We start from the raw sequence: 461,373 nt of genomic DNA, 5'->3' as shown, positions 1-461,373 counted from the left end.
CCTGGACAGGCAAGTTCCAATCCAGATGGGATTTTTGCCCAAAGAGAACGCCGATTTGCTTGTTGACAGCTTTGCGGTTTTCTTGCGGATTGAGTCCATTGATGCGGACGGAACCCTGGTCTGGATAGAGAACACCTGTCAGCATTTTGATGGTGGTCGACTTACCGGAACCATTGGAGCCGATATAGCCGATAATTTCTCCTTTTCTCACCTGTAAGGAAATGTCTTGAACAGCAGGAATGGCCTTTTTCTTGGGCTTGAAAAAGGCCTTGATAGAGCCTTTGAGTCCCACTTCCTTATCGATAATAGAATAGGTTTTTGATAGATGTTCTGCCTGAATCATTTCATTCATCTCCTTTTAAGAAAACGTTTGCACGATATAGCTATTATACCATATTTCTTAAGTTGTGAAGGCAGAAAATAATGTTTACGGTAACATTTTGATTAGAAAATCCGTCATGAATTGAGGTGATTCTTGCTTCCCATTTTTTATCCATACCTGCATGATACCGAAGAAGGCATGTGAAAAATAAATACTCCGGTATTCTTTTTCCTTTTCTGATAATGGTTCTTTGAAATATTCTTTCAAATCCCTTGCAATCAATATGCGGACCTTATGGATTAGAAATTGTTGAATTTCCTGTGTACCATGATGACTGAGCAAGGCAGAAAGGAGTTGTTCTCGATAGAGTAATTGAAAAATTTCTAAAAAAACTTGTGTTCTATTCTGCCCATGACGATCAAAAATGTATTCGAATTGATGAAATAAATCTTTTTGATAGGCCTCAATCAATTCATATTTATCCTTATAATGTGTATAAAAACTAGAACGGCTGATGCCGGCTTGACTTGCCAGGTGTGTGGTTGTAATTTCGTTAAAAGGTTGCGATTCAAGACAAGTAATCATGGCTTCTAAAATTGCCTGACGTGTCCGTTCTTTTCGATTATCTGTTCCCATAATTTCTCCTTTTGAACGTTTTTAGACATAGTGTCTAAAAACGGTTCTTCTAACTTGATTTTGAAAATGATACTTGTATAATGTATTTTATCAGTTTTTGGACAACATGTCTAAAGGAGTTGCTTATGTTACAAAAAGTAAAGAATATTTTCAAAAAACCAATGACTTTGGTTACCATTATTGGTGTTGCCTGTGTCCCAGCCTTATATAACATTAGTTTCCTAACTTCTATGTGGGACCCTTACGGTCGACTAGACCAGCTGCCTGTAGCAGTTGTCAATCAAGACCAGTCGGCGAGCTTTCAAGCTAAAACCCTCACCATTGGTGATGATATGGTGGATAATATGAAAGAGAGCCAAAGTCTGGATTTCCACTTTGTATCAGAAAAGGATGCGGAAAGAGGTTTGGAAGAAGGGGACTACTATATGGTCATCACCCTACCAGAAGATTTATCAGAAAAAGCATCCAGTCTCTTGACGAATCAGCCTGAACCACTAACGATTTCCTATCAAACATCTAAAGGTCACAGCTTTGTTGCTTCTAAGATGGGCGAATCAGCTATGGAGAAATTAAAGACATCTGTTTCAGAGACAATTACTGAAACCTACACGACAGCCGTTTTTGATAGTATGAGAGAAATTCAAAACGGCATGGTTGAGGCAGCAGATGGAAGCCAACAATTAACAAATGGTGCCAGTCAATTGGAATCAGGCAGTCAAACACTCTCAAATGGACTGACTACTTTAACGACTTCGGGTCAAGCACTCGTGACAGGAGCAAATCAATTGGCCACCGGTCTCGTATCTTATACAGATGGAGTCAATCAGGCTGCGATAGGCAGTCAAACACTGTCCAGTGGCTTAACGACCTACACAAATGGGGTGGCAAGTCTTGCTTCAGGTGCGGAGCAATTAAATGCCAATTCCTCTCAGCTCATCGCTGGAGTGGGACAATTGCAATCAGGAGCCAGTCAGGTTGAACAACTGGTAACAGGGGCCAATCAATTGCAGGCAGGCTTGGAGCAACTCGCTAGTTCAACCAGTTTGTCTGCTGAACAGTCTAGTCAGATACAAGCACTCTTGACTGGACTTCCTCAGTTGCAGGCGGCCATTAGCCAATTAAACGATAGCTTATCCAGTATCGGAGGATTTGCAGTCGATACCTCTACTCTATCTAGCCTCTTGACGGAGATGGGGGCTCAGGCTCAAGGATTGTTGACAGCAGTCCAAGCTGATAAAACAGCCAGCATCGAAGCCTTACAAGCAACGGCTACCTATCAAAACTTGACAGCTGATCAGCAAGCTGAATTGGTTGGCGCCCTCCAAAATTCACCTTCGGCAACAGCGACAGTAGCCCAAACGATTTTGGATCAATTGTCTCAACTCAGTCAAGCCCTATCAAGCTTACAAAGTCTTTCTGGCATGGCAACACAAATGAGCCAGTTACAATCAGCTGTCGGTCAGATCAACGCGGCTGCCAATCAAGCATTGCCAGGTGCAACAATAGCCATTGAAAATCTATCAAGTGGCTTGAATCAGGTCAACACCGCCTTGAACCAGCAAGTTCTACCAGGAACTCAAACCTTGACGAGTGGTGTGAGTCAACTTCAAATGCAACTGTCAGGCGGAGCGAGTCAACTCATGTCTGGAGTAACAGCCTATACCGCTGGTGTTGCCCAATTAGCAGCAGGTGGAGCCCAGTTGGTTGCGAATAATAGTAGTATTCAATCAGGAGGTGGCCAGTTAACATCAGGATTGGCAACCTTAGCATCCAACTCCAGTCAACTTGTCAGCGGTTCAGGACAACTGGCTTCTGGTAGTCAGCAATTAATTGCTGGTGCGGATCAATTAGCTAGTGGCGGGAAAACCTTGACAAGTGCTATTACTAGCCTCCGCACAGGTAGTGAAACCCTAACGAATTCACTCAGCTCAGCCAGTCAACAACTATCAGTCGTCTCTGTAGAAGACAAAAATGCACAAGCAGTTTCTCAACCAGTCACCTTGGAACACAGTGACCAAGATGATGTGAAGACCAACGGTGTTGGAATGGCTCCTTACATGGTATCTGTTGCCCTAATGGTTGCAGCCTTATCTGCGAATGTTATTTTTGTCAAACACATTGATAATCGTTCCTACAAAAATCGTTGGGATTGGGCTAAAGGAAAACTCTTGCTCAATGGTATTATTGCCAGTCTAGCAGCAGTGATTCTGTACGGTGTTCTTCGCTTGATTGGAATCGAACCGGCTCATCCAATGGCAACCTTGGGATTAATCCTTTTAGCTTCTTGGACCTTCATGGCCCTCGTTACAGCCCTGGTGGGTTGGAACAATCGTTTCGGATCCTTCGCAAGTTTAATTATCTTGTTACTACAGCTTGGATCAAGCGCAGGTACCTATCCAATTGAACTCAGTCCACGCTTCTTCCAAGTCATTCAGCCTTATCTTCCAATGACGTATTCTGTTTCAGGCCTTCGTCAAACCATTTCTATGGTTGGAAATAGTAGTCATCAAGTTTGGATACTGAGCCTCTTCTTAGTAGGCTTTATGGGACTAGGTCTCTTGATTTATAATCAAAAAGATGAATAAGAATAAAACCAACTGCTCTAGGTGAACAGTTGGTTTTCTTAATTTATTTTGATTCTTCGAAAGCTATGGTTGCATTGACGGCATCAATGGTTAGGCTATTCTTACTGTTTTTGTTTTCCAGGGTCAAACTTTGTTTCCGGTCTTCTTTTTTGACAGAAAGTTTTTCATAGACTCCGCTAGTGTGAATACCCATGGTTTCAAATTGCTTTTCGAGATGGGTCAGGTCCCCCATCATTTCTTCTAGCTCTTTTTCATTTTCTGCGTAGTAGCCTTGATTTTGAGCTAGTGCCATTAGATCAAACTGCGTGCTAATATTGAGATTGATGTCTTGTAGGCTTTGCTCTGTCAAGTCAAGTATGGTATGAGTGGATGAACCGACCTTAGCAGGGGTGAAGCTATTATTTCCTTTTAGACTGATTTGGATAGTCTTCAATTCGTAGTAATTCGTAATCTTGACATTTTCAAGATTGGTTTCAGAAAGGCGACCGCCATTATCTGCAGAAATGTCAAGATTTTTCAGACTAGAGTTGGTGACATGAAAGGATCGGCTATATAGCTTGCCGCTGTCGATCTGGCTATTGGTGAGATCGACATTACCTTCTAGATTGATTTCTTTGATATGAACATTCTCTATGCTGAAGATACTACCGTAATAGAAATCTATGCTATGACCTTCCAATTTATTCAAGGTCTTTCCTTTTGGAATTTCAATGGTAACGGTGTTGACATCAATACCTCGTTGGGCTAAGAGTTCCCCAAAAAATTGCATAATTCCTTCGATTTTAAGCTCTCGTCTTTGAGAGGTAAGTGTTAATGTCCCATCTTTTTCGGATAGACTTAGTGGGCTCTGCATATTGTTGTCAGAATTAGCATAGGTCACATGGTAGTTGCTATCACTAGATTCTTTGATGTAGACGCTATGAGGGATAAAGTCAACTTTAATGCTATTCAGGTCGGTGTAAGTTTGGTGAATTTTCTTGGGAGCAGCTACATCTACCAAACCAGTAATGCCTCCTGTAAAAAATCCAATTCCAGCTAGAACTAAGCCAACAATCAGACTGACAAAGCCGATAATAAGGGCCAGGGTTAGTTTCTTTTTCATGCTCGTTTACCTCGTTTCAAGATCCATTTGAAGCAAGCCTTGACCAAGCGCCAAGACCAGTAGGCAAAAAATCCAGTCAAGATGTAGATGAGAATAGCTCCACCAATCAATGAAAGTCCTGAGCCAAAGCCCATGAGGAAGATGTTAAATCCTTCTGACAGGAGGGTGAAACCTTCCCAGATCAGATAGGCACCGCTAATCAGGAGTAGCACGCCTAAAGCAAAGGCACCGATAATGAGGGCTACGATAAGCGCCGTTAAACCCAATAGGCTAGCTAGTAGAATAAGCAGGAGAGGAATGGCGATTGGTAGGGAAATAATAGCAAGGATGGCTAACCAGAGTGTTCGCTTGGTCTGGCTAAAATTGCGGAAGTAGCGACCGAGGAAAAAGGCTCCAAGGATAAGGGTCACAAACAATGGAATAAATCCGATAAATTCTCCCATGATAAAGAGCAGGAAGAAGGAAAATAATCCCATCATACTCAAGGCTCCCAGTCCAGCCCAGTGCTTCCAAGTTAGCTGGAGCGGTTCTTTTCTTTCTTTATCCTCTTGAATTTGCTTATTGAGAATATTGTTAATCAGTTCGCTGGCAGCTTCTTTTGGTGAGCCTAGTTCTTCGATAATGTCTGCTTCCCGTTCTGGACCAGCCTCGTCAAAGTATTCATTAAAGAAGTTAATGGCTTCAAAGTATTCCTTGTGGGGTAGTTTTTTCAGGTGTTTTTCCAACTGCTCCATGTACTCAGTTCTTGTCATGGCGGACGCTCCCTTCTATAATACCGTTGATGGTTGCTGTGTAGGTGTCCCAATCATCTTTGAGCCGAACCAGTTCTTCATGGCCCAGCTGGGTCAGGCTGTAATACTTGCGCATGCGGCCTTGGTATTCTTGGGAGTAGGTGGTCAAAAAGTCATTCTGCTCTAGCTTTTTCAGGATGGGATAGAGGGCTGACTCCTTGATATTGGCAATCAGTTTGATGGTCTGACAGATTTCGTATCCGTAGGAATCATCGGATTCCAAAATAGCCATAATAAGAAATTCTGTCAGCACTGCGGGGACTGGAAAATGCATAGGACACTCCTTTCCTTGATAGTTGGGGGATTAGGTTTAGATTTGGTATATATTTGTTATTTGTTATATATCAAATCTTTCTATATATAAAATATACACCTAAACAAATATTTTGTCAAGAATATTTGTGCAAAAATTGTCAAAAAAATGAGGCTGGGACAAAAGTCCTGACCTCATTTGTTTTTTCAATAGTTAAACTTGACGCAGTGGTTGAGTGGGCTCTAATTAGCTGATTTTATCAGCTTTTACAGCCCTACTCAACTGTGCGGGGGTGGGACGACAAAATCGAACCCTGCGGGTTACCGATTTTTGTCCCACTCCCAAGTATTCATATTAGTCAACGTAAAGTTTTGATTTATCGCTCAACCAGCTATAGAGAAGACCGATCAAGAGACCACCACCAACGTAGTTTCCAAGACCTGAGAAGAGGAAGTTGCTCAATACGCTCAAGAGGTTCATCCCTTCAACTGGTCCGCCATTTGCAAAGAAGGCAAGTGAGAAGGTAGAGAAGTTTGCGATCACGTGCTCAAAGCCAAGGAAGGCGAAGATAAAGATGATGAAAATCAATGAGATAACACGACCTGCATCGTCTTTCATACGCATAGTGACAAACACTGCAATATTCACAACGATGTTAGCAAAGATACCTTCTACAAACTGTGTCAATGGGGTCTTAGCCAATTTAGCAACGGTTGCTTCTAACAAGTAGCTATGTGGATCGATATGTTGGTATGGTAAGGTCAAAGACAAGAGGTAGCAGACGATAACCGCACCGACAAAGTTGAAGAAAATACATGTTGCCAATATTTTCAAAGCAGTCTTAGTTGGGATAACCTTGCGGTGAATGGCAGAAGTCATATACATCATGTTTGAAGTACCAAGCTCAGCATTCATATACAAAATCATGACCAAGCACCAGCCAAACATTAGTGCGTAGCTGAATTTTCCTAAGCCATCAACAATATGATTGAGCTTGTCAGCCGTATAAACAGAGATAGCCAGTCCGATTGCTAGATAGACACTAGCCATGATTGCACGAATAGCATAGGCAAAGTAGTTGCTTTCGATCAAGTCGGCTTTTTTCTTGATACTCTTGTCGATATTATAAATCAGCGAATCTTGTTGTGCTGCCATAATAATCCCCTTTTTATTTTAACGTATTTGATAATGTTCTCACAATAAGAGAGTATAACAGAAAATGATTGAAAATGTAAGTGTTTTTTGGTAAAAAACTCAAGTAACCGTTATCAATTAGTGCTGGTCATGGTCGACCTATTTCATTCTCCTGAAAAGAGTGTGTCAGTTGCTCTCTCTAAAAAAGATTTTCCATCTGTCGAAAGGTGTCTGCTCTGCTATTTTCCAAAAAACTATGCTACAATAAGGTTAGAAAAATCAGAAATGGGGCTAGTATATGTCAGATGTTATTGCTTTTGGTTATGGTCGTGAGCGTGCAGAGATGCAACTCAAACGACTCAACCGTCATGGAATTATAGCAGGTGCTACGGGTACGGGTAAGACAGTGACCTTGAAGGTCTTGGCGGAGCAGTTGAGTGACGCGGGTATTCCTGTCTTTCTATCAGACATCAAGGGTGATTTGAATAGCTTGGTTGCGGCTAATACCAAGGAAATTGATCCAAGTCGTTTGGAGAAAACCCACTATCCTGACTATAGTCCAGTTGGCTATCCTGTGGAATTGTGGGATGTTTTGGGTGAAAATGGAACCCCTGTACGCATGACCATTTCAGAGCTGGGACCGGTCTTGTTGACACGCCTTTTGGGCTTGAATGACACTCAAGAATCTATACTGAATATCGTATTTAGTGTAGCAGATGAGCGTGGTCTGCTCTTGATTGACCTCATGGACCTGCGGGCTATGCTCAATTTTGTGGCTGAAAATGCGGCAGAGCTGAGCCAGTATTATGGAAATATTCCAGCTCGTTCGGTCGGTGCCATCTTGCGTAGTCTGGTTGTTTTGGAGCAACAAGGTGGTAAGATATTCTTCGGTGAGCCAAGCCTTGATATTGCTGACTTGATGCGTACGGAGGATGGCCGTGGGGTTATCAACGTTCTCCAAGCTACTCAGCTATTTAATCAGCCGACATTGTATTCAACGGTTCTTCTCAGCCTTTTGTCTGAGCTTTATGAAGTCCTACCTGAGGTGGGCGATTTGGACAAGCCTAAGATGGTCTTCTTTTTTGATGAGGCTCATGTTCTCTTCAAAGACGCACCAAAAGTTCTCCTTGAAAAGATTGAGCTAATTGTCCGTTTGATTCGTTCAAAAGGTGTAGGGGTTTTCTTTGTCACCCAGAATCCGACGGATATTCCTGATAGCATCGCAGCCCAGTTGGGTAATCGTATCCAGCATGGTCTTCGTGCCTTCACACCAAAAGAGCTCAAGACAGTTGCGACTGTTGCCGAAACCTTCCGCCAAGAAGGCAGTGAGGACTTGGCCAAGGTCATTCAGGAGTTGCAAGTAGGTGAAGCAGTAGTGTCCACCTTGCAAGCCGACGGAACACCTAGCTTTGCGGACCGGGTGACTGTTTATCCTCCAAAAAGTATGCTAGGAACCGTGGAGCCAAGTGCCCTCTTGTCAGTTATCAATAATTCTCCTTTGATGGAAAAATATGCTGACGCGGTTAACCGTGAATCAGCCCACGAGCAGATTTTGGCCATGACGGAGGCCAAAGAAGCCGAACTCATCCAAAAAGCAGAGCAGGCCGAGGCGGAAAAACAGGCAGAAAAAGAAGCTAAGGCAGCCGCAAAAATGGAAGAGAAAGCCCAGAAAGAAGCAGCTAAAGCTGCACAAAAAACTAGTCAGCCAGCCGGTCGCAAAACAGATTCCATGATGGATCGCTTTACCAAGAACCTGATGAGTCAGGTCGGACGGGAAGTTGGGCGCGTGGTGACTCGTGGTATTATGGGCATGCTAAAAGGAAAGTAAGATGATGAACTGGGAAGGCAACTTCTCAGTTTTTTTGGTCAAGATACTTGTAGGATTGGTAGAAATTGGTTAAGATAGTGGATATGCATCACTAATTAGTAAGGAATAGAGAGATGATTGATAAGAGTAGAATGATCTTGAAGGATTATCAGCCCCAACCTTTGGGACAAAAAAGCGAGTACGCTGTCTTGTTGCCATTAGTATGGTCAGACAATCAGTGGCAGGTCCTTTATCAAGTCCGTAGTGAAGGAATTTCCCAGCCAGGAGAGGTATCTTTTCCAGGGGGTAGGGTTGAGGTTGGTGAAAGTGCTAAGGAAGCAGCAGTGCGTGAAGCAGTAGAAGAGCTGAATATAAAGCCTGAGCAGGTGGAATTACTGGGAGAGATTGATTACTTGGTCTTTGCCCAGTCAACCATTCGTTGTTATGTTGGTCGTTTACATCTGGATTGGCAGGCCCTCCAACCCAATGAAGAAGTAGCCCGCTTGTTCATCGTTCCGTTAGACTATCTACTGCAAACAAGTCCGGTATATTATGATTTGACCTCTAAAGTCCTGCCAGATTGCGATTTTCCCTTTGACCGCTTACGAGGGGGTGTTGATTATCCCTTTAGTCACCATCAACGGTCTGTACCCTTTTACGAAGGTCTTCCAGAAAATATCTGGGGCATGACAGCCCAATTTACCCATCGTTTTGTGGAGATTATGAACGATCGTCTATGAGGATGATTTTTATCTAAAAATGTAGACATGAAGGCTTGATAAAAGCAAAAAAAGCACTTGAAACCAATGATTTCGAGTGCTTTTTCAATTCAATTATTTTACTTCAGTAAAGATTAAGTATTGTCTATTTTAGCTGTTAGAAACGTTTATATATCAACGTTTTTGTAATGTTCCTTAGCAAAAGGTAGAGTGAATGGTAGAGTAGTTATTGCGTTAGTTCAGCAATCTTATCAAGATAAATACCCACAGCTTCTAACATTCGTTGAGGTGCTAATTCAGCGTAAGTATCCATTGTTATCCTAGTTGATTAAAAAAATCTCTGATTTCCTCATCTTTTATAAAATAATATATAATTTTCCCCTCTCTTCTAGTATCCAAGATGTTTTGATTGGCTAGTTTACGAAGATGGTGGGAGGCAGATGCCATACTGAGATTTAGTAAACAGGCTATATCGCAGACACAGAGTTCTTCGACGGCAAGGAGATAAAAGATGATATTTATCTGTTTATTATCGGTAAATTTTGATAAAATACGAAGTGATTTTTGGACTTTTTCCTTTTCAAGGTAGTTCGTTGCGGTTGTAACATTTTGTTGATTAATAACATCCACTTGACAGATACTATCTTTTTTCATAATTTTTTCTCCTAGCCTAACACAGTCCATAGCATGTCAAAGCTGTTGTTTTCAATCAGGATATACATCCCCAATCCTAAATAGACAACGGCAATAAACCATCTGCTATATTTTTCCAAAGTTTCTCCAACAGAAGGGACTTGTGCCAATTTTTGGGCAGAAAAAACCAAGAGATAAATCATGACTAGAAAAGTAAGTAAAGTCACTATCAAATTCGCTAAATTTAAGGTGGTAAAATATGGGACAAAGACACCAATATTGTCAGCGCCACAACTTGCAAAAGTAATCATAGCGACTAGAAAAATCAGGTTTTTATTGTCTTTTCGCAAACCATCTTTTGCAATAGCTTCTCCATCAGAATCTCCTAAAAGCAAAACTTTGAGGCCTAGGAAAATTGGAATCAAACCGAGTAAACCTAAAATCTCTTTACTAGGAATATAATTTAAGACAAATGCAAAAAGCAAACTTAGCAATATTAGACTAACAGAGCCTAGAAATTGTCCTAAATAGATGTTAATGATGTCTTTTCTGCTTTTTCTTTTGGCAAAAAATAACATTAGGATAATAAGTAAGTCTACGGCTGTCCCAGAATACAGGATTATTGAAGTAACAACATTTTGAATCATTAAACACCTCATTCAAATATATTTTTGAATGAATTTTAACATTAAACTTTGTAGATGTCAACTTCAGCTCCACCAAAATATAGATAAGAAGTTAGCATACCAAATATAAAAAAGCCCTGCCATCGAAATGATAGTAGGGCTTAACTTCAATATCAAATGATATATTCATCTAAAAAGGTAGAGTTCTTATTGATTTATACTGCAATGTAGTGAAATTCAAAAAATCAAAAATCGCTTTAAATCAATATTTTGACGTCTATTGACGTGTACTGAAACCCTTACTTAACCTCAGTAAAAATCACGTGCTTACGCAATTTTGGTGAGTATTTTTTCAATTGAAGACGGTCTGGAGTGTTACGTTTGTTTTTTGAAGTAAGGTACAAACGCTCACCAGATTCTTTGTGTTCAAGTGTAATATTTACGCGCATGGTATCTCCCTTCTATTATTCAGCTGAAGCAGCCTTAGCGATTTTACGTCCTTTGTAGTATCCTTTCAAAGATACACGGTGAGAACGTGAGTAATCTCCAGTAGTTTCATCAAATTTCACAGTTGGAGCTGCTACTTTATAGTGAGTACGACGTTTGTTTTTCTTCGCTTTTGAAGTGCGACGTGCAGGTACTGCCATTTCTTTCTTCCTCCGTTAAATATAAGGGACAAGCCCTTTTTCAATCTAAAATAGTGCGTATGACTTTCGTCAACTTTAATAGTATAACAAAAGTTTTTTGTAAAGTAAAGTTACTTGACAGATTTTTTTAAAAATTTTTGCCTCAAATGCTTCTAGCGAGCAGAATTTACCTAACTTTGCTAAAATAGTCAAAAAAATGCAAAAAATACTTGACGGCATATATATATATATATATATATATAATGGTTGTAGGACAAGTTCCGATAATTCAAATACGAAGGAGAACTGTATGAAAACAGTTGGGAAGTTTTTCGCGAAAAAATTGGCTAGCCTTTTGGTCTTATTGCTGGTTTTAGGTCTAGGTATCTTTTGGCTTAGAAATAGTATTTTTGCCTGGTTCCAAGGGACCCACAAGGTTCAGTATGAATTTGTTATCAAGAAGTTTGAAGCGGAAAGCAAGCTGGTTGTGGCAGGAGCTGAGGTAGCAACCACTGCCCCTCAGACCTTTGAAAATAATAAATTAAAGGAATGGCCAGACTGGACAGAGCCCCTTACCAAGCTCTTTGTTGGGCGGGAAATGTCTGTAGACATTCCTGTGCAGACGGAGTTCAAGCTGGTCTTGGAAGGAATTGAGCAGTCAGATGTTCACATTCAAAACAACACCTTGACATTCAAGCAGCCTGTCCTTGTCGAAGTTGATTCTCAGCAGCATGGTCAAATCAAAATCAGCAATAATAGCAATGGTCTTGTCGATAAGGCGGTGGATGTATTTACTGCAGGGCAAAAGGCTCAGGAATTTTTAAATGATAAATCCCAAGAAGCCATATACAAGACAAGTGAGGATGTCTTGAATGATGCAGAACGTAAGGAAAAAGTCGCGGCTTTTGCAGAAACGGCTTTAGAAAACCTCCTCAATCTGAACTCCGAAGAAAAACTTGAGGTTGAGATAGAAGTGAGCGACTTGAATTTCCAGATTGTGGATAAGAAATAACTTTTTAAAACAAGGAGGCTGGGCTCAAGCCCAGCACCGCTTCTCAAAGTTAGTGTCAACATCTCAGCGCAGTGGTTGATTGGCAGATTTGTTCGTGTTTTACACTCCAAATCTGACCATTACGACTGATGCGAACAGAGTTCGCTTCATTTCCAACCTCCAACAGTCACTACTCTGACTGTTGGAGCTATGCGGGGGTGGGAGTGAAACAGTCTGGGGATAGACTGTTTCAGCTCAACAACTTAAAATTAGGGCTTGTTGACGAACTCTTCTATGAATGGTCGAGTTCTTTCCCACTCCCTTTTTGTCTGCTCTGCCATTTCCAAAAATGCCTAAAATATGATAAAATAAGGAAAAGTTCTAGAGAAATGAGAAAGCCCATGAAACTTCAAAAACCAAAAGGAACCCAGGATTTACTACCACAGGATTCTGCCAAGTGGCAGTATGTGGAAAACTTCACCCGCAGCATTTTCAAGCAGTACAATTATGCAGAAATTCGCACACCGATCTTCGAGCATTACGAGGTTATCAGTCGTTCAGTTGGCGACACCACGGATATTGTGACCAAGGAGATGTACGATTTCTATGACAAGGGGGACCGCCATATCACTCTTCGTCCAGAAGGCACGGCACCCGTTGTTCGCTCCTATGTAGAGAACAAGCTCTTTGCCCCAGAAGTGCAAAAACCTGCTAAGTTCTACTACATGGGTCCAATGTTCCGTTACGAGCGCCCACAAGCTGGTCGTCTGCGCCAGTTCCACCAGATTGGTGTTGAGTGCTTTGGCTCTAGCAACCCAGCAACAGATGTGGAAACCATTGCCATGGCTTATCACTTCTTTGAGGAGTTAGGGATTAATAACATTCGCCTCCACCTCAACAGTCTGGGCAATCCTGAGAGCCGTGCTGCCTACCGTCAGGCCTTGATTGACTACCTGACACCGCTCAAGGACCAGCTATCTAAGGACAGCCAACGCCGTTTGGAAGAAAATCCCCTGCGTGTGTTGGATTCCAAGGAAAAGGAAGACAAGGTCGCTGTGGAAAATGCACCGTCTATCCTGGACTATCTGGACGAAGAAAGTACAGCCCACTTTGAAGCGGTCAAGTCTATGTTGGACAGCCTAGGTATTGCTTACACCATTGACACCAACATGGTACGCGGTCTGGACTACTACAACCACACTATTTTTGAGTTTATGACAGAGGTTGGTGGCAATGACCTGACCATCTGTGCCGGTGGACGTTATGATGGATTGGTGACCTACTTTGGCGGACCAGAAACGCCAGCTTTTGGCTTTGGTATGGGGATTGAGCGCCTTATCCTCGTCCTTGAAAAGCAAGGCATTGACCTTCCTCTCGACACCCAGTTGGATGTCTACATCGCAGTTTTGGGTCAGGAGGCCAATGGCGGAGCGCTAGACTTGGTTCAAGCTATCCGCAAGCAAGGTTTCCGAGCAGAGCGCGACTATCTGGACCGCAAGCTCAAGGCCCAGTTTAAGTCCGCAGATGTCTTTGGAGCCAAGACCATTATCACACTTGGTGGAAGCGAGCTAGAAAGCGGACAGGTTGTGGTAAAAAATAACCAGACTAGAAGTCAAGTTGAAACAAGCCTGGAAATCTTAAAAACAGATTTCGCAAGTATTTTAGAAAAATTAGAGAAGTAGTAGCGAGGGCTGCTACTTTTTTCTGGTTCTAAAAGCAAAAAAGAAGCGACAATTGAGTCGCTTCTAATTTTAGTAGAGTAGAAATTAGTGACTGTGGCAGAAGTCAAGTACCATACGGCCTTGGATAGTACCGGCAGCCATTTCATCAAAGACGGCTTCTGCATCTTCTACAGGGCGTTTTTGAACAACTGGAACAACTAGGCCCATAGCACCAAAGTGGAAGGCTTCTTCTAGGTCTTTACGAGTACCAACTAGAGAGCCGACAACCTTGATACCGTCTAGTACTGTTTTGACAATGCTGAGATCCATGTATTCAGATGGAAGTCCGACAGCCACGACATAGCCACCTGCACGAACGCTGTCAATAGCCTGGTTGAAGGCAACCTTAGAAACAGCCGTTACGACAGTTGAGTGGGCACCGCCACCAGTTACTTCCTTGATATAGCCAGGCACGTCTTCCACTTCAAGACCATTGATGATGACATCTGCACCGACTTCCTTGGCTAATTCCAATTTGTCATTATTGATATCTACAGCAATAACGTGGGCATTGAACACTTTCTTAGCGTATTGGACTGCAAGGTTGCCTAGTCCACCAGCACCGTAAATGACAATCCATTGACCTGGTTCTAGGTGTGCTTCCTTAATAGCTTTATAACAAGTAACGCCGGCACAAGTGATAGAACTTGCTTGAGCTGGATCAAGACCTTCTGGAACTTTTACCGCATAGTCAGCTGTTACGATACATTGCTCAGCCATACCACCGTCAACAGAGTAGCCCGCATTTTTTACAGTACGGCAGAGGGTTTCACGGCCAGTAGTACAGTATTCGCAAGTACCACAACCTTGGAAGAACCAAGCAACGCTGACACGGTCGCCGACCTTCAAGCTGGTCACATCAGGGGCGATTTCAGTAACGACACCAATCCCTTCATGCCCAAGAACACGGCCAGGGACCTTGCCAAAATCACCTTGAGCAACGTGTAGGTCAGTATGGCAGACACCACAATATTCAATCTGAACCAGAGCTTCGCCAGTTTCAAGTGGACGAAGTTCTTTTTCAACAACGACAACACCAGTAGATTCTGGATTAACGACAACTGCTTTCATGGCAGACCTCCTATTTATTATAGCACATTCTTTGAATGTGTTAATATAGATATTTTCTTGTTAATAATATCACATAAAACAAGAAAATGCAAGTAAATCAGGAAAGAGGGCTATGTATCTGCTTTTGAAAACAATCAGATAATTACTGAAATTTTTTCATAAAAAGTCATTTACTTGTAAGCGTTTTCCTGTTAAAATAGAAACCAAGGGGGTTAGTTGTTAGATTTTTATATCTTAGGTTTATTTTTGAAGCTGTTAACAGATACATTTCAGAAAGTTTTCTGAAATGTACTCCAGATAAACAAAAAGAAAGCGCTTTCAAAAACAAAACAGAAAAAATGTGAAAAAATTAACAATTTCTCTTTACAAATAAAATAAAAAATAGTAGAATAACATTGTGAAAAAGTTAACAAATAGTTAACGAGTATATTTGGAGGAACACAATGGCTGATAAAAAAGTTGTATCACCAGAAGAAAAATTAGCAGAAGCTCGCAAGCACGTTGATGAGCTTGTTCAAAAAGGTTTGGTTGCTCTTGATGAGTTCCGCAAACTTGGTCAGGAAGAGGTAGACTACATTGTAGCTAAGGCTTCGGTAGCTGCTCTCGACAAGCACGGTGAATTGGCAATGCACGCTTTTGAAGAAACCAAACGTGGTGTATTCGAAGATAAGGCGACTAAAAACTTGTTTGCCTGCGAGCACGTTGTCAACAATATGCGCCATACAAAAACAGTTGGTGTTATTGAAGAAGATGAAGTAACGGGCTTGACCTTGATTGCTGAGCCAGTTGGTGTTATCTGTGGTATCACCCCAACTACCAACCCAACGTCAACAGCTATTTTCAAGTCATTGATTGCCTTGAAAACGCGTAACCCAATCGTCTTTGCCTTCCACCCATCTGCCCAAGAATCTTCAGCCCATGCAGCGCGTGTTGTCTATGAAGCAGCTGTGGCAGCTGGTGCTCCAGAAAACTGTATCCAGTGGGTAACAAAACCATCTATGGAAGCAACGTCTGAATTGATGAAGCATGATGGTATTGCAACGATCCTTGCAACTGGTGGTAACGCAATGGTGCGTGCGGCCTACTCTTGTGGTAAACCAGCTCTTGGTGTAGGTGCCGGTAACGTTCCAGCCTACATTGAAAAATCTGCAAACATCCGTCAAGCTGCTCATGATATCGTCATGTCTAAGTCATTTGATAATGGTATGGTCTGCGCGTCAGAGCAAGCAGTGATCATTGATAAGGAAGTGTATGACGAGTTTGTAGCTGAATTCAAATCCTACAAAACTTACTTTGTTAATAAGAAAGAAAAAGCCCTACTTGAAGAGTACTGCTTCGGTGTAAAAGCCAACAGCAAGAACTGTGCAGAAGGCAAATTGAATGCGGACATCGTAGGTCGTCCAGCTGCATGGATTGCTGAACAAGCTGGTTTCTCAGTTCCAGAAGGTACCAATATCTTGGCAGCTGAAGTTGCTGAAATCGGTGAAAAAGAGCCATTGACTCGTGAGAAATTGTCACCAGTTATTGCAGTATTGAAAGTTGAAGGCCGTGAAGAAGGTCTGGAAGCAGCTCGCCAAATGGTTGAATTCCACGGTCTAGGTCACTCAGCAGCTATCCATACAGAAGATGCTGAGTTGGCCAAAGAATTTGGTACAATCGTACGTGCGATTCGTGTTATTTGGAACTCTCCATCTACTTTCGGTGGTATCGGTGATGTTTACAATGCCTTCTTGCCATCATTGACACTTGGTTGTGGTTCTTATGGACGTAACTCAATCAGTGATAACGTAAGTGCGATGAACTTGCTCAACATCAAGAAAGTAGGAAGACGTAGAAATAATATGCAATGGTTTAAAGTTCCTTCTAAAACATACTTCGAACGTGATTCTATCCAATACCTCCAAAAATGTCGTGACGTTGAACGTGTGATGATCGTTACGGACCATGCCATGGTAGAACTTGGTTTCTTGGATCGTATTATTGAACAATTGGATCTTCGTCGTAATAAAGTGGTTTACCAAATCTTCTCAGACGTTGAACCAGATCCAGATATCACAACAGTTTACAAGGGTACAGAATTGATGCGTACCTTCAAACCAGATACAATCATCGCACTCGGTGGTGGTTCACCAATGGATGCTGCCAAAGTTATGTGGCTCTTCTACGAGCAACCAACAGTTGACTTCCATGACCTTGTTCAAAAATTCATGGACATCCGTAAACGTGCCTTCAAGTTCCCAGAACTTGGTAAGAAATCTAAGTTTATCGCGATTCCAACAACATCTGGTACAGGTTCAGAAGTAACACCATTTGCTGTAATCTCTGATAAGGCAAACAACCGCAAGTACCCAATTGCTGACTACTCATTGACTCCAACTGTGGCAATTGTTGACCCAGCGCTTGTATTGACAGTACCTGCCCATGTTACTGCTGATACTGGTATGGACGTATTGACCCACGCTACAGAAGCATATGTATCAACAGTAGCCAACGACTTCACAGACGGTCTTGCGCTTCAAGCTATTAAACTTGTCTTTGAAAACCTTGAAAGCTCAGTGAAGAATGCTGACTTCCACTCACGTGAGAAAATGCATAATGCTTCGACTATTGCAGGTATGGCCTTCGCCAACGCCTTCTTGGGTATTTCACACTCAATGGCCCACAAGATTGGTGGACGTTTCCACACAGTTCACGGTCGTACAAACGCTATCTTGCTTCCATACGTTATCCGCTACAACGGTACTCGTCCAGCTAAGACAGCTACATGGCCGAAATACAACTACTACAAAGCAGATGAGAAATACCAAGACATCGCGAAAATGCTAGGACTTCCAGCTTCAACACCAGAGGAAGGTGTTGCTTCATACGCACAAGCTGTTTATGACCTCGGTGAGCGTATCGGTATCCAAATGAACTTGAAAGCGCAAGGTGTGGACGAGAAAGAACTAAAAGAATATTCTCGTGAATTGGCTCTCCTTGCCTACGAAGACCAATGTACACCAGCTAACCCTCGTCTAGCAATGGTTGATCATATGCAAGAAATTATTGAGGATGCGTACTACGGTTACAAAGAACGTCCAGGCCGTTTGAAATAATTTTTCCGTCGAGCCTCTGCGTTGGCTTGGCTAGGTGAACTTGAGTTCAACCGTCGCCTTCGCCGCCTAGACTCTCTTAGGAAAAACTGATTTCAAATATGATAGTGTTGGTTTTTACCAATACAAATCATTCTTTGATGGTTTGGGTGGTTTAGTCAATCTGCCTAGAAAGACTTAGGACTAGAAATAGTTCGGTAACAAGTTTAGGCTTGTATAGTAAATCGTGACTTGGTCTGTTGGCCAGGGACCATGCACAGGTAAAATGCCTCCAAACCTTCCTATATGCCAGTCTATTTTCGGATAGACTGGTTTTTCTGTTTTTACTTAATAGGATAGGCCATAATCTTTACCTATTCCCATGTAATCCTCAATTGATAGCAAAAAAGGGGGTATTTCTAGTCTGTTGACCCTTTACAAATAAGGAAGGATAATGGGCGACTTTCTGTAAGTTTTCAAGCTCTTATCTTCAAAAAACGTTGGTTTTATTGGCTTTTTCATGATATTAAATGAAAGCAGGTGTTGCAAAAAGGTATTAGAAAAACTTATAGTTTTAGCTTGTATAATTTCTTGATATATAAATGTTGATATGTTAAAATTTGGTGTTGATTATTCTTAGTTATCTAATTAGAGAATAGATAACTGCGACATTTAGAAAAGGGGGGATTTTCTTTAATGAAACAGAGGAAATCATATAATTGGTACGCTGCTAAGCAGCGATTCTCTATCCGCAAGTATCATTTTGGTGCCGCTAGTGTCCTATTAGGGGTTTCTCTAGCCTTGGCAGGTGGAGCGAAAGCTTTGGCCAACACAGTGGAGCCAGATACTTTACCACAGCTAATTTTGGAAGCGCAACCAAAAGATGAGGGTGAAGGACTTTTCGAAACTGGTGCAGAGTTTCTGGAGGGTTCGGTTCCTGTTGAGGTTTCAACCGAGGGAGATACATTAACTCCTGTGGAAACAGTAACAGAGGAAACCCAAGAGGTGGTGGAACGTACAGCAACCATCAACTACATCGTGAACTATGTGCTAGAAGACGGTACACTTGTAAACGCAGTAGTGAAATCAGCTACAGTTACTACAACAGACGCAACTGCTAAAACAACAGTTGAAGTAGTAGCAGAACTACCAGAAGGCTATGAGTTGGCTACAGGTCAAGCAGCGACAGTTTCTCAAGAAGTGACTGAAGCTGGTGAAAACCTCGTAACAGTTAAGCTTGTTAAGAAAGCAGTTGCAACACCTGCTTCAACACCAGCAACGACATCTACTACAGCTACTCCAGCAACGACTACAGCAACACCAGTTGCAACAACTCCTGTAACAGTTGAAGAAGGGAAAGTTGTCCTTGAGCAAAATATCTCAGAAGCTGTTGTTTTGTCAGACGAAGCTAACCGACTTTATACTGCAGCACCAGAAGGCAATGAGTCTTTGAAAACAGCTGCAGACGCAACGAAATTGGCTACGACAGAAGCTACTACGGTCTTGAAAGATTCAGTAGCAACACTTGAACAAGTAAATGCTCAGATCGATGCAGTTCGTACAAACGTTGAAGCTCTTGCTTTGGAATTGCGGAAACGCGATGAAGATGGGGTCTTGACAGCAATGTTAACTACCACTACTACAAGCACTCTGGGTATTGGAGAAGGAAGCGGTACGCTCATCAACACAAGTACAACTGCAACGCCAGATATGGCAGATCCTAATGGTGCAGCTGTGACGGCTCCAGTTGAGGGGACATATGTTGGAACTACTGAAGTAGGCTATACGACCGTTGATTTTACTCCGCTGTCTTACTATGATGCTATCATGGGTTGGCAGAAATACAGAGACTTAAATGGACAATCAACCGGAGGAGCATATTTTAGAACTTCTGTGCTAACTGGTGCTCCATCGAGTCCTTTGCTTATTGAACTTGTGGATAAAACTGGCTCTGTTCTTGAATCAAAATTTATTACTCAAGGTGAAACTGCTTCATTTACAACTTTCCAAGCCACTTCAGGTGTAAATCTCCCTCTTGAAGTAAGTTATCGTCCTGATGCGGGCAGTACCTCAATTTATGGAACGACCTTCTTTACTTTTGATGAAAACACGATGGAAGTTTCTAGATTTATTCCGCAGCCGGTTACTGCTACTACGTATTATAAAACTCTTCCAAATCCTGATAGTATAAACCTTGCAACCTATGAAATTGGCACTGTTCCAGGTGCTACAACCACACCTTCAGGACAAAGAGAGTTTTTAGGTTATGCTTATGATTCAACAACAACTGAGACAACTACATTGGGACTTTCAGCTACTGTCCCATATGTTGACTATGCGCGTGCCAATATGCTTGGTGTAGGCCATAAAACGGTTGTTTCACCGGTAGATACTAATGGTACCATTGTAAGAGACTTTTATGTTGCTGGAACTTCTGTTGAAGGGACGTTGGATTATTTCTCAGCTGACACAACAGGTTTTATTCATATTTTGACAAGTTCACAATTGGCACCTGGTGAGTCTAACACGGCTATGGTTATGAACTCGGATCTCTTGGATAAAGGTTATAAGGTTTACATTGTTGACGCAAGTCAACCAGGGCAGACTAATAATGATATCATTCCACCTAATGGAACACTGGTTACAGATCCAGCTCAATTAGATTTTTCAAGTCTATCAACTACTAGTCACTGGTTCCATATTGTCATTAATGAAAATCCTGCGCTTGGAGAATTAGGTTTTACACGTGTTAGACTGGGAAGTCCTAAGAATCCTTCTCGAATTCAATTACAATATAGTACTAGATTAGATGGTACGAAGGATATTAATAATGATGGGCAACCTGATACCTTCTTAGGAACCAACATTGGTTTTGCAATGAACAATACGCCAGTTTATTCGTTGACAGAAACGACTCACTGGTATACTCCAATCCCACAAATCGCTCAAATCATCTATCAAACTGAAGATGGAACTCAATTGGATAATATTGATTCAGTAACTGGCAATCCTGGCGATACAATCAATTACTCAACTACTAATCGTATCAATGCCTACAAGCTAGCTGGTTATGAGCTTGTATCGGACGGTGGTCCGCAGTCAGGTCAGGATGCGACATTTGACTTTACGAACGATGATGCGACTGATCCATCTCAAAAATTCTATGTCGTCTTAAAAGAACGTATCGTTGATATTCCAAAAGATGTTGTTCCAGGTCAGCCAGTAGATCCAACAGATCCAAACTCACCAGTATGGCCAGACTCAGTTGGCAACTTGAGCTTGACAGAAGAAGTAACTAGGACCATCACTTATGTGGATGAAGCAGGTAATGAAGTGGCAACTACCTTCACGGATAAGGTGACCTTCACCCGTACGGCTCAAGTCAACTTGGTAACAGGTGACATTACGTATGGTGCTTGGACAGCAGATAAAGCGGACAATGTTCTTGATGGAAATGTCTTGCCAGAAGTGCCAGGTTATACAGCTACAACTGCCACTAAAGACGGTGCAGATGTAACACCTGCGTCAACAACTGTCTATGCTCAGGTTGCTGCTGACAGCGCGGATATTGTTGAAAAAGTTGTTTACGTACAAGATACTCAAACTGCTAAGATAACTATCTCTACAGTAGATGCCAACGGCGGGAACAAAACTGAATTTGCTGCAGTCACAGAAACTGGTAAAGCAACTGAGCCAATCGCTACAAAAACCACAGAGGATGTTCTTCTTGAGTTGAAAGCCTTGGGATATGATGTAGAAGTCAAAGTAACGGATACCTTCCTAGATTCAGCGAAGACGTTCGATAATGTGAAAGATGCGGCAGATCAACCATCTCAATCTTATGAAATCGTTGTAAAACCACGTATCGTTGATATTCCAAAAGATGTTGTTCCAGGTCAGCCAGTTGATCCAACAGATCCAAACTCACCAGTATGGCCTGCGGGTGTAGATAATCTGACCCTTACTGAAGAAGTAACTAGAACTATCACTTATGTGAATGAAGCGGGCGAAGAGGTAGCAACCACCTTCACGGATAAGGTAACCTTCACCCGTACGGCTCAAGTCAACTTGGTAACAGGTGACATTACGTATGGTGCTTGGACAGCAGACAATGCGGACAGTGTTCTTGATGGAAATGTCTTGCCAGAAGTGCCAGGTTATACAGCTACAACCGCCACTAAGGACGGTGCAGATGTAACACCTGCGTCAACAACTGTCTATGCTCAGGTTGCTGCAGACAGCGCGGATATTGTTGAAAAAGTTGTTTACGTACAAGATACTCAAACTGCTAAGATAACTATCTCTACAGTAGATGCCAACGGCGGGAACAAAACAGAGTATGCAACTGTGAATGAGACAGGTAAGCATACAGAACCAGTAGCGACGACCACTGTTGAAGAAAAACTTCTGGAGTTGAAACGCAAAGGCTACGACGTTGAGACTAAGATAACAGATACCTTCCTAGATTCAGCGAAGACTTTCGATAATGTGAAAGATACAGCTGACCAACCATCTCAATCATATGAAATCGTTGTAAAAGAACGTGTCGTTGATATTCCAAAAGATGTTGTTCCAGGTCAGCCAGTTGATCCAAACGATCCAAATTCACCAGTATGGCCTGCGGGTGTAGATAATCTGACCCTTACTGAAGAAGTAACTAGAACTATCACTTATGTGGATGAAGCAGGTAATGAAGTGGCAGCTACCTTCACTGAAAAGGTAACATTTAGCCGCACAGCCCAAGTTAACTTGGTAACCGGTGAGATTACTTATAGCGATTGGACTGCGGATAACGGCGATAATGTCCTTGCTGGAAATCCATTGCCAACAGTAGCAGATCACCAAGTATCAACTGCTACCAAAGACGGTGTTGCGGTTCTACCTGCTTCAACTAATAGCGAAGTACCAGTAGTAGCAGATAGTGCTGATATCGTTGAGAAAGTTGTTTATGTTAAAGATAAAGGTTCAGTTACCATTCAGTACAAGGACACAGATGGTAATGTCATTAAGGCACCTGTCATCGACGAAGATAACGTTGCTGTTGGTACTGCATATGACACGACTAACGAAGGTGACAAACCAACTGTTATCCCGAATGCGGATGGTACCAAATATGTACTTGTTCCAAGCTTGACGGAAGGTGCTGAAACAGGTACAGTTGTTAAAGATGGAACAACTGTTACTTATGTCTACCAAAAAGTAGCCAACTGGATTCCAGTTATTCCAGGTCTTCCTGAAAACGAGCGTCCAGTGTTCCCTTATCCATTTGATCCAGAGAACCCAGATCAACCACTCACACCAACACCAGACACAGTAATTCCTTATGTACCAGGATATGTACCAGTAGGTCCAGATGGTAAGACGCCATTGACACCGGTTGATCCAAATGACCCAACTAAGGGATATGAACCACCAACACCAAGCACTCCAGGTGACAATACCTATATTCCATATGTGAAAGTGGAGAAAGGTTCTGTACTTGTCGCGTTTGTGGATGAAGCTGGAAGCCCAATTAAGTCCGTCGTGACGGATACCGACAATGCTGAAGTTGGTACTAGCTACGATACAACGGATCAAAAAGAAGATGTCATTAAGGCAAACGGCTTCACGTACTACTTCAAGGAAGTGAAAGCTGGTTCTGCAGAAACTGGCAAGGTTGTTGAAGGTGTGACAACAGTTACGTATGTCTATACTAAAGTAGCGAACTGGATCCCAGTTATTCCAGGTATACCTGAAAATGAACGTCCAGTATTCCCTTATCCGTTTGATCCAACCAATCCGGATAAGCCAATTGATCCAACAACACCGGGCACTGTGATTCCATACGTTCCAGGATATGTTCCAGTAGGTCCTGATGGTACGACGCCATTGACACCGGTTGATCCAGAAGATCCGTCTAAGGGTTATGTACCACCAACACCAAGCACACCAGGCGATAATACATATATTCCTTATGTGAAGGCTGGTTCAGTAGTTGTTAAGTATCAAGATACTGACGGTAAGGAATTGATTGCACCTGTTGTAGATGAAAACAATGTAAAAGTTGGTACTGCCTACGATACGACTGATCAGAAGAAATCTGAAATTATCGATGCTGAAGGCAACCGCTATGTCCTAGTTCCATCTAAGACAGTTGGTTCAGAGACTGGTGAAGTAACAGATGGTACAACAGAAGTTATCTATGTGTACCAAAAAGTAGCCAACTGGATTCCACAAATTCCAGGTGTTCCAGCAAATGAATACCCAGTAGTACCATATCCATTTGATCCAAACAATCCAGATGTACCGGTGACGCCTACTCCTGATACAGTGATTCCATATGTTCCAGGTTATGTGCCAGTTGGTCCAGACGGGGTAACTCCATTGACACCAGTAGATCCAGAGGATCCATCTAAGGGTTATGTGCCACCAACAGTGGATAATCCAGGTGAAAATACTCCAATCCCTTATGTGAAGGCTGGTTCAGTAGTTGTTAAGTATCAAGATACTGATGGTAAGGAATTGATTGCACCTGTTGTAGATGAAAACAATGTAAAAGTTGGTACTGCCTACGATACGACAGATCAGAAGAAGACTGAGATTATCGATGCTGAAGGCAACCGTTACGTCCTAGTTCCATATAAGACTGTTGGTTCTGAAACGGGTGAAGTAACAGATGGTACAACAGAAGTTATCTATGTGTACCAAAAAGTAGCCAACTGGATTCCACAAATCCCAGGTGTTCCAACTGACCAGCTACCGAAGACAAGCTATCCATTTGATCCAGAAAAACCAACGGCCCCAATTACTGGTATTCCAACCAATCCAATAACCGACAAGCCAGTTGTTCCGTTCGTTGACGGTTATACGCCAGTAGATCCAGCAACCAATACCCCATTAACTCCAGTGGATGAAACAGACCTGACCAAGGGCTATATTCCACCGACTGTCACAAACCCTGGTAAGGACACCCTTATTCCTTATGTCCAAGACAAGGGTAGCGTGACCATCCAGTACAAGGATACAGATGGCAATGTCATCAAGGATCCTGTGACAGATGAGGACAATGTGGTTGTAGGTATGCCATATGATACAACGGATGAGGGTGATAAGCCTACTGAAATCGTGACCAAGGATGGTAGCCGGTATGTCTTGGTTCCATCTAAGACAGAAGGGGCTGAAAAAGGTAAGGTAGCTAAGAATGGTACGACTGTTACTTATGTTTACCAAAAAGTGGCCAACTGGATTCCAGAACTTCCAGGTGTTCCAGATAATGAGCGTCCACGTATTCCATATCCGTTTGACCCAAATAATCCAGACACACCATTACCACCAAGTCCAGATACAGTGGTTCCGTATGTTCCAGGTTATATCCCAGTAGGTCCAGATGGTGTTACTCCATTGACCCCGGTAGATCCAGCGGATCCGTCTAAGGGCTATGTTCCACCAACACCTAAGATACCGAATGAGGATATGCGCATTCCGTATATTCCAGTTAAGAAGGGCAGTGTGACCATCCAGTACAGGGATACAGATGGCAATGTCATCAAGGATTCTGTGACAGACGAGGACAATGTGGTTGTAGGTACGCCATATGATACGACGGATGAGGGTGATAAGCCTACTGAAATCGTGACCAAGGACGGCAGCCGTTATGTCTTGGTTCCATCTAAGACAATCGGCACAGAAAAAGGTCAAGTCTCTGAGGGGTCTTCAACGGTTACTTATGTTTACCAAAAAGTAGCCAACTGGATTCCAGAACTTCCAGGTGTTCCAGATAATGAGCGTCCACGTATTCCATATCCGTTTGACCCAAATAATCCAGACACACCATTACCACCAAGTCCAGATACAGTGGTTCCGTATGTTCCAGGTTATATCCCAGTAGGTCCAGATGGTGTTACTCCATTGACCCCAGTAGATCCAGCGGATCCGTCTAAGGGCTATGTTCCACCAACACCTAAGACACCGAATGAGGATATGCGTATTCCGTATGTTCCGACTGTCCCAGCAGAACCAGCCCAGCCAGTTCCACCGGTTGTTCCAGTAGAACCAGAGCAACCAGTTCCACCAGTTGTTCCAGCAGAACCAGAGCAACCAGTTCCACCGGTTGTTCCAGCAGAACCAGAGCAACCAGTTCCACCGGTTGTTCCAGTGGAACCAGCCCAGCCAGTAGTACCAGAATCTCCTAAAGGTTCGGAGTTGGCAACGCCACATACACCAACAACTACTAAAGCTGGTGCGGCTCAATTGCCAAACACTGGTGAAGCGAATACAGTAGCCTTGCCGGCTCTTGGTCTGAGTATGCTAGTTGCTACTCTTGCTTTAGCAGGAAAACGTCGTTCTATGGAAGAATAGGCTAAGATTCGTTTTTCAGAATAGATAGTTCTGTTAGATAGCACCTCTCTAAAGGAGGTGCTTTTGAGTGCAGAAAAGAGGCTCTTTGTCAACTGTAGTGGGTAGATGAAAAGCTAACACCTAGAGAGGACGAAGTTCGTTCTCTCTTTCTTTATGTTCAAAGCAATCAAAATACGTTTTTTAAAATTTTCAAAGTTCCTGAAACCAAAGGCATTTCTTTTAATGACTTTGATGAGATTGTTGGTAGCTTCCAGTTTGGCGTTCGAATAAGGCAATTCCATGGCGTTTAAAACCTTTTCTTTATCCTTTAGAAATGTCTTAAATACCGTCTGGAAAATAGGATTAACATTGGCTATTTCCTGTTCGATAAGGTCAAAGAAATGATCTGAGTTTTTCTCTTGGAAATGGAACAAGAGAAGCTGATAGAGTTCATAGTGCTGTCGTAGTTCCTCTGAAAAAGACAGTAGTTTTTCTAGGATTTCCTTGTTAGTCAAGTGCATGCGAAACATAGGGCGATAAAATCGTTTATCGCTGAGTTTACGGCTATCTTGTTGTATCAATTTCCAGTAGCGTTTCAAGGACCGGTATTCCTGCGATTTTCTGTCGAATTGATTCATAATTAGAATACGAACGCGGTTCATAGCACGGCTAAGGTGCTGCACAATGTGAAAGCGGTCCAGAACAATCTTGGTGTTTGGAAATAGCTGTCTAGCCAATTTGTAGTAAGGACTAAACATATCCATGGTAATGACTTTGACTTGATTTCTAACCTTTCTAGGATAGCGTAGAAAGTGGTTTCGGATGGTTGCTTGTGTTCTTCCGTCTAGAATAGTTATGACATTTAGGGAGTTGAAATCTTGAGCGATAAAGCTCATTTTCCCCTTTTTGAAGGCATACTCATCCCAGCTCATCACCTCAGGTAAGGTATTCCAATCTGTTTCAAACTTGAACTCATTAAGCTTTCTCATAACTGATGAGGTTGAGATAGATAGCCTGTGTGCAATATGTGTCATTGCTTGATTTTCGATGAGTAATTGAGCAATCTTCTGGTTAACAGCGACGGAGATTTGGTGGTTCTTCTTGACAAGAGGAGTTTCAGCGACCGCTATTTTTCTGCAATCTTTACACTTGAAGCGACGCTTTCTAAGTCGGATAAGCAAGGGATAACCAGCAGTTTCTAGGTAGGGAATTTTGGAGGGTTTTTGGAAGTCGTATTTTGCCATTTGTCCCTTGCAGGAGGGACATTTAGGGGCTGTATAATCCAAATGACCATGAAGTTCTAAGTGAGTTCCCATATCATATTCATTAGAGATAGTGATATTTTTGTCTTTAATTCTGAGAAGATTTGTGATAAGATTTAGTTGTTCCATATGAGTCTTTCTAATGTGAGTTTGGTTGCTTTTCATTATAGGCCATATGGGACTTTTTTTCTACAATCAAAAAGACTCCATAATATCCATAGAGGATTTACCCACTACAGATATTATAGAGCCCGTTTTTCAGAATAGATAGTTCTGTTAGATAGCACCTCTCTAAAGGAGGTGCTTTTGAGTGCAGAAAAGAAAGGGAAGACGCATATCTTCCCAATTTTCTGTCAATTTATGGTAGAATAGAAAAAATAGATTTTTTACGAGGGATACCATGACACTAGTTTATCAATCAACACGCGATGCTAAAAATACTGTATCAGCTAGTCAAGCCATTTTGCAGGGCTTGGCGACTGATGGTGGTTTGTTTACACCGATTTCCATTCCAACGGTTGACTTGGACTTTTCTGTTCTCAAAGACGCTTCTTATCAGGAAGTTGCTAAACTGATTTTGTCAGCTTTCTTGGATGATTTTACGGCAGACGAACTGGACTACTGTATCAACAATGCCTATGACAGCAAGTTTGACACGCCAGTTATTGCCCCAGTGGTTAAGCTAAAAGGTCAGTACAACTTGGAACTCTTCCGAGGCTCAACCATTGCCTTTAAGGATATGGCACTGTCTATCCTGCCTTACTTGATGACAACTGCGGCGAAAAAGCATGGTTTGGAAAATGAGATTGTCATCTTGACAGCGACTTCAGGCGATACAGGCAAGGCGGCTATGGCTGGCTTTGCGGATGTCCCTGGCACGCAAATCATCGTCTTTTATCCACGCGACGGTGTGTCTAAGGTTCAGGAATTGCAGATGACCACGCAGACAGGGGATAATACGCACGTGGTGGCTATTGATGGTAACTTTGACGACGCCCAGACAAATGTCAAACACATGTTCAACGATGAGGCCCTTCGTGCCAAGTTGGCGGCTAAGAAACTCCAGTTTTCATCAGCCAACTCCATGAACATCGGCCGCTTGGTGCCACAGATTGTTTATTATGTCTATGCCTACGCTCAGCTGGTTAAGACTGGCGAGATTGCGGCGGGCGACAAGGTCAACTTCACTGTTCCGACAGGCAACTTCGGTAACATCTTGGCAGCTTACTACGCTAAGCAGATCGGTCTGCCAGTTGGCAAGCTCATCTGTGCTTCCAACGACAACAATGTCTTGACCGACTTCTTCTCAACTGGCGTTTACGACAAGAACCGCACCTTCCGCGTGACAACCAGTCCATCCATGGACATCTTGGTGTCCTCAAACTTGGAGCGGTTGATTTTCCATCTCTTTGGCAATGACGCTGCAAAAACAGCGGAGCTGATGGAAGCCTTAAACACAGCTGGTCAGTATGATATTCAAGGGGCTGACGCGGATATCTTATCACTCTTTGCTGCCGCCTTTGCGACGGAAGAAGAAACCGCTGCGGAAATCAAGCGTGTCTATGACGAGTCAGCCTACATTGAAGATCCACATACGGCTGTTGCCTCAGCTGTCTATAAACAGTATGTGGAGCAAACAGGGGACCAAACTCCGACAGTGATTGCTTCTACAGCAAGTCCTTACAAGTTCCCAGTAGTTGCGGTTGAAGCGGTGACAGGTCAATCAGGCTTGACCGACTTTGAAGCCCTTGCTAAACTGCATGAGATTTCAGGTGTAGCCCTGCCACCAGCTGTGGACGGCTTGGAAACAGCACCAGTCCGCCACAATACCGTTGTTGCAGCTGCAGATATGCAGGCTGAAGTAGAACGTTATTTGGGTGTGTGATAAAAAATGACTTATGACAAATTGCTTGAAACAGGCAGTTTGTTTTCTTTTTTCAATACAAATTAAAATTTACAGACAATTCAAAAAATGATATACTATATATAATTACTTAAGAGTGAGGTGGGCGATGGAACAGGAACAAGAGATGGTTTCCCGTGAGAAGAAAAAAGCCCTCTTGAAGCGGCTCAAAGAACGCATCAAGCCCAAGATGAAGCTGGTCTATTTGGCAGCACCGCAGGGCTTGGATACGATTGTGGAAGCCAGTGACTTTTCAGCAGGAGAAGGACAACGCCTGGAACTCATGCGGGCCCTGCTCAAAAATGCGGATTGCTATATCTTTGATGAGCCGACCAGTAACCTGGATTCGCTCAACGAAGCTCGCTTTATCCAGCTGGTCAAGGCACACTGTCAGGGCATGGTCTTCTTGATTTCCCATAGAAGCTCGACCATGGCCTGTGCGGCTACCATCTTCCGCTTGGAAGCTGAACAATTAGTAAAGGAAAGATAAATGAAAAAATTACAAGTAAAGGATTTGATGGTAACAGGGGCATTTGCGGCTCTCTACTTTGTTTGTGTTGGTCTGGGAACTCTGCTGAGCCTGGTATTTGACCGGTCAGGTAATATGATGTATGCTCCTGCTGGAGTAGCTCTTTTAGCGGGCCCGGTTTATATGCTCTTGATCGCCAAGGTTGGTAAGCAAGGTTCTATTAGCCTGGTCGGTGCGGTCATGGCCTGTTTCTTTTTCCTATCAGGCTATATGACGGCAGCCTTTCTCCCAAGTTTGACCTTTGGCTTGTTGGCAGAAATGGTAGCGAAGTCAGGTCACTATAAACAAAAATGGACCAACCTTCTTAGTTACATTGTATTTTCCTTTGGAAATTTAGGTCCTATTATTCTCATGTGGCTCATGCGGGATGCCTATGAAGCTAGTTTATTGGCACGTGGGAAGTCGGCTGAGTATGTGTCCCGCGTTATGCTGGACTTTACACCAGGAAATGTGTTCTGGTTGTCAACCACTATTATTCTAACGGCTCTTGTGAGTGGTCTATTTGGTCAATATATGGTCAAGCGTTATTTTAACCAATCGGGATTTCTTTCATGAAACTAGATGCGCGTACAAAAATCATGTTAGTTGTTTTTGCCAGCTTTACCTATGGTTTGCGCCTGACTATCCTAGAAAATGCAGTGCTGGTCTGTGGATTTAGCCTGCTTTTCTGGTTTTCTGGCAAGCCAAAGATGGCGCTCATCGGCCTGCTAGCCTATGCCATGTTTGGCGGCTTGTCCTATCTTTCATTTTTGCCAGCCTGGCTGACGCATTTCTTAGTCGTTCTAACTTATACATGGCCCCCGCTGTTAGCAGGGCATTTCTTGTTAATGACGACGAGTGGATACGAACTGATTCATGGTCTGCGCAAATGGCGCTTACCAGAGATCTTTCTCTTGACCTTGGGGGTGATGTTTCGCTTTCTACCAGCCATCAAAGAGGATGCACGGACCATTGGTGCCTCTTTACAGGTGAGGGGGATGTTTCTGCGAAAAAGAGATCTTGTTTGTAGACCGGTTCAGTACCTGGAATGTTTCTTGGTGCCCCTGATGATGTCCCTCTTGCGAACAGCTCAGGAGTTGACAGTGGCCAGCTTAACAAAGGGATTGGCTGTATCTGTAAAACCAGCTGAGTATATTCAGTCGTCCTGGACCATGCTAGATTGGAGTATTTGCTTATGTTGTTTCAGTTTTCTCATCCTGGTCCAGCTGTGACGGTAAAGGATTTGGAATTGACCTATCCAGGTGCAGACAAGCCTGCCCTGTCTATTTCAGAATTGACCATACCAGCTGGTCAGTGTGTCGTACTCTGTGGTCAGAGTGGCTCTGGAAAATCTAGTTTTCTCAAGGTCTTGAATGGTCTAGTTCCCGAGTATTATCCAGCCCAACTATCTGGTCAGGTTTATCTAGGTGATCAGGAGTTTAGAGGGACAAGTTTAGAGGAACTATCCCGTCAGGTTGCTTCAGTCTTTCAACATCCCTCTACTCAATTCTTTCATAGTCAGGTCCTGCAGGAATTGGTGTTTCCCTGTGAAAACCAAGGTCTGTCCAGAGAAGAAATCACGCAGCGTTTGGCTTGGGTCAATGACTTGTTTGCTTTAGAGCCCTTGTATGAACGACGGATTTCCAGCCTATCAGGTGGTCAGCAACAGGTCTTGGCTTTGGCTGTTGCAACCATGCAGGGCTCAGATGTGCTGGTCTTGGATGAACCGACGGCTCATTTGGACCAGCAGGGGATTTCAAGGGTTCAACACATTTTGCAAACCTTGAAAAGACAGGGGAAAACCATTATCATCGCGGAACACCGCCTGTCCTATCTCAGTCACTTAGCTGACCGGTATTTGTATTTTCAGGATGGGCACTTGGTGACGGACTATCTGGCAGAAGAATTTTTAAATCGAACAGATTCCTGTCGTCAGGACATGGGGCTGCGTTGCTACGATTCGGAACCTTTTGGGCGGGCAATAGCAGAGCGAGCCAGTCAGTTTGTCAGTGATGAGCAAGGCTTGCTTGTTGAAAATTTGTCTGTCAGCCAGTCTGGGACCCTTCTTTATCAGATTGAAAAACTCTGTTTGGCACCAGGTCAGGTGGTTGGTCTGGTTGGACCCAATGGCTCTGGTAAGACGAGTTTGGCTCATTTTTTGGTTGGTCTGGCAGATGATAAGAAGGCTAGGATTTCTTGGCATGGTCAGTCCCTGTCCAGTCGCCAACGTCTTGAAAAAACAGCCTTTGTCATGCAGGAGGTCCGACTGCAACTCTTTTCTGAAACAGTTGCTAGGGAACTGACCCTGGGGCAAAAAGGGAAAAACTTAGATGAAGCCTTACTCCATCGCTTTCGCTTGGACCACCTGCTAGACAGACATCCAGTCAGCTTGTCAGGTGGTGAGCAGCAACGCTTGATGATGGTGGCAAGCTTATTGGCGGACAAGGAGATTCTTGTCTTTGATGAGCCAACCAGCGGTTTGGATTTGCGACAGATGCAAGAAGTAGGCAGGGCACTTCTTGATTTAAAAAAGAAAAATAAATTAGTGCTATTGATTTCCCATGACGAAGAACTCTTGGAGCTGGTTTGTGATAAAATAGTAGATATCAAGCGATTGAGATGGGGAGCATGAACAAACAGAGGAAAGAAATACTAAGGATTGCCCTGCCTGCCATGGCAGAAAACATTCTTCAACTGCTGATGGGGATGGTGGATTCCTATCTGGTAGCTAGTCTTGGGCTTGTTGCCCTGTCTGGAGTGTCTTTGGCCAACAATATCTTGGCGGTCTATCAGGCTATATTTATTGCTCTAGCGGCAGCTATTTCTGCACGCTTGGCTCAAATGCTGGGGCAGGGGAAGACTGAGAAGGTGAGCTATCTTGCTAGTGAAGGTCTTAAAGTGACCCTATTTGTCAGCTTGGTTTTAGGGACTGTTGCAGTTTTGGCAGGTCCGTCCTTGCTGATAGGTTTGGGAGCTGAAGCTGCTGTTGCCAAGGCAGGTGGTCTTTATCTCATCTTGGTTGGTGGAGGCATTCTCTTTCTCGGTCTGATGATGAGTTTAGGAGCTATGTTAAGGGCTTTAGGACAACCTCGTTTTCCTATGTATATCAGTCTGCTTTCCAATCTCCTCAACGCTCTCTTTTCGGCTTTTGCTGTTTTCGTGCTTCATGCTGGCGTGGCTGGAGTTGCTCTTGGAACGGTCTTGTCACGACTAATAGGTTGCTTCCTGCTTTGGGCAAAGCTGTCTATCCCTTTTGAAAAATGGACCTGGTCTTGGGACATAGAACTCATCCGACTTGCCTTGCCAACGACTGGGGAGCGTCTGATGATGCGGGCTGGAGATGTGGTTGTTGTCGCTTTGATTACTGGTTTAGGTACAACAGTTGTAGCTGGTAATGCCATTGGAGAAACACTCACTCAGTTTAACTATATGCCGGCTATGGGAATTGCCACGGCAACTATTATCTTGGTAGCCAAGCATAGACAGGAGCAGGCGGAGGTTGAGGATATATTTAAAAGGAGTTTTTTCCTCTCTCTCCTATTTATGTTACTGGTAGCTATTACAACCTATTTATCTGGTCCACTTTTAATTGGTTTGTATTCAAAAGAACCACAGGTTGTTCAGGCCAGCCAGACAGTTTTGCTCTATTCCATGTTAGGAGTTCCCTTTACGGTTTCTACTCTTGTTTTAACTGCCTTGTGGCAAGGTCTGGGTAATGCTAAGCTACCATTTTATGCGACAAGTCTAGGTATGTGGATAGTCCGAATTGGTCTTGCCTATCTACTTATTGGAGTATTTCATCTAGGTTTACAGGCTATTTGGATAGCAACCATAGCAGACAATGCTTTTCGTGCAGGATTTTTGTATGTCCAATATAGGCGAGAAAGAAAAGTTAAAATTGATTAAGGAATGTCTAAGAAAACTTTCAGTTTTGCTTAAGTTTGTTCTTGTATACTATGTTCAAGCTAGAAATAGCAAACAATTTTCTTTTCACCTAAAGGTGTCCCTATCTCTAAGTCGCAAGCGACAAAGAGCTAGGTATCATATAATCTCCTAGAGAACAGTCGACTGAGGTCGGCTGTTTTCGTTTGTTGATTAGAACTTGTTTCAGCTATGAATTTTTCAGAAAACATCTAGAAACTTTCAGTTTTTCTTAAGCTAGCTCTTGTATACTATATTCAAGCTAGAAATAGCAAATTTCTTTTCACCTAAAGGTGTCCCTATCTCTAAGTCGCAAGCGACAAAGAGCTAGGTATCATATAATCTCCAGAGAACAGTCGACTGCGGTCGGCTGTTTTCGTCTATTATTCTTATGAAAAATGGTATAATAGTTGTGATTGTGTAAGGAGAAGAATATGTCAGTAGTAGGAAAAGCAAATGGAAAAATCATTTTGATGGGCGAGCATGCGGTTGTCTATGGTCAGCCAGCAATTGCTATGCCTTTTTCTGCTGTTGAAATTACCGCTCAGGTAAGGGCGCAGGGTCAGGCTCTGAGTGTTGCCTGTGACTTCTACGAAGGCTTGGTTCACAAGATGCCAAAAATCTGGGAAAGCCTCAAGCATGCCATTCGTTTCTCACTCTATCGTATCGGCGCGCCGACAGATCCTGCTATCCACATCGAAATCAGCTCCAGCATTCCCGCCGAACGAGGCATGGGGTCTAGTGCTGCGGTGGCAGTAGCCGTTGCCCGCGCCCTCTTTGCCTATTATGAAAAAGAACTGACCGACAGCGAGCTCTGGGACATCGTCCAGTCTTCGGAAAAAATTGCCCACGGCAATCCCTCGGGCATCGATGCGGCGACCACCAGCGGCAAGTCCCCCGTCTTTTTTATCAAGCACCAGCCCATCGAACCTTTTGAGCTGAAACTCCATGCCCACTTGGTAGTGGCTGATACAGGCGTGACGGGAAACACCTTGGAGGCCATTTCAGACGTGGCGGATTTGTTGGAGAAAAAGCCAGAGGCTATCAAGCTAGTAGAAGAACTGGGCAACTTGACCCGACAGGCCAAGGAAGATTTAGCCACAGACCAGGCAGAGCTTCTAGGCAGCAGAATGAACCAAGCTCATGCCCTCCTGCAAGAATTAGGCGTGTCTGATCCTAGCCTAGATAAGCTCGTCAGCCTTGCCCAAGAAAATGGAGCCCTCGGAGCCAAATTAACCGGTGGTGGTCGTGGCGGTTGCATGATTGCCCTGGCAAGAACAGCCCAGGATGCCCAAAAACTTGCACACATCCTTGACCAAGCAGGCGCCCGCCAAACCTGGATACAGTACTTAGGAGAAACCAATGACTAAACAGACAGGCATTGCCCGTGCCCATACCAATATTGCCTTGATTAAATACTGGGGAAAACGAGATAAGGAATTATTCCTACCCATGAATTCCAGTTTATCCCTGACCCTTGATGCATTTTATACGGATACCAAGGTTGTTTTTGACCCAGAATTGACTGCCGATGAGTTCTATCTCAACGGAATATTACAAAAAGAAAAAGAAATGTTAAAAATTTCTCGATTTTTGGATTTGTTTTGCGAATATATAGGTGAAAGGGCATTTGCCCGAGTGGAAAGTCTAAATTTTGTTCCGACTGCGGCTGGTTTAGCCAGCTCAGCCTCAGCCTTTGCAGCGCTGGCTCTTGCAACCGCAACTGCCTTGGATTTAGATTTGTCACCAGCTACCCTATCAACCCTTGCTCGCAGGGGTTCTGGCTCTAGTACCCGTAGCCTATTCGGTGGATTTGTTGAGTGGGATATGGGAACTGGTTCGGAAGATTCGATGGCCCATCCCATTGACGATGCGGATTGGGATATCGGCATGGTCATCTTGGCGGTCAATACCGGACCGAAAAAGATTGCTAGTCGAGAGGGAATGGACCACACAGTTGCCACTTCACCATTTTACTCAGCCTGGGTAGATACAGCCAAACAAGACTTGGCGGACATCAAGGTAGCTATTGCTAGCCGTAATTTTGAAAAACTTGGTCACATCACAGAACACAATGGCATGAAGATGCATGCGACAACTCTCTCTGCCAATCCGCCTTTTACCTACTGGTCAGCTGATAGCCTAGTGGCCCAAGAGGCAGTCCGTCAGGTTCGTGAGGAAAGAGGTTTATCAGCCTACATGACCATGGACGCTGGACCAAATGTCAAGGTCCTCTGCCGAGCAAGTCAGATGGATGAGCTAGTAGCTGAATTGTCCAAGGTCTTCCCAAGAGAGAAAATCATCACCAGCAAGCCTGGACCTGCTGCCTATGTTCTCAGTGAGAAGGATTGGCAGGCATCACAAACAGCGTTTGAAAAGGGCTTGTAGCATGAAAGTACAAGTAAAGATACCTGGAAAACTCTTTCTGGCAGGGGAATACGCAGTTGTTGAGGCTGGCTATCCTGCGGTGATTGCGGCGGTTGATCAGTACCTAACCGTCACCATTGAAACAAGTGACCAAGGCAGTCTTCATTCCAGTCAAAATGCAGATCTTTATCTGATCTGGGAGCGTAAGGAAGGTGCCGTTCGTATTCAAGGTAACCATCCCTATGCCCTGATTGAGACCGCCATGCAGGTGACCGAGGAATATCTGACGGCCAAGGGCTATGCTTGTCATGGAACCTATAGCCTATCTGTTCAGTCCGACCTAGATGACCAGGCTTCTGGTGCCAAGTATGGCCTGGGTTCCTCTGGTGCTGTAACGGTTGCGACAGTCAAGGCCCTGTTGACCTACTACGGTCATCAAGCGGATGCCTTTTTGACCTACAAGTTGGCAGCTCTGACCCAGACCAAGCTAGGCATGACAGGTTCCTTTGGCGATTTGGCAGCCTCCAGTTTCGGTGGCTTGATCGCCTATCATTCCCTAGACCGTTCTTGGCTTTTAGGGAAAATGGCAGAGCTGTCCCTGCTTGATTTGGTGGAAAGTGATTGGCAGGGTTTATCTATCAGCCCTATCCAGTTACCCCAAGGTCTAGACCTCTTGGTGGGCTGGACAGGGTCGGCGGCTTCAACGGATAGTCTAGTTTCCCAGATGGAAAGCCAAAAAAGTCAGACAGAAAAAGAGCAAATTCACAGCCAGTTTCTAGCCGACTCCAAGACCTGTGTAGAACAGTTGATAGCAGCTTGTCAGACAAATGACATAGTATTAGCTAGACAGGCTATTACTCAAAACCGTAAGCTCTTACAAGATTTTGCGAGAGGAATGGGCTTGGTCATTGAAACCCCTCAACTGAGCCAACTCTGTGACCTGGCTCAGACTTATGGAGCGGTGGCCAAGTCATCTGGTGCAGGTGGTGGTGACTGCGGCATTTGCCTGGTTGACAGTAAGGAACAAAAAGCAGCGATAGAGACGGCTTGGCAAGAAGCCGGCATTCTTCCACTCCAACTAAAGATCACAAGTAGAGAATAAGGAGAACCCTATGTTTTATCTAGGAGAATTTGGTTTAGACCGCAAGGATCAACACGTTGGCTTGGCCAACCAGCAATATAGTACCACGCCGGCCAAGGACTTCACAGAAACCCTGTTTGTCCATCATTCCCTGCCACAGACCAAGGTGGATGAAGTGGATATTTCGACCAGTGTAGCTGGTTTGGACTTTGCCTTTCCTTTCTTCATCAATGCTATGACCGGTGGAAGCAAGAAGACGCGGGAAATCAATCGCCTATTGGGGATTATGGGGCATTTTGGCAAGATTGCCCTGGCTTCTGGTTCGGTCAGTGCGGCAATCAAGGATCCGTCTGTTGCGGAAACTTTCTCCGTGATGCGTCGGGAAAATCCTTACGGGATAATCTTTGCCAACCTAGGTGCCCATCATAGTGTGGAGAATGCCAAGCGAGCGGTGGATTTGTTGGAGGCCAATGCCATTCAGATCCATGTCAATGCACCTCAGGAGATTGTCATGCCTGAGGGAGATCGTGATTTCACTATGTGGTTGAAGAATATTGAAACTTTGGTACGGGAGATGGAAGTGCCTGTCATTGTCAAGGAAGTTGGTTTTGGCATGAGCCGTGAAACAGTAGCCCAGCTGGCTTCTGTCGGTGTGCAAACTATAGATGTGTCTGGTACTGGGGGAACAGACTTCGCCAAAATTGAAAATGCCCGTCGAACCTTCAATGATTATACTTATCTAGAAGGTTGGGGCCAGTCTACCGTGACTTCCTTGGTGGAAGCTATGTCTGTTTCTGAGGATGTCCGTCCAAGTTTGATTGCTTCAGGTGGCATTAAAACACCGCTAGATATTGTCAAATCCTTAGCTCTTGGTGCAGACCTTGTCGGTATGTCCAACCATTTCCTCCAGTATGTCAAGGATGGTAAGGGGCATCGTTTTGACGACGGCTTGCAGGCTATCAAGACCTATCAATGGCAGATGGCTGAAATCATGACCATGCTAGGTGCTAAGAATATTGCGGAACTCCGCAAGAAAGATGTGGTCTTGGCTCCAAATGTCCAAAACTGGTGTGAGGCGCGTGGGATTGATTGGAAAGCCTATGCCCGTCGATCGCAATCTGTAAAGTAAACACGTACAATTCGGGTAGAATCTTGACGATTTCTACCTTTTTCTGTTTTTTTATGATAAAATAAATGAAAATTTTGAAGAGGTATTCAGATGAAAGCTATTGTTACAGTTGTCGGTAAGGACAAGTCAGGAATTGTTGCGGGTGTTGCGACCAAGATTGCGGAATTGGGTTTGAATATTGATGATATTTCACAAACTGTTTTGGATGAGTATTTTACCATGATGGCAGTGGTGTCATCAGATGAAAAGAAAGATTTCACGCAACTTCGTGCGGAATTGGATGACTTTGGTCAGTCCTTGAACGTGAAAATCAACATTCAAAGTGCAGCCATTTTTGATGCCATGCACAACTTGTAAGGAGAGGTTTCATGGATATTAGACAGGTTAGAGAAACCATTGAGATGATTGAGGAGCAGCACTTCGATATTCGGACTATCACCATGGGGATTTCCCTCTTGGACTGTATTGATGCGGATATTGAGAAAGCTGCTGAGAAAGTTTATACCAAGATTGTCACCAAGGCCAAGAACTTGGTAGCAGTCGGCGATGAAATTGCGGCAGAGCTAGGCATTCCCATTGTCAACAAACGGGTATCGGTGACGCCTATTGCTTTGATTGGTGCGGCGACAGATGCCACGGATTATCTTCCCCTGGCTCATGCCTTGGACAAGGCGGCTCATGAGATAGGTATCGATTTTATCGGGGGTTTTTCAGCTCTTGTTCAAAAGGGCTACCAAAAAGGGGATGAAATCCTCATCAACTCTATACCGCAGGCATTGGCCCAAACGACAAAGGTCTGCTCGTCAGTCAATATCGGCTCGACCAAGACGGGTATCAATATGACGGCTGTGCGGGACATGGGGCGGATCATCAAGGAGACGGCGGAAGCTTCTGATATGGGTGTGGCCAAGCTGGTGGTCTTTGCCAATGCGGTCGAGGACAATCCCTTCATGGCGGGTGCCTTCCATGGTGTCGGCGAGGCGGATGTGGTCATCAATGTCGGTGTGTCTGGACCTGGTGTGGTCAAGCGTGCCCTTGAAAAAGTGCGTGGTGAGAGCTTTGATGTGGTGGCGGAGACCGTCAAGAAGACCGCCTTCAAGATTACCCGTATCGGTCAGTTGGTCGGCAATATGGCTAGTGAACGCCTGGGTGTCAAGTTCGGTATCGTAGACCTGTCGCTTGCTCCAACGCCAGCGGTTGGCGACTCAGTGGCACGGGTTTTGGAGGAAATGGGCTTAGAAACCGTTGGTACGCACGGAACGACTGCTGCCCTTGCTCTGCTCAATGACGCAGTGAAAAAGGGTGGAGTCATGGCCTGCAACCAAGTCGGTGGCTTGTCAGGTGCCTTTATCCCTGTTTCTGAGGACGAGGGCATGATTGCGGCGGTGCAAAATGGCTCTCTTAACCTTGAAAAATTGGAAGCCATGACGGCCATCTGTTCTGTAGGTTTGGATATGATTGCTATTCCCGAAACAACGCCTGCTGAAACCATTGCAGCTATGATTGCGGATGAAGCGGCGATTGGGGTTATCAATCAGAAAACGACTGCGGTCCGCATCATTCCACTTGGAAAAGAAGGGGATATGATCGAATTCGGTGGACTGCTGGGAACAGCTCCTGTTATGAAGGTCAATCAAGCTTCGTCTGTGGACTTTATCAACCGTGGTGGACAAATTCCAGCACCGATTCATAGCTTTAAGAACTAAAAAACGTAGACCGATTGCCACAAGCAGTCGGTTTTTTGTTATACTAATAGTAAGAAATGACAAGGAGAAAAACGAATGGCAGATGTAAGATTATATATTTCTCGTCACGGGAAAACCATGTTTAATACCATTGGGCGCGTGCAGGGCTGGTGTGACACACCGCTGACCAAGGCTGGTGAGGAAGGAATTCGTGAACTGGGCTTGGGGCTAAAGGATGCGGGTATTGATTTTAAACTAGCTGTGTCCAGTGACCTGGGGCGGACCGTTCAGACCATGACCATCGCCCAGCGTGAGTTGGGGATTTTGGGAAAAATTCCTTATTACCAAGACAAGCGTATCCGTGAATGGTGTTTCGGTAGTTTTGAGGGCATGTATGATGCCGAGCTTTTCCAAGGTGTCCTGCCTCGTTTGAAAGGGACAGTAGATGCAACAGGCATGTCCTTTGCGGAAATTGCAGCAGGTATCCAAGAAGCAGACACCGCTGGCTGGGCGGAATCTTGGGAGGTCTTGAGCAATCGTATCTTAACAGGTTTTGAATCCATCGCCCAGGACTTGGAAAAACAAGGCGGAGGCAATGCCCTGGTGGTCAGCCACGGTATGACCATTGCAACCCTGGCTCATCTGTTGGAGCCAGAGCGTGGTGCCAATGTCTTTCTCGATAACGGCTCAATCACCGTTCTCAAATATGAACATGGCAAGCTATTAATTGAAGCAGTTGGCGACCTATCCTACCGCAAACGCGGAGCAGAATTGATTGCCCAAGGGAAATAAAGAAATGAAATCAGGGATATTCTCTGATTTTTTATTGATAGGTTATTGCTCTAGGTCTTCAGACTGATTTTTAGCACTCTAGGCAAAAGAGTGCTAATTTTGTGTCTTTTTCTCTTGACAATCCATTTTTTCGGCGTATAATGGGAGTATATAGGTTAGCACTCGACATCATAGAGTGCTAACGCTCTTCAAAAATCAACACTATCCGTTGTCAGCTTGCCTTTGTGAACCATAGTTCTACATTCGGCCTCGCTTCCTAGGCTACTGTCGATTTTCATTGAGCGTAACTAAAACAGTGTTCATGAAAGGAGCGGAGATGATTACCCAACGTCAAAATGATATTTTGAATCTGATTGTTGAATTGTTTACGCGCCATCATGAGCCAGTTGGTTCTAAGGCCTTGCAGGAGATGATTGCTTCTAGCTCTGCTACCATTCGCAATGATATGGCCAAGCTGGAGCAGTTGGGCTTGCTAGAAAAGGCTCACACGTCAAGTGGTCGGATGCCCAGTCGGGCTGGTTTTCAATACTTTGTCAACCACTCGCTCAATCTGGAACACATCAATGAAGAAGATGTTTATCAGGTGGTCAAGGCCTTCGACTTTGAAGCCTTCAAGCTGGAGGACATCTTGGAGCGGGCCAGTACAGTCCTAGCGGATTTGACAGGCTACACCTCGGTCATTTTAGATGTGGAGCCAACCAGTCAGCAGCTGACTTCCTTTGACATCGTGCAGCTCAGTAGCCACGATGCTCTGGCGGTCTTGACCCTGGACCAGTCCAAACCAGTCACCGTCCAGTTTGCCATTCCCAAGAACTTTTTGACTAGGGACTTGGAAGTGCTCAAACGCCTGGTGGATGAACGCTTCGTTGGACAGACAGTCTTGTCCATTCACTACAAGCTACGGACGGAGATTCCCCAAGTGGTGCAGCGTTACTTTACCACGACGGACAATGTCTTGGATTTGATGGACTATATCTTTGCTAATCTCTTCCGAGAATCAGTCTTTATCAGTGGAAAGGTCGCATCGCTGACCTACGGCAACCTCGCCACCTACCAACTCTTGGATAGTCCTCAGCTATTGGCACCAGAGTTGCGGCAGGGCTTGGCGCCAAACCAGCAGACCAGCATTTCTGTGGCGGAACACAGTGATCCTGCCCTTGCAGATGTGACTATCATTCATCATCGCTTTCCAATCCCCTATCGGGGCATGGCCCAGATGAGTTTGCTTGGTCCTGTTGACATGGACTACCGCAGGCAGATGAGTTTGATCAACATCATCAGCCGCGTCCTATTTATGAAATTAACCGATTACTATCGTTATCTGAGCAGTAATCATTACGAAGTCAATTAGAAGGAGAATGCTTTGTCAGAAGAAATCAAAAACGAAGAAATCGTAGAAGAGGTTGAAGCAACAGAAGAAGTTGTGGAGACACCTGAAAAATCAGAATTGGATTTGGCAAATGAGCGTGCAGAGGAATTTGAAAACAAGTACCTCCGTGCCCACGCTGAAATGCAAAATATCCAACGCCGTGCCAATGAGGAACGCCAAACCATTCAGCGTTACCGTTCGCAAGACTTGGCCAAGAAAATCTTGCCGAGCTTGGATAACTTGGAGCGTGCCCTTCAAGTTGAAGGTTTGACAGAGGATGTCAAAAAAGGCTTGGAAATGGTACAGGAAAGCTTGATTCAAGCCCTCAAAGAAGAAGGGGTGGAGGAAGTCGCAACAGATGTCTTTGACCCAAATCTTCACATGGCTATTCAAACTGTTCCAGCCACAGACGATTGCCCAGCAGAACACATTGCACAAGTCTTCCAAAAAGGCTACAAGCTGCATGAACGCTTGCTGAGACCGGCTATGGTGGTGGTGTCGGAATAAATGATAGAGCTACACGAAATTGGCGATGAAAATTTTCACGATTGCTTACATATTGATTCTGGTATATCTAAAGAAGATTATGTTGATTCAGTTGAGTTTTCATTGGCAGAGGCTTGGAGCCTTCGACCATTCTCACATCCGAAAGCTATTTACAATGAAGGTGAATTGATAGGCTACGTTTCGCTTTACTGCAAAGACAGCAATGGTGAAATCATCAATTTCTTAATTGATAAGAGGTATCAAGGAAAAGGACTTGGGAGAAAAGCAGTAGAAGTCTGTATAGACTATCTGCAAACAGAGCACAGCGTGACTCGAATTTCGCTACCAGTTCATGAAAAACATTTGGAAGCTAGAAAATTCTGGAAGAAGTTAGGCTTTCAAGAATCAAATAACATTGAAGATGATTATATCTTCATGCGTCGAACAACCTGACCGAAATGTCACAAAACTATGAAATTGAAAAAAAGACAAGCCTTGTGCTTGCGGGCTGGCGAACATCGTGAGCCCATTCGATACTCTCCGCCGTGGCGGTAAATACGCACAGTTTGAGACTAGAGGCTCAAACTTTAGTCAAAGAGACCGCAAAAGCGGGCTCTGACGGCGTCGCCACTTAAGGAGAGTATCACTAAAAGAAATTAATAAGAGGTAACACACATGTCTAAAATTATCGGTATTGACTTAGGTACAACAAACTCAGCAGTTGCAGTTCTTGAAGGAACTGAATCAAAAATCATCGCAAACCCAGAAGGGAACCGCACAACTCCATCTGTTGTATCTTTCAAAAATGGTGAAATCATCGTTGGTGACGCGGCAAAACGCCAAGCAGTGACTAACCCAGATACCATCATCTCTATCAAATCAAAAATGGGAACTTCTGAAAAAGTTTCAGCAAACGGCAAAGAATACACGCCGCAAGAAATCTCAGCCATGATCCTTCAATACTTGAAAGGCTACGCTGAAGAATACCTTGGTGAAAAAGTAACCAAAGCGGTTATCACTGTTCCTGCTTACTTTAACGATGCTCAACGTCAAGCAACCAAAGACGCTGGTAAAATTGCTGGTCTTGAAGTTGAACGTATCGTCAACGAACCAACTGCAGCAGCCCTTGCCTACGGTTTGGACAAGACTGACAAAGATGAAAAAATCTTGGTATTCGACCTTGGTGGAGGTACTTTCGACGTATCTATCCTTGAACTTGGTGACGGTGTCTTCGACGTACTTGCAACAGCAGGTGATAACAAGCTCGGTGGTGACGACTTTGACCAAAAGATTATCGACCACATGGTAGCAGAATTCAAGAAAGAAAATGGTATCGACTTGTCAGCTGACAAGATGGCCCTTCAACGTTTGAAAGATGCGGCTGAAAAAGCGAAGAAAGACCTTTCTGGTGTAACATCAACTCAAATCAGCTTGCCGTTCATCACTGCAGGTGCAGCTGGTCCGCTTCACTTGGAAATGACATTGACTCGTGCGAAATTTGACGAATTGACTTACGACCTTGTAGAACGTACAAAAATTCCTGTTCGTCAAGCCCTTTCAGATGCAGGACTTAGCTTGTCAGAAATCGACGAAGTTATCCTTGTCGGTGGTTCAACTCGTATTCCAGCTGTTGTGGAGGCTGTAAAAGCTGAAACTGGTAAAGAGCCAAACAAATCTGTAAACCCTGATGAAGTGGTTGCCATGGGTGCGGCAATCCAAGGTGGTGTGATTACTGGTGATGTCAAAGACGTTGTACTTCTTGATGTAACACCATTGTCACTTGGTATCGAAACAATGGGTGGTGTCTTTACAAAACTCATCGACCGTAACACAACGATTCCAACTTCTAAATCACAAGTCTTCTCAACTGCTGCAGACAACCAGCCAGCTGTTGACATCCACGTGCTTCAAGGTGAGCGCCCAATGGCAGCGGACAATAAAACTCTTGGTCGCTTCCAATTGACTGACATCCCTGCAGCACCTCGTGGTATTCCACAAATCGAAGTAACATTCGACATCGATAAGAACGGTATCGTTTCTGTAAAAGCCAAAGACCTTGGTACGCAAAAAGAGCAAACTATCGTTATCCAGTCTAACTCAGGTTTGACTGACGAAGAAATCGACCGCATGATGAAAGATGCAGAAGCAAACGCTGAAGCAGATAAGAAACGTAAGGAAGAAGTGGACCTTCGTAACGATGTTGATCAAGCAATCTTTGCGACTGAGAAAACTCTGAAAGAAACTGAAGGCAAAGGCTTTGACGCAGAACGTGACCAAGCCCAAGCAGCCCTTGATGAGTTGAAAGCAGCTCAAGAAGCGAACAACTTGGACGACATGAAGGCTAAACTTGAAAACCTCAACGAAAAAGCTCAAGCTCTTGCAGTGAAACTCTACGAGCAAGCCGCAGCAGCACAACAAGCAGCCGCAGGCCAAGAAGGTGCCCAAACAACTAACAACGCAGGCGATGATGTGGTAGACGGCGAGTTTACTGAAAAGTAGTACTCTTCGAAATTCTTCACTAGGCTTCGTTAACTCTCCTCGATGAACTCCAGTTCAATCTTCGTCCAGTTGCCTAGCCTAGTCTTGAATTTCTTTGAGTATCTAGAACATGGAAAGTTATCTTTTTTCCGAAGTTCTTAGTTCGAACTCAGTTCTCATCTCCCCGAGAATAGAAATCATTATTAAGTCAAAATTCCAATCACAGAGGTTGCAACCCAGCCTCTGTTTTTGGGTAAATAACTGATGAGGAGGCTTTTCATGAAAAAAGTTGCTTGTTTGCTCTATCCTAATTTTTCTCTCTATGAGATAGCTCCTTTGACTAGCACATTGGTGTTGAATTTTGGGAGAAAGATTGATTTTATTGCTTCCACTACGGAAACGATTTATTCGGAGGACGGTCTACCTTGTCATGCTAACAAGATCTTAGAAGAGGTAAATATAGAGGAATATGATTGTATTCTTTGTCCAGGGACGATTGACTTCACTCCGGCTTTGAGAGATGAGCACCTCATTCGATTTCTGGCTGGCTTAGGTGGTAAACCAATCAAAATTGCAGCGATTTCCTCTGCTCCGATCCTGCTTGCTAAGGCTGGATTATTGGAGAATACCTTATATACAGGTGGTATTTGGCAAAATTTCATGGACTATTTTGACTTTCTACCTGGAGAAAATTTTCGTCCCTTACCAGTCTGTGAAGATGGCAATATCATTACAGGAACTGGCTTTACAGTCAATGCCTTTTCGCGTCAGGTTCTTACCAGTCTAAGATTGGTTGAAGATGCGACTATGTACTTCAAAGAAAATGATGATTACTCTACGGAAGACTTTATTTTTGAGTTGTCTGACGAAGAATTTGAAGAGTTCAAAGCAACATTTGAGAAAGATCCTAACTAATTTTACAGAAAGGAAAGTGTTCGTAATCGAACACGGGCTACTTTCTAATTTTCAAAGAAAGGAATACAAGTTCGTTTATTCGAACACAGGCTAAAAACCTAGTGAAAAAGATAAACTTCCTAGTGTGTTAGGCACACTGCGTCAGTTTCCTATTTTCATACGGTTTTCTTAACGCCTTTTGTATCATAAACTATGAACAACACTGAATTTTACGATCGTCTGGGGGTTTCCAAGAATGCTTCGCCAGACGAGATTAAGAAGGCTTATCGGAAGCTTTCAAAGAAATACCATCCAGATATTAACAAGGATCCGGGTGCGGAGGATAAATACAAAGAAGTTCAAGAGGCTTATGAAACCTTGAGTGATCCGCAGAAGCGTTCTGCCTATGACCAGTTTGGTCCTGCTGGTGCCAATGGTGGCTTCGGCGGTGGAGCTGGTGGCTTTGGTGGTTTCGATGGAGCTGGTTTCGGTGGCTTTGAAGACATCTTTTCAAGCTTCTTTGGTGGCGGCGGTGCGACCCGCAATCCGAATGCTCCTCGTCAAGGGGATGACCTTCAATACCGTGTCAACCTCAAGTTTGAAGAGGCAATTTTCGGTGCAGAGAAAGAAGTTTCCTATCACCGTGAAGCGACTTGTCGGACCTGTACGGGTTCAGGTGCTAAACCTGGTACTAGCCCAGTAACTTGTGGACGCTGTCACGGTTCAGGGATTATCAATGTGGACACGCAAACACCACTTGGCACCATGCGCCGTCAAATGACCTGTGATGTCTGTCATGGTCGTGGTAAACAAATTAAGGATCCATGTACAACTTGTCGCGGAACCGGTCATGAAAAACAAGCCCATACAGTAACAGTGAAGGTGCCAGCTGGTGTGGAAACTGGTCAGAAAATCCGTCTGGCAGGTCAGGGGGAAGCAGGTTTTAATGGAGGTCCTTACGGAGATCTCTATGTGGTCATTCAAGTCCAGGCTTCAGATAAGTTTGAGCGTGAGGGGACAACAATTTATTATAAATTAGACCTCAACTTTGTTCAGGCAGCCTTGGGTGATACAGTCCATGTGCCAACCGTTCACGGTGATGTGGATATGGTGATCCCTGAAGGAACACAGACAGGTAAGACCTTCCGTCTGAAAGGCAAGGGAGCTCCAAGTGTTCGTGGCGGGGCTATCGGTGATCAGTATGTGACGGTGAATATTGTTACCCCTACAGGTCTGAACGACCGTCAACGTGCAGCTCTTAAAGAATTTGCAGCAGCAGGAAACATTGATATCAAACCCCATAAAAAAGGCTTCTTTGACAAGGTAAAAGATGCTTTTGAAGAATTGTAAATCGAGAAAAAGACTGGATTTTATCTAGTCTTTTTCTATTTTTCATAAAAGAAATAACATTTTTTCGGTTGTATCAAATCGCTTTGTGTTAAAATAGGGATAGCAAATTGAAAGAGAACGCTTACGGATGAAATCTTGGGTTGAGAATGTGACCATAAAAAAATACGAAGATCGGTCTGGTTTGACTGGTTTGAAACAGGGGCCGTTGGTGTGGACAGAGGTCTTTTTGCGCGAGGTCAATCGTCAGACCGATACAGGCATTTTGCATTTTTGGCCCATGGATAAAACGGTCATTCTGGGGATGATGGACAGTCAGGTGGCCCAGCTGGACAAGGGCTTAGCCAGTATTGGTCAGGCAGGCTACAGTCCTATTATTCGGAGTTTGGGTGGTCTGGCTGTGGTAGCAGACGAGGGGATTTTAAATGTCACTCTGATTTTGCCCAATCCTGCTGGTCACAAGGTTGATTTGAGGGAATCCTATCAGGTCATGGTGGATTTGATTGCTCAGGCGCTTTCGGATTTTCCCTTAGATGTGGTCAGTGGTGAGGTGGCAACTTCCTACTGTCCAGGGACCTACGACCTTAGTATCAAGGGGCGGAAGTTTGCAGGTTTGGCCCAGCGGATTTACCAAGAAGCTATTGCCATTTCTGCCTATATCAGTGTATCAGGCAATCAAGTCAAACGTGGGCAAGTAGTGGCTGATTTTTATGCGGAAAGTTTTGCTCCGCAAGAAGTATCTGACAGATTTCCGCAAGTAAATCCGAATTCGATGGCCAATCTGTCAGACTTGGTCGGTCAGGATGTGACGGTGGAGGAGATGAAAACACGAATCGAGCGTGTCTTGATTGAAAATGGGGCTTTTCTGACCACCTTTTATCCTTCGTCGGACAACATGGCTGATTTTATGGCGCTCGGAAAGACCATCAAGCAGTCTATGGAAAAATATGGTATCTAGGAGGAAATATGGAAACCTATCAAGCATTATTTGAAGCTCTGCCATTGCACCAAACCGTCCTAGCCAATCGTTTTGTCCTGTCGCCCATGGTGACCAATTCCTCCACAGCAGATGGCTTGGTGACCCAGGATGATTTGGACTATGCGGAGCGGCGGGCGGATGCGGCTCCCTTGCAAATCACAGGGGCGGCTTATGTGGACCCCAAGGGACAATTGTTCGAGTTTGGCTTTAGCGTGGCCAAGGATGAGGATGTTGATGGTTTGCGAAAACTGGCCCAGGTCATGCAGTCCAAGGGGGCAAAGGCAATCTTGCAACTGACCCATGCTGGTCGTTTTTCCAGCCACACCCTTCAGCGGGACAAGCTGGTCTATGGTCCCAGTCCCATGAAACTCCATGCTCCCTTTCCCCATGAGGTCAAGGAGTTGACCATAGCAGAGCTGGAAGAGCTGGTAGAGGCCTATGGTCAGGCGACGCGACGGGCTATTGAGGCGGGTTTTGCAGGAGTGGAGATCTCTTCTGCCCAGCGCTTGCTGATTCAGACCTTCTTTTCGACCTTTTCCAATCAACGTCAGGACCGCTATGGCTGTCAAAACTTGGAAAATCGTTCCCGTTTTGGTTTAGAAGTCTTGCGGAAGGTTCAGGAAATGATTGACCAGTTGGCGCCAGCTGACTTTATCCTTGGTTTTCGGGCAACGCCTGAGGAAACAAGAGGAGCCAGTATAGGCTATTCTATCGAGGAATTTTTACAGTTCATGGACATGGCTTTGGATGTCGCAAGGATTGACTACCTAGCCATCGCTTCATGGGGGCATGATGTCTTTCGTAATCAGGTTCGAGGAGCTGGGCGTCATCAGGGGCGCTTGGTTAATCAGGTGGTCCACGACGCCTTAAAGGATAGGCTGGTGGTTATGGCGACAGGGGGTATCAATTCGGCGGAGAAGGCTATTGAGGCCTTGGAGCATGCGGATATGGTTGGTCTGTCAACACCTTTTATCACCGATCCTGAGTTTGTCCACAAGATCGCGGCCGGCAAGCCAGAAGACATCCAACTGCGGATCAAGCCAGAAGACCTATCTAAGCTGGCTATTCCCCAGGCTTCTTTCAAGGATATTGTCCCCTTGATGGACTATGGGGAGTCGTTGCCGAGGGAGTCGCGGGAGGTTTTCCGCAGTCTTTACTCTTCGAAAATTAAACCCAGACGTTGTTGACATGATTTGATGAACTTGAGTTCTATCTTCATCATCGTCGCCTAGTATGACTTTAATTTTCATTGAGTAAAAATATCGTCATTTAGTTTTTCTTTTATTACTTCGTTAACTCGCCTTGCCTAACTCTAGTTATGCCTGCGGCTCGTTGCCTAGTACTAAAAGTAAACTAAAAGACTATAAAACACTATAAAACACTACGAGGAGGAAAGGTATGAAAATTAGTCTTTTGGACTATGGGCTTTTGGATGAGGGGCGGACCTACCAGGAGGCCTGGCAGGATAGTTTGGCGCTGGTGCAGGCGGCAGAACGCTTGGGCTACCATCGGTTTTGGTTGGCGGAGCACCACAATGTCCATGCCCTGACCATCGGCAGTCCCGAGGTCGTGATTCCTTACTTGGCCAGTCAGACCCAGCGGATTCATCTGGGTTCGGGCGGCATCATGGGCTTGCATTATTCGCCTTATAAAATAGCAGAGCTGGCAGCCAGTTTGGGAACTCTTTTTCCAGGTCGGGTGGACATCGGCTTGGGAAATTCTACCGGAACGGCTCTGGTTAAAGAGCACATGTGTAGCCAGTTTCAACCTAGTCAATTTGACCAATGGGTCCAGCAGTTTACAAGCTATCTGACAGGAAAAGATGAAGCCATTGGTCTGTCGCCCAAGCTGGCAAGCTACCCAGAAATCTTCACCTTGGGGATGGGTGGGCAGTCCATGGCCTTGTCTGCTAAGGAGGGCTTGGGCTATGTCTTTGGTAGTTTCCCTTACATTCCCCATGATCCTGTGGAAACAGCTGGAAAATTGGCTCAGGATTACCGCAGGGACTTCCAGCCGTCAGACATCATGGTGCAACCGCATTTTGCCCTGGCCCTCTTTGTCGTGATTGCAGAAACCAGTCAGGAGGCAGAGAATCTGGCAAAATCGCTAGATATTTGGATGTTGGGCAAGCAAGATTTCAATGAATTTACCCATTTTCCAAGCCTAGCCACCTATCAGGCCTATGAGCTGACGGAGCAGGATAGGGAAAGAATTGCTCAGCACCGCAGTCGGATGATTATCGGTAATCCAGCAGAAGTCAAGGAGCAACTTGAAAGACTGATTGCAGCTTGTCAGCCAGACGAACTCCTCTTTATCCCCTTGGTTTCAGGAATTGATAATCGCTTGAAATCCATCGAATTACTAGCACAAATTGTAGAAAGTGAGACACTATGAAAAAAATTGCCAACTACCTCTGGGTAGAAAAAGAAGATGCTATTTACACTATTCGTATGACAGCAGAGTTGCAGGATGATGTTGGGACACTTGGTTTTGTTATTTTTTCCGACAAGGAAGTCTTGGAAGTCAATGATGAGATTCTCAATCTCGAAGCCTCAAAAACAGTTATGGCTATCCTGACCCCTATTGCAGGTCGGGTGGTAGAGCGCAATACGGCTGCTCTGGAACAACCAACCCTGCTCAATTCTGAAAAACCAGAAGAAAACTGGTTGATTCGCTTGACCGATGTGTCTGAAGAAGCCTTTTTAGCACTTGAAGATGCTTAAGGAAGAGATGCTAGACTTGCTGAGGTCTATGATTGCTATCTTGCAGGCTGAGAAGGGTGAGCCCCAGTCAGAGGAGCTTGAATTGGCTAGTCTTGAAGAGGCTCTTCCGATTTGGAGAGGTTTGGTCAATCAACGATCAGCGGGACCGATTGGGGCGGACTATCTGGTAGCGGAGGAGGCCTTTCTAGCCGCCTATCATGAGGAACATATGCAGGATGTGTCAGTCTGCCAGCCGACGAGCGACCCTCAGATTTTTCTCTATCCAGGAGATCTGTGTCATTTGCAGGTTGATGCAGTGGTCAACGCTGCCAATAGTCAGATGCTGGGCTGTTTTATCCCCAACCACGCCTGTCTGGACAATGCCCTCCATACCTTTTCCGGTTTGGAGTTACGCCAGTTTTGTGCCAAGAAAATGGAAGACCAAGGTCTTCCAGCAGCAGTTGGCAAGGTCATGGTGACACCTGGTTTTCATCTGTCAGCTGGTTTGGTCTTCCATACGGTGGGACCTTTTATTCCAGAAGGCAAGCCTGTTTCACCTATTCGAAAAGGACTTTTGGAGCAGTGCTACCTGTCCTGTTTAGAGGAGGCTATGGCGCGTGGACTGGGAACACTTGCCTTTCCGGCCCTATCAACAGGGGAATTTGGCTATCCTAAGGACCAGGCGGCAGAAGTGGCAATTCGTACTGTCCGCAAGTGGTTGGTGGAAACAGCCTATCCCCTAAAGGTCATTTTTTCGACCTATACGGTGGAAGACCAGGGCTACTATACAGCCTTATTAGGAGAAAAGGAGGATGTCCATGTGGCAGACGCTTAAACAAGAAGAAAAAACTCAGGCAGAACTGCTTGCTGACTTGCTGGCTGAAGCTGATGCGGTGGTGGTGGGCATTGGAGCAGGCATGTCTGCGGCGGATGGCTTTACCTACATCGGTCCTCGTTTCGAAGCTGCCTTTCCAGATTTCATCGCCAAGTACGGCTTCTTGGATATGTTGCAGGCCAGCCTCTTTGACTTTGAAAGCACAGAGGAATACTGGGCCTTTCAGAGTCGCTTTGTCGCTCTCAATTACCTAGACCAGCCTGTCGGTGCTTCCTATATTCATTTGCGGGAGATTTTAGAAACCAAGCCCTATCATATCATCACCACCAATGCAGACAATGCCTTTTGGGTGGCCAACTATGATAAAGATAAGGTTTTCCACATTCAAGGGGAATACGGTCTCTGGCAATGCAGTCGCCATTGCCATGACCAGACCTATCGAGATGATGTTCTTATTCGTCGGATGATAGCAGAGCAGAAGGACATGAAGATTCCTTATGACCTAATTCCGCGTTGTCCAGTCTGTGATGCTCCTTTCGAGATTAACAAACGCAATGCTGAAAAAGGTATGGTCGAATCGCCAGATTTCTTTGCTCAAAAAGCTCGCTACGATGCCTTTTTGGAAAGCTATCAAACAGGTAAGGTCCTCTATCTGGAAATCGGGATTGGCTTTACCACGCCACAGTTTATCAAGACCCCCTTCCAGACACGGGTTCAGCAAAATCCACAGGCCCTCTATGTCTGTCTCAATCAAAAACACTATCGCCTGCCTTTGCCTATTAGGGAACGAAGTTTGACCCTGGCAGAGGACAGTGCCCAATTATTAAAAGAAACCCATAGGATTTATTTTAAAGGAGATACCCCATGTACCTAATCGAACCAATCCGCAACGGTCAATATGTCAGCGATGGAGCAGTTGCTCTAGCTATGCAGGTCTATGTTCAACAAAATGTCTTCTTGGATGATGATATTCTCTTTCCCTATTACTGTGACCCCAAGGTAGAAATCGGCAAGTTCCAAAATGCCTTGGTCGAAATCAATGAAGACTACCTCAAAGAGAACAATATTCTTTTGGTTCGTCGGGATACAGGTGGCGGTGCTATCTATGTAGACAAGGGTTCTGTCAATGTCTGCTATTTAATTCAAGATAACGGGATTTTTGGAGATTTCAAACGTGCCTACCTGCCTGCCATCAAGGCCCTGCATGAGCTAGGAGCCGTTGAGGTAGAGCAAACAGGACGAAATGACCTGGTGATTGAAGGGAAAAAGGTGTCAGGTGCAGCCATGACCATCAGCAACAACCGTGTCTATGGTGGCTACTCTCTTCTTTTGGATATTGACGAAGAAGCCATGTCCAAGGTCCTCAATCCCAATAAGAAAAAGATTGAATCAAAAGGTATCAAGTCTGTCAAAAGCCGTGTGGGAACCATCCGTCCATATCTGGCAGAAGAATATCAGTCTGTCACAACAGAGGAATTTAAGAACCTCATTACTTGCAAGTTATTGGGTATTGAGTCCATTGACCAAGCAAAACGCTATGTCTTAACTGAGGAAGACTGGGCAGCCATTGACAAGTTGGTGGCAGACAAGTATAAGAACTGGGAATGGAACTACGGTAATTCGCCACAGTATAGCTACCACCGTGATGGTCGTTTTGCTGGGGGAACTGTGGATATTCACCTCGAAGTTGAAAAAGGTCGCATTGCCAAATGCCGTATTTACGGAGATTTCTTTGCCAAGGGCAATATTGATGAAGTCGAAAACAAGCTAATCGGCACACGTTTGCTCGAAGAAGACCTTCAAGCAGCCTTGGCGGATTTGGATATGGCCCATTATTTTGGTAAGATTAGTGCGGAAGAGTTGGTTGGCTTGATGCTGAGCGAAGGATAAAAACAGAAATAGAGGTCTCTATGGAATGGAAAGATGCGACAGCCATGGCTCAGGCTGTCAATCAGAAACAGGTTTCTGCCAAGGAGTTGGTACAAGAAACCATTGACAGAATAGAAAATCTTAATCCCACCCTCAATGCGGTTGTCAGCAAGCAGTATGAAGAGGCCTTGAAAGAGGCGGAAAAAGAAGACTATCTGGGCAAGCCATTTGCAGGAGTTCCCTTCTTGCTCAAGGATCTGGGGCAAAATGAAAAGGGGCAGCCATCTTCTGCTGGTTCTCGCCTGCTTGCTGGTCGACCAGCAGGCCATACCGACACCTATGTCCAACGCTTGAAGGACTTGGGTTTCATCATTGTCGGTCGAACCAACACGCCAGAATTCGGCTTCAAAAATATCTCAGACGCCAGCATACATGGAGTAGTCAATCTTCCCTTTGATCCTAGCCGTAATGCTGGTGGTTCAAGTGGTGGTGCAGCCGCAGCACTAGCTTCAGGCATGGTTTCTATTGCCGCTGCATCGGACGGCGGAGGCTCCATCCGAATCCCTGCCTCCTTCAATGGCTTAATTGGGCTCAAAACCAGTCGTGGTCGGATTCCAGTTGGGCCTAAGTCTTATCGTGGCTGGCAGGGAGCATCTGTCAATTTTGCCCTGACCAAGTCTGTTCGTGACACCCAGCGTCTGCTCTATCATTTTCAGGACTACCAGCTGGAAGCTCCCTTTCCCCTTGCCAAGCTGAGCGAGGAGGAGGTGTTTGGAAAATTGTCTCGCCCCCTAAAAATCGCCTATTATACCAAGTCGCCAGTAGGGAGCAAGGTCAGTCCTGAAGCGGTAGAAGCAGTTCAAACAGCCTGTCATCACTTGGTTGATTTGGGGCATGAAGTGGTGGAATTGTCGGAATATCCTCTGGATGGAGTTGCTCTGATGAAATCCTTCTACCTGATGAACAGCGTGGACACGGCCCAGATGTTTGACGAAATCGAAGCAGTTTTTGGGCGTCAGATGACCTTGGATGACATGGAAGTTATGTCCTGGGCTATTTACCAAAGCGGGCAAACCATTCCAGCCAAATTGCACTCCAAGGCCCTATTGGACTGGGACCAGTTTGGAGCCAGCATGGCGCGTTTCCATGAGGAATACGACTTGCTCCTGACGCCGACAGTGGCTGATGTAGCGCCCAAGCATGGACAATTTGACCTATCAGCAGATTTGCTGGACCGCCTCAAGCACACCCAGAACTATTCCATGCAAGAGCAGCAGGATCTGATCTGGCAAATGTTCGAGGACAGCCTAGCCCTAACTCCCTTTACGCAACAGGCCAATATTTGTGGTCAGCCAGCCATTTCTCTCCCGACTTATGTGCGGGCTGACGGCTTACCAATCGGCATCCAATTGACAGCAGCCAAGGGACGAGAGGATTTACTCTTGCAGTTGGCAGACCAAATGGAGGCAGCAGGTTTACTCAACTTGTAAGGGAATTCATTTTTTTCAGTTCAATTATTTGCCAAAACGTTTTCGAAATGTTAACCTGTAAAAGTTGGTGGGTTAACACCAAAAAAGTAAAAAGGAAGCTATGGCTTCCAAAGGAGATTGTTTTATGTTGAAAAAAGTTTTGGCCTCAGCTCTCTTGGTTTCTACTTTGACCTTGGCAGCATGTTCTAGCTCAAGTTCTAATACTAGCAGTTCTTCTGCTGAACAGACTCAATGGGAAAAAGTACAAGAAGCGGGTGTCTTGAAGGTTGCAACACCAGGTACCCTTTTCCCAACTTCTTACTACAACGATGCTAAAGAATTGGTCGGTTATGAAATTGATATGATCAATGAAATTGGTAAACGTTTGAAATTGGAAATCGAATACCAAGAAATCGGTGTGGCAGAAGCCTTTACAGCTGTGGATAGTGGAAAAGTTGATATTTCTGTTAACAACTTTGACATGACAGAAGCACGTAAGGAAAAGTACAACTTCTCTATCCCTTACAAGTATTCAGTTGGCGGCTACATCGTTCGTGAAGATGGTTCATCAGGACTTGAAGCGGCTGACTTGAGCGACTGGACTGGTAAAAAAGCAGGTGGTGGCGCAGGTACTCAGTACATGAAAATCGCTGAAAAGCAAGGCGCAGAGCCAGTTATCTATGACAACGTAACCAACGACGTCTATTTGCGTGACGTATCAACAGGTCGTACAGACTTCATTCCAAACGACTACTACACACAAGTCATGGCCATCAAATGGGCAAATGCTAACTTCCCAGATATCAAAGTGAAGATGGGTGATGCTAAATACAACCCAACTGAACAAGGTATTGTTATGAGCAAGGCTGACACAAGCTTGAAAGAAAAAATTGACGAAGCTCTTGAAGCGATGAAAGCTGACGGAACTTTGAAGGCAATTTCTGAGAAATACTATGCAGGACAAGACTTGACAGTCCCTGTTGAAAATGCTGATAAATTGCCAGTTATCGAAGTTGAATAAGACTTAGTAAGAAATTATAGTCTTTTAGTTTACTTTTAGTACTCGCTTCAAAGGTTCGGGGAACCTTTGAAGACTGGAGATTGGGCGAAGCAACTTCGCCTCAATTGCCGCAGGCATAAGTCAATGCTTTCTTGTTTCTTGGCATTGACTTGAAACAGTCCCCCAGACTGTTTCAATCAGGCAAGGCGAGTTAACGACGTAATAAAAGAAAAAATAAATGACGATAAATGCATCTTGTATAGACTTTGTCAGTCACAGACTGGCAAGGTCTATCTGGTTTTTAGGAAAGAGGAGAAGATATGGAAATCAACTGGCAGGCAGTTTTTAATGCAGAGATTGCGAAGGAAGCCGTTCCGCAGATTTTGGAAGGCTTGCCTTACACTCTTTCTCTGTCTTTAATTGGTTTTGCCTTGGGTACCTTTTGTGGTTTCTTTGTTGCCTTACTTAGAATGTCCAAGTTAGCGCCCTTGCGTTGGCTGGCTATGACACATATTTCTCTCATGAGGGGCGTTCCTCTCATGGTTCTCCTCTTTTTCATCTATTTTGGTCTGCCCTTTATGGGTCTACAGTTAGATGCGATTTCGGCCTCCATAATTGCTTTTACTTCCATGTCCAGTGCCTACATTTCTGAAATTATTCGTGCATCTCTTTCAGCGATTGATAAGGGACAGTGGGAGGCGGCGCGTTCCTTGGGCTTGCGGACCAATGTGATTTACAGAAAAATCATCATTCCCCAAGCCTTCCGAATTGCCCTACCGCCTCTTAGCAATGTGCTTTTGGACATGGTTAAAAGTACATCTCTGACAGCTATGATTACAGTGCCAGAGATTTTCAATAAGGCCAAAATAGTCGGTGGAGCCAAGTCTGACTACATGACAGTTTATATCTGTGTAGCCCTCATTTATTGGGTTATCTGTACACTATATGCTGTCGGTCAAGTACACTTGGAAAAACGCTTGGCTACCTATTAAGATGTAGATTGGAGGAAATCTTCTTCAATCTTTTTTTAATACCTGCAGCTTTTTAGTTTGATAAAATAGAAAAGCTTTTTCTTAACTTTCACTGTGGAATTTGCTATAATCAAGAGAGAAATATGCCTAGGAGGCGCATTATGGAATTTAAACAGATTATGGAAATTCTAGAGGGAATGAAGGTTGGAATCTTTGCGACAGTTGATCAGACGGGAGCTCCTCATGCCAGACCGATTCATATTACAGCTGCGACGGAAGAGGGTGTATTCTTTATGACAGGATCAGAAACTCATTTTTACCATCAATTGATGGGAGATGAGCGCCTAGCCGTCACGGCCTTATCTGAGGAGGATTATCTTATTCAAGTCATTCGGATTGAAGGTAAGGCCAGACCAGCTAGCCAAGAACTCTTGGAAAAGGTCTTTGCGGACAATCCCTATGTCCAACATGTCTATAAGGACGAGGAAAGTCGGAAGACCATGCAAATTTTTCAACTTTATGAGGGGAAAGGTTTCTACCATAGCTTGACCCAAGGTCACAAATATGTCTTCCAGATTGGAGAAGGTCAGTCGAAGGAGATGAGAGCAATCTAATTCTCTAGACAGAAAACTTTGAGAAGCTCTTTGGAGCTTCTTTTTGAATATTCAGACAATTAAGCTGCATTTTCTTGAAAAATTATGAAAAATATGAGAAAATAATAAAAACAAGAAAGTTGAGAATTCCAATGAGAGACGATATAAAAATCAATGACCGAGCAGCTGCGCTTTCAAGTCAATTGATCGAAGTCCTAGAGAATATTTATGACCCGGAAATTGAATTGGATATCTATAATTTAGGCCTGGTCTATGAAATTGATTTGGATGAGAATGGATTTTGTAAGGTCATCATGACCTTTACTGATGCTGGTTGTTCTTGTGCTGATACCATGCCAGGAGAATTGGTTGCAGCCTTGAAAACCATTGAGGGAATTGAGGATGCCCAGGTCGAAATCGTCTGGTCACCAGCTTGGAAAATGACCCGTATCAGCCGACTTGGACGGATTACGCTAGGTATCAGTCCAAAATAAAAAGAAAATGAGTTGCATAGAGCAGCTCATTTTTTAGGCTCTTTGTCAACTGTAGTGGGTAGATGAAAAGCTAACACCTAGAGAGGACGAACTTCGTTCTCTCTTTCTTTATGTTCAAAGCAATCAAAATTCGCTTTTTAAAGTTTTCAAAGTTCCTGAAACCAAAGGCATTTCTCTTAATGACTTTGATGAGATTATTAGTAGCTTCCAGTTTGGCGTTGGAATAAGGCAATTCTAGGGCATTCAAAACCTTGTCTTTATCCTTTAGAAATGTCTTAAATACCGTCTGGAAAATAGGATTAACAGTGGCTATTTCCTGTTCGATGAGGTCAAAGAAATGGTCTGAGTTCTTCTCTTGGAAATGGAATAAGAGCAATTGATAGAGTTCATAGTGCTGTCGTAGTTCCTCGGAGAAAGACAGGAGTTTTTCCAGTATTTCCTTGTTAGTCAAATGCATTCGAAACATAGGGCGATAAAATCGTTTATCGCTGAGTTTACGACTATCCTGTTGAATCAATTTCCAGTAGCGTTTCAAGGCCCGGTATTCCTGCGATGTTCTGTCGAATTGATTCATAATTTGAATACGAACACGGTTCATAGCACGACTAAGGTGTTGAACAATATGAAAGCGGTCGAGTACAATTTTTGCATTCGGAAAAAGCTGTTTAGCAAGTTGATAATAGGGACTAAACATATCCATGGTAATCACTTTGACCCGATTTCTAACCTTTCTAGGATAGCGTAGAAAGTGGTTTCGGATGGTTGCTTGAGTTCTTCCGTTTAGGATGGCAATGACGTTTAGGGAGTTGAAATCTTGAGCAATAAAGCTCATTTTCCCCTTCTTGAAGGCATACTCGTCCCAGCTCATTACCTCAGGTAAGGTATTCCAATCTGTTTTAAACTTGAACTCATTAAGCTTTCTCAGAACTGACGATGTTGAAATTGATAGCCTGTGTGCAATATGTGTCATTGCTTGCTTTTCGATGAGTAATTGGGCGATTTTCTGGTTAACCGCGACAGAGATTTGGTGGTTCTTCTTGACAAGAGGAGTTTCAGCAACCGCTATTTTTCCGCAATCTTTACACTTGAAGCGACGCTTTCGAAGACGAATAAGCAGTGGGAAACCAGCAGTTTCTAGATAGGGGATTTTGGAGGCTTTTTGGAAATCGTATTTAGCCATTTGTCCCTTGCAGGAAGGGCATTTAGGGGCTGTGTAATCCAAGTGACCGTGGAGTTCTAAGTGAGTTCCCATATCATATTCATCAGTGATAACGATATTTTTATCTTTAATTCTGAGAAAATTTGTGATAAGATTTAGTTGTTCCATATGAGTCTTTCTAATGAGTTGTTTAGTCGCTTTTCATTATAGGTCATATGGGACTTTTTTTCTATACTCAAAAAGGCTCCATAATCTCTACAGTGGATTTACCCACTACAGAAATTATAGAGCCATTTTTTAAATGTTTCATCGTATTGTCTATTTAGTTCTTCCATGGTTTCATAAATCGGCTTGGTAATCATGACAACCTGAGGTTCAAGATCCACCATATCGTAGCTGGAATCAATGCATTCATTCCAGTATTCTAGGTGTTTTTTGTCAATATAGGATTGGGAATGTTCTACCTCAATCCCGCCTTCTGCTTGGACGGAATACCAGTAGAGGTATTCACGACCGTCCAGCACTTCACGGAAGATGGTTTCGACATACATTTTCTCTCCTTCAAGAGTGAGAAGGGTGTCTTCCATGTGGTCATTGAGAAAGGTCATCCACTGGTCAACGACAGCTGACTTCCCCTCTTTGACACGGAAACGGGATAGTTCGACGTTTAGTTTCATTTTTTTCTCCTTGTGAAAACCCTGTCGCAGTGACAGGGTTTTGTGATGTTATGATTGTTTCCCACTGCGTTCAGGTCTCCAGAAGTCGGTAACTGCTCCTTTAGAGGCAGAGGATACGGTGTGGGCGTATTTGCCGAGAACGCCACGAGAGTAAAGCGGTGGAATGACCGTCGTTTTCTTGCGTTCTTCAATTTCTTGGTCAGAAACGTGCATGGTGATTTCTTTGGTATCCTGGTCAACCGTCACCAAATCTCCTGTGCGGAGGTAGGCGATTGGACCGCCGTCCTGGGCTTCAGGAGCGATGTGACCAACAACTAGACCATAAGTTCCGCCAGAGAAGCGACCGTCTGTCAGAAGGGCTACCTTGTCGCCTTGGCCTTTACCGACAATCATAGATGAAAGGGACAGCATTTCAGGCATACCAGGACCACCTTTTGGTCCAACATAGCGGACAACAACCACATCGCCATCTACGATTTCATCGGTCAAGACTGCTTCAATCGCTTCTTCTTCCGAATCAAAGACTTTGGCTGGACCAGTATGGTTGCGGACTTTCACACCGGAAACCTTGGCAACGGCACCTTCAGGAGCAAGGTTACCTTTGAGGATGATGAGTGGGCCATCTGCACGTTTTGGATTTTCAAGTGGCATGATGACATCTTGACCTGGAGTCAAGTCTGCAAAATTCTCTAGGTTTTCAGCAACGGTTTTACCTGTACAGGTGATGCGGTCACCATGAAGAAAGCCATTTTTGAGCAAGTATTTCATAACCGCAGGAACACCGCCGACATTGTAGAGATCTTGGAAAACATATTTTCCAGATGGTTTTAAGTCTGCCAAGTGGGGCACGCGTTCTTGGAAATCATTGAAATCTTCCAAGGTCAAGTCAACGTTGGCAGCGTGAGCAATGGCCAAGAGGTGGAGGGTAGCATTGGTTGAGCCACCGAGTGCCATGGTGACTGTAATGGCATCTTCAAAGGCTTCACGCGTCATAATGTCAGATGGTTTGATGCCAAGTTCTAGCATGCGTACAACAGCCCGACCAGCTTCTTCAATATCAGCCTTCTTCTCAGGAGATTCAGCAGGGTGAGAGGAAGAGCCAGGAATAGACATGCCCATGACCTCAATGGCCGTTGCCATGGTATTGGCAGTGTACATACCACCGCAACCACCAGGTCCAGGACAGGCATTACACTCAATCTGGCGAACTTCTTCAGCCGTCAAGTCGCCATTGTTCCATTTTCCGATTCCCTCAAAGACTGAAACAAGGTCGATATCTTTACCGTTGAGATTTCCTGGTGCAATGGTTCCGCCATAGGCAAATACAGCAGGGATGTCCATGTTGGCGATGGCAATCATGGAACCAGGCATGTTCTTATCACAGCCACCGATTGCGACAAAGGCATCTACGTTATGACCGCCCATAGCTGCTTCAATAGAGTCAGCGATAATATCACGGGAAGTCAAGGAGAAACGCATGCCAGGAGTTCCCATGGCAATCCCGTCTGCAACGGTGATGGTGCCGTATTGAACAGGCCAGCCCCCTGCCTCTTTGACACCTTCTTTGGCTAGCTTTCCGAAGTCGTGAAGGTGGATGTTACAGGGTGTATTTTCAGCCCAAGTCGAAATAACTCCTATAATCGGTTTTTCAAAGCTATCATCCGTCATGCCGGTTGCACGCAACATAGCACGGTTGGGCGATTTGACCATCGAATCGTAAACAGAGCTACGGTGACGGAGGTTTTTGAGTGTATCTTTATCTGTCATTTCTCTTCTCCCTATCTTTCTGGTGTTTAGTTTCCTTATTATACCATAGTTATGAGGGAAATGAAAAAGGATTTGTTAAATGATGTGAAATTTCTGAATTTTACAAAAACAATTTAAAACAGCCCTGGATTGTCCAAAGGCTGCTCTAATTTGATTCTTGTTACTGAGCGCTTGCTCGGCTCTGTGCTCTCTTGTTTCCAGTAAAGAGGAGGCTTATCAAGGCAAGAATTAGGAAACCTGCACCGACAAACCAATAGGGTTGGTCCAAGGTGGTCGAACGACCGGACAGGTTAATAATACCTCGGAGCAGGAAGCCTGCTGTGATGGTTGCCACACCTGAATTCCAGAGATTGAAGGTCAGACGTGATAGGTTTGGCTTGATAGTGAGCAAGCCAAGGAGTAGCCCACCGCCAACCAGGGTCACGCAGAACATGTAGTGCATGAAGATGGATACTTCACCATAACTAAGGCTTTCATAGATACGGCTGAAGATGAAGAGGAAGGCTGTTGTAGCTAAGTAGGTGATAAAGGTGCGTGCAGTACGCCCTGATGTTTGATTAGTAACCGATGTAGACAATGTCACTCACCGCCCTTTCTGAGATAGTATTTCCGTTTGTTGTTGGGTTGTTAATTACTTGACCGTTGAAGTAAAGCGTAGATGAACCCCCACCGTCAAGGTTATAGGCTGTTTTGGCACCATACTGCTTCATAACCTCGGCCATTTGATAGAGAGAAAGTCCTTGACTTTCAGAGGTACGTCCGTCTGCGACTACGATGATGTAGTGGTTTTCATCAATAATACCGATTGCAGAGCGTGGATTGGATGACTTGGCACGACCAACTTCTGTTGATGTATCAACGACAATTTCACCATTTTCTACCAATGATGGACCGAATGCTAAGAGGTTGACGACACCCTTGTCAATCAATTCTTGAGCAGTGATTTCATTTTCATAGATGACTTCAAATGAGCCGTCGGCGTAGATTGCCAAGTCGCCGTAAGCTGCATTGTCGCGGACAGTGTCACGGTAGAGGACGCCGTTTTTAATGACATAACCAGTTGAGTTGGCGCCGTAATAGTCACCGTTGACTGCTAGGATAGCGTTGTTTGCAGCGGCGGTTTCAGAAGTTTTGGCCGTTACGTTCGTACCATAGGTATTTTGGGCTAGAGCTGTCTTTAGATATTCTGGAGAGCTGACCTGGACATCTGCCACATAGACAGTTGTGTTGTTGGTAGTGATGGTTTCTAAGTTAACTTGGATATTATCATCAGAGTAAGATGTATCTGTTGTCGTCACGTTGGTAGCTGTTGAGGCAGTTGTGGCTGATGAAGCGGTCGTTTCTGCTGTCGGTTGACTACTTGTAGTAGTGCTGTTTGCCGCGACGGTGGAAATAGCTTCAGACAGGACAAAGGTTTTCAACATAGAGTAGGAAAATCCACTCGTTAGCAGCATTCCAAATATGGTGGCGTAGGCAAAGGGTTTTTTAAGCAATTTCATGGGAAAATGATTTCCTTTCTTTAAAGATGATATTTTTTTGAATGAGCCAAGAGGCTAGGAAGAGGAAGACTCCGACCACAAGTTTGACAAGGTAGAGGTTAAGTCCAAGAATTTGATGGAAAAGATAAAGAAGAGCTGTATCAGCTAGGAAGAGAATGAGAGCTAGAGTAAAGTAGCCAGCACCTGTTCGTGCGACGCTTTCTTTGTTTTTAAAGACTAATTTCTTATTGAGGACAAAATTACAGCTAGCACTGCAGATGCGAGCAATGGTGTTAGCAGCTAACAAGCGTGCAGCAGTTGGTAGTCCGGTCAGCACCAGCAATGCTAAGGCGTAGATACCGTAGTCGACTAGGAAACCACCGAAGGAAGCCAAGGCAAATTTGAAGAGATTTTTGTAAATCAGTAGTCCATCTTTTATGGGACGAAAGTGTGAACTGGCATTATCATCGATATAAATAGTTTGAATGGGCACTTCCGTAATTTTATAACGTTGACTTGCTTGGGTCAGCATATTCATTTCATATTCGTAGCGGTCACCCTCAATGTCCAACATAAATGGAATCATGTCAGTATGAAAACCACGCAAGCCTGTTTGTGTATCGGATACATTGACACCGGTTTGTAGTCGGAACAAGACTCTTGTCAGTTTGTTTCCGAAACGGCTACGGAGCGGAATATCTTTGGTAAATTGACGAACACCAAGGATGAGGCGACTGGGTAGGTTCATGGCTGCGCGTGCGACACGATCTATGTCATTCACAGCATGTTGACCATCTGCGTCAGCGGTAACAACGACACCAGGCTTTCTCAAATCTTGGATAAAGCTAAAGGCAGTCCGTAAGGCTTGGTCTTTTCCTTTATTGACATCGTGGTGGAGAACAATGGCATAGGTTTTGGCGATTTCAAGAATATTTCTTGCTTGGTCTGTACTACCATCATCTACAACAATGACCTGGCAGTTTAGTCTATTCTTCATAACTTCTAAGAGTTGTATCAATTTTTCATCTGGCTGATAAGCCGGTATCACTACATAATACATATCATAAACCTCGTCTGTTTTTCTTGATGAGTCTACTATACGGGACTTTCCTAAAAGCAAGCTAAAACTAGAGGGGGTTTGCGATTAGCTTAAGTTTGCTTTAAGAATTTCTTTGGGAATTTTTAAGAATCCGAACAAATGTAGGAATTTTCAGAAAATTTCTTGACATTCCAATTCCTTGTGATATTATAGTAGATAACACATTTGCAGAGAGGAGGAATATTCGTGCAAGAATTCCAATTAGACCAACCACGTTCAGGGTCTTATCTAATTTTAGACACCTTGCATCAACTGGGGGTTGACCTAATTTTTGGTTATCCAGGTGGCGCAGTTTTGCCGTTATACGATGCTATTTATCAGTATGAGGGTATCCAGCATATTTTGGCGCGACATGAACAAGGGGCAGTTCACGAGGCAGAAGGTTATGCCAAATCATCAGGAAAGGTGGGTGTAGCCATTGTGACCTCTGGTCCTGGAGCAACAAATGCCATTACAGGTATTGCGGATGCTATGGGTGATAGCGTACCCTTGTTGGTCTTTACAGGTCAAGTAGCTACACGGGGGATTGGTAAAGATGCCTTTCAAGAGGCCGATGTCTTGGGCATGACCATGCCCATTACCAAATACAATTATCAAATTCGTGATACGGCAGATATTCCTCGTGTCATTACAGAGGCGCTTCATATCGCAACAACTGGTCGTCCAGGTCCGGTTGTCATTGACGTTCCAAAAGATATTCAAGAGAGAATAGTTGATTTTTATCACGATCCAACTGTTCAACTCCCAAGTTATCAACCGACAGTTGAGCCAAATGGTTTGCAGGTCAAGAAAGTATTGAAACAGCTTAGTCAGGCTAAGCAACCGGTTATCCTTGCTGGTGGCGGGGTCAACTATGCGGATGCTAATCAAGAGCTGATTGCCTTTGCAGAGCGTTATCGGGTCCCTGTTGTGTCTACCTTGCTAGGTCTAGGTGCCATGCCTATTGAGCATGAGTTGGCACTCGGTATGGGTGGCATGCACGGTTCCTACGCAGCCAATATGGCCATGAATGATGCAGATTACATTATCAACATCGGTGCCCGTTTTGATGACCGATTGACAGGTAATCCTCTCACCTATGCACCGAACGCAACCGTTGCCCATATTGATATCGACCCAGCTGAAATCGGTAAGGTTAAGAAAACAGCTATTCCAGTAGTGGGAGATGCTAAGGAAACGCTTCAAGCCCTGCTCAAGCTGGATCCAGTCGAAACGGACTATACTGACTGGACTGCTCAGGTCTTAGAAAACAAACGTCGCGCACCGTTCTGGTATGAGGAAGATGAAACTGTCATCAAACCGCAGCAGGCTATTGAACTGATTGGTCAGTTGACCAATGGGGATGCTATTGTGGTTACTGACGTAGGGCAACATCAGATGTGGACAGCCCAGTTCTATCCATATAAGCATGCTCGCCAGTTGGTGACATCAGGCGGCATGGGAACCATGGGCTTTGGTATTCCAGCAGCCATTGGTGCCAAGTTAGCCAATCCAGACAGGGAAGTTGTCTGCTTTGTTGGGGACGGTGGTTTCCAGATGACCAACCAGGAACTAGCTATTCTCAATGGCTATGGTGTACCGATTAAGGTGGTTCTAATTAACAACCACTCGCTCGGCATGGTCCGTCAGTGGCAGGAGTCCTTCTATGACAAACGCCGTAGCCAGTCTGTCTTTGATGCGGAGCCAAATTTCCAGCTTCTTGCTGAAGCCTACGGAATTGCTCACTACAGTTTTAACAATCCAGCGACCCTGGCTGAAGATATGAAAGTTATTTTGGAAGACAAGCCTATGTTGATTGAAGTGCATATTTCCAAAGCAGAACACGTTCAACCAATGGTGCCAGCTGGTAAGAGCAATGCAGAGATGTTGGGGGTGAAGTTCAATGCGTAGAATGTTAACAGCAAAATTACGAAATTCATCAGGTGTCCTCAACCGCTTTACAGGTGTTCTATCTCGCCGGCAAATCAATATTGAGTCCATATCCGTCGGTCCGACAGAAGTGGACGGTATCTCACGTGTTACTGTTATTGTTGATGTGGCAACCATGGATGAAGTGGAGCAAATCATCAAGCAACTCAATCGCTTGATTGATGTGGTTCGTGTCCGCGATTTGACGGATATTCCACACTTGGAACGGGAAGTAATTCTAGTTAAGATTGTTGCTCCACCAGCTAAACGAGCAGAAATTTTAGCCATTATCCAACCTTTCCGGGCTAGCGTAGTCGATGTGGCCCCCCATTCCATTACTATTCAGATGACAGGCGATGGAGATAAGATTGATGCTCTCTTGCGCGTCATTCAGCCCTATGGCATTAAGAATATCGCTAGGACGGGAGCAACTGGCTTTAGCCGCGACTAACCTAGTCGCACATTTGTCTTTTACTTCGTCGTTAGTTTGTCTTGGCATACCATTTGTATAGCCTTTGCCTCACTGCCTAGAATTAAAAGAAAGATGAGCAACTAGGAATGAACATGATAGCCTATGTTGAAGGGCGTTCGTTTTCTTTGAGCAGCCAAAATTACAAATAAAAATAGAAAAGAGAATCTTATGACAGTAGCAATGCAATATGAAAAAGATGTAACAGTAGCAGCACTTGACGGTAAGCGTATCGCCGTTATCGGTTATGGTTCACAAGGCCATGCCCATGCGCAAAACTTGCGTGATACAGGGCACGATGTTATCATCGGTGTGCGAGCTGGTAAGTCTTTTGACAAGGCTAAAGAAGACGGTTTTGAAACTTTTGAAGTAGCAGAAGCAGCCAAACAAGCCGATATTATCATGATTTTGGCTCCAGACGAAATCCAAGCAGACCTTTACAATGAAGAAATTGCTCCAAACTTGGAAGCGGGTAATGCCCTTGGTTTCGCCCACGGTTTCAACGTTCATTTTGAATTTATCAAGGTTCCAGCTGATGTGGATGTCTTCATGTGTGCGCCGAAAGGACCTGGTCACTTGGTTCGTCGTACCTTTGAAGAAGGTTTTGGTGTACCAGCTCTTTACGCTGTCTATCAAGACGCTACTGGCAATGCTAAACACATCGCTATGGACTGGGCAAAAGGTGTTGGTTCAGCCCGTGTAGGTCTTTTGGAAACAACCTTCAAGGAAGAAACGGAAGAAGACTTGTTTGGTGAGCAAGCAGTTCTCTGCGGTGGCTTGACAGCCCTTATGCAAGCAGGTTTTGAAGTCCTGACAGAAGCTGGCTATGCACCAGAATTGGCATACTTTGAAGTTCTCCATGAAATGAAACTTATCGTTGACCTTGTTTACGAGGGTGGTTTCAAGAAAATGCGTCAATCAATCTCAAACACTGCTGAATTCGGTGATTATGTATCAGGTCCGCGCGTGATTACAGACCAAGTTAAAGAAAACATGAAAGCAGTTCTTGCGGATATCCAGTCTGGTAAATTCGCCAACGACTTTGTCAACGACTACAAGGCTGGTCGTCCACGTATGGAAGCTTACCGTAAAGAAGCAGAAGGACTTGAAATCGAAAAAGTCGGAGCAGAACTCCGCAAAGCAATGCCATTCGTCAGCCGCAACGACGACGATTCATTCAAGATTTATAACTAGAATAGCCTACGGATAGGCTATTCTAGCCCTTGCCCAGAAATACGAAAGCAAGGCAGTTGAAGTGGACTGTTTTAGCCCTCGCCTAAAAACGAGAAAGCGAGGAAGTCCGGGGGAGTGAAAGAGTCTGGGGCTAGACTCTTTCAGCTGGTCGCCTAGCAATGTGAAAGCGACCATACGCCCTCGCTTGACAACAAGAGAGCGAGGCAGCCTACGGATAGGCTAGGAGACACTTGCTATCGCAAGTTTCATCTCCAACCTCTGACAGTTCCCCAAACTGTCAGAGCCCTTGCCTAGAAATACGAAAGCAAGGCAGTCCATTTGACTGTTTTAGCCCTTGCCTAGAAACAAGAGAGCGAGGAAAGTCCGGGGTTGGACTAGTTGACACTTGCTGTCGCAAGCTTTATTTCCCGCTTCCAACAGTTCCCCAAACTGTTGGAACCCTCGCCTGACAACAAGAGAGTGAGACAGGCCTGTGATAGGCAAGGAATTCAGGTCTTTTGAATACTTTTAGGCATTTTCTAACATGATTGTTAGCAGTGTAGGGGACTAAGCATACAGGAATAAAAGAGCTGGGATGTAACCAGCTCTTTTACCCATTTTGCTTCTTAATTTAAAGAAAATGGGTTCTCAAACAATCATATGTCAAATGATTGCGCAATAATATTTTAAATATGCGCATAAATGTTAGTGTTTTTAAAAAAATATTGATACAATATAGGTATAGAAAGAAATTAGTGCAAATATGATTACAGCAAAAAATGTAGAGCAGGCCTACGAAGTCTTAAAAAGAGTTGTCGTTCGAACGCCATTAGATTACAGTCGCTACTTATCAGAAAAGTACGGAGCCACCATCTATATCAAGCGTGAGAATGAGCAACGCGTTCGTTCATTTAAAATACGAGGAGCCTACTATGCCATTTCTCAATTATCAGATGAAAAAAAGGCGCTAGGTGTGGTCTGTGCTTCTGCCGGCAACCATGCCCAAGGTGTTGCCTATACTTGTCAAGAAATGCAGATACCAGCAACCATCTTTATGCCTATTACAACACCACAGCAAAAGATTGGACAGGTTCGTTTCTTTGGCGGTGACTATGTAGATATTCGTTTAGTGGGCGATACTTTTGATGAATCTGCTCAGGCAGCACAGGATTATACTACGGAGAGTGGCAAGACCTTTATCGATCCCTTTGACGATGACCATGTTCAGGCGGGTCAAGGAACGGTTGCCTATGAAATAATAGAAGAAGCCCAGGAACAAACCATTAGTTTTGATCAGATCCTCGTGCCAGTGGGGGGAGGCGGTTTGATTGCAGGTGTGTCTGCCTACCTCAAAGAACACGCGCCAGAAATCAAGATTATCGGCGTTGAAGCTAACGGTGCCCGTTCCATGAAGGCAGCCTTTGATAAGGGACGTCCTATCAAATTGGCGAGCATTGATAAGTTTGCGGATGGGATTGCCGTTCAAAAGGTTGGTGCTAGAACTTATGAAGTGGCTCGCAAGCATGTAGATAAGTTGGTTGGTGTTGATGAGGGTTGGATTTCAGGTACCATTTTGGACCTCTATTCAAAACTCGGGATTGTGGCTGAGCCAGCAGGTGCAGCGACTGTGGCAGCTTTAGAAGTCATCAAAGATAAGATTAAGGGGCAGACTATCTGCTGTATTATTTCAGGTGGCAATAATGACATTAACCGGATGCCGGAGATGGAAGAGCGTGCTCTTATTTATGAAGGGATTAAGCATTACTTTGTAGTGAATTTCCCGCAACGACCGGGTGCCTTGCGTGAATTTGTAAATGATATTTTAGGTCCAAATGATGATATTACTCGCTTTGAGTACATCAAACGTGCCAATAAAGGTACAGGTCCAGTCTTGATCGGGATCGCCCTGGGCAATAAGGAAGACTACGTCCAATTCCTTTCTCGCCTAGAAGATTTCGATCCTCAGTATATCAATCTTCATGAGAATGATTCTCTCTATAAGATGCTTGTTTAGGAGGAAATGATGGCTCTTGGTTCAATTATTTTTATCATTAGTTTCTTATTTGTTGTATTGCTTACCTTGGTTTTGGTTGTGTCGGGGCTATATGTGGTCAAACAGCAGACAGTTGCCATTGTAGAGCGGTTTGGGAAGTACCAAAAGACTTCTACCTCTGGTATTAACTTTAAAATCCCCTTTGGTGTAGATGTGATTGCGGCCCGTATCCAATTACGGATGCTACAGAGTGAGATTGTGGTAGAAACTAAGACCCAGGACAATGTCTTCGTGACTATGAATGTGGCTACGCAGTATCGTGTCAATGAAAATAATGTCACAGATGCCTACTACAAACTCATGCATCCAGAGGCACAGATTAAATCCTATATTGAAGATGCCTTGCGGTCATCCGTTCCGAAATTGACCTTGGATGAACTCTTCGAGAAGAAAGATGAAATCGCCCTTGAAGTACAAAAGCAGGTGGCGGAAGAGATGTCGACCTACGGTTATGTCATTGTTAAAACCTTGATTACTAAGGTTGAGCCAGATGCCGAGGTCAAGCAATCAATGAATGAAATCAACGCAGCTCAGCGGAAACGGGTTGCGGCCCAAGAATTGGCAGAAGCCGATAAGATTAAAATAGTCACTGCTGCTGAAGCAGAAGCTGAAAAAGACCGCCTACATGGTGTGGGGATTGCCCAACAAAGGAAGGCAATTGTAGACGGACTAGCAGACTCTATTCGTGAATTGAAAGAGTCTAACATCAGCATGACGGAAGAGCAGATTATGTCTATCTTATTGACCAACCAATACTTGGATACATTAAACAATTTTGCACAAGGAGGTAATCAAACAATCTTTTTACCAGCTAATGCTGGCGGAGTGGAGGATGTACGTACACAAATATTGTCTGCTCTCCAGGTTAAAAATTGAGTAAAATCCGAACATTTTACTTGACAATTCAAAGCAATTTGTATTATACTTAATTGCACGAATAAATTGGAAAGGGGTTCCTAATGACTAGTTACGAAAAAGTTGCCGCTGTTGTCGGCTGGGTACGCGAAAAGAAAATCACTGGCTACCGTATCAGCAAGGAAACAAATGCTCGTGAGATGTCAGTTATCGCTCTTGCACAAGGACGCGCTAAAATTGACAACATTTCATTTGCGACTGCCTTGGGGTTGATTGACTTTTACGACAAAAACCACAAGAAATTTGAAAACTAATCTAAATCATAGTATTTAGACGATTACATAAGAGGGTCATCGAGCCCTCTTTTTTGACGTCAAAAAACCTTACCAGCTTTGAAACTGGTAAGGTTACTATCTATAAGAGAGAAAGCTTATCCTAAAAAACGCTGGAGGAATTCGCGGGTCCGCTCTTCTTGTGGATTTTCAAAGATTTGTTGAGGAGTACCTTCTTCAGCGATGACACCCTTATCCATGAAGATAACACGATCAGAAACATCGCGGGCAAATTCCATTTCGTGAGTAACAATCACCATGGTTAGACCAGACTTGGCCAAATCCTGCATGGTTTTGAGTACTTCACCGACCATTTCTGGGTCTAGAGCAGAAGTTGGTTCATCAAAGAGAATAACTTCGGGATCTACAGACAGAGCACGGGCAATGGCAACACGCTGTTTTTGACCACCAGAGAGTTGGCTTGGTTTGGCCTGCCAGTATTGCTCAGTCATACCGACCTTATTGAGATTTTCTTTGGCGATTTTCTCAGCCTCTGCGCGATCGCGTTTCAATACAGTGGTTTGGGCTACGATGGCATTTTCCAAGACATTGAGGTTGTTAAAGAGGTTGAAAGACTGGAATACCATGCCTAGTTTTTCACGATAGGTGGTCAAATCATAGCCCTTGGCCAAGACATCCTGACCGTGGTAGAGGATTTGTCCTTCGGTTGGTATTTCCAAGAGGTTGATGGAACGGAGGAAGGTTGATTTTCCAGACCCCGAAGAACCGATGATGGAAATCACTTCTCCTTTTTCAACTGTCACAGAAATGTCCTTGAGGACCTGGTTTTGTCCGTAGGATTTCTTTAGGTTTTTAATTTCAAGAATTACATTATTAGTCATGAGGCACCTCGATTTGCATTTGGTTGGCACCAGTTGTATAGGTGTCTGTGTCAAAGCGTTTTTCAACTGCGCGCAAGATGCGGGTCACAGTGAAGGTCAAGATAAAGTAAATGATGGCAATGACGGTAAAGGTTTGGAAGTACTGGTAGGTTTGTGTTGCTACAGTATTTCCTGAGAAGTACAATTCCACAACGGAGATAACGTTCAATACAGATGTATCCTTGATGTTGATGACAAACTCGTTACCAGTTGCTGGCAAGATATTGCGGATAACCTGCGGCAAAACAATCTTGCGCATGGTCTGGTTGTGGGTAAATCCAAGAGCCGTTGCGGCTTCGAATTGCCCCTTGTCTACTGCGAAAATACCACCGCGGACAATCTCACTCATGTAGGCACCGGTATTGATGGATACGATGAAGATAGCAGCTAGGGTGCGGTCAAGGTTAAGACCGAAGGCTTGGGCAGTACCGTAGTAGATAACCATAGATTGTACAATCATTGGCGTGCCACGGAAAACTTCGATGTAGATATTGATAAACCAACCGAGAATTTTTTGACCAATAGCAAGAGCCTTGTTGGCTGCTTTTGGAGCAGTACGGAAAACACCAATCAAAAGACCGATAAGGGTACCGATAATGGTTCCAAGGATGGAAATGAGCAAGGTCATTCCAGTGCCACGAAGCAACTGCTGCCAGTTGTTGACAATGATATTCCACACTTGAGCAAAGAAGCTAGGAGTTTCGCCTTCACTGGCTTCTTCAACAGGCTGGTTTTCAATCATAGTGTCCATAAGGGCAATTTGGTCGTTCTCCGAAAGAGTAGCTAGTACTTCATTGACCTGGCTGATGCGAGTATCGTCTTTACGCATACCGACAGCAATAGTCACGTCCTCAGCATTGGTTTCAAAATTATCCGTTAGTTCGACCATCTTGAATGCCTTGTTGGCTGCTTCGGCTGTACGACCTTCTGGACGCTCCGAAACGTAGGCATCAATAACACCAGCTTCCAGTGCTTGACGGATTTGAGAGAAATCACCCATAGCTGTTTGTTTGTCTGCTCCTTGGATTTGGTCAATCAAATCGTAGAGGTAGACACCCTGCTGGGCAGTGATCTTGGCACCAGCAAATTCAGCCAAACTAGTCGCCTTAGCATACTGGCTATCTGAACGCACGACCAAGGTTGGAATAGATGTATAGTAGCTGTCTGAGAAAGCAATTTCTTTCTTACGTTCTTCGGTCGGACTCATACCAGCGATAATCATGTCAATCTTGCCAGAAGTAAGAGCAGGCACCAGACCTTCCCACTTGGTTTTAACCACCAAGAGTTCCTTGTCCAGGGATTCGGCAATTTTTTTAGCGATTTGGACATCGTAGCCATTGGCATACTGGTTGGTTCCTTCGATCGGAACAGCTCCGTTACTGTTGTCCTCTTGAGTCCAGTTAAAAGGGGCATAAGCAGCCTCCATACCGACTCGGAGGTATTCATCTGCTTTTACACCTGTTGCCATAGAAAAAATAGCAACCAGTGTCAGCAGAAAGATACTAAATTTATGTTTCATGATTTCTCCTTATTAAATGGTATTACACCATTTTATTAAAAATTCTGACAAATTTCAATATCCTTGTACTATGAAAGGAACTTTTTTTTCTACCATTTGTCAAGCCTATCAAGGTATTTGATGAAAAATATTTTGAGTTCAATAGTCAAAATAAGGAAATTGTTTTCTTTTGGACTAAAGTTTCGTGTAAAAAAGAGTACACGAAATTAACACCTTATGTTGAAAATTTTTGATAAGGTGTTACAATAATATTGCATAAACAATCTTACTGATTTTGAGTTAAAGTGTAATCGTAAAGTTTGTTATGCGTTATGAGGTAATACATTGTCCGAATGAGACGATGTATGGAGGCAATCGTGTGCGGCTTTGTAGAAGTCGTTTGCGATTGTCTTTTTCGTTTCTCATAAAAGTCGGCGATATGGCAAGGATTGGTGTGACTAGCTGAAGCGATATTGTGAATACATTTGAACAGAATCTTTCTAGCGTAGGGATTGCCACGCTTGGTAATGTGTTCCTTAGCTAAAAAGTTACCCGATTCATAGTGTCTCAGGTCAATACCGATAAAGGCATTGATTTGATTGGCAGACTGAAAACGGCGAATATCTCCCAGTTCACCAATAATACTTGTTGCAGTAGTCTCAGCTATTCCAGGAATAGAGAGCAGAATGTCATATTCAGGTAATGGCTGAGCTAGTTCCACCATTTGGTCTAGGACAGCTTGTCTCTGTTCAGAAAGCCGAAGCAATTCTTTTGCATAGTAACGCACCTCTTCTAGTATTGGAGAGGTTTTCTTGACGGCACAGTAAGATTGATTAGCTAGTGCTATCAACTTCTCAGCTAAATACGCCACACGCTTGTCCGAAATCCGTTTTGAGGTGGACTGACGAATGATTTCTGAGAGTTTATCCTTGCTTAACTCAAGAACGAAGTCCTTGCAAGGAAAAGCTATGACCAGGTTCCAGTATTGCTCGCCAGATGGTGTTGATAAGATAGTTTCCAATTCAGGAAAAGTGACTTGTAAGACCTTGTGCAGACGGTTTTTAGCTCGAACAATATCCTCGGTCAGATTCTGATAGAAACGGCTGAGATCCCGCAAGTTTTGGTAGACTTCTTCTTGGACATAAGTGGGTTTACGATTCAGTACAAATTGAGATTGAGCCAGTTTTTCGGCGTCAATTTGATCTGTTTTCCGCACACGCAAGCTATCCAGTTGCTTCTTAGCTTCTAAGGGATTAAGCCGTGTATAAGCGTAGCTATGTTCATCCAGAAAAGCTTGAAGACGACGAGAGTAGACACCTGTTGCTTCAAAGATGATTTCTGGCTTATGAACGGTTTTCAAATCGCCAAGTAGCCGAGCAAAGCCGATGGCATCATTGGACATGGTATAGCCATGAACTTTCTCACCATTGACTAGAATGGCCACTTCTGAACTTGCCTTACTCACATCAATCCCAAAAACTGCACGCATGATATTACCTCTTTGTCTTGAATGATTCCTTGTTTTAGTGATGTCATTTTCAATACTCGACGTCTGGCGTCCCACATACTTTGATAACATTCTTTCTAAAACAGGTGTCTTGCCAGTTTTTGATGCGACGTCTAGCGTCAAAAAGCCCCACGACTTAACAAGACACCTCTACTTTATCATAAAGAAAAAGTAGTGAGTACTCTCTCCCGTCGGAGATTTCTTCACTACTAATCTTAGTATGTTTATGATATAATAAAAAGACTTACAATAAAGGAGTGTAATATGTTACTCGAATTACTAAAAGCCATCTTATTAGGGATTATCGAAGGTGTGACCGAGTGGTTGCCAGTGTCATCTACAGGGCATTTGATCTTGGTTCAAGAATTTATGAAACTCAACCAAAGTGCTAGCTTTGTAGAGATGTTCAATATTGTCATCCAGTTGGGAGCCATCCTTGCGGTTATGACCATCTACTTCAAAAAGTTAAATCCTTTCCAGCCTGGCAAGACCAAGCGTGAGATTCAGTTGACCTGGCAGTTGTGGGCCAAGGTTGTTCTTGCCTGCATTCCGTCTATTCTGATTGCGGTGCCATTGGACAGTTGGTTCGAAGCCCATTTTAACTTTATGGTGCCCATTGCCATTGCCTTGATTGTTTATGGTATTGCATTTATCTGGATTGAAAATCGTAATCGGGATGTAGAGCCACAGGTGACAGATTTGGCGAAAATGTCCTATAAGACAGCTCTCTTAATCGGTTGCTTTCAGGTTTTGAGTATTGTTCCAGGAACTAGTCGTTCTGGTGCGACTATTCTAGGTGCGATTATCCTGGGGACCAGTCGGACAGTTGCTGCTGACTTTACCTTTTTCCTTGGAATCCCGACAATGTTTGGTTACAGTGGTCTAAAAGCGGTCAAGTATTTCTTGGATGGAAACAGTTTAAACCTGGAGCAAGGTCTCATTCTCTTGGTTGCTAGTTTGACTGCTTATCTTGTTTCCTTAGTTGTTATACGCTTCTTGACCGACTTTGTGAAGAAAAATGATTTTACAGTTTTTGGATATTACCGTATTATCTTGGGAGTAATTTTGTTAGTCTATTCTTTTATCACATTCTTATTTTAAGAGCAGGGCAACCTGCTTTTCTTTTGTCTTTCAAGCAGTCATTTAGTATAATGGAAAGAGATATGTATGAGAATTGAAAATGAATGCTATATTTTTCGGCATCTATTCATTAGTATGAGGTAAGTATGAAAGTAAAACAAATTAGTGATTCGACCTTGAAAATCACTATAAAAATGGATGATTTAGAAGAAAGAGGGATGGAGCTGGCTGACTTCCTCATTCCTCAAGAAAAGACAGAAGAATTTTTCTATACCGTCTTGGACGAATTAGAATTGCCTTTAACCTTCCGTGAAAGCGGAATGTTAAGTTTTCGTGTCACTCCTAAACCAGATCGGGTGGATATTTTTGTAACCAAGTCTGACTTAGATCAGAATTTGAATTTTGATGAGTTTTCTGACTTGTCGGATTTTGGTGATATTTCCAGCATGAGCCCGGATGAATTTTTCAAGAATTTGGAGCAGACTGCTCGAGAGCGAAGCAGTAAGGATATGGATGCTGTTCGTCATTTGGAAGAAGTTGAGAAAGCAGAAGAAGCTGAAGAGAGTGAGCCAGAAGACTACATCTACTACATCCTTGATTTTCCTAACATGGATGAACTGATGGCTTTTGTAGGAACAGTAGATTACCCTATCGAAGAGTCAGAGCTCTATAAGATGGACGGCCATTACTATATGACTGTCTTGATCAATATCGAGGAACGTTCTAAGCGTTACCCTGACTATCTTCTAGCGCGTATGTTGGAATTTGCCAATGATACTAAGTTGACTAGACCTGTCTTGCAGGAACATGGGGTGACCCTCTTGCCAGTTGCAGCCCTAGAGGAACTTAGGAAGGTTTCCTTGCTATGATTCCTTTTGCTTTAAAATATATAATGGTTATCATTTCGACCATGGTTGTAGCAGCGATAGCAACTCCTTTGGTGCGTTTTCTATCCTTCAAGGTTGGAGCAGTCGATAATCCAAATGCGCGTAGAATCAACAAGGTGCCTATGCCATCAGCTGGAGGTTTGGCTATCTTCATAGCTTTTTCCTTGGCTACCCTGGTCTTTTTGCCGAGAATTGTCACCCACATCAATTATCACGGAACCTACCTGCATTATATTTGGCCCTTGATTGTATCCTCGCTTATTATCATCATTACAGGCTATATTGATGATGTGAAGGAGTTGGGTCCAGCTCCAAAGATGTTTGGAATTGTTCTTGCAGCAACCCTGATCTGGTTTTTTACGGAATTCCATTTTGATAGTTTTAAAATTCCGTTTGGTGGTCCCTTTATCATCTTTCCGGAATGGCTCTCCTTTTTTCTAACTGTTCTGTGGATTGTTGCTATAACTAATGCGGTCAACTTGATCGATGGTCTGGATGGTTTGGTGTCAGGGGTGTCTATCATTTCATTGACGACCATGGGAATTGTTTCCTACTTTTTCTTACATGATAGCAATATCTTTTTGACCCTGACTATTTTTATTCTGGTAGCGGCTATTATAGGCTTTCTACCTTATAATTATAATCCAGCTATTATTTATCTAGGTGATACTGGAGCTCTCTTTATTGGTTTCATGATTGGGGTGCTATCTCTGCAAGGTTTGAAAAACTCAACAGCTGTTGCGGTAGTTACTCCCATGATTATTTTGGGGGTTCCAATTACAGATACTGTTGTAGCCATCATCCGTCGAAAATTGTCTGGAAAAAAAATTTCAGAGGCGGATAAGATGCATTTACACCATCGTTTGCTATCTCTAGGCTTGACCCATCGTGGTACAGTTTTAGTTATCTATGCCATTTCCTTCCTATTTTCTTTGACTTCGCTCTTGCTCAATGTTTCCAGTCGTCTAGGTGGTGTTCTCTTGGTTCTAACCATGGGACTGGGTGTAGAGGTCTTATGTGAGTTGATAGGTATTTTTGGTGAAAATCGCATGCCCCTACTCAATCTCCTTCGTTTCATTGGAAATAGCAGTTATCGTCAGGAACGCATAGCGGATTGTAAGGAAAAGCGCTGTCTTCGTAAACAGCAGACCAAGAAAAGAAAATAAGAATCTTTCTAAACAAGAAGAGAGCTCTTAGGCTCTTTTTTTGATATAATGAGAAAGATAATAAATAAAGGAGTATACGATGTCAGTATTAGAAATCAAAGACCTTCATGTTGAAATCGAAGGTAAAGAAATCCTCAAAGGTGTCAATTTGACCCTCAAAACAGGTGAAATTGCAGCCATCATGGGACCGAACGGAACAGGCAAGTCCACCCTTTCCGCAGCTATCATGGGTAATCCAAGCTACGAAGTAACACAAGGGGAAGTGCTCTTTGACGGTGTTAATATTTTGGAGTTGGAAGTGGACGAGCGTGCTCGTATGGGACTTTTCTTGGCCATGCAATATCCATCAGAAATCCCGGGTATTACTAATGCAGAGTTCCTCCGTGCCGCAATGAACGCTGGCAAGGAAGATGAAGACAAGATTTCTGTCCGCGATTTCATCACCAAGTTGGATGAAAAGATGGAACTCCTCAACATGAAAGAGGAAATGGCAGAGCGTTACCTCAACGAAGGCTTCTCAGGTGGTGAGAAAAAACGCAATGAAATTCTGCAGTTGCTCATGTTAGAGCCAACTTTCGCTCTTCTTGACGAGATTGACTCAGGTTTGGATATTGATGCCCTTAAAGTTGTATCAAAAGGTATCAATGCCATGCGTGGTGAAGGCTTCGGTGCCATGATTATCACCCACTACCAACGCTTGCTCAACTACATCACTCCTGATGTTGTCCATGTCATGATGGAAGGCCGTGTCGTGCTTTCAGGTGGACCAGAATTGGCGCAACGCTTGGAAAAAGAAGGCTATGTCCAAGTTGCAGCAGAGCTTGGCATCGACTACAAAGAAGATGACATTTAAGTCTTTGGAGGAAGTTATGACCAAAGAAAAGATTCAAGAATTTTCAGCCTTGCAGGCAGAGCCAACTTGGTTGACAGACCTGCGTCTTAAGGCTTTTGACAAAATAGCAGAGCTGGACTTGCCGGTTATTGAGCGTGTCAAATTTCACCGTTGGAACCTTGGTGACGGAAGCCTAGCCACAAATGATGAAATCGGAGCCGTTCCAGATTTTACAGCTATCGGTGACAATCCTATGTTGGTCCAGATTGGCAGCCAAACTGTTTTAGAACAACTGCCCGCTGACCTAGTAGAAAAAGGTGTAGTCTTTACAGACTTCGCCTCAGCTATGGATGTCATTCCTGATGTTATCGAGAAATATCTTGGATTAGCTGTAGCCTATGATGAGCACAAATTGGCAGCCTACAACACAGCCTTTTTCAACGCAACCGCGGTTCTCTATGTTCCTGACAACGTTGAAATTGACCAGCCAGTTGAGGCCCTTTTCTACCAAGATAGCACTAGCCCGATTGCCTTTAACAAACGTGTTCTCATCATCGCTGGCAAAAATGCTAAGTTTAATTACCTAGAACGTTTTGAAAGTCTAGGTGATGGAGCAGTAGCGACTTCAGCCAATATTGTTGTAGAAGTAATTGCCCTCGCTGGTAGCCAAATCAAGTTTGCGGCCATTGACCGCCTTGGCAAGCATCTGGATACCTACCTCAACCGTCGCGGCTATCTCGGAAACGATGCAACGATTGACTGGGCGATTGGTCTGCTTAACGAAGGAAATGTGGTTGCCGATTTGGACAGCGAATTAAAAGGAAATGGTAGCCATGCCAACCTCAAAGTTGTCGGTCTGTCATCAGGTCGTCAGGTCCAAGGTGTGGATACGCGCGTGACCAACTACGGTCATAATTCGGTCGGTCACATCCTGCAACATGGGGTTATCTTAGAAAGTGGAACCTTGACCTTCAATGGCATCGGACACATTGTCCGCGGTGCCAAGGGTGCAGATGCCCAGCAGGAAAGCCGTGTTCTCATGCTATCCGATAAGGCACGTTCGGATGCCAACCCAATCCTTCTCATCGATGAGAACGAAGTCACAGCTGGACACGCAGCCTCTATCGGTCAGGTGGATCCAGAAGACATGTACTACCTTATGAGTCGTGGCCTGGACCGAGCAACAGCTGAACGATTGGTCATTCGTGGCTTCCTTGGTGCCGTCATCACAGAAATCCCTGTCAAGGAAGTCCGTGATGAGTTGATTGCCGTCATTGAAGAAAAACTAACAAAGAGATAAGATATGGATTTGGAACGCATTCGCAAGGATTTTTCAATCCTAGACCAAGTTGTTAACGATGAGCCGCTGGTCTATTTGGACAATGCGGCGACCACTCAAAAACCGCAGCAGGTACTAGATGTGTTGGCAGATTATTACCAGAAGGACAATGCCAATGTCCACCGTGGCGTTCACACCCTTTCGGAACGGGCAACAGCTCGCTACGAGGCGGCTCGGCAGAAGGTGGCTGATTTTATCCAGGCCAAGTCTAGCAAGGAAATCCTCTTCACCAGAGGAACGACCACTGGTCTTAACTGGGTAGCTCAGTTTGCCAGAGAAATTCTCCAGCCAGACCAGGAAGTGATTATCTCGGTCCAAGAGCACCACTCCAATATCATCCCTTGGCAGCAAGCCTGTCAGCAAACAGGTGCCAAGCTCCGCTATGTGCCTCTAAAAGACGGCGAGTTGGATGTGGACCACCTGCGATCGCTACTATCTTCCAAGACCAAGTTCGTCTCTCTGGCTCATGTGTCCAATGTCCTAGGTAGTGTGGCTCCTATTTGGGAAATAGCAGAGCTGGTCCATCAAGTCGGTGCCTACTTGGTGGTGGACGGAGCCCAGTCAGTACCCCACATGGCTGTCAACGTACAAGAATTAGACGTGGACTTCTATGCCTTTTCAGGCCATAAAATGTTAGGACCGACAGGAATTGGTGTACTCTACGGCAAGGAAGAATTACTCAATCGCATGTCGCCGGTCGAATTCGGCGGTGAGATGATTGACTTTGTTTATGAGCAATCAGCCACTTGGAAAGAATTGCCTTGGAAGTTTGAAGCAGGAACGCCCAATATTGCAGGTGCCATTGGGCTGGGAGCAGCCATAGATTACCTGACCGAAATTGGTATGGACACTATCCAGGCCCACGAGGCAGAACTGGTTGACTATGTCTTTCCAAAATTGCAGGCTATTCCAGGCTTGACCATTTATGGCAGTCAGGACCTGTCCAAGCGGACGGGAGTTATTGCCTTTAACTTGGACGACTTGCATCCGCACGATGTGGCAACTGCTCTGGACTATGAAGGGGTTGCTGTGCGGGCTGGCCACCATTGTGCCCAACCGCTTCTCAGGTACTTGCAGGTGCCAGCCACTGTGCGAGCAAGTTTTTACATCTATAATACCAAGGCTGACTGTGATAAGTTGGTTGAAGCAATCATCAAGACAAAGGAGTTTTTCAATGGCCCTATCTAGATTAGATTCTCTTTATATGGCAGTTGTGTCTGAACACTCCAAGTCGCCTCGTCACCGCGGGAGCTTGGACGGAGTGGAAAAGTTAGAACTCCACAACCCAACCTGCGGCGATGTGATTGAACTGTCAGTCAAGATTGAAAAAGATGTGATTACCGATATTGCTTTTGACGGAGTTGGGTGCACTATTTCAACCGCATCGGCATCCATGATGACTGAAGCAGTGCTTGGCAAAGAAATCAGTCAGATTCAAGAACTAGCAGAAATCTTCTCACAAATGGTCCAAGGCCAAGAAGACACACGCCAGAAGGAACTAGGGGACGCCTCTCTTCTCGCAGGTGTTGCCAAATTCCCCCAACGCATCAAATGTGCCACATTACCGTGGAATGCCATTAAGAAAGCAATCGAACGAAGTGAAAGTGCTGAATGAAGGGCAACTGCGACATGAGCGATTTTGGTCGATAATACCAAAATCAGCGAATTAGCTCCAAAGGTTTGGGAAACCTTTGGAGGTTGGAAATGAAGCGAACGAAGTTCGTGTCATTGGTAGAAATTGATTTCGTTTTGCGAAATACGAATATCAAGTCCCAACCAAGTTTAGTGTCTTGAAGAAAGCACTGGAACGCAGTGAGAGTGCTGACTGAAAACCAAAAAAATAACAAAAACGAAAATCATACAGAAAGGATTGTTCAGTTTCTGATTGGAATTGAAATTGAACTCGCCCTAAAAGCTTTTGAAAAAAGATAAATCTCCTCGTGTGTTTGCACACGAAATCGATTCTCTATTTTTCATTTGCTTTCATAACGGGCTTAGTATCTTATATTATGTCAGAAGAAAGAATTGAACCAACCCCGATTGATCTTGGGGAATACAAATTTGGATTCCATGATGAAAACGTGGAACTGGTGGCTTCGACTGGTAAGGGGTTGAACGAAGAAGTTATTCGTGAAATGTCCCGTATCAAAGGCGAGCCTGAATGGATGTTGGAATTCCGTTTGAAATCCTATGAAACCTTCAAGAAAATGCCGATGCAGACTTGGGGAGCCGACCTATCCGAACTAGATTTTGATGATATCGTTTACTATCAAAAACCGTCGGATAAGCCAGCACGTAGCTGGGATGATGTCCCAGACAAAATCAAGGAAACCTTTGAACGCATCGGTATTCCAGAAGCTGAGCGTGCTTACCTGGCAGGTGCTTCTGCCCAGTATGAATCAGAAGTGGTTTACCACAACATGAAGGAAGAGTACGACAAGCACGGCATTATCTTTACAGATACAGATACAGCGCTTAAGGAACACCCTGAACTTTTCAAAAAATACTTTGGAAAACTCGTTCCACCGTCAGACAATAAACTAGCCGCCCTCAACTCAGCGGTTTGGTCAGGCGGGACCTTCATCTATGTACCAAAAGGGGTTAAGTTAGATATTCCACTCCAAACCTACTTCCGTATTAACAATGAAGGAACAGGTCAGTTTGAACGTACCCTCATCATCGTAGATGAAGGTGCAAGCGTTCACTACGTGGAAGGCTGTACCGCTCCGACTTACTCAACGGCCAGCCTCCACGCTGCCATTGTGGAAATCATTGCCCATGAAGGTGCCTATATGCGGTACACGACCATTCAAAACTGGTCTGACAACGTTTATAACTTGGTAACCAAGCGGGCTCGTGCCGAGAAAAATGCCACAGTCGAGTGGATTGACGGAAACCTGGGTGCTAAGACGACCATGAAATACCCTGCGGTTTACTTGGAAGGCGAAGGAGCCCGCGGAACTATGTTGTCAATAGCTTTTGCCAATAAAGGACAAGTCCAAGATACCGGTGCTAAGATGATTCACAATGCACCACGCACTTCATCCTCTATCGTATCCAAATCCATTGCTCGTGGCGGTGGAGAAGTCAACTACCGTGGACAAGTAACTTTTGCTAAAAACTCAGCCAAGTCAATCAGCCACATCGAGTGTGACACCATTATTATGGATGATATTTCCAAGTCAGACACCATTCCATTTAATGAAATCCACAACTCACAAGTGGCCCTCGAACACGAAGCCAAAGTATCAAAAATCTCAGAAGAACAGCTCTACTATCTTATGAGCCGTGGCCTATCTGAATCCGAAGCCACAGAAATGATTGTCATGGGCTTTGTCGAACCATTCACAAAAGAACTCCCAATGGAATACGCAGTCGAACTCAACAGACTGATTGCCTATGAGATGGAGGGGAGCGTGGGTTAAGGTAACAATTAGGGGAATTGTTACCTTCCACGCTCGTCGTTTTCTGTAAGAAAACGATATGTAGCTAGGAGTTTCGTAGAAACTCTCTCCAACCGAGGTGGGAGATGAGGAGTAGCGAATGCTACTCTACATTGCAATGCCAACGCTCGTTGGAAATTGAGAGCGACGGCAGTCGCTCTTCTTTGTAATCTTATAAACATCCTATTCCTTCCACGCTCGTCGTTTTCTGTAAGAAAACGATATGTAGTGAGGAGTTCCGCAGGAGCTCTCACCAACCGAGGTGGGAGATGAGGAGCGATGGCAGTCGCTCTACTATGTAAATTTAGCAAACTAGTCTGGGAGATTAGATTACCTCACTGATGTTGCTCCCTGCAGGAACTTTACAAGCCTATAACATAAAAATACTATGCCGAGTGCTTATCCGGCATAGTATTTTTGTATTATAATTTCTCGTTCACATATCGGACAAAGTTATTCCACCATGAAACTGGCCAAGGGGCTTTCTTTATATCATTTGGGAGGACCATTTCTACACTGGCTTGCTCTCCAATATAACCTTTCCCAATCAAGTCTTGGTCTTTTAATTGTAGTTTTCCAACAACGCTACCAGCAGTCAATGGTGCATCGATTTCATTTGTAGTAGGGATAAAGTTTGCAGACGCAGTCAATTCTGTCTGATTGCGCTGAACGATGTATAGGTCTGCAGCAGCAACGACGGGACTGGTTTCCTTTTCTCCGTTAAAGACCTTAATTTTACTATTGTTGTAGGCTTTTCCTTTTTCGGCAATTGCAACCCGTGAAAAATTGGCATAGACATAGTTCATCAAATCATTGGTTGCGACAAATCGATTTTCAGGCATGGCTAGACCTTCAGTAGCATTGAGAACTACTGTAATAATACGCATACCTGCTTGTTGGGTTGTTGCCAGGAAACCTGAACCAGCCGAGTTGGATGTACCTGTCTTTAGCCCATCTACTCCACCGCGAGCATGGGTTCCCTCGCTCAGCATTTGGTTGGTACTGTAGTAGGTGTAGCCTCCAAAATCATAGGCATTGAGCGAGGTGATTTCGAGGACTTGGGGATAGTCAAGAATGAGTCGCCGTGCAATGATAGCCATGTCAAGGGCTGAAAACATATTGGCATCTTCGGAGCTAGAACCGGGATAGATATTCCCTCCTAAATCAGCATTATCCAATCCAGAAACGTTAACGATTTTAGCATCTGTAATGCCCCATTCCTGAACTTTTGCCTTCATTCGATCTACAAAAGCGGCTTCGCTACCCGCTATTTTTTCAGCCAGAGCAATGATGGCGCTGTTGGATGAAGTGATGAGAGAGGCATTCAATAGATCACGGACAGAATAAGTGCGCTCATCCAAATTGACATTGCTGAGTTCAGTATTGGCTGTTAAACCATAGGCATAGTCAGAAATATCCACCATGGTATGCAAATTGATTTCTCCCTTGTCCATGGCTTCATAAACCATATAAACACTTAAGAGCTTACTGATGGAAGCAACGCTAGCCTTGGTTTCGGCATCTTGTTGAAAAAGAATTTTTCCTGATTCAACCTCAACGGCGATAGCGTGTTTGGCTGCTACCGAAAAATCTTCCGCTAGGACAGAGGGACTTCCGATAAGCAAACCAAAGATGGCGAATAGTAGTAGTATAAACTTACGCATAAACATTCCTTTATCTGATATTTCTTCCATTATATCACATGGATTGTAAGAAAAATAAGGAAAAAACATGAAAAATGATAGAAAATAATGAAAATTTATGTTTTTACAAAATTTTCTGACAAAAAGACTTTATTTAAGAAAAATTTATGATATAATGAATTTTATAAGGCATACAATTATGTGTCAAACAAAAGAAAACAGAGGTGTTTTATGAAAAAGACAACAAAACTCTTTGCACTTGCAGGTGTAACGCTTCTCTCTGCATCTGTACTTGCTGCTTGTGGCTCTAAATCATCAAGCTCAACAGAACAAAACTTGTCATTCCCTTCAGAAGTGAAACAAGATGGAACTGCTGTAGCTGATGCACAGTTGAAATACGCTTGGGTATCACCAACAACTTCTTCAGGTCTTTTGATCGATGAATTGACTGAGAATACAACAGACTCAACTTTTGGTGGTATGGTCGATATCTCAATGTTCGGTTATGATGGAAATCGTAAATTGGACGATTCAGGTCTTGCTAAGGCTGAATTTGATATCGAAAACAAAAAAATCACTGTTAGCTTGACAGGTAAAGACTACAAGTGGTCTGATGGTCAGCCATTCACAATCAATGATTACATCTTCACAATCAAGTCATTGGCAAGCAAAGACTACACAGGTGTGCGTTTTGATGATAAATTCTTGAACATCGTTGGTATGGAAGAATTTGTGGCTGGAACAGCATCTGATATTTCTGGTATCAAGAAAGTTGACGACTACACAGTAGAATTGACTGTGAAAGAAATGTCACCTTCTATGATGTATGCTGGTGGTGATGTACCTGCCTATATCCAGCCAGAACACATCTATAAAGATATTCCTGTGGCTGATTGGGAAAAGAGCGAGTACTCACGTACTGCTAAACTTGTAGGTATGGGTCCATGGAAGATTAAAGAAATCGTTAACGGTGAGTCTATCACTTACGTTCCAAACGAACACTTCTTCAAGGGAACAACTCCAAAAACAAGCTCATTGAAGATCGATATCGTATCACCTGATACTATCGTTTCTGAGATGAAAGCTGGTAACTACGATATCGCAGATATGCCGGTTGACCAATTGGACTCATACAAAGACTTGTCTAACTTGAACATCGTTGGTTCACTTAACTCAGCTTACGAATATATTTCATTCAACCTTGGTAAATTTGATGAAGCAGCGGGCAAAAACATTATGAACGAAAACGCTAAGATGAACGATGTGAAACTTCGTCAAGCGATTGCCTATGCAATTGATACCAAGACAGCTGGTGAGAAATTGTACAACGGTTTGTACCACCCAGCAAAATCATTGATTATCTCATTCTTTGGCGATCTTCATGATTCTGAATTAGCAGGTTATACATACGATCCAGAAAAAGCTAAAAAACTCTTGGATGAAGCTGGCTACAAAGATACAAACGGCGACGGTATCCGTGAAGGCAAAGACGGTAAAGAATTCAAGATCACTTTCGCAGCTCGTAAACGTACAGAAGCTAACGAAGCCCTTGTACAACAATACATCGCTTGGTGGAAAGAAGTTGGCTTGAATGTTGAATTGTACACAGGTCGTACTGTTGAAGTAAATACATTCTACGATGCAGTTCAAGCAAATGACCCTGCAATTGATATGTATGCTGGTGGATGGTCAACAGGTTTCGATCCAAACCCTAACGGACTTTGGGGAGAAGTTGCTCCATTCAACATGTCACGTTTCGTATCTGAAGAAAACACTAAATTGTTGGATGCAATCGGCTCAGTTGAATCATTTGATGAGAAGAAAAACCTTGAAAGCTACAAGGCATGGCAAAAATATGCTGCTGAACAAGCATTTGCTATCCCAACATTTGAATCTGAAGAAATTACAGCACTTAACAAACGTGTGAAGAACTACGATTCTAACTACGGTTCAGCTTCAGGCAAAGGTATTGCGCTTGAAAATATCGAATTGACAGCTGACAAAGGTGTAGCAGCAGAATAATTCTATTTAATTTGAATAGTGTCTGAAAAAGCCAACTTGCTTGGCTTTTTTCAGATGGCTATTGGAATTTTCAGATAATTATGGTATAGTAGAACCAGTACACAAAAAAATGCTGCATGCATGTTTATTTAGAATTAGCTGATTGAAAATGTGATGATGTTGATATTAGAGAGTTTCACTTGATTGACTCCAATTAGCTAATAGACAAAGGAGGACGAAGCGTGGCTACTGAAAAACCGCTTTTAGATATTAAAGATTTACACGTCGGATTCCGTATTGCTGATGATTATTTTGATGCTGTTGATGGCGTTGATATTTCATTGCAGAAGAATGAGATTCTTGCAATCGTTGGAGAATCAGGATGTGGTAAATCAACTTTGGCAACGACCATTATGGGCTTGCACAATCCATTAAATACAAAAATCACAGGAAGCATCCAGTACAACGATATGGAGTTGATTGGGATGGATGAAGCCAAGTACAATACTGTACGTGGAAATGATATTGGGATGATTTTCCAAGACCCATTGGCTTCTTTGAATCCCTTGATGACGATAGGTGCGCAGATTGATGAAGCTCTCTTCTATCATACTGATTTAGATGCAGCGGCTCGTACGGAGCGTGTATTGGAACTCCTTGCCCAAGTTGGTATTCCAAATCCTAAGCGGACTTTTAAACAGTATCCACATGAATTGTCAGGTGGTATGCGTCAGCGTATTATTATTGCCATGGCCCTTTCTTGTAAGCCACCAATTATTATTGCCGATGAGCCTACAACAGCCTTGGATGTGACCATTCAGGCGCAGATTTTGGATCTCTTGAATGATATTCAGGCGGAAACGGGTTCTGGTATTATCTTGATTACCCACGACTTGGGTGTGGTGGCAGAAACGGCTGACCGTGTAGCCGTTATGTATGGTGGTCAGTTTGTTGAGGTGGCTCCTGTTGAGGAACTCTTTACCAATCCAAAACATCCCTATACACGTTCGCTCTTGAAGTCAAATCCGCAATCAGGTGGCGAAGGTGGGGATCTTCACGTTATCGAAGGTATCGTACCACCGATTACCAAAATGTTGCGTCAAGGTTGCCGTTTTGCACCACGTATTCCTTGGATTGAAGCAAGTGCTCACGAGGAAAATCCAGGTATGCACGAAGTAGGACCAAATCACTTTGTGCGTTGTACTTGTCACGAAACATTCTATTTTGAAGAGGAGGCCTAAATAGTGGGATTTATTGAAGTAAAAGATTTAAAAGTCCATTATCCAATTCGAAGTGGCTTCTTTAACCGTGTCACAGACCATGTTTATGCCGTGGATGGTGTCAATCTCGAGTTTGAAGAGGGAAAAACCTATGGTTTGGTAGGCGAGTCAGGTTCTGGTAAGTCAACAATTGGTAAGGCAATTATTGGTTTGGAGCGGGCTACATCTGGTCAAATCATCTATGAGGGTCAGGATGTGACCAACAAATCACGCAGTAAAAAAGGTAACTTTAATCGTGATGTCCAAATGATTTTCCAAGATTCGCTTTCTAGTTTCAACCCTAAAAAACGTATTTTAGACATTATTGCTGAGCCTATTCGTAACTTTGACCGTCTTTCTCCAGATGAGGAGAAGAAAAAAGTCCTTCAACTTTTGGATACCATCGGTCTCAACGAAGAAGCCTTGATCAAGTATCCACATGAATTTTCAGGTGGTCAGCGTCAACGTATCGGCGTTGCCCGTGCCCTAGCAAGTAATCCGCGTCTGATTATTGCTGATGAGCCTGTTTCTGCCTTGGACTTGTCTGTTCAAGCTCAGGTTTTGAACTATATGAAACGTATCCAAGATGAGTTTAAACTCAGCTACCTCTTTATTTCTCATGATCTTGGTGTTGTGCAACATATGTGTGACGAATTGTTTATCATGTACCGTGGTCGCTTCGTAGAAACGGGTAACAAGCAGGACATCTATAACAATCCACAGCATATCTATACCAAACGTCTTTTGTCAGCTATTCCATCGATTGATCCAGTTAATCGTTTGAAGAACAAGGAAAAACGCTTGGTTGCTGAAAAAGAGTATCAAGAAAAACAAGGTCAATACTATGATGAAAAGGGTCGAGTTTACGATTTACAAACCTTCTCAGCAACTCATCAGGTAGCCCTTCCAAAAGGAGGTCAGAACTAAGATGTGGAAAACAGTTTTACGTCGTTTGCTCATGATGATTCCTCAAATTATCATTTTGAGTGTCATCGCTTTCTTCGTGGCTAAGATGATGCCGGGGGATCCCTTTACAGGTATGATTGATCCCAATATCGATCCAGCCATTATCGAACAAAAACGGATTGCAGCAGGGTACTATGACCCAATTCATATTCAATACTTCCGCTGGGTTGGTAATCTCTTGCAGGGTGATTTTGGTCAGAGTTTTCTCTTTAAGCAACCTGTTTTGGATGTTATCATGCAACGCTTGAACAACACTATTTGGTTGTCGCTCTTGACCATGATTTTGACCTATGCCATCGCTCTTCCTTTGGGGATGATTGCTGGTCGCTACCAAAACTCCCTAGCTGATAAGGTGATTGGGGTTTATAACTTCCTGACCTTCTCAACACCAACCTTCGTTTTTGCCATTCTTATGTTGTGGTTGTTTGGTTTTAGCTTGGGCTGGTTCCCAACTCGTGGTTCAATCGGGGGTGGCGTTGAAGGTTTTGCGGCAGTACTCAGCCGTCTTCATCATATGATTTTACCGGCGATTACCATGGCTATCTTATCTACAACAGTAACCATCCAGTACCTCCGTACAGGGATTATCGATGCTAAGAGCCAAGATTATGTCCGTACGGCGCGTGCTAAGGGTGTTCCTGAGCGTGTGGTTTACAACCGTCATATCTTCCGTAACTCAATTTTGCCAATTGCATCCTTCTTGGGATATGAATTGACAGGTTTGATTGGTGGTTCTATTTTCATCGAAAATATTTTCACCTATCCAGGTATTGGTCAGTTGTTCTATAACTCGATTTCTAGTCGTGATTATAGTGTTATCTTGGCCCTCTTGTTGATATTTGGTATGGGAACTCTCTTGGGAACCTTGATTTCAGATATTATCATGAGTATTGTAGATCCACGTATCCGTGTGAAATAGAAGGAGGAGTAAGGTGAGTAAAGAAAATAAAAAACAAGTACAATCAGCTTCAACTCCTCCAGGTGGTTTTCGCGTCATCGCGCGGGAGTTTTTGAAGGATAGATTAGCTTTAGCTTCCTTGGTCATTTTGGTGACAGTTCTTTTGACTGTGTTCATCGGTGCCCTGGTCTTGGATCAAGAGCAAGTGATGAAAGTCAATCTTTTGGGACGTTACTTGGAACCTGGAGTTGATGGTTATATCTTAGGAACGGATGAAGGTGGTAAAGATATCTTTGGTCAGTTGATTATTGGTGCTCGAAACTCCATTGTTATCGGTTTTACTATTACCATTATTACAAGTATTGTTGGTATCTCGGTCGGATTGATTTCAGGCTATTATGGAGGTCGTTTGGATGGTTTCTTGATGCGGATTGTAGACTTCATTATGATTCTACCTGTTACGATGCTCATTATCGTTTTCGTAACGGTTATCAAAAACTATACCATTTATCACTTTATCCTAATCATGAGTGCCTTCTATTGGACAGCTAAGGCCCGCCTTTTCCGTACAAGAACCTTATCAGAGGCGAGCTTGGATTATGTCAATGCATCGAAAACACTTGGAACAAGTGACTTTATGATCATGTTCCGTGAGATTTTGCCTAACTTGAGTTCTTTGATTATTGTCAACTTGACCCTCAACTTTGCAGGAAATATTGGTATCGAAACATCATTGACTTATCTAGGCTTCGGTCTTCCATCGACAGTTCCAAGTTTGGGTACCTTGATTTCAAATGCCCGTAATGCAGACATCTTGGAAAACAAGACTTGGATTTGGTTGCCAGCAGCTATCTTTATCCTTGTTATGATGCTTTGTATCAACTATGTCGGTCAAGCCTTCCAACGTGCTGCCGATGCAAAACAACGTTTGGGTTAACAAACATATAAGGGTTCCTTCGGGAACTCTTTTTCTCATCCTTTCAGCTGTTACAAGCTTGTCTTTTACAGAATACAGAAAATGTGGTAAAATGGAGTGATAAAACTATTTGAGGTAAGGAATTATGACTGTAAAAATCAATACAAAAGACGGCCAGATTGAATTAACTGATGACGTGATTGCCACAGTTGTCGGTGGTGCTACGACTGAGATTTTCGGTGTTGTTGGTATGGCTAGTAAGTCTGCGATTAAGGATAATTTTCAGGCCCTTTTACGCAAGGAAAATTACTCCAAAGGTGTTGTTATTAAGACCTTGGAAGATGGTCGCATTGCAGTCGATGTTTACACTGTTATGAGTTACGGTGTGAAAATCAGTGAAGTATCTCGCAATATCCAAGAACGTGTGAAATTCAACTTGGAAAATCAATTGGGTATCTCTGTTGATGCCGTTAATGTTTTTATCCAAAATATTAAAGTCGTAGGAGAATAATTGTGTCTAAAATTACAACAAGTTTATTTCAAGAAATGGTGCAGGCAGCATCTACTCGTCTGAATAAACAAGCCGAATATGTAAACTCATTAAACGTCTTTCCTGTTCCAGATGGCGACACGGGAACCAACATGGGCATGACCATCACCAATGGTGCCAAAGAAGTGGCAGACAAGCCTGCAAATACGGTTGGTGAAGTCGCTCAAATCTTGTCAAAAGGTTTACTTATGGGTGCTCGCGGAAACTCTGGTGTTATTACGTCACAATTGTTCCGTGGTTTCGGTCAGTCTGTTAAAGGCAAGGTTGAATTGGACGGTAAAGACTTGGCGCAGGCCTTCCAACATGGTGTAGAAGTGGCCTATAAGGCTGTAATGAAACCAGTTGAAGGTACCATTTTGACGGTTTCTCGTGGGGCAGCTACAGCAGCTCTTAAAAAAGCAGAAGAAACTGATGATGCGGTAGAAGTTATGCGCGCAACCCTTGAAGGTGCCAACCGTGCCCTCAAGAAAACACCTGAAATGTTGCCAGTCTTGAAAGAGGTTGGAGTTGTCGATTCAGGTGGTCAAGGTCTGGTTTATATCTACGAAGGTTTCTTGTCAGCTTTGACTGGTGAATACATTGCTTCTGAGGATTTTGAAGCAACTCCAGCTGTTATGACAGAAATGATCAATGCAGAGCACCACAAGTCTGTAGCCGGGCATGTAGCGACAGAAGACATTACCTTTGGATACTGTACAGAAATCATGGTGGCCCTTCGTCAAGGACCTACTTACGTTAAAGACTTTGATTATGAAGAATTCCGTAACTACCTCAACGACCTTGGGGATTCCCTCCTAGTTGTCAACGATGATGAAATTGTTAAGGTCCACGTCCATACAGAAGATCCAGGTTTGGTCATGCAGGCAGGCCTTCAATATGGTAGCTTGGTCAAGGTCAAAGTGGACAATATGCGTGAACAACATGAAGCCCAAGTTGAAAAAGAAGAAGCCTTCCAAAAACCAGCTGAACAAAAAGAATACGGCATTATCGCTGTTGCAGCAGGTGAGGGATTGACAGAAATCTTCAAATCACAAGGGGTTGACTATGTGATTTCAGGTGGTCAGACCATGAACCCATCAACAGAAGACTTTGTCAATGCTATTGAATTGGTCAACGCCCGCAATGTCATCTTGTTGCCAAACAACAAGAACATCTTGATGGCTGCTCAGACGGCTGCTGAGGTTGCTGAAGTGGCGGTTAAGGTTGTAGAAACCAAGACTCTACCACAAGGCTTCACTAGTTTGCTTGCCTTTGATCCAAGTCGTGATTTGGACAGCAACTTTGAGGCTATGACGGCATCTCTTACAGAGGTGAAAAGTGGTAGTGTAACAACTGCAGTCCGCGATACAACCATTGACGGTCTTGAAATCCATGAGAATGATAACCTTGGTATGGTTGATGGCAAGATTGTAGTGTCCAATCCAGATATGATGGAGACACTTGTTGCTACCTTTGAGAAAATGCTGGACGAAGATAGCGAAATCGTAACGATCTATATCGGTGAAGATGGAGATGAGGAATTGGCTCAGGCACTTGCAGACCAATTAGAAGAAAACTTTGAAGATGTCGAGGTTGAAATCCATCAAGGAAATCAACCGGTTTATCCATATCTTTTCAGCGTAGAATAAACAAAATCGCAGGCCTAGGCTTGCGATTTTTTCTGTAGATTTGTCTACAATTTCCAGTAGACCTATGACAAAGCCGAATGGCTATGGTATAATAACAAGTATGTATAGTCAAAATGAAAATGAATTGATTGCCATTGGCGAGCGAATTGGTAGGGCTTGTAAGGCCAATCAAGTGCTAGTCCTGTCGGGCGATTTAGGTGCAGGCAAGACCACTTTGACCAAGGGTTTGGCTAAGGGGTTGGATATTGACCAGATGATTAAAAGTCCGACTTATACCATTGTCCGTGAGTATGAAGGTCGAATGCCTCTCTATCACTTGGATGTCTATCGGATTGGTGACGATCCGGATTCTATTGATTTAGATGATTTTCTCTATGGTGGTGGTGTGACAGTTATCGAATGGGGAGAATTGTTGGATGCTAGTCTATTGGATGACTATTTGCTCGTTCGTATCGAGAAGGAAGAAGACGGTCGTCGCCTGACTTTTGAGGCTCATGGGGCTAAAAGTCAAGTATTGGCTGAGGAAATACAGAATGGCTGAAAAAGAAGTATATTTTAGCGAGGCTGAGCCAGCTGATGCGGTGGCCTTTATTGATTTTATGAACCAAGTGGCTAGAGAATCGGATTATCTGGTCATGGATGAATCAGGCTTTCGGTTTAGTCCTGAAGAGATGGAAAGGATTTTTGAAGCTGGCATTGAAAATCCTGGCGAACTTTGTTTGCTGGCAAAAGTTGGTTCGGAGGTTATCGGTGCCATCTCAGTCAAGTCTTCTAAGCAGTTTCGGATCAGCCATATCGGGAATATTTTCATTGCGATAAAAAAAGATTACTGGGGACATGGTTTGGGGGCCATTTTACTGGAAGAGGTCATCGAGTGGGCTCAGGAAATGGAGGTCCTCAAGCGTCTGGAATTAACTGTTCAGGTGCGCAATCAAGCGGCAGTCCACCTCTATCAGAAGATGGGCTTTGTGATTGAAGGGACCCAGGTGAGAGGGGCTAGAACAGATGAAGGGGAATGGCTTGACCTCTATTACATGGGCAGGCTAATTGGTGAATGATGACAATTGGAAAAAAAATAGTCTTAATGTCTTTGGCGATTATAGTTCTGACACTTGGAGCTGGATTTGCCTATGGGATTAGTTTATTAAACTTTTCGACAGATGCGATTTCAAAAACCTTTAGGCAGTTAGATGGCCAAGATGAAATCACTCCTATTGATGCGACGGAGCCCCTAACCATTCTCTTGATGGGGGTGGATATGGACCAGGCTACTCGTGGTGGCGTTTGGGAGGAAGGTCGAAGTGACTCCATGATTTTGGTGACGGTCAATCCCAAAACTAAGGAAACCACGATGATGAGTTTGACGCGTGATATCATGGTGGAGATTGCTGAAGCCAATGGGGAATCGACAGGAACGGTAGAAAAACTTAACCACTCCTATAGCTACGGGCAGGCTCCCATGGCTATTGCTACTATTGAAAAAATGATGGACATCAACATTGATCGTTACATTGAAATCAATATGGATGGTCTAGTCGAGCTAGTTGATGCAGTAGGTGGGATTGAAGTCAATAATACACTAGGTTTCCCGATTTCCATTTCAGAGTATGAACCCGCTTATACATCCATTGTACCAACTGGTAAACGTCTGGTAAATGGGGACCAGGCTCTGGTCTATGCTCGCATGCGCTATGATGATCCAGAAGGAGATATCGGTCGCCAACGCCGTCAGCGTGAGGTTATTACTGCTATTGTCAAGAAACTCTTGCAACTAGATGGCTTTACCCAGTATAAGAAGATTTTAACAGCTATTTCCAACAATATGCGGACCAATATTGAAATCAGCACAGCAACCATTCCAGAGTTGTTGGGCTATAAGGATTCGATCAAGAATTTGCATTCCTATCAATTGAGGGGTCTGGATGAGTTAGTTGAGGAGGTTTACTACCAGTTGCCTCCGACCCAGCATTTATTGGAAATGCAAAATGTCTTGAGAACTTCTATTGGTTTGGACGCTAAGACAGATCTTACAACCAATGTCAAGGTATATGAGGGACAGGTCGGTCTGCCTAGCACCATCGATGTGTATAATGCTTATACCGAACTTTTGGAGATTGAAGCAGATCCGTTGGCGGAAGCGGTTGATATTGAGGCTTTTACAGGGACATCTGCCAGCGATTTGCCAGAAGGGACTGCAAGTTCGTCAAACCTACCATCAAATTCTTCTGAACTAGAAGGAACTGAAACGACTGAAGTTGGAATAGAAACACAAACAGAAGAAGGACAATAAAAAATGAGGTTGGATTTCCAATCTCATTTTCTTTGTCCTAACTTTAGTCTTCTTTTTTATATTTTGCCATTACTTTTTGGATTTCTTCCAGATTTCCTGTAATACTTTGCTGATAGACGCGGCTTTTGTACTGTAAATCATTTGCTAGGCTTTCTAGTGGCTCTTTGAAACTTTGGATGATGGCAAGTTGTTCCTGGATATTGGCTTTGCTTGTTTCCATATCAGTCATAATTTGCTTGGTATCCTTGACTTCTTTTGCAATTTTTTCTCGGTTGGAGATGGCCAAATAGGTGGCACTAGCAGCAGATAGGGCTAAGAGGAGGTTGCGAAGTTTCATCTTATTCTCCTAGATAGACTTCTTGAGCCAAATTGGCTAGGGCAGGAAAATCAGGTTCATTGACCTTAAATTGAATATCCAGACCATCGTTCTGGTCAAAGCGTGGTAGGAGGTGGATATGGGTGTGAAAAACTGTTTGTCCAGCTGCTTCTTCATTGTTGTTGACAATATTTAAACCACTAGCGCCCAATTTTTCCTTCAGTTGACGGGCAATAGCTGGAACGGCAGTAAAGAGTTGTCCAGCGGCCTCCGCGTCCATATCTAAGACATTACGATAGTGTTTTTTTGGAATGACTAGGGTATGTCCCTTGGTGACCTGAGTAATGTCTAAAAAGGCAAGAACTTGGTCATCTTCATAGACCTTGGAAGCTGGGATTTCTCCAGCTACAATTTTACAAAAAATACAATCTGACATAATACGCCCTCTTTCTAGGATTTCTGTTATAATAATTATATCAAATTATAGGAATAAGTGTATGTTAGAAGTTAAAAATGTCACAGGGGGCTATGTCAATATCCCTGTTTTGAAAGATGTATCTTTTACGGTTAAAGATGGAGAACTGGTCGGTCTAATTGGTTTGAATGGTGCCGGGAAATCAACCACTATCAAGGAAATTATCGGTCTCTTAACTCCTTACCAAGGTCAAATTTTGATTGATGGCCAAGGTCTTTCTCAGGGAGCAGAAAGCTATCGGAAAAAGATTGGCTTTATCCCGGAAACACCTAGTTTATACGAGGAGTTGACGCTAAAAGAGCACTTGGAAGTGGTGGCAATGGCTTACGATTTGCCACGGGAAGCTGCTTGGGAGAGAATCGAGAGATTGCTGAAAATCTTCCGGTTGGACGAGAAGTTAGACTGGTATCCAGTCAATTTTTCAAAAGGAATGAAGCAGAAGGTCATGATTATCTGTGCTTTTATGGTGGAGCCAAGTTTATTGATTGTTGATGAGCCTTTTTTGGGCTTGGATCCAGTAGCTATTGCGGATTTGATTGCTCTCTTGGAGGAGGAAAAGGCAAGGGGAACTTCTATTCTCATGTCTACTCATGTCTTGGATTCGGCGGAAAAAATGTGTGATTCTTTTGTGATTTTGCACCAAGGACAGGTGCGAGCGACAGGGAATTTGGCGGACTTACAGACCCAATTTGGCATGGCAGGGGCTAGTTTGAATGATATTTACCTAGCCTTGACCCAAGAAGGAGCAGTTGGATGAAAGCATTGTTCCAAAAACGCAGACGTGATTTTCTAGAACGGTGTTCCAAGTACCTGCGCTATGTTCTGAATGACCATTTTGTCTTGGTTCTCATGGTCTTCTTGGGCTTCTTGAGTTTGCAGTATCGACAACTCTTGATAGCTTTTCCTGAAAATACCTGGCCCATTATTCTGATTGCTCTTGCTATCAGTTTCTTGCTCTTGTTTTCTGGCAGCATTGCCACCTATTTGGAGGAAGCAGATCAGGTATTTCTACTGACAAAAGAAAAGGAAGTCTTAGAAGAACTGGCTGTTGCAAGTCGACGTTCTTACCTGCTCTGGTCTGGACTACAGGTCTTAGTCCAGCTCCTGCTCTTGCCCATTTATCTGAAGTTGGGTTTGGCCGTTTGGATGGTGGTTGTTTATATAGTGGCCTTGCTTGTTGCCAAATATTTTCTAGTAAAATACCAGCTAGCAGGCTACCAGCAACAAGGTGTTTTGAACTGGTCTACAGCCATTCAGGATGAGCAGAAGAGAAAACAGACTATCCTGCGCTTCTTTGCTCTCTTTACAACCGTTAAAGGAATTAGTACGACCGTCAAGCCAAGAAAGTATCTCAATGGGATTTTACGTTTGCTTCATTCTCGCCAAACCTGGTTCTATCTCTACTTGAGAGCATTTTTACGGGCTGGGGATTATTTTGGTCTCAGTTTGCGCCTCTTCTTGCTCATCCTTTTGTCCTTGATAGCCATTGAAGAAGCTTGGCTCTCTCTTGGTCTGGTATTGGTCTTTCATTATCTGCTCCTCTTTCAACTTTTGGGGCTCTACAAGCACTATGATTACCAGTATTTGACCCAACTCTATCCCTTGGACAAAAAAGGTAAAATAAGAGATTTTCAGCGCTTGCTTCGGGTCATTTTATACGGGCTCTTGTTGGTGGAAATGCTGGTCGCTCTGCTATTTATCCAAGAAAAAATGCTGATTGTGATTCTCCCTATCGTCTGTCTTTTCTTACATGAAGTCTATTTACCTGCAAAATTGAAAAAAATTGATTGACTAAATAGATGAAAATTAGTAAAATAGTAAGGAATTTTTAATGGAGGTAAGGCATGCAGTTTGATACCAGTGGGCTACAGTTACAGTCTATTGCAGGAAATAGTGGCAAAGCGTTTAAGGGCCTACGGTCAGACGGAACGCAAGTCTTTGTAAAGTATGAAATGCCTCCTATCGTGTCTGCACTGGCTCGCGAACAAATTACACCGCCTGTTTTGTCGGCAAATCGGGAGGTAGGAATGGGTCACCGTGTGGAGCAGGAATGGCTCAATGGTCGTACCTTGGAGCGTCAGGATATGACCAGTAAGCAGGTTCGCCAAATTTTAGTGCGGATGCATTTTTCGCGCATCTTGCTCAATCAGGCCTTGCAAATGAATTATACCTATCTAGAGCCTAAGGATTTGGTTCGTCGTTGGCAGGATGAAGTACCACCTATTTTACTTCAAAATTCTTACTTACAATCGGTTTGTCAGGATTTGTTGAACAATCTGCCGAGGTTCCGTCAGGAGCTAGCAACCTTTGTGCATGGTGATTTGCACCACAGCAACTGGGTTGAAACAACTTCAGGTTTCATTTATTTGACGGACTGGGAAACAGCCTGTGTGACCGATCGTATGGTTGATGTGGCCTATATTTTGACCCACTACATTCCACGTCAGGCTTGGGAAGAGTGGCTTCGTGCTTATGGCTACAAGTATAATCAAACCGTCTTGAATAAGATTTATTGGTATGGTCAATTGGCCTACCTCAATCAAATTGCCAAGCATGTTGAAAGTTACAACACCTTGGCAGCTAATAGAGAAATTTACGCTCTGCGTCAATTCCGTCAGAGTTTTTATAGGGAAGTATGAGAGTTAGAAATCGTAAGGGAGCCAGTGAGCTCTTAGCAAATAATCCTCAGTATGTTATCTCCAATCCAGAGGAGTGTAAGGGGAAATGGGCAGAAATTTTCGGGAATGATAATCCCATTCATATTGAGGTTGGATCTGGTAAAGGTCGATTTGTCACTGGTATGGCTGCGCAAAATCCAGATATCAACTATATTGGTATTGATATTCAGATGACGGTCTTGAGCTATGCCTTGGACCGAGTGCTTGAAGCAGGTCTACCAAATATCAAACTCTTACAGGTTGATGGATCTAGCTTGACCAACTATTTTGCCCCAGCAGAAATTGATCAGCTCTATCTAAATTTTTCTGATCCATGGCCCAAGAAACGTCATGAGAAACGTCGCTTGACCTACAAGTCTTTCTTGGATACCTATAAGGAAATTCTGCCTGAAAATGGTGAAATTCATTTCAAGACGGACAACCGTGGTCTATTTGAATATAGTTTGGCTAGTTTTTCCCAATACGGTATGGTCTTGAAGCAGGTCTGGTTAGACCTTCATGCAGATGGCTTGGAAGGTAATGTCATGACGGAGTACGAGGAGAAATTCTCAAACAAGGGCCAGGTCATCTATCGTGTGGAAGCAAGATTTTAGTGAGAATAGTAAATAAGGAATCCATTTGGGCTCCTTATTTTTATGTGATGAGATAGGTAACGTTTACAATTTCGATCCTTATCGTTTTCCTTTACAGGAGTTCGAAATTGTGGTAGAATACAGAGTAGAAATAAAGAGAAAAGGGGGTTGACGTCAGTCAACCCTTTCCCTGTATGCAAATTGTTGCAGATTAGAATTGTAAAAGGAGGTGCCTATGTCATCAATTGTTGATTTAGTCACGGCTACCATTGCACCAGCTATCCAGGCTCCCTATGAGTTGGTAGATGTGGAATATGGCAAAATGGGTGGTGACTATGTCCTGTCTATTTTCATTGATAAGGAAGGGGGGATTTCCCTTCAAGATACGGCAGATTTATCAGAAGTCATTAGTCCACTCTTGGACACCATTCATCCGGATCCTTTCCCAGAGCAGTATATGCTTGAGGTAACCAGTCCAGGTCTGGAACGTCCCTTGAAGACAGCAGATGCAGTTGCCCAGGCTGTTGGGAAGTACATCCATGTCAAGCTCTATCAGGCTATTGACAAGGTTAAGGTTTTTGAAGGAACTCTTCTGTCTTTCGATGGTACAGATTTGGTCATGGAGTACATGGACAAGACCCGTAAAAAAGAAGTGACCATTCCATATTCGACAGTAGCTAAGGCACGTTTGGCCGTTAAAATTTAAGTGTAAGAAAGGACCTTTTGACATCAAAAGGAAATCAAGATGAGTAGAGAAATGCTAGAAGCCTTCCGTATTTTAGAGGAAGACATGGGTATTAACAAGGCGGATATTATTGATGCAGTGACAGAATCACTTCGTTCTGCTTATAAGCGCCGCTATGGACAAGCTGAGTCAGCAGTTATCGAGTTTGACGAGAAGAAGGCTGATTTCCACGTATATACTGTCCGTGAAGTAGTGGATGAGGTCTTTGATAGCCGTTTGGAAATCAGCCTCAAGGATGCCTTGGCCATCTCAACTGCCTATGAAATGGGTGATAAAATCAAATTCCCAGAAGATCCGGCAGAATTTGGTCGCGTAGCTGCCCAATCAGCTAAGCAAACCATCATGGAAAAAATGCGCAAGCAAAAGCGTGCCATTACCTTTAATACCTACAAGCAACATGAGAATGAAATCATGTCTGGTACGGTTGAGCGTTTTGACAATCGCTTTATCTATGTTAACCTTGGTAGCATTGAAGCCCAGTTGTCAAAACAGGACCAAATTCCAGGAGAAGTTTTCCAATCACATGACCGCATTGAAGTCTATGTCTACAAGGTAGAAGACAACGGTCGTGGGGTTAACGTATTTGTCAGCCGTAGCCATCCAGAAATGATCAAACGTCTCATGGAGCAGGAAATTTCTGAAGTGTATGATGGGACTGTTGAGATCATGAGTGTTGCTCGTGAAGCAGGTGACCGTACAAAAGTTGCTGTTCGTAGCCACAATCCAAACGTGGATGCTATCGGTACGATCGTTGGTCGTGGTGGTTCAAATATCAAGAAAATCACGAGCAAATTCCACCCAGCTCGTTACGACGCTAAGAATGACCGAATGATTCCTACTGAGGAAAATATTGATGTTATCGAGTGGGTAGCTGATGAAGCGGAATTTATCTACAATGCTCTCGCACCTGCAGAAGTTGACCAAGTATTGTTTGACACGGAAGATGGCAAGCACGCTACAGTCGTTGTGCCAGATGATAAATTGTCATTAGCAATCGGTCGTCGTGGACAAAACGTTCGTTTGGCAGCCCATTTGACAGGATTCCGCATCGACATCAAGTCAGCATCAGAATACGAAGCCTTTGAAGCTGAACAGTATGCGACAGAAGAGCTAGTAGAAGAAGTCGCAGAAGAACAAGAATAAGGCAAAAGGAGCAACCATGGCAAAAGCTAGAAAAATACCCTTGCGCAAGTCTGTGGTGTCCGGTGAAATCATCGACAAACGGGATTTGCTCCGTATTGTAAAAAATAAAGAAGGTCAAGTATTTATCGATCCAACAGGCAAGGCAAACGGTCGTGGTGCCTATATCAAATTGGACAATGAGGAAGCTGCTCAAGCTAAAAAACGTCGGGTCTTCGATCGTTCCTTTAGCATGGAAGTGGCTGAAGAGTTCTATGATGAATTGATTGCCTATGTTGATCACAAGGTCAAGAGGAGAGAGCTTGGACTGGAATAAGAAACAGAAAATCTTAAATTTATTGGGCTTGGCCCAACGAGCAGGCCGCTTGGTTTCAGGCGAAGACTTGGTTGTTGAAGCCATCCAAAAAAAGCAGGCAAAATTGGTTTATTTAGCTAATGATGCTGCTGGAAATTTAAGTAAAAAAGTAACAGATAAAAGTCATACCTATCAAGTAGAAGTTGTAACAGTGTTTTCAACACTGGAATTGAGTGCAGCTGTCGGCAAGGCTAGAAAAGTTCTTGCAGTGACAGACGCTGGATTTACAAAGAAGATGAGGTCTATTATGGAATAGAACAGGAGGACAAGGCATTGTCTAAGAAGAGATTGAATGAAATTGCCCGAGAATTAGGCGTAAGCAGTAAGGAAGTTGTTGCTAAGGCTCAAGAATTGGGTTTTGAAGTCAAAAGCCATGCTTCAAGTGTAGATGAAGCAAGTGCCAAACGTTTGGCTGACAGCTTTACTAAGAAAGCAGAAGCTCAAAAACCGGTTGAGAAAGTCCAGTCTGTTGAGAAACCGACTGGAAGCAAGGCTCCAGTGGTGAAGGAAGAAGTACCGGCTAACAAGGAAGAACCTAAGGTAGTTGCTCCAGCAGCACCTCACCGCCCTCAGAGCCGTAACTTTAAGGCAGAACGTGAAGCGCGTGCCAAGGAGCAGGCAGCCAAACGTGCTCAAGGTAAAGGTGGACAAAATAAACATGGTCAAGACCGTCGTGAAAACCGTCAGCAAGGCCAAGGCCGTCCAAGTAATGAACGCAATGAGCGTCGTGATAACAGACGTGAGCAGGGTTCAGACAAGCGTAAGGACAATCGTTTTGGTGACCGTTACGATAATCGTGACAATCGTCGTCAAGACAACCGTTCTACTCAATCAGCACGTTTTGAGCAAAAAGAGGTTGCAAAACCAGCAGCTCCTAAGATTGACTTCAAAGCGCGTGCAGCAGCCTTAAAAGCAGAGCAAAATGCAGAATACGCTCGTACCAGCGAAGAACGTTTCCGTCAGGCTCAGGAGGCTAAAAAGCAACCGAAAAAGCCTAAGGAAATCAAGTTCGAAGAACCGGTGATTGAAAGCAAGCCATTTGTTAAACCAACACCAGTCGCAGCGGTACCTGAGAAAGTTGCAGAAAGTGCTCTAGATACCCGTCGTAAGAAACAAGCTCGACCAGACAAGAAGCGTGACTTTAATAGTGACGAAGAAGATGGTCCACGGAAACAACAAAGAAATCGAAATAGTCAAAATCAAGTGAGAAATCAAAGAAATAGTAACTGGAATAACAACAAGAAAAATAAAAAAGGCAAGAATAACCAGCCTGCTAAACCAGCAACCGAACGCAAGTTCCATGAATTGCCAACTGAATTTGAATATACGGCTGGTATGACCGTTGCAGAAATTGCAAAACGGATCAAGCGTGAGCCTGCTGAAATCGTCAAGAAACTCTTCCTCATGGGTGTCATGGCAACGCAGAACCAATCTCTTGATGGCGATACCATTGAACTCCTAATGGTTGATTATGGAATTGAAGCCAAAGAAAAAGTAGAGGTCGACAATGCCGATATCGAACGTTTCTTTGTCGAAGAAGGCTACCTCAATGAAGAGGAAATGGTGGAGCGTCCACCTGTTGTGACCATCATGGGTCACGTTGACCATGGTAAGACAACGCTTTTGGATACTCTTCGTAATTCTCGTGTCGCAACAGGCGAAGCGGGAGGGATCACCCAGCATATCGGTGCCTACCAAATTGAAGAAAACGGCAAGAAGATTACCTTCTTGGATACGCCTGGACACGCTGCCTTTACATCTATGCGTGCTCGTGGTGCCTCTGTTACCGACTTGACCATCTTGGTCGTTGCAGCAGATGACGGTGTTATGCCACAGACCATCGAGGCGATCAACCACTCAAAAGCGGCCAACGTTCCAATCATTGTTGCTATCAACAAGATTGACAAACCAGGTGCAAACCCAGAGCGTGTCATCGGTGAATTGGCTGAACATGGTGTTATCTCAACTGCTTGGGGCGGTGAGTCTGAGTTCGTAGAAATTTCTGCCAAATTCAACCAAAATATCGATGAATTGTTGGAAACGGTTCTTCTTGTAGCTGAAATCCAAGAACTCAAGGCTGACCCTACAGTTCGTGCCATCGGTACGGTTATCGAAGCGCATTTGGATAAAGGTAAAGGTGCTGTCGCAACCCTTCTTGTTCAACAAGGAACACTGAATGTTCAAGACCCAATCGTTGTCGGAAATACCTTCGGTCGCGTTCGTGCTATGACAAATGACCTTGGTCGTCGTGTTAAGGTTGCTGGTCCATCAACACCAATTTCGATCACTGGTTTGAATGAAACACCAATGGCTGGTGATCATTTCGCGGTTTACGAAGATGAAAAATCTGCGCGTGCAGCTGGTGAAGAGCGTGCCAAACGTGCACTTCTCAAACAGCGTCAAGCTACCCAACGTGTTAGCCTTGAAAACCTCTTTGACACTCTTAAAGCAGGTGAAGTTAAGTCAGTTAATGTGATCATCAAAGCTGACGTACAAGGTTCTGTTGAAGCACTTGCTTCATCCCTTCAAAAAATTGAAGTGGAAGGTGTGCGTGTTAATATCGTTCACTCAGCAGTTGGTGCCATCAACGAGTCAGATATTACTCTTGCAGAAGCATCAAACGCCCTTGTTATTGGTTTCAACGTTCGTCCAACAGCAGAAGCCCGCAATCAAGCGGAAGCGGATGATGTAGAAGTTCGTCTTCACAGCATCATCTACAAGGTGATTGAAGAGATGGAAGATGCTATGAAAGGGATGTTGGATCCTGAGTACGAAGAAAAAATCATCGGTGAAGCAGTCATCCGTGAAACCTTCAAGGTATCTAAAATTGGTACTATCGGTGGATTTATGGTCGTACGTGGTAAGGTTACCCGTGACTCAAGTGTCCGTGTCATCCGTGACGGCGTTGTGATCTTCGACGGTAAATTGGCAAGCTTGAAGCGTTACAAAGATGACGTGAAAGAAGTCGGAAATGCCCAAGAAGGTGGTTTGATGATTGAAAACTACAACGACATCCGTGTAGATGATACCATCGAAGCCTACATCATGGAAGAAATTAAGAAATAAGAGCTTTTTAAAAAGCAAGGGTGTCAAGGGAACTGAGATATTTGTTTTACCGATGCCCTCTTATGAAACAATGTTAAGCTGAGGAAACTCAGCTTTTCTATCATCTAAGAAAGGAATGACTATGGCAAACCATTTTCGAACAGACCGTGTTGGGATGGAAATCAAGCGCGAAGTCAATGAGATTTTGCAAAAGAAAGTTCGCGATCCCCGTGTACAAGGAGTGACCATCACTGATGTGCAGATGGTCGGCGATTTGTCCATGGCCAAGGTTTACTACACCATTATGAGTAACCTGGCTTCTGACAATCAAAAAGCCCAAACAGGTCTTGAAAAAGCAACAGGAACCATTAAGAGAGAACTAGGTCGCAAGCTGACCCTCTATAAAATTCCTGATTTGGTCTTTGAAAAAGACCAATCCATTGAGTACGGCAACAAAATTGACCAAATGTTGCGTGCCCTTGAGCAAAAAGATTAAGCTAGGAAAGTCGGATGGCAACATTCGGCTTTTTATGTTGGAAAGTCTTTGTGTAGCCTGCTCAAACTATTTTGGAGATAGGGAAATGGAGTTATTCATACGTCTAAGTATCTTCCCTTAGTTTTTCATTTACTGTTTCCTTGTCTAACCAGTTATGTCTGCTATCGTTGCCTGGTAGTAAAAGACCTTAATAAAAATGAACGGCAGGACTGCAAATATGGTATAATGATATCGTATCGATGTCTGTTATGCTAAAAATTTTTTATTTGCTGTAACCGAATTTCAAAAGGAGAATATCATGAAAACATATTTGACTAGGTTGTTACTTCTTTCTACTGTATGTTTGCTGGTAGCATGTCAAGGCGGTCAGGTGCCAAAAGTGAGTAATCCTAGCTCTACTTCCTCTAATCAGATTGCGACCAGTTCTAGCCCATCATCTTCTGTAGCCACTTCCTCTAGCTCAAGTAAGCAAGAGATTTCGACGACTGAGATAAGCGTGCCAATTGCCTACCAATCTATTCTCGAGCGCTACAAGGATGGTCTAGGCCAGGCCGCTGAAGCTCTTTCTCAAGATGAAGTTAGCAGCCATCTAACCTTGTTGACAAATCAAACTTATGGATATAGCGGACTATTTTATAGTTTGTATGATATCAATCATGATGGAGCAGAGGAGCTGCTCTTGGCTTTGGACAAGTCAGGAGAGTATATCTTAATTGATCTTTATACTCAGCTTGCTGGTGAAGGCTTGCGCTTGGTGGACAATTTCCGAAACCTTGGGTTTGAGATTGGTCCAGATGCTCGCCTCTATCCCTTGCAGGATGGGACTTATCTTTTTGAAGCAGAGGGTGTTTTCCGAATCTATCAGTATCAGGCTATGATTCCAGGATTGAAGAGAATTTCAGAGGATACTAGCAGGCCGGAAACTGCTGCTTTGCTTGATTTGACAAGCTTAACTTGGACCAAATTGGAAAAATAATAGCATTCAGGGCTGGATTACCAGTCCTTTTTGCTGATTTTCTGAAAAAATACTTTAAGTTTTCTTTTGGCTATCTTTAATCTTTCTTTTAGGAATGTGGAGTAAACTAAGAGCATATCAGGAAGGCAAGCGAACTTCCTAAAGAAAGAAAAGGAATTTACATTATGAAAACAAATCTTAAAAAACTTCTTTACTCTGGCGTAACTCTTATGAGTTTAGGTGTCTTGGCTGCTTGTTCGACAGCTTCCAGTTCGACAACAACATCAAGTTCAGCAACGACTAGTCAAACAAATGTCGCTTCAACCACAAGCAACGGAAACTCATCGACTTCGAGTACTTCTTCAATTGACTGGTCAGCCCTTCCAACAAAAGAAGTAACACTCTCAAATGATGGTTTGAACATTACAGAAGGTGGTACATATATCCTGACCGGGTCAACTACCGCAGGTGTGACAGTTGAAACAGATGCCAATGTCCGTATCGTTTTAGCAGGTGCAGAAATCTCAAGTTCAGATACTGCTGCTATCAATGTCATTCAGGCTGATAATGTTGAATTGGAAATCAAAGACGGAACTAGTAATACTGTAAAAGATACTAGCAACCACTCAGATACAAATATTGAAGGTGCTATCCATGTTGAAGCAGATTTGACTATTACTGGTAATGGAAATCTAACAGTTGAAGCAAACTTCCAAGACGGTATTGTTTCAACGGATGACATGGTTGTCAATGCTGGCAATATCAAAGTAACAGCAGTTGATGACGGTATTCGAGGGAAAGAGTCGATGACTGTCAATGGTGGTGTCATTGATGTAACTGCAGGTGGTGATGGTATCAAGTCAACAAATGACACGGATACAACAAAAGGTTATACAACGATTACTGGAGGTGCTATCACTGTGAAGGCAGGTGATGATGCCATCAAGGCAGAAACCGCACTGACAATTGATGGAGGCACGATTACTGTTCCAGAATCAGCAGAAGCTATGGAAGGAACGAATATTACCATCAATGGTGGTACATTAGATGTCTACGGTTCAGATGATGCTATCAACGCGGCAAGTACAATTTCATCAGACATCTTTATCAAAGTGACAGGTGGTGATTTGAAAGTTGCAGTAGGTAGTGGAGATACTGATGCTTTTGATGCCAATGGTGATATCTATGTATCAGGTGGTACTATTGATGTGACAGCTCCAACATCAGCCTTTGACTTTGACGGAACTGCTGAATTGACAGGTGGTACAGTAACTGTTAATGGCCAACAAATTAGCCAGATTGTAGCAACTGGTCCTGGCGGTGGCTGGTAAAAAACTGAATGTAGGATAAGAAAAAGGTCTGAGTTGAGCAACTCAGACCTTTCGTTTTCTATCCATATTTGGGAGGTTGATTTTATACTTGATGACCAAGAGCCGAATAATCAGACTAATGGTAAAAATACTGATAAAGGTCGGAATTTGTGGTAATTGCCAATCGACAATGCAGAGGTGGTAGAGAACACCAGAAAAGAAGGCTAGAACAGCATAAACATCTTCCTTAAGGACGATGGGAGTTTCATTGACCAATAAATCACGGGCAATACCGCCGCCAACACCTGTCAGGGCCGCTAGTATTCCAGTTGTCATGGCGTTTAGTTGAAGGTCAACGCCAGTATTGGCACCGATAAGGGCGAAGATAGCTAGTCCGATAGCATCAAAGACTAGATTAATCTGGGAAAGAAAATGAACCATCTTTTTATCAAGTGGCTGATCCTGCTTTAGATTGATGACAATGATATACATGATAATGGCCACACCTATAGAAAGGTAGATGGCTTTTGGATCTGTTAAAGCTGCTGGAATACGATTGGCCATGGTGTCGCGGATAATGCCGCCGCCCACAGCTGTGATGATACTGAGTAGACAGATACCAAAAATATCTAGTTTCTTATTGAATCCCTTAACAGCACCTGAAACAGCGAAAGCGATTGTACCGATATAGTTGCAAATGATAAGAAATAAATCAAATTCCATAGGCACCTCCATCTATATAATAACAAAAAGAAAAAGGGCTGACAAGCCCGTCCAAAAGTTTGTGAAATAAAAAACAATTAAAAACAGAAAAAGTGGACCAGTAGTAAAAAAGAGCTAGCAAATCAGCGTTTTCACGAAAGTTTCAGTAAATAAGAAAACGGTTCAAATACTTGCCATTTGTGAAATATTGGTCTATCATAGTACAGAAAGAGAAAAAACCTTTGGAGGAAATTATGGTATCTATCTCAAAAGAACAACACTTGGATATGTTCCTAAAAATGCAACAAATCCGTGATGTTGACATGAAATTGAACAAATTGGTGCGTCGTGGCTTCGTACAAGGTATGACTCACTTCTCAGTTGGTGAAGAAGCGGCGGCTGTTGGACCAATCGCTGGTTTGACAGAGCAAGACATCATCTTCTCACACCACCGTGGTCACGGTCACGTTATTGCAAAAGGGATTGACATCAACGGTATGATGGCTGAGCTTGCTGGTAAAGCAACGGGTACATCTAAAGGTCGTGGTGGTTCCATGCACTTGGCTAACGTTGAAAAAGGAAACTTTGGTTCAAATGGTATCGTAGGTGGTGGTTATGCCCTTGCAGTTGGTGCTGCCCTTACTCAACAATACCTTGGTACAGATAATATCGTTATTGCCTTCTCAGGTGACTCAGCGACAAACGAAGGCTCATTCCACGAGTCAATGAACTTGGCAGCTGTTTGGAACTTGCCAGTTATCTTCTTCATCACCAACAACCGTTACGGTATCTCAACAGATATTTCTTATTCAACTAAGATTCCTCACCTCTACCAACGTGCTGCTGCATACGGTATGCCAGGTCACTATGTTGAGGATGGTAACGATGTCATTGCCGTTTATGAGAAAATGCAAGAAGTTATCGAATACGTTCGTGCAGGTAACGGTCCAGCCATGGTCGAAGTTGAATCATACCGCTGGTTTGGTCACTCAACTGCTGACGCAGGTGTTTACCGTACAAAAGAAGAAGTAAACGAGTGGAAAGCAAAAGACCCACTTAAGAAATACCGCAAATACTTGACAGAGAACAAGATTGCGACTGACGAAGAATTGGATGCCATCGAAGCACAAGTTGCAGAACAAGTAGAAGCATCTGTGAAATTCGCACAAGAAAGCCCAGATCCAGACATCTCAGTAGCTTACGAAGACGTGTTTGTAGACTAACGTAAGAAGTTTGACTAAGCTCTAAAGAGCAAGTCAAACTAGGGTAGCTCACCAAGGTGGACTACCTACTTAAGTTCGAGTACAATTCTAAGGTGTCTTAAGCTGGGACAATAAACAATTACATCGTATTAATTGTTTGGTTTTCCTTAGTTCAGTAAAGATAAATTGATATAAATTAGGAGTAAAAAATGGCTGAAACAAAAGTAATGGCCTTGCGTGAAGCGATTAACTTGGCTCAAAGCGAAGAAATGCGTAAGGATGAAAAAGTATTCTTGATGGGTGAAGACGTCGGTATCTACGGCGGTGACTTCGGTACATCTGTTGGTATGTTGGACGAATTTGGTCCAAAACGCGTTCGCGACACGCCTATCTCTGAGGCTGCAATCGCTGGTTCTGCGGTTGGTGCGGCTCAAACTGGCCTTCGTCCAATCGTTGACTTGACTTTCATGGACTTCGTGACAATTGCACTTGACGCGATCGTTAACCAAGCTGCCAAAACTAACTACATGTTTGGTGGTGGTTTGAAGACACCGGTAACCTTCCGTGTGGCATCAGGTTCTGGTATCGGTTCTGCTGCCCAGCACTCACAATCTCTTGAAGCTTGGTTGACGCACATCCCAGGTATCAAGGTTGTCGCACCTGGTACAGCTAACGATGCAAAAGGTCTTTTGAAATCATCTATCCTTGATAACAACCCAGTTATCTTCTTGGAGCCAAAAGCTCTTTACGGTAAAAAAGAAGAAGTTAACTTGGACCCAGATTTCTACATTCCACTTGGTAAGGGTGAAATCAAACGTGAAGGTACTGATGTAACCATTATTTCATACGGTCGTATGTTGGAACGTGCCTTGAAAGCTGCTGAAGAAGTAGCTGCTGAAGGTATCAGCGTAGAAGTAGTTGACCCACGTACCCTTATCCCATTGGATAAAGAATTGATCATCGAATCTGTTAAGAAAACTGGTAAGGTTATCTTGGTTAACGATGCTTACAAAACAGGTGGTTTCATCGGTGAAATCGCATCGATCATCACAGAAAGCGAAGCCTTTGACTACTTGGATGCACCAATCATCCGTATCGCTTCAGACGATGTACCAGTTCCTTACGCAAACATTCTTGAAAACGCAGTATTGCCAAACGTAGAGAAAATCAAAGCGGCAATCTATAAGCAAGTAAACAAGGGTTAAGAAAGAATGGAAGGACGGGCAACCGTCCTAGCCCTGTTTGAAAGAATGTAACCTAGAATTGAGCCGACTTAGTGAATAAGTCTGGTTTAGTGGTTATGTAAGAAACTGAAAGAAAGGAATTGAACCCGTCCAGAAGACTTGGAAAAAAGATAAATCGCTAAGAAATCAGGATTTTCTATTTTTCAATCGTTTTCTGTTCGGACTTGGTATCTAAAAAATGGCTATTGAAATCATTATGCCTAAGCTCGGTGTGGACATGCAAGAAGGTGAAATCATCGAGTGGAAAAAACAAGAGGGCGATTTCGTCAACGAAGGCGACGTCATCTTGGAAATGATGTCTGACAAGACTAGCATGGAGCTGGAAGCAGAAGAGTCAGGCGTCCTATTAAAAATTGTTCATGGAAACGGTGCTACCGTCCCTGTTACCGAAGTTATTGCCTACTTGGGTGCTGAAGGCGAAACGGTTGAAGCAGGTGCTTCATCTGCTCCTGCTGTTGAAGCAGCAGCGGCTATTGAAGAAGTACCTGCAGGTCGCACGCCTGTTATTGTTGCTCCGGCAGCTGCTGCCAAACCACAAGGTGGTGGCAAGGTTCGTGCGACTCCTGCAGCACGTAAATTGGCGCGTGAGCTTGGAATTGACTTGGGTCTTGTTCCAGGAACAGGTGCTAACGGTCGTGTCCACAAGGCTGACGTTGAAGACTTCAAAGGAGCAGCTCCAAAAGCAACTCCGCTTGCAGCCCGTATTGCAGCAGACCAAGGTGTTGATTTGTCAACCCTTACAGGTTCAGGCGTCAATGGTAAGATTGTCAAGGACGACGTTCTGGCAGTACTTGCTCCTGCAGCTGTAGAAACTGCTGCTCCAGCACCGAAGGCTGAAGAGAAACCAGCTAAAGAATTGCCAGAAGGCGTTGAAATCATCAAGATGAGCCCAATGCGTAAGGCGATTTCAAAAGGTATGGTCAACTCTTACTTGACAGCTCCAACCTTTACGCTTAACTACGATATCGACATGACCAACCTCATGGCACTTCGTAAGCAAGTTCTTGAGCCAATCATGAACAAGACTGGTTTGAAAGTAACCTTTACAGACCTGATCGGTCTTGCAGTGGTTCGTACCTTGATGAAGGAAGAACACCGATATATGAATGCATCTTTGATTAACGATGCACAAGAAATCGAGTTGCACAAGTTTGTCAACCTCGGTATCGCGGTAGGTTTGGATGAAGGCTTGGTGGTACCAGTTGTTCATGGTGCCGATAAGATGAGCTTGTCTGACTTCGTGGTGGCTTCAAAAGATGTCATCAAGAAGGCTCAATCTGGTAAGTTGAAGGGGGCTGAAATGTCAGGTTCTACCTTCTCTATCACCAACTTGGGTATGTTTGGTACTAAAACCTTTAACCCAATCATCAACCAACCAAACTCAGCCATCCTTGGTGTTGCAGCAACTGTTCAAACACCGGTTGTTATTGACGGTGAGATCAAGATCCGTCCAATCATGGCACTCTGTTTGACCATTGACCACCGTATCGTTGATGGTATGAATGGTGCTAAGTTCATGGTTGACTTGAAGAACTTGTTGGAAAACCCATTGGAATTGTTGATTTAAGATAAGATGCAATAGGCGTTAAGAAAACCGTATGAAAATAGGAAATCAACGATGTGCCTTGAGGCACGAGGCGATTTATCTTTTTCAATAGGTTTTTAGCCTGTGCTCAATTTGGTAAAGAGAAAAAACAAAGAAAGGATGTAGAACGAGTTCGTGACATTTGAACACGAACTAAATGCTTCGGAATTTAGATAGTCCGCCTCGGATGCAAGCATCCTACGTTGGACTCCTAAAATTCTGTCGCATTTGACGTTCTTTGTATCATAACTATGGCAATTGAAATTATTATGCCTAAACTTGGTGTAGATATGCAAGAAGGCGAAATCATCGAGTGGAAAAAACAAGAAGGTGATTTTGTCAACGAAGGCGATGTTATCTTGGAGATGATGTCAGACAAGACAAGCATGGAATTGGAAGCGGAAGAGTCAGGTGTTCTCTTGAAAATCGTTCACGGTAACGGTGCAACAGTTCCTGTAACAGAAGTCATTGCTTACCTTGGTGCAGAAGGCGAATCGGTTGAAGTGGGTGCTGCACCTGCTCCAGCTGAAGTTGCTCAAGCAACTGCTGATTTGAAAGCAGCTGGTTTGGAAGTACCTGCAGCTCCTGCAGCAGCTCCACAAGCTCCTAAGGCTGAATTGGCAGCTGACGAGTATGACATGGTTGTTGTCGGTGGTGGTCCTGCTGGTTACTACGCAGCTATTCGCGGTGCTCAATTGGGCGGTAAAATCGCTATCGTTGAGAAATCAGAATTTGGTGGTACCTGCTTGAACAAGGGCTGTATCCCAACTAAGACCTACCTTAAGAACGCTGAAATCCTTGACGGCTTGAAGATTGCGGCAGAGCGTGGTATCAACCTTGCTTCAACAAACTACACCGTTGATATGGACAAGACAGTTGACTTCAAGAACAAGGTTGTGAAGACATTGACTGGTGGCGTTCAAGGTCTCTTGAAAGCTAATAAAGTGACTATCTTCAACGGTCTTGGTCAAGTAAATCCTGATAAGACTGTTGTTATTGGCGACAAGGTTATCAAAGGTCGTAGCATCATTCTTGCAACAGGTTCTAAAGTATCACGTATCAACATCCCAGGTATTGATTCTAAGTTGGTATTGACTTCTGATGATATTCTTGACTTGCGTGAAATTCCTAAGTCACTCACTGTTATGGGTGGTGGCGTAGTCGGTGTGGAACTTGGTTTGGTTTACGCATCATACGGTACAGAAGTAACCGTTGTTGAAATGGCTGACCGTATCATTCCAGGTATGGACCGCGAAGTGTCTGTTGAATTGCAAAAAGTCCTTTCTAAGAAAGGTATGAAATTCTTGACATCAGTTGGTGTATCTGAAATCGTTGAAGCTAATAACCAATTGACCATCAAGTTGAACGACGGCTCAGAAATCGTTTCTGAAAAAGCCCTTCTTTCAATCGGTCGTGTACCACAATTGGCTGGTCTTGAAAATCTTAACCTTGAACTAGACCGCGGTCGTATCAAGGTTAATGAATACCAAGAAACATCTATCCCAGGTATTTATGCACCAGGTGATGTCAACGGTACTAAGATGTTGGCGCACGCTGCTTACCGCATGGGTGAAGTGGCAGCTGAAAATGCCATCCACGGTAACCACCACAAGGCTAAATTGGACTTCACACCAGCAGCGGTTTACACACACCCAGAAATCGCTATGGTTGGTTTGACAGAAGACCAAGCTATCGAGAAATATGGTAAAGAAAACATCCTTATCGGTCGCAACAGCTTTACTGGTAATGGTCGTGCCATCGCTTCTAACGAAGCACATGGTTTCGTAAAAGTTATCGCTGATAAGAAATACCATGAAATCCTTGGTGTTCACATCATCGGTCCAGTTGCGGCTGAAATGATCAACGAAGCAGCAACCATCATGGAATCTGAGTTGACAGTTGACGACGTGGCAGCATCAATCCACGGTCACCCAACCTTCTCAGAAGTGATGTACGAAGCCTTCCTTGATGTGCTTGGTGTTGCGATCCACAACCCACCAAAGCGGAAATAATCGGATGAATAAAACAGTCATCGCCAGCAATGGTAAAGACGTAGAATAAGAAAAACGGCAGTGTGCCGTTTTTCTTTAAGGGAGGATAAAATCGAATGAAAATTGAACATCTTGCTATCTATGCTCAAGACCTAGAAGGAATGCGGAATTTCTTTGAAACTTATTTCGGTGCAAAGTCCAATCAACTCTATCACAATACAAAAACAAGTTTTAAATCCTATTTCCTGACTTTTGAAGATGGAGCTCGTCTTGAAATTATGACTAGAGATGATGTGGTGGACAAGCCTAGCCAGCTCAATCACTTGGGGCTGATTCATCTAGCCTTTAGTTTGGGAAGTGAAGAAGCGGTGAATGAATTGACTGAGCAATTGGTCGCAGCGGGTTATCAGCTTCTCAGTGGCCCACGAGTTACTGGAGATGGTTACTATGAATCTTGTATTCTAGGTTTTGAGGATATCCAAATTGAATTAACAGTGTGAAACAGGGAGATAGGATAGCGAAACAATTTACTTATTGTTTCACGGTGAAGCCTTCTTTGATACTCAAAAACGAGTACAAGGGAGGGTCGATTCTCCTTTGAGTGAAAAAAGAACAGAGCAGGCGTATGTATATAAACTACGCCAAGAACCTCATTCCTTTGTTATAAAACAGCTATCGCTACAAACGGAGCGGATGTCGAATAATGTAGAAAGACAAGCCTTGGGGCTTGTCTTTTGTTATCGTTTCCACTATAATAAAAATTAGTTAACAATAAAGGAGTTTTGCATGAAATACATCGTAAACAACAGCAATGACCCAGCTTATAACATTGCCCTCGAAGCCTATGCCTTCAAGGAATTAACAGATATTGACGAAATTTTTATTCTCTGGATCAATGAGCCTGCCATCATTATCGGTAAGCACCAGAATGCCATTGAAGAAATCAACAAGGAATTCACAGACGAAAAGGGCATCCATGTGGTTCGCCGTCTGTCAGGTGGTGGCGCTGTCTATCATGACCTCAACAACCTCAACTATACCATTATTTCAAACAAGGCAGACGAGGGAGCTTTTGACTTCAAGACCTTCTCTAAACCTGTGATTGATACCCTTGCAACACTGGGTGTAGAAGCTAACTTCACTGGTCGTAATGACCTGGAAATCGACGGCAAGAAAATCTGTGGAAATGCGCAAGCCTATGCCAAAGGCCGTATGATGCACCACGGATGCTTGCTCTTTGATGTGGATATGTCTGTCCTCGCAAGTGCCCTCAAGGTCAGCAAGGACAAGATTGAGTCCAAAGGTGTCAAGTCCGTTCGTGCCCGCGTGACCAATATCAACAACGAATTGCCAGAGAAGATGACCGTTCTGGAGTTTAAGGATGCCATCCTCAACCAAATGAAGCAAGAATACCCAGACATGGACGAGTATGTCTTGTCTGAAGATGATTTGGCTCGTATCCAAGAAATCCGTGACAGCCAGTTTGCGACTTGGGACTGGACCTATGGTCAAACACCAGAATACACTGTGGAGCGCAGCGTTCGTTACCCAGCAGGTAAAATCACGACCTACATCAAGGCTGAAAAATCAGTCATCGAATCTATCAAGATTTACGGAGATTTCTTCGGAATTGGTGATGTATCGGACATCGAAGACTTGCTGGTCGGTACTCGTTACGAGTATGCAGATGTGCTGGCCAAATTGCATGAAATCGACACAGCTCACTATTTCTCTCGCATGACAACAGAAGAAGTAGCAAAAGCCATTGTGGCATAATCTATCAGACTATCCATGCACTTGGATAGTCTTTTCTTTCGTGAAATTGTTTTCAGCAAGCCCTTTTCACTTGCACATTTTCTATATTATGGTATAATTATTTTCTGTGAGTATCCCTCACTTACTCGTGGCTAGACCATGAGTCATTAGACCAAAAGGAGGAACATATCAATGGCTAAATACGAAATTCTTTATATTATTCGTCCAAACATTGAAGAAGAAGCTAAAAACGCTTTGGTAGCACGCTTTGACTCTATCTTGACTGACAACGGTGCAACAATCGTTGAATCAAAAGCATGGGAAAAACGTCGCCTTGCATACGAAATCAAAGATTTCCGCGAAGGTTTGTACCACATCGTTAACGTTGAAGCAAGCAACGATGAAGCTCTTAAAGAGTTTGACCGTTTGTCAAAAATCAACGGCGACATTCTTCGTCACATGATTGTCAAACTTGACGCGTAAGAAGGTAGATTATGATAAATAATGTAGTATTGGTTGGTCGTATGACCCGTGATGCAGAACTTCGTTATACTCCGTCTAACCAGGCTGTTGCGACTTTTACTCTAGCAGTTAACCGCAATTTTAAAAATCAAAACGGTGAGCGTGAAGCGGACTTTATCAACGTAGTCATTTGGCGTCAACAAGCTGAGAATTTGGCGAATTGGGCTAAGAAAGGTGCTCTGATTGGTGTTACTGGTCGTATCCAGACTCGTAGCTATGATAACCAGCAGGGACAACGTGTCTACGTGACTGAGGTGCTTGCGGATAGTTTCCAACTCTTGGAAAGCCGTACTGCTCGTGAAGGTCAAGGTGGTGCTTATTCAGCTGGTAATTCATTTGCCGCTGGGAATGACTATAACTCACCTTATCAAGCACCTGCACAATCTACACCTAACTTCGCTAGAGAAGAAAGTCCATTTGGAGCTAGTAATCCAATGGATATATCAGACGATGACCTACCATTCTAGGTCTGAAATAATAATATAAAGGAGAACACACATGGCTCAACAACGTCGTGGCGGTTTCAAACGCCGTAAAAAAGTTGACTATATCGCAGCTAACAAAATTGAATATGTTGATTACAAAGATACTGAGCTTCTTAGCCGTTTCATTTCTGAACGTGGAAAAATCCTTCCACGCCGTGTAACTGGAACTTCAGCTAAAAACCAACGTAAAGTAACAACAGCTATCAAACGTGCTCGCGTAATGGCATTGCTACCATTCGTAAACGAAGATTAAAAAAACAGTCCTTGAATGGACTGTTTTTTCATGAGCTCGGAAATTAGAAGGCGAATTGAGACCCCAACGGGTCATTTTTTCATGAGCTCGAAATTAAGAAAGCGAATTGAGCCCCTAACGGGTCTTTTTAGCTTGCGCCCTAGAAATGGAAAGGCGCAATCGCCCGTTGTGGCGATTTTTTCTTGCACTCTAGAAATATGAAAAGTGCAATGGTCCAGTGGACCATTTTTTCATGAGCTCGGAAATTAGAAGGCGAATTGAGCCCCTAACGGGTCTTTTTAGCTTGCGCCCTAGAAAATGGAAAGGCGCAATCGCCCTGTGTGGCGATTTTTTCTTGCGCTCTAGACATGTGAATAGCGCAATGACAGAAAAGGCTATTTTTCAAAAGCTAGAAAATTGGGAAAGTGCAAAACCGTTGTGTATCATTCTCTTTTTAGTAAAAATTGGTTTGTTTTTGCTAAATGTAGATGATGATATTTTTGATGTAAGTATGCATTGATATTAGAAAAAGGCGACTGGATGGACCAATCGCCTTTAGTTCACTATTGTACAGGTGACATTGCATTGCGGATATTGTATTTCTTTTTCAAGAGGTAGCGAGCACCGAAAGCTGCAGCTCCAATAAGAATGGTAACTAGTGGAGGCAAGACAGGGTTTAGGCTGGTAGGGATAAGGGCTGCCAAGAGGAAAACAAGTGACCAAGCCAAGGTCGCAAGTCCGAGGAAGAGGATTGCTTTTAATAATTTAGGACGTTGACCAGTTTTGATTTGTTCTCTGTAAACGAAGTGGTACATGAAGTACATACCAGCGCCGACTCCAAAACCAATGACTAATAGCGTGAGCAAGCCATATTGGGCGCCTTGACCTAATAAGTTCATCACTCCGTTGATTCCTGCAATAATAGCAAGCATGAAAAGACTGGAATCGAGCCACATAAGCCAAGGGTTCTCATTGTATTCGGTTTTAACTTTCTCTTCTTGTTCGATAATAGACTTACTTGCTGCCCACTCGCTTGGAGCTCCGTAGAGGTTGCGGGCTGTTATACCAGTTTTTTGTTTCTCAATAATTGTCGGCAGGATTTCTTCCAATAATTCTTTAATTTCACTATCAGATTTACCATCTTTAATCAATTGGTTAGTAGCAATATGGATAAATTCCTGGTTTTTTTTCGTTAATTCTTTAATTTCTGTAAATGACATAGTAAACTCCTAGTGTTAGAACCATCTCTTGCGAATGAAGTAGAAGGTGAGTGATAAACTGATGGCAAAGGCAAATAAGATAATCCACCAGAAGGCATGTGGAACGTCATTAAACGGAATGACATTGTCTTTAAAGTTCATACCATAGGCAGAAAAGACCATGGTTGGAATAGATAAAACGATAGTCACTAAAGCCAAGGTTTTCATGATGGTATTCTGGTTGTTGGAAATGATAGATGCGAAGGCGTGTGTCATAGAATTCAAAATAGAACCATAGATATCTGCCATCTCAATAGCCTGCTGGGTTTCGACCAAGGTATCCTCCAGTAGATCCTCATCCTCCTCATATTTCCGAAGGAGTCGAGAGGAACTAGCTAACTTTTTGACCAATCTTTCATTGGTTTTGAGTGAGGCTTTGAAATATACGATGGTTTTTTCTAATTCCATGAGTACAATCAATTCTTCGTTTCGAGTTGCTTCATGAAGCTGTTTCTCAATCTCCTCGCTCTTTCTGTCAATGGTCCGTAGGGCAGACAGGTAGAGTTGGGCATTGCGGTAGAGGATTTGGAAAACAAAGCGTGATTTCATAAAAGTAAAGAAATTCCGCAAACGACGATGGATAAATTGGTCAAATAGAGGTAATGGCTCTAAGCAAGTTGTAATAATGGCATCCTCGGTCAAGACAATGCCAAGCGGAATGGTGATATAGTAGGTCTTGTTATTACGCTCCTCAAGAATAGGAACGTCCACCAAGATCAGTGTATAATCATCTTCAACCGTAATACGAGAAGACTCTTCCGCATCGAGAGGTGCCCGTAGGTCAGCGATGTCAATCTTATAGTGTTCAGCAACTTCCATTGACTCGCTCTGGGAGGGGTTGACCAGGTTAATCCAAGCCCCAGGTTCAAAGGTTTGGATTTCTTCTAAATCTGTCATGGTTGATAGAAAAATCTGTTTCATATGACGCCCTCCTTTTGGTAATTGTTTCGTTAACGCAACTTCTATTATACCAAAAAATGTGTCATTACGGAAAGCTTTTATACAGAATTGTGATATAATATGAAGACATTTAAGGGAGTGCAATTCTTGGAAAGACAACGAAAGAGCTAGTTGATTTGATAAGTGCAAAGTTCCAGTTGAAGTTCGCACTAAGTAGTAATCCTGCAACCTATGGGAATTTTCGTTGTTGTGTTTTTACGCTTGAAGCAGTTTCTTTATCGTACTTAGAAAGGATTTGAATGCGTGTTAAAAGCGTCGAGAAAAAGATACATAGATGTTTCAACTTTAGTTGATTACAGCTGTGGATACTGTAAAGTATAAAATGCTTGGTCACTGATGTGACGTCACATTTTCCTATTTTTCTTCTCGCTTTCTTAACGCACTTATATCATGTTATGCAAGAAAATATTGTAATCCATGGGGCGCGTGCCCATAATTTAAAAAATATTGATGTGACCATTCCGCGTGAGAAGTTGGTGGTGGTGACTGGTCTGTCGGGATCTGGTAAGTCGAGTTTGGCTTTTGATACCTTGTATGCCGAAGGCCAACGTCGTTATGTGGAAAGTCTATCAGCCTATGCTCGTCAGTTCTTGGGCAACATGGACAAGCCTGATGTGGATTCCATAGAGGGGCTCAGCCCTGCTATTTCCATAGACCAAAAAACAACTTCGCGTAACCCACGTTCAACGGTTGGAACGGCGACGGAAATCAATGATTATCTCCGCCTGCTCTATGCTCGGGTCGGAGTGCCTTACTGTATCAATGGCCATGGGGCGATTTCGGCTTCTTCGGTGGAGCAAATCGTTGATGAGGTTTTGGAATTACCAGAACGCCAACGTTTGCAGATTCTAGCACCGATTGTACGGAAGAAAAAGGGGCAACACAAGACCGTTTTTGAGAAGGTGCAGAAGGACGGCTATGTTCGGGTCCGTGTCAATGGGGATGTCTATGATGTGTCGGAAGTGCCTGAATTGTCCAAGAGTAAGGCTCATAACATTGAGGTTGTGGTCGATCGGATTGTGATCAAAGAGGGTATTCGTTCGCGGCTTTTCGACTCTATCGAAGCAGCTTTACGGATTGCGGACGGCTATGTCATCATCGATACAATGGATGAGAAGGAACTGCTCTTCTCTGAGTACTATGCCTGCCCAGTTTGTGGTTTTACAGTGCCAGAGTTGGAGCCTCGTCTTTTCTCTTTCAATGCGCCTTTTGGGTCTTGTAGCGATTGTGACGGTTTGGGGATGAAGCTGGAAGTGGATACGGATTTGATTGTCCCAGATGCCAGCAAGACCTTGCGTGACGGTGCCTTGGCTCCGTGGAATCCCATCTCTTCTAACTACTATCCTCAGATGTTGGAGCAGGCTATGAATCACTTTGGTGTGGACATGGACAAGCCTTTTGAGGAATTGACGGAAGAGGAGAAGAACCTGATTTTCAACGGTTCTGACGGCAAAGAATTCCATTTCCACTATGAAAATGAATTCGGTGGGGTACGTGATATTGACATTCCATTCGAGGGCTTGATTACCAACATTAACCGCCGCTATCGTGAAACCAATAGTGATTACACGCGGACGGTCATGAAGGCCTATATGAATGAGTTGACCTGTGGAACCTGCCACGGCTATCGCCTCAATGACCAAGCCCTGTCTGTTAAAGTTGGTGGCGAGCAGGGACTTCATATTGGGCAGTTATCTGACTTGTCTGTAGCGGATCATTTGCAAGTCATTGAAAATCTGACCTTGTCTGAAAATGAAGCGACGATTGCGACGCCCATTGTCAAGGAAATCAAGGATCGCCTGTCCTTCCTTAACAACGTTGGTCTAAATTACCTAACGCTTTCACGAGCAGCGGGGACATTGTCTGGTGGTGAAAGCCAGCGGATTCGTCTGGCGACCCAGATCGGCTCCAACCTGTCAGGTGTTCTCTATATTTTGGATGAGCCGTCGATTGGTCTGCACCAGCGGGACAATGATCGTCTTATTGCCAGTCTTAAGAAGATGCGGGATTTGGGCAATACCTTGATTGTGGTGGAACATGACGAGGACACCATGCGGGAGGCGGACTGGTTGATTGATATTGGTCCGGGTGCGGGTGTCTTTGGCGGAGAAATCGTGGCCTCTGGAACGCCTGCCCAAGTAGCTAAAAACAAAAAATCCATTACAGGCCAGTACCTGTCTGGCAAACGTGAAATTCCAGTTCCTTTGGAACGTCGTGTTGGCAATGGTCGATTCCTGGAGGTGACTGGTGCCAAGGAAAACAACCTGCAAGATGTGACTGTTCGGTTCCCGCTTGGGAAATTTGTGGCGGTGACAGGGGTGTCTGGCTCAGGTAAATCAACCCTAGTCAATTCCATTTTGAAAAAAGCTATCGCCCAGAAGCTCAATCGCAATTCGGACAAGCCAGGTAAATTCAAGTCCATTTCAGGAATTGAACACTTGGATCGCTTGATTGATATTGACCAAAGTCCGATTGGACGGACACCACGTTCTAACCCAGCCACCTATACAGGTGTTTTTGACGATATTCGTGACCTCTTTGCCCAGACCAATGAAGCCAAAATCCGTGGCTACAAGAAGGGACGTTTCTCCTTTAACGTCAAAGGTGGTCGTTGTGAAGCTTGTTCTGGTGACGGAATCATCAAGATCGAAATGCACTTCCTTCCAGACGTATTTGTCCCATGTGAAGTCTGCCATGGTCAACGCTATAATTCTGAAACCTTGGAAGTACATTACAAGGAGAAAAATATCGCCCAAGTCCTTGATATGACGGTCAATGACGCGGTCGAGTTCTTCAAACACATTCCGAAGATTGAGCGGAAACTTCGCACCATTCAAGATGTAGGTTTGGGCTACGTTACTCTAGGTCAGCCAGCAACGACCCTATCAGGTGGGGAAGCCCAGCGGATGAAGTTGGCTTCTGAACTCCACAAGCGGTCAACTGGTAAATCCTTGTATATCTTGGATGAGCCGACGACAGGTCTGCATACAGAGGACATTGCCCAGTTGCTCAAGGTCTTGGCTCGCTTTGTTGATGATGGCAATACCGTGCTGGTCATCGAGCACAATCTGGATGTCATCAAGACAGCCGACCACATTATCGACATGGGACCAGAAGGTGGTGTCGGCGGTGGTACCGTTGTTGCGACAGGAACGCCAGAAGAAGTGGCAGAGAACCCAGCCAGCTTTACAGGTCAATATTTGAAAACCAAGTTGAAGTTATAAGTTACAAAAGTCGCTCTAGCGGCTTTTTTGTCTGCTTCAACTAATTGGTAAATCCTAGTATTTCTGCTATAATAGTTACAAAATCTTTGGAGGTAGCTTATGCAAGCGCGTGTGGAAAAATTTGAGGCAAAATTAGCCCAATCAGATGTGGATGGGATTTTGGTAACGGGACAGAACAATATTTATTACCTGACAGGTTTTTGGGGAACTGAGGCGACTGTCTTCATCAGTGGCAAACGTCGCTTGTTTGTAACGGATGCTCGTTACACCCTCATTGCTAAGGCTACGGTTCAAGGTTTTGATATTATTGACAGCCGTTTTGCCCTTGAAGAGATTGCAAAGGTGATAAAGGAAGATGGACTTGGGAAAATTGGTTTTGATAGCCAGGTGACCTATGGTTTCTATCAACATCTGACTAGTATTTTTGAGGGGTATCAGTTGGTTGCTATGTCAAACTTTATCGAAGACTTGCGCATGATTAAGGATGAGAAAGAAATTGCGACCATTCGCCGTGCTTGTCAGATTTCGGATCAGGCTTTTATTGATGTTCTTGACTTTATCAAACCAGGTCAGACGACTGAGATGGAAGTCAATCATTTCCTTGACCACCGCATGCGTCAACTCGGTGCAGAAGGGGCATCATTTGAGTTCATCGTGGCATCTGGCTACCGCTCTGCTATGCCACATGGAAGAGCGTCTGAAAAGGTTATCCAAGCTGGTGAGACCTTGACGCTGGATTTTGGTTGCTATTACCAACATTATGTCAGCGATATGACGCGTACCATTCATATCGGACATGTGACAGACCAAGAGCGTGAGATTTACGATGTGGTTTTGCGTGCCAACAAGGCCTTGATTGAGCAGGCAAAGGAAGGCGTCACCTACCGCAAGTTTGACGCTATTCCTCGTGAAATTATCAATGCGGCGGGTTACGGAGCCAACTTTACACACGGCATCGGTCACGGTATCGGCTTGGATATTCATGAATATCCGTATTTTGGAAAATCTGACGAGACCATCAAAGCAGGTATGGTCTTGACGGATGAGCCTGGTATTTATTTAGATGATAAGTATGGTGTCCGTATCGAAGATGACCTCTTGATTACGGAAACAGGTTGCGAAGTGCTGACATTGGCTCCAAAAGAATTGATTGTCATTTGAGAAATTTGTCAGTTTATGGTAAAATAAAACGAATAAATAAAATTTTGAAGAGGTATTCAATACAATGATTGAAGCAAGTAAACTTAGAGCAGGTATGACCTTCGAAGCGGAAGGTAAATTGATTAAAGTTTTGGAAGCTAGCCACCACAAGCCAGGTAAGGGTAACACCATCATGCGTATGAAATTGCGTGACGTGCGTACGGGTTCAACTTTCGATACAACTTACCGTCCAGATGAAAAATTTGAACAAGCCATTATCGAAACAGTTCCAGCACAATACCTTTACCAAATGGATGATACAGCTTTCTTCATGAACACTGAAACTTACGACCAGTATGAAATTCCAGTAGCTACAATCAAAGAAGAATTGCTCTACATTTTGGAAAACTCAGACGTTAAAATCCAGTTCTACGGAACAGAGGTAATCGGCGTGACTGTACCAACAACAGTTGAATTGGTTGTAGCAGAAACACAGCCATCTATCAAAGGTGCGACTGTTACAGGTTCAGGTAAACCTGCTACTATGGAAACAGGTTTGGTGGTTAACGTTCCAGACTTCATCGAAGCAGGTCAAAAACTGGTTATCAACACAGCAGAGGGAACTTACGTATCACGCGCTTAAGGGTTTCCTCCTAGAAAGGAGAGTTTATGACAACAGAATACCAAGGTGAAATCGTCATTGCACCACGCGTTCTTGAAGTGATTACAGGTATTGCGGCAGCCAAAGTGGAAGGGGTACATTCTCTTCACAACAAACGTGTGGCAGATACTTGGTCAAAATCTTCCTTAAATAAAGGTGTTTACCTTCAAACTGACGACGAAGGAAAAGTAACAGCAGACATCTATGTTTACCTAGAGTACGGTGTTAATGTTCCAGCTGTATCTATGGATATTCAACGTGCAGTTAAAACAGCTATTTATAACTATGCAGAAGTTGAAGTGACTGCTGTCAATATTCATGTCAACGGCATTGTTCCAGATAAAACACCAAAACCAGCCTTGAAAGATTTGTTCGGAGAGGATTTCCTTGATGAAGAATAACAGACACGCCCTGCGTAAGTGTGCTTTGCAGGCAATCGTATCACTGGAATTTGGTCAAGAACCTGTACAGGCAGCCCAATTCTCCTATCTTTACGACCAAGAAGAAGAGCAAGAAGGTGTTGAAATTCCGCTTTTCCTTCTAAATCTTGTCAATGGTGTGGCAGATTATCGTGAGGATTTGGACAAGGAATTATCTAGCCGACTAAAAGCAGGTTGGACCTTGGACCGATTGACCTTGATTGATAAGAATATCATGCGTTTAGGTCTATTTGAAATCTTGCATTTCGAAGAAACACCAGACCGTGTAGCTGTCAATGAGGCTATCGAACTAGCCAAAGAATTCTCAGATGAATCCTCAGCCAAATTTATCAATGGTGTTTTGAGCAAATTTGTAAAAGAAGAAGCCTAAGTGGTTTCTCCTTTTATTTTTGACCAAACAAAAAGAACAGTACCCGACCGATGTCAAGTACTGTTCTTTTTATATACTGCCCCCTGCTAGTAGTGATACTGGCAAGATATAATTATGTTTGCTTAATTCCTTACCCTCAATTTTCTCAATCAATAAGTCAACCATTAGTTTTGCAATATCCTCTAGGGGTTGCTTAATCGTTGTCAGTTGGGGATAGAAGTTTTCAATAAAGTGGGTTCCATCATAACCGATGAGTTTTAGCTCCTGTGGAATGGACAGGTTGAGCGAACGTGCCACATTCCAGACCAACATAGCAGTAGCATCACCAGACACGAAAATACCATCTGGTTGATGTTTTTCAATAATCGTACGGATTTCCATTTCTTTTCTAACGGGAGAGAAATCACTGGAAACGTGGTAGACTATGGCATCTGGTAAGATGGAGAGGAAGCCTAATTGGCGAAGTCCAGTCGGTGAGTTGGAATCGTCATTACCAGAAATCATAATAGGTCGCTGGCAACCAGCCTTTTTCAATGTTTTGGCAGCAAGTACACCGCCAGCATGGTTGTCAGATGAAACGACAGGGATTGACGGTGACAGGTTGCGGTCGAAGGCTATGATGGGAGCAGACACTCGATCATAATCCTTGATACCCAAGTTATGACTACCTGAAATGATCCCATCCACCTGGTTGGCAGCTAACATTTCCAAGTATTCTCTTTCCTTTTCGGATTCATGTTGGCTATTGCAAATAATTGTCTTGTAACCACGGTTGAAGAGTTGGCTTTCCAAATGGCTAATTAACTCGGCATAGAATATATTGTTGATATTAGGGAAAATCAAACCAACTAGCTTGGCAGACTTACCTTGCAAACTACGAGCTAAGTTATTAGGCTTGTAGCCTAGTTCTCGCATGGCTTCTTCAACTTTACGGACCGTTTTTTCCGATAAGTAGCCCTTTTTATTGATAACACGAGAAACCGTTGTCGGGCTAACTCCAGCAAGCTGGGCGACATCAGTTAGTTTTGCGACCATAATCTAAATGGTAGTAGGTTCCAGTCGGATTACCAGCAGTGATGGCGATACCATTTTGATCTGCATGAGGGAAGATACGACCAGAAAATACTTTTTCTCCTTTATTGATGAAAATTTCAAAGACTGATTTGTCAATGAAGATATTGGCAGTTAATGCAGCTGCCTCAATAGCACATGAGCGACTTGTACCGAAATCTAAAGCAAATGGCTGGCCACAATGTTCACGGTCCACTGTAATCTGTCCCTTCTCTGTATCGACAGTCAAGACAAGACCCTGATTGTCTTTATTTGTGAATAGAACGATTTCATGCTTGGTGCCTGCTGAAAAATCAAGTTCCAATTCATAAACATTATTGGTTTCTTTTTGGGCTGAAAATGGCTGAGCTTCTTTACGCAGGCTTGTAATGGCTTCAACAGGGTATTGGTAAAGCTTACCGTCCTTGATAGTCAATTCTTTAACCAATGACAAGCAGCCTTGGTAATCATAAGCATCAGTTGGGTATTCCACATCTGGAAGAGCCAACCAGCTGACTGACAAGGTGCGACCATCTGGAGCGTTGAAGGCTTGTGTTGCGTAGCACTCAAATCCGTAGTCTAAGTTGATCAATTCACTTGGTTCAACAATGGTTGCTGTTTCAGGGTCAAAACTTTGTCCAATTTTATACATGTTTGGATAGATATTGCCGTAGTCCAAGACTTCTTTGTCCAACCCTTGTGGGCAGTAGAGAAGGATTGGTTGTTCACCGACGAAAGCAATATTTGGACATTCCATCATGTAGGCCGTCATATCATTGGCAAAATCCAAGTCACCGACCAAGGTCCAGTTGAGGTAGTCATTGTTTTCAGCTTTATAAAGTTTGACAATCCCTTTTTTGTCCAAGTTTTGTCCGCCGACAATGGCATAATATTGGCCTTTGTAGTTGAAGATTTGCGGATCGCGGAAGTGATCAGTTGTGTCTTCGGGTTGGTCAATCAAGATTTTGTCAATCTTTTCAATTTTGCCATCTTTGTCCATCAAGGCACCAATTTGGTAAGGGTGGCGGATCCAGTTTTCATCGCGGACATTTCCTGTATAGAAGAGGAAGAGTTTGTCACCAAATTCCATAGCAGAACCAGAGTAGGCCCCGTGGCTATCAAGTGGTGTATCGGGATACATAACCGTACCAGTTTCTTCAAAGTGCACCAAGTCCGTTGATTCAGTATGTACCCATGATTTTAAGCCGTGTGCAGCACCAAATGGGAAATACTGGTAGAAGAGAGTCCATTTTCCGTTGAAATATGAAAAGCCATTTGGATCGTTTAACAGACCATGAGGCGTTTCAATGTGGAAGTTGGTTCTCCAAGGAGAACTCTCCGTATTCTTTTTGATTTTTTCAATGTATTCTGGCGTCCAGTCAGCATAAGCTCTGTAACGTTCTTCGGTAGTAAAGGTCATACTATCTCCAATTTTATCTAATATTTCAATTATTATAGTAAACGTTTTCTTGTGAAAAATCAAGCTTTTTACAATGATTATTGGAATTTTTTAAAAAATTCTGCAAAACGTTTGACATATTTTGTAAAAGTGATATAATTAAACCATCGAAAGCGTGAAAACACTTTCAAAAAACAAAAAATAATTTAAGGAGATTTTTGCAAGATGAACAATACTGAAATTGCAAAAAAAGTCATTGACGCCCTTGGCGGACGTGAGAATGTACGCAGTGTTGCCCACTGTGCGACTCGCCTTCGTGTAATGGTTGTTGATGAAGGAAAAATCGACAAGGATACAGTCGAAAATATCGAAAAAGTACAAGGTGCTTTCTTCAACTCTGGTCAATACCAAATCATCTTTGGTACTGGTACAGTTAACAAAATCTACGATGAAGTTGTTGCCCTTGGTTTGCCAACTGCTACAACTGGTGAGCAAAAAGCAGAAGCAGCAGCTCAAGGAAATGCTTTCCAACGTGCGATCCGTACTTTCGGTGACGTATTCGTTCCAATCATCCCTGCTATCGTAGCAACTGGTCTTTTCATGGGTCTTCGTGGTCTTCTTGGGGCGCTTGGTTACACACTTCCTGAAGATTTGAACGTTTACTCACAAATCTTGACAGATACAGCCTTCATCGTATTACCAGCCTTGGTAGTATGGTCAACATTCCGCGTATTCGGTGGGAACCAAACAATCGGTATTGTACTCGGTATGATGCTGATTGCTGGTCAATTACCAAACGCTTGGGTTGTAGCATCAGGTGGCGATGTGAAACCAACTATCTTCTTTGGTTTCATCCCAGTTGTTGGTTTGCAAGGTTCAGTATTGCCAGCCTTCATCATCGGTTTAATCGGTGCTAAATTTGAAAAAGCTGTCCGCAAGGTTGTTCCAGAAGTTCTTGACCTCTTGGTAACACCATTCGTGACCTTGTTTGTAATGTCTATTCTTGGCTTGTTTGTCATCGGTCCAGTCTTCCACGTGGTTGAAAACTACATCTTAGCTGGTACACAAGCTATTTTGAACTTGCCGATGGGTCTTGGTGGTCTCCTTATCGGTGGTGTTCACCAAGTTATCGTTGTATCAGGTGTTCACCATATCTTCAACTTCTTGGAAGCTCAATTGGTAGCAAACACTGGTGCTAACCCATTCAACGCTATCATCACTGCAGCTATGACAGCACAAGGTGCTGCTACAGTAGCGGTTGGTGTGAAAACGAAGAATCCTAAATTGAAAGCTCTTGCTTTTCCAGCAGCTCTTTCTGCCTTCCTCGGTATTACTGAGCCAGCTATCTTCGGTGTGAACTTGCGTTTCCGTAAGCCATTCCTTCTTTCATTGATTGCTGGTGCTATCGGTGGTGCTTTCGCATCGATTCTTGGTCTTGCTGGTACAGGTATGGGTGTTACAATCATCCCAGGTATGACTTTGTACGCAGGTAACGGACAATTCTTCCAATATATCCTTATGGTAGCAGTATCATTTGCACTTGGTTTCGCTTTGACTTACTTCTTCGGTTATGAAGATGAGGAGAAAGACGTAAAAAAGCCTAATGCCTCTGTAGCAGCAGCTCCAACAGCACCTGTTGCAGAAGTGGCTGAAGAAACTCTTGTATCTCCACTTTCAGGTGACGTAGTTGCCCTTGAAAATGTGAATGACCCAGTCTTCTCTTCAGGAGCTATGGGTAAAGGTTTGGCAGTTAAGCCAACTGAAGGTGTTGTTTACGCACCAGCAGATGCAGAAGTAACAATCGCTTTTGAAACAGGTCACGCCTATGGCTTGAAAACAGCTTCAGGTGCAGAAATCTTGATCCACATCGGTATTGATACAGTATCAATGAATGGTAACGGATTTGAAAAATTGGTTGCAGCTGGCGACAAGGTGAAAGCTGGTACGCCACTTGCTAAATTCGATGCAGCGAAAATTGCTGAAGCTGGTCTTGATGATACAACTATGATCATCGTGACAAACACAGCAGACTTCACAGAAGTTTCACCACTTGCTGAGGGAACAATCGCTCACGGGGAAGACTTCTTGAAAGTTGCAAAATAATTCTAGACCTCCTCTTTGCTTTCATTACTTCGTTAACTCGCCTTGCCTAACTTCAGTTATGCCTGCGGCTCGTTGCCTAGTACTGAAAGTAAGATGAGAGCCTAGAAATAATATATCTAGGAAAAAGGCGGTAAGCCTTTTTCTTCTATTTCTATCTATGGTATAATGAAAAAAACAAAAAGGGAGAAAATTCATGACAAAATTATACGGAAGCCTTGAAGCTGGTGGAACGAAGTTTGTTTGTGCGGTTGGTGATGAGAATTTCCAAGTAATTGAAAAAACACAATTTCCAACCACAACGCCTTATGAAACTATTGAACGTACAGTTGAATTTTTCAAGCGTTATGAGGATCGTTTGGCAGGTATTGCCATTGGTTCTTTTGGTCCGATTGATATCGATCAAAATTCACAGACCTATGGCTACATTACTTCCACGCCAAAACCACACTGGTCAAACATTGACTTACTCGGTTTGATTGCTAAGGAATTCAATATTCCGTTCTATTTCACGACAGATGTTAACTCATCTGCCTATGGTGAAACCTTGGTTCGTAAGGGTGTTAAGAGCTTGGTTTATTACACCATCGGTACAGGTATCGGTGCTGGCGCTATCCAAAACGGTGAATTTATTGGAGGTTTGGGCCATACAGAAGCAGGTCATACTTATGTTGCTTTGCATCCATATGATGTCAAGCACGAGTTCAACGGCGTATGTCCCTTCCACAATGGCTGTTTGGAAGGCTTGGCGGCAGGTCCTTCACTTGAAGGCCGTACTGGCATCCGTGGTGAGTTGATTGAACTCAACTCAGATGTCTGGGATGTTCAAGCCTACTACATTGCTCAAGCAGCTGTTCAAGCAACTCTGCTATATCGTCCACAAGTCATTGTATTTGGTGGTGGGGTTATGGCCCAAGAACACATGCTCAACCGTGTGCGTGAGAAATTTGTTGGTTTGATGAATGATTACCTTCCAATACCAGATGTCAAAGAGTACATTGTAACCCCTGCAGTTGCTGAAAATGGTTCAGCTACACTTGGAAACTTTGCCTTGGCCAAACAAGTATCTGAAAAATAATGAAAAATCCGACTTGTTCGGATTTTTTTGTGTGCCTTTCTTGGATACAAGAGGGGAAATCTTGAAAATTAACTATTTTTTTGCTACAATAGATTATTGATTAAAACTTGAAATAGGATGAAATATATGTTAGCAAACAAACTTCGTTCTCTGATCGAAAATGACAAGGGAGAACAAAGAAAACTTGAAAGAATGGCAGATAAGGTTTTCTCTTATGCAGAAGAGATGGAAGCCCTGACTGACGAGCAATTACAAGCTAAGACCAATGAATTTAAAGAGCGATACAAAAACGGAGAGTCCTTGGATGACTTGTTATATGAAGCCTATGCGGTTGTGCGAGAGGCTGCAAAACGTGTCTTGGGACTTTATCCTTATAAGGTGCAGGTTATGGGGGGGATTGTTCTCCATAATGGTGATGTGCCAGAGATGCGTACAGGTGAAGGAAAAACCCTTACTGCGACCATGCCAGTTTATCTCAATGCTCTTTCAGGCGAAGGAGTACACGTTGTAACGGTAAACGAATACTTATCAACTCGTGATGCAACAGAGATGGGTGAGCTTTATTCTTGGCTAGGCTTGTCTGTGGGGATTAACCTCGCGGCTAAGTCACCTTTTGAAAAACGTGAAGCCTATAACTGTGACATTACCTATTCGACCAACTCTGAAATCGGTTTTGACTATCTTCGTGATAACATGGTTGTGCGTGCGGAAGATATGGTACAGCGTCCGCTCAACTATGCCTTGGTCGATGAGGTCGATTCTATCCTGATTGATGAAGCACGTACACCTTTGATTGTATCTGGTCCTCAGGGTTCAGAAACCAATCAGCTCTATTTCTTGGCGGATAAGTTGGTCAAATCCTTAAATAGCGAAGACTACATCATTGATGTACCATCTAAAACGATTGGTTTGTCAGACTCAGGGATTGACAAGGCTGAGAAATTCTTCAAGTTAGATAACTTGTATGATATTGAAAATGTAGCTATTACTCACTTCTTGGACAATGCACTTCGTGCCAACTATATCATGACCTACGATGTAGATTATCTTGTGAATGAAGAGCAAGAGGTTATGATTATCGATCCGTTTACGGGTCGTACCATGGAAGGTCGTCGTTATTCTGATGGACTTCACCAAGCCATTGAAGCCAAGGAAGGTGTACCGGTTCAAAATGAATCCAAGACTAGTGCCTCTATTACCTACCAGAACTTATTCCGTATGTATAAAAAACTAGCAGGAATGACTGGTACAGGTAAGACGGAAGAAGAGGAATTCCGCGAAATTTATAATATTCGTATTATTCCAATTCCAACCAACCGTCCTATCCAACGTATTGATCATGAAGACTTATTGTATCCAAGCTTGGAATATAAGTTCAATGCAGTAGTTGCGGATGTCAAACGCCGTTATGAAAAGGGCCAACCGGTTCTTGTGGGTACGGTGGCTGTGGAAACTTCTGACTATCTATCCCAACGTTTGGTCGCTGCGGGTATTCCTCATGAGGTATTGAATGCAAAAAACCATTACCGTGAGGCCCAAATTATTATGAATGCTGGTCAGCGCGGAGCTGTTACCATTGCGACTAACATGGCAGGTCGGGGTACAGACATTAAATTAGGACCTGGAGTGCTGGAACTAGGGGGGCTATGTGTTATCGGAACAGAGCGACATGAAAGTCGACGTATTGATAACCAGCTCCGTGGACGTGCAGGACGTCAAGGGGACAAGGGGGAATCTCAATTCTATCTCTCATTGGAAGACGATTTGATGAAGCGTTTTGGCTCGGAACGAATTAAGGCCTTTATGGAACGTATGAACTTGACTGAGGAAGAATCTGTTATTAAGTCTAAGATGTTGACTAGACAAGTTGAAGCAGCCCAAAAACGTGTTGAAGGAAATAACTATGATTCCCGTAAACAAGTTCTTCAATACGATGATGTCATGCGTGAGCAACGTGAGATTATATACAGTCAACGTCACGATGTCATTACAGCTGATCGAGATTTAGCTCCAGAAATTAAAGCCATGATCAAGCGTACCATTGAGCGCCAGGTGGAAGGTCATTTCTTGAGTTCTAAAGAAGAAGCAGTGGCAGCGATTGCTCAATTTGCACATGCTAATTTGGTTGAGGAAGGTAGTTTAAGTCTGGCTTATCTGGAGGATTTGAGTAAGCAGGAAATTATTGATGAACTCTATGAACGTGCCTTGTCAGTCTATGCTTCACAGGTTGAAAAATTACGTGATGAAGAGCGGGTTCGTGAGTTCCAAAAGGTCCTTATTCTCCGTGTAGTAGATAGCAAATGGACAGATCATATTGATTCCTTAGATCAGTTGCGTAATGCTGTTAGTTTGCGTGGTTACGCTCAAAACAATCCAATTGTTGAATACCAATCAGAAGCTTTTACTATGTTTAATGATATGATTGGTGCTATTGAGTTTGAGGTCACTCGTTTAATGATGAAGGCTCAAATCCACGATAATATTGAGCGTGAGCGTGCAAGACAAGAATCTCATACAACAGCAGTGAAAAATATTATTCCGGCGCAGTCTGCCATGGTGAAAGAACAAGTATCTTTCGAAGGCGTAGATCGAAATGCACCATGCCCATGTCAGTCTGGTAAGAAATTTAAAAATTGTCACGGCCGTAAATAGCAAAGAACAAAGGACTGGACGGCTGTCCAGTCCCTTTTCAATTGTTCCAAAGGATGAAATGTGAAAATGAGGCGAGGTTTCAATGATAGTTGGGCATGGTATTGACCTTCAAGAAATAGAGGCGATTGAGCGTGCTAGAAAGAAACATAATGATTTTCCCAAACGGATTTTAACAGAAAGAGAATTTGAACGCTATCAAGGGTTACAAGGTCGTCGCCAGTTGGAATATCTGGCGGGCCGTTGGGCCGCTAAAGAAGCTTTCGTTAAGGCTTTAGGTACTGGGATTGGCAAGGTTACTTTTCAAGATATTGACATTTCAAATGCTAGTAACGGTGCCCCTTGCTTAGTTTCTAGACATTTTTCAGGGAAAGTATGGTTGAGCATTAGTCATTCAGGGAATTTTGCCCAGGCTAGTGTTATTTTGGAGGAGAAAGATGATTGAGAGTGAACATCGCCCCACGCAAGTAGGTATTCATTTAGATGCTATCGTCGCTAATCTGGAAAAAGTGATGGGTGGTTTGCCAAATAAGACCGCGGCCTTCGCGGTTGTTAAGGCTAATGCTTATGGTCATGGGGCAGTTGCAGTAGCAAGGAAATTATCCAGTAAGGTAACTGGTTTTTGCGTATCTAACTTGGACGAGGCTTTAGAATTGCGTAGGGCAGGTATTGAAGATCCTATTTTGATTTTAGGTATTGTGCCTCCGAACTTCTTAGCCCTAGCTCATCAGTTAAATATTAGCGTGACAGTTGCCAGTTTAGAATGGCTGACCCAAGTAGCTAAGCTAGATTTGGATTTGGCTGGACTAGCAGTTCATTTAAAAATCGATACGGGTATGGGGCGAATTGGTTTTCGAAGTGAGGAGGAATTGCAACAGGCTCTGGATTTGTTAGATGATTTAGAGTTTGAGCTAGAAGGTATTTTTACCCATTTTGCAACAGCAGACGAGGTAGATGACAGGCAATTCCAAGAACAGTTGTCTAGCTTTAAAGCTTATTTGGCTCTCTTGCCACGTTTGCCACGCTGGGTTCATGCCAGCAATTCTGCGACCAGCATTTGGCATACAGACACTGTCTTTAATCTGGTTCGTCTGGGCAATATTCTCTACGGAATGAACCCAAGTGGGAGGACCCTAGAATTACCATTTTCGGTGGAGCCAGCCTTGTCCCTGGTTTCGGAAATTGTCCATGTCAAGCAGGTTCAGGCTGGAACTGTCATTGGTTATGGAGCTACTTATACTAGCCCAGAAACAGAGTGGATTGCCACCGTTCCGATTGGCTATGCGGATGGAATGGTGAGAAGTTTGCAAGGATTTCATGTTTTAGTCGATGGCAAACCTTGTGAAATAGTAGGTCGTATTTCGATGGATCAAATTACCATTCGCCTACCAGACTACTATCCAATTGGTGAAAGGGTTACCTTGATCGGGCAGGATAAAGAAAATAACATTAGCGTCCAAGATTGGGCAGACTATATTGGTACTATCAATTATGAGGTTGTCTGCCTATTAACTGACCGTTTGCCACGCTTTTTCGAATAAAAAAAACCATGCTAGGAAGTAATCTAGCATGGTTTTTACTTATTTCTCCTCAAAAAATGCATCGTAGAGGGCCTTGAGAGCCTTCTCTTTTTCTTCTGTTTTGACAACGAACATAACGGAAACTTCGCTGGCACCTTGCGAAATCATGGCCAGGTTGACATTTTGTTGAGAAAGTGCAGCCGTTGCAGTAGCAGTTACACCGACATGGCTCTTCATATTTTCACCAACAATCATGATGGTAGAGAGCCCATGTTCAATTTCTGCCTTATCAACTTCTAGTTTGGTCTTGAGTTGACGAAGGATTTCTTCCTCCTTGATAGGCGTTAACTCACGCTCGCGGAGAACGATAGATAGGTCATCAATACCAGTCGGCATATGTTCAAACCGTATATTGAGATCTTCAAGAATTTGCAGAACCTTGCGACCAAAACCAACTTCACGGTTCATCAGGTACTTAGACATATTGATACTTACGAAGTCATCATCTGCCGCAATACCAACAACAGGAACAGTTTCTTCAGTGTGTTTGTGAACAATGCGAGTGCCAGGATGACCAGGATTATTGGTATTTTTAATAACCAATGGAATGCGACCGCGATAGGCTGGAAGAAGAGCCTCATCATGGAGCACGGAGAAACCAGCATAGGCCAATTCGCGCATCTCACGATAAGTCAATTCCTTGATAGAATGTGGATTTTTTATAATACCAGGATGGGCAGCAAAGATGCCATCTACATCGGTAAAGTTTTCGTATAAATCGGCTTTAACACCAGCTGCTACGATAGACCCAGTGATGTCTGACCCTCCACGTGAGAAGGTACAAATTTGATTGTCAATCGTAACACCAAAGAAACCAGGGATAATCAAAATTTCATCTGAATTACGAAGTTCCTCGATTTTATCATAGCTGGATGGAAGAATTCGAGCGTTACCTGGTTCAGAGCTGACGATGATGCCAGCTTTTTTCGGATGAACATAGCGAGCTGGTAAGCCTTTAAAGGTGAAGTATTCGGCAATCAATTTTGCATTGTTATCTTCACCAGCAGCTAGGAAAGCATCATAGAGAAAATCGTTGTTTTCGATTGGCAAACTTGCTAAATCCTTGATGCTTTCAGCGATTTTTTTCATGCTTTTAGCTGTAAATCCAAGCTCATCAACCATTGCCTGATAGCGATTGATAATCCATTCTTGACTTGCAGTAACATCTTTTCCATGGATATAGTCCTTGTAGTACTTAATCAAGGCATCGGTAACCTTGGTATCTTCAGCGTTTCGTTTGCCAGGTGCTGAAACAACGACAAAGCGACGCTCAGGGTCTGATTGGACAATATTGAATACTTTTTCTAATTGACTAGCAGAAGCGAGAGAACTTCCGCCAAACTTAATCACTTTCATCTGTAACTCCTAGGATATTTTTTTCTATTATAGCAGAATAGTAAGGGATTGTCAGTACTTATAAGCAAATCTTATGGCTACTGATCTTTAAAACGAACAATTGCTCTCTCGAAAATTTTCTGAAAACAAAAAAACTTCCGCCTATGTTACAATAGATAGGAATAGGAGAAAGACATGGTAAAAGCAATTATTTTTGATATGGATGGTGTCCTGTTTGATACGGAAACGTTTTATTTTCAACGCCGAATTGATTTTCTAGCTACGAAGGGCTTATCAGTAGAGCACTTGGAACCATCTATTTTTGTTGGTGGAAGAGCCAGCCAAATGTGGAAGCGAATTTTAGCAGATGATTATGAAAATTGGGATGTGCCAGCCTTAGAAGCAGAATACCGGCTCTATAAGGAAGAACGTCCAACACCTTATGCTGAGCGCCTGTTTCCAGATGTAAGAGATAGTCTGGAGCGGTTAAAAAACAAGGGCCTCCCTTTGGTATTGGCGTCCAATACAGATGGAGCAGAGATTGAGCGTGCCTTGTCTGAGGCGGGAATTGCAACATACTTTGATCAAACTTTTTCGGGTATGGATTGTCAAGCACCAAAGCCACATCCAGCAGTGTATGAACAAGCAGTCCAAGCTTTAGGAGTGGATAAAAAGGATATTTTGGTCTTTGAAGACAGTTCCAAAGGGATAGCTGCAGCAAAAGCGGCAAATCTGACTGTCTGGGCTATTCGGGATCGGCATTACGGTATCGACCAGTCCCAAGCTGATAGGTTAGTAGATAGCTTAGGACAGGCAATGAATGACTTAGATGTTTAATAGAAAAAGTTGGTTTTGCCAGCTTTTTTTCGGATGTCACACTATATTTTTGGAAAAATAGTGACAAATTGCAAATCTGTGCTAGAATGAGATACAAGAGTTTGAAATTTGATATTCAAATGTTTTAACGATCAAATCATTTTCAAAGGAGAAGAGATGACCTACCAAACAATTTCCTATCAGGTAACAGGAAATCTTGCCGTTCTAACCTTTAATCGTCCCCATGTGGCTAATGGTTTTAACATCCCTATGTGTGAAGAAATTCTTGCTGCCATCGAAGAAACGGCTCAGAATGACCAAGTCCACTTTCTCCAGATAGCTGCTGCTGGACCTATATTCTCTGTTGGTGGTGATCTGGTAGAGATGAAGCGAGCAGTGGATGAGGATGATATTCCTTCCTTGGTCCGCATTGCGGAGCTGGTTAATGACATTTCCTTCGCCCTTAAACAACTTCCTAAAGTTGTCATTATGGTCACCGATGGTGCGGTGGCGGGTGCGGCAGCCAATATGGCAGTGGCGGCTGATTTTGTAATCTCCTCTACTAAGACTAAATTTATCCAAGCTTTTGTTGGTATTGGTCTTGCACCAGACGCGGGTGGAATTTTTCTGCTTAGTCGTGCTATTGGTGCCAATCGTGCCAGCCAGTTGGCTATGACTGGTGAAGGCTTATCTGCTGAGAAAGCCTTGGAATACGGTATCGTTTATAAGCTGGTTGAGCCAGAAAAGTTGGAAAAAACGGTTCAGCAGGTCCTTAAGAAACTCACGCGTGGATCTATCAACTCTTATGTTGCCATAAAGCAACTGGTCTGGGAAAGTCAATTCAAGGACTGGCAATCCTATCGCCGCTTAGAGTTGAACTTGCAAGAAAGCTTGGCTTTTAAAGAAGATTTTAAAGAAGGTGTTCGGGCCCACGCTGAGCGGAGAAGACCAGTATTCACAGGAAAATAATTTAATTTTTTAGAAAAAATATTTGACATTCAAATTATTTTGGCTTATACTTTGAATATCAAAGTAAAGGAGGCCTGTTTTGGAAGATTCAAAAATCAATGAATACCTGACCGCTATATTTAATAATGTGTTGGTGATTGAAGAAACAAGTCTTCGAGGTAGTCGTTTCAATGATATTTCTATTAAGGAAATGCATACCATTGACGTCATCGGTGAAATCGCTGGAGCGACGCCGAGCGATGTAGCTCGTACTTTGATGGTCACACTTGGTACGGTAACGACCAGTCTAAATAATTTAGAACGAAAAGGCTATGTTGAGCGAATTCGTTCCACTAAAGATAGACGGGTGGTTCATCTCTATTTGACCAAGAAAGGTCGTCTGGTCTATCGTTTGCACCGAAAATTTCATAATGAAATGGTCAAGCAGATTACAGACGGGATGGATGAGGCAGAATACCAAGTGATGAAAAAAGGGCTCTACAAACTCTATAATTTCTTGGAGGATTTGAAATGAGAACCTTCGCTAAAATCAGTCAGGTTGCCCACTATGTTCCTGAACGAATTGTGAGCAATGATGATTTAGCCCAAATCATGGATACCAGTGATGAGTGGATTGTTTCTAGGACAGGTATTCGACAACGACGAATTACAGTCGATGAGAATACCAGCGATTTAGCCAGTCGTGTTGCCCAAGACCTGCTAGACAAGTCAGGTATAGCTGCTGAAGCCATTGACTTCATCATCGTTGCTACCATTACACCAGATTCAGCTATGCCGTCAACGGCAGCTCGGGTTCAGGCTACAATCGGTGCCAAGAAGGCTTTTGCCTATGATCTCGTTGCAGCTTGTTCGGGCTTCGTATTCGCCCTGTCCACCGCCGACAAACTGATCTCCTCTGGTATCTACCAAAAGGGAATCGTGATTGGAGCAGAGGTCTTGTCCAAGACGGTTGACTGGACAGATCGTGGAACAGCGGTCTTGTTTGGGGATGGTGCTGGTGGCGTATTGCTGGAAGCTAGTCCTGAGCAGCATTTTCTAGCGGAAATCAATCGAACAGATGGCAGTCGTGGCCTTAGTTTAACTTCTGGTCAGACGGGCCTGCATTCTCCCTTTTCAAAAGAAGGAAGTAATCAGACCTATTTGCAGATGGATGGCAGAGCGATTTTCGAGTTTGCTGTTCGCGATGTGACCAAGACCATCGCAGAGCTACTAGACAGTCAGGGTTTGACTGGTGATGAGGTGGATTACTTCCTGCTTCATCAGGCAAATAGTCGGATTTTGGACAAGATGGCACGAAAGCTGGGTCTTGGCATTGAGAAATTTCCAGCCAATATGATGCACTATGGCAATACCAGTGCAGCTAGTATCCCTATTCTTTTATCAGAATGTGTGGAGGCAGGTAGTCTGCGCTTGGACGGTAGCCAAACGGTTGTATTGGCAGGATTTGGTGGCGGTCTGACTTGGGGAACGCTACTACTTAAACTTTAGTTAATTCCTTGCCTCTGGCAAGATTAAAAATATTTTTATATAAAAAGGAGCACTATCATGGCAGTATTTGAAAAAGTACAAGAAATTATCGTTGAAGAATTGGGTAAGGAAGCAGAAGAAGTAACCCTTACAACAACTTTTGAAGATTTAGATGCAGATTCATTGGATCTTTTCCAAGTTATCTCTGAAATCGAAGATGCGTTTGACATCCAAATCGACACAGAAGAAGGATTGACAACTGTAGGCGAATTGGTTGCTTACGTTGAAGAAAAAACTAAATAAGATTTCAAGAGAAAAGTGCTAGTGAGCATTTTTCTTTGGATAAGTAGTTTGATATTCAAAACATTGAAGCGTCAAACTAATTTTCAAGTGAGGGCTTTGCCCTCGCTTGTTTAGCTAATTGTTTGATGTTCAAATGATTAGCTAAGCAAATATAGATTGAGGGAAGTATGAAAACAAAGATTACAGAATTATTGAACATTGATTATCCGATTTTCCAAGGTGGTATGGCTTGGGTGGCTGATGGTGACTTGGCTGGTGCGGTTTCAAATGCTGGTGGTTTGGGTATCATCGGTGGAGGTAATGCTCCCAAGGAAGTTGTCAAGGCAAACATTGATAAAGTCAAGTCCATCACAGACAAACCTTTCGGTGTTAATATCATGCTTTTGTCGCCTTTTGCGGATGACATTGTTGACTTGGTCATCGAAGAAGGTGTCAAGGTGGTGACAACGGGAGCTGGGAACCCTGGAAAATACATGGAACGCTTGCACGCAGCTGGTATCATTGTGATTCCAGTAGTACCGAGTGTGGCTCTTGCTAAACGCATGGAAAAATTGGGAGTTGATGCCGTCATCGCAGAAGGGATGGAAGCAGGTGGCCATATCGGTAAATTGACAACTATGACCCTGGTTCGTCAGGTTGTGGATGCCGTATCTATTCCTGTGATTGCTGCAGGTGGTATTGCAGATGGTGCTGGTGCTGCTGCGGCCTTTATGTTGGGAGCAGAAGCTATTCAGGTGGGAACACGTTTTGTTGTAGCAAAAGAATCCAACGCCCACCCTGCCTATAAGGAAAAAGTCCTCAAGGCTAAGGATATTGACACAACAGTATCGGCATCCGTTGTAGGTCACTCGGTGCGTGCGATTAAGAACAAGCTTTCGACAGCCTATGCAGCTGCGGAAAAAGACTTCCTTGCTGGGAAAATTTCTGCAGAATCCATTGAAGAATTAGGTGCAGGTGCCCTTCGCAATGCCGTTGTTGATGGTGACGTGGTCAATGGTTCGGTTATGGCAGGTCAGATTGCTGGCTTGGTGACTAAAGAAGAAACCTGTGAAGAAATTTTGAAAGATTTATATTTTGGAGCTGCTAAGGTGATTCAGGAACAAGCGAGTCGCTGGGCTTCTGTTGGAGAATAAGATGACAAAAACAGCCTTTCTATTTGCAGGTCAAGGGGCTCAGACACTTGGTATGGCCCGTGACCTCTATGACACCTATCCCATTGTCAAGGAAACTTACGACCAGGCTAGTCAAATTCTGGGCTATGATGTGCGGGACTTAATTGACCATCAGGAAGACAAGCTCAACCAGACCCGCTATACCCAGCCTGCGATTTTGACAACCTCACTTGCCATTTATCGTTTGTTGGCTGAAAAAGGAATTGAGCCAGACATGGTGGCTGGTTTGTCCTTGGGAGAATACGCAGCCTTGGTTGCCTCAGGAGCTTTGGCCTTTGAAGACGCTATTGCCTTGATTGCTAAGCGTGGTGAGTTTATGGAGACGGCTGCGCCAGTAGGGACTGGTAAGATGGTCGCTGTCCTCAATGCAGATGTCAGCTTGATCGAAGAGGTCTGTTCATCAGTTACCTCTGGGATTGTTTCCCCTGCCAACTACAACACACCGGCCCAAATCGTTATCGGTGGTGAGGTCGTTGCTGTGGATGAGGCGGTGGAAGCCTTGAAGACGGCGGGCGTCAAACGCATGATTCCCCTCAACGTGTCGGGGCCTTTCCACACAGCTCTCTTGCGTCCAGCTTCGGAGCAATTGGTTCAAGCTCTGGAAGAGGTGGAGTTTGCAGACTTCCAAGTAGAATTAGTTGGCAATACGGAAGCCAAGGTCATGAGAAAAGAGGACATCAAGTCCCTCTTGACCCGTCAGGTTATGGAGCCTGTCCGTTTTTACGAGTCCATTGCAACCATGCAGGCGGCTGGTGTGACCAAGTTTATCGAAATCGGTCCAGGCAAGGTCTTAGCAGGCTTTATCAAGAAAATTGATAAGACAGCCGAGGTGGTGACAGTAGAAGATGTGGCAAGTCTAGAAGGCTTGTTGACTAGCCAATAAGGAGAAATCATGGAACTTACCAATAAAAATGTGTTTGTTACAGGTTCAAGTCGTGGAATTGGCTTGGCCATTGCCCATAAGTTTGCTAGCCTTGGTGCCAATGTGGTGCTAAATGGTCGTGGTCAGCTGGGGCAGGACTTGCTGGATAGCTTTTCAAGCTACGGTGTCAAAGTGGTGGCGATTTCAGGAGATATTTCCAGCTCGGCAGATGCCAAACGGATGGTGGCTGAGGCAGTTGAGGATCTTGGAAGTGTTGATATCTTGGTCAACAATGCAGGAATTACAAAAGATGGTATGGCCTTGCGAATGACGGAAGAAGATTTCGAGAGCGTTTTGAGTATCAATCTAACAGGGACCTTTAATATGACCCAGGCTGTTTTGAAACCGATGACCAAGGCACGTGAAGGGGCTATTATCAACCTTTCTAGTGTGGTCGGTTTGACAGGGAATGCTGGCCAGGCCAACTATGCTGCTTCTAAGGCAGGTGTGATCGGCTTTACAAAATCCATTGCTCGTGAAGTCGCTAGTCGCAATGTTCGTGTCAATGCTATCGCACCAGGCTTTATCCAGTCCGATATGACAGATGTTCTGTCTGATAAAATCAAGGATGCCATGTTGGGGCAAATTCCTATGAAACGCTTTGGCTTGACGGAAGAAGTAGCGGATGTAGCTGTGTTCTTGGCTAAGCAAGAATACCTAACTGGACAAGTGATTGCCATTGATGGTGGCTTGACCATGCAGTAATCCAGTCTTCCAGGTTTATCTTTTATTACTTCGACGAGCGAGGAAACTACGTTTCCAGATTTCCAGCTTCAAACAATCTATTGGATTGTTTGAACTCGCTTTGCCGTACTAACGGAGCGGTACTTACTATCGTAAGTACGATTTTCAATCTTCAATAGTCCACTGGACTATTGAAGCTGTCTGCGGCTTGTTGAAATGAACTTTGTTCGTAGTACTAAAAGCAAACTGAAAGACTGCAATGCCGCACTTTGAATTCAATATTGTTTTGTGTGTTGTTTTAAGAGAGGTTTGAAAATGACAAAACTAAATCGTGTAGTGGTGACAGGCTACGGTCTGACATCTCCAATTGGAAATACACCAGAAGAATTCTGGGATAGCCTGGTCAATGGCAAGATTGGTATCGGAAAGATTACCAAGTTTGACACTAGCCAATACACTGTCCATAATGCAGCGGAAATCAAGGATTTTCCATTTGACAAATACTTCGTTAAGAAAGATACCAACCGCTACGACAACTACTCCCTCTATGCTCTTTATGCGGCTCAAGAGGCAGTAACCAATGCTGGTCTGGATACAGAAGCCGTTGACAGCGACCGTTTCGGTGTTATCTTGTCAACAGGTATCGGTGGGATTTTGGAAATCGAGGAGCAGGTTGCTCGCATGAACGAAAAGGGACCAAAACGGATTCGTCCTATGGCACTTCCAAAAGCTCTTCCAAACATGGCGGCTGGAAATATTGCCATGCAGGTCGGTGCCAATGGTGTCTGCAAGTGTGTCATCACAGCCTGTGCTTCGTCAAATGATGCCTTGGGTGAAGCCTTCCGTGAAATCAAGTTTGGTTTCCAAGATGTTATGTTGGCAGGTGGTTCAGAAGCGGCGATTACTCCCTTTGCCATCGGTGGTTTCCAGGCTTTGACAGCTATGTCGACAACTGAGGATCCAAGTCGCGCTTCCATTCCTTTTGACAAGGACCGCAATGGTTTTGTCATGGGAGAAGGGGCTGCGGTCTTGGTCTTGGAAAGTTTGGAGCATGCAGAGGCGCGTGGGGCAACCATCTTGGCTGAAATCGTCGGCTATGGAAATACCTGCGATGCCCACCACATGACCTCTCCACACCCAGAAGGTTTGGGTGCTATCAAGGCTATGAAGTTGGCCATTTCAGAAGCAGGTTTGGAGCCAGCTGATATTGACTACATCAATGCCCATGGAACTTCGACACCGGCTAATGAAAAAGGGGAAAGTCAAGCTATCGTATCCGTCTTCGGCAAGAACACGCCAGTTTCTTCCACTAAGTCCTTCACTGGTCACTTGTTGGGTGCAGCGGGTGCCGTTGAAGCGGCGGCTGTTATTGAGGCCATGCGTCATTCTTACGCACCAAAGACAGCAGGTACGACAGAATTGTCTGACTACATTGAGGCGGATGTCATCTACGGTCAAGGCCGTGACATGGAAATCCGTCATGCCATTTCAAATACATTTGGCTTTGGAGGTCACAACTCGGTGATTGCCTTCAAGCGTTGGGAGGCCTAAGTGAATATTACAGAAATTAAGGACCTGATGAGTCAATTTGACCAGTCAAGTTTGCGAGAATTTTCATATAGCAATGCTGGGGAAACCTTGCATTTCAGTAAAAACCAGCAGGCGATAGCGGCTCCGAGTCCAATCGTAGAAGCTCCGCTTGCACCAGTAGCTCCTGCAAGCCCAGCCCCTGTGCCAGCAGTTGAAACCAGTGAGCCAGCTCCAGTAGAAGCCAGCTCAGCCCCTGCGGCAGAGGGTGCGGTAGTGGAAAGTCCACTTGTTGGTGTGGCCTATTTGTCACCAGCTCCTGACAAGTCAGCCTTTGTAGCAGTTGGTGATACGGTCAAAAAAGGGCAGACCCTCATGATTATCGAAGCCATGAAGGTCATGAACGAAGTGCCTGCTGACCGTGATGGTGTGGTCACAGAGATTTTAGTGGCCAACCAGGATGTTGTAGAATTTGGACAAGGATTGGTACGCATCAAATGATTGATATTTTGAAAATTAAAGAGGCTCTTCCTCATCGCTATCCTATGCTCTTGGTCGATCGTGTCCTTGAAGTATCAGAAGATGAGATTGTCGCCCTTAAAAATGTGACCATTAACGAGCCCTTCTTCAACGGGCATTTCCCAGACTACCCTGTTATGCCAGGCGTTCTCATCATGGAGGCCTTGGCACAAACCGCAGGTGTCTTGGAGTTGTCCAAGGAAGAAAACAAGGGCAAGCTGGTCTTTTATGCCGGCATGGACAAGGTCAAATTTAAGAAGCAAGTTGTACCTGGTGACCAGTTGATCATGACAGCTAAATTTGTCAAACGCCGGGGAACCATCGCAGTCGTTGAAGCAAAGGCAGAGGTGGACGGAAAATTGGCTGCGTATGGGGTGTTGACTTTTGCTATTGGGAAATAATACTCTTCGAAAATCAAACTCAGCCGTTGTTGACTTGATTTGATGAGTGTCAAGCTCCAGTGGAGCTTGACAGCCTGCTACCATAAGATAAGAAAGTAGCAGGAGTATATCTGCTCTTGGAGAAACGAACTTCGTTCGCTCTATCTCCAACCTCCAAAGGTTTCCCAAACCTTTGGAGCTAGCCTGATTTTGATTTTCATTGAGTATGAATCGGTCCGTTATTTTGCAAACTAGTTAAGGGCTGAGCTTGTGATAAATAATTATTCTATATTAAAAAGGAGATAGGATTCATCATGTTTGAGAAGATTTTGATTGCCAATCGTGGTGAGATTGCGGTGCGGATCATTCGTGCGGCCAGAGAGTTGGGGATTGCGACGGTGGCTGTCTATTCAGAGGCTGACAAGGAAGCCCTCCACACCATGTTGGCAGATGAGGCTGTCTGTATCGGACCAGCTCGTTCGACAGACTCCTATCTCAATATGCAGGCAGTCATCTCGGCGGCTGTTGTGACAGGTGCCCAGGCCATTCATCCTGGCTTTGGATTTTTGAGTGAAAACTCTAAATTCGCCACCCTCTGTGAAGAGGTCGGTATCAAATTTATCGGGCCTTCGGGGACAGTCATGGATACCATGGGCGATAAAATCAATGCACGGGCAGAGATGATTAAGGCCCAAGTCCCTGTCATTCCAGGATCAGACGGCGAAGTTTTGACCAGCCAAGAAGCTCTTGCAATCGCTGAGAAAATTGGCTACCCTGTCATGCTCAAGGCATCGGCAGGTGGTGGCGGTAAGGGAATTCGTAAGGTGGAAAAAGCCGAAGACCTAGTGCCAGCCTTCGAATCAGCTTCCAGCGAAGCCAAGGCAGCCTTTGGCAACGGAGCCATGTATATGGAGCGTGTTGTCTATCCAGCCCGGCATATCGAGGTGCAGATTTTAGCGGATCAACACGGCCATGTCATCCATCTGGGAGAACGGGACTGTTCCCTTCAACGCAACAACCAGAAGGTTTTGGAAGAAGCTCCGTCTATCGCCATTGGTCAGACCATGCGGAATCGGATCGGTCAAGCAGCGGTGCGGGCAGCCCAGTCTGTCGGCTATGAAAATGCGGGGACTATTGAGTTCCTCTTGGACGAAGCCAAGGGCGAATTTTACTTCATGGAAATGAACACACGGGTGCAGGTGGAACATCCTGTTACCGAATTTGTAACCGGTGTGGATATTGTCAAGGAGCAAATCAAGATTGCGGCTGGGCAGGAACTCAGTGTCCGCCAAGAAGATGTGAAGATTACTGGTCATGCCATTGAATGCCGCATCAATGCTGAAAATCCAGCCTTCAATTTTGCCCCAAGTCCAGGTAAGATTTCCAATCTCTACCTGCCAAGCGGTGGTGTTGGTTTGCGTGTGGATTCGGCAGTTTACCCTGGCTACACCATTCCGCCCTACTATGATTCGATGATAGCCAAGGTCATCGTGCATGGGGAAAATCGTTTTGAAGCCCTGATGAAGATGCAGCGAGCCCTCTATGAATTGGAAATTGACGGAGTGGTGACCAATACAGACTTCCAGCTGGACTTGATTTCCGACAAGCGTGTGGTAGCAGGTGACTATGATACTGCCTACCTCATGGAAGAATTTTTACCTCGCTATCAGGAAGAATTAAAAAAGTAAACTAGGAGAATGCTATGGCTTTGTTTCGCAAAAAGGACAAATATATCCGCATCAATCCCAATCGTTCGCGGATAGAGTCAGCACCTCAAGCAAAGCCAGAGGTGCCAGATGAACTCTTTTCCAAATGTCCTGCTTGTAAGGTCATCCTTTACAAGAATGATTTAGGATTAGAGAAAACCTGTCAACACTGTTCCTATAATTTTCGGATTACAGCCCAGGAACGCCTGGCTTTGACAGTCGATGACGCTTCGTTTGAGGAATTGTTTACAGGGATTGAAACAACTAATCCGTTGGACTTTCCCAATTATCTAGAGAAATTGGCAGCCACCCGTCAAAAGACAGGTTTGGACGAGGCTGTTTTGACAGGCAAGGCGACAATCGGCGGTCAACCAGTTGCCCTTGGCATCATGGATTCGCACTTTATCATGGCTTCTATGGGCACGGTGGTCGGTGAGAAAATTACCCGCCTCTTTGAGTTGGCGATTGAAGAACGTTTGCCAGTTGTCCTCTTTACCGCATCTGGTGGTGCTCGTATGCAGGAAGGCATTATGAGCCTAATGCAAATGGCCAAGATTTCTGCAGCCGTAAAACGCCATTCCAACGCTGGCCTCTTTTACCTGACGGTCTTGACAGACCCCACAACAGGAGGTGTGACAGCTAGTTTTGCCATGGAAGGCGATATTATCCTAGCTGAGCCGCAGACCTTGGTTGGTTTTGCAGGACGACGGGTTATTGAGTCAACCGTTCGAGAAAATCTGCCTGACGATTTTCAGAAGGCGGAATTTTTACAGGAACACGGCTTTGTTGACGCTATTGTCAAACGCCAGGACTTGCCAGCGACCATCAGTCGCTTGTTGAGAATGCATGGAGGTGTTAGATGACCAGTGATGTAGCACGTATGATCCGTTTGGCACGTGACCAGACTCGCCTGACCACCTTGGACTATGCCACACAACTCTTTGATGACTTTATCGAATTGCACGGCGATCGGAATTTCCGTGATGACGAAGCTGTAGTGGGTGGCATCGGCTTTCTAGCAGGTCAGCCTGTGACAGTTATCGGTATCCAAAAAGGGAAAAATCTTCAGGACAACCTCAAACGCAACTTTGGTCAGCCCCATCCAGAAGGCTACCGCAAGGCTCTTCGCCTCCTGAAACAGGCGGAAAAGTTCGGCCGTCCCGTTGTCACCTTTATCAATACTGCTGGAGCCTATCCCGGTGTCGGTGCAGAGGAGCGTGGACAGGGTGAGGCCATTGCCCGCAACCTCATGGAGATGAGTGACCTCAAGGTGCCTATTATCGCTATTATCATCGGCGAGGGCGGCTCTGGTGGAGCTCTGGCTCTAGCGGTGGCAGATCAGGTCTGGATGCTGGAAAACTCCATGTACGCCGTCCTCAGCCCCGAAGGTTTCGCCTCTATCCTCTGGAAAGACGGCAGTCGGGCCATGGAGGCGGCAGAACTCATGAAGATTACCTCCTATGAGTTGGAGAAGCTCCAAGTGGTCGATAAAGTTATTTTGGAAAATGGCAGAGCGACCAAGGAAGTCTTGGCTGACATCAAGGAAAACTTGGTCAGTCAGTTGGCTCAACTACAAGCCTTGCCACTTGATGAGCTACTCGAAAAACGCTATCAACGATTCAGAAAATACTAGGAATACCTAGTATTTTTTTAGGTTCTTATTGACAAAAAAGTTGTATTATTGTAAAATTGTTTTATACAAATAATACAAAACTCGTAAATAACCTATAATAGATAGTATGTATTCTATTGTCTGGTGTAGAAAAGGAGATTAGTTTGGGAAAATTTAGTAATGGTGTGAATTGGCTTGGTCAAAAACTTTGGATTTTACTAAGAGTTTTTGGTTTCATGGTGCTAGCTGTTCTTCCAGATGTGATATTAAATCTATCTACTTCGCAATTAGCTCAGTGGGGAGCAGCCTTGTTGTCCGTTGGCATTCTTGTCTTTATGTATTGGAGGGCTGAAAAGAATGGCATTACCATCTGGGATGGAAGTTTTTTAACTTGGAAAGGTCTTTGTTTAGTTGTCTTAACTTTCACAGTGGCTCAGCTATTTATCTACCTTGGCTATTACATTATGGAACTTCAGGGGATTGAAGAAACCAGCAATGAGCTTGAATTGACAAAGTTATTAGAAAACATTCCATTTTGGTTAGCTCTTATCAATATGGCTTGTTTGCCTGCTATTTCAGAGGAGATCATTGTCAGAGGTTATCTTTTCAAAAAGTTATTCGAAAAGTACAAGATTTTGGGGATTGTAGTATCCGGTTTGATTTTTGCTTTCCTGCATGGACCAACAGATTTGGGTTCATGGATTATTTATGCTAGCCCAGGTTTTTTACTGGCTTATCTCTACTATAAAACGGATTATCTGATTTACCCAATAGCAGTTCATTTTATCAATAATGCCTGGTCGGTAGTGGCATTTTACTATTTTCAATAAGCATAAAGAAAAGACGATTCCGAGTGGAGTCGTCTTTTGCGTGCTTTAGTTGAGTTCAGACTTGTTTGGTAAAAGTATAGCCAGAATGATATAGGCGGTTAGAAAGGGGAGGTTGGTGACAATAGCTAATATAATGACCACCAATCGAACGTTCTCTAATTTCCAACCGTAGTTTTCGTATAGATTGAAGTAATCATACAGGCCAGCGATGACGCCAGCCAGTTCACCACGACTTTTGTCTTTATACCATTTCTTATTCATCTTCCTTATTCCTAAGGCTTAATCACATCAACCCCACCCATGTATGGACGGAGAACTTCTGGAATGGTGACAGAACCGTCTTCATTTTGATAGTTTTCAAGGATTGCCGCAACCGTACGACCAACTGCTAGGCCAGAGCCGTTGAGGGTGTGGAGCAATTTGACCTTGCCGTCAGCAGCATCGCGGTAGCGGATTTGGGCGCGACGGGCTTGGAAATCTTCTGTGTTGGAACAGCTTGAGATTTCACGGTAGGCATTTTGGGCAGGAATCCAGACTTCCAAGTCGTAGGTCTTAGCAGCTGAGAAGCCCATATCGCCTGTGCAGAGAGCCAACACACGGTATGGCAAGCCTAATTTTTGAAGGATATTCTCTGCATTTGCCGTCATTTTTTCCAATTCATCATAAGACTGTTCTGGTGTGGCAAATTTGACCATTTCAACCTTGTGGAATTGGTGAAGGCGGATAAGACCACGGGTGTCACGACCAGCAGAACCAGCTTCAGAACGGAAAGATGGGCTCATGGCTGTGAAGTAGATTGGCAGGTCTTTTTCTTCCAAAATCTCGTTGCGGTAGTAGTTGGTCAACGGCACTTCCGCAGTTGGGATGAGGACGAAGTTGGTATCTGCCAACTCAAAAGTATCTTCCTTGAATTTAGGATATTGACCAGTACCGAACATAGAGTCATGGTTGACCATGTAAGGTGTAATGATTTCTTGGTAGCCTTCTGCGATATGCTCGTCCAACATGAAGTTGTAGAGGGCACGCTCCAAGCGGGCACCCAAGTTTTTGTAGAAGAGGAAGCGGGCTCCGGTTACTTTTGCCCCACGTTCCCAGTCCAAAATATCCAGGTCTTCGCCCAAGTCCCAGTGAGCTTTTGGCTCGAAGCTAAATTCCCGAGGAGTGCCCCAGCGGCGAACTTCCACATTTTCTTCTTCATCCGCACCAACAGGAACTGAGTCATGTGGCGTATTCGGAAGAACTGCAAGGATGGCATTTAATTTTTCGTCAATTTCCAAGAGTTCAGCATCCAAGTTTTTTACGTCCGCAGACAATTTCTGCATAGCCGCAATCTTGTCATCAGCATTTTCCTTGTTGCGTTTTGCTTGAGCAATCTCGGCAGAAACGGTGTTGCGCTCTGCTTTTAATTCTTCTACAGTAACCAAGATTTCACGGCGTTTTGCATCCAAGTCCTTGATGTCTGCCAAGGTTTCGGCAGCCACACCACGAGTAGCTAATTTGGCAGCTACTCCGTCAAAATCTGTACGAATACGTTTGATATCTAGCATAGATGTCTCCTTTTGAATAAAAAACACAGAATGAGAGATGCTGGAGCGATATTTACCGCGGTTCCATCCAGCTTCACATTCTGTGCACTTTAAGTATGTCATTTTTAGCCAACGGTAGAATTTCATATCCCTTGTTTATCTGCTCACAGCGACCGCAGACTTTCTGAAAAACGCCTGATACTACTTATCCGTTTGTCTTATTATACTTGATTTTTTATTTTTTTGCAAATAGATTTGAGATTTTCTGTCCTAGAATTTGCATAAGAGTTGGTAATTTCACAACTTTTTCATTGCCGATATGCTCACGGGCAATTTTTAGGATTTTACCAGAATCTTTAGAAGCAAACAGGAATTTGCCACTATCAGTATAGATTTCGAAGTGGCGACTGATTTTTTTGTTGGAAACATTGGCACCGATTTGAACGATAGATGTCCAAGGAATTTGAACGTAATTTTCAACGTTGTTATCAGCATAAAATTCCAGAGCTTGATCACCTAGCAGGAACTTGCCCACCGTTCCACCTGCAAGACTGAGATAGGAAACGCCTGTTGTGGATAGTTCGACGTGTTTGTTTAATGATTGTGCCATAGTTACCTCATTTCTTGTTTTATTATACCATAAAACCCCGCATGAGCGGGGTTTCTTAATGGATTACATAATTCCAAATAGGCGAGCTACGATACCGAATGCGAACAAACCAACGATGATAGTGATTGGAGAAACTTTTTTCTTCAACAACCACATACATAGGAAGGTAAGAAGCAAGTGCATGAAGCCTGGGATAAGACCGTCCAAGTTTTGTTGGAAAGTAGTAACTTTAGTTGGAGTTTGTGACAAACCTTGACCAACCAATTCAAAGGCTTTTTGGATACCTTCGTAGCCTTCTGGCAATTTATCCCACTCGATGTAAGCACCTTCTGAGAGTGGAACTTCAGAAACCGTGAAGTTGAAGCCGATAGATACCCAACGTTGAGCAAGTACGGCAAGGATGAACATACCGAGGATAGAAGCCCCTTTAGTGATGTCTTGGAGGATACCACCTGACATATCTTTAGTGATTTCTTTACCTGATTTGTAACCAAACTCTTGAGTGTACCATAGGAAGCTCATACGGATAGCGTTCCAAAGACCGAAGAAGAGGATTGGGCCAAGGATGTTACCTGACACAGCAAGTGAAGCACCTAGGGCACCAAGGATAGGACGTACTGTAAACCAGAATACTGGGTCACCGATACCAGCGAGAGGTCCCATCATACCGATTTTCACACCTTGGATAGCAGCGTCATCGATGTCAGCACCGTTTGCACGCTCTTCTTCAAGGGCAAGTGTTACACCGACGATAGGTGCAGCAACGTATGGGTGTGTGTTAAAGAATTCCATGTGGCGTTTAAGAGCCGCAATTTGATCTTCTTTCTTAGTGTAAAGTTTTTTGATGGCTGGAACCATTGTGTAAGCCCAACCCAAGTTTTGCATACGCTCAAAGTTCCATGATGCTTGAAGGAAGGTTGAACGCCAGCAAATCGCTTTACGATCTTTTACTGAAAGTTGAATTTTTTCTGTCATGATTGTGTTCTTCCTTTCTTCTTAGTAGTCTTCTAGGATGTCGCCGATTGGATCGTTAGAACCAGCTCCGCCACCGTTTCCACCTTTTTTAGAAAGGTTAAGGTAGATAAAGGCAAGAGATACACCGATAGCACCAAGTGCGATAAGTGTCAACTGGCTAACAGCAGCAAGAGCGAAACCGATAGCGAAGAATGGCCATACTTCACGAGTAGCCATCATGTTGATAACCATAGCGAAACCTACGGCAACAACCATACCACCACCGACGTTCATACCACCTGACAACCAAGCTGGCATAGATTCAAGAGCAGCTTGAACAGCCTCAGTTGGGATAGCAAGAAGAAGGGCAGCAGGAACAGCAATACGAAGACCTTGAAGTGAAAGAGCGATCAAGTGGTAGCGCTCAAGTGCACCAAAATCACCGCGTTCTGCAGCAGCGTCAGCACCGTGTACAAGGGCAACAGATGCAGTACGCACAAGCATTGTAAGGAAAAGACCTGCAACAGCAAGAGGGATAGCAAGACCTTGAGCAACTGAGATAGCAGTTGCTGAGAAGTCACCACCCTTAATCAAGATGATAGCGGCAGCAACAGAAGCAAGGGCAGCGTCTGGTGCAATCGCAGCACCGATGTTTGACCAGCCAAGAGCAACAAGTTGGAGAGTTCCTCCAAGCATAACACCAGCTGTTAGGTTACCGGTAACAAGACCGATGAGGGTACATGCAACGATTGGTTGATGGAATTGGAATTGGTCAAGGACACCTTCCATACCTGCAAGAAAGGCCACAAAAACGACCAAAATTGCAGAAATAATTGAAATATCTGACATATTTATAATCCTTTCATATTTCTGATAATCACACAGTGTTAATCAGTTATTATTTAACATCTGCCTTGTTAATCAAGTCAAACAAATCTTTTGGTGAATCGTTTGGAACTTTACGGACATCGAATTTGACACCAAGTTCACGCAAGCGTTCAAAGGTTGCAACATCGTCCTTATCCATAGAAAGAACAGTGTTCACCATTGTTTTACCTGTTGAGTGAGCCATAGAACCAACGTTCAATTCCTTGATTTCTACGCCACCTTCGATTGCTTCAAGAGCTTCTTGAGGTGTTTCAAAGAGAATCAAAGCGTGTGTGTTACCGAAGCGAGGATCTTTAGAAACCTCAATCAGTTTCTTGATAGGAACAACGTTTGCTTTAACGTTTCCTGGAGCCGCTTGCTTGATCAATTGCTTACGAAGGTCGTCTTGTGCAACTGTATCTGAAGCGACGATGATACGGTCAGCCTTAGAAGCTGGAGTCCAAGCAGTAGCGACCTGACCATGCAAGAGACGAGTATCGATACGAGCTAAGTTGATTTTCAACTTACCATCACCGATAACAGTTCCTGGTGGGATTGCTCCTTTAGGTGCTTGAGCAGCACTTGCAGCTGGAGCAGCCTCAGCTGGTTGAAGTTCTTCTGGAAGAACCTTGATACCATCTTTGGCTTCCTTGATAATGTTTGCGGCAACCTTTTCAACTCCTGCAGATGCATCCATTAGACGCTCTGTGTAGGCTTGAATTAGCATTGGCAAGTTAAGTCCAGTGATGATGGCAAATTTACGGTCTGGACGTTCGCCAGCAACGCGACTTGCTTGGTTAAATGGAGAACCACTCCAAAGGTCCGCCAATACCAACACTTCATCATCAGCATCGAATGAGTCAACAGCTGCATTGAGCTTAGCATATAAATCATCTGGTCCTTCACTTGGCATAAAAGTTACAACTTGAACTTTTTCTTGTTCGCCAAAAATCATTTGACCAGACTGATGAATGCCAGCTGCAAATTCACCATGACTTGCAATAATGATTCCAATACTCATTATTGTTCCCCCTAAATTTTTTCTAGTTCCTTTGAAATGTAAAACTAATGAATGGGCTTACATTTCCTTGAACTTGTATATTATAAAACGTTTTCATGTAATTTGTCAAGCAAATTTGTGTTAAAAACAGAAAAAATTTCCGAATTTTTTACATACTCTTTTCAGAAATCTGTTGCTGGCTATGCAAAACAAAAGAAAAAAACTGCAGACGCAGTTCCAGAATGAAGACAAACATCTCGCTTGATGTTTGTCTTTTTCTGTTTATTGGTCTGATAGTCCGTCTTTTTGCCAGAATAGTGGCTATTTGGACAAAATAAAAAGGCTTCCCTGCCCTCATTTTTACCAATTTCTTGAGATTTAAACACGCCAAAGTCAGTCCAACCTTATCCTCCATTTTGGACTTGCCTTTCTCTCTTGTGTAACGAAGATTGTGGTACTCTTTGGCTGTCCCAAAGAGGCGTTCAATGGTTTCTTTCCGCTTCTGGTAGAGCTCCTTCATACCTTTCCTGTGCCGAATCTCTTCACAGCTTTCTAAAGCCTCTTTCCAAATGTGTCGAGTTACCACTTTCTGCTTGTTCTTGCTTTCTGTACAAATTGATAGAAGTGGACAAGTAGCACAGATAGCTGAGTCACTCTTATATTCCCGATAACCTTCTCTGGTTGTAGTGCGATAGGTTAAGACCTGATTCTCAGGACAGATATAACAGTCATAGTATTCATCATAGACAAAATCCTTCGAGCGTAGTTTCCCTTTCTTTCCTTTCGGTCGTGTATACGGAAAGACTGGAGTAATCTCTTGTTCTAGGAGGAAGCGAGCGATACTTGGGGTCTTATAGCCAGAATCGGCAACGAGAAAGCTAGGCTGAAAGGGTTGGAGTTTAGCGAAGAGTACAGGAAAGGCCTGGCTGTCATGGACATTGCCAGCCTCCACGCTATAAGCCAGAGCCCAACCATGCTTGTCACAAGCAACCTGAGCTGTATAAGCAAATACTTCCTTATGGTCCCCTTTATGAAACCAGCCACTTTCAGGGTCAGTTGTAGAAATTTTCTTAGCGATGGGTCCCTCCTCTTTTGCGGGCCCTAGCGGCTTTTTTGCATGCTTTTCTCTATCCCTGTTAATTTCAATCTCTAGCTGGTCACTCATAAACTTGGCTTGCTTTTCAATTTCACGATTGATGAATTTACGATTATTCGCCGCAGCCTTGATATGGGTACCGTCAATGAAAATTTCTGTTGGATCTATGAAGCCTGCATTGACGCAGAGACCTAAGATATGGGTGAAAATGCCTTCAATAACTTGTCTATCTTGAAAACGACGGACATAGTTCTTTCCGTAGGTAGTGAAATGAGGCACCTTATCATCCAGTCGAAGACCAAGAAACCAACGGTAGGCAGTATTGACTTCGATTTCCTTAATGGTTTGACGCATGGAACGAATGCCGAAGAGACACTGAAGGATTGGAATTTTAATGAGCAGAATAGGGTCAAGACTAGGACGCCCTGTATCATCGCTATAGCTATCTGCGACTAAGTCATAGATAAAGGAGAAGTCAATAGCTTCCTCTATTTGACGAAGGAGATGATCTTGAGGAACAAGGTCATCTAAACTGTAGAAACCAAATTGACCGCGATTGTAGTCTGGATTTTCTTTGTGTAACATAGCGATTCTCCCTCTGCTTATTAGCTAGTATTCCTATCTCTATTATACTACTTTACATATGAAAAAGCCGTTAGAAATATAATTCTAACGACTTTGTCTTCATTCTGAAACTGCAGACGCAGTTCGTTCTTATAGAAATAATTTTTCTAGTTCTTTGGCAACCCCATCTTCAACATTTGTAAATTCAGTCAAGCGGTCTGCGTGAGGACGAAGGGTATCACTACAGTTTTTCATAGCATAGCTAATGCCAGCCAGTTCCAGCATTTCGACATCATTGTGCTCATCTCCGAAAGCGACTAGATCGCTCGGACTGGCTTGGAAGAGGTTTAAGACATAGCTAAGGGCGGTAGCTTTATTAACTCCTTTAGCACAAGTTTCTAGAATATTTAAGGGACCTCCCCAAGTATTGATTTCCAGTTCATCATTGAAGTAGGCCTTCATTTCCTTGGCAAGCTGATACTTATCTGTAGCCCGTGTTTGCATGAGGATAGAGTGGGGGTCGCTGGTAATCAGCTCAGGTTTAATGAGTGTGTCTGGTGTAATTTGCTCAACTCCCATGAGGGAAGGGTCGATTTTATCTAAATGTTTTTGCGTAATGAAGAATTTATTTTTGTATTCTCCTGCGATAAAGTCTGCTTCAAACCGCTCCTCTTCTTTCAAGAAATCGAGTAGGTATTTTTTATCAATAAGAATATTCTTTTCCCATGCCCATTTTTTTCCTGGGAGATGGATGAGGGAACCATTGAAGTTAATCATGGGCGTATCTAGCTCTAATTGGTTGTAAAATTGCTCTGCCATACGATAGGGACGACCTGTGGCAATCAAAACGGTATGTCCAGCCTCTTTCACCTTTTTAATAGTAGAAACTGTGTAGTCACTTAGTTGACTATCTTGATTTAGTAAGGTACCATCTAGGTCAATGGAAATAATTTTTTTCTTCATACTTGTCTTATCCTTTTTGAAACTAATAAGTTCCAGTATAGCAAAATGCCTGTAGAAAAGCAAAAAGCTAATCGTTTTTAGGATGCGAAGTAAAACCAAGAGGAAACATTCGTGAAAAACGAACATTATTTTAGAAAATAACGTTTTCATACACGAATTACTTGAAGTATAAAAGTGATTTGTATATAATAGCTATATCGTTCGTAAATAAAAGGAGAATAATTGAAAAATGGAACAGTTTTTTAAACTAAAAGAACATGGAACGACCGTTTCTACTGAAATTATGGCTGGTCTTACGACTTTCTTCGCCATGAGCTATATTTTGTTTGTTAACCCAAGCATCCTCAGTGTTGCTGGTATGCCAACTCAGGCAGTATTCTTGGCAACCATCATTGCCAGCGCGGTTTCAACGCTTGTTATGGGGCTCTTCGCCAATGTTCCTTATGCCTTGGCACCAGGGATGGGCTTGAACGCTTTCTTTACCTATACAGTTGTTATCGGTCTTGGTTTTACTTGGCAAGAAGCTTTGGCTATGGTTTTCCTCTGTGGTTTATTCAATATCTTTATTACAGTTACTAAGGTCCGTAAGAGCATCATTAAGGCTATTCCGATTAGCTTGCAACACGCAATCGGTGGCGGTATCGGTGTATTCGTTGCCTACCTTGGTTTCAAGAACTCTAACTTGATTACCTTCTTAACTTCTGGTTCAGATATTATTACTGTTAACGGAGTTGCTCCTGCAGATGCTACAGCGGAAACTTTCGCAAATGGGGTCTTCTCAGTTTTTGCTGGTGGTGGTGTCGTGCCTAGTATTTCAACCTTTACTGATCCAAGTGTTCTCTTGACTGTTTTCGGTCTTCTCTTGACAGCTGTCTTGGTTATTAAAAATGTTCGTGGTGCGATTTTGATTGGTATCCTTGCGACAACCTTGGCAGGTATTCCAGCAGGTGTTGTAGACCTTTCTACAATTGACTTGGCTAATAACAATATTGGAACTGCCTTTGCAGAATTGGGTACAACTTTCCTAGCAGCCTTCGGTGGTTTGTCTTCTCTCTTTGCTGATTCAAGCCGTCTTCCACTTGTTTTGATGACTATCTTTGCCTTCAGCTTGTCAGATACCTTTGATACACTCGGTACCTTTATCGGTACTGGTCGTAAGACAGGTATCTTCTCAGAAGAAGATGAGAAAGCTCTTGAAAATGGTACTGGATTTAACTCTAAGATGGATAGAGCGCTCTTTGCAGATGCTATCGGTACATCAATCGGTGCTCTCTTTGGTACGTCAAATACGACAACATATGTTGAATCTGCTGCAGGTATCTCAGCGGGTGGTCGTACTGGTTTGACAGCTGTTACGACAGCAGTTCTATTCTTGCTTTCAATCCTTATCTTGCCATTTATCGGCATTGTCCCAGCAGCTGCAACAGCTCCAGCCTTGATTATCGTCGGAGTTATGATGGTTTCATCATTCCTTGATGTTGATTGGAGCCACTTTGAAGATGCGCTTCCAGCCTTCTTTGCAGCCTTCTTCATGGCACTTTGCTTCTCTATCTCATACGGTATTGCAGCAGCCTTCATCTTCTATTGCTTGGTAAAAATTTCAACTGGTAAAACAAAAGAAATTCACCCAATCCTTTGGGGAGCAACTGCCCTCTTCATTCTTAACTTTATCATTCTTGCCTTCTTGTAAGAAGATAAACTGCTAACATTTATATATCTGAGCTGACTGCGTTAAGTGGTCAGCTTTTGTATTTGTGAGGTGTTGTTAGAGAAGAAGTAGTCATTTCGGTTAGTGAAGGCTTCCAGTTACTGTTCTCGATTAGGTAGACTTTAGTACAAGTTATCGCTATTTAGTTTTCTATTTATTGCTATGATACTTCTTGTATTCTATCACCTGTCAATATCAGATTGGAGTTTGCAACTTTGTTTCTATAACTCTAATCTCTTAACCTTGTTTGCGAGTTTTGGGCTCGGGTAAATCAATCCTTGGACACTTTATTCTACCGAATTTTGAACTTGCCTTGTTGTACTCTGTCAAATAGAGGCTGTTCAAGACATCTAGTGGGCTGTTTCAAGTTCACCTATAAATGTGAAAGAATTGGTTTATGTCAGCGGATTTTGATAAAGAGGGCCTCAAAAACATTATCTATATTTTGGGGAGTGAGAAGGGTTTAGGAAGTGTTGACAAATTTTTCTTCCTGATACTGCTAGGAATGCCATTTGTCCTGTCTATTTTATTCGAATGCCTATCACTTATCTCAATCATATTTGGGTTTCTTGCCATCGAAAAAAGACTTGGAAGGTGTCTTCTAAAACACTTTTCAAGTCTTTTTGGTGTTCTATCTACCAGTTACGCTTGATAAATTTCCTTGGTAGTGGTTAAAGAGAGAGTGTGTAGCCTTGTGGACATAACGGGCAGTTTCCGCGTTGTTCATGGTGTAGAGGTGGATACCAGCTACATCGTTGGTCACTAGGTCGACAATCTGATCAACTGCGTAAGCCAAGCCTGCTGCACGAAGTGACTCAGGATTGTGCTCATATTTTTCTAAGATAGCTTTGAACTTGCGTGGCAAGCGAATGTTTTCGCAGGTTTTCAAGAGACGAAGTGCCTGATTCCTGTTGATGATAGGCATAATACCTGCGATAATCGGCACTTCGATGTCCGCTAGCGAACATTTCTCTTGAAACTCATAGAAGGCTTCGTTATCAAAGAAGAGCTGGGTTACCAAGCTTGAGCAACCTGCATCAACCTTCTTTTTCAAATTTTTGATGTCAGTTACAGAGTTTCGGGACTCAGGGTGTACTTCTGGATAACAAGCTCCAATGATATCAAAGTGGGGAGCCTCATGTTTGATGAAGGAAACGAGATCCGTTGCATATTGGAAGCCCTCTTTGGGTGGAAGTCCATCGATAATATCTCCACGCAGAGCTAAAATCTGATGCACTCCGACCTCATCAAGTGATTGAAGGACAGATTTGACCTTTTCTTTAGTCAAATAGGCTGCTGGTAGGTGGGCAATGGTTGGAATGCCTAACTCGTTGCGGACATGGTTGACCAGGCGAACAGTGGTTTCTTCAATATTGAGGTTGTTATTACTACAGGTAACACTGATAAAATGAGGGGCCAAACCCTGCATCTGATCAAGGGTTTGGATAATCTTTTCATTGCCTACTTCTGGTTTTGGAGGGAAAATTTCAAATGATAGACTTGGGGTTTGACCGATCATAAATTAGAGTTCCTTTCTGGCTGCCTTAGCTGCTTGGGTCAAGTGGATAAGGCTAGCTTTTGTTTCTGATTCGCCACGCGTTTTAAGACCGCAGTCTGGGTTAATCCAAACTTTTTCTTTCGGTACTTTTGCAAGGATGGCTTGGATAGTGTGTGCAATTTCATCAACTGCAGGGACACGTGGAGAGTGGATGTCATAGACACCAGGACCTACCTGAGTTTGGAAGTTCTTAGCCTTGAGTTCATCGAGGATGACTAGATTTGAACGGCTAGCTTCAAAGGAGATAACATCCGCATCCATGTTGTCGATAGCAGGAATGATGTCTGTAAATTCGCTATAGCACATGTGGGTGTGGATTTGTGTGTCTGGAGCAACAGTTGAGTGAACCAAACGGAAGGCTGGAATTGCCCAGTCAAGATACTCGCTGTACCAGTCGCTACGGCGGAGTGGCAATTTTTCACGAAGTGCTGCTTCGTCGATTTGGATAATCTTGATCCCAGCTGCTTCAAGGTCGAGAACTTCTTCCTTGATAGCAAGGGCAATTTGAAGAGTTGATTCTTTGATAGAGATATCTTCACGTGGGAATGACCAGTTGAGGATGGTTACAGGACCTGTCAACATACCTTTGACTGGTTTGTTGGTACGGCTTTGTGCGTAGCTTGACCATTTGACAGTAATTGGGTTCAAGCGTGTGACATCGCCCCAGATGATTGGTGGTTTAACCCCACGCATACCGTAGGATTGTACCCAACCGTTTTTACTGAAGAGGTAGCCAGACAAGTTTTCACCGAAGTATTCTACCATGTCGTTGCGTTCGAATTCACCGTGTACAAGCACGTCGAAATCAACTTCTTCCTGCCAAGCAATCCATTCATCTGTTTGCGCTTTGACAAATGTATCGTACTCTTCTTCTGAGATGTTTCCTTTGCGGAAAGCTAAACGTGTGCTACGAACGTCCTTGGTTTGAGGGAAGGATCCGATAGTAGTTGTTGGAAGAAGTGGTAGGTTCAATTTTTCGCGTTGAATAGCTTCGCGTTCTGCAAAGACAGGCAGGCGAGTGTAGTCTGCGTCTGTCAATCCTGCCAGGCGATCAGCAAGTGCTGCATCACGACCGACACGTTCAAGGGCAAAGAGTTCCTTATTGGCAGTGAGAGCTGCATCTCCTTGACCATTTCGGATAGCATCTAAGTCGCGCAATTCGCTCAATTTTTCAACTGCAAAAGCGAAGTGGTTGAGGATAGCTGGTTCAAAGACTTCATTGGCTGTTGTAAATGGTACATGAAGTAGAGAGCAAGAAGTTGTCAAGACAAGATTTTCAGCAGGGATGGCATCGAGTACAGCCAGGCTCTTTTCATAATTGTTGCGCCAGATGTTCTTACCGTTGACGATACCTGCATAGAGAGTTTTATCAGCTGGGAAACCTGTCGCAACCAGTGCAGCCGTTTCCTTACCTTCTACAAAATCAAGACCGATGGCATCGACTGGTAGGTTGGTCAATTCTGTGTAAATATCACGAACATCACCGAAGTAGGTTTGGATGAGGACTTGCAAGCCTTTTTTATCTGCCAAGAGTGTTTGGTAGATGTTGAGGAAAAGGGCTTTTTCTTCTGCAGTTAAGTCCTTGACCAAGCTAGGCTCGTCTAACTGGATTTTTTCCGCACCGAGTTCTGCCAATTTTTCAAAGACTTGTCCGTAGGCTGCAACTAAGCTGTCAGCGAAATCAGTAGCTGTCGCCCCTTCTTCGAAATCTGTCAATTGCAAGAGAGTGAAGGGACCGATCAAAACTGGGCGAGTAGTGATACCTAAGTCTTTTGCTTCTTGGAACTCATCGAAAATCTTATGACCAGCTAGTTTAATCTCAGTGTCTTTTTCAATAGCTGGAACGATATAGTGGTAGTTGGTGTTGAACCATTTTTTCATGGGTCTAGCACGAACGTCACCTTTTTCACCTTGATAGCCACGCGCAAGGGCAAAGTATTTTTCAAGGTCTGTCAATTCAAGCTCCTGAACTGCTTTTGGTACGATGTTGAAGAGTACTGCTGCATCCAAGACATTGTCATAGTGAGAGAAGTCGTTGCTTGGGATTTCAGTAATACCTGCTTCTTTGACAATAGTCCAGTGCTTGGCACGCAAGTCTTTAGCTGCGGTCAAAAGTTCTTCCTGTGGAATTTCGTTTCTAAAGTATTTTTCAGTGATAAATTTTAATTCGCGGTTTTCGCCGATACGTGGGAAGCCGATAATAGTTGTTGTCATGGGATTTCCTCCAAAAATATTTCTATGCTTTTATCCTAACAGAAAAAATCCCACTTGTATAATTGGAAAAAATTAGGGTATGTTATAAGTTTTGGCTATAACAAGTTGGAACGAGATGGGTTTAGACACTCTTTCTTCTATATAAAAGCCTGAAATACGGCTATTTATTCCTATCGTATTTTTGGGTCTTGGAACTGGTATAGTTTTTTCTTATGTGGGAGATAGGTTTTATCTATGAGATGGTAGAGAGGAATTGAAATCATGATTTATATGTATCCTTGATAAATATTTTTTAATCGGTCTATAAAACTTCTATATTAGACAGACTTGGCTGGTCGTGTTACAATGTAGAAAATCACAGAAAGGAGTTTTTTATGGGAAAGGTGATTATTGGTATTTCAGGCAATGAGCAAGAATTTCCAACAAAATCTGGTCGCGTTTATGTAACGGTAGCGCGTGAATTGGCAGATAGTGTCCGTCAGGCTGGTGGTGTGCCACTGGTTATTCCCATGGGAACTCCGGACTTAGCCAAGGATTATATCAATATGATTGACAAGTTGATTTTATCCGGTGGTCAGCATGTGGATCCAAGTCTGTATGGTCAAAAACGTTTGATAGATAGTGAGGATTACCTCTTGGAGCGGGATGAGTTTGAATTGGCCTTGATTAAAGAAGCGATTCGGCAAGGAAAACCAATTTTTGCAGTCTGCCGTGGGATGCAGTTGCTCAATGTCGCTTTAGGTGGAAGTTTGGAACAGGAAGTGGCTGACCATTGGCAAGAGGATATAGAAGGAACTTCGCATCGTTTGCAGGTTAAACCTAAAAGTCGTGTCAGTCAATTGTTCGCACAGGGCAGTCAAATCAATTCCTTTCATCATCAACGGATCAAGGATTTGGCGCCAGGCTTAGTGGCAACTGGACTAGATCCACGAGATGGGACCATTGAGGTCTATGAAAGCAAGGGCAAACAGGCCTTGTTTGGTATTCAATGGCACCCAGAGTTTTTATACAAGGATTGCAAGCAGCACAGAGATTTGTTTCAGTATTTGGTGGATGTGTTTTAAGAGGGAAATGACTTCCCTCTTTTTATTATCAATCCTTATAATTGCAAGGGTATTTGTTATAAGTAAAAGTTATAACATTCTATAAAAAAAGCCAATTAGCCAGATAGTCTTTTCTGTGTTAAGATAGTTTCAGTTCAAAAATTAAGGAGATATTCTTATGAAATTAAAAAAATTGTTTAGTTTAGCAGCAGCTGCCTTGTCAGTAGGTGTTCTTGCTGCGTGTGGTAGCTCAACTTCAAATGAGGCTGCAGGTTCAGCGACAACTGTTCGTGTTGGTGTGATGAGCTTGAGCGAATCAGAAGAAGCACGTTGGAACAAAATCCAAGAAATTCTTGGTGATGAAGTGAAATTGGAGTTCACTCAATTTACGGACTATTCACAGCCAAACAAGGCAGTAGCTGAAAATGAAGTAGACATCAACGCCTTCCAGCACTATAACTTCTTAAATAACTGGAATCAAGAAAACGGTGAAGACTTGGTTGCTATTGCGGATACTTATATCTCACCAATCCGTCTTTACTCAGGTACAGCTGATGGCAAAAACAAGTACACGAAAGTGGAAGAAATTCCTGATGGTGCAGAAATTGCGGTTCCAAATGACCCAACAAACGAAAGCCGTGCCCTTTACCTTCTTCAAGCAGCTGGTTTGATTAAGGTTGGTGTATCTGGTACAGAATTGGCAACGATTGCTGACATTACTGAAAACAAGAAAAACTTGAAAATCACTGAGTTGGATGCGAGCCAAACAGCAAGCTCACTTAGCTCAGTTGATGCAGCGGTTGTAAATAACACCTTCGTATTGGAAGCTGGTTTGGATTACAAGAACGCTCTTTACAAAGAACAAAAAGATGAAAATTCAAAACAATGGTATAACTTGATTGCAGCTCGTAGCGATTGGGAAAAATCAGAGCAAGCAGCAGCGATTAAGAAAATTATCGAAGCCTACCACACAGATGAAGTGAAAGAAGTCATTGAAACAACATCTGACGGTATGGATGAGCCAGTTTGGTAAAATGCAAATAGGTCGAGGACTGGACAGAATTGTTCAGCCCTCTATCTGTTTTTATAGAGATAAGACAATCTCTTAACTAAAGTTAGAAATAGTATAGTATTTTTGATTTTGGTTAGTAGATTTGATTGATTTCATTGAGTATGAGGAGAAAGTATGGCAGATAGTAAAGTTCAATTATTTGAAAATGATGCGATTATTCAAAACTATTTTGAAAAGTTGAAGGTCTTGATTTCAAAGAAATCTATTTTTGCTCAGCAGATTGGTTTACTGGATGTAGCCATTTATCTGAAAGAAATGTTTGAAGAGGCTGGGGCAACTGTTGTTTTAGATGATAGCTATGCAGCGCCATTTGTTATGGCTAGGTTTGAGGCTAGTGTTCCAAATGCCAAAACCTTGATTTTTTACAATCACTATGACACAGTTCCTGCTGATGCCGATCAGGTCTGGGAGAAGGGCAATCCTTTTGAATTGACCATTTCCGACGGCTATATCTATGGTCGCGGAGTAGACGATGATAAGGGGCATATCACAGCTCGTCTGTCAGCCTTGAAAAAATATCAGGCTAGACAAGATGGTCAGCTCCCTGTTAATATCATCTTTATTATGGAGGGGGCAGAGGAGTCAGCCTCTGTCGACTTGGATAAGTATCTTTCAAAATACAAAGAACACTTGATTGGTGCTGATTTGCTGGTCTGGGAGCAGGGGCATCGCAATAGCTTACATCAGCTAGAAATTGCTGGGGGGAATAAGGGAATTGTGACCTTCGATCTTCAGGTTAAATCAGCTGACTTAGACATTCATTCTTCTTATGGAGGGGTTATTGATTCTGCAAGCTGGTATTTATTGTCAGCTCTTCAATCCATGAGAGCAGCTGATGGACGTATTTTGGTTGATGGTATTTACGAACAAGTTCAAGAACCAAACGAACGTGAACTGGCCTTGGTTGAGGAATTTGCACTGGCAACCAGTCAGTCTATGAAAGACATTTATGGCTTGACCCTACCGACCTTGGTAGAAGACCGTCGTGAATTTCTGAAGCGTTTGTATTTCGAGCCATCGATTACCATTGAAGGCTTGTCAACTGGCTATCTTGGTCAAGGTGTTAAGACCATTATTCCAGCTCAGGCTTCTGCAAAAATGGAAGTTCGTCTGGTGCCAGGTTTGGAGCCACACGATGTTTTGGACAAGATTCGCCAGCATTTGAACAAGCACGGATTTGACAAAGTTGAGGTTATCTTTACTTTGGGGGAAATGAGCTACCGAAGTGATATGTCCCATCCTGCCATTGTCAATGTGATTGAATTGGCTAAAAAATTGACACCAGAAGGAGTTGCTGTCTTGCCGACTTCACCGGGAACAGGCCCTATGCACACCGTCTTTCATGCTTTAGGGGTGCCGATTGCGGGCTTTGGTCTGGGTAATGCCAACAGTCGCGACCATGCCGGTGATGAAAATGTCAGCATCGCTGACTACTATAGCCATGTTGAATTAGTAGAGGAGTTAATTGCAAGTTATGAGTAAGGAAATGATTAAGCTAGATAATATTGATGTAACTTTCCAGCAGAAAAAACGGACCATTGAAGCGGTCAAGGATGTGACCATTCATATCAATCAAGGGGATATTTACGGTATCGTAGGTTATTCTGGAGCTGGTAAATCTACCCTTGTCCGCGTCATCAATTTGTTGCAGGTTCCGTCTGCGGGTAAGATTACCATTGATGAGGATGTGATTTACGAGGGGGACAAGGTTACTTTGACCCCAGCTCAATTGCGAAGCAAACGCCGTGAGATTGGCATGATTTTCCAGCATTTCAATCTGATGGCTCAGATGACGGCAGAAGAAAACGTAGCCTTTGCCCTTAAGCATTCGGGTTTGAGCAAGGAAGAGAAGAAGGAAAAAGTAGCTAAACTCTTGGACTTGGTTGGACTTTCTGACCGTGCTGAAAACTATCCAGCTCAGTTGTCTGGTGGTCAAAAACAACGTGTTGCCATTGCCCGTGCCTTGGCCAATGACCCTAAAATCTTGATTTCAGATGAGTCAACTTCTGCCTTGGATCCGAAGACGACCAAACAGATTTTGGCGCTCTTGCAGGAATTGAATGAAAAATTGGGCTTGACTATTGTCATGATTACCCACGAGATGCAGATTGTAAAAGACATTTGTAACCGTGTGGCTGTCATGCAGGATGGTCGCTTGATTGAAGAGGGTTCAGTGTTAGAAATCTTCTCTCATCCAAAAGAAGAATTGACTCAGGATTTCATCAAAACAGCAACAGGAATTGATGAGGCCTTGGTGAAAATTTATCAGCAGGACATTGTTCAGAATTTGCCTGAGAATAGCATTTTAGTGCAACTCAAGTATGCTGGTTCCAATACGGATACGGCGATTGTCAATGACTTATATAAATTCTATCAAGTGTCGGCCAATATTCTTTATGGTAATATTGAGATATTGGACCATACGCCAGTCGGTGAAATGGTAGTCATTCTCTCAGGAGAACCTGGACAGTTACACCGTGCTTTAGAAGCTGTGACAGAGGCCCGTGTAGAAGTGACGATTTTGAAAGGAGCGAACTAGATGTTAGAATGGATTCAAACGAATTTTCCAGATATTTATAAATTGGGCTGGGATGGTCAGACAGGCTGGTTAACACATTTTAATTTGACTCTTTATATGACCTTTGTTTCCTTTGCTTTTGGTGGTTTTATGGGCTTGGTGTCCGGTTTGTTCTTGGTCTTGACTGGTCCACGTGGGGTTATTGCTAATAAGACTGCCTACTGGATTTTGGACAAGGTGGCTTCGATTTTCCGTGCCATTCCCTTCATTATCTTGTTGGCGGCGATTTCTCCCTTAACCAAAATTATTGTTGGCAAAACCATTGGTACAGAGGCAGCCTTGGTGCCTCTAGCCCTATCAGTCTTTCCCTTCTTTGCCCGTCAGGTTGAAGTGGTCTTATCAGAATTGGATCGAGGTGTCATTGAGGCTGCTCAGGCTTCAGGAGCGACCTTCTGGGATATTGTCCTTGTCTATCTACGTGAGGGGCTACCCGACTTAATTCGTGTGACAACCTTGACTCTGGTTTCCTTGGTAGGCTATACGGCCATGGCAGGGGCTATCGGTGCTGGTGGTTTGGGGCAGGTTGCACTATCCTACGGTTACCTGCGCTACAATGATGATGTGACCTTCCTTGCGACCTTTTTGATTTTGGTTATCATCTTTGCCATTCAATTCATTGGTGATTTCTTGACTAGAAAGATTAGTCATAGATAAGTTATGTTTTTGAGGTTTTTGAGAGGACAGTTGGTCCTCTTTTTTTGGCTCTTTGTCAACTGTAGTGGGTAGATGTTAGCTCTACCTTGAGAGGTTCCTAGCGGTCTTCTATCTTTAGACTGTTCCAATTTCTGGGTGGTTAGTGAAAAAGTACTTCCCCAATTCTTTTATTATTCAAAACAAGCAATAACCGGCTTGGTAATTTTTATCTTCATAAAGTAAAGATTGTTAGTTCCCGGAACTAGTTCTGGAAGTTTTTATTTACGAAAATACTTACAAAAACATTTAAGAATATATATATACAAACATATTATTTGATAAAAGTGGGGGGGGGGGGGGGGTGATATACTAACAGTGATATTCATATATCAAAGACGGCTATGTGAATTTTCATATAGTAAGAGCAACAAAGGTTGAGTAGATAATTTCTCATCTCATTATTCTAAGCGGATTGGTAATTTTTATCTTCATAAAGTAAAGATTGTTAGTTCCCGGAACTAGTTCTGGAAGTTTTTATTTACGAAAATACTTACAAAAACATTTAAGTAAATATATATATAAACATATTATTTGATAAAAGTGGGGGGGGGGTGATATACTGACAGTGATATTCATATATCAAAGACGGCTATGTGAATTTTCATATAGTAAGAGCAACAAAGGTTGAGTAGATAATTTCTCATCTCATTATTCTAAGCGGATTTGTACCAATCACCCCCACTATATTGATTATCGCAATTTCTATGGTGAGTTGTTAGCTTTTCTACTATACATTTAAAATAAAAGGGATATTTTTCTTATTTTAATGTAGGACCGATGTTGCTTTTTCTTTTGATTTCTCGCGTAGTTATTTCAATTTTAAGGAGGCGTTTCATGCGCAAAATTAAGAAAAAATCATTTGATTGGTATGGAATGAAACAACATTTCTCAATCCGTAAATATCATTTTGGTGCGGCCAGCGTATTGCTTGGTATGTCACTAGCTATGGGTGCTGGAGCTCAAGTAGCACAAGCCGAGGAGACTGTAGCTTCATCAGAAACAACAATAGCGACAGTTGCTTCATCTACAGCTTCGTCTGCGAGTTCGGAAGCAGTTGCTACTGAAGCAACAGTTGCATCAACGACTGAAACATCAGTTTCAGCTGCTGAAGCTGCAACAAGCTCATCTACTGAAACTGTAGCTTCAACTACAGAAACAGATGAAGCTGTTGTAACTATCGAAGGACAAACAGTTACAAGTGCAGAGCGTATTGCAACAATCAACTACATCGTTACATATGTGTTAGAAGACGGCACACTTGTTAACGCAAGTGTAAACACTGCGACAATTAATACAGCTGATGAAGTTGCTAAAGCAATTATTCCAGTTTATATTGAAGTACCAGCAGGTTACGAATTGGCAACAGGTCAATCAGCTACAGTTACTCTTGAAGTAACAGAAAATGGTCAAAACGTAGCTACTGTTAAAGTTGTGAAGAAAGCTGAGGCAAAAGCAGCTACTTCTGAGACAACAACTACACCAACTTCAAGCGCAACCAATTCAGCTACAGAAGAAACAACTTCAGCAACAGTAGCTGAAACTGCGAAAACACCTGTTACTGTAGAAGAAGCAAAGGTAGTCCTTGAGCAAGTAACTTCAGAAGCAGAGTTATTGACTAAGGAAGCAGAACGTTTAGTTGCTGCAGACAGCACCAATACAGCCTTGAAGGCAGTGGCTTCAGCAACTAGATTGGCAGTAAGCGAAGCAACTGCAGAATTGAATAACTCAGCAGCTACTCTAGAAACTGTCAACGAACAAATTGATGCGGTTCGTACAAATGTCGAGGCACTTGTGCTTGAATTGCGTAAGTTCTCTGAAACTGGTGATATTGTAGTTATGTTGGCAACAACTTCAACGACAGGAAATTTGACAGAAGGATTGATCAACCAAGGACCGGGTTCTGACTTCCAAGAACTCCAATCATCAGGTCAAGGAGCTATTGCAGATGGGTTCACTGTTACTCCTGATATGGATGACCCAGCAGGTGCATCAATTACTCGTCCGTATTTCATAGAGACGGATGTTTATAAGAATGATCCAACACCAAATCGCTATACCTTCCTTGTATCAAATCTAGGGCCATATTCTTTAGTAAACGAAACTGATAAGCGTCAAAATGTTTATATGACGGTCTCTAAAGATTTGACTAATCCAACTAGTACAGATGTATTTGTTCGTATTGTAAATAAGGACACACAAGAGTTACTAGGAGAAACAACTGTTTCACTCGGTGATAATGAAAAGGTCCTCAACGGTCAAATCGAGAATGTTACGATTAATCATGATGTTACTAAAAATCCAATTACTCTGAACTTCACCGCAACTTACATAGAGACAGAAGTAGGTGGAAAAGCTGTTGATCGCCTAGAGTTCTATTTTGGTAGTGGTGATGCAGCGAATCTTCGTATGCTAGGAGTTTGGCAATCAAACGGATTGGTTCAGGAGGGACAACTTGTTCATAAATTATGGAGCTATGTACCAAAGAACCCTGAACAAATTACATATTACCGTGTTCAAGGTACGGAAGAATTAATCGCGACATATACTATTAAAGGTCTTGAGGGAGATATCTTCACTTCTTCAACTCAGAGAGATATCACAAATTATGAATTTGTTTCTGGTACACAAGAATCAGGAAAAATCTCCGAAGCTTATGTAATCGGTAAGACAGCAATTACGGTAGCACCTCCATTGAATGGTTTTGTTGAACGTCGGGTAAAAACGTTTGTTTCTGAAGATGGTGATATTGATATCTCAATCCAACGTAAAAAAGAAGGTGAAGATGATTCAGCCTACGTTACAGTCTTCTCTACAGGTAAGCTGGATAATTTAAAAAACTTTACTGTTGATCCAAACGGAACTTATGACCGTCCATATTCAGCGCAGCGTCCATATTCATATCCAGGGGAAGTAGGATATTGGTTACTTTATAATGAGTTCCAAGAAGCCAATGTTGATACAACTTTCTATTACGTTCAAAAAGGTTCAGTTGAAGTCTTCTACGTTGATGAAAAAGGTAATGTTCTTCAGGATAGTAAGGTATCTGTAGCACATGGTGACACAGGTTCAGATTACAATACAGAACCATTGCGTGATGAAAAGATTGTTAAAGATGGAGTAACATACTACTACAAACAAGTAGATGGTGTTGGCGATGCAGGAGTATTTGCCGCTACTACACATGCAGATGATGAGCGTGCAGTAGAAGAAATTACTGCTGAAACTGGAACAGTAGCAAGCAATACTATCAAAGAACTGACCTATGTTTATGTTCCTGCTGGCCATGTAAATATCAATTATGTCAACGAAGCTGGCGATGTTATCAAAGCTAAAGTTGTTGATACAGTCGATGGGGAACCAGGGACCACTTATGATGCGACACAAGATGGTGAAAAACCAACTACAATTGTTGCAGAAGATGGCAAGACATATACATTTAAAGAAGTTTCAGCAACTTCAGCGGCAACAACTGGCGAGATCGAGGCAGGTGTTACTAAAGAAGTCACTTACGTTTACCAAGAAGTAAAAGGATCAGTAGTAGTAAAATACGTAACAACAGATGGAACACCGATCAAAGATCCAGTAACAGACACACCAGAGTCATCAACAGGAACAGACTACGATACAAAAGATAACAAACCAGAAACAATTACAACAGAAGACGGTAAAACATACAAACTAGTACCAATCCTAACAAAAGGAACAGAAACAGGAGATGTGGTACCAGGAGTAACAGAAGTAACATATGTATACGAAGAAGTGAAAGGTGATGTTGTTGTTAACTACGTAAATACTGATGGTAAAGTAATTGCTACCCAAGTAGTAGATACAAAGACAACATCAACGGGAACAGACTACGATACAAAAGACAACAAACCAGAGAAAATCGTTGAAGATGCGACTGGTGATGTATACTACTACAAAGAAATCAAAGCTGAAGATGCAACTAAAGAAACTGGCAAAGTCGTAGAAGGTACTACAGAAGTAACCTACGTTTACGAAAAAGCTGGTAATGTTGTTGTTAACTACACATTGGCAGATGGTACAGTCATCAAAGATCCTGTGAACGATGAAACGAACCAAAAGCCAGGTTACGACTACAACACTACTGACAACAAACCAGAAACCATCACAACAACTGATGGCAAAGTCTACAAACTTGTTCCAACTGCAACAATCGGTAACGAAACTGGTGACGTTGAAGCTGGTAAGACTATCGAAGTTACTTACATCTACGAAGAAGTTAAATCTGACGTTGTAGTTGAGTACTACGATACAGAAGGCAATCCAATTTCAGGTACTGAAACTGGTAACGCAACATCTGTAGTGGATACAGAAGACGCTTCAGTTGGTACAGCCTACAATACAGACGATAAGAAACCAGAAACAATCACAGCAGCGGACGGCACAGTTTACTACTACAAAGAAGTGAAAGACACTTCTGCACCAACAACTGGTAATGTAGCAGAAACAACAACAACTGTTCAGTATGTTTACGAAAAAGCTGGTAACGTAGTTGTTAACTACATCACTGAAGATGGCGCACCACTCTCAGGTACAACAAATACTGGTGCTACAACAGCAAGCACAGTTGATGATACTAAAGATGGTAAACCAGGTTCAACATACGATACAACTGACTTGAAACCAACTACAATTACTACTGATGAAGGTAAAACTTATGAGTTGGTTCCAGCATCTACAGTTGGTGATGAAACTGGAACTGTAGAAGCAGGTGTAACAAAAGAAGTTACTTATGTCTACAAAGAAGTGAAAGGTTCAGTTGTTGTTAACTATGTAACAACTGATGGCAAAGTTCTTCAAGCACCTGTAACAGACACACCAGAAACATCTACAGGTACAGACTACGATACAAAAGACAACAAACCAACTACTATCACAACTGCTGATGGTAAGACATACAAACTTGTTCCAACCCTTACTAAAGGTTCTGAAACAGGTGACGTAGTTCCAGGTGTAACTCAAGTAACTTATGTGTACGAAGAAGTTAAGGGTGACGTTGTTGTTAACTATGTAAACACTGATGGCAAAGTCATTGCTTCACAAGTAGTTGATACCCCATCAACATCAACAGGTACAGACTACAACACAAGAGACAACAAACCAGAGAAAATCGTTGAAGATGCTACTGGTGATGTATACTATATCTTGCCAACCGATGAAGTAAAAGCAGGTGATAAGGAAACTGGTAAAGTTGTAGAAGGTACGACTGAAGTTACTTATATTTACCAAAAAGCTGGTAACGTTGTTGTAAACTACACATTGGCTGATGGTACAGTTATCAAAGATCCTGTTAACGATGAAACAAATCAAAAACCAGGTACTGAGTACAACACAACAGATAACAAGCCAGAAACTATCACTACAACTGATGGTAAAGTCTACAAACTTGTTCCAAGCTTGACTGCTGGTGAGGAAAACGGATCAGTAACTTCAGGCGAAGACAAGCAAGTGACTTACGTTTACGAAGAAGTGAAAGGTAACGTTGTTGTTGAGTACTACAACACTACAGGTGAGAAGATTGCTTCTGATGTTGTAGATACACCAGAAACAACAACTGGAACTGTCTATGAAACATTTGATTTCAAACCAGCAACAATCACAAAAGATGGTGTGACTTACTTCTACAAAGAAGTGAAAGATACATCAGCTGCTGAGAAAGGTACTGTTGTTGAAGGTACTACGACTGTTCAATACGTCTACGAGCCAGCAGGTTCTGTAACAGTTAACTATGTAACTACAGACGGTACAGTAATCAAATCTCCAGTTAAGGACGAAGAAAACGCTGAACCAGGTAAGACATATACAACTGAAGATAACAAGCCAACTACAATCACAACTGAAGATGGTAAGACATACAAACTTGTTCCAAGCTTGACTACTGGTGAGGAAAACGGGTCAGTAACTCCAGGCGAAGACAAGCAAGTGACTTACGTATACGAAGAAGTGAAAGGTGACGTTGTTGTTAATTACATCGACACTGATGGCAATGTCATCAAGGCACCTGTAACAGATACACCATCTACTTCAACAGGTACATCTTACGATACAACAGATAACAAGCCAGAAACAATCACAACTGAAGATGGTACTGAGTACAAACTTGTTCCAGTATTGACCAAGGGTGAAGAAAATGGTTCTGTTGTTGAAGGTACAACGCAAGTAACTTATGTCTACCAAAAAGTAACAACTCCAGCTCCAAATCCAAACGGTAGCGTTGTCGTTAACTATGTGAACACGAATGGTGAAACAATTGCAACATCAGTGAACGATACAACAGACGCGGCACTTGATACATCTTACGATACAACAGATTACAAACCTGCAGTTATCAAACACAACGGTGTAACTTACTTCTACAAAGAAGTGAAAGATACATCAGCTGCTGAGAAAGGTACTGTTGTTGAAGGTACTACGACTGTTCAATACGTCTACGAGCCAGCAGGTTCTGTAACAGTTAACTATGTAACAACTGACGGTACAGTAATCAAATCTCCAGTTAAGGACGAAGAGAACGCTGAACCAGGTAAGACATACACAACTGAAGACAACAAGCCAACTACAATCACTACAGAAGATGGTAAGACTTACAAACTTGTTCCAAGCTTGACTACTGGTGAAGAAAATGGATCAGTAACTTCAGGCGAAGACAAGCAAGTAACTTACGTATATGAAGAAGTGAAAGGTAACGTAGTTGTTAACTACATCGACACGGAAGGTAATGTGATTGCTTCTCCAGTAGAAGATACAAGCTCAACTTCAACAGGTACATCTTACGATACAACAGATAACAAACCAACAACAATTACTACAGCTGATGGTTCTGTTTATGAATTGGTTCCAGTATTGACTCAAGGTAATGAAAATGGTTCTGTTGTAGAGGGTACAACGCAAGTAACATACGTTTACCGCAAAGTATCTAGCGCAGTTAAATCTCCTGTAACCAACCACGTTGATGAGAATGGTAAGTCTATTTCACCACAAGAAGATGGCACTAAGCCAAATACCTCAATCCCAGGATATGAGTTCACAGGTAAGACAACTGTTGATGAAGATGGCAATGTAACTCACGTTTACCGTAAAGTAACACCTAAAGGTACAGTTGTTGTGAACTATATCACTGAAGATGGTACAGTTATCTCTAAACCTGTTACAGATACACCATCGTCAGATGTAGAGACACCATACGACACAACAGATAACAAGCCAGGTACAATCACATTTAATGGTGAAGAATACGAACTTGTTCGAGTTGACGGTACTGAAAACGGTACAGTTGTCGAAGGTGAAACTGTAGTAACTTACGTATACCGTAAAGTAACACCTGCTAAGAAAGTAGTAACTAACCACGTTGACGAAGATGGTAATGTTATCTCACCACAAGAAGATGGCACAACTCCAGACAAGTCAATCCCAGGTTACGAGTTCACAGGTAAGACAACTACAGATGAAAACGGCAATACAACCCACGTTTACCGTAAAGTAACACCTAAGGGTACAGTAGTCGTGAACTATGTTACTGAAGATGGTACAGTTATCTCTACTCCAGTTACAGATACACCATCATCAGATGTAGACACACCATACGACACAACAGATAACAAGCCAAGTACAATCACATTTAACGGTGAAGAATACGAACTTGTTCGAGTTGACGGTACTGAAAACGGTACAGTAGTCGAAGGTGAAACTGTAGTAACTTACGTATACCGTAAAGTAACACCTGTTAAGAAAGTAGTAACTAACCACGTTGACGAAGAAGGTAATGTTATCTCACCACAAGAAGATGGCACAACTCCAGACAAGTCAATCCCAGGTTACGAGTTCACAGGTAAGACAACTACAGATGAAAACGGCAATACAACCCACGTTTACCGTAAAGTAACACCTAAGGGTACAGTAGTCGTGAACTATGTTACTGAAGATGGTACAGTTATCTCTACTCCAGTTACAGATACACCATCATCAGATGTAGACACACCATACGACACAACAGATAACAAGCCAGGTACAATCACATTTAACGGTGAAGAATACGAACTTGTTCGAGTTGACGGTACTGAAAACGGTACAGTAGTCGAAGGTGAAACTGTAGTAACTTACGTATACCGTAAAGTAACACCTGTTAAGAAAGTAGTAACTAACCACGTTGACGAAGAAGGTAATGTTATCTCACCACAAGAAGATGGCACAACTCCAGATAAGTCAATCCCAGGTTATGAGTTCACAGGTAAGACTGTAACAGATCCAGACGGTAGCACAACACACATCTACCGTAAGGTAACTAAGGTTGTGACAAACCACGTTGACGAAGATGGTAACCCAATTGCACCGCAAGAAGAGGGTACAACACCTAACAAGTCAATCCCAGGATACGAGTTCACAGGTAAGACTATCACACTTCCAAACGGTGATACACTCCACATTTACCGTAAGGTAAGCAACCCTGTTGCACCAAAACCAGAAACTCCTGCAAGTCCAGCGCCTCAAGCGCCTGCGACACCAAAACCACAGGCTCCTGCAGCTCCAGCAACAACTGCTAAAGCTGGTGCGGCTCAATTGCCAAACACTGGTGAAGCTTCATCATCAGCAGCAGTACTTGGTGCAGGTATGCTTATCGCAACTCTTGCTCTTGCAGGTAAACGTCGTCGCAATGAAGACTAATAGTTTTAGTAGTAGAAGGCTTCCCACTTTACTATGTAAAATGAAGAAATAAGAAAAGTTTGACTTTTCGGAAAAATGGTCCTTTGGACCATTTTTTTTTTGGCTCTTTTTCAACTGTAGTGAGTAGATGTCAGGTTTATCTAAAGAGGATAACTTAGTCATATTTGCTTTTGTTGGTTACAAATTTCTGACACTATTTATTCGACCAATTTCTAAGTTTATGGAGAGAGTTAAATGGCTTCGTCTATTTTTACCATTCCTTTGGTTTGTTGAGGATCCTGACAAAGATTTAGTAGATGTTGCTGCAGGGTCAACCATGTTACTTCCCTATATTGTTTTGAGTATTCCTGTACTAGCTCTGGCAAATTATGATGTCCCAGAATTGAAACCAGTTGGAATCGTTTTGATTTTGTGTACGCTCCTATCGGCATTTTATATGTTCTTAAACGTTCGCATCAATAGAGATAATTTTGTAGATAAATTTTAATTTTCTTGTGGCTAACCTCAGAGTATGTTTTTCCATATTCTGAGATAATATTTGACATTCTCTCTGGGATTTTATACAATAATGTTAATTAAATAAACACTGCCACCGGGTAGTCATGCAACAGCATTTTATGAACATCGTTAGGTCCTAGAAGATGTTCATAGGGTGCTGATTTTTGTATAAAAGGAGTGAGAATATGTCACAATTTATTGTTGATTCATCGTTTTGGAATTTATTTCCAGATGCAAAAATCGGAGTGCTATTATTGAAGGGGTATAAAACGCCGGCGCAATCACCTGATGAATTAGTGAAATTACTGGAAGAAAGCAACGGAATTGCCCAGAAATTTCTTACGGAAGATACCTTTAGTGAGAACGAGGTCATTCGTACATATCGTCAAGCCTATCAAAAGTTTAAAACTAAAAAAGGGGCTCGTTCAAGTATTGAAGCACTTTTGAAGCGTTCAACTAGTGACCGTCCAGTCACAACAATTTCTCCATTAGTGGATATTTATAATGCGGCGAGTTTGCGTTTTGGTCTTCCATGTGGTGCTGAAGATTTAGATACATTTGTAGGCAATCTTCAACTAACTGTCACTGAGGGTGGGGATGAATTCTATCTCATTGGTGATGAAACCAATAATCCAACTCTACCAGGGGAAGTTTGCTATAAGGATGATAAAGGAGCAGTTTGTCGCTGTTTCAACTGGCGTGATGGTGAGCGGACCATGATTACGGATGAGACAAAGAATGCTTTCTTGGTTATGGAGTTGGTCAATTCTGATAGAGTAGAGGATTTGGAAAATGCCCTAGATTTTATCAGTCAACACGCAGAAAAATTCTTGGGAGTAGTTCCAGAAAAATATCTATTGGATTACAACAGTCCTACTATGGGTTTATAATCGGATAAATAGTGCTCTTTCTGGACAAACGCTGTTTTTTCTGCTACAATACTAAGCATGAAAGAAGGTTGTTTCAAAAGCCTGTCTAGCGAGCTTGGGAGAGTGGAAGCCAAGCCAGTCTTGAAATAATTGGCGCTTTCCCAGTCGTGACCAAGTTCGGACTGTTATAACAATCAAATCAATGAAGTAATAAATTAGGGTGGAACCGCGTTCTCAACGCCCCTATGTCTGTGGACAGGGGAAGAGAATGTGGTTCTTTTTGTCTGTCTAACAAAAAACGGAGGAAATATATGTCAAAAAAACTTACCTTTCACAGCGTCAGTGGCATAATCTCCTTTCAGTCGAATTGCCACACGCTCATCGCTAGGGCGACTGAGCTAGACGCTGTACTAGTTCGCCTTTCCTAGCGGTTTAGGCTAGGAAGGTTCACGTCACAAAATCATCGTCATTTAGTTTATCTTTTATTACGTCGTTAACTCGCTTTGCCGTACTCCAGTACAGCCTGCAGCTCGTTGCCTAGTACTAAAAGTAAACTAAAAGACTTATAATTAAAGAAAGAAGGAAGAATATGTCAAAGAAACTTACATTTCAAGAGATTATCTTGACCTTACAACAATTTTGGAATGAGCAGGGGTGCTTGCTCATGCAGGCCTATGATACGGAAAAAGGTGCGGGTACCATGAGTCCCTACACTTTCTTGCGTGCTATCGGTCCTGAGCCATGGAATGCGGCTTATGTGGAGCCAAGTCGTCGTCCTGCGGACGGTCGTTACGGGGAAAATCCAAACCGTTTGTATCAGCACCACCAATTCCAAGTGGTGATGAAACCATCTCCATCTAATATCCAAGAACTCTACTTGGAGTCTTTGGAGCGTTTGGGGATCAATCCTTTGGAACATGACATTCGTTTCGTTGAGGACAACTGGGAAAACCCATCAACAGGTTCAGCTGGTCTGGGCTGGGAAGTCTGGCTAGACGGTATGGAAATCACACAGTTTACCTACTTCCAACAGGTCGGTGGTTTGGCGACAGGTCCTGTCACAGCCGAAGTAACCTATGGTTTGGAGCGTCTGGCTTCTTACATCCAAGAAGTTGACTCCGTTTACGACATCGAGTGGGCTGACGGCGTTAAATACGGTGAAATCTTTATCCAGCCAGAGTATGAGCATTCAAAATATTCCTTTGAAGTATCCGACCAGGACATGCTCCTTGAAAACTTTACCAAGTTTGAAAAAGAAGCAGAGCGGGCTTTGGAAGAGGGCTTGGTTCATCCAGCATTTGACTATGTACTCAAGTGTTCTCATACCTTTAACCTGCTGGATGCCCGTGGAGCTGTGTCTGTAACCGAGCGTGCAGGCTACATTGCCCGTATCCGTAACCTTGCCCGTGTCGTTGCCAAGACCTTTGTGGCAGAGCGGAAGAAACTCGGTTTCCCACTTTTGGATGAGGCAACACGAGCAGAATTGTTGAAGGAGGACGCAGAATAATGACAAAGAATTTACTTGTTGAACTTGGTTTGGAAGAAATTCCTGCCTACATCGTAACCCCAGCCATGCACCAGTTGCGTGACCGCATGGCGACCTTTTTGACAGACAATCGCTTGGCTTTTGACAGCATTGATGTCTTTTCAACGCCACGCCGTTTGGCTGTTCGTGTGCGTGGTTTGGCAGACCAGCAGACTGACTTGACGGAAGATTTCAAGGGTCCTGCTAAGAAAATTGCCTTGGACGCAGACGGAAACTTCACTAAAGCTGCAGAAGGCTTTGTCCGTGGCAAAGGCTTGACGACTGCGAACATTGAATTCCGCGAGATCAAGGGCGAAGAGTATGTCTACGTGACCAAACACGAAGCTGGTCAGCCAGCTAAGGCAGTTTTGGCGGGCATTCCAGAGGTTTTGAAGGCTATGACCTTCCCAGTCAGCATGAACTGGGCGTCCAATAAATTCGCTTACATCCGTCCTGTCCATACCTTGACCGTTCTCTTGGACGATGAAGCATTGGCTATGGACTTCTTGGACATTTCGTCAGCTCGCATCAGCCGTGGTCATCGTTTCCTTGGAAATGAAACAGAGATTGCAAGTGCAGATTCTTACGAGGCAGACTTGCGTGCACAGTTTGTCATTACAGACCCCGCAGAGCGTCAAAATTTGATCGTCGAGCAAATCAAGGCTATCGAGGACAAACACAATGTGACTGTTGAGATCGACGAAGACCTACTTAATGAAGTTCTCAACTTGGTCGAGTATCCAACTGCCTTCATGGGTTCTTTTGACACTAAATATTTGGAAGTACCAGAAGAAGTTTTGGTTACTTCTATGAAAAATCACCAACGTTACTTCGTGGTGCGTGATAAGTCTGGCAAGCTCTTGCCAAACTTCATCTCCGTCCGTAACGGAAACGACCAACACCTTGACAATGTCATCAAAGGAAACGAAAAAGTCTTGGTGGCTCGTTTGGAAGACGGCGAGTTCTTTTGGCGTGAAGACCAAAAACTCAAGATTGCTGACTTGGTGGAACGTCTCAAAGTCGTGACCTTCCATGAGAAAATCGGCTCACTTTACGAGCACATGGAACGCACCAAGGTTATCGCAGAAAAACTGGCTGACTTGGCTGGCTTGTCTGCGGATGAGAAAGCAGATGTGGCACGTGCGGCGGACATCTACAAGTTTGACCTCTTGACAGGCATGGTCGGCGAGTTTGATGAATTGCAAGGGATTATGGGTGAGAAGTATGCCCTTCTTGCAGGGGAAAAACCTGCGGTGGCAGCAGCAATCCGTGAGCACTACTTGCCAAACTCAGCAGAAGGCGAATTGCCTGAAAGCAAGGTCGGTGCGGTCTTGGCACTGGCTGATAAATTTGATACCCTCCTATCCTTCTTCTCAGTTGGCTTGATTCCTTCTGGCTCGAACGACCCTTACGCTCTCCGTCGTGCAACACAGGGTATCGTGCGGATTTTGGAAGCCTTTGGTTGGGAAATTCCATTGGATCAGTTGATTGCGGAGTTGTACAGCTTGAACTTTGCCAGCTTGACTTACGACAACCAGCCAGCTGTGATGGACTTTATCCGTGCCCGTGTAGAGAAGATGATGGATAAGGCGATTCCGAAAGACATCCGTGAGGCTGTACTTGCCAGCTCAACCTTTGTGGTCAGACTACAACTGGCAGCCAGCTCTGCTATTTTCCAAAAATCAAAAGAGGCTGACTACAAGGAAGCCGTGGAAAACTTGTCACGGGTCTTCAACTTGGCTGAAAAGGCAGAGGCGACTGTCATTGACGAGGCACTCTTCGAAAACGACCAGGAGAAAGCCCTTGCTGCTGCAGTGGCAGGCTTGGAGTTGACGGAAGACATGGCGGGCAACCTGGACAAGCTCTTTGCTCTCAGCCCAATCATCGCGGCCTTCTTCGACAACACCATGGTCATGGCAGATGACGCAGCAGTCAAAGCCAACCGTTTGGCTCTACTGAAATCCTTGGCGGATAAGGCAAGTGCCGTGGCGGTCTTCAATCTCTTGAATAGCAAGTAGGAGGCAAATATGGAACAAGCAAAAATTGATCGTATCAATGAATTGGCCCGCAAGAAAAAGGCGGAAGGCTTGACAGAGGAGGAGTTGCAGGAACAGGCAGCTCTTCGTGAGGAGTACATCGAGGGCTACCGCCGTAGCGTGCGTGCCCATATCGAAGGCATCAAGGTCGTCGATGAGGACGGCAATGATGTGACACCTGAAAAACTTCGTCAAGTCCAACGTGAAAAAGGCTTGCACGGACGTAGCTTGGACGACCCTAATTCCTAAGAATAAGATTGCTAAAAAAAACAAGTAAAGACTAGGTTTCCTAGTCTTTTTTTGTTATACTATATCAAGAGGAGGTTTGCTATGAAAAAAGTATGGAATTGGTTGGTGATTGGGCTTTCTATCCTATTAAGTTTTGTTGGAGCATGTTATTGTTTCATTGGTATGGAGGAAGTGCTTCCTATTCAGTCGGATGAGGGCATCTTTTTAATTGTTGGTCTAGGCTATATCTGGTTTATGGGAACACTCTATCTGACCCTCATTCTTCATGAATTGGGGCATGCCTTCTTTGGTTGGTTGACAGGTTTTGATTTGGTGGCACTTGGCTTGGGTAATCGCTTGTTGGTCAAGACTGACCAGGGCTGGAAATGGAAGAAAACCGTGATTGTGCAAGGGGCAGCTGCTCAGTATATCGGGGTCAAAAAAGATGAGAATGACCCTCGGGCAATTTTGATGTTTGCAGGTGGCCTGATTGTTCATCTGGTTCTAGTCTTGCTTTCTGCTTTGATGGGAGTTTTGACTGGGAAGTGGGGGCTACCATTATCGCAAATTCTTCTCAATCTATCTTTATTCATTCTCAATGCCAACCCTTCTGGTTTCTTGGATGGTGCTAAGATACAAGAGTTGCGTGCTCATCCCGAATATAGTCGGCTGACCTATCATGCCCTTCGTCATACAGCTCAAGCATTGGTGGATCCGACTGCGGCTAACTTGAGTGATTTTGTTTTGGAGCTCCCAATCTTGCCAGGACATTTACCACAAACGCATTACCTCAACTGGACAGAAGTCATGATTTTTAAGGGGCAATACCCAGAAGCCAAGGAACGCTTGGAACAATTGATTGCCACATCCGATAATGATTACATCATCAAAGCAAGCAAACTTATTTTGTTGGAAGTCTATATCTTGCAGGGGTTGGAAGATGAAGCTAGGGAGTTGGGTCAGGACAAACAGGTCAAGGCTCTGCTCAAGTACCCTATGGGAAATTACCAAGTCATCGCGGCTCTCTACCATCAGCGAATTACGAAAGATAACAAGGCCTTGAAAAAATCTCTGGCTCAGGCTAAAAAAATGTTGCCAAACAGTCCGCTTTTGGCTGATGAACAGACTTTTTATGGTAAACTTTTGGAAGAAATTGAGGCGGAAAGTCAGCTGTAAAATTTTTTTATAAGTCTTGGATATACAAAAAATTATGTTAAAATAATGATAAGAAGATTTGGACTAGGAGGTTGGACATGAAAAAATTTGTATATGCCTTCTTGGTGCTTGCCTATGTTATGGTCGCTTATTTGTCGGTCTATGTCCTTCCGCACGATTATTTTGGTGCAATTTTAGGAGCGGCAGGAGCAAGTCTTGGTGCTAGTTTCAAACAGTTCAAGGAAGTGCAAGTCTGTCCTAACAAACCCTTTTCAGCCTATTTTAAGTGGGATAAGACAACGACAGTTATTTTATTAGTGGTTATTTTGGGCATCATTCTTTTTGTTCATCTGCTACCAGTATCCAATGTGCAAGTCGGCTTAGCTTTCTTGGTCGGGATTAGCTATGGTGCGTTTTGGAATATCTTACATATCCAATTTTTACGGAAATATTATTTTAAAAACGCATGAGAGTTTCATGCGTTTTTCTTTGTCTATATTGTTTGTCCGGCTTTCAACTTTTTCATTAAGACGATGGAGCTTGGAATGAGAACGATGATGCTACCGATCCAGGCAGCGGGATTGGCAGCTGCTGTTCCATAAAAGCCCCAATACTGCATACCTATGATGGCGACAGCCGCTCGGAAAATCAATTCCCCAAAGCCTGCAAGAGTTGGAATAAAACCCTTGCCCAGTCCCTGGATAAAGCTACGAAGAATAAAGAGGCTGGCTACAATCCAGTAACAAATCCCGTTGATGATGTAGTAGATAAGGGCCAAATCCAATACGGTTTGACTGGCATTTGGCAGAAAGAGGCCGGAGAAGAAGCGGTTGCCCAGGATGAGCAGGAGGGCAAATACTAGTGCCCAAGCGATGTTTAGAACCAAGGCCTGACGAACACCTTCTCGGATCCGTTCGTAGAGCTTGGCCCCATAGTTCTGGGCTGTGAAGGTTGCGATGGCTAGACCAAGATTGACCATGGGCAGCATAGCTAGCTGGTCAGTACGGAGGGCGATAGCTTGGGCAGCAATAGCATCCGTGCCCAGTTGGTTGACCATGAATTGTAGGGTCATGGCTCCGATAGCAATAATACTGGCTTGAAAGCCCATGGGAAAAGCTAGTTGTGCGTGTTTCTTGAGATTGTCTTTGTCTAATTTTATATCAGATAAGCCAATATGGTATTGGGGAACCTTACGGGCAATGTAAAAAATCAAAAAGAGAACAGAACAGGCTTGGGCTGTAATGGTAGCAAAACCAGCTCCGAAAACACCCCATTTCATGACTAGGATGAAGAAAAAGTCTAGACCGATATTGATAAAACAAGCGATGATCAGGGCTATGAGTGGCGTTCTAGAATTTCCAAGACTTCGGAGAGCAGAAGAGAGAAAATTATAGAAAATAGTAAAGGTTAGTCCGCCGAACATGGCAGTCAAAAAGGCTTGAGAATGCTGGATGATACTAGCAGGTGTCTTCATTAAGACCAAGATAGGTTGTAAAAAAGTCAATGCAAGGATTGTCAATATCAGGCTGATAAGGAAAGAGTAGAAAAGACCATGAACAAAGGATTTTTTCAATCCTTCAAAGTCCTCAGCTCCGAAGCGTTGGGCAGAAATGATGGTCAGACCATTGGTCACTCCTTGGGCAAAGCCGATGATGAGAAAAATCAGGCTGGCAGTTGAGCCGACACTGGCAAAGGCTTCTTTTCCCAGGGTATGACCCACAATCATAGAATCGGCAAAGTTATAGGCCAATTGGAAAAAAGAACCAATCAGTAAGGGGATGGCAAATTGTAAGATGACAATAATTGGTTTCCCTTTTGTTAAATCGTTCATGCATTCTCCTTTGTTAACAGACGAGAAGCCTACTAGGAGTTTTATCCTCTAGTAGGCTTTTTCAATATTTTAGTTAGCTAAGTCTTCAAAGTGGTCAACGGTATTATGATCTGTAATGGCCATGATGAGTTCTTCAGTTTTGAAAACATAGTCTGGAGTTAGTTGGATATTCAATTCCTGATTTTCTCCGCTACGGTAACCGATGATATTCATCTTATAGCGTTGACGGAGCTTGAGCTCGCCCAAGGTTTTGCCAATCCATTTTGCAGGCGGATGAAATTCAACGATGGAAACATTGCCTTCTAGTTCCAGGAGGCTAGTTGTGTCTTTGTGAAGAAGTTGCTTGGCCAGTGAAATACCTGTTTCTCGTTCTGGAGAGATGACCTTATCTGCACCGACACGAAGGAGAACTTCTTTAGCGGTTGTTCCCTTTACTTTAGCAACAACCATGGGAACGCCGAGAACCTTGCTATGCATGACAGCGAGAACGCTAGATTCTAAATTCTCACCAGTAGCAACCACGACAGCATCACAGTTCCCGATGCCAGCAGCGCGTAGGATAGAACGGTCGGTTATATCTCCAACAATCCCTCGCGTGAGAATGGGTTCAAGATGGTTAATTTGTTGTTCGTGGTTATCAATGGCAATGATATTGCAATCGTAATTATGTAGGGTCTTGGCAATGGTTGTACCGAATACTCCTAAGCCTAGTATTCCGATAGTATAGTTTGGCATGATTTCTCCTTTTATACAAGCATAGATGATTTGGCGTATTGTAGGCTTTCCTTTTTGGAAGCTTTACGGAGGGAAAGGCTAGCTAGGATAGATAGAGGCCCTATGCGGCCGAAAAACATGAGAGCCATGATAACGGCCTGTCCTGCCATGGTGAGTGATGGGGTCAGGTTGGCAGTCACGCCAACGGTTGCTAGGGCTGACATGACTTCAAAGACCAAGAAGAGCAGGGGTTGCTGCCTATCTGTGAGAACTAAAGCAAACAAGCCTGTCAAAAAGACCAAAAGAAAGACAGAAAAGGTCGCAAAAGCCTTGCGGATGGTCAGGCTATCAATGGTACGACCAAGGAAGTTGGTATGGGGCAGTCCCAAGATTTCGCTACGGGCATAGAGGACCAGAGTGAGAAAGGCAGTAATTTTAATTCCTCCCGCCGTTCCTCCTGGTGCTCCCCCCAGCATCATCTGAAAGATATAGATCAGCAGGGTGATAGGAGCCGCTGTGGTATAGTCAATACTAGCAAATCCCGCCGTTCGCATGGTCACAGTCTGGAAAAAGCTTGCTAGTAGTTTGTGACCAAAGGATAGATGACCGATGGTAGCAGGGTTGTTCCACTCTGTAAGTAAGGTTAATAGGGTACCGCAGCTCAAAATCGTGACAGTCAAACCTAGAACCACCTTGGTATGAAAACCTAGTTTACGAAGATGGAATTTTTGTCCAAGCTGGGTTTGCAAATCAAACCAGACAGAGAAGCCCAGTCCTCCCATGATGATTAGGCTGGCTAAGGTCAGGTTAATCAAGGGATTGTCAACATAGCGGACAATACTGGTGGCGCCGAAATTATCAAAACCAGCATTACAGAAGGCTGAAACGGCTAGGAACATGGAAGTAAATATCCCCCTAGCCCAACCGAATTCTGGTACGAAGTGCAGAGATAAGAGAATAGCTCCCAGTGTTTCAATGGCTAGGGTGAAGCCGAAAACAGACTTGAGAAAATTTCTAAAATGTTTTGTGTCAGAGCGATTGAGGGCTTCTTGGAGAGTTGCCATACTCATAAAATTGATTTTCCGACCACCTCGTAGGGCAAAGAGGCCAATAAAACCAACCAGGCTCAGTCCACCAATCTGAATGAGTAGCATACAGATGATTTGACCAAATGTAGAATAGGTATCGGCCACAGCCTTTGTAAACAATCCAGTCACGCAAACCATGGACACAGAGGTAAAGAGGTGGTCCCAGTAACGGGCATTAGATGTAGGAACTTGCGAAATGGGCAGACTGAGTAAGAGAGAGCCGACCAGTATAACGAGTAGAAAGCTCAGAATAATTCGTTGACTGGGAGTAAGGTGTATCTTAAATGCTTTCATAAAGCTACCTTTTCAAAAAAATAAAGATGAGCATATTGTAGCACAAATAGGGAAAAAAGTAAGCGACAAAGTGGACGATTTTGTAATAAAAAAGGCTGGCCTTGCGCCAGCACGATAATTAGGAAGAGTTCTCCTGTTCTATTGGTCTAACTCCTTATTTTTTCAACTGTCCAACAAAGAGCAGGATAGCAAGGATTCCCCAAAATCCAGCTAAGAGTGGTTTGATTTGTCCAGCGAAAAATCCAATGGAGAAAGTTAGGGCAAAACCTGCAATGAGAAACTAGAGCAGTGGTTTACGATAAAGATGGATAGCTTCTTGGACAGCATTTGATTCTGGACGGGTAGTTTGCCAGTCACTATTCAAGATTGGAAGTATAGTGAACAGTAAGATAAAGAGTGGTGGATTGTCTCCAGTCAGGTAGCTATGTATATACAGGCTACAAATTGCTGTATAGGAGAGAACAATCAAAGTGAGTATGAGTTTCGGGTTGTTAACGTTCATCTGTTTTCTCCTTTTTGACATACAGCCGATAGAGGATAGCGACAGCAAATCCAGCAGGAAGGATGAGGATAAGTGGTTTGACATGTCCTAGCCAAATGCCCACGGAATAGGTCAAGGTCATGGCAATAATTGTAAAGACACTTGAGAGAATAAAGTAATGCCTTTCTTTTGCAGATTTAAGAGGTTTGAGCATCTGGACGATGGGAAAAACGAATAGGAAGCTATCGTGAATGGGCTCCTTGACTATGTAGGAATAGATAAGAAAGGCAGAGAACAGACTATAAAATAGCACAAAGAATTGAAAGGATTGTTTATGGGAAAAGGGGGTGTTCATGGGTTACTCCTTATTTTTTCTTAGCAGAATCTGCTTCCAATTTTTGCAGATAAGCAAGGGCAGACAGGGCTAGACTGGCAAAGAGGCCCATCATGCCACCGAAGAGGAGGGATTTTACGTGGAAGATGGAATCCAGTAGGGGAAGCTGGAGGCTAAAGAGGTCTGCCAGCCCAGCAAAGAGGCTAGATAGCAGGGCAACTCCCAGTCCCCAAACGAGTGGCTTGAGGGTCTGTCCTTGTCTTTCCTCAGGGCTTAGTTCGTCCACGTCATATTGAGGCAGGTCAGCATGGAGGGTGCGCATATTAACGATACCAATTAGGATAATACTGAAGAAGGCAATGATCATTGGATAGTAGGTAGCCACCTCCAGAGGATAGCGGTAGGCTAGGAAGTAGGCGATGGCATTTCCGAGAGCTAGGAAGTAGAAGTGGTAGATAAAGGCTATTCCCCCAATCTCATCTGCCTTAGTCCGTCGGTACTCGTCTAAAGGCCCGCGAATACCATAAACGTGCCGTATCATGTTTTGGATCCACTTAGGTTCTTTTTTGGAAATAGCAGAGCTGGCAGTCAGTTGTTCTGCTTTTTTCATGCGCTTGCGTAACATGATTTCGATAGCAATGCCTGTGAAAATACCACCTAGACAGGCTGCAAGGAATTTTCGGAGGTCAAATAGGTGGTCGAGAGGATTGAGTCCCTCCATCCAGGCACCAAAAACAACAGTCCAAATGTACATAAGGGCAGTGAAATAGAGGGTGAATTTGAAACTTGCTCCCTTGAGCTGCTTCTGTTCCTTGCTAGTCAATTCTTCTACATCTAAACTGTCCACTTGGCTGTGGCGCATCTTGGATGCCATATACATACTGGCGGAAAGAGTGGATAGGAGTAGAGCAGTTGGGTAGCCATAGGCAACGACTTCTGGGTAGCGTTTGGATAGGGCAAGTGCCAGCAGGGTAAGAACCATGGTGCCCCAAAAGAGCAGGATAAAGCAGGTATTGCCTAGTCGGAAGGCTTCTTGTTTGCGATATTCATCCAGGGGACCTGCGATACCGTAAAATCGTTTGATCAATTTATCTTGAAAGGTTTCTTTTTTCATACGATACTCCTATTTACTTACGACGAAAAATGAGTGGTAGGTAGGCTAGTCCTAAGAAGTAGATGGTCCCAGCAATCAGCAATTGTAGCCAAAATTTTGCTTGGCTGATAGTATGCAAGATGTCTGCTCCGCTATTGCCCCAAAGCTGAAAGAGGACAAAGAGCGGGATAAAAATGAGGGTAGAGATAAGGGCTTTGCGTGTATTCTTTTTCATGGTAATTTTTCCTTTCTATTCATTCCAAAAGAGGCTGTTGAGGTCGGTCTGTAAAGCTTTGGCTAGGTTGATACAAAGGTCTAGCGAGGGGTTGTACTTGTTGTTTTCAATCATGTTGATGGTCTGCCTGGATACGCCGATGGCCTTGGCTAGATCCAGCTGGGAAATACCTAGAAGTAGGCGATAATCTTTGACACGGTTCATGTGCCCTCCTTTCTATGTCAATTATATCTGACACAATTGTTTAAAAATGAGAGGATAGGTTGGCTATCCTTTTAAAATGTTGTCAATTATATCTGACATACTAGTGTAAAAAAATGTGGGAACCCTCCCTGTATCTGTCAATTATATCCGACACCTTTCTGTAATGTTATTATATACCCATCAAGAAAACTTGTCAACTATATTTGACACATTTTTTGTAAAAAGTTTGCAACATCTTTTTGATTTATTTTGTGGTACAATAGATAAGATATGAGCAAGGAATTTAATCACACTACTGTTCTTTTACATGAAACAGTAGACATGTTAGACATCAAACCAAATGGAATTTATGTAGATGCAACGCTGGGTGGGGCAGGTCATAGTGAGTACCTGCTTAGTCAGCTGACGGATGGGGGGCATCTCTATGCCTTTGACCAGGATCAGACGGCTATTGATCATGCCCAGATCCGTTTGGCAGCCTACATTGAAAAGGGGCAGGTGACCTTTATCAAGGATAATTTCCGTAATCTCAAGGCCCGCTTGGCAGAGCTGGGTGTGACAGAGATTGATGGGATTTGTTACGATTTGGGTGTGTCCAGTCCGCAGTTGGATGAGCGGGAGCGTGGCTTTTCTTACAAACAGGATGCTCCGCTTGACATGCGCATGAACCGTGATGGTCGGTTGACAGCCTATGATGTGGTCAATACCTATGACTATCACGACTTGGTACGGATTTTCTTCAAGTACGGTGAGGACAAATTTTCCAAACAGATTGCTCGTAAAATCGAACAGGCACGTGCCATCAAACCTATTGAAACCACGACGGAGTTGGCGGAGCTGATCAAGTCTGCCAAGCCAGCCAAGGAACTCAAGAAGAAAGGCCACCCTGCCAAGCAGATTTTTCAGGCCATTCGGATTGAAGTCAATGATGAATTGGGTGCAGCAGATGAGTCTATCCAGCAGGCTATTGACTTGCTGGCGATGGATGGACGGATTTCTGTCATTACCTTCCATTCCTTGGAAGATCGTCTGACCAAACAACTCTTTAAGGAAGCGAGTACGATTGATGTGCCAAAAGGTCTGCCGTTTATTCCAGATGATTTGAAAGCACCGCTTGAATTGGTCAATCGTAAGCCTATCTTACCTAGTCAGGAAGAATTGGAAGCCAACAATCGTGCCCATTCAGCCAAGTTGCGCGTAGCCAAGAGAGTACATAAGTAGGAGAAACATCTATGTTACAAGAAAAACGTAGAGAAGCTACCATGCGAGTGATTGGTGATAAGTTTAAAACCTTCACCCGTGTAGAAAAAGCCTTTTATACAAGTATTATTCTATCCGGTCTGGCCTTGGCGATAGGGATTATTTTCTTGCAGACCCGTTTGATTCAAGTCCAGTCTGAAATGGCCAAGGTCAATCAAAACATCAACCAAAAACAGATTGAAATCAATGATGCCAAACAGGCCGTTAATGAGCTCACACGTTCGGCACGTCTGATGGAGATAGCGGAGAAGGCTGGATTAACATTTAATAACGACAATATTGGAGTAGCTGAATAATGCCCAGAAGAAACAATAAACTCTTGCAGTATGTCCTGAAAACAAGGTATCTTCCGTCCCAAAATCGTCGAAGAGTAGGCCAAGGTCTGCTGTTTTTGACGATTTTAATCTTTTCTATCTTTCTCTTTAATTTTGCCTACATTATTGGTACAGATAGCAAGGCAGGTGTGAAATTATCGGAGAGAGCAGAGGCTGTCCACCAGCAAGAAGTAACTGTTCAGGCCAAACGGGGAACCATCTATGATCGAACAGGTATACCTATTGCAGAAGATTCTACCACCTATACCGTTTATGCTATTATTGATAAGGAATATGTTTCCGAATTGAAGAAAATTCTTTATGTTCAGGACAGTCAATTTAGTAAGGTTGCAGATGTATTCAAAAACCACCTTGGAATGGAAACGGATTACGTACTTCAACAGTTACGACAGCCAGAACTGAAGCAGGTTTATTTTGGAACCTTAGGGAAAAATATTTCTTATAATACCATGACCACTATCCAGGAGGAGATGAAGGCGGCGGGGATTGAAGGGATAGCCTTTAATGCCAGCCCAGGTCGGATGTATCCAAATGGAAACTTTGCTTCAATCTTTGTTGGGTTAGCCAATTTGATTGAAAACAAGGATGGTAGTCATAGCCTGCAAGGTATGAGTGGCATGGAGTACTATCTCAACGATATTCTGGCCGGCCAGGATGGCAAGGTTGTCTATGAAAAGGACAGCCAGGGACGTGTGCTGCCGGGAACAGAAACAGTTAAGAAAGAAACCATTAACGGTCAGGATGTCTATACGACGATTTCTGCAGACCTGCAACGGTCCTTAGAAACCAATATGAATACTTTCTTTGATACCGCCAGAGGTCGCTATGCCAATGCTACTTTAGTTTCGGCTAAGACAGGAGAAATTTTAGCAACGACGCAACGTCCTAGCTATGATTCTGATACCAAGGAAGGTTTGGGACAAGAGGGGGTTCTAGAGCGTTCCCTCCTCTACCAAGAGGCCTTTGAACCAGGTTCTACCATGAAGGTTTTGACTGTCGCATCAGCTATTGACAATGGAACCTTTGACCCAAATGCCTACTATACCAATAACGAGTATGTGATTGCCGATGCAAAAATCAATGACTGGACCCTCAACGCTGGCCAATCTGCGGTAACCCTGAATTATGCCCAAGGTTTTTCTTTGTCAAGTAACGTCGGTATGATCCTACTCCAACAGCAGATGGGGGATGAGAAGTGGCTGAATTACTTGACCAAGTTTCGTTTTGGCTATCCGACACGTTTTGGAATGGGAGATGAGGCTCCAGGTTTGGTACCTGAGGATAACATCGTAACCATTGCCATGTCGTCTTTTGGTCAAGGTATTTCTGCCAACCAGACCCAGATGATTAGAAGTTTCACTTCTATTGCCAATAATGGGGTTATGTTGGAGCCGAAATTTCTTTCTGCTCTCTATGATCCCAACACAGACTCTGCTCGTATTTCCGCTAAGGAAGAGGTTGGGAATCCCGTTTCAGAAAAAGCGGCGGACGATACTCTCGGCTATATGATCAATGTCGGAACAGATCCTGTGTTCGGAACACTCTACTCTCATGATTTGCAGGGTCCAGCCATTCAGGTGGAAGGCTATGATATTGCCATGAAATCAGGATCAGCCGAAATTGCCAGCGAAGACGGTCAGGGTTATATCAAGGGCGCTTATATCAACTCGGTTGTCGCCATGATTCCTGCTGAGGATCCAGAGTTCATTATGTATGTGACCATTCGTCAGCCAGAAGTCTTGAGTGTTCTCTCTTGGGATACTATTATCAGTCCTACTCTGAAAGAAGCAATGTTATTGAAGGATAATCTCAATCTAGATGCACCTGCTCCATCCTTGACTTATGTAGAAAAAGAAACTGACTACAAGTTACCAGATTTGATAGGGAAAGCGCCGGGTGAGTCGGCGGAAGAACTTCGCCGTTATCTGGTCCAACCGGTTATTCTGGGCAATGGTGCTGAGATTAAGGAAGTTTCCTTAGAAAAAGATAGTTTGGTAGCCCCTAATCAACAAGTCCTCTTGTTGACCAACAAATTGGAGGATATGCCTGATTTATATGCCATAACAAAAGAAAACATGGATATCTTTGCCGGATGGACAGGTATTGAAGTAACCTATGAAGGTTCTGGTTCTAAGGTTGTCAAACAAAATGTTGAAGTAGGGACCAAATTGAATAAAACCAAGAAATTAACAGTTACATTAGGAGAATAATATGCAGTTTGCACTCATGTCGGGACTGGTAGCCTTTTTGGCAACGGTTATCCTGATACCACGATTTATTACCTTTTATCAAGCTAAGCGCATCGAAGGGCAACAAATGCACGAGGATGTCAAGCAACACCAGTTTAAGGCCGGAACCCCAACCATGGGTGGAACTGTCTTTCTGGTAGTAGCGATTATTGTTAGCTTCCTCTTTGCGGCTAGTTTGAAAATGCTAACGGGTGGCGTCTTAGCCATTCTCTTTATCCTTGCGCTCTATGGCTTGGTCGGTTTTTTGGATGATTTCTTAAAAATATTCAAAAAAATCAATGAAGGGCTAAATCCGAAACAAAAATTAGCCTTGCAGATTTTGGGTGGACTGGTTTTCTACTTCGTCCATGTGAATGGTGCTGGCGGAGGTGAGCTCAATGTGTTTGGGCACATCATCAATCTCGGGATGCTCTATTTACCCTTTGTTCTTTTCTGGTTGGTTGGTTTCTCAAATGCGGTCAACCTGACCGATGGTATTGATGGTTTGGCCTCCATTTCGGTTGTTATTAGTTTGCTTGCCTATTCTATCATTGCCTACAAGGAACAGAAGTTTGACATTCTTTTGGTCTGTGTGACCATGATTGGTGGCTTGCTTGGTTTCTTTGTCTATAATCGCAAACCAGCCAAAATCTTCATGGGGGACGTGGGTAGTTTGGCTCTTGGTGGAATGCTGGCAACCATTTCCATTGCCCTCCGTCAAGAATGGACCCTCCTCCTAATCGGTTTGGTCTATGTTATCGAAACGTCATCTGTTATGTTACAGGTTTCATATTTCAAATATACTAAAAAACGCTTTGGAGAAGGTCGTCGTATCTTCCGTATGACACCTTTCCATCATCATTTGGAGTTGGGTGGTTTGACAGGCAAGTCTGAAAAATGGAGCGAGTGGCAGGTTGACTTCTTCCTTTGGTCAGTTGGTCTAGTCATGAGCCTGATTACACTGGCTATTCTTTATCTATAGAATTTCAGAAACAGCAGAAATGCTGTTTTATTTTTACCTTGACAAAAATGGTCGATGAGATGTAGAATAAAGAGAAGTAGAATAGGTGGAGGATAATTATGGAACAGTTGAACCAAGAACAGCTTTATGGGGTCGTGCTCCAGACCATGACGGCAGCTAGTCAGCTTCCGATGGTTAAAGTCAACAGGGAAGAATTTTTGAAAACTCGGTTTAAGGATAGTCCTTATATAGATAAGATTTTAGCGGATGGGCCAACAGCGGTTTATAGCCTCGAAGCCCTGCGCAAAGAGGCCGATAAAATCATCAATGATATGACAACCAAGACCTCGCTTCTATCCTTTGCAGCAGGCTTGCCGGGCAATCCTTTTACTGCCATAGCAGCTGGGACAGCAGATATTGCTCAGTATTTTGGCTTTGCCTTGAATTTATCGCAGCAAATTGCCTATCTTTTTGGAGAAGATGAGTTGTTTGTTGGTCAAGGAAAGGAAATTTCAGAAGAGGTTCAAATCCGTATTATTGCCTACATCGGTGTCATGTTTGGAGCAGGTGGTTCAGCAGTGCTTCTAAATAAAGTATCCAAAACAGTTGGGGCAAATGTTGGTAAGAAAGTAGCCATGCAGGCTCTGACCAAAACGACTTGGTATCCCTTGGTGAGAAAGGTTGCTGCAGTGATTGGTGTTAAGATTACCAAAAAGACTGTGGAGAAAACCATTGCCAATGCGGTCCCTATTTTGGGTGGACTGATTTCAGGTGGTTTGACCTATTTTACTTTCCAACCAATGGGTGGTTTGTTGGCTGATACCTTTGTAAAAAAATTAAAGGGTGATTTCGATAGCGAACTAGAACTCAGCGAAGCCTTCAAGGCTAGTTTGGCAGAGGAAAAAGAACTAGGGATTATCGAGGCAGAATTTACTGAAGTAAGTGAGAGTTAATGAGGGCGGGCATCCGTCCTTTTTGCTTGTCAACCTAAATCATGCTATAATAGAAGGCAGTATAATGAAGAACCAGTATCCATTGTTGGTATCGTCATTTAGTTTTTCTTTTTAACTCGCCTTGCCTAACTCCAGTTATGCCTGCGGTTCGTTGACTAGTACTAAAAGACTATACTTGCCTTGTGAATACGGGTTCTAAAGAGGAAACTATGAAATTTACAGATATGAAACTCAAGCCTTATATTCAGGAGGCTTTGAAAGAAATTAACTTTGTTCAGCCGACAGAGGTTCAGGAAAAACTAATCCCAATCGTCTTGTCTGGTCGTGACTTAATTGGAGAGTCAAAAACAGGCTCAGGAAAGACCCATACCTTCTTAATTCCCATCTTCCAAAAGCTAAATGAGGAATTAGATCAGGTTCAAGCAGTTATTACAGCTCCATCTCGAGAATTGGCAACTCAGATTTATCAAGCGGCACGTCAGTTGGCTAGTCATTCGGACATGGAAGTTCGTGTGACCAATTATGTTGGCGGTACAGATAAAAACCGTCAGATTGACAAACTTCAAGCTGGTCAGCCCCACATTGTTGTTGGGACACCAGGCCGTATTTATGACTTGGTTAAATCAGGTGACCTGGCCATTCACAAGGCTAAAACCTTTGTGGTGGATGAGGCAGATATGACCTTGGACATGGGCTTTTTGGAAACGGTAGATAAGATTGCCGGAAGTCTGCCAAAAGATCTACAATTTATGGTCTTTTCAGCCACTATTCCGCAGAAACTGCAACCGTTTTTGAAAAAGTATTTGTCTAATCCAGTCATGGAACAAATCAAGACCCAGACGGTCATTTCAGATACCATTGAAAACTGGCTGATTTCAACCAAGGGCCGTGATCGCAATGCGCAGATTTTGGAAGCGACCAAGCTCATGCAGCCATATTTGGCTATGATTTTTGTTAATACAAAGACCCGTGCAGATGAATTGCACAGTTACTTAACTGCTAATGGTTTGCGGGTTGCAAAAATTCATGGGGACATTCCACCGCGTGAACGCAAGCGGATCATGAACCAGGTGAAAAATTTGGATTTTCAGTATATCGTAGCGACAGACTTGGCAGCGCGTGGGATTGATATCGAAGGTGTCAGTCATGTTATCAACGATGCCATTCCACAGGACCTTTCTTTCTTTGTCCACCGTGTGGGTCGGACAGGTCGAAATGGCTTGTCGGGTATTGCTATTACCCTCTATCAGCCGAGTGATGATGCGGACATTCGCGAGTTAGAAAAACTCAACATCAAATTCTTGCCAAAAGAAATGAAGAATGGGGAGTTTGTTGATACCTACGACCGTGATCGCCGTGTCAACCGAGAAAAATCTCGTGAAAAACTGGACTTGGAAATGATTGGCTTGGTGAAGAAGAAAAAGAAAAAAGTCAAACCAGGCTATAAGAAGAAAATCCAATGGGCAGTGGATGAGAAACGTCGCAAGACCAAGCGTGTAGAAGCCCGTGCCAAGGGGCGTGCAGAGCGCAAGGCCAAACGCCAAACCTTCTAGGAGGGTTGGAAAAGACCATGTTACAAAATATTCTTAGTTTTTATTTGCAGGGGCTTTTGGTCGCAGCCCTGCTGGCTATTCTATCTAGCTTGATTTATTTTGCTGTAAGAGCAGGTAAAAAAGTTGATCGAACGCCGCAAGAGCGCCAGGATTTTATATTTGATTTGTTGATGATCAACGTCATGACCATCCCAATTCTTGCTTTTGGGGTCATGGGGATTTTGTTAATGTTTAAAGCATAGAAGGAAAAGATATGTACGATACAATTGTTGTTGGAGCAGGTCCTGCAGGGATGACTGCTGCCCTCTACGCAGGACGTAGCAATCTAAAAGTAGCTCTTCTGGAACGTGGTATTTACGGCGGCCAGATGAACAATACGGCTGAAATCGAAAACTATCCAGGCTATGACCATATTTCTGGTCCAGCCTTGGCAGAGAAAATGTTTGAACCTCTGGAAAAATTCGGAGTAGATCACATTTTTGGTACCTTGGTGCGTATCGAAGAAGATGGACCAATCAAGAAAGTTATTACAGAAGATGGTGTTTTGGAAACCAAAACTGTCATTCTAGCCATGGGGGCTAAACACCGCTTACTAGGTGTTTCGGGTGAGGATACCTACAATAGCCGAGGAGTTTCCTACTGTGCCGTCTGTGACGGTGCCTTCTTCCGTGGTCAGAAGCTCTTGGTAGTTGGCGGAGGTGATTCTGCGGTCGAAGAAGCCCTTTTCTTGACACAGTTTGCTGAAACCGTGACAATTGTTCATCGCCGTGACCAGCTCCGTGCTCAAAAAGTTATCCAAGACCGTGCATTTGCCAATGAAAAAATTAACTTCATCTGGGATAGCGTAGTGGAAGAAATCAAGGGCGACGACTTACGTGTACAAAGCGTTGTTATCAAAAATGTGAAAACAGAGGAAGTCAGCGAACTGGACTTCGGTGGTGTCTTTATCTATGTCGGTTTGGATCCGATGACGGATTCGGTTGCCGATTTGGGTATTACGGACGAAGCAGGTTGGATTATCACGGATGAAAAGATGGCAACCAGCAAATCTGGTATTTACGCCATCGGTGACATTCGCCAAAATCAACTACGCCAGATTGCGACTGCCGTTGGAAATGGTGCAGTTGCCGGTCAGGAAGTCTATAATTACATCATAGAACTAGCTGAATAGGGGAAAATTATGTTTCATATTTACGATATTCAGAAAAATCCAGATGGAATCTCCTTTGATAAAACCTTGGATTTACAGGAAGAATTGCAAGCTCGAAATAGTGAAGTTTTAGGTTTGTCGCCTGTACAAGTAAGTGGAAATGTTCGCTTTGAATCAGGTTTCTTTTTCTTGGACTATCAGATGACTTACGACATTACCTTGGCTTCCAGCCGTTCCCTGCAACCTGTCCTTTTACATGAAGTGCAAGAAGTCAATGAACTCTTTGTTGCCAATGAGGCTGTTCTTAAGGAGCAGGACTTGATTGATGAGGATATGGTATTGGTGGTAGAAGATGACCACATCGTCTTAGAAGAAAGTGTAGCGGATAATATTCTCCTAGCTATTCCTATCAAGGTTTTGACACCTGAAGAAGAAGCTGGGCAGGAACTGCCAACTGGTCAAGCTTGGGCTTTGATGACCGAGGAAGATTTCCACCTAAAAGCGCAAGAGAAAAAAGAAGCCAATAGTCCTTTTGCACAATTACAGGGCTTGTTTGATAGCGAAGAATAGTTTGGATGGTTAAATTATCTGAAAATTCTTGTCAATTTTAAGCTTTCAGTGTATAATAAAAGAGATACAAATTAGAGGAGTAAACAAATGACAAAAGCAAATTTTGGTGTTGTAGGAATGGCCGTTATGGGTCGCAACCTGGCACTTAACGTAGAATCACGTGGTTATTCAGTAGCCATTTACAACCGTTCTGCTGATAAGACAGAAGACGTTGTTGCAAGCAACCCAGGTAAAAACTTGGTACCAAGCTACGATGTAGAAAGCTTTGTAGCATCTATCGAAAAACCACGTCGTATTATGCTTATGGTTCAAGCTGGTCCTGGTACAGATGCAACCATTCAAGCCCTCTTACCACACTTGGATGAAGGGGACATCTTGATTGACGGTGGAAATACCTTCTATGAAGACACTATCCGTCGTTCCAAAGAATTGGCTAACTCAGGTATCAACTTCATCGGTACAGGTGTATCTGGTGGTGAAAAAGGAGCCCTTGAAGGTCCATCTATCATGCCTGGTGGTCAAAAAGAAGCTTACGAATTGGTGGCAGATGTCTTGGAAGAAATTTCAGCAAAAGCTCCAGAAGACGGCGCTCCATGTGTGACTTACATCGGTCCAGATGGTGCTGGTCACTATGTAAAAATGGTCCACAACGGTATCGAGTATGGTGACATGCAATTGATTGCAGAATCTTATGACCTCATGCAACACTTGCTTGGTTTGTCAGTAGATGAAATGGCTGATATCTTTACTGAGTGGAACAAGGGTGAACTAGACAGCTACTTGATTGAAATCACGGCTGACATTTTGAAACGCAAGGATGACCAAGGTCAAGATGGTCCAATCGTTGACTATATCATGGACGCTGCTGGTAACAAGGGTACTGGTAAATGGACTAGCCAATCATCACTTGACTTGGGTGTGCCATTGTCATTGATTACAGAATCCGTCTTTGCTCGTTACATTTCAACTTACAAGGATGAGCGTGTGGCAGCAAGCAAGGTCCTTCCAAAACCAGCTCCGTTTGCATACGAAGGCGACAAGGCTGAATTGGTAGAAAAAATCCGTCAAGCCCTCTACTTCTCAAAAATTATGTCTTATGCACAAGGTTTTGCACAGTTGCGTGTTGCTTCTAAAGAAAACAACTGGAACTTGCCATTTGGTGAAATCGCAAAAATCTGGCGTGCAGGTTGTATCATCCGTGCTCGTTTCTTGCAAAAGATTACAGATGCCTACGGACGTGACGAAGATTTGGCAAACTTGCTCTTGGATGAGTACTTCCTTGATGTAACAGCTAAATACCAACAGGCTGTTCGTGATGTGGTAACCTTGGCTGTTCAAGCAGGAGTGCCTGTGCCAACCTTCTCAGCTGCTATTACCTACTTTGACAGCTACCGTGCAGAAAACTTGCCGGCTAACTTGATCCAAGCCCAACGTGACTACTTTGGTGCTCACACTTACAACCGTAAAGACAAAGAAGGTGTCTTCCACTACGATTGGTATAGCGAATCAAAATAAAAAGAATGGGAGTGGGAAAGAACTCGACTAGTCAAAAAAGAGTTCGTCTTCCCACCCCCGCACAGTTGATTAGGTCAGATTTGGAGGGTAAAACACGAACAAATCTGCCAATCAACCACTGCGCTGAGATGTTGACACGAACTCTGAGAAGTGTCTTTGGACTTTATGCCCAGCCTCTTCTTTCTAATTTATCGCTAGCTGATTTGATTGATAGAGAGAACAATGAAAGAGATAATGGCTAAGAAAATTTTAATTGCAGGAAGAGAGCGCAATCTTTCGCACTTTGTTTCCATGGAATTACAGAAGAAGGAGTATTTGGTAGACTACGCTTCAACAGGGAAAGAAGTCCTATCTTTAGCTCATGAAACAGATTTTGACTTGATTTTGATGAGTTTTCAGCTGTCGGATATGTCCAGTAAAGACTTGTCCAGAGAGTTGCTCGCAATCAAGCCTGCTAGTGTGTTGATTGTGGCCATTGATTCAGCTGATGTTGCCAAATATGGAGAAGAAGTGCTTTCATACGCAGTTTCTTATGTTGTAAAACCCTTCGTTATTAGTGAATTGGTTGAGCAAATTGCAGCCATCTTCCGTGGGCGAGATTTTATTGATAGAAACTGTAAACATGTTCCTATGCAGGCGGCCTATCGTGACCTAAAGGTCGATTTTCAAAATCGAACAGTTACTCGTGGGGATGAGTTGATTAACCTGACCAGACGCGAATATGATTTGCTTGCAACTCTGATGAACAGCCCCGAACCTGTCAGCCGAGAACAATTGCTAGAGCGGGTTTGGAAGTACGAAACGACTTCAGAAACTAATGTAGTAGATGTATATATTCGTTATTTACGTGGAAAATTAGATGTTACTGGTAAACCATCTTACATCAAGACTGTTCGTGGCGTTGGCTATGCCATGCGAGATTAAGAAAGGGGAAACTCTTTCTTTTTTTTGCTTCCTATGATAAACTGAATGCTAATCATACAAAATTGGAGATATTATGAATTCGTCGTTTAAAGAAAAAGCTTTATTGATTTTGTTGGCTGGAGCTACCCTCTTAGCTGTATTGAATTGGGATACGATATACAAGGCAGTTCAGATTTTGTTGGGAAGCATGAATTCTCTCTTTATAGGGAGTATCATTGCCTTTATTTTAAATGTGCCTATGAAAAAGATAGAGGATCAGATAGAGAAGATTTCTTTTTTGAATAAATCCAAACGTTCCTTGGCTATTGTTGGGGTGTTGATTGGCTTTGCTTTAATTGTTACTGGGTTGGTGTTGATTGTTCTTCCTACCTTGATGTCAACGGTGTCGCAATTAGTGACGGTGAGTAGCACAGCCATTCCTAAATCGGTCAATGCCCTCACAAGCTTCCTGGAAAAAAATGGACTTTTGGCTGGTCAGTTGGGTGAGCAAATTGCAGGTATGCTGGACCAATTGAAAAATCTAACCTTTATTTCCAATTTGGTAACACCAGTCTTATCAGGTTTAGTATCAAATGTCACTGGTATTTTTTCCAATACCATGACGCTTGTGATGGCCTTCTTCTTTACCTTGGCAATACTTGGGAGCAAGGAACATCTGCAAGCTATGACAGGTAAATTCCTACAAGCGATACTGCCGACAAAAACTGTTCGAGTGATTAGTTATATTGGAGAGGTCATTGTTGATACTTACGATAAATTCCTAATGAGCCAAATCGTAGAAGCCTGTATTATCGGTACTCTCGTATTTGTGAGTTATTCTCTCTCAGGAATTCCTTATGCCAGCATGGCAGGAATTTTGGCAGGTGTTTTATCCTTTGTGCCTTACATTGGTCCCTTTACCGCCTGTCTGATTAGTGCCTTATTTGTGGCGGTTCAAAATCCCCTCTTGGCACTTTGGTCTATTGCTCTCTTCCAGATTATTCAGTTGATTGAGGGGAATGTTATCTATCCACGCGTGGTTGGACAATCGGTTGGACTTCCGACCTTGTTTACCCTTGCTGCAGCCTTAATTGGTGGAAATTTATTTGGCTTGCTTGGTATGGTCTTCTTTACACCTATCTTTGCGGTTATTTACCGTCTGGTTCGTGAATGGGTTGCCAGTCGCTTGAAGAAGCAAGAGGATGCAACAGTCGGTTAACAATGGTTAAAAATAGAAAGTGAGTTTTCTCGCTTTCTTTTATTTTTGCTGTTTTTATGCTATACTGAAGTGATAAAGAAGTTGTAGGAGTGAGAGTATGCGTTGTCCAAAATGTCAAAGTTTGAAATCAAGTGTTATTGATAGTCGTCAGGCTGAAGATGGCAACACCATCCGTCGCCGTCGTTCTTGCGATCAATGTGGTCAACGTTTTACCACCTATGAACGTGTTGAAGAAAAAACCCTTGTCGTTGTGAAGAAGGACGGGACTAGGGAGCAATTTTCCCGTGAAAAGATTTTCAATGGCATTATTCGTTCAGCACAAAAACGTCCAGTTTCAACTAGTGATATAGACGAAGTTGTCAACCGGATTGAGCAGAAGGTTCGTTCTCAGAGTGATGGCGAGGTCGAAAGTGATGTCATTGGTAACTTTGTCATGGATGAATTGGTGGAGTTGGATGAAATCACCTATGTGCGTTTTGCCTCTGTCTATCGTTCCTTTAAGGATGTGGAAGAGTTGGAAAATCTGCTCAAGCAGATGATTTCTAAGGGTAGTAAAGTAAAGTCAGGTGCTGCCAATGAAACCAAGTGATTTATTTACCTACATCAAGACCAATCCTTTTACACCAGACATTATCAGTTTAAGCCAGTGTTATCAACCTATCATTAGTTTTGATGCCCTAGCCCTTTACTATTACCTCTATAGTTTCTCGGATCAGGGGCAGGGGCGTTACAAGTGGGCGACAATCCTCAATCATATGGATTTCGGTATGAAGCGCTTGGAGCAGGCCTTGGATCTCTTATCTGCCATGGAATTGCTACAAGTTTATCGGGCAGATGAGTTGACAGGCTTGGTCTTGTTGCCACCACTGACGGTCAAACAATTTTTGGGCAAACCGCTTTATAAGAATTTATTGGCTCAAAGGATTGGCGAAGCCAGTGTAGAAAGTTTACAAGTATCTGGACCAAATAAGGAGAAAAAGGTATCCAAAACCTTCTCCCAAGTCTTTACCATTGATGGTCAAGTTCCAATAGCTTTTGAACCCAAGCATGATTTTGATTGGTCGGCCTTTAAAGCCTTGATGGCTAAGGACAAGCTTCTTTTTCAAGATGAAGCTGAGGATATTATTGCCCTTAGTCACATAGCAGAGCAGGCAGGTTGGACCTGGTTGGAAACCTATCGTCAGGCCAAAGCAACAGCCATTGGACAGACCATCTCGACTAAACGCTTGCAGCAGTCACGCCAGGCAAGACCATTAGCTTCAGGAAATTTAACTCCCCAGGAAGAGGCAATTGTTCGTGAAGCCAAGGCTATATCCAGTAAGGATTATTTGCAGTTTATCAAGGATCGCCTCAAGGCGGTTGTCACTGCGGCAGAGAAGAAGTGCTTGAAAGATTTGGCAAACTTGGGCCTACTTGACGAAGTTATCAATGTCTTGGTCCTCTACACTTTTAACAAGGTGGATTCAGCCAATTTGAATGAGAAATATGCCATGAAATTGGGGAATGATTTTTCCTACAAGGGGATTGGCAGTGCAGAAGCAGCTGTTCTTTACCTAAGAGATTTGAAGACAGGTCAAGCAGTCACCAAGCCGAGCCAGCCACAAAAAACCAATGTACCTGAGTGGAGTAAGGAAGAGGTTCAGCAAGAACAAACTCAGGAAGGCCAAGCCAAGCTGGCTGCCCTTTATCGTGAATTAGAAGAAATGGAAAACAAAGGAGGTAGCTGATGAAATCAGTTCAAGACAGGTTGTCGCAGGCAACCAATCCAAGTCCAAAATCTTATCAGCAACTCTATCAGGAGATTGTGAGCGATTCTGAAGTCGCTGCTTTTATCAAAAAGGAAGGCTTGACCCAGCAGGAAATCACCCTATCCATTTCTAAGTTTTTGGAATATATCAGTCAGCGTGACCTCTTTGTCAAACAGGATGAATCCTATATTGCCAAGGGGTATCAACCTGTTTTGGTTATGAATGAGGGCTATGCGGATGTTTCCTATCTTGAGACAGAGGAATTGGTTGAATACCGTCGTCTGGAAGCTATCAAGAACCGTATCCAACTTATTAATATGCCTGCGAGTTTGAAGAATGTAACAGTGGCGGATATTGATAAGAGTGATGAAAATCGTGTGGAAGTCATGTTGGCAATTGCAGATTTTGTCAAACGATTTGAGGAAAAGCCAAAAGGTCTCTATATATATGGTAACTTCGGTATTGGAAAAAGTTATTTGATGGCTTATTTAGCCAACCTTTTATCCAAAACCCATCTTCAATCAACCACCATGCTCCATTATCCAACCTTTGTTGTCGATATAAAAAATGCTATCAAAGATGGTTCGGTTAAGGAGCGGATTGATGAAATCAAGATGGCTCAGGTCTTGGTGCTAGATGACATCGGAGCGGAGCAACATAGTCCGTGGGTGCGCGACGATGTTCTACAGGTCATTCTTCAATACCGTATGCAGGAAAATCTGCCGACCTTCTTTACCTCCAATTTCTCCTTTGATGATTTGGAGCGGCATTTCGCCTCTGGTAAGTCTGGTGATGAGACCTGGCAGGCCAAACGGGTTATGGAGCGGATTCGCTATCTGGCTCGTGATTTGCATTTGAAAGGAAAGAACCGCCGATGAATGAAACCATTGATTTGATGTTGAGCCACACTTCCGTCCGCCGTTTTACGGAAGAGCCCATTGAGGCGGAACATTTGCAAGCTATTATATCAGCTGGGCGAGCTGCGTCTAGCTGGAAGAATTTCCAATCCTATTCCATCATTGTGGTTCAATCAGAGGGCAAAAAACAGGCTCTCTATGATTTGGTGCCCCAGCCAGCTATCTTGCAGGCCAAGGCAATTTTGCTCTTTGTGGGCGATCATAACCGCGCCAGCAAGGCGGCTCAACTCCATGGTTCAGACTTTGATGCCAAGGGAACAGAGAATCTCCTGATTTCTTCTGTTGATGCGAGCCTAGCAGGGCAAAACGCCCTTTTGGCAGCTGAAAGCTTGGGTTATGGTGGTGTCTTCATCGGTATGATTCGCCATAAGGCTATGGCAATAGCAGAGCTGTTCAACTTGCCTGACTATACCTATCCGATTTTCTGCATTGCACTTGGTCGACCAGCCCAAAACCATCCTGTCAAACCACGCTTGGCAAGTGAAGCCATAGTCTTCCAGGAAGAATATGTGGAGCAAGGTGTAGATGTGATTGAAGCCTACGACCAAGTTCAGACGGAATATGCAGGAGCCCGTCAGACAGAAACTTGGTCGGAGCGTATGGTTGCCCAGTTTGGTCAGCCAGAGCAGCCTGAAACGAGGGCTGTATTAGAAAAAAATAAACTATTGTAAGTTATAGTCTTTTTGTTTGCTTTTAGTACTAGGCAACGAGCTGCAGACAGTACTGGAGTACGGCAAAGCGAGTTCAAATAATGATGACATTATTTGAAGTTGGAAATGGGGAAACGAAGTTTCCTCATGCGTCGACGTAATAAAAGATAAACGAAAACGACTATATTAGAAGAGGAGGAGCCATGGCTCAACCAACTATCGCCATCGTTGGACGTCCCAATGTTGGAAAATCAACCCTATTTAACCGTATTGCAGGGGAGCGGATTTCCATTGTCGAAGACGTGGAAGGTGTGACCCGTGACCGTATCTATGCTACTGGTGAGTGGCTCAACCGCAAGTTTTCCTTGATTGATACAGGTGGTATCGATGATGTGGATGCACCTTTCATGGAACAAATCAAGCATCAAGCTGAGATTGCCATGGATGAAGCAGATGTTATCGTCTTTGTCGTTTCAGGCAAGGAAGGTGTGACGGATGCCGATGAGTATGTATCGCGTATCCTTTATAAGACCAACAAACCAGTTATTTTGGTTGTCAACAAGGTCGATAACCCTGAAATGCGGAATGACATCTACGATTTCTATTCGCTTGGTCTTGGGGATCCCTACCCAGTATCATCTGTGCATGGTATCGGTACAGGGGATGTCTTGGACGCTATCATTGAAAATCTGCCAGTCCAAGAAGCAGAAGAAAATCCAGATATTATCAAGTTCAGCTTGATTGGTCGTCCAAACGTTGGAAAATCCAGTTTGATTAACGCTATTTTGGGTGAAGAGCGCGTGATTGCGTCGCCTGTTGCTGGAACGACTCGAGATGCCATTGATACGCACTTTACAGACTCAGAAGGTCAGGAATTTACCATGATTGACACCGCAGGCATGCGCAAGTCTGGTAAGGTCTATGAAAATACGGAGAAATACTCTGTTATGCGTGCCATGCGTGCCATTGAACGCTCGGATGTCATATTGATGGTTATCAATGCAGAAGAAGGCATCCGCGAGTACGACAAACGCATCGCAGGTTTTGCCCATGAAGCTGGTAAGGGAATGATTATCGTGGTCAACAAGTGGGACACGCTTGAAAAAGACAACCACACCATGAAGAAATGGGAAGATGATATCCGCGACCAGTTCCAATACTTGTCTTACGCACCGATTATCTTTGTATCGGCCTTGACCAAGCAACGTTTGCACAAGTTGCCTGAGATGATTAAGGCTATCAGTGAGAGCCAGAATACCCGTATTCCGTCGGCTGTGCTCAACGATGTTATTATGGACGCCATTGCCATCAACCCGACGCCGACCGACAAGGGTAAACGTCTCAAGATTTTCTACGCGACACAAGTTGCGACCAAACCACCGACATTTGTGGTCTTTGTCAACGAAGAAGAGCTCATGCACTTCTCCTATATGCGTTTCTTGGAAAATCAAATCCGCAAGGCCTTTGTCTTTGAAGGAACACCGATTCATCTGATTGCACGAAAACGGAAATAAGAAAGAGAGGTCAAACCTCTTTTTTCTTTGCGGACGTTTACAAATATGCTAGAATAGGATTAGGAGGTAGTTCTTATGGTAGCGATTCCGATTTGGCGTTCATTTTTGATATTGCTTTCTTTTTCATCATTTTTTCTTGTATTTTATGAAGACAGTCAGTATAAGCCTTTCGGCTTTCGTTATTGGCTGGGACTGGTGGCTTGTATCTGGCTCAATTTGGTGACTTTGGCATCCTATTTTATCGCTTTTACAGGTGGTTCAACCATGGTCTATCATCGATTTGAACAGCCTACGGTTTTGCTTTTCATCTTCTTTTTGTTATGTGCAATTGGCCTAAGCTTCCTATCCCTACATGCGATGAAAACCCTTGTCCGACGAACCAAGTATTACCGACAGGTCAGAAAGGAAGTCTAGTATGGAATTTTTAGGCGAACTAGTATTTGAATTTTTGGCGGGTTTGGCAGATTTCGATGAAAGAAAGTATACTCCTTTTGGACTTCGCTACTGGCTGGGCTGGTTTGGGCTTCTAATCAACCTCTTGATGCTCGGTCTGCTTACTTTTGTACCAACAATATTTCTCCTAATGTTTCTGGATGGAAAGGGCTGGGTTAATCTCATTTTAGCAATCCTTTTCATACCAATTCTCCTATTTTGGCTCTTAAAAACACTTGGTTTTGTGAAGAAAATGTGGCAAGTGACAACATATTATAAAATGATTTCTAGGAACATCAGTGACTGACTGGTGTTTTTTTGATGCCTAGGCAAGGAATTATCTCTTGAAATATGCTATAATGAAAAGATAATATTTTAGAGATTGTGCTAGGTCAAAAGAGGTATTGCTATGGGTCGCATGATGCCGGGGCGGGTTCGCCAAGAAGGAATTGATTTGTATGAGGCTGGGAAACTGACTGTTCTTCAGAGCGAGAATGGGAAGTTGGAGCTGGATATTGCTGGAGAACGTTTTGTTTACAGCGATGAGGATAGTGATTTGCAGTGTAGTTGTCACTTGTTTCAAAGCAAGGGTTATTGTCAGCATTTGGCAGCCACGGAGTATTATTTAAAAAATGATGGGGCTGGTAAAAACCTGGAGCAGGAGCGGAAAGAAGAGGGAAATCAACACAAGGAAACGGTCCGTCGGACCTATTTTGGTGGCCTCTTTTTAGATGAGATTTTGCGTCCCAAACCAGAAATGGGCATCAAGTATCGCCTCTCTGTTGAGGGAAGCTTGTTGCCTTATGATCGGCAGATTGACTGGACCTTGAAAATAAGCCGTTTGCCAGATACCCGTGCTTATATTGTAAGGGATATTGGTGCTTTTTTGCGCTTGCTCAAGACCAATGGGCATTACCAAATTGGGAAAAATTACTATGAGCAGCTAGCCTATGAAAACTTTGATGAAGCCAGTCAGGCTCTATTGGATTTTCTTTGGACCTTGATTCCGGAGAAGGTAGGTTTAGACTCGGATATTCTCATCCATTTTGGGAGGCATTTCCGTTTGCCCCAAGCCTATTTTGAAGAAGGTCTTGACTTGTTGAACCAGCTGGATGAGTTTGTCTTTACCTATGAACAGCGCTCCTATTCGTCCTTGATGGTGCTGCCTTTGACAGAGGAAACTGGACTTTACCACTTTGATGTGACAGTCCATACGCATATGATTGAGATGGTTATTCATGAAAAAGCTGTTCGTCCTTTACTTCAAGGTCGTTATCTCTTGCTTGATGGGGTCATTTATAGTGTCAATCGGATGCAGGAGCAACTGATTGGTCAGATTTCTAATCTAGTGCCTACTGAGTCTGGTCTGAGAAAAGTCCAGGTCGATTTTCAAGACCAGGATCGTTTGGCCCTGAGTTTACTAGATTTGCAGACGATTGGAAGGGTCAAGGCACCCAAACGCTTTAAAATTCACGATTTCATCCCTCATTTCCATATGGAGAAAGAGGAAAATGGCAGTCTGTCCTTGCAGTTGGTTTTAGATTTTGATGGTCGCTCGGTCAGAAGTGAGGAAGAATTGAGTCTCCTTCCATTTGCCAGTCATTTTCAGCACCTAGAAGCTGTCTTTCAGGCAATCAGTTTGGCTGGTTTTCGGGGCAAATACCTGGCTCAAAGACCTGCTCTCGTCCAGCAGGAAGTTTATTCCTTCTTCCGTCTACAACTGCCCTTGCTAGAAAAAATGGGACCAGTTCATCTAACAGAAAATCTTCGGTCCCTCTTGGTTGAAGTCAAACCACAGCTGGAAATTGTGCGAAATGGCTCTCTTTTGGATATTTCATTCGATTTATCTGGAATTGATCAGTCTGAAATTGATCTGGCACTTGAAGCCTTGCTCAATCAAGAGGACCATTACACCAGCCCGACCGGGAAAGTCCTTGTATTTGATGAGGAAACCCGGAAAATCAGTCAGACCCTTATTCAGCTCCGAGCTAAACATGGCAAAGGTGGGCAGATGCAGGTTCATGCCTTGGCAGGTTACCAATTAGCCCAGTCGCTTTCTAGCTATGATCAAGTTCGTTTTTCTAAGGATTTTCAAGAAATGGCTGGTTATCTTGCCAAGCCTGATAGCTTTCCCTTGCCTGATGTGGATGTAAAAACTGAATTGAGAGATTACCAGCAGACTGGTATTAAATGGCTGTCGATGTTGGACCATTATGGTTTTGGTGGGATTTTGGCGGATGATATGGGACTTGGCAAGACCCTGCAAACCATCGCCTTTCTATCCAGTCGGATGACCGAGGATAGCCGGATTTTGATTTTGGCTCCCTCAAGTTTGATTTATAACTGGTTAGATGAATGTCAGCGCTTTGCTCCAGACTTGGATGTAGCTGTTGTCCACGGAAGTAAGGAGCAGCGAGTAGATTTGATTGGACAGGGGCATCAGATTTTAGTGACTTCCTACCCATCTTTTAGGCAGGATATTGATCTCTACAAACAAGAAAAGTTTGACTACCTGATTTTAGATGAGGCTCAGGTCATGAAAAATGCCCAGTCCAAAATCGCTCAGCTACTGAGAGAATTTGAGGTTGGGAATTGTTTCGCTCTTTCAGGTACACCGATCGAAAATCATTTGACGGAATTGTGGTCTATTTTCCAAATTGTACTTCCAGGTTTATTGCCCAGTAAACAGGCCTTTAGCAAGTTAAGTGCCAAAGAGATTGCTCGGACCATCCAGCCCTTTGTCCTCAGACGGCATAAGGAAGATGTTCTGCAGGAGTTGCCTGATTTGACAGAAGTCAATGTACTCAATGAATTGACTGATGAGCAGAAAACCATCTATCTGGCCCAGCTCCAACAAATGCAGTCTAAAATTGCTGGCGCTGATGATGCCCAAATCAACCGAAGCAAGATTGAAATTCTGTCTGGGATTACGCGATTGCGCCAAATTTGTGACACACCTAGTCTCTTCATGGATGATTTCAGGGGAGAGAGTGGTAAGCTCAATAGCCTGAAAGAACTGCTTCTGCAACTGAAAGAAGGGGAGCACAGGGTCTTGATTTTCTCCCAATTTAGACAGATGCTGGAGCAGATTGAAGATCAATTAAAAGAAATTGGTTTAACTTCTTATACCTTGACAGGCTCCACCCCTGCTAATCAACGCCAGGAAATGACCCAGGCCTTCAATGCGGGTAGCCGGGATGCCTTTCTCATTTCCTTGAAAGCAGGAGGGGTTGGTCTGAACTTGACCGGTGCGGATACAGTTATCCTTGTTGACCTCTGGTGGAACCCGGCTGTGGAAGCCCAGGCTATTAGTCGTGCCCACCGAATGGGACAGACTGAAAAAGTAGAATGCTACCGCCTGATTACTAGAGGGACCATTGAAGAAAAAATCCAAGCCCTTCAGGAAAATAAGAAAAATCTGGTTAAAACGGTTCTTGACGGTAGTGAAAGCCGTGCAAACTTGACGGTTGAAGATATTCGTGCTATTTTGGGGATAGAATAGTTAGTCTAGACAAGGTCTTAGCGTGGTATTAGGCAAATCTAAGCCAAGTATGGTATAATAAGGGTTCGAAAGGATGACTTATGATTAGACAAGAAAAAAGATTTCCGCTAGTAGCTGATAATGAGGTACTAGTAGGAGAAAATCCAATTATGAGTTTATATGACGAAAGTGACTTGATTAGCAATATCAAGGGGCCGTATAAAGAAAAAGAATTTGCTGGGGCATCCGCTAGTCAGCAAGCGATAAGCGGGACCGGCCGTGTAGTGATGGACGATGACCTCTTGCCCCCTCTCTTTGAGGCTAAATCAAGCTCTTATTCTCGTAGAGAACGTCATCAACACCTGGCTCAAACCAAACCTTCTTCTCATAAAACTCAGGGTCAAGTAGCCCGTGAACAGGCCCGTGAGGATTTGAAGAAGAAACGGACAGCGCCTTACCTGAGAGATGATAAGCCTGCACCAGCCAAAGTTTTTGTCAAGCCACCAGTCACGCCAAGTCCTGAGGAAAAAGTGGGAAATCTCACGCGGTTGGCGGACAGACTGCGCCAGACAGACTATATTTTGGCCGACGTTCCAGCTGTCTATTCTTTGAAGAAAGAAGATAGGGAGCAAGAGCAACCGATTAAGAAAAATTCGTATGACTTCTTGAAGAGAAGTCAGGTCTATAATTATCCTGAGCGCCAGCAACACCGAGAGCGTCAGGTTGCCCAGGAATTAAATTTAACAAATATAGAAGAGGACTAACATGACAAAAACGTATCATTTTATTGGAATTAAAGGGTCAGGCATGAGTGCCTTGGCACTGATGTTGCACCAAATGGGCTACAAGGTTCAGGGAAGTGATGTAGAGAAATACTACTTCACTCAACGTGGCTTGGAACAAGCAGGTATTGACATTTTACCTTTCGATGAGAAAAATATCACGGCGGATGTTGAACTAATCGCAGGAAATGCCTTCCGTCCAGATAACAATGTGGAGATTGCATTTGCCGATGCACAGGGCTTTAGCTACAAACGCTATCATGAATTCTTGGGTGAATTTATGAAGGGCTTTACCAGCCTTGGTGTAGCAGGTGCCCACGGTAAGACTTCGACGACAGGACTCTTGGCCCATGTGATGCGCAATATCACAGACACCTCTTTCCTGATTGGAGATGGAACAGGTCGTGGTTCAGCCAATGCCCAGTATTTTGTCTTTGAGTCAGATGAGTATGAGCGCCATTTTGCTCCTTACTATCCTGAGTACAGTATCATTACCAATATTGATTTTGACCATCCTGATTATTTCACCAGCCTAGAGGATGTCTTTAACGCCTTTAACGATTATGCCAAACAAGTCAAAAAAGGTCTGTTTGTCTATGGTGAAGATGAGCATTTGCGTCGTATTACGGCCAATGCCCCAATCTACTACTACGGAACAGGTCCAGACAATGACTTTGTTGCCTATGATTTGAAGCCGTCGACGACTGGTTCACAGTTCAAGGTCCGTCACAAAGAACAAGAATTGGGAGAGTTCCAAATTCCAACCTTTGGTAAACACAATGTCATGAATGCTACGGCAGTGATTGCAAATCTTTACATTGCTGGCTTTGATTTGAGCTTGGTTGCTGAACACTTGAAGACTTTTGCAGGTGTCAAACGCCGCTTTACAGAAAAGGTTGTCAATGATACAGTTATTATTGACGATTTTGCCCACCATCCAACAGAAATCATTGCAACGATTGATGCTGCTCGTCAGAAGTATCCAAGCAAGGAGTTGGTGGCTATTTTCCAACCACATACCTTTACACGTACCATCGCCCTTTTGGATGAGTTTGCGGAAGCCTTGAATGGAGCAGATGCCGTTTACTTGGCGCAAATTTATGGTTCTGCGCGTGAAACCGATAATGGTCAGGTTAAGGTGGAAGACTTGGCTGCTAAAATCAACAAAAAAGGTGGTCTAGTCACAGTTGAAAATACTTCACCGCTCTTGAATCACGACAATGCAGTCTATGTATTTATGGGTGCCGGAGATATTCAGTCTTATGAGTATTCCTTTGAGAGATTGCTATCTAGTTTGACTAATAACGTTCAATAAACGCAGAAAGACGGAGGCCCCTGGCCCCTGTTTTTCCGCTATATGGGGGGATCTTATGGAAATTCGCAATATCAGGCAGGAAGATTTGGAGGCTGTAGCTGCTCTTGAGAGGGCAAATTTTTCTGAAGATGAACAGATTTCAAAAACTGTTTTGGAAAGGTATGTGCAGCTTTTCTCACAAACTTGCTTAGTGATGGAAAATGAAGGTGAACTGGCAGGTTTTATACTAGCTTGTCCGTCGCTAGCCAATAGGGTTACAGATGATATCTTTTATCTGGAAGAACCAGTAGTTCCTGTAGGCTACCATCTAACCATTGCTAGTTTGTCGGTAGCTCCCAGTTATCAAGGACAGGGAGTAGGCACCCTCTTGCTTGCGGGTCTAAAAGAAGTAGCTGTTCAAGGAAACTATCAAGGAATTGCCTTGACATGTAAGGAGAGTTTGATTAGGTATTACCAACTCAATCAATTTGAGGATGCAGGCCCTTCCCAATCTCAGTTTGGAGGAAAAGAGTGGTATGACATGTATTGGAAAGCTTGATATAAAGGGAATTTCTTGCATTTCCTAGTTCTTTGAGATATAATGTATAGTAACTGTGTGAAAGGAGCAATAGCGTGACAAAGGATACGAACGAAAATAACACGCAGTCTTCAAGTTTTCGCGATCAGATTTTGCGGGAACTCGAAGAGCTAAAGACCAAGCGATTGGCAGCCCAAACAGAAGAAGTTGAGCTTGATAAGCACGAAGAAGTCGTTGAGGAACTTCAGACTTTTGTACAAGATAGTCAGACCGTGGATGATAAGCATGAAACGGTGAAGATTGGTGGGGTTCTCTTTCCAAATTCCTATCTTGTAGAAGAAACTGAACAGCAAGAGGACACAAAGGTTGAGGAAGTAACTTCAAACCTGGTTGAAGAAGTTGAAGAAACTGTGACAACCGTTTCACAAGATACTGTAGAACGTAATCTTGAAGAACTGAGAAACTTAGTTGCCGCTAATACGGTGGATTTCAAAGAAGAAACAACTAGGACCGTCCAGGGGGAACAATTCTCAACGGAAGAAGCAACTTCTTTGGAAGATACTTTCCTAGATTTTCCGACAGAAGATGTATCAGCAGTAACTGGGGATACAGAAATTCTGACATTAGATGAATCAGTTCTTGCGTCTGCGGCTCTGCCAACTACAGCTGAGGCTGGGGAAGAAGAGAGTGTCCAACCTGTCCAATCTAGAAAGACTTCACTCCAGAAAACAAGCAAGCAACGCCGTCAGGAACAAGATAAGGCTGCGAAACGAATTGTTTCAGTCATCATGTCTATTGTTGTCTTGGCTGTATTGATTACAGGGATTACCGGCTTTATTTGGATTAAATCTAGCTTGGCCCCAGTTGATACAAAGGCGACCGAAGCTGTTCAGGTCGAAATCCCTGAGGGTTCAACAACCCTTGATATTGGTAAGATTTTGGTTGAGAATAAGTTGATTAAAAACGCAACTGTCTTCAACTATTATTCTAAGATTAAGAGTTATAACAACTTCCAAAGCGGTTTTTATAATTTGAAGCAGACCATGTCAGTAGATGATATTGCTAAGGCGCTTCAAGAGAGTGGCACTCCAACTGCTCAAAAGGAACCGGCAGGTAAGATTCTCATTGTAGAAGGTTATACACTGACTCAGATTTCTCAGGCAATCACTAACAATACTCAGACAGAAGATAAGAATGACAAGACTCCGTTTACATCGGAAGCCTTTATGGCTACAGTGACCAATACAGATTTCATCAATCGTATGGTTGCTGCTTATCCACAATTATTTGCTAGCCTACCAGCGACAGATAGTGGCGTTATGTACCAATTGGAAGGCTATCTCTTCCCAGCTGTCTATGAATATACAGAAGAAACCACCATGGAAGAGTTGGTTGAACAAATGATTGCAGCCATGGATGCTCGCTTGCAGCCATACTATGAAACGATTGCTAGCAAAAACTTGACGGTTAACGAAGTGCTGACCTTGGCTTCACTTGTTGAAAAAGAAGGTTCTACGGATGAGGACCGTCGTAATATTGCAAGTGTATTCTTCAACCGTATCAATAGTGGGATGCCTTTACAGTCTAATATCGCAATTCTTTATGCCCAAGGCAAGCTAGGTCAAGAAACAACCTTGGCAGAGGATGCTGGAATTGATACAAATATTGATTCACCTTACAACATCTATTGGAAGGCTGGCTTAATGCCTGGGCCAGTGGATAGCCCAAGTGTTTCAGCGATTGAAGCCGTCATCAACGCCAATACAACGGATTATCTCTACTTTGTAGCAGATGTTACAACAGGTACGGTTTACTATGCTAAAACTATTGAGGAACACGATCAAAACGTTGCCAAGTATGTCAATGCTCACTTAGAGTAAATTAGTAAATTAGTAATTTATAACAAAATTATGTGGTTTTCCACATAATTTTGTTTTCATGAAAATATAGAAAGAAAAGGAAATATCATGGCAGAAAAAACCTATCCAATGACCTTGGAAGAGAAGGAAAAATTAGAAAGAGAATTGGAAGAGTTAAAACTAGTCCGTCGTCCAGAAATTGTAGAGCGTATTAAGATTGCACGCTCTTACGGGGACCTTTCAGAAAACTCTGAGTATGAGGCGGCAAAGGATGAACAAGCCTTTGTAGAAGGTCAAATCTCAACAATTGAAACAAAAATTCGTTATGCTGAGATTGTTAACAGCGATGCAGTAGCTGCAGATGAAGTAGCAATTGGTAAGACTGTTACAGTTCAAGAAGTGGGCGAAACGGAAGAGGAAATTTACCATATCGTTGGTGCAGCAGGCGCAGATGCTTTTGCGAGTAAGATTTCTAATGAAAGTCCAATCGGTCACGCCTTGATTGGTAAGAAAACAGGAGATGTTGCAACCATTGAAACCCCTGCTGGAAGCTACGAAGTAAAAATCTTGAAAGTAGAAAAAACAAAATAAGGTGTGGAGATGCTGGGCTTAGCCTAGCATTTTTTTGCATAAGAAGAGGCTGGGCAAAAACTAGCTTCTCACAGTAAAAAAACGAGCAATTCCAATTAGGAGTTGCTCGTTTTCCATTTCATGCTTTATAATTATAATAACGACAAAACAACTAGAAAGGCATGAAAATGTATAAACAGTATAACACAAATCAGTTAAGTTTGGAATTAAATATTGCTTGGGATTTACCTGCAACGCATGAGGCTCGTCTGATTAGTCAGTTTGTGGATACTATTCCTTTATCCGTTCTGTTAGAAGAAACTTCCCACACAGGTCGTCCTGCCTTTCATCCAGCTATGTTGCTTAAAATGACCCTGTTTGCCTACGCTCGCCAGGTATTCTCTGGTCGGAAAATCGTTCAAATGAATGAAGAAGTCATTCCTATGAAATGGCTGAGTCAGGATACCTATGTCTGTTATCGGACCATAAACAGTTTTCGGGCTAGCACACACGCCAATCAGCTCATCAAAACTACCTTCATTTACTTCACCCTCCTCCTCAGAGAGAATGGCTTGATTGAAGATGAGGCTCTCTTCATTGATGGAACAAAGGTAGAAGCTGATGCCAACAAGTATTCCTTCACGTGGAAAAAGGCCGTTGAACGCTACGAAGATGCCTTGAATGGAAACATTTCTGCCCTTTATGACAAACTAGTCCAAGAAGGGGTGAATACTGCCTTGTCCAAGGAAGAATGCCTCACTAGCGAGGGACTAAACCAACTCCTACAAGAAACCGAACAAGTATTGGATGAGGTGGAAGAAGCTATCTCACAAGAGCCTAAAGTCATCAAAGGTGGCTCAGCCAACAGACAGAAACGAAGAAGAATTAAGAAACTCAAGAGAAAGTTGAAAGAAGATTGTCTTGTTCGGAAACAGAAGTACGAACGAGATAAACAGATTTTACAAGAACGAAACTCCTACTCAAAAACAGATCCCGACGCTACATTCATGAGAATGAAAGAGGATCATATGAAGAATGGTCAGCTCAAACCGGGCTACAACCTCCAACTTGGCACAAACAGCCAGTTTGCCTTAGCTTACGGACTGTTTCCGAATCCAACTGACACTCGTACACTCAAGCCTTTTCTTCAATCCATCCAAACCCTAGAACTCTTTAAACACATTGTCGCAGATGCAGGTTATGGTAGTGAAGAAAATTATAGCTTTATCCTTGATGACCTGGAGAAAACACCTCTGATTCCCTACGGAACATATCAGAAAGAGCAGAAGAAAAGCTACAAGAAGAGTGATGCCAATCCTGAAAACTGGACTTACTTGGAAGATTCTGACCAATGGATAAAGCCAGATGGGGTTGTCTACTCGTTTAAGAATTATTCACGAAGAATGGACAAGTATGGATTTGAGAAAGATATTAAGATTTACGAAGCTGATCCTGTACAAGCTAGTAAAGAGTTAGACCAGTTAGCACGGACGGAAAAAGGAAACCTCAAACAAATTCAGTATAATCCTACGTGGAACTATTTCAAGAACTTAGTCAAAGAGGAATTGACAAGTAAAGAGGGAGCCCGCATTTATGCCAAACGCAAGGTGGATGTCGAACCTGTATTTGGTAGGATGAAGGGTGTTTTTGGCGTGCGCAGAGTCCATGTCAGAGGTCAAAAGGTGGTTGAAACAGAGATAGGATTCCTCCTAATGAGCATGAATCTAACGAAATTGGCTAAGAAATTAGTCCAAGAGAGTAGAAACAGAAAGAAAAACACAGACAGTTCGGCTGGATTTCATCTGAAGCAGCTCAATCTGTCTGTGTATTTTTTTAGTTATTGGCTAGTTTTTGCCCAGCCTCTATATTTTATCTAGACCGTTGTTTACCAGCGTTGCGATTTGATTTTTTAGAAGTCTTTTCTTCGATGATAGCAGATGCTTTGGGAGTGACATCTTTTACGGTAGATTTGTAGGGTTTTGGTGGATTATTTTTAAATTCTTCCTCTACCTTGGCGCGAACTTTTGGTTTGAGGATGAAGTTGGTTAAGGCTTGTTGAATGAGCCCGACAATACCGCCGACCACCCAGTAGAGAGTGACACCAGCTGGTGAAGTCCAAGAGAAAATGACAATCATGATAGGGTTCATATAGGTCACGGTTTGCATTTGCTTTTTCTGTTCTTCATCCATGCCGACCTGCATCAATAGTGATTGGGCATAGTAGAGAATACCTGCTACAGCAGTCAGAATCATACTTGGCTGACCAAGAGGAATGCCTAAGAATGAGGCTTCAGAGATACCTGGTGTGTGACGGGCTGCATAGAAGAGAGCCGTGAAGAAAGGCATTTGGATAAGGAGTGGAAGACAGCCCATACCGCCAAATACACTTACTCCATACTGCTTTTGAGCCGCAAAGAATTCTTGTTGCGCAGCCAATTGTTCCTCTTGAGAGCTTGCATTTTTCATGCGCTCTTGGATAGGACCCAAGATTGGCTTGAGGTAGTTCATCTTTTCCGATTGGTAGGTTGCTTTCCAAGACTGATAGATACCGAGTGGCATAATCACGAAGCGAACGATGAGGGTTACCACGATAATGGCAAGACCAAAACCAAGTCCTTGGTTTTCAGCAAAGAAGGTAATCAGGTTTCCCATTGGTTCTACCAGATAGTTATAAACCCAGCCTTCACCGGTTGGAACACCTTTTTTATCAGTTTTGACACATCCAGCCAAAAATACAAGACTGGCAAGAGCCATGCTGGCTAAGAGTAGACGTTTATTCTTTTTCAAATTGCTACATTCCTTTTTACATGATACATTCTATTTTACTGTTTTTATGGTCAATTTTCAAGTTTTATCTATGACTGACCTGAAAATCATGGTAGTCGTCAAAGTTAGCAAGTGTCACATCAAGATAGCTAATCTTTGCCATGCGAGAGGGGCCTTTTCGGATTTCATGGATAAAATGGCTGAGCTTCTCAGCGTTTTCGGACTGAGCCAAGATGGTCACTGTTCCATCATCATTGTTCCAGACCCTGCCGTAAATATCACCAATTTCCACTGCTAAAAATTGGACAGCCCAACGAAAACCAACTCCTTGCACCCGACCAGATGCAATCATTTTAACCTTTCTCATAAGTTTCTCCTTTTGACAAGAACTTTACTTTATTATATCATTGTTGGGTAAGAAAGAAAATGAGGAAACTATGGAAATTATCCGTTCGAAATCCAATAATCTGGTCAAACAAATTAAGAAATTACAACAGAAAAAATACCGTAGGTCTTCCTACTTAATTGAGGGATGGCATTTATTAGAAGAAGCAGTCAAGGCTGGAGCGACTATTCAACATATTTTGGTGGTGGAAGAGTATGTGGACAGGGTTGCTCATATGGAGCAAGTGACAGTAGTCAGCCCAGAAATCATGCAAGATTTGACTGATTCTAAGTCACCGCAAGGGGTTCTTGCCCAACTTGCTCTACCTAGTCAGGATTTGCCTGAGCGACTGGATGGTAGGTTTCTAGTCTTGGAAGATGTTCAGGACCCAGGGAATGTTGGCACCATCATACGTACGGCTGATGCGGCTGGTTTTGATGGCGTATTTTTGACAGATAAGTCAGCCGATATTTACAATATGAAGGTCCTTCGTTCTATGCAGGGAAGTCATTTTCATCTGCCCATCTATCGCCTGCCCATCGGTGATATTCTCTCCACTCTAAAAAATAATCAGGTGGAGATTTTGGCAACGACCCTATCTAGTCAGTCTGTAGATTATAGGCAGGTAGCACCAGGGGCTAGCTTTGCACTTGTGATGGGAAATGAAGGTCAGGGGATTTCGGATTTTGTGGCTGAGGAAGCCGATCAGCTGGTTCACATCACCATGCCTGGCCAGGCGGAGAGTTTGAATGTTGCCATTGCAGCAGGAATTTTAGTCTTTAGCTTTATTTAAGCCAAGAAGCATAAACTGTGTTATAATAACAAAACGAGGTTTACATCTATGGGTGCTTATAAAAAAGATAAAGAATATATGGCTTATGTCGGTCACTTGATTGACACTAAAAAGGTGCAGAAGTTGGCGGACATTCCCCACCACTATCATTCGACTCGCTTGGAACATTCGATCAATGTTTCCTACACCAGCTATAAAATTGCTAAAAAATTTGGATGGGATGCCAAGTCGACTGCCAGAGGTGGCCTCCTACATGATCTCTTCTTCTATGACTGGCGTGAAACAAAATTTAACAAAAGTCATGCCTGGGTCCATCCGCGGATTGCCAAGCGCAATGCAGAAAAATTAACCAAGCTTAATAAGGTAGAAGAAGATATTATTGTCAAGCATATGTTTGGTGCAACCTTGGCTCCGCCCCGTTACAAGGAATCATGGATTGTGACCTGTGTAGATAAATATTGGGCAGTTCGTGAGTTTACCCTGCCCCTGCAATACAAATGGAAAAATCGAAAGGTCCTGCGCTTTGAGTAGGATATAAAAGGAGAACTATATGAACAACGATTCATTTATCATCAATCAGGTGGATAACACCGCTCTTAACCGTTTCTTTGGGAAGATTTATGCTGTAGTTGCTATGGGAATTGGCTTGTCAGCCCTTGTCTCCTTCCTAGCAGTTACTGTTTTCCAGCAGTTTCTTTATGCCTTGCTTAGTGCTGGTTCTATTGTTATGATGTTGGTCATGTTGGGACAAATTGCCTTGGTGGTTGCTGCTTCTACCATGGCTGCTAAAAATAGTCCAATGGCCCTACCAATGTTCTTGGCCTACTCGGTAACAAACGGCTTGACCATCAGTATGGTCTTGATGTTCTATACGACTGAAACAGTTGCCTTGGCCTTCCTATCTGCTGCTCTGATGTTTGCCATTATGGCAGTGATTGGTATGACGACTAAGAAAAACCTTTCAGGTATGGCCCAAGCCTTGCGTGCTGCCCTCTGGGGAATTATGATTGCCAGTGTCATCAACATCTTCCTTCGTAGTTCAGGTATCAGCTTTGCCATGTCTATCGTGTCAGTCCTTGTTTTCTCAGGTTTGATTGCTTATGACAACCAACGTATCCGAAATGTCTTTGAGCAAACAGGTGGCAATGTCCAGAATGGTTGGGTAGTGTCTATGGCTCTTCAACTCTACCTTGACTTTGTTAACCTCTTCCTCAACTTGCTTCGCATTTTTGGAATGATGAATAGAGATTAGTCATTGCCCACTCTTAGGAGTGGGTTTTTCATTTTCTGAAAAGGATGTTCTGTGGTATAATAGGAAAAATATTTGATGAGGTAGAGAGATGACCAAGACACCATTTGTTAGTAAAGAAGTTCTAGAAACCATTACGGAGCAATTTCCCACTCCCTTTCATTTGTATGATGAAAAAGGCATTCGTGATAAGGCTCGTGCTTTAAATGCAGCTTTTGCGTGGAATAAGGGTTTTAAGGAATATTTTGCAGTCAAAGCGACACCGACACCAGCCATTTTGAAAATCTTGCAAGAAGAAGGCTGTGGAGTGGACTGTGCGACAGATGTAGAGGTGCTCATGAGTGAAAAAATGGGCTTCAAGGACATCATGTTCACATCAAATGATACGCAAGCCCAAGAATTTGTCTATGCTCGTAAAGTTGGTGCAACAATCAATTTGGATGCCTACGAACACATTGAGTTTTTGAAAAATGTAGCCGGAATTCCAGAAACCGTCTGCCTCCGTTACAATCCAGGTGGAGTATTCTCACTGGGAACGGATATTATGGACCATCCTGAAGAGTCTAAGTTTGGCATGACCAAGGACCAGCTGATGAAGGGCTACAAGGAGTTAAAAGAACTTGGTGTCAAGGAATTTGGTATCCATGCCTTTCTGGCTTCAAATACTGTTACCAATGATTACTACCCTGTCCTAGCTCGTCAACTCTTTGAATTGGCCTTGGAAATTCGTGAGGAAACAGGTGTGACCTTGGACTTCATCAACCTATCAGGTGGTATTGGTGTCAACTATCGCCTAGACCAAGAGCCAAACGACATCGCTGTCATTGGTGAGGGAGTTCGTAAGGCCTATGAGGAAATTCTCACGCCAGCTGGTATGGGACAGGTCAAAATTTTTACGGAATTGGGTCGCTTTATGTTGGCGCCGCATGGTCACTTGATTACCAAGGTGCTTCATCGTAAGGAAACCTATCGGACCTATGTAGGTGTAGATGCCTCAGCTGCCAACCTCATGCGCCCAGCTTTCTACGGCGCTTATCACCATATCACTAACATCACTCGACCAGACGCTCCGATTGAAGTCGTGGATGTAGCAGGCTCTTTATGTGAAAACAACGACAAGTTTGCGGTTAATCGGGAATTGCCACGGGCAGAAGTAGGAGATACCTTGGTCATCCATGATAGTGGGGCTCACGGCTTCTCCATGGGTTACAATTACAACGGTCGTTTGCGTTCTTCTGAAATTCTTTTGCAGGAAGATGGCACAGCTCGTATGATTCGCCGTGCTGAAACTCCTGAGGATTATTTCGCAACCATTTACGGTTTTGAATTTGACAGGTAAGTCTTGGAAAAGCTTGGGGAATTTGGTATAATAGTGTCAGTATGAGATTGCGCGATGCAATACCAGATGAATTATTTTTTAGAAAATCAGGAGATTGATATGCAATTAGGTATCGGTTTAGTAATTGTTTTGGTGCTTGTGGCACTTGCAGGTGGTGTAGCCTTGGGGATTTACTTGTCACGCAAACAAGTGGAAAACTACATTGCTGACAAGCCAGTTTTGGATGAAAATGCCTTGCGCTTGATGATGAGCCAAATGGGTCAAAAGCCAAGCGAAGCAAAAGTACAACAAGTACTTCGCCAAATCAAGAGCCAGCAAAAAGCAGCAAGCAAGAAAAAATAAGCGACATGGGACTGGGATATTCTTTCCCATTCCCTTTTTTTGAGTAAGAAAGAAAGGTTAGTCAGACTTCTGGCTATTCTGAGCAGTATGGATAATAGACCTATAGGATTTTTAGATTCAGGTGTGGGTGGTTTGACGGTTGTGCGTGAACTCATGCGTCAATTACCCCATGAAGAAATCGTTTATATCGGAGATTCTGCACGAGCTCCTTACGGTCCTAGACCAGCTGAACAAATCAGAGAATATACTTGGGAATTGGTGCGTTTCTTATTGACAAAAAATGTCAAAATGATTGTCCTTGCCTGTAATACAGCTACAGCAATTGTCTTGGACGAAATCAAGGAATCTCTAGATATTCCCGTTTTGGGTGTTATCTTGCCAGGTGCCTCCGCAGCCATCAAGGCGACAAGGAATGGGAAGATTGGGGTTTTAGGAACCGCTATGACCATCCAATCGGATATTTACAGACAAAAGATACAGGCTCTCTCTCCTGGGATACAGGTAGAAAGCTTGGCTTGTCCCAAGTTTGTCCCTTTGGTAGAGTCCAATGGACATCAATCTAGTTTGGCAAAGAAAGTTGTCTACGATAGTCTGCGTCCCTTGGTCGGTCAGGTAGATACGCTGGTTTTGGGCTGTACCCACTATCCACTTCTCCGTCCCATCATTCAAAATGCCATGGGCAAGGATGTCAAGTTGATTGACAGTGGGGCAGAGTGCGCACGGGATATTTCGGTTTTGTTGAATTATTTCGAAATCAACCGAAGTCGTACCGAAAAGGATGTTCAGCACCGTTTTTACACAACAGCTAGCCCAGCAGCTTTTAAAGAAATTGCTGAAAGCTGGATGGGCATTGATATTCATGTGGAGCATGTAGAACTATGACAGACAAGATATACGAATACAGAGATGAGCATAACTGGTTTATTGGAAAGGCTAGCTTTGCCAACCTATTTGGTTCATTTGGTGAAACTGGCAGAGAACAAGAAATTTACCAGATTGGTCAATTGTTTGACAAACTCATTGCTGGCAACTATGAAGATGAGACTTTTAACCAGTGTGTCAATATTGAGGTGATTAAACTTCAGTCTGACTTTGCCCTCTTCCAGTTTGCCTGTGATGTTTTGAATGAGTTAAACAATAGACAGTTCAAGGCCCTCCAACACCAAGGGGCTATTCTGGTAACAGAGAATGACAAGCTTCTCTTGGTTCATCTGACAAAAGATGGTGTGGCTATGTCTGATTTCTTCGGTCAAGACAAGGGGTTGGCAAGCGTGGGAGATACCATCTTGATTGCCACTAAAAATGAAGGTAAGACCAAGGAATTCCGTAAGTTTTTTGAGCGGTTTGGTTACCAAGTTGAGAACCTCAACAACTATCCTGACCTGCCAGATGTAGCAGAAACAGGTATGACTTTTGAAGAAAATGCACGGCTCAAGGCTGAAACCATAGCAGAGCTGACAGGGAAGATGGTTTTGGCTGATGATTCAGGCTTGAAGGTTGATGCACTTGGCGGTCTGCCAGGTGTCTGGTCTGCTCGTTTTTCAGGACCAGACGCCACAGATGAGCTCAATAATGCCAAACTCTTGCATGAGTTAGCTATGGTTTTCGACTTGAAAAATCGTTCTGCTCAGTTCCATTGCACCCTAGTCATGGCGGCTCCAAATCGTGATAGTTTGGTGGTCGAAGCGGACTGGGAAGGTTTTATCGGTATGGAACTCCGTGGGGAAAACGGATTTGGATATGACCCGCTCTTCCTCGTCGGTGAAACAGGCAAGACCTCAGCAGAGTTGACCTTAGAAGAAAAAAATCAGATTTCCCATCGTGCACAAGCACTAGAAAAATTAGTGGAGGCATTTCCAGTATGGCAGGAGCAAGCAAAACAATCCTAGTCATGAGTGATTCTCATGGGGACAGACAGATTGTAGAAGAGATTAAAAACCACTATCTTGGCAAGGTCGATGCTATCTTTCACAATGGGGATTCGGAGCTGGATAGTCAAGATAGTCTTTGGGACGGCATTCAAGTGGTTAATGGCAACTGCGACTATTTTGGCGGTTATCCAGACCAGCTCATTACTCAATTGGGTGATGTGACCATTGCCCAAACCCATGGACACCTCTATGGCATTAACTATGGCTGGCAACGCTTGGATTATTGGGCACAGGAAGTGGATGCGGATATTTGTTTGTATGGGCATTTGCATGTACCTGATGCGGAAGTGCGTGGCAAGACCCTCTTCCTCAATCCTGGTTCCGTCAGCCAACCTCGTGGTTTGGTCAGAGAATGCCTCTATGCCCTTGTGACCATCTATGATGATCACTTCCATGTGGACTACTATAACCGCCACCATCAACTATTTCCAGCATTGACAAAGGATATTTCACGATGATTGCACGAGAATTTGAAGCGTTTTTACTGGACCAAGAAGAAACTTTCTTGACACCAGCAGATAAATTGGCTGTTATCATTGATACCCACAATATTGACCATGCCAAGCTGTTGCTCAGTCACATGACCTATTCCCGTGTGCCCGTGGTGACAGAAGACGGTCGTTTCTTCGGCACCATTGGCTTGACGGAGATTATCAAGTACCAGGCTGAGCATGAGTTATCAGATGATGAATTGAATAGAGATATTTCCTTGATTGCTAAGACAGACGAGGAGACTGTTGGTTTGGATTATGACTTGACAGAAGTCATGCGCAAGCTAGTCGACCAATCCTTCCTACCGGTTCTGGGGGAAAACAGGGAATTTCTAGGCATTATTACCCGCAAATCCATTCTCAAAGCCATCAATGCTCTCCTGCATAATTTCCCCTTGGCATCAAAAGAAGGTAAGAAATGAAGCAGGCCATAGAAGCGTTTATCCAGAGCAAAAAGGTCAGTGTCAATAGCCAAAAATCCTATACCTATGACCTGCAGCAATTTGTGGAGCTGACCAAGGGGGACATCAACCAGCAGTCACTTTTGGTCTATCAGCAGTCCCTTCTAGACTTGAAACCTGCTGCTCAGAAGAGAAAACTCTCAACGGTCAATCAATTTCTCTACTTTCTCTATGAAAGAGGTCGCTTGGACAGGTTTTACAAGCTACAGGCTCTGACAGGTCCAGCCAGTGTCAAAAAAAAGCTGGAGCGTGAGGATCTTTCTCTCCTCTTTCAAGATAGTCCTTGGCTTGAAGGGCAGCTCATTGCACTTTTGATAGCATATTTGGGCTTGATACCTAGCGAAATAGCAGAGCTGACTAGCCAGCAGGTCAATCTGGATTTTCAAGTCCTAACAGTTGAGAAAGGGGCGACTAAGCGCGTCCTCACCTTGCCCAAGGAATTACTTGTTTATTTGGAAGGGCATTTGACTGGGATGTATGTCTTTGACAAAAAAGGGCAGACCTATTCTCGTCAGTGGTTTTTCAATCGTCTGACGGAATTTGTCCAGTCCATCGGCAAGCCTGATTGGACAGCCCAAAAATTACGAGAACAGTACATTCTGAGCCAGATAGATGAGGGCAAATCCTTGGACCAAATCGCCAAGCAGTTGGGACTAAAAACAAGCATGAGTTTGGAAAAATTTAGATAATGGATATAAAATTAAAAGATTTTGAAGGACCTCTGGATCTCTTGCTTCACCTGGTGTCCAAGTATCAAGTAGATATTTACGAGGTTCCAATTACAGAGGTCATTGAGCAATACCTAGCCTACATTGCCACCTTACAGGCCATGCGTTTGGAGGTGGCAGGAGAGTATATGGTCATGGCCAGTCAGTTGATGGTCATCAAAAGCCGAAGGCTCTTACCAAAAGTTGTTGAACAGACAGACCCTGAAGATGACCCAGAAATGGACCTCTTGGACCAGTTGGAAGAATACCGCAAGTTCAAACTTCTCAGTGAGAAATTAGGGGAGCAACATTATGAACGGGCCAACTATTTTTCAAAACCCAAGCTGGACTTGATTTATGAAGATGTTCAACTAGCCAAAGACAAGACAGTCATTGATATTTTCCTAGCCTTTTCTAAGGTCATGGCTGAAAAACAGGCCAGTCTCCGTCAGTCCCATGCGACCATTGCCCGTGATGAGTATAAAATCGAAGACATGATGAACTTTGTCCGCAGTCGTTTTCAAACGAGTTCACGGATTGAACTGGGCCAGCTCTTTAAGGAGAGCCAGGACATCAATGAGGTCATTACCATTTTTCTGGCAACCTTGGAATTGGTCAAGGTTCATGAAATTGTTCTGGAACAGGCAGAAACCTTTGGAGACATTTATCTAGTAAGGAGTGAACATGAATCGCTTAGCTGAAATCGAAGTCCTGCTCTTTGTAGCAGGTGAGGATGGCTTGAGCTTACGCAATTTGGCAGAGATGCTGGAATTGCAGCCCACAGCTGTCAGCCAGCAATTAGAAAAACTCAGTGAAAAATACATGGCCGACAAGGCATCAGGCCTCGCTCTCTTAGAATCTTCCAACCGCTACAAGTTGGTCACGAAGAAAGAGTATGCCGACCTTCTGCGTATCTATGCCAAAACACCAATCAATCAGACCATGTCACGAGCCCTTTTAGAAACCTTGTCAATCGTAGCCTACAAGCAACCAATTACACGGATTGAAGTCGATGATATTCGCGGAGTTAATTCTAGCGGCGCCATCAGTAAATTGCAGGCTTTTGACCTCATTCGTGAGAATGGGAAGAAAGAGGTACTTGGCAGGCCTAATCTTTATGTCACAACGGATTATTTCCTGGATTACATGGGGATTAACAGTCTAGAAGAATTGCCTGATGTATCAGAACTTGACTTGGTGGAGCAAGAAACCGAGCTATTCCTAGAAAGAAATGAGTTAGAAAATGAGAATTAACAAATACATTGCCCACGCTGGTGTAGCCAGTCGTCGTAAGGCAGAAGAATTGATTAAGCAAGGTCGTGTTACCGTCAATGGTCAAGTTGTTCGCGAATTGGCAACGACTATTAAGTCTGGAGATATTGTAGAAGTTGAAGGGCAGCCAATTTACAATGAAGAGAAGGTTTACTACCTCCTCAATAAACCAAGTGGTGTCATTTCTAGTGTGTCAGATGACAAGGGAAGAAAGACCGTTGTAGACTTGTTGCCGACCGTCAAAGAACGGATTTATCCTGTTGGTCGATTGGACTGGGATACTTCAGGTGTCCTGATTTTGACCAATGACGGTGATTTTACGGATGAGATGATTCACCCTCGAAATGAGATTGATAAGGTGTACTTGGCGCGTGTCAAGGGTATTGCCAATAAGGAAGTACTCCGTCCCTTGACCCGTGGTGTTGTCATTGATGGTAAGAAAACCAAGCCTGCCGTTTACGAAATTATCAAGGTAGATCCTGTTAAAAATCGTTCTGTGGTCGAGTTGACCATTCACGAAGGGCGTAATCATCAGGTTAAGAAGATGTTTGAAGCCGTTGGTCTGCAGGTGGACAAACTTTCTCGTACCCGCTTTGGGAATTTGGACCTGACTGGTTTGCGTCCAGGTGAATACCGCAAGCTTAATAAGAAAGACATCAGTAAACTGCATACTTTAGCAGTCACTAAGTCGGTGAAGAAAAAATGACCAAGCTCCTTATAGGCTTAGTCAGGTTTTACCAGAAATATATTTCTCCCCTCTTTCCACCTTCCTGTCGCTATCAGCCGACTTGTTCTACTTATATGATTGAAGCCTTGCAGAAACATGGACTCAAAGGCTTTTTGATGGGCCTGGCTCGTATTGGTCGCTGTCATCCCTTTGTAGATGGGGGCTTGGACCCTGTGTCAGAGAAATTTAGTTTAAAGAGAAATTGTGAAAAGTAGGGCAACCTGCCCATAAAGAACCAACATGGAATGCCTCTTTAGAAGAGAGTATGGGGTTGGTAACGGATCAGTACATTCAGACTTCAATGGAGGACATTGAGAAAAACAGTTATGAAAAGAAAATCTTGGGATTTTTGACTGTTAATCTCTTCATGTATTTAATAACATTTATAGGTAGATATATTGATTCATAAATCATATTAACTCTATTTAAAAGTACGGAGGTATTAGTAAGTATTCCCTTCTTTCTAGGGCTACTTGTTACATTTTTGTATTTCATTTCCTTGAAAAAATCCATCAAAAACAAGTCTTGTCTTACTATTATTTTAATAAGTATATGTTTTTGCTTACATTTCTATTCTATTGCCAAATAGAAATATTACTAGTTATTTTTTCTACAATGATACTTGGTGAGTTCTTGTCAATATTCATCTATTCGGTGGTTTTCATGATTGCTCTTCTTGAGAGATATCAATGGTTTAGTAAGACTTCGTACAATAGTTTGTATGGTAATGTAGATTTCAGTAACCCACTAGAAAGATATGTGGAGCTTTTTGTTGCTCATTCTAGAAAATTTGGTTGGCTCGTTCTTACTCCAGTTTTTCTGTATAGGATATTTTTTTCCGGCGGAGAAAATTTGTATAGAAATGATTTAATAAGAACGGTTAGCATTCTTTCGTTTCCTATTATTGGATTGGTTGGTTTATATTTTGTTATTGCACTTGGTGCAAGTCAGATAAAAGGCTATTATATCAGTAAATATATGGAAGACTATCGTATTCTCTCAGGATATAGCATTGAAGACTGGTATGGTAAAAAGTCTAAGCGATATAAGGAAAGTTTGGGAAAGTAGGTTTTGTTTAGATCGTCTTAATTTACTTTGGGTTTATGGCTAAGCAATGTATTTCAAAATCCCAAGTTGCATAATTTTTTTGATGCTTAAGTTATTAACTTGTAAACCCAGACAAGATCACCTTGTCTGGATTTTTGGTATAATAGACAAGTATGATGAACTGATAAGATGGGTAAACATTAAAAAACAGTATGGAACGCCTCTTTTGAAGAGGGGGAGGGAATGGTAATGGCAATCGTTGCTCAAAGACTATATGATCAAAGTATTGTACAACATAAAATGACAAGTCGTGAGGAGACTTTGAAAGTAGATGAAGTGTATCTATATCATGACCAAGACTATCAAAAAGTAAAAATTAGTAAGCAGGTGGCGGAGTAATGAATCGAATAAAAAAACTAATGATGTGCATTTTAGGAGTTGTTACGATAATGGGATTGACAGGTTGTAGTAAAGAAGTAAAGATTAGAACAGAGTTGGCACCGATGTATGAGGTGTTGGACCAGCAATCTATAGAGAATTTTGATATTCTTTCGATTGAAGACAGTTTGACTATATATGGTATGGAGGATGCCAAGGGCTTTCAGACTGATTTGACTGTCAACTCAGATAGACAGTTTGAAGGAATGAGTTATGATTTATCTGTTTCTGAAACGGAGGGCTATCCAACGTCTTATATAGGGGGAGAATTGAAAATAAATACGACTAGTGAAGTGTTATCCGATAGAAAACTGATGTTTGAAGAATTTCATTTTTCAGAAGACTATTTTAATAATCTAGAGCTAGTGAAGGTACTGGACCATCCCAATACTTATATGAAGGATATGAGTTACCAAGAGAAGACTCCTTCGGAATACACAAAGAAACTAATAGAAACTTATGGATTAACTGATCCAACAGTTGCTAAAATCGAAGTAAGCAAAAGAAGGCATGATGAAAAAACATTTTCCTATATATTATTCTATTCATTGTATGATAGGTCTGATGTCAAGATAAATTGTTTCTTCTCCTTTGTTATGGAGGATAAAGCAGATGAGTAAGGTTGATATTAATCGTCGGGTTGAGGTATCTGCCGATCTTGCAGACAGTGTTTATAAATTGGTGCACGAAAATCATCGTTACTCAAGACAGATTTATCTATTAAGTATATTAAAGAGAATCTGGTGACGGCAATCGTTGCTCAAAGACTATATGATCAAAGTATTGTACAAGATAAAATGACAAGTCGTGAGGAGACTTTGAAAGTAGATGAAGTGTATTTATATCATGACCAAGACTATCAAAAAGTAAAAATTAGTAAGCAGGTGGCGGAGTAATGAATCGAATAAAAAAACTAATGATGTGCATTTTAGGAGTTGTTACGATAATGGGATTGACAGGTTGTAGTAAAGAAGTAAAGATTAGAACAGAGTTGGCACCGATGTACGAGGTGTTGGACCAGCAATCTATAGAGAATTTTGATATTCTTTCGATTGAAGACAGTTTGACTATATATGGTATGGAGGATGCCAAGGGCTTTCAGACTGATTTGACTGCCAACTCAGATAGACAGTTTGAAGGAATGAGTTATGATTTATCTGTTTCTGAAACGGAGGGCTATCCAACGTCTTATATAGGGGGAGAATTGAAAATAAATACGACTAGTGAAGTGTTATCCGATAGAAAACTGATGTTTGAAGAATTCCATTTTTCAGAAGACTATTTTAATAATCTAGAGCTAGTGAAGGTACTGGACCATCCCAATACTTATATGAAGGATATGAGTTACCAAGAGAAGACTCCTTCGGACTACACAAAGAAACTAATAGAAACTTATGGATTAACTGATCCAACAGTTGCTAAAATCGAAGTAAGCAAAACAAGGCATGATGAAAAAACATTTTCCTATATACTAACGTATTCCTTATATGACGAAGCTGATATTGAAATTATTCGTGTCTTCAAATTTGTAATGGAGGATATGGAGGATGAGTAGAGAAGAGAAAAGTCGTTGGGTTGAGGTATCTGCAGGTATTGCAGATAGTGTTTATAAATTTGAAGAGGCTGGGTAAAAAGGCTAGCACCGCTTCTCAAAGTTAGTGTCAACATCTCAGCGCAGTGGTTGATTGGCAGATTTGTTCGTGCTTTACACTCCAAATCTGACCACTACGACTGATGCGAACTTTGTTCGCTATATCTCCAACCTCCAACAGTCACTACTCTGACTGTTGGAGCTGTGCGGGGGTGGGAGTGAAACAGTCTAGGGATAGACTGTTTCAGCTCAACAACTGGAAATGAGGACTTGTTGACGAACTCTTCTAGGAATGGTCGAGTTCTTTCCCACTCCCTCATTGGCTAATTAGGAAAATCTGCAAGTACGAACATAGAATCAATTAATTCAGTAGGAGATAGTATTTCTAACTTCTTTGAGGGAGGAACCAAGACAGTTTCGTCTTGGTTTGGGTGAGAATGATGGAAGACAAATATAAAAATATTATTGAAGATGCTCAAGAGTTAAGTAGGAAATGGAATGTTTTAGTTTTAATTTTTGGTTTTCCAGCTCTTATCGGTTTTCTTCTATTTGGTGGCTTCTTTGTATCAACTTTTGGTAAATCTGTTAGTCTGAGTGGAGAGCTCAACTCAGTATCAGTCACTGGTCTAGAGTATCTTATAGGTCTTCCTAACGTGTTCTGGGGTTGGCTTTTCGTGTTTTCTTGGTTTTTGTATAGTATTGCTTATAGAATGATGCATAGAAATATCATTAAAGCTTACTTACTAAATCAAATCATTCTACTGATGATGGTTATTCCCATTTATTATTCTATATTTTATGGAATCCAATTTTTTGTCCCGTTCTTATTGGTTAGAGTGCTAAATTGGTTGATGTTTGTAGCTTCGTTAGTCTATATTTTCTGGCATTATGTTTCAAAAACCGTTCAAAGCCTACCTATTTCTTCTCACATTACATCAAAGCAATTATCAACTGTTCTTTTAGTATTATGGGGAATTAGTGCGTTATCCAGTCTTATACATGATGGCTTTCAAAATATACTGGCTAGCGTTTTGCTTGCAGCAATGCCGATTTTTCCACCTCTCATTGTTATTGTATTTACGCTTACCTTTAGAGGGATATTGTCCACTTTGCTTGCCTTGAATGTACTTAATGCAGATCAAGAAAAGTATCGAAAAGAATTTGGTTATTCAGTAGAAGACTGGTATGGTAAAAAGTCCAAGCGTTATAAGGAAAGTTTGGGGAAGTAATGAATACAGGTATGGAAACAATGAAATTGGAAAAATTGAACGTAAGTTCTGATTGGACAGATTGTTTAATTGCATAGTAAAATATACCTACTAATTATTATTGACGATATTGACTGATTCAGCTGGTACCGATGATAACCAAAAAGGAAATATAGAATAGTATATCGTTTTGCTCAGCTTTGCAACTCAAAAATGAGCATTACTGCTCTTTATCTCATTTAAATATCATTTTATGAAAAAAATAAGGCAAAAATACTTGATTTTCAGCCTTTTTTAAGCTACAATAGAAACACGATTTCATTGATTTAACTCAAACCTGTTGTGAGTTAAGTGAATGAATCATCATTCACCATGCTGTTTGCTGAGCTTGACTCCGGGCAGTGTGGCTATTTTTTTGTCCGAATAATCACTGCCCTAGTTTGAGGAAATATAAAGTATGAACATTGAAGAATTACAGTACACTGAAGAAACCGCAAAAAACCACATTGTTCTGTTTGAGCCACAAATTCCCCAGAATACAGGGAATATCGCTCGAACTTGTGCTGCGACCAACAGCCCCCTCCACATCATCAAGCCAATGGGCTTTCCGATTGATGATCGCAAGATGAAGCGTGCGGGATTGGACTACTGGGATAAGCTAGATGTTCGTTTCTATGAAAATCTGACAGAATTTATGGACTATGCAAGTGAGCATGGTCGAGTTCATTTGGTGTCAAAATTTGCGGACAAAATTTATTCGGAAGAAAGTTATCAGGACGGTATCCACTTTTTCCTCTTTGGTCGTGAAGATAAGGGATTACCGGAAGAATTTATGCGAATTCATCCTGAAAAAGCTATTCGTATTCCCATGAATGATGAGCATGTCCGTAGTCTTAATGTATCCAATACAGTTTGCATGATTGTCTATGAAGCTCTTCGCCAGCAGGATTTTGCAGGCTTGGATTTGGTACATACCTATGAAGAGGATAAGCTAAAATAAAGAATATCACTAACTGGAACTAAGCTCTTGCACTTGCAGGGCTTTTTTGGTATCATGAAATAGTCTTCAGGGCAGGGTGTAATTCCCGACCGGCAGTGATTTTTTTGATTCTTGCTTTTCTTTTTCTCTCATTCGTCGTTGACCAGGCTTGCCTAACTTCAGTTATGCCTTCGCCTTGTCGCCTAGACTGATAGAAAAATCTTAAGCAACACTCAAAAAAAGTGTTTTTGTTTCATTTTAGGGCTAGGCAAGGAGATGCAGACTATACTAAGGTATGTCAAGCAGACTTAACGAAGCCATAAAATAGAAAGAAAGATACGTACAGTCTGCGAGCGAAAGCTGATGTGGTGCAATTCCACAACCGACAGTATAGTCTGGATGGGAGAAGACGAAGTGCAGTTCTTTTGACCTGCCTTCCAAGCTTCTTCAATTTTCAAAATTGGAGGAACCTTTATGACAAACACACGAAAAATGACGATTATCGCCATTCTTTCAGCACTTTCATTTCTACTCATGTATTTGAAATTTCCCTTGATTCCAACGGCAAATTTCTTAGAAGTGGATTTTTCATTGGTACCAATCTTATTTGGTCTGCTATTACTAGATATCAAGTCTAGTTTTGCCATTTTGTTTATCAGGACCTTGCTAAAGTTGCTTTTAAACAACCAAGGAGTATCAACAGTTATTGGTCTGCCGATGAATATTGCAGCCATGTCGGTTTTTATCTTGGCAGTGGCTTATTTCTGGAAGAATGACCAGACTGTCAAACATTATTTAAAAACAGCAGTCGTAGCAACACTTGGTTCAACCCTTGCCATGCTTGTCTTGAACTATGTCTATGCAGTGCCACTGTACGCGGCCTTTGCAAATTTTGATATCAAGGAAATCTTGGGTTTGACTAATTACCTGCTTTTCATGGTCTTGCCATTTAATCTCTTGCAAGGAATTGTTCTTTCCATTATTTTCTATATTTGCTACAAGGCAGCTCAACCTATTTTAAAGAAAGTTTAACTTTTTTAAAGTAAACTATATCTATGAAAAATAAACAAATCCATTTACGAAACGCGTCTTTCTTTGCTCTGGCCTTTGTATTTTTAGGCTATGTAGCCAAGTTTTACCCAAGTAGCTTAACTGGTTTTGACTCAGCTATCCAATCCGCCATTCGCGGAAATCTTCCTAGTGGAGCGACCCAGTTTTGGACTTCTATTACTGTCATAGGGAATACCGTTATTATTTTAGCGATTACCCTTATCTTGTCTGCTATCTTCTATTATTATAAAAGGTGGAAGATAGAAGCCTATTTCTTACTTGCTAGTTTTGCGGCAATGGGGGTGGCATCAACAGCCCTGAAATATGTCTACCAACGCCCGCGACCTAGCATCGAATGGCTCATCGATACCATCGGTTATTCATTCCCAAGCTGGCATACTGCCTCAACCATGATGATTGCAGGAGCAGTAGTGATTGTTATCCAACAACGGATGAAGCAGGGCTTGGCTAAGCGTGTCCTACAAGCTGGCTTAATCGTTCTAGCCATGTTAGTTGCCATCTCTCGTATCTATATCGGTGTCCATTATCCGACGGATATTATTGGAGGTTGGCTTTTAGCTCTTACTCTCTTGCAGGTCATGTATCCTTTTTATGACCAGAAACGCTTTGAATGGCGTTTTCAGAGTAAACAGAAATAGTTGTATTTTGTGGGGAGCGGGAAAGAACTCGACTGGTCAAAAAAAGAGTTCGTCTTCCCGCCCCCGCACAGTTGATTAGGTCAGATTTGGAGTGTAAAACACGAACAAATCTGCCAATCAACCACTGCGCTGAGATGTTAACACGAACCCTGAGAAGCGAGGTTGGGCTTTTTGCTCAGCCTCTTTTTACTCTATAGTCGCTTATTCTGTGAAGTGGTGTAGGAAAAGTCTAGCATGCTTTGTATAGTGCCTTAAAGTCAAAGATATTGATTAGAGTATTAGATTATCTCGACCAATAAAAAATTCTCCTGTAATCCAAAGTTACAGAAGAATTTTTTATTTTAGTTTTTAATGGGTCCATTTTCTACAGCTTTGATAGCTTGACTGATAGTTTGGGCAAAGATTTCTGCACCGTTATTATCGATGTTGAAATGAACCAAGTCGGAGTTATACCAAATGGGTGGATTGTCCAGAGAGGCTTGGTACCAATCTGCAATTGAAATATAATCGTATTTCTCAGCCAGCTCTTTTTCATATTGACCTGTTTGGTAAGAAATAGAATTACTTGGACTAAAGTTACCATCGTATGGAGTTACGAAAATGAGGCGGCGCCCTTTAGGGAAATCCTTGACTAATTTGTCCAAAATCTCTTGGTAATTATCGCTTGTATTGGTACCCAGGGCGACGATGACCGTTTCTTTCAAACTATTGTTCTGCTGGTAGAGCTTAATCAATTTTTCAATCTCTGTTAGATTTCGACTGACTGTTCCATCTATTTGGATTCCTGGGATAGCTTCCTGAAGTGCCGTACTTGCTCGAACAGTAACAGAATCTCCAAACATGGTTACACCCTTTTGAATATCGAAGCTAGATACCTTTGAGTTTTCAGCGGCTGAACGAGTGGTTGCCAGCTGGGTCTGGGCTTGGTAGAGGCTACTAATCATATTCTCTTGCTCAAAGCTTCCAAGTCGTGGTGCAAAGAGGCAGATTGCTAGACTAAGTACAGTGAGGAAGCCGAAACTACCAGCCAACCATTTTTTATAGGGTTTGAGGTCAATTGCAAGCCCAAACAATTTCCCAACTCTTCCTGCGACAAAGGGTTCGAGGAGATAGGTTGAAATAGTTGCTAGAATGACGGAGAAGATAAAAGACAAGATAGCAGCAGTAGTGGCGTTGCTTAGTTGAGTAAAGATAATCAATAGTGGCCAATGGAAGAGATAGATACCGTAGGAAATTGCTGCTAAGAATTGAATGAAGCCAGGTTCCTTAATGCTTTCTGTTTTTTCATGAAGAATACGCGCCGCGAAAATCATGGCAACAGTTGCCAGGCTAGATAAGAGGAAACCAATCAGGTAGGTCCAAATGGAACTAAATTGTAAGGTAAACAGTAGAATCAGTTCGATTGCCAATCCACCTACAAACAGTCCGAGGACCTTATGTAAGCTAAGTGTCTGAATAGTTTGCTGGAAGGCAGCGGTTGTATGACCAATACCTGCTATAGTTGCTAGGATAGCACCCAGAAAGAAGGGGAAGGTATGGGTAAAGGTCGAATAATAGATAGATGAGAAGTTGTCCACGAAGAAACTGGATATAAACATTCCAAGGAAAGTGAGGACAAATAGGCTGAGGGAGGTTAAGAAAATCGTTCCACGCAGTTGCCCAACACTTTTGGATATCCGAGCTAGAAGCCAAACCAAACCTGCCCAGATAATATAATATTGGACTTCAATAGCCAGTGTCCAGGTGTGAACAAATAGATGTGGCGTAAATTGATTTTCGTAGCTACCACCAGACAGGATTTCAAAGAAATTGGTCATAAAGCCTAGAGCAGCAGTGACCTGACCACCGATGTTGGCAAGGAAATCGTTCCGAATAAGGAGGGCCAAAGGTAGCACCAACAGAATGGTCAAAACCAAAGGTGGTAGGATCCGATACAATCTTCTTCGGAAAAAGGAGATAAGATCAATTTTTTTATGCTTTGAAAACTCATCAATCAAGAGTGCTGTCGTTAGATAGCCAGATAGGGTGAAGAAAAGATCCACTCCAACAAATCCACCAGGAAAAATCTTGATGAAGAAATGGTAGAGGAGAACAAAGACCAGGCCTATGACACGAATTGTAGATAACCATTTAATTTTCATTTTGATAAATCCCCTGTTTAAATCTTCCTTCGTAGATAGCCTGTCCTTCGGTTGTTAATTTACCTTTGCCATCGGCATACCCATTTTTAAATTCTCCGGTGTAAACCCAGCCACTAGCAGACTTATAGGTTCCTTGACCGTGAAAAATGCCATTTTTGAATTGTCCCTGGTAGCTGTCACCATTTTCAAAAGTCAGTTGACCCTGACCATTCATTTTGGAAGCGACCACATAGCCATTGTATTGTAATTTACCATTGTCTAAGGTCAAGGCCTGCTTGCTTCCAATCCGACCTGTAAAAACAGATAAGGCACAAATCAAAATCAGTAGAAGAGAAAGTACTTCTACTTTTCTACGTGTGAAGAAACGGGAAACATCTTCCAATGTTAAGCGTTTGTTTGTTAACTCTTTCATAGATAAACCCTTTCGAAATAATCTACTGGATTTTTTTAACCCTTCTTTCTAGCATAAAACAAAAGCGTATCAATCCAGTCAGAAATAGTTTACCATTTTCTTACAAATATTACAAAAATATTACACGGGAGATATTATAATTTTTCTAACCAATCCTGACAACCCTGTTTGACTAGACGATAGGTTTCGTCAAAATCACCTGTGTACCAAGGGTCTGGGACTGATTTTTCGGCGAACTGGAAAATCTTATCTTGGGCATGGGCAGGGGCCATTTTTCGTAAATCACGGACATTGTTGCTATCCATTCCAATGATGACATCAAATTCTTCAAAATCTGTTTGCGAGATTTGTTGAGAAGTTTTGGTTTGGTCGTAGGGAATATTGTGTTGCTTGAAAATCTTTTGTGTACCTGGGTAGATGGGATTGCCGTGTTCCCAAGAAGATGTAGCACGACTTTCGATGTGCAGGCTATCAGTTAACTCTTTCATGACAAATTCAGCCATAGGGCTACGGCAGATATTGCCTAAGCAAACAAAGACAACTTTTTTCATATAGAACTCCTTTTTTCTTTTATTATATCATTTATGTGGTGTAACTCTCTTAGATATGTTACAAAATTAGAACTTTTCTAATATAAGGTTTATTTCTTGATTTTTATGATGCACTTATTTATAATTATTATAAATAAAAAATAAAAAGGTGAACACTATGAAACAAAAGTATTTCCAAACACCAGCAGAAATTGCTTCCTTCAGCCCACGTCAATCAGTAGCATTGGCTGATACCAAGGCAGTTTTGAATCAGGCAGTAGCAGATTTATCAGTGGCCCATTCTATCCTCCATCAAGTTCATTGGTATATGCGTGGTCGTGGCTTTATGATTTGGCATCCAAAGATGGATGAATATATGGAAGAAATTGATGGCTATTTGGATGAGATGAGTGAACGTTTAATCACCTTAGGTGGGGCACCATTTTCTACTCTTAATGAGTTTAGTGAAAATAGTCAGCTTAAGGAAGTTCCTGGTGACTACAATAAAACGATGGAAGAGCAATTGGCGCGTGTGGTAGAGGTGTTCCGCTATCTGGCTGCTCTTTTCCAAAAGGGATTTGATGTCAGTGATGAAGAAGGCGACAGCGTAACCAACGACATTTTCAATGTGGCTAAGGCTAGTATTGAAAAACATATTTGGATGTTGCAGGCAGAACTAGGACAAGCTCCGAAATTGTAAATAGATGAAGGGTCCAGTAGGACTCTTTTTTGCTGCATAGACGATAGTCGAATGAATTTGCAATTTAGATAGGGTGGAAAACCCATGTAAATGAAGAGTGCAGCAAGTTGAAAGTGATCATGCCTCGAAGCGAATATATCATGATTAAATAGTGAGCGAAATAGATTTCGACTGAACAAAAATAACACCCCAGAAGTTAGATTTCTCTATCTACCTTTTGGGGTGTGGTTCAGTGACGCAAGGCTTTTTCCATAGCCTTGTGCTTATTCCTTATCGAAGGCCTTTTTGATGCCGTCAACAGCACCTTCAATGCCATCTTTTGCATCTTCAACTAATTCTTTAGCCTTACCCAGACCTTTTTCCACAAGTCCTTCGACTTCAAGGCCTTTATCGCCTGTTAATTTGCCCAAACCTTCTTTGACAGAACCTGTCAACTGGTCGAGTTTTGCATTCAATTTATCTTCTGACATAAGAAACCTCTTTTCTTTGCGTCAAGGGTGGTCACCCACCGAGTCATTCTACTATGTAGAACATGTTGATATATCTATACTAAGTCATTATGTCCTAAAAAGCAAGCGATTTGTTTGGAATTGAAGAATATCAAACATGACATTTGTCACATAAGTCAATGACAAAGGCTTCTAGTGGGGGCCTCATTTTCGAGATATACATATGTATGTATCGTCATTTAGTTTTTCTTTTATTACTTCGACGAGCGAGGAAACGTTGTTTCCTTATTTCCAATTTCAAACACTCCACTGGAGTGTTTGAACTCGCCTTGCCTGATTGAAACAGTCTGGGGGACTGTTTCAAGTCAATGCCTAGAAACAAGAAAGCATTGAGTTATGCCTGCGGCTCGTTGCCTAGTACTAAAAGTAAACTAAAAGACTATAAGATGTTCAAGAAGTAGGAGGTAGAAAGATGATAGAAGTACGAGCGCTAGAAAAAATCATCAAAGGACGGACGATTTTGTCCAATATTTCCTTTGAAATCAAGTCTGGGGAATGTGTGGCTTTAATCGGTCCAAACGGGGCCGGGAAAACGACACTCATGTCCTGTTTGTTGGGTGATAGGAAGGCGACGAAAGGGCAGGTTTTGTTGGACGGTCTGGCTCCACAGGCTCAGTCCAATAAGGAAAAGGTAGCAGTCTTACCTCAAGAAAATGCTATTCCAACGGACTTGAAGGTCAAGGAATTACTCCGCTTTTTCCAAGCCATCTACAAGGATAGTCTGACAGATGTGGAAATCGACAGCCTGCTCTGCTTTTCCCCAGAGCAAAAAAATCAACTGGCCGGCAAGCTATCGGGTGGTCAGAAGCGGCTCTTGGCTTTCGTCATCTGCCTGATTGGCAAGCCCAAGTTGCTTTTCTTGGACGAGCCGACGGCGGGCATGGATACTTCGACCCGTCAGCGTTTTTGGGAGATTGTCCATGAACTTAAGGCTCAGGGTGTGACTATTTTTTATACCAGCCACTACATCGAGGAAGTGGAGCATACGGCGGAGCGGATTTTGGTCTTGCACCAGGGGAGGTTACTAAGAGATACCACGCCATTTGCCATGCGGAGTGAGGAGCAAGAAAAAGAAGTGACTTTGCCGATTGCCTTTGCGGCGGTGGTGGAGAGCTTGGCTGAAATCAATGAGATTAGCTACAAACAAGATACTGTCAGCTTTAAGACCCGAGCCATTGAGCAGGTTTGGGCTAGTTTGCAGGAGGCAGGTTGTCGGATTTCAGACCTGGAAGTGCAGAATAAGACTCTGCTCAATAGCCTATTTGACAAGACAAGGGAGGAAGAATCATGAAAGCATTAGTTCAAGTAGAGGCGGTAAAATTATCCAGAAGTTTGGGAGTTTTTCTCCTATCTATCGGCATGCCCGTCATCTTTTTCCTAATCTTTTCATCAACTGTTCAGTTTGATGATGCAGCCATACAAAAGGCTTTTATCCAGTCCTATATGCTGACCATGACAGGTTTTTCCATGTCGGGCTTTGCCCTTTTCACCTTTCCCACGATGCTGGCAGAGGACAGAAAAAATAGCTGGTTGACCTTTATCCAGCATTCGCCCCTGCCAATCTGGCACTATTACCTGTCCAAACTGGTGCGGGTCTTGCTCTGCTTTGTGTCTTCCATCGCCATTGTTTTTGCGGTGGGTGGCTTAGTTAAGGGTGTAGAGATGACAGCTCAAGAATGGGTAATTTCGGCTCTCTTACTTTTAGTAACCTCTATCGTATTTCTAGCCATTGGCTTGCTTTTGGTGCAAATCCAGTCGGAACAAACCATGTCGGTGATGGCCAACTTGCTCTACTTTGTTCTGGCTATCATGGGTGGCTCTTGGATGCCTGTTTCCCTCTTTCCAGACTGGGTGCAGCGGATTTGTAAACTCATGCCCAGCTACCATGTCAACCAGCTGGTGACCACCTATGCTCAAGAGGGAGATTTTCTCTGGAAATCCTTGCTAATTGTCCTAGGCTATGCGATAATTTTCTTAGGAAATGCTCTAGTTCTGAATAGAAAATCGGAGCAGCAGTGAGGTGACAGATGATATTTGAAAAAAGAAAGGTACCACTCATGTTCTTCGTGGGCATGGTCTTTCTCTATTTTCCCTTTTATTACGCCCAGTATAGTCCTAATCCGACGGCAGTTGTCCTAGCGACTATTCTCTTTGCCCTGGTCTATTGCTCCCTCTTTTACACGGACCACAAGCTCTATTCCCTGCTGGCTTGGTTTTTCCTGATTGGCTATATCGCCGTCATGAGTTTTTGGGGCAATTTGCAATTCTCCCTCTTTATCTTTAATCTGTCCACTATGCTGGGCTGGTATTATAAAGAGAGCCGACCGACCTATCGGACGGTGTCTTACGGGATTTTGTTGCTGGCTATTATCCTCTGGGCTTTATTTGGTCCAGTTCCTTTTGAGATGAGAGCCTTTGCCCTCGTCATTCACTTTTTCGGCTTGGCCTTGCTGATTTTCAGCTGGATTGAAACCAAGCGGGAAGCCCTTCAGCAACGCCTACAGGAGCAGAATGCGTCTATCAATCTCCTGCTGGCTGAGAATGAACGCAACCGTATCGGTCAGGACTTGCACGACACACTGGGTCATGTCTTTGCCATGCTGTCTGTCAAGGCCGAGCTGGTCCAGACTTTGTTAGACCACGATCAGATTGACCAGGCCAAGAAGGAGGTGGCAGACCTTCAGACCTTGGCTAAGGACTCCATGCAGGAGGTCCGCCAGATTGTCCAGTCCCTCAAGCAGCACACCGTGGCAGAGGAACTCCAGATTTTGCAGCAGATGTTGGACTTGGCAGGAGTGGATTTGGTCGTTTTGGGTGGAGAAATAGCAGAGCAGCTCAGCTTGCCCGTCCAGAACAAGCTGGCTATGGTGCTGAGAGAGTTGGGCAATAACCTGCTCAAGCACAGCCAGGCTAGCAAGTGCCGTTTGGTTTTTGAAAAAGACCAGCAAGAATTGGTTGTATACTACGAAGACAACGGTGTGGGCTTTGCCCAGTTGACTGGTCAGGAATTGCATACCATAAAGGACAGGTTGGTGACGGTGAAAGGTAGCTTGGAATTTCTTTCTCTGGCCAAGCCCACCCGCCTGTCCATCCGAATTCCGTTTGAGGAGGTGGTAGAATGAGAATCTTAGTCGCAGAAGATCAAGCAATGCTGCGGGATGCCCTCTGTCAGCTCTTGGGTTTTCAAGATGCGGTTGAGGCTGTTTTACAGGCAGAAAACGGCAGTCAGGCCATTGCTCTTTTGGAAAAAGAGCCAGTAGATGTGGTGCTCTTAGATATAGAAATGCCTGAAAAGACGGGCCTAGATGTCTTGGAATGGGTGCGGGGGCAAGCCTTGCCTGTCAAGGTTGTCATCATGACCACCTTCAAGCGACCGGGCTATTTCGAGCGGGCAGTCAAGGCAGATGTGGATGCCTATGTGCTCAAGGAACGTTCCATCGCAGACCTCATGCGGACTATTGAAACGGTCTTGGCGGGGCGAAAGGAATATTCACCAGAATTGATGGACATTCTCCTGACCCAACGCAGTCCTTTGACAGCCCAAGAAAGTCAGCTACTTAAGCTGGTGGCAGATGGCTTGTCCAATAAGGAGATCGCCAGCCAGCTTTATCTGTCTGATGGGACGGTCCGAAACTACATGACCTCTATCCTGTCCAAGCTAGGTGCCGAAAACCGCACCGCTGCTGTTAAGGTGGCACAGGAAAAGGGCTGGATAGCATAACGAATGAGATTGGGCTAGAACCCAATCTTTTTTGGCTTAAAAAATGACAAGACCGATTGAGTTTATGTATTGAAAATCTTCGGATATTCTGCTAAAATTTTATATATGAAACGACTATACGATGTACAACAGTTGCTAAAACGTTTTGGTATAATCATCTATATGGGCAATCGTTTGTATGACATTGAGATGATGCAGATAGAGCTCAATCGGGTCTATCAGGCAGGTCTTCTGGATAGATTGGACTACATGGAGGCCGAATTGGTTTTGCGACGGGAACATCGTTTGGAATTAGAGTATCAGAAGTTGAAGGAGAGTAAGTAGTGGAAACCTTGTGGGTATTTATTGTTTTTGTCGTCATTTTAGGTTCGTGGATGGGCTTTAATTATTGGAGATTGCGTCAAGCAGCGACAGTCATTGACAATGCTGCCTTTGCAGAGAAAATTCATGGAGGTCAGCTGATTGACCTACGAGATCCAAGTGAGTTCGGTCGCAAGCATATTCTGGGTGCCAGAAATATTCCCTACCAGCAATTACGCCAATCAACAGCAGCTTTACGTAAGGACAAGCCTGTTTTGATGTATGAAAATGATCGTGGGCAATTAGTGACACCAGCAGCCCTTCATTTGAAGAAACAAGGTTTTAATGAAATCTACATTCTAAGTTACGGTTTGAATGGCTGGAATGGAAAAGTAAAGACTGCTAAATAGAATAGCAGGTCTAGAGTGAGTGGTAGGGGAGGCAAACCTTTTTGACCTACCAGATAGCATAAGGAACGAATGATGAATAGAAAATTTGAAAAATTGTCACCAGCAGAAATGGGTATTATTGCCTTTATGGTACTTGTCTTGCTGATTAGTTTAGTTGCAAGCTGGTATAAAGGAACTCAGACAAAAACGGAAACTTCGGTAGCTAGACAAGAACTTGTTAGCGAAGATCCTGCCTATAAGGCGGCAGAGAATGCTGTGATTGCGCTTGAAGGAAATCCTAGCAAGGAGAAATTAGAAGCAGCTCAAGCTGCAGTTGATAAATTGAAATCGGCTATTAAAAAGCAAGAGCTACAGACCAGAATTGATAAGGTAAAGGTTGCAGCAGATAATTTGACGGATGCCCAGACTAAAGCTAGATTACAGGCTGAATTGATTAGGGCTGAGGCAGCTAAGAAATTAGAAGCTGAAAGGAACGGTTCCTCAGCAAGTTCGACTAGCAGTGAAGTGACAGAAGAGGTTGTAACAGCAACAAGCACGGTATCTGAAGAGGAAGTTTATCAAGAAGAAACTGCCTACCAGGAAGAAACGACTTATCAGGCAGAAACCAATACCTACATAGCTCCGGCACAAAATACCTATAGTAGCCCAAATGCTACGACGACTTACACTCCACCTGCTAGCCAAACAGAAACTAGTACAACTCCTGTGTCCGAGGTCAGTGAAACACCAGTTGTGGAAACACCAGTGACGGAAGCGTCAACTGCTACTGAAACTAGCGCAGAAAGTCCAGTTGCAAGTGAAACGCCAGCAACATCATCTACAGATAATCCATAGATAAAAGGAGAGCAATCTCCTTTTTTTAGTTTGATTGAGCTGTCCAGTCGTTTTTTTGTTATAATATTCTTTATGAGAATTGTATCAGGAATTTATGGCGGACGACCGCTAAAAACTTTAGAGGGTAAGACAACTAGGCCCACATCGGACAAGGTCCGTGGAGCCATGTTCAATATGATTGGTCCTTATTTTGAGGGTGGTCGAGTCTTGGACCTCTATGCAGGAAGTGGCGGTTTGTCTATCGAGGCTGTTTCTCGCGGCATGGAGGCTGCAGTTCTGGTCGAGCGTGATCGGAGAGCGCAAGCTATTATCCGCGATAATATCCGTATGACCAAGGAAGACAGCAAGTTTCAGCTTTTATCCATGGAAGCCAAGCAGGCTTTGGCTCACTTGAGCGGATCCTTCGACCTGGTCTTTCTGGACCCTCCCTATGCTGCTGAGGATATCGTCGCAGATATTACTGAGCTGTGTCAGCGCCAGCTTTTGTCCCAAGAGGTCATGGTGGTTTGCGAGACAGATAAGGCAGTTTCTCTTCCGGAGGAAATAGCAGAGCTGGGCATTTGGAAAGAAAAAATCTATGGAATTAGTAAGGTAACAGTCTATGTCAGATAAGATAGGAATGTTCACAGGATCCTTTGACCCCATTACCAATGGGCATCTGGATATCATCAAGCGAGCAAGTGGCCTGTTTGATAAGCTTTATGTGGGTATTTTTTTCAATCCCAATAAAATAGGTTTGTTTACAGGGCAGGAGCGTCTAGCCCTTCTACAAAAAGTTTTTGAGGAAAACGAGAAGATTGAGGTCTTTTTAGCTGGTCAGGAATTGGTGGTTGATGTGGCCCGTGAGCGACGGGTTAGTCATATCGTTCGAGGTCTCCGTAATGGAATTGACCTTGAATATGAGGCTAATTTTGACTATTTTAATCGCCAACTAGCTCCGGAACTTGAAACGGTTTATCTCATGTCTAAACCGGAGTATCGGAATATATCTTCTAGTCAAATCAGAGAATTGATTCATTATCAGCAAGATATTAGTCCCTATGTTCCCCAAGTTGTCAGTGAGGAGATAAAAAAGAATGAAGAAAAATAAGAAATTACTACTGATTAGCTCCATTGTCTTAGGTACTTTATTGATTTGGTTTACGGTCTTTGTACCCCTGCCATACTATCTGGAAAAGCCGGGAGGGGCTTCGGATATTCGTCAGGTTTTGACGGTCAATGACCAAGAAGACAAGGAAACTGGTTCTTACAATTTTACCTACGTTTCAGTCCATCAGGCAACAGCTCTGCAACTCTTGGCGGCCCAGTTTGACCCTTACACAAGTGTTAGTTCAGCAGAGGAGATGACAGGTGGGGCAGATAGCGAGGAATACTTCCGCATTGCCCAGTTCTACATGGAGACTTCGCAAAATATGGCCAAGTACCAAGGTTTGACCTTGGCTGGTAAAGAGGTCAGCATGGATTTCTTCGGGGTTTACGTTCTAGCTTTGGCCGAAGATTCAACTTTTAAGGAAATTCTCAATATTGCGGACACTGTTGTCAGCATCAATGGAAAAACCTTTGAATCCTCACCAGACCTGATTAAATATGTCAGCAGTTTGGAATTGGGCAGTGATGTGACCGTTGGTTATGTCAGCGGTGGACAAGAAAAATCAGCGGATGGGCAAATTATCAAGCTTTCAAATGGTAAAAACGGGATCGGGATTACTCTAGTTGACCATACGGAAGTGAAGAGTTCAGTGCCGATTGAATTCCAAACTGGCAATATCGGTGGCCCAAGTGCTGGTCTTATGTTTACCCTTGCTATCTATACGCAACTGGCTGATCCAACCTTGCGTGATGGGCGCGTGATTGCAGGAACTGGAACCATTGAGCAGGATGGTAGTGTTGGTGATATTGGTGGAGCAGATAAGAAGGTATTATCTGCAGCCAAGGCTGGAGCAAGTATCTTCTTTGTTCCCAACAATCCAGTTGATGAGGAGATCTTGAAAGAGGATCCAAGAGCTAAAACCAACTATGAAGAGGCTAAAGAAGCTGCTGAAAAGGCAGGTTTGGACATTGAAGTTGTGCCTGTCAAGACGGCTCAGGACGCCATTGACTATTTGAAGACAACAAAGGGCGAGTAATTCGTCCTTTTTGCTATTTCATTAAAATTGTCTGAAATTTCTTTGATAACCTAAACTAGAAGAATTTCAGTTCAAATCGTGATATAATAGTAGGGTTAGATAGAATTGATTTGTATGAATATTTTACAAGATTGGAGGATTCATGAAAAAAGATATTTCACCAGAAATGTATAACTACAACAAGTATCCTGGACCTAGTTTTGCTCGAGTAGGGGACAAGGTTGTATCTGAAAATATTGAACTAGACCTTGTGGAAGACTATAAAGAGGCTTTTGACCAGACTATTTTCGGTCAGCGTTTTTCACAGTTGATGCTCAAGTTTGACTATATTGTCGGCGATTGGGGCAATGAGCAACTGCGTTTGAAGGGCTTTTATAAGGATGATAAGACTGTTAAGTCTGACTCTAAAATCAGTCGTTTGGATGATTATTTGACGGAATTCTGTAATTTTGGTTGTGCTTATTTCGTCTTAGCCAATCCAAATCCGCAGGACTTACCTGTTGAGGAGGAGGACAGACCTCGTCGTAAGCGGAGTCGTTCTCGTAATCGCAACAGAAATCAGCAGCGGACGGAGCCGATTGCGCCAAAGGAAAGTAAGAATAGTCGCAATGACCGTCAGAAAAAAGGGAAGCAGCAGAACAAGCAGCCGGAACAGCGTCATTTTACTATGAAAAATGCGGGTGCCAAGGCTAGTCAGACGGAGCGTAGTCAGAAGCGTGACCGTAAAGAAAATAATCGAGAGATGAATGAGGCTAAGCGTAGCTTTGTTATCCGTCAGAAGTAGGGAGAAACATGAAACCATCAATTTATGCCTTTAGTCAAGCCAATCTTGTGGATTGGATTTTAGAAAATGGGGAAAAGAAATTCCGTGCAACACAGATTTGGGAATGGCTCTATCGTTCCCGTGTCCAGTCCTTTGCGGAAATGACCAACTTGCCCAAGTCTTTGATTGAAAAATTGGAAGAAAACTTTGTGGTCAACCCACTCAAACAACGGATTGTACAGGAGTCTAAGGACGGTACTATCAAATACCTATTTGAATTGCCAGATGGCATGCTGATTGAAACAGTTCTCATGCACCAGCATTATGGTCTGTCAGTCTGTGTAACCACTCAGGTAGGTTGCAATATTGGTTGTACCTTCTGTGCTTCTGGTTTGATTCCTAAGCAACGGGATTTGACCAGTGGTGAAATTGTGGCTCAGATTATGTTGGTGCAGAAATACCTAGATGAGCGTAATCAGAATGAGCGCGTCAGCCATATCGTTGTCATGGGTATCGGTGAGCCGCTTGACAACTATGACAATGTCATGACCTTCTTGCGTGTGGTTAATGACGACAAGGGCTTGGCAATTGGGGCCCGTCACATTACGGTTTCGACTTCTGGTTTGGCACCAAAAATTCGTGACTTTGCACGTGAAGGTGTTCAGGTCAACTTGGCAGTTTCTCTCCACGCGCCCAATAACGACCTTCGTTCCAGCATCATGCGGATCAACCGCCGTTATCCAATCGAGGTCTTGTTCGAGGCAATCGAGGACTATATCAAGGTTACCAACCGCCGTGTGACCTTTGAGTATATCATGCTTAATGAGGTCAACGATGGGGTTGAACAGGCGCAAGAATTGGCTGATTTGACCAAGAATATCCGTAAATTGTCTTATATCAACCTTATTCCATACAACCCGGTTAGTGAGCATGACCAGTATAGCCGTTCAACTAGAGAGCGGACCCTGGCTTTCTTTGATGTTTTGAAGAAAAATGGGGTCAACTGTGTCGTTCGTCAGGAACATGGTACAGATATTGATGCGGCATGTGGTCAGTTGCGTTCCAATACGCTCAAGAAAGATCGCGAAAAGGCGCGTGCTCGCATTGCAGCAGCCAAAGCCAAGGCAGGTATTGGAGCATGAGAACATTCTTCCAAGCAGATGGAGACTTGACCAAGCTAGGAAGACAAATTTGTAAAAGCTTAGCTGGGGCCTATGCTCTGGCTATTGTTTTACTCTGTTTTCTTCCTCAGACCTGGTACCCTCAATACAAAGACTTTTCCACACCAGGCATTATTCAGATTGGCCGACTCTATCTACTCCCCACTCCCTTTAATAGTATTGTCAACGGTGATAAGGTAGATAGCCTAGCAGATCTGGGCTGGATATTCTTGCAGAACTTCACCAATATTTTTCTACTCTTCCCTCTGGTTTTTCTTCTCCTTTTCCTTTTTGAAAAATGGCGGAGCCTTAAAGCAGTTATACGGTATAGTTTTTTTATGAGCCTGTTTATCGAGTGTACCCAACTCTTGCTAGACTTACTCATTGATGCGGGGCGAGTGTTTGAAGTGGATGACCTCTGGACAAATACCTTAGGCGGTGTTTTGGCTTATGGCCTCTATCGTTGTTTTATTCATACTATTATGGATTGTAAACTAGATAAGTAATCTCTGGTGATTATCCAGAGTATTCTGAAAATTTAGAAAAAACAATTGACTTATTGTAAATAATAACGTATAATTGTAGGTAATTTAAGATAAATCTTATCGCTTTCAAGGAGTGAAGGATTTTATCTTAAATAAATCCTTTTAGAATACGGACCAATTTATCGTGCATCTCCGTATATCTGGAGATAGAGGTATGGCCTCCCCTAGTCAGTGTCCATTACCACCCAGTCCGTTTCGTACTTTCCTCTCCTTATCTTACAGAGAGGAATTTTCTGTTTAGACTATACAAAACCCCTGACGATTGAATACGGTCAGGGGTCAATTTTATTTCCAAAAGTCATCAAAAATCGTGATTGGTAAGTGGCGTTTGTGGGCTGTTTTATTCCACCATCCTTCGATAATGGTTTGGGCTTGAGGGGCGATGGTCTTGCCTTCGAGATAGTCGTCGATTTGGTTATAGGTAACACCGAGAGCGACTTCATCAGCAAGGCCTGGTTTGTCTTCTTCCAAGTCTGCAGTAGGGACTTTGAGGTAGAGTTTTTCATCTGCTCCCAAGGCTGCTAGAAGTTGTTTACCTTGACGCTTGTTAAGGCGGAAGAGGGGCAGGATATCTGCACCGCCATCACCGTGCTTGGTAAAGAAGCCAGTGATATTTTCAGCGGCATGGTCGGTTCCAATCACAGCCCCTTTGCGTTCGCCGGCAACTGCATACTGGGCAATCATGCGCATGCGGGCTTTAGCATTTCCCTTATTAAAATCAGACATAGAAAGTCCATTTGCATTGACAGCCGCTGCCATAGCATCTGTAGATTCCTTGATGTTGATGGTTAGGCTGACATCTGGTTGGATAAAGGCGAGGGCTGCTTGGGCGTCAGACTCGTCAGCCTGCACACCGTAAGGTAGACGGATAGCGATAAATTGGTAGGAGTCGTCACCTGTTTCCGCCCGCATTTCTTCCATGGTCAGCTGGGCCAATCGTCCTGCTAAGGTTGAGTCCTGACCGCCCGAAATACCTAAAACGTAGGTTTTCAAAAAGGGATGTTTTTTCAGATAGTCTTTGAGAAAGTCGATGGAGCGACGGATTTCTTCATTTGGGTCAATGCTTGGCTTGACACCTAGTTCCTTGATAATGGTTTCTTGTAGGGTCATTGGCTACCTTTCTTAGATGGATTTGGCTTGGCTTTGTTTGCGAATGCGATTGATGATGTTCATCTTGTTATCCCAGACATCTTGGGCCAGGTCAACTGGATAGAGTTGAGGGTTGAGGACACGTTTGTATTCGTCCCAGAGCTTGTCAAATTCTTGGTTGGCATAGGCTTGAATTTCCGCTAGACTTGGTAATTCATAGACTTGCTTGCCCTCTTCAAAAATTGGAATAAGGAGGGGACGGGCGTCGAAGTTTTCAACGGTCTTGTTGATGTAGGTATAGGTTGGATGGAACATATAAATGCTGTCCATTTGGCTGACATCCGTATCCGCAAAGGTGATATAGTCGCCTTCTGACTTGCCCTTTTCTTTTGAGGTGATGCGCCAGACTTGTTTTTTGCCAGGTGTCGATACTTTTTCCACGTTTGAAGACAGTTTGATGGTATCTCGCATGCTTCCGTCTTCATCTTCGATGGATACAATCTTATAGACAGCCCCCAAGGCTGGTTGGTCATAGGCGGTGATCAACTTAGTGCCCACTCCCCAGACATCAATTTTTGCCTTTTGCATTTTGAGGTTGAGGATGGTATTTTCATCCAGGTCATTGGACGCGTAGATTTTTGCCTCAGTGAAACCAGCCTCATCCAACTGTTGACGGACCTTCTTGGAAATATAGGCCATATCACCAGAATCAATCCGCACTCCTTTGAAGTTAATCTTATCGCCCATTTCCTTGGCAACTTTTATGGCGGCAGGAACACCGATTCGAAGGGTATCATAGGTATCTACCAAGAAAACACAGTCGTGATGGGTTTCAGCGTAGGCCTTGAAAGCCTTGTAATCATCGCCGTAGGTTTGGACTAGGGCATGGGCATGGGTACCAGCAACAGGAATGCCGAAGATTTTACCTGCTCGGACATTGGAAGTGGCAGAAGCACCACCGATAAAGGCTGCGCGGGTGCCCCAAATGGCAGCATCCATTTCTTGGGCACGACGGGTACCAAATTCCATCAGCATTTCATCTTCTATCACTGCCTTGATACGACGGGCCTTGGTAGCAATCAGGGTTTGGTAGTTGACGATATTGAGAATAGCTGTTTCAATCAACTGGCACTGGGCAAGTGGTCCTTCAATCTGCATGATAGGCTCGTTGGCATAGACCAGGTCACCTTCCTTGGCAGAACGAACGGTCAAGTTCATTTCTAGATTTGCCAAATAATCCAGGAAATCCTTGGGATAGCCTAATTCAGTCAAATAGTCAATATCTGTCTGGCTGAAGGAAAGAGTGTTGAGGTATTCTACTACACGCTCCAAACCAGCAAAGACGGCATAGCCATTTTTAAAGGGCTGAGAACGGAAATAGACTTCAAACACGGCATGTTTATTGTGGATCTTTTGATTAAAATAGACCTGCATCATATTGATCTGGTAAAGATCGGTATGCAGGGTTAAACTGTCATCTGTAAAAACTGTCATAGCTTTCTCCTTTATTCCTTCTATTATACCAAAAAAATCGAGCTAGGCTCGATTTAGAGAGTGATATTGATAATCAGGCTGGCAAGGAATAAAAAAGGTACATAGGGGAGGGATTTGGGTTTAAAGATGAAAAAGATAGCCAGTCCTAAAATGGAACTAAGTTGAATAATCCAGATAATTTCTGTAAAGCCAAACAAAAGTGACAGACTTGCCAGATAGAGAAAATCGCCAGAACCGATATTGAGTTGCCATTTTTCAGTCAGATAGGCCAGGAGCAAAAAGCCACAGAAAAGCCAGTTGAGCTGGGAGAGAATGAGGGCAACAAAAGTAAAAAGTAGCCAGACAGCGAAGGGATATTCCTGATGCTTGATGTCGTAAATGGTCAAGACCAACCCGGCTAAGATAAGAATAGTTTCAGCTATGGATAGGATATGAAAATGGCAGAGCAGGACTAATAGACCAGCTAAGAATTCCAGTCCCAGATACCAATAAGGAATTTTCGCCTTGCAGTAACGGCATTTAGATTTTGTGGAAAGCTGAGAAATAATAGGAACTAAATCCCAAGCCTTGAGCCGTCGTTTGCAGGCATTGCAGTGACTAGATGGGGCGATAATGGACTGTTCAGGGAAACGGTCGATGACCAATCCCAGGAAGGAGCCGATAGAAGCTCCCAGGAAAAATAGGATAATTGTCTTCATACCTATTTATTCGCAAATGGGAGAGGAAAATGAGATATTTTTAAAAAATTTTTTTACAAAATTTCGATGGTGCTTTGGACAATGCCAAAGGTGATGAGAGAATTCCGTATTTTTGCTTTGGTCTTGTCTGCTACAGCAGGATTTGTTAGTTTGACCGTCACTGTCGCACAATGGTCATATCCATCCATGGTCCAGACATTCAGTTGAGTGATTTCGTGAACATTTTCAAGAGCAAGGAGAATTTCTTTCACTTCTTCAAGATTTACTTCTTGCGGACTTGTTTCAAGTAGAATCTTGACACTATTCCAGGCTTTTGGCAGGGCTTTGGAGAGGATGAAGATAGCAATACCGAGTGAGAGGAGTGGGTCTAGAAAGTACCAATCAGTGAATTGAAGAATGATGGAAACAAGGATGACCGCCAGCCATCCCAAAATATCCTCTAAAAAGTGCAAGCTGAGAATGGATTCATTATGGCTATGGCCATTTTTTACAATACGGGAAGCGAGTAAATTGATGATGATAGCGATAATGCCGAGGACTAACATCCCATCTTGATTGACAGGGTTGGGATGGAAAAGATTGGGAATGTTTTCTACAAGGATCAAGCTGGAGCCGATAATCAGAATACTAGAAGTCAATAGAGCGGCCAAAATATTCCATCTCTTGTAGCCAAAAGGATAGTTCTTGTCAGCAGGTTTGTTGGCATAGGTTTGCATGATGGCAGAGCTTCCGATGGCGAGGGCGTCACCCAAATCATGAACAGCATCTGCTAAGATGGCACTGGAACCAAAGATCCAACCAAAGATAAACTCGATGATAGAAAAGCTGAGATTGAGGAGAAAAGCGATAAATGTATTTTTAGAAGATGACATGAGATTCCCTTTCTGTGTTATACTGTTTATAGGTTTATTATGTACTGTAATGAGCCGAAAAACTAGAAACAAGAGAAACGGTTTGTCTTTTTCTGAACAAATTGTTTGAAATGTACGAAAAATGGATAGACGAATTGCAAAAACAAAAAGAGCTATTTTTCAGGCTTTTTTGACCTTATTAAATGATAAAGGTTATGATGACATGCGCGTGCAGGATGTTATTGACCTGGCAGATGTGGGGCGTTCCACTTTCTATGCTCACTATGCCAGTAAAGAGGCTCTTTTGGAAGAACTTTGTCATGACCTCTTTCACCACTTATTTACAGGTCGTGAAGATGCGGATGTGAAGACCTTGTTGGCCCATATTTTCAAACACTTTCGGACCAATCAAGACCGAGTTGCCAGCCTTTTATTGTCCCGCAATGCCTATTTTCTAAGAGAACTGGAAGCGGAGCTGAAACACGACATTTTTCCAAAAGTGGTTGAAGACTACATGCAGGACAAGGGGAATCTTCCAGAGGATTTGCTGGTACATTTTGTTGTGACCACTTTTGTGGAGACGGTCAGCTGGTGGTTGCAGCAACGCAAAAAGGTGGACGAAGCCACCTTGACCGAATATTATGTAAGATTATTAGCTTAAGGAGTGAAAATGCTTAGACCTTTACACATGGCCCATGCCTTTTTAGACGAGATTTTAACTGACCAGGACCTAGCGGTCGATGCGACCATGGGAAATGGCCATGACACGCTATTTTTAGCCCAGCGAGCAGGAAAAGTTGTGGCCTTTGATATTCAGGAACAAGCCCTGACCACAACGGCTGAAAAACTAGAACAAGCTGGCTTGACCAATGCCCAATTAGTTTTGACTGGGCACGAAAATTTAGACCAGTATGTAGATGAATGCAAGGCAGCCATTTTCAATCTGGGCTATCTACCTTCGGCGGATAAATCAGTCATTACCCTGCCTGCAACTACTCTTCAGGCCATCGAAAAAGTCCTTGACCGTCTTGTTGTTGGCGGTCGCTTAGCCATCATGGTTTACTATGGTCACGAGGGCGGAGCTCTTGAGAAGGATGCGGTTTTAGATTTTATCAGCCAGCTAGACCAGACCGTTTTTACAGCCATGCTCTATAAACCACTCAATCAAATCAATACCCCACCATTTTTGGTCATGGTGGAACGATTAAAATCCAGCTCAAACTAGGCTGGATTTTTTTATAATATGGGCTTAATGAACAATCTTCCCTCACCCAAGTCAATCAATTCCACCTGATTGCCATAAAAATCGCTGAGGAGTTCAGGGGTTAAAATGTCTTGTTTTGGTCCCTGTGCCAAGACCTTGCCATCTTTGAGCAGGAGGACATGGGTAAAGTTGTCAGTGATTTCCTCTGCGTGATGGGTCACATAGATAATGGCAGGAGCCGTTGGGAGTTGGCAGATCTGGTCAATATGATGGAGCAGGCGTTCGCGAGCAAGTAAATCCAAGCCCACAGTTGCTTCGTCTAAAATCAAAATAGCAGGTTCTTCCATCAAACTGCGGGCGATGAGTAGCAGTTGGCGCTCGCCTTGTGATAAACTGGCATAGGTCCTGCCAATCAAGTGGTCAGCCTTGATTGTTTTCAGCATTTCAATAGCCTGGTCTAGCTCAGCTTGCCCGTACTCACGGTAGAGGATGGAGGATTTGTATTTTCCAGTCAGGACGATTTGCTCTGCCGTCAAGTCAATTGGAAATCGTTCTGCCAAAAAGGAGCCGACCACACCAATCTTAGTGCGCAGGCCGGGAATATCACCCTTACCAAATTCCACTCCCAGAACAGTCAACTCGCCAGATGTCTTCCAAAACTCTGCCATCAATATGCGCAGCAGTGTTGATTTTCCAGCACCGTTAAGGCCTAAAATAGCCCAACGCTCCCCTTTTTTAAATTCCCAGTTGATGTCTTTTAATAGGTACTTCCCCTGTCTTTTGTAGGACAGTTCTTTCATGGATAAAATCATACGGACCTCGCTTTTCTTTTTGACTATTTTATCACAGAAGTGTAGATTTACAGATATTTTTGGCGAATGTCACCTCGATTATACCAAAATGAAAAGAATATGGTATAATGGGAATGTTATAGATTTTATTATAGGAGAATATCATGGAAGACCCTGGTAGTCAGACCATTCATTTACAATTATTATTACTTTTATTGTTGACCTTGCTCAATGCCTTCTTTTCAGCTTCAGAAATGGCCCTTGTTTCCCTTAATCGTTCACGGGTGGAGCAAAAGGCAGCTGAGGGTGAGAAGAAGTATATTCGCTTACTGCAAGTTTTAGAAAATCCCAATAATTTCCTTTCTACTATTCAGGTCGGAATTACCTTTATTTCTATCCTTTCGGGTGCCAGCTTGGCCAATGATTTAGGTGCTGTTTTTGCCAAGTGGATGGGTAATTCAACAACAGCTCAAACTGCTGGTTACTGGTTGGCTTTAGCGATGTTGACCTTTGTATCTATCGTACTGGGTGAACTATATCCCAAGCGGATTGCCATGAATATGAAGGAAAATCTGGCAGTTGTTACGGCGCCAGTGATTATTTTCCTAGGGAAGATTGTTAGTCCTTTCGTTTGGCTCTTATCAGCCGCGACCAATCTCATCAGCCGCATTACACCCATGAATTTTGACGATGCGGACGAGCAGATGACCCGGGATGAGATTGAATATATCTTGACCAAGAGCGAGCAGACTTTGGATGCGGAAGAAATCGAGATGTTGCAAGGTGTATTCTCCTTGGATGAGCTGATGGCGCGTGAAGTCATGGTTCCCCGTACGGATGCCTTCATGGTCGATATTGAAGACGATACGGAAACCATTATGGCGGCCATTCTCAAACAGAATTTTTCTCGAATTCCAGTTTATGATGGCGATAAGGATAATATCATTGGTTTGATTCATACCAAAAAAATCTTGTCTGAAGCCTTTAGCAATGGTTTCGACAATCTCAATATCCGTCGTATTATGCAGGAGCCTCTCTTTGTTCCAGAAACCATTTTCGTGGATGATTTGTTAAAATCCTTGCGCAATACCCAAAACCAAATGGCTATCTTGCTGGACGAATATGGTGGGGTTGCTGGTCTGGTCACTTTAGAAGATTTGTTGGAAGAAATTGTTGGGGAAATTGATGATGAAACGGATAAAACGGAAATTTTTGTTCGTGAAATTGCTGAAAATACCTATATTGTCCAAGGGAATATGACTCTGAATGACTTCAACGAGCATTTTGATACAGAGCTAGAAAGTGATGATGTTGATACCATTGCAGGTTATTATTTGACCGGAGTCGGCACTATTCCAAGCCAGGAAGAAAAGGTGACCTTTGAAGTGGACAGTAAGGACCATCACTTAGTCTTTATCAATGATAAGGTGAAAAATGGTCGGGTGACCAAGCTTAAAATGATGAAGACTACTCTTGAAGAGGAAAACGAAAAAGAATAGGCTAAGACCAGTTGCCCGAAGGGGAGCTGGTTTTTCATAGCAATTCAAATAGTTAGTTAAAAACAATAAACTACAAGTATAGTAGCGTTTTCATTTTTGTGTTATACTAGATGTAATAATTTGTAAAGGTGAGATTATGACAGAAATAGATTATCGTAAAGTCACAGGCTTGGTTCATTCAACAGAAAGTTTTGGTTCGGTAGATGGACCGGGTGTACGTTTTGTAGTCTTTATGCAAGGCTGCCACATGCGCTGTCAGTATTGCCATAACCCAGATACTTGGGATTTGGTCAATCCATCTGCCACTGAGCGGACTGCAGAAGATGTGCTCAATGAAGCCCTGCGCTTTCGTATGTTCTGGGGAAAAGAGGGGGGAATCACTGTGTCAGGTGGTGAGGCCACTATCCAAATTGACTTTTTGATTGCCCTCTTTACCCTGGCCAAAGAAAAAGGCATCCACACAACCTTGGACACCTGTGCTCTGACCTTCCGTTCGACCGAGCGTTATCTGGAAAAATACAATCGCTTGATGGAAGTGACAGATTTGGTACTCTTGGATATTAAGGAAATCAATCCAGACCAGCACCGTATTGTAACGGGGCATAGCAATAAGACTATTTTAGAGTGCGCTCGTTATTTGTCGGATATTGGTAAGCCAGTTTGGATTCGTCATGTTTTGGTCCCTGGATTGACAGACCGAGATGAAGACTTGGTTGAATTGGGAAAATTTGTCAAAACCTTGAACAATGTGGAGCGTTTTGAAGTCTTGCCTTACCATAATCTTGGAGAATTTAAGTGGCGTGAGCTGGGTAGACCTTATCCACTTGAAGGGACCAAGCCACCAAGTAAGGAACGCGTTTTAAACGCTAAGAACTTGATGGAAACCGAATCCTATCAAGACTATATGAATCGAATAAAGGGATAGTAGTGCGTAGAGCTAGAGTAAATAAAAGTCTAGGTGTAGTCGGACCGCTTTTGGCATGTTTGTTGATTGCGGTCTGTGCATCCTTAGCATATTATGTATTTAATAAAAGAGAAGGACAGTCCAGCAACAGTCCTTCTTTTGTGCCTGTTCAAGAGGTTTCTATCAAAGACAAGCGGATCTCTGATTACCTACAACAAATGACCCTAGAAGAAAAAGTTGGTCAGATGATTTTTGCACGTATACCTGCTGAAAATCAATTAGAGGATCTTGCTTCCTATCACTTTGGTGGCTATATCTTATTTTCACGGGACTTTGAAGGAAAGACCTTAGAACAAGTTAAGGAAGACGTTGCAAGTTATCAAGCCAATTCTAAGCTACCACTTTTAATGGCTTCTGATGAAGAAGGTGGGACGGTAACGCGGGTTAGTCAGTTATTAGAAACTCCCTTTGCCTCCCCCTTGGAATTGTATCAGTCAGGGGGGCTGGAGGCTGTTTTAGAAGATAGCAAGTACAAAACCAGGCTTTTGAAAGGGATAGGTATTCATGCCGGTTTCTTTCCAGTTGCGGACTTATCCACAGATCCATGGTCATTTATTTATGATCGGACTATTGGTCAAGATGCTGCTACAACATCCACTTATATCAGCCAAGAGGTCCAGCTACTGAAACAAGAGCAATTTGCTTCGACTTTGAAACATTTCCCAGGCTATGGGAACAATGCTGATTCACATACAGATTTGGTCTATGACAATCGTAGTTTAGAAGAATTACGAGCCAATGATTTTCTTCCCTTTAAGGCTGGAATTGAAGCGGGGGCAGACTCCATCATGGTCAGTCACAATATCGTCCCTGCCATTGATGATGTCCCGTCTTCCGTTTCACCTGAAATCAATAATATTCTTCGGAATGAACTTGGTTTTGAAGGGGTTATTATGACCGATGACTTTGATATGCTAGGTCTATCGCAATTCGTTGATCAAAATTCGGGTGCCTTGCAGACTATTCAGGCTGGGACAGATATGATTTTATCTTCGAGCTATGCTAGTCAAATTCCTTATATTGTGGAACAAGTGAAGGCTGGAACCATTACAGAGGAGCGGCTTGACCAATCCGTCAAACGTATTTTAGGAATGAAATACGATCTTGGTTTAATCAAATAAACAAAGAAAAGGAAGTGCTAGATACTTCCTTTTCGTATTATTCTAAAACAAGCTTAGTTTTGATACCATCCACATCGACAAAGGCTGCAGAACTATCCATTCTTTCTATCTTTAAGTTTGCGGCGGAGGCACGTTCTAGGGTTGCTTCGAAGTCTGCTGGGCTAGAGTAGATGACTGTGTAGTAGGCAAGTCCAGGCATGCCTTCAGTTCGCGTCTGTAGTTCTTTTCCTCCCCATTCGTTGACTGCTAGGTGGTGATGGTAGTCGCCTGAGGCTAGCCAGGCTGCAGATGGGACCGAGAATTTATCCTCGATAGCTAGGACTTCTTGGTAGAATCGGCTTGAAGCGGAGCTTTCTCGGACAGATAGATGGACATGACCCATGCGACTGCCAGCTGGCATCTGATAGGCTGCGTCAGCTTTTTTCCCTAAAGCATAGATCGTTTCAGCATCCATAGGCTCAGTAATGCCGACGATGCGGCCGTCTGGGCGGACATCCCAATTGTCTTGAGGCAGGTCGCGGTAAATTTCGATGCCGTTACCTTCGGTGTCGGCTAGGTAAATGGCTTCGCTGTAACCGTGGTCGCTGGCGCCTTGGAGGGGAATCTTATTGTCGATAAAGTGGCGGAAAATGCTCCCTAGGTCCTCTCGGCTAGGTAGGACAATGGCCAAGTGGTAGAGTCCGTAGCTGTGGCTAACTTCACCTTTCTGCTCTGTTTGAATAAGTCGAATAAGGATGTTTTTTCCAACTCCTAGGTCAATCTGTTTAGAGTTTTCAGTCAGAACTTGGAGGCCTAATACCTGCTGGTAAAATAGGCTTTGTAGTTCTAAATCGCGGACATTGAGGGCAACATGGCCCAGCTCAAATTTGGAATTGTACATGGGAATACCTAGCTTTCTGATACAATTTATAGGAATTTTCGAGTTACTTAGTATCTTTTGGTGAAGAATATGTGACGAATAGACTTTTGAAAATTGATTTTTATCTCATAGCTTTCTCAACAAGTGCGCTATCTACGATTTGGATAAAGTGTGTAATTCTATTTTCAGCATTAAAATCGTAAATATGGACAAAGTCTGCTTGAAAGGATTTCTGAGTAAGGTTGTAGGTTCCCTTGTAGTAGCCATAAACCATGACACGGTTTCCTGAAAAGGCGTAATCAACAGGTGTGGCACTATAATTGGTCCATTCAGAACCTAGTCTTGCATGGACGTTTTCAATCACTGCATCTGGACCGATATAGGTACCAGCATAGGGAAAGCCTGCAGCTTCTGTCCAAGAGACATCAGCAGCCAAATGGCTCTTGAAATCTTCTATTCGACCTTGAGCAGTAGCTAGATAAGTTTCTTCTAAAATATTTTTATATAATTGATTTTTTGACATACATTACCCCCATGGTATTTCACCTGTTAAGACTTTAGCACTTAATTCCAAGACTCCCTCGTTACGAAGATTAGGGAATTCTTCTTTCATTTTAGCGACAAAAGTAGCTGAGTCCTTGACTTCTTTTTTTAATTTGATTGCTACTTCAATATAGGCAATTGAAAAATCAAGTGCTTGAGAATCAAATGAACCTTCACTATCTGCATGACCTGGAATAATGAGAGAGGCATCCAGTGCCTTCATATCTTTTAATCGATCTTGCCAGGCTTTCAATTTCTCGGTAGTTTGTGAATCTGCTAAGAAGAGGTGAATTTGATTAAAGGTATTGATACCGCCAATAATGGTTTTGGTTTCTGCATTCCAAAGATTGATTTGACTTGGTTCACTACCGAAAAATTCCCATTTATCACCTTCAAATTCTAATGTAGACTCTTGAAAGGGCGCTGGTAAAATAATATTTTTAGGAGCTTGGTCACCTAAAGAGTCTCCCCATACCTGTAATTTTTTCGATACTGTTTTTAAAATATGGTCGATAACATAAGACGTTGCATAGACAATGGCTTCTGGGAATGATTTTTTGATAGGCTCAAGAGCAAAATAATAATCTGGATCCCCTTGAATGATAAAGATTTTTTCTAATGTCAGTTGCGCGTCTTGCAGATAGCGAACAATTCGCTCTCCTTCTGATTGTTTAAACCCTGAACCTACAAGGAGAGCCTTGCCATTTTTAATGATTAAGGTCGCCGTAACCATAAAACTTGATTCGTCATTTGTAAAGATGTGCAATTCTGTTCCATTTTGTAGCTTATAATGTTTTTCCATAAATAGTTGCCCTTTCTATTGCGTAATAGCTGTTTGGAAATTTTTTTCCAAATCGTCTACTGTGCGAACTTTATTGATAAGATTAAAGAAGTTTCCGTCTTTTTCGAGTAACAAGGTTGGGAAAGAGGTTACCCCCATTTCATAAGCCTTGATAAAGTCTGGGTGTAGATTTTCTGGTTGATTCAAGATGCTTGATAGTTCTTCCATAGCCTTTGTAGGTAACTGATAGGTACCAATTAGGCTGGTGTAACTATCTGCTTGATTGAGGTCTAACCCATCTTCAAAAAATAAGGCTTGAATGTCTAATGTTAGTTGAGCATGGTTAGATGTCTCAACATAGTTTTTCAAGACTGAGTAGGCTCTAGCAGGACCAAGGGAGTCCATGGTAAAGTCCTTATCCTTAAACAATTGATTGTAGTTATCGCCAAAAGACATTTGGTAATAGCTTTCGATTTGTTTGTTGATGGTCTGTGCCTGCTGGAAATCAACCATTTTCTTTTTGTTATCTCCGACAAACAAGCCTCCGTTAATGACCTCTATTTCTATGTCAGGATGGTCTTGCATGAATTTTGTGAAAATGTGGTTAAAGCCGTAGGTCCAACCACAATAAGCATCGATGATGTAATATAGTTTCATATTAAATTTCTTTCTTTTCGATTTCTTGGTTTTGATTAGAATTTACCATTGCTATTGGAAGTTTTGGAATCTTCCTCGATTGGTACAACAACATCCCAGAGTTCTGCAATTTTATCATCTTCAACTCGATAAAGGTCATAGAAGGATGTATATTGACCTGTAGAGTCTAAGCTTCTAACAAAGCTTGAGCTTGAGCTTGCAGCCCAGCGATGGCTTCCTCTGACAATACCAACTGTCCATTTCCCCATGCTTCTGGGTTGACGGTAGTCCCTGTAAACTCACCTACAACTTGCATACGAACAAATGGTAGGAGTGCATGGTAGCTAGCGAACATTGGCTCATGTCCAGCATTGGCAACAGATGATACAGTAACAATTTTATCTTGTAGTGCAGATGGGCCACGTGTTTCTGACAAGTCTAGGGCACGGCTGAGCCAGTCAATCAAGTTTTTCACTGTGCCTGGAATAGCAAAGTTGTAAACTGGTGAGAAAATCCAGATAGCATCTGCAGCCATAATCGCATCGCGTGCAGCTTGGACAGCTGGCAAGACTGGTGTTTCAAGATCTTGGTTCATAAGCGGAATATCCTTATAATCAAGGTAAGTTACAGTTGCTTGCCCTGATAAGATGCTTTCAGCCTGTTTAGCCATTTGGTGGTTGAATGAACCTTCACGTAGTGAACCAACGATAAATAGAATGTTTTTCATGATGTTATACCTCTAACAATTTTTTCTTTCCTGCTCTCGCAGTTTATGGTATTATTGTATCAGGTACTAAAAATATTACAAGTACGATTTTTTTGAATAGTCACTATCTTTTTGTGAAGTAATGTGTAGTATCAAGGGAAAATAAAGGAGAATTTATGGCAACTTTCACACAACATACGGTTCCGGAGTGTCCTTTTGTGACCACTCAGAGTGTCTTATCTGGGAAATGGAGTATCTTATTACTACATCATATCGAAGAAGGTCCCATTCGGTTTAATGAAATGCACCGTCGATTGACAGGGATTTCCCAAGCAACCCTTACCAAGCAGTTACGTCAATTGGAGGATGATGGTTTAATCACTCGGAAGGTTTATGCACAGGTTCCGCCAAAAGTGGAATATGAACTGAGCGAGATTGGTCAGGAATTTAAGTTGGTTTTGGAGCAAATTGAAGTTTTTGGGGATAAGTACATCGAATTTGTCAAAGCAAAAAAATCTGAATGAGTTTGAATCTCATTCAGATTTTTGTCTTTTATAGGGCTCTATAATATCTGTAGTGGGTAAATCCTCTATGGATATTATGGAGTCTTTTTGATTGTAGAAAAAAAGTCCCATATGGCCTATAATGAAAAGCAACCAAACTCACATTAGAAAGACTCATATGGAACAACTAAATCTTATCACAAATCTTCTCAGAATTAAAGACAAAAATATCACTATCTCTAATGAATATGATATGGGAACTCACTTAGAACTTCATGGTCATTTGGATTATACAGCCCCTAAATGTCCCTCCTGCAAGGGACAAATGGCAAAATACGACTTCCAAAAACCCTCCAAAATTCCCTACCTAGAAACTGCTGGTTATCCCTTGCTTATCCGACTTAGAAAGCGTCGCTTCAAGTGTAAAGATTGCAGAAAAATAGCGGTCGCTGAAACTCCTCTTGTCAAGAAGAACCACCAAATCTCCGTCGCTGTTAACCAGAAGATTGCTCAATTACTCATCGAAAATCAAGCAATGACACATATTGCACACAGGCTATCTATCTCAACCTCATCAGTTATGAGAAAGCTTAATGAGTTCAAGTTTGAAACAGATTGGAATACCTTACCTGAGGTGATGAGCTGGGATGAGTATGCCTTCAAAAAGGGGAAAATGAGCTTTATCGCTCAAGATTTCAACTCCCTAAATGTCATAACTATTCTAGACGGAAGAACACAAGCAACCATCCGAAACCACTTTCTACGCTATCCTAGAAAGGTTAGAAATCAAGTCAAAGTCATTACCATGGATATGTTTAGTCCTTACTACAAATTGGCTAGACAGCTATTTCCAAACACCAAGATTGTTCTGGACCGCTTTCACATTGTGCAGCACCTTAGCCGTGCTATGAACCGCGTTCGTATTCTAATTATGAATCAATTCGACAGAAAATCGCAGGAATACCGGTCCTTGAAACGCTACTGGAAATTGATACAACAAGATAGCCGTAAACTCAGCGATAAACGATTTTATCGCCCTATGTTTCGCATGCACTTGACTAACAAGGAAATCCTAGAAAAACTACTGTCTTTTTCAGAGGAACTACGACAGCACTATGAACTCTATCAGCTTCTCTTGTTCCATTTCCAAGAGAAAAACTCAGATCATTTCTTTGACCTTATCGAACAGGAAATAGCCAATGTTAATCCTATTTTCCAGACGGTATTTAAGACATTTCTAAAGGATAAAGAAAAGGTTTTAAACGCCATGGAATTGCCTTATTCGAACGCCAAACTGGAAGCTACCAACAATCTCATCAAAGTCATTAAAAGAAATGCCTTTGGTTTCAGGAACTTTGAAAATTTTAAAAAACGTATTTTGATTGCTTTGAACATAAAGAAAGAGAGAACGAACTTCGTCCTCTCTAGGTGTTAGCTTTTCATCTACCCACTACAGTTGACAAAGAGCCTTTTATAGTTCGTCATCCTTAACTGCATTTAACCAATCGGCAGCAGCCTTGGCTGTGCTTTCAAGGGCACCTTCTTTGAACGGTGATTGGAGGTTTGCGGCTTCAACCACTTGCAAGAAGGACTTGGTGCCACCCAAATCACAGATGCGGATGTAGTCTGCCCAAGCTGTTTCATCGTGGTCCACCTGCGTGCGTTTCCAGAATTGAAGGGCACAGACTTGAGCCAAGGTATAGTCGATGTAGTAGAATGGGCTGGCAAAAATATGCCCCTGACGGTACCAGAAGATACCACGGTTGAGGGCTTCTGACTCAGAATAATCACGGTCTGGCAAGTAGAGGTCTTGGAGTTTCTTCCAAGTCGCCTTGCGTTCTGCTGGTGTCATCTCGGGGTGTTCATAGACTTCGTGCTGGAAGTGGTCTACCAAGACACCGTAAGGCAAGAAGAGTAGAGTGCCAGCCAAGTGGCTGAATTTATATTTATCAACTTGTTCCTTGAAGAAACGGTCCATCCACGGCCAGGTCATAAATTCCATAGACATGGAATGGATTTCACAGGTTTCGTAGGTTGGCCAGACAACTTCTGGACTTTGAATCCAACGCGAACGATAGACTTGGAAAGCATGACCTGCTTCGTGGGTCAAGACATCAATATCACCGCTGGTTCCGTTGAAGTTGGAGAAGATAAATGGGCTCTTGAAATCAGGGATATAGGTGCAGTAGCCACCGCTATCCTTGCCAGTTTTGGCAACTAGATCAAGCAATTCGTGTTCCACCATGAAGTCGAAGAACTCGCCTGTTTCTGCGGACAATTCGCGGTACATGTCTTGGGCTTGGCTGACGATAAAGTCAGGGTCACCTTGAGGAACAGCATTTCCGTCTAAGAACTCAAGATTGAGGTCGTAGTGTTTCAGGCTTGGTACCTGCAAGCGTTTGGCTTGGCGTTGACGAAGATTTTGTACAATCGGTACGATATGTTTGAGGATTTCCTCACGGTAAACTTTGACCATATCACGATTGTAATCAAAACGGTTCATCTTGAGATAGCCGTATTCTACGTAGTCCTTGAAGCCAAGTTTGTGGGCGATTTCCGTGCGGACCTTGACCAACTCATCGTAAACGCGGTCGAAATCAGCTTCCTTGCTTTCGAAGAAGGCAGTTGTAGCAGCAGAAGCAGCCTTGCGGACCTCGCGGTCAGTTGATTGACCGAATGGCCCCATTTGTGCCAAGTTGTAAGTCTGTCCTTGGAAATCAATCTCCGCACCCGCAATCAGTTTGCTGTATTCATCAGATAATTCATTTTCTTTTTGCAGTAATGGAATGACGTCTGATGAGAAGGTTTTGAGCTTGTTCTCAGCCAGCATGAAGAAGGTTTTAGGCAAGATATCTGACAACTCTTCCTTGTAAGGCGTCTGGACGATGACACGGTAGTAGTTGGTGGTCAATTCTTCAAAAAGTGGCGAATATTCATTCCAAAACTTGGTTTCTTCATTATAAAACTCATCGTTCATATCGATGGTGTGGCGGATCATCCAGAGATTGTACTGGGTATCGACCAAGCTGAGCAATTTGGTAATATCTGCAACAAGTGTGCGAGTTGTTTCCAAGTCACGTGCTTGAGCTAACTGGTCGGTTAGGTCAGTAAATTGAGCCTTGATGGCTTCATAATCGGGACGGACATAGGTATAGTCTGAAAATTTCATATCTTTCTCCTTTTGTATTGCTACCTTCTATCTTACTATTTTTGAAAAGGTTTGGCAAATCTGGACCCGTCCATGTTCACAAGTCTTTCTATTTATGGTAAAATGTAGGAGATTATTAGAAAAATGAGGTTGTAGACATGTCTAAATTTTTAGTTTTTGGTCACCAAAATCCTGATACAGATGCCATTGCGTCTTCATACGGCTGGGCTCACTTGGAGCGTGAAGTGTTTGGTCGTGATGCGGAAGCAGTTGCACTTGGAACGCCAAATGAAGAAACAGCGTTTGCGCTTGACTATTTTGGTGTTACTGCACCGCGCGTGGTTGAGTCTGCAAAAGCAGAAGGTGTTAGTCAAGTCATCTTGACAGACCATAATGAATTCCAACAATCAATCGCAGACATCAAGGAAGTGGAAGTGGCAGCTGTTATTGACCACCACCGTGTTGCAAACTTTGAAACTGCAAACCCATTGTACATGCGTTTGGAGCCAGTAGGTTCAGCATCATCAATCGTTTATCGTGCCTTCAAAGAAAACGGAGTAACACCTCCAAAAGAAGTAGCTGGACTTCTCCTATCAGGTTTGATTTCAGACACCCTCTTGCTCAAATCACCAACCACTCACGCAACAGATCCACAAGTAGCAGCTGAATTGGCAGAAATTGCTGGTGTGAACTTGGAAGAATACGGCTTGGCTCTTTTGAAAGCAGGAACCAACCTTGCCAGCAAGTCAGCAGAAGAATTGATTGACATCGATGCCAAAACCTTTGGTTTGAACGGCAATGACGTCCGTGTAGCTCAAGTCAACACAGTGGATATTGCAGAAGTCTTGGAACGCCAAGCAGAAATCGAAGCAGCTATGACAGCAGCATCAGCAGCAAATGGCTACTCTGACTTTGTTTTGATGATTACAGACATCGTTAACTCAAACTCTGAAATCCTTGCGCTTGGTAGCAACATGGATAAGGTGGAAGCGGCCTTCAACTTCAAGTTGGAAAACAACCATGCCTTCCTAGCAGGTACAGTTTCACGTAAGAAACAGGTTGTACCGCAATTAACAGAAGCATTTAACGCATAATGAATTTTTCTACCTACCTCGAACCTGAAGTTGGTAGGGAAACCTAACCTAGCACCTTCGGGTGCTTTTTTTTTAAAAAAGGATAAGAATGCCTTATTCTGTTAATTTTAAAGAAGTTGAAAGGACAGGTGTGCCTACAAAGGCTCCAAACTAGCTGGCGAAATCCGTGGACCCTTCTTTGTGGTCAAGGGTGACTATCTATCAGGTGGTCATGGAAAGTTTAGGAAAATAAAAAAAGGCTGAGAATGACTCTCTGCCTATTTTTTTACTTTGTTCGATATTCTTTTTTTAAGTCCAACTTGAACCAAACGAAAACCGATGAGGCCTGTAGCACTTGCTAATGCGAGGGCAAGAAAAACAGGGATATCTAAAGCTAGATAGATATAGCTAGCAATAACTGTAATTAGGCTAAATAGAACAATATTCACAAAGAACAAGAGTTCATTGATGCGTTCTTTTTTTGCATTTTTTACCTGATAGGCTTGAACAGTTGTGTTTTTCTCTTTCGGGATATACTCTTCGTACTGGTATTCTTGGGACTGATAGTGTCTTAATGCCATATCGTCTCCTTTTCTGCTTCTTAAGCATATCATAACATTTATAAAATTTTATGTCAGCAATATTACAATATGGTTACAAGAAAAAATGAGAAAAGTCTGAACATTAAAATGCTGGTGGTGACTTACCAGACATATCTCTTTTTGATATAATTATCTTTATGGGAAAAATTATCATTACAGCAACAGCTGAAAGTATTGAACAGGTCAAGGAACTGCTTGCGGCAGGGGTTGATCGCATTTATGTTGGTGAAGCTGACCATGCCCTTCGTATTCCGACAAACTTTACTTATGATGAGTTACGGGAAATAGCAGAGCTGGTCCATGGTGCAGGCAAGGAACTGACCGTTGCCGCAAACGCCCTTATGCACCAAGACATGATGGATAACATCAAGCCATTTATGGACTTGATGAAGGAAATCAAGGTGGATTATTTAGTTGTAGGCGATACAGGTATTTTTTATGTCAACAAGCGAGATGGTTACAATTTTAAGTTGATTTACGATACCTCTGTCTTTGTGACTTCTAGTCGCCAAATTAACTTCTGGAAGGACCATGGGGCTGTTGAGGCCGTTTTAGCACGGGAAATTCCGTCGGAGGAACTCTTTGACATTGCCAAAAATCTGGAAATTCCAGCGGAAATCTTGGTTTACGGTGCTTCGGTTATTCACCATTCCAAGCGAACCCTGTTACGGAATTACTATAATTTTACCAAGGCTGATGAAACTGACTTGTCACGTGGACGTGGTCTTTTCTTGGCTGAGCCGAGCGATCCAGATAGCCACTATTCAATTTTTGAGGACAAGCATGGCACACATATCTTTATTAACAATGACATTGATATGATGACCAAATTGGCAGAATTAGATGAGCATGGCTATCGTAACTGGAAGTTGGATGGTATCTATTGCCCAGGTCAAAATTTTGTTGAAATTGCTAAGCTTTTTGTTCAAGCAAGAGATTTGATTGAAAAAGGCGAATTTACTTATGATCAGGCCTTCCTTTTGGATGAACAGGTACGCAAACTCCACCCAGCTGAACGTGGTTTGGATACAGGTTTCTACGAATTTGACCGTAATAAGGTTAAATAGAGTTTACTGTACTTTATTGATTTGTGTCTTTTAACACTAAATTCCCCATCTGACTGGTGTGAGCGAATATGCTTGATTTCCAACTCACTTGGAAAATTTGCCTATCATTTTTATAAATCATCTATATTGCAAATAGAGGAGATTGTACATTATGTCAAAAACATTAAAGCGTCCCGAGGTCTTGTCACCTGCTGGGACTTTGGAGAAATTAAAGGTTGCCATTGACTATGGTGCTGATGCGGTCTTTGTCGGTGGTCAGGCCTATGGTTTGCGTAGCCGAGCTGGTAACTTTACCATGGACGAGATGCGGGAAGGGATTGAATATGCCCACGCCCGTGGCGCCAAGGTCTATGTGGCTGCCAACATGGTCACTCACGAAGGCAATGAAGAAGGAGCAGGAGCCTGGTTCCGCGAACTGCGGGATATGGGTTTGGATGCCGTTATCGTGTCCGATCCAGCCCTTATCGTTATCTGTGCCACTGAAGCACCTGGTCTTGAGATCCACCTGTCCACCCAGGCTTCATCGACCAACTATGAAACCTTCGAGTTCTGGAAGGAATTGGGTTTGACTCGTGTCGTTTTAGCCCGCGAAGTGACCATGGAAGAGGTGGCTGAAATCCGCAAACGGACAGATGTTGAAATCGAAGCCTTTGTTCACGGTGCCATGTGTATCTCCTACTCAGGTCGTTGCGTTCTCTCCAACCACATGAGCAAACGCGATGCCAACCGTGGCGGCTGCTCCCAGTCTTGCCGTTGGAAGTACAACCTCTACGACCTACCTTTCGGCGAAGAACGTCGCTCCATTAAGGGGGAAATACCAGAGGAGTTCTCTATGTCTGCGGTGGATATGTGCATGATTGACCATATCCCAGATATGATTGAAAATGGGGTCGATAGCCTGAAAATCGAAGGCCGTATGAAATCTGTCCACTACGTGTCAACCGTGACTAACTGCTACAAGGCGGCGGTCGATGCCTATCTAGAAAGTCCAGAAAAGTTTGAAGCGATCAAACAAGACTTGATTGACGAAATGTGGAAGGTTGCTCAACGGGAATTGGCGACAGGTTTCTACTACAGCCCACCGAGCGAAAACGAACAGCTTTTCGGTGCCCGCCGTAAGATTCCAGAATACAAATTTATCGCCGAAGTAGTGGCCTTTGACAAGGATGCTATGACTGCAACCATTCGCCAACGCAATGTCATCAACGAAGGTGACCAAGTAGAGTTTTACGGACCAGGTTTCCGCCACTTTGAAACCACTATTCAGGACTTGCATGATTCAAATGGAGAAAAGATTGACCGCGCCAACAAGCCGATGGAACTCTTAACTATTAAGCTGGACCGTGAAATCTATCCTGGTGACATGATTCGTGCCTGCAAGTCAGGTCTTATCAACCTCTACCAAGAAGATGGACAGTCATTGACTATTAGAGCATAAAATAAAAGGCTGAATGTCAGCCTTTTATTTGTTTTTGGGAGTTTTTCACACTTTCTGGAACCAGGGTGATTTTCTTAATATCTTGGATATTGATAATGCTGGTTACCCGACGTTTGAAATTTTTCATGATAATCCGTTGGCGTTCCTTATCGTATTTGACAATATCGCCTGTAAAACTGCGGTCGTTGTAGATAACATGAATGGCCGCTTTCTTGTAGAGGGCTAGTTCTAAATTGTTCTTAATCTCTTCCTTGCTGTCAGGCTCAATAGTCTTAGGAGCTTTGCTATTGCCCAAAAAGATATTGACCTGCTCTAAAATAACTTCCAAAAATCTCTTCATGGCATTATCCTTTCAAACTTGCTATAATTATAGTATCCAATTTTCGCAAAAATGACAAGTTTTTTCGAACAAATAAGTGAAGGAGGTAACAAATGGCAGAATTTACATTTGAAATCGAAGAAAAACTCTTGGTCCTATCTGAAAATGATAAGGGCTGGACTAAGGAACTCAATCGTGTATCATTCAATGGTGCACCAGCCAAGTATGATATCCGTACCTGGAGCCCTGACCACACTAAGATGGGCAAGGGAATCACGCTCAGCAATGAAGAATTCCAAGTGCTTTTGGATGCATTTGCTAATAAATAAATGAAAGAAGCCTAAGAGAAAAAGGCTTCTTTTTTTGTAATGGGCTGGAGAAGGCTGTGGCAGACAGTAACTAAGGTAATTTTTGCCAAATCTGGAAGGATAAAGGGTAGAACCGTCCATGCCAATGTATCTGACCAGCTCGCTCCTGAAACAAACTTAAAGACCAAACAGCCTAAAAGGAAGCAACTTGCTGTTCCGAGAAGGCAAGCTGAGAAAACAGTCACGGGTGAGGAAGTTGACTTGGTGAGGACAGAAGTAATAGCAGCATAGACTAGGAAGCCCCATAAAAAGCCGGCTGTTGGTCCGAAAAGAGCAGCGAATCCGCCTGAAAAACCAGCAAAGACAGGAAGGCCGATAGCGCCTAGAGTTAGATAAAGGGCTAAACTTGCAATGGCTTCTTTCGGCTTGTATAAACAAGCTACTAAGCCGATAGCCAAGGTCTGTAGAGTAAAGGGAACAGGCCCGATAGACAGGCTGACTTGTGACAGGGCAGCAATGATAGCTGTTCCGATAGCGATGTAAACAAGAGATTTCGTAGAATGGTTTGTCATTTTGTTATCCTTTATATTTTTTTAGGTTAACAAAATTATAGACATTCTAGTCGTGAAAGTCAATGCTTCTTCTATCTGCTGTCACAGTCTTATAGTTTTTATTTATAGCTGGGGATAAAAAATATATATTAGTAGGCTTAGTCATTTCGTGCTAGAATGATAAGAAAAAGAAAGCGAGAATTGCCATGTCAGAACTACTTGAAATTTACCGTACTCTTAAATCAAAAACATGGGTGGACTTGACCCATCAAATCAATGAGTATAGCCCGCATTTTCCAGCTCTTCCAGCCTTGGAGAAAAAGGCCTTGTTTACTCACAAAGACGGATTTTTTGTCGAACAATTTACAGTTGTAGGTCAGTACGGTACCCATATCGATCCGCCTATTCACTTTGTAGAAGGGGCTCGCTATTTAGATGAGATTGACTTGAAAGACCTGCTCTTGCCCCTTTATGTGATTGATAAGTCAGACGCGGTTGCTGCCAATAATGACTATGAGATTACTAAACAGGATATTTTGGATTTTGAGGCTGAGCATGGTCCAATTGCACCTGAATCTTTTGTTGCTTTTCGTTCGGATTGGTCAAAACGTTGGCCAAGTCAGGATGCTGTGCGAAACTTGGATGACCAAGGGGTACAGCATACACCAGGTTGGAGCCATGAGGCCTTGCAATACTTGATTGAAGTGCGTAAGGTAAAGGCCGTTGGACACGAAACGCTGGATACGGATTCAGGTTTATCTGCCGCTAAGCATGGTGGAAGCTTGCTAGAAGAATACTATCTCTTGTCCAAAGACATTTATCAGTTGGAAGTCTTGAATAATTTGGACCAGGTGCCAGCAACAGGAGCCTTGATTTCTATTGCCTTTCCACATTGGGAAAAGGCCTCGGGGTCGCCAGTGCGTGCCATAGCTATTTTACCATAAGAAAAAGCCGGACAGTGTACTTACCTACACTTGTCTGGCCTTTTTTTCTTATACTCAATGAAAATCAAAAGCAGACTAGGCGACGCAGATGCAGATAGAACTGAAGTTCATCAAATCAAGTCAACAACGTTTGCTTTTGATTTTCGAAGAGTATTAACGCATGGTAACGAATTCTTCTGAGCCAGTCGGATGGATGGCCACAACGGCATCAAATTCTTCCTTGCTTGCTCCCATCTTAATGGCAACGGAGAAACCTTGGATCATTTCATCGACACCATAGCCAATTCCGTGTAAACCGACGACCTGTTCATTCTCGCCAACTGTGACCAACTTAAACTTAGCCATTTGGCGATTGTTTGCTAGAGCTGTGTACATGGAAGTAAAGGCTGAAGTATAGACTTTTACCTGTTCTTGACCGTATTGGGCGATGGCTTCTTCTTCGGTTAAGCCAACTGTTCCGATAGCAGGATGAGAAAAAACAACAGTAGGAATGTTTGTATAATCCATTTTTGCATTCGGTTTATTGTTGAAGAGGCGTTCTGCCAATAAGCGACCAGCCTTGATGGCTACGGGTGTCAACTCTTTTTCACCTGTCACATCACCAAGAGCATAGATGCCAGGGACACCAGTTTCTTGGTATTCATCCACAGCGATATGGCCAGACGGTGTTAGTTGCACACCAGCTGCTTCAAGATTGAGCTGCTTCACATTTGGTTTACGACCAATTGCCCAGAGAACCTCTTGGGCAGTATGGCTACTTCCATCTTCAAAGTTAATTTGAATAAGACCGTCCTCTGTTTTTTCAAGGCTGACCGGTGTTTTTCCTGTATGGAGAGGAAGATTGGTCCGCTCCATTTCTTCCATAAGAGCTTGGATGATATAGCTATCGAAGTTGCGAAGAGGTCGATTGCCACGAACAAAGAGGTCAGTTTGGACACCTAATCCGTGGAGAAGTCCAGCCATTTCCACAGCGATATAGCCGGCTCCAATAACTGCCACAGAAGTAGGTAATTCTTCCCAGACAAAGACATCATCAGATACAATGCCTAGTTCACTTCCTGGAATGTTTGGCACAGCAGGCTTAGCACCAGTTGCAATGACGATGTGTTTGGCACGAATGAGCTCACCATTGACTTCCACCGTTTGAGCATCGACAAACTTGGCAAAACCTTTGATTACTTGTACACCATTATTGTTAAAAGTATTGCCATAAGAAGTACGAGAACGTTCGATATAGGCTTCACGGTTTTTTCGCAAGGTAGCAAAATCAAATGTTACATCCTGGCTGGTAAAACCATACTCTGGTCCATAGTGATGAATGGCTTCTGCCACTTGAGAGCCGTACCACATGATTTTTTTAGGAACACAGCCAAGGTTAACACAGGTTCCGCCAAGATGGCTCCCTTCGATCACAGCAGCCTTAGCCCCATAGATAGCAGCACGGTTCATAGTAGCAATACCGCCGCTACCTCCACCAATGGCAATAATATCAAATTCTTTCATGAGTTTTTCTCCTCTAAATGATCATTATCTTCATTCTATCGTTTTTTTAATTATCAATCAAAAATCCGCTACGTTCTCTTACAAAAATGTAAGTAGGAAAAATACCGAACTTTTTGTAAAATGATTAAGAAAACACTTGCAAAAAAACGTGTATTCGTGTATTATAAAGACAATACAAAATAAATATGTTTTGAATTAGAAAAGGAGTATCATATGTTAAAGACAAAGAAGGCTAAAATTGCTTTGTTTAGTGGTCTCGGTGTTGCGGCTATTGCCTTAATTGGTGGTGCCTTAGTATTTGGAGGTGTATTAGGTGGTTCCTCACCAACTTCCACAGAGCAAGTTGCGACCAGTTTGACCTATACAGTAGCTAAAGAGGGATCAATTGCTTCATCTACCCTCTTGACAGGAACCATCTCAGCTGCGGAAGAACAGTATGTTTACTATGATGCGTCCAAGGGTGATTTGAGTGAGGTCTTGGTTGAGCCAGGCACTCAAGTAGAAGTCGGAACTCCTTTGGTTAGTTATGATGCGACAGAATTACAGGCAGCCCTAGATACAGCTGTGCGAGGTCGGGATAAGATTGGGCGTCAGATTTACGATTTGAAAAATAATGGTCAAACTGTTCAAGAAACAGGTGACGCGGTGGCTGATGAAGCAGCCACTGCAGCAGCGCAACGCTCCGTAGATTCTCAATTAGCAGATTTGAATGATTCCTATGCTGATGCCCAAGCAGCTGTGGACAAGGCCTATACAGCATTGACAGAAGCAACTATTTACAGCACTGTCGCAGGTACAGTGGTTGAGGTCAATAAATCGGTTGCCAAAAGCTCGACAACTAGCCAGACCGTTGTTCATATCGTTAACCAAGGTAGCCTACAAGTTACAGGTAATTTAACGGAGTATGATTTGGCTAACATTGCAGTTGACCAAGAAGTAAAATTGACCAGTAAGGTTTATCCAGATAAGACATGGACTGGTAAGATTACCTACATTTCTAACTATCCATCGACAGAACAAGCTACAAGTGCAGTAGCAGGTGCAGGTGGTGGTTCAGGTGCCAAGTATCCTTTTAAAGCTGCCTTGACTAGTGAATTGGGTGAATTGAAACAAGGTTTCACTGTCAATATTGAAGTGGTCAATACTACCAACCATATTTTAATTCCAGTAACAGCAGTTGTGCCAGAAGGCGAAAAAAACTTTGTATGGACCATTGTTGAAGGGAAAGCTAAAAAAGTGGAAGTAACGTTGGGAAATGCTGATGCTCTCAACCAAGAGGTGACCGCCGGTATTGCAGTAGGAGATCAGGTCATCACCATTCCAACTCCAGACCTTGAAGAAGGAAAAGAGGTTGAAGCCTATGAAGAACCAGCTAATTAGATTAACCAATATAAATAAATCCTATAAAAATGGTGACCAAGAACTTCGTGTCCTCAAAGATATCGATTTAGAGGTGGAAGAAGGTGAGTTTCTTGCTATAATGGGACCATCTGGTTCAGGGAAATCCACCCTGATGAATATTATCGGGCTTTTGGATCGGTCTACAACAGGAAACTATTGGTTGGAGGGAGAAGAAGTCAGTCAACTGTCTGAGAAGAAATTAGCTTCCGTTCGTAATGACCAGATCGGTTTTGTCTTCCAACAATTCTTCTTACTCTCTAAACTCAATGCCCTTCAAAATGTTGAGTTACCTTTGATTTATGCAGGGGTTCCAGCCAATCAACGGAAAAAATTAGCCAAGCGATACTTAGAAAAAGTCGAATTGGCGGAACGGATGACCCACCTACCGTCAGAATTATCAGGTGGACAGAAACAGCGGGTGGCCATTGCACGTGCCTTGGTCAATACACCAGCTATTATTCTGGCGGATGAGCCTACTGGAGCCTTGGATACTAAAACAGGTGAGCAAATCATGGAACTCTTGACAGAGTTGAATAATGAAGGTAAGACCATTATTATGGTTACACACGAGCCTGAGATTGCTGCCTATGCCAAACGTAAAATTGTCCTACGCGATGGCATTATTACCGAAGATAGTCGAAGGGAGGATGTGTAGATGGAAAACTGGAAATTTGCCCTAAAATCTATCCTAGCCCACAAAATGCGTTCTCTCTTGACCATGTTAGGTATTATCATCGGTGTGGCTTCAGTTGTTATCATTGTAGCTTTAGGGACTGGGGTGTCTAAGAGATTCGAAAAGGCCTTGGCAGGCGATCAGAATAATGTTCAGGTCTATTTTACGCCTTATGTAGCTTCAGAAGGTGCTGCTTCAATGGGGATGCTTGGAAGCGTTGGTGGTGGTGAGCTATCCATGGAAGAAGAACCTGATTTGACAGATGCTATGTTAAAGGGACTTTTGGAAATCGATGGGCTTAGCGGCTACTATATTAGTTCTTCAAGCACCTCGACTGTAGCAGCAGGAAATACGCAAGCTGATAATGTCTTTATTACTGGCGTTAGTCAACCCTATTTTGACATAAAGGAATTAGAAATCTTGACTGGTCGTCGTTTCACAGCTAACGATTACAGCCAATTTTCCCGTATTATCATGTTGGATGTAGCTCTGGCAGAGAAACTCTTCGGTTCACAAGAATCGGCACTCAACCAAGTAGTGAGTGTCAATGCCAATTCTTACCTTGTAGTTGGTGTTTACAAAGATCCCAAAGCAGGTACTTCCCTCTATGGATTCAACTCTGGAGGAAATGCCATTATGACCAATACACAGCTGGCTGCTGAAATGGGGACTAAAGAAAATAGTGGTCTGTATGTTCATGTGGAAGATCTGAGCAGAGCTGCTGAGGTTGGACAGGCTGCAGCTGCCTATTTGACCAATATTACAGGTCTGAAGGAAGCTCGCTATGACATCTATGACATGTCCGCTATGTTGGATACCTATAGGACTGAAATGGCAGGGGTTACCATGTTTATCGGTTCCGTTGCAGGAATTTCACTTCTTGTAGGTGGTATCGGTGTTATGAACATTATGCTGGTATCTGTTACTGAGCGGACCCGTGAAATCGGTCTTCGTAAAGCTCTAGGAGCAACTCGTGGGAATATCCTTATGCAGTTCTTGATTGAAGCCATGGTATTGACTACCTTGGGTGGCGCTATTGGATTGATGATTGCTCAAACAATTGTATTTATTCTCAATACCACCAAAGCCATGGGACCAAATATGACGGCTGAAATTTCCCTTCCGGCTGTTCTAGGAAGTTTAGTCTTCTCAGCAGTAATTGGTATTGTCTTTGGTGTTCTACCAGCCAGCAAGGCTTCTAAGTTGGATCCGATTGAGGCCTTACGTTACGAATAAGATGTAAAACGATTAGGTTTTCCTAGTCGTTTTATTATTTTGAGCAAATCGATTGACTTTATCACTAATTAGAGATAAAATAAACGCATCAATTAAGAAATAGTGATTTTAAAGGAGAACACATCATGGTAGAATTAGGTATTTCAACATTTGGAGAAACAACCCCTCTTGAAAAGACAGGTATGCCATACAGTCACGCTGAGCGGATTCAGCAGCTGGTCAAAGAAATTGAGCTAGCAGATGCAGTGGGTCTGGATGTCTATGGGATTGGGGAACATCATCGCGAAGATTTTGCGGTTTCTGCACCTGAGATTGTGTTGGCAGCTGGTGCCGTCAATACCAAGCATATCAAACTAACATCAGCAGTTTCAATCCTTTCCTCCATGGACCCTGTAAGGCTTTATCAGCAATATACCACCATTGATGCTTTGTCAAATGGCAGAGCGGAAATCATGGCGGGTCGTGGTTCCTTTACGGAGTCCTTCCCCTTGTTTGGCTATGACTTGGCCGACTATGAGGAGTTGTTCGATGAGAAGCTGGATATGCTTTTGGAAATCGACAAGGAAACCAATCTCAAGTGGGATGGACATTTTACTCAGTCTGTCGATAACAAGCCTGTTTATCCGCGTCCTGTACAAGAAGATTTTCCCATTTGGGTGGCAACTGGGGGCAATGTAGAGTCCACCATCAAAATTGCTAAGAAAGGCCTGCCAATCGTGTATGCAGTCATTGGTGCAGGTGCCCATCGCTTTAAACCTTTAGTCGATGCCTATCGTAAGGTTGCTCGTAACTCAGGTCACGATCCGAAGAAAACAAAGGTTGCAGCTCATTCTTGGGGTTGGATTGCAGACGACCATGACAAGGCTGTGGAAGAATACTATCATCCAACCAAAGTAATTACGGACAATATTGCCAAAGACCGCCCACATTGGAGTGAGATGACCAAGGCGCAATATCTCTACTCTCTGACAGACGAAGGAGCAACCATCGTCGGAGATCCAAAACGAGTCGCTGAAAAAATTATCAAGACTATTGAAACACTTGACTTGGACCGTTTCTTCCTCCATCTCCCAATCGGCTCCATGCCATACGAGGATGTCCTCCGTGCCATTGAACTCTACGGAAAAGAAGTTGCGCCAATTGTCCGAGATTATTTTGCAAAAAAAGAAGAGAATCAGTCCTAAGACTGATGAGAGAAGGATGAGATTAGGTTATACTATAGTCAATCCTAAATATTTTTCATAATCTCCTGAAAATCCTGACCATGTGGTCGGGATTTTTTGCATGCAAAAACACTCTTGGAATTTCCAAGAGTGTTTCAGAATGAAGACAAACATCTCGCTTGATGTTTGTCTTTTTCTGTTTATTGGTCTGATAGTCCGTCTTTTTGCCAGAATAGTGGCTATTTGGACAAAATAAAAAGGCTTCCCTGCCCTCATTTTTACCAATTTCTTGAGATTTAAACACGCCAAAGTCAGTCCAACCTTATCCTCCATTTTGGACTTGCCTTTCTCTCTTGTGTAACGAAGATTGTGGTACTCTTTGGCTGTCCCAAAGAGGCGTTCAATGGTTTCTTTCCGCTTCTGGTAGAGCTCCTTCATACCTTTCCTGTGCCGAATCTCTTCACAGCTTTCTAAAGCCTCTTTCCAAATGTGTCGAGTTACCACTTTCTGCTTGTTCTTGCTTTCTGTACAAATTGATAGAAGTGGACAAGTAGCACAGATAGCTGAGTCACTCTTATATTCCCGATAACCTTCTCTGGTTGTAGTGCGATAGGTTAAGACCTGATTCTCAGGACAGATATAACAGTCATAGTATTCATCATAGACAAAATCCTTCGAGCGTAGTTTCCCTTTCTTTCCTTTCGGTCGTGTATACGGAAAGACTGGAGTAATCTCTTGTTCTAGGAGGAAGCGAGCGATACTTGGGGTCTTATAGCCAGAATCGGCAACGAGAAAGCTAGGCTGAAAGGGTTGGAGTTTAGCGAAGAGTACAGGAAAGGCCTGGCTGTCATGGACATTGCCAGCCTCCACGCTATAAGCCAGAGCCCAACCATGCTTGTCACAAGCAACCTGAGCTGTATAAGCAAATACTTCCTTATGGTCCCCTTTATGAAACCAGCCACTTTCAGGGTCAGTTGTAGAAATTTTCTTAGCGATGGGTCCCTCCTCTTTTGCGGGCCCTAGCGGCTTTTTTGCATGCTTTTCTCTATCCCTGTTAATTTCAATCTCTAGCTGGTCACTCATAAACTTGGCTTGCTTTTCAATTTCACGATTGATGAATTTACGATTATTCGCCGCAGCCTTGATATGGGTACCGTCAATGAAAATTTCTGTTGGATCTATGAAGCCTGCATTGACGCAGAGACCTAAGATATGGGTGAAAATGCCTTCAATAACTTGTCTATCTTGAAAACGACGGACATAGTTCTTTCCGTAGGTAGTGAAATGAGGCACCTTATCATCCAGTCGAAGACCAAGAAACCAACGGTAGGCAGTATTGACTTCGATTTCCTTAATGGTTTGACGCATGGAACGAATGCCGAAGAGACACTGAAGGATTGGAATTTTAATGAGCAGAATAGGGTCAAGACTAGGACGCCCTGTATCATCGCTATAGCTATCTGCGACTAAGTCATAGATAAAGGAGAAGTCAATAGCTTCCTCTATTTGACGAAGGAGATGATCTTGAGGAACAAGGTCATCTAAACTGTAGAAACCAAATTGACCGCGATTGTAGTCTGGATTTTCTTTGTGTAACATAGCGATTCTCCCTCTGCTTATTAGCTAGTATTCCTATCTCTATTATACTACTTTACATATGAAAAAGCCGTTAGAAATATAATTCTAACGACTTTGTCTTCATTCTGAAACACTCTTGGAATTTCCAAGAGTGTTTTAAGGAACGGTGTTAAACAGTTTGTAATTTTTATTTCATCGTCGGGAGTGACAAGGTCTGGGAGACCTTGTCAGCCAATCGCCAAGAAATTTGAAAGCGATTGGTACATTCTAGTGAAAACAAACCTAGCAAGCTACTCTTGCTTACTTCATTGTAGGAAATAGGAGTACATCCCGAATAGTAGTGGTGTCTGTCAAGAGCATGCAGAGGCGGTCGATACCGATTCCCAGGCCGCCTGTTGGTGGCATACCGTATTCGAGGGCTTCGATGTAGTCGTAGTCAACGCCTGTCGCTTCGTCGTCACCGAGTTCTTTAGCTTTGGCTTGGGCTTCAAAGCGTTCCAATTGGTCGATTGGGTCGTTCAATTCTGTAAAGGCGTTTCCATATTCCTTGGTCATGATGAAGAGCTCGAAGCGGTCTGTGAAGCGTGGGTCTTCATCGTTTTTCTTAGCCAGTGGAGATACGGCTACTGGGTGACCATAGACAAAGGTTGGTTGGATAAGAGTTGCTTCAACGTATTCTTCAAAGAAGCTGTTGATGATTTGACCAACTTCTGTATGGTGTTTTTCCACAGGGACCTTGTGTTCAGCTGCAAGGGCTTTAGCTTCCTCGAAGCTCATCTCTTGCCAGAAGTCCACGCCAGTTTGTTCCTTAATAGCATCAACCATGTGAATTCGCTTGAAAGGCTCGTGGATGTTAATGACAGTATCTTGATAGGTCACAGGACCATCGCCGACAACAGCCTTGGCAGTGTGCTGGATAATGCCCTCAGTCAAGTCCATGATGTCCAAGTAATCCGCGTAGGCTTGGTAAACCTCAATGGAAGTGAACTCAGGGTTGTGGGTCGCATCCATGCCTTCGTTACGGAAGATACGACCAATTTCATAAACGCGTTCCATACCGCCGACGATCAAGCGTTTGAGGTGGAGTTCTGTCGCGATACGAAGGACCATATCAATGTTTTGGGCATTGTGGTGGGTGATGAATGGACGAGCTGCAGCACCACCAGCTTCGTTGTGAAGGACAGGTGTTTCCACTTCCAAGAAACCAAGTCCGTCAAGGTAACGGCGGATTTCTGAGATGATTTTTGAGCGGGTCACAAAGCGGTCAAAGCTCTCACGGTTGGTAATCAAGTCCAAATAACGCTTGCGGTAGCGGGTCTCGATGTCTGTCAATCCGTGGAATTTTTCTGGCAATGGGCGGAGCGCTTTAGACAGGTGAGTTAACTTGCGAGCATGGATAGACAACTCACCAACGTTGGTCTTGAAGACATCTCCCTCGACACCGATAAAGTCACCAAGGTCTGCTTTTTTGAAGATTTCATAATTTTCTTCGCCAACATCATCCTTACGAACGTAGATTTGAATCTGGCCTTCGCGGTCTTGAATGTGAGCAAAACCCGCTTTACCCTTACCACGCTTGGTCATGATACGACCTGCGATGATAGCTGTTTGGCCCAATTCTTCTAAGTCTTCTTTTGATTTGTCTTCGTACTGGGCCTTCAATTCAGCTGAGTTGGTAGAACGCTCAAAACGTTTTCCAAATGGGTCAATGCCCTGTTCAGCAAGAGCCGTCATTTTTTCACGACGGACAATCTGTTGGTCATTTAATTCTTCAAAATGTTCAGTTGACATAAAAATTTCATTCCTCCAAAGTCTGTTCTTTCTATTCTATCATAGAATAGGCAAAAAATCAGCAAAAAAGAAAGCAAGAAACTGCTTTCTTAGTGAGATTTGTAGCTGGTATCATTCCAAGCCAGTTCGGTAAAGAGTTCAAAGTCTTTCGTTTCCAAAATGGAAATGGAAGCATTATCCAAACCACCTCGGTGACGTAGTTGGGCTGGTGGAAAACCAAGCAGGCGATGGATAGAAGCGGTTAGAAAGGCACCATGACTGACTATGAGGACTGTTTCCATGTCTTGTCCTTTCAGCGATTGGACAAAGTCCACCATTCGTTGAGTTACCTGGCGAACGCTTTCGGCTTCAAATAGGTCATTGTTAAAAAGGGCTAGATTATGTTTGAGAGCCCGTGCTTGCTTGGGATAGATAGCACGAAAAATCGACATCTTACTTCCTTCCAATTTTCCAAAACTCCATTCCCGTAATTGAGGGCTAGTCTGGACGGTTTGACAATATCGATTGGCTTTGGCAATCTGTTCAGCAGTGATTGTTGCACGTTGTAAATCACTAGAATAAATAGCATCAAAAGGCAGGTCTGCCAAGTGTTTTCCTAGCAATTCCAGCTCTTCAAAAGCTTGTGGCAAGAGAGCAGAATCTCCAGAAGCGCCTTGGAAACGGCCTTCCAAATTCCATTCGGTCTTTCCATGACGGACAAAATAGATTTTCAAGTCTAATCTCTCCCTTCAATCAAATCAGCAAAGTCAGCTTTTACAAAATCAGCTAAAACCTGGCTATCGATTTTGATCGACCGACCAATTTCTCCAGCAGAGACAATCAAGTGACCAAGTTCAAGGGCAGATTGGTCAATGTAGATTGGGAAGTTGTGCTTTTGACGAATACCGACAGGATTGTTGGCACCGTGAACATAGCCAGTTGTCTTTTCCAAGTCTTTTTGTGGGATCATGCTGACTTTTTTATTACCAGAAATTTTGGCTAATTTTTTCTCAGACAGGTGCTCAGTAATAGGCACAATACCAATGACAGGTCCTGTCTTATCACCTGTTAACGCCAGCGTTTTGTATATATCTTTTTCTTCAATTCCTGGTGGCAATTGGCCTTCAAGGGCATTTAAAACAAGGCTATCATGATCGATCTTAGCCTTGTCTAACATTTGGTCCACCAAGGTTTTTTTGATTTTAACCTTTTTAGCCATTATTTATACTTTTCCTCTAATTTGCTCATCCAAAGTCCTAGCCATGTTCCCAAAATGAAGAGAACTACAGCAGAAATCCATGTACCAAATCCTGCACCAGCATAGGAAATAGCTTCTTCATTGCCAGCTTGCGGAATTAAAATCAAGAGGGTAGATGATAAAACAATTCCGATGATGAAGTGGTAAACGCGTGAATGGTAAGCCTTTAAAGCATGATCCATAGCTTTTGAGAATGCGACCATTGCTAAGGCTCCACCAATAGCGATTGGCAAGAAGGTCCCCAACAAATCAAGTGACTTGAAACCATTGAGCATTGGCGTGTAGATACCTAAAATCAAGAGTAAGTTTGAAGGGCTAAGACCAGGTACTAGAATACCCAAAGCAATCAAGGCACCTGCCAATACAAAGCTTATGAAGTTTGCTGGAAGGGTTCCAACTAGACTATTGAGATTATAAAGGAAAAGTCCTGAAATGATAAAGGTTCCAATCAACCAAGCCCAGTCAATCGCATCACGTTGGCTTTTTAGTGTCGATTCCTTGACCAAGCTAGGAATGGTTCCGATGATTGCTCCTGCAAATGCCCACAAAACAGGAACTTGAAAATGCTGCAAGAGAAATTCAACAGGGAAAGAAAAGAGAGCAATCCCTAAAATTCCACCAATACCAACAGGTACAAAGAAAAGAAAGTTTTCCTTAAAATCCTTGCGAATATTTGCCAAAAATCCAATCAGTCGTTCATATATTCCCAAGATAGCAGCCAGTACTCCCCCAGAAACACCAGGTAAAATAAAACCAAGGGCGATAATCATACCTTTGATTATTCTTGAAATCCAAGCAGTCATAATATCCTCCATATCTATTTATAACGTTCCCATTATAGCATAAAGACCAGTAAAAAGTTTAAAAAGAAAGCCTGTCAGGAAAAATTGACAGGCTGTTTTGATTAAAGAGTGTAAAAATTTGGTCTTGCTTTATAGAGTAGAATGAGTAGGATACAAGCGATGATAGTTGAAGGGAGAATATAGCTGATATTATAGGTAAAGGAATAGAGCCAGACAGGCATACCAGGTGTAGCGTAGTCAGCATAGAAGATGATACCAGATAGGAAGGTAGCAAGTAGTCGAATGCTACCACCAAGTAAACCAGAAAGGCTGATGATGAGGGCAGCTTGTCTGAGGTCCTTATGTTTAGTGAGAAGCGGTGCCAATAATCCTGCTAAACCAATTCCAGCATAGGAGAGCGCATAGTCCAGAAAAACTTGGAAGATATTTAAAAAGTAACCACCATAGAAGAGTTGAATGGTTCCTACAATTCCACCGGTTACCAAGCCAATTTGCCAACCGTGGCGAAGAGAAAGGAGTAGGATGGGTAACATGACCAGAGAAACTGAACCACCTTGGGGCATGGTAAAGAGAGGGAACTTGTCAAAGACCAGGGCAATGGCAGAGAAAATAGCTACTTCAGCTAACACACGCATTTTGGATGGAAACATAAAAATACTCCTTTGTTTAGTGGACAAAGGAGTGTTTATAGTGGACAGAGTAACCGTCTATAAAGCACACAATCCCTACGCTAGTTCTAACTAGATCAGGTTCGAGGATTTCGCAAAAGCGATCTCAGCCGAAGCACTCCTTTGTGTATATGAAATTAGTAATAGTATATCATTTTATTATGGGGTTGTAAATAGTTTTTGATATACTTCATTAGGATCTTTTAGGGTTGTGATAAGGTTGAGGTCTAAATGATGGGCAAAGCCATTGACATAACCTCGAGATGTATATTGGTGTAAGTCGTAGTCGAGATCAGTATTTGGAGCAGCATTGTAGTAGCCAGAGTCGTCCCCGTAAGTTGGTATCCAGATGGCATCAAATTTATCAACATTGATACTATGGTCCTCCATGAAATAGGTCCCGATATAGATACCGATATTCTTAGCACCTAGGGTTTCCAACTCCTTGCGGAAGGCTTCTACACCAGCATTCATATCATTCATGGTGTATTCTTCTACGTCTAACCAATAAAAAGTAGGGTTGTATTGGTTGGCAGCCTTATAGAAACTACGGGCCTCTTCCTTCATATTTTCAATGCTGTTACCTGTTACATAGGCATAGACTGCAACTGGGATATTGCGAGCTTGAAACTCTTTGATATGGGTTGCAAAAGACTTATCTAGTCCATTCTTGTCAGTGGCTGTATTTTCACTCTTGGTATGTGAACCACTCTGAATACGGACGATAGCACCAGAAATATTCTGGCTTAGTGTGTCGTAATCAATCTCGGATGGTCTTTGCCAGGCTGAAACGTCAATGATTGGTTTCATTTCAAGGGCATTGGTGATATGATAGCTAGGCTTTGTTCCTGATTTTTTCGAGCTGGAGCTAGCAGTTGTACTTGATTGGGTTGTTACGGTTTCTTTCTTATTGGCAGTATTTCCCAGAACACCAGTTATGGAAATTAGAATAAAAAAAGATAGGAAAAAACCAATAACAACCATTGGATTTATTTTCTTTCTCATCCCTATTATTTTATCTTAAATAGTAAAAAAAATCAAAAAAATAATATTGAAAAGAGGATGTGAGGTAGATACTATTGACAGATGAGCTATAATAGGGTAGTCTAAAGCTATATGGGTAAATATCATGATACAGTGAAACGCTTGAGTAGAGTAGTGCTATTATCTTCCTTAACCATCGTGCTACGGATTGTTTTTGGTGCTTTTCCAAATATTAAACCCTTGACAGCAATATTCCTTGTTAGTCTTTCTTTTATGGGCTTGATGGATGCTTGGCTGGTTATGACCTTAACTATGGTTGGAAGTGGGCTTCTCTTTGGTTTTGGACCGGTAGTCCTGTGGCAAGTGCTTAGCTTCGGTCTAGTTCAGCTGCTTTGGTGGTGCTTGGTGAGGCCTTTGGTGCACAAGGAGCGATTGTCTATCTGGCCACAGTCAATGCTAGCTGCTCTATTGGTCTATGTTTATGGCCTGATTATTAGTATCTTGTCTGCTTGGCAATTTGGTTTGTCACCTCTTATCTTCTGGTTCAATGGTTTATTCTTTGATAGCCTTCATGCGATTTCGACGTTCTTGTTCTATCCCATTATTGACTACATTTTTAGGAGATTTTATAAATGAAACGAATATTTCTTATTGTTACATTTCTTATGACAATGGTTCTAGCTGCGTGTCAGGCAAATCCTGTAGAACAAGCTGAAACCAAGATAACAGTCACTTTGCAAATTACCAAAGACGGTAAAACAGCTAGCCAGGAAGTGCAGGCTGAGCAGGGCGATAGTGTCATGGATGTTTTAGAGGACTACCATCAAGTAGAAGAAGATAATGGCATGGTAACAGCTATTGATGGTGTTAGTCAAAATCCAAGTACTAATACCTACTGGATGTATAAAATCAATAATCAAATGGCAGACAAGGGGGCAGAAGAGCTGAAACTAGCTGCTGGCGATAAGATTGAATTTTATCTTGAAACATTTGAATAATGGAAGGAGGGGAGGTCCCCTCTTTTTTGTGCTAAGGTAGATTTCCGAAAGATGTCTTTACTTTATAGACCCTACTGGGTAATTTATAGTAAAGTATGCTATAATAGAACCCAGTACTCGAAAGAAGGTTGGATTATAAATGAAGATTGACAAACGGCAGTTATTGAACTATTCCATTCTCATTCCCTATCTAATTTTATCTGTGATAGGGTTGATAATCGTCTATTCAACAACCAGTGCCACGCAAATTATCAATGGGAGGGATCCTTTTAGAACAGTCATTAACCAATCGCTGTTCTGGGGTGTCAGCCTCTTTGCTATCTATACGATTTACCGTATGAAATTAAGCTTTTTGAGAAGGAAGGCTGTCATTTACTCAGTTATTTTATTCGAGGTGTTTCTCTTAGCCATTTCTCGATTGTTTCCGCCCATCAATGGGGCCCACGGTTGGATTCCCTTACCTGGAGCTGGTAATTTACAGCCTGCCGAATACCTCAAGTTGATTATCATCTGGTATTTGGCTCACGAATTTGCCAAACAGCAGGCTGATATTCGGACCTATGACTACCAGGCTCTAATACAGGGGAGCTGGATCCCTAGGGAATTTACCGATTGGCGTGTGGTCAGCCTCCTCTTGTTAGCTATGGTGGCAACCTTGCCTGACTTGGGAAATGCAACCATTGTCGTCTTGATTATGGTGATTATGATTAGTGTCAGTGGTATTGCTTATCGTTGGTTTTTGACAGCGGTTTTGAGTATCGTTGCAGTGTCAGGCTTTGTTCTGGGAACAATCTTTGTTCTTGGTGTGGAAACAGTTGAGAAAATTCCTCTGTTTGGCTATATCGCCCGTCGTTTCGCAGCCTTTTTTGACCCTTTTGGCAATGCCACGGGGGCAGGGTTGCAGTTGACCCATTCCTTCTATGCCATGAGTAATGGTGGCTGGTTGGGTCGCGGTTTGGGGAACTCCATTGAGAAAAAGGGATATCTACCAGAAGCGCAGACAGACTTTGTGTTTTCCATTGTGATTGAAGAGTTGGGATTTGTGGGTGCTAGCTTGATTTTGGCCCTGCTTTTCTTCCTCATCATTCGCATTATCATTGTAGGTGTTCGTGCCCGCAGTCCATTTAATTCCATGATGGCCTTGGGTGTGGCAGGAATGCTCCTCATTCAGACCTTTGTCAACATTGGTGGAATTGCAGGTATTATTCCTGCGACGGGAGTGACCTTCCCCTTCCTATCGCAAGGAGGGTCTAGCCTACTCATTATTTCGATTGGCATTGCCTTTGTCCTCAATATCGATGCCAACGAGAAGCGTAAATTGATTGAAGAAGAGATTGAACGGACAATCGGCTAAATAAGGAAAGAGAGTAGAAATGTCTATCCAAAAACTAGAAAACTATAACAACAAAGAAACCATTCAAGAAGAAATTGCGATTTTAACGACTATCCTTGAAGAAGTGGCGGCTCAGATGATGCCCCAGGAAACCTTCAATAAGATTATTGAATTGTCCCAGCTTTCTCGTGAGGATGATTACCAGTCCTTGATTGCGATTATTGGTCAATTAAATAACGAAGAATTAGCAGTCATTTCTCGTTACTTCGCTGTCCTTCCTTTGCTGATTAACATTTCAGAAGATGTGGATTTGGCCTATGAAATCAACCACCAGAATAATATCGACCAAGATTATCTTGGGAAAATCTCAACGACTATTGACATGGTGGCCAAGCAGGAAAATGCGGCAGAAATTTTGGAAAAACTCAATGTTGTACCCGTTTTGACAGCCCATCCAACCCAGGTGCAACGTCAATCTATGTTGGACTTGACCAAACATATCCATGAGTTGCTTCGTCGCTACCGTGATGTGAAAATGGGCTTGCTGAACAAAACTAAGTGGGAAGACCAACTTCGTTGCTACATTGAAATCATCATGCAAACGGATATGATTCGCGAGAAGAAGTTGAAGGTAACCAACGAAATCACCAACGTTATGGAATACTATAATTCTTCCTTTATCAAGGCCGTAACCAAGTTACAAGGTGAGTACAAGCGCTTGGCTGCAGAAAAAGGCATTGAGCTCAACAATCCTCGCCCCATTACCATGGGCATGTGGATCGGTGGTGACCGAGATGGCAATCCATTTGTAACGGCAGAAACACTGAAATTGTCAGCCTTGACCCAGTGTCAAGTCATCATGAATTACTACGATGAGCAACTCCATAAACTCTACCGTAATTTCTCTCTGTCTACTTCTATTGTCAAGGTATCAACAGCAGTCAAAATGCTGGCTGAGAAATCTGAAGACAGTTCTGTCTACCGTGAACATGAACCTTACCGTCGTGCCTTTCATTATATTCAGATGAAATTGGCCAATACGCGCGATTATTTGGTGGATAATAAGCCTTCGGATGTTCGCTACGCCAATGTCACTGAATTCAAAGAAGACTTGCTTGCTATTAAACAGTCCTTGATTGACAATAAGGCAAACGCCTTGATCAAGGGTGATTTTACAGAATTGCTGGAAGCAGTGGAGGCCTTTGGTTTCTACCTGGCAAGTATTGATATGCGTCAGGACTCTTCTATTCACGAGGCAAGTGTAGCAGAACTCTTGGCTTCAGCCCGCATTGTCGAAAATTACTCTAGTTTGTCTGAGGAAGCCAAATGCCATGTTCTCTTGAAACAGTTGGAAACAGATCCGCGTATTCTTTCTGCTACCCATGTTCCTAAGTCGGAGCAATTGCAAAAAGAATTGGCTATTTTTGCAGCAGCCCGTGAATTGAAAGACAAACTTGGTGAGGAGATCATCAAACAACACATTATCTCTCATTCTGAGAGTGTGTCTGACTTGTTAGAACTCGCCGTGCTCTTGAAAGAAGTTGGCTTGGTCGATATGGACAAGGCGCGTGTGCAGATTGTTCCACTCTTTGAAACCATCGAGGACTTAGACAATGCTTCAGCAACCATGCGCCAATACCTGCAACTTGATTTGGCTAAACGTTGGATTGCGGGCAATAAATATTATCAAGAAATCATGCTAGGCTACTCGGATTCCAATAAGGATGGAGGCTATCTCTCATCTGGTTGGACACTCTACAAGGCTCAGAATGAATTGACACAAATCGGTCAAGAATTTGGTGTTCATATTACCTTCTTCCATGGTCGTGGTGGTACCGTTGGTCGTGGTGGCGGTCCATCCTATGATGCCATTACTTCACAACCATTTGGTTCCATCAAAGACCGCCTTCGTCTGACAGAACAGGGGGAAGTGATTGGTAACAAGTACGGTAACAAGGATGCTGCTTACTACAATTTGGAAATGCTGGTATCAGCAACTCTTGACCGCATGATTACCCAAATGATTACCAATCCAAATGAGATTGATGGTTACCGTGAAACCATGGACGCCATTGTGGCGGATAGCTACTCGATCTATCGTGACTTAGTCTTTAACAATCCTCATTTCTACGATTACTTCTTTGCAGCAAGTCCAATTCGTGAGGTATCTAGTCTAAATATCGGTTCTCGTCCAGCAGCTCGTAAAACCATTACAGAAATCGGTGGACTTCGTGCCATTCCTTGGGTATTCTCATGGTCGCAAAACCGCGTCATGCTTCCTGGTTGGTACGGAGTAGGCTCCAGCTTTAAACGCTTTATTGACAAGGACCCAGCCAACTTAGCAAAATTACAGAAAATGTATGAAAGCTGGCCATTCTTCCGTTCACTCCTATCGAATGTGGACATGGTTCTGTCCAAATCCAACATGAACATCGCCTTTGAGTATGCGAAAATGTGCGAGAGCGAGGAAGTAAGAAATATCTTCCATATTATTTTAGATGAATGGCAGTTGACCAAGGATGTTATCCTGTCTATTGAGCAAAATGATGCGCTACTGGCAGAACTTCCTTTCCTCAAGGCCAGTCTAGACTACCGTATGCCATATTTCAACGTCCTCAACTATATTCAGATTGAACTGATTAACCGCCTTCGTCGTGGAGAACTCAGTAAGGAACAAGAAAACCTCATCCACATCACCATCAACGGTGTGGCGACAGGTTTACGAAATTCTGGTTAATTTTATTAAGCAACTTCTTCGGAGGTTGCTTTTTTAATACGGTAAGGGATATAATATTTTAAAAAAATGTGTAACCAAATAGAATTCCATTCGTTATATTAGTGAAAGGAGGAGATGAGCATCAAATTAGATGAATATGAAAAAGAAGTCATCGGTATTGCCGAGGAGATTTCCTACTACCTGCAAAAATCAGGCGCCACATTTGCAGATAGTCAGGATATAGCCCAGGATGTACTGGTGAAAATCTTAGAAGCAGAACTTGTCCTTCCTTTTGACAAATTACGAGCCTGGCTTTATCGTTCGGCAGTTAGAGCCTACATCGACAAATACAGGAGGGACAAGCACTATCATGAAATTCTACAAAGGGAATTTTTTGCCAGCGAAAAGGTTTTGGTTTATGACCAAGAAGGCTATGACGAACTCTATCAGGCGGTCGCAGACTTACCATCCAAGTATCAGCATGTCATTGACCTTTATTATTTTCAGGATATGAGTGTCAAAGAGATTGCCCATATCTTAGGATATAGTCAGAGTTTGGTGAAAATCAATCTTTACCGCGGTCGAAAACTTCTAGCAAAAAACTTAAAAGAGAAAGGGTATGAATATGAAAACTTTTGAAATTGCAACAAAGAAAAGTAAGAAAAAACACTTATGGAAAACGGTTGGTCTATCTATATTAGGGCTCTTGCTGATAACGGGGGCGACCTTGAAGACCTTGCAGATTTTGACTGCCAATAATGGTGAAAAAATCTATCAAGAACACGAATTATTGTCACAAGTTGCCTATCCAAACATTGAATACTCAACCTACTATTATAAAGCGACCTCTCTATTTGCTGGAGCTGTCCATGCAGATCGCCACAAAGACTTGGCAGGAGTTCCAGTTGCCTTTGGGGACTATGAATACCACTATGATTGGTTGGGAACGTATTTGAATTTTTCTCAGGATGGACCTTCTTATAAGGGAGAAATTGCCTATGATCGTCAAACCTGGTCAAAACTCCCTCTCTTCTATAATACGGAGAAAGTTGACACAGATGACTTTGCAAGGGTTCCAAGTCAAGAACTTTCTTTAGTGAAAGACATGCCCAATCAGCTAGTAGAAGTAGCCATCACTTTTGATAAAAAATATAGTTTTGGAGACTTGCAGACCATGCTTCCTCAAAATTTGAAAAAGAATTGGTACTGGATTGGAACAGCTTCTAAGGAGAACACAGCTGATTTTCGCATTGATCAGTTGTTTGGTTTTCAAGGAGAGGCTATAAAGGTTTATGAACCAGATGCTGAATTACCAACAGAAGTAGCTGCATGGAATCCTTTAACACCTATGAAAAAAATGGCTGAACAGTATAATCATTATTTAGGGGAATACGCACTCGTCACAGATGTCAAAACTTTCTTGGACAAATTTGGTAAAACGGACTTCTCTAAACAAGAAGAGATTGATAAGTTAGAATTTGCAGGCATTATCCTAACAGGGAAGGCAGAAGACTTTGCACAGTTGGAGGGTAAGGACTGGATTTATGCGTCAAGTATTGGTGCTTCAACTCCAAATCAACCCTACTATCGATTAGATTTCGAATAGCAGATGGCTAGTACCTTGTTTGAAGTGTATTCAGACAAGGTTTTTATATTTTGAAGAAAATTAAAAAAATATCTTATTTTTCATCATTTTTTTGTATTTTTTGCGAATAGTATAGATAGGGGAGATAAATATTTCTTTCTCGGTACAAATGTTACAAAAATATTACGAATGTTACAATTTTTACTTGTTTTATGACATGGATAAGTATATAATATAAGTGAAAAGGATAACAGAAAGGTAGGATATGATTTATGCGTCGCACAAGATTTGGTCAAGAAAAACAAAATTTTTCTATTCGTAAGTATTCTCTAGGTGCTGCTTCAGTACTGATTGGAACCAGTTTGGTCTTTGGGCTACAGGATGTAAAGGCTGATGAGCAAGTAGGGACAGTTGCATCAAGTAACCTACCGCTGGTACAAGTCCAAGAGAGTAGTCAGGTTGATAAGACAAACTCTCTTTCAAATCAAGTTGCCGTAGAAACAAAGGAAGTGACCGCTCAGACAAGTAAGGTGGAGGGCGAGCAGGTTCCGATGGTTCTCACAAGTCAGACGGGTGAAGAACCAGCTTCAAACAGTCAATCATCTTCAGAAGAAGCACGTACAGAACAAGCAGTAACTCCTACTAACCAGGAAGTAGCTGTTCAGTCAAGTCCTGCAGTGGAGCTTCCGCAAACTACAGCAGTGGCTGTAGAAGAACCAGTTGCCGAATTAGCACCTCAAGGACAATACATCTACGAGAAGGAAACAGCTGTCAAAAACCAACCAAGTAAAACTGCTCCAGTAGCCTTTTATGCACAGGTGGGTGACAAAGTTAATTATGATAAAAAACTAGAGGTAGATGGACATCAGTGGATTTCTTATCTATCCTATAGTGGTACCCGTCGCTATGTAGATTTGGGTCAGGTCGCAAGTTCACCTGCAACGGCCCCTAGTCAACCAGTAACAAGCCCCCCTCCAGTGACTAGTCAGTCAAATCCAACTCCGCAGTTAGAAAAACTAGCCAGCCGTGGTAGCTATCACTTTAGCAAACAGGTCGCGGTGAAAAATGAAGCCAAGCTAACCGCGCCAACTCAATTTACATTTGAAAAGGGCGACAAGGTCAATTACGACAAGACGCTAGTAGCAGATGGACATCAATGGATTTCTTATCTATCCTATAGTGGTACCCGTCGCTATGTAGATTTAGGTCAGGTTGCAAGTTCACCTGCGACCGCCCCTAGTCAACCGGTAACAAGCCCCCCTCCAGTGACTAGTCAGTCAAATCCATCTCCGCAGGTAGAAAAACTAGCCAGCCGTGGTAGCTATCACTTTAGTAAACAGGTCGCGGTGAAAAATGAAGCCAAGGCAGGTGCCCCAACTCAATTTACATTCGAAAAGGGCGACAAGGTCAATTACGACAAGACGCTAGAAGCAGACGGTCATCAATGGATTTCTTATCTATCCTATAGCGGTACCCGTCGCTATGTAGATTTAGGTCAGGTAGCAAGTTCAGTTGCAACGGCCCCTAGTCAACCAGCCCCAAGCCCCCCTCCGGTGACTAGTCAGTCCACTCCCGCTCCGCAGTCAGAAAACCTAGCCAGCCGTGGTAGCTATCACTTTAGCAAACAGGTTGCGGTGAAAAATGAAGCCAAGCTAACCGCGCCAACCCAATTCACATTCGAAAAGGGCGACAAGGTCAATTACGACAAGACGCTAGAAGCAGACGGTCATCAATGGATTTCTTATCTATCCTATAGTGGCACCCGTCGCTATGTCGATTTAGGTCAGGTTGCAAGTTCAGCTGCAACAGCCCCTAGTCAACCAGTACCAAGCACCCCTCCGGTGGCTAGTCAGCCCACTCCCGCTCCACAGGCAGAAAAACTAGCCAGCCGTGGTAGCTATCACTTTAACAAACAGGTTGCGGTGAAAAATGAAGCCAAGGCAATTGCCCCAACTCAATTTACATTCGAAAAGGGCGACAAGGTCAATTACGACAAGACGCTAGAAGCAGACGGTCATCAATGGATTTCTTATCTATCATATAGCGGCACCCGTCGCTATGTAGATTTAGGTCAGGTCGCAAGCTCAGCTGTGACCGCCTCAACAACCAATCTACCAGCTTCCGATCCAATCGAGAATAAGAATGAGCAGAAAACAGTTCTTTCCCAGAGTGGTAGCTACACCGTTACGAAAACTGTCCCAGTAAAAAACAAGGCAGAAAATCAAGCTCCAACTCAATTTGAGTTTACAAAAGGTGAAAAAATCAACTACGACCAAGTTGTTGAGGCAGATGGCTACCGTTGGTTGTCCTATCCTTCTTACAGTGGTACTCGTCGCTATGTCCGAACAGAAGCATTGCGTTCGACACACACTCAGCAACATCTAGGTTCCTCAGCGACAGAACAGCAAAGATTGGCAGCTCAAGGAGTTTATCAAGTGACCAAGAGAGTATCAGTTACAGCACAACCAAGTATCCAGGCAGCTGAAATTACCTACTATACAAGTGGTAGTTCAATTACCTATGATAAACTTATTCAAGCGGAAGGGCTTCAGTGGATTTCCTACCTTTCTTATTCTGGACATCGTCGTTATGTCAAAATTGATAATTAGAACCAAATAGGCCAAATTATTCCGTACTCGTCAGCAGGACTTGTTGGCGAGTTTTTTATGCTCAATGAAGGCGATAAAACATGACTTTCTGGCAATAAATAACAAAAACGATAGAAAATGCTTGCATTTCTGCTACAATTTGATAGAATAGTAAGGTAAAGTTAGACCGTATTGCCTACTGTCTATCTATAAAATATATTTTATTGGAGGCTTTTACCAAAATGGCAAAAGAAAAATACGATCGTAGTAAACCACACGTTAACATTGGTACAATTGGACACGTTGACCACGGTAAAACTACTTTGACTGCAGCTATCACAACTGTATTGGCACGTCGCTTGCCTTCATCAGTTAACCAACCTAAAGACTATGCGTCTATCGATGCTGCTCCAGAAGAGCGCGAGCGCGGTATCACAATCAACACTGCACACGTTGAGTACGAAACTGAAAAACGTCACTACGCTCACATCGACGCTCCAGGACACGCGGACTACGTTAAAAACATGATCACTGGTGCCGCTCAGATGGACGGTGCGATCCTTGTAGTAGCTTCTACTGACGGTCCAATGCCACAAACTCGTGAGCACATCCTTCTTTCACGTCAGGTTGGTGTTAAACACCTTATCGTCTTCATGAACAAAGTTGACTTGGTAGACGACGAAGAATTGCTTGAGTTGGTTGAAATGGAAATCCGTGACCTTCTTTCAGAATACGATTTCCCAGGTGACGATCTTCCAGTTATCCAAGGTTCAGCTCTTAAAGCCCTTGAAGGTGACGCTAAGTACGAAGACATCGTTATGGAATTGATGAACACTGTTGATGAGTACATTCCAGAACCAGAACGCGATACTGACAAGCCATTGCTTCTTCCAGTCGAGGACGTATTCTCAATCACTGGTCGTGGTACTGTAGCTTCAGGACGTATCGACCGTGGTACTGTTCGTGTCAACGACGAAATCGAAATCGTTGGTCTTCAAGAAGAAAAATCTAAAGCAGTTGTAACTGGTGTTGAAATGTTCCGTAAACAACTTGACGAAGGTCTTGCCGGCGATAACGTTGGTGTGCTTCTTCGTGGTGTTCAACGTGATGAAATCGAACGTGGTCAGGTTATCTCTAAACCAGGTTCTATCAACCCACACACTAAATTCAAAGGTGAAGTTTACATCCTTACTAAAGAAGAAGGTGGACGTCACACTCCATTCTTCGACAACTACCGTCCACAGTTCTACTTCCGTACAACTGACGTAACTGGTTCAATCAAATTGCCAGAAGGTACTGAAATGGTAATGCCTGGTGATAACGTTACTATCGACGTTGAATTGATCCACCCAATCGCCGTTGAACAAGGTACTACTTTCTCTATCCGTGAAGGTGGACGTACTGTTGGTTCAGGTATGGTTACAGAAATCGAAGCTTAATTCGATTGAGTTCCCAGAAATAACAATTATAGTCAGACAACTAAATTGTAACTCTCTACTTTCGGGTAGAGAGTTTTTCTGTAAGTATTCATAAAATGCACGGAAATGCTTTATCCTTGCCTGATTTTATGCTATAATGGGCTTTGTAAAATAAAAAAGAAGAGGTATGTGAAATGTCACGTAAACCAATCATTGCAGGAAACTGGAAAATGAACAAAAATCCTCAAGAAGCACAAGCTTTTGTTGAGGCTATTGCAGGTAAATTGCCTGCAGGCGACAAGATTGAAGCAGCAATCGCAGCACCGGCTGTTGATTTGAACGCTCTTTTGTGGTTCGCTAAAGATTCTGAATTGAAAGTTGCTGCTCAAAACTGCTACTTTGAAGATGCTGGTGCCTTCACTGGTGAAACTTCTCCAAAAGTATTGGCTGAAATGGGCGTTAACTATGTGGTTATTGGTCACTCAGAACGTCGTGATTACTTCCACGAAACTGATGAAGATATTAACAAGAAAGCACACGCTATCTTCCGTAATGGTTTGACACCAATCATCTGTTGTGGTGAGTCACTTGAAACTTACGAAGCTGGTAAAGCGGTTGAATTCGTAGGTGCTCAAGTTTCTGCAGCTTTGAAAGACTTGACTGCCGAGCAAGTTGCATCACTTGTTATTGCTTATGAGCCAATCTGGGCAATCGGTACTGGTAAATCAGCTACTAAAGATGATGCACAAAACATGTGTAAAGCTGTTCGTGACGTTGTTGCGGCTGACTTTGGTCAGGAAGTGGCTGACAAGGTTCGCGTTCAATACGGCGGTTCTGTAAACCCATCAAACGTTGCTGAATACATGGCTTGTCCAGACGTTGACGGTGCCCTTGTTGGTGGTGCTTCACTTGAAGCAGAAAGCTTCTTAGCTTTGTTGAACTTCTAATAAAAGCATAGAAAAAGACATCGGATTTTTTAAATCTGATGTCTTTTTTGACTATAATGTGTTATTGCAGTACCCATTCCCTAAGAGCATGAGCTACACCGCTCTCGTCATTTGATTTGGTGATGTACTTGGCAATTTTCTTGAGTTCTGGATTGCCATTTTCCATGACAACTGGATTACCGACGACTTCAAGCATGGGACGGTCATTTTCTTGGTCGCCGATAGCCATGGTTTGATCCATTGTCAGACCTAGTTTTTCAGCCAATTGGATGATGGCTTGCCCCTTATTAACTGTTTTTGGTGTGATTTCTAAGTAGAATGGTGCAGATTTGGCAACATTGTATTTGTCAGTCAAGCTGGTTGGAAGTTGAGGGATGGCAGCATCAAGAATTTCTGCCTCATCGACCATCATGATTTTGATAATTTCCTTATCAGCCATCTCTTCTGGAGTACGGTAGAAGACAGGGGAGCTGACTAACATGGACTCATAAATGGTATATTTTCCAATATCGCGGTTGGCAGTGTACATACCTTCTTTGGTACTGGCATGCATAGGAAGTTTGAGTTTGCGGGCAGCGAGTTCGATGTCCAGATAATCGTCATAGGTCAAGGTATCTTTGACAATATCTTCACCAGTTGCTGCATCCTGCACCAAACCACCGTTAAAGGTGATGACATAGTCGCCAACCTCGGTTAGATTGAGTTCTTCTAAAATGGCACGAACACCTGAGATGGGGCGACCTGTGGCAATAACAATTTTTACACCTGCTTTTTTGGCATCCTGAATGGCTGAAAATACTTGGGGTGTGATTTGGTGTTGGCTATTTAATAGTGTGCCATCGATGTCGATGGCAACAAGTTTAATGGACATGTTCTTCTCCAGTCGTAAAATGATCGTTATGAATATGGCTGATAAAATCAGTAGTGTGCTGGCTAAAAATACCAGTATCTTCCAGCATTTCTTTTGGGAAATAGAAACGGCTATCACCATGGATGGTTCCAGAAAGAGAGTGGACAATTGGTGATAGGGTGGAAAGCTCGACCTTGGTATCATCCTTGCGATAGATTTCAATCTGTGTCCGTTTCTTCTCGGCATTGGGACGGTAAATATCGTAAGGCAGATCAAAATTATGATGAATAGCTGTATAGTATTCTGGATCAAAGCCGACATCGGCTACTAAACTCCGCAGTTGGTTGAGGTCTTCTTCATTCTCTGCCTTGAAGGTGATGGATTTGAAGACCTTGCGGTTTATGTAGCGTTGGGCCAGGTCAGATAAGATATGGTCAGGTCCGTCAATCCAAGACTGGAAATAGGTATTCATGACACCATCATCCAGTGCTAGGTAGTCAGAAAGGCTAACACGGTGTTCAAAAAAGGGAACCAGGCGTGGAGAGGTTCGAGCAAAAAAATCTTGTTCACTCTTGTAGAGTAATTTTGCTCGATTGAGCAAATTTTGTAAGAGAACTTCCATGGAGCGACTGGCTGGATGGAAGTAAACCTGCATGTACATTTGGTAGCGACTGAGGACATAGTCTTCAACTGCGTGCATACCTGATTCTTTGAAGGCAATGCCATTTTCTGTAGGACGGATAACTCGTAATATTCTGGTTAGGTCAAATTCACCATAGTTGGTACCTGTAAAGTAGGAATCACGGAGTAGATAGTCCATGCGGTCGACATCAATTTGGCTGGAAATCAGCTGGACAACCTGTTTATTGGGATAGGTATGGTTGATGACGGAGGCAATTTTATCAGGAAAATCGGGAGCTACCTGTTTTAATATTTGATTGACCTCCGTTTCAGGGCTGGTGATAATAGCGCAGGTCATTTCTTCATGGTCGGTATCGAAGAGGCGCTCAAAGGTATGGGAATAGGCTCCGTGTCCAATATCATGTAAAAGAGCAGCAACCATGGTAATCAGACTTTCCGAGGGGTTCCAGACTTGTGGATATTTCTCTTCAAATTTTTCTGTAATCCTTCGAGCTATTTCATAGACACCAAGGCAGTGCGAAAAGCGGCTATGCTCGCCACCGTGGAAGGTATAGGAAGTGGTCCCTAGTTGCTTGATGCGGCGTAGTCGCTGGAATTCCTTTGTATTGATGAGTTTGTAAATCAATTCATGATCAACATGAACATAGTTATGGACAGGGTCACGAAAAACTTTTTCTATCATAGATTTATTATACCAAAAATCGTTAGAATTTCGGCTTTTTTTCTCATAAAACAAGGATATTGCTATGTACCAAATACTATCTTTTGAGTATAATGGAGGAATGACAAATAAACTTATTTTACATACTATCCAGTTTATCCTTGTGGGAATGATTGCCTGGATGCTTTACTTGATTGTTAGCTATGCTCGGAAGAATAAGATTTCTTTGAAAGACAGATTTTGGACGGGCTTTGCCATTGGTTATGTAACAGACTTGTTGGATACCTTGGGGATTGGTACCTTCGCAACAACGACAAGTTTGCTGAAGGCGACAAAATTGATAGAGGATGACCGACGGATTCCAGCAACTATGACGACGGCTCACATCATTCCTATCTTGTTGGAGGCCCTGCTCTTTATCACCATTGTAGAAGTAGAAATGACGACCTTGATTTCTCTGGCTATTGCTGCATTTACAGGTGCCTCAGTTGGTGCCCGTGTGACGCAACATTGGGATACCAAGAAAGTACAGCGCGTCTTGGGGATTTTGCTTATTGTCGCAGCGGGTATTATGGTCTATCGGATGGTGACCAACCCTGGTGCTGACTTAGCTAATGATGTTCGTGGTCTGACAGGTTGGAAGCTGCTTGTTGGGATTGTATTTGACTTTTTTATCGGGATGCTGTTGAGTATGGGCTTGGGCAACTACGCACCAGAATTGATTTTTTTCTCCTTGATGGGTATTAGTCCAGCGGTGGCTCTTCCTGTCATGATGCTGAATGCAGCTATGATGTTGTCTGCTGGGGCCAAGCAATTTATCCAATCGGGCCGGGTCAATTGGCCAGGAGTTCCTGGAATTATTGTAGGAGGAGTTTTGGGTGTCTTGACAGCGGCCTTCTTCCTATCTAATTTGGACATCAATAATTTGAAAATCTTAGTTGTCTTTATCGCAGCCTTTACAGGTCTAACCCTGCTTCGTTCATCATTCATTACCAATATTAAAGCATCATAGGAGGTAACATGAACATTCGTCTACGGAATGAAATTGATTTAGATGGCCAATTGGAAGTGATCGATCAGACTTTCTCAGTAGAGGTGAAGGAAAAAGATAAGAAGCTTTACCTCATCTATCAGAATGATGAGGAAGAAAAAGTTGTCATTAAGTGTGATGAAAACGAATTGGTTATGACACGTTTTTCCAATCCCAAATCTATCATGCGATTTGTGAAGAAACAAGAAGCAATAGTGACTATTCCAACGCCGATGGGGATCCAGCATTTTACAACACAAACCAGCCTGTATCAGTTGAGTGTTGAACAGCAAGAACTAATCCTTCATTATGATTTAAATGGGCTAGAAAATCAACAGAAATTTGCTAGCTATAAGATGCATATTGAATGGAAATGAAAAACGTTTTCATAGAAAATATTCTTTGAAATTCCTTAGAAATTTGTTATAATAGTTAGCAAATCGAGGGAGTAGCTAACGGAATTTTCCGTGGTAGTGTCGTCATTCCGAAAATCGTTTCCGGCACTATCTTAAATAGCGAGACTTGTTTTAATAAAACAGGTCTCTTTTTTATTGTACAAGGTAGAGAAGAGGCCGAAAAGGAGAAGGAAATTGTCAAAAGAACAAAAACGCGATTTGTTTTACACACAAAGCGAAGAGCAAGTATTGTCAAGCATGGAGTCTTCTTTAGACGGTTTGTCTAGCAGCGAAGCTAGCAAACGTCTGGCAGACTATGGTCGTAATGAATTGGATGAGGGTGAGAAACGCACACTCTTGGCTAAATTCTTGGATCAGTTCAAGGACTTGATGATTATCATCTTGATTGCAGCAGCACTCTTGACGGTGATTACTGAGGGTTCTCATGGTTTGACAGATGCTATTATCATCTTGGCTGTAGTTATCTTGAACGCTGCATTTGGTGTTTATCAGGAAGGTCAAGCAGAAGCGGCTATCGAAGCTCTAAAGAACATGTCAAGCCCTGTTGCGCGTGCCCTTCGTGACAGTCATGTAGTCGAGGTTGATTCTAAGGACTTGGTGCCAGGTGACATCGTCTTACTTGAGGCAGGTGACGTTGTTCCAGCTGATATGCGTTTATTAGAAGCTAACTCCCTCAAAATTGAAGAAGCTGCTCTTACAGGTGAATCTGTTCCAGTTGATAAGGATTTGTCAGCAGTCTTGGCTGAAGATGCTCCAATCGGTGACCGTGTCAACATGGCCTACCAAAACTCTAACGTTACCTACGGACGTGGTCTTGGTGTGGTTACCAACACTGGTATGTACACTGAGGTGGGGCATATCGCAGGCATGCTTGCCAATGCAGATGAAACAGACACTCCATTGAAACAGAACCTGCACCAATTGTCTAAGGTCTTGACCTATGCAGTATTGGTTATCGCAGTCATTACCATGTTGGTATCTGTATTCGTACGTGGTGAAGGTATCTTACCAGCCCTTATGACCTCTGTAGCTCTTGCGGTTGCAGCTATCCCAGAAGGATTGCCTGCTATCGTAACGGTTGTCCTTTCACTTGGTACTCAGGTCTTGGCTAAGCGTAACTCTATCATTCGTAAGTTGCCAGCGGTTGAAACACTTGGTTCAACTGAAATCATCGCATCAGATAAGACTGGTACCTTGACCATGAACCAGATGACTGTTGAAAAAGTCTATACAAATGGTCAATTGGTGGATGCTAAAGAAGCTTTGGATGCAAGCAATACAACGCTTCGTGTTATGAACTTTGCCAACGATACAAAAGTTGACCCAACTGGTAAATTGATCGGTGACCCAACTGAAACGGCACTTGTTCAATTTGGTTTGGATCAAAACTTTGACGTTCGTGAAGTCTTGGTTTCTGAGCCTCGTGTAGCAGAGTTGCCATTTGATTCAACGCGTAAATTGATGTCAACCATTCACCAACAAGCTGCTGGCAACTTCTTCGTAGCTGTTAAAGGTGCTCCAGACCAGTTGCTCAAACGTGTGACACAAATTGAAGAAAATGGTACTGTTCGTCCGATTACCGATGCGGATAAACAAGCCATTCTTGCAACTAACAAAGAGTTGGCAAAACAAGCACTTCGTGTCTTGATGATGGCTTACAAGTATGTGGATGCTATTCCTGAATTGGAGTCTGAGATTGTTGAAAATAATCTTGTCATCTCAGGTTTGGTTGGTATGATTGACCCTGAGCGTCCTGAAGCGGCAGAAGCTGTTCGTGTTGCTAAGGAAGCTGGTATCCGTCCAATCATGATTACGGGTGACCACCAAGATACAGCAGAAGCAATTGCCAAACGTCTTGGTATCATTGATCCGAATGATACAGAAGACCATGTATTTACTGGTGCGGAGCTCAATGAGTTGACAGATGAAGAGTTCCAGAAAGTCTTCAAACAATACTCAGTTTATGCGCGTGTATCTCCAGAACACAAGGTTCGTATCGTTAAGGCTTGGCAAAATGATGGTAAGGTTGTTGCCATGACTGGTGACGGTGTTAACGACGCACCATCACTTAAGACAGCCGACATCGGAATCGGTATGGGTATCACAGGTACGGAAGTTTCTAAAGGTGCCTCAGACATGGTCCTTGCTGATGATAACTTCGCAACCATTATTGTAGCGGTTGAAGAAGGACGTAAGGTCTTCTCAAACATCCAAAAAACAATCCAGTATCTCTTGTCAGCTAACACGGCTGAGGTATTGTGTATCTTCCTTGCAACCCTCTTTGGATGGGATGTATTGGAACCAGTTCATCTCCTTTGGATCAACTTGGTAACAGATACTCTTCCAGCTATCGCTCTTGGTGTTGAGCCTGCAGAACCAGGTGTCATGCACCACAAACCTCGTGGACGTAACTCAAGCTTCTTCTCAGGTGGTGTCTTGAGCTCTATCGTCTACCAAGGTATCCTTCAAACAATCCTTGTGTTGGGTGTTTATGGTTTTGCTCTTCTTTATCCAGAGCATGCTGGTGACGACCATGCCATCCACGCAGATGCTCTTACAATGGCTTACTTGACGCTTGGTTTGATCCAGCTGGTACATGCCTTTAACGTCAAGTCTGTTTACCAATCAATCTTCACAGTTGGTCCGTTCAAGAATAAACTCTTTAACTGGTCTATCGTGGCTGCCTTCTTACTCTTGATGGCAACCTTGGTTATTCCAGGCTTCAATACCTTCTTCAAGGTATCTATCTTGACCCCAACTCAATGGTTGGTAGCTGTTATCGGTTCTGGCCTCATGGTTGTCGTTGTTGAAATTGTTAAATTTGTTCAACGTAAGTTGGGATTGGATGAAAAAGCTATCTAATATAGTTATTCAGCTTATCTTTTATTACTTCGTTAACTCGCCTTGCCGTACTTCAGTACAGCCTGCGCCTCGTTGCCTTGTACTAAAAGCAAACTGAAGACGATATCATTTGAAAAAGCTCAGATTTATTGGTCTGAGCTTTTTTCTGTACTGATAAGGTATTTTGGGAAGATTGCTTGTCCCAACAAAGTGATGGCTAGTGCTAGTATGAAGAGGATGGTTTTGACAAGAGTTGGTAAGTTAAACAGTAAGGCGATTGGTAGGATAGCAAAGCTGAAGTAGTAGAGAATGAAGTACCTACTGTTTTCCATTATTTGGACCCTATCGCCCTCCTTAACTTGAATGGCTGATTTTTTATCCCCTCGAACGCTTAGTGTAACAGATGGTTGTGTAATTGGTAGGCTTAAAATTTTTCCTTGAGTAACTGTCCCAGCAATTTTTCCATCTACCAGAAGTGGAAGTCTTTGGGAGGATAGTTGTTTGATAGGTTTTGGATAATGAATAATAACTCTCATAAGAACCTCCTTGTAATCTAGTTTCATTATAGCAAAAAAGAAAAAAATGTAAACGATTTCTGCCGCTGTTTTCCCCTTCAGGCTTGCTTGAAGAATAAGAAACTGCTATAATTTCTGTGAGTGAGGGATCTATATGAATTATTTACAAAATTATGTGTTTAGTAAGAGTAGTTATTTACCATCTGATAAGTTAATTCTGCTTCAGAAAGAACTAGAGGATTTGGACGAGGGAGCTTTGAATGCACTGATGATGGTTGAATTGCGCCAGCCAGTGATTGCCCTTATCTTAGCCATCTTTTTTGGTGAGTTTGGCGTGGACCGTTTTTATATTGGGGACAAGCGGATGGGCTCGGCCAAGTTGATTACCTTTGGTGTGTCTTTTGTGACTCTTTTTATTCTCATTGGTATGCTCTTGTTTATGGGCTTATATGTGTGGAAATTTATAGACTGTTTTTTGATTATGAAGGCCTGTAAGGAGGCTAACTACCAACGGCTCATGGCTCAAATTCAACAGTTCAAAGCCTTTCAGTATGGCAATAGAACATTTTCCTAATAGAATGAGGAAGGAGGTTTTCAAGACCTTCTTTTCTTCATCACTTGTAAACTACTTGTAACAAGACCTGTGTATTGTCACAAAAGTGACATTTTTCATGTTCTTATTTGTGATATAATGATAAAATATGCTGGAAAGGGGGAGTTTTTATGCAGACTAGAAAAATGAGTATCCTTTTATTTCTAACCTACCTCCTTTTATTGACCTGGATGATTGTCTTTAAGATGGACTTGTCCATCCTGTACGGTCGGTATGATTTAGCCCAGTTCAATCTAATCCCTCTGGCAGGGACAGCCGTTTATAATGGGATTTTGAATTTTCCAGAAATTTTCTTTAATATTATTAGTTTCATTCCTTTTGGGATTTATATGGAAATCTTATTTCGCAAGGCATCTTGGGTTTCCAATCTTATGCTGATTTTGTTGGTCAGTCTTCTATTTGAAGTGACCCAATATTTGCTTTTGTTAGGGATTGCAGATATAACAGACTTGTTGGCCAATGGTTTGGGCGGTGCAATTGGCATCAATATCATGTATGTATTGACGAGTGTTTGGCGTGAGAAAGCCTACGAGCGCATGAATGTCTTTTGCTTGGTTTTAACAACCTTTGTTATATTAACAACTTATTTCCTTGTGTAATTCTTGCCAAAGATGAGAACTTTTTGTTAAAATGAATAGAATGAATATCAAAGAAGAGATTATCAAGCTCTCTCAGGAAATAGGGATTTCTAAGATTGGATTTACTACGGCAGATGATTTTGATTATCTGGAAAAATCCCTCCGGGCTAGCCAGGAAGAGGGGCGTTCGTCAGGATTTGAACACAAGAATATTGAAGAACGTATTCGTCCCAAGTTGTCTTTGCAGTCGGCTAAAACCATTATTTCTATAGCAGTAGCCTATCCGCGACACTTGCCAGTTAAACCAGAAAAAACGCAGTTTAAACGTGGGAAAATCACACCTAGTTCTTGGGGACTGGATTACCACTACATCTTGCAAGATAAGATGGAACGTTTGGCCCGTGGGATTGAGCAATTGACGGATGGTTTGGAGTATAAGGCTATGGTAGACACGGGAGCCTTGGTGGATACTGCAGTTGCTAGAAGAGCAGGAATCGGTTTTATTGGTAAGAATGGTCTGGTGATTTCTAAGGAATTTGGCTCCTATATGTTTTTAGGGGAATTAGTAACCAATCTAGAAATCGAACCAGATCAGCCAGTCGACTACGACTGTGGGGATTGTAACCGTTGTGTTGCAGCCTGTCCGACGTCTTGTTTATTAGGGGATACGACCATGAATGCCCGTCGTTGTCTGTCTTTTCAGACCCAGGATAAGGGCATGATGGACTTGGAGTTTCGTAAGAAAATCAAGACGGTTATCTATGGTTGTGATATTTGCCAGATTTGTTGTCCTTACAATAAAGGAATTTCCAGTCCGCCTGTGGTAGAGATTGATCCAGATTTGGCAGAACCAGAGTTAATTCCCTTTTTGGATTTGTCGAATGGACAATTCAAGGAAAAATTTGGCATGATTGCTGGTTCTTGGAGGGGAAAAAATATTCTTCAACGCAATGCCATCATTGCCTTGGCCAATAGCAATGACCGCTCTGCCATTCCCAAACTTTTAGAAATCATCGATAAGAAACAAAATCCTGTCCACATGGCGACGGCTATCTGGGCTTTGGGACAGTTAGTGAAAGAGCCTAATGATGAGATGATAGATTTTATCGCAGGCATTCAATCCGATAATGCAGATGTCATAGCGGAGCAGACAGCATTTCTCAACTTGGTAAATAGACTACAAATGTGATATAATACAAAGATAAATAAAAAATGAGGTGTATATGGATACAGCAGAAATTCGCCAAAAGATTGAAGAACTTGGCAAAAAATTAACGTCTTTTAGGGGGTCTCTTTGACTTAGAAGGTCTGGAAGAAGAGATTGCCATTCTTGAAAATAAGATGACCGAGCCAGATTTTTGGAATGATAATTTGGCAGCCCAGAAGACGTCTCAGGAGTTGAATGAATTAAAAAATACCTATGGAAATTTCCATCAGATGTTGGATTTATATGATGAATCTGAAATATTGCTAGATTTCCTAGCAGAAGATGAGTCGGTACGGGATGAGTTGGTCGAGAAGTTAGCAGAATTGGATAAGTCCATGACTGCCTATGAAATGACCTTGCTCTTGTCAGAACCCTATGACCACAATAATGCCATCTTGGAAATTCATCCAGGTTCGGGTGGTACTGAGGCTCAGGACTGGGGAGAAATGTTGCTTCGGATGTATCAGCGTTTTGGTAATGCCAAAGGTTTTACAGTAGAAACTTTGGATTATCAAGCTGGAGATGAGGCAGGTATTAAGTCAGTAACCCTTAGCTTTACAGGTCCAAATGCTTATGGTTTGCTCAAGTCAGAAATGGGTGTTCATCGCTTGGTGCGTATCTCACCATTTGACTCAGCAAAACGTCGCCATACTTCCTTTACTTCGGTAGAAGTCATGCCAGAATTGGATGATACCATTGAAATTGAAATCAGGGATGATGAGGTCAAAATGGACACCTTCCGTTCAGGTGGTGCCGGTGGACAGAACGTCAACAAGGTATCGACAGGTGTGCGTTTGACCCACATTCCGACAGGTATTGTGACCCAGTCAACAGTTGACCGTACTCAGTATGGCAACCGTGATCGTGCTATGAAACTCTTACAAGCTAAATTGTATCAATTGGAGCAGGAGAAGAAGGCTGCAGAGGTCGACTCACTCAAGGGAGATAAAAAAGAAATTACTTGGGGCAGTCAGATACGTTCCTACGTCTTTACGCCGTACACAATGGTTAAAGACCACCGGACAGGCTTTGAGGTAGCTCAGGTTGATAAGGTGATGGACGGTGATTTGGATGGCTTTATCGATGCTTACTTAAAATGGCGAATTAGCTAAAATCTAAAGAAAGGACTGTCTTAGACAGAATATCCTATGAGAATTATTGAAATGAAGAACGTTTCCAAGAAATATGGAAACGGAACGACGGCCCTTCGAGGAGTGTCCGTCAATGTTGAGGCTGGAGAGTTTGCCTATATTGTAGGTCCTTCAGGTGCAGGTAAGTCAACCTTTATCAAACTGTTATACCGTGAAGAAAAGCTTGATAAGGGTAGCTTGACAGTTGGGAAGTTTGACCTGGCTAAAATCAAGAAGAGAGATGTCCCTTTGCTCCGTCGTAGTGTCGGAGTCGTTTTCCAGGACTATAAACTCTTACCGAAAAAGACTGTGTTTGAAAATATTGCCTATGCTATGGAAGTTATTGGCGAAAAACCACGCAATATTAAAAAACGTGTTATGGAAGTCTTGGACTTGGTTGGTTTGAAACATAAAATTCGTTCCTTCCCCAATGAATTATCTGGTGGTGAGCAACAGCGTATTGCTATTGCCCGAGCTATTGTCAACAATCCTAAGGTATTGATTGCTGATGAACCAACTGGTAACTTGGACCCAGAAAATTCCTGGGAAATCATGAACCTCTTGGAGCGGATCAATTTGCAGGGGACGACCGTTCTGATGGCGACCCACAATAGTCAGATTGTAAATACCCTCCGCCACCGCGTTATCGCGATCGAAGACGGTCGAGTGGTACGGGATGAAGAACAAGGAGAGTATGGATACGATGATTAGACGATTTTTTAGACACTTTATTGAGTCGCTCAAGAGTTTGAAGCGAAATGGCTGGATGACCGTTGCGGCTATTTCTTCAGTAACCATCACATTGGCTATGGTTGGTTTATTTGCTTCAGTTATTTTAAATACGGCAAAATTGGCTTCTGATTTGGAGCACAATGTTCGTATCAATGTTTACTTACGGGCCAATTCAACAGATCAGGCTGAAACGATTGTCAATGAGGCTGGTGAAACAGTAGCCAACCCTGATTTCAATAAGGTTTACAACCAAATCACAGCCCTGCCAAATGTTCAATCTGTTACATATTCAAGTAAGGATGAACAGTTGAAAAAGCTGACTGATACACTTGGTGAAACTTGGAATTTGTTCCAGGGAGATGCTAACCCGCTTTACGATGCCTATATCATTGATACGACTGAGCCTCAGTACGTAAAATCGGTTGCGGCAGAAGTTGCAAAAATTGACGGCGTTACAGAAGTCCGTGATGGCGAGGTGGAAACGGAGCGTATCTTCAAATTGGCATCAATGGTGCGCACTTGGGGACTAGCAGCAACTGGCTTGCTCTTGTTTACAGCTATATTCTTGATTTCTAATACCATTCGTATTACCATCATTTCTCGTAGCCGTGAAATTCAGATTATGCGCTTGGTTGGTGCAAAGAATAGCTATATCCGTGGCCCCTTTCTTTGGGAGGGTGCTTGGGTAGGCTTGCTTGGTGCGATTTTACCATCTGCCTTGGTTTATTTCTTGTATCAGATGTTTTATAATTCAGTTAATGCTAGTCTTGCTAGTCAGGACTTGTCCTTGATTAGTTTGGATATTTTCATTCCAAGCATGGTTGGAGCCCTGTTTGTTATCGGTATCCTCATCGGTTCACTCGGTTCAGTTATTTCCATGAATCGCTACTTGAAAATTTAAAAAATGAAAAGGTCCGCACTTATTCTAGTGACGGACCATATTTTTTTGTCATTACGAGTGCGAGTGGTGAGAAGGAACATCCATTTCTTCTTTGCTTGTGCAGTTATAGGAATATTTTCTTGTATTAGTGGGCGCGGGTCATCTGTAGTGTTGTTAACTAAAAGCTAGGAAGAACTTTCAGGATTGAGGGGGTGCTTTTTTAAATAAGTGTTGACAAATAGATAAAATATGGTAAACTAATAAAGTACTGCTGGTTTAGCTCAGTCGGTAGAGCGCATCCATGGTAAGGATGAGGTCGCCGGTTCAATCCCGGCAACTAGCATAAAATAAGCTGAAAAACCCTTGAAACACAAGGGTTTTTGTTATGTCTGCCCCAAATTCTCCCCTGATATCAAAAAAATCTTGACTTGTCAGTTTATTATGTTAGAATAGGGCTTAGAAAAAAGAAAGGAGTAAAACAAATGAACACACAACTTGTCCTTCAGCAAGCTATTTTTTATCATACACTCCTTTCTAAGCAGGAAAACAGGGCTCATTGAAAGACTTTTGAAGTTTTCGTGGGCCTACTCTGGAATAGTGGGAAAGTCAAGCATGTCTTATCATGGTCAGGTGGGCTTCTCAGAACTGTTCGAGAGTTGGTCTATTTTTGTGGACTGAGCCATGCCTAGGTGGAGTGATAGACACCTAGGCTTTTTTGTGCTTAGAAAGGAATAGTTTTAACTTAAAGGAGAAATATGTTTAAATTGATATTTGATTACGTCAAACAACACAAGTGGCTCTACTTGCTGGTTGTTGTGACCTTGATTATTTACGATATAACCCTCTTGATACCAACGCAGATTATTCAGAGGATGGTGGATACGCTGACCAAGAATGGCTTGACTGAGCAGATTTTGGTTCAAGAAATGGGCCTCTTGCTTTTGGTGACCTTTCTCAATTATGGGATGGGTTTTATCTGGCATCTTAAGCTTTTTCAGGCCTCGGTCAATTTCAAATTTGATATGCAGCAACGAGCCTTTAAAAAGATGGTGACTATGCGAACACCTTTTTATGAAAAATTTCGGTCTGGGGATGTCATGACCAGATTTTCTACGGATGTTGATGGCCTGATGGAGATGGTCGGCTATGGGCTCATGATTGTGGTCTATTCCGGTGGTATGTTGGCATTTATCATTCCTACCATGCTTTTGATTGACTGGAAGATTTCCTTCCTGGCTATCTTACCGATGATTTTTATGGCAGTTGCTTTCTTTTTCATTGGTCGCAAGCAGGATTTGGCTATCGATGCTAACCGTGAGGCAGTTGCACAGCTCAATAATGAGGTCTTGGAAGTTGTCGAGGGTATTCGTGTAACACGCGCCTATAGCAAAAAGGTAACTCAAAAGGGGCAGTTTCAAGCTCGAACCAAGGAATTGGCGGATGGTGGGGACCGGATTACTACCCTGCAATCCCTTTATAACCCCTTGGCTACGGTCGGTCTGGGTTTGTCGACTATCCTGGTCTTGGTGCTTGGAGCAGGGGCAGTCAAGTCTGGTCAGCTCAGTCTAGGGCAGGTCATCGCCCTTCAACTCTATGTCAGTTCCCTCCTAGAGCCTTTCTGGACCCTGGCGGATTTCATACTAGTTTATCAGACAGGTAAGACTTCATTTGAAAAACTGCAGGAGCTGATTGAAACAGGAGATGACTTGGAAGTGGATGGCTCGGTAGAAATAGCCGAGCTAGATAGTATTTCTTTCAAGAACTACAGCTTTAGCTATCCTCAGTCGGACCGTCCGAGTTTGCGGGAGATTAACTGGACCTTGAAAGCCGGTCAGACAGTCGGGATTGTTGGGAAAACGGGTTCCGGCAAGACCAGTCTGGTTAGACAATTGTTACGTCAGTATCCAGTTGGGCAGGGTGAGTTTCTTGTTAATCATCAGTCTGTCCTTGACTTCAAACGCTCAAGCCTGGAGCAAAAAATTGGCTATGTTCCCCAAGAACACATTCTCTTTTCAAAATCTGTTGGGGAAAATATTGCCTTTGGTAAGCGTGACAGTAGTTTGGAAGAAATTGAAGCGGCTATCGCAACCGCAGCCTTTAGCCAGGACTTGGAGCGGATGAGTCATGGACTGGACACCATGATTGGCGAGCGGGGTGTGTCTATTTCTGGCGGTCAGAAACAACGGATTTCTATTGCGCGTGCCTTTTTACGAGAGCCAGACTTGCTTATTTTAGACGATTCCCTATCAGCAGTCGATGCTCGAACAGAAGGTCAGATTATCCAAAATATCCAGCAAGAACGTGCAGGCAGGACCAATGTCATCGTGACCCACCGCCTGTCTGCTGTCAACCATGCGGACTGGGTACTGGTCTTGGATGAAGGTCGCATTGTAGAAGAAGGACGACCGGCAGACCTGCTAGCTCAAGAAGGCTGGTACTATGAACAATACCAGCGCCAACAAAGTCAGGAAGGGGGAGAATAATGAAGGTTTTAGGATTTTTAGTGAAGCAAATTGGTCGCGTTAAGTGGCTCTTTACGTTTGCTGTTATCTGTTACTTAGCAGCTTCTAGCCTCTTGCGTTTTGCACCTCTCATTATTCAAAAAGCCATTGATGGACCTTTAAGGGCCTTGAGTGAAGGCCAACCCTTCCAAGAATCCCTTTTCTTGCAGATGGCAAGTCAATATGTGGCCATGATTTTCTTGGGTGCACTTGGCTATTACCTTTCCATGCGGATCTTAATGCACTCTGCCAATAGGATAGCAGAGTATTTGCGCAATCAGGCCTATGATGTTATGCAGCACTTGCCCATTTCTTATTTTGATGACAAACCTGCCGGGAAGATTGCCACTCGTATTGTTAACGATACTGAAACCTTGCGCAATCAGTTTTACGGTACTCTTGTTAATGTCTTTAATAGTTTTATTCGCTTGCTTCTTACCTACGGGATTGTTTTCTACATCAATCCTAGTCTAGGTTTTGCTCTCTTGCTACTAATTCCAGTCTTTATCGGTATTCAATTTATCTATAAAAAGTTGACCGATAAGCCTATGAAGGATTTTTACGATGCTCGAAGTGAGGTCAATACTCAGGTCAATGAAACCATGAATGGTGCTAGTTTGATCCAGCTCTATGGTCAGGAAGAGAGAGTGCTAGCTGAGTTTGAAGCGACAGCAGATAAGATGCGCCTTGCAGATAACCAGATTATCTGGGCCCAATCCTGCTCGACATGGACCTTGACGGAGTTTCTGAAATTTCTGGTTGTGACAGGGATTTTAACCATTATTGGCTATCAATTCTTACAAGGTCAATCGAGCTTGTCACCGGGTAAATTATTTGTGTATATTGATTATATTGAAGGGATTTTTGTGTCCCTTGGTGCCTTGGTCAAGCAGTTTCCCAATCTCCTTCGGTCGATTGAAACAGGTAAGAGGTTGATGGGCTTGCTGGAAGAAGAAACGGAGCCCGATAGTAGTGCTGAATTGACGGTGACAGACGGTCAGGTGGTCTTTGACCAAGTGACCTTTGCCTACGAAGTTGGCAAGCCTATTCTCAAGGACATCTCCATTCAGGCTGACAAGGGAGAAACCATTGCTCTGGTGGGCCACACAGGATCAGGCAAGTCCTCCATTATGAACCTCCTCTACCGTTTCTATGATCCTCAGGAGGGTCAGGTTTTGATTGATAGGAAAAACATCCGTGAATATTCTCGTGAGAGCCTGCGCAGTCACATGGGGATTGTCCTTCAGGATCCCTATCTCTTCACTGGGACCATCGCTAGCAACGTGGCTATGGATAAGGAGAAGATGGATAGACCGGCAGTTATAGAAGCCCTGGAAAAAGTTGGGGCAGGTCCAATGCTTGCTCGCTTGGAACAAGGTATCGATGAACCAGTATTTGAAAAGGGGTCAACCTTCTCTAGTGGGGAACGCCAGCTAATTGCTTTTGCCCGCACCCTTTACTCCAATCCCAAAATCTTGATTTTGGATGAGGCGACTTCCCATATCGATACGGAAACGGAAGAAATTATCCAGCACGCAATGGAAGTGGTCAAGGAAGGTCGGACAACCTTTATCATCGCCCATCGCCTGTCCACCATTCAAAATGCAGACCAGATTTTAGTCCTGGACCAAGGTCGCATTATTGAGCGTGGCAGACATGAGGACTTGATTGAACAAGGCGGTGTTTATGCACAGATGCATGAGATACAGGCTAGGGTGTAGGAGAAGGGGAGTATAGTCATTTTTTATAGGATGGATAAGTAATATATATTAGTAAGAGCTTTATTTTTCTGATAGGATAGGGGTAACTCGTTTAAACTTGTTACAATCAGTCACCATATCTATCATGGAGGTCCAATATGAAAAGAAGTTTAGTCCAAGTCCCCCTAGCCCTTTCAGGTCTGCTACTGGCTATGGTAGCTTTGGCCAATCTATTAGCTCCAGTTCATCCCCTTATCAAACCCAGTCTGCAAGCCTTAGCCTTGCTGGGCTATAGTATTTTGTTTTCCAGAATTTTTGCTGTCTGGTCAAAAACAAGGGCTGAATTAGGTCAGCCCATTGTTGCTTCTTGTTTTGCTACACTTTTTATGGGCTTGTTATTGCTGACAGCCAGCCTTTCTCCTCTACCTTTTGGAATTGGTAAAGGAATTTGGTTGACTCTGGTTTTGCTTTACGGTACCTATATCGTCTTTTTCTCCTATCGGTTTATCGGTCCAAGAAGGTTGGAGTTGGTTTTTCCAAGCTGGTTTATCGTCTATGTAGGCTTTGCCATGGTTGGGGTGACTGCGCCAGTCTATCAAGCTTTTAGACTGGGATGGTTTTCTCTGATTTTTGCGGGAATTTCCTTTGCTATCTTGTTGCCGGTTGTTGTGTATCGTTTGCTGCGTGTTAAATTGGTTCAGGCTCAGTTTCCCCTGCTGGCTATTTTTGCTGCTCCGACTGCCCTGCTTTTAACTGCCTATCTTCAATTGGCAGAGCAGGTAGATTTGCGCTTGCTTGTGTTTTTGTTAATCCTGTCCCAATCCTTCTATCTAGCAGTGGTTTTCTCGCTCAGACGATTGACCAAAAATGGTTTTAGTCCTCTCTTTGCAGCCTTTACTTTTCCGTTTATCAGCTCTGCTATTTCCCTAAAACTGACCCTAGGGAAGTTGGTGGGACTTCAATCCCTCCTGTCATTTGTCTTGCAAGTGGAGATCATTCTGGCGACGCTTGTGATTGCGGGAGTAGCTTTTCTATATGTCAATCACCTGTCAAGAGAGTTAGTCAGTGTTTGGTCCTCGGCTGAGGAGAGTGTGTAGGTCTGTGAAGGGATCTGGAAATGATTCAAAACAGAAAATCTAGTCAAGGGGCTAGGTTTTTTGTTATAATCAAAGCATGAAAGCAGTGATTTTTGACTTAGATGATACCTTGTACGACCAAATCCAGCCCTTCAAAAAGGCTTTGAATGGGCATTTGCAGGTGGATGATGAGCTAGTCGGTCCCCTTTATCTAGCCTTTCGTCATCATGCAGATCAGGTATTTGAAGCAGCAGCGACTGGCAAGATGAGTTTAAAGGACAGCCATATCTATCGGATGAAAGCAGCTCTAGCTGATTTTGGATTTCAGGTATCGGATGCTCTAGCTTTGACCATTCAGATTGATTATGATTATTTCCAAGGACAGCTGGAGCTTAGTCCTATGTTTCCAGCGATTTTTTCCCATTGTAAAGAAAGGGGACTTGCGCTTGGGATCATAACCAATGGTCCTCATCGCCACCAATTGCGGAAGATACGCACTTTGGGTCTTTTGGATTGGTTTGACCAAGATCTAATTCTAATTTCAGGTCAGCTTGGGGTAGCTAAACCAAATCCGCAGATTTTTAAGGTCATGGAGCAACGTTTGGGACTTACCTCTGATGAGATTTGCTATGTAGGCGATTCCTTTGAGAATGACGTTATAGGTGCCAAGGCTTGTGGTTGGCAGGCTATTTGGTTTAATCATCGGTTGCGTTTAGCCCCTGAAACCAGTGTCAGCCCAGACAAGATAGTAGATAAGTGGGAGGACTTGACAGTGGCGCTTCTCCCTATGGATTAGCCTTTATTTATGGGTGTGATAGGTAAAATATATTAGCAGACAGGCTATTTTTATGATAGGATAGTGCTATATCATGGAAGTCAGGATTGATGACTTGATGTAAAAAAAGCATGAAATGGAGTACCCCTATGACACAAACATTTTTCCCAATTCATACCTTGGACACTGTTAGACCTGATTTGAAAGAAAATCTGGAAACGGTCAAGAAAAATAATGGTGGCTACATTCCCAACTTGATTGGACTTTTGGCCAACTCCCCGACAGCCTTGGAAACCTATCAGACAGTAGGAGGTATCAATCGCCGCAATAGTCTGTCACCGACTGAGCGTGAAGTCGTGCAAATCACAGCGGCCGTAGCAAATGGATGTGGCTTCTGTGTAGCAGGTCATACTGCTATATCGATCAAACAAATCAAGATTCCAGATGAGATTTTGCAGGCTCTTCGTCAGGGGACACCTATTGAGGCAGATGCGAAATTGGATACATTGGCTCGCTTTACCTTGGCAGTCATTCATGAAAAAGGCAAGGTTGGTGATCAGTTACTAGAAGAACTTTTCCAAGCTGGCTATACAGCTGAGAATGCCTTGGATGTTGTGCTAGGTGTCAGCCTTGCGACCCTCTGTAACTATGCAAATAACCTGATTAACACCCCAATCAATCCTGAACTGCAGCCCTATGCTTTGAAAGATGAAGAATAGAATTTGAAAAACCAGTCGAACTAGTCGGCTGGTTTTTCAATTTTAGCAAGTGAAACTATTTTTATAAAAAAGTTAGAAAATAGAAAGTAGTTTCAAAAAATCCCCTTTTCTTTCTTCAGACAGAAATTAAAATTTAAATGTAAAAGTCTGTTGAAAAGATGTCAATATATTGTATAATAATAATGTAAGCGCTAACTCGGATCCGGTAATAGAAAGGAGAAATGAATGGCTACCATCAGCAAAGAAGCCTTAAAAGAACAAATTAAAGATGGCATTATTATTTCCTGTCAAGCTTTACCAGGTGAGCCTTTATATAGTGAAGAAGGCGGAGTTATTCCTCTATTGGTCAAGGCAGCCCAGGAAGCGGGTGCTGTAGGTATTCGAGCAAACAGTGTTCGAGATATTAAAGAAATCAAGGAAGTAACCGATTTACCTATTATCGGAATTATCAAGAGAGATTACCCTCCTCAGGAGCCTTTCATTACGGCAACGATGAGAGAAGTGGACGAGCTAGCTGAGCTAGACATTGCAGTTATTGCCCTGGATTGCACCAAACGTGAGCGTTATGATGGTCTGGACATCGTTGATTTCATCAAACAAATCAAGGAAAAATATCCACATCAACTCTTCATGGCAGATATTTCCACCTATGAAGAAGGTGTGACAGCCTACGAGGCAGGTATTGATTTTGTTGGAACGACCCTATCAGGCTATACATCCTATAGCCGACAAGAAGATGGACCGGATATTGAGCTGGTTGACCGACTTTGTCGTGCTGGGATTGATGTCATCGCAGAAGGAAAAATCCACTATCCAGATCAAGCTAGAACCATTCACGATTTAGGTGTGGCAGGTATCGTCGTTGGCGGAGCCATTACCCGTCCTAAGGAAATAGCAGAGCGGTTTATCCAGGCTCTGAAAAAATAGTTATATAGTCTAATAACCCCATATGGGGAAGCAAAAAAATAAAGGAGAAGAATGATGAAAAAAATCATACATTCATTGTTAGCTGGTGTGGCAGTTTTGTCACTTGCAGCATGTAGTGGTGGTAGCAGTAATACAACTGCTGAAAAAACAGCTGAATCAAGTGCTTCTGGTAAGACAGAAATCACTTGGTGGGCCTTCCCAGTATTCACACAAGAGAATACAGAAGACGGTGTTGGTACCTATGAGCAAAAAATTATTGCTGCTTTTGAGGAAGCTAACCCAGACATTACTGTCAAACTGGAAACCATTGACTTTACATCTGGTCCAGAAAAAATCACGACTGCTATTGAAGCAGGTACTGCTCCAGACGTTCTCTTCGATGCACCAGGCCGTATCATCACCTACGGAAAAAATGGTAAATTGGCTGAATTGAATGATCTCTTCACAGATGAATTTGTCAAAGATGTGAACAACGATAACATCATTCAAGCATCTAAGGCTGGTGATACTGCCTACATGTACCCACTCAGCTCAGCTCCATTCTATATGGCCTTCAACAAAGCGATGTTGAAAGATGCTGGTGTTCTTGACCTTGTAAAAGATGGCTGGACAACAGACGACTTTGAAAAAGTTATCAAAGCTTTGAAAGACAAGGGTTACAACCCTGGCTCCCTCTTCTCTAACGGTCAAGGTGGTGACCAAGGTACTCGTGCCTTCTTGGCAAACCTTTACAGCGGTAGCATCACAGACGAAGGCGTAACTAAGTATACAACTGATTCAGAGCAAATGATCAAAGCCTTGGATAAGGCAGCTGGCTGGATTAAAGACGGCTACATGATGAACGGCTCTCAATACGCAGGTGGCGATGACATCCAAAACTTTGCAAATGGTCAAACTTCTTACACTATCCTTTGGGGTCCTGCTCAAAATGGTATCCAAGGACAATTGTTAGAAGCATCTAAAGTAGAAGTTCTTGAAGTACCATTCCCATCTGAAGATGGTAAAGTAGCTCTTGAATACCTTGTAAACGGCTTTGCAGTCTTCAACAATGGCGACGAAGCTCGTGTAGCAGCGTCTAAGAAATTCATCCAGTTCATCGCAGATGACAAAGAATGGGGTCCTAAGAACGTTGTTCGTACAGGTGCCTTCCCAGTTCGTACATCATTTGGTGCTCTCTATGATGACGAACGCATGGCTATGATTGACAAGTGGACTGGCTACTACTCACCATACTACAACACCATTGACGGATTTGCTGAAATGAGAACTCTTTGGTTCCCAATGCTTCAAGCTGTATCAAATGGCGAAAAAGAAGCAGAGGCTGCTTTGAAAGAATTCACTGAGCAAGCAAACGCAACCATTAAATAAATGAATTGAATGAGGCTCCTTTTCTCTGTCAGTTACTACAAAGATATGGAAAGGGAGCTCTTCCTTTCATGCTTTGTGAAAATCAAAAAAATATTTTCAGTAGGTATTTTGATTTTCATAAAGAATGATTCCGAATAGACTGGAGGTGTTTTAAGTGCAGATAAATAAGATTAGAATGCGGGAAACCATTGTATCCTATACCTTCTTGGCTCCTATTCTCATTTTCTTCACCATTTTTGTACTCGCTCCAATGATCATGGGATTTGTCACCAGTTTCTTTAACTATACCATGACAGATTTCACCTTTGTTGGACTGGATAACTATGTACGGATGTTTAATGATCCGATCTTTATCAAATCTCTGATTAACACATTGATTATCGTGGTTGGTTCAGTGCCGGTAGTTGTTTTCTTTTCAGTCTTTGTCGCTTCGCAGACCTATGAAAAGAATGTCATCGCTCGTTCCTTCTACCGTGCAGTTTTCTTCCTGCCTGTTGTAACGGGTTCCGTTGCTGTAACGGTTGTTTGGAAATGGATTTACGATCCCCTGTCAGGTATCTTGAACTTTGTTTTGAAATCTGGCGGCCTTATTGAACAAAATATCAGTTGGTTAGGGGATAAACAGTGGGCCTTGTTGGCCATCATCATTATCCTCTTAACAACTTCAGTTGGTCAGCCCATTATTCTTTACATTGCAGCTCTTGGAAATATTGACAATTCTTTGGTAGAAGCTGCGCGTGTAGACGGTGCCAACGAACATCAGGTTTTCTGGCAAATCAAATGGCCAAGCCTCTTGCCAACCACTCTTTATATCGCAGTTATTACAACCATTAACTCCTTCCAGTGTTTTGCCCTTATTCAGCTCTTGACCTCAGGTGGACCTAACTATTCAACCTCCACCCTCATGTACTACTTGTACGAAAAAGCCTTCAAGTTGTCTGAGTATGGTTATGCAAATACCATGGGTGTTTTCCTGGCAGTCATGATTGCACTGATTTCCTTTGCCCAATTCAAGATTTTGGGTAATGATGTGGAATACTAGAAAGGAGGAAGCTATGAAAAAGAAAACCATTACACCCTTTGGTGTTATTTCAACGATTATCTTGCTCTTGTTGACCATCCTTTTCATATTCCCTTTCTATTGGATTATGACAGGTGCCTTTAAGTCACAACCTCATACAATTGTCATTCCGCCTCAGTGGTGGCCAACCCAGCCAACCATGGAAAACTTTACCAAGTTGACGGTTCAAAACCCAGCCTTGCAGTGGCTATGGAACTCAGTCTTTATCTCCTTGGCGACCATGATTTTGGTTTGTATGACCTCTTCTCTAGCTGGTTATGTCTTGGCTAAGAAACGGTTCTATGGACAGCGGATTTTGTTCTCAATCTTCATCGCTGCCATGGCTCTTCCTAAGCAGGTTGTGCTTGTGCCTCTGGTACGGATTATCAACTTTATGGGAATTCATGATACCTTAGCGGCGGTTATTCTACCCTTAGTTGGCTGGCCATTCGGGGTTTTCTTGATGAAGCAATTCTCAGAAAATATTCCGACAGAGCTCTTGGAATCTGCTAAGATTGATGGTTGTGGAGAAGTATCAACCTTCTGGAATGTTGCCTTTCCAATTGTCAAACCAGGTTTTGCAGCCTTGGCTATCTTTACCTTTATCAACTCTTGGAATGACTACTTCATGCAGTTGGTTATGTTGACTTCTCGTCAGAATTTGACTATTTCGCTAGGTGTTGCAACCATGCAGGCTGAAATGGCAACCAACTATGGTGTTATCATGGCGGGAGCTGCTATGGCTGCAGTGCCAATCGTTACTGTCTTCCTTGTCTTCCAAAAATCCTTTACTCAAGGTATCACCATGGGAGCGGTTAAAGGCTAAGAATTCGGATAGTTGGTGGAGAAAGATACATGATTTATGATCATATTGACAATTGTTCACAATATAAGGGACTACATCCCAATTTGGATCTTGCCTTGGCTGTTTTGGAAAAGGGTGATTTTCGCGAGCAGGGCCTAGGCAGGTATGAAATCGCTGGTCAGGCTGTCTATTACTTCCTTCAGGAAAATACTCTCTCTGAAGAGTTCAAGGAGGAATTTGAATACCATCGTTCCTACGCAGATATCCATTTTGTTATCAGTGGACAGGAACAAATTTCTTACGGTTGTCGTCTGGTTGGAGAAGATACTGGTTTTGATCCAGCAAGTGATATCGGTTTTGTTCCGAGTGAAAAATGGGTGGATTGCCTACTTGATGGGAATTACTTTGCCATTTTCCTACCTGGTGAGGTTCATCAGCCAAACCAATGGGCAGGTGGACAAAAGACTGTCCGCAAGTTTGTCATTAAAGTCTTACTAGACGATTAGTTCTCAACTAAAATAGAAAGGGGAAGGTGTAAATGAAAGGAAAGGGTGGTAGAACACTGGTTCAGTCCTTGTTTGATGTTAATCATCCAGCATGGCAACTGGTAGAAAAACTCTTTGATCTCATGCTCTTAAATGGCTTAACTGTTTTGGCAAGTCTTCCTCTTTTTACCTTGGGAATTGCCAAACTAGCCCTCCAAGCGAGTTTATGGGACATGAATGAAGAGGGGAAAGTAAAGGTCTGGTCGACCTACTGGGGTCATTTTGGTCGCCAGTGGAAACAGGGTTTTGTCTTGTCACTGGTAGAAATAGGGTTAACGACATTTTGCCTCTTGGATCTATATCTGATTTGGGGACAGGCTGGTATGGTATTTGACAGTTTTCGTGCAAGCTGTATTGCCATCCTGCTCTTTAGTCAGCTACTTTGGGTCTATATCTACCCGTTAGCCAGTCGATTTGATTTGCAGTTGAAAGACCTATTCCTAAAAGGAATTTTATGCCTGGGGAATATGTTGTCCTTGACCGCTATGGTTGGTCTGGTCTTTCTACTTGTAGCTGCTATCCTCTTTTATTCAGACCTGACATTTTTAATCGGTCTGGTTTGTCTGCTATTTTTTGCCTACGCTGGCCTATCCTTTCTATTCATTAGAGAATTTGGGTCAAGAATAAAAACAGTTAAAAAGGAATTAGAATGAAAGATTTATCGAAATATCATGGAATTATCCCAGCCTTCTATGCCTGTTATGACGAGGCTGGTGAGATTAGTTCAGAACGTGTAAAAGCCTTGGTTCAGTATTTCATTGACAAGGGTGTTCAAGGGCTATATGTCAATGGTTCGTCTGGTGAATGTATTTACCAAAGTGTAGAAGACCGCAAGCAAATTCTTGAAGCGGTCATGGAAGTTGCCAAGGGCAAATTGACCATCATCAACCATGTGGCCTGCAACAATTTGAAGGACAGTGTGGAGCTAGCTCGTCATTCGGAAGAATTGGGTGTTGATGCTATTGCGGCTATCCCACCTATTTACTTCCGTTTGCCAGAGTACAGTATCGCTGCTTACTGGAACGGTATTAGTGCAGCTGCACCAAACACTGATTTCATTATCTACAATATTCCGCAACTGGCTGGTGTGTCCTTGACACCAAGTCTGTATAAGGAAATGCTGAAAAATCCACGCGTGGTTGGTGTGAAGAATTCCTCTATGCCAGTTCAGGATATTGATACCTTTGTAACCCTTGGTGGCGAAGACTATGTGGTCTTCAATGGTCCAGATGAGCAATTCTTAGGTGGTCGCCTCATGGGGGCGAAGGGAGGAATTGGGGGTACCTACGGTGCTATGCCAGAACTCTTCCTGCGTTTGAACCAATTGATTGCGGACAAGGACTTGGAAACCGCCCGTCAATTGCAGGCGACTATCAATACTATTATTGGTAAACTGGTATCCGGTCATGGTCATATGTACGCTGTCATCAAGGAAGTCATCCGTATCAATGATGGCTTGGATATTGGTTCTGTTCGTGAACCTCTGACAGCCTTGACGGAAGAAGACTTGAACATTGCCCAAGAAGCAGCTCAGGTCATTCGCGATGCTAAGGAAAGATTTGGTGCCTAGGAGGTGTCTATGAAAACCTATCTTGCTATTGATATTGGCGGAACTCAGATTAAATATGGTCGTCTGGATGAAACAGGTCAGATCCTGGAAAGTTATAAGATGGATACGGAAGCCTACAAGGGCGGCCCCCATATCCTAGCGACAGTCAAAAAACTTGTGGAAGATTTTCATGCCCAAGATGCCCTTTCAGGTGTAGCTATTTCATCAGCTGGGATGGTTGACCCTGACAAGGGAGAGATTTTCTACTCAGGACCACAAATTCCAAACTATGCTGGTACCCAGTTTAAGTCTGAAATTGAAACAACTTTCGGACTTCCTTGTGAGATTGAAAATGATGTAAACTGTGCGGGCCTAGCAGAAGGTATTTCAGGTGCTGGTCAGGGCAGTCAGATCTCCATTTGTTTGACCATTGGCACGGGCATTGGAGGTTGCTTGCTAGTGGATGGTCAAATCTTCCATGGCTTTAGTAATTCAGCCTGTGAGGTCGGCTATCTCCACCTTTCAGATGGGGCTTTCCAAGACCTGGCTTCAACGACGGCTCTTGTCCAAGAAGTGGCTCGTTTACATGATCAGGATCCAGCAGACTGGAACGGCTATAAGATTTTCCAGGAAGCCAAGGCAGGAGATGCTCACTGTATTGCTGCCATTGACCGAATGGTCAACTATCTTGGTCAAGGTATTGCCAATATCTGCTATGTAGCCAATCCAGAAGTGGTCATTCTTGGCGGTGGTATTATGGCGCAAAAAGAGTATCTTTATGAGAAAATCCAAGCAGCTCTTAAGGCAAACCTGGTTTCAAGTCTAGCAGACAAGACCAAGCTGGCCTTTGCTGAGCATGAGAATGCTGCTGGTATGCTGGGAGCCTTCTATCACTTCCAACAGAAGCAGGGGCTACTATAATATACGATAAGATGGAGAGCTTCCTTCCCTTTCTCTTCTCCTTTAGATTTGGAAGCTTTCCGTCTTTTTTCTAGTTGTAGAGAGGTTGAATGATGATTGATGATTGATAATATGACCTTGCAGGATATGCTGACCTATCGTGGTCGGCAGGAAATACCTGCAGATTTTGATGCTTTCTGGCAGAATGAAAAAAATCAGTTGACTGGTCTAGCAGACCATGTATTACTTGAAAAAGAATGTGGCTTGCCTCATGTAGCTTGCTACGAACTGACCTTTACGGGTACAAATGGCTCCAAGGTTTTTGCCAAGTGCCTCTTTCCAAAGAGTGAGCAAGCTGTTCCAGTCCTCTTTTATTTCCATGGTTACCAAGGTCAAGGCCCCGACTGGTCGGAGAACTTGAAATTTTTAGCAGCTGGTTATGGGGTAGTAGCTATGGATGTCCGTGGTCAGGCGGGGCGTTCTCAGGATTTGGGGCAATTTGATGGTCTTACTGTTAAGGGGCAGGTTATTCGAGGGATGCTTCAAGGACCAGACCACTTGTTTTATAAGGATGTCTATCTGGATGTCTATCAGCTGATTGAGATTATTGCCAGCTTGGACTTTGTTGACCAGAAGCGCCTGGTGTCTTACGGTGCCTCACAGGGAGGGGCCTTGGCCTTGGTGGCTGCTGCTCTCAGTCCCCACATCAGTAAAACGGTAGCCATCTATCCTTTCCTATCTGACTTTAAACGGGTCTTGGAACTTGGCAACAACAGTGAAGCCTACGACGAATTGTTTCGTTATTTCAAATTTTCAGATCCGTTTCATGAAAGGGAAGAGGAGGTTCTTCGAACCCTATCCTATATTGATGTAAAAAATCTGGCTCACTTGATTTCATGCCCGGTAGCTATGGTGACGGGCTTAGAAGATGGAGTTTGTCCTCCATCAACCCAATTTGCTATCTACAATCGACTGGAAGTTGAAAAAGAAATGAAAATCTTACCAGAATATGCCCACGATGCCATGCATGTAAAGGTTAATGACTATGTCTATGATTATTTAATCGGGACACGTTTTTTGGCTAACTAATTAAGAGGCTGGGCAAAAAGCCCAGCGCTACTTCTTAGAGTTCGTGTCAACATCTCAGCGCAGTGGTTGATTGGCGGATTTGTTCGTGTTTTACACTCCAAATCCAACCTAATCAACTGTGCGGGGGTGGGAAGACGAACTCTTTTTAGACCACTCGAGTTCTTTCCCACTCCCTTTCTGCTTATTCCTTGATGGTTTGTTTGAAAATACTTTCTTTTCTGTCCTTGTCGATGGATAAAAAATAGGCGTAGATAACATCAAGCATGATGAGGAGGGGAATTTGAGGGGAAATGCGGTTGCCATAGTTGAGATGGCGGACAGAGGCGACTGGAATGACTTGGTCAAAGGGGGATTGAGAAGGTGGCTTGGTGGTCAGAAGGGCAGTTGTGCTCCCTTTCTGAGCAGCCAAGTGTAAGTGTTCGATGACTTCTTCTGTCTGACCGGACAAGGAGAGTCCAATGACCAAGCAGGTCTGATCTAGGATATTGGTTGTCCAAATGAGGTTGTTTTTATCTGTAATGGCATCACAAACGACCCCCAGTCGCATAAAACGGGATTTGATTTCCATGGCCACTAAGCCAGAACTGCCTATACCATAGAAGTAGACACGTTTGCTACTGTCAATGAGCTTGGCAATTTCTTCCAATTTTTCTTCATCCACTAAATTGTTGGTGGCAGTCAAGATTTCTTCGTAGTCGATCAAGACTTTTTTCGTCAGGCTGCGCTGCAATTTCTCAAAATGCTTATCCAAATACTGCTGGTTATTTTGAAATGCGAAAACAAATTCCCTGTAGCCAGAAAATCCACATTTTTTAGCAAACCTGGTCAGAGCAGATGGGGAAATATGCAGGGTTTGGGTGGTGTTTTCAAGGCTAAGATCAGCACTGGCAGGGTCCAACTGGGTAAAGTAGCTGGCTATTTGCTTTTCAAGCCTTGTCATTTGGTCCAAATGAGCTTCGATAATTGCTGTAATATGTTTCGGTGTTTGTAACATTTTCCATTCCTTTGATAGCTTCTGAGGATATTATACCACTAAAAACTCCTCATTGATAGGTTTTGTGTTATAATGGAACTGTAAAGGGAACGTAGTGTTATGTATATTGAAATGATTGATGAAACAGGGCAGGTTCCTGCTCAAATGCAAGAGCAGATTACGGATTTGCTCCAGTTTGCTGCCGAAAAAATTGGCAAGCAGAATAAGGAAATGGCTGTGACCTTTGTGGACAATAAGCGTGTCCATGAAGTGAACTTGGAGTACCGTGGGATTGACCGTCCTACAGATGTCGTTAGCCTAGAGTATAAGCCAGAAAACGAGATTTTCTTCGACGAGGAAGACTTGCAGGACAATCCTGAATTGGCTGAGATGATGGAAGACTTCGATGCCTATATTGGTGAGTTGTATATTTCTATCGATAAGGCGCGTGAGCAAGCTGAAGATTACGGACACAGCTACGAGCGCGAAATGGGCTTTTTAGCTGTACACGGTTTTCTGCATATCAATGGCTATGACCATTATAGACCAGAAGATGAGGCAGAAATGTTTGGTTTACAAGAAGAAATTTTGACAGCTTATGGACTTACAAGAGAATAATTCAAAAAATCGTTGGAAAAATAGGGAGTTGATGGCCAGTTTGGACTTTGCTATGTCAGGTCTTTTGACGGCTTTCAAGGAAGAGCGCAACATGAAGAAGCATCTAGCTTCAGCTGTCCTGGTTGTGCTTGCGGGATTGATTTTTCAGGTATCTGTTACAGAATGGCTTTTCCTCTTGCTTAGTATCAGTCTGGTCATTGCTTTTGAAATCATGAACTCAGCTATCGAGAGTGTAGTGGATTTGGCGTCAGACTATCATTTCCATCTATTAGCCAAGAATGCAAAAGACATGGCAGCAGGAGCAGTCTTGTTTGTGTCAGGATTTGCCTTGTTGACAGGATTGATTATCTTTTTGCCGAAAATTTGGGACTTTATTTTTTAGAAATTAAGGAGAATACATGACATTTAAGTCAGGTTTTGTGGCGATTTTAGGTCGTCCAAACGTTGGGAAATCAACCTTTCTCAACTATGTAATGGGGCAGAAAATTGCCATCATGAGCGATAAGGCTCAAACAACCCGTAATAAGATTATGGGCATTTATACGACAGAGGAAGAGCAGATTGTCTTCATTGACACACCAGGAATTCACAAACCCAAGACGGCTTTAGGAGATTTTATGGTGGAATCTGCCTACAGCACCCTGCGTGAAGTGGACACGGTCCTCTTTATGGTGCCAGCCGATGAAAAACGAGGCAAGGGTGACGACATGATTATGGAGCGGCTCAAGCAGGCAAAAGTTCCAGTTATCCTCGTTGTTAACAAGATTGATAAGGTTCATCCAGACCAACTTTTGGAACAGATTGATGATTTCCGTCAACAGATGGACTTCAAGGAAATTGTGCCCATTTCTGCTACCCAAGGCAATAATGTCAATCGCTTGATGGAAATTCTAAAAGAAAATCTGGACGAAGGATTCCAATATTTCCCTGCGGACCAAATCACTGACCACCCAGAACGTTTCTTGGTGTCTGAGATGATTCGAGAGAAGGTCTTACACCTGACCCGTGAGGAAATTCCGCACTCTGTCGCCGTAGTCATCGAATCTATGAAACGCGATGAATTTACCGACAAGGTTCACATTCGTGCGACCATTATGGTGGAGCGTGATAGCCAGAAAGGCATCATCATCGGCAAGCAAGGAGCCATGCTCAAGAAAATTGGCTCCATGGCCCGTCGTGATATTGAATTGATGTTGGGCGACAAAGTCTTTCTCGAAACCTGGGTCAAGGTCAAGAAAAACTGGCGAGACAAAAAACTCGACCTCGCCGACTTTGGATATAATGAGAAAGAGTATTAAAAACGTCCGGGGGACGTGTTCGACGTTTCTCACATCATTCGACCATAATGATGTGAGAAACTAGTAAGTCGCCTAGGCAATTCTGCTGGGAATTGCCGTAAGTTGAGTAGCTTTTCAAAGCACTCAACTTTGGCGAGTTGAACCCAAGCCAAGAAATTGGAGAGCGAGGAAGGTTGGGGATAGGCTCTATGGACTATCTAAACTTGAGAATAATAGTGTGAGGGTAAGTATGGGAGAAAAGGAAGAAGACAATCAACTAGAGAAGAGGCTTGAATGGCTATCATTAGCTTATCTTATCAGTTTAATTGGGTTTCTTTTTATGGTTTATAACTGGATGGGAGGGTTCATAATTTGGATTAGTATTTACTTTCTAGGCCTTCCCTTACTTTACGTATGTTTACCATTTCTAGGATTGCTAATGTTTATGCGAAGAGGTAAAGTACGAATCGTACTGAGTTTTCTGACAAGTTTGACTCCGCTTTATTATTTGATACCTGCCCTGCAGTCGTTTCCATTCACTGTTCAAACTACTGCTGCAGGTCATATCGATTCAATTTCTGTTCCTTTAACGATAGGTATTCTTTTGAGTGCATCTATATTTTTATTGGTATCTATAATTTCTTTTTGGTATTGCTTAAGAGCTTATTGTTTGAAAGTCTGAATTACCTAAGAAAAGAGGCGAATGCCTTTTTTTCTTAAAATATTGAAGATGGCTCGATATTTTTTAACTGAATTCAATTAGAAAGGACGAGTGTTTGCGTACTTGAACCCGAGCTAAAAGCTCGGAAAATAGATAGAGCTTCTTGTGTGCAAGTCACACAGCGTCGCTCTCCTTTTATCTTGTTATCATTATTTAGAAAGGAAAGCCGATTAGGTGTTGGAATTGAACTCGCCTAGGCCTCTGTGAAAATCACAACCGTGACCTAGGTGTCGAAGCACCGTCGGTCAGGTTTCTATTTTTCTTTGAGTCGCTTAACGGCTTAGTATCTTAGTATGCCCGAATTACCTGAGGTTGAGACGGTTCGTCGTGGTTTGAAACGATTGGTCAAGGGAAAGGTCATCGAAAAGGTCAAGGTGACCTATGCCCCTATGATTAAGACTGGTGTGGATGTCTTCTGTCAGGACTTGCTTGGTCAGGAAATAGAGCATGTGGAACGCCGAGGGAAGTACCTGCTGTTGTACTTAACAGATTTTGTTTTGATTTCCCATTTACGCATGGAAGGTAAGTACAATTTCTTTCCAGACCAGGTGCCTGCCAACAAGCATTTTTATGCCTTTTTTACTTTTTCAGATGGCTCGACCTTGGTTTATCAGGATGTCCGCAAGTTTGGAACCATGGAGTTGTTGGGGAAGGCGGATGTGGATGCCTATTTTATCAGTCGAAAAATTGGTCCTGAGCCGACGGAGGAAGATTTTGTCCTAGAAGAATTTGCACTCAAGTTAGCTAAGTCGAACAAGCCCATTAAGTCACATCTTTTGGACCAGTCTTTAGTTGCTGGTTTGGGCAATATCTATGTCGATGAGGTTCTGTTTAGAGCACAAGTTCATCCTGCTCAAGCAAGTAATCAGTTATCGGCTGAGCAGGTGGCAGACCTTCGTCAAGCCACCATTGAAGTCCTGCAACTGGGTATCGAAAAAGGTGGCTCAACCATTCGGACCTATAAGAATGCCTTGGGCATGGATGGGACCATGCAGGATTATTTACAAGTTTACGGAAAGACAGGGCAGGCCTGTCCCCGTTGCCAGACAGAGATTGTAAAAATCCAGTTGGGCGGACGGGGGACGCATTTCTGTCCCAAGTGTCAGGTGAAAGATGGCTAAAGTTATCGGAATAACAGGGGGCATTGCCTCTGGAAAATCAACCGTTACAGCTTTTTTGAGAGAACAAGGTTATCCAGTCATCGATGCGGATGCGGTCGTGCATGAGTTGCAGGCCAAAGGTGGCAAGCTCTATCAGGTTTTGGTGAAAGAGTTTGGTCAAGACATCCTATCAGATGATGGAAATTTAGATAGGGTAAAGCTGGGTCAGGCTGTTTTTGCGGATAGCAAATTGCGGGCTCGTTTGTCTAATTTGCAGGACCAAATTATCAGGCAGGAGCTGTTAGACAGAAGGGATGCTCTCAAGCAGACGGAGCCAGTGGTTTTCATGGATATTCCCCTGCTCTACGAGGCGGATTATAGCGGGGAAGTGGATGAAGTCTGGCTGGTTTATGTCGATCGAGCGCAGCAGTTGGAACGGCTGATGAAGCGCAACGGTTATTCAGCTCAAGATGCGGAAAATCGTCTGGCTGCTCAGCTTTCTTTAGAGGAAAAACGGGACAAATCCCAAGTGGTGATTGATAATAGGGGAGCAGTGGAGGCGACCTTGATGCAGGTTGCTCGGCTTTTGGAGGAGTTATAGGATGGAAGAAGGTAGTAGTTACTGGCAGCGAAATATGAAAGTGGCCTGGCTAGGGAATTTTTTAGCTGGAGCTAGTTTTACCTTGGTCATGCCCTTTATCTCGGTCTTCGTGGAGGAGTTGGGAGTGGCTGCTGGTCAGGTGGAATATTATGCGGGGCTGGCGGTTTCTGCCAATGCCTTTGCGGCGGCGGTTATGGCTCCTATCTGGGGCAGTCTGGCAGATCGTTACGGTCGCAAGCCCATGATGGTGCGGGCGGCCTTTGCCATGATTTTTACCATGGGAGGCATGGCCTTTGTGCCTAATGTTTTTTGGCTGATTGTCCTACGGGTCTTGAACGGTGTCTTTACGGGTTATATTCCTAATGCGACGGCCTTGATTGCTAGTCAGGTGCCAAAGGACAAAACAGGCTATGCTCTGGGGACCTTGTCAACAGGGGCAGTAGCGGGAAACTTGATTGGGCCAACGCTAGGCGGTATTCTGGCGGAGATGTTTGGTGTCCACAATGTCTTTCTGCTGGTCGGACTGCTTTATGCTTTGGTCGTCGTGCTAACCGTTTTTTACATTCGTGAGGATTTTGTTCCTGTCAAGAAGGAGGATGCCCTGTCTATTCGACAAGTTTTTGAACAGGTCAAAGATAAGCAGATGTTGGTAGGGCTCTTTGTGACTTCTATGATTATCATCGCGGCTGCTCAGGCTGTGGTGCCGATTTTGACTCTTTATGTACGGCATTTGGGTCAGACGGATAATCTGCTCTTTGTAGCTGGTTTTATCATCTCTCTACCCGGTATGGCCTCCTTAGTGACTTCAGGATATTTAGGGAAGTTGGGGGATAAGATTGGCAACCACAGGCTCTTGCTGATGGCTCTGGCTTACAGCTTGCTAATCAACGTTCTCTGTGTCTTTGCTCAAAATCCTTTTCAGCTTGGACTTTTACGTTTCCTATATGGCTTTGGAACAGGAGCCCTCTTGCCTTCAGTCAATTCGCTCTTGACCAAGCTGACACCCAAAGAAGGGATTTCCAGGATTTTTTCTTATAACCAGATTTTTAACAATCTAGGTTCTGTTGTGGGGCCAATGATGGGGTCAGCGGTGGCTGCTCAACTGGGCTATGACTGGGTGTTTTACTTATCCAGTGGCCTGGTCTTATTCAATTTACTTTGGTCCTTGACCAATTTTAGAAATTACTTGAAAGTAAGGGATGTTTCGTGAGAGTTAAAATCAATTTGCAGTGTTCAGAATGTGGGAGTAAAAACTATTTAACCAGTAAGAATGCCAAAACCCATCCAGATAAGATTGAGGTTTTGAAATACTGTCCAAAAGAGAGAAAAGTAACCCTCCACCTTGAAACCAAATAGGTATTGTGGTATAATATGCTAAGTTATTGTAGAAAGTGAAATCATATGTATCAACTATTATTAACCATTCTTTTGATTTTATCTGTTATTTTGATTGCGGTGATTTTTATCCAACCAGCCAAGAACCAGTCGAGCAACGTCTTTGATTCAACGAGCGGAGCCTTGTTTGAGCGTACTAAGGCGCGTGGTTTTGAGGCTGTGATGCAACGTATTACGGCTATTCTGATTTTCTTATGGATGTTGGATGCGCTAGCACTTGTTATCATTTCAAGTAAATAGATAAATCAGACTGGGACTTGTTCTTGGTCTATTTTTTTGGGAGTGGGCCAGAACTCGACAAGTATAAAGAGTTCGTCTGCCCACCCCCGCATAAGTTGAATAGGTATGGTTCGGAGCGTTATTCGCGAACTATTGAGATTTGCTTTGCAAATCCTATCTCCCACCTCCAACAATCATTTGATTGTTGGAGCAATCAACCACTGCGTCTGGATATAACGCAAAATACAGTCTTTTAGTTTGCTTTTAGTACTAGGCAACGAGCTGCAGACTGTACTGAAGTACGACAAAGCGAGTTAACGCAGTAATAAAAGATAAACTAAAGGACTGAAAGAGAAATAGTGCTAGGTTTTTATCCTGCACTCTGGTAAATACAACATGAAAAACGATATTATAAACTATATTAAAGAAGTTGGTCCTGTGACCATGGATCAGCTAGCAGACCAGTTTGGTGCTAGCTCTGCCAAGAGCTTTACAGACTTGGTCAAGCTGGTTTCCAGTATGGAAGGTAGCCGTCAGCTTGTCTTTGACAATGCGGGTCGGATTGCTCTGCCAGTTCCAAAAGTGTCCAAAAACAAGGTAACCTTACAGGGTATTTTCCGTGCCCATAAGTCTGGTTTTGGCTTTGTGACCATTGATGAAGAGGAAGATGACCTCTTTGTCAGCCGTGACGATGTCAACTTCGCTATCGAGGGCGACCGAGTGGAAGTAGCCATTAAGAAAGTGGCGGACAGGCTCAAGGGGACAGCTGCCGAAGCGGAAGTCATTGATATTTTGGAACATAGTCTGAAAACAGCGGTGGGCTTGATTGTTTTTGACGAAGATAAGCCAGAGTATGCAGGCTACATCAAGTCTAAAAACCAGAAAATCGCTCAGAAGATTTACATCAAGGAGTCACCTCTGGTATTGACCGGGACGGAAATCCTCAAGGTTGACATTGAAGCCTATCCAAACAAGAAACGGGACCACTTTGTTGCGACCATTCGGGACGTGGTGGGCCACAAGGATGATGTGGGCATCGATGTCTTGGAAGTTTTGGAATCCATGGACATCGTGTCGGAATTCCCTGATGAAGTTTTGGCGGAGGCCAATCGGGTGCCAGAAAGTCCGTCTGAGAAGGACTTTGAAGGACGCTTGGACCTGCGAGATGAGATCATCTTTACTATCGACGGTGCGGATGCCAAGGACTTGGACGATGCGGTCCATATCAAGCAGCTCAAGAACGGCAATCTGGAGCTAGGTGTCCATATCGCTGATGTCAGCTACTATGTGACGGAAGGCTCAGCCTTGGACCAGGAAGCTGTCAAGCGTGGGACTTCTGTCTATGTGACCGACCGAGTGGTACCCATGCTGCCAGAACGCCTGTCAAACGGCATTTGTTCCCTCAATCCAAATGTGGACCGTCTAACCCAGTCGGCTATTATGGAAATTGACCGCAAGGGCAAGGTTGTCAAGCATTGGATTGGGCAAACGGTTATCAAAACCACCTTCCGTATGACCTATTCCGATGTCAATGACATGATTGCAGGTAACAAGGAAAAGCTTGCTACATACAAGGCAATCGTACCGAGTGTGGACCTTATGGTTAAGCTCCATGAAACCCTGGAAACCATGCGCTACAAGCGTGGGGCTCTCAACTTTGACACGACTGAAGCCAAAATCATCGTCAACAAGGACGGTCTGCCAGTCGATATCCAGCTGCGTCAGCGGGGCATTGCCGAGCGGATGATTGAGTCCTTCATGCTGGCTGCCAATGAGTGCGTTGCTGAGCATTTTGCCAAGCTGGACTTGCCTTTCATCTATCGGATCCACGAGGAGCCCAAGTCGGACAAGCTGCAGAAGTTCATCGACTATGCGACTAGCTTTGGTCTGACGGTCTATGGTACGGCCAGCTCTATCAGTCAGGACGCCCTTCAGGACCTCATGGAGAGGGTCAAGGATGAACCCTATGCGGATGTCCTCAACATGATGTTGCTGCGTTCCATGCAGCAGGCACGCTACTCGGAGCACAACCACGGTCACTACGGACTGGGTGCGGAGTTCTACACCCACTTCACCAGTCCTATCCGTCGCTATCCCGACCTGCTGGTTCACCGTATGGTACGGGAATATGGTCACAATCCTGCGGAAAAAGCAGAGCATTTTGAGCAGGTTATTCCTGAGCTTGCCAAGTCTTCGTCCAGTTTAGAACGCCGTGCCATTGAGGCAGAGCGGGAAGTCGAAGCCATGAAGAAGGCAGAGTTCATGCAAGAATTTGTTGGGCAAGAGTTTGACGGTGTCGTGTCTAGCGTGGTCAAGTTTGGGCTCTTTGTCGAGTTGCCAAATACAGTTGAAGGTCTGATCCATGTCACCAACCTTAACGAATACTACCAGTTCCACGAGCGGACTCTGACCTTGCAGGGTGAGAAATCTGGTCGGGTCTTCCGTGTCGGTCAGCCAATCCGTATCAAACTAACGCGGGCGGACAAGATGACAGGGGAAATCGATTTTGCCCACGTGCCGTCCGAGCTGGATATTGTCGAAAAGGCCTTGAAAGCCAAGCGGAGAACGGCTAGTCACTCCAACCGAGATCGTGATGATCGGTCAGGGCGAGGACGAGGTAAGCACCACAAACAAGAAGCTGCTGGTCGCGATAGCGGACGTCACAAGTCTGGGAAAGACCACAAGTCAAAAAGTGGTAAAAAAGACAAGAAAAAGAAACCATTTTACAAAGAAGTGGCTAAAAAGAACAAGAAGAAAAGGAGATAGGCATGGCCAAGGGTGAGGGCAATGTGATTGCGCAGAATAAAAAAGCCCGCCACGACTATACCATTGTCGATACAGTGGAGGCGGGGATGGTCCTAACGGGGACGGAGATTAAGTCTATTCGTGCGGGGCGGATCAACCTTAAGGACGGCTTTGCCCAGATCAAGCAGGGCGAGGCTTGGTTGGTCAATGTCCATATCGCTCCCTACGATGAGGGCAATATCTGGAACCAGGAGCCAACGCGGACCCGCAAGCTCCTCTTGCGGAAGAAACAAATCGAGTCCTTGGGCAATGAGGTCAAGGGAACAGGGATGACCCTGGTTCCCCTCAAGGTCTATATCAAGGACGGCTTTGCCAAGGTCTTGATTGGGCTTGCCAAAGGGAAGCACGACTACGACAAGCGAGAGTCCATCAAACGCCGTGAGCAAGACCGTGATATCAAACGGACCATGAAGGCGATTAATGCGAGATGAGTTTGGTGTGTTAGTATCCAATTCATTGAATAACAGTCATAAAAACGAATACAATAGTTCAAATATCAGAATGAACTACTGTGTTCGTTTTTATTATAGGAGGTCTATTCTAGGTTCATTTTATGTTTAGTGTTAAAAAGTAAAATTTTTTAAATTTTTGTAATTTAATTCTAATTTTTTTAATAGCCTTTAAACAACCAATTTAATAATGCTTTCATAATATTTCTCCTCCTTCTGTGGGAGTTTGATTATAAAACAAAGAAAAAAGATTGTTAAAATCGTATTATTTATCAATTTATTAAATGTTCGTTTTTTAATGTTATTTGCTTCTGTTTTTTGAAAAAAGTTGAGAGTAATTCGTTTTTTGGTAAAATGGACTATGTTATATGAAAGGAGAATAAATTTGACCTCACTATTTTTATTTTACATGAAGCGAGACTTAAAATCCTTTAAAACAGCGATTGTCTCAGCAGTCTATTTTTTCATCACTTATCTTTTCATTAGATACGGAGATAGTGTTGGAAGAATCTTTGATAATTCCGATGGAATAGCAATTTTGAAAGTGATGTATGCCGTTTTTGCTTTTGTCGGCTTTCTATTCGGTGCATCCCTGTTCTCTAATATTATTTCTCAAGGGATATCATCAAGAGATTTTAGATTTATTTTGCCTTATCAATCTCGGCGGGCACTCTATTTTTCAAAGTTTTTAATGTCCTTTGTGTTTTTCCTTTTACAAATTTTGATTTCAACCATAGTTGTACTTGTGTTTCGAAAAGATGCAGTTTTTTCTTTCCAACAGTTTTGTAATATTAGTATTTTTTACTTCTATATGCTTTCGATTATCACCTTGATATCTACTATTAGTAAAAATGATCGAACAGCTATGCTAGTGAACATCATTATTAGTATTATTTACCCTACTATTTTTGTGTTTTCTAACTTTGTCAATCATGATTTTTTGGAACTGTTGTTATGGATCACTCCCTATCATTATATTGAAAAAACATGGGAAGTTCTATTTTTAATGCTCTTGTCAGTTGTTTTTTTAGGTATAGGGGTTTCAGTTTTTGAGAAGAAGGAGATATAAGATGATTGAAGTGAAGGACATTTCCAAATCATTTAAGGAAAACATGGTTTTGGACAGCATAACTATGACTGCATCAGATGGAGAAATCACATCTATCATTGGTAGTAATGGAGCAGGGAAGTCCACTTTAATAGCAATTATAATGGGTTATTATTTTTCAGATAGAGGAACAGTTCAGTCTGGAAATGTCTCTGTGATGCCAGATGCAAACGCTATGTTTGAGGATGTTACAGGTCTTGAATTTTTAAACTTTATATCAGACTTGAAAAACGTTCCTAGGGAAGAAGCTGTAAAATATGCTGAAATACTAGGAATCAAAGATGATTTACAAAAGAAGATTCAAGGCTATTCATTTGGAATGAGAAAGAAGATTAGCTTCATACAAGCTGCTATCGGAAATTTCCAAAACTATATTTTTGATGAGCCAACATCAGGAGTAGATGGTCCATCTGCTCAAAAAATGGTAGAGATTATTCTGACATTGAAACAGAATGGTGCGGCAATCTTATTAACATCGCACAATTTAGAAGAATTAGAGAGAGTTTCTGATTATATTTATGTATTGGAAGATGGCAAGATTACAAGAGAAGGAACTGTTAGAGACATTACTTCTAGGACGTGTTTGACAGAGAAAGATTCTTGGATAGAGTATATCCTTAGGGTTAGAAGCATTGATCTTTTACAATCGAAGTTGACAGAGTATTTTCCAGAGCAAATTGATTCAGAAACTCTTTTGATTAAACTTTCAAAAGGCGACACGATTTATTCTGTTTTTCAAACATTACAAGAAGTATCAGAGTACATTGACGAGTTTTACCTCTATAGAAGGTCGTTGAGAGATATTATATATGGGCAATGAGCCCAAACGCACGAAGGCTATCAATAGTCGCTAGGACTGGGAGAAATTCTAGTCTTTTTTGTTATAGGAAAACAAATACCCCAGACAGTTTCGAGACTATCTGGGGCTTATTATTTATCTTAATCCACCGTCACCATGGCTTTAATCGTTTTACGGTTGGCCATGTCTTTGTAGGCTTGGTCGATATTGTCTAGGCTGTAAGTTTGGGTGAAAACTCGACCTGGGTTGATGTCGCCTTTGAGAACAGCATCGAGCAAAATTTCCTTATCATAGGTTGTGACAGAAGCAGAGCCACCACCGATAATGATATTTTGAGCAAAAGTTGAGCCGAGGGCGTGGTTGTTGTAATGAGGCACACCAACAAAACCGATGCGACCACCATTGTGCAGAACACCGAGGGCTTGGTCAATTGAGGCTTCTGTTCCGACACATTCAAGGGCAGCATCAGCGCCACCGCCAAGAATTTCACGGACTTTGGCAATTCCTTCCTCGCCCCGTTCAGCAACAACAGCAGTGGCACCTGATTCCAAAGCCATTTGTTGGCGGTCTGCGTGACGGCTCATCATGATAATCTGAGAAGCTCCGCGCATTTTTGCGGCAATGACTGCGCATTGACCCACTGCACCATCACCGATGACAACAACCTTGTCACCTGGTTTGACATCCGCTACGCGGGCTGCGTGGTAGCCAGTTGGCATAACATCTGCCAGAGTCAAGAGAGATTTGATCATGCCTTCTGAGTAGTCACTTGGCTGACCAGGAATTTTGACCAAGGCCCAGTTGCCGTAGTGGAAACGAATGTATTGAGACTGGTAGTTGTTGCCCCAGTTGGTGTAGCCTGGATGGTTGTCACAAGTACCATCAAAGCCAGCACGACAGGCATCACAGTGTCCGCAACCATGCGTAAATGGAACAATCACAAAGTCACCAGGAACAAGTGTTGTAATGTCTTCGCCTACCTCTTCAACGATACCGATGGCTTCATGACCAGAGTTGGTGTCACCGTGGTCATGGTGAATGTCTTCTCCGTAGCCCCAAAGGTCCGACCCACAGACACAGGCCCGAACGACCTTGATAATGACATCATCTTTGGCTTGGAGGCTTGGTTTTTCGATTTCTGCAACAGTCATCTTACCGGCTTTTTCATAAATAGCTGCTTTCATATTCATCACATATTTACTTGTCAGTAAATATCCTTTCTAATTGATATGAATATTATACACCTTGGAGTCAACTCTAAGTCAAGTCAAAATGAATTGAAGGTAAGATTTCTTTGTGATAAACTATGTATATTAGAGTTAAGAAGGAGAGAATATGACAGTTTTAGTTCCCTATAAACGTATGCCCATTTGGAATCAGGATACGGTTCCCCAGCATTTTTTAACCAAGCACAATACCAAGGTGGGTACCTGGGCCAAAATCAAGGTTTTGAAGGGGAAGCTCAAATTTGAGCCGATTTCTGATGATAATGAAATTTTGGGAGAATATGTCTATGGTCCGACAGATGAGGTTCCTTTTGTTGAGCCACAGACTTGGCATCGGGTGACCTTGTTGACAGAGGATACGGAGTTTTTCTTGGAATTTTTCTGTCAGCCAGAGGATTATTTTGCTAAAAAGTACGACTACACGCGGACGCATTCGGAAGTCTTGGAGGCCTTGAATACTATCAAACCTTGTAAGGTATTGGACTTGGGTTGCGGTCATGGTCGTAACAGTCTTTACTTGGCCCAGCAGGGTTTTGAGGTGACGGCAGTTGATAAGCATGTGCCGAGCATTCAGACACTCTTGCAGGTCAAGGAAGCGGAAGATTTGGATTTGCAGGCTGGGACCTATGACATCAACTCAGCTAGTTTGGAGCAGGACTACGACTGGATTATCTCAACCGTGGTTTTCATGTTCTTGGAGCGTGACCGTGTACCCGCCATTATCCAAAATATGCAGGAACGAACAAGGCCGGGTGGTTACAACTTGATTGTAGCAGCCATGAATACGGAAGATGCCCCCTGTCCTATGAACTTCTCCTTTACCTTTGGGGCAGGGGAGTTGAAGGAATACTATCGTGACTGGGACTTGGTCAAGTACAACGAAGATTTTGGTCAACTTCATAAGCGGGATGAGAATGGCAATTTCCTCAAAATGCGGTTTGCGACTATGTTGGCTAGGAAAAAATAAATATTTTTTGAAAGCACTTGCAATGCAGGTGCTTTTGCGTTACAATATAGGTGCAAATGGGTATTTTATTATATGAAAGGAGAAAGTCTTATGAAAAAGACTTTAATTCGCATTGCAGCATGCTTTATGTTGATGTGCATGCTCCCTACCCAAATTGTTCAGGCCTGTTCAGGTTTTATCATTGGAAAGGGATTGACGTCAGATGGTTCTATCCTATACGGTAGAACGGAAGATTATCCATTTCCACCAACTAATGGTGCGCACAACAAGAACTATATTGTTGTACCAGCAACAAGCTATGCCGAGGGTGAATTGTTAGTGGATGAAACATTTGGATTCACTGCCCCGCATTTGTCTAGTGAATTCAAATACACAACGACACCAGATGCTGCGCGTGGTGATGGTTCAAATGGAAATTATGGTGCCCATGGATTCAATGAAAAGGGTGTATCCATGACTGCAACAGTAACAGCTATTCCAAATGAAAAAGTCCTAGCTGTCGATCCTCTTGTTGAAGCAGGTGGTCTGGGTGAGCCTATTTTGATTGACTATGTTCTTCCAAGAGTTTCAACTGCGCGTGAAGGTGTCGAACTGATTGCGAAGACGATTGATGAAAAAGGCTCTGCAGAAGGGAATATTGTTATTATTGCTGACAAAAATGAAGTTTGGTACATGGAAATTTTGTCAGGACACCAATACGTAGCCATCAAGTTCCCTGAAGATAAGTATGCAATTTTTGCAAATACTTACTATCTAGGTCATGTTGATTTTACCGATACAGAAAATGTGATTGCTTCTGCAAAGGTTGAAGAAGTAGCCAAACAAGCGGATAATTATGTGACAGTCGATGGACAGTTCCATATCGCTAAATCATATGGTCCTTCAGCTTATGCCGATGCCGACCGTTCCCGCGTTTATGCAGGTATCAAATGGATGGATCCAGCATCGCCTGTAACCTATGAAGATGCTGTTTACGACCTATTGCGTCAGCCAACAGATCCAAGTCGTCGCTTTAGTTTACAAGATACCTTTGCCTTACAACGTAACCGTTTTGAACATCTTCCAGAATTTCGTCCAGACGATGAAGCAGGCAAGGTAAAACAAGGGGATAATGGTGCGAATGACCAAGTGGCAGATGCGACTTATAAATATGCTCTTGGTAATGAAAATGTAATCGATGCTCATGTATATCAAATAAAAGATAGTCTTCCATCAGCTTTTGGGGGTATTGTTTGGTTAGGACTAGGCCAAACTAGAAATACACCATATGTACCTTTTTATGGAATTGTAACTGATACTTATGAAGCCTTTAAAAATCGCTCAGCTTCTTATGACACGAATTCATGGTACTGGACGGTACAAAATATTGATAAGATGGCCATCTCACACCCAGAGTTATTTGGTACATCAATTCAAGAAAAATGGATTGCACTTGAAAAAGAATGGATTGCTGCACAGGCCGCTCTAGATGCTCAATATGCTGGACTTTCAGAAGATGGAGCTGTAGCCCTGGCTCCAACTGTAACCGAGGAAACCTTGGCTCGTTCAGCAGAGATTTTTGCCCAACTAAAAGCTGTTGAAGCTGAAATGATGGCAAAAATTGAAGCAGCAACAACTCCGTCATCCAGCAGCACCGACTCATCAAGTAGTACTGAACTATCATCAAGTAGTACTGAGACCACAAGCAGTACGGAACCATCGACCAGCACTGAGCCATCATCAAGTGGTACCGAAACTTCAACTAGTACTTCAAGCAGTACAAGTCAGTCTACAAGTGCTTCTGACACTGGAGGAGCTACGGATACTTCCTCCTCAAGCGGAACTGTAGTGTCTTCTGATAAGAAAGTAACACCGACCAATAAAAAAGGTAAATCAAGTCTTCCTAGTACAGGTGAGCAAGTCAGCCTCTTGTTGGTGGCGCTAGGTGTTGCAGGAATTTTAACAGCAATTTTTCTTCATCGAAAAAAATCCAGTAAAGAATAAATGAATATGTAAAAGTAGGTTGGATTGATTTCAATCTACTTTTTTCAAACAAATTTGTTTACAAATGTAGTCAAGTTTTGTATAATTTGATTACAAACGTAGTCAAAAGGAGTGTTATCATGCAAAAAGAAAGTATTCGTATAGCAGGCATGACCTGTGCATCCTGTGCCATGACAGTAGAAAAAGCTGTCGGGAAGTTGACAGGAGTAGAAAAAGCTAGTGTCAATTTGGCAACTGAAAAATTGAGTGTTAGTTTTGATGAAAATGTCTTGAGCCTGAGCGACATTGGTCAAGCAGTTGAAAAGGCAGGTTATGGTTTGGTTCGCAATCTTATCACAGAAACCTATGCTATTGAAGGCATGACCTGTGCATCTTGTGCCATGACAGTTGAAAAAGCATTAGGGAAACTAGAGGGAGTGGAAGAAATCAGTGTCAATTTGGCAACGGAAAAGGCGACACTCCGCTACAATCGTGACCTGCAAAATCCAACCAGTCTAGAAAAGGCGGTTGAAGAAGCTGGCTATCAGCTTATTCGACCAGATGAAGTGGAAGAGATGGCGGATAAGGGACCAAGCAGGGAAGAAAAACTATGGGACCGCTTTGTCTGGTCAGCTGTTTTCACCCTTCCCTTGCTTTATATTGCCATGGGGCCAATGTTGCCTTGGGGCGGTCTTCCATTACCAGCCTTGCTCCATCAACCGCTCGTTTTTGCGGTCAGTCAACTCCTCTTTCTCATCCCTGTCCTTTATATCGGACGCAGTTTTTTCACAAAAGGCTTTAAAACCCTTTTGCAAGGCCATCCGAATATGGACTCACTAATCGCCGTTGGAACAGGTGCTGCCTTGCTTCAGGGGCTGTTGATGATTGTCTTTCTCCTGTTGGGGAAAGAAGTAGCCATGCACGGTCACCATCCTGAACTCTATTTTGAATCAGCTGCTGTTATTTTAACCCTGATTACCCTGGGGAAATATTTTGAAGCTAGGTCTAAAGGTCAGACTTCTGAGGCCATTAAGAAGCTGATGGATTTGGCTCCCAAGACTGCCCAAGTGCTACGAGATGGACAAGAAATCCAAGTGCCTTTGGAAGATGTGGTCGTGGGTGACATTGTCATTGTCCGCCCTGGTGAAAAAATTGCGGTGGATGGGGTTGTGGTTCAGGGACAATCGACTGTCGATGAGTCCATGTTGACGGGTGAGAGCCTGCCAGTTCAGAAGATGGAAGGTGATAGCATCTTTGGTGGAACCTTAAACCAGCAAGGCGCCATTACCATGCAGGCTACCAAGGTTGGTCGTGATACGACTCTGGCTCAGATCATTCGCTTGGTGGAAGAAGCCCAAGGTTCTAAGGCTCCCATTGCCAAATTGGCTGACCAAGTGTCTGCCGTCTTTGTGCCCATTGTCATGGGACTTGCGGTCCTCTCAGGACTGGCTTGGTTGCTCTTGGGGCAACATTCCTGGATTTTCTCCCTGTCCATTACCATTTCGGTCTTGGTCATCGCCTGTCCCTGTGCACTGGGTCTAGCAACTCCGACGGCTATCATGGTCGGGACTGGAAAAGGTGCGGAAAATGGTCTTTTGTTCAAGTCTGGTCAAGCTATTGAAACCTTGCAAGGTGTGAACACCATTGTTTTCGACAAGACAGGGACCATTACAGAGGGCAAGCCACAGGTGACAGATATTCATCTCTTGTCTGATAAAAATCGTGAGCAAGTCCTCCAGCTGGCCGCAAGTAGCGAGCAATTTTCCGAGCATCCTCTGGCTCAGGCCCTCCTGCAAGCTGCTCAGACAGAAAAGATTGATTTGTTGCCTGCCACCGATTTTCAGGCACTTTCAGGTCGAGGTCTTTCGGTAACAATAGCAGAGCAGTCTATTTATCTGGGCAATGAGCGGTTGATGAGGGAAAAAGAAATAGATTTATCTCAAGGACGTGCAGTAGCGGAGGCATTTGCCCGACAAGCTAAGACGCCTGTTTTCCTAGCCAACCAAGAAGGCTTGCTGGCAGTCATTGCCATTGCTGATAAAGTGAAAGAGACCAGTCGCCAAGCTATCCAGGCTTTGCAAGCTATGGGCTTAGATGTTGTCATGCTGACTGGTGACAATGAAAACACTGCCCAAGCTATTGCTAGGGAAGTCGGCATTACACAGGTGGTCAGTCAGGTTCTGCCAGATGACAAGGCCAACCAAGTCAAGCTCTTACAAGAAGAGGGTAAGACTGTTGCTATGGTAGGTGACGGTATCAACGATGCCCCAGCTCTAGCTCAAGCCCATGTGGGTCTAGCCATTGGTTCAGGGACTGATATTGCTATTGAGTCTGCCGACATTGTCCTCATGCATAGTGACATTTTGGATGTGGTTAAGGCTGTCAAACTCAGCCAGGCAACCATGCGGACCATCAAACAAAATCTCTTCTGGGCCTTTGCTTACAATGTGATCGGTATTCCAATCGCCATGGGTCTGTTACATGTATTTGGTGGACCTCTGCTCAATCCTATGTTTGCAGGTGCAGCCATGGCCCTCAGCTCAGTGTCAGTCGTCTTGAACGCTCTGCGATTGAAAAGGGTGAACATAAACTAAAATACCAGTCAAAAAACTGGTATTTTTTTACATAAACGCTTACAATAGATATATTAAGTGCAAGGGAGATAGATATGACAACCTTTATTGGAAAACCAGTGACCTTGGTAGGTCCGCAGTTACGAGTGGGAGATACGGCTCCTGACTTTGTCCTCATGGCCAATGACCTGAGTTTGAAAAGTCTGAAAGACTTTGGCAAGCAGACCAAGGTTATCAGTGTTGTGCCTTCTATTGATACAGGGATTTGTGATACTCAGACCCGTCGCTTCAATCAGGAGCTGGCTGACCGTGACAATACAGTTGTCATTACCATCTCAGCAGACCTGCCATTTGCCCAAAAACGCTGGTGCGGGGCTGCAGGTTTGGAAGATGCAGTGACCCTGTCTGATTACTATGACCATGCCTTTGGTAAATCCTACGGTGTGCTCATGCGGGAGTGGAATTTGCTGGTGCGTGCGGTCTTTGTCCTCAATGCCGACAATGAAATCACCTACGTAGAATATCTGGACAACGTCAACGAACATCCAGATTATGAGGCAGCTTTGGAGGCTGTTAAATAAAAGAATATAACGGTGTCTGAACAGGCATCGTTTTTTGACGCTCAGTTATCCTGCTAGAAATTTATTGTGAAGATACGTTGTGATAAGAGGGGAAGATTATGGTTTAGTATGAAACGAAGAGATGACATACATATTCTAATATAGATTTCATAAATAATATGCAAATGGATATTTTTATTGTCTTTAAAATTCATAAGTGCTAGAATAGTTATATAATACGAGTGGGGTAACAACAATGAGTATACAACTAGGCTCTAGGTTAAAACAAAAAAGAAAAGAGATGAAATTATCTCAGAAAGAATTGGCAGAAGGTGTATGTAAACAAGGTCAAATTAGTAGAATTGAGAGTGGCGCTTATACTCCAGGATCTGAATTGCTTTTTGAATTATCAAAAAAATTAAATGTTTCGATGAATTACTTTTTTGAAGACACTGTTTCTGAGCAGGAGGAGGAATTAGTAGAATTTAAAACTGTTATCCGAAATTTCTTAGTCCATAGAGACTACCAAGGACTACGATATGTTTATGAATTGGAGTCTAATAATAAACATCGTTTATCGGTAGCAAATCAATTATACTTAGAGTGGATAGGTGGATTAGTTGATTTTTATTTTTATGATAAAAAGAAGGAAGCTATATCCAAAATGGAATATTTACTAGAAAAATTGGAGAGTTCTAATTTATTTTTTTTACAAGTATCAAATACACTCCTAAATTTTTATTTTGATATTAATGATGAAGAATTATTTGATGTACAATTTGAAAGACTGATAGAAAAAACGGATAATTTCCAACCTATCACGATTGAAGAATTGGAATTAAAAATTAAGCTTCAATATAACATTTCACGTTATCTTTGGCTAAAGAAGGATTACATCCAAGCTATAGCTAGCATCACAAAGGCTATCGAATTTTGTAGGTCACACAGAAGCTATTATTCATTACCCGATTTATTTTGTTTACTAGGCAATATCCATGAAGAACTTGGAAATACAGAGAGTGCGAAACAACATTTTCGTCAGGCATATTTTTTATATAAATTGGATGCTAACCGACAAATGGAATTGAATCTGGAGCGATATATAGAAGAAGACAAAATCTAGGAACCCCAACGACTTGGAGATTGGTAAGAGTTGTGAGTAGATAAAAATACTGGGTTGTACATATTTAAACGCAATTTCTGCGTTTTTATTTGCAAAATTCTTTTAATTATATCGTTCAAAATATGCATATTTACATACAATTTAAAAAAATACAAATAGGTTGTTTTTTGTATTGACAAGCTAAAAGAGTTGTGATAATCTATAAATGAAAGGGGTTACAAAAAAGCCTGCCATGAGAAAATTGAAAATGGAAGAAAAAACAAAAATAACAGCTGGTCAAATTTGTCTATACTATTGGTATGGAATCGGTTTCCTTTGCTGGGATTAGTTTACATGGTTCCGTTCACCAAATAATTTAATAACTTGACTGGTCGATAGTTTGTCACTTCTCTATCGACTTTTCTTTTTAGGAGGTTGCTATGGCAAATACATTATTAAATGTTACAGCAGTATCCAAAACTTACGGAAAGCAAAAAGTTTTAGATAATATTAGTTTTGATATTAACTGTGGAGAAATTTGTGGTCTAGTGGGAGAAAATGGTGCTGGCAAGACTACCTTAATCCGAATTCTTGCAGGATTGATTTCGAATAATTCTGGAGAAATAAGCGGTTTAGAGAGTCAAGCTGTTTCCTGTATAGTAGAATCACCTGCTCTGTATCCTCATTTATCTGCAGGTGACAATCTTCGTGTTCAAATGATAGGTTTAGGAATCGAAGCGGATAAAGATAAAGTCAAAAATCTATTACGTATGGTTGGACTTGAGGGTGTAGATTCTAAGAAAAAAGTGAAAGATTTTTCTCTTGGAATGAAGCAACGTTTGGCAATAGCCTTGGCTATCTGTGATTGGCCCAAACTACTTATATTAGATGAGCCAATAAATGGTCTGGACCCTGTGGGTATTAAGGAAATTCGTGAGATTCTTCTGCTTTTGAAAAATGAGTATCGTATGACTATTCTAGTTTCAAGTCATATCTTGTCTGAACTAGACTTGGTCGTTGATAAGTATATTATCATGAGCAAAGGAAAAGTGTTACAAATAATACAAAAAGATGCTCTGAAAAAACTACTTCAAACCAAACGGATTGTTAGAGTGGATAAGGAGCATGAAGCACTTGAAGTGTTGCTTTCCGAGGGAATTGAGGCGATAGTGACCGACGATGGAATTGAGCTTTCAGAAAGTGGAAAATCAACTAGCTGGATTATTGATTGCTTACGGGAAAAAGGTATTCAAATTGAGGAAATCATTAAATTTCAACCGAGTTTTGAATCCTATTATCTATCTTTGATTACAAGAGAGGAGGTTCCTCATGTTCCATAAAGTGAAATCAGACTTTTATAGGGTATGGAAAGAAAGGAGTTTAATTTTTCCAGTCTCGCTAGTGATTCTTTTAGGAGTACTCTTCGCTTATCTGATGAGAGAAACTGATGGACAAGGAGGTATTACGATTATTTTGTCTTCAGTGGCAGGGTTTATTCCTCTATTCTTCTCAAGTGCTTGTAATCTAGTCTGGGGAGAAGAATTTACCAATCGCACCATTAACCATGCAATCATAAAAAGCTCCTCTCGTTTTTCAGTTTACTTTTATAAATTGTTTGAAACCTTGTCCCTGTGTTTTGCATATACGCTTTTACTATTTTTTACAGTAATTGTATGTAGAATTTTTTTGAATGGACAAGTAGATGTGGGTGAAGCATTTGACCTGTTCATTAAACAGTTGCCATTTCATCTTTGTTTTTCTCAATTATGTCTGTTTATTTTTCAGTATGTAGATAAGATTTATCAAGCCTACCTTATTTATACCATGATTGTCTTGATGTTTGATAATTTAGTCTCGTATGTAACAACAAGTCTCTTGGCAAATGATGTCTTTTCTCATTTCTTTCTTTTTAATCAGGTAAAGTTAATCACCAATCAAACAGAATTTTTTACTCCGTCTAGTCTGATTGCATTGATATTTAGTGTTGTCTATTTATTGAGTTCGTACTTACTTTTTTCTAGTAGGGAGTTTAAATAGTTTAAGGAGGGCACTTGTAATGAAAAAAATAATTCCATTTTTCATTTTAATCATTACTTTTTTAGGAGTTGCGATTTACCTAAGTTTAGAGAGTGACAAAACAGATGTAGAGATTGCTAAGTCTTGGACTGTAACAAGCAAAGAAATTAATACTATTGAAATCTATGGTAGTGAGCAACCTTTTGAACTTGAAATTGTGGAAACAGACCAAGAAGTGACGACGATTAGTTTGACAGGGAAAATTTCTGAATCAGCAATGTCAACACTTGAGAAGGCAGATATTAGCGAAAACGATGCTTATATACCATTGGGTAAAAAGGGTTTTAAGTTAGTTACCGTAGCAAGTGGGAAGAGTAGTTTAAAAGCAAAAATTGAATTGGCAAAGGGTGCTACTTTTAAAGAAGTTTATGTTGATACATGGAACGGTACTGTAGATATTACTCTGCCTCGAAGTTACGATGGAGGCTTTGATGTCAAGTTGAATAGTGGGGCAAAGTTACTAGAAATTCCTGAAGAAGGAGCTAATAAGGAAAGTATCCTTAAAATAGATGCCTATGCCGATGTTAGCATCAGAAAGGGTGATTAGGATGATTACTCATCATAAACAGGTTTCTATGTTGGATTGTGGCTTGGCTTGTATCAAGATATAACGGTGCCGGAACAGGCATCGTTTTTTTGCCAGCAAAAAGCCACCATTTTCGAGGTGGCTTATTTTCGCTTGTATGTTTGTAGGACTTTAGCTGTTGCTAATCGGATAAAGGTCAGATAGAAACCTGTCACTCCAGCCATTACCAGCAGGAGTTTCTGTAATTGTTCCCTGATAGATATGGTAGATAGAGTATTTGTGCCGACTAGTAGAGGATAGTCTTCTTGGAAGGTAAATTGGAACTGATGTGCCAATAGAAGTAGCGTGAACAGGATGAGGGCATAGATAGCAACTTGGAGGAGAAGAGCAAGTAAGGTCAGGCTAGTGGCATATTGACTAGGGGATAGTCCGTTGATAAAGAGGAGACCACGATGTTTTGAAAGGTCAGTCATAAGGAGCCAGACTATCAAAGAGCAGATGACAAGGGGGATCATATAGTTACTAGCTGGAAGAAGTTGCAAGAAGGTCATATAAAAGTCCTTAGGAGCAGTAGGGTAGTGAAAAGTAAGAGCTTGCTCTAGAACGTTTTTATAGACTGTGATACGTTCTGCCAGTTCGCTGTTCGTAAAATGGTTGATATTATGCCCCTTTGCCTCCCAGTTTTGCAAGGTCTGGTAGAGTTCTAACTCCGTTTCCAAGACCTCCTGACTTTTTCCTTGGATATGTTCCTTTTCTAAGTAGGTGGTCGTCAGTTCCAAGAGTTTTTTATAATAATCCATGCTTTCCTGGTCTAAGGCTTGGGCTTCCTTATCGTCAGCATACAAGAAGGTTTCAGCTTCTTTTTTGACTTGTATGATACGGGTTCGGTCCTCAAAGCGCAAGTTTTCGGCCTCTAGAACATTCCGATAGGACAGAGCAAGCGGGATAAGAGCCACAGCAGTCATGAGGGCTAGAAAAATAGCATTACGTTTCAGTCGTAGAATGAAAAGAGTTAGGGTGTTCATAGTCAGACCTCCCTATTCAAATAGTTCTTTATAGATTTCTTCGGACTGGTGCTCCTGAATGCTAATATCCAAAATTTCCACCTGACAAGTCATGACTTGGTCAAGGTAGAAATGCAGACTGTGAACACTGGTGTCTACCTGAATGCTATCATTGGCCAAAGTCAGTCCCTTCACTTGCCCAAGTTTCTGATACACTGTCTGATTGTCACTAGTCTGAATGGCATATTGTCGCCCAACCTGTTCCAGTTTCCACTCAATGATTTTTCCCTGTTTAAGAAAGAGCAGTTGGTCGGTTAGTTGGTCCACCTCGTTTAATTGGTGGGAAGACACGATAATGGTTGAACCATTTTTGGCTAGTTTCTGGAGCAATTTTCGGGTTTGAATGTAGCTGGTCGGGTCCAAGCCGTTCAAGGGTTCATCCAAGAGCATGACCTGGGGCTTGTTCATAATACCGATTGCCAGCAGGAGATGTTGTTTCATCCCCAGTGAATAATTTTTGACAGGAATGTTCACGTAATCACGGATGCCGATTTCTTGGATGACTTCCTCAATCCGCTCTTTGGGTAACCCTTGGATAGTTTGGACCAATCGCAAGTGTTCCAGCCCTGTCAATTCAGGGTAGAGGACCCGGTTGTCCTGCAGGTAGGAAAAGGTTTGGTAGACATTTGGATTATCGTGCTTCTTGCCGTTTATAGAAATCTCTCCCGAATCAAAGGTTTGCAGGTTGGCAATGCAGTCTAGGAGGGTTGTCTTTCCAGAACCGTTTGGTCCAATCAAGGCCCAGATTCCAGGTTCCACCAGTTCTAGGTTTAGCTGGTCTAGTATTTTCTTTTTTCCGTAGGATTTGCACAAATTGTGAATGGATAATCGCATGGTTAGACCTCACTTTTTCTTGTCAGGAGATAGAATTGCAGGATATAGATGAGCAGGTTACTGATGAGAAGAACCATAAAGACTTTTGGAATGCTGTATCCTGTTAATTGTTGGTAGATGATAGCACTTCCGTCCGCCAGATTGCCTGCATTCCATAGGCTAAATGGATTGAAGATATGGGGAAAGAAGTTGGCAGAGATGACAAGTCCTAGTGTGACCACTAGTCCAGCCAGTCCATTTTTTAAGACTCTAGCCAAGGTCTGTGCCACTCCCAGCAGAAATAGAAGGTAGAGATAGTGCATGCCACAGGCCAGCAAGATGACTTGATATATAGGTTTAATGGTTGTGGTGATAAAACTGTAAGCCAGTCCCCTACTGCTATAGGTGGTTACAGGATAGATCCAGCTACTATTGCCATTTAGCAAAAATGTGATGAGAAAATGGCTCAGATAGAGAGTGAGAAAGAGGGTGGTATATAGTGTCAGGTAGGCTAGGTATTTATTGGTTGTAATTCGAATTCTAGTCAGCCCCAGGGTCTGTAAAAGGCGAATCTGTCGGCTAGTTCCCTGCTGGTCTTTGATGAAAAAATTGGTGAAAGTTAAGAGAAAGAGAGGAAGGGTGATGACCAGTCCCAGCTGTTTTTGACCCTGCCAGATTTCATGACTGGTTCCCTTTAAGGCCTGCTGGCCCAGGCTCTTGACGATTTCTCTATCTGTTGGTGTTTGGGGATTCTCAAAGGCTGTTAGGTAAAGCTCAGTTGGAAAGGCTGAGGGTATCTCCTTTTCAAGCAGATACTTGGACATCAAGAAGGTATTTTCGATGGTTTGTGGGGTAAAATCATAGCTTTGGTAGGAAAGGCTGATGTATTGGCCATCCTGCTGATAGTGCTGGATATTTTTCTCATAAAAATAGGTCCAGTCCTCCTTCTTGACCGCCTCAATCTCCTTTTGGTAGTTGGCAATATAGTCTATAAAGAAGTCCTTTTCAGCCTGATAATCTTCTTGGCTGAGTGCTTGATTCTGATACTGTGTTTCTAAATCTTGTATGATGTTTTCAAATTTTTGAATGTATTGTTCATGGTTCTGGATGACCCCTAATTTAGCTTGCCGATTGTGGTAGCCTGCTAGAAAGGAACTAGCTAGGATTGCAATCAGCATGACCAAGATAGCGAACAAGTTTTTCTTGCTACGGAAAAATAGCTTTCCTTCAATTTGAAACATAGATACCTCCAGGGGAGAAATGGTGAAGGGATGGATGAATAAATGTGTTATTTTCTATAATTATAATATCAACATAAATATTAATCAAGGGATTGCACAAATAACTTGAATATCTTTGTTTAATTTGATATACTAAATTTATCAAAAAAAGGAGGGTCTTTTATGGAAAAGACACAGATTATTCAAGACGTTTTGGCCCTCATTCAAGACTTGAATCGGGCCTTCCAAGCAGACAAACGAGGAACAGCTGATGAACAGCGATTGCAACATAATCTGACAGAGATGACACGCATATTGTCGGAGGCCAAGTCGGTCACCAATTCTGAGTTGATTGCGATTGAGAAATTCTACCGTTCGACCAGTTTTTTGGTTGGATTAGGCGACCTGCGATTGAGTGAGTCTAGTCATCAGGCTTGGCAGGCATTTGACCGCTATTACTACCAAACGATCAGAGAAGAACTCAAACTCTATGGTGGCTCTGCTATTGCCCAAGTGTAAAAGATGAAGGAGAGGGTGAAAACCCTCTTTTGTGCTATAATAAGTAGTAAGAATACAGTTGTTAGGAAGAGAAGAAGCGAGGTGTGCCATGTCCTACATCCAAGTAAAGAATTCGTCAAAATACTACCAAATGGGGGATGCGACCATTGTGGCAAATGACAGCGTGTCCTTTGAGATTGAGCAGGGTGAGTTGGTCATCATTCTTGGCTCATCTGGTGCTGGAAAATCCACTCTGCTCAATATCTTAGGTGGCATGGATAGCAATGATGAGGGGGAGGTTTGGATTGACGGTGTGGATATTGCCAAGCTTTCCAGTCATGAACTGACCAATTATCGTAGAGATGATGTAGGTTTTGTCTTTCAATTTTATAACTTGGTTGCTAATCTGACCGCTAAGGAAAATGTGGAACTGGCAGCAGAAATCGTCAAGGATGCCTTGGATGCCGAGGAGGTCTTGGAACAAGTTGGACTAGGCCATCGTATCAATAATTTCCCTGCTCAGCTTTCAGGTGGCGAGCAGCAACGGGTTGCCATTGCCCGTGCGGTTGCCAAAAAGCCTAAAATTTTGCTTTGCGATGAACCAACTGGCGCTCTGGATTATCAGACAGGTAAGCAGGTCTTGCAAATCCTGCAAGATATGTCCCGCACACAAGGGGCAACGGTGATTATCGTGACCCACAATAGCTCTCTGGCACCTATTGCAGATAGGGTCATTCGGATGCGGGATGCCCGTGTGCATTCTGTTGAGCTGAATGCAGAACCGCAGGATATTGCTAGCCTAGAATATTAGTGGGTGATATGATGAAAAAGAAAATCTACTGGAAGGATATGAGGCAATCTTTGCTTTCTTCCAAGGGACGTTTTTTATCCATTTTTAGCCTGATGATGCTAGGAGCACTAGCATTGACAGGTCTGAAAGTAACAGCTCCAAATATGGAAAAAACTGCCCAAAGCTATATCGCTGACCATTGGACAATGGATTTGGCAGTCATTTCAGGCCTGGGAATCAGCCAGACTGACCTGGACGAATTGGCATCCATTAAAGGTGTGACAGTAGAGGCTGGCTATTTTAAGGATGTAGTAGCCAAGAAAAATCAGACTGCCATTCGGCTATTTTCAGTACCAAAATCTATTTCCACCTATAAATTATTAGAAGGTAAACTCCCGAGCAAGAAGGACCAGATAGCTCTATCTCCATCCCTACAAGCAAGTTACAAATTGGGTGACACCTTTCAGGTGACTGAGCCAGATAAGGATGGGACTATTCTGATTCAAACGACTTTTACAGTTGTTGGTTTTGTGGCTTCTGCAGAAATTTGGGACAATAAAACCATGGGACTGGCCACGAGTGGCGATGGGCAACTGGCTGGCTATGGGGTGGTGAGCAAGGACAGTTTCCAATCAGAAGCCTACACAATCGCCCGACTTGCTTATGATGATTTGAAAGACCTGCCTTATTCTAGTCAAGCCTATCAGGAGAAACTGGACCACCACCAAGAAGCCCTAGAAAAGTTATTGGCTGATAATGATGAAAAACGCTTGGCCAGCATTCAAGCAGAAGGGCAAACGGAAATTGCTAAGGGGGAAGAAGACATTGCCCAGGCTCAATCCCAGCTTGACCAAGCGGCAACAGACTTGGCAGCGGGTCAGGAGCAGGTCGCAAGTGGTCGCAGTGAGTTTGCGCGTGGCAGGGCCAAACTAGTTCAATCGGAAATGGAATTGCGGACTGCCCTGGCTCAATTATTGCAAACCAAGTTTCAATTGGAAGAAAGCAAGAAAGAACTGGATAGCCAGAAGGCTAAACTGGACCAAACCAAATCCTTCTTGGATGGAAGTCATACCGAACTGCTTCAAAGGGCGCAACAACTAGACAGTGCCAAGCAGCAACTAGATAGGCAGAATACCCAACTCAGTCAGACCGCTTCGGAAATATCAACAGGTCGTTCCAATTGGTACCAAGGACAAGAAATACTAAACCAACAGATTGCTAGTCAGGTCCAGGCGGGACAGACCTTATCTGACTATCCAGATTTACTGTCTAGGCAGGAAGCCTTGGATAGCGAGAAAGCTCGTCTAGACCAACTTGAAGCTGACTATGAGCAAGTTAACCAATCCTATGTAAATAACTATGATTACTACCAATCAAAGATAGCCACATATGAAACAAATCTAGCTGACTACAACATTTGGAACCAGGAATACCAGACTGGATTGGCCCAGTACCAAGCTGGTTTTGCTCAATATGAGCAAGGACTTGCGGCCTATCATAAGGGTGTTTCTGATTATGAATGGGGTGTCAGTCAATTGGAATCTTCTGACTTAACCTTACTTCAAGAAGAGTTGCGCTTGGAAGCAGCAGACAAGGAATTAGCCCAGGCTCAAACTCAATTGTCTGAAAAGCAGACAGAAGCCAATCAAGAAATAGGTCAAGCCAAGACAGAGCTTGCCCAGGCCAAGTCAGACCTGAGCAAGTTGGAAAAATCTCCGTATCAGATTTACACCAGGTCCAGTTTACCAGGTGGGGATGGCTACACGACCTATAGCAATGCGACCAAGTCCATCGCGGCAGTAGGCAATGTTTTCCCTCTAGTTCTCTATCTAGTCGCTGCTCTAGTCACCTTTACCACCATGGCTCGTTTTGTCGATGAGGAACGGACCCAGTCAGGCATTTTCAAGGCCCTTGGCTATACCAATAGGCAAATCATGGCCAAATTCATTTTGTATGGACTAGCAGCTGGCCTAGTTGGTACTCTTGTCGGCATACTTATGGGAAATCTTGTCCTATCACCTATCATTTCTAGCATTATCACGCAGACTACGGTGATTGGATCCGCCAAGTTACACTTTTATCCCCTCTGGACTGGTTTAGCCGTGCTCCTATCATTGATTTCCTCCGTTTTGCCTGCCTATCTGGTAGCACGGAGAGAATTGACAGAGAAACCGGCTCAATTACTCCTTCCCAAACCTCCAGCAGCAGGTTCTAGTATTTGGCTAGAAAAATGGCCAGCTATCTGGTCCCGCCTGAGCTTCACCCACAAGGTGACTGCCCGCAACATCTTCCGTTACAAGCTCCGCATGCTCATGACCATCTTCGGTGTGGCAGGGACGGTCGCCCTTCTTTTCGGTGGCTTAGGCATTCGCTCCTCCATCTCAGGGGTTGTCCAACGGCAGTTTGGGGAACTCATTCATTATGATCTGTTGGTAGTGGAAAATAGCAGAGCAAATGAGGAGGACTTAGACAAATTAACAGCCTTTCTCCAGTCGGATCAGGTTGGTCAATCCTTGCCAGTGGCTTTTGAACAGCTCAGTCAAACAGTGGAAACTAGTGGCCAGAGAAAAAATATTTCCATTGGTCTGTATATTTCAGACCGTCAGGATTTGGGAAATCTAGTCAGCCTAGAAAATTCTTCTGGTAAAGCTATCCAGCTGAGTGGCAGGGGCATTGTCCTCACGGAAAAACTAGCCCAAATCTACGGTGTAAGTGTCGGGGATAAAATAGGACTTACTCTGGAAGATAAGGAAGTGCAGGTCAGGGTCGCAGCTATTGCTGATATGTATGCCGGGCACTTTATCTATATGACTAGAGGCTACTACGAGCAGGTGACGGGTCGTCAAAAGACTGCCAATGCCTATCTAGTACAGTTAAAAAATGATAAGACAGGTCATGTACAGCAACTGGCTAGCCAGCTTCTAGCCATGCCAGCTGTCAAAAGTCTGGTGCAAAATACCTCACTTATGGCTATGCTGACCACTATTGCAGGCTCTCTTCAGACTATTATGACCATTCTGGTCCTTCTGTCTATCTTACTTGGACTGGTCATTCTCTATAATCTCACTATCATCAATATGTCTGAGCGGATTCGAGAATTGTCTACTATAAAAGTCTTAGGATTCCATAATCGGGAAGTGACCATGTATATCTATAGAGAAACCATTGTTCTGTCAATTATCGGAATTGTGGTCGGTCTGGTAGGTGGGATATATCTGCACAGGTTACTTCTTGAAATGATTGGGTCTGATAGCATTCGATTTAATCCCGCTGTCGGACTGGAAGTTTATATCATTCCGGTTGTGGCTATTATCGGAATTCTGGCAGCCCTTGGTATTTATGTCAACCTTCATCTGAGAAAGGTGGACATGCTGGAAGCCTTGAAGTCGGTTGATTAGGGAGTGGGAAAGAACTCGAGTGGTCTAAAAAGAGTTCGTCTTCCCACCCCCGCACAGTTGATTAGGTTGGATTTGGAGTGTAAAACACGAACAAATCCGCCAATCAACCACTGCGCTGAGATGTTGACACGAACTCTAAGAAGTAGCGCTGGGCTTTTTGCCCAGCCTCTAACCCGAGCCTGAAAACACGAAAGCGAGGACTAACTGTGAGAAAAGTTTTATAACTTTGGTCTAGGGGTATCAATCTATTTATGCTATAATAGGGGAGATTGAAAAGGAGAAGTCTATGTTTTATTCTTATCTACGAACGCTATTAACTTTTTTACTTTGGGCTATCAATGGCAATATTCATTATCATGACAGAGAAAATATTTTGCCAAAGGAAGAAAATTATATCCTCATCGCCCCGCATAAAACCTTCTGGGATCCTGTTTTTCTGGGCTATGCGGCTGCACCCAAGCAGTTTATCTTTATGGCTAAAAAAGAACTCTTCAAGGACCGAGGGTTTGGCTGGTGGATTTCAAAATGTGGAGCATTTCCCATTGACCGTGACAATCCTGGTATGGCAGCCATCAAGTATCCTGTCAACATGTTGAAAAAAAGTGACCGCTCACTTGTCATGTTCCCGTCTGGTAGCCGTCATTCATCTGAACTCAAAGGTGGAGTAGCAGTCATCGCAAAGTCAGCCAAGGTCAAACTCATGCCAGCAACCTATGTGGGACCAATGACTATCAAAGGACTTTTAGCTGGTGAACGAATTGACGTAGCCTTCGGAAATCCAATCGATATTTCAGACATCAAGCGCATGGATGACGCGGGTACGGCAGAAGTGACCAGCCGTATCGAAGCGGAATTCAAGCGATTGGATAACCATGCAGCTTCTTTCCAGACCAAGAAAAAGCCAAATATCTTGACCTATATCTATCGTATTCCTGTGCTCCTACTGGTTGCCCTTATTCTAGGTCTAACCTATGTCTTTAGCTATATCGCTAGTTTTTTCTGGCAACCAAGCACGCAGTTGGATAAAAAATAGGATGATGAAACTCGCTGATGGCGGGTTTTTTGTTTCTTTCAATGTGCTAACAATATATTTGGAGCACCATATTTTTTTAATATTAGAATTATACAAAAAATAATCATAAAAATTTTTGTAAGCTCTTTACATTCTTGTCTTTTTTGGTATACTAAAAGCATAATATATAAATATTTACACATAAGGAGTTCGTCATGAAGAACTATAAAAAAATGTTGGCAATGGGTTTGGCTACTCTAGTATTGGGAGCATGCGTACCGACACAAACTGTTCCAGGTGCAAGTACTGACACCATTAACATTGGTTACTCTCAACTTCCGGCTAATATCCATCCAGCTGAAGATTACAATGGCTGGTTCACCGTGCGCTACGGTGTCGGAGAAACCTTGTTCAAATTGAACAACGATTTACAAGTAGAACCTTGGTTAGCTGAAAAAATCGAATCGATCAGTGATTTGGAGTGGAAAATTACTTTAAAAGATAATGTTACTTTCCAAAATGGTGAAAAAATGACAGGTGAAAAGGTCAAGCAGTCATTGGAGCATCTTCTATCGAAGAGTGATCGAGCAAAAGCGGACTTAGGAATTACGTCTATCAGTGCAGACGGTCAAACGGTTATTATAAAAACAGAGCAACGACAACCTATCATGGCTAACCTCTTAGCAGAGCCATATTCGGTCATTATTGATGTTAGTGCAGAGCCGCTAGCAAAACAAGGACCGGTTGCTACAGGTCCTTATAAATTAACCAAATATATTGCAGAGAGTGGTGCCGAATTGGAAGCCTATGAAGGCTACTGGGCAGGTACACCAAAAACAAAGAATTTAAAGATTAAGTACTTTACAGATGCAACAGCTATTGCTGCTGCTCTAAAATCAGGTGAAGTGGATGCGGTATATGGTCTGCCTTATGCCAACCTTGAAACCTTCAAATCAGACAGTAGCAATTTTAAAACTTCTGAAGTAGAGGGATCCAGATATGTTCAATTTAGCTATAACTTGGAGCAAGCAGAAGGTCAGGATAAACAATTCCGCCAGGCTTTAGATACTCTGGTAGATAAGGAAACTTACACTGCTTCCTTGTTCAAAGGTGCAGCTAAAGTAGCAGATACTGCTTTTCCAAATAACTTCGAATTTGCCTTGGGAACAAGTGTTCACGAGTACAATGTAGAAAAAGCAGTACAATTGTTGGATGAGGCAGGATACAAAGATACAAACGGAGATGGACTAAGAGAGGCCAATGGTCAGAATATAAAATTGGACTTGGTCACTTATAATCGTCTCGCAGAGATGCCATTATCTGTTCAAGCTTTCCAACAACAACTGAAGGAAGTTGGTATTGATTCGGAAATTATCACTGTGGACAAAGCGACTACGGCGGTTTCTGAGAATATATATGATGTCCTCACCTATACAGTAGTTGCAGCCCCAATTGGGGATCCATATGCCTATTACAAGAGTGTCTTTTATACTAACGGATCTGCAAATATTGCCCACTATTCAAATCCAGCAGTAGACAGCCTTATTGATCAGTTGCAGGTTGAGCCTGATCAAGCAAAGCGTAATGAATTAAGCAAACAAATTCAAAAATTAGTAGATGAGGATTATATCTTTACCTATATTGGTCATTTTAAAGTAGCACTTGTCATGGACAATAATCTTCAAGGCTTTGAATCACATGCGACAGATTATTACCATGTGACAAATCAGATTGTGAAGGAATAATATATGCTAGATATTAGCAATTTAACTATCTCCTCTCCAAGTCGTGATATTTTGGATGATGTCAGTCTTAGAGTGGCAAGTGGAGAAAGTATCGCTATTGTCGGTGAGAGTGGGAGTGGAAAAACAACTTTAATCAAGAGTATTCTAGCCCTTCCATTAACGAGCTTAAGGCAGACAGCTGGTCGCATTCAGTTTGAGGGACAGACCATCCAGTTAACCAATAAAAGGCAGGAACTGCCTTTTATTGGTATTGATATTGCTTGGATTACTCAAAATGCTAAAGCAAGTTTTAATGAAAAGCGGACTATCTGGGCACATTATCAGGATTTGTATAAAACCTATAGTAAATATAGTAGCGACTTACGAACCTTGGAGGAGTGCTTTTCCTTAGTTGATTTACCCTATAGTAAGGAAATCACTAGAAAATACCCTTTTGAATTTAGTGGTGGACAGATGCAACGAATAGGGATTGCACTTGCCTTGGTGGCGAAGCCCAAGCTACTCTTAGCAGATGAACCAACCAGTGCCTTAGATGCCCTAAATAAAAAAATACTTGTTCACTTACTAAAGAAATTGCATAAAAACGAAGGGATAACTCTTGTGATAGTGACCCATGACATGAGTGTTGCAAAGGATATTTCAGAACGCTTAGTTGTGATGAAGGATGGTAAGATTGTTGAAACTGGTAAGACTTTCGAGGTTTTATCCCATCCAAAGGAAGCCTATACGAGAAAATTACTAGCTGCCATCCCAAGGTTAAGAACAGTCTAGAAATGGATGTAGAGTATGAAAAGTATTTTACGATGTCAGAATTTAACCTATTTTTATAAAAATGATGTAGGTATAAAAAACATTAACTTTGAGTTATTTACAGGTCAAGCACTAGGGCTGGTTGGTGAAAGTGGAAGTGGAAAGAGTACGATTGCTCAATTGCTTTGTCGATTAATGACGTTGCAAGAGGGGAGTATAACATTGTTTGATAAACCTTTTCAGACAGTATCAGACAAAGAATTCTACAGGCTTGTTCAATATATCCCTCAAAATCCTCAGGAGTTTTTTCATCCTAAGAGAAGGATTAAAGAGAGTTTGGAAGAGGCTATTGATAATTTTAAGCTTTTTCCAGGTGAGAACAAACTAGATGTGCTGATGCGTTCTATTTCAGAAGTTGGTCTGAAGGAAAGTCATCTCTATCAATTTCCCCATCAATTAAGCGGGGGAGAGTGTCAGCGTGCTAGTATTGCTAGAGCCTTATTGGTCAATCCTTCTCTTATTATTTGTGACGAAGTAACGAGTGCTTTGGATGTGACCATCCAGGCTGAAATCATGAAATTATTAGGGAAAATAAAAGAAAAGCATGATGCCGCTTTTCTTTTTATCGGCCATGACATTGCCTTGGTTAGTCAGTTTTGTGAACAGATTATCGTTTTAAAGGATGGTCAAGTAGTTGAGCAGGCGGATACCTTGGCCATGGTCCGTCATCCACGAAGTAGCTATACCAAGCTACTCTTAGAAGCTTATGGAAATGGTTAGATATGGTAATTGAACTTGTTGAACAGGCTCCTTGTAATACCTGTGTTAAGGATAATTTTGCCATTGCAGATAATTTTTCACTCCCCTATACATTGATAAAAGGAGGAGGGAGCCGCCCCTTGGTATTGATTACAGCAGGCGTACATGGTTGTGAATACGTTGGTATAAAAACAAGTATGTCTTTAGTGGAGGATATTGAACTCAAACAATATAAAGGATCAGTATTGCTTCTCCATACTGTTAATCCAACGGGTTTCTATCAAAAAATGACCAGCTTAGTACCAGAGGATATGGTTAACCTCAATCGGATATTTCAAAATAGTTATCAAGAGCCGACCTTGAGTTATCATATCAAGCAGTTTTTTAGAGAGCGCTTGTTACCGCATGTTGACTATCTCATAGATTTGCATGGTGGCAATAAGGAAGAGCTTCTGACTCCTCATGTTTATTATTCGATTTTAGGAGATTCATCAGTTATTCACCAATCTAAAGAACTTGCCCAAGTAAGCGGCAGTCCAGTTATTTTTGCGTCATCCGATGTTGGTGGTCTGTATCAGGCAGCAGCTATTGATTATGGCATTCCTAGCATTTTATTAGAGCAAGGGGATAGCGGAACCTGTCTGCCTGAAGATGTTCATAAAATGAGAGAATCTGTACGAGCTCTTTTAGCATCTATTTTTGAAGGAAAAGAAGCACCAAAGTCCGACCAAGTCTATTATCAGAAATCCTATTCGTTTTATAGTGGTCATCTAGCTTGTTGGACCTGTTTTGTAAGACCAGGAGATAGGGTTAATAAGGGCCAAATTCTTGGTCAATTACATACCCTACACGGAGATGTCTTGGAGGATTTTTTTGCCTTGGAAACAGGTCTAGTCCTTTATCAGAAGTCAAATTTGGTCACACATATAGGAGAATCGTTAATAACCATTGCATACTAGCTTGGGAGTGGGAAAGAACTCGACCATTCCTAGAAGAGTTCGTCAACAAGTCCTTATTTCCAATTGTTGAGCTGAAACAGTCTATCCCCAGACTGTTTCACTCCCACCCCGCACAGCTCCAACAGTCAGAGTAGTGACTGTTGGAGGTTGGAGATAGAGCGAACAAGGTTCGTTACAAAAAGGTTCAGTGAACCTTTTGAGGTTGGAGATAGAGCGAACAAGGTTCGTTACAAAAAGGTTCAGTGAACCTTTAACAGTCCACTGTACTGTTAAAGCCAAGCAACCACTGCGCTGAGATGTTGACACTAACTTTGAGAAGCGGTGCTGGGCTTGAGCCCAGCCTCCGCATGAGTGCTTGTCTGGCAACCTGTATTTGTTGAATCAGAAGGAGAACTATGTTAAAGAGTATTACAAAGATAGTATTAAAATTTATTCTTATCCTATTTTGTGTCAGTTTTATCTCATTCTTGCTTTCTTATCTGGCTCCAGGAGATCCTGCTGAAGCTATTTTGAACCAAGAAGGTGTTCCAGTCACTCAAGAACTGTTGGATTTAACGAGAGAAAAGTTAGGATTAAATGATCCTTTTCTAACTCAGTATTTCAGATGGCTGTCAAAAATTGTGGTCTTTGATTTTGGCGTGACCTACAATACTGGCGCACCCGTATGGGATCAATTAGTGTTTTATTTTCCAAATACCCTCTACCTGTCAATGTATATTCTATTGACTACCCTGTTCATGTCTGTTCCCACAGCCTTGGCAATGGCTTACAAGAAGGATAGTTTGTTTGATAGGTGCTTGATGTCCCTGCTAGGTATTTTGAATGCCATTCCTACCTTTGTTTTCGGGATTATCCTTATATTAATTTTCTCAGTTCACTTAAAATGGTTCCCAGTGCAATCAACTGCTAATTCCTTGGGGATTGTTTTACCGGTGGTGACCCTGGCCTTAGCTATGTCATCTGTTTATACACCGCAACTACGAACGGCTTTTCTTGAGGAACTACACAACCCTTTTGTAGAAGGGGCTAGGGGAAGAGGCATCAGTGAATGGCGCATTATCATTTTTGATGTTTTACAAAATACCGTGCCGTTTATCATTACGTTAGTTAGTCTTTCTATGGGGGCCTTGGTCAGCGGAGTGACCATTATTGAACATTTGTATTCATGGCCAGGGATGGGTAAACTCCTAGTGACAGTCGTAGCAAATCAGGATTATCCCATTATTCAAGGAACTGTGCTTTTTGTAACGGTAGGAGTATTAACGGTTAATCTGGTGTCACAAGTTGTAATTGCTTGGCTAAATCCTAAAATTCGTTTAGGGAATAAGTAGGTGGAGATATGCTAAAAGGAAATAAAAGGTTATTGATTTTAGGGTTCATTCTTCTTGCTTGGCTAGTGCTGATGTATGTCCTTCCCTATTTTTTTACTGACAGTATTACCAAGGTGGATTTAGGCCATGCCTTGCAAGGACCAAGTCAATCAGAGTGGTTTGGGACAGATGCGCTTGGTCGCTCTGTTTTTGCACGGGTAATGAGTGGCGGTAGAGAAAGTATTTTTTCAGGCCTATTGGTCTTGTTTACCATCGTAACTATTGGCTCCTTGATTGGTATCTCTAGTGGATTAGTTGGTGGTAAGGTTGATCAGGTTATTTTGCTTATTATTACAGCTTTCCAAGCCTTTCCTGCCATTGTCTTGGTTATTGCCATAGTTGGGATTTTAGGTGTTGGGCTCCAGCAGACTGTATTGGCCATGTGCATGGTAGCTTGGACCAAGTACGCTTATCTGACACGTTCCATCACCCTACAACTAAAAGAAGAGTCCTACATTAAATCAGCTAAAATGTATGGAAATGGTTTTTTGGCAACCATCACCAATTATTATATTCCAATGATCAAACCTCAAATATTGACAACCATGAGTTTTGATATTGGTATTGTCATTATGGAGATTTCGGGACTGAGCTTCATTGGTTTAGGCGCGCAGGTGCCTAGTCCAGAATGGGGAACTATGATCAATGACGGGAGGATTTATATTCAGGAAGCACCGTGGATTGTCATTTTTCCTTGTATCATGCTCATGATTACCATTTTACTCTTTACGAAATTTGGGGATGAATTGAAAAAGCATTATAATAACGAAGTGACAGATTTTCCTCTTCAACTATCGGAATAGGAGCTTGAAACGAAATTGTACTAAATAGCAGAAAGTATTCAAGTAATCGTTTTAATCTTGATAATCGGACAAAATATGAAAATCTCGGCTTATAAGGCCGGGATTTTCGTGTTTTTTACGCACTATATAGGTGGAGGTAATTTATGGATACAATCAAAACTTATATAGAAATGCTTAAAGAATACAAGTGGCAGATTGCTCTGCCAGCAGCTGCAGGTTTGCTTCTGACGACATTCTTAATGTTCAGTCAACCTGCCAAGTCTGATCAGACAGGACTGACAGACTTTCCACAGACCGAGCAAACTTCTAGCAGCTCTGAGTTGGTCGAGGAAAACAGTACAGAAGAAAGTGAGGAGTCCAGCCAGCTGGTCGTTGATGTCAAGGGAGCGGTGGAAAAGCCGGGGCTCTACACTTTAGAAGCTGGTGCGCGTGTTAATGATGCGGTTGATGCGGCTGGCGGTTTGACCAGTCAGGCAGACCCCAAGTCTATCAATCTGGCTCAGAAGCTCAGCGACGAGGCGGTGGTCTATGTGGCCAGCAAGGACGAAAAGATCTCGGTGGTAGCCAGCACGACTGCCAGCTCTGCTATGTCCCCAGAAGGAAATGAAAGTAAGGTCAATCTCAACACGGCGACCGAGGCGGATCTGCAGACCATTTCCGGTATCGGTGCCAAGCGGGCGGCGGACATTATCGCCTATCGTGAGGCCAATGGTGGCTTCAAGTCGGTGGACGACCTCAACAATGTGTCGGGTATCGGCGACAAGACCATGGAAAGCATCAGGCCTTATGTCACGGTCGATTAAGCTCCCCTGCCAGTCCATCCACTTGGCAGTATTGGCGGTGGCGGTCTATTTTGTAGTCCACTCGTTTTCCCTCTTGACAATGGGCCTGCTGAGTCTGTTACTAGTTGTCTTTTGGTTTCGGCAAGGTAAGACGGTTTTCCTCAGAACGCTGCCGCTTCTAGCCTTGTGTGGTCTGTTTTTCTGCTACCAAAAGGTCCAATGGGAGCGAGCAGATCGGTCAGCCCCCAGCCATGTCGAACAGGTCCAGCTGATTCCCGACACCATCAATATAAACGGGGACAGCCTGTCCTTCCGCGGTCGGGCTGACGGACAAACCTATCAGGTGTTCTACAAATTAGCCAGTCAGGAGGAGCAGACTTATTTTCAAAAGTTGACAGATTTGGTCTGGCTTGAAGTGGAAGCAGAGGTCAGCCTGCCAGCAGGTCAGCGGAATTTCAAGGGCTTTGATTATCAGGCCTATCTGAAAACACAGGGGATTTATCGGACAGTCACGATTACGGCGATAAAAAAGATTTCCCCAGTCCAGTCTTGGAATGTCTTTGACTGGCTGTCAAGCGGGAGGAGGCAGGCCTTGGTCTATATCAAAACCAACTTTCCAGCTCCTATGAGCCACTACATGACAGGGCTTTTGTTTGGGGAGCTGGATAGTGATTTCGACCAGATGAGTGACCTCTATTCTAGTCTAGGAATCATTCATCTCTTTGCCCTGTCAGGTATGCAGGTTGGATTTTTCATCGATAAGTTTCGCTGGATTTTACTGCGTTTGGGCTTGACCAAGGAAACGGTTGATAAATTACAAATTCCCTTTTCCCTTGTCTATGCGGGCTTAACTGGCTTTTCTGTGTCGGTTGTGCGGTCCTTGGTCCAGAAAATTCTGGGTAATATGGGCTTGCGGAAGCTGGATAACTTTGCGGTGACGGTCTTTGTCTGTCTGCTGATTCTGCCCCGATTTCTGCTGACAGCTGGCGGTGTCCTGACATTTACCTATGCTTTTTTGCTGACGGTTTTTGATTTTGAGGACTTGGGGCAGGTCAAAAAGGCTGCGGTGGAGAGCCTCAGTATTTCACTGGGAATTTTGCCGGTACTTATGACCTATTTCTATGCCTTTCAGCCGTTGTCTATCCTCCTGACCTTTGCCTTTTCCTTTGTCTTTGATGTCCTGCTCTTGCCAGGCTTGTCGGTCATTTTTCTTCTATCGCCCTTGGTTAAGATTACTTGGGTCAACGGATTTTTCGTCTTGATGGAAAAAATCATTGTCTGGGTGGCGGATTTGGGCTTGCGACCTTGGATACTGGGCCAGCCGTCTGGGGTAATTCTTGTTCTCTTGCTGGTCTGTCTCTTCTTACTTTACGATTTCCACAGGAAAAAGAAATGGCTCTTAGGACTGAGCTTGGTCCTCGCTCTGCTATTTTTCATAACCAAACACCCGCTGGAAAACGAGGTGACGGTGGTGGACATCGGGCAGGGGGACAGCATCTTTTTGCGGGATATGCGGGGACGGACGGCTCTGATTGATGTAGGCGGTCGGGTCGATTTTGCGGCTAAGGAGGAGTGGCAGGAGCGGTCTTCGCAGGCAAATGCAGAGCGGACCTTGATTCCCTATCTGCATAGTCGAGGTGTGGATAGGATTGATAGTCTAGTGCTGACTCACACCGATACGGACCATGTGGGCGATGTGCTGGAAGTAGCTAAGCAGGTTCAGATTGGTCGGATTGTCGTGTCGCCGGGAAGTCTGACGGTACCTGACTTTGTAGCAACTCTGAAAAAAATCAATGTGCCTGTCCATGTGGTAAAAGTGGGCGACCGCCTGCCGATGTTTGACGCCTATCTGGAGGTCCTCTATCCAGACGGGACAGGCGACGGTGGCAATAATGATTCCATTGTCCTTTACGGTCGCTTGTTGGAAACCAATTTTCTCTTTACAGGGGACTTGGAGCAAGGGGAGCTGGACTTGATAAAAGCTTATCCGCGACTACCTGTCGATGTCCTCAAAGCTGGTCACCATGGCTCCAAAGGTTCTTCCTATCCTGAATTTTTAGACCATATCGGTGCCAAGATTGCCCTGGTATCAGCTGGAGAAAATAACCGCTACAAGCATCCCCACCAAGAAACCTTGGACCGCTTTGACAGTCGGAATATCCAAGTCTATCGTACCGACCAGCAAGGAGCCATTCGTTTCCGAGGTTGGAAGGAGTGGACGATTGAGACGGTGAGGGAGTGATGATTGAAGAGGTTGCTTTGAAATAATGGTTTTCATTAGTTTCCTGACGGTTATCGTTGGGAAATTTTTTTGATTCTATAAGATTGCTAGCGTTTTCTTTGCATTTCACGTTTATTACTTATATAATTGTAGTAGAGTTTTTATTTGGCTCAAAAGGAGACTATATTTTAATGAATTTACATTTTTTACAAAAGAAGCACCATTTTGGCATTCGTAAGTTTTCCATTGGTGTCGTGTCAGTTGCTTTGGCCATTAGCTTTAGCGTCCTAGGAGGGCAGGTTGCGGCTGCGCAAGAGGTAAGTCAAGTGCCTACTAGTAGTCAACAAACTAGTCAGTCAGTAACAGATGAGGCAAGTCAAGAGCTGGTAACCAATGAGGTAGCTGTTCAAACTCCAGAAACCGTTGCTTCCTCACTAAACGAAGCCATACAGGAGAACCCAGCTCAAGAAAGCCAGCTTGTAGAAGTAGAACCAGCTATTCAGAAGGAAGTGGTCTCTCAAGACCTTTCAGCCCCCCAAGCAGCACTTCCAGCAGAAGCAGGGCAAGAGCAGCCTGCACTGGAGCAGGTAAATGAGAACACGCTCCCAGCAGAAAATTCTCATCAGGTTATTGAGCCAGTAGAACCAGAGTCTGTTCAAACGGTACAAGAACCAGCAGGTTCAAGGGACGAGGCTACTCAACCAGTTCAACCAACAGAAACAGCAGCAGGGGAAGTCGCTCCGACTGAACAAGCAGTAGAGGAAGTCGTTCAGCCTGTGCTACGTTCAGCACGAAGAGCACGCAGTGTGGCAGTTACTGAAGTAGCAAAACTACCATTAGATGCCCAAGGTCAGCTAATGACTTCAGTCAGTGGAGCTACTGTTCATAAATTCCAAGTACTCAATTCAGATGGTAGTAGCCAGATAGTTCCTGCGGATTCTCAGCCAACAACAAGCCAGACCAGCGATGCAGTTGCGCAACAGGTTGCTTCACTGAAGGCTGACTTTGCTAAAGTGACCTATGATTCACTTTATCCTCACCTCAGTCATCGAGTAAGTTCTATTGTGGACAATGAGCTGGTAAAGAGCCTTAGCCAAGAAAAAGGTGGGCAAGCCCCTACCGCAGCGGAAAAGCAAACAGCCTACATGGATTTGCTGGACATGAGATCAAGCTTTGAGCGTGTTCAGACAGACTTGGAACAGATTTTAACTGGAGTATTTGAAAAGGCTGCTGCTGTGAATATTGACAGAGTAAGAGCCAAGAAGGAGCAAATTCTCACAGCCTTAAGTTACTTGGATCGCCGCTATTCATTCACATTTGGAAATTATGCAGCCAAAGATTTAATTCTCTTCCATCCTCAAGTTTTCGGAGGTAGGGGAGATACCCTTGAGAATCTCCTTGGACTTGCAAATCTGACTTATCAAGATTTGACCATGGATCAGAGTGCGAATACCTATCAGAGGAAATTAGCTCCGCTTACAAGCCAAACAGATTTGGCAGCATTTGTGGAAAAGGGGGTCAGTCTCTTTGACCCGAGCCTATCAGAGGAAGAGTGGTTTAAACAGACTACTAAAGCCCATATTGTTGAAGCAACCAATGCTTACAGCTCTGCTTCCTTGTATGAAAAAATCAAAACAGACGGTCGTTTAAAAAATCACCTTATTCCACTGTTGAGCTTATCATCAGATAGTATCTATGCAATTTCAACCTCAAATACAGTCAATTATGGCTTAAAAGAGACCTATGTAAATCCAAGCCAAGCTGGCAGTCAGCAGGATTTTCTAGCTACCTTGTCCAGATACGCAGAACACCAACAGGAATTTTTAAACTTCTGGTACCGCATGACCCAGAAGAAAGAGCAGTTGACCAACCATGCACCGATTATTGTGGTGGATAGTGTGCAAAAATACGGTCAGTCGCCTCAGAGTGCAAGTGAATTGTATTCGCCTAAATTCGGTTCTAAGGTGTTGGAGGGAGTTAGAGAGTTTATTCGTCCTTTGAATATCTACTCCAATTTTTTCCGAGCAGATGGTCAAGCCAATGGCAGTTCCAGTGTCAATCTCTACCTGAAAAAATCCCTTACTGATGATGGGCAATCTGTCTATACCCATGAATTAACGCACATACTGGATAAGACAATTTGGCTCAATGGCCACGGTAGGAGAGCAGGTCAAGGTCCAGAAGTTTATGCACGAGGGCTCTTTGAGTCAATCAATAACAGTTTAGGTACTGCCTACGATCCTGTTTTTAACCTCAATACTGCCTATACATTGACAGGCAATCGCACTCAAAACAGCCTGCCAACTCGGTTTCAAACGACTGAGGATATGAAGACTTATATGCAAGGTATCTTGGATGTTCTTTACACCCTTGACTATGCAGAGGCGCAATCTATCTTAAACCGTAGCGCAGAAGACAGGGCTGTTTTGCTTAATAAAATCAGCATCATTCCAAACCCCAAAAATAATGGAATCGGACTAGTGACAGAGAGGGTCAGCCATATTGATACCAGTCTAGCAGCCAGTCTGACCTCTATTGATGATTTTATAAATCAAAGCCTGATTTCGGCGCGCTATAAATTTGATGGAATGTATACAGTCGGAACAGCCCGAACCAATTCCTACTATACCATCCCTCTTTTTGAACCAATTTATGCCGCCCTCCAAAACAATAGTGGAAGTGTTGGCGACATTGGTTTTAAACGAAATGCCTATGAGATTTTAGGGGAATATGGCTATGAAAATGGAATGGTAGCCTATATCTCAAACCAGTATGCCACCGACCAAGCAGCCCTTTCTGCCATCATGCCTGCATACGGTGGCGATTTATCCGCCTTCAAAAAAGCCATGTTTGCACGCCGCATTGCCAAGGTATCTGAACTAAAACCGACTAGTGTAGCCAGTGATTTTGCCACGATTCAAACCATGATGGATCAGGCTATTGCTAAGGATTTACTTCAATTGAAAACCAATGCGAAAAACAATACCTATCTGTCACATAGAGTGACAGCAGTGAGGGAATTAAAAACAAGCCTCTACCAAGCCTATTTGCGGGACACAAATGACTTCCGTACAAGCATTTATCAGGAACAAGTAGCGCGTGATTTGTATGTAACCAATGGTGATGAGAAATCCCAAGATGGTAACGGGACCCTTGATAATCCTTATCAGAGTTTATCTTTTGCTCTTGCACAGGCAAAAAATGGGGATAGGATCAAGCTTGTTAGCAACATCATGCACCGGCAGGATAAACCTTTCCTCCTTGATAAGGCTGTCACTATTGATGGTCAAGGTCATCGCCTAAGTTTCCGCGGTCCAGATGTGGAGCTAGGGGCTGATGTGACCTTTGCGGATTTAACATTAAATATGTTAGTAGATGGTAGTAAACAACCCAATATTTATGCCAATGGCTATCACTTGACCTTAGATCAGGTATCTACAACAATGAGTCAGGCACAAAGTGACTTACGTCCCACTCTAGTTGCCGGTTCTCGTTCAGGTCAACCAGCAGGCAGTCATGGGAAAATTACCATCCTTAATGGAAATTCAGACACTCGGTTTAACACCATTTATGCTGGAAATGCTGATTCAGTAAGTAACATTCCAGTAACTATTTCTATCCTGTCGGATTTTGTTAGTGTAGACCAAGGAATCAAACTGTCAGGTGTTAATGGAGAAGTTGTGATGGAGCCAGTTTTGGTAACATCAAAGTCTAGCAGTCTGAAGTCAATTGACGGCAACGGAAGTTGGGATAATAAGGTTACGATTGATACTGCACGTGTTTATGGTCTTAACTTACAAAATATCCAAACGCTCGAATTGGTCAATCAGGCGGATGTTAGTTTAGCTAGTCAGGTATCTGAAATCTCGACTGGTGTAGAGCTAGAATCGGGTACTCAGTTGACTATTGCCAATGATCCAGTCACCTTAGGTAGCTTATCTGGTCAGGGGACAGTCATTATTCCAGTGGAATCCAGTCTCAATGTAATAGGAGATATTGAGGGAAATGTTGAGGTACTGGTTAGAGGATTTGAACAAAATCTAGCCAAGAATATAGACAAGGAATATGTCAGGGTTGAGGGAATGTTATCTCCTACAGCTCGTATTACCTTGGAGAAAGGCTATAATCGTTTTGACCTGGTCAAAGATGAAATTATTTATCGCTTGGTAGAGCTAAAACAGCCTGTTCAAACTCATACAGTAACCTTGCACTTCACCCAGTCAGGTCAGTTGTTAAAAGAGAAGCAGGTGCAAGTTGATAATGGGCAATCAATCACAGGTGTGGAGAACGATTTGCCTATAGCAACAGAGGGAACCTATCAGTTGGATCCAAACTTTGACAGAACGGTGTTGACAGCTATCACTAGCAGTAAAACGATTGAGATTCCAGTAGTCTTGGTTCTGCCAAAAGCAAGTCGCTACCAGCCTCATGTTAATGGGGAAGCCCGTGTCCTACCGACAAGCAGTAGTGAGGAAACAAAAGCTGAAATTGTGAAGCAAATCAATCTACCAGCTGACGCAGGTCAATTTGATGTTGTAGTAGTTACTCCAATTCCACAGTCTAGTGGCGACCACTCCATGACTGTTCGTGTGGTCTATGACGACCGTAGCCAAGAAGAGCTTGTAGTACCTCTTCATATCCTCACAATAAAAAATGGAGAAGTTGTCAAACACAGCTTACCAGAAGGCGTTCTTCCTAAAGCGGATCGCTACCAGCCTCATGTTAATGGGGAAGCCCGTGTCCTACCGACAAGCAGTAGTGAGGAAACAAAAGCTGAAATTGTGAAGCAAATCAATCTACCAGCTGACGCAGGTCAATTTGATGTTGTAGTAGTCACTCCAATTCCACAGTCTAGTGGTGATTACTCCATGACTGTTCGTGTGGTCTATGATGATCGCAGCCAAGAAGAGCTTGTAGTACCTCTTCATATCCTCACAATAAAAAATGGAGAAGTTGTCAAACACAGCTTGCCAGTAGGCGTTTTAGAACCGTTGGTAACTGCCAAAGGCAAGGGAGTTACCCATGAATTGCCGGTCGGAATTCTTCCACCTCTTGAAACGGCAAATGGAGGAGGTGTTCGTCATGAATTGCCAGCAGGCGTTTTAGAACCGTTGGTAACTGCCAAAGGCAAGGGAGTTACCCATGAATTACCGGTCGGAATTCTTCCACCTCTTGAAACGGCAAATGGAGGAGGTGTTCGTCATGAATTGCCAGCAGGCGTTTTAGAACCGTTGGTTACTGCCAAAGGCAAGGGAGTTACCCATGAATTGCCGGTCGGAATTCTTCCGCCTCTTGAAACGGCAAATGGTGGAGGTGTTCGTCATGAATTGCCAGCAGGCGTTTTAGAACCGTTGGTTACTGCCAAAGGCAAGGGAGTTACCCATGAATTGCCAGTCGGAATTCTCCCACCTCTTGAAACGGCAAATGGTGGAGCCTTATTGCACAGTCTTCCGACTTTCTCTGTAGACGCTATTGTCCAACTCCTGAATGCTGGTCATAAGATTTCACTTGGTCTATTAGATGGAGCAATTTGGTCTACAGGTGATGGTCTAGACCATAGTTTACCAAGTTTGGAGATTGCTAAAGGTAGTTCTGTCAATCATCAGTTACTAGAGGGAACACTTCCATTGATGGTAACTTCCAAAGGGGCAAGTATCAGCCACTTCTTGCCAGAGGGGATTTTGCCATTATTGGTGACTGCAAAAGGCAAGGGGGTTACTCATTTTATTCCAAGTGGTACCTTACCTCTAACAGTAACAAGAAGTGAAGCTTATACTCCGGCAATGCCAGCCGCTTCATTGTTACAGCAACGGCAGAAAAATATGGAGACCAAGCCAGCTGTGTTACCGTTGGTAGCCGTACCTCAGAAGCAGGCAGACCAGTTCAGTGCCACCTTGACAAGTAGCAATTCAGCCACGTCAACTTCCAATCGTTTACCTGAAACAGGGGAGAGAAACAATCTAAGTCTTCTAGGATTCTTACTTGCATCCCTAGGCTTTAGTTTCTGGATTGGTCGCAAAAAAGCTGAATAAAGCGGAATAGATTTTGCTTAAGAATTAGTATCAGAAACGGACAAACATCTGGAATTACAAGAGCAGATAGTTTGTTCGTTTTCTTTTTCTTTTTTCAAGGAGTGCTAGCCTTGCTCAAAAACAATTGACTTTTCCAATCAATAAGTATGCAAAATAGAGTATATATGGTATAATGATATAAATAAAACGTGTAAAAGAAGAGAAGGGGAAGCACTTCTCTTAAAATTGGTCCTTGTAATAGAAGGAGTAGTGTAATGGGCATGGATATTGTACAAATGGGATACCTGATCAATATCGTGGAGTGCAGATGTAATTTATCCCTTGCAGCTAAGAAAATTCATATCAGCCAGTCTGCCTTAAGTCAATTTATCACGCATTTTGAAGCAAGTGAAGGCATTCAATTATTTAATCGGAAAAATGGGCGCTTGGATGGTATGACAGAAGCGGGTCGCATGGTCTATCGTTTTGCGACAGAAATTGTTGCCAAATACGAAGAAATGCAGGATGTTATTCAAAAAGAAGCTGCCAAACAGCAAGGAACTATCCGACTTGGTCTTCCGTCCATCATTTTGAGAGCTTATTTTTCTCATCTTTTGCCCAAATTTTATGTCAATTACCCCACTATCAATATCGAAATTTTAGAGGGGGGTGGCTTGGAAATATGGAAAAAATTTGTGCACAATGAGCTAAATATAGCTCTCCTAGTCGAGCCGACCAAGCTGGATAGCAAAAAATATGAACAGCACCTAATCCACAAAGATGAGTACGTTGCTTTTATGGATAAAGACCATCCGCTAGCCAGTAAGGAATATTTGGAATGGAGCGACTTGCAGGACTATCCCATAACGACCTTTAATCAAAACTTTACCAGCTATAGCAATATTATGCAGAAGTTGAAGGATGAGAATATAGATATTCAACGTCTACATCATTCCTCTTCTTGGGACTATATGGTCGCTGCAACAGCAGGAAATGATATCGTTAGTGTGTTGCCGAATAGTGTCGAAGAATTGATTGATGAAAGTCAGTTTAGGGTCGTTCACTTTCGTGATGCCCTACCCTTTAATGTCTGGCTGTGTCGACCGCATCGTAAACGAGTGGGGGAGGCAGAGAATTTCATCTATGAGGAAATACTGAAGTTTCATGTCCCAACTAGTGAGGAGCAAACGGGTGGTTGCAATTGCATGAGCAGTCTGAATGTACCAGTCGGATAAAGGAGAAACCATGTTACAAGCATTTGAATTTGGAGAAATGAGGATTACCTGGCTACGGGGAGCTGACAAATATACAGATGCAGGTACCTTGTTTGGGCCTGTCCCCAAGGCTGTTTGGTCCAGATATTATCCAACAACAGCCGACGGCTTGGTAGCTGATTTGACAGATCCTATACTCATTGAATATAAGGGGAAGAAATTTCTGATTGATAGCAGTTTGGGGACTGAAAAATTAGATGCCAAACAAGTTAGAAATTTAGGGGTTGTTTCTGAGAACAGAATGTTAGAAAGTTTGGCTGAATTGGGCTATAGCAGACAGGATATTGACGGAGTGCTGATGACCCACATGCACAATGACCATGCGGGTGGCTTGACCTGTCTTGAAGAAGGCGGGCTTGTTTCGACCTTTCCCAATGCCAACATTTACATCAATGAAATAGAATGGGATGAAGTCCGTCTTCCAAATCCTCGTACCCGTGCAACCTATCTCAAGGAGAATTGGCAAGCTATTCAATCTCAAGTCAAAACCTTTGGTCCATCTATTGAAATCATCCCAGGTATTGAGATGCACAAGACAGGTGGACACAGCAAGGGGCATTCTATCATTCTATTAAAACAAGACCAGCAGACCATTATTCACATGGCAGATTTACTCCTAACGCATGCCCATCGTAATCCCTTATGGGTTGCGGCTGTGGATGACTATCCAATGGATAGTATTGCTGCTAAGACCAAGTGGATAAAAGAAGCCTATGAAAATGGCTATATTTTCCTTTTTTATCATGATTCATTTTATTCCCTGCTACAATTTACACCAGAAGGGAAAGAAGTAATGGCTTATATGGAAAGATCTCGTCCTCCCCTTGTCCCATTTACAAGTCAGCAAGACAGGAAGCTGATGATTCCACCTACTGCTAAAAAACTTGGTTAGCCAGCACCCAGTGACCTACTGGGTGTCTTTTTATGGTAAAATGGAGAGAGAAGTAGAGGATGATATGACAATTATTGGACAGATTGAGAAGTTAAGAAAAGAACATTTAGGGTCCCTGACAGTCTTATGCGGTGAGGATGTTGGACAATATCAGATTGCCAAGGACTTACTTTTAAGGCAGGTGGATTTTGATCCCGCAGATTTGGGTTTTGCCTATTTTGATATGTCTGAGGCTGACTACAGTCAGGTCGATTTGGATTTGGTATCTTTGCCATTTTTTTCAGATGAAAAAGTAGTTATATTAGACTATTTTGCCGATTTGACGACGGATAAAAAGCGGTATTTGACGGATGACGAGCTCAAGCAGTTTGAGGCTTATTTGGAAAATCCTGTCGAAACAACCCGTTTGATAATCCTAGCCCCAGGTAAGTTGGACAGCAAGCGTCGCCTGGTCAAACTCCTCAAACGAGATGGTCTTGTTTTAGAAGCCAGTCCTTTGAAAGAAATGGATTTAAAGAACCATTTTCAAAAAGAGGCCAATCAACTAGGCTTGCAGATGGCGTCCGATGTTTTTCAATACTTATTGGTCAAATCTAATTTTGATTTTGCAGAAATTAGTAAAAACCTAGCCTTTTTACAGTCTTACAAGGGACAAAATCTGATTAGGATGGCAGATATTGATGCCGCTATTCCCAAGACGCTGCAGGACAATATTTTTGACTTGACCCAAATGGTTCTCCAATCGAACATCGACGAGGCCCGTCAACTTGTTCGTGACTTACGCTTACAGGGGGAGGATGAAATCAAGTTGATCGCCATTATGCTGACCCAATTCCGTACTTATTTACAGGTTCAACTTCTTCGAGAACAAGGCAAGAGTGAGCCACAAATGGTAGCAGAATTGTCAGAAATCATGGGGCGAAAGGTCAATCCCTATCAAATCAAATTTGCACTTCGGGATTCGCGCTACTTATCTCTTGGATTTCTGAAAAAGGTGGTCAAATTGTTGATTGAAACAGACTACCAAATTAAAACAGGTGTGTTTGAGAAAGATTACCTCTTTGACCTAGCGTTACTAAAAATTTCAAGTCTATAGTCAGACAAAAAAGTTGAAAAGGCTCTCATTATGGAGTACAATAGGACTATCAATTAGTATAGGAGTACAAAAAATGGCAATTATTTTACCAGATTTACCATACGCATACGATGCCTTGGAACCACATATTGATGCAGAAACAATGACCCTGCACCATGACAAGCACCATGCAACTTATGTTGCAAATGCCAATGCTGCCCTTGAAAAACACCCAGAAATCGGCGAAGACTTGGTAGCACTCTTGTCAGATGTGGAGCAAATTCCAGCTGACATCCGTCAAGCACTTATCAACAACGGTGGCGGTCACCTTAACCACGCACTTTTCTGGGAATTGCTTTCACCAGAAAAAACAGAAATTTCAGCAGAATTGGCAGCCGATATTGATGCGACTTTTGGTTCATTTGCAGCCTTCCAAGAAGCATTCACTACAGCAGCAACAACTCGCTTCGGTTCAGGTTGGGCTTTCTTAGTAGTCAATAAAGATGGCAAGTTGGAAGTTATCTCAACTGCTAACCAAGACACACCGATTATGCAAGGTTTGAAACCAATCTTGGCACTAGACGTTTGGGAGCACGCATACTACCTCAACTACCGTAACGTCCGTCCAAACTACATCAAAGCTTTCTTTGAAGTGATTAACTGGAATAAGGTAGATGAGCTGTATAAAGAGGCTCTCAGCAACTAATCTACTAGCTTACTGCGACGTTTTTTCGAGGAAACGATCTTTTTCCGAGAAAAAACTAGTCAGTCCTCTAGGAAAGCTAATCGGGCTTTCCGTGCTACAAGGAGCAAGGCCCTTGTAGCTGAGGAGTGGAACAAAGTTGACGAGCTTTATAAAGCAGCTAAATAAGATGGTAAAACAGGCGATTTTTCGCTTGTTTTTTAAATATTTTAAGTATTTTTCTTTACAAGAGAAGAGGATTTTAGTATAATTTATTTTGTGTGTAATGGACGCACAAAAATACAGTTTATCCGCTGGGTTTAAAAGCACCTATGATTGACAAAGATAGGAGAATAAAATGAATCCATTGATCCAAAGTTTGACAGAAGGTCAACTTCGTACTGACATCCCTTCATTCCGTCCTGGTGACACTGTACGTGTTCACGCTAAGGTTGTCGAAGGTAACCGCGAACGTATCCAGATTTTCGAGGGTGTTGTTATCTCTCGTAAAGGCCAAGGCATCTCAGAAATGTACACTGTACGTAAAATCTCTGGTGGTGTAGGTGTTGAGCGTACATTCCCAATCCACACTCCACGTGTTGATAAGATTGAAGTAGTACGTTACGGTAAAGTACGTCGTGCTAAATTGTACTACCTACGTGCATTGCAAGGTAAAGCAGCGCGTATCAAAGAAATCCGTCGCTAAGATGGGAGGAAGCAGCAAAAGTTGCTTCTTTTTTTGTTTATAGAGCTAGCTTCCTATCTGACCTGTCTGTATGTATAGTCATTTGAAGAGCTTTGATACATCGTCACTTTCGCTTTGCTGTACTCTACTAAAGTGACTTGCTTCGCAAGTCTTATTTCCAACCTAGAACCCCCTCTAGGCTGTTCTAGCTGCCTGCACCTCAGTTCCTTGTCTGAAAGCTCTTCACTCGACTATATAAAGGACAATCAAGAATAGATGTTTACTATATCTCCCTACATAAAAATATGTTATACTGTTACTATATATACAGAGGAGGTCTAGTATGAGCAAACAAGTTATTCCGTCTGTTTTGTCTGATTTACGCCAGGATATTGTGCAAGTACCTGACATTATTAAGGAATGCAGCGGCATTCGCATTTATGGTCGTCGGATCCGCTCGGTTTTATTTACAACGGATGTGGCGATTATTGCCAATCATAATGCAGATGCCGTTTTAGCAGTTTATCCATTTACTCCTAGTCCAGCCATCCTTAAAAGTATTATGATGGTTGCCTCTGTCCCGGTTTTAGCTGGTGTTGGTGGTGGACTAACGACAGGAATGCGGTCGGCCAATATGAGTTTGCTTTCTGAGTCCGAAGGAGCTTACGCTGTTGTGGTCAATGGTCCTACTAACGTGAAAACGATTGAGCAAATTAACAAGATGGCTGATATTCCCATTATCTACACAGTCGTTTCAGAGAAGGCAGACTTGTTATCACGAATTGAGGCCGGCGTAGATATTTTAAACGTTTCCTGTGGACTAGAAACTCCTGAGGTAGTGAAAAAAATACGTGAAGTTCTTCCAGATTTTCCTATCATTGCGACAGGCGGTCCAACTGAAGAATCCATCCGTCGTGTTATCGAAGCAGGAGCCAATGCCATTTCCTATACCGCTCCAAGCAATGCCGAACTCTTTAAAAAGAAAATGGAAAAATATCGAATATCAAGTAAGGACTAGCCCGACCTTGCAATCTTCTATTTTATGAGTTAAAATAGAAGAGTAGCTTCCCTTAGTTAAATGGATATAACAAATTCCTCCTAAGAATTAGTTGCAGGTTCGATTCCTGCAGGGGAGATAGAAATACAACGAAAACCCTTGATACACAAGGGTTTTTAACTTTCTTGCCCCAAATTCGCCCCAAATTTTTCCATTAAATTTCTGACTTTGTCGAATGATTCTTCTTGTTTAGCCTTGAATAGGTGCGAATATGTTTTCAATGTTTCGGTTGCATCCTTGTGTCCTACTAACTTGGCAATGGTTACAACGTCCACGTCATGATAGATCAACCAGCTAACGTAAGTATGACGTAAGCCGTGTACATTAAATGTTTGACGTGTCTTTTTCTTTAAAATTTTATTTTCGCCAGTCCCGGTCAATTTGGTAAATAATCTTTTATCTGGATTGTCTATATATCCAACTTTCATGTACTCGTCGTATGCTTTCAGCCACTCACTATCAAATGGCACATCTCGTTCTGATTGTGGATTCTTAGTAGGTCCCCAACCTTTCTTCTTTCCATAAACTTTGTAAGTCCTGCGGATTCGTAAACATATATTTTCACGGTCAACGATAGGCTCTGTAATGCCTGCTGCTTCCGAGAAACGAAGTCCAGTTTTTCCGATAGTGTACAGGAAGAAGTGAGACTGGTACTTGATTGTCTTTCGATAATCTGTGATTAATTGTTCGTATTCATCTAGCTCTATGTATTTATCCTCCTCTTTCTTGGATTCGACATCGGAGAAAATCTTAACAATTTCGGTAAAATCTTTTTTTAAAATCCCTTGATGGATAGCAACTTTAATTGATGCCCTTATGTGCGAATTGAACCTTTTGACACTTTCTTTCACATAACATTTTGCTAATTCGTTAATTATGTTTTGATAAGAAGTGGCGTTTATTTTCGAAAGTTTCGTTTCGTGAAAGTATATAGTAATCAGTTTAAGGGTGTATTCATATTTACCAAACGTTTCTGGTCCAACATGAGGCTTCTTGTGGATTTCCATCCATTTTTCAAAGTATTCCGCAAGGGTAATGTTCTTATCTTCCACAATGCCATTGGACAGCTCAATTTCAGCCTGTGAGGCAGCCTGAACAGCCTCCGCCTTGGTTCTATATCCAGACTTGGATTTCTGCTTATATGAGCCGTCTGGGGCTTTATAGGAGATACGGTATTCCCATCCGTTATCCCTTTTTCTAAAGTATGCCACTGATTTACCCTTCAAATTTGATAAAATGGGTATAGTAAAGAGACCTACTGCAAAGCAGGTTTCTGACTATCCGCCACCCTACGCTCTCCTCGACCAAAATTTGAGTGTAGGGCTTTTTCTACCATTTGTCAAGCCTATCAAGGTATTTGATGAAAAATATTTTGAGTTCAATAGTCAAAATAAGGAAATTGTTTTCTTTTGGACTAAAGTTTCGTGTAAAAAAGAGTACACGAAATTAACACCTTATGTTGAAAATTTTTGATAAGGTGTTACAATGATAGAGCATAAACAATCTTACTGATTTTGGGTTAAAGTGTAATCGTAAAGTTTGTTATGCGTTATGAGGTAATACATTGTCCGAATGAGACGATGTATGGAGGCAATCGTGTGTGGCTTTGTAGAAGTCGTTTGCGATTGTCTTTTTCGTTTCTCATAAAAGTCGGCGATATGGCAAGGATTGGTGTGACTGGCTGAAGCGATATTGTGAATGCATTTGAACAGAATCTTTCTAGCGTAGGGATTGCCACGCTTGGTAATGTGTTCCTTAGCTAAAAAGTTACCCGATTCATAGTGTCTCAGGTCAATACCGATAAAGGCATTGATTTGATTGGCAGACTGAAAACGGCGAATATCTCCCAGTTCACCAATAATACTTGTTGCAGTAGTCTCAGCTATTCCAGGAATAGAGAGCAGAATGTCATATTCAGGTAATGGCTGAGCTAGTTCCACCATTTGGTCTAGGACAGTTTGTCTCTGTTCAGAAAGCCGAAGCAATTCTTTTGCATAGTAACGCACCTCTTCTAGTATTGGAGAGGTTTTCTTGACGGCACAGTAAGATTGATTAGCTAGTGCTATCAACTTCTCAGCTAAATACGCCACACGCTTGTCCGAAATCCGTTTTGAGGTGGACTGACGAATGCTCTCTGAGAGTTCGTCCTTGCTTAACTCAAGCACGAAGTCCTTGCAAGGAAAAGCTATGACTAGGTTCCAGTATTGTTCGCCAGATGGTGTTGATAAGATAGTTTCCAATTCAGGAAAAGTGACTTGTAAGACCTTGTGCAGACGGTTTTTAGCTCGAACAATGTCCTCGGTCAGATTCTGATAGAAACGGCTGAGATCCCGCAAGTTTTGGTAGACTTCTTCTTGGACATAAGTGGGTTTACGATTCAGCACAAATTGAGATTGAGCCAGTTTTTCGGCGTCAATTTGATCTGTTTTCCGCACACGCAAGCTATCCAGTTGCTTCTTAGCTTCTAAGGGATTAAGCCGTGTATAAGCGTAGCCATGTTCATCCAGAAAAGCTTGAAGACGACGAGAATAGACACCTGTTGCTTCAAAGATGATTTCTGGCTTATGGACGGTTTTCAAATCGCCAAGTAGCCGAGCAAAGCCGATGGCGTCATTGGACATGGTATAGCCATGAACTTTCTCACTATTGACTAGAATGGCCACTTCTGAACTTGCCTTACTCACATCAATCCCAAAAACTGCACGCATGATATTACCTCTTTGTCTTGAATGATTCCTTGTTTTAGTGATGTCATTTTCAATACTCGACGTCAGGCGTCCCACATACTTTGATAACATTCTTTCTAAAACAGGTGCCTTGCCAGTTTTTGATGCGACGTCTAGCGTCAAAAAGCCCTACGACTTAACAAGACACCTCTACTTTATCATAAAGAAAAAGTAGTGAGTACTTTCTCCCGTCGGAGATTTCTTCACTACTAATCTTAGTATGTTTGTGTTTAAAATTTTCTTATCTGCTGTCCATAAATCGTCTGTTTTCTGTTTACAAGATAAGCTAGGGCAAGCACTGGAATGGCATAGGGGATGATATTCCAACCAAATACCTCGTAGCTGATTAAAATCGGTGTCAGTAAGGTATTGGTTGCAGAGCCAAACACAGCACAATAGCCAAGGGCTGCAACAAGTTCTACTGGTAGGCCAAGTAATCCAGCTAAAAGAGCTCCAGAACTAGCGCCAATAGCAAAGAGCGGAGTGACCTCACCACCTTGAAAACCTGCAGCTAAACACAAGCAAGTGAGCAGAAGTTTGAGTAGCCAGTCATAAGCAAATACATGCTCCCCAACCAAACTAGCATCAATCAAATTGGTTCCCAAACCAGCATAACGACCTTGATGGAAGAAGAAAAGTATAACGCTTAGTCCAACTCCCAGGATAGCTATTTTAATGTAAGGATTTGGCAACCAGCGAGACGAATACCTTTTTGCCTGTTCTAAAAGCCAGGCAAAAAGATTACCAATAACCCCAAAGCATAGGGCAATAAAAATCCATTTGAAACTATCTGTAAACTGGAAAGTGGGGACCGAAATGGTATGAGTAAATTTTTCCAAGCCCAATAAATGTGAGGTAGTAGAGGCTGTAAAGGCAGCTATTAAACAATAGACCAAATTTCTCCAAGCATATTGACCAACGATCAAGACCTCAATAGCAAAGAAACTGGCAGCCAAGGGCGTTTGAAAGAGCCCAGCAAAACCTGCTGCCATACCCATCTTCGTTACTATATCCTTGGACAAACCTGTAAAACCTTGTTTCCGTAGCCAATGCGAAAGACTAGCTCCAAGCTGAACGGCCACACCTTCACGACCAACGGAAGCCCCAAAAAGATGGCCGAGCCAGGTCGTGCAGATGATGAGCGGTACTAAGACTGGAGAAATTTGCACTTTCTCCCCTTGTCCAGCTTTGAAGACTAAGCCCATACCTGCTTGGACTTCCCTCCCCCATTTTTGATAAATGAAAACAATCACCACCCCGGCAAGTGGCAGAAAGGGGATTAGAAAAGTAAAATATTCAGATCGTAAGTCTCCAACCTCTAGTAGAATTTTCCCAAAAAGTGTGGTGACCAGTCCAGCTAACAGTCCCATGAGGACGGAAAAGAGCAGGAGTTGAAGTATTTGTTTACCTTTACTGGTCATCGCTAGCTAGTTTTCCAGCTTGATAGGCTCTGGACTGGGCCATGATGTCGCTAAAGGTCGCTTGAATAGCTGAGCGGTAGTCGTCCTTTTGAACCAGGTTTCCAACTCGTTCAAGTACAGCGTTTTCTCTGCTAGTGTCCAAAACAGGTTTGCCAGTTGCTCGCTTAAAGGCTGTGACTTGGTCAACTAGCTTCATGCGTTGTTCAAGCAAGTCAACTAATTGACTGTCAATAGCGTTAATATTTTCCCGGATATGATCTAGATTCATTTTTTCTCCTTTTAAGAAAACCAGTAACAGATGTTACTGGTTGATTTGATTATTCATTTACTTTGGCAGCAAGGTCAGTTGCAAATTTTTCTAGGTTTACGATATCCTCGTCTTCAGCAGCAAGGTCTACCTTGACATTTTCAGCCCCCTTGACTGCACCACGTGAACCCAGCATGACATCAAAGTCATCTACTGCACTACAGAAGTCATCATAGAAGGTATCACCAGAACCGCAAACACCGTACACCTTACCAGTCAAATCCAAGTCCGCTAGGTCAGCATAGAAATCAACGATTTCATCTGGAAGCTCACCATCACCACCATAAGAATAAGTGTAGCTGGCTACGACAATTAAGTCAGCATCCAAGATTTCTTCTGTTTCAATGGTCGTACATTCGTGCACCTGTACTTCCAAACCCAACTCTTCTAGCTTACTGGCGACGATATCAGCAATTTCTTCTGTGTTACCAGTCATACTAGCGTAAACAATTTTTGCTAGTGCCATAATTTCCTCCAAATTACATAGTAATCTCATTATACCATACTCCCATCATTTTCAAAAGGGGAAGTTTATGCTAAAATGATGAAAAGGAGTTGCTATGACTATTTACAGTACAATTATCGAAAAAATTCGCGAATATGACACTATTATCATTCATCGTCACCAACGACCAGATCCAGATGCTATCGGTAGTCAGGTTGGCTTACAGAAGCTCTTGCAGAAGAATTTTCCTGAAAAAACCATTAAGGTGACCGGTTTCAATGAGCCGAATCTTGCTTGGATGGCAGAAATGGATCAGGTTTCCGACCAAGATTATCAAGGGGCCTTGGTTATCGTAACGGATACTGCCAATACAGCCCGTGTGGATGATGACCGCTACACTCAGGGTGAATTCCTGATAAAAATCGACCACCATCCAAATGAAGAGCCTTATGGTGACCTGCTCTGGGTCAATACTGAGGCTAGCTCATGCAGTGAAATGATTGCAGAATTGGGCCTTCAAAGCCAGTTGGAATTGGATGGGGAAACTGCTCGACTGCTATATGCTGGTATTGTTGGCGATACGGGACGTTTTCTTTATCCGGCGACTAGCTCACGCACTTTTGAAATTGTTGCCCGCCTTCGTCAGGAAGATTTTGACTTTGCAAGGATGTCTCGCCAGATGGATACCATTGATTTCAAGATTGCCAAGCTGACAGGTTACGTTTACGACAACTTGGAAGTTGATGAGCACGGTGCAGCACGGGTCATTTTGACACAGGACATTCTCAAAAAATACGGGGTGACCGATGCGGATACATCATTTATCGTTGGAGCTCCAGGACGGATTGGCACTGTACAATCTTGGGGGATTTTTGTGGAACAAACTGACGGAAATTACAGGGTTCGTTTACGCAGCAAGTACATTCCGATAAACGAGATTGCCAAGCGCCACGATGGCGGTGGCCACCCACTAGCCAGCGGTGCTAACTCTTATTCCCTTTCCGAAAATGAGCAAATCTATCAAGAAATTCAAGAGGTTGTGAGGAATGCAAGCAAGTAGCCGTTCCCTTCGTCTAATGGGAACCATCATAGAAACTAAAATTTGGCACCCAGATGCAGAACCAATTTTAGATCAGGTTGAAGAGTTGCTCTATCTATATAAGGACAGATTCTCTGCCAATGATTTGACGTCAGAATTGATGGAGGTCAATCTAAACGCTGGTGTTCAAGCAGTTCCTGTTGCCGATGACCTGTATGAATTGATTAAATTGGGCAAAGAACACAGTCTGGCTCAGGGATCTTTTTTGAATATTACCATCGGTCCACTTGTGCAAAGCTGGCGGATTGGATTTAGCGATGCTAAACTTCCAACTCAAGAAATGATCAGTGAAAAACTCCAACTCATCAATCCAAGGGACATTGAATTATATGACCAAGAGCAGACGGTCTATCTAAAAAAAGAAGGCATGGCCATTGATCTGGGTGCTCTTGCTAAAGGATATGTAGCAGATAAGATTGTTGACTTCTTGAAAAGAATAGGTGTGGAGGCTGGGCTGATTAACCTGGGAGGCAATGTCTTGACGTTTGGACAAGCTCCGCATAATCCAGATGGCCATTGGAGAATTGGTATTCAGGATCCTCAGAAAGCGCGTGGAGAAAATGCCCTCGTCCTCAAGATAGGCGAAGAGTCGGTTGTCACCTCTGGTATTTACGAACGTAGCCTCACGGTAGATGGTCAGACCTATCATCACATTTTAAGTTCTCAAACGGGTTATCCTATCCAAAGTCCGCTTGCCAGTGTGAGCATTGTGTCAAAAAACTCTGTCGATGGGGAGATTTGGACGACCAGACTGTTCGGTCAAACCATAAATCAGACTTTGAAAGAAGTCGAAGAGACGGATGGTCTTGAGGCGGTCTTGATAGGTCTCGATGGGAAGATATTTGTGACCTCAGGACTTACAGAAAAAATACTGGCAGGTAGGGAGCGAATCTCAGATAGTTTGGGGAGCCCATCCAGAGGTGGATTTGGGGCAAGAGTGACTTCTGATCTTGCTTCTGGAGCCTCTGTCCTATAATCTGTTAAAAATCTTTGAAAAATCGGTAAAAAGACTTGCCAGAAGAAAAAAGTTTTGGTAAACTTAAATGGTTATAATCTATGGCTCGGAAAGAGACCATGGCAGAAAGGAATTTTTAAAATGAAAAAAGATATCCATCCAGAATATCGCACTGTTGTCTTCATGGACACAACTACTGGCTACAAGTTCCTTAGTGGTTCAACTAAGAAAACTAGCGAAACTGTAGAATTCGAAGGTGAAACTTACCCATTGATCCGTGTGGAAATTTCATCAGACTCACACCCATTCTATACTGGACGTCAAAAGTTCACTCAAGCAGATGGACGTGTGGATCGTTTCAACAAAAAATACGGTCTCAAATAAGAAACCATATTTACATTACAGAAATGTTGATACAAAGCCTTTTCCAAGAAATTGGAGAGGGCTTTTTTCTACCATTTGTCAAGTCTATCAAGGTATTTGATGAAAAATATGTTGAGTTCAATAGTCAAAATAAGGAAATTGTTTTCTTTTGGACTAAAGTTTCGTGTAAAAAAGAGTACACGAAATTAACACCTTATGTTGAAAATTTTTGATAAGGTGTTACAATAATATTGCATAAACAATCTTACTGACTTTGGGTTAAAGTGTAATCGTAAAGTTTGTTATGCGTTATGAGGTAATACATTGTCCGAATGAGACGATGTATGGAGGCAATCGTGTGTGGCTTCGTAGAAGTCGTTTGCGATTGTCTTTTTCGTTTCTCATAAAAGTCGGCGATATGGCAAGGATTGGTGTGACTAGCTGAAGCGATATTGTGAATACATTTGAACAGAATCTTTCTAGCGTAGGGATTGCCACGCTTGGTAATGTGTTCCTTAGCTAAAAAGTTACCCGATTCATAGTGTCTCAGGTCAATACCGATAAAGGCATTGATTTGATTGGTAGACTGAAAACGGCGAATATCTCCCAGTTCACCAATAATACTTGTCGCAGTCGTCTCAGCTATTCCAGGAATAGAGAGCAGAATGTCATATTCAGGTAATGGCTGAGCTAGTTCCACCATTTGGTCTAGGACAGTTTGTCTCTGTTCAGAAAGCCGAAGCAATTCTTTTGCATAGTAATGAACCTCTTCCAGCATTGGAGAGGTTTTCTTGACGGCACAATACGATTGATTAGCTAGTGCTGTAAGTTTCTCTGCTAAGTACGCCACACGCTTGTCCGAAATCCGTTTTGAGGTGGACTGACGAATGCTCTCTGAGAGTTCGTCCTTGCTTAACTCAAGAACGAAGTCCTTGCAAGGAAAAGCTATGACCAGGTTCCAGTATTGCTCGCCAGATGGTGTTGATAAGATAGTTTCCAATTCAGGAAAAGTGACTTGTAAGACCTTGTGCAGACGGTTTTTAGCTCGAACAATATCCTCGGTCAGATTCTGATAGAAACGGCTGAGATCCCGCAAGTTTTGGTAGACTTCTTCTTGGACATAAGTGGGTTTACGATTCAGTACAAATTGAGATTGAGCCAGTTTTTCGGCGTCAATTTGATCTGTTTTCCGCACACGCAAGCTATCCAGTTGCTTCTTAGCTTCTAAGGGATTAAGCCGTGTATAAGCGTAGCTATGTTCATCCAGAAAAGCTTGAAGACGACGAGAGTAGACACCTGTTGCTTCAAAGATGATTTCTGGCTTATGGACGGTTTTCAAATCGCCAAGTAGCCGAGCAAAGCCGATGGCGTCATTGGACATGGTATAGCCATGAACTTTCTCACTATTGACTAGAATGGTCACTTCTGAACTGGCCTTACTCACATCAATCCCAAAAACTGCACGCATGATATTACCTCTTGGTCTTGAATGATTCCTTGTTTTAGTGATGTCATTTTCAATACTCGACGTCTGGCGTCCCACATACTTTGATAACATTCTTTCTAAAACAGGTGTCTTGCCAGTTTTTGTTGCGACGTCTAGCGTCAAAAAGCCCTACGACTTAACAAGACACCTCTACTTTATCATAAAGAAAAAGTAGTGAGTACTTTCTCCCGTCGGAGATTTCCTCACTACTAATCTTAGTATGTTTTCGTGCGTGATTGCCAAAATGATTGCCATTTGTCTTAGTATACATTGTAGATAAATGTTCGAGTTTTTAGTGTGTTGACCAGATGATTTTTTCTTCCTGCTAGAGCCTTTTCGTTTTTTTTGCTATAATGTTAAAAGCTATATTTAGTGCTGTATTCACAGTTTAGCACTTTACTTGTGAATGCCAGTTCTTAGAAACGAAAGTATGAGGTAATCTATGAAATACAGAGGAACGATAGATAGTCGAATTGACTACTCTCTCATTTTACCAGTCTTTTTTTTATTGGTTGTAGGCATCTTAGCTCTTTTTATTGCAGTGAGCCAGGACTATCCAGATAGCGTCCTACAAATGGTGGGGCAACAAATTGCCTGGATAGGTATTGGAATCGGAGCAGCATTCCTGGTGATGTTCTTTTCGACCAAATTTCTCTGGCAGATAACTCCATTTTTATATGTACTTGGCCTAGGATTGATGGTCCTTCCCCTGTTCTTCTATAGTCCCGACTTGGTGGCTTCGACAGGTGCGAAAAACTGGGTAACCATTGGAGGAATGACCCTCTTTCAGCCGTCGGAATTTATGAAAATATCCTATATTGTCATGATTGCAAGGGTTATTGTCACCTTCCATAAGCATCATACTGAACGAGGTCTTCGAGAAGATTTTATGCTGATTGGTTATATGTCTCTCTTTACTCTTCCTGTTTTGGTGCTACTGGCCTTGCAGAGTGACTTGGGAACTTCTTTGGTATTCGTGGCCATCTTCAGCGGGATGCTTCTCCTGTCGGGGGTGTCATGGAAAATTCTCCTACCGACAGCTGTGACCATCTTGGTACTGGTTGCAGGCTTTATGCTGATTTTTGTATCGCCAGGTGGGACAACCTTCCTGCATAATATGGGAATGGACACCTATAAAATCAACCGTATTTCAGCTTGGTTAGACCCCTTTAAACACGCCCAGTCAACAACCTACCAACAAGCACAAAGTTTGATTGCTATCGGTAGCGGTGGTCTGAAAGGTCTAGGGTTCAATAAAACAAATCTGCTCATTCCGGTTCGTGAAAGTGATATGATTTTTACAGTTATCGGTGAGGATTTTGGTTTTATTGGTGGGACAGTCTTGATTGGCCTCTACCTCCTGCTGATTTATCGGATGTTACGGATTACATTAAAATCCAATAATCGTTATTATACCTACATCTCTACAGGTTATATTATGATGCTCCTCTTCCATGTATTTGAAAATATCGGGGCAGCTACTGGTTTACTACCTCTGACAGGTATCCCACTTCCATTCATCTCTCAAGGTGGCTCTTCTATAGTGTCCAATCTGATTGGGATTGGCTTGGTACTATCCATGAGTTACCAGTCGCATCTGGCGGATGAAAAAGAAGAAGTGAGATTACGGAAATACAGGAAAATTACGTTAGAACGTTAGAAAGTTGGTTACTATGGTAAAAGTTGCAGTTATGTTGGCAAATGGCTTTGAAGAAATTGAAGCCTTGGCCCCTGTTGATATTTTTCGAAGAGCAGATTTTCAATGCGATATGATTGGTTTAACTAGTATTCGTGTGGAAGGCTCACATGCTATCAGGGTTGAAGCAGACAGTTTGTTTGATGGGGATTTGAGCCAGTATGATTTGATTGTCCTGCCGGGAGGTATGCCTGGTTCATTAAATCTTCGTGATGATGACCGTTTGATTGCAGAATTGCAAAAGGCGGTAGCAAATGGGAAACGGGTTGCGGCTATCTGTGCGGCTCCGATCGTTCTAGACAGGGCTGGTTTACTGGATGGTCGTCGCTATACATGTTTCCCAGGGAAAGAAGCAGATATTTCCACTGGTATTCATTTTGCAGAAAATGTAGTCGTAGATGGACCAATTATTACCAGTCGCGGTGCAGGTACTAGCTTGGAGTTTGCCTACAAATTGGTTGACTTACTTGGTGGCGATGGTCAAGGTCTGGCAAGGGTCATGGTTCATAAAAATTAGAGGAACATAGTGTTGGAAAGTAGGGAGCTGAAGTAGAAATTCAGCTCCTTTTTGGTGGGAATTTTATGAAAAATATGGTATAATGTTGGGTACGATTGTAAAGTTTTTATACTCTTGTTTTTCCTATCCAGATACTTCAAATCTTGTCGGATGGTTTAACGTTTTTGAGAGTAGAGCTTAGAAATAAAGGAATAAGAATGACAGAAGAAATCAAAGATTTACAAGAAAAAGCACAAGAATATGATGCCAGTCAGATTCAGGTTTTGGAAGGTCTGGAAGCCGTTCGTATGCGTCCAGGTATGTATATCGGAACAACCTCTAAAGAGGGCCTTCACCATCTTGTATGGGAAATTGTCGATAACTCGATTGACGAGGCCTTGGCCGGTTTTGCCAGCAAGATTGAAGTTTATATCGAACCAGATAATTCCATCACGGTTGTGGACAATGGTCGTGGTATCCCGGTCGATATTCAGGAAAAAACAGGTCGTCCAGCCGTAGAAACTGTTTTCACAGTTCTCCATGCCGGTGGTAAATTTGGCGGAGGCGGATATAAGGTATCAGGTGGTCTGCATGGCGTAGGTTCATCCGTAGTAAATGCCCTTTCGACCCAATTAGATGTCCATGTTTATAAAAATGGTCAGGTTTATTTCCAAGAATACCGTCGTGGTGAGGTGGTTGCTGATTTGAAGATTGTGGGTGAAACAGACCGCACTGGTACGACTGTACATTTTACACCAGACCCAGAAATCTTTACTGAAACGACGGAGTTCGAGTTTGCTAAACTAAATAAGCGGATCCAAGAACTAGCCTTCCTAAACCGCGGTTTAAATCTTTCGATTACGGACAAGCGTGAGGGAATGGAACAGACTAAGGAATATCACTATGAAGGTGGTATTGCTTCATATGTGGAATACCTCAATGAGAACAAAGATGTTATCTTTGAAACACCTATTTACACAGAGGGTGAAATGGATGACATCACAGTCGAAGTAGCTATGCAATACACGACTAGCTACCATGAAAATGTGGTCAGCTTTGCTAACAATATTCACACCCATGAAGGCGGTACCCACGAACAAGGTTTCCGTACAGCTTTGACGCGTGTCATCAATGACTATGCTAAGAAGAATAAAATTCTCAAGGAAAATGATGACAACTTAACTGGTGAGGATGTGCGTGAAGGTTTGACAGCTGTTATTTCTGTTAAGCACCCAGGTCCTCAGTTTGAAGGGCAAACCAAGACCAAGCTTGGAAATAGTGAAGTTGTTAAAATTACTAACCGTCTATTCTCGGATGCATTTTCAGAATTCCTTTTGGAGCATCCTCAGATTGCTCGTCGCATTGTGGATAAGGGGATTGTTGCGGCCAAGGCGCGGATTGCTGCCAAACGTGCTCGTGAGGTGACCCGTAAGAAATCAGGTCTTGAAATTTCTAACCTGCCAGGTAAATTGGCGGATTGTTCGTCAAACGATGCAACTAAGACAGAGCTCTTTATCGTGGAGGGAGATTCTGCGGGAGGTTCAGCAAAATCTGGTCGTGACCGTGAGTTTCAGGCTATTTTGCCAATTCGTGGTAAGATTTTGAACGTGGAAAAGGCCAGCATGGATAAGATTTTGGCCAACGAGGAAATCCGCAGCTTGTTCACAGCTATGGGAACTGGCTTTGGAGCGGACTTTGATGTAGAGAAGGCTCGTTATCAAAAATTGGTTATCATGACCGATGCCGATGTTGACGGAGCCCATATTCGTACCCTGCTCTTAACCCTCTTCTACCGTTATATGCGTCCGATTGTAGAAGCTGGTTATGTTTACATTGCCCAGCCGCCAATTTATGGTGTTAAGGTTGGAAGTGAGATTAAAGAATACATTCAACCGGGTGCCAATCAGGAACAAGAATTGCAAGAAGCCTTAGAAAGACATAGTACTGGACGTTCTAAACCAACCATCCAACGTTATAAGGGATTGGGTGAAATGGATGACCATCAGTTGTGGGAAACAACCATGAATCCAGAGAATCGTCTGATGGCGCGTGTTTCAGTTGATGATGCTGCAGAAGCAGATAAGATTTTCGATATGTTGATGGGGGACAAGGTTGAACCTCGCCGTGAGTTTATCGAAGAAAATGCGGTATATTCAACATTAGATGTCTAAAAACTGAGAAAACAAGTGCATAAGCTAGAGATTTATGGTATAATAAAGCGATATTTTCTAGTAATTACTATGAACTAAGGAGATTTACATGCCTACAGGAACAATCATCTTAATCGTTTCGATTGTTATTATTTTAATCGTTGCCTACGTAGCCTGCCTGATTGTTCGCAAACGTAATGACAACCTCTTGGTTGCATTAGAAGAGCGCAAGGAAGAGCTATTTAACCTCCCTGTAAATGAAGAAGTTGAAGCGGTAAAGGCCCTTCACTTGATTGGTCAAAGCCAGGTTTCCTTCCGTGAGTGGAATCAAAAATGGGTTGATTTATCCCTCAATTCATTTGCAGATATTGAAAATCATATTTTTGAAGCAGAAGCTTTCAATAATTCTTTCCGTTTCGTCAGCGCTAAGAATGCTATTGATAGCATTGAAAGTCAGATTGACCTAATTGAAGAAGATATTTCTTCTATCCGCCATGGTTTGATGGATTTGAAGGAACAGGAGGAGAAGAACTCAGGTCGTGTCAAACATGCCTTGGATTTGTTCGAAAATCTGCAAGCCTCTGTTCGTGACAATTCTGAAAGTTATGGAGAAACCTTGCCAGAGCTTGAAAAACAACTGAAAAATATTGAAGTTGAATTTTCTGAGTTTGTTATGCTCAACTCATCTGGTGATCCGATTGAAGCATCTGAAATTCTTGATAAGACAGAGGAGCACATGATTGCTCTCAATCAGATTATGGATCGTATTCCGCATTTGATTGAACGTGTTAGTAAGGATTTTCCAGAGCAGTTGGAAGACTTGGAATCAGGCTACCGTAAACTTGTAGAGCAAAACTACTTGTTTACAGAAGGAAATATCGAATCCCAATTCCAAAATATTCGCGTTTCTATTCGAGAAAATACTGCCTTGATTGTCTCCTTTGATTTGGATGCGGCAGAAGCTGAAAATGAGGGCATTCAAGCTAAGATTGACCATTTATATAAGCTCTTTAATCGGGAAATTGAGGCTAACAAGTCTGCTAATAAGATTAGTAAGAACCTACCAAAATTTTTGGAGCATGTGGTACAAAATACACAGCTTTTGGATGAAGAAAGTCAGCGTTTAAATGCCAACTATCTATTGGCAGACAGCAAGCTTTCTCGAATTAACCAACTGAAAAAACGTTTGGAAACTATTGAAATCGTCGTCGCTGAGAGTGTTGAAGGGATTGAGACGCCGCAGGTGGCATATTCTATTCTGGAAGAGCGATTGGATCATTCGCTTTCAAGTTTGAAAGAAATTGAAGAAGAACAGCTAGTACTGGCTGAATACCTTAAATCACAAGAATTATCAGAAAGTACAGCTCGTAAGAAAGCTACTCTCTATATCAATAAGCTTCATACCCTAAAACGCTACATGGAGAAACGCAATCTTCCTGGTATCCCGGCTGAGTTTCTGACAAACTTCTTCAGAACCAGTGACCATGTGGAAGGTCTGATTGCAGAATTGGATTATAAACGAATTAATATCGAAGTTGTTAATCGTTTGTTAGAAAATGCGACTTACGATATGAATCAGTTGGAAGAATTAGCTTACCTTATCGTTCAGAATGCGACCTTGACAGAACAACTCTTGCAGTATTCTAACCGCTATCGTTCAACTGATGAAGGAATTCAAGCAGCTTTCAATCGTTCACTAGACATTTTTGAAAGAAACTTTGACTACCAAGCAGCCTTTGAAGAGATTTCATTTGCCTTGGAAACAGTTGAACCTGGCGTAACAGAACGTTTTGTTCGTTCTTATGAAAAAACAAGAGAAGCAATTCGTTACTAAATAAAAAGCCGTTTGGCTTTTTATTTTTATACAAGAAAGGATATGAAACATGACAAAAGGATTATTGGTTATGGATGTGGATTCTACACTGATTATGGAAGAAGGTATTGACCTTCTTGGTGAGGAAGCGGGTGTAGGCGAGCAGGTTGCAGATATTACAGAACGTGCTATGCGTGGGGAATTGGATTTTGAAGAAGCATTACGCGAGCGTGTTGCCTTGTTAAAGGGACTGTCTGTTTCTGTTTTTAATCGGATTATGGAAAAAATTCATTTTACACCAGGGGCAGTGGAATTGGTTGCGGAATTAAAAAATCGTGGTTTCAAGGTTGCAGTCGTATCAGGTGGATTTCATGAAACAGTGGATCGTCTTGCTAGTCAGCTAGAATTAGATTATGTTCGTGCCAATCGTTTAGAAGTAGTTGATGGATTTTTGACAGGTCAAGTTTTGGGCGATATTGTGACCAAGGATACCAAGAAGGCTTGTTTGGAAGCCTGGGCGGCTGAAAATGGCCTAGCTCTATCTCAGACTATTGCTATGGGGGATGGTGCTAATGACCTACCGATGATTCAAAGAGCAGGAATTGGAGTTGCTTTTTGCGCCAAGCCAATTGTGCAAGAACAGGCAGCTTATCAAATCAATGAAAAAAATCTCTATAAACTAATAGAGATTTTGGATGGTAAATAATGAGGAAGTCAGCTGTTTGCTGGCTTTTTCTGTTTGCCTAGACTAAGAGTTGTTTTAAGTCAAGAAGGGTTTCGGCTATCATTGTTGCGCCAGCCTCTTCCAATTCTAGTCGATTTCCGTAGCCATAAAGGACTCCGATAGAAGCTAGCTGGTTGGCCTGGGCTCCTTCGATATCATGTTCACGATCCCCGACCATAATCGTTGTTTGTAGATTGTAGTCCAGTTGGGCTAAGGCGTAGGTGATGACGTCTGCCTTACTAATACGACTGTTATCTAAACTAGCTCCGGCAATGACATCAAAATAATGAGCAATGCCAAAATAATCCAGAATTTGCTTGGCAAAGACTTCGGGTTTAGAGGTGGCGATAGCCAAGGTTTTACCTGCTTCCGTCAGAGCTTCTAAAAGAGGAATAACACCGTCGTAGAGTTGGTTTTCAAACATGCCCTTTTCTTTAAAATAAACCCGAAAGGCGTCAACAGCTGCCTGGGTATCTGCTGGATTTAGTTGATAAAAACGGGCAAAGGATTCATAGAGCGGTGGACCGATAAAGCGTTGTAAACTAGCCAAGTCAGGCTCTTCAATACCCATTTGGTCCAATGCGTAGGCGACGGAATTTAGGATACCTTGTCCAGAATCTGTTAAGGTACCGTCAAGGTCAAATAAAATAGTCTGATACATGGAAGCCTCCTTTTGTCCAGTATATCATGTTTTAAGGAAATACTCGAATTTTTCTTGAAAGACCTGGAAAGGAGTGCTACAATTATATAGAAAGGTGGGATATCTATGCGTATTCTAATTGCTCCAGATTCCTTCAAAGAATCTCTCTCAGCAATAGAGGTTGCTAAAGCCATAAAGCAAGGATTTTCAAAGGTCTATCCCCAGGCAAGTTATGATTTGCTTCCCTTGGGTGATGGAGGTGAAGGAACCCTCGACAGTTTGACGCAAGCCTTAGATTTAGAGAAATACCAGACAGAAGTGACAGGACCATTTGGGGATAGGATATGTGTTGACTATGCAATGCGAGATGGTCTGGCTGTTTTTGAAATGGCTGCGATAGTGGGACTTGCCAGCATTCCGCTAGAAAAAAGAAATCCTTTGCTAGTTTCTACTAGAGGAGTGGGTGAACTGCTGGTTGAACTGGTGCAGAAAGGTGCCAACCAGTTTTTCATCGGAATTGGTGGCTCTGCCAGCCATGATGGCGGCATTGGAATGGCAGCAGGTCTTGGTGTGAAATTCTATGACAGAGAGGGGCAGGAACTGGAAGCCATCGGTGCCAATCTGGGTAAGATTGCGGACTTTTCCCAAGATGACATAGGTATTGATTTGTCGTCTGTTCAGATTGATTTGGTAACTGACGTGGATAATTTTCTCTGTGGACATCAGGGAGCCACTTATGTTTTTGCTGGTCAGAAGGGGCTGGAAGCCACGAAGTTTGAGCAAGTGGATAGAGAGATGGAAAGATTTTATCAGCTTGTCAATCCAGCAATCTTGACACTGGCTGGTGCTGGTGCAGGCGGTGGGATGGCGGCAGGCTTGGTGCAGTTTGCAGGTGCCCGCATCCAAACAGGTATAAACTTTGTTCTGGATCAATTAGATTTTGACAAGCGAGTAGCTGAGGCTGACCTAGTTATTGTCGGTGAGGGACGAATGGATGCCCAGAGTTTGGCAGGCAAAACGCCAATCGGTGTAGCTCGAAGGACTCCGGATCATATTCCTATCATCGCTATTTGTGGCAGTTTGAAGGATGATTTACCTGATTTTCCTTTTGAAAATATCTGTGCCGCTTTTCCGATAATCGCAAGCGTTGAAAATCTAGAGGACACGCTTCAAAAAGCAGAAAAAAACCTGGTCCGCACAGCAGAACAGGTGGCAAGAATTCTTCAGTTGGGAGGAAAATTGGAAGGATTTAATTGAAGAAATAGCTTATCCAAATAATTTTTTCCAGAAGGAGGGTTTTTGCTCTTCCTTTTTTTCTTCCTTCTTGACAAGATTTGGAAAGATAACTTCTAAGTTAATTTCTTCTAAATCAACTGCATGATCTGTATGGAAGACCAGAGCGTACGGAGATTGCCCAATTTTCTCATCGATGATGGAAGTAGTAATTCCATGGGCTTGAGCGAGTTTCATCAGGGAAATTTGTTGCTTGTCCGCCAGAGAGGGAGAGAGTTTAAGAAAGAGAGGTATGTAGCTATTTGCTAGCTTTTGGCAGATGGTATCGAATGCCGATATGGCAAACTCATTTGCTAAGTCCTCGAAGGTGAGAAGAAGAACAACGCGCTCGCGATAAGTTCCCATGTATAAGCGCTGTTCATCAGGGTTTAGACGGGTTTCACCAGAGGCTTTTTGTAGGATTGTAGTATGTAAATTAGTCATAGTTTTAGTATAGCATATCCTAGTAAAAACGCAAAGGAAGGCGTTTACATTATTTCTTTCAGTAAAATAGCCTATTTTTTCTTGAAAAATCTCTTATTTTAGGGTATGATAGCAGTGTAACTATTTTAAACTCAAAGGAGAGTAATATAATGTCAATTATTACTGATGTTTACGCTCGCGAAGTCCTTGACTCACGCGGTAACCCTACACTTGAAGTTGAAGTTTATACTGAATCAGGTGCTTTCGGACGTGGTATGGTTCCTTCAGGAGCTTCTACTGGTGAGCACGAAGCAGTTGAGCTTCGCGACGGTGACAAATCTCGTTACCTTGGTCTTGGTACTCAAAAAGCTGTTGACAACGTAAATAACGTGATTGCTGACGCTATCATCGGTTATGACGTTCGTGATCAACAAGCTATCGACCGTGCTATGATCGCTCTTGACGGTACTCCTAACAAAGGTAAATTGGGTGCAAACGCAATCCTTGGTGTTTCTATCGCTGTTGCACGTGCAGCTGCTGACTACCTTGAAGTGCCACTTTACACTTACCTTGGCGGATTCAACACTAAAGTATTGCCAACTCCAATGATGAACATCATCAACGGTGGTTCTCACTCAGACGCTCCTATCGCTTTCCAAGAATTCATGATCTTGCCAGTTGGTGCTCCTTCATTCAAAGAAGGTCTTCGCTGGGGTGCTGAAGTATTCCACGCTTTGAAGAAAATCTTGAAAGCTCGTGGTTTGGTAACAGCTGTTGGTGACGAAGGTGGTTTCGCTCCTAAGTTCGAAGGAACTGAAGACGGTGTTGAAACAATCATCGAAGCTATCGAAGCTGCTGGTTACGAAGCTGGCGAAAACGGCATCATGATCGGTTTCGACTGTGCGTCATCTGAATTCTACGACAAAGAGCGTAAAGTTTACGACTACACTAAATTCGAAGGTGAAGGCGCTGCTGTTCGTACATCTGCAGAGCAAATTGACTACCTTGAAGAATTGGTTAACAAATACCCAATCATCACTATCGAAGATGGTATGGATGAGAACGACTGGGATGGCTGGAAAGCTCTTACTGAGCGTCTTGGCAAACGCGTTCAATTGGTTGGTGACGACTTCTTCGTAACAAACACTGACTACCTTGCACGTGGTATCAAAGAAGGTGCTGCTAACTCAATCCTTATCAAAGTTAACCAAATCGGTACTCTTACTGAAACATTCGAAGCTATCGAAATGGCTAAAGAAGCTGGCTACACTGCAGTTGTATCACACCGTTCAGGTGAAACTGAAGATTCAACAATCGCTGACATCGCAGTTGCAACTAACGCTGGCCAAATCAAGACTGGTTCATTGTCACGTACAGACCGTATCGCTAAATACAACCAATTGCTTCGTATCGAAGATCAATTGGGTGAAGTTGCAGTCTACAAAGGCTTGAACTCATTCTACAACTTGAAAAAATAAATTAGTACAGTGTACTAATTTATCCCCGAGCTAGTATAGCGAGGGTCATAATAAGAACAAGTCTGGAAATTTCCAGACTTGTTTTTCAATGTCTGGGAGACTGTTTTATCCGGCTCTTTGTCAACTGTAGTGGGTAGATGAAAAGCTAACACCTAGAGAGGACGAAGTTCGTTCTCTCTTTCTTTATGTTCAAAGCAATCAAAATACGTTTTTTAAAATTTTCAAAGTTCCTGAAACCAAAGGCATTTCTTTTAATGACTTTGATGAGATTGTTGGTAGCTTCCAGTTTGGCGTTCGAATAAGGCAATTCCATGGCGTTTAAAACCTTTTCTTTATCCTTTAGAAATGTCTTAAATACCGTCTGGAAAATAGGATTAACATTGGCTATTTCCTGTTCGATAAGGTCAAAGAAATGATCTGAGTTTTTCTCTTGGAAATGGAACAAGAGAAGCTGATAGAGTTCATAGTGCTGTCGTAGTTCCTCTGAAAAAGACAGTAGTTTTTCTAGGATTTCCTTGTTAGTCAAGTGCATGCGAAACATAGGGCGATAAAATCGTTTATCGCTGAGTTTACGGCTATCTTGTTGTATCAATTTCCAGTAGCGTTTCAAGGACCGGTATTCCTGCGATTTTCTGTCGAATTGATTCATAATTAGAATACGAACGCGGTTCATAGCACGGCTAAGGTGCTGCACAATGTGAAAGCGGTCCAGAACAATCTTGGTGTTTGGAAATAGCTGTCTAGCCAATTTGTAGTAAGGACTAAACATATCCATGGTAATGACTTTGACTTGATTTCTAACCTTTCTAGGATAGCGTAGAAAGTGGTTTCGGATGGTTGCTTGTGTTCTTCCGTCTAGAATAGTTATGACATTTAGGGAGTTGAAATCTTGAGCGATAAAGCTCATTTTCCCCTTTTTGAAGGCATACTCATCCCAGCTCATCACCTCAGGTAAGGTATTCCAATCTGTTTCAAACTTGAACTCATTAAGCTTTCTCATAACTGATGAGGTTGAGATAGATAGCCTGTGTGCAATATGTGTCATTGCTTGATTTTCGATGAGTAATTGAGCAATCTTCTGGTTAACAGCGACGGAGATTTGGTGGTTCTTCTTGACAAGAGGAGTTTCAGCGACCGCTATTTTTCTGCAATCTTTACACTTGAAGCGACGCTTTCTAAGTCGGATAAGCAAGGGATAACCAGCAGTTTCTAGGTAGGGAATTTTGGAGGGTTTTTGGAAGTCGTATTTTGCCATTTGTCCCTTGCAGGAGGGACATTTAGGGGCTGTATAATCCAAATGACCATGAAGTTCTAAGTGAGTTCCCATATCATATTCATTAGAGATAGTGATATTTTTGTCTTTAATTCTGAGAAGATTTGTGATAAGATTTAGTTGTTCCATATGAGTCTTTCTAATGTGAGTTTGGTTGCTTTTCATTATAGGCCATATGGGACTTTTTTTCTACAATCAAAAAGACTCCATAATATCCATAGAGGATTTACCCACTACAGATATTATAGAGCCTTTTATCCCCGAGCTAGTATAGCGAGGGTCATAATAAGAACAAGTCTGGAAATTTCCAGACTTGTTTTTCAATGTCTTGTAGACTGTTTTATTCCCGAGTTAGAATAACGAGGGATTAGTAAAACTCTCTAGGTTTTCCTATGGAGTTTTCTTTGCGTTACTATTAAAATATGCTATCCTAAAATGAAGTGATGCTAGTGTAAGTGTCCGCAGATTGAATGTAAATGGAGAGCGGGATGATAGAGTGGATATTTTTTGATTTAGGTTCGACGCTTTTAGATGAAGAGGCTGCTTATGGTAATTATATAGAAAAGTGTGTGAAGAAGTTAGAGTCTCTGGATATAGAGGTTTCATCAGATTCTTATAAAAAGAAAATGGCGGAGTATGCTCATAAGTCGCTGGACCCAATTCGTGCTACCTGGCAATATTTTGCACCGACCGAGCCACGTCCTTTATGGACAAATGAAGGGATAAAGCTCTATTCAGAAGTATGAGAGGTTCTTGAAACATTATCAAAACACTATCGATTGGGGATTGTTGCCAATCAGTCTAGTAGTGTTAGAGAACTGCTTCAAAAGTGGGGAATTGAGTCTTATTTTCAACTCATCATCCTCTCTGAAGAAGTTGGGTTATCTAAACCAAATACAGCTATTTTCACACTTGCCTTGCAAAAAGCAAACATCCCTGCCGATAGAGTTGTCTATGTTGGGGATAGGTATGATAATGATATTCTACCTGCTAAATCTTTGGGAATGTGGACTGTACGGATACTGACTGGTTTTGGGAAGCATGCCAGTGAAAATGAAAGATTGAAGAGTGATTGGGTAATTACTTCATTGCAAGAGATAACAAATATTTTTGAAGAAACAAAAAAACTAGACTGAACATTCTCAGCCTAGTTTTTACATGTATTAGAACAAGCCTTTAACCTTGTCCAAAAGACCGCTTACGCCTTCAGAACCTGACAACAAGCCTTTTGCTTGCTCCAAGTATTCGCCGAAGTTGTCTTTGTTTTCTTCGATAAATTGTTTAGCTCCGTCAAAGTCTTTGTTTGCGATTAAGTCTTTAACTTCGTTGAAAAGATCTACTGGATTCATGTAATTCACCTCCTATACAAATATTAAACCAAAAATAGAGCGATTTCACAACTGATTAGTCTTCAAAAAATGTGACAGATACAGCTTCTGGTAGGTAAAAATCATGAGAAAGTTCCGTCAGTCGACCTGTTTCTGTATCTCTTGAAAAAACAGTCGTATTATCAGAGTCTTGATGGACGGCAATCAGATGTTTCTCGTCTGGGCTTAGGGTAAAGTCACGGGGTGTCTTGCCATGGGTTGACACGATTTGGACCAATTCAAGACTGGCATCACCAAGTGTTTTATAGACGGCGATTGAGTCGTTACCACGGTTAGAACCGTAGACAAATTTTCCATCTTTGGTGATACGAATAGCAGCTGTGCCATTGAAGCCTGTATGGTCTTGTGGAAGTGTAGAGATAGTTTGTAGGTGCTCGAACTCTCCCCAGCCATCGTAAATAAGGATTTCAATAGTTGAATTAAGTTCACAGATGAGGTAGGCAATTTTCGCAACTGGATGGAAAACGATGTGGCGTGGACCACTTCCAGCAGCGGCCTGATAGGTCGCAAGTTTCTCTATTTTTCCTTGGTCTGAAACCTTGTAGGTTACAACTTGGTCAGCACCTAAATCACAGGTCACCAAGAACTTATCAGGTGTCAAATCAGAAAAGTGAACATGGGCGGATGCTTGATTTTCATGTGGACCAGAACCTTGGTGCTGAGCAATATCAGCAAGTTCTAGGGAGCCATCTTCTAGTCGTTTATAGACCAGAACTTGCCCCTTGTGGTAATTGGCGGCATAAACTAGATTTCGTTCGTCATCTACGGCTACATAGCAGTGAGGTGCACCCTCGCTAACCACATGGTTTAGCAAGCTGAAATCTGTATCGAAAGCTACGATTCCCCCTTGTCCATTTTCATCTCCGACTGAGTATAGTCGACCAGCCTTATCAAAAGCAAGATAGGTTGGGTTTGGTTCTTCAGCAACCAATTCTAAGTTACTGAGTTGCCCAGTTTCGCTATTAAATTGTGCCTTATAAATACCTTTTGATTCACGTTTGGTGTAAGTACCGAAATAGACAGCCATGCTTATCTCCTTTGAAAATGATTGCTAAAATTATACCATATTTCTCCTGTAAAGTCTGAGAAAGCCTATGGTTTATTTGTCTAAAATACTCCATTACATGATACAATAGAGAAAAAGAATGAGGAGTGAGCGAGATGGATGAACAGCAGCAACGATTTAGAATGTCCTGGTTTTTTAAGTGGTTTGTAAACAATCAGGCTGTTACTTTTTTTCTAGTAACCTTATTGGTTCTATTAACTATTTTTGTTTTTACTAAGGTCAGCTTTTTGCTGAAGCCGATTGGGAGTTTTATTGAAATTATTCTCCTGCCCATGTTGTTGACAGGTTTGCTCTATTATCTCTTAAATCCTATTGTGGATTGGTTGGAGAAATATAAGATTACACGGACAGCTGCTATTTCGGTCTTATTTGTATTGATTGGCATGCTTTTGGTTTGGGGCTTGGCTGTTGTTATTCCAAGTATTCAAGGGCAGGTCGTTTCTTTCGCCCAAAATCTGCCGTCTAATATTCAAAAGATTGAAAGTCAAGTGACGACCTTATTGGAAAATGAACAATTTGAACAGTTCCGTCCAACTGCCTTGGAAATTTTGAATAAGGTCAATGACCAAATTGTTTCCTATGCGCAGAAATTTTCTTCCAGTGCGGTAAACTGGGCTAGTAGCTTGATTTCAACGGCATCGCAGATTATAGTGGCTATTTTGATTATGCCCTTTATTCTCTTCTATCTATTACGAGATGGTCAGCATTTAAATCGTCATGTCACCCAGTACTTACCGACAAAATGGCGTTCATCCGTCAGCAAGGTTTTGACAGATGTCAATGCTCAGTTGTCTAACTATGTTCGTGGTCAGGTGACGGTCGCTATTATTGTTGCTCTCATGTTTTCTGTCATGTTTTCAGTGATTGGACTTAGTTATCCTGTAACCTTGGGGGTTATGGCTGGTTTTCTTAATCTGATACCCTACTTGGGTTCATTTTTGGCTATGATTCCGGCAGTAGTGTTAGGATTGATTGCTGGACCGGTCATGTTGGTCAAGGTTTTGATTGTTTTCATGTTGGAGCAGACCATTGAAGGTCGTTTCGTGACCCCGCTCATTATTGGTAGCTCTTTGAGTATCCATCCCATTACCATTTTGTTTGTCTTGTTGACGGCAGGTCAGATGTATGGAGTACTGGGGGTTCTGCTCGGTATTCCAATCTATGCCTCTATTAAGGTCTTGGTCAAGGCTGTATTTGAATGGTATAAGGTCTACAGTGGTTTATATGAAAAAGAAGGAGAAACTGAAGAAGTTCATGAACAATAGTGAAAAAATGTTGGCTTGTTTGGACCAACAGGATTTAGATAAGGCAGATAAGTATTTCAAGCGTGCCTTGGAGCAAGATGATAATGACACCCTTTTGTCCTTGGCTGCCTATCTGGAAAGTATTGGTTTTTTCCCCCAGGCTGCACAAATCTATGATCAGCTCAAGGAAACCTATCCTGAGGTGGTTCTCAATCTGGCTCAGATTGCTTTTGAAGATGGCTTGGTTGAAGAAGCCTTTGCTTATTTGGAGGAAATTTCGGAAGACAGTCCTGCCTATGTGGAAGCCTTGTTGGTCAAGGCAGACTTGTATCAGGCGGAAGGATTATCAGATGTGGCGCGTGAAAAATTGCTAGAAGCCAGTCATTTGTCTGATGAACCAATTATCCTCTTTGGCTTGGCAGAGTTGGACATGGAATTGGAATACTTTAAGGAGGCTATTTCCTACTATGCCCAGCTGGATAATCGTGAAATCTACGAATTAACAGGGGTTTCGACCTATCAGCGAATTGGGCTTGCCTATGCAAGTTTGGGGAAATTTGAAGCGGCCATTGAATTTTTGGAAAAGGCTGTTGAGTTGGAATACGATGACCAGACTGTTTTTGAGTTAGCTGCTCTGCTATTTGAAAGCGAAGAATACCAAAAGGCCAATCTCTACTTCAAGCAGCTGGATACCATCAATCCTGATTTTGAGGGCTATGAATATGCCTACGCCCAATCCCTTCGTGCCGAACATAAGATTGAAGAAGCCTTGGCAATGACAGAAAAGGGCTTGGCCAAAAATGATTTTGATGCCAATCTCTTGCTTCAAGCTTCTCAGTATGCCTATGAAATGCACGATGAGGCAGCTGCTGAAGACTATCTTCTCAAAGCAAGGGAAGTGGCAGATGACAGCAATGAATTAGCCCTCCGCTTGTCCAATCTCTATTTGGAGCAGGAGCGGTTTGATGAGGTTGTGGCCCTCTTTGACGAGGAGCTGGACAATGTCTTGGCGCGTTGGAATGTAGCTAAGGCCTATCAAGCTCTGGAAAGAGATGAGGAAGCGAGTGAGCTTTACGCTGAATTAGCTGGGGAATTGGCGGAAAATCCTGAATTTTTGGCTGATTATGTAGGTTTATTACGTCAACTTGGTCGCTTGGATGAGGCAAGAGAGCAAGCTAGCCGTTATATCCAATTGGTGCCAGATGATTTGGCCATGCAAGAATTTTTGAATGAAGAGTAGGTTATGCAAGTAAATCGATTATTTCAATACAATACACTTGGTGCCTTGATGGCGGGTTTATATGATGGTTCTTTGACGGTGGGCGAATTGCTGGAACATGGTGATTTAGGCTTGGGAACTCTGGATTCCATTGATGGTGAGTTGATTGTCCTAGATGGAAAGGCCTATCAGGCCAAAGGAGCAGGGGAGAAACCAGAGGTGGTGGAGGTTCCTGCTGCTATGAAGGTTCCCTATGCAGCGGTTATTTTCCATGAAGCAGAAGTGATTTTCAAACAACGCTTTGAAATGACCAGTGATGAATTGCACCAGCGGATTGAATCCTATTATGATGGAGAAAATCTTTTTCGTTCTATCAAAATCAAAGGGACGTTTTCACGGATGCATGTTCGTATGATTCCTAAATCGGCTTCGGATGTTCGATTTGCGGAGGTGGCTAGTCGTCAGCCTGAGTATACCGCCGAGAACATTTCGGGTACTATTGTTGGTATTTGGACACCAGAGATTTTTCATGGGGTCAGTGTGGCAGGTTACCATTTGCATTTTATCTCAGACGATTTGACCTTTGGGGGTCATGTCATGGACTATATCATTTCACAAGGAATGGTTGAAGTGGGACCAGTCGATCAGCTGGATCAACGCTTCCCAGTCCAAGACCGCCAATATTTGTTTGCTAAGTTCAACGCCAAGGAAGTCAGAGAAGATATTAATAAGGCGGAGTAGGTTATACACAAAAATCCATGAACTAGATTTTCATGGATTTTATTTTGTCTTCTGTTGGGGTGACACGGAGGGTCTTCTGACCTCGGTAGGTCACAAAACCAGGCTTACCACCTGTTGGCTTATGGAGTTTCTTGGCTTCAATCATATCGACTTGGACCAAGTTAGAATGCCTTGCCTTAGAGAAGTAGGCAGCCAACTCGGCCGCATCTGTCTTGACCTCGTCGCTTGGGTCCAAGTTGTCTGTGATGACCACGTGGCTACCAGGAATGTCTTTGGCATGGAACCAGAGTTCGCCCTTTTTAGCCATTTTGAAGGTCAATTCATCATTTTGCAGGTTATTTTTTCCTACCAGAATAATAGTCTTCCCGTCCGTCGCCAAATAGCGTTCAGGTTTCTGACGCTTATGGATTTTCTCACGGTGGCGGCGCTTGAGGTAGCCTGTTTCAATCAACTCCTCACGGATTTCATCGATTTCAGCCAGACTAGCCTGTCCCAGCATGGTGTCAACGGACTCCAGATAGACAATGGTCGTCTTGGTTTCCTCAATCAAGCTGGTCAAGTGCTTGACCGCCTCCTTGAGTTTCTGGTATTTCTTGAAGTACCGCTGGGCATTCTGGCTAGGAGTCAAAGCCACATCCAACTCAATCTCCAACTCCTCGCCCGTATAGTAGTTGTCTAAGGTCACACTAGCCTGGTCATTTGGCACCTGATGCAGATAGGTGGTCAGGAGCTCGCCCTTTTGTCGCACCAACTCCGCACCTTCCGTATCCGCCAATTCCTGCTCCTGCTTGACCAACTTTTTGCGATTTTTCTCTAGCTCACTGGCTACCCGCTTGATCAGCTCATTGGCCTGCTGGGCCACTCGGTCCCGCTCCGCCTTGTCCTGATAGTAGAAGTCCAGCAGACTGCTTAGGCTCTCAAAGTGTGGCTGGTTTTCAGGACTATTGGCAAATGGCAGAGCAGTATAGGATTTGTCTGTCAGGCTAGGCTGAGTTGCCTGGTCAAAAAAGGCACGGAAGTTCTTCAGGCGGTCCGTCTGCAAGTGACTAGCCAGTTCAGAAGCTGTATCCCGACCCAAACCTTGAAAGGCCTGTTGGAGATTTTTTGGACTCAGTTCCTGAGTCGATAAGATTTCAAACAATTTCTCGTCAGACACCGTATAAGGATTGAGAGAATGCGTCTCCGGTGGACGAATGTAGGTGGAACCTGGCAGGATGGTCCGGTAGGAATTTTGCGAGAAACCAACGTGCTTGATAGCCTCGATAATCCGTTGTTCAGATTTATCCACCAAGATGATATTGCTGTGCTTGCCCATGATTTCCACAATTAAGGTTGCTTGGATATGGTCGCCAATCTCGTCCTTGTTGGACACCGAAAATTCTAAGATACGGTCATTGTCCAACTGACGAATGTCTTCGATAATGGCACCCTGCAAGTATTTTCGTAAAATCATGGTAAAGGTATTGGGCACCTTGGGATTGGTAAAATCCGACTGGGTCAGCTGAACCCGTCCGAAAACTGAGTGGGCAGACAGGAGCAACTTATGGCTCTGGCGGTTGCTGCGGATGTTGAGGACAATCTCCTGTTCAAAGGGCTGGTTGATTTTCTGAATCCGCCCGCCCTCTAGGTTGGCTTTCAATTCAGCTGTCATGTGATGTAAAAAAAATCCGTCAAAAGACATGGTGTTCCTCTTTCTAATCGCTCTAACTCAGACTAGTATATCACACTTCGTTGATTTTTTGATGAGAGTTGCAGAACGGGAGTAGAAAAATTTTCAGAAAATTTAATCAAAAGTCTTGACAAAGTCTTTGGGATGCCGTATAATCGTCTGTAATCAGAAGAAGTAGTAAAGCAGAAGTCTTCAGGGAGCCTGTGGTGCTGGGAACAGGTGGCGGAGTTTTATGAAATGGGCTGATGTGCATTTATGTCTATTTTATGACGTCGTTAGTCGGTCTTGCCGTACACCAGTACTGCCTTCACCCGACTGCCTAGTCCTAAAATGCCCTAAATTCACAAGGATTGTTTGTGGTGGTATAGCAAGGAGAGCTAACGAAGGTTTCAGCCAAAACAGTCACGTAAAAGAACTTAAAACAATGATAGTTCGGTCCGCACACCTTACAGTGCAACTCCTTGTTAGAGGAGATGAGATATGGGAGGATTCTAGACAATTCCCATAAGTGAGGTGGCACCGTGTCATTGACGCCCTCGCATACTGTTTTTCAGTATGCGGGGGCTTTTCCATTGTCTTGGTAGATTGGCGTTCAAATGAAAAATGAAATACAGATAATGATATTCTACTTTGACAATGATAGAAATTACGAGGTAATCATGATGAAACGATGGCGATGGTGGAATAAAATTTTGAAGACGTAGAAATTGGATATTATGTATTTTACGAGGAGAATGAATATGTTGAAAAATAAAAACTTACTAGCTACAATTGTTGCCCTTACTGTTATGGTGGTTGCTGCCCTGTTTATGACGCAAAAAGAGCAGAGCAGTTCATCTAATTCGACTGAAAAAGTTAAAATTGGTGTTCTGCAGTTTGTGACCCATGATTCACTAGATGAGATTTATAAGGGGATCAAGGATGGACTAAAAGAGGGTGGCTATTCAACGACGGATAATTTGGACATTGATTTTATGAATGCTGAGGCTGACCAGTCACAGGTACAGACCATGAGTAAAAAATTGGTGGACAATGGTAATGAACTCTTAATCGGTATCGCGACACCAGCTGCACAAGGTTTGGCAAACGCAACGACTGAATTGCCAATCATCATGGGTGCGGTAACAGACCCAGTTGGTGCCAACTTGGTCAAAGACTTGAAAAATCCTGGTGGCAATATCACTGGTGTGTCTGATCAGACACCTGTAGCAGATGCTGTTTCCCTCATCAAAGAAATCACACCAGAGGCAAAAACAATCGGCGTCCTTTATTCTTCTAACGAAGACAATTCAAAAATTCAAGTAGCAGAATTTAAGGCTGCAGCGGAAGAAGCAGGCTATACTGTCCTTGAATATGCAGTTGCTTCAAGTAATGAATTGGCCTCTACAGTAGAAGTGGCAACCAGCAAAGCAGACGTTCTTTTCACACCAGTTGATAACACGGTCGCATCAGCATTTTCAACAGTCGTTTCTGTGGCAAATAAAACAAAAACTCCGATTTTCACTAGTGTAGAAGACATGGTCGAAGGTGGAGGTATTGCATCTGTAACTCTCAGCCAATATGACTTGGGTGTGGCAACAGGTAAAATGGCTGCCAAAATCTTAGACGGTGCAAATCCTGGGGATACACCAGTCCAAATTTTCAATGAAGGTACGGTCGTTGTTAACCAGAAAGTTGCAAAAGAATTAGGTATCAGCTTGTCAGAAGAGATTATCAATAAGGCAAGCAAGGTTATCGAATAAAACAAAGGAATGTTATGATTGTATCAACAGTTTCACAGGCTCTTTTATGGGCTGTACTAGGAATGGGAATATTCGTCACCTTTCGGATTTTGAATTTCCCGGATATGACGACAGAGGGCTCTTTTCCACTGGGAGGAGCAGTTGCAGTAACCTTATTGACACAGGGAGTTCATCCTGTCTTGGCAACGCTGGCAGCCGTTTTGGCAGGCTGTTTGGCAGGTTTGGTCACAGGCTTGCTCTATACCAAGGGGAAAATCCCTACACTTTTAGCTGGTATTCTGGTCATGTCTTCTTGTCACTCCATTATTCTCTTTATCATGGGTCGGGCAAATTTGGGTTTGTTAAATACCAGTCGATTGCAGGACTTGCTTCCCTTTTCTGAGCAAGTGAATGGACTTTTACTTGGTTTGGGAAGTGTTGCCCTAGTCATTGGATCCTTGATGTTCTTCCTCTATACTCGCCTGGGTCAAGCCTTTATCGCGACGGGGGACAATCCAGATATGGCTCGCAGTTTTGGTATCAATACCAGCAGAATGGAGCTGCTTGGGTTGATTCTTTCTAATGGGATTATTGCTCTTGCGGGTGCCTTGATTGCTCAACAAGAAGGTTATGCGGATGTATCCCGTGGTATCGGGGTCATCGTAGTTGGGATGGCTAGCTTGATTATCGGTGAGGTCTTGTATGGAAATTTGACCATGTTGGAACGGTTCTTGGCCATTGCAGTAGGTGCTATCTTCTATCAGTTCTTGATTTTGGTGGTTATTTCCCTCGGTATCAATACCAGCTACCTCCGTATCTTCTCAGCCATGATTTTGGCAGTCTGCCTCATGGTTCCTGAGTTGAAAAATAAAGTCTTGAAAGGAGCCAGCCTGTCACGATGAAAGCAATTGTTGAATTAAAAAATGCCACCAAGGTGGTGACCAACGGTTTTGATGAAGAGCGCGTGATTTTGGACAATGTCAATCTGACCATCTACCAAGGGGATTTTATTACTATTTTAGGTGGAAACGGTGCTGGGAAATCAACCCTCTTCAATGTCATTGCTGGTACCCTGCCCTTGACAAGTGGTTCGGTCCACATACTCGGTGAGGATGTGACCAACTGGCCTGCTGAAAAACGGGCCAAGTATCTGGCTCGTGTCTTCCAAGATCCTAAAATGGGAACTGCTCCGCGGATGACAGTGGCAGAAAACATGCTCATCGCCAAGTATCGTGGTGAGGGGCGGGGCTTGGTGCCACGTAGATTGGTCCAAGAAAGGGAAGAATTTGCCCAGCTTTTGCCGAGAGTGGGAAATGGTTTGGAAAAGCATTTGGACACACCAGCAGGGCTTTTATCAGGTGGGCAAAGACAGGCCTTGAGTTTGTTAATGGCTAGCTTGAAACAACCAGAGCTCTTGCTCTTGGACGAGCATACTGCCGCTCTCGACCCTAAAACTAGCCAATCCTTAATGCAACTGACGGATGAATTGATTGCGACCAAGGGAATGACAGCCCTCATGGTCACTCATCAAATGGAAGATGCTCTCCGTCACGGCAATCGCTTGATTGTCATGAAAAATGGTCAGATTATTCAGGACCAAACGGCAGAGGAAAAATCCAAGATGAAACTGGAAGATTATTACAAGTTGTTTGATTAGTTTGATGTTTATGTGTCAATAAAGGTAAAGAAAGAATCCTGTGTTTGTAGCAGGATTCTTATTTTTTATAGTAGATTTTTGTAGTAAAATTCGATAATAGGTCTGGCAATTTTCTCAGCAAGAACAACAGGGACTGCATTTCCGATTTGCTTATATTGTTCATTTAATCGATGGTTCTCTGTCACATTTCCTTTATTTCCATTAGAAAATTCAAACCAATCCGGAAAGGTTTGAATGCGAGCACATTCTCTGACAGATAATCTACGATTTTGGTTTCCCTGAAATACCCATGTTTCCTTGTCTATTTTTTTCATAGGTAATCCGTGGGGGTGCTGTGGTGCCTGTCTAGCACTGGCTTGAATCGTAAAGCTCTGTTCTTCCCAAGATTTCTTACGGTTTCGACTCATGTACATAGAAGAATATGTTGAATCAAAGACGTCACTTGGTTCAAGTGGCAAATCTCCAATCGCATCTTTGAGTGTCACATATTTTTCTTTTTCCGGACCGTGTGTTGCTGGTGGAAGTTGATAGACATAGTTGAATTTCTTCTGAATATCTTTTCTTACACCAATAATGAAAACACGTTCTCTTAATTGTGGAACTCCATAATCTCGTGCATTGACAAGGTGGGCAGTAACGACATAGCCAGCCGCGGCAAAGTCTTCTGTAATTTGTTCTAGCACTTTTCCTTTTCCGAGTGTCATTAGACCTTTAACATTTTCTGCAATGAAGAACTCAGGTTTTGATTGCATGAGTGCACGGATGTAATGAATGTATAAAAAATTACGCTCATCATCAAGCAAGCGCGGACCTGCCACACTAAAGCCTGGGCAAGGAAATCCTCCGAGCATGATATTAGCTTTTGGAAAAAGGGAAACTTTCTGGATATTTTTAGAACTTTTGTAAATCGTATCAGGGAAGTTTTTTAGGTAAGACTGATTTGCTGATTCAAATAAATCATTTGAAAAAATGAAATTGATAAGCTTATTTCTGTGACTATCATAGGACAGCTTTGATTGGAATAGTTGATAGGCTTTTTCCTGACCGTACTGAGCAACAAGGCCAGCTAATTCGATACCTAAATCAAGTCCACCACAGCCACTAAAGAGAGAAACAATATTGATTTTACTTTCATCGTATTGAATAGTATCAATAATAGCTTGTTCCTTATCTTTTTCCTCTTGCGTAATGGCCTCTTCGACTTTTTGAGTTTCTTCCTTGATTTTCGCCTGTAGTATTTCTTCAATTTCTTCCACAGTGAAGGTGGATGAAGATATGAATTGCTTGTCTGTTTTTTTCATAAGAACTCCCAACTGAATATATACTTTACAAGTATAACAAAAAAAAATAAACTTGGCCAGTAGAAACTATTGTGGGATAATAAAGCTAATAAAATATATAGGAGTAGTAGAAATGGCTAAGCAGACAGTACAAGGAAAAGGATTTGAATATGCTTGTATTACAACTTTTTACAAGGCTTTGACAGAATTGGGTATGAGATGTGAAATTGAAGAGAGCAAGGCCTATCTAACTGCACAAGATAATTTCCAAAAATTAGATGGCATTCTACAGGAAGATATGTTCCAAGCCGCTAAGGCGAGTCTAACTACCATTTTAAAGGCAGAACCAAATCTGTCTAATGGTCAGGAATTAGTAACCTTATCCATTTTAGTTGATAAAAGTGGTGGAGATGGTGATGTTAGGGATATTGTATTTATCAAAGGTGAAACTGATTGGGAGATTGGGATTTCTTGTAAACATAATCATCATGCCCTAAAACATTCTAGGCTATCCAATGACATAGATTTTGGTTTGAAATGGTTGGGACTTCCAGTTTCTAACGATTACTTTGAAGCCATTAAGCCCGTATTCACTAGGTTAGCAACTTTGAGGGATGAAACCAAGCACCTTGATAAAGCTGAGCAGCATAAATGGACTATGTTTGAAAATAAAGAAGTGGAGATTTATTTACCTGTTCTTGAAGCTTTTAAATTTGAGTTGCTTCGATTATACGAGCAACATCAGGATGTCCCCCAACTTCTAATTGAGTATCTACTAGGACGAAAAGACTTTTATAAAGTAATAGCAAAGGATAAGGAACGGAAAACGATTGTTCAGGCATTTAACTTAAACGATACCTTATCTATCAATTATCAAACCATTCGTCCAAAGACAAGGGTTAAGGGCTTGTCAACTGTTTTACCAACAAGAATTTTCTCTTTAGACTACAAGAGAGGTTCTAAAAATACTCTGGAGTTGATTATGGATAATGGTTGGTCTATCAGTTTTCGCATTCACAATGCTTCTTCAAGAGTAGAACCGTCCTTAAAATTTGATATTCAGTTAATTGGTATCCCTCAGAGCGTGACAAATGTTGAGGAGTATTGGGAAGATTGATTATTAAATAGGGCAGTCAGTTTGACTAAAGTCTGGAGCAATCCAGGCTTTTCTTATCCTTTGAATTTTCGGTTAAAAAGCAGTATAATATACTAAATATAGCAAGAGTGCTATCATGGATAAATTGGTTTTTAAAACATTAGCTGACTTTGGAATGGACTACACTATTGTAGAACATCCGCCAGCTCTGACCACTGAGGAAGCAGACTGTTATATTGAAGGGTTCGAAGGGGTAAGGACCAAGTCCATGTTTCTGACCAATAAGAAAAAGACAGCTTTTTATTTGCTAATTATGGATGACAATAAGCAGTTGGATATGGACCGGTTTCGTGATTTGCTAGGAGCCAATCGTATTCGCATGGCCGCGAGTGATAGCCAGATGCAAAAAATGCACCTACCTGCTGGTGTGGTGTCTGTTTTTGGCTTGTTGCATAATGGTGCTAGGGATATCCAAGTCTATTTTGATAAGGAAATCCTATCCGAACCCATTCTAACCTTCCACCCCAATGTTAATACGAAAACAATTTTTGTAAAGACAGAAGATGTTTTGCATTTTGTAGAAGAGATTGGCTTTTCAGCAACGATTGTTGACTTGGGGTAACAAATATGAGAAAATGTTTAGCTATTTGTAGTCTGTTGTGTTGTCTATTTTTGGTAGGATGTCGGACAGGAGCAGCTTATCAGGCAAAGATTGAACCGATGGAAGCATCGGAATTATACTCGGAAAAAGAAATTCAGGATGCTGTAGTTGTCGTTCAAGATTACTTTGATAAGCATTTTAAGAGTTGCCAATTATTGACCATTGGATATGGTGGCGATGATGAAAAGTTATTTGATGACTGGGCTGAAAACTATGGTGCAGAGGAGGCTATAGTGTTAACCTCTTCTTTCAAGGTAGCCGCTGAAGGGGCAGAACCAACCTTGGAACCAAATAGTATTCATCGGGATTGGAAATGGATTTTAGTGCGTAATGCTGGTGGAAAGTGGGAACATAGGGGACATGGTTATTGATTAAATGGGAGAACTCTGTTGAATTTCAGCAGAGTTTTTTGTAAATTTTCCTGAAAAAAGGTATAATAGAAGCGATAGCTAAAATCATTAGCAGACTGTAATTCGACTTGGGCATCCCAAGGACCGTTGGTAAGAAAAATAAACTGGACACCTGTGGGATGTCCAAAAGGAGAAAAAATGAGTAGCATAAAAATCATGGCTCTCGGTGGTGTACGTGAAAATGGTAAAAACCTCTACATTGCCGAAGTAAATGAGCATATTTTTGTCATGGATGCTGGTGCCAAGTATCCAGAAAATGAACAGTTGGGTGTTGATGTAGTTGTTCCCAACTTTGATTACTTGGAAGAAAACAAGCACCGTGTAGCTGGGGTCTTTTTGACACATGGTCACGCTGATTCGATTGGAGCCTTGCCTTATCTTTTAGAAAAAGTGAAAGTTCCTGTTTTTGGCTCACACCTGACCATTGAATTGGCGAAATTGATTGTCAAGAACAATAATGCAACTAAGAAATTCAAGGATTTCCACGTCATCAATGCAGCGACTGAGATTGATTTTGGTGATTCAGTTGTATCTTTCTTTAAGACAACTCACTCTATTCCGGAGAGTTTGGGAATTGTAGTCAAGACAGACCAAGGAAACATCGTTTATACTGGTGACTTCAAATTTGATCAGGCTGCGGATAAGTACTACCGGACAGACTTTGGTCGTCTGGCTGAGATTGGTTCAGAAGGGGTATTGGCTCTCTTATCTGATTCTGCCAATGCAGATAGCAATGTGCAGTCAGCTAGTATGCATGAAGCTGGGGAAGAAATTCTCAATACCATTGCAGACTGTGAAGGTCGTGTGATTGTAGCTGCTGTGGCAAGTAACATTGTCCGTATCCAGCAAATCTTTGATGCGGCAGAGGCTACAGGTCGCCGTGTTGTTTTGACGGGGCACGATGTGGAAAATATTGTCCGTACCGCTATCCAATTGAAAAAACTTCGATTGGTTAGTGAGCGACTTTTGGTCAAGCCAAAGGATATGGGCAAATACGAAGACCATGAATTGATTATCCTGGAAACAGGCCGTATGGGGGAACCCTTGAACGGGCTTCGTAAGATGGCCATTGGTCGCCACCGTTATGTTGAAATCAAGGAAGGTGATCTGGTTTACATCGTTACGACACCAAGTGTTTCTAAAGAAGCAGTCGTTGCCCGTGTTGAAAACTTGATTTACAAGGCTGGTGGAACGGTCAAATCCATTACCAAAAACCTGCGTGTGTCTGGTCACGGCAATGCGCGTGATTTGCAGCTCATGCTCAATATCCTCCGTCCTAAGTATCTCTTCCCAGTTCAAGGGGAGTATCGTCAGCTAGATGCCCATGCCAAAGCTGCGCTTGAGATCGGCATGTTCCCAGAGAATATTATTATCGTCAAGCGTGGGGATGTCATGGCTTATGAAGATGGGGATTTTGTCCATAGCGGAGCGGTTCCTGCTGGTGATGTCATGATTGACGGAAATGCCATGGGAGATGTTGGAAATATTGTCCTTCGTGACCGTAAAATCCTCTCAGAAGATGGTATCTTTATCGTGGCAATCACTGTCAACCGCCGTGAGAAGAAAATCATTTCCAAGGCCAAGGTCAATACGCGTGGATTTGTCTATGTCAAGAAGAGCAAGGATATCTTGCGTGAGGCATCAGATTTGGTTAATGCAACGGTGGAAAATTACTTCACCAAGGATAGTTTTGATTGGACAGAACTCAAGAGTGCTGTTCGCGATGACTTAGCTAAATTCCTCTTTGATCAAACCAAACGTCGCCCAGCAATTTTGCCGGTGATTATGGAAGTAAAATAAGTGAATAGTTTGTGAAGAGCCGAGGAGAACTTAGGCTCTTTACCATAAGGAGAACATTTATGGCAATTATGAAAATCGAATACCATTCAGAAGTGTTGGATATGTCTAGACAGGTTACGGTCTTGTATCCAGATCGCAATCGTGTGGACAATCCTGATGATAAAGACATTCCTGTTTTGTATTTGTTGCATGGAATGGGAGGAAATCAAGATTCCTGGCTCAATCGCTCGACTGTTGAACGACTAGTACGTTATACCAATCTCATCGTTGTTATGGTCAATACAGACAAGGGTTGGTACACCAATACCACCTATGGCATGAATTATTATGATGCTATTGCGATTGAGCTTCCTCAAATCCTCAAGCGATTTTTCCCAAATATGTCTGACATGCGGGAGAAGAATTTTATTGCTGGCTTGTCTATGGGGGGCTATGGTACCTTTAAGATTGCCATGACAACCAATCGTTTTTCATACGCAGCTTCACTTTCAGGAGCCTTGCTAGTTGATTTCTCTAGTCCATCTGCCTTGGAATTAGGTAGTTCTGCCTATTGGAAGGGTGTGTTTGGGGATTTCAATGACCCAGAAAATCCAAATCTACTGACTAATATTTCTAGATTTTCGGACAAGAAAACCAAGTTTTATGCCTGGTGTGGTGAGGAAGATTTTCTCTTTGAAGGGCATCAGAAGGCAGTCGGGGAGTTAAAGGAACTGGGGGTTGATATAGAGGCAAGTTTCGGACCTGGTAAACATGAGTGGTATTATTGGAACCAACAGATTGAAAAGGTCTTGGCTTGGCTGCCTATTGATTTCAAATTAGAAGAAAGATTGTCCTAGAATTTAAGAAAAATTTCAGAAAATAAGACTATACTGAAATCTATTTCTAGAGAGAGGTATAGTGTATGAAATTTTTTGCTTCAATTTTTAAATGGATCTGGCGAACGGTTTGGAGCTTGGTTTGGCTCTCCATGGTTTTAATCGCATGTGGTTTTGGGATGTTGTTCTATTTTCAACAGGAAGCTGCGCCTCAGATGCTACAAACTTTGGCTCAGGAAGTACAATTGATGGTTAAAGGTCAATCCGAGGTCAGTATTGAAGAGGGTGTTGATACCATTAAACACCTGACTACTGATACGGTTAATACAGCTGACCATGGACGTTGGGAAACCAATACTGCGACTATCTATATTGAAACCCAAAATCCAACATTTAGGACTGCTTATGAAACGGCCATCGCAAATTGGAATGTGACCGGGGCCTTTACTCTAGTCCTTACCACAGATCCAAATCAGGCGGATATCATTGCTACTGAGATGAATGATGGCAATACCCAGGCGGCAGGTGAGGCTAATTCAACGACCAATTTATTGACCAATTATTATAGCTCGGTGACAGTTCGCTTGAATAGTTATTATCTCTTGAATGAAGAGTATGGCTATGATATGGACAGAATTATCCATACAGCTGAACATGAATTGGGTCATGCCATTGGTTTGGATCATGATGATAGTCAGGCTTCTGTTATGGAATCGGCCGGTTCTAATCATGGTATTCAGCAGGCAGATATTGATGCGGTCCTTGCCTTGTATTCAGAATAAAAGGGAAAATATGTTTCAAACAATTACAAATACGATAAAACGTTACCCAGAGCAAGCCTTGCTCTTTCTCTATAATGCTGGGATTTTTGCATGGTTACAATCGACCAGTCATTCCATTATGGAGCAAATCGGTATAGATAGCAGCTGGTTTGATAAAATTCCAGAACCTATTAAGGCTTGGACAGGGGCGAGCTTGGAGAGTATGCAGACCTTGCTTAATTCTTCGGCTTGGGGCTGGTTAATTGTGTCCATGATTTTGATGATGCTTATCCGATTTGTCAAAGGTGTGATTAAGTTTGTCATCATGCTCATCATTATTGGTGGTGGTCTTTATCTGCTCTGGCAGAATAAGGAGCTTGTTCAATCCTTGGTATAAATAGAGGAATCAAATCAGCCTTGTGCTGATTTTTTTGGTATAATATTTTCATGATTATTCTAAGTGGAAACAAGATTGAACGCTCTTTTGCGGGCGAAGTTTTATTTAACAATATCAACATTCAAGTCGATGAGCGGGATCGGATTGCCCTTGTCGGAAAAAATGGGGCTGGCAAGTCAACTCTTCTTAAAATTCTTGTCGGAGAAGAAGCAGCTACCAGCGGTGACATTTCAACCAAGCGTGATTTGTCCCTTTCTTATCTGGCACAGGACAGTCGATTCCAGTCGGAAAATACTATTTACGATGAAATGCTCCACGTCTTTGATGACCTGCGAACGACGGAAAAACGCCTGCGGTCTATGGAAGAGCAAATGGGTAGCTTGTCTGGTAGTGAACTCGACCAGCTCATGAAGACCTACGATAGTCTGTCGGAAGAATTTCGTCTGGCAGGTGGCTTTAACTATGAGGCGGATATCCGTGCTATTTTGAATGGTTTCAAGTTTGACCAGACCATGTGGGACATGAAAATCTCCGAACTCTCTGGTGGGCAAAATACCCGACTGGCACTGGCAAAAATGCTGCTTGAAAGCCCAGAGTTATTGGTCCTGGACGAGCCAACCAACCACCTGGATATTGAAACCATTGCTTGGTTAGAAAACTACCTCGTGCATTACAAGGGAGCCTTGATTATCGTCAGCCATGACCGCTATTTCTTGGACAAGGTGGCGACCATAACGCTGGATTTGACCAAGTATTCCTTGGATCGCTATATAGGTAATTATTCTCAGTTTGTCGAGCTCAAAGAGCAGAAGTTGCAAACGGAATTGCAAAACTATGAAAAGCAGCAGAAGGAAATTGCCAAGTTAGAAGACTTTGTCCAGAAAAATATTGTCCGTGCTTCGACCACCAAGCGTGCCCAGGCTAGACGCAAGCAGTTGGAAAAGATGGAGCGACTGGACAAGCCGACAGCTGGTCAGAAGTCAGCTAATATGACCTTTCAGTCGGACAAGACTTCTGGCAATATCGTCTTGACAGTGGAAAATGCTACGGTGGGCTACGATGGAGAAATACTTTCTCAGCCTATTTCCATTGACCAACGGAAACTAGATGCCATTGCCATTGTCGGACCAAATGGTATCGGAAAAACAACCCTGCTCAAGTCCATCATCGGAGCTCTGCCATTTATCAAAGGGGAAGCCAAGCTCGGTGCCAATGTGGAAGTGGGCTACTACGACCAGACCCAGTCGGCCCTGACGCCTTCCAACACGGTCTTGGAGGAGCTCTGGTCCGCCTTTCCGACTACACCTGAAGTGGAAATTCGCAACCGCCTAGGAGCCTTTCTCTTCTCAGGAGATGACGTCAAAAAGTCCGTTTCCATGCTATCGGGTGGGGAAAAAGCCCGCCTGCTCCTGGCCAAGCTGTCCATGGAAAACAACAACTTCCTCATCCTCGACGAGCCGACCAACCATCTGGACATAGACAGCAAGGAAGTCCTGGAAAATGCCCTCATCGACTTTGACGGCACCCTGCTCTTTGTCAGCCACGACCGCTATTTCATCAACCGCGTCGCCACCAAGGTCCTGGAAATCTCGGAAACTGGCTCCACGCTCTACTTGGGCGACTATGACTATTATTTGGAGAAAAAGGCAGAGCAGGAAGCAGATGCCCAGCCTGACCAGCTAGAAAGTACCAGCCAATCAGCCGGGGCTATGGACTACCAAGCCCAAAAGGAAAACCAAAAAGAGCAACGCAAACTAGCTCGCCGCATCGAGCAAATTGAGGCAGAAATAGAGACCATCGAAAACCGCCTGAGCGAACTCAACCAAGCCATGTTAGAAACCAATGATATCGGACAGCTGACCGATTATCAGAAAGAAATCGATCAATTGACTGCCCAACAAGAAAACCTTATGGAAGAATGGGAAGCATTATCTGAGCAAATGGGCTAGGCTGACAGGGAGTTGACAAGAGGTTCAAACCCTTGATAGAACAAGCTTGCAAGCCAGTCTTGCGGAGTTGGCAAGACCACCTTTCGCTAAAAAAGTCCAGAGCAAGCCAGCCTTTCTTGGCAAACATCGACCAACAAGCTAAGATAAGTTTAGGACCTGCTAGACAGGATCCCGAGAGGAGAAAAAATGAACTTTGGACAGCAAATCAAAGACTTACGTAAGAAGGAAGGCTTGACCCAGGAGCAGTTTGCCCTCAAACTCAATGTGACCAGGCAGGGCGTATCCAACTGGGAAAATGACAAAAACCTGCCCGACTTGGAACTCTTGATTCTCATGTCCTCTGTCTTTTCGATCTCCTTAGATCACCTTATCTTAGGAGGAACTGACATGAACAATATGACAGAAAAACTTGTAAAAGACGGTCGCGAAGGCCGCCGTACCCAGATGCACCTGACCATTACCATTATCGGCACTTTTCTCATGCTTCTCGGATTCGTCTGCTTTGTCATCAAGGCAAACTCGGTCGAGTATATCGATGCCGAGGGCATTCTGCATGAAAATTTTTATCTCATTCCAGTCGGCTACTTGCTGGTCTTTACAGGAGCCATTGCCACGCTCCTATCAGGACTAGCCCTGCACCGCTTTAGAAAAGAAAATAAGTAAGATGACCAAACACCAACGTTTTGCCAATAGCGACCAATTTTTCGCCTGTCCACATTGTGGGCAGGGTCTTGGTCTTGACCTCAACAGCCTCCGCTGTCCCAACCGTCATACCTTCGACATTGCCAAGCAGGGCTACGTCAACCTGGCACCCCAGGTCAAGCAGTCCGCCAACTACCACAAGTCTAGCTTTGAAAACCGTCAGGCCTTTTTAGAGGCGGGCTATTACGATCATCTCTACGAGGCTTTGGAGGGGAAAATAGCAGAGCTGGGCTTGCGGTCTGTCTTGGATATCGGCTGTGGGGAGGGCTTTTATTCCCGTAAGTTAGCCGAGAAAATGGACTTGGACATTCTTGCTTTTGATATTTCCAAGGATTCCATTATCTTGGCAGCCAAATCTGACAGGACCAAGTCGGTCAAATGGTTTGTCGGTGACTTGACCAAGTTGCCCATTCAAGACAAGACGATTGACGGGATCTTGGATATCTTTTCCCCAGCCAATTATCAGGAGTTTGCCAGAGTGTTAAAAAATGGTGGGGCAATTCTAAAATTAGTTCCAGGACCAAATCACCTCAAGGAGCTCCGCCATTTAGCCAAAGACCAACTCCGCAAGGAGTCCTATGACAACCAGGATATCGTGGACCATTTCAAGTCTTACCTGGGACAGGTAGAGCAAGTGCTGGTCAGTCGAACCATGCCCATAACTGTCGCCCATGCTCAAGTCTTGGCAGATATGACCCCCCTCTTTTTCCAAGTAGACCAGTCCAAGCTGGACTTGAGCCAGTTGACCGAGATTACGATTGAGGGATTGCTCTTGATTGGAACTATATAAAAAATAAAGAGTGTGTTGATAGTGCATTATCTTAAAATTTTGTATAATAGGAATTGAAGTTAAATTAGATGCTAAAAATTTGTAATTAAGAAGGAGGGATTCGTCATGTTGGTATTCAAAATGTAGATAAAACATCTACTGTTTTGAAACAGACTAAAAACAGTGATTACGCAGATAAATAAATACGTTAGATTAATTCCTACCAGTGACTAATCTTATGACTTTTTAAACAGATAACTAAAATTACAAACAAATCGTTTAACTTCTGTATTTGTTTATAGATGTAATCACTTCAGGAGTGATTAAATGAACAAAAATATAAAATATTCTCAAAACTTTTTAACGAGTGAAAAAGTACTCAACCAAATAATAAAACAATTGAATTTAAAAGAAACCGATACCGTTTACGAAATTGGAACAGGTAAAGGGCATTTAACGACGAAACTGGCTAAAATAAGTAAACAGGTAACGTCTATTGAATTAGACAGTCATCTATTCAACTTATCGTCAGAAAAATTAAAACTGAATACTCGTGTCACTTTAATTCACCAAGATATTCTACAGTTTCAATTCCCTAACAAACAGAGGTATAAAATTGTTGGGAATATTCCTTTCCATTTAAGCACACAAATTATTAAAAAAGTGGTTTTTGAAAGCCATGCGTCTGACATCTATCTGATTGTTGAAGAAGGATTCTACAAGCGTACCTTGGATATTCACCGAACACTAGGGTTGCTCTTGCACACTCAAGTCTCGATTCAGCAATTGCTTAAGCTGCCAGCGGAATGCTTTCATCCTAAACCAAAAGTAAACAGTGTCTTAATAAAACTTACCCGCCATACCACAGATGTTCCAGATAAATATTGGAAGCTATATACGTACTTTGTTTCAAAATGGGTCAATCGAGAATATCGTCAACTGTTTACTAAAAATCAGTTTCATCAAGCAATGAAACACGCCAAAGTAAACAATTTAAGTACCGTTACTTATGAGCAAGTATTGTCTATTTTTAATAGTTATCTATTATTTAACGGGAGGAAATAATTCTATGAGTCGCTTTTTTAAATTTGGAAAGTTACACGTTACTAAAGGGAATGTAAGTTAATAGAAAATAACAAAACCGCCTCTGAATATCAGAAGCGGTTTTGCTTTATTTATCAAATTCTGCCTTGCTTTTCACATCTCCGTATTCTTCAGCGACTTCTTTGCTGAGGATGTCAGCGTAGCTGGCAAGTTGGATGTCTTGTCCATATTTTTTACGGAGGGCAGTTGTGACCAGGCGGTAGGCCAGGTTAGCATTGCGGGATAAGATTGGTCCGTGGAAGTAGCTACCAAAGGTATTCTTATAGTGTAAGCCTTCGCCGCCGTCTTCCTTGTTATTGCCATTACCATAGACCACCTTGCCCAGCGGTTTTTGGTTGTCAGCTAGGAAGGTGCGACCTTGGTGGTTTTCAAAACCGTAGTAGGTTTCGTTGAACTCCTCATTGTGAATTTTGATGTCACCGATGTAGCGGTTATTGGTCTGGTTGAGGGTGTAGTGTCCCATGATACCTAGACCGTCAATCTTGCGGCCGCCAGCTTCGATGTAGTATTGACCGAGCAACTGGAAGCCACCGCAGATGGCCAACATGACACCATCGTTTTCGATAAAGTCTGCTAGGCTGTCTTTTTTAGTCGGTAAATCCTTAGCAAGAATGGATTGTTCATAGTCCTGTCCACCGCCGAAAAAGGCGATGTCGTAGAAATCCTTGTCAAATTCATCTGTCAGGGAAACGATGTCCACCTGAACACGAGCCCCCAGCTTTTCAGCCACATACTTGAGCATGAGGATGTTGCCGTTGTCCCCGTAGGTGTTCATCAAATCACCGTAGAGGTGGGCGATGTGGAGATCGTAAGTGTAGTCTTTTGCAGGACTTTTTAATGACGTATAGACCATTATTTCATCTCCTTTCCAACGGCTTGGCGTTGAGCCAGCAGGTCGCGGAATTCCAACATAGCCGTATAGGTGGCTAGAATATAAGCGTGCTGACTGCTTGACTGTTCAATCAAGGTCATGATGTCTTCCAGTTTTGGCGTTTCAGTAATCTGGTCCTCTGGATAGCCAGTCACACGGAGGCGACGAGCAATTTCAGATGAACGCACACCGCCTGCAAAGACTTGTGGAATGTCCATTTGAGTGATTTGTTCAAAGTCAGCATCCCAAATCCAGCTGGTGTCAATCCCGTCAGCGTAGTTGGCATTGAGAAGAACAGATAGGCTAAAATCGTATGGAGCCAGTTTCATCATTTCAATGGCCTGGGTTGCACCGACAGGGTTTTTAATGAGGACCAAGGTACAATCCTTATCACCGAGTTTAAAGGTTTCTTGGCGACCAAAGACTGCCTTGGACTTGTCAAAACCAGCCTTGATTTTCTCAGGAGATACGCCGAAAAATGCTGCTACGCTGACAGCTGCTAGGGCATTGTAGATATTGTAAAGCCCACCGATGTTGATTTTGTAATCCTGACCGTCAATGGCAAAGGTAGAAGAGGTATTGGTGATTTCTTTCAACTCAGTCAACTTGTAGTCCAGATCAGGTCGGCTAAAGCCACAGTTGCTACATATATAGCTACCCAAGTTAGCGTAGGTATTGAGCTTGTACTGGATAATCTGGTGGCAATGCGGGCAGAGAACACCTTCGGTATTGTAATGGGCCAGACGAGGCTCATGCTCTTCCGTCGCAAAACCGTAGTATTTAACTGGATTGATAATGCTCGTCGAGTTGAAAAGCGGGCTGTCACCGTTGGCCAAAATGGTTGCTTGTGGAGCTTTTGCAGCTCCGTCCAAAATCATCTGGTAGGTGGTATAAATCTCACCGTAACGGTCCATTTGGTCGCGGAAGATATTGGTAAAGACAATCAGGCTAGGCTTGATAAAGTCGGTCACACGGGCCAGGCTGGCTTCGTCAATCTCCAAGACGGCAATCTTCTTGCCGTTTTTATTTTTCTTGGCTGATAAAAATGTTGCCGTAATCCCTGTAATCATATTGGCACCGCTGGTGTTGGTCGTAATTTCTCCAAAAGCTTCCTGAAGGATACCAACGGTCAAGGCAGTTGTCAAAGTCTTGCCATTGGTACCAGTGATGACAACGACTTCGTAATCCTTAGCCAAACTATCTAAAATGTGTTTATCAAATGTGAGGGCAATTTTACCAGGCAGAGTGGTACCCCGTCCGAGTTTGTTGAGGACAAACTGGCTGGCTTTCCCTGCGGCAATCCCTAATAATGTATTTAATTTCATGGGACTATTTTATCATAAAGGTTATTGATTTTCTAGAATGGAGTATGTAGAAATAAAGATACAGATTTGAATTTTACCTGTAATAAAATTAATAGAAACTTTATTGTTTTCTAAAGAAATGCCGTGAAAATATGGTATAATAGAAACGTTATCATGTATGTGTTAGAAAGTATGAGAACATATGTTAAATTTAAGCCAGTTATTAGATGCTGGTTATTGGTCAAGTTTGATCGCTAGTCCCTGGATAGCGATTCTACACTTGATTGACATCAGTATCGTTGTTTATTTAATCTATAATTTTAGTAAGGCCATTGCTGGTACGAAGATTATGACCCTTATTCGAGGGGTATTTCTTTTTATCATTGCACAACTTCTAGCTAGCCTATTTGGTTTACAGACCATTGCCTGGTTGATCAATCAAGTCATTACCTATGGAGTGATTGCAGCAGTTGTGATTTTTACCCCAGAATTGCGGGCCATGCTCGAAAAACTGGGACGGACAACACAGATTTTTTCTGCCAATACCTTGAGTACAGAAGAAAAGTTAATCGATGCTTTTGTAAAGTCGGTTGCCTATATGTCTCCCCGTAAAATTGGAGCCCTCGTTGCTATTGAGCAAGCTCAAACCTTGCAAGAATATAGGGCAACGGGTATCTCGCTGAACGCAGATATTTCTCGCGAGTTATTGATCAATATTTTCATTCCTAATACTCCACTGCATGATGGAGCGGTTATCATCAAAGAGGACAAGGTAGCAGTTTCTTGTGCCTATCTTCCCTTGTCTGAAAGTGCGGGAATTTCAAAAGAATTTGGCACTCGTCACCGCGCAGCCATTGGTCTATCAGAAGTTTCGGATGCCTTTGTCTTTATTGTTTCCGAGGAAACGGGCAGTATTTCGATTGCTCATAATGGTAATTTCAAGCATGATTTGAGCTTGGAAGAATTTGAGGAAGAATTGTGGACAATTTTCGGTTCTGACAATCAAGAGAAAAACACATTCTTGAAGCGATTGAGAGGAGGCAAGCATGCAAGAAAAATTTAAAGCTGTAGGTCACTTGCTTCTCTCCTTGTTTTTAGCACTCTTACTCTTTTTCTACGCAACTACAACCAATTATAAAAATTCGGAAACAGCCGCTCAGAATACAGAGTCAGAAACCTACGTTCACACCTTGAACAATGTTCCGATTGATATTGAATATGATACCAGTAAATATTTTATTTCGGGATTTTCTTCAACGGTAACGGTCGAATTGAGAGGTTCCAATCGTGTGCTCTTGCAACGGGAATCCGATGAAGCCACCAGAACTTTTCAGATTGTTGCAAATTTAAAAGAATTGGATGCTGGAACCAATACCGTCAAACTCCAGTTAGCCAATCTGCCAGCAGGAGTGACAGCCACCCTGGCACCAGATGCTATTACGGTTAAAATTGGAAAACGGGTCAGCAAGGCTCTGCCTGTTGAGGCTAAAGTTTATAGCAATCAGTTGGCAGAAGGCTATAGTCTTTCTAAGGTTTCGGTTAATGTCGATACTGTAAAAGTAACGACTGATGATGAAACCATGGCTAAGATTGATCGCATTGAAGCCATTGCCGTAGACGTAAGCAACCTTTCTGCAAACTATAGTGGAATTGCCAAACTTCAGGCAGTCGACAGTGATGGCAATGTCTTGCCAGTTGTACTGTCACAAACAGAAGCAAATATGCAAGTTGTGATAACAAAAACGAAATAAGAGGTAACATTTAAAATGGGTAAATATTTTGGTACGGATGGTGTCCGTGGAGAAGCAAACGTAGAATTGACGCCGGAATTGGCATTTAAACTAGGTCGTTTTGGCGGCTATGTTCTCAGTCAGCATGAAACAGATGTTCCCCGTGTCTTTGTGGCGCGTGATACTCGTATCTCAGGTCAGATGTTGGAAGCTGCCTTGGTAGCGGGACTGTTGTCAGCTGGAATTCATGTCTATAAGCTTGGCGTGCTTGCAACACCAGGTGTAGCTCACTTGGTCAAAACAGAAAAAGCGAGTGCGGGTGTCATGATCTCAGCCAGCCACAACCCTGCCCAAGATAACGGAATAAAGTTCTTTGCAGGTGATGGCTTTAAACTTGATGATGCCTTAGAAGCGGAAATCGAAGCCCTCTTGGATGCCGAAGAAGATACCCTTCCTCGTCCCTCAGCACAAGGTTTGGGCGATGTGGTTGATTATCCAGAAGGTTTGCGTAAATATGAATCCTTCCTTGTATCGACTGGTATCCAGTTGGAAGGCATGAAAGTGGCCTTGGACACTGCCAACGGTGCAGCCTCAACTTCTGCCCGTCAAATCTTTGCAGATTTGGGAGCTGATTTAACAGTCATGGCTGAGAACCCAGATGGTTTGAACATCAACGAAGGAGTTGGATCAACCCACCCAGAAAAACTGCAGGAATTGGTGAAAGAAACTGGCAGTCAAATCGGTCTTGCCTTTGATGGTGATAGTGACCGCTTGATTGCTGTTGATGAAAATGGTGACTTGGTCGATGGCGACCGTATCATGTATATCGTCGGCAAGTACCTATCTGAAAAAGGACTTTTGGCCAAAAATACCATTGTGACAACCGTTATGTCCAACCTTGGTTTCCATAAGGCTTTGGACCGTGAGGGGATTGAAAAAGCTGTGACCGCAGTCGGCGACCGTTATGTTGTAGAAGAAATGCGTAAAGGTGGCTACAATGTCGGTGGTGAGCAGTCTGGACATGTGATTCTGATGGATTATAACACCACAGGTGACGGCCAGTTGACCGCTGTGCAATTGACCAAGATCATGAAAGAAACTGGTAAGAAGTTGTCAGAATTGGCAGCAGAAGTGACCATTTACCCACAAAAATTGGTCAATATCCGTGTGGAAAACAGCATGAAAGACAAGGCAATGGAAGTGCCTGCTATTGCAGCTATCATCGAGAAGATGGAAGCAGAAATGGCTGGCAACGGTCGTATCTTGGTTCGCCCAAGTGGTACCGAGCCCCTCTTGCGTGTCATGGCAGAAGCGCCAACGGATGCTGAGGTCGATTACTATGTGGACACCATTGCTGATGTGGTCCGTGCAGAGATTGGTTTAGATTAAGAAAAAGTCAGAGACTGGAAGGATTTCCAGCCTCTTTTGTGAGGAAAATATGAGTATTTTAGAAGTAAAGAATTTAAGTCATGGTTTTGGTGACCGTGCGATTTTTGAGAATGTCTCCTTCCGTCTCTTGAAAGGGGAACATATCGGTCTTGTCGGCGCCAACGGTGAAGGAAAATCAACCTTCATGTCTATTGTGACAGGTCAGTTGCAGCCTGATGAGGGCAAGGTGGAATGGTCTCGTTATGTGACCGCAGGTTATTTGGACCAGCATGCTAAATTAGAAAAGGGTCAATCAGTCCGTGATGTCTTGCGGACAGCATTCGATGAACTCTTCAAGACAGAAGCTCGTATCAATGACATTTACATGTCTATGGCAGAAGAGGATGCCGATATGGATGCCCTCATGGAAGAGGTTGGCGAACTGCAGGATCGTTTGGAAAGCCGTGATTTCTATACGCTGGATGCCAAGATTGACGAAGTGGCGCGTGCTCTGGGTGTTATGGATTATGGTATGGACAAGGATGTGACGGAGTTATCAGGTGGCCAACGTACTAAGGTTCTTTTGGCAAAATTGCTCTTGGAAAAGCCTGACATCTTGCTTCTGGATGAGCCGACCAACTACTTGGATGCCGAACACATTGACTGGCTCAAACGCTACTTGCAGAACTATGAAAATGCCTTTGTCTTGATTTCACACGATATTCCATTCTTGAATGATGTGATTAACATTGTCTACCATGTGGAAAATCAGCTTTTGACTCGTTACACAGGCGACTATTACCAATTCCAAGAAGTCCATGCTATGAAGCGGGCTCAGTTGGAGGCAGCTTATGAGCGCCAGCAGAAGGAAATCGCAGACTTGCAAGACTTCGTTAACCGTAACAAGGCCCGAGTTGCAACTCGAAACATGGCCATGTCTCGTCAGAAGAAGTTGGATAAGATGGAGATTATTGAACTCCAAGCTGAGAAACCAAAGCCATCCTTTGATTTCAAAATGGCTCGAACTCCAAGTCGCTTTATCTTCCAAACGACTGATTTGGAAATTGGTTATGACCGTGTATTGACACGTAAACCGCTCAATCTGACCTTTGAACGCAACCAGAAGATTGCCATTGTTGGTGCTAACGGTATCGGTAAATCCACTCTTCTTAAAAGTTTGCTGGGGATTATTCCACCGCTGGGTGGTTCTGTGGAGCGTGGGGAGTATTTGGAACTAGGCTATTTCGAGCAAGAAGTAGCTGGAGGTAATCGTCAGACCCCGCTGGAAGCCGTTTGGGATGCCTTCCCAGCCCTTAACCAGGCAGAAGTACGAGCAGCCTTGGCTCGTTGCGGTCTGACTTCCAAACATATCGAAAGCCAGATTCAAGTCCTTTCGGGTGGTGAGCAGGCCAAAGTTCGCTTCTGCTTGCTTATGAACCGTGAAAACAATGTCTTGGTTCTCGACGAGCCGACCAACCACTTGGATGTGGATGCCAAGGACGAACTCAAACGTGCCCTTCAAGCCTACAAGGGCTCAATTCTCATGGTCTGCCACGAGCCTGATTTCTATGAAGGCTGGGTGGACGATATTTGGGATTTTAATGAATTGACATAAGAAGCAAGCTGCCGAAAGGTAGCTTTTTCTCTTTCTTTATGCCATAATAGAATTAGCATAGTAAAGGAGGTAAAAACATGAAAAGAAGAGAACGAGGCCATATTGGCTAGGCCTCAAGCGAGGAAAGAAAAATGATAGATTATGTAAACTACAATCAAGAACGTTGGAATCGGGTTTCAGCTAGACAGGGAAATGCCTATACAGTTCCGCTCAGTCATGAGGAATTTCTTGTTGCCAAAGATAAGCCCTTATCCGTTTCTTTGACGGTTGGAAAGACAGTACCGCTTGACTGGTTTGAAAAAGCCCAAGGTAAGAAATTGCTGGGTCTAGCATGCGGTGGTGGTCAACAGGGACCGATCTTTGTGGCTTATGGCTATGAGACAACTATTTTGGACTTCTCCAAGGAACAGTTGGACAAGGATAGGCTGGTTGCGGAGCGGGAAAATCTGAATTTGCAAACGGTCCAGGCAGATATGACGCAAGTATTTCCTTTTGAGGACGAGAGTTTTGACATCATCTTTTGTCCGGTTTCAAATGTTTATATCGAAGATTTGACAAATATGTGGCAGGAGTCTTATCGGGTTTTGAAAAAAGGTGGTCTGCTCATGGTCGGTTATATGAACCCTTGGATTTATGTCTTTGATGCTAATGATGTTTGGGAGCATCCAGACAAAACCTTGGTTCCAAAGTACAGCCTACCTTTCAACGCACGACAATTAGAAGAAGCAGGACAAATCACGATTGATCCAGAATATGGCTATGAATTTAGCCATACCTTAGAAGAACAGATTGCAGGGCAATTACGAGCTGGTTTTGCCATGATTGATTTTTACGAATCCAGAGACAGTCGCAATCGCCTGTCCCAATTTGGTCCAGATTATCTGGCTAATTTATCTGTAAAATTGTAGAAAACAGCTGCCGAAAGGTGGCTTTTTCTTAGCTATTCGCTAAGTATATTCTGAAAATTATAATGTTTCTAAAAAAACTTGACAAGTAGTTCAAAAAGAGTATAATTAGAATTGTTCTAAAGAAAGTTTAGAATAGTTATAATTTAGAGGTAAAAACTTATGACAACTAAAGATTACGGAAAAGCACCATTTGTAACCAACATTGAAACAGCTACGCTTGAAAATACCAACTACCGCACAGCCCTTTGGACTGGGGAACTCTTGCAAGTTACACTGATGTCCATCCCAGTTGGTGGCGACATCGGAGCGGAAGTACACAACGAAAACGACCAATTCCTCCGCATTGAGCAAGGTCACGGTCGTGTTATTATGGGAGAGTCCGAAGACAAGATTACACTTGATACTGAAGTTGGACCAGAAGATGCCATCTTAATTCCAAACGGTGCCTACCACAATGTCATCAACATTGGTCAAGAAGACCTTAAAATCTACTCTATTTATGGACCTGCCCATCACGCTCACGGGACAGTTCATGAAACACAAGCCATTGCCATTGCTGCAGAAGAAGCAGAAGAGCACGGACATTAAGATGAACCTTTTCCAACTTCAATCTGTCGGCTTATCTGATAGGGATAAGTCGATTTTAACTGATATTAGCTTCACTGTTTTAGAAGGAGAGCGGCTAACCTTGGTTGGACCTTCGGGCAGTGGAAAAAGCTCCATCCTCAAGCTCTTGGCAGGTTTGACATCCACGACAAGTGGGACCATTTTCTTTCAGGGTCGGGACATAGCAGAGCTGGATATGCCGACTTATAGAAGAGAAGTTTCTTATTGTTTTCAACAGCCAGTTCTCTTTGGGCAAACTGTTCAAGACAATCTCCAGTTTCCATTTACTATTCGTCAGATTGCATTTGACCAAAGCAAAGCCCTCAAAGCTTTAGAAAGGGTCAATCTAGCGCCAGCATTTTTGACCAAGAAAATCACAGAATTATCAGGAGGAGAAAAACAGCGAGTGGCCCTCGTTCGCAATTTGCTCTTTGAACCCAAAGTCTTACTTTTAGACGAAATCTCTGCGGGACTGGACTCTGAAACCAAGGCCATTGTCAACAAGCTTTTAGCAGATTACCATGCAGCTGGAAATACCCTGATTGAAGTCACTCATGACCAATCAGAGATTGAGGCAGCCCAAAAGATTTTGAAAATAGAAGGAGGTCGGGTCCAAGTATGAATGTTACTGTAGATAACCTATCACTAGCTCTTATTTTTGGACTGGTCTTGGTGGCCATGGGCATCAGTCAGAAGGAAAAACTAGGCTTGACCAAGGATATTTTCATGGCCGTTGTCAGAACTGTCCTTCAGTTGATTTTTGTTGGCTATGTGCTCAAGTTTATCTTCCAAGCTTCAACTGTCTTTCTCAGTTTGGCCATGGTCTTGATTATTCTCTACAATGCCAGTGTCCAAGCCAACAAGCGCAATCCCAATGGCAAGAAATCCTTACTTCATCCTTTTCTTGCCCTATTGGTTGCGACAGGATTGACCTTGACAATCTTGGTACTATCGGGTGCTATTCAATTTATTCCTTCACAGGTCATTCCCATTTCAGGGATGTTGGCAAGTAATGCCATGACGGCCATCGGTCTGTCCTATCGGGCTATGTACAAGTCCTTCACAGACAACCGCCAGCAAGTTTTAGAAAAATTAAGTCTGGGTGCAACTGTCAAATTGGCTTCACAGGATATTTTGCGAGAGGCTATCAAAACAGGTATGCAGCCCACCATTGACTCAGCCAAGACAGTCGGTCTGGTCAGCCTGCCAGGGATGATGTCCGGTTTGATTTTTGCAGGCGTTGATCCAGTCCATGCCATTCGCTATCAGATTATGGTCATGTTCATGTTGCTGTCTGCGACCAGTCTGGCTTCAGTAATTGCCTCCTATGCAGCCTACCAGACCTATTTCACCAACAAGGCCCAGTTGGAGTTTGAATAAAGCAAAATGATCTTTCTTTGTGAAAGGTCATTTTTTAGCAGTGAAGTCTTGAAAAATATGATAAAATAGACTTACTTTGATATAGTCTTTTGGTTTACTTTTAGAACTAGGCAACGAGTTGCAGACTGTACTGAAGTACGGCAAAACGAGTTAACGACGTAATAATAGATAAACCAAATGACGATACTGAAAAGGAGAACACATGACAGTAAATTTTAGAGCAGAGTTTGACAAACGCAAAGACGAGTTTCTAGCGGACCTCTTTGACCTCCTCCGCATCAATTCCGAGCGTGACGACAGCCAGGCAGATGCCCAGCACCCATTTGGCCCTGGTCCAGTGTGTGCCTTGGACAAGTTCCTGGAAATCGCTCAGCGTGATGGCTATCCAACCAAGAACGTTGACAACTACGCAGGTCACTTTGAATTTGGCGAGGGCGACGAAGTCCTTGGTATCTTTGGTCACTTGGACGTGGTACCAGCAGGAAGCGGTTGGAACACTGACCCATACGAGCCGCAAATCATCGACGGCAAGCTCTTTGCCCGCGGATCCTCTGACGACAAGGGACCGACCATGGCTTGCTACTACGGCTTGAAAATCATCAAGGAGTTGGGGCTTCCGACTTCTAAAAAAGTCCGCTTCATCGTTGGTACCGACGAAGAGTCAGGCTGGGCGGACATGGATTACTACTTCGAACACGTCGGCCTTCCCCTGCCAGACTTCGGATTCTCTCCAGATGCTGAGTTCCCGATTATCAACGGAGAAAAGGGCAATATCACAGCTTATCTTCATTTTGTGGGGGAAAATAGCGGAGCTGCTAAACTGCATTCCTTCACAGGTGGTTTGCGTGAGAACATGGTGCCTGAATCTGCGACAGCTATTATCTCCGGCGACCTAGCAGACTTGGACAGCAAGTTGGCAGACTTCACAGCCGCTTACGGCCTAAAAGCTGACGCGGAAACCCTTGAAAACGGACAGGTACAAGTGACAGTCATCGGAAAATCAGCCCACGGTTCAACCCCTGAAGAAGGTGTCAACGGAGCAACCTACTTGGCTAAATTCCTCAGTCAATTCGCCTTTGACGGAGCAGCTAAAGCCTATCTTGACTTAGCAGGACAAGTCCTTCTGGAAGACCATGACGCTAAAAAACTCGGCGTAGCCATCTACGATGAGCAAATGGGTGCCCTTTCTATGAACGCTGGTGTCTTCAAGTTTGAAGAAACTTCATCAGACAATACCATTGCCCTCAACTTCCGCTATCCAAAAAATACCAACCCTGAAACCATCAAGGCTGGTTTGGAAAAACTGGGTGTAGAAGCTGTCAGCCTATCAGCGCATGGTCATACTCCACACTATTGCCCAATCGATGACCCAATGGTCGCAATCCTCCTGTCTGTTTATGAAAAACACACAGGATTGAAAGGTCATGAACAAGTGATCGGTGGCGGAACATTTGGACGCTTGCTCAAACGTGGCGTTGCCTACGGAGCCATGTTCCCAGGAGATGTCAACACCATGCACCAAGCCAACGAATTTATCGAAGTCGAGCAACTTTACCGTGCAGCTGCCATCTATGCAGAAGCTATCTACGAACTCATTAAGTAATACATGAAGACGGGGATACCCGTCTTTTTTAGGAGGAAGAATGAAACTGAAAGAACTTTGTTTTTCAGATTTGGAAATGGTCAAACAGCTCTTTTTGTCTGTCTTTAGCCAGGATCCCTGGAATGATGATTGGTCTGACGCGGAGCAACTGAACCGCTACATAGGCGATTTACTGGCACATCCAAGAGCACTCTGTTTTGGCTTGTTTGACCAGGGAAAATTGCTAGGTCTATCACTTGGCTACATCCGCTATTGGTATGAGGGAACAGAGTATCGAATTCAAGAGCTCTGCATTTCCCGTGATTACCAAGGGCAAGGACATGGTGCTAGTTTTTTAGCGGACATAGAGAAGCAGTTAGCTGATAGAAAAATTGTTCATATTCTTCTGCAAACCGAACGAAACCTTTCAGCCTATTCTTTCTACAAAAAATGCGGTTTCCGAGCCTTAGAAGAAGATGTGACCATGTTTAAGAAAGTTGGACATTATGGAATTTGCTGATATTCGTCAAGCCATCATTGAGGATGTTGCTAACCGAGACTTTACGAACAAGGGAATAGCTCCCCTTTTCCAAGCCCCTTCGACCGCAAAAATTCTCATTATAGGACAGGCACCTGGCTTGAAAACCCAGGAAAAAGGGCGTTTATTTGACGACGCCAGTGGTGACAACCTTCGTCAATGGTTGGGCGTGGATCGACAGATTTTTTATGAATCGGGTCATTTTGCCATTCTTCCTATGGATTTCTATTATCCAGGAAAAGGGAAGTCTGGGGATTTGCCTCCTCGCAAGGATTTTGCGCCCAAATGGCACCCGCTTATTCTGGACCAACTGCCAGAGCTTGAGCTGACCATATTGGTAGGCAATTATGCTCAAACTTATTATTTGGAAAAATCCCAAAGGAACCTGATGGAGAGAGTGAAACATGCAGATGATTACCTTCCCACTTATTTTCCTTTGCCCCATCCATCACCTAGAAACAATATCTGGCAGGCAAAGAATCCCTGGTTTCAAGCGGAAATCATTCCAAATTTACAAAATATACTTAAGCAAATACTTGAAAAACAAGGCAAAAATGATACAATAATATAAAGATGTTGTTTCTACCTTCAGAGGAGGTGCCGTATGAAAAAATATCTGTTCTATTTATTAGGGTTCTTGCTTTTACTCTTCAGCCTAGGTCAGCCTAGTCTGGTAGGAGCTGAGGGAATTCCAGCCCGTCCAGTTGATACGACGGTGGTTGATGAAACCCAGCTTCTTTCTAGTGAAACCATTGCCAACATTGACCAGCTCAATCAGACCTGGGCAGCAAGTGAACAGCAGTTACAGGTTGGGGTCTATGTGACGGAAAGTCTTTCTGCTGATATTGAAAGTTTAGCCAACGCAACTTTCCGTGATTGGCAGGTCGGCTTTGCAGGGACGGACAATGGCATTCTCTTGGTGATTTCCATTGCCGACCGAGAATTTCGGATAGAAACCTCCGACAATGCTGCAACGGTGTTGACAGATGTGGAAGCCAAGGATATTCTGGAAAGTGCTAGGGAGTTTTTCCGTCAGGAAGATTATGATGGAGGAGTGACCTACATTGTTCAATCTATCGGAGATCGTTTCTACGGGACTAGTCTGGGTCAAGAACAGCTGGCTGCAATGGAAGAAAGGACCAGTGCAGAAAGTGACAGCTTTGTATGGTTTATGATTTTTATTCTCGTGATCATCATCTTTATGATTATTGATAAATCCAGCCGAGGTGGCGGAGGTCCGGGCAATCTGCTTTGGATGTTGGTAGATGACCACCATCATTACCACAACAATCATTCTTCCCATTCTTCATCATCCTATGGTGGAGGTGGTTGGTCTGGCGGCGGTGGTGGCGGTGGCGGAGCCTCATCTGGTTGGTAAGAAAAGAAAGGAAAGTCTATGAAAAAGAAATGGTTAGCTATACTAATCCCGGTTTTCGCTCTGCTATTTTTAGGAATGGGAGCAGTCGGTCAATACAATGGGCTGGTCGATAGCCATGCAGAAGTGGAAAATGCCCAGGCCAATGTGGACACCCAACTCCAACGGCGCTATGATCTGATACCGAATGTCGTGGCAGCAGTCAAGGGAGCCATGGAGCATGAGGAAGAGATTTTCACTGCCATAGCGGATGCGCGTGCGAAAATCGGCTCCAGCCAAGTTGGAACCAGCGACTACAATCAGGCCCAAAGTCAGCTGGATTCGGCAGTTTCACGTTTGCTGATGGTGACGGAAAATTATCCGCAATTAACAGCCAATCAACAGGTATCTGACCTCATTACCGAGCTAGAGGGGACTGAAAATCGGATTTTGGTTGCCCGCAAGGATTATAATGCGGTGGCAACTGCCTACAATAAAAAAATCAAACGATTCCCGACTTCCCTCTATGCCAACCTATTTGGCTATGAAAAAGTCGACCTGTTCCAAGCTAGCAACGATGCGGCGACAACAGTGCCAAGTGTGGATTTACAAGATGAAGAATAAAGAGAACTCGGCTCCCTGAGCCGAGTTCTTTATTTTATGGATTGATCCAAACTCCAGAAACGTAGTCTTCTGACAGAGTGGTCTGGCTGATAATGCTCTTAGCCTCTGTATCATAGATAAGGAGTTGATTTGCTAGAATAATCATTAAGCGTTTGTCATCAATTTGACGGATATGGTCGATGTAATGAGGACGAGGATTTAAGTCCTTCAAAGTATGGTAGGATTGCTCGCCAGTTTGGGTATTGTAAATGGTAAATGAGATTGGGCTAAACATGCCATTTTGGTGCTCGATGAGAAGAAGGTTTTCGTTTTTGAGAGCATGGAGTGTGCTTGGGGAAGGGTGTTCCAGCTTGATAGATGAAAATGTTTTGGAACGCGTATCGAAGGCCAGGAGTTCGGATGACTGCTCAATGTCCTCATATTCACTTGTTTTTTTCCCTAAATTTGGGAGATAGATGGATGCATTGACCAAAAGCCCTTCTCCTGTGGCAATGGTATTGTCGTACTTAAATACCTCTTGTTCTGAAAAATCCTTCTTATCAAATACAATCAAGACATTTTCTTCGGGTCCTTCTTGGGTAAAATCTTTCACAAAGCCAGTTAAATAGACTGATGTTTGGTCTACCATGACTGGAGCATTTGGTATGAAGTCGTCATTGAGGACAAACGTTTGAAAGGCTTCAAATTGCTTATCAAATTGTGCCAAAGTATGAAAGGGCCCTGCTGTATAAAAGTCTTGTCCATCTGTTCCACTGATATAGCTACTATACTGACTTGGCTTTCGCAAGACAGTGCCAGTATTGAAATCAATGGATATCAGATTGTCGTTAATGAATTTTTGCTGATTGTTGGCAAAGACTAGATACTGATTGTCTATGACATAATTTTCACCAGAGCCAAAATAGCCTTCTGAATTCATTTTCTGTGTATGAAGGAGTTGAGGTTCTTGGCCATTTAGTTGAAAGGCTTCGACCTTACCGGGATAAACCAAGTAGAAATCCGCATTCTCAGTCAAACTTATTTTGTTGTGCTGGTAGGCGTAGAGTTTCCAGCCGATAAAGGGAAAAACTAGACAGGATAGAAGTGCAATACAGATGATGATTTTTTTCATGGAAAGACCTCCTCTCTATTTTTAGTATATCCTAAATAGTAAATAAAATCAATCGTTTATGTGTTAATATAACAAAAAATCATACAAGTTTCCTTGCATGATAGTTGATATTATTTTCCAAGACAGAATTGGCTAAAGAGCTGGGTAATGAGTTCGTCTGGAGCAGCATCGCCTGTTATTTCTCCCAAAATCTGCCAACAACGTGTCAGGTCAACCTGTAACAAGTCAACAGGCATGCCCATTTCCAGTCCGTCATTAACAGCTTGTAGGCTTTGAACGGCTTGTTCAATCAGGGAAATATGACGAGAATTGGAGAGGTAGGTGGCATCTTGCTCTACCAGACCAGCATTTTCAAAGAAGAGCTGATTGATTTTTTCTTCAATCTGGTCGATGTTCTGGTTTTTTAAGACGGAAATGCGGATGACATCCTCAGGCAGCTGGTCTGCTTCAATCTGCTCTTCCAGGTCGGTCTTGTTGAGCAGGACGATGCGATTGGCCATATCTGAAATGGCTAGGAGATTGCGATCTTGCTCGGTTAGAGGTTCGGATGCGTTGAGGACCAGCAGGATCAGGTCGGCCTCCTCAAGGGCTTTTTTAGACCGTTCCACACCGATTTTTTCAACGATGTCATCTGTCTCACGGATACCTGCTGTATCAATCAGCTTGAGGGGGACGCCTTTGATGTTGACGTATTCTTCGATAACGTCACGGGTTGTTCCTGCGATATCTGTAACGATGGCTTTTTCCTCGCGGAGGAGGTTATTGAGCAGACTGGATTTTCCCACATTTGGACGACCGATAATAGCAGTTGCGATACCTTCACGTAGGATTTTTCCACGGCGGGCAGTACGGAGGAGATTTTCCAAAAGGGCTTGGAACTGGAGGGTTTTCTCGCGGACCAGCTCTGTCGTCGCCTCCTCGACATCGTCGTACTCAGGGTAGTCGATGTTGACCTCGACCTGTGCCAGTGTGTTGAGAATCTCCTGGCGGGTGTCGTTGATGAGCTGGGAGAGGGAGCCATCAAGCTGGCGGACGGCATTGTGCATGGCCTTGTCGGTCTTGGCACGTATAACATCCATGACGGCCTCGGCCTGGGTCAAATCCACACGGCCGTTGAGAAAGGCACGCTTGGTAAACTCGCCTGGCTCAGCCATTCGAGCCCCTTGGCGAATCAGGAGCTGGAGGATTTCGTTGGTAACGGCAATGCCTCCGTGGGTGTTAATCTCGATGACATCTTCGCGGGTGAAGGTGCGTGGGGAACGCATGGCTCCAACCATAACTTCGTCCAGAACTTGACCTGTCGCAGGATCGATAATGTGGCCGTAGTTGAGGCTGTGGCTGGGAACCGTTGCTAAGTCTTTGCCCTTGAAAACCTTGCTGGCAATGGCAAATGCATCCGTCCCAGACAGGCGGACAATCCCAATGGCCCCCTCACCGAGAGGGGTGGAAATAGCGGTAATAGTGTCGAATTCTTTGGTAATCATTTTAGTCCTTTTATATAGCGTATTTACAAGGTTTTGCCCCAAATTCGCCCCAAAAGTTTAAAAAAGTGTTTTGATTTTATTGAAGTTGGGAACTTTTTTATATGAAGGTTATTAGCTCTCAGTATCTACAATTGTTCCTTTGGCTTAGTGGGGATATTCACTGGAACAGGCTGTATTACCTTGCAGTTATTAAATCTATTTAGTCTTTTATTCTACCATTATTCAGGGTAGCTGTCATAACTGATTGCCCACATTATTTTGTGACGACATCATAACATTTAGGGTTATTACAAGTCTTATGTGTGGCTGATTAAACTGGTTCCTAAGAGCCAGTTTTTTGCTTATCATGTTCAACCGCTAAAGAATAATGCTTGCTGACCTCGGTGTAGTAGCTGACCACCAGCCCTGACAGACTTCCTAGAAAGAGAATACCGTAAATAGCTAAGATAATACTGATGATGCGACCAAGAGCAGTAGTGACCAGCAAATCTCCATAACCAACCGTCGTCGCTGTGACAAAGCTGTACCAAAGACTGTCCCCATAGCTAGTAAAGTCAGGTTCCAACCAGAGCAGTAATCCAGCTGCTAGAAAGATAAAACTGAAAAAGGAAGTGAGAAAAGTGGCAAAACCAGTCACTCTCAAAATATGCCAAATAATGCGAAGGCGGTGGATTTGTTTCTTATTTTGTATCATTTTTTCTGCATTCTGCAATATAATCTAATTTACCCTGTCGACTGCGTTTCTTAAATAAAGCCTCGGCAGACATGGCTTCCTGCTTGCTGGCAAAGGCTTCTTGATAGAGCAAGCTGACAGGCAAGCGTGCGCGGGTGTACTTGGCCCCTTTCCCACGATTATGGGTAGCAAGCCGCTTCTCCACATCAGTCGTATAACCAGTGTATAGACTTCCGTCGGCACATTCCAAAACATACAAGTAGGCCTTATTTTCCATAATAAATCTCGCGAATGGCAGGAGTATAGTCGCCATTTTCCTCATGGACAACCAGAGGTGGCAGGATATGCAGCCCATCTACCGAGCCGTCCTTGATAGCTTCAATCAGCAACATATTGGCCTCCTTGCTGGCCTTGGGATAGACAAACTGGATGCGTTTGGGAGCCAATTTGTAGGTTCTCAACTTGTCCAAAATATCTAAAAATCGGTCAGGCCTGTGGACCATGGCCAAGCGACCATTGGATTTGAGCACCTGTTGGGCCACCTGACAAATACTGTCTAGGTTGGTCGCAATCTCGTGTCTGGCTAGCAGGTAATGCTCGCTTTCATTGAGGTTTGACTGCTCATCGACTTTAAAATAAGGTGGATTGCAGAGTATTAAATCAACCTTGGACCGCAGGTCATACTGGGGCAGATTTGCCAAGTCGTCATTGATAACCGAAACCTGTTCCTCCAGACCGTTGAGAGCAATGGAACGGCGGTTCATATCCGCCAAGCGTTCCTGTAATTCAACCTGAATAATCTGGGCTTTGGTGCGTGTGGAGGCGAAGAGCCCCACCGCCCCATTTCCACTACAAAGGTCAACAATCAGCCCTTTCTGAGCAGGCATTTTTGGAAACCGCGAAAGAAGAACGCTGTCAATCGAGTAGCTAAAAACCTCCCGATTTTGAATAATCTGAACATCTGTCGAGAAGAGCTGATCAATCCGCTCTCCGTCTAGTAAATCAATTTTTTGCATAGGTATATTATACCATCTTTGAATGAAAATCACTGTTTATTTTGAAACAAAAAGAGAGCGAATACCTCGCCCTCAACATTATACAAAAAATTCTACCCAAGCTCCAACAAGCAAGAATGCGATGCAGAGATAGATTTGCCAATTTGCCCTCAACATCCATTCTTTAGACCAAAAGGCACTACGGGCTGTACCGACAGTAGCAAATAGCAAAAGTCCAAGCCAGAGGGTAGGCCCCTTGTCTAGCCATTCTCCTATGCTACCTAGTAACAACAATATCATCAAATAAAAATTCAAACTCCGATAATATTCTTTATTAAATTCCTTAAACATTGAAAATCCTCACAATACAAAAAAGTAAATGCTTGTCCAAGCGACAATGAAACTAATGACTAAGTATAGTTGCCATGTTTTTTTAATCCAGCTACGAGGTTTGAAGAAGGCAAGGTAGCCGGCATAAAGCCCTATCCCAAGCTTGACTAGATGGATAAACCAAAATGGTCCATGTATAGTAGCAGAAATCACTTGTAGGATACAAATGACAGAGAAATAAAATTCCCAGGTTCGATAAAATGCTGTATTGAATTGTTTAAACATAGTGGGCTCCAATCTACTTACCCAAAATGAATTTCAGATAGATAATCACCACAATCAATCCGATATAGAAGATGTAGCCCATGCGAGTGAGTTCCTTTTCTTCCTTGAAGAAGAATACCCGAATGGCATTGATAAAAATAATCAGACAGGCTAGTAGGCTATACCATGCAGGAGTTTGGGAAGGGTCTATCAAAATGTCTGAAAGAAAAAAACAAGTCCAAAAAATCATAGAATAGAAGGCACTATACCGATAAAAATGCTTGTTAAACTGGAATTTCATGATAATCACCTCTCTTTCTTTTATTATATCAAATAATTTATAGGTTTAAAAGTATTTATAGGCAAATCCAGCCTTGTCTTGTTATAAAGATAAACTATAACAAGGCTCCCTATTTTTCTATAAGCATTTTTTGAGGTTTTTCACACCAAATCGTTCATTTCATGCTAGACTAGTTAGTAAGTTAGAATGAGGTATTTGTAATGACAGACTATAAAATTGATACGATACTAGCCCGCACGGGTATTAACAACGATGAAAAAACAGGGGCCTTGATTTCCCCAATTCACCTTTCGACCACCTACCAACATCCCGAATTTGGTCAATCGACAGGCTTTGACTATACGCGGACCAAAAATCCGACCAGAGCCAGCTTGGAGAAAACCTTAGCCGCCATCGAAAAGGCTGATTATGCGCTCGTGACCAGTTCGGGCATGGCTGCTTTGGTCTTGCTCTTTAACGGTTTCCCGGTCGGTAGTCAAGTTGTAGCGGCGCGTGACCTCTACGGCGGCTCTTTCCGCTGGTTCAACGAGCAGGAGCAGTTGGGGCGCTTTAGTTTCACCTATGCTAACACAGAAGAGGACTTGTTGGCTGCTATCACAGACCAGACAGACTATGTATTCCTGGAAACACCTACCAATCCTCTCATGGTTGAGTTTGATATTGCTAAGGTTTCGGCTGTCGCCCATGCCAAAGGTGCCAAGGTGATTGTCGATAACACTTTTTATAGCCCTATTTATCAAAATCCTCTCATGCTTGGTGCCGATGTTGTCTTACACTCAGCGACCAAGTATCTGTCAGGGCATAATGATGTCCTTGCAGGCGTACTCATGACCAATGACCAGGCCCTCTATGACAAGCTCTTCTATGACCAAAATACAACAGGTCCAACCCTCTCGCCACTAGATGCCTACCTGCTCATGCGTGGACTGAAAACCCTCTCTCTGCGTATGGAACGGGCAACGCAAAATGCCCAGAAGATTGTCGCTTATTTACAAGCTAGCCCAGCTGTCAAGCAGGTCTATTACACGGGCAAGGGTGGCATGATTTCTGTCAAGGTAGCGGATGAAAGTCGAATTCCTCACATTCTCAATACCCTAGAGGTCTTTACCTTTGCGGAAAGTTTGGGAGGAGTGGAAAGCTTGATTACCTACCCAGCCACTCAGACCCACGCAGATATTCCGGCTCAAACCCGCCATTCTTACGGGCTAACGGATGACCTGCTCCGTCTGTCTATTGGCATTGAGGATGCGGATGACTTGATTGCAGATTTGAAAACAGCCTTGGAGGAATAAGATATGACCCAGTATGATTTTACAACTAGGCCTAATCGCTTAAATCACCATTCAGAAAAGTGGAAGGCCAGTGAGCAGGATCCAGAACTCTTACAGCTTTGGGTTGCTGATATGGATTTCGAACCTCTGCCTGAAATTCGCTCTGCCATTCGCCAGTATGCGGACCAACATATCTTTGGCTATCCCTACGCTAGTGATTCCCTCTTTCAATCCATTATTGACTGGGAAAAAGACCAACACGGCTATGAGATTGGAAGAGAGAGTATCGTTTTAATTGAAGGAGTGGTACCAGCGCTTTCTGTTGCAATTCAGGCATTCACTGAAGAGGGAGATGCCGTCCTCATCAATACACCTGTCTATCCACCCTTTGCCCGCACGGTAAAATTAAACAATCGTCAGTTGGTGACCAATTCCTTGCGCGTGGAAAATGGCCAGTTCCAAATCGATTTTGAGAAACTAGAGCGTGACCTTGTGGAACAGGAAGTAAAACTCTACATTTTCTGTAATCCTCATAACCCAGGTGGTCGGGTTTGGACAAAGGAAGAAGTGGAAAAAATTGGCCAACTTTGTCGTAAGCATAAGGTATTGTTGGTTTCAGATGAAATTCACCAAGACCTTACGCTTTACGGAAATAAGCACCACAGTTTCAATACGGTGGACTCAGATTTTAAAGATTTTTCCATTATTCTATCTTCTGCCACGAAGACATTTAATATTGCTGGTACCAAAAATAGCTTTGCCATCATTGAAAATCCAGACTTGAGAAAGGCTTTCACGAGGAGACAGTTGGTCAATAACCAACATGAAATTCCAGCGATTGGTCTTATAACGACTGAAACAGCCTTTCGCTACGGTCGACCTTGGTTAGCAGAATTGAAAACAATTCTTGAGAAAAACATCGACTTTGTGACGGACTATCTGACCCAGCATACCAAGATAAAGGTATTGAAACCACAGGGGACTTATCTGGTTTGGTTAGATTTCTCAGCTTACGATGTGGAACATGTTGAAATCCATCGAAAATTAAGAGAAGAGGCAAAAGTTGTCCTAAACGATGGCCAAACTTTTGGAAAAGAAGGACACAATCATGCCCGACTCAACGCTGCAGCACCATTTGAAACTATAAAAGAAGCTTGTGAACGGATTACAAGGGTATTTGGTTAGCATCAAAAAAGGATGTTCTGATTTCTGAACTGCACCCCAAAAGTTAGACACAAAATCTAACGATTGGGGTGTTTTTCTTATGAAATTAAGTTATGAAGATAAACTAGAAATATATGAGCTTAGAAAGAGTGGCGTGTCGTGGGTCAACCTTAGCCAGATATACAAGGTCACTATTGCCAATCTCACCTACATGATAAATCTCATGGATCGATATGGCGTGGAAATCGTTGAAAAAGGTAAAAATAGGTATTATTCACCTGAATTAAAGCAAGAAATAATGGATAAGGTCTTGATTCATGGATGTTCTCAACTCTCAGTTTGCCTTGATTATGCCTTGCCAAATCGAGGAATGCTTCCCAATTGGATAGCACAATACAAGAAAAACGGGTATACTATTCTTGAAAAACCAAGAGGGAGACCGAGCAAGATGGGACGTAAACGCAAGAAAACCTGGGAAGAGATGACGGAATTAGAGCGCCTTCAAGAGGAAAATGAACGTCTTCGAACTGAGGTGGCCTTCCTAAAAAAGTTGAGAGAACTTCGCTTGAGGGACGAAACACTAGTGCGCGAACAGCAGAAACAATTAGAGATATGGTCCAAGGAGGATTCCGACTAGACCTCCTACTTGCGACAGCTAAAATGCCTCGCTCAACTTATTATTATCAAGTCAAGCAACTGGATAAACCCGACAAGAACAAAGCAATTAAGGCTGAAATTCAAGCCATTTATGATTACCATAAAGGTAATTACGGCTATCGTCGGATTTATTTAGAACTCAGAAATCGAGGTTTCTTCATTAACCACAAAAAGGTGCAACGCTTGATGACAGTCATGGGCTTAGCGGCTCGTATTCGTCGTAAGCGCAAGTATGCTTCTTACAAAGGTGAGGTGGGTAAGAAGGCTAATAATCTGATTAAACGTCAGTTTGAGGGCTCTAAGCCTTATGAAAAATGTTATACCGATGTGACGGAGTTTGCTTTACCTGAAGGGAAACTCTACTTATCGCCTGTTCTTGACGGCTATAATAGTGAGATTATTGATTTTACCCTGTCTCGGTCACCTGACTTGAAGCAGGTTCAAACCATGCTTGCGAAGGCTTTTCCAGCAGATTTATACAGTGGGACTATTCTCCACAGCGATCAAGGTTGGCAATACCAGCACCAGTCTTACCATTACTTTTTGGAAACCAAAGGCATTCGACCATCCATGTCCCGCAAAGGGAATAGCCCAGATAATGGGATGATGGAGTCTTTCTTTGGCGTCTTGAAAACAGAAATGTTTTACGGATTTGAAAAGAGTTTCAAGTCTCTGGATCAACTGGAGAAAGCTATCACTGATTATATTTTTTACTACAACAACAAACGAATCAAAGCAAAATTAAAAGGACTTAGTCCTGTCCAATACAGAACTAAATCCTTTCAATAATTATTTGTCCAACTTTTTGGGGTCAGTTCATTCAAATCAGACATCCTTTTATTTTCATAAGGGAATCTATTGTTTTGCATACTGAGTGAGATTGAATTTCCGATAATCACTAGGACTCATATGATATTGGTTTTTAAATGCATTGCTAAAGGCAAGTGGATCAAAATATCCAACCGAATTCGCAATTTCTGTGATACTTAGATCGGGGTTAGCAAGTAGTTGACAAGCGTGGTTCATCTTGACTTGGACAATATAATCTTTGATAGAGTATCCTGTTTCCTGCTTAAAAATTTTATACAAGTAGCTGCGACTCAACGCAAGTTGATGAGCAATTTCAGAAACTTTGATTGGGCTATTGTACTGAGAGTGAATGATTTTAATAGCATGATGGACGTAATTCTTGGCGAGAGTAGAGGATTCTTTCAATGACTCGTTTGGAAACTCTTGTACTAAGGCTGCAAGCAATTGATTCAAATGACCGATGAGAATAAGCTCAGTAATCATTGGGTGTGTCTGATTCTTAGTATGATTGATATCAATCATCTTATTTAAGATCGGAGAGTCGAGATGGGAATGTAGATAACACTTTTCTAGAAGTTGAGTCTGAGTAAGAATGTTTTCAGCACGAGAGCCACTGAAACCGACCCAAGTATAAGTCCATGGATCAAATCCATCTGCTTGGTAAAAAATAGATTGATTTTTTGGAAGTATAAAAATATCCCCTGCTGCTAATTCAGTTGTTTCACCATTGATTATAATCTTCCCTTTGCCATTCGTGATAAAATGAAGCACATAGTTATTTCGAATAGTCGGTCCAAAGGAGTAGTTCTTGTCGCACTGTTCGGCACCATAGTGATCAACATTCAAATCAAAATGATGACTGTCTAATTCATTATAGATATTCAAAATGTTCATGTTCGTTTTCATCTCCTGTTAGGAAACATTATACCATATCCTAATAACAAAAAACCATTTATTTAAGCGCTTACATTTTGTAGAATAAAACATATAAAAGAGATAGGAGGCGTGAACATGATTCAATATTTAGAAGAAAATAACCTGTTCCACCTACAAACGAGAGAGTTTTCATACATTATTCAAATCTTGGAAACAGGGGATGTGGTTCATAGATATTTCGGAAAAAAGGTTAAACATTTTAGTCCGGGAAACAAAATCACATATCTAGATCGTTCTTTTTCACCCAGTCCGATTTCTGGAAATAGAACCTACTCCTTGGATACCTTACAACAGGAATATTCTAGTAATGGCTTAGGTGATTTTCGAACAGCAGCCCTTGAATTGAGAAATGAATTTGGTGTGGCCTTGGATTTAAAGTACAAGGGACACCGCATTCAAAGAGGGAAACCGATACTAGAAGGTCTTCCATCAAGTTTTGGCAGTGAAAAAGATGTGGAGAGTTTGGAGATTGATCTATATGATCAGTTGACTGATATCACCATAACCTTGCAATATAGTATTTTTGAGAATTCAAATTACCTCAGTCGTTCTGCGAACATTCAAACTGGTCGGTATGCTACAAAAATCGAAAAGGCTTTGTCTTTTACCCTCGATTTTCCACATAAAGATTTTACAGTCCATAGCTTAGCTGGACGCTATGGTTACGAGAAAGAGTGGACACAAACACCATTAACCAAAGGAAAATTTTCCATTGGAAGTATTCGTGGAGCCTCAAGTCATTCAAAAACACCATTCTTAGCGTTGGCTGATCCAGCAGCAACCGAAGATAGTGGTCATGTCTATGTTGCTCAATTGGTTTATAGTGGAAATTTCGCTGGATTTGTTGAGGTAACATCACTAGAGACATGTCGTTGGGGTATGGGACTAAATGATGAACAATTTAGTTGGGAGTTAAGCAATAATTCTAGTTTCCAGACACCTGAAGTCCTCTTATCATTCACTGATAAAGGCTTAACTGGTATGACACAAGACAGTCATGAGTTCATAAAAAATCATATTGTAACTCCGAAGTTTAGTCATCAAGAACGACCAATTCTCATTAACAACTGGGAAGGAACATATTTTGACTTTACTGAAGATAAGATTGTAGAACTGGCTAAAACGGCTAGCCAAGTAGGAGTTGAGCTTTTTGTACTGGATGATGGCTGGTTTGGCAAACGAAATAATGATGAGAGTTCATTAGGCGATTGGAAAGTCAATTTGGAGAAATTGCCAAATGGCTTAAATGGTCTGGCAGATAGAATCAACCAACTTGGTATGGAATTTGGTCTGTGGTTTGAACCGGAAATGATTTCAATTGATAGTGATCTGTATAGGGAACATCCAGACTGGGCCATTCAAATTGACGGAAGACAACCAATTTACAGTCGTGAGCAACTGGTCTTGGATTTAACTAAGTCAGAAGTTTGTGATTATATTATTGATTCGGTCTCAAGCATATTGGAATCAGCTCCAATTAATTATGTAAAATGGGATATGAATCGTAATATCACAAGTATGTCACCTGTTTATGCAAATCATCAACGATTTGAATTTCATCATCGCTATATCTTAGGCCTCTATCAAGTGCTGGATACTATAACCAAGCGTTTTCCAGACATCTTATTTGAATCCTGTGCTGGTGGCGGTGGTCGAAATGATCTCGGGTTGCTCTACTATATGCCACAGGCTTGGGCTAGTGATAATACAGATGCGATTGGTCGACTTTCTATCCAAGAAGGAACGAGTTTGATTTTACCTGCCTCTTCTATGGGAGCACACGTGTCGGCTGTTCCAAACCACCAAGTCGGTCGAATTACCCCGCTTGCCACACGTGGGAATGTGGCCATGATGGGAGGAGCTTTTGGATATGAGTTGGATGTGACAAAGCTTGATCAGGAAGAACTAGAGGAGATTCGTCAGCAAGTTCAAACATACAAGTCTATCCGTTCAACAATTCAAGAAGGCTTGCTTTATCGCTTGAAAAAAACAAGCAATACATGGGCTACAAACTATGTGAACAAAGATAAAAGTCAAGCAGTATTTACATTTGTTAAGATACTGGCTCAATCAGAAGCTCCGCTTTTACAAGTTCAATTAAAAGGACTTGACCCAGATGCCTTGTATGAATGCCCTCAATTAGGGGAAACATTCTACGGGGATGAGTTAATGAACATTGGTCTCACAATGCCACATGTTCAAAAAGATTATTTTAGTGTACAATATATTTTTAACAAAATCTAGGAGGATTTTATAATGAAAATGAAAACATTTTTAAAATGTGCGTCAGTTTGTGCCTTTGCAAGCTTCTTGGTAGCTTGTGGGAACGCAAGTAGTGGTAGTGATAAGGTTGAGATTGAATATTTCTCACAAAAACCAGAAATGCAAGCAACTCTACAGGAAATTATTGATGAATTTGAAAAAGAAAATCCTACGATTGATGTTAAATTTTCAAATGTACCAGATGCAGGAACTGTTTTGAAAACCCGTATGGCCAACAATGAAGCGCCAGATGTGATTAACATTTATCCACAAAATGCGGACTTCAAAGCATATGCAGCGGATGGTCGTTTCCTAGAAATTGGTGATGATGCAGGTCTCAGTCATCTAAAAGATGGTGCTGTAACACCTTATCTTGTTAACGAGAAAAACTATACTCTTCCATTGACAGCTAATGCCTATGGTATCTACTATAACAAAGACAAATTCAAAGAACTGGGTCTCGAAGTTCCAACTACCTATGCAGAATTTGTAGCTTTGGTAGACAAAATCAAGACTGATGGCAGTGCAGCACCGTTTGCCCTTTCTTTGAATGATGCTTGGTCCTTGAACGGTTACCATCAGTTGGCATGGGTAACTGTTGCAGGTGGATTTGATGGCGCAGAAGATATTCTAATCCGTAGTGCCAAAGGCGCAATTCAAGATGATGCGACTACAAAAGCAGTTCTAGAACGCTTACAACTGTTGACAGACAATGGACAAAAAGGAGCAACAGGCGCGCTCTATGCAGATGCTGTGGCAGCCTTTGCAGCAGGCGATGCTCTCATGCTTCCACAAGGTACATGGGCAGCTACAGCTGTAAACCAACAAGAACCAGAATTTGAATATGGTATGTTTACATTCCCTGGTGATAAAGAAGGTGGCGACTATACCATCGGTGCAGCTGACCTTGCTCTATCTATTTCATCAGATACAGAGCACCCAGAAGAGTCTAAAAAATTCCTAGAATACCTCTCTCGTCCAGAAGTGATGCAAAAATACTATGATGTAGATGGCTCACCAACTTCAGTTGAAGGTGTAGATACAGAAGGTAAGTTTGAAGAAACTGCTGGAGTGACGCAATACGCCTTCACTGACAAACATGTAGTTTGGTTGCAATCTGAATGGGAATCAGAAGAAGAGTTCTGGAATATTACAGTAGAAGCTGTGAAAAATCCAAATTCAGGCGAACTTGTGAAGAAATTGAATGCTTTCTTTGATCCGATGAAAAAATAAGACAAGAAAACTATAAGGAGGGCTAGATTAGCCTAGCTCTTCTTTATAGTTGCTTAGGGTTGGTTTGAAAATCCCCTAACTACTCCATTCAAACTGACCCTAAGCAACTATATTTTAGAAAAAAGGAGTACCATGATGAATCAAAAAGGTTTTATTGCCAAATATTGGCCCTATCTATTTGTTGCCATACCAATTGGTTTACAATTAATCTTTTTCTTCTATCCCTTATTTACGGGTATCTATTATAGCTTAACAGATTGGAATGGATTGACATCAGATTTCAGCTTGATTGGCGTTCAAAACTATCTAGATATCTTGAAGAATCCTGATTTTTATACGTCTATGACTTTTACCATTATCTTCACCATTGGTTTGGTCATTGGAGAAATAGTTATCGGAATCTGGTTGGCTACCTTACTTAATCGTAAGATAAAGGCGGTTGGTTTCTTTAGAACCTGGTATTTCTTCCCTGCAGTTCTTTCAACCGTTACTTTAGGCTTGATTTTTGTCCAATTGTTCAACTATGGTTTCACACAAATTGGTGAGATTCTACATATAGATTGGTTGATGGAAAACTTGTTGGTACAGGAGAATACTGTTATTCCAGCAGTGATTTTTGTGGCTCTCTGGCAAGGTTTGGCTATGCCAGTTATCATTTTCTTATCAGGTTTACAGAGTATTCCAGAAGATGTGAAAGAAGCAGCAGCGATTGATGGTGCAACACGCTCTCAACAATTCTTCAATATTGAACTTCCTTTCTTATTACCATCTATCAGTATGGTTTTCATCTTGGCAATGAAGTCAGGTTTGACAGCATTCGACCTTATCTTTGCACTGACAAGTGGTGGCCCAGATGGCAAAACAGAATCCTTGGGTTTACTCGTTTACAACTATGCCTTTGTAGACAATAAATTCTCTTATGCCAATGCTTTGGCTGTAGTACTCTTCATCTTCATTATTGTCATCTCATTGATTCAGATGAGAATTTCGAAGAAATTTGAAATTTAGGAGGACAGACATGAATACTCAAAAACAGAAAAATTGGTGGGTTTATCTCGTGCTCTTCAGCGGTATTCTCTTTATGTTTATTCCGCTACTTGTGACGATTATAAGTTCGTTCAAACCAACCAAGGAAATCACGAGCAATTTCTTTGGTCTTCCTGAAAATTTCACCTTAAATAACTACGAACGCTTGTTTAATGACGGGATTGTACAATATTTTGGCAATTCTGCCTTGATTACGATTGTAGCAGTTGGCTTGATTCTACTTGTTATTCCAATGGCAGCTTTCGCCGTAGCCCGTCAAATGAAACGCCAGACAGTGTTTAACTTTATCTACTTTTTCTTGATTATTGGGATTTTTGTACCTTTCCAAGTGATCATGCTCCCAATGACCAAATTAATGTCAAGCCTTGGTTTGAACAATATTGTCGGTTTGATTATTCTATATTTGACCTATGCAGTTCCTCAGGCCCTCTTCCTCTATGTCGGCTATATTAAGACCATTGTTCCTGAAGAAATGGATGAGGCGGCAGCTATTGATGGCTGTGATAAATTTACTATGTACTGGAAAATTATTTTCCCGCTCATGAAGCCCATGCACGCAACCGTTTTGATTATCAATGCCCTCTGGGTCTGGAACGATTTCCTCTTGCCTTTACTAGTATTGAACCGTGATCAAAGCATGTGGACTTTACCTCTTTTCCAATACAATTACCAAGGTATGTATTTTAGTGACTATGGTCCATCATTTGCATCCTATGTGGTGGGAATTATCCCAATCTTATTGGTATACCTTGTCTTCCAGAAACATATTATTTCAGGTATGACAAGTGGTTCTGTCAAATAATTACAAAGGTTGACTCGTTCAACCTTTTCTAAAAAACAAAAAAGAAAAGGCTTACAAAGGAGAATATCTATGAAAATTAAAAACCAAGCTATGTTGATTACTTACTCAGACAGTTTGGGCAAGAATCTCAAGGATTTGAAAAAAGTTCTTGAGGGGCCTTTAAAGGATGTTGTGGGAGGTATTCACATTCTACCATTCTTCCCATCATCAGGTGACCGTGGGTTTGCACCAATGGATTATACAAAGGTGGACCCTGCATTTGGAGATTGGTCAGATATTGAAGCATTGAGCAAGGACTACTATCTGATGTTCGATTTTATGATCAATCATATTTCTGCAAAATCTCCTTATTTCCTTGATTTTCTTGAAAAGAAAGATGAATCAGCTTATGCAGATTTGTTTATTCGCTATAAAAACTTTTGGCCAAATGGTGAGCCAACGCAAGAAGATGTTGATTTGATCTATAAGCGTAAACCTCGTGCTCCATATCGAATTGCAACATTTGCTGATGGTAGCGAGGAGAAGGTATGGTGTACCTTTGATGAACAGCAGATTGACCTGGATGTGACTACAGAGACAACACGCCGGTTCATCCAAGAAAATTTGGAACAGTTGGCAGAGCATGGTGCTTCGATCATTCGTTTGGACGCCTTTGCTTATGCCAATAAAAAAATAGGAACCAACTGTTTCTTTGTGGAGCCTGATATTTGGGAAATGCTCCATTTTCCACGTCAGTTATTGGCTCCAAAAGATGTGGAAATCTTGCCTGAAATTCATGAACACTACACCATTCAGCAAAAAATTGCGGAACAGGATTATTATGTTTATGACTTTGCCTTGCCAATGCTGGTTCTCCACGCTTTGTATTCCGGTCATGTCAATCGCCTGGTTCACTGGATGGAGATTTGCCCTCGCAAGCAATTTACAACCCTAGATACACATGATGGAATCGGTGTTGTAGATGTTAAGGATTTGCTGACGGATGAGGAGACAGAGGAAACGCGTGAAGCCTTGTATGCACAAGGTGCCAATGTCAAGAAAATTTATAGCACTGAAGCTTACAATAATTTGGATATTTATCAGATTAACTGTACTTATTATTCTGCCCTCGGCAATAACGATCAAGCTTACCTATTAGCGCGTGTTCTCCAATGTTTTGCACCAGGTATTCCACAAATTTACTATGTTGGTTTGCTAGCAGGCGAAAATGATATTGAACTTTTGGAATCAAGCAAGGAAGGCCGCAATATCAATCGCCATTACTATGAGTTGGAAGAAATTGAGCAGGAAGTGCAACGGCCAGTTGTACAATCCTTGTTCAAACTCCTTAAATTCCGCAATACAAGTCCGGCTTTTGATGGAGAGTTTTCGGTTAAAATGATTAATGAAAATACATTGGAAATTTTATGGAATAATCAAGATGCAGGAGTATCTGCCCGTCTAACAGCTAACCTAAAAGAAAAATCCTTTGAAATTGTTGAAATAGAAGAGGGCAAAATGACCACAATTGAGTTATAATATGATTATATAGAAAGAGGGGGAGTTCCCCTTTTTCTTACGTAAATAAGATTGTACAGAAAGGGTCGATCAAATGTCAGAAATACAAAAAACAGATTGGTGGAAGAAGTCCGTCATTTACCAAATTTATCCTCGTAGTTTTCAAGATTCAAATGGAGATGGAGTAGGGGATATACGAGGGATTATCAGCCGATTAGATTATCTTTACGAACTAGGTATTGATGCAATTTGGATCAGTCCTGTTTATCAGTCCCCCATGGATGACAATGGTTACGACATCAGTGACTACCAAGGAATTGCTCCAGAATTTGGGACCATGGAAGATATGGAAGAGCTGATTGTAGAAGGTCATAAGCGCAATATCAAAATAATCATGGATTTGGTGCTCAATCATACCTCGGATGAACATTTTTGGTTTCAAGAAGCCCTCAAAGGACCAGATAATCCCTATTATGATTATTATGTTTGGGCCGATGAACCGAATGAATTACGCTCGACCTTCTCAGGCTCTGCTTGGGAATATGTTCCAGATTTGAACAAATACTACCTCCACCAATTCTCTGTTAAGCAACCAGATCTGAACTGGAAAAATCCTGCTCTGAAACAAGAAATCTGGGATATGATCAATTTTTGGATTGAAAAAGGTGTTGGCGGTTTCAGGCTAGATGTGATTGATTTGATTGGAAAAGAACCGGAAAAATTAATTACAGCCGATGGACCGACTCTCCATCCTCTTATTCAGGAATTAAATGAGAAAACCTTTGGTGCATACGACTTAGTGACTGTTGGGGAAACCTGGAGTGCCAATCCAGAAAATGCTCAGTTATATTCGCATCCTGATCGAAAAGAATTTTCGATGATTTTCCAATTTGAACATGTCGGACTTGATCAGCAGGAAGGGAAAGAAAAGTGGGATTTGGCACCGCTTGATCCAGCACGTTTGCATAAGGTTCTATCCAAATGGCAGACTGAACTGGTTGGTAAAGGCTGGAACTCGCTTTTCTGGAATAATCATGATTTACCTCGTGCCATTTCTCGCTTCGGTGATGATCGACCTGCATTTCGTGAGTTAAGCGGAAAAATGTTGGCTATCTATCTACATTTTATGTCAGGGACACCTTATATCTACCAAGGTGAGGAAATTGGTATGATTAATACACCGATTACGGATATTAGCCAAGCGGACGATATTGAAACATGTCGCATGTATGCGGAACGAATTGAAAATGGCTTTACCAAGGAGGAATTGATTACTTCTATAAATGCCAAAGGTCGTGATAATGCTCGCCGTCCAATGCAATGGACAGGAGCAGAAGGAGCAGGCTTCAGTACAGGTCAAGCCTGGCTGGCTTTAGGAGATACAGTCAAAGACATCAACGTTGAAAAAGCACTTGCAGACAAACAATCGCTTTTCTATACCTATCAAAAATTAATCGCTCTTCGAAAAGAATATCCTTGTATGTCTGAAGGAAAATATGAAGTGATTGAGACAGGGAACGACTTGGTAATGGCTTATCGTAAATATGATGAAAAGGATGATTTCATTATTTTAGTCAATTTCACAAGTAAAGAGCAAGCGTACGAGTTATCACTTAAGGACTATTCCTTGTTTATGCATAATTACGATAATAAAGTAATTTTTGATAAGTCCGTATTGAGACCTTACGAAGCCATCGTTTTCAAAAAATAAGTGGTACTTCTTTTCTTCTTTCAAGCATTTTTCCGAATTTTTTGGTAAAATAGAAAAAACAAAAAAGAGAGGTTTTATCATCATGGGGAAATTCCAAGTCATTTCACACCCGCTCATTCAGCATAAGTTGTCAATCCTTCGTCGTACATCGACTTCAACAAAGGATTTTCGTGAGTTGGTAAATGAGATTGCCATGCTTATGGGTTACGAAGTTTTGCGTGACTTACCACTAGAAGATGTGGAAATTGAAACACCAATTACTAAGACGGTTCAAAAGCAAATTGCTGGTAAGAAATTGGCCATTGTACCAATCCTTCGTGCAGGTGTTGGGATGGTCGATGGTTTGCTTAGCCTTGTACCAGCTGCAAAGGTTGGGCATATCGGTATGTACCGTGATGAAGAAACCCTTCAACCAGTTGAATACCTTGTGAAATTGCCAGAAGACATTGACCAACGCCATATTTTTGTAGTTGATCCAATGCTTGCGACTGGCGGTTCAGCAATTCTGGCTGTTGAATCCTTGAAAAAGCGTGGCGCTTCAAATATCAAATTTGTCGCCCTTGTTTCAGCGCCAGAAGGTGTCAAAGCTCTTCAAGAAGCTCACCCAGATATCGACATCTACACTGCGGCTTTGGATGAAAAACTCAATGAAAAAGGCTATATCGTTCCAGGTCTTGGCGATGCTGGGGACCGTTTGTTCGGTACAAAATAATGATACTAGAAACCAGTTTGTCTGGTTTCTTTTTTCATCTATTGAAAACGTGGTTTTTATTTGACCAATGTTGACTAATTCTATATAATGGGTTCATACTTGTTATTGAAATGAAGGAGGATTCGTATGATTCCAGTAGTTATTGAACAAACCAGTCGTGGAGAGCGTTCGTATGATATTTATTCGCGTTTGCTCAAAGACCGTATTATCATGTTGACAGGACCAGTTGAAGACAACATGGCAAACTCTATCATTGCCCAGTTGCTTTTCCTTGATGCCCAAGACCCTACAAAGGATATTTATCTTTATGTAAATACCCCTGGTGGATCTGTGTCAGCAGGTCTTGCTATTGTGGATACCATGAACTTTATCAAGGCTGATGTGCAAACCATCGTTATGGGGACAGCAGCTAGCATGGGAACGATCATTGCCTCAAGTGGTGCCAAAGGCAAACGTTTCATGTTGCCAAATGCAGAATACATGATTCACCAACCAATGGGTGGAACTGGTGGTGGTACCCAGCAAACAGATATGGCCATCGCTGCAGAACACTTGCTCAAAACCCGTAACAAATTGGAAAAAATCTTGGCAGACAATTCTGGTAAAACTGTGAAACAAATTCACAAGGATGCAGAGCGTGATTATTGGATGACAGCAGAAGAAACGCTTGCATACGGCTTCATTGACCAAATTATGGACAATACAAAAACAAAATAAGCGGATGAGGAGGCGTTTGAGCCTCCTTTTTCCATTCCATTAAGTTTGACCTTTTCATTTTCCTCTGAAAAAGGTATAATAAAACAAGAGAAGTTTTAGAGGAGAAATCATGTTTGAGAAGAGAGAACGGACCTGCCTAACTGTGTATTTGCATTACAATCGAGATGCTAGAAAGCTAAATCAGTACGGAGATATCCATTATCATTCAAAGAAATTGCGTTATGTTCTGATTTATTTGGATAAGGATCAGTCTGAGCTTATCATCCAAAAATTAAAAAAGGAAAAATTTGTTAAGAAGGTTCTTCCTTCCTATATTAAGGAGCTAGATCAAAATTTCGTTGGTAGCTTGTGGCGGGAAGAGGAACCAATTATTTAATGGTGAAATGAGTGAGTAGTCGAGGTTGGGTCTACTCGCTTTTTTGTGGAAAAATATTTTTTTTAAAATTTTTCTTTTTTTGTTGACAATTTTCTGATAATTCAGTATATTAGATACATCGCAAAAATTAAGAAAGATTTAAGGAGTTTTCATGAAAACAAGAAAATTTGCAGTAGCACTTGCTACCTTTGCCTCAGCAGCCCTACTTGCTGCCTGTGGTACCGTTTCATCAACAAATAGCTCAGCACAAGGTGCTGCTATCGGTGATACTTTCAAGATTGGTTATAACTTGGAGTTGTCAGGTGCCGTATCATCTTATGGTCAAAATGAAGAAAAAGGTGCAAACCTTGCTGTCAAAGAAATCAATGCAGCTGGTGGTATCGGTGGTAAGCAGATTGAAGTTATCACTAAAGATAACAAATCTGAAACTGCAGAAGCAGCAACTGTTGCAACTAGCTTGGCAAGTGAAGGAGCAAATATTGTAATTGGTCCTGCAACATCTGGTGCAGCAGCAGCTTCTATTCCCGCTTTGACGTCAGCAGGTGTTCCAATGATTACACCTTCTGGTACACAAACAAACTTGGTTGTAAATGACAAAGGTGAAGTACAAGACTACTTCTTCCGTGCAACCTTTACAGATGGATACCAAGGTCAAGTAATGGCTAAGTATGCGACAGAAAACTTGTCAGCTAAGAAAGTTGTTCTTTACTATGACAACTCTTCTGACTATGGTAAGGGTGTAGCAGAAGCCTTCAAGAAAGCTTACGCAGGTGAGATTGTTTCTGAAATCACATTTGCTTCAGGCGATAAAGATTTCCAAGCAGCTTTGACTAAATTGAAAGATGCTGAGTTTGATGCTATTGTTATGCCAGGTTACTACAATGAAACTGGTACAATCGTTAAACAAGCACGTGGTCTAGGTATCACCCAACCAGTCCTTGGTTCAGATGGTTTCGACTCACCACAGTTCACTGAATTGGCAACTGCTTCAGCAGCAACAAACGTTTACTACCTTTCAGGTTATGTAACTTCAGCTAGTGATAAAGCGAAAGCTTTCAGCGAAGCTTATAAGAAAGAATACAACGAAGAGCCAAATATGTTTGCAGCCCTTGCTTATGATGCAGTTTATATGGCAGCAAAAGCAGCAGAAGGCGCAGCAGATTCAAAAGCTCTTAAAGACAACCTTGCAGCTTTGAAAGATTTCGAAGGTGTAACAGGTACTATGTCAGTTGATGCAGAGCACAATGTTGTGAAATCAGTTTACATTGTTGGTTTGACTGATGGAGAGCAGACATCAGTTGATACAATTTCAGCAGAATAATAAGCAAGTTAAAGAGGGAATTTCCCTCTTTTTCCCTTGAATTGACTAGCCTATTTTTTAAAGATTAAAAAATATAATAAAACTTGCCTATTTTCAGAAAATTTTGTATAATGTAACAATGCTTATTGAGCTTGAAAAATATTTAGAAAGATTGGTGAACCTATGCTTCAACAACTTGTCAATGGTTTGATTCTTGGTTCTGTATATGCCCTCTTGGCCCTTGGTTATACCATGGTGTACGGAATTATCAGACTGATTAACTTTGCCCACGGGGACCTCTACATGATGGGAGCCTTTATGGGTTACTTCCTATTGAATAATTTAACCTTTATTGCAGATGGTAGCCTCCGTTTCTTTGTTGCCTTAGTCTTGGCAATGGTTGGAACAGCTACTCTTGGTGTGGTCATTGAATTTTTGGCCTATCGTCCATTGAGAAACTCAACTCGTATTGCGGCCTTGATTACAGCCATCGGTGTTTCCTTCTTCTTAGAATATGGAATGATTAAATTATTTTCAGCTGATGTAAAAGCCTTTCCACAAGCTATGGAGGCCGTGACCTTCAATCTTGGTCCAGTTTCAGTGACCAATATCCAGTTGATTATCCTAGGAGTAGCCTTGACCTTGATGGTTGCTCTGCAATTGATAGTAAAACGTACCAAGATGGGTAAAGCCATGCGTGCTGTTTCTGTGGATAGCGATGCGGCGCAATTGATGGGGATTAACGTAAACCGAACTATTAGCTTTACATTTGCACTGGGTTCAGCACTTGCTGGTGCTGCAGGTGTTCTCCTTGGTCTTTACTACAACCAAATCGAGCCTTTGATGGGTATGACTCCTGGTTTGAAGGCCTTCGTAGCAGCGGTACTTGGTGGTATCGGTATTATTCCTGGTGCTGCTCTGGGTGGTTTCGTTATCGGTATTATTGAAACATTTACCTATGTGATTGGTTTGGATACCTTCCGTGATGCAATTGTGTATACAGTATTGATTGTCATCCTCTTGGTTCGTCCAAGTGGTATCCTTGGTAAGAACGTGAAAGAGAAGGTGTAACCATGAAGCAAAATCTTAAAGTGAATGCAATCTGGTTGGCTATCTTATTGGCTGGTTTTGGTCTTATTCAAGGCTTAGTTGCAGCTGGTATTCTCAACTTCTACTATATTCAGATTGTACAACAAATCGGAATTCAAATTATCCTAGCTGTGGGCCTAAACCTCATTGTTGGTTTCTCAGGTCAGTTTTCTCTAGGTCATGCTGGTTTCATGGCTATTGGTGCCTACGCAGTGGGTATTCTTGGCAAGATGATGCCAACTTATGGTGGCTTCGCTATCGCCTTGCTTGTCGGTATGTTGCTTGCGGGTGCTGTTGCACTCTTGGTTGGTCTGCCAACCCTTCGTTTGAAAGGTGACTACCTTGCCATTGCGACCCTTGGTGTTGCGGAGATTATCCGTATTTTGATTATCAATGGTGGTACTGTAACAAACGGTGCGGCTGGTATCATGTCTATTCCTCTCTTTACTAGCTGGCCTTTGGTTTACATTTTTGTGATTATCACAACTCTTGTAACGGTCAACTTCTTGCGTAGTCCTATGGGACGTGCAACTATTTCTGTTCGTGAAGATGAGATTGCAGCAGAATCAGTTGGTGTTAATCCTACCTTTGTTAAGGTATCTGCCTTTGTATTCGGTGCTATGACAGCGGCTATTGCAGGTGGTCTTCATGCAGGTTATGTAGGTACCATCGTTCCTAAGGACTTTGCCTTCATGACATCTGTTAACGTTTTGATCATCATCGTATTGGGTGGTTTGGGTTCTATCACAGGTACCTTTGTGGCAGCCATTGTTCTTGGTATCTTGAACGTATTCCTCAAGAGCTACTCAGACATTGCCATGATTATCTACTCATTGGCTCTTATCCTCTTGATGATCTTCCGTCCAGGTGGTTTGTTGGGAACTAAAGAATTTAGCGTGGCAGCTCTGCTCAAGAAGAAGGAGGTTAAGTAATGGCATTGCTAGAAGTAAAAAATTTAACCAAAAACTTCGGTGGTTTGACTGCCGTTGGTGATGTGACCATGGAACTTCATGAGGGTGAATTGGTCGGTCTTATCGGTCCTAACGGTGCTGGTAAGACAACCCTTTTCAACCTTTTGACAGGTGTTTATGAGCCAAGTGAGGGAACCATTTCTCTTGCTGGTACGATCTTGAATGGTAAAGCTCCTTCTAAGATTGCCTCTCTAGGTCTCGGTCGTACCTTCCAAAATATCCGTTTGTTTAAAAACATGACGGTTTTGGAAAATGTATTGATTGGTCTTGGTAATCACGGGAAATCTGAAGTGTTAGCAAGTTTCTTGCGACTTCCGGCATTTTATAAAAATGAAGTAGAATTGAAAAACAAGGCGATTGACCTCTTGAAGATTTTCGATTTGGATGGTGATGCGGATACGCTGGCTAAGAACCTTCCTTACGGTCAACAACGTCGTTTGGAAATCGTTCGTGCCCTTGCGACTGATCCAAAAATTCTTTTCTTGGATGAGCCAGCGGCTGGTATGAACCCGCAGGAAACGGCAGAATTGACCCAACTCATCCGTAAAATCAAGGAAGAATTTGGCATTACTATCATCTTGATTGAACACGATATGAGCTTGGTTATGGAAGTGACGGAGCGTATCTATGTATTGGAATACGGTCGTTTGATTGCCCACGGTACTCCAGAAGAAATCCGTAATAACAAGCGCGTAATTGAAGCCTACCTTGGAGGTGAAGCATAATGGCAATGTTAGAAGTTAAAAATCTTTCCGTCAACTATGGCGTAATCGAGGCTGTAAAAGATGTCAGCTTTGAAGTCAATGAGGGAGAAGTTGTAACCTTGATCGGTGCCAATGGTGCTGGTAAAACCTCTATCCTCCGTACCATTTCAGGTCTTGTCCGTCCGTCAGCTGGAACGATTTCTTTCCTTGGAAATGAAATTCAAAAAGTTCCTGCCCGTAAAATCGTAGCGGACGGTTTGTCACAAGTTCCAGAAGGACGCCATGTCTTTGCAGGCTTGACCGTTATGGAAAACTTGGAAATGGGTGCCTTTCTTCGCAACAATCGCGAGGAAAACCAAGCTAACTTGAAGAAAATTTTCGCACGCTTCCCACGTTTGGAAGAGCGTAAGAACCAAGATGCGGCAACCCTTTCAGGTGGTGAGCAGCAGATGTTGGCTATGGGTCGTGCTCTTATGAGCCAACCAAAACTCTTGTTGCTTGATGAGCCTTCAATGGGCTTGGCCCCAATCTTCATTCAAGAAATTTTTGATATCATCCAAGATATCCAAAAACAAGGAACAACCGTTCTCTTGATTGAGCAAAATGCCAACAAAGCCCTTGCCATCGCAGACCGCGGCTACGTCCTAGAAACAGGAAAAGTCGTCCTCTCAGGAACAGGAAAAGAACTCCTCGCCTCAGAAGAAGTCAAAAAAGCATATCTGGGTGGCTAAAAAGGTCCGGGGGACCTTTTTAGGTTGGAAATAGGAAAACCAGTAACGCAAGTTGCTGGTTTGTCCCCCGAGGCTGACGCCTCATTTTAGGTCGGAAATGAGAACCGCTGGCAAGCGGTTTTCTTTATAAATGGGTTACCCCACGTTTTAAGTTGGAAATGAGAAACGCCGGCAGGCGTTTTTCTTTATATCAAGGTCCGGGGGACCTTTTTAGGTTGGAGATAGGAAAACCAGTAACGCATGTTGCTGGTTTGTCCCCCGAGGCTGACGCCTCATTTTAGGTTGGAAATGAGAACCGCTGGTAAGCGGTTCAGAATGAAGACAAAGTCGTTAGAATTATATTTCTAACGGCTTTTTCATATGTAAAGTAGTATAATAGAGATAGGAATACTAGCTAATAAGCAGAGGGAGAATCGCTATGTTACACAAAGAAAATCCAGACTACAATCGCGGTCAATTTGGTTTCTACAGTTTAGATGACCTTGTTCCTCAAGATCATCTCCTTCGTCAAATAGAGGAAGCTATTGACTTCTCCTTTATCTATGACTTAGTCGCAGATAGCTATAGCGATGATACAGGGCGTCCTAGTCTTGACCCTATTCTGCTCATTAAAATTCCAATCCTTCAGTGTCTCTTCGGCATTCGTTCCATGCGTCAAACCATTAAGGAAATCGAAGTCAATACTGCCTACCGTTGGTTTCTTGGTCTTCGACTGGATGATAAGGTGCCTCATTTCACTACCTACGGAAAGAACTATGTCCGTCGTTTTCAAGATAGACAAGTTATTGAAGGCATTTTCACCCATATCTTAGGTCTCTGCGTCAATGCAGGCTTCATAGATCCAACAGAAATTTTCATTGACGGTACCCATATCAAGGCTGCGGCGAATAATCGTAAATTCATCAATCGTGAAATTGAAAAGCAAGCCAAGTTTATGAGTGACCAGCTAGAGATTGAAATTAACAGGGATAGAGAAAAGCATGCAAAAAAGCCGCTAGGGCCCGCAAAAGAGGAGGGACCCATCGCTAAGAAAATTTCTACAACTGACCCTGAAAGTGGCTGGTTTCATAAAGGGGACCATAAGGAAGTATTTGCTTATACAGCTCAGGTTGCTTGTGACAAGCATGGTTGGGCTCTGGCTTATAGCGTGGAGGCTGGCAATGTCCATGACAGCCAGGCCTTTCCTGTACTCTTCGCTAAACTCCAACCCTTTCAGCCTAGCTTTCTCGTTGCCGATTCTGGCTATAAGACCCCAAGTATCGCTCGCTTCCTCCTAGAACAAGAGATTACTCCAGTCTTTCCGTATACA

Annotated in this window: 435 protein-coding genes, 2 tRNA genes, 8 pseudogenes and 1 riboswitch (2 of these 446 cut by a window edge); of the genes and pseudogenes, 338 read left to right on the top strand and 107 right to left on the bottom strand. The window is 42.9% G+C overall.

The genetic code is table 11. The features are described from left to right. Both PW252_RS09945 and PW252_RS09940 read right to left on the bottom strand, forming a co-directional pair. On the bottom strand, positions 1 to 343 hold the 5' end (the start) of the coding sequence (locus tag PW252_RS09945; RefSeq protein WP_248049477.1) for an ABC transporter ATP-binding protein. It extends 641 nt beyond the left edge of the window; 343 of the gene's 984 nt are visible here — the first part of the coding sequence; it begins with the start codon at positions 341 to 343; its stop codon lies beyond the left edge, outside the window. Between the two features lie 84 nt (positions 344 to 427). After that, the gene (locus PW252_RS09940; protein WP_105112879.1) at positions 428 to 958 is read right to left on the bottom strand and encodes a TetR/AcrR family transcriptional regulator; all 531 of its coding nucleotides are present in this window, start codon (positions 956 to 958) and stop codon (positions 428 to 430) included. 125 nt (positions 959 to 1,083) lie between these two features. Between PW252_RS09940 and PW252_RS09935 the strand changes: the two genes are divergently transcribed. After that, the gene (locus PW252_RS09935) at positions 1,084 to 3,543 is read left to right on the top strand and encodes a YhgE/Pip family protein (RefSeq protein ID WP_248049478.1); all 2,460 of its coding nucleotides are present in this window, start codon (positions 1,084 to 1,086) and stop codon (positions 3,541 to 3,543) included. Positions 3,544 to 3,586: 43 nt separating this feature from the next. Here the strand turns inward: PW252_RS09935 and PW252_RS09930 are convergent, their stop codons facing one another. The 4 genes from PW252_RS09930 to PW252_RS09915 all read right to left on the bottom strand — a co-directional run bounded on the left by PW252_RS09930 (position 3,587) and on the right by PW252_RS09915 (position 6,844). Next, a complete protein-coding gene (locus PW252_RS09930) occupies positions 3,587 to 4,645 on the bottom strand; it encodes a DUF4097 family beta strand repeat-containing protein (RefSeq protein ID WP_248049479.1) in 1,059 nt (352 codons plus the stop codon). Then, entirely contained in the window at positions 4,642 to 5,397 is a 756-nt protein-coding gene (locus PW252_RS09925) for a DUF1700 domain-containing protein (RefSeq protein WP_248049480.1), read from the bottom strand. The genes PW252_RS09930 and PW252_RS09925 overlap by 4 nt, the downstream gene beginning before the upstream one ends. After that, positions 5,384 to 5,710: a PadR family transcriptional regulator gene (locus tag PW252_RS09920; protein WP_105114367.1), complete on the bottom strand. Its 327-nt coding sequence runs from the start codon at positions 5,708 to 5,710 to the stop codon at positions 5,384 to 5,386. Before PW252_RS09920 ends, PW252_RS09925 begins: the two co-directional genes overlap by 14 nt. A gap of 333 nt (positions 5,711 to 6,043) precedes the next feature. Continuing rightward, a complete protein-coding gene (locus tag PW252_RS09915; RefSeq protein WP_248049481.1) occupies positions 6,044 to 6,844 on the bottom strand; it encodes a formate/nitrite transporter family protein in 801 nt (266 codons plus the stop codon). 277 nt (positions 6,845 to 7,121) lie between these two features. Between PW252_RS09915 and PW252_RS09910 the strand changes: the two genes are divergently transcribed. Beyond that, positions 7,122 to 8,651, top strand: coding sequence for a helicase HerA-like domain-containing protein (locus PW252_RS09910; protein WP_248049483.1), 1,530 nt, complete (start codon positions 7,122 to 7,124; stop codon positions 8,649 to 8,651). Positions 8,652 to 8,764: 113 nt separating this feature from the next. Next, complete coding sequence (locus PW252_RS09905) at positions 8,765 to 9,370, top strand: NUDIX hydrolase (protein WP_248049484.1); 606 nt, start codon at positions 8,765 to 8,767, stop codon at positions 9,368 to 9,370. A gap of 294 nt (positions 9,371 to 9,664) precedes the next feature. Here PW252_RS09905 and cadX read toward each other — a convergent pair whose 3' ends face one another. Together cadX and PW252_RS09895 are read right to left on the bottom strand one after the other, a co-directional pair. Then, entirely contained in the window at positions 9,665 to 10,003 is a 339-nt protein-coding gene (gene cadX, locus PW252_RS09900) for a Cd(II)/Zn(II)-sensing metalloregulatory transcriptional regulator CadX (protein WP_000711078.1), read from the bottom strand. Positions 10,004 to 10,014: 11 nt separating this feature from the next. Next, positions 10,015 to 10,629 carry a CadD family cadmium resistance transporter gene (locus PW252_RS09895; protein WP_105147420.1) on the bottom strand — a complete coding sequence of 205 codons (615 nt, stop codon included), beginning with the start codon at positions 10,627 to 10,629 and terminating at the stop codon, positions 10,015 to 10,017. A 28-nt stretch (positions 10,630 to 10,657) separates the two neighbouring features. On the opposite strand from PW252_RS09895, the pseudogene PW252_RS09890 reads away from it, so the two are divergent. Further along, positions 10,658 to 10,839: pseudogene (locus PW252_RS09890) on the top strand (FanG protein). A gap of 68 nt (positions 10,840 to 10,907) precedes the next feature. Here the strand turns inward: PW252_RS09890 and rpmG (PW252_RS09885) are convergent. Both rpmG (PW252_RS09885) and rpmF read right to left on the bottom strand, forming a co-directional pair. Further along, positions 10,908 to 11,057 carry a 50S ribosomal protein L33 gene (gene rpmG / locus PW252_RS09885; protein WP_002262412.1) on the bottom strand — a complete coding sequence of 50 codons (150 nt, stop codon included), beginning with the start codon at positions 11,055 to 11,057 and terminating at the stop codon, positions 10,908 to 10,910. Positions 11,058 to 11,072: 15 nt separating this feature from the next. Continuing rightward, positions 11,073 to 11,255, bottom strand: coding sequence for a 50S ribosomal protein L32 (gene rpmF / locus PW252_RS09880; protein WP_002937589.1), 183 nt, complete (start codon positions 11,253 to 11,255; stop codon positions 11,073 to 11,075). Positions 11,256 to 11,544: 289 nt separating this feature from the next. Here rpmF and PW252_RS09875 point away from each other — a divergent pair, with 289 nt between their 5' ends. After that, the gene (locus tag PW252_RS09875) at positions 11,545 to 12,246 is read left to right on the top strand and encodes a hypothetical protein (RefSeq protein WP_248049486.1); all 702 of its coding nucleotides are present in this window, start codon (positions 11,545 to 11,547) and stop codon (positions 12,244 to 12,246) included. Positions 12,247 to 12,626: 380 nt separating this feature from the next. Next, on the top strand, positions 12,627 to 13,907 hold the full coding sequence (gene hisS / locus PW252_RS09870) for a histidine--tRNA ligase (protein ID WP_248049488.1): 1,281 nt from the start codon (positions 12,627 to 12,629) through the stop codon (positions 13,905 to 13,907). A gap of 84 nt (positions 13,908 to 13,991) precedes the next feature. Here hisS and adhP read toward each other — a convergent pair whose 3' ends face one another. Continuing rightward, the gene (gene adhP / locus PW252_RS09865; protein WP_105124292.1) at positions 13,992 to 15,017 is read right to left on the bottom strand and encodes an alcohol dehydrogenase AdhP; all 1,026 of its coding nucleotides are present in this window, start codon (positions 15,015 to 15,017) and stop codon (positions 13,992 to 13,994) included. 443 nt (positions 15,018 to 15,460) lie between these two features. On the opposite strand from adhP, the gene adhE reads away from it, so the two are divergent. Together adhE and PW252_RS09855 are read left to right on the top strand one after the other, a co-directional pair. Beyond that, positions 15,461 to 18,112 (top strand): bifunctional acetaldehyde-CoA/alcohol dehydrogenase, encoded by a 2,652-nt coding sequence (adhE, locus tag PW252_RS09860; protein ID WP_248049490.1) that lies wholly within the window; start codon positions 15,461 to 15,463, stop codon positions 18,110 to 18,112. 672 nt (positions 18,113 to 18,784) lie between these two features. Further along, the gene (locus PW252_RS09855) at positions 18,785 to 26,425 is read left to right on the top strand and encodes a mucin-binding protein (protein WP_248049492.1); all 7,641 of its coding nucleotides are present in this window, start codon (positions 18,785 to 18,787) and stop codon (positions 26,423 to 26,425) included. A gap of 113 nt (positions 26,426 to 26,538) precedes the next feature. On the opposite strand, the gene PW252_RS09850 is transcribed toward PW252_RS09855, so the two are convergent. Then, positions 26,539 to 27,795, bottom strand: coding sequence for an ISL3 family transposase (locus PW252_RS09850; RefSeq protein WP_316716633.1), 1,257 nt, complete (start codon positions 27,793 to 27,795; stop codon positions 26,539 to 26,541). A gap of 271 nt (positions 27,796 to 28,066) precedes the next feature. Between PW252_RS09850 and thrC the strand changes: the two genes are divergently transcribed. The 31 genes from thrC (at position 28,067) to PW252_RS09695 (ending at position 58,538) form a co-directional block, all read left to right on the top strand. Beyond that, a complete protein-coding gene (gene thrC / locus PW252_RS09845) occupies positions 28,067 to 29,551 on the top strand; it encodes a threonine synthase (protein ID WP_248051417.1) in 1,485 nt (494 codons plus the stop codon). A 127-nt stretch (positions 29,552 to 29,678) separates the two neighbouring features. Next, positions 29,679 to 30,059: an ATP-binding cassette domain-containing protein gene (locus PW252_RS09840; protein WP_316716737.1), complete on the top strand. Its 381-nt coding sequence runs from the start codon at positions 29,679 to 29,681 to the stop codon at positions 30,057 to 30,059. Beyond that, the gene (locus PW252_RS09835) at positions 30,060 to 30,653 is read left to right on the top strand and encodes an MptD family putative ECF transporter S component (RefSeq protein WP_248051419.1); all 594 of its coding nucleotides are present in this window, start codon (positions 30,060 to 30,062) and stop codon (positions 30,651 to 30,653) included. It begins immediately after the preceding gene. Further along, a complete protein-coding gene (locus PW252_RS09830) occupies positions 30,650 to 31,309 on the top strand; it encodes an energy-coupling factor transporter transmembrane component T (RefSeq protein ID WP_248051421.1) in 660 nt (219 codons plus the stop codon). The genes PW252_RS09835 and PW252_RS09830 overlap by 4 nt, the downstream gene beginning before the upstream one ends. Continuing rightward, the gene (locus PW252_RS09825; protein WP_248051422.1) at positions 31,273 to 32,709 is read left to right on the top strand and encodes an ABC transporter ATP-binding protein; all 1,437 of its coding nucleotides are present in this window, start codon (positions 31,273 to 31,275) and stop codon (positions 32,707 to 32,709) included. Before PW252_RS09830 ends, PW252_RS09825 begins: the two co-directional genes overlap by 37 nt. Then, a complete protein-coding gene (locus PW252_RS09820; RefSeq protein ID WP_248051424.1) occupies positions 32,706 to 33,983 on the top strand; it encodes an MATE family efflux transporter in 1,278 nt (425 codons plus the stop codon). Before PW252_RS09825 ends, PW252_RS09820 begins: the two co-directional genes overlap by 4 nt. Before the next feature lie 449 nt (positions 33,984 to 34,432). Then, positions 34,433 to 35,368 (top strand): mevalonate kinase, encoded by a 936-nt coding sequence (gene mvk, locus PW252_RS09815; protein WP_248051426.1) that lies wholly within the window; start codon positions 34,433 to 34,435, stop codon positions 35,366 to 35,368. Further along, the gene (mvaD, locus tag PW252_RS09810; protein WP_248051427.1) at positions 35,361 to 36,386 is read left to right on the top strand and encodes a diphosphomevalonate decarboxylase; all 1,026 of its coding nucleotides are present in this window, start codon (positions 35,361 to 35,363) and stop codon (positions 36,384 to 36,386) included. The genes mvk and mvaD overlap by 8 nt, the downstream gene beginning before the upstream one ends. Before the next feature lies 1 nt (position 36,387). Beyond that, entirely contained in the window at positions 36,388 to 37,467 is a 1,080-nt protein-coding gene (locus tag PW252_RS09805) for a phosphomevalonate kinase (protein WP_248051428.1), read from the top strand. A gap of 10 nt (positions 37,468 to 37,477) precedes the next feature. Beyond that, on the top strand, positions 37,478 to 38,575 hold the full coding sequence (gene fni / locus PW252_RS09800) for a type 2 isopentenyl-diphosphate Delta-isomerase (RefSeq protein ID WP_248051429.1): 1,098 nt from the start codon (positions 37,478 to 37,480) through the stop codon (positions 38,573 to 38,575). Positions 38,576 to 38,665: 90 nt separating this feature from the next. Continuing rightward, positions 38,666 to 38,932, top strand: a complete 267-nt coding sequence (locus tag PW252_RS09795) for an ACT domain-containing protein (protein WP_248051432.1) — start codon at positions 38,666 to 38,668, stop codon at positions 38,930 to 38,932. 11 nt (positions 38,933 to 38,943) lie between these two features. Next, the gene (locus PW252_RS09790) at positions 38,944 to 40,281 is read left to right on the top strand and encodes a PFL family protein (RefSeq protein WP_248051434.1); all 1,338 of its coding nucleotides are present in this window, start codon (positions 38,944 to 38,946) and stop codon (positions 40,279 to 40,281) included. Positions 40,282 to 40,356: 75 nt separating this feature from the next. Further along, positions 40,357 to 41,052, top strand: a complete 696-nt coding sequence (locus tag PW252_RS09785; RefSeq protein ID WP_248051436.1) for a histidine phosphatase family protein — start codon at positions 40,357 to 40,359, stop codon at positions 41,050 to 41,052. A 316-nt stretch (positions 41,053 to 41,368) separates the two neighbouring features. After that, positions 41,369 to 42,403 carry a heat-inducible transcriptional repressor HrcA gene (gene hrcA, locus PW252_RS09780; RefSeq protein WP_248051439.1) on the top strand — a complete coding sequence of 345 codons (1,035 nt, stop codon included), beginning with the start codon at positions 41,369 to 41,371 and terminating at the stop codon, positions 42,401 to 42,403. Positions 42,404 to 42,415: 12 nt separating this feature from the next. Then, the gene (gene grpE, locus PW252_RS09775) at positions 42,416 to 42,928 is read left to right on the top strand and encodes a nucleotide exchange factor GrpE (RefSeq protein WP_002943082.1); all 513 of its coding nucleotides are present in this window, start codon (positions 42,416 to 42,418) and stop codon (positions 42,926 to 42,928) included. Further along, positions 42,929 to 43,360, top strand: a complete 432-nt coding sequence (locus PW252_RS09770) for a GNAT family N-acetyltransferase (RefSeq protein ID WP_248051442.1) — start codon at positions 42,929 to 42,931, stop codon at positions 43,358 to 43,360. 222 nt (positions 43,361 to 43,582) lie between these two features. Then, entirely contained in the window at positions 43,583 to 45,406 is a 1,824-nt protein-coding gene (gene dnaK / locus PW252_RS09765) for a molecular chaperone DnaK (RefSeq protein WP_248051444.1), read from the top strand. A 258-nt stretch (positions 45,407 to 45,664) separates the two neighbouring features. Then, entirely contained in the window at positions 45,665 to 46,300 is a 636-nt protein-coding gene (locus PW252_RS09760) for a DJ-1/PfpI family protein (RefSeq protein ID WP_248051447.1), read from the top strand. Positions 46,301 to 46,492: 192 nt separating this feature from the next. After that, positions 46,493 to 47,629: a molecular chaperone DnaJ gene (gene dnaJ / locus PW252_RS09755; RefSeq protein ID WP_172091597.1), complete on the top strand. Its 1,137-nt coding sequence runs from the start codon at positions 46,493 to 46,495 to the stop codon at positions 47,627 to 47,629. 127 nt (positions 47,630 to 47,756) lie between these two features. Next, on the top strand, positions 47,757 to 48,584 hold the full coding sequence (locus PW252_RS09750) for a lipoate--protein ligase family protein (RefSeq protein ID WP_248051449.1): 828 nt from the start codon (positions 47,757 to 47,759) through the stop codon (positions 48,582 to 48,584). Between the two features lie 8 nt (positions 48,585 to 48,592). Then, a complete protein-coding gene (locus PW252_RS09745; RefSeq protein WP_248051450.1) occupies positions 48,593 to 49,792 on the top strand; it encodes an NADH-dependent flavin oxidoreductase in 1,200 nt (399 codons plus the stop codon). A gap of 211 nt (positions 49,793 to 50,003) precedes the next feature. Beyond that, positions 50,004 to 50,999, top strand: coding sequence for an MsnO8 family LLM class oxidoreductase (locus PW252_RS09740; RefSeq protein ID WP_248051451.1), 996 nt, complete (start codon positions 50,004 to 50,006; stop codon positions 50,997 to 50,999). Further along, positions 50,996 to 51,328 carry a glycine cleavage system H family protein gene (locus PW252_RS09735; protein WP_023369315.1) on the top strand — a complete coding sequence of 111 codons (333 nt, stop codon included), beginning with the start codon at positions 50,996 to 50,998 and terminating at the stop codon, positions 51,326 to 51,328. The genes PW252_RS09740 and PW252_RS09735 overlap by 4 nt, the downstream gene beginning before the upstream one ends. Then, positions 51,321 to 52,142, top strand: a complete 822-nt coding sequence (locus PW252_RS09730; RefSeq protein WP_248051452.1) for a protein-ADP-ribose hydrolase — start codon at positions 51,321 to 51,323, stop codon at positions 52,140 to 52,142. The genes PW252_RS09735 and PW252_RS09730 overlap by 8 nt, the downstream gene beginning before the upstream one ends. Beyond that, positions 52,120 to 53,016 (top strand): SIR2 family NAD-dependent protein deacylase, encoded by an 897-nt coding sequence (locus tag PW252_RS09725; protein WP_248051453.1) that lies wholly within the window; start codon positions 52,120 to 52,122, stop codon positions 53,014 to 53,016. Before PW252_RS09730 ends, PW252_RS09725 begins: the two co-directional genes overlap by 23 nt. Further along, positions 53,007 to 54,032, top strand: coding sequence for a lipoate--protein ligase (locus tag PW252_RS09720; protein ID WP_248051454.1), 1,026 nt, complete (start codon positions 53,007 to 53,009; stop codon positions 54,030 to 54,032). Before PW252_RS09725 ends, PW252_RS09720 begins: the two co-directional genes overlap by 10 nt. A 20-nt stretch (positions 54,033 to 54,052) precedes the next feature. After that, positions 54,053 to 55,501, top strand: coding sequence for an amidase (locus PW252_RS09715; RefSeq protein WP_248051455.1), 1,449 nt, complete (start codon positions 54,053 to 54,055; stop codon positions 55,499 to 55,501). A 124-nt stretch (positions 55,502 to 55,625) separates the two neighbouring features. After that, positions 55,626 to 56,501, top strand: a complete 876-nt coding sequence (locus PW252_RS09710; protein WP_044753480.1) for a transporter substrate-binding domain-containing protein — start codon at positions 55,626 to 55,628, stop codon at positions 56,499 to 56,501. A gap of 299 nt (positions 56,502 to 56,800) precedes the next feature. Further along, entirely contained in the window at positions 56,801 to 57,472 is a 672-nt protein-coding gene (locus PW252_RS09705) for an amino acid ABC transporter permease (RefSeq protein ID WP_248051458.1), read from the top strand. A gap of 140 nt (positions 57,473 to 57,612) precedes the next feature. Next, positions 57,613 to 58,065 carry a pyridoxamine 5'-phosphate oxidase family protein gene (locus PW252_RS09700; RefSeq protein ID WP_248051461.1) on the top strand — a complete coding sequence of 151 codons (453 nt, stop codon included), beginning with the start codon at positions 57,613 to 57,615 and terminating at the stop codon, positions 58,063 to 58,065. 131 nt (positions 58,066 to 58,196) lie between these two features. Further along, positions 58,197 to 58,538 (top strand): metal-sulfur cluster assembly factor, encoded by a 342-nt coding sequence (locus PW252_RS09695; protein ID WP_172080562.1) that lies wholly within the window; start codon positions 58,197 to 58,199, stop codon positions 58,536 to 58,538. A gap of 70 nt (positions 58,539 to 58,608) precedes the next feature. Here PW252_RS09695 and PW252_RS09690 read toward each other — a convergent pair whose 3' ends face one another. The 6 genes from PW252_RS09690 to PW252_RS09665 all read right to left on the bottom strand — a co-directional run bounded on the left by PW252_RS09690 (position 58,609) and on the right by PW252_RS09665 (position 64,679). After that, positions 58,609 to 59,865, bottom strand: coding sequence for an ISL3 family transposase (locus PW252_RS09690; RefSeq protein ID WP_316716735.1), 1,257 nt, complete (start codon positions 59,863 to 59,865; stop codon positions 58,609 to 58,611). A gap of 98 nt (positions 59,866 to 59,963) precedes the next feature. After that, entirely contained in the window at positions 59,964 to 60,374 is a 411-nt protein-coding gene (locus PW252_RS09685) for a DUF6176 family protein (protein WP_248050491.1), read from the bottom strand. A gap of 48 nt (positions 60,375 to 60,422) precedes the next feature. After that, complete coding sequence (gene ilvD / locus PW252_RS09680) at positions 60,423 to 62,141, bottom strand: dihydroxy-acid dehydratase (RefSeq protein ID WP_248050489.1); 1,719 nt, start codon at positions 62,139 to 62,141, stop codon at positions 60,423 to 60,425. Positions 62,142 to 62,301: 160 nt separating this feature from the next. After that, positions 62,302 to 62,724, bottom strand: coding sequence for a hypothetical protein (locus tag PW252_RS09675; RefSeq protein ID WP_248050487.1), 423 nt, complete (start codon positions 62,722 to 62,724; stop codon positions 62,302 to 62,304). Beyond that, positions 62,699 to 63,640 (bottom strand): phosphodiester glycosidase family protein, encoded by a 942-nt coding sequence (locus PW252_RS09670; protein ID WP_248050486.1) that lies wholly within the window; start codon positions 63,638 to 63,640, stop codon positions 62,699 to 62,701. Before PW252_RS09670 ends, PW252_RS09675 begins: the two co-directional genes overlap by 26 nt. Continuing rightward, complete coding sequence (locus PW252_RS09665; protein WP_248050485.1) at positions 63,627 to 64,679, bottom strand: glycosyltransferase; 1,053 nt, start codon at positions 64,677 to 64,679, stop codon at positions 63,627 to 63,629. Before PW252_RS09665 ends, PW252_RS09670 begins: the two co-directional genes overlap by 14 nt. A 225-nt stretch (positions 64,680 to 64,904) precedes the next feature. Here PW252_RS09665 and PW252_RS09660 point away from each other — a divergent pair, with 225 nt between their 5' ends. The 6 genes from PW252_RS09660 (at position 64,905) to PW252_RS09635 (ending at position 71,490) form a co-directional block, all read left to right on the top strand. Then, positions 64,905 to 66,608, top strand: a complete 1,704-nt coding sequence (locus tag PW252_RS09660; protein WP_248050484.1) for an acetolactate synthase large subunit — start codon at positions 64,905 to 64,907, stop codon at positions 66,606 to 66,608. Then, positions 66,601 to 67,077 (top strand): acetolactate synthase small subunit, encoded by a 477-nt coding sequence (ilvN, locus tag PW252_RS09655; RefSeq protein WP_105125208.1) that lies wholly within the window; start codon positions 66,601 to 66,603, stop codon positions 67,075 to 67,077. Before PW252_RS09660 ends, ilvN begins: the two co-directional genes overlap by 8 nt. A 189-nt stretch (positions 67,078 to 67,266) precedes the next feature. Then, positions 67,267 to 68,289 (top strand): ketol-acid reductoisomerase, encoded by a 1,023-nt coding sequence (ilvC, locus tag PW252_RS09650; RefSeq protein WP_248050482.1) that lies wholly within the window; start codon positions 67,267 to 67,269, stop codon positions 68,287 to 68,289. A gap of 742 nt (positions 68,290 to 69,031) precedes the next feature. Next, positions 69,032 to 70,282 (top strand): threonine ammonia-lyase IlvA, encoded by a 1,251-nt coding sequence (ilvA, locus tag PW252_RS09645; protein WP_172091256.1) that lies wholly within the window; start codon positions 69,032 to 69,034, stop codon positions 70,280 to 70,282. A gap of 9 nt (positions 70,283 to 70,291) precedes the next feature. Beyond that, positions 70,292 to 71,197, top strand: a complete 906-nt coding sequence (locus PW252_RS09640; protein WP_248050480.1) for an SPFH domain-containing protein — start codon at positions 70,292 to 70,294, stop codon at positions 71,195 to 71,197. 83 nt (positions 71,198 to 71,280) lie between these two features. Beyond that, the gene (locus PW252_RS09635) at positions 71,281 to 71,490 is read left to right on the top strand and encodes a capsule biosynthesis transcriptional regulator (protein ID WP_009910800.1); all 210 of its coding nucleotides are present in this window, start codon (positions 71,281 to 71,283) and stop codon (positions 71,488 to 71,490) included. A gap of 116 nt (positions 71,491 to 71,606) precedes the next feature. Here the strand turns inward: PW252_RS09635 and PW252_RS09630 are convergent, their stop codons facing one another. The 3 genes from PW252_RS09630 to PW252_RS09620 all read right to left on the bottom strand — a co-directional run bounded on the left by PW252_RS09630 (position 71,607) and on the right by PW252_RS09620 (position 75,376). Further along, complete coding sequence (locus PW252_RS09630) at positions 71,607 to 72,350, bottom strand: amino acid ABC transporter ATP-binding protein (RefSeq protein WP_248050476.1); 744 nt, start codon at positions 72,348 to 72,350, stop codon at positions 71,607 to 71,609. Further along, positions 72,343 to 73,908 carry an ABC transporter substrate-binding protein/permease gene (locus PW252_RS09625; RefSeq protein ID WP_398582945.1) on the bottom strand — a complete coding sequence of 522 codons (1,566 nt, stop codon included), beginning with the start codon at positions 73,906 to 73,908 and terminating at the stop codon, positions 72,343 to 72,345. Before PW252_RS09625 ends, PW252_RS09630 begins: the two co-directional genes overlap by 8 nt. 265 nt (positions 73,909 to 74,173) lie before the next feature. Then, the gene (locus PW252_RS09620; RefSeq protein WP_316716734.1) at positions 74,174 to 75,376 is read right to left on the bottom strand and encodes an IS110 family RNA-guided transposase; all 1,203 of its coding nucleotides are present in this window, start codon (positions 75,374 to 75,376) and stop codon (positions 74,174 to 74,176) included. Between the two features lie 282 nt (positions 75,377 to 75,658). Here PW252_RS09620 and PW252_RS09615 point away from each other — a divergent pair, with 282 nt between their 5' ends. The 8 genes from PW252_RS09615 (at position 75,659) to sufB (ending at position 84,123) form a co-directional block, all read left to right on the top strand. Then, the gene (locus PW252_RS09615; RefSeq protein ID WP_248049900.1) at positions 75,659 to 76,495 is read left to right on the top strand and encodes an undecaprenyl-diphosphate phosphatase; all 837 of its coding nucleotides are present in this window, start codon (positions 75,659 to 75,661) and stop codon (positions 76,493 to 76,495) included. A 125-nt stretch (positions 76,496 to 76,620) separates the two neighbouring features. Then, positions 76,621 to 77,343 (top strand): adaptor protein MecA, encoded by a 723-nt coding sequence (gene mecA / locus PW252_RS09610; RefSeq protein WP_248049898.1) that lies wholly within the window; start codon positions 76,621 to 76,623, stop codon positions 77,341 to 77,343. Then, positions 77,340 to 78,527 carry a glycosyltransferase family 4 protein gene (locus tag PW252_RS09605; protein ID WP_248049896.1) on the top strand — a complete coding sequence of 396 codons (1,188 nt, stop codon included), beginning with the start codon at positions 77,340 to 77,342 and terminating at the stop codon, positions 78,525 to 78,527. The genes mecA and PW252_RS09605 overlap by 4 nt, the downstream gene beginning before the upstream one ends. 79 nt (positions 78,528 to 78,606) lie before the next feature. After that, positions 78,607 to 79,380, top strand: a complete 774-nt coding sequence (sufC, locus tag PW252_RS09600) for a Fe-S cluster assembly ATPase SufC (protein ID WP_024376584.1) — start codon at positions 78,607 to 78,609, stop codon at positions 79,378 to 79,380. A gap of 16 nt (positions 79,381 to 79,396) precedes the next feature. Further along, a complete protein-coding gene (gene sufD / locus PW252_RS09595) occupies positions 79,397 to 80,659 on the top strand; it encodes a Fe-S cluster assembly protein SufD (RefSeq protein WP_248049895.1) in 1,263 nt (420 codons plus the stop codon). 3 nt (positions 80,660 to 80,662) lie between these two features. After that, positions 80,663 to 81,886, top strand: a complete 1,224-nt coding sequence (locus tag PW252_RS09590) for a cysteine desulfurase (RefSeq protein WP_248049893.1) — start codon at positions 80,663 to 80,665, stop codon at positions 81,884 to 81,886. Further along, positions 81,873 to 82,313, top strand: coding sequence for a Fe-S cluster assembly sulfur transfer protein SufU (gene sufU / locus PW252_RS09585; protein WP_248049891.1), 441 nt, complete (start codon positions 81,873 to 81,875; stop codon positions 82,311 to 82,313). The genes PW252_RS09590 and sufU overlap by 14 nt, the downstream gene beginning before the upstream one ends. Before the next feature lie 394 nt (positions 82,314 to 82,707). After that, positions 82,708 to 84,123 (top strand): Fe-S cluster assembly protein SufB, encoded by a 1,416-nt coding sequence (sufB, locus tag PW252_RS09580; protein WP_002938151.1) that lies wholly within the window; start codon positions 82,708 to 82,710, stop codon positions 84,121 to 84,123. Between the two features lie 440 nt (positions 84,124 to 84,563). On the opposite strand, the gene pbp3 is transcribed toward sufB, so the two are convergent. Continuing rightward, entirely contained in the window at positions 84,564 to 85,805 is a 1,242-nt protein-coding gene (gene pbp3, locus PW252_RS09575; RefSeq protein ID WP_248049889.1) for a D-alanyl-D-alanine carboxypeptidase PBP3, read from the bottom strand. A 210-nt stretch (positions 85,806 to 86,015) separates the two neighbouring features. Between pbp3 and PW252_RS09570 the strand changes: the two genes are divergently transcribed. The 10 genes from PW252_RS09570 to PW252_RS09525 all read left to right on the top strand — a co-directional run bounded on the left by PW252_RS09570 (position 86,016) and on the right by PW252_RS09525 (position 96,292). Then, positions 86,016 to 87,806, top strand: a complete 1,791-nt coding sequence (locus tag PW252_RS09570) for an oligopeptide ABC transporter substrate-binding protein (RefSeq protein ID WP_172091247.1) — start codon at positions 86,016 to 86,018, stop codon at positions 87,804 to 87,806. Between the two features lie 221 nt (positions 87,807 to 88,027). Then, positions 88,028 to 89,026 carry an ABC transporter ATP-binding protein gene (locus tag PW252_RS09565; RefSeq protein ID WP_248049885.1) on the top strand — a complete coding sequence of 333 codons (999 nt, stop codon included), beginning with the start codon at positions 88,028 to 88,030 and terminating at the stop codon, positions 89,024 to 89,026. A 3-nt stretch (positions 89,027 to 89,029) separates the two neighbouring features. After that, on the top strand, positions 89,030 to 89,971 hold the full coding sequence (locus tag PW252_RS09560; RefSeq protein WP_105118298.1) for an ATP-binding cassette domain-containing protein: 942 nt from the start codon (positions 89,030 to 89,032) through the stop codon (positions 89,969 to 89,971). A 1-nt stretch (position 89,972) separates the two neighbouring features. Next, a complete protein-coding gene (gene opp4B / locus PW252_RS09555; protein WP_105118297.1) occupies positions 89,973 to 90,929 on the top strand; it encodes an oligopeptide ABC transporter permease in 957 nt (318 codons plus the stop codon). A 13-nt stretch (positions 90,930 to 90,942) separates the two neighbouring features. After that, positions 90,943 to 91,845 (top strand): ABC transporter permease, encoded by a 903-nt coding sequence (locus tag PW252_RS09550; protein WP_105118296.1) that lies wholly within the window; start codon positions 90,943 to 90,945, stop codon positions 91,843 to 91,845. 124 nt (positions 91,846 to 91,969) lie between these two features. Further along, the gene (locus tag PW252_RS09545) at positions 91,970 to 92,335 is read left to right on the top strand and encodes an Asp23/Gls24 family envelope stress response protein (protein WP_002939192.1); all 366 of its coding nucleotides are present in this window, start codon (positions 91,970 to 91,972) and stop codon (positions 92,333 to 92,335) included. Between the two features lie 2 nt (positions 92,336 to 92,337). Beyond that, positions 92,338 to 94,002, top strand: a complete 1,665-nt coding sequence (locus PW252_RS09540; RefSeq protein ID WP_248049883.1) for a DAK2 domain-containing protein — start codon at positions 92,338 to 92,340, stop codon at positions 94,000 to 94,002. Between the two features lie 100 nt (positions 94,003 to 94,102). After that, entirely contained in the window at positions 94,103 to 94,543 is a 441-nt protein-coding gene (tsaE, locus tag PW252_RS09535; RefSeq protein WP_316716862.1) for a tRNA (adenosine(37)-N6)-threonylcarbamoyltransferase complex ATPase subunit type 1 TsaE, read from the top strand. Next, a complete protein-coding gene (locus tag PW252_RS09530) occupies positions 94,536 to 95,060 on the top strand; it encodes a GNAT family N-acetyltransferase (RefSeq protein ID WP_248049880.1) in 525 nt (174 codons plus the stop codon). Before tsaE ends, PW252_RS09530 begins: the two co-directional genes overlap by 8 nt. Then, entirely contained in the window at positions 95,060 to 96,292 is a 1,233-nt protein-coding gene (locus PW252_RS09525) for an LCP family protein (RefSeq protein ID WP_248049879.1), read from the top strand. Before PW252_RS09530 ends, PW252_RS09525 begins: the two co-directional genes overlap by 1 nt. Before the next feature lie 43 nt (positions 96,293 to 96,335). On the opposite strand, the gene PW252_RS09520 is transcribed toward PW252_RS09525, so the two are convergent. Together PW252_RS09520 and PW252_RS09515 are read right to left on the bottom strand one after the other, a co-directional pair. Then, on the bottom strand, positions 96,336 to 96,629 hold the full coding sequence (locus tag PW252_RS09520; protein ID WP_248033066.1) for a chemotaxis protein: 294 nt from the start codon (positions 96,627 to 96,629) through the stop codon (positions 96,336 to 96,338). Position 96,630: 1 nt separating this feature from the next. Next, positions 96,631 to 97,044 carry an HIT family protein gene (locus tag PW252_RS09515; protein ID WP_248049878.1) on the bottom strand — a complete coding sequence of 138 codons (414 nt, stop codon included), beginning with the start codon at positions 97,042 to 97,044 and terminating at the stop codon, positions 96,631 to 96,633. Between the two features lie 61 nt (positions 97,045 to 97,105). Here PW252_RS09515 and PW252_RS09510 point away from each other — a divergent pair, with 61 nt between their 5' ends. From PW252_RS09510 to PW252_RS09455, 13 genes and pseudogenes are all read left to right on the top strand, one after another. Beyond that, the gene (locus PW252_RS09510) at positions 97,106 to 97,840 is read left to right on the top strand and encodes an ABC transporter ATP-binding protein (RefSeq protein WP_248049877.1); all 735 of its coding nucleotides are present in this window, start codon (positions 97,106 to 97,108) and stop codon (positions 97,838 to 97,840) included. Continuing rightward, positions 97,837 to 98,874 carry an ABC transporter permease gene (locus PW252_RS09505; protein ID WP_248049876.1) on the top strand — a complete coding sequence of 346 codons (1,038 nt, stop codon included), beginning with the start codon at positions 97,837 to 97,839 and terminating at the stop codon, positions 98,872 to 98,874. The genes PW252_RS09510 and PW252_RS09505 overlap by 4 nt, the downstream gene beginning before the upstream one ends. Before the next feature lie 53 nt (positions 98,875 to 98,927). Next, a complete protein-coding gene (gene ccrZ, locus PW252_RS09500; protein WP_172049634.1) occupies positions 98,928 to 99,722 on the top strand; it encodes a cell cycle regulator CcrZ in 795 nt (264 codons plus the stop codon). After that, positions 99,719 to 100,354 (top strand): tRNA (guanosine(46)-N7)-methyltransferase TrmB, encoded by a 636-nt coding sequence (gene trmB / locus PW252_RS09495; protein ID WP_105125184.1) that lies wholly within the window; start codon positions 99,719 to 99,721, stop codon positions 100,352 to 100,354. The genes ccrZ and trmB overlap by 4 nt, the downstream gene beginning before the upstream one ends. 214 nt (positions 100,355 to 100,568) lie before the next feature. Next, the gene (rimP, locus tag PW252_RS09490) at positions 100,569 to 101,039 is read left to right on the top strand and encodes a ribosome maturation factor RimP (RefSeq protein WP_105125183.1); all 471 of its coding nucleotides are present in this window, start codon (positions 100,569 to 100,571) and stop codon (positions 101,037 to 101,039) included. A gap of 39 nt (positions 101,040 to 101,078) precedes the next feature. Continuing rightward, positions 101,079 to 102,221 carry a transcription termination factor NusA gene (gene nusA, locus PW252_RS09485; protein WP_248049875.1) on the top strand — a complete coding sequence of 381 codons (1,143 nt, stop codon included), beginning with the start codon at positions 101,079 to 101,081 and terminating at the stop codon, positions 102,219 to 102,221. A 16-nt stretch (positions 102,222 to 102,237) separates the two neighbouring features. Then, on the top strand, positions 102,238 to 102,534 hold the full coding sequence (gene rnpM / locus PW252_RS09480) for an RNase P modulator RnpM (RefSeq protein ID WP_029179281.1): 297 nt from the start codon (positions 102,238 to 102,240) through the stop codon (positions 102,532 to 102,534). Next, entirely contained in the window at positions 102,521 to 102,829 is a 309-nt protein-coding gene (locus PW252_RS09475) for a YlxQ-related RNA-binding protein (RefSeq protein ID WP_248049873.1), read from the top strand. The genes rnpM and PW252_RS09475 overlap by 14 nt, the downstream gene beginning before the upstream one ends. Before the next feature lie 17 nt (positions 102,830 to 102,846). Next, positions 102,847 to 102,939: pseudogene (locus tag PW252_RS11355) on the top strand (translation initiation factor IF-2 N-terminal domain-containing protein); the annotation flags it as partial. A 492-nt stretch (positions 102,940 to 103,431) separates the two neighbouring features. Further along, a pseudogene (infB, locus tag PW252_RS09470) lies at positions 103,432 to 105,639 on the top strand (translation initiation factor IF-2); the annotation flags it as partial. A gap of 121 nt (positions 105,640 to 105,760) precedes the next feature. Further along, positions 105,761 to 106,114 carry a 30S ribosome-binding factor RbfA gene (rbfA, locus tag PW252_RS09465; RefSeq protein WP_024379497.1) on the top strand — a complete coding sequence of 118 codons (354 nt, stop codon included), beginning with the start codon at positions 105,761 to 105,763 and terminating at the stop codon, positions 106,112 to 106,114. Between the two features lie 298 nt (positions 106,115 to 106,412). Next, positions 106,413 to 107,090 carry a colicin lysis protein gene (locus PW252_RS09460; RefSeq protein ID WP_248049870.1) on the top strand — a complete coding sequence of 226 codons (678 nt, stop codon included), beginning with the start codon at positions 106,413 to 106,415 and terminating at the stop codon, positions 107,088 to 107,090. 164 nt (positions 107,091 to 107,254) lie between these two features. Then, on the top strand, positions 107,255 to 108,400 hold the full coding sequence (locus PW252_RS09455) for a carbohydrate-binding domain-containing protein (RefSeq protein ID WP_248049868.1): 1,146 nt from the start codon (positions 107,255 to 107,257) through the stop codon (positions 108,398 to 108,400). Positions 108,401 to 108,442: 42 nt separating this feature from the next. On the opposite strand, the gene PW252_RS09450 is transcribed toward PW252_RS09455, so the two are convergent. Further along, positions 108,443 to 109,102, bottom strand: coding sequence for a trimeric intracellular cation channel family protein (locus tag PW252_RS09450; RefSeq protein ID WP_248049866.1), 660 nt, complete (start codon positions 109,100 to 109,102; stop codon positions 108,443 to 108,445). A 233-nt stretch (positions 109,103 to 109,335) separates the two neighbouring features. Between PW252_RS09450 and PW252_RS09445 the strand changes: the two genes are divergently transcribed. The 10 genes from PW252_RS09445 (at position 109,336) to PW252_RS09400 (ending at position 118,617) form a co-directional block, all read left to right on the top strand. Then, positions 109,336 to 110,304: a thiamine pyrophosphate-dependent dehydrogenase E1 component subunit alpha gene (locus tag PW252_RS09445; protein WP_002942391.1), complete on the top strand. Its 969-nt coding sequence runs from the start codon at positions 109,336 to 109,338 to the stop codon at positions 110,302 to 110,304. Between the two features lie 188 nt (positions 110,305 to 110,492). Beyond that, positions 110,493 to 111,488 carry an alpha-ketoacid dehydrogenase subunit beta gene (locus tag PW252_RS09440; RefSeq protein ID WP_014638601.1) on the top strand — a complete coding sequence of 332 codons (996 nt, stop codon included), beginning with the start codon at positions 110,493 to 110,495 and terminating at the stop codon, positions 111,486 to 111,488. 217 nt (positions 111,489 to 111,705) lie between these two features. Continuing rightward, on the top strand, positions 111,706 to 113,094 hold the full coding sequence (locus PW252_RS09435; RefSeq protein ID WP_248049865.1) for a dihydrolipoamide acetyltransferase: 1,389 nt from the start codon (positions 111,706 to 111,708) through the stop codon (positions 113,092 to 113,094). A 269-nt stretch (positions 113,095 to 113,363) separates the two neighbouring features. Continuing rightward, on the top strand, positions 113,364 to 115,124 hold the full coding sequence (gene lpdA, locus PW252_RS09430; RefSeq protein WP_024399590.1) for a dihydrolipoyl dehydrogenase: 1,761 nt from the start codon (positions 113,364 to 113,366) through the stop codon (positions 115,122 to 115,124). Positions 115,125 to 115,219: 95 nt separating this feature from the next. Continuing rightward, positions 115,220 to 115,603: a VOC family protein gene (locus tag PW252_RS09425; protein ID WP_105095601.1), complete on the top strand. Its 384-nt coding sequence runs from the start codon at positions 115,220 to 115,222 to the stop codon at positions 115,601 to 115,603. A 286-nt stretch (positions 115,604 to 115,889) separates the two neighbouring features. Continuing rightward, complete coding sequence (locus PW252_RS09420) at positions 115,890 to 116,879, top strand: lipoate--protein ligase (protein ID WP_248033733.1); 990 nt, start codon at positions 115,890 to 115,892, stop codon at positions 116,877 to 116,879. A gap of 171 nt (positions 116,880 to 117,050) precedes the next feature. Continuing rightward, positions 117,051 to 117,341, top strand: coding sequence for a 30S ribosomal protein S6 (rpsF, locus tag PW252_RS09415; protein WP_024418487.1), 291 nt, complete (start codon positions 117,051 to 117,053; stop codon positions 117,339 to 117,341). A gap of 11 nt (positions 117,342 to 117,352) precedes the next feature. After that, positions 117,353 to 117,847 (top strand): single-stranded DNA-binding protein, encoded by a 495-nt coding sequence (locus tag PW252_RS09410; protein WP_044754145.1) that lies wholly within the window; start codon positions 117,353 to 117,355, stop codon positions 117,845 to 117,847. 31 nt (positions 117,848 to 117,878) lie between these two features. Continuing rightward, entirely contained in the window at positions 117,879 to 118,118 is a 240-nt protein-coding gene (rpsR, locus tag PW252_RS09405) for a 30S ribosomal protein S18 (RefSeq protein ID WP_002939250.1), read from the top strand. Positions 118,119 to 118,350: 232 nt separating this feature from the next. Then, entirely contained in the window at positions 118,351 to 118,617 is a 267-nt protein-coding gene (locus PW252_RS09400; protein WP_316716725.1) for a hypothetical protein, read from the top strand. A 43-nt stretch (positions 118,618 to 118,660) separates the two neighbouring features. On the opposite strand, the gene PW252_RS09395 is transcribed toward PW252_RS09400, so the two are convergent. Together PW252_RS09395 and PW252_RS09390 are read right to left on the bottom strand one after the other, a co-directional pair. After that, positions 118,661 to 119,317, bottom strand: a complete 657-nt coding sequence (locus tag PW252_RS09395; RefSeq protein WP_248049860.1) for a DUF1129 domain-containing protein — start codon at positions 119,315 to 119,317, stop codon at positions 118,661 to 118,663. 15 nt (positions 119,318 to 119,332) lie between these two features. After that, the gene (locus PW252_RS09390) at positions 119,333 to 120,277 is read right to left on the bottom strand and encodes a magnesium transporter CorA family protein (protein ID WP_105144952.1); all 945 of its coding nucleotides are present in this window, start codon (positions 120,275 to 120,277) and stop codon (positions 119,333 to 119,335) included. Positions 120,278 to 120,711: 434 nt separating this feature from the next. On the opposite strand from PW252_RS09390, the gene uvrA reads away from it, so the two are divergent. From uvrA to nusB, 5 genes are all read left to right on the top strand, one after another. Further along, positions 120,712 to 123,540, top strand: a complete 2,829-nt coding sequence (gene uvrA, locus PW252_RS09385; RefSeq protein ID WP_248049858.1) for an excinuclease ABC subunit UvrA — start codon at positions 120,712 to 120,714, stop codon at positions 123,538 to 123,540. Positions 123,541 to 123,639: 99 nt separating this feature from the next. Further along, positions 123,640 to 124,701 carry a M24 family metallopeptidase gene (locus PW252_RS09380; protein WP_248049855.1) on the top strand — a complete coding sequence of 354 codons (1,062 nt, stop codon included), beginning with the start codon at positions 123,640 to 123,642 and terminating at the stop codon, positions 124,699 to 124,701. A 64-nt stretch (positions 124,702 to 124,765) separates the two neighbouring features. Further along, a complete protein-coding gene (gene efp / locus PW252_RS09375) occupies positions 124,766 to 125,323 on the top strand; it encodes an elongation factor P (protein ID WP_029998462.1) in 558 nt (185 codons plus the stop codon). Positions 125,324 to 125,349: 26 nt separating this feature from the next. Further along, positions 125,350 to 125,742 carry an Asp23/Gls24 family envelope stress response protein gene (locus tag PW252_RS09370; protein ID WP_029174634.1) on the top strand — a complete coding sequence of 131 codons (393 nt, stop codon included), beginning with the start codon at positions 125,350 to 125,352 and terminating at the stop codon, positions 125,740 to 125,742. Beyond that, a complete protein-coding gene (gene nusB / locus PW252_RS09365) occupies positions 125,732 to 126,151 on the top strand; it encodes a transcription antitermination factor NusB (RefSeq protein WP_172050671.1) in 420 nt (139 codons plus the stop codon). The genes PW252_RS09370 and nusB overlap by 11 nt, the downstream gene beginning before the upstream one ends. 69 nt (positions 126,152 to 126,220) lie before the next feature. Here nusB and PW252_RS09360 read toward each other — a convergent pair whose 3' ends face one another. Together PW252_RS09360 and PW252_RS09355 are read right to left on the bottom strand one after the other, a co-directional pair. Continuing rightward, positions 126,221 to 127,186: a LacI family DNA-binding transcriptional regulator gene (locus PW252_RS09360; protein WP_248049852.1), complete on the bottom strand. Its 966-nt coding sequence runs from the start codon at positions 127,184 to 127,186 to the stop codon at positions 126,221 to 126,223. Then, positions 127,167 to 128,621 carry a sucrose-6-phosphate hydrolase gene (locus PW252_RS09355; RefSeq protein ID WP_248049849.1) on the bottom strand — a complete coding sequence of 485 codons (1,455 nt, stop codon included), beginning with the start codon at positions 128,619 to 128,621 and terminating at the stop codon, positions 127,167 to 127,169. The genes PW252_RS09360 and PW252_RS09355 overlap by 20 nt, the downstream gene beginning before the upstream one ends. Before the next feature lie 204 nt (positions 128,622 to 128,825). Here PW252_RS09355 and PW252_RS09350 point away from each other — a divergent pair, with 204 nt between their 5' ends. The 5 genes from PW252_RS09350 to alr all read left to right on the top strand — a co-directional run bounded on the left by PW252_RS09350 (position 128,826) and on the right by alr (position 135,968). Next, positions 128,826 to 130,703, top strand: coding sequence for a sucrose-specific PTS transporter subunit IIBC (locus PW252_RS09350; RefSeq protein WP_248049847.1), 1,878 nt, complete (start codon positions 128,826 to 128,828; stop codon positions 130,701 to 130,703). 193 nt (positions 130,704 to 130,896) lie between these two features. Continuing rightward, on the top strand, positions 130,897 to 131,778 hold the full coding sequence (gene scrK / locus PW252_RS09345) for a fructokinase ScrK (protein ID WP_248049845.1): 882 nt from the start codon (positions 130,897 to 130,899) through the stop codon (positions 131,776 to 131,778). A 126-nt stretch (positions 131,779 to 131,904) separates the two neighbouring features. Then, positions 131,905 to 134,430 (top strand): preprotein translocase subunit SecA, encoded by a 2,526-nt coding sequence (secA, locus tag PW252_RS09340; RefSeq protein WP_248049841.1) that lies wholly within the window; start codon positions 131,905 to 131,907, stop codon positions 134,428 to 134,430. A gap of 82 nt (positions 134,431 to 134,512) precedes the next feature. Beyond that, positions 134,513 to 134,872 carry a holo-ACP synthase gene (gene acpS, locus PW252_RS09335; RefSeq protein WP_105125164.1) on the top strand — a complete coding sequence of 120 codons (360 nt, stop codon included), beginning with the start codon at positions 134,513 to 134,515 and terminating at the stop codon, positions 134,870 to 134,872. Beyond that, positions 134,865 to 135,968, top strand: coding sequence for an alanine racemase (gene alr, locus PW252_RS09330; RefSeq protein ID WP_248049838.1), 1,104 nt, complete (start codon positions 134,865 to 134,867; stop codon positions 135,966 to 135,968). The genes acpS and alr overlap by 8 nt, the downstream gene beginning before the upstream one ends. 39 nt (positions 135,969 to 136,007) lie before the next feature. Here the strand turns inward: alr and PW252_RS09325 are convergent, their stop codons facing one another. Then, complete coding sequence (locus tag PW252_RS09325) at positions 136,008 to 137,363, bottom strand: aspartate kinase (protein WP_248049835.1); 1,356 nt, start codon at positions 137,361 to 137,363, stop codon at positions 136,008 to 136,010. A gap of 174 nt (positions 137,364 to 137,537) precedes the next feature. Between PW252_RS09325 and PW252_RS09320 the strand changes: the two genes are divergently transcribed. From PW252_RS09320 to PW252_RS09250, 15 genes are all read left to right on the top strand, one after another. Continuing rightward, positions 137,538 to 138,179, top strand: a complete 642-nt coding sequence (locus PW252_RS09320) for an HAD family hydrolase (protein WP_248049834.1) — start codon at positions 137,538 to 137,540, stop codon at positions 138,177 to 138,179. 156 nt (positions 138,180 to 138,335) lie between these two features. After that, the gene (locus PW252_RS09315; RefSeq protein WP_248049833.1) at positions 138,336 to 139,127 is read left to right on the top strand and encodes an enoyl-CoA hydratase; all 792 of its coding nucleotides are present in this window, start codon (positions 138,336 to 138,338) and stop codon (positions 139,125 to 139,127) included. A 79-nt stretch (positions 139,128 to 139,206) separates the two neighbouring features. Next, entirely contained in the window at positions 139,207 to 139,641 is a 435-nt protein-coding gene (gene fabT / locus PW252_RS09310) for a fatty acid biosynthesis transcriptional regulator FabT (RefSeq protein ID WP_172091922.1), read from the top strand. Then, complete coding sequence (locus PW252_RS09305; RefSeq protein WP_248049832.1) at positions 139,638 to 140,615, top strand: beta-ketoacyl-ACP synthase III; 978 nt, start codon at positions 139,638 to 139,640, stop codon at positions 140,613 to 140,615. Before fabT ends, PW252_RS09305 begins: the two co-directional genes overlap by 4 nt. Positions 140,616 to 140,672: 57 nt before the next feature. Next, positions 140,673 to 140,897, top strand: coding sequence for an acyl carrier protein (locus tag PW252_RS09300; protein ID WP_105148826.1), 225 nt, complete (start codon positions 140,673 to 140,675; stop codon positions 140,895 to 140,897). 167 nt (positions 140,898 to 141,064) lie between these two features. Then, entirely contained in the window at positions 141,065 to 142,030 is a 966-nt protein-coding gene (gene fabK, locus PW252_RS09295; protein ID WP_248049831.1) for an enoyl-[acyl-carrier-protein] reductase FabK, read from the top strand. Between the two features lies 1 nt (position 142,031). Further along, a complete protein-coding gene (fabD, locus tag PW252_RS09290; RefSeq protein ID WP_248049830.1) occupies positions 142,032 to 142,952 on the top strand; it encodes an ACP S-malonyltransferase in 921 nt (306 codons plus the stop codon). A gap of 9 nt (positions 142,953 to 142,961) precedes the next feature. Further along, positions 142,962 to 143,696, top strand: coding sequence for a 3-oxoacyl-[acyl-carrier-protein] reductase (gene fabG, locus PW252_RS09285; protein ID WP_248049828.1), 735 nt, complete (start codon positions 142,962 to 142,964; stop codon positions 143,694 to 143,696). Positions 143,697 to 143,990: 294 nt separating this feature from the next. Then, entirely contained in the window at positions 143,991 to 145,226 is a 1,236-nt protein-coding gene (fabF, locus tag PW252_RS09280) for a beta-ketoacyl-ACP synthase II (protein ID WP_248049826.1), read from the top strand. After that, positions 145,227 to 145,703 (top strand): acetyl-CoA carboxylase biotin carboxyl carrier protein, encoded by a 477-nt coding sequence (accB, locus tag PW252_RS09275; protein ID WP_248049824.1) that lies wholly within the window; start codon positions 145,227 to 145,229, stop codon positions 145,701 to 145,703. It abuts the gene before it with no gap. Further along, complete coding sequence (fabZ, locus tag PW252_RS09270; protein WP_248049821.1) at positions 145,700 to 146,122, top strand: 3-hydroxyacyl-ACP dehydratase FabZ; 423 nt, start codon at positions 145,700 to 145,702, stop codon at positions 146,120 to 146,122. The genes accB and fabZ overlap by 4 nt, the downstream gene beginning before the upstream one ends. Positions 146,123 to 146,415: 293 nt before the next feature. Then, positions 146,416 to 147,789 (top strand): acetyl-CoA carboxylase biotin carboxylase subunit, encoded by a 1,374-nt coding sequence (locus PW252_RS09265; RefSeq protein ID WP_248049818.1) that lies wholly within the window; start codon positions 146,416 to 146,418, stop codon positions 147,787 to 147,789. Positions 147,790 to 147,803: 14 nt separating this feature from the next. Then, on the top strand, positions 147,804 to 148,670 hold the full coding sequence (accD, locus tag PW252_RS09260) for an acetyl-CoA carboxylase, carboxyltransferase subunit beta (protein WP_248049815.1): 867 nt from the start codon (positions 147,804 to 147,806) through the stop codon (positions 148,668 to 148,670). Continuing rightward, complete coding sequence (locus tag PW252_RS09255) at positions 148,667 to 149,440, top strand: acetyl-CoA carboxylase carboxyl transferase subunit alpha (protein WP_248049813.1); 774 nt, start codon at positions 148,667 to 148,669, stop codon at positions 149,438 to 149,440. The genes accD and PW252_RS09255 overlap by 4 nt, the downstream gene beginning before the upstream one ends. A 143-nt stretch (positions 149,441 to 149,583) precedes the next feature. Then, entirely contained in the window at positions 149,584 to 150,249 is a 666-nt protein-coding gene (locus PW252_RS09250) for a CPBP family intramembrane glutamic endopeptidase (RefSeq protein WP_248049809.1), read from the top strand. Positions 150,250 to 150,294: 45 nt separating this feature from the next. Here PW252_RS09250 and PW252_RS09245 read toward each other — a convergent pair whose 3' ends face one another. From PW252_RS09245 to PW252_RS09210, 8 genes and pseudogenes are all read right to left on the bottom strand, one after another. Further along, positions 150,295 to 150,510 carry a PspC domain-containing protein gene (locus PW252_RS09245; protein ID WP_248049806.1) on the bottom strand — a complete coding sequence of 72 codons (216 nt, stop codon included), beginning with the start codon at positions 150,508 to 150,510 and terminating at the stop codon, positions 150,295 to 150,297. Between the two features lie 11 nt (positions 150,511 to 150,521). After that, positions 150,522 to 151,796: a serine--tRNA ligase gene (gene serS / locus PW252_RS09240; RefSeq protein WP_248049804.1), complete on the bottom strand. Its 1,275-nt coding sequence runs from the start codon at positions 151,794 to 151,796 to the stop codon at positions 150,522 to 150,524. Between the two features lie 214 nt (positions 151,797 to 152,010). After that, a complete protein-coding gene (locus PW252_RS09235; RefSeq protein ID WP_248049801.1) occupies positions 152,011 to 152,385 on the bottom strand; it encodes a DUF956 family protein in 375 nt (124 codons plus the stop codon). 63 nt (positions 152,386 to 152,448) lie between these two features. Beyond that, entirely contained in the window at positions 152,449 to 153,360 is a 912-nt protein-coding gene (locus PW252_RS09230) for a PTS system mannose/fructose/sorbose family transporter subunit IID (protein ID WP_099868573.1), read from the bottom strand. Between the two features lie 21 nt (positions 153,361 to 153,381). Then, a complete protein-coding gene (locus PW252_RS09225) occupies positions 153,382 to 154,188 on the bottom strand; it encodes a PTS mannose/fructose/sorbose transporter subunit IIC (RefSeq protein WP_105118523.1) in 807 nt (268 codons plus the stop codon). Positions 154,189 to 154,237: 49 nt separating this feature from the next. Further along, entirely contained in the window at positions 154,238 to 155,227 is a 990-nt protein-coding gene (locus tag PW252_RS09220) for a PTS sugar transporter subunit IIB (RefSeq protein ID WP_105118522.1), read from the bottom strand. Between the two features lie 179 nt (positions 155,228 to 155,406). Further along, a pseudogene (locus PW252_RS09215) lies at positions 155,407 to 156,887 on the bottom strand (IS1182 family transposase). A gap of 129 nt (positions 156,888 to 157,016) precedes the next feature. Continuing rightward, positions 157,017 to 157,829, bottom strand: a complete 813-nt coding sequence (locus PW252_RS09210) for a Cof-type HAD-IIB family hydrolase (RefSeq protein ID WP_105118595.1) — start codon at positions 157,827 to 157,829, stop codon at positions 157,017 to 157,019. Positions 157,830 to 158,058: 229 nt separating this feature from the next. Between PW252_RS09210 and PW252_RS09205 the strand changes: the two genes are divergently transcribed. Then, positions 158,059 to 159,519 (top strand): NCS2 family permease, encoded by a 1,461-nt coding sequence (locus tag PW252_RS09205; protein ID WP_248044656.1) that lies wholly within the window; start codon positions 158,059 to 158,061, stop codon positions 159,517 to 159,519. Between the two features lie 649 nt (positions 159,520 to 160,168). Here PW252_RS09205 and metF read toward each other — a convergent pair. After that, positions 160,169 to 161,056 (bottom strand): methylenetetrahydrofolate reductase [NAD(P)H], encoded by an 888-nt coding sequence (gene metF / locus PW252_RS09200; RefSeq protein ID WP_248051374.1) that lies wholly within the window; start codon positions 161,054 to 161,056, stop codon positions 160,169 to 160,171. 3 nt (positions 161,057 to 161,059) lie between these two features. Next, a complete protein-coding gene (gene metE, locus PW252_RS09195) occupies positions 161,060 to 163,309 on the bottom strand; it encodes a 5-methyltetrahydropteroyltriglutamate--homocysteine S-methyltransferase (RefSeq protein ID WP_248051372.1) in 2,250 nt (749 codons plus the stop codon). A gap of 374 nt (positions 163,310 to 163,683) precedes the next feature. Between metE and PW252_RS09190 the strand changes: the two genes are divergently transcribed. The 13 genes from PW252_RS09190 to PW252_RS09130 all read left to right on the top strand — a co-directional run bounded on the left by PW252_RS09190 (position 163,684) and on the right by PW252_RS09130 (position 184,161). Further along, positions 163,684 to 164,373 (top strand): gamma-glutamyl-gamma-aminobutyrate hydrolase family protein, encoded by a 690-nt coding sequence (locus tag PW252_RS09190; RefSeq protein WP_248051370.1) that lies wholly within the window; start codon positions 163,684 to 163,686, stop codon positions 164,371 to 164,373. A gap of 157 nt (positions 164,374 to 164,530) precedes the next feature. Then, positions 164,531 to 165,385, top strand: coding sequence for a MetQ/NlpA family ABC transporter substrate-binding protein (locus tag PW252_RS09185; protein ID WP_248051369.1), 855 nt, complete (start codon positions 164,531 to 164,533; stop codon positions 165,383 to 165,385). Positions 165,386 to 165,538: 153 nt separating this feature from the next. Next, complete coding sequence (locus PW252_RS09180; protein WP_248051367.1) at positions 165,539 to 166,906, top strand: M20/M25/M40 family metallo-hydrolase; 1,368 nt, start codon at positions 165,539 to 165,541, stop codon at positions 166,904 to 166,906. Then, entirely contained in the window at positions 166,899 to 167,963 is a 1,065-nt protein-coding gene (locus tag PW252_RS09175; RefSeq protein WP_172028987.1) for a methionine ABC transporter ATP-binding protein, read from the top strand. Before PW252_RS09180 ends, PW252_RS09175 begins: the two co-directional genes overlap by 8 nt. Further along, positions 167,964 to 168,656 carry a methionine ABC transporter permease gene (locus PW252_RS09170; RefSeq protein ID WP_105125141.1) on the top strand — a complete coding sequence of 231 codons (693 nt, stop codon included), beginning with the start codon at positions 167,964 to 167,966 and terminating at the stop codon, positions 168,654 to 168,656. A gap of 873 nt (positions 168,657 to 169,529) precedes the next feature. Then, positions 169,530 to 177,380 carry a MucBP domain-containing protein gene (locus PW252_RS09165; protein ID WP_248051365.1) on the top strand — a complete coding sequence of 2,617 codons (7,851 nt, stop codon included), beginning with the start codon at positions 169,530 to 169,532 and terminating at the stop codon, positions 177,378 to 177,380. 127 nt (positions 177,381 to 177,507) lie between these two features. Then, the gene (locus PW252_RS09160; protein ID WP_248051362.1) at positions 177,508 to 177,867 is read left to right on the top strand and encodes a hypothetical protein; all 360 of its coding nucleotides are present in this window, start codon (positions 177,508 to 177,510) and stop codon (positions 177,865 to 177,867) included. Between the two features lie 196 nt (positions 177,868 to 178,063). After that, on the top strand, positions 178,064 to 178,768 hold the full coding sequence (locus PW252_RS09155; RefSeq protein ID WP_248051361.1) for a B3/B4 domain-containing protein: 705 nt from the start codon (positions 178,064 to 178,066) through the stop codon (positions 178,766 to 178,768). Positions 178,769 to 179,336: 568 nt separating this feature from the next. After that, positions 179,337 to 180,254: a glycine--tRNA ligase subunit alpha gene (gene glyQ, locus PW252_RS09150; RefSeq protein ID WP_002939388.1), complete on the top strand. Its 918-nt coding sequence runs from the start codon at positions 179,337 to 179,339 to the stop codon at positions 180,252 to 180,254. Next, positions 180,254 to 182,290, top strand: coding sequence for a glycine--tRNA ligase subunit beta (gene glyS, locus PW252_RS09145; protein WP_248051358.1), 2,037 nt, complete (start codon positions 180,254 to 180,256; stop codon positions 182,288 to 182,290). The genes glyQ and glyS overlap by 1 nt, the downstream gene beginning before the upstream one ends. 9 nt (positions 182,291 to 182,299) lie before the next feature. After that, positions 182,300 to 182,557: a DUF896 family protein gene (locus PW252_RS09140; RefSeq protein ID WP_002939394.1), complete on the top strand. Its 258-nt coding sequence runs from the start codon at positions 182,300 to 182,302 to the stop codon at positions 182,555 to 182,557. Between the two features lie 81 nt (positions 182,558 to 182,638). Continuing rightward, positions 182,639 to 183,712, top strand: coding sequence for a site-2 protease family protein (locus PW252_RS09135; protein ID WP_248051357.1), 1,074 nt, complete (start codon positions 182,639 to 182,641; stop codon positions 183,710 to 183,712). A gap of 77 nt (positions 183,713 to 183,789) precedes the next feature. Then, positions 183,790 to 184,161, top strand: a complete 372-nt coding sequence (locus tag PW252_RS09130) for a hypothetical protein (protein WP_248051356.1) — start codon at positions 183,790 to 183,792, stop codon at positions 184,159 to 184,161. Between the two features lie 23 nt (positions 184,162 to 184,184). Here the strand turns inward: PW252_RS09130 and PW252_RS09125 are convergent, their stop codons facing one another. The 8 genes from PW252_RS09125 to PW252_RS09090 form a co-directional block, all read right to left on the bottom strand. After that, the gene (locus tag PW252_RS09125; RefSeq protein WP_248051355.1) at positions 184,185 to 185,522 is read right to left on the bottom strand and encodes an MATE family efflux transporter; all 1,338 of its coding nucleotides are present in this window, start codon (positions 185,520 to 185,522) and stop codon (positions 184,185 to 184,187) included. A gap of 69 nt (positions 185,523 to 185,591) precedes the next feature. Continuing rightward, on the bottom strand, positions 185,592 to 186,257 hold the full coding sequence (locus tag PW252_RS09120) for a potassium channel family protein (protein ID WP_248051354.1): 666 nt from the start codon (positions 186,255 to 186,257) through the stop codon (positions 185,592 to 185,594). Between the two features lie 11 nt (positions 186,258 to 186,268). Further along, the gene (locus PW252_RS09115) at positions 186,269 to 187,618 is read right to left on the bottom strand and encodes a TrkH family potassium uptake protein (protein WP_248051351.1); all 1,350 of its coding nucleotides are present in this window, start codon (positions 187,616 to 187,618) and stop codon (positions 186,269 to 186,271) included. Between the two features lie 280 nt (positions 187,619 to 187,898). Further along, positions 187,899 to 188,120 carry a hypothetical protein gene (locus tag PW252_RS09110; RefSeq protein ID WP_238139097.1) on the bottom strand — a complete coding sequence of 74 codons (222 nt, stop codon included), beginning with the start codon at positions 188,118 to 188,120 and terminating at the stop codon, positions 187,899 to 187,901. Continuing rightward, positions 188,110 to 188,454 (bottom strand): MFS transporter, encoded by a 345-nt coding sequence (locus PW252_RS09105; RefSeq protein ID WP_105117704.1) that lies wholly within the window; start codon positions 188,452 to 188,454, stop codon positions 188,110 to 188,112. The genes PW252_RS09110 and PW252_RS09105 overlap by 11 nt, the downstream gene beginning before the upstream one ends. A 10-nt stretch (positions 188,455 to 188,464) precedes the next feature. After that, on the bottom strand, positions 188,465 to 189,547 hold the full coding sequence (locus PW252_RS09100; protein WP_248051350.1) for a DUF3278 domain-containing protein: 1,083 nt from the start codon (positions 189,545 to 189,547) through the stop codon (positions 188,465 to 188,467). Positions 189,548 to 189,560: 13 nt separating this feature from the next. Next, positions 189,561 to 189,761, bottom strand: coding sequence for a hypothetical protein (locus tag PW252_RS09095; protein WP_105117705.1), 201 nt, complete (start codon positions 189,759 to 189,761; stop codon positions 189,561 to 189,563). 15 nt (positions 189,762 to 189,776) lie between these two features. Then, positions 189,777 to 189,965: a helix-turn-helix transcriptional regulator gene (locus tag PW252_RS09090; RefSeq protein WP_002942681.1), complete on the bottom strand. Its 189-nt coding sequence runs from the start codon at positions 189,963 to 189,965 to the stop codon at positions 189,777 to 189,779. 270 nt (positions 189,966 to 190,235) lie between these two features. On the opposite strand from PW252_RS09090, the gene rsmH reads away from it, so the two are divergent. From rsmH to PW252_RS08960, 26 genes are all read left to right on the top strand, one after another. Beyond that, entirely contained in the window at positions 190,236 to 191,186 is a 951-nt protein-coding gene (gene rsmH, locus PW252_RS09085) for a 16S rRNA (cytosine(1402)-N(4))-methyltransferase RsmH (protein ID WP_248051347.1), read from the top strand. A gap of 11 nt (positions 191,187 to 191,197) precedes the next feature. Then, positions 191,198 to 191,521: a cell division protein FtsL gene (gene ftsL / locus PW252_RS09080; protein WP_024412194.1), complete on the top strand. Its 324-nt coding sequence runs from the start codon at positions 191,198 to 191,200 to the stop codon at positions 191,519 to 191,521. Further along, positions 191,521 to 193,770: a penicillin-binding protein PBP2X gene (gene pbp2x / locus PW252_RS09075; RefSeq protein WP_248051344.1), complete on the top strand. Its 2,250-nt coding sequence runs from the start codon at positions 191,521 to 191,523 to the stop codon at positions 193,768 to 193,770. Before ftsL ends, pbp2x begins: the two co-directional genes overlap by 1 nt. Before the next feature lies 1 nt (position 193,771). After that, positions 193,772 to 194,770, top strand: coding sequence for a phospho-N-acetylmuramoyl-pentapeptide-transferase (gene mraY / locus PW252_RS09070; RefSeq protein ID WP_248051341.1), 999 nt, complete (start codon positions 193,772 to 193,774; stop codon positions 194,768 to 194,770). Between the two features lie 98 nt (positions 194,771 to 194,868). Continuing rightward, on the top strand, positions 194,869 to 195,702 hold the full coding sequence (locus tag PW252_RS09065) for a hypothetical protein (RefSeq protein WP_248051339.1): 834 nt from the start codon (positions 194,869 to 194,871) through the stop codon (positions 195,700 to 195,702). 209 nt (positions 195,703 to 195,911) lie between these two features. Further along, a complete protein-coding gene (locus tag PW252_RS09060; protein ID WP_248051336.1) occupies positions 195,912 to 197,255 on the top strand; it encodes a DEAD/DEAH box helicase in 1,344 nt (447 codons plus the stop codon). Positions 197,256 to 197,272: 17 nt separating this feature from the next. Continuing rightward, positions 197,273 to 197,497 carry a DUF4059 family protein gene (locus PW252_RS09055; protein WP_172028263.1) on the top strand — a complete coding sequence of 75 codons (225 nt, stop codon included), beginning with the start codon at positions 197,273 to 197,275 and terminating at the stop codon, positions 197,495 to 197,497. An 11-nt stretch (positions 197,498 to 197,508) separates the two neighbouring features. Then, on the top strand, positions 197,509 to 198,426 hold the full coding sequence (gene trxB, locus PW252_RS09050; RefSeq protein ID WP_248051333.1) for a thioredoxin-disulfide reductase: 918 nt from the start codon (positions 197,509 to 197,511) through the stop codon (positions 198,424 to 198,426). Positions 198,427 to 198,435: 9 nt separating this feature from the next. Continuing rightward, complete coding sequence (locus PW252_RS09045) at positions 198,436 to 198,975, top strand: YceD family protein (RefSeq protein ID WP_172028261.1); 540 nt, start codon at positions 198,436 to 198,438, stop codon at positions 198,973 to 198,975. A gap of 87 nt (positions 198,976 to 199,062) precedes the next feature. Next, entirely contained in the window at positions 199,063 to 200,490 is a 1,428-nt protein-coding gene (gene gndA, locus PW252_RS09040) for an NADP-dependent phosphogluconate dehydrogenase (RefSeq protein ID WP_172028260.1), read from the top strand. Positions 200,491 to 200,724: 234 nt separating this feature from the next. After that, positions 200,725 to 201,414 (top strand): response regulator transcription factor, encoded by a 690-nt coding sequence (locus PW252_RS09035; RefSeq protein WP_248051330.1) that lies wholly within the window; start codon positions 200,725 to 200,727, stop codon positions 201,412 to 201,414. Positions 201,415 to 201,487: 73 nt separating this feature from the next. Beyond that, complete coding sequence (locus tag PW252_RS09030) at positions 201,488 to 202,612, top strand: AI-2E family transporter (protein ID WP_248051328.1); 1,125 nt, start codon at positions 201,488 to 201,490, stop codon at positions 202,610 to 202,612. 97 nt (positions 202,613 to 202,709) lie between these two features. Then, the gene (nrdR, locus tag PW252_RS09025) at positions 202,710 to 203,201 is read left to right on the top strand and encodes a transcriptional regulator NrdR (RefSeq protein WP_105117716.1); all 492 of its coding nucleotides are present in this window, start codon (positions 202,710 to 202,712) and stop codon (positions 203,199 to 203,201) included. Further along, positions 203,188 to 204,339, top strand: a complete 1,152-nt coding sequence (locus tag PW252_RS09020; protein WP_248051326.1) for a replication initiation and membrane attachment family protein — start codon at positions 203,188 to 203,190, stop codon at positions 204,337 to 204,339. Before nrdR ends, PW252_RS09020 begins: the two co-directional genes overlap by 14 nt. Next, positions 204,339 to 205,238 (top strand): primosomal protein DnaI, encoded by a 900-nt coding sequence (gene dnaI, locus PW252_RS09015; RefSeq protein WP_248051323.1) that lies wholly within the window; start codon positions 204,339 to 204,341, stop codon positions 205,236 to 205,238. Before PW252_RS09020 ends, dnaI begins: the two co-directional genes overlap by 1 nt. Continuing rightward, entirely contained in the window at positions 205,235 to 205,948 is a 714-nt protein-coding gene (locus tag PW252_RS09010) for a nitroreductase family protein (RefSeq protein WP_248051321.1), read from the top strand. The genes dnaI and PW252_RS09010 overlap by 4 nt, the downstream gene beginning before the upstream one ends. 182 nt (positions 205,949 to 206,130) lie before the next feature. Next, positions 206,131 to 207,441 carry a ribosome biogenesis GTPase Der gene (der, locus tag PW252_RS09005; protein ID WP_105114050.1) on the top strand — a complete coding sequence of 437 codons (1,311 nt, stop codon included), beginning with the start codon at positions 206,131 to 206,133 and terminating at the stop codon, positions 207,439 to 207,441. 75 nt (positions 207,442 to 207,516) lie between these two features. Beyond that, positions 207,517 to 207,855, top strand: a complete 339-nt coding sequence (locus tag PW252_RS09000) for an MFS transporter (RefSeq protein WP_248051319.1) — start codon at positions 207,517 to 207,519, stop codon at positions 207,853 to 207,855. 1 nt (position 207,856) lies between these two features. Continuing rightward, positions 207,857 to 208,180: a hypothetical protein gene (locus PW252_RS08995; protein ID WP_248051317.1), complete on the top strand. Its 324-nt coding sequence runs from the start codon at positions 207,857 to 207,859 to the stop codon at positions 208,178 to 208,180. Between the two features lie 102 nt (positions 208,181 to 208,282). Continuing rightward, a complete protein-coding gene (locus PW252_RS08990; RefSeq protein ID WP_248051316.1) occupies positions 208,283 to 211,375 on the top strand; it encodes an SNF2-related protein in 3,093 nt (1,030 codons plus the stop codon). 80 nt (positions 211,376 to 211,455) lie between these two features. Continuing rightward, positions 211,456 to 212,118, top strand: a complete 663-nt coding sequence (locus PW252_RS08985; RefSeq protein ID WP_248051314.1) for a hypothetical protein — start codon at positions 211,456 to 211,458, stop codon at positions 212,116 to 212,118. 1 nt (position 212,119) lies between these two features. Then, positions 212,120 to 213,451, top strand: a complete 1,332-nt coding sequence (gene murC, locus PW252_RS08980) for a UDP-N-acetylmuramate--L-alanine ligase (RefSeq protein WP_248051312.1) — start codon at positions 212,120 to 212,122, stop codon at positions 213,449 to 213,451. 55 nt (positions 213,452 to 213,506) lie between these two features. Next, positions 213,507 to 213,989, top strand: a complete 483-nt coding sequence (locus tag PW252_RS08975; protein ID WP_248051310.1) for a GNAT family N-acetyltransferase — start codon at positions 213,507 to 213,509, stop codon at positions 213,987 to 213,989. Positions 213,990 to 214,063: 74 nt separating this feature from the next. Continuing rightward, entirely contained in the window at positions 214,064 to 215,848 is a 1,785-nt protein-coding gene (mltG, locus tag PW252_RS08970) for an endolytic transglycosylase MltG (RefSeq protein ID WP_248051308.1), read from the top strand. A gap of 87 nt (positions 215,849 to 215,935) precedes the next feature. Then, complete coding sequence (gene greA, locus PW252_RS08965; protein ID WP_105125107.1) at positions 215,936 to 216,418, top strand: transcription elongation factor GreA; 483 nt, start codon at positions 215,936 to 215,938, stop codon at positions 216,416 to 216,418. A gap of 167 nt (positions 216,419 to 216,585) precedes the next feature. Further along, positions 216,586 to 218,274, top strand: a complete 1,689-nt coding sequence (locus tag PW252_RS08960; RefSeq protein ID WP_398582959.1) for an IS1182 family transposase — start codon at positions 216,586 to 216,588, stop codon at positions 218,272 to 218,274. Here the strand turns inward: PW252_RS08960 and yidC are convergent. Together yidC and PW252_RS08950 are read right to left on the bottom strand one after the other, a co-directional pair. After that, positions 218,267 to 219,184 carry a membrane protein insertase YidC gene (gene yidC / locus PW252_RS08955; RefSeq protein WP_105117690.1) on the bottom strand — a complete coding sequence of 306 codons (918 nt, stop codon included), beginning with the start codon at positions 219,182 to 219,184 and terminating at the stop codon, positions 218,267 to 218,269. The two genes, PW252_RS08960 and yidC, sit on opposite strands and share 8 nt — an antisense overlap. Before the next feature lie 64 nt (positions 219,185 to 219,248). Beyond that, the gene (locus PW252_RS08950) at positions 219,249 to 219,530 is read right to left on the bottom strand and encodes an acylphosphatase (protein ID WP_248049340.1); all 282 of its coding nucleotides are present in this window, start codon (positions 219,528 to 219,530) and stop codon (positions 219,249 to 219,251) included. A gap of 70 nt (positions 219,531 to 219,600) precedes the next feature. On the opposite strand from PW252_RS08950, the gene PW252_RS08945 reads away from it, so the two are divergent. The 23 genes from PW252_RS08945 to PW252_RS08835 all read left to right on the top strand — a co-directional run bounded on the left by PW252_RS08945 (position 219,601) and on the right by PW252_RS08835 (position 235,832). After that, entirely contained in the window at positions 219,601 to 220,341 is a 741-nt protein-coding gene (locus PW252_RS08945; RefSeq protein WP_248049341.1) for a TrmH family RNA methyltransferase, read from the top strand. 48 nt (positions 220,342 to 220,389) lie between these two features. After that, a complete protein-coding gene (locus PW252_RS08940) occupies positions 220,390 to 220,872 on the top strand; it encodes an HD domain-containing protein (protein ID WP_248049342.1) in 483 nt (160 codons plus the stop codon). Positions 220,873 to 220,891: 19 nt separating this feature from the next. Beyond that, entirely contained in the window at positions 220,892 to 221,593 is a 702-nt protein-coding gene (locus tag PW252_RS08935; RefSeq protein WP_248049343.1) for a Bax inhibitor-1/YccA family protein, read from the top strand. A gap of 88 nt (positions 221,594 to 221,681) precedes the next feature. Further along, positions 221,682 to 222,929 carry a diaminopimelate decarboxylase gene (locus PW252_RS08930; protein WP_248049344.1) on the top strand — a complete coding sequence of 416 codons (1,248 nt, stop codon included), beginning with the start codon at positions 221,682 to 221,684 and terminating at the stop codon, positions 222,927 to 222,929. A gap of 99 nt (positions 222,930 to 223,028) precedes the next feature. After that, positions 223,029 to 223,271, top strand: a complete 243-nt coding sequence (locus PW252_RS08925) for a YneF family protein (protein WP_105114558.1) — start codon at positions 223,029 to 223,031, stop codon at positions 223,269 to 223,271. Between the two features lie 87 nt (positions 223,272 to 223,358). Continuing rightward, positions 223,359 to 224,153, top strand: coding sequence for a glutamate racemase (racE, locus tag PW252_RS08920; protein WP_105124709.1), 795 nt, complete (start codon positions 223,359 to 223,361; stop codon positions 224,151 to 224,153). Then, positions 224,150 to 225,160 carry a nucleoside-triphosphate diphosphatase gene (locus tag PW252_RS08915; protein ID WP_248049345.1) on the top strand — a complete coding sequence of 337 codons (1,011 nt, stop codon included), beginning with the start codon at positions 224,150 to 224,152 and terminating at the stop codon, positions 225,158 to 225,160. The genes racE and PW252_RS08915 overlap by 4 nt, the downstream gene beginning before the upstream one ends. Further along, positions 225,133 to 225,660, top strand: a complete 528-nt coding sequence (locus PW252_RS08910; RefSeq protein WP_248049349.1) for a metallophosphoesterase — start codon at positions 225,133 to 225,135, stop codon at positions 225,658 to 225,660. Before PW252_RS08915 ends, PW252_RS08910 begins: the two co-directional genes overlap by 28 nt. Next, positions 225,657 to 226,115 (top strand): cyclic-di-AMP-binding protein CbpB, encoded by a 459-nt coding sequence (gene cbpB, locus PW252_RS08905; RefSeq protein WP_032511076.1) that lies wholly within the window; start codon positions 225,657 to 225,659, stop codon positions 226,113 to 226,115. Before PW252_RS08910 ends, cbpB begins: the two co-directional genes overlap by 4 nt. Beyond that, the gene (gene xerD / locus PW252_RS08900) at positions 226,112 to 226,843 is read left to right on the top strand and encodes a site-specific tyrosine recombinase XerD (RefSeq protein ID WP_248049351.1); all 732 of its coding nucleotides are present in this window, start codon (positions 226,112 to 226,114) and stop codon (positions 226,841 to 226,843) included. Before cbpB ends, xerD begins: the two co-directional genes overlap by 4 nt. Then, a complete protein-coding gene (locus PW252_RS08895) occupies positions 226,843 to 227,562 on the top strand; it encodes a segregation/condensation protein A (protein WP_248049354.1) in 720 nt (239 codons plus the stop codon). The genes xerD and PW252_RS08895 overlap by 1 nt, the downstream gene beginning before the upstream one ends. Then, positions 227,546 to 228,115, top strand: a complete 570-nt coding sequence (gene scpB, locus PW252_RS08890) for an SMC-Scp complex subunit ScpB (RefSeq protein ID WP_105118165.1) — start codon at positions 227,546 to 227,548, stop codon at positions 228,113 to 228,115. The genes PW252_RS08895 and scpB overlap by 17 nt, the downstream gene beginning before the upstream one ends. Beyond that, positions 228,105 to 228,839, top strand: coding sequence for a pseudouridine synthase (locus tag PW252_RS08885; protein WP_248049356.1), 735 nt, complete (start codon positions 228,105 to 228,107; stop codon positions 228,837 to 228,839). Before scpB ends, PW252_RS08885 begins: the two co-directional genes overlap by 11 nt. Then, entirely contained in the window at positions 228,836 to 229,075 is a 240-nt protein-coding gene (gene yidD / locus PW252_RS08880; RefSeq protein WP_248049358.1) for a membrane protein insertion efficiency factor YidD, read from the top strand. The genes PW252_RS08885 and yidD overlap by 4 nt, the downstream gene beginning before the upstream one ends. A gap of 448 nt (positions 229,076 to 229,523) precedes the next feature. Next, positions 229,524 to 229,928, top strand: coding sequence for a hypothetical protein (locus PW252_RS08875; RefSeq protein WP_248049360.1), 405 nt, complete (start codon positions 229,524 to 229,526; stop codon positions 229,926 to 229,928). 228 nt (positions 229,929 to 230,156) lie between these two features. Further along, positions 230,157 to 230,306, top strand: a complete 150-nt coding sequence (locus PW252_RS08870) for a hypothetical protein (protein WP_248049362.1) — start codon at positions 230,157 to 230,159, stop codon at positions 230,304 to 230,306. After that, positions 230,306 to 230,965 (top strand): hypothetical protein, encoded by a 660-nt coding sequence (locus PW252_RS08865; RefSeq protein WP_248049363.1) that lies wholly within the window; start codon positions 230,306 to 230,308, stop codon positions 230,963 to 230,965. Before PW252_RS08870 ends, PW252_RS08865 begins: the two co-directional genes overlap by 1 nt. Positions 230,966 to 231,088: 123 nt before the next feature. Beyond that, positions 231,089 to 231,241, top strand: coding sequence for a hypothetical protein (locus tag PW252_RS08860; protein ID WP_161941399.1), 153 nt, complete (start codon positions 231,089 to 231,091; stop codon positions 231,239 to 231,241). Then, positions 231,241 to 231,900 carry a hypothetical protein gene (locus PW252_RS08855; protein ID WP_248049364.1) on the top strand — a complete coding sequence of 220 codons (660 nt, stop codon included), beginning with the start codon at positions 231,241 to 231,243 and terminating at the stop codon, positions 231,898 to 231,900. Before PW252_RS08860 ends, PW252_RS08855 begins: the two co-directional genes overlap by 1 nt. 473 nt (positions 231,901 to 232,373) lie before the next feature. After that, a complete protein-coding gene (locus PW252_RS08850; RefSeq protein WP_248049365.1) occupies positions 232,374 to 233,165 on the top strand; it encodes a hypothetical protein in 792 nt (263 codons plus the stop codon). 436 nt (positions 233,166 to 233,601) lie between these two features. Further along, positions 233,602 to 234,144 carry a tRNA (cytidine(34)-2'-O)-methyltransferase gene (locus PW252_RS08845; RefSeq protein ID WP_248049366.1) on the top strand — a complete coding sequence of 181 codons (543 nt, stop codon included), beginning with the start codon at positions 233,602 to 233,604 and terminating at the stop codon, positions 234,142 to 234,144. Between the two features lie 453 nt (positions 234,145 to 234,597). Further along, positions 234,598 to 235,155 carry an ECF transporter S component gene (locus PW252_RS08840; protein ID WP_248049367.1) on the top strand — a complete coding sequence of 186 codons (558 nt, stop codon included), beginning with the start codon at positions 234,598 to 234,600 and terminating at the stop codon, positions 235,153 to 235,155. 23 nt (positions 235,156 to 235,178) lie between these two features. Further along, positions 235,179 to 235,832: a phosphatase PAP2 family protein gene (locus PW252_RS08835; RefSeq protein WP_248049368.1), complete on the top strand. Its 654-nt coding sequence runs from the start codon at positions 235,179 to 235,181 to the stop codon at positions 235,830 to 235,832. A gap of 341 nt (positions 235,833 to 236,173) precedes the next feature. On the opposite strand, the gene PW252_RS08830 is transcribed toward PW252_RS08835, so the two are convergent. From PW252_RS08830 to PW252_RS08820, 3 genes are all read right to left on the bottom strand, one after another. Next, positions 236,174 to 237,973, bottom strand: coding sequence for an acyltransferase family protein (locus tag PW252_RS08830; RefSeq protein ID WP_248049369.1), 1,800 nt, complete (start codon positions 237,971 to 237,973; stop codon positions 236,174 to 236,176). Then, a complete protein-coding gene (locus tag PW252_RS08825) occupies positions 237,963 to 238,385 on the bottom strand; it encodes an MORN repeat-containing protein (protein WP_248049371.1) in 423 nt (140 codons plus the stop codon). Before PW252_RS08825 ends, PW252_RS08830 begins: the two co-directional genes overlap by 11 nt. Positions 238,386 to 238,519: 134 nt before the next feature. Next, entirely contained in the window at positions 238,520 to 238,936 is a 417-nt protein-coding gene (locus tag PW252_RS08820) for a low molecular weight protein-tyrosine-phosphatase (protein ID WP_248049373.1), read from the bottom strand. Positions 238,937 to 239,093: 157 nt separating this feature from the next. Here PW252_RS08820 and PW252_RS08815 point away from each other — a divergent pair, with 157 nt between their 5' ends. Further along, positions 239,094 to 239,615 carry a Dps family protein gene (locus PW252_RS08815; protein WP_248045422.1) on the top strand — a complete coding sequence of 174 codons (522 nt, stop codon included), beginning with the start codon at positions 239,094 to 239,096 and terminating at the stop codon, positions 239,613 to 239,615. 263 nt (positions 239,616 to 239,878) lie between these two features. On the opposite strand, the gene PW252_RS08810 is transcribed toward PW252_RS08815, so the two are convergent. Continuing rightward, positions 239,879 to 240,085: a CsbD family protein gene (locus PW252_RS08810; RefSeq protein WP_105118441.1), complete on the bottom strand. Its 207-nt coding sequence runs from the start codon at positions 240,083 to 240,085 to the stop codon at positions 239,879 to 239,881. Positions 240,086 to 240,536: 451 nt separating this feature from the next. Here PW252_RS08810 and PW252_RS08805 point away from each other — a divergent pair, with 451 nt between their 5' ends. From PW252_RS08805 to PW252_RS08745, 13 genes are all read left to right on the top strand, one after another. After that, complete coding sequence (locus PW252_RS08805) at positions 240,537 to 241,415, top strand: ABC transporter ATP-binding protein (protein ID WP_044688536.1); 879 nt, start codon at positions 240,537 to 240,539, stop codon at positions 241,413 to 241,415. After that, complete coding sequence (locus PW252_RS08800) at positions 241,412 to 242,143, top strand: ABC transporter permease (RefSeq protein WP_248049375.1); 732 nt, start codon at positions 241,412 to 241,414, stop codon at positions 242,141 to 242,143. The genes PW252_RS08805 and PW252_RS08800 overlap by 4 nt, the downstream gene beginning before the upstream one ends. An 8-nt stretch (positions 242,144 to 242,151) precedes the next feature. Beyond that, complete coding sequence (locus PW252_RS08795) at positions 242,152 to 243,246, top strand: sensor histidine kinase (RefSeq protein WP_248049377.1); 1,095 nt, start codon at positions 242,152 to 242,154, stop codon at positions 243,244 to 243,246. After that, the gene (locus tag PW252_RS08790) at positions 243,243 to 243,845 is read left to right on the top strand and encodes a response regulator (RefSeq protein WP_248049379.1); all 603 of its coding nucleotides are present in this window, start codon (positions 243,243 to 243,245) and stop codon (positions 243,843 to 243,845) included. The genes PW252_RS08795 and PW252_RS08790 overlap by 4 nt, the downstream gene beginning before the upstream one ends. A gap of 105 nt (positions 243,846 to 243,950) precedes the next feature. Continuing rightward, entirely contained in the window at positions 243,951 to 244,169 is a 219-nt protein-coding gene (locus PW252_RS08785; RefSeq protein WP_248045405.1) for a YqgQ family protein, read from the top strand. Continuing rightward, positions 244,169 to 244,555 carry a rhodanese-like domain-containing protein gene (locus PW252_RS08780; RefSeq protein WP_105124646.1) on the top strand — a complete coding sequence of 129 codons (387 nt, stop codon included), beginning with the start codon at positions 244,169 to 244,171 and terminating at the stop codon, positions 244,553 to 244,555. Before PW252_RS08785 ends, PW252_RS08780 begins: the two co-directional genes overlap by 1 nt. 69 nt (positions 244,556 to 244,624) lie before the next feature. After that, positions 244,625 to 245,389, top strand: a complete 765-nt coding sequence (locus PW252_RS08775) for a serine protease (RefSeq protein ID WP_248049380.1) — start codon at positions 244,625 to 244,627, stop codon at positions 245,387 to 245,389. A 72-nt stretch (positions 245,390 to 245,461) separates the two neighbouring features. Further along, positions 245,462 to 246,001, top strand: a complete 540-nt coding sequence (gene rsmD / locus PW252_RS08770; protein ID WP_248049381.1) for a 16S rRNA (guanine(966)-N(2))-methyltransferase RsmD — start codon at positions 245,462 to 245,464, stop codon at positions 245,999 to 246,001. Then, entirely contained in the window at positions 245,991 to 246,479 is a 489-nt protein-coding gene (gene coaD, locus PW252_RS08765; protein WP_248049382.1) for a pantetheine-phosphate adenylyltransferase, read from the top strand. Before rsmD ends, coaD begins: the two co-directional genes overlap by 11 nt. Next, a complete protein-coding gene (locus tag PW252_RS08760) occupies positions 246,466 to 247,515 on the top strand; it encodes a SepM family pheromone-processing serine protease (RefSeq protein ID WP_248049383.1) in 1,050 nt (349 codons plus the stop codon). Before coaD ends, PW252_RS08760 begins: the two co-directional genes overlap by 14 nt. 142 nt (positions 247,516 to 247,657) lie before the next feature. Then, entirely contained in the window at positions 247,658 to 248,299 is a 642-nt protein-coding gene (locus PW252_RS08755) for a YutD family protein (protein WP_248049384.1), read from the top strand. 8 nt (positions 248,300 to 248,307) lie between these two features. Next, positions 248,308 to 249,420 (top strand): dual-specificity RNA methyltransferase RlmN, encoded by a 1,113-nt coding sequence (gene rlmN / locus PW252_RS08750; protein WP_105118431.1) that lies wholly within the window; start codon positions 248,308 to 248,310, stop codon positions 249,418 to 249,420. Then, positions 249,417 to 249,944 carry a VanZ family protein gene (locus PW252_RS08745; protein ID WP_248049385.1) on the top strand — a complete coding sequence of 176 codons (528 nt, stop codon included), beginning with the start codon at positions 249,417 to 249,419 and terminating at the stop codon, positions 249,942 to 249,944. Before rlmN ends, PW252_RS08745 begins: the two co-directional genes overlap by 4 nt. Before the next feature lie 324 nt (positions 249,945 to 250,268). Here PW252_RS08745 and nadE read toward each other — a convergent pair whose 3' ends face one another. From nadE to PW252_RS08725, 4 genes are read right to left on the bottom strand one after another with little or no spacing between them, the layout of a single operon-like run. Next, positions 250,269 to 251,093 (bottom strand): ammonia-dependent NAD(+) synthetase, encoded by an 825-nt coding sequence (nadE, locus tag PW252_RS08740; RefSeq protein ID WP_248049387.1) that lies wholly within the window; start codon positions 251,091 to 251,093, stop codon positions 250,269 to 250,271. A 12-nt stretch (positions 251,094 to 251,105) separates the two neighbouring features. After that, the gene (locus PW252_RS08735; protein ID WP_248049389.1) at positions 251,106 to 252,566 is read right to left on the bottom strand and encodes a nicotinate phosphoribosyltransferase; all 1,461 of its coding nucleotides are present in this window, start codon (positions 252,564 to 252,566) and stop codon (positions 251,106 to 251,108) included. A 53-nt stretch (positions 252,567 to 252,619) separates the two neighbouring features. After that, positions 252,620 to 253,264 (bottom strand): prepilin peptidase, encoded by a 645-nt coding sequence (locus tag PW252_RS08730; protein WP_248049390.1) that lies wholly within the window; start codon positions 253,262 to 253,264, stop codon positions 252,620 to 252,622. Between the two features lie 53 nt (positions 253,265 to 253,317). Further along, positions 253,318 to 254,136 (bottom strand): cation diffusion facilitator family transporter, encoded by an 819-nt coding sequence (locus PW252_RS08725; RefSeq protein ID WP_105118682.1) that lies wholly within the window; start codon positions 254,134 to 254,136, stop codon positions 253,318 to 253,320. A 121-nt stretch (positions 254,137 to 254,257) separates the two neighbouring features. On the opposite strand from PW252_RS08725, the gene PW252_RS08720 reads away from it, so the two are divergent. Both PW252_RS08720 and mnmM read left to right on the top strand, forming a co-directional pair. Further along, complete coding sequence (locus PW252_RS08720) at positions 254,258 to 254,776, top strand: TetR/AcrR family transcriptional regulator (RefSeq protein WP_024378110.1); 519 nt, start codon at positions 254,258 to 254,260, stop codon at positions 254,774 to 254,776. Positions 254,777 to 254,785: 9 nt separating this feature from the next. Next, a complete protein-coding gene (gene mnmM, locus PW252_RS08715) occupies positions 254,786 to 255,340 on the top strand; it encodes a tRNA 5-(aminomethyl)-2-thiouridylate-methyltransferase MnmM (protein ID WP_248045347.1) in 555 nt (184 codons plus the stop codon). Positions 255,341 to 255,351: 11 nt separating this feature from the next. On the opposite strand, the gene PW252_RS08710 is transcribed toward mnmM, so the two are convergent. After that, positions 255,352 to 256,131 carry an ABC transporter ATP-binding protein gene (locus PW252_RS08710; protein WP_248045344.1) on the bottom strand — a complete coding sequence of 260 codons (780 nt, stop codon included), beginning with the start codon at positions 256,129 to 256,131 and terminating at the stop codon, positions 255,352 to 255,354. Between the two features lie 143 nt (positions 256,132 to 256,274). Here PW252_RS08710 and PW252_RS08705 point away from each other — a divergent pair, with 143 nt between their 5' ends. The 3 genes from PW252_RS08705 (at position 256,275) to PW252_RS08695 (ending at position 259,694) form a co-directional block, all read left to right on the top strand. Beyond that, the gene (locus PW252_RS08705) at positions 256,275 to 257,609 is read left to right on the top strand and encodes a hemolysin family protein (RefSeq protein WP_248049391.1); all 1,335 of its coding nucleotides are present in this window, start codon (positions 256,275 to 256,277) and stop codon (positions 257,607 to 257,609) included. Between the two features lie 136 nt (positions 257,610 to 257,745). Then, positions 257,746 to 258,534, top strand: a complete 789-nt coding sequence (gene pflA, locus PW252_RS08700) for a pyruvate formate-lyase-activating protein (protein ID WP_398582944.1) — start codon at positions 257,746 to 257,748, stop codon at positions 258,532 to 258,534. 140 nt (positions 258,535 to 258,674) lie between these two features. Beyond that, positions 258,675 to 259,694 carry a glycoside hydrolase family 3 protein gene (locus PW252_RS08695; RefSeq protein ID WP_248049401.1) on the top strand — a complete coding sequence of 340 codons (1,020 nt, stop codon included), beginning with the start codon at positions 258,675 to 258,677 and terminating at the stop codon, positions 259,692 to 259,694. A gap of 37 nt (positions 259,695 to 259,731) precedes the next feature. On the opposite strand, the gene PW252_RS08690 is transcribed toward PW252_RS08695, so the two are convergent. The 5 genes from PW252_RS08690 to PW252_RS08670 all read right to left on the bottom strand — a co-directional run bounded on the left by PW252_RS08690 (position 259,732) and on the right by PW252_RS08670 (position 263,240). Beyond that, the gene (locus PW252_RS08690; RefSeq protein ID WP_248049394.1) at positions 259,732 to 260,574 is read right to left on the bottom strand and encodes a VOC family protein; all 843 of its coding nucleotides are present in this window, start codon (positions 260,572 to 260,574) and stop codon (positions 259,732 to 259,734) included. A gap of 100 nt (positions 260,575 to 260,674) precedes the next feature. Beyond that, complete coding sequence (locus PW252_RS08685) at positions 260,675 to 261,076, bottom strand: nuclear transport factor 2 family protein (protein WP_024380343.1); 402 nt, start codon at positions 261,074 to 261,076, stop codon at positions 260,675 to 260,677. A gap of 3 nt (positions 261,077 to 261,079) precedes the next feature. Beyond that, the gene (locus PW252_RS08680; protein ID WP_248049395.1) at positions 261,080 to 261,898 is read right to left on the bottom strand and encodes an MBL fold metallo-hydrolase; all 819 of its coding nucleotides are present in this window, start codon (positions 261,896 to 261,898) and stop codon (positions 261,080 to 261,082) included. A gap of 15 nt (positions 261,899 to 261,913) precedes the next feature. Then, complete coding sequence (locus tag PW252_RS08675) at positions 261,914 to 262,534, bottom strand: thioredoxin domain-containing protein (protein ID WP_248049397.1); 621 nt, start codon at positions 262,532 to 262,534, stop codon at positions 261,914 to 261,916. 166 nt (positions 262,535 to 262,700) lie between these two features. After that, positions 262,701 to 263,240: an NADPH-dependent FMN reductase gene (locus PW252_RS08670; protein WP_172067786.1), complete on the bottom strand. Its 540-nt coding sequence runs from the start codon at positions 263,238 to 263,240 to the stop codon at positions 262,701 to 262,703. A gap of 155 nt (positions 263,241 to 263,395) precedes the next feature. Between PW252_RS08670 and PW252_RS08665 the strand changes: the two genes are divergently transcribed. Together PW252_RS08665 and PW252_RS08660 are read left to right on the top strand one after the other, a co-directional pair. After that, complete coding sequence (locus PW252_RS08665) at positions 263,396 to 263,743, top strand: winged helix-turn-helix transcriptional regulator (protein WP_029998204.1); 348 nt, start codon at positions 263,396 to 263,398, stop codon at positions 263,741 to 263,743. Positions 263,744 to 263,900: 157 nt separating this feature from the next. Then, positions 263,901 to 265,157, top strand: coding sequence for an ISL3 family transposase (locus tag PW252_RS08660; protein ID WP_316716633.1), 1,257 nt, complete (start codon positions 263,901 to 263,903; stop codon positions 265,155 to 265,157). 36 nt (positions 265,158 to 265,193) lie between these two features. On the opposite strand, the gene PW252_RS08655 is transcribed toward PW252_RS08660, so the two are convergent. Beyond that, positions 265,194 to 266,891 (bottom strand): M3 family oligoendopeptidase, encoded by a 1,698-nt coding sequence (locus PW252_RS08655; protein WP_248051521.1) that lies wholly within the window; start codon positions 266,889 to 266,891, stop codon positions 265,194 to 265,196. Positions 266,892 to 267,028: 137 nt separating this feature from the next. Between PW252_RS08655 and PW252_RS08650 the strand changes: the two genes are divergently transcribed. Further along, a complete protein-coding gene (locus PW252_RS08650; protein ID WP_248051522.1) occupies positions 267,029 to 267,964 on the top strand; it encodes a manganese-dependent inorganic pyrophosphatase in 936 nt (311 codons plus the stop codon). Between the two features lie 257 nt (positions 267,965 to 268,221). Here PW252_RS08650 and PW252_RS08645 read toward each other — a convergent pair whose 3' ends face one another. Beyond that, a complete protein-coding gene (locus PW252_RS08645; RefSeq protein ID WP_248051524.1) occupies positions 268,222 to 268,524 on the bottom strand; it encodes a DUF3270 domain-containing protein in 303 nt (100 codons plus the stop codon). 158 nt (positions 268,525 to 268,682) lie between these two features. Between PW252_RS08645 and PW252_RS08640 the strand changes: the two genes are divergently transcribed. Together PW252_RS08640 and PW252_RS08635 are read left to right on the top strand one after the other, a co-directional pair. Next, entirely contained in the window at positions 268,683 to 269,612 is a 930-nt protein-coding gene (locus PW252_RS08640) for a peptidase U32 family protein (RefSeq protein WP_105113555.1), read from the top strand. 151 nt (positions 269,613 to 269,763) lie between these two features. Further along, positions 269,764 to 271,050 carry a peptidase U32 family protein gene (locus PW252_RS08635; protein WP_105113556.1) on the top strand — a complete coding sequence of 429 codons (1,287 nt, stop codon included), beginning with the start codon at positions 269,764 to 269,766 and terminating at the stop codon, positions 271,048 to 271,050. 16 nt (positions 271,051 to 271,066) lie between these two features. Here the strand turns inward: PW252_RS08635 and PW252_RS08630 are convergent, their stop codons facing one another. After that, positions 271,067 to 271,390, bottom strand: coding sequence for a hypothetical protein (locus PW252_RS08630; protein ID WP_248045302.1), 324 nt, complete (start codon positions 271,388 to 271,390; stop codon positions 271,067 to 271,069). A 92-nt stretch (positions 271,391 to 271,482) separates the two neighbouring features. Between PW252_RS08630 and PW252_RS08625 the strand changes: the two genes are divergently transcribed. After that, on the top strand, positions 271,483 to 271,698 hold the full coding sequence (locus tag PW252_RS08625; RefSeq protein ID WP_004194749.1) for a YdbC family protein: 216 nt from the start codon (positions 271,483 to 271,485) through the stop codon (positions 271,696 to 271,698). Positions 271,699 to 271,709: 11 nt separating this feature from the next. Here the strand turns inward: PW252_RS08625 and PW252_RS08620 are convergent, their stop codons facing one another. Further along, entirely contained in the window at positions 271,710 to 272,249 is a 540-nt protein-coding gene (locus PW252_RS08620) for a biotin transporter BioY (protein WP_248051527.1), read from the bottom strand. Positions 272,250 to 272,434: 185 nt separating this feature from the next. On the opposite strand from PW252_RS08620, the gene PW252_RS08615 reads away from it, so the two are divergent. Next, positions 272,435 to 273,172: a cyclase family protein gene (locus tag PW252_RS08615; RefSeq protein ID WP_248051530.1), complete on the top strand. Its 738-nt coding sequence runs from the start codon at positions 272,435 to 272,437 to the stop codon at positions 273,170 to 273,172. Between the two features lie 153 nt (positions 273,173 to 273,325). On the opposite strand, the gene gorA is transcribed toward PW252_RS08615, so the two are convergent. Further along, a complete protein-coding gene (gene gorA, locus PW252_RS08610; RefSeq protein WP_248051533.1) occupies positions 273,326 to 274,675 on the bottom strand; it encodes a glutathione-disulfide reductase in 1,350 nt (449 codons plus the stop codon). Between the two features lie 213 nt (positions 274,676 to 274,888). Here gorA and PW252_RS08605 point away from each other — a divergent pair, with 213 nt between their 5' ends. The 4 genes from PW252_RS08605 to PW252_RS08590 all read left to right on the top strand — a co-directional run bounded on the left by PW252_RS08605 (position 274,889) and on the right by PW252_RS08590 (position 279,169). Then, positions 274,889 to 276,055 carry an efflux RND transporter periplasmic adaptor subunit gene (locus tag PW252_RS08605; RefSeq protein WP_248051537.1) on the top strand — a complete coding sequence of 389 codons (1,167 nt, stop codon included), beginning with the start codon at positions 274,889 to 274,891 and terminating at the stop codon, positions 276,053 to 276,055. After that, positions 276,036 to 276,731: an ABC transporter ATP-binding protein gene (locus tag PW252_RS08600; protein WP_044673217.1), complete on the top strand. Its 696-nt coding sequence runs from the start codon at positions 276,036 to 276,038 to the stop codon at positions 276,729 to 276,731. The genes PW252_RS08605 and PW252_RS08600 overlap by 20 nt, the downstream gene beginning before the upstream one ends. Then, complete coding sequence (locus PW252_RS08595) at positions 276,732 to 277,985, top strand: ABC transporter permease (protein WP_105118703.1); 1,254 nt, start codon at positions 276,732 to 276,734, stop codon at positions 277,983 to 277,985. Between the two features lie 125 nt (positions 277,986 to 278,110). Continuing rightward, the gene (locus PW252_RS08590; RefSeq protein WP_248051540.1) at positions 278,111 to 279,169 is read left to right on the top strand and encodes an LLM class flavin-dependent oxidoreductase; all 1,059 of its coding nucleotides are present in this window, start codon (positions 278,111 to 278,113) and stop codon (positions 279,167 to 279,169) included. Between the two features lie 55 nt (positions 279,170 to 279,224). Here the strand turns inward: PW252_RS08590 and PW252_RS08585 are convergent. From PW252_RS08585 to PW252_RS08555, 7 genes and pseudogenes are all read right to left on the bottom strand, one after another. Further along, positions 279,225 to 280,747, bottom strand: a pseudogene (locus tag PW252_RS08585) (IS1182 family transposase). A gap of 279 nt (positions 280,748 to 281,026) precedes the next feature. Further along, positions 281,027 to 282,517: a lysine--tRNA ligase gene (gene lysS / locus PW252_RS08580; RefSeq protein WP_248051092.1), complete on the bottom strand. Its 1,491-nt coding sequence runs from the start codon at positions 282,515 to 282,517 to the stop codon at positions 281,027 to 281,029. 89 nt (positions 282,518 to 282,606) lie between these two features. Further along, complete coding sequence (locus PW252_RS08575) at positions 282,607 to 283,230, bottom strand: histidine phosphatase family protein (RefSeq protein ID WP_248051090.1); 624 nt, start codon at positions 283,228 to 283,230, stop codon at positions 282,607 to 282,609. Between the two features lie 2 nt (positions 283,231 to 283,232). Then, the gene (locus PW252_RS08570; RefSeq protein WP_248051087.1) at positions 283,233 to 283,715 is read right to left on the bottom strand and encodes an aminoacyl-tRNA deacylase; all 483 of its coding nucleotides are present in this window, start codon (positions 283,713 to 283,715) and stop codon (positions 283,233 to 283,235) included. Next, positions 283,715 to 284,557: a DUF368 domain-containing protein gene (locus PW252_RS08565; RefSeq protein WP_248051085.1), complete on the bottom strand. Its 843-nt coding sequence runs from the start codon at positions 284,555 to 284,557 to the stop codon at positions 283,715 to 283,717. Before PW252_RS08565 ends, PW252_RS08570 begins: the two co-directional genes overlap by 1 nt. Positions 284,558 to 284,658: 101 nt before the next feature. After that, positions 284,659 to 285,207 (bottom strand): energy-coupled thiamine transporter ThiT, encoded by a 549-nt coding sequence (gene thiT, locus PW252_RS08560; protein ID WP_248051083.1) that lies wholly within the window; start codon positions 285,205 to 285,207, stop codon positions 284,659 to 284,661. 55 nt (positions 285,208 to 285,262) lie between these two features. Next, positions 285,263 to 285,358: riboswitch (TPP riboswitch) on the bottom strand. A 26-nt stretch (positions 285,359 to 285,384) separates the two neighbouring features. Next, positions 285,385 to 286,230 carry a glycoside hydrolase family 25 protein gene (locus PW252_RS08555; protein WP_172024325.1) on the bottom strand — a complete coding sequence of 282 codons (846 nt, stop codon included), beginning with the start codon at positions 286,228 to 286,230 and terminating at the stop codon, positions 285,385 to 285,387. A 111-nt stretch (positions 286,231 to 286,341) separates the two neighbouring features. Here PW252_RS08555 and PW252_RS08550 point away from each other — a divergent pair, with 111 nt between their 5' ends. From PW252_RS08550 to tpiA, 9 genes are all read left to right on the top strand, one after another. Next, positions 286,342 to 286,845, top strand: coding sequence for a hypothetical protein (locus tag PW252_RS08550; RefSeq protein ID WP_248051081.1), 504 nt, complete (start codon positions 286,342 to 286,344; stop codon positions 286,843 to 286,845). Beyond that, the gene (locus PW252_RS08545; RefSeq protein WP_248051080.1) at positions 286,842 to 287,207 is read left to right on the top strand and encodes a DUF4430 domain-containing protein; all 366 of its coding nucleotides are present in this window, start codon (positions 286,842 to 286,844) and stop codon (positions 287,205 to 287,207) included. The genes PW252_RS08550 and PW252_RS08545 overlap by 4 nt, the downstream gene beginning before the upstream one ends. A 139-nt stretch (positions 287,208 to 287,346) precedes the next feature. Then, entirely contained in the window at positions 287,347 to 288,561 is a 1,215-nt protein-coding gene (gene ftsW, locus PW252_RS08540) for a cell division peptidoglycan polymerase FtsW (protein WP_248051079.1), read from the top strand. A 19-nt stretch (positions 288,562 to 288,580) separates the two neighbouring features. Then, the gene (ppc, locus tag PW252_RS08535) at positions 288,581 to 291,277 is read left to right on the top strand and encodes a phosphoenolpyruvate carboxylase (RefSeq protein ID WP_248051078.1); all 2,697 of its coding nucleotides are present in this window, start codon (positions 288,581 to 288,583) and stop codon (positions 291,275 to 291,277) included. A 114-nt stretch (positions 291,278 to 291,391) separates the two neighbouring features. Then, positions 291,392 to 291,895: an RNA polymerase sigma factor gene (locus tag PW252_RS08530; RefSeq protein ID WP_248051076.1), complete on the top strand. Its 504-nt coding sequence runs from the start codon at positions 291,392 to 291,394 to the stop codon at positions 291,893 to 291,895. Next, a complete protein-coding gene (locus tag PW252_RS08525; protein WP_248051075.1) occupies positions 291,876 to 292,862 on the top strand; it encodes an anti sigma factor C-terminal domain-containing protein in 987 nt (328 codons plus the stop codon). Before PW252_RS08530 ends, PW252_RS08525 begins: the two co-directional genes overlap by 20 nt. Positions 292,863 to 293,113: 251 nt before the next feature. After that, positions 293,114 to 295,450 (top strand): SH3 domain-containing protein, encoded by a 2,337-nt coding sequence (locus PW252_RS08520; protein WP_316716665.1) that lies wholly within the window; start codon positions 293,114 to 293,116, stop codon positions 295,448 to 295,450. A 221-nt stretch (positions 295,451 to 295,671) separates the two neighbouring features. Next, positions 295,672 to 296,868 carry an elongation factor Tu gene (gene tuf / locus PW252_RS08515; RefSeq protein WP_024531546.1) on the top strand — a complete coding sequence of 399 codons (1,197 nt, stop codon included), beginning with the start codon at positions 295,672 to 295,674 and terminating at the stop codon, positions 296,866 to 296,868. Between the two features lie 173 nt (positions 296,869 to 297,041). Next, entirely contained in the window at positions 297,042 to 297,794 is a 753-nt protein-coding gene (tpiA, locus tag PW252_RS08510; RefSeq protein WP_004298713.1) for a triose-phosphate isomerase, read from the top strand. Between the two features lie 61 nt (positions 297,795 to 297,855). Here tpiA and yidA read toward each other — a convergent pair whose 3' ends face one another. Then, positions 297,856 to 298,665 carry a sugar-phosphatase gene (gene yidA / locus PW252_RS08505; protein WP_248051069.1) on the bottom strand — a complete coding sequence of 270 codons (810 nt, stop codon included), beginning with the start codon at positions 298,663 to 298,665 and terminating at the stop codon, positions 297,856 to 297,858. Continuing rightward, entirely contained in the window at positions 298,655 to 299,968 is a 1,314-nt protein-coding gene (locus PW252_RS08500) for an HD domain-containing protein (RefSeq protein ID WP_172050710.1), read from the bottom strand. Before PW252_RS08500 ends, yidA begins: the two co-directional genes overlap by 11 nt. 100 nt (positions 299,969 to 300,068) lie before the next feature. On the opposite strand from PW252_RS08500, the gene PW252_RS08495 reads away from it, so the two are divergent. From PW252_RS08495 to PW252_RS08485, 3 genes are all read left to right on the top strand, one after another. Beyond that, positions 300,069 to 300,959 carry a sulfite exporter TauE/SafE family protein gene (locus PW252_RS08495; RefSeq protein ID WP_248051067.1) on the top strand — a complete coding sequence of 297 codons (891 nt, stop codon included), beginning with the start codon at positions 300,069 to 300,071 and terminating at the stop codon, positions 300,957 to 300,959. 8 nt (positions 300,960 to 300,967) lie between these two features. Then, positions 300,968 to 301,354, top strand: a complete 387-nt coding sequence (locus PW252_RS08490; protein WP_248051061.1) for a YwiB family protein — start codon at positions 300,968 to 300,970, stop codon at positions 301,352 to 301,354. A 213-nt stretch (positions 301,355 to 301,567) separates the two neighbouring features. Further along, the gene (locus PW252_RS08485; RefSeq protein ID WP_248051058.1) at positions 301,568 to 304,255 is read left to right on the top strand and encodes a cation-translocating P-type ATPase; all 2,688 of its coding nucleotides are present in this window, start codon (positions 301,568 to 301,570) and stop codon (positions 304,253 to 304,255) included. Between the two features lie 125 nt (positions 304,256 to 304,380). Here the strand turns inward: PW252_RS08485 and PW252_RS08480 are convergent, their stop codons facing one another. Further along, a complete protein-coding gene (locus PW252_RS08480) occupies positions 304,381 to 304,770 on the bottom strand; it encodes a hypothetical protein (protein ID WP_248051055.1) in 390 nt (129 codons plus the stop codon). A 133-nt stretch (positions 304,771 to 304,903) separates the two neighbouring features. Between PW252_RS08480 and PW252_RS08475 the strand changes: the two genes are divergently transcribed. The 21 genes from PW252_RS08475 to PW252_RS08375 all read left to right on the top strand — a co-directional run bounded on the left by PW252_RS08475 (position 304,904) and on the right by PW252_RS08375 (position 324,903). Then, positions 304,904 to 305,323, top strand: a complete 420-nt coding sequence (locus PW252_RS08475) for a TM2 domain-containing protein (protein ID WP_248032241.1) — start codon at positions 304,904 to 304,906, stop codon at positions 305,321 to 305,323. A 149-nt stretch (positions 305,324 to 305,472) separates the two neighbouring features. Beyond that, positions 305,473 to 305,961 carry a VanZ family protein gene (locus PW252_RS08470; RefSeq protein ID WP_248051052.1) on the top strand — a complete coding sequence of 163 codons (489 nt, stop codon included), beginning with the start codon at positions 305,473 to 305,475 and terminating at the stop codon, positions 305,959 to 305,961. Between the two features lie 40 nt (positions 305,962 to 306,001). Continuing rightward, positions 306,002 to 307,129, top strand: coding sequence for a tRNA epoxyqueuosine(34) reductase QueG (gene queG, locus PW252_RS08465; protein ID WP_172050716.1), 1,128 nt, complete (start codon positions 306,002 to 306,004; stop codon positions 307,127 to 307,129). Between the two features lie 34 nt (positions 307,130 to 307,163). Further along, positions 307,164 to 308,259, top strand: a protein-coding gene (gene prfB / locus PW252_RS08460) for a peptide chain release factor 2 (RefSeq protein ID WP_105107351.1) whose coding sequence is annotated in 2 segments (ribosomal slippage) — positions 307,164 to 307,235 and positions 307,237 to 308,259 — 1,095 coding nt in all. Because the reading frame shifts where the segments join, the coding sequence is not laid out codon by codon here. Positions 308,260 to 308,295: 36 nt separating this feature from the next. Further along, positions 308,296 to 308,988, top strand: coding sequence for a cell division ATP-binding protein FtsE (ftsE, locus tag PW252_RS08455; RefSeq protein WP_105114296.1), 693 nt, complete (start codon positions 308,296 to 308,298; stop codon positions 308,986 to 308,988). Continuing rightward, complete coding sequence (gene ftsX, locus PW252_RS08450; protein ID WP_248051048.1) at positions 308,981 to 309,910, top strand: permease-like cell division protein FtsX; 930 nt, start codon at positions 308,981 to 308,983, stop codon at positions 309,908 to 309,910. Before ftsE ends, ftsX begins: the two co-directional genes overlap by 8 nt. A gap of 249 nt (positions 309,911 to 310,159) precedes the next feature. Further along, positions 310,160 to 310,232: transfer RNA gene (locus tag PW252_RS08445), tRNA-Thr, on the top strand. 412 nt (positions 310,233 to 310,644) lie between these two features. Further along, entirely contained in the window at positions 310,645 to 312,372 is a 1,728-nt protein-coding gene (locus PW252_RS08440; RefSeq protein ID WP_248051046.1) for an ABC transporter ATP-binding protein, read from the top strand. Then, a complete protein-coding gene (locus PW252_RS08435) occupies positions 312,372 to 314,111 on the top strand; it encodes an ABC transporter ATP-binding protein (protein ID WP_248051042.1) in 1,740 nt (579 codons plus the stop codon). The genes PW252_RS08440 and PW252_RS08435 overlap by 1 nt, the downstream gene beginning before the upstream one ends. Before the next feature lie 137 nt (positions 314,112 to 314,248). Then, positions 314,249 to 315,187 carry a TDT family transporter gene (locus PW252_RS08430; protein WP_248051039.1) on the top strand — a complete coding sequence of 313 codons (939 nt, stop codon included), beginning with the start codon at positions 314,249 to 314,251 and terminating at the stop codon, positions 315,185 to 315,187. Positions 315,188 to 315,263: 76 nt separating this feature from the next. Then, on the top strand, positions 315,264 to 315,962 hold the full coding sequence (locus tag PW252_RS08425) for an HAD family hydrolase (RefSeq protein WP_248051037.1): 699 nt from the start codon (positions 315,264 to 315,266) through the stop codon (positions 315,960 to 315,962). Positions 315,963 to 316,090: 128 nt separating this feature from the next. After that, positions 316,091 to 316,660: a carboxymuconolactone decarboxylase family protein gene (locus PW252_RS08420; protein ID WP_248051035.1), complete on the top strand. Its 570-nt coding sequence runs from the start codon at positions 316,091 to 316,093 to the stop codon at positions 316,658 to 316,660. Positions 316,661 to 316,885: 225 nt separating this feature from the next. Further along, entirely contained in the window at positions 316,886 to 317,587 is a 702-nt protein-coding gene (locus PW252_RS08415) for an N-acetylmannosamine-6-phosphate 2-epimerase (RefSeq protein ID WP_248051033.1), read from the top strand. A gap of 54 nt (positions 317,588 to 317,641) precedes the next feature. After that, a complete protein-coding gene (locus PW252_RS08410; protein ID WP_248051031.1) occupies positions 317,642 to 318,955 on the top strand; it encodes an ABC transporter substrate-binding protein in 1,314 nt (437 codons plus the stop codon). Positions 318,956 to 319,109: 154 nt separating this feature from the next. Beyond that, the gene (locus PW252_RS08405) at positions 319,110 to 319,997 is read left to right on the top strand and encodes a carbohydrate ABC transporter permease (protein ID WP_024380549.1); all 888 of its coding nucleotides are present in this window, start codon (positions 319,110 to 319,112) and stop codon (positions 319,995 to 319,997) included. 13 nt (positions 319,998 to 320,010) lie between these two features. Then, positions 320,011 to 320,841 carry a carbohydrate ABC transporter permease gene (locus tag PW252_RS08400; RefSeq protein ID WP_172010872.1) on the top strand — a complete coding sequence of 277 codons (831 nt, stop codon included), beginning with the start codon at positions 320,011 to 320,013 and terminating at the stop codon, positions 320,839 to 320,841. Between the two features lie 29 nt (positions 320,842 to 320,870). After that, a complete protein-coding gene (locus tag PW252_RS08395) occupies positions 320,871 to 321,326 on the top strand; it encodes a NanQ anomerase/TabA/YiaL family protein (protein ID WP_172049937.1) in 456 nt (151 codons plus the stop codon). Between the two features lie 32 nt (positions 321,327 to 321,358). Continuing rightward, positions 321,359 to 322,018 (top strand): DUF624 domain-containing protein, encoded by a 660-nt coding sequence (locus PW252_RS08390; protein WP_248045188.1) that lies wholly within the window; start codon positions 321,359 to 321,361, stop codon positions 322,016 to 322,018. Next, positions 322,015 to 322,935, top strand: coding sequence for a dihydrodipicolinate synthase family protein (locus PW252_RS08385; protein WP_248051029.1), 921 nt, complete (start codon positions 322,015 to 322,017; stop codon positions 322,933 to 322,935). The genes PW252_RS08390 and PW252_RS08385 overlap by 4 nt, the downstream gene beginning before the upstream one ends. Positions 322,936 to 322,944: 9 nt before the next feature. Then, positions 322,945 to 323,835, top strand: a complete 891-nt coding sequence (locus PW252_RS08380; RefSeq protein ID WP_248051027.1) for an ROK family protein — start codon at positions 322,945 to 322,947, stop codon at positions 323,833 to 323,835. A 99-nt stretch (positions 323,836 to 323,934) separates the two neighbouring features. Continuing rightward, positions 323,935 to 324,903, top strand: a complete 969-nt coding sequence (locus tag PW252_RS08375) for an alpha/beta fold hydrolase (protein ID WP_172049933.1) — start codon at positions 323,935 to 323,937, stop codon at positions 324,901 to 324,903. Positions 324,904 to 325,084: 181 nt separating this feature from the next. On the opposite strand, the gene PW252_RS08370 is transcribed toward PW252_RS08375, so the two are convergent. Beyond that, positions 325,085 to 325,897 (bottom strand): MurR/RpiR family transcriptional regulator, encoded by an 813-nt coding sequence (locus tag PW252_RS08370; protein ID WP_172049932.1) that lies wholly within the window; start codon positions 325,895 to 325,897, stop codon positions 325,085 to 325,087. 99 nt (positions 325,898 to 325,996) lie between these two features. Here PW252_RS08370 and ybeY point away from each other — a divergent pair, with 99 nt between their 5' ends. The 12 genes from ybeY to PW252_RS08310 all read left to right on the top strand — a co-directional run bounded on the left by ybeY (position 325,997) and on the right by PW252_RS08310 (position 336,989). After that, positions 325,997 to 326,494 (top strand): rRNA maturation RNase YbeY, encoded by a 498-nt coding sequence (gene ybeY / locus PW252_RS08365; RefSeq protein ID WP_172049931.1) that lies wholly within the window; start codon positions 325,997 to 325,999, stop codon positions 326,492 to 326,494. Further along, positions 326,475 to 326,876 (top strand): diacylglycerol kinase family protein, encoded by a 402-nt coding sequence (locus tag PW252_RS08360; RefSeq protein ID WP_248045174.1) that lies wholly within the window; start codon positions 326,475 to 326,477, stop codon positions 326,874 to 326,876. The genes ybeY and PW252_RS08360 overlap by 20 nt, the downstream gene beginning before the upstream one ends. Before the next feature lie 16 nt (positions 326,877 to 326,892). Then, a complete protein-coding gene (gene era / locus PW252_RS08355; protein WP_002935752.1) occupies positions 326,893 to 327,792 on the top strand; it encodes a GTPase Era in 900 nt (299 codons plus the stop codon). Between the two features lie 993 nt (positions 327,793 to 328,785). Next, positions 328,786 to 329,613, top strand: coding sequence for a DNA-formamidopyrimidine glycosylase (gene mutM, locus PW252_RS08350; RefSeq protein ID WP_248051024.1), 828 nt, complete (start codon positions 328,786 to 328,788; stop codon positions 329,611 to 329,613). Continuing rightward, positions 329,606 to 330,193 (top strand): dephospho-CoA kinase, encoded by a 588-nt coding sequence (coaE, locus tag PW252_RS08345; protein WP_248051021.1) that lies wholly within the window; start codon positions 329,606 to 329,608, stop codon positions 330,191 to 330,193. The genes mutM and coaE overlap by 8 nt, the downstream gene beginning before the upstream one ends. Position 330,194: 1 nt before the next feature. Continuing rightward, entirely contained in the window at positions 330,195 to 331,403 is a 1,209-nt protein-coding gene (locus PW252_RS08340) for a multidrug efflux MFS transporter (protein WP_248051019.1), read from the top strand. Further along, positions 331,400 to 331,549, top strand: a complete 150-nt coding sequence (gene rpmG, locus PW252_RS08335) for a 50S ribosomal protein L33 (RefSeq protein WP_012775228.1) — start codon at positions 331,400 to 331,402, stop codon at positions 331,547 to 331,549. Before PW252_RS08340 ends, rpmG (PW252_RS08335) begins: the two co-directional genes overlap by 4 nt. A 45-nt stretch (positions 331,550 to 331,594) precedes the next feature. Further along, positions 331,595 to 331,828 (top strand): preprotein translocase subunit SecG, encoded by a 234-nt coding sequence (gene secG / locus PW252_RS08330; RefSeq protein ID WP_029943597.1) that lies wholly within the window; start codon positions 331,595 to 331,597, stop codon positions 331,826 to 331,828. Positions 331,829 to 332,203: 375 nt separating this feature from the next. Continuing rightward, on the top strand, positions 332,204 to 334,573 hold the full coding sequence (gene rnr / locus PW252_RS08325; protein WP_248051017.1) for a ribonuclease R: 2,370 nt from the start codon (positions 332,204 to 332,206) through the stop codon (positions 334,571 to 334,573). A gap of 2 nt (positions 334,574 to 334,575) precedes the next feature. Next, positions 334,576 to 335,043, top strand: coding sequence for an SsrA-binding protein SmpB (gene smpB, locus PW252_RS08320; RefSeq protein ID WP_014637647.1), 468 nt, complete (start codon positions 334,576 to 334,578; stop codon positions 335,041 to 335,043). A 403-nt stretch (positions 335,044 to 335,446) separates the two neighbouring features. After that, entirely contained in the window at positions 335,447 to 336,130 is a 684-nt protein-coding gene (locus tag PW252_RS08315) for a hypothetical protein (protein WP_024386303.1), read from the top strand. Between the two features lies 1 nt (position 336,131). After that, positions 336,132 to 336,989: an ABC transporter ATP-binding protein gene (locus tag PW252_RS08310; protein WP_248051015.1), complete on the top strand. Its 858-nt coding sequence runs from the start codon at positions 336,132 to 336,134 to the stop codon at positions 336,987 to 336,989. A gap of 119 nt (positions 336,990 to 337,108) precedes the next feature. On the opposite strand, the gene PW252_RS08305 is transcribed toward PW252_RS08310, so the two are convergent. Next, positions 337,109 to 338,152, bottom strand: a complete 1,044-nt coding sequence (locus PW252_RS08305) for a zinc-binding dehydrogenase (protein ID WP_205028303.1) — start codon at positions 338,150 to 338,152, stop codon at positions 337,109 to 337,111. Between the two features lie 151 nt (positions 338,153 to 338,303). Between PW252_RS08305 and tehB the strand changes: the two genes are divergently transcribed. The 8 genes from tehB (at position 338,304) to PW252_RS08265 (ending at position 347,981) form a co-directional block, all read left to right on the top strand. Then, positions 338,304 to 339,161, top strand: a complete 858-nt coding sequence (gene tehB, locus PW252_RS08300; protein WP_248051013.1) for an SAM-dependent methyltransferase TehB — start codon at positions 338,304 to 338,306, stop codon at positions 339,159 to 339,161. Positions 339,162 to 339,251: 90 nt separating this feature from the next. Continuing rightward, positions 339,252 to 341,144 carry a C69 family dipeptidase gene (locus PW252_RS08295; protein WP_248051011.1) on the top strand — a complete coding sequence of 631 codons (1,893 nt, stop codon included), beginning with the start codon at positions 339,252 to 339,254 and terminating at the stop codon, positions 341,142 to 341,144. 119 nt (positions 341,145 to 341,263) lie between these two features. Then, positions 341,264 to 343,717, top strand: coding sequence for a heavy metal translocating P-type ATPase (locus tag PW252_RS08290; RefSeq protein WP_248051009.1), 2,454 nt, complete (start codon positions 341,264 to 341,266; stop codon positions 343,715 to 343,717). Between the two features lie 74 nt (positions 343,718 to 343,791). Then, entirely contained in the window at positions 343,792 to 344,277 is a 486-nt protein-coding gene (gene tpx / locus PW252_RS08285) for a thiol peroxidase (RefSeq protein WP_248051008.1), read from the top strand. Between the two features lie 235 nt (positions 344,278 to 344,512). Continuing rightward, on the top strand, positions 344,513 to 345,379 hold the full coding sequence (locus PW252_RS08280; RefSeq protein ID WP_248051007.1) for a helix-turn-helix domain-containing protein: 867 nt from the start codon (positions 344,513 to 344,515) through the stop codon (positions 345,377 to 345,379). A gap of 419 nt (positions 345,380 to 345,798) precedes the next feature. Then, positions 345,799 to 346,698: an ATP-binding cassette domain-containing protein gene (locus tag PW252_RS08275; protein ID WP_248051006.1), complete on the top strand. Its 900-nt coding sequence runs from the start codon at positions 345,799 to 345,801 to the stop codon at positions 346,696 to 346,698. After that, the gene (locus PW252_RS08270) at positions 346,688 to 347,395 is read left to right on the top strand and encodes an ABC transporter permease (RefSeq protein WP_248051005.1); all 708 of its coding nucleotides are present in this window, start codon (positions 346,688 to 346,690) and stop codon (positions 347,393 to 347,395) included. The genes PW252_RS08275 and PW252_RS08270 overlap by 11 nt, the downstream gene beginning before the upstream one ends. Before the next feature lie 19 nt (positions 347,396 to 347,414). Then, the gene (locus PW252_RS08265; protein ID WP_248051004.1) at positions 347,415 to 347,981 is read left to right on the top strand and encodes a hypothetical protein; all 567 of its coding nucleotides are present in this window, start codon (positions 347,415 to 347,417) and stop codon (positions 347,979 to 347,981) included. 122 nt (positions 347,982 to 348,103) lie between these two features. On the opposite strand, the gene PW252_RS08260 is transcribed toward PW252_RS08265, so the two are convergent. The 3 genes from PW252_RS08260 to PW252_RS08250 are packed head-to-tail and all read right to left on the bottom strand — an operon-like array spanning position 348,104 to position 351,078. After that, positions 348,104 to 348,985 (bottom strand): hypothetical protein, encoded by an 882-nt coding sequence (locus PW252_RS08260; RefSeq protein WP_248051003.1) that lies wholly within the window; start codon positions 348,983 to 348,985, stop codon positions 348,104 to 348,106. Between the two features lie 12 nt (positions 348,986 to 348,997). Further along, positions 348,998 to 349,858: an ABC transporter ATP-binding protein gene (locus PW252_RS08255; protein WP_248051001.1), complete on the bottom strand. Its 861-nt coding sequence runs from the start codon at positions 349,856 to 349,858 to the stop codon at positions 348,998 to 349,000. 2 nt (positions 349,859 to 349,860) lie between these two features. After that, positions 349,861 to 351,078 carry a hypothetical protein gene (locus PW252_RS08250; protein ID WP_248050996.1) on the bottom strand — a complete coding sequence of 406 codons (1,218 nt, stop codon included), beginning with the start codon at positions 351,076 to 351,078 and terminating at the stop codon, positions 349,861 to 349,863. 162 nt (positions 351,079 to 351,240) lie between these two features. Here PW252_RS08250 and PW252_RS08245 point away from each other — a divergent pair, with 162 nt between their 5' ends. The 20 genes from PW252_RS08245 (at position 351,241) to PW252_RS08150 (ending at position 377,899) form a co-directional block, all read left to right on the top strand. Next, positions 351,241 to 351,576: a helicase BlpT gene (locus tag PW252_RS08245; RefSeq protein ID WP_248050993.1), complete on the top strand. Its 336-nt coding sequence runs from the start codon at positions 351,241 to 351,243 to the stop codon at positions 351,574 to 351,576. 88 nt (positions 351,577 to 351,664) lie between these two features. Beyond that, a complete protein-coding gene (locus tag PW252_RS08240; RefSeq protein WP_248051096.1) occupies positions 351,665 to 352,366 on the top strand; it encodes an ABC transporter ATP-binding protein in 702 nt (233 codons plus the stop codon). A gap of 11 nt (positions 352,367 to 352,377) precedes the next feature. Further along, complete coding sequence (locus PW252_RS08235) at positions 352,378 to 355,743, top strand: FtsX-like permease family protein (RefSeq protein ID WP_248050990.1); 3,366 nt, start codon at positions 352,378 to 352,380, stop codon at positions 355,741 to 355,743. 286 nt (positions 355,744 to 356,029) lie between these two features. Further along, a complete protein-coding gene (locus tag PW252_RS08230) occupies positions 356,030 to 356,776 on the top strand; it encodes a lysophospholipid acyltransferase family protein (RefSeq protein WP_248050988.1) in 747 nt (248 codons plus the stop codon). 194 nt (positions 356,777 to 356,970) lie between these two features. Then, positions 356,971 to 358,500, top strand: coding sequence for an ABC transporter substrate-binding protein (locus PW252_RS08225; RefSeq protein ID WP_248050987.1), 1,530 nt, complete (start codon positions 356,971 to 356,973; stop codon positions 358,498 to 358,500). A 3-nt stretch (positions 358,501 to 358,503) separates the two neighbouring features. Next, entirely contained in the window at positions 358,504 to 359,271 is a 768-nt protein-coding gene (locus PW252_RS08220; RefSeq protein WP_248050985.1) for an ABC transporter ATP-binding protein, read from the top strand. 15 nt (positions 359,272 to 359,286) lie between these two features. Beyond that, positions 359,287 to 360,030: an ABC transporter ATP-binding protein gene (locus tag PW252_RS08215; protein ID WP_248050984.1), complete on the top strand. Its 744-nt coding sequence runs from the start codon at positions 359,287 to 359,289 to the stop codon at positions 360,028 to 360,030. Between the two features lie 2 nt (positions 360,031 to 360,032). After that, a complete protein-coding gene (locus tag PW252_RS08210; RefSeq protein ID WP_248043681.1) occupies positions 360,033 to 360,968 on the top strand; it encodes a DUF2817 domain-containing protein in 936 nt (311 codons plus the stop codon). Between the two features lie 395 nt (positions 360,969 to 361,363). Then, on the top strand, positions 361,364 to 362,299 hold the full coding sequence (locus tag PW252_RS08205) for an ABC transporter permease (RefSeq protein WP_105118382.1): 936 nt from the start codon (positions 361,364 to 361,366) through the stop codon (positions 362,297 to 362,299). A gap of 8 nt (positions 362,300 to 362,307) precedes the next feature. Then, entirely contained in the window at positions 362,308 to 363,141 is an 834-nt protein-coding gene (locus PW252_RS08200) for an ABC transporter permease (RefSeq protein ID WP_248050983.1), read from the top strand. 143 nt (positions 363,142 to 363,284) lie between these two features. Beyond that, complete coding sequence (locus PW252_RS08195; RefSeq protein ID WP_248050982.1) at positions 363,285 to 363,944, top strand: helix-hairpin-helix domain-containing protein; 660 nt, start codon at positions 363,285 to 363,287, stop codon at positions 363,942 to 363,944. Next, entirely contained in the window at positions 363,928 to 366,165 is a 2,238-nt protein-coding gene (locus PW252_RS08190) for a DNA internalization-related competence protein ComEC/Rec2 (RefSeq protein WP_248050981.1), read from the top strand. Before PW252_RS08195 ends, PW252_RS08190 begins: the two co-directional genes overlap by 17 nt. A 170-nt stretch (positions 366,166 to 366,335) precedes the next feature. After that, a complete protein-coding gene (locus PW252_RS08185) occupies positions 366,336 to 372,176 on the top strand; it encodes a ZmpA/ZmpB/ZmpC family metallo-endopeptidase (protein ID WP_248050979.1) in 5,841 nt (1,946 codons plus the stop codon). A gap of 260 nt (positions 372,177 to 372,436) precedes the next feature. Continuing rightward, positions 372,437 to 373,390: a LysR family transcriptional regulator gene (locus PW252_RS08180; protein WP_248051094.1), complete on the top strand. Its 954-nt coding sequence runs from the start codon at positions 372,437 to 372,439 to the stop codon at positions 373,388 to 373,390. A gap of 10 nt (positions 373,391 to 373,400) precedes the next feature. Continuing rightward, positions 373,401 to 374,321: an MBL fold metallo-hydrolase gene (locus tag PW252_RS08175; protein WP_248050977.1), complete on the top strand. Its 921-nt coding sequence runs from the start codon at positions 373,401 to 373,403 to the stop codon at positions 374,319 to 374,321. A 64-nt stretch (positions 374,322 to 374,385) separates the two neighbouring features. Continuing rightward, positions 374,386 to 375,417, top strand: a complete 1,032-nt coding sequence (holA, locus tag PW252_RS08170; protein WP_248050975.1) for a DNA polymerase III subunit delta — start codon at positions 374,386 to 374,388, stop codon at positions 375,415 to 375,417. Positions 375,418 to 375,490: 73 nt separating this feature from the next. Then, entirely contained in the window at positions 375,491 to 376,102 is a 612-nt protein-coding gene (gene sodA, locus PW252_RS08165) for a superoxide dismutase (RefSeq protein WP_248050973.1), read from the top strand. Between the two features lie 334 nt (positions 376,103 to 376,436). Beyond that, positions 376,437 to 376,784 (top strand): 50S ribosomal protein L19, encoded by a 348-nt coding sequence (gene rplS, locus PW252_RS08160; RefSeq protein WP_011921928.1) that lies wholly within the window; start codon positions 376,437 to 376,439, stop codon positions 376,782 to 376,784. 322 nt (positions 376,785 to 377,106) lie between these two features. Further along, positions 377,107 to 377,781, top strand: a complete 675-nt coding sequence (locus PW252_RS08155; protein WP_248050972.1) for a beta/alpha barrel domain-containing protein — start codon at positions 377,107 to 377,109, stop codon at positions 377,779 to 377,781. Positions 377,782 to 377,827: 46 nt separating this feature from the next. Then, positions 377,828 to 377,899, top strand: a tRNA-Arg gene (locus tag PW252_RS08150). 37 nt (positions 377,900 to 377,936) lie between these two features. Here the strand turns inward: PW252_RS08150 and PW252_RS08145 are convergent. From PW252_RS08145 to PW252_RS08125, 5 genes are all read right to left on the bottom strand, one after another. After that, positions 377,937 to 379,031, bottom strand: a complete 1,095-nt coding sequence (locus PW252_RS08145; protein ID WP_248050971.1) for a tyrosine-type recombinase/integrase — start codon at positions 379,029 to 379,031, stop codon at positions 377,937 to 377,939. A gap of 294 nt (positions 379,032 to 379,325) precedes the next feature. Then, positions 379,326 to 380,528 (bottom strand): IS110 family RNA-guided transposase, encoded by a 1,203-nt coding sequence (locus PW252_RS08140; protein ID WP_316716662.1) that lies wholly within the window; start codon positions 380,526 to 380,528, stop codon positions 379,326 to 379,328. A gap of 248 nt (positions 380,529 to 380,776) precedes the next feature. Then, on the bottom strand, positions 380,777 to 381,967 hold the full coding sequence (locus PW252_RS08135) for a chloride channel protein (RefSeq protein WP_248050969.1): 1,191 nt from the start codon (positions 381,965 to 381,967) through the stop codon (positions 380,777 to 380,779). Next, positions 381,957 to 382,235 (bottom strand): chorismate mutase, encoded by a 279-nt coding sequence (locus tag PW252_RS08130; protein ID WP_248050968.1) that lies wholly within the window; start codon positions 382,233 to 382,235, stop codon positions 381,957 to 381,959. Before PW252_RS08130 ends, PW252_RS08135 begins: the two co-directional genes overlap by 11 nt. Positions 382,236 to 382,284: 49 nt before the next feature. Beyond that, positions 382,285 to 382,740, bottom strand: coding sequence for a flavodoxin (locus tag PW252_RS08125; RefSeq protein WP_105117408.1), 456 nt, complete (start codon positions 382,738 to 382,740; stop codon positions 382,285 to 382,287). A 94-nt stretch (positions 382,741 to 382,834) separates the two neighbouring features. Between PW252_RS08125 and PW252_RS08120 the strand changes: the two genes are divergently transcribed. The 3 genes from PW252_RS08120 to PW252_RS08110 all read left to right on the top strand — a co-directional run bounded on the left by PW252_RS08120 (position 382,835) and on the right by PW252_RS08110 (position 385,157). Continuing rightward, complete coding sequence (locus tag PW252_RS08120) at positions 382,835 to 383,779, top strand: DHH family phosphoesterase (RefSeq protein ID WP_248050966.1); 945 nt, start codon at positions 382,835 to 382,837, stop codon at positions 383,777 to 383,779. Next, on the top strand, positions 383,766 to 384,794 hold the full coding sequence (locus tag PW252_RS08115) for an FAD:protein FMN transferase (protein ID WP_248050964.1): 1,029 nt from the start codon (positions 383,766 to 383,768) through the stop codon (positions 384,792 to 384,794). The genes PW252_RS08120 and PW252_RS08115 overlap by 14 nt, the downstream gene beginning before the upstream one ends. Before the next feature lie 120 nt (positions 384,795 to 384,914). Next, positions 384,915 to 385,157: a type B 50S ribosomal protein L31 gene (locus PW252_RS08110; protein ID WP_029944240.1), complete on the top strand. Its 243-nt coding sequence runs from the start codon at positions 384,915 to 384,917 to the stop codon at positions 385,155 to 385,157. A gap of 244 nt (positions 385,158 to 385,401) precedes the next feature. Here PW252_RS08110 and PW252_RS08105 read toward each other — a convergent pair whose 3' ends face one another. After that, positions 385,402 to 386,604 (bottom strand): IS110 family RNA-guided transposase, encoded by a 1,203-nt coding sequence (locus PW252_RS08105; RefSeq protein WP_316716661.1) that lies wholly within the window; start codon positions 386,602 to 386,604, stop codon positions 385,402 to 385,404. Positions 386,605 to 387,064: 460 nt separating this feature from the next. Between PW252_RS08105 and PW252_RS08100 the strand changes: the two genes are divergently transcribed. From PW252_RS08100 to serB, 5 genes are all read left to right on the top strand, one after another. Further along, a complete protein-coding gene (locus tag PW252_RS08100; RefSeq protein ID WP_248051494.1) occupies positions 387,065 to 388,282 on the top strand; it encodes an FtsW/RodA/SpoVE family cell cycle protein in 1,218 nt (405 codons plus the stop codon). Between the two features lie 13 nt (positions 388,283 to 388,295). Then, positions 388,296 to 388,835: a DJ-1 family glyoxalase III gene (locus PW252_RS08095; protein WP_248051496.1), complete on the top strand. Its 540-nt coding sequence runs from the start codon at positions 388,296 to 388,298 to the stop codon at positions 388,833 to 388,835. A gap of 197 nt (positions 388,836 to 389,032) precedes the next feature. Beyond that, positions 389,033 to 390,985, top strand: coding sequence for a DNA topoisomerase (ATP-hydrolyzing) subunit B (gyrB, locus tag PW252_RS08090; protein ID WP_105124813.1), 1,953 nt, complete (start codon positions 389,033 to 389,035; stop codon positions 390,983 to 390,985). Between the two features lie 88 nt (positions 390,986 to 391,073). Then, positions 391,074 to 392,798 (top strand): septation ring formation regulator EzrA, encoded by a 1,725-nt coding sequence (gene ezrA / locus PW252_RS08085; RefSeq protein WP_248051498.1) that lies wholly within the window; start codon positions 391,074 to 391,076, stop codon positions 392,796 to 392,798. 49 nt (positions 392,799 to 392,847) lie between these two features. Beyond that, the gene (serB, locus tag PW252_RS08080) at positions 392,848 to 393,483 is read left to right on the top strand and encodes a phosphoserine phosphatase SerB (protein WP_248051499.1); all 636 of its coding nucleotides are present in this window, start codon (positions 392,848 to 392,850) and stop codon (positions 393,481 to 393,483) included. Between the two features lie 37 nt (positions 393,484 to 393,520). Here the strand turns inward: serB and PW252_RS08075 are convergent, their stop codons facing one another. Then, positions 393,521 to 394,162 carry an HAD family hydrolase gene (locus PW252_RS08075; RefSeq protein WP_248051502.1) on the bottom strand — a complete coding sequence of 214 codons (642 nt, stop codon included), beginning with the start codon at positions 394,160 to 394,162 and terminating at the stop codon, positions 393,521 to 393,523. Between the two features lie 105 nt (positions 394,163 to 394,267). Here PW252_RS08075 and PW252_RS08070 point away from each other — a divergent pair, with 105 nt between their 5' ends. Further along, complete coding sequence (locus PW252_RS08070; protein ID WP_248051504.1) at positions 394,268 to 395,398, top strand: glycerate kinase family protein; 1,131 nt, start codon at positions 394,268 to 394,270, stop codon at positions 395,396 to 395,398. 9 nt (positions 395,399 to 395,407) lie between these two features. Here the strand turns inward: PW252_RS08070 and PW252_RS08065 are convergent, their stop codons facing one another. Continuing rightward, positions 395,408 to 395,857: a DUF1694 domain-containing protein gene (locus tag PW252_RS08065; RefSeq protein ID WP_248051506.1), complete on the bottom strand. Its 450-nt coding sequence runs from the start codon at positions 395,855 to 395,857 to the stop codon at positions 395,408 to 395,410. 149 nt (positions 395,858 to 396,006) lie between these two features. Between PW252_RS08065 and eno the strand changes: the two genes are divergently transcribed. Beyond that, complete coding sequence (gene eno, locus PW252_RS08060) at positions 396,007 to 397,314, top strand: surface-displayed alpha-enolase (RefSeq protein WP_099871461.1); 1,308 nt, start codon at positions 396,007 to 396,009, stop codon at positions 397,312 to 397,314. A 145-nt stretch (positions 397,315 to 397,459) separates the two neighbouring features. Here the strand turns inward: eno and PW252_RS08055 are convergent, their stop codons facing one another. Next, positions 397,460 to 398,716 (bottom strand): ISL3 family transposase, encoded by a 1,257-nt coding sequence (locus PW252_RS08055; RefSeq protein WP_316716633.1) that lies wholly within the window; start codon positions 398,714 to 398,716, stop codon positions 397,460 to 397,462. A gap of 359 nt (positions 398,717 to 399,075) precedes the next feature. On the opposite strand from PW252_RS08055, the pseudogene PW252_RS08050 reads away from it, so the two are divergent. Continuing rightward, positions 399,076 to 399,723, top strand: a pseudogene (locus tag PW252_RS08050) (HAD family hydrolase). A gap of 27 nt (positions 399,724 to 399,750) precedes the next feature. Here the strand turns inward: PW252_RS08050 and PW252_RS08045 are convergent. Continuing rightward, positions 399,751 to 399,936, bottom strand: coding sequence for a hypothetical protein (locus PW252_RS08045; protein ID WP_105117419.1), 186 nt, complete (start codon positions 399,934 to 399,936; stop codon positions 399,751 to 399,753). Between the two features lie 55 nt (positions 399,937 to 399,991). Beyond that, positions 399,992 to 401,002, bottom strand: coding sequence for a lactonase family protein (locus PW252_RS08040; protein ID WP_248051245.1), 1,011 nt, complete (start codon positions 401,000 to 401,002; stop codon positions 399,992 to 399,994). Between the two features lie 134 nt (positions 401,003 to 401,136). Here PW252_RS08040 and PW252_RS08035 point away from each other — a divergent pair, with 134 nt between their 5' ends. From PW252_RS08035 to budA, 3 genes are read left to right on the top strand one after another with little or no spacing between them, the layout of a single operon-like run. Then, on the top strand, positions 401,137 to 402,306 hold the full coding sequence (locus tag PW252_RS08035) for an AI-2E family transporter (protein ID WP_248051242.1): 1,170 nt from the start codon (positions 401,137 to 401,139) through the stop codon (positions 402,304 to 402,306). Further along, entirely contained in the window at positions 402,296 to 403,525 is a 1,230-nt protein-coding gene (locus PW252_RS08030; RefSeq protein ID WP_248051240.1) for a tetratricopeptide repeat protein, read from the top strand. Before PW252_RS08035 ends, PW252_RS08030 begins: the two co-directional genes overlap by 11 nt. A gap of 3 nt (positions 403,526 to 403,528) precedes the next feature. Then, a complete protein-coding gene (gene budA, locus PW252_RS08025) occupies positions 403,529 to 404,245 on the top strand; it encodes an acetolactate decarboxylase (RefSeq protein WP_248051238.1) in 717 nt (238 codons plus the stop codon). Positions 404,246 to 404,267: 22 nt separating this feature from the next. Here budA and PW252_RS08020 read toward each other — a convergent pair whose 3' ends face one another. Then, positions 404,268 to 405,926, bottom strand: a complete 1,659-nt coding sequence (locus tag PW252_RS08020) for an Rqc2 family fibronectin-binding protein (protein WP_248051236.1) — start codon at positions 405,924 to 405,926, stop codon at positions 404,268 to 404,270. A 728-nt stretch (positions 405,927 to 406,654) separates the two neighbouring features. On the opposite strand from PW252_RS08020, the gene trpX reads away from it, so the two are divergent. Genes trpX through PW252_RS08005 form a run of 3 tightly spaced genes read left to right on the top strand, consistent with a single transcriptional unit; the run spans position 406,655 to position 409,292 of the window. Next, entirely contained in the window at positions 406,655 to 407,656 is a 1,002-nt protein-coding gene (trpX, locus tag PW252_RS08015; protein ID WP_248051234.1) for a tryptophan ABC transporter substrate-binding protein, read from the top strand. A 14-nt stretch (positions 407,657 to 407,670) separates the two neighbouring features. Then, complete coding sequence (locus tag PW252_RS08010; protein ID WP_248051232.1) at positions 407,671 to 408,537, top strand: ABC transporter permease; 867 nt, start codon at positions 407,671 to 407,673, stop codon at positions 408,535 to 408,537. Beyond that, positions 408,534 to 409,292 (top strand): ABC transporter ATP-binding protein, encoded by a 759-nt coding sequence (locus PW252_RS08005; protein WP_248051230.1) that lies wholly within the window; start codon positions 408,534 to 408,536, stop codon positions 409,290 to 409,292. Before PW252_RS08010 ends, PW252_RS08005 begins: the two co-directional genes overlap by 4 nt. 65 nt (positions 409,293 to 409,357) lie before the next feature. On the opposite strand, the gene PW252_RS08000 is transcribed toward PW252_RS08005, so the two are convergent. Continuing rightward, complete coding sequence (locus PW252_RS08000) at positions 409,358 to 410,593, bottom strand: DNA cytosine methyltransferase (protein ID WP_105145362.1); 1,236 nt, start codon at positions 410,591 to 410,593, stop codon at positions 409,358 to 409,360. Positions 410,594 to 410,705: 112 nt separating this feature from the next. Between PW252_RS08000 and PW252_RS07995 the strand changes: the two genes are divergently transcribed. The 13 genes and pseudogenes from PW252_RS07995 to PW252_RS11350 form a co-directional block, all read left to right on the top strand. After that, positions 410,706 to 411,689 carry a HaeIII family restriction endonuclease gene (locus PW252_RS07995; RefSeq protein WP_248051229.1) on the top strand — a complete coding sequence of 328 codons (984 nt, stop codon included), beginning with the start codon at positions 410,706 to 410,708 and terminating at the stop codon, positions 411,687 to 411,689. A gap of 115 nt (positions 411,690 to 411,804) precedes the next feature. After that, complete coding sequence (locus PW252_RS07990; RefSeq protein ID WP_248051228.1) at positions 411,805 to 412,290, top strand: prolyl-tRNA synthetase associated domain-containing protein; 486 nt, start codon at positions 411,805 to 411,807, stop codon at positions 412,288 to 412,290. 5 nt (positions 412,291 to 412,295) lie between these two features. Beyond that, positions 412,296 to 412,700, top strand: a complete 405-nt coding sequence (locus PW252_RS07985) for a hypothetical protein (protein WP_172090858.1) — start codon at positions 412,296 to 412,298, stop codon at positions 412,698 to 412,700. Positions 412,701 to 412,877: 177 nt separating this feature from the next. Beyond that, a complete protein-coding gene (locus PW252_RS07980) occupies positions 412,878 to 414,539 on the top strand; it encodes a ribonuclease J (protein ID WP_105117431.1) in 1,662 nt (553 codons plus the stop codon). Positions 414,540 to 414,598: 59 nt separating this feature from the next. Beyond that, positions 414,599 to 415,375, top strand: a complete 777-nt coding sequence (locus PW252_RS07975) for an alpha/beta hydrolase (protein ID WP_248051227.1) — start codon at positions 414,599 to 414,601, stop codon at positions 415,373 to 415,375. A gap of 65 nt (positions 415,376 to 415,440) precedes the next feature. Next, positions 415,441 to 416,136: a M57 family metalloprotease gene (locus PW252_RS07970; RefSeq protein ID WP_248051226.1), complete on the top strand. Its 696-nt coding sequence runs from the start codon at positions 415,441 to 415,443 to the stop codon at positions 416,134 to 416,136. Positions 416,137 to 416,146: 10 nt separating this feature from the next. Beyond that, complete coding sequence (locus PW252_RS07965; protein ID WP_248051225.1) at positions 416,147 to 416,512, top strand: hypothetical protein; 366 nt, start codon at positions 416,147 to 416,149, stop codon at positions 416,510 to 416,512. 50 nt (positions 416,513 to 416,562) lie between these two features. Beyond that, positions 416,563 to 418,461 carry an ABC-F family ATP-binding cassette domain-containing protein gene (locus PW252_RS07960; protein WP_248051224.1) on the top strand — a complete coding sequence of 633 codons (1,899 nt, stop codon included), beginning with the start codon at positions 416,563 to 416,565 and terminating at the stop codon, positions 418,459 to 418,461. 186 nt (positions 418,462 to 418,647) lie between these two features. Beyond that, positions 418,648 to 419,124 carry a DUF3955 domain-containing protein gene (locus PW252_RS07955; protein WP_248051221.1) on the top strand — a complete coding sequence of 159 codons (477 nt, stop codon included), beginning with the start codon at positions 418,648 to 418,650 and terminating at the stop codon, positions 419,122 to 419,124. A gap of 1 nt (position 419,125) precedes the next feature. Next, the gene (locus PW252_RS07950; RefSeq protein WP_248051219.1) at positions 419,126 to 419,953 is read left to right on the top strand and encodes a methyltransferase domain-containing protein; all 828 of its coding nucleotides are present in this window, start codon (positions 419,126 to 419,128) and stop codon (positions 419,951 to 419,953) included. Between the two features lie 98 nt (positions 419,954 to 420,051). Beyond that, positions 420,052 to 420,135 carry a 23S rRNA methyltransferase attenuation leader peptide gene (locus PW252_RS07945; protein WP_105124126.1) on the top strand — a complete coding sequence of 28 codons (84 nt, stop codon included), beginning with the start codon at positions 420,052 to 420,054 and terminating at the stop codon, positions 420,133 to 420,135. A gap of 124 nt (positions 420,136 to 420,259) precedes the next feature. Then, positions 420,260 to 420,997 carry a 23S rRNA (adenine(2058)-N(6))-methyltransferase Erm(B) gene (gene erm(B) / locus PW252_RS07940; RefSeq protein ID WP_105136797.1) on the top strand — a complete coding sequence of 246 codons (738 nt, stop codon included), beginning with the start codon at positions 420,260 to 420,262 and terminating at the stop codon, positions 420,995 to 420,997. Then, positions 420,966 to 421,049 (top strand): annotated as a pseudogene (locus tag PW252_RS11350) (rRNA adenine methyltransferase); the annotation flags it as partial. The gene erm(B) and the pseudogene PW252_RS11350, both read left to right, overlap by 32 nt. Positions 421,050 to 421,103: 54 nt before the next feature. Here PW252_RS11350 and gatD read toward each other — a convergent pair. Both gatD and murT read right to left on the bottom strand, forming a co-directional pair. Then, the gene (gatD, locus tag PW252_RS07930) at positions 421,104 to 421,889 is read right to left on the bottom strand and encodes a lipid II isoglutaminyl synthase subunit GatD (protein WP_248051217.1); all 786 of its coding nucleotides are present in this window, start codon (positions 421,887 to 421,889) and stop codon (positions 421,104 to 421,106) included. Continuing rightward, complete coding sequence (gene murT / locus PW252_RS07925) at positions 421,889 to 423,232, bottom strand: lipid II isoglutaminyl synthase subunit MurT (RefSeq protein WP_248051215.1); 1,344 nt, start codon at positions 423,230 to 423,232, stop codon at positions 421,889 to 421,891. Before murT ends, gatD begins: the two co-directional genes overlap by 1 nt. A gap of 181 nt (positions 423,233 to 423,413) precedes the next feature. On the opposite strand from murT, the gene cdaA reads away from it, so the two are divergent. From cdaA to PW252_RS07860, 13 genes are all read left to right on the top strand, one after another. Beyond that, a complete protein-coding gene (cdaA, locus tag PW252_RS07920) occupies positions 423,414 to 424,274 on the top strand; it encodes a diadenylate cyclase CdaA (RefSeq protein WP_248051214.1) in 861 nt (286 codons plus the stop codon). Continuing rightward, the gene (locus tag PW252_RS07915; RefSeq protein WP_248051213.1) at positions 424,258 to 424,962 is read left to right on the top strand and encodes a CdaR family protein; all 705 of its coding nucleotides are present in this window, start codon (positions 424,258 to 424,260) and stop codon (positions 424,960 to 424,962) included. Before cdaA ends, PW252_RS07915 begins: the two co-directional genes overlap by 17 nt. A gap of 15 nt (positions 424,963 to 424,977) precedes the next feature. Then, on the top strand, positions 424,978 to 426,330 hold the full coding sequence (gene glmM / locus PW252_RS07910) for a phosphoglucosamine mutase (protein WP_248051212.1): 1,353 nt from the start codon (positions 424,978 to 424,980) through the stop codon (positions 426,328 to 426,330). A gap of 49 nt (positions 426,331 to 426,379) precedes the next feature. After that, on the top strand, positions 426,380 to 427,924 hold the full coding sequence (locus tag PW252_RS07905; protein WP_248051211.1) for an ABC-F family ATP-binding cassette domain-containing protein: 1,545 nt from the start codon (positions 426,380 to 426,382) through the stop codon (positions 427,922 to 427,924). Between the two features lie 131 nt (positions 427,925 to 428,055). Next, positions 428,056 to 428,832: a class I SAM-dependent methyltransferase gene (locus tag PW252_RS07900; protein WP_248051210.1), complete on the top strand. Its 777-nt coding sequence runs from the start codon at positions 428,056 to 428,058 to the stop codon at positions 428,830 to 428,832. Positions 428,833 to 428,991: 159 nt separating this feature from the next. Beyond that, positions 428,992 to 429,420, top strand: a complete 429-nt coding sequence (locus PW252_RS07895; protein ID WP_105113344.1) for a cupin domain-containing protein — start codon at positions 428,992 to 428,994, stop codon at positions 429,418 to 429,420. Between the two features lies 1 nt (position 429,421). Beyond that, positions 429,422 to 430,060 carry an ABC transporter ATP-binding protein gene (locus PW252_RS07890; protein WP_248051250.1) on the top strand — a complete coding sequence of 213 codons (639 nt, stop codon included), beginning with the start codon at positions 429,422 to 429,424 and terminating at the stop codon, positions 430,058 to 430,060. After that, positions 430,057 to 430,818: an ABC transporter permease gene (locus tag PW252_RS07885; protein WP_248051208.1), complete on the top strand. Its 762-nt coding sequence runs from the start codon at positions 430,057 to 430,059 to the stop codon at positions 430,816 to 430,818. The genes PW252_RS07890 and PW252_RS07885 overlap by 4 nt, the downstream gene beginning before the upstream one ends. A gap of 202 nt (positions 430,819 to 431,020) precedes the next feature. Beyond that, on the top strand, positions 431,021 to 432,421 hold the full coding sequence (gene pepV, locus PW252_RS07880) for a dipeptidase PepV (protein ID WP_248051206.1): 1,401 nt from the start codon (positions 431,021 to 431,023) through the stop codon (positions 432,419 to 432,421). A 40-nt stretch (positions 432,422 to 432,461) separates the two neighbouring features. Then, entirely contained in the window at positions 432,462 to 432,920 is a 459-nt protein-coding gene (locus tag PW252_RS07875) for a GNAT family N-acetyltransferase (RefSeq protein ID WP_248051203.1), read from the top strand. After that, the gene (locus tag PW252_RS07870; protein WP_248051199.1) at positions 432,907 to 433,509 is read left to right on the top strand and encodes a uracil-DNA glycosylase family protein; all 603 of its coding nucleotides are present in this window, start codon (positions 432,907 to 432,909) and stop codon (positions 433,507 to 433,509) included. The genes PW252_RS07875 and PW252_RS07870 overlap by 14 nt, the downstream gene beginning before the upstream one ends. Before the next feature lie 33 nt (positions 433,510 to 433,542). Further along, positions 433,543 to 434,316, top strand: coding sequence for a TPM domain-containing protein (locus PW252_RS07865; RefSeq protein ID WP_248051197.1), 774 nt, complete (start codon positions 433,543 to 433,545; stop codon positions 434,314 to 434,316). Between the two features lie 18 nt (positions 434,317 to 434,334). Then, a complete protein-coding gene (locus PW252_RS07860; RefSeq protein ID WP_172090832.1) occupies positions 434,335 to 434,916 on the top strand; it encodes a LemA family protein in 582 nt (193 codons plus the stop codon). 34 nt (positions 434,917 to 434,950) lie between these two features. Here PW252_RS07860 and PW252_RS07855 read toward each other — a convergent pair whose 3' ends face one another. The 7 genes from PW252_RS07855 to PW252_RS07825 form a co-directional block, all read right to left on the bottom strand. Beyond that, positions 434,951 to 436,027: a hypothetical protein gene (locus tag PW252_RS07855; protein ID WP_248051194.1), complete on the bottom strand. Its 1,077-nt coding sequence runs from the start codon at positions 436,025 to 436,027 to the stop codon at positions 434,951 to 434,953. Between the two features lie 110 nt (positions 436,028 to 436,137). After that, complete coding sequence (gene mnmE / locus PW252_RS07850) at positions 436,138 to 437,511, bottom strand: tRNA uridine-5-carboxymethylaminomethyl(34) synthesis GTPase MnmE (RefSeq protein WP_172049791.1); 1,374 nt, start codon at positions 437,509 to 437,511, stop codon at positions 436,138 to 436,140. 322 nt (positions 437,512 to 437,833) lie between these two features. After that, positions 437,834 to 438,202: a potassium channel family protein gene (locus PW252_RS07845; protein WP_248051249.1), complete on the bottom strand. Its 369-nt coding sequence runs from the start codon at positions 438,200 to 438,202 to the stop codon at positions 437,834 to 437,836. Further along, entirely contained in the window at positions 438,192 to 438,461 is a 270-nt protein-coding gene (locus PW252_RS07840; RefSeq protein ID WP_248051192.1) for a GIY-YIG nuclease family protein, read from the bottom strand. Before PW252_RS07840 ends, PW252_RS07845 begins: the two co-directional genes overlap by 11 nt. Beyond that, positions 438,451 to 439,200, bottom strand: a complete 750-nt coding sequence (locus tag PW252_RS07835) for a tRNA1(Val) (adenine(37)-N6)-methyltransferase (protein ID WP_248051190.1) — start codon at positions 439,198 to 439,200, stop codon at positions 438,451 to 438,453. Before PW252_RS07835 ends, PW252_RS07840 begins: the two co-directional genes overlap by 11 nt. Positions 439,201 to 439,278: 78 nt before the next feature. After that, positions 439,279 to 439,530: a hypothetical protein gene (locus tag PW252_RS07830; RefSeq protein WP_248051185.1), complete on the bottom strand. Its 252-nt coding sequence runs from the start codon at positions 439,528 to 439,530 to the stop codon at positions 439,279 to 439,281. A gap of 277 nt (positions 439,531 to 439,807) precedes the next feature. After that, positions 439,808 to 440,074 carry a hypothetical protein gene (locus PW252_RS07825; RefSeq protein WP_161942059.1) on the bottom strand — a complete coding sequence of 89 codons (267 nt, stop codon included), beginning with the start codon at positions 440,072 to 440,074 and terminating at the stop codon, positions 439,808 to 439,810. Between the two features lie 200 nt (positions 440,075 to 440,274). On the opposite strand from PW252_RS07825, the gene PW252_RS07820 reads away from it, so the two are divergent. From PW252_RS07820 to PW252_RS07810, 3 genes are all read left to right on the top strand, one after another. Then, positions 440,275 to 441,366: a cystathionine gamma-synthase gene (locus tag PW252_RS07820; protein WP_248051182.1), complete on the top strand. Its 1,092-nt coding sequence runs from the start codon at positions 440,275 to 440,277 to the stop codon at positions 441,364 to 441,366. A gap of 3 nt (positions 441,367 to 441,369) precedes the next feature. Next, complete coding sequence (locus PW252_RS07815; RefSeq protein ID WP_248051178.1) at positions 441,370 to 442,530, top strand: MalY/PatB family protein; 1,161 nt, start codon at positions 441,370 to 441,372, stop codon at positions 442,528 to 442,530. A 79-nt stretch (positions 442,531 to 442,609) separates the two neighbouring features. Next, positions 442,610 to 443,955 (top strand): IS3 family transposase gene (locus PW252_RS07810; RefSeq protein ID WP_248051176.1). Its coding sequence is split into 2 segments (ribosomal slippage): positions 442,610 to 443,051 and positions 443,051 to 443,955, totalling 1,347 coding nucleotides; the frame shifts between segments, so codons are not numbered across the junction. A gap of 66 nt (positions 443,956 to 444,021) precedes the next feature. On the opposite strand, the gene PW252_RS07805 is transcribed toward PW252_RS07810, so the two are convergent. Further along, a complete protein-coding gene (locus PW252_RS07805) occupies positions 444,022 to 444,870 on the bottom strand; it encodes an AraC family transcriptional regulator (protein ID WP_248051174.1) in 849 nt (282 codons plus the stop codon). 117 nt (positions 444,871 to 444,987) lie between these two features. On the opposite strand from PW252_RS07805, the gene PW252_RS07800 reads away from it, so the two are divergent. The 15 genes and pseudogenes from PW252_RS07800 to PW252_RS07730 all read left to right on the top strand — a co-directional run. After that, on the top strand, positions 444,988 to 447,156 hold the full coding sequence (locus PW252_RS07800; protein WP_248051172.1) for an alpha-galactosidase: 2,169 nt from the start codon (positions 444,988 to 444,990) through the stop codon (positions 447,154 to 447,156). 12 nt (positions 447,157 to 447,168) lie between these two features. Beyond that, positions 447,169 to 448,407 (top strand): extracellular solute-binding protein, encoded by a 1,239-nt coding sequence (locus PW252_RS07795; protein ID WP_248051169.1) that lies wholly within the window; start codon positions 447,169 to 447,171, stop codon positions 448,405 to 448,407. A gap of 135 nt (positions 448,408 to 448,542) precedes the next feature. Then, positions 448,543 to 449,415: a carbohydrate ABC transporter permease gene (locus tag PW252_RS07790; RefSeq protein WP_044680999.1), complete on the top strand. Its 873-nt coding sequence runs from the start codon at positions 448,543 to 448,545 to the stop codon at positions 449,413 to 449,415. 10 nt (positions 449,416 to 449,425) lie between these two features. Then, on the top strand, positions 449,426 to 450,256 hold the full coding sequence (locus PW252_RS07785; RefSeq protein ID WP_009910491.1) for a carbohydrate ABC transporter permease: 831 nt from the start codon (positions 449,426 to 449,428) through the stop codon (positions 450,254 to 450,256). Positions 450,257 to 450,325: 69 nt separating this feature from the next. Then, a complete protein-coding gene (gtfA, locus tag PW252_RS07780) occupies positions 450,326 to 451,774 on the top strand; it encodes a sucrose phosphorylase (protein WP_248051167.1) in 1,449 nt (482 codons plus the stop codon). 73 nt (positions 451,775 to 451,847) lie between these two features. Continuing rightward, positions 451,848 to 453,464, top strand: a complete 1,617-nt coding sequence (locus tag PW252_RS07775) for a glycoside hydrolase family 13 protein (protein WP_248051165.1) — start codon at positions 451,848 to 451,850, stop codon at positions 453,462 to 453,464. Between the two features lie 82 nt (positions 453,465 to 453,546). After that, on the top strand, positions 453,547 to 454,176 hold the full coding sequence (gene upp, locus PW252_RS07770; protein ID WP_172024241.1) for a uracil phosphoribosyltransferase: 630 nt from the start codon (positions 453,547 to 453,549) through the stop codon (positions 454,174 to 454,176). Positions 454,177 to 454,302: 126 nt separating this feature from the next. After that, positions 454,303 to 454,893 (top strand): ATP-dependent Clp protease proteolytic subunit, encoded by a 591-nt coding sequence (locus PW252_RS07765; RefSeq protein ID WP_105118801.1) that lies wholly within the window; start codon positions 454,303 to 454,305, stop codon positions 454,891 to 454,893. A gap of 109 nt (positions 454,894 to 455,002) precedes the next feature. Further along, positions 455,003 to 455,269 (top strand): DUF2129 domain-containing protein, encoded by a 267-nt coding sequence (locus PW252_RS07760; RefSeq protein ID WP_248051163.1) that lies wholly within the window; start codon positions 455,003 to 455,005, stop codon positions 455,267 to 455,269. A 151-nt stretch (positions 455,270 to 455,420) separates the two neighbouring features. Next, positions 455,421 to 456,590, top strand: coding sequence for an ABC transporter substrate-binding protein (locus tag PW252_RS07755; RefSeq protein ID WP_248051161.1), 1,170 nt, complete (start codon positions 455,421 to 455,423; stop codon positions 456,588 to 456,590). A gap of 162 nt (positions 456,591 to 456,752) precedes the next feature. Further along, positions 456,753 to 457,640: a branched-chain amino acid ABC transporter permease gene (locus PW252_RS07750; RefSeq protein WP_105118804.1), complete on the top strand. Its 888-nt coding sequence runs from the start codon at positions 456,753 to 456,755 to the stop codon at positions 457,638 to 457,640. A gap of 2 nt (positions 457,641 to 457,642) precedes the next feature. After that, positions 457,643 to 458,590 carry a branched-chain amino acid ABC transporter permease gene (locus PW252_RS07745; protein WP_105124204.1) on the top strand — a complete coding sequence of 316 codons (948 nt, stop codon included), beginning with the start codon at positions 457,643 to 457,645 and terminating at the stop codon, positions 458,588 to 458,590. Next, the gene (locus PW252_RS07740; RefSeq protein ID WP_248051158.1) at positions 458,590 to 459,354 is read left to right on the top strand and encodes an ABC transporter ATP-binding protein; all 765 of its coding nucleotides are present in this window, start codon (positions 458,590 to 458,592) and stop codon (positions 459,352 to 459,354) included. The genes PW252_RS07745 and PW252_RS07740 overlap by 1 nt, the downstream gene beginning before the upstream one ends. Then, positions 459,354 to 460,064 (top strand): ABC transporter ATP-binding protein, encoded by a 711-nt coding sequence (locus PW252_RS07735; protein WP_002937288.1) that lies wholly within the window; start codon positions 459,354 to 459,356, stop codon positions 460,062 to 460,064. Before PW252_RS07740 ends, PW252_RS07735 begins: the two co-directional genes overlap by 1 nt. A gap of 418 nt (positions 460,065 to 460,482) precedes the next feature. Next, positions 460,483 to 461,373 (top strand): annotated as a pseudogene (locus PW252_RS07730) (IS1182 family transposase) (it continues 734 nt past the right edge of the window).

It is taken from the genome of Streptococcus sp. 29887 (assembly GCF_032595075.1).
Classification (GTDB): domain Bacteria; phylum Bacillota; class Bacilli; order Lactobacillales; family Streptococcaceae; genus Streptococcus; species Streptococcus iners.
Note: the sequence above shows the minus strand (reverse complement) of the source record. Positions and strands in the feature narration are given on the sequence as shown.

Coding starts and splice junctions, on each gene's coding strand:
- PW252_RS09940 (WP_105112879.1), bottom strand. CDS start 958: ATGGGAACAGATAATCGAAAAGAACGGACACGTCAGGCAATTTTAGAA.
- PW252_RS09935 (WP_248049478.1), top strand. CDS start 1,084: ATGTTACAAAAAGTAAAGAATATTTTCAAAAAACCAATGACTTTGGTT.
- PW252_RS09930 (WP_248049479.1), bottom strand. CDS start 4,645: ATGAAAAAGAAACTAACCCTGGCCCTTATTATCGGCTTTGTCAGTCTG.
- PW252_RS09925 (WP_248049480.1), bottom strand. CDS start 5,397: ATGACAAGAACTGAGTACATGGAGCAGTTGGAAAAACACCTGAAAAAA.
- PW252_RS09920 (WP_105114367.1), bottom strand. CDS start 5,710: ATGCATTTTCCAGTCCCCGCAGTGCTGACAGAATTTCTTATTATGGCT.
- PW252_RS09915 (WP_248049481.1), bottom strand. CDS start 6,844: ATGGCAGCACAACAAGATTCGCTGATTTATAATATCGACAAGAGTATC.
- PW252_RS09910 (WP_248049483.1), top strand. CDS start 7,122: ATGTCAGATGTTATTGCTTTTGGTTATGGTCGTGAGCGTGCAGAGATG.
- PW252_RS09905 (WP_248049484.1), top strand. CDS start 8,765: ATGATTGATAAGAGTAGAATGATCTTGAAGGATTATCAGCCCCAACCT.
- cadX (WP_000711078.1), bottom strand. CDS start 10,003: ATGAAAAAAGATAGTATCTGTCAAGTGGATGTTATTAATCAACAAAAT.
- PW252_RS09895 (WP_105147420.1), bottom strand. CDS start 10,629: ATGATTCAAAATGTTGTTACTTCAATAATCCTGTATTCTGGGACAGCC.
- rpmG (WP_002262412.1), bottom strand. CDS start 11,057: ATGCGCGTAAATATTACACTTGAACACAAAGAATCTGGTGAGCGTTTG.
- rpmF (WP_002937589.1), bottom strand. CDS start 11,255: ATGGCAGTACCTGCACGTCGCACTTCAAAAGCGAAGAAAAACAAACGT.
- PW252_RS09875 (WP_248049486.1), top strand. CDS start 11,545: ATGAAAACAGTTGGGAAGTTTTTCGCGAAAAAATTGGCTAGCCTTTTG.
- hisS (WP_248049488.1), top strand. CDS start 12,627: ATGAAACTTCAAAAACCAAAAGGAACCCAGGATTTACTACCACAGGAT.
- adhP (WP_105124292.1), bottom strand. CDS start 15,017: ATGAAAGCAGTTGTCGTTAATCCAGAATCTACTGGTGTTGTCGTTGTT.
- adhE (WP_248049490.1), top strand. CDS start 15,461: ATGGCTGATAAAAAAGTTGTATCACCAGAAGAAAAATTAGCAGAAGCT.
- PW252_RS09855 (WP_248049492.1), top strand. CDS start 18,785: ATGAAACAGAGGAAATCATATAATTGGTACGCTGCTAAGCAGCGATTC.
- PW252_RS09850 (WP_316716633.1), bottom strand. CDS start 27,795: ATGGAACAACTAAATCTTATCACAAATCTTCTCAGAATTAAAGACAAA.
- thrC (WP_248051417.1), top strand. CDS start 28,067: ATGACACTAGTTTATCAATCAACACGCGATGCTAAAAATACTGTATCA.
- PW252_RS09840 (WP_316716737.1), top strand. CDS start 29,679: ATGGAACAGGAACAAGAGATGGTTTCCCGTGAGAAGAAAAAAGCCCTC.
- PW252_RS09835 (WP_248051419.1), top strand. CDS start 30,060: ATGAAAAAATTACAAGTAAAGGATTTGATGGTAACAGGGGCATTTGCG.
- PW252_RS09830 (WP_248051421.1), top strand. CDS start 30,650: ATGAAACTAGATGCGCGTACAAAAATCATGTTAGTTGTTTTTGCCAGC.
- PW252_RS09825 (WP_248051422.1), top strand. CDS start 31,273: ATGTTGTTTCAGTTTTCTCATCCTGGTCCAGCTGTGACGGTAAAGGAT.
- PW252_RS09820 (WP_248051424.1), top strand. CDS start 32,706: ATGAACAAACAGAGGAAAGAAATACTAAGGATTGCCCTGCCTGCCATG.
- mvk (WP_248051426.1), top strand. CDS start 34,433: ATGTCAGTAGTAGGAAAAGCAAATGGAAAAATCATTTTGATGGGCGAG.
- mvaD (WP_248051427.1), top strand. CDS start 35,361: ATGACTAAACAGACAGGCATTGCCCGTGCCCATACCAATATTGCCTTG.
- PW252_RS09805 (WP_248051428.1), top strand. CDS start 36,388: ATGAAAGTACAAGTAAAGATACCTGGAAAACTCTTTCTGGCAGGGGAA.
- fni (WP_248051429.1), top strand. CDS start 37,478: ATGTTTTATCTAGGAGAATTTGGTTTAGACCGCAAGGATCAACACGTT.
- PW252_RS09795 (WP_248051432.1), top strand. CDS start 38,666: ATGAAAGCTATTGTTACAGTTGTCGGTAAGGACAAGTCAGGAATTGTT.
- PW252_RS09790 (WP_248051434.1), top strand. CDS start 38,944: ATGGATATTAGACAGGTTAGAGAAACCATTGAGATGATTGAGGAGCAG.
- PW252_RS09785 (WP_248051436.1), top strand. CDS start 40,357: ATGGCAGATGTAAGATTATATATTTCTCGTCACGGGAAAACCATGTTT.
- hrcA (WP_248051439.1), top strand. CDS start 41,369: ATGATTACCCAACGTCAAAATGATATTTTGAATCTGATTGTTGAATTG.
- PW252_RS09770 (WP_248051442.1), top strand. CDS start 42,929: ATGATAGAGCTACACGAAATTGGCGATGAAAATTTTCACGATTGCTTA.
- dnaK (WP_248051444.1), top strand. CDS start 43,583: ATGTCTAAAATTATCGGTATTGACTTAGGTACAACAAACTCAGCAGTT.
- PW252_RS09760 (WP_248051447.1), top strand. CDS start 45,665: ATGAAAAAAGTTGCTTGTTTGCTCTATCCTAATTTTTCTCTCTATGAG.
- dnaJ (WP_172091597.1), top strand. CDS start 46,493: ATGAACAACACTGAATTTTACGATCGTCTGGGGGTTTCCAAGAATGCT.
- PW252_RS09750 (WP_248051449.1), top strand. CDS start 47,757: ATGAAATCTTGGGTTGAGAATGTGACCATAAAAAAATACGAAGATCGG.
- PW252_RS09745 (WP_248051450.1), top strand. CDS start 48,593: ATGGAAACCTATCAAGCATTATTTGAAGCTCTGCCATTGCACCAAACC.
- PW252_RS09740 (WP_248051451.1), top strand. CDS start 50,004: ATGAAAATTAGTCTTTTGGACTATGGGCTTTTGGATGAGGGGCGGACC.
- PW252_RS09735 (WP_023369315.1), top strand. CDS start 50,996: ATGAAAAAAATTGCCAACTACCTCTGGGTAGAAAAAGAAGATGCTATT.
- PW252_RS09730 (WP_248051452.1), top strand. CDS start 51,321: ATGCTTAAGGAAGAGATGCTAGACTTGCTGAGGTCTATGATTGCTATC.
- PW252_RS09725 (WP_248051453.1), top strand. CDS start 52,120: ATGTCCATGTGGCAGACGCTTAAACAAGAAGAAAAAACTCAGGCAGAA.
- PW252_RS09720 (WP_248051454.1), top strand. CDS start 53,007: ATGTACCTAATCGAACCAATCCGCAACGGTCAATATGTCAGCGATGGA.
- PW252_RS09715 (WP_248051455.1), top strand. CDS start 54,053: ATGGAATGGAAAGATGCGACAGCCATGGCTCAGGCTGTCAATCAGAAA.
- PW252_RS09710 (WP_044753480.1), top strand. CDS start 55,626: ATGTTGAAAAAAGTTTTGGCCTCAGCTCTCTTGGTTTCTACTTTGACC.
- PW252_RS09705 (WP_248051458.1), top strand. CDS start 56,801: ATGGAAATCAACTGGCAGGCAGTTTTTAATGCAGAGATTGCGAAGGAA.
- PW252_RS09700 (WP_248051461.1), top strand. CDS start 57,613: ATGGAATTTAAACAGATTATGGAAATTCTAGAGGGAATGAAGGTTGGA.
- PW252_RS09695 (WP_172080562.1), top strand. CDS start 58,197: ATGAGAGACGATATAAAAATCAATGACCGAGCAGCTGCGCTTTCAAGT.
- PW252_RS09690 (WP_316716735.1), bottom strand. CDS start 59,865: ATGGAACAACTAAATCTTATCACAAATTTTCTCAGAATTAAAGATAAA.
- PW252_RS09685 (WP_248050491.1), bottom strand. CDS start 60,374: ATGAAACTAAACGTCGAACTATCCCGTTTCCGTGTCAAAGAGGGGAAG.
- ilvD (WP_248050489.1), bottom strand. CDS start 62,141: ATGACAGATAAAGATACACTCAAAAACCTCCGTCACCGTAGCTCTGTT.
- PW252_RS09670 (WP_248050486.1), bottom strand. CDS start 63,640: ATGAAATTGCTTAAAAAACCCTTTGCCTACGCCACCATATTTGGAATG.
- PW252_RS09665 (WP_248050485.1), bottom strand. CDS start 64,679: ATGTATTATGTAGTGATACCGGCTTATCAGCCAGATGAAAAATTGATA.
- ilvN (WP_105125208.1), top strand. CDS start 66,601: ATGCGTAGAATGTTAACAGCAAAATTACGAAATTCATCAGGTGTCCTC.
- ilvC (WP_248050482.1), top strand. CDS start 67,267: ATGACAGTAGCAATGCAATATGAAAAAGATGTAACAGTAGCAGCACTT.
- ilvA (WP_172091256.1), top strand. CDS start 69,032: ATGATTACAGCAAAAAATGTAGAGCAGGCCTACGAAGTCTTAAAAAGA.
- PW252_RS09640 (WP_248050480.1), top strand. CDS start 70,292: ATGGCTCTTGGTTCAATTATTTTTATCATTAGTTTCTTATTTGTTGTA.
- PW252_RS09635 (WP_009910800.1), top strand. CDS start 71,281: ATGACTAGTTACGAAAAAGTTGCCGCTGTTGTCGGCTGGGTACGCGAA.
- PW252_RS09630 (WP_248050476.1), bottom strand. CDS start 72,350: ATGACTAATAATGTAATTCTTGAAATTAAAAACCTAAAGAAATCCTAC.
- PW252_RS09625 (WP_398582945.1), bottom strand. CDS start 73,908: ATGAAACATAAATTTAGTATCTTTCTGCTGACACTGGTTGCTATTTTT.
- PW252_RS09620 (WP_316716734.1), bottom strand. CDS start 75,376: ATGCGTGCAGTTTTTGGGATTGATGTGAGTAAGGCAAGTTCAGAAGTG.
- PW252_RS09615 (WP_248049900.1), top strand. CDS start 75,659: ATGTTACTCGAATTACTAAAAGCCATCTTATTAGGGATTATCGAAGGT.
- mecA (WP_248049898.1), top strand. CDS start 76,621: ATGAAAGTAAAACAAATTAGTGATTCGACCTTGAAAATCACTATAAAA.
- PW252_RS09605 (WP_248049896.1), top strand. CDS start 77,340: ATGATTCCTTTTGCTTTAAAATATATAATGGTTATCATTTCGACCATG.
- sufC (WP_024376584.1), top strand. CDS start 78,607: ATGTCAGTATTAGAAATCAAAGACCTTCATGTTGAAATCGAAGGTAAA.
- sufD (WP_248049895.1), top strand. CDS start 79,397: ATGACCAAAGAAAAGATTCAAGAATTTTCAGCCTTGCAGGCAGAGCCA.
- PW252_RS09590 (WP_248049893.1), top strand. CDS start 80,663: ATGGATTTGGAACGCATTCGCAAGGATTTTTCAATCCTAGACCAAGTT.
- sufU (WP_248049891.1), top strand. CDS start 81,873: ATGGCCCTATCTAGATTAGATTCTCTTTATATGGCAGTTGTGTCTGAA.
- sufB (WP_002938151.1), top strand. CDS start 82,708: ATGTCAGAAGAAAGAATTGAACCAACCCCGATTGATCTTGGGGAATAC.
- pbp3 (WP_248049889.1), bottom strand. CDS start 85,805: ATGCGTAAGTTTATACTACTACTATTCGCCATCTTTGGTTTGCTTATC.
- PW252_RS09570 (WP_172091247.1), top strand. CDS start 86,016: ATGAAAAAGACAACAAAACTCTTTGCACTTGCAGGTGTAACGCTTCTC.
- opp4B (WP_105118297.1), top strand. CDS start 89,973: ATGTGGAAAACAGTTTTACGTCGTTTGCTCATGATGATTCCTCAAATT.
- PW252_RS09545 (WP_002939192.1), top strand. CDS start 91,970: ATGACTGTAAAAATCAATACAAAAGACGGCCAGATTGAATTAACTGAT.
- tsaE (WP_316716862.1), top strand. CDS start 94,103: ATGTATAGTCAAAATGAAAATGAATTGATTGCCATTGGCGAGCGAATT.
- PW252_RS09530 (WP_248049880.1), top strand. CDS start 94,536: ATGGCTGAAAAAGAAGTATATTTTAGCGAGGCTGAGCCAGCTGATGCG.
- PW252_RS09525 (WP_248049879.1), top strand. CDS start 95,060: ATGACAATTGGAAAAAAAATAGTCTTAATGTCTTTGGCGATTATAGTT.
- PW252_RS09520 (WP_248033066.1), bottom strand. CDS start 96,629: ATGAAACTTCGCAACCTCCTCTTAGCCCTATCTGCTGCTAGTGCCACC.
- PW252_RS09515 (WP_248049878.1), bottom strand. CDS start 97,044: ATGTCAGATTGTATTTTTTGTAAAATTGTAGCTGGAGAAATCCCAGCT.
- PW252_RS09510 (WP_248049877.1), top strand. CDS start 97,106: ATGTTAGAAGTTAAAAATGTCACAGGGGGCTATGTCAATATCCCTGTT.
- PW252_RS09505 (WP_248049876.1), top strand. CDS start 97,837: ATGAAAGCATTGTTCCAAAAACGCAGACGTGATTTTCTAGAACGGTGT.
- ccrZ (WP_172049634.1), top strand. CDS start 98,928: ATGCAGTTTGATACCAGTGGGCTACAGTTACAGTCTATTGCAGGAAAT.
- trmB (WP_105125184.1), top strand. CDS start 99,719: ATGAGAGTTAGAAATCGTAAGGGAGCCAGTGAGCTCTTAGCAAATAAT.
- rimP (WP_105125183.1), top strand. CDS start 100,569: ATGTCATCAATTGTTGATTTAGTCACGGCTACCATTGCACCAGCTATC.
- nusA (WP_248049875.1), top strand. CDS start 101,079: ATGAGTAGAGAAATGCTAGAAGCCTTCCGTATTTTAGAGGAAGACATG.
- rnpM (WP_029179281.1), top strand. CDS start 102,238: ATGGCAAAAGCTAGAAAAATACCCTTGCGCAAGTCTGTGGTGTCCGGT.
- rbfA (WP_024379497.1), top strand. CDS start 105,761: ATGGCAAACCATTTTCGAACAGACCGTGTTGGGATGGAAATCAAGCGC.
- PW252_RS09460 (WP_248049870.1), top strand. CDS start 106,413: ATGAAAACATATTTGACTAGGTTGTTACTTCTTTCTACTGTATGTTTG.
- PW252_RS09455 (WP_248049868.1), top strand. CDS start 107,255: ATGAAAACAAATCTTAAAAAACTTCTTTACTCTGGCGTAACTCTTATG.
- PW252_RS09450 (WP_248049866.1), bottom strand. CDS start 109,102: ATGGAATTTGATTTATTTCTTATCATTTGCAACTATATCGGTACAATC.
- PW252_RS09445 (WP_002942391.1), top strand. CDS start 109,336: ATGGTATCTATCTCAAAAGAACAACACTTGGATATGTTCCTAAAAATG.
- PW252_RS09440 (WP_014638601.1), top strand. CDS start 110,493: ATGGCTGAAACAAAAGTAATGGCCTTGCGTGAAGCGATTAACTTGGCT.
- PW252_RS09435 (WP_248049865.1), top strand. CDS start 111,706: ATGGCTATTGAAATCATTATGCCTAAGCTCGGTGTGGACATGCAAGAA.
- lpdA (WP_024399590.1), top strand. CDS start 113,364: ATGGCAATTGAAATTATTATGCCTAAACTTGGTGTAGATATGCAAGAA.
- PW252_RS09425 (WP_105095601.1), top strand. CDS start 115,220: ATGAAAATTGAACATCTTGCTATCTATGCTCAAGACCTAGAAGGAATG.
- PW252_RS09420 (WP_248033733.1), top strand. CDS start 115,890: ATGAAATACATCGTAAACAACAGCAATGACCCAGCTTATAACATTGCC.
- rpsF (WP_024418487.1), top strand. CDS start 117,051: ATGGCTAAATACGAAATTCTTTATATTATTCGTCCAAACATTGAAGAA.
- PW252_RS09410 (WP_044754145.1), top strand. CDS start 117,353: ATGATAAATAATGTAGTATTGGTTGGTCGTATGACCCGTGATGCAGAA.
- rpsR (WP_002939250.1), top strand. CDS start 117,879: ATGGCTCAACAACGTCGTGGCGGTTTCAAACGCCGTAAAAAAGTTGAC.
- PW252_RS09400 (WP_316716725.1), top strand. CDS start 118,351: ATGAGCTCGGAAATTAGAAGGCGAATTGAGCCCCTAACGGGTCTTTTT.
- PW252_RS09395 (WP_248049860.1), bottom strand. CDS start 119,317: ATGTCATTTACAGAAATTAAAGAATTAACGAAAAAAAACCAGGAATTT.
- PW252_RS09390 (WP_105144952.1), bottom strand. CDS start 120,277: ATGAAACAGATTTTTCTATCAACCATGACAGATTTAGAAGAAATCCAA.
- uvrA (WP_248049858.1), top strand. CDS start 120,712: ATGCAAGAAAATATTGTAATCCATGGGGCGCGTGCCCATAATTTAAAA.
- PW252_RS09380 (WP_248049855.1), top strand. CDS start 123,640: ATGCAAGCGCGTGTGGAAAAATTTGAGGCAAAATTAGCCCAATCAGAT.
- efp (WP_029998462.1), top strand. CDS start 124,766: ATGATTGAAGCAAGTAAACTTAGAGCAGGTATGACCTTCGAAGCGGAA.
- PW252_RS09370 (WP_029174634.1), top strand. CDS start 125,350: ATGACAACAGAATACCAAGGTGAAATCGTCATTGCACCACGCGTTCTT.
- nusB (WP_172050671.1), top strand. CDS start 125,732: ATGAAGAATAACAGACACGCCCTGCGTAAGTGTGCTTTGCAGGCAATC.
- PW252_RS09360 (WP_248049852.1), bottom strand. CDS start 127,186: ATGGTCGCAAAACTAACTGATGTCGCCCAGCTTGCTGGAGTTAGCCCG.
- PW252_RS09355 (WP_248049849.1), bottom strand. CDS start 128,621: ATGACCTTTACTACCGAAGAACGTTACAGAGCTTATGCTGACTGGACG.
- PW252_RS09350 (WP_248049847.1), top strand. CDS start 128,826: ATGAACAATACTGAAATTGCAAAAAAAGTCATTGACGCCCTTGGCGGA.
- scrK (WP_248049845.1), top strand. CDS start 130,897: ATGACAAAATTATACGGAAGCCTTGAAGCTGGTGGAACGAAGTTTGTT.
- secA (WP_248049841.1), top strand. CDS start 131,905: ATGTTAGCAAACAAACTTCGTTCTCTGATCGAAAATGACAAGGGAGAA.
- acpS (WP_105125164.1), top strand. CDS start 134,513: ATGATAGTTGGGCATGGTATTGACCTTCAAGAAATAGAGGCGATTGAG.
- alr (WP_248049838.1), top strand. CDS start 134,865: ATGATTGAGAGTGAACATCGCCCCACGCAAGTAGGTATTCATTTAGAT.
- PW252_RS09325 (WP_248049835.1), bottom strand. CDS start 137,363: ATGAAAGTGATTAAGTTTGGCGGAAGTTCTCTCGCTTCTGCTAGTCAA.
- PW252_RS09320 (WP_248049834.1), top strand. CDS start 137,538: ATGGTAAAAGCAATTATTTTTGATATGGATGGTGTCCTGTTTGATACG.
- PW252_RS09315 (WP_248049833.1), top strand. CDS start 138,336: ATGACCTACCAAACAATTTCCTATCAGGTAACAGGAAATCTTGCCGTT.
- PW252_RS09305 (WP_248049832.1), top strand. CDS start 139,638: ATGAGAACCTTCGCTAAAATCAGTCAGGTTGCCCACTATGTTCCTGAA.
- PW252_RS09300 (WP_105148826.1), top strand. CDS start 140,673: ATGGCAGTATTTGAAAAAGTACAAGAAATTATCGTTGAAGAATTGGGT.
- fabK (WP_248049831.1), top strand. CDS start 141,065: ATGAAAACAAAGATTACAGAATTATTGAACATTGATTATCCGATTTTC.
- fabD (WP_248049830.1), top strand. CDS start 142,032: ATGACAAAAACAGCCTTTCTATTTGCAGGTCAAGGGGCTCAGACACTT.
- fabG (WP_248049828.1), top strand. CDS start 142,962: ATGGAACTTACCAATAAAAATGTGTTTGTTACAGGTTCAAGTCGTGGA.
- fabF (WP_248049826.1), top strand. CDS start 143,991: ATGACAAAACTAAATCGTGTAGTGGTGACAGGCTACGGTCTGACATCT.
- fabZ (WP_248049821.1), top strand. CDS start 145,700: ATGATTGATATTTTGAAAATTAAAGAGGCTCTTCCTCATCGCTATCCT.
- PW252_RS09265 (WP_248049818.1), top strand. CDS start 146,416: ATGTTTGAGAAGATTTTGATTGCCAATCGTGGTGAGATTGCGGTGCGG.
- accD (WP_248049815.1), top strand. CDS start 147,804: ATGGCTTTGTTTCGCAAAAAGGACAAATATATCCGCATCAATCCCAAT.
- PW252_RS09255 (WP_248049813.1), top strand. CDS start 148,667: ATGACCAGTGATGTAGCACGTATGATCCGTTTGGCACGTGACCAGACT.
- PW252_RS09245 (WP_248049806.1), bottom strand. CDS start 150,510: ATGAATAAGAAATGGTATAAAGACAAAAGTCGTGGTGAACTGGCTGGC.
- serS (WP_248049804.1), bottom strand. CDS start 151,796: ATGCTAGATATCAAACGTATTCGTACAGATTTTGACGGAGTAGCTGCC.
- PW252_RS09235 (WP_248049801.1), bottom strand. CDS start 152,385: ATGGCACAATCATTAAACAAACACGTCGAACTATCCACAACAGGCGTT.
- PW252_RS09230 (WP_099868573.1), bottom strand. CDS start 153,360: ATGACAGAAAAAATTCAACTTTCAGTAAAAGATCGTAAAGCGATTTGC.
- PW252_RS09225 (WP_105118523.1), bottom strand. CDS start 154,188: ATGTCAGATATTTCAATTATTTCTGCAATTTTGGTCGTTTTTGTGGCC.
- PW252_RS09220 (WP_105118522.1), bottom strand. CDS start 155,227: ATGAGTATTGGAATCATTATTGCAAGTCATGGTGAATTTGCAGCTGGC.
- PW252_RS09210 (WP_105118595.1), bottom strand. CDS start 157,829: ATGAAGAAAAAAATTATTTCCATTGACCTAGATGGTACCTTACTAAAT.
- PW252_RS09205 (WP_248044656.1), top strand. CDS start 158,059: ATGGAACAGTTTTTTAAACTAAAAGAACATGGAACGACCGTTTCTACT.
- metF (WP_248051374.1), bottom strand. CDS start 161,056: ATGATCGGTCAAACCCCAAGTCTATCATTTGAAATTTTCCCTCCAAAA.
- metE (WP_248051372.1), bottom strand. CDS start 163,309: ATGACAACAACTATTATCGGCTTCCCACGTATCGGCGAAAACCGCGAA.
- PW252_RS09190 (WP_248051370.1), top strand. CDS start 163,684: ATGGGAAAGGTGATTATTGGTATTTCAGGCAATGAGCAAGAATTTCCA.
- PW252_RS09185 (WP_248051369.1), top strand. CDS start 164,531: ATGAAATTAAAAAAATTGTTTAGTTTAGCAGCAGCTGCCTTGTCAGTA.
- PW252_RS09180 (WP_248051367.1), top strand. CDS start 165,539: ATGGCAGATAGTAAAGTTCAATTATTTGAAAATGATGCGATTATTCAA.
- PW252_RS09175 (WP_172028987.1), top strand. CDS start 166,899: ATGAGTAAGGAAATGATTAAGCTAGATAATATTGATGTAACTTTCCAG.
- PW252_RS09170 (WP_105125141.1), top strand. CDS start 167,964: ATGTTAGAATGGATTCAAACGAATTTTCCAGATATTTATAAATTGGGC.
- PW252_RS09165 (WP_248051365.1), top strand. CDS start 169,530: ATGCGCAAAATTAAGAAAAAATCATTTGATTGGTATGGAATGAAACAA.
- PW252_RS09160 (WP_248051362.1), top strand. CDS start 177,508: ATGTCAGGTTTATCTAAAGAGGATAACTTAGTCATATTTGCTTTTGTT.
- PW252_RS09155 (WP_248051361.1), top strand. CDS start 178,064: ATGTCACAATTTATTGTTGATTCATCGTTTTGGAATTTATTTCCAGAT.
- glyQ (WP_002939388.1), top strand. CDS start 179,337: ATGTCAAAGAAACTTACATTTCAAGAGATTATCTTGACCTTACAACAA.
- glyS (WP_248051358.1), top strand. CDS start 180,254: ATGACAAAGAATTTACTTGTTGAACTTGGTTTGGAAGAAATTCCTGCC.
- PW252_RS09140 (WP_002939394.1), top strand. CDS start 182,300: ATGGAACAAGCAAAAATTGATCGTATCAATGAATTGGCCCGCAAGAAA.
- PW252_RS09135 (WP_248051357.1), top strand. CDS start 182,639: ATGAAAAAAGTATGGAATTGGTTGGTGATTGGGCTTTCTATCCTATTA.
- PW252_RS09130 (WP_248051356.1), top strand. CDS start 183,790: ATGAAAAAATTTGTATATGCCTTCTTGGTGCTTGCCTATGTTATGGTC.
- PW252_RS09125 (WP_248051355.1), bottom strand. CDS start 185,522: ATGAACGATTTAACAAAAGGGAAACCAATTATTGTCATCTTACAATTT.
- PW252_RS09120 (WP_248051354.1), bottom strand. CDS start 186,257: ATGCCAAACTATACTATCGGAATACTAGGCTTAGGAGTATTCGGTACA.
- PW252_RS09115 (WP_248051351.1), bottom strand. CDS start 187,618: ATGAAAGCATTTAAGATACACCTTACTCCCAGTCAACGAATTATTCTG.
- PW252_RS09110 (WP_238139097.1), bottom strand. CDS start 188,120: ATGAACGTTAACAACCCGAAACTCATACTCACTTTGATTGTTCTCTCC.
- PW252_RS09105 (WP_105117704.1), bottom strand. CDS start 188,454: ATGAACACCCCCTTTTCCCATAAACAATCCTTTCAATTCTTTGTGCTA.
- PW252_RS09100 (WP_248051350.1), bottom strand. CDS start 189,547: ATGAAAAAAGAAACCTTTCAAGATAAATTGATCAAACGATTTTACGGT.
- PW252_RS09095 (WP_105117705.1), bottom strand. CDS start 189,761: ATGAAAAAGAATACACGCAAAGCCCTTATCTCTACCCTCATTTTTATC.
- PW252_RS09090 (WP_002942681.1), bottom strand. CDS start 189,965: ATGAACCGTGTCAAAGATTATCGCCTACTTCTAGGTATTTCCCAGCTG.
- rsmH (WP_248051347.1), top strand. CDS start 190,236: ATGAGCAAGGAATTTAATCACACTACTGTTCTTTTACATGAAACAGTA.
- ftsL (WP_024412194.1), top strand. CDS start 191,198: ATGTTACAAGAAAAACGTAGAGAAGCTACCATGCGAGTGATTGGTGAT.
- pbp2x (WP_248051344.1), top strand. CDS start 191,521: ATGCCCAGAAGAAACAATAAACTCTTGCAGTATGTCCTGAAAACAAGG.
- mraY (WP_248051341.1), top strand. CDS start 193,772: ATGCAGTTTGCACTCATGTCGGGACTGGTAGCCTTTTTGGCAACGGTT.
- PW252_RS09065 (WP_248051339.1), top strand. CDS start 194,869: ATGGAACAGTTGAACCAAGAACAGCTTTATGGGGTCGTGCTCCAGACC.
- PW252_RS09060 (WP_248051336.1), top strand. CDS start 195,912: ATGAAATTTACAGATATGAAACTCAAGCCTTATATTCAGGAGGCTTTG.
- PW252_RS09055 (WP_172028263.1), top strand. CDS start 197,273: ATGTTACAAAATATTCTTAGTTTTTATTTGCAGGGGCTTTTGGTCGCA.
- trxB (WP_248051333.1), top strand. CDS start 197,509: ATGTACGATACAATTGTTGTTGGAGCAGGTCCTGCAGGGATGACTGCT.
- PW252_RS09045 (WP_172028261.1), top strand. CDS start 198,436: ATGTTTCATATTTACGATATTCAGAAAAATCCAGATGGAATCTCCTTT.
- gndA (WP_172028260.1), top strand. CDS start 199,063: ATGACAAAAGCAAATTTTGGTGTTGTAGGAATGGCCGTTATGGGTCGC.
- PW252_RS09035 (WP_248051330.1), top strand. CDS start 200,725: ATGGCTAAGAAAATTTTAATTGCAGGAAGAGAGCGCAATCTTTCGCAC.
- PW252_RS09030 (WP_248051328.1), top strand. CDS start 201,488: ATGAATTCGTCGTTTAAAGAAAAAGCTTTATTGATTTTGTTGGCTGGA.
- nrdR (WP_105117716.1), top strand. CDS start 202,710: ATGCGTTGTCCAAAATGTCAAAGTTTGAAATCAAGTGTTATTGATAGT.
- PW252_RS09020 (WP_248051326.1), top strand. CDS start 203,188: ATGAAACCAAGTGATTTATTTACCTACATCAAGACCAATCCTTTTACA.
- dnaI (WP_248051323.1), top strand. CDS start 204,339: ATGAAATCAGTTCAAGACAGGTTGTCGCAGGCAACCAATCCAAGTCCA.
- PW252_RS09010 (WP_248051321.1), top strand. CDS start 205,235: ATGAATGAAACCATTGATTTGATGTTGAGCCACACTTCCGTCCGCCGT.
- der (WP_105114050.1), top strand. CDS start 206,131: ATGGCTCAACCAACTATCGCCATCGTTGGACGTCCCAATGTTGGAAAA.
- PW252_RS09000 (WP_248051319.1), top strand. CDS start 207,517: ATGGTAGCGATTCCGATTTGGCGTTCATTTTTGATATTGCTTTCTTTT.
- PW252_RS08995 (WP_248051317.1), top strand. CDS start 207,857: ATGGAATTTTTAGGCGAACTAGTATTTGAATTTTTGGCGGGTTTGGCA.
- PW252_RS08990 (WP_248051316.1), top strand. CDS start 208,283: ATGGGTCGCATGATGCCGGGGCGGGTTCGCCAAGAAGGAATTGATTTG.
- PW252_RS08985 (WP_248051314.1), top strand. CDS start 211,456: ATGATTAGACAAGAAAAAAGATTTCCGCTAGTAGCTGATAATGAGGTA.
- murC (WP_248051312.1), top strand. CDS start 212,120: ATGACAAAAACGTATCATTTTATTGGAATTAAAGGGTCAGGCATGAGT.
- PW252_RS08975 (WP_248051310.1), top strand. CDS start 213,507: ATGGAAATTCGCAATATCAGGCAGGAAGATTTGGAGGCTGTAGCTGCT.
- greA (WP_105125107.1), top strand. CDS start 215,936: ATGGCAGAAAAAACCTATCCAATGACCTTGGAAGAGAAGGAAAAATTA.
- PW252_RS08960 (WP_398582959.1), top strand. CDS start 216,586: ATGTATAAACAGTATAACACAAATCAGTTAAGTTTGGAATTAAATATT.
- PW252_RS08950 (WP_248049340.1), bottom strand. CDS start 219,530: ATGAGAAAGGTTAAAATGATTGCATCTGGTCGGGTGCAAGGAGTTGGT.
- PW252_RS08945 (WP_248049341.1), top strand. CDS start 219,601: ATGGAAATTATCCGTTCGAAATCCAATAATCTGGTCAAACAAATTAAG.
- PW252_RS08940 (WP_248049342.1), top strand. CDS start 220,390: ATGGGTGCTTATAAAAAAGATAAAGAATATATGGCTTATGTCGGTCAC.
- PW252_RS08935 (WP_248049343.1), top strand. CDS start 220,892: ATGAACAACGATTCATTTATCATCAATCAGGTGGATAACACCGCTCTT.
- PW252_RS08930 (WP_248049344.1), top strand. CDS start 221,682: ATGACCAAGACACCATTTGTTAGTAAAGAAGTTCTAGAAACCATTACG.
- PW252_RS08925 (WP_105114558.1), top strand. CDS start 223,029: ATGCAATTAGGTATCGGTTTAGTAATTGTTTTGGTGCTTGTGGCACTT.
- racE (WP_105124709.1), top strand. CDS start 223,359: ATGGATAATAGACCTATAGGATTTTTAGATTCAGGTGTGGGTGGTTTG.
- PW252_RS08915 (WP_248049345.1), top strand. CDS start 224,150: ATGACAGACAAGATATACGAATACAGAGATGAGCATAACTGGTTTATT.
- PW252_RS08910 (WP_248049349.1), top strand. CDS start 225,133: ATGGCAGGAGCAAGCAAAACAATCCTAGTCATGAGTGATTCTCATGGG.
- cbpB (WP_032511076.1), top strand. CDS start 225,657: ATGATTGCACGAGAATTTGAAGCGTTTTTACTGGACCAAGAAGAAACT.
- xerD (WP_248049351.1), top strand. CDS start 226,112: ATGAAGCAGGCCATAGAAGCGTTTATCCAGAGCAAAAAGGTCAGTGTC.
- PW252_RS08895 (WP_248049354.1), top strand. CDS start 226,843: ATGGATATAAAATTAAAAGATTTTGAAGGACCTCTGGATCTCTTGCTT.
- scpB (WP_105118165.1), top strand. CDS start 227,546: ATGAATCGCTTAGCTGAAATCGAAGTCCTGCTCTTTGTAGCAGGTGAG.
- PW252_RS08885 (WP_248049356.1), top strand. CDS start 228,105: ATGAGAATTAACAAATACATTGCCCACGCTGGTGTAGCCAGTCGTCGT.
- yidD (WP_248049358.1), top strand. CDS start 228,836: ATGACCAAGCTCCTTATAGGCTTAGTCAGGTTTTACCAGAAATATATT.
- PW252_RS08875 (WP_248049360.1), top strand. CDS start 229,524: ATGATTGCTCTTCTTGAGAGATATCAATGGTTTAGTAAGACTTCGTAC.
- PW252_RS08870 (WP_248049362.1), top strand. CDS start 230,157: ATGGCAATCGTTGCTCAAAGACTATATGATCAAAGTATTGTACAACAT.
- PW252_RS08865 (WP_248049363.1), top strand. CDS start 230,306: ATGAATCGAATAAAAAAACTAATGATGTGCATTTTAGGAGTTGTTACG.
- PW252_RS08855 (WP_248049364.1), top strand. CDS start 231,241: ATGAATCGAATAAAAAAACTAATGATGTGCATTTTAGGAGTTGTTACG.
- PW252_RS08850 (WP_248049365.1), top strand. CDS start 232,374: ATGATGGAAGACAAATATAAAAATATTATTGAAGATGCTCAAGAGTTA.
- PW252_RS08845 (WP_248049366.1), top strand. CDS start 233,602: ATGAACATTGAAGAATTACAGTACACTGAAGAAACCGCAAAAAACCAC.
- PW252_RS08840 (WP_248049367.1), top strand. CDS start 234,598: ATGACAAACACACGAAAAATGACGATTATCGCCATTCTTTCAGCACTT.
- PW252_RS08835 (WP_248049368.1), top strand. CDS start 235,179: ATGAAAAATAAACAAATCCATTTACGAAACGCGTCTTTCTTTGCTCTG.
- PW252_RS08830 (WP_248049369.1), bottom strand. CDS start 237,973: ATGAAAATTAAATGGTTATCTACAATTCGTGTCATAGGCCTGGTCTTT.
- PW252_RS08825 (WP_248049371.1), bottom strand. CDS start 238,385: ATGAAAGAGTTAACAAACAAACGCTTAACATTGGAAGATGTTTCCCGT.
- PW252_RS08820 (WP_248049373.1), bottom strand. CDS start 238,936: ATGAAAAAAGTTGTCTTTGTTTGCTTAGGCAATATCTGCCGTAGCCCT.
- PW252_RS08815 (WP_248045422.1), top strand. CDS start 239,094: ATGAAACAAAAGTATTTCCAAACACCAGCAGAAATTGCTTCCTTCAGC.
- PW252_RS08810 (WP_105118441.1), bottom strand. CDS start 240,085: ATGTCAGAAGATAAATTGAATGCAAAACTCGACCAGTTGACAGGTTCT.
- PW252_RS08805 (WP_044688536.1), top strand. CDS start 240,537: ATGATAGAAGTACGAGCGCTAGAAAAAATCATCAAAGGACGGACGATT.
- PW252_RS08800 (WP_248049375.1), top strand. CDS start 241,412: ATGAAAGCATTAGTTCAAGTAGAGGCGGTAAAATTATCCAGAAGTTTG.
- PW252_RS08795 (WP_248049377.1), top strand. CDS start 242,152: ATGATATTTGAAAAAAGAAAGGTACCACTCATGTTCTTCGTGGGCATG.
- PW252_RS08790 (WP_248049379.1), top strand. CDS start 243,243: ATGAGAATCTTAGTCGCAGAAGATCAAGCAATGCTGCGGGATGCCCTC.
- PW252_RS08785 (WP_248045405.1), top strand. CDS start 243,951: ATGAAACGACTATACGATGTACAACAGTTGCTAAAACGTTTTGGTATA.
- PW252_RS08775 (WP_248049380.1), top strand. CDS start 244,625: ATGATGAATAGAAAATTTGAAAAATTGTCACCAGCAGAAATGGGTATT.
- rsmD (WP_248049381.1), top strand. CDS start 245,462: ATGAGAATTGTATCAGGAATTTATGGCGGACGACCGCTAAAAACTTTA.
- coaD (WP_248049382.1), top strand. CDS start 245,991: ATGTCAGATAAGATAGGAATGTTCACAGGATCCTTTGACCCCATTACC.
- PW252_RS08760 (WP_248049383.1), top strand. CDS start 246,466: ATGAAGAAAAATAAGAAATTACTACTGATTAGCTCCATTGTCTTAGGT.
- PW252_RS08755 (WP_248049384.1), top strand. CDS start 247,658: ATGAAAAAAGATATTTCACCAGAAATGTATAACTACAACAAGTATCCT.
- rlmN (WP_105118431.1), top strand. CDS start 248,308: ATGAAACCATCAATTTATGCCTTTAGTCAAGCCAATCTTGTGGATTGG.
- PW252_RS08745 (WP_248049385.1), top strand. CDS start 249,417: ATGAGAACATTCTTCCAAGCAGATGGAGACTTGACCAAGCTAGGAAGA.
- nadE (WP_248049387.1), bottom strand. CDS start 251,093: ATGACCCTACAAGAAACCATTATCAAGGAACTAGGTGTCAAGCCAAGC.
- PW252_RS08735 (WP_248049389.1), bottom strand. CDS start 252,566: ATGACAGTTTTTACAGATGACAGTTTAACCCTGCATACCGATCTTTAC.
- PW252_RS08730 (WP_248049390.1), bottom strand. CDS start 253,264: ATGAAGACAATTATCCTATTTTTCCTGGGAGCTTCTATCGGCTCCTTC.
- PW252_RS08725 (WP_105118682.1), bottom strand. CDS start 254,136: ATGTCATCTTCTAAAAATACATTTATCGCTTTTCTCCTCAATCTCAGC.
- PW252_RS08720 (WP_024378110.1), top strand. CDS start 254,258: ATGGATAGACGAATTGCAAAAACAAAAAGAGCTATTTTTCAGGCTTTT.
- mnmM (WP_248045347.1), top strand. CDS start 254,786: ATGCTTAGACCTTTACACATGGCCCATGCCTTTTTAGACGAGATTTTA.
- PW252_RS08710 (WP_248045344.1), bottom strand. CDS start 256,131: ATGATTTTATCCATGAAAGAACTGTCCTACAAAAGACAGGGGAAGTAC.
- PW252_RS08705 (WP_248049391.1), top strand. CDS start 256,275: ATGGAAGACCCTGGTAGTCAGACCATTCATTTACAATTATTATTACTT.
- pflA (WP_398582944.1), top strand. CDS start 257,746: ATGACAGAAATAGATTATCGTAAAGTCACAGGCTTGGTTCATTCAACA.
- PW252_RS08690 (WP_248049394.1), bottom strand. CDS start 260,574: ATGTACAATTCCAAATTTGAGCTGGGCCATGTTGCCCTCAATGTCCGC.
- PW252_RS08685 (WP_024380343.1), bottom strand. CDS start 261,076: ATGTCAAAAAATCAATTATATAAAAATATTTTAGAAGAAACTTATCTA.
- PW252_RS08680 (WP_248049395.1), bottom strand. CDS start 261,898: ATGGAAAAACATTATAAGCTACAAAATGGAACAGAATTGCACATCTTT.
- PW252_RS08675 (WP_248049397.1), bottom strand. CDS start 262,534: ATGAAACTATATTACATCATCGATGCTTATTGTGGTTGGACCTACGGC.
- PW252_RS08670 (WP_172067786.1), bottom strand. CDS start 263,240: ATGAAAAACATTCTATTTATCGTTGGTTCACTACGTGAAGGTTCATTC.
- PW252_RS08665 (WP_029998204.1), top strand. CDS start 263,396: ATGGCAACTTTCACACAACATACGGTTCCGGAGTGTCCTTTTGTGACC.
- PW252_RS08660 (WP_316716633.1), top strand. CDS start 263,901: ATGGAACAACTAAATCTTATCACAAATCTTCTCAGAATTAAAGACAAA.
- PW252_RS08655 (WP_248051521.1), bottom strand. CDS start 266,891: ATGAAATTTTCAGACTATACCTATGTCCGTCCCGATTATGAAGCCATC.
- PW252_RS08650 (WP_248051522.1), top strand. CDS start 267,029: ATGTCTAAATTTTTAGTTTTTGGTCACCAAAATCCTGATACAGATGCC.
- PW252_RS08645 (WP_248051524.1), bottom strand. CDS start 268,524: ATGGCATTAAGACACTATCAGTCCCAAGAATACCAGTACGAAGAGTAT.
- PW252_RS08640 (WP_105113555.1), top strand. CDS start 268,683: ATGGGAAAAATTATCATTACAGCAACAGCTGAAAGTATTGAACAGGTC.
- PW252_RS08635 (WP_105113556.1), top strand. CDS start 269,764: ATGTCAAAAACATTAAAGCGTCCCGAGGTCTTGTCACCTGCTGGGACT.
- PW252_RS08630 (WP_248045302.1), bottom strand. CDS start 271,390: ATGAAGAGATTTTTGGAAGTTATTTTAGAGCAGGTCAATATCTTTTTG.
- PW252_RS08625 (WP_004194749.1), top strand. CDS start 271,483: ATGGCAGAATTTACATTTGAAATCGAAGAAAAACTCTTGGTCCTATCT.
- PW252_RS08620 (WP_248051527.1), bottom strand. CDS start 272,249: ATGACAAACCATTCTACGAAATCTCTTGTTTACATCGCTATCGGAACA.
- PW252_RS08615 (WP_248051530.1), top strand. CDS start 272,435: ATGTCAGAACTACTTGAAATTTACCGTACTCTTAAATCAAAAACATGG.
- gorA (WP_248051533.1), bottom strand. CDS start 274,675: ATGAAAGAATTTGATATTATTGCCATTGGTGGAGGTAGCGGCGGTATT.
- PW252_RS08605 (WP_248051537.1), top strand. CDS start 274,889: ATGTTAAAGACAAAGAAGGCTAAAATTGCTTTGTTTAGTGGTCTCGGT.
- PW252_RS08600 (WP_044673217.1), top strand. CDS start 276,036: ATGAAGAACCAGCTAATTAGATTAACCAATATAAATAAATCCTATAAA.
- PW252_RS08595 (WP_105118703.1), top strand. CDS start 276,732: ATGGAAAACTGGAAATTTGCCCTAAAATCTATCCTAGCCCACAAAATG.
- PW252_RS08590 (WP_248051540.1), top strand. CDS start 278,111: ATGGTAGAATTAGGTATTTCAACATTTGGAGAAACAACCCCTCTTGAA.
- lysS (WP_248051092.1), bottom strand. CDS start 282,517: ATGTCAACTGAACATTTTGAAGAATTAAATGACCAACAGATTGTCCGT.
- PW252_RS08570 (WP_248051087.1), bottom strand. CDS start 283,715: ATGGCTAAAAAGGTTAAAATCAAAAAAACCTTGGTGGACCAAATGTTA.
- PW252_RS08565 (WP_248051085.1), bottom strand. CDS start 284,557: ATGACTGCTTGGATTTCAAGAATAATCAAAGGTATGATTATCGCCCTT.
- thiT (WP_248051083.1), bottom strand. CDS start 285,207: ATGTTTCCATCCAAAATGCGTGTGTTAGCTGAAGTAGCTATTTTCTCT.
- PW252_RS08555 (WP_172024325.1), bottom strand. CDS start 286,230: ATGAGAAAGAAAATAAATCCAATGGTTGTTATTGGTTTTTTCCTATCT.
- PW252_RS08550 (WP_248051081.1), top strand. CDS start 286,342: ATGGGTAAATATCATGATACAGTGAAACGCTTGAGTAGAGTAGTGCTA.
- PW252_RS08545 (WP_248051080.1), top strand. CDS start 286,842: ATGAAACGAATATTTCTTATTGTTACATTTCTTATGACAATGGTTCTA.
- ftsW (WP_248051079.1), top strand. CDS start 287,347: ATGAAGATTGACAAACGGCAGTTATTGAACTATTCCATTCTCATTCCC.
- ppc (WP_248051078.1), top strand. CDS start 288,581: ATGTCTATCCAAAAACTAGAAAACTATAACAACAAAGAAACCATTCAA.
- PW252_RS08530 (WP_248051076.1), top strand. CDS start 291,392: ATGAGCATCAAATTAGATGAATATGAAAAAGAAGTCATCGGTATTGCC.
- PW252_RS08525 (WP_248051075.1), top strand. CDS start 291,876: ATGAATATGAAAACTTTTGAAATTGCAACAAAGAAAAGTAAGAAAAAA.
- PW252_RS08520 (WP_316716665.1), top strand. CDS start 293,114: ATGCGTCGCACAAGATTTGGTCAAGAAAAACAAAATTTTTCTATTCGT.
- tuf (WP_024531546.1), top strand. CDS start 295,672: ATGGCAAAAGAAAAATACGATCGTAGTAAACCACACGTTAACATTGGT.
- tpiA (WP_004298713.1), top strand. CDS start 297,042: ATGTCACGTAAACCAATCATTGCAGGAAACTGGAAAATGAACAAAAAT.
- yidA (WP_248051069.1), bottom strand. CDS start 298,665: ATGTCCATTAAACTTGTTGCCATCGACATCGATGGCACACTATTAAAT.
- PW252_RS08500 (WP_172050710.1), bottom strand. CDS start 299,968: ATGATAGAAAAAGTTTTTCGTGACCCTGTCCATAACTATGTTCATGTT.
- PW252_RS08495 (WP_248051067.1), top strand. CDS start 300,069: ATGACAAATAAACTTATTTTACATACTATCCAGTTTATCCTTGTGGGA.
- PW252_RS08490 (WP_248051061.1), top strand. CDS start 300,968: ATGAACATTCGTCTACGGAATGAAATTGATTTAGATGGCCAATTGGAA.
- PW252_RS08480 (WP_248051055.1), bottom strand. CDS start 304,770: ATGAGAGTTATTATTCATTATCCAAAACCTATCAAACAACTATCCTCC.
- PW252_RS08475 (WP_248032241.1), top strand. CDS start 304,904: ATGAATTATTTACAAAATTATGTGTTTAGTAAGAGTAGTTATTTACCA.
- PW252_RS08470 (WP_248051052.1), top strand. CDS start 305,473: ATGCAGACTAGAAAAATGAGTATCCTTTTATTTCTAACCTACCTCCTT.
- queG (WP_172050716.1), top strand. CDS start 306,002: ATGAATATCAAAGAAGAGATTATCAAGCTCTCTCAGGAAATAGGGATT.
- ftsE (WP_105114296.1), top strand. CDS start 308,296: ATGAGAATTATTGAAATGAAGAACGTTTCCAAGAAATATGGAAACGGA.
- ftsX (WP_248051048.1), top strand. CDS start 308,981: ATGATTAGACGATTTTTTAGACACTTTATTGAGTCGCTCAAGAGTTTG.
- PW252_RS08440 (WP_248051046.1), top strand. CDS start 310,645: ATGTTTAAATTGATATTTGATTACGTCAAACAACACAAGTGGCTCTAC.
- PW252_RS08435 (WP_248051042.1), top strand. CDS start 312,372: ATGAAGGTTTTAGGATTTTTAGTGAAGCAAATTGGTCGCGTTAAGTGG.
- PW252_RS08430 (WP_248051039.1), top strand. CDS start 314,249: ATGAAAAGAAGTTTAGTCCAAGTCCCCCTAGCCCTTTCAGGTCTGCTA.
- PW252_RS08425 (WP_248051037.1), top strand. CDS start 315,264: ATGAAAGCAGTGATTTTTGACTTAGATGATACCTTGTACGACCAAATC.
- PW252_RS08420 (WP_248051035.1), top strand. CDS start 316,091: ATGACACAAACATTTTTCCCAATTCATACCTTGGACACTGTTAGACCT.
- PW252_RS08415 (WP_248051033.1), top strand. CDS start 316,886: ATGGCTACCATCAGCAAAGAAGCCTTAAAAGAACAAATTAAAGATGGC.
- PW252_RS08410 (WP_248051031.1), top strand. CDS start 317,642: ATGAAAAAAATCATACATTCATTGTTAGCTGGTGTGGCAGTTTTGTCA.
- PW252_RS08400 (WP_172010872.1), top strand. CDS start 320,011: ATGAAAAAGAAAACCATTACACCCTTTGGTGTTATTTCAACGATTATC.
- PW252_RS08395 (WP_172049937.1), top strand. CDS start 320,871: ATGATTTATGATCATATTGACAATTGTTCACAATATAAGGGACTACAT.
- PW252_RS08390 (WP_248045188.1), top strand. CDS start 321,359: ATGAAAGGAAAGGGTGGTAGAACACTGGTTCAGTCCTTGTTTGATGTT.
- PW252_RS08385 (WP_248051029.1), top strand. CDS start 322,015: ATGAAAGATTTATCGAAATATCATGGAATTATCCCAGCCTTCTATGCC.
- PW252_RS08380 (WP_248051027.1), top strand. CDS start 322,945: ATGAAAACCTATCTTGCTATTGATATTGGCGGAACTCAGATTAAATAT.
- PW252_RS08375 (WP_172049933.1), top strand. CDS start 323,935: ATGATTGATAATATGACCTTGCAGGATATGCTGACCTATCGTGGTCGG.
- PW252_RS08370 (WP_172049932.1), bottom strand. CDS start 325,897: ATGTTACAAACACCGAAACATATTACAGCAATTATCGAAGCTCATTTG.
- ybeY (WP_172049931.1), top strand. CDS start 325,997: ATGTATATTGAAATGATTGATGAAACAGGGCAGGTTCCTGCTCAAATG.
- PW252_RS08360 (WP_248045174.1), top strand. CDS start 326,475: ATGGACTTACAAGAGAATAATTCAAAAAATCGTTGGAAAAATAGGGAG.
- era (WP_002935752.1), top strand. CDS start 326,893: ATGACATTTAAGTCAGGTTTTGTGGCGATTTTAGGTCGTCCAAACGTT.
- mutM (WP_248051024.1), top strand. CDS start 328,786: ATGCCCGAATTACCTGAGGTTGAGACGGTTCGTCGTGGTTTGAAACGA.
- coaE (WP_248051021.1), top strand. CDS start 329,606: ATGGCTAAAGTTATCGGAATAACAGGGGGCATTGCCTCTGGAAAATCA.
- PW252_RS08340 (WP_248051019.1), top strand. CDS start 330,195: ATGGAAGAAGGTAGTAGTTACTGGCAGCGAAATATGAAAGTGGCCTGG.
- secG (WP_029943597.1), top strand. CDS start 331,595: ATGTATCAACTATTATTAACCATTCTTTTGATTTTATCTGTTATTTTG.
- rnr (WP_248051017.1), top strand. CDS start 332,204: ATGAAAAACGATATTATAAACTATATTAAAGAAGTTGGTCCTGTGACC.
- smpB (WP_014637647.1), top strand. CDS start 334,576: ATGGCCAAGGGTGAGGGCAATGTGATTGCGCAGAATAAAAAAGCCCGC.
- PW252_RS08310 (WP_248051015.1), top strand. CDS start 336,132: ATGATTGAAGTGAAGGACATTTCCAAATCATTTAAGGAAAACATGGTT.
- PW252_RS08305 (WP_205028303.1), bottom strand. CDS start 338,152: ATGAAAGCAGCTATTTATGAAAAAGCCGGTAAGATGACTGTTGCAGAA.
- tehB (WP_248051013.1), top strand. CDS start 338,304: ATGACAGTTTTAGTTCCCTATAAACGTATGCCCATTTGGAATCAGGAT.
- PW252_RS08295 (WP_248051011.1), top strand. CDS start 339,252: ATGAAAAAGACTTTAATTCGCATTGCAGCATGCTTTATGTTGATGTGC.
- PW252_RS08290 (WP_248051009.1), top strand. CDS start 341,264: ATGCAAAAAGAAAGTATTCGTATAGCAGGCATGACCTGTGCATCCTGT.
- tpx (WP_248051008.1), top strand. CDS start 343,792: ATGACAACCTTTATTGGAAAACCAGTGACCTTGGTAGGTCCGCAGTTA.
- PW252_RS08280 (WP_248051007.1), top strand. CDS start 344,513: ATGAGTATACAACTAGGCTCTAGGTTAAAACAAAAAAGAAAAGAGATG.
- PW252_RS08275 (WP_248051006.1), top strand. CDS start 345,799: ATGGCAAATACATTATTAAATGTTACAGCAGTATCCAAAACTTACGGA.
- PW252_RS08270 (WP_248051005.1), top strand. CDS start 346,688: ATGTTCCATAAAGTGAAATCAGACTTTTATAGGGTATGGAAAGAAAGG.
- PW252_RS08265 (WP_248051004.1), top strand. CDS start 347,415: ATGAAAAAAATAATTCCATTTTTCATTTTAATCATTACTTTTTTAGGA.
- PW252_RS08260 (WP_248051003.1), bottom strand. CDS start 348,985: ATGAACACCCTAACTCTTTTCATTCTACGACTGAAACGTAATGCTATT.
- PW252_RS08255 (WP_248051001.1), bottom strand. CDS start 349,858: ATGCGATTATCCATTCACAATTTGTGCAAATCCTACGGAAAAAAGAAA.
- PW252_RS08250 (WP_248050996.1), bottom strand. CDS start 351,078: ATGTTTCAAATTGAAGGAAAGCTATTTTTCCGTAGCAAGAAAAACTTG.
- PW252_RS08245 (WP_248050993.1), top strand. CDS start 351,241: ATGGAAAAGACACAGATTATTCAAGACGTTTTGGCCCTCATTCAAGAC.
- PW252_RS08240 (WP_248051096.1), top strand. CDS start 351,665: ATGTCCTACATCCAAGTAAAGAATTCGTCAAAATACTACCAAATGGGG.
- PW252_RS08235 (WP_248050990.1), top strand. CDS start 352,378: ATGAAAAAGAAAATCTACTGGAAGGATATGAGGCAATCTTTGCTTTCT.
- PW252_RS08230 (WP_248050988.1), top strand. CDS start 356,030: ATGTTTTATTCTTATCTACGAACGCTATTAACTTTTTTACTTTGGGCT.
- PW252_RS08225 (WP_248050987.1), top strand. CDS start 356,971: ATGAAGAACTATAAAAAAATGTTGGCAATGGGTTTGGCTACTCTAGTA.
- PW252_RS08220 (WP_248050985.1), top strand. CDS start 358,504: ATGCTAGATATTAGCAATTTAACTATCTCCTCTCCAAGTCGTGATATT.
- PW252_RS08215 (WP_248050984.1), top strand. CDS start 359,287: ATGAAAAGTATTTTACGATGTCAGAATTTAACCTATTTTTATAAAAAT.
- PW252_RS08210 (WP_248043681.1), top strand. CDS start 360,033: ATGGTAATTGAACTTGTTGAACAGGCTCCTTGTAATACCTGTGTTAAG.
- PW252_RS08205 (WP_105118382.1), top strand. CDS start 361,364: ATGTTAAAGAGTATTACAAAGATAGTATTAAAATTTATTCTTATCCTA.
- PW252_RS08200 (WP_248050983.1), top strand. CDS start 362,308: ATGCTAAAAGGAAATAAAAGGTTATTGATTTTAGGGTTCATTCTTCTT.
- PW252_RS08195 (WP_248050982.1), top strand. CDS start 363,285: ATGGATACAATCAAAACTTATATAGAAATGCTTAAAGAATACAAGTGG.
- PW252_RS08190 (WP_248050981.1), top strand. CDS start 363,928: ATGTCACGGTCGATTAAGCTCCCCTGCCAGTCCATCCACTTGGCAGTA.
- PW252_RS08185 (WP_248050979.1), top strand. CDS start 366,336: ATGAATTTACATTTTTTACAAAAGAAGCACCATTTTGGCATTCGTAAG.
- PW252_RS08180 (WP_248051094.1), top strand. CDS start 372,437: ATGGATATTGTACAAATGGGATACCTGATCAATATCGTGGAGTGCAGA.
- PW252_RS08175 (WP_248050977.1), top strand. CDS start 373,401: ATGTTACAAGCATTTGAATTTGGAGAAATGAGGATTACCTGGCTACGG.
- holA (WP_248050975.1), top strand. CDS start 374,386: ATGACAATTATTGGACAGATTGAGAAGTTAAGAAAAGAACATTTAGGG.
- sodA (WP_248050973.1), top strand. CDS start 375,491: ATGGCAATTATTTTACCAGATTTACCATACGCATACGATGCCTTGGAA.
- rplS (WP_011921928.1), top strand. CDS start 376,437: ATGAATCCATTGATCCAAAGTTTGACAGAAGGTCAACTTCGTACTGAC.
- PW252_RS08155 (WP_248050972.1), top strand. CDS start 377,107: ATGAGCAAACAAGTTATTCCGTCTGTTTTGTCTGATTTACGCCAGGAT.
- PW252_RS08140 (WP_316716662.1), bottom strand. CDS start 380,528: ATGCGTGCAGTTTTTGGGATTGATGTGAGTAAGGCAAGTTCAGAAGTG.
- PW252_RS08135 (WP_248050969.1), bottom strand. CDS start 381,967: ATGACCAGTAAAGGTAAACAAATACTTCAACTCCTGCTCTTTTCCGTC.
- PW252_RS08130 (WP_248050968.1), bottom strand. CDS start 382,235: ATGAATCTAGATCATATCCGGGAAAATATTAACGCTATTGACAGTCAA.
- PW252_RS08125 (WP_105117408.1), bottom strand. CDS start 382,740: ATGGCACTAGCAAAAATTGTTTACGCTAGTATGACTGGTAACACAGAA.
- PW252_RS08120 (WP_248050966.1), top strand. CDS start 382,835: ATGACTATTTACAGTACAATTATCGAAAAAATTCGCGAATATGACACT.
- PW252_RS08115 (WP_248050964.1), top strand. CDS start 383,766: ATGCAAGCAAGTAGCCGTTCCCTTCGTCTAATGGGAACCATCATAGAA.
- PW252_RS08110 (WP_029944240.1), top strand. CDS start 384,915: ATGAAAAAAGATATCCATCCAGAATATCGCACTGTTGTCTTCATGGAC.
- PW252_RS08105 (WP_316716661.1), bottom strand. CDS start 386,604: ATGCGTGCAGTTTTTGGGATTGATGTGAGTAAGGCCAGTTCAGAAGTG.
- PW252_RS08100 (WP_248051494.1), top strand. CDS start 387,065: ATGAAATACAGAGGAACGATAGATAGTCGAATTGACTACTCTCTCATT.
- PW252_RS08095 (WP_248051496.1), top strand. CDS start 388,296: ATGGTAAAAGTTGCAGTTATGTTGGCAAATGGCTTTGAAGAAATTGAA.
- gyrB (WP_105124813.1), top strand. CDS start 389,033: ATGACAGAAGAAATCAAAGATTTACAAGAAAAAGCACAAGAATATGAT.
- ezrA (WP_248051498.1), top strand. CDS start 391,074: ATGCCTACAGGAACAATCATCTTAATCGTTTCGATTGTTATTATTTTA.
- serB (WP_248051499.1), top strand. CDS start 392,848: ATGACAAAAGGATTATTGGTTATGGATGTGGATTCTACACTGATTATG.
- PW252_RS08075 (WP_248051502.1), bottom strand. CDS start 394,162: ATGTATCAGACTATTTTATTTGACCTTGACGGTACCTTAACAGATTCT.
- PW252_RS08070 (WP_248051504.1), top strand. CDS start 394,268: ATGCGTATTCTAATTGCTCCAGATTCCTTCAAAGAATCTCTCTCAGCA.
- PW252_RS08065 (WP_248051506.1), bottom strand. CDS start 395,857: ATGACTAATTTACATACTACAATCCTACAAAAAGCCTCTGGTGAAACC.
- eno (WP_099871461.1), top strand. CDS start 396,007: ATGTCAATTATTACTGATGTTTACGCTCGCGAAGTCCTTGACTCACGC.
- PW252_RS08055 (WP_316716633.1), bottom strand. CDS start 398,716: ATGGAACAACTAAATCTTATCACAAATCTTCTCAGAATTAAAGACAAA.
- PW252_RS08045 (WP_105117419.1), bottom strand. CDS start 399,936: ATGAATCCAGTAGATCTTTTCAACGAAGTTAAAGACTTAATCGCAAAC.
- PW252_RS08040 (WP_248051245.1), bottom strand. CDS start 401,002: ATGGCTGTCTATTTCGGTACTTACACCAAACGTGAATCAAAAGGTATT.
- PW252_RS08035 (WP_248051242.1), top strand. CDS start 401,137: ATGGATGAACAGCAGCAACGATTTAGAATGTCCTGGTTTTTTAAGTGG.
- PW252_RS08030 (WP_248051240.1), top strand. CDS start 402,296: ATGAACAATAGTGAAAAAATGTTGGCTTGTTTGGACCAACAGGATTTA.
- budA (WP_248051238.1), top strand. CDS start 403,529: ATGCAAGTAAATCGATTATTTCAATACAATACACTTGGTGCCTTGATG.
- PW252_RS08020 (WP_248051236.1), bottom strand. CDS start 405,926: ATGTCTTTTGACGGATTTTTTTTACATCACATGACAGCTGAATTGAAA.
- trpX (WP_248051234.1), top strand. CDS start 406,655: ATGTTGAAAAATAAAAACTTACTAGCTACAATTGTTGCCCTTACTGTT.
- PW252_RS08010 (WP_248051232.1), top strand. CDS start 407,671: ATGATTGTATCAACAGTTTCACAGGCTCTTTTATGGGCTGTACTAGGA.
- PW252_RS08005 (WP_248051230.1), top strand. CDS start 408,534: ATGAAAGCAATTGTTGAATTAAAAAATGCCACCAAGGTGGTGACCAAC.
- PW252_RS08000 (WP_105145362.1), bottom strand. CDS start 410,593: ATGAAAAAAACAGACAAGCAATTCATATCTTCATCCACCTTCACTGTG.
- PW252_RS07995 (WP_248051229.1), top strand. CDS start 410,706: ATGGCTAAGCAGACAGTACAAGGAAAAGGATTTGAATATGCTTGTATT.
- PW252_RS07990 (WP_248051228.1), top strand. CDS start 411,805: ATGGATAAATTGGTTTTTAAAACATTAGCTGACTTTGGAATGGACTAC.
- PW252_RS07985 (WP_172090858.1), top strand. CDS start 412,296: ATGAGAAAATGTTTAGCTATTTGTAGTCTGTTGTGTTGTCTATTTTTG.
- PW252_RS07980 (WP_105117431.1), top strand. CDS start 412,878: ATGAGTAGCATAAAAATCATGGCTCTCGGTGGTGTACGTGAAAATGGT.
- PW252_RS07975 (WP_248051227.1), top strand. CDS start 414,599: ATGGCAATTATGAAAATCGAATACCATTCAGAAGTGTTGGATATGTCT.
- PW252_RS07970 (WP_248051226.1), top strand. CDS start 415,441: ATGAAATTTTTTGCTTCAATTTTTAAATGGATCTGGCGAACGGTTTGG.
- PW252_RS07965 (WP_248051225.1), top strand. CDS start 416,147: ATGTTTCAAACAATTACAAATACGATAAAACGTTACCCAGAGCAAGCC.
- PW252_RS07960 (WP_248051224.1), top strand. CDS start 416,563: ATGATTATTCTAAGTGGAAACAAGATTGAACGCTCTTTTGCGGGCGAA.
- PW252_RS07955 (WP_248051221.1), top strand. CDS start 418,648: ATGAACTTTGGACAGCAAATCAAAGACTTACGTAAGAAGGAAGGCTTG.
- PW252_RS07950 (WP_248051219.1), top strand. CDS start 419,126: ATGACCAAACACCAACGTTTTGCCAATAGCGACCAATTTTTCGCCTGT.
- gatD (WP_248051217.1), bottom strand. CDS start 421,889: ATGGTCTATACGTCATTAAAAAGTCCTGCAAAAGACTACACTTACGAT.
- murT (WP_248051215.1), bottom strand. CDS start 423,232: ATGAAATTAAATACATTATTAGGGATTGCCGCAGGGAAAGCCAGCCAG.
- cdaA (WP_248051214.1), top strand. CDS start 423,414: ATGTTAAATTTAAGCCAGTTATTAGATGCTGGTTATTGGTCAAGTTTG.
- PW252_RS07915 (WP_248051213.1), top strand. CDS start 424,258: ATGCAAGAAAAATTTAAAGCTGTAGGTCACTTGCTTCTCTCCTTGTTT.
- glmM (WP_248051212.1), top strand. CDS start 424,978: ATGGGTAAATATTTTGGTACGGATGGTGTCCGTGGAGAAGCAAACGTA.
- PW252_RS07905 (WP_248051211.1), top strand. CDS start 426,380: ATGAGTATTTTAGAAGTAAAGAATTTAAGTCATGGTTTTGGTGACCGT.
- PW252_RS07900 (WP_248051210.1), top strand. CDS start 428,056: ATGATAGATTATGTAAACTACAATCAAGAACGTTGGAATCGGGTTTCA.
- PW252_RS07895 (WP_105113344.1), top strand. CDS start 428,992: ATGACAACTAAAGATTACGGAAAAGCACCATTTGTAACCAACATTGAA.
- PW252_RS07890 (WP_248051250.1), top strand. CDS start 429,422: ATGAACCTTTTCCAACTTCAATCTGTCGGCTTATCTGATAGGGATAAG.
- PW252_RS07885 (WP_248051208.1), top strand. CDS start 430,057: ATGAATGTTACTGTAGATAACCTATCACTAGCTCTTATTTTTGGACTG.
- pepV (WP_248051206.1), top strand. CDS start 431,021: ATGACAGTAAATTTTAGAGCAGAGTTTGACAAACGCAAAGACGAGTTT.
- PW252_RS07875 (WP_248051203.1), top strand. CDS start 432,462: ATGAAACTGAAAGAACTTTGTTTTTCAGATTTGGAAATGGTCAAACAG.
- PW252_RS07870 (WP_248051199.1), top strand. CDS start 432,907: ATGGAATTTGCTGATATTCGTCAAGCCATCATTGAGGATGTTGCTAAC.
- PW252_RS07865 (WP_248051197.1), top strand. CDS start 433,543: ATGAAAAAATATCTGTTCTATTTATTAGGGTTCTTGCTTTTACTCTTC.
- PW252_RS07860 (WP_172090832.1), top strand. CDS start 434,335: ATGAAAAAGAAATGGTTAGCTATACTAATCCCGGTTTTCGCTCTGCTA.
- PW252_RS07855 (WP_248051194.1), bottom strand. CDS start 436,027: ATGAAAAAAATCATCATCTGTATTGCACTTCTATCCTGTCTAGTTTTT.
- mnmE (WP_172049791.1), bottom strand. CDS start 437,511: ATGATTACCAAAGAATTCGACACTATTACCGCTATTTCCACCCCTCTC.
- PW252_RS07840 (WP_248051192.1), bottom strand. CDS start 438,461: ATGGAAAATAAGGCCTACTTGTATGTTTTGGAATGTGCCGACGGAAGT.
- PW252_RS07835 (WP_248051190.1), bottom strand. CDS start 439,200: ATGCAAAAAATTGATTTACTAGACGGAGAGCGGATTGATCAGCTCTTC.
- PW252_RS07830 (WP_248051185.1), bottom strand. CDS start 439,530: ATGTTTAAGGAATTTAATAAAGAATATTATCGGAGTTTGAATTTTTAT.
- PW252_RS07825 (WP_161942059.1), bottom strand. CDS start 440,074: ATGAAATTCCAGTTTAACAAGCATTTTTATCGGTATAGTGCCTTCTAT.
- PW252_RS07820 (WP_248051182.1), top strand. CDS start 440,275: ATGACAGACTATAAAATTGATACGATACTAGCCCGCACGGGTATTAAC.
- PW252_RS07815 (WP_248051178.1), top strand. CDS start 441,370: ATGACCCAGTATGATTTTACAACTAGGCCTAATCGCTTAAATCACCAT.
- PW252_RS07805 (WP_248051174.1), bottom strand. CDS start 444,870: ATGAACATTTTGAATATCTATAATGAATTAGACAGTCATCATTTTGAT.
- PW252_RS07800 (WP_248051172.1), top strand. CDS start 444,988: ATGATTCAATATTTAGAAGAAAATAACCTGTTCCACCTACAAACGAGA.
- PW252_RS07795 (WP_248051169.1), top strand. CDS start 447,169: ATGAAAATGAAAACATTTTTAAAATGTGCGTCAGTTTGTGCCTTTGCA.
- PW252_RS07790 (WP_044680999.1), top strand. CDS start 448,543: ATGAATCAAAAAGGTTTTATTGCCAAATATTGGCCCTATCTATTTGTT.
- PW252_RS07785 (WP_009910491.1), top strand. CDS start 449,426: ATGAATACTCAAAAACAGAAAAATTGGTGGGTTTATCTCGTGCTCTTC.
- gtfA (WP_248051167.1), top strand. CDS start 450,326: ATGAAAATTAAAAACCAAGCTATGTTGATTACTTACTCAGACAGTTTG.
- PW252_RS07775 (WP_248051165.1), top strand. CDS start 451,848: ATGTCAGAAATACAAAAAACAGATTGGTGGAAGAAGTCCGTCATTTAC.
- upp (WP_172024241.1), top strand. CDS start 453,547: ATGGGGAAATTCCAAGTCATTTCACACCCGCTCATTCAGCATAAGTTG.
- PW252_RS07765 (WP_105118801.1), top strand. CDS start 454,303: ATGATTCCAGTAGTTATTGAACAAACCAGTCGTGGAGAGCGTTCGTAT.
- PW252_RS07760 (WP_248051163.1), top strand. CDS start 455,003: ATGTTTGAGAAGAGAGAACGGACCTGCCTAACTGTGTATTTGCATTAC.
- PW252_RS07755 (WP_248051161.1), top strand. CDS start 455,421: ATGAAAACAAGAAAATTTGCAGTAGCACTTGCTACCTTTGCCTCAGCA.
- PW252_RS07750 (WP_105118804.1), top strand. CDS start 456,753: ATGCTTCAACAACTTGTCAATGGTTTGATTCTTGGTTCTGTATATGCC.
- PW252_RS07745 (WP_105124204.1), top strand. CDS start 457,643: ATGAAGCAAAATCTTAAAGTGAATGCAATCTGGTTGGCTATCTTATTG.
- PW252_RS07740 (WP_248051158.1), top strand. CDS start 458,590: ATGGCATTGCTAGAAGTAAAAAATTTAACCAAAAACTTCGGTGGTTTG.
- PW252_RS07735 (WP_002937288.1), top strand. CDS start 459,354: ATGGCAATGTTAGAAGTTAAAAATCTTTCCGTCAACTATGGCGTAATC.